Genomic DNA, 461373 nt, shown 5'->3' with positions numbered 1-461373 from the left:
CTCGACCGCCTCAGCACCCACGTCACCGAAGTGCGCCGCGTGCTCAAGGGTGGTGGCGCCGCCGGCCGGCGCCTGGACTTCCTGATGCAGGAACTCAACCGCGAAGCCAACACCCTCGGCTCCAAGGCCTTCGACCCACGCAGTACGCAAGCGGCGGTCAACCTGAAGGTATTGATCGAACAGATGCGTGAACAAGTACAGAACATCGAGTAAGGCCAACCCGACCATGAACCACAGCAGCGGCACCCTCTACATCGTTTCGGCCCCTTCGGGCGCCGGCAAGACCAGCCTGGTAACGGCCCTGACCAAGGACGACCAGCAAATCCGCGTCTCGGTCTCGCACACCACCCGCGCCATGCGCCCGGGCGAGGAACACGGGGTGAACTACCACTTCGTGGTCCACGAGGAGTTCAAGGCGCTGATCCAGCAAGGCGACTTCCTGGAGCATGCCGAAGTGTTCGGCAACTTCTACGGCACCTCGCGCAGTGCGCTGCAGCAGACCCTGGACCAGGGCTATGACCTGATCCTGGAGATCGACTGGCAAGGCGCCCAGCAGGTGCGCAAGCTGATGCCGCAGGCGTTGTCGGTGTTCATCCTGCCGCCAAGCCAGGAAGCGCTGCGTCAGCGCCTGGACGGCCGTGGGCAGGACAGCGAAGAGATCATCGCCGGGCGCATGAAGGAAGCGGTCAGCGAGATGGTGCACTACGACGAGTATGACTACCTGATCATCAATGATGATTTCGACGTGGCGCTGGAAGACTTGAAGGCGGTGTTCCGCTCGAACAGGTTGGTGCTGAAGAAGCAGCAACAGCGCAACAGCGGGCTGCTGAAAGAACTGCTTTCCTGAGAGACCGCATGGGGCTGCTTTGCAGCCCAATCGCCGGCAAGCCAGCTCCCACAGGTACCTCACAGAACCTGAAAACTGTGGAGATCTTGTGGGAGCTGGCTTGCCGGCGATTGGGCCGCAACGCGGCCCCTTGCTTTATTCCTGCAACGGCAGGGTAGCCTGCTGACGCAGGGTAGCCCCCAGGAAGTACGCCGGCGCGCGCATGCGCGACAGCATCATCAGCCCGATGCCAAGCACCGAGATGATCGCGGCAATCACGAATACCAGCCCCAACCCGCCCACATGCGAGCCACTGCCGAAGTCCGGCGAGGCGCTGTCGATGGCGGTCCGCGAGAAGATCACCGACAGGATCACCCCACCTACCAGCGGGCACAGGCCACGCATGATGAAGTGGCGCACGCTGTCGAACAGGCTGTCGCGGAAGTACCAGACGCAGGCGAACGCGGTCAGCGAATAGTAGAAGCAGATCATCATGCCCAGCGCGGTGATGGTATCCGCCAGCACGTTCTCGCTCAGGGTACGCATGGTCACGTAGAACAGGCCTGCCGCCAGGCCGGCGCAGATGGTGGCGTAGCGCGGGGTTTGCGAACGCGGGCAGACGCTGGCGAACTTCTGCGGTACCGCACCGTAGTAACCCATGGCCAACAGGGTGCGCGCCGGCGCCACGAAGGTGGACTGCAGCGACGCCGCGGTGCTGGCCAGCACGGCGATGGACATCAGGATTGCCAGCGGCCCCATGACCGGGCCGGCCAGGTGGGCGAAGACGTTCTCCTGGATGCGCGGGTTGTTCAGGCCCAGCCCGGTTTCGCTGACACCGGCAAACTGCAGGGTGGCGATGGCGGTGAACAGGTACAGGCCGAGGATCAACATCACGGTCAGGGTGGCGGCCTTGCCCGGCACCTCTTCGCTGCCCACCGACTCTTCGCTGACGGTCAGGCACGTGTCCCAGCCCCAGAAGATGAAGATCGACAACGACAGCCCGGCAGCAAAGGCCGAGAACGACTCGACACCGAACGGGTTGAACCAGGCGAAATCGAACTCCAGCGGTGGCGGCGCAGTGGTGCCGCCGAAGGCGGCGAAGGCAAAGCCGATCAGCACCAGCAACTGCAGGGCCACCAGGCCGTACTGCACCGTCATGGTGGTGGCAATGCCTCGACAGCAGATCCACACGGCCAGGCCGATGAACACGCAACAGGTGCTGATGTTGATCAACAGGTTGTCGGCCAACGCTGCCAGCTCATGCTTGCCGGTGATCTGGCCAAGGAACAGGTAGAAGAAGTCGACCGCCACCCCCGCCAGGTTCGACAGCACGATGGTGGTGGCGACCACCAGCCCCCAGCCGCCGATCCAGCCGATCATCGGGCCGAAGGCACGCGCCGACCAGGTAAACGAAGTACCGCTGTCCGGTTCCGCCGAGTTCAGTTCGCGGTAGCCCAGGGCCACCAGCAGCATCGGCAGGAAGCCGACGATGAACACGGCGGGCAGGTGGGCACCCACCTCGCGCACGGTCGGGCCAAGGGCGCCCGTCAGGGTGTAGACCGGGGCGATGGTGGAAATGCCCAGCACCACGCTGGCCAGCAGGCCCAGGCGGCCTTTGGCAAGGCCCTTGCCGCGTTGGGTGTTGCCCGCGTCGGCCGCCACATCGGGTGGGCGGCCGGCTTCTGTATAATTGCTCATGAGTATTTGCCGTAAATTTTGGAATTGTTTTCGCAGGCCTTGCGCACAAGGCCTGCTTTCACTCATTGAAAGCTTGCTGCCGGGAACAGTCATCCGAGACCTTCGGCTGACGTCAGAATGCCTCCTGCCGTGCGCCCTCCCGTGCTGCGTAGGCAATGCAGGCCTCGCGAAACGCCTGGAACAGGCGAAGCGAGACCGGGTTTTCGGTGAAGCGCCACTCCGGGTGCCACTGCACGCCAAGCACAAAGCCCGGCGCCGCAGGCATGGACACCGCTTCGATCAGGCCATCCGGGGCCCGTGCCTCGACACGCAGGCCTGGGGCGAGGCGGTCGATGCCCTGGCTGTGCAGCGAGTTGACCTCGAACTGCGCCGCCAGGCCCAGGCGCTCGAACAACCCGCCTGGCTCGATGCCGACAGGGTGACGAGGGCCGTATTGCACCTCCAGGGGTGCGTCCTCAGGTTCGCGGTGGTCAAGGTGCCCGGGCATTTCCTGCACGCGCTGGTGCAGGCTGCCGCCAAGCGCCACATTCAGTTCCTGGTAGCCACGGCAGATGCAGAACACCGGCACGCCGGCGGCGATCGCTGCCTGCAGCAGCGGCAGGGTCAGGCGATCGCGCGCCAGGTCGTGCCGGGTACCGGCTACGCTAGGGGCGCCATTGTAATGATGCGGTTCGATATTTGAAGGCGAGCCGGTAAAAACAATGCCGTGCAGCCGGGCCAGCAGCGCTTGCGTGTCGCTACCCCCGTCTCGAGCCGGCAGGATCAGCGGCAAACCGGCAAAGCCGGCCGCCTCGACATACTTGTCGCCTACCGTGTGCGACGAGTTCTTCCCCACCTGCTGGCGGCAGGCGCTGACACCGATCAGGGGGACCGCATTTGCGCTCATGGGCTTACACCGTGTGCAGGTACCAGTTGTACTCAAGGTCGGAAATCGACACTTCGAACTCGGCCAGCTCGCTTTCCTTGCAGGCCACGAAGATGTCGATGTAGTCCGGGCTGATGTATTGGTTGAGCACTTCGCTGTCGTCCAGCGCGCGCAGGGCATCGCGCAGGTTGTTCGGCAGGCTCTGTTCCAGCTGCTCGTAGGAGTTGCCCTCGATCGGGGCATCCGGCTCGACCTTGTTGGTCAGCCCGTGATGCACGCCGGCAAGGATTGCCGCGAGCATCAGGTACGGGTTGGCGTCGGCGCCGGCCACGCGGTGTTCCAGGCGCACGTTTTCGCTGCTGTCGGTAGGCACGCGCACGGCCACGGTGCGGTTGTCCAGGCCCCAGCTCGGTGCATTGGGCACGTAGAACTGCGCGCCGAAGCGGCGGTAGGAGTTGATGTTCGGGCAGAGGAAGGCCATCGACGCCGGCATGGTCTCCAGCACACCACCAATGGCGTGGCGCAGCGTGTCGCTTTGCAGCGGGTCATCGCTCGAGAAGATGTTCTTGCCGGTTTTCTTGTCCAGCAGCGAGATATGCACGTGCAGGCCGTTGCCTGCCTGGCCCGGGTAGGGCTTGGCCATGAAGGTGGTGTCCATCTCATGGTCGTAGGCAACGTTCTTGATCAGCCGCTTGAGCAGGATCGCGTAGTCGCAGGCCTTCAGCGGGTCGGCCACGTGGTGCAGGTTGACTTCGAACTGCGCCGGGGCGCTTTCCTTGACGATAGCATCGGCAGGCAGGCCCTGCTCCTTGGCCGCTTCAAGCATGTCCTGCAGGCAGTCGGCGTACTCGTCGAGGTCGTCGATCAGGTACACCTGGGTCGACTGCGGACGCTTGCCGGAAATAGGCGAGCGCGGCGGCTGCGGGCGGCCGTTGAGGTTGTCCTGATCGATCAGGTAGAACTCCAGCTCGAACGCCGCGCAAATGGTCAGGCCCAGGTCGTCGAACTTGCTCACCACCTGACGCAGCACTTCACGCGGGTCGGCGAAGAACGGCGCGCCTTCGATCTCGTGCATGGTCATCAGCAGCTGGGCGGTGGGGCGCTTCTGCCACGGCTCGTCCGACAGCGTGCCGGGGATCGGGAAGCAGATGCGGTCGGCATCGCCAATGTCCAGGCCAAGGCCGGTGCTCTCTACCGTGGAACCGTTGATGTCCAGGGCGAACAGCGAAGCCGGCAGGTTGATGCCTTTCTCGTACACCTTGTGCAGGCTGGCCCGCTCGATGCGCTTGCCACGTACCACGCCATTCATGTCGGAGATCAGCAGGTCGACGTACTGCGTTTCCGGATGGGCCTGGAGGAAGTCATTCATCTCGCTGGAAGAACTGGCGCACGGGGTTACCGACGTCATGGTGTACATCCTTTGATGTGCTGCGGCGATGTGGGGATACGGCTGGCGCCTCACGGGCGACGATGGTTGCAGCTGTTGTTTTTTTCACTTTCCCATCGTGGGGATTGGTTACCCGACCGGACGCATTGATTCCGGGGGGCCGTTTCACTATAAAATGGCCCTGACGCAACAGACATTGGCAATTCGGCAAGCAGAGCGTGCACCAATGCAATATCAGATCACCCACGCCGACCTCTCCCTGGTCCTGGCACTGGAGCGCGGCCGCTCGCTGGCCAAGGCCGCCGAGCTCCTCAAAGTCGACGTTTCGACGGTATTCCGCTCGATCCGACGGCTGGAGTCGGCGCTGGGCACCGCCTTGTTCGTCAAAAGCCGCAAGGGCTACCTGCCGACCGACACCGCCCAGGCCCTGGCCGAGCAGGCCGAGCGCGCGGAACAGGCACTGGAGGCGGCGCGCATTGCCATGACCAGTGGCGAGCAGGTGGTAAGCGGCACGGTGCGGGTGACCTGCACCGAGGCAGTGATGCATAGCCTGCTGCTGCCGGCGCTGGCCGAGTTCATGCCCAACTACCCGGCCTTGTCGCTGGAGATGGGCACCTCGAACACCTTCGCCAACCTCAGCCGGCGCGATGCCGACATTGCCCTGCGCCTGACCAATACGCCGCCGGAACACCTGGTGGGTCGCAACCTGGGGTCCACCTCCTATGTGGTCTGCGGCCAGCCGCAGTGGCGCGAGCGCCTGGCAGAGTCGCCCGTCAGCGTGCCATGGATCGCCCCCGACGACTCGATGCAGGACCACCCCACGGTGGTCTGGCGCAACCAGCAGCACCCTGGGTTGAGCCCGCGCTACCAGTGCAGTGGCATGTCGACCATCGCCCAGCTGGTGACCGCCGGCCTGGGCGTGGCGGCGCTGCCGGACTACATGGTGCACGCCCTGCCCGGCGTGGATGCGCTGAGCGGGCCGCTGCCGGGTTGCGACACCCAGTTGTGGCTGCTGACCCGGCCGGATTGCCGGGCGCTGCGCTCGGTGCAGACCTTGTTTGAAGAGCTGACGCCACGGTTGCGTGGCGCGATGCTCTGAGGTTATCGTCGGGTTCAAGTATCGCGGCTGTCTGTTCCGGCCCTTTCGCGGCTAAAGCCGCTCCCACAGGGTAGGCAGTGCCTGGGGGAGCGGGTTTAGCCGCGAAGAAGCAAACACAGGGCTTCAAGGTGACCGCCCGGCAAAACAGCGCTTCCCTATTGGCTGGTGAATTTTTATACTATCGAGTCCGCCTGCCCATTACTGGGCTGCACGCCCACCGCATTTGCTACTGAGGAAGACCATGGCCCGCGTAACTGTTGAAGACTGCCTGGAACACGTGGATAACCGCTTCGAGCTGGTCATGCTCTCGACCAAGCGCGCTCGCCAGCTGGCGACCGGCGGCAAAGAGCCACGCGTCGCATGGGAAAACGACAAACCGACCGTTGTTGCCCTGCGTGAAATCGCCGAAGGCATCGTCACCAACGAGTTCATCGCCGCCGAAGAGATCGTCACCGAGGATCCGGTCTTCGCCGCCTTCGAGGACGAGAACAACGAGGCTGTCTGATTGATGCCAGGTCGACGTCGCACGGCGCAAGGCCCTCGTCCTCCGCAGGAGGTGAACCCATGCCGGGTATAGAAGCCTTGGCCGAACGGCTGTCGACCTACCTTGGCCCCGAACAGGTCAACCTGGTCCGGCGCGCCTATTTCTACGCCGAACAGGCACACGATGGGCAGCGCCGCCGCAGTGGCGAGCCCTACGTGACCCACCCGCTGGCCGTGGCCAGCATCCTCGCCGACATGCACATGGACCATCAAAGCCTGATGGCGGCCATGCTGCACGATGTGATCGAAGACACCGGTATCGCCAAGGAAGCCCTCAGCCAGCAGTTTGGCGAGACGGTGGCCGAACTGGTCGATGGGGTCAGCAAACTGACCCAGATGAACTTCGAGACCAAGGCCGAGGCGCAAGCCGAAAACTTCCAGAAAATGGCCATGGCCATGGCCCGCGACATTCGCGTGATCCTGGTCAAGCTGGCCGACCGCCTGCACAACATGCGCACCCTGGAAGTGCTGTCCGGCGAAAAACGCCGGCGCATCGCCAAGGAAACCCTGGAAATCTACGCCCCCATCGCCAACCGCCTGGGCATGCACACCGTGCGCGTGGAGTTCGAGGACCTCGGCTTCAAGGCCATGCACCCGATGCGCTCGTCGCTGATTCACCGGGCGGTGAAAAGCGCACGCGGCAACCGCAAAGAGATCGTCGCCAAGATCGAGCACTCGCTGGCCAACTGCCTGGCTGCCGACGGCATCGAGGGTGAGGTCAGCGGCCGGCAGAAACACCTCTATGGCATCTACAAGAAGATGCGCGGCAAGCGCCGTGCCTTCAACGAGATCATGGACGTGTATGCCTTCCGCATCATCGTCGACAAGGTCGACACCTGCTACCGCGTGCTTGGCGCCGTGCACAACCTGTACAAGCCGCTGCCCGGTCGCTTCAAGGATTACATCGCGATCCCCAAGGCCAACGGCTACCAGTCGTTGCACACCACGCTGTTCGGCATGCACGGCGTGCCCATCGAAATCCAGATCCGCACCCGCGAGATGGAAGAGATGGCCAACAACGGCATCGCCGCGCACTGGCTGTACAAGTCCAACGACGACGAGCAGCCCAAGGGCAGCCACGCCCGTGCGCGCCAGTGGGTCAAGGGCATCCTCGAACTGCAGCAACGTGCCGGCAACTCGCTGGAATTCATCGAGAGCGTGAAGATCGACCTGTTCCCGGACGAGGTCTACGTGTTCACGCCCAAAGGCCGCATCATGGAGCTGCCCAAAGGCTCCACGGCGGTGGACTTCGCCTATGCGGTGCACACCGACGTCGGCAACAGCTGCATCGCTTGCCGCATCAACCGCCGCCTGGCGCCGCTGTCCGAACCGCTGCAAAGCGGCTCGACGGTGGAAATCGTCAGCGCCCCTGGCGCACGGCCGAACCCGGCCTGGCTCAACTTCGTGGTAACCGGCAAGGCACGCACGCACATCCGCCACGCGCTCAAGCAACAGCGCCGCTCCGAGTCCATCAGCCTGGGCGAACGCCTGCTGAACAAGGTGCTCACCGGCTTCGACAGCAGCCTGGAGAAAATCCCCCAGGAGCGCATCCAGGCGATTCTCGCCGAGTACCGCCTGGAGCTGATCGAAGACCTGCTCGAAGACATCGGCCTGGGCAACCGCATGGCCTACGTGGTCGCACGCCGCCTGCTGTCGGCCGACGGCGAGCAACTGCCTGCACCGGAAGGCCCGCTGGCGATCCGTGGTACCGAAGGCCTGGTGCTGAGCTACGCCAAGTGCTGCACGCCGATCCCTGGCGACCCGATCGTCGGCCACCTGTCGGCCGGCAAGGGCATGGTCGTGCACCTGGAGAATTGCCGCAACATCAGTGAAATCCGCCACAACCCGGAGAAGTGCGTACAGCTTTCCTGGGCCAAGGACATCACCGGTGAGTTCAATGTCGAACTGCGTGTCGAACTGGAGCACCAGCGCGGCCTTATCGCCCTGCTGGCCAGCAGCGTCAACGCCGCCGACGGCAACATCGAGAAGATCAGCATGGACGAACGCGACGGCCGTATCAGCGTGGTCCAACTGGTGGTCAGCGTGCACGACCGTGTGCACCTGGCACGTGTGATCAAGAAGCTGCGTACCCTGACCGGTGTGGTCCGCATCACCCGCATGCGTACGTAGTCCGCCAACCGCAAGGAGTCATCATGAGCAAGACCGTCATCAATAGCGACAAGGCCCCAGCCGCCATCGGCACCTACTCGCAGGCGATCAAGGCCGGCAACACGGTGTACATGTCGGGCCAGATCCCGCTGGACCCTAAGACCATGGAACTGGTCGAAGGCTTCGAAGCCCAGACCGTGCAGGTGTTCGAGAACCTCAAGTCCGTGGCTGAAGCTGCTGGCGGTTCGTTCAAGGACATCGTCAAGCTGAACATCTTCCTCACCGACCTGAGCCACTTCGCCAAGGTCAACGAGGTAATGGGCCGCTACTTCGAACAGCCTTACCCGGCCCGCGCCGCCATTGGCGTTGCCGCGCTGCCGAAAGGCGCCCAGGTCGAAATGGACGCCATCCTGGTCATCGAATGATGCCCCCGGTGACGGGCGCCCTGCCCGTCACCCCTCCTTTGCAAGGTTACCCCGTCATGCGTCAAGCACTGCCCCTCGCGCTGGCAGCCCTGCTACTGGGCGGCTGCGCCAGCCACAAACCCGAAGATTTCAACGGCACCTGGATCAACCAGGAGGCCATCACTGCTGCGGTAAAAGGCGGCAGCCTGCGCCAAGCGCTGAATGAACACGGCCCGGTGTTCGAATGGAAGCTCGACGTTGCCAGCCAGCAGGCCAGCTACAGCAATGGCTTCGAGGCCGCTGACGGCCAGCTGAGCAGCAACGACAAACAATGGCAGGCCAGCTTCGAGGGCGGCCAGACCGAGCAGCTGTCGCTTGATGGTGACGAGCTGCAAGCCGTCGACCAGCGCGGTGCCAAGCAAACCTTCGTACGTGCCAAGGCACCGGCGACTGCCAATGCGCCGCTGGGCAGCAGCTTCGAGAAAGCGCTGTACCAGGCCTACCTGGGCGGCAACTGGAAGGTGGTCGAAGGCGAAGGCAAAGGCGCCAGCGTGCGCTTCAGCGACACCGGCAACGTCACCGGCCTGCCGGGGCCAGACCGTTTCGCACTGTGCCTGGCAGGCGATTGCGCGACCATGGGCGGCAGCAATGACAGCCTGTGGCTGGAGCGTAACCAGCGTGGTGCACCGTTCATCATCAAGCGCGATGGCGACAAGCTGGAGATTTTCCAGGCGGTGAACCGTGCGCAACCGGATGAAATGCCGGAGCTGGCCGCAGGCAAGCGCCAGTGGGTGCTGGAGCGCAGCTGACACCTGCTGCATTTGCATTGAATGCACTGGCCTCTTCGCGGGTAAACCCGCTCCCACAGCGGTAATCACTGCCTTCAGGCCTTGTGATATCCCTGTGGGAGCGGCGGTGCGGCGGTCCGATTTACCCGCGAAGAGGCCAGTAGACTCAACGCTCTCCTTTCAGGATCGCGGCATAGCCTTCCTTGTAACTCGGATACACCGGCGCCCAGCCCAGCGCCCGGGCCCGGGCGTTGCTGCAGCGCTTGCTGCCGGTACGCCGCACCCGCTGCTCATCGGACCACTCGGTAACCCCCATGTACGCCCGCAGCCAGGCCACCACGTCGGCCAGCGGCGCCGGGTCGTCATCGACGCCAATGTAGTAGTCGTCCAGCACTTTGCCCTCGGCATCGGCCTGCAGCAGAAACGCCAACAGGCTGGCGGCATCCTCGGCGTGGATGCGGTTGCCATACAACGGCGGCTCCTCGGCCACGCGGTAACCCTGGCGCACCTGGCTCAACAGCCACTCGCGGCCTGGGCCGTAGATGCCCGTCAGGCGCACAACGCTCGCCGGGATACCACTGGCCAGCGCCAGCCGCTCAGCCTCCAGCATCACCTGCCCGGAATACCCTTCGGGCTCGGTGGCCGCGCCTTCCTCGATCCACTCGCCGTCCTTTTGCGCATACACGCTGCTGCTGGAAACGAACAACAGGCGACGGGGGCGCTGGCCACGTTCAGCCAGCCAGGCCAGCACATGGCGCAAGCCATCCACATAGGCCGCCTGGTAACCGGCCTCGTCGTGCTGGCTGGCCGCTACGCAGTACACCAGGTAATCCAGCGGGCCCTGTGGCCAGGCTTGCGGGATCGACGGTTCCGCCAAGTCCGCGGCAACCGGTTGAACGCCCGCAGGCAGCTGCCCGACAGCGCGGCGCAGGCCACTGACCTGCCAGCCTTTAGCCAGCATTTGCAGGGCCAGACGCCCGCCCACATCACCACAACCTACCACCATCACGGAAAGGTCTGACATCTCTAAACTCCCTAGACCAATTGATCAGCCCGGCCACGCTACACGATGGGTGGCTAGACCATAGGCGAAAAAAGCAACAAGATTACTTTTGTTAACAAGAATTACTTGCAATAATGGCCGCCAATTTGTTCTCGGCCTACCTCGAGGCCTTGGAGAACGTTCACTTTTTTCTTCATCAGGTCCGGCCAGCATGACACGTACTCAACCTTCCGCTTCGCCAACCCCGTCGCGCGCCTGGCGCGCCATCGCCGCGCTGACACTCAGCCTGGTGCTGGCCCCGGTGGCCATGGCCGATGAGCCAACCGCCAACGCCGCCACGCCTGCCGCCGCCACTGCCCCGGCCGCACCTGCTGCTGCCCCGGCTGCCGACGCCGCCGCCGCCACCCCGGCTGATGCACCGGCTGCGGTCGACCCAAGCGTTGAAGCCCTGGTTGAAGACACCTCGCTGGGCATGGCTCACGACCTGTCCCCATGGGGCATGTACAAAAACGCCGACATCGTGGTCAAGATCGTCATGATCGGCCTGGCCATCGCCTCCATCATCACCTGGACCATCTGGATCGCCAAAGGCTTCGAGCTGATGGGCGCCAAGCGTCGTCTGCGTGGCGAAATCGCCAAACTGAAGAAATCCGCCAGCCTGAAAGAAGCCAGCGACGTTTCCAACAAGGAAGGCACCCTGTCCCACACCCTGGTCCACGACGCCCTCGAAGAGATGCGCCTGTCGGCCAACGCCCGCGAAAAAGAAGGCATCAAGGAGCGCGTCAGCTTCCGCCTGGAGCGCCTGGTTCACGCCAGCGGCCGCACCATGAGCAACGGCACCGGCGTACTCGCCACCATCGGTTCCACCGCGCCGTTCGTCGGCCTGTTCGGTACCGTATGGGGCATCATGAACAGCTTCATCGGCATCGCCAAGACCCAGACCACCAACCTGGCCGTGGTTGCCCCAGGTATCGCCGAAGCCCTGCTGGCCACCGCCCTGGGCCTGGTCGCTGCAATCCCGGCTGTGGTCATCTACAACGTCTTCGCCCGCTCCATCGCTGGCTACAAGGCTCAGGTGTCCGACGCCTCCGCCCAGGTACTGCTGCTGGTCAGCCGTGATCTGGACCACCAGGGCAGCGATCGCGCCGCCCCGCACATGGTGAAAGTGGGGTAAACCATGGGCCTGCATCTCAACGAAGGTGGCGACGACCTCGCCGAAAACCACGAAATCAACGTGACGCCGTTCATCGACGTGATGTTGGTGCTGCTGATCATCTTCATGGTCGCTGCTCCCCTGGCCACGGTCGACATCAAGGTCGACCTGCCGGCCTCGACCGCCAAACCGGCGCCGAGGCCCGAGAAACCGGTGTTCGTCAGCGTCAAGGCCGACCAGAAGCTGTACGTCGGCGACGATCAGGTTGCTGCACCCGACCAGCTTGGCCCGATGCTCGACGCCAAGACCAAGGGTGACAAGGAAACCACCATCTTCTTCCAGGCTGACAAAGGCGTGGATTACGGCGACCTGATGGAAGTGATGAACAACATGCGCGCGGCCGGCTACCTGAAGGTCGGTCTGGTAGGTCTCGAGACGGCAGCCAAGAAATGACGAAAACGCGCTCAAACATGGCGCGCTACGGTGGCAGCCTGGCGATCGTGCTGGGCGTGCACGTGGTCGCCGTGCTGCTGACGCTCAACTGGTCGGTGCCCCAGGCCATCGAACTGCCCCCGGCAGCGATGATGGTCGAGCTGGCACCGTTACCGGAGCCTGCGCCACCACCGCCACCGAAAGCGGCGCCACAGCCACCGGCACCGGTGGAAGAACTGCCGTTGCCGAAACTGGTGGAAGCGCCCAAGCCCAAGATCGCCATCCACAAGCCGCCCAAGCCGAAGGCCAAGCCCCAGCCGCCCAAGCCTGAGAAAAAGCCTGAGCCGCCGACGGAAGCACCGCCGACCGAGCAGACGGTAGACGCACCGCCCAGCAACACGCCACCGCAGAAGTCCGCGGCACCGGCGCCGAGCATTGCGTCCAACAGCAACGCCCTGCCAACCTGGCAGAGCGACCTGCTGCGCCACCTGGCGAAGTACAAGCGTTACCCGGAAGACGCGCGCCGTCGCGGCCTGCAGGGCATCAACCGCCTGCGCTTCGTGGTCGACGCCGAAGGCAAGGTGGTGTCGTACGCCATGGCCGGTGGTTCGGGCAGTGCTGCACTGGACCGGGCGACCCTGGAAATGATCCGTCGGGCCGGCACGGTACCCAAGCCGCCACCCGAGTTGCTGAACAACGGCACGATCGAAGTCGTGGCACCGTTCGTCTACTCGCTGGACCGCCGATAAGCGTTTTGCTTCTGTCACAAATCGGCAAGTCTGATAACGTGCGTCTATCGATTGCAGCCGCTATGCTGGGCCCGCAACTTCATGGACGCACGTTATGACCCTCACCGAATTACGCTACATCGTCACACTCGCCCAGGAACAGCACTTCGGCCATGCCGCCGAACGCTGCCACGTGAGCCAGCCGACCCTGTCGGTCGGTGTGAAGAAGCTCGAGGACGAGCTTGGCGTGCTGATCTTCGAGCGCAGCAAAAGCGCGGTACGCCTGACCCCGGTCGGCGAAAGCATCGTCGCCCAGGCGCAGAAGGTACTGGAGCAGGCCCAGGGCATTCGCGAACTGGCCCAGGCTGGCAAGAACCAGTTGACCGCCCCGCTCAAGGTCGGTGCCATCTACACCGTCGGCCCCTACCTGTTCCCGCACCTGATCCCGCAACTGCACCGCGTGGCGCCGCAGATGCCGCTGTACATCGAAGAAAACTTCACCCACGTACTGCGTGAAAAACTGCGCAACGGTGAGCTGGACGCGGTGATCATCGCCCTGCCGTTCAACGAAGCCGACGTGCTGACCCTGCCGCTGTACGATGAGCCGTTCTGCGCCCTGATGCCCGCCGACCACCCGTGGACGGCCAAAAAGACCATCGACACCGCCATGCTCAACGACAAGAGCCTGTTGTTGCTCGGTGAGGGCCACTGCTTCCGCGACCAGGTACTGGAAGCCTGCCCGACCCTGAACAAGGGCGGCGAAGGCGCCAGGCACACCACCGTCGAGTCCAGCTCGCTGGAAACCATCCGCCACATGGTGGCCTCGGGCCTTGGCGTGTCGATCCTGCCGCTGTCGGCGGTGCACAGCCATCACTACGCCCCGGGCGTCATCGAAGTGCGCCCACTGACTGCACCGGCACCGTTCCGTACCGTGGCCATCGCCTGGCGCGCCAGCTTCCCGCGGCCGAAGGCCATCGAGATCCTCGCCGACTCGATCCGCCTGTGCTCGGTCGCCAAAACCCCTGCGGAACAACCGGCCTGAGTCATGAGTGAGCTGTCGAAGGTCCCGGTCACGGTACTCAAGGGTGTTGGCGAGGCCATGGCGGAAAAGCTCGCCAAGGTCGGCCTGGAGAACCTGCAGGATGTGCTGTTCCACCTGCCGCTGCGCTACCAGGACCGCACCCGCGTGGTGCCGATCGGCCAGCTGCGCCCAGGCCAGGATGCGGTTATCGAAGGTGTGGTCAGTGGTACCGACGTGACCATGGGCAAGCGCCGCAGCCTGGTGGTGCGCCTGGGCGACGGCAGCGGCGTGCTGACGTTGCGCTTCTACCACTTCAGCAACGCGCAGAAGGAGGGCCTGAAACGTGGCACCCACCTGCGCTGCTACGGCGAAGCCCGACCCGGTGCCTCGGGCCTGGAAATCTACCACCCGGAGTACCGCGCGCTGAATGGTGACGAGCCGCCGCCACCGGTCGAACAGACCCTGACGCCGATCTACCCGTCCACCGAAGGCCTCACCCAGCAACGCCTGCGCCTGTTGTGCCAGCAGAGCCTGGGCATGCTCGGCCCGCGCAGCCTGCCCGACTGGCTGCCTGACGAGCTGGCCCGGGACTACCAATTGGCGCCGCTGGACGATGCCATCCGTTACCTGCACAACCCACCGGCCGACGCCGACCTCGACGAACTTGCCGAAGGCCAGCACTGGGCCCAGCACCGCCTGGCCTTCGAAGAACTGCTGACCCACCAGCTGTCGCAGCAACGCCTGCGCGAGAGCCTGCGCAGCCTGCGGGCGCCGGTGCTGCCCAAGGCCACGCGCCTGCAGGCGCAGTATCTGGCCAACCTGGGCTTTCAGCCGACCGGCGCACAGCAGCGGGTGGCCAACGAAATTGCCTACGACCTCAGCCAGCATGAGCCGATGATGCGCCTGGTGCAGGGCGATGTGGGTGCCGGCAAGACCGTGGTCGCCGCCCTGGCAGCGCTGCAAGGGCTGGAAGCCGGCTATCAGGTGGCCTTGATGGCGCCCACCGAGATTCTCGCCGAACAGCACTTCATCACCTTCAAGCGCTGGCTCGAACCGCTGGGCATCGAAGTGGCCTGGCTGGCCGGCAAGCTCAAGGGCAAGGCCCGGGCCGCTTCCCTGGAGCAGATCGCCAACGGTGCGCCGATGGTGGTCGGCACCCACGCGCTGTTCCAGGAAGAAGTGAAGTTCAAACACCTGGCCCTGGCGATCATCGACGAACAGCACCGCTTTGGCGTGCAGCAACGCCTGGCCCTGCGCAAGAAAGGCGTGGCCGGCGAGTTGTGCCCGCACCAGCTGATCATGACCGCCACGCCTATCCCGCGTACCCTGGCCATGAGCGCCTACGCCGACCTGGACACCTCGGTGCTCGACGAATTACCCCCTGGGCGCACCCCGGTAAATACCGTGCTGGTAGCCGACAGCCGCCGCTTCGAGGTGGTCGAACGGGTTCGCGCCGCCTGCGCCGAGGGGCGACAGGCCTACTGGGTGTGCACCCTGATCGAAGAATCCGAAGAGCTGACCTGCCAGGCCGCCGAAAGCACCTATGAAGAACTCGGCAGCGCCTTGGGCGAACTGCGTGTGGGCCTGATCCACGGCCGCATGAAGCCGGCGGAAAAAGCCGAGATCATGGCGCAGTTCAAGGCCGGTGAATTGCAGCTGCTGGTCGCCACCACTGTCATCGAAGTCGGCGTGGACGTCCCCAATGCCAGCCTGATGATCATTGAAAACCCCGAACGGCTGGGCCTGGCCCAGCTGCACCAGCTGCGCGGCCGGGTTGGCCGGGGCAGTGCCGTCAGCCATTGCGTGCTGCTGTATCACCCGCCGCTGTCGCAGATCGGCCGCGAGCGCTTAGGGATCATGCGCGAGACCAACGACGGCTTCATCATTGCCGAGAAAGACCTCGAACTACGCGGCCCCGGCGAAATGCTGGGTACGCGCCAGACCGGCCTGCTGCAGTTCAAGGTCGCCGACCTGATGCGCGATGCAGACCTGTTGCCGGCTGTGCGCGATGCGGCCCAGGCCTTGGTCGCCCGCTGGCCGGACCATGTCAGCCCGCTGCTCGACCGCTGGCTGCGTCATGGCCAGCAATATGGCCAAGTGTGACGTTAGTCCCAGAATGGATCCAGATTTGCTCGCAGGCTGGTTATACTTCGCGTTTAAAAGAATCAGTGGATACGGACCATGACTGAAGTTGCCCTGGACACCGCAACCCCACACGCACCCTCTGTGATCAGGCTGCTGCTCGACAAGGTCGGCGTCGCCTACCGCGAGGTGGTCGAAACCCCGCACCTGCCTGCGGCTTCGCGGGTGCAGGCGGTGCTTCTCGATGACGAGGTCGGCGCCCTCATGGTGCTGTTCCCGCAGAGCCAACTGCTGGACCTCAACCGCCTGGCCGAGCTGACCGGGCGCAAGCTGACCGCCGTATCGGTGCCGCGCCTCAAGCAAATGCTCGACAAGCACCAGCTCAAGGCCCTGCCTGGCATTCCCGCGCTGACCAGCTCACCGTGCCAGTACGAAAAGAGCCTGCTCGACGCCGAGACGGTGTACATCCAGTCTGGCGAAGCCGGCCTGCTGCTGGAAATTGAGCGCGCGCACTTCAAGCGCATGCTGGCCAAGGCCAGCGCCAGCAGCTTCGGCCAGGAGGTCGAGGCCATCAGCCCCAACCTCGACCGCCCCCATGACGACACCCGGGAAATCACCAATGCCGTCCAGGCCTTCACCGCCCGACGCATCCAGAAGCGCCTGGAAGAAACCATCGAGATCCCGCCGCTGGCCGATACCGCGCAAAAGATCATCAAGCTGCGGGTAGACCCCAACGCGAGCATCGATGACATCACCGGCGTGGTCGAAACCGACCCGGCGCTGGCGGCACAGGTGGTGAGCTGGGCGGCGTCGCCCTACTACGCGTCGCCGGGCAAGATCCGCTCGGTGGAAGACGCCATCGTGCGCGTGCTGGGCTTCGACCTGGTGATCAACCTGGCCCTGGGCCTGGCGCTGGGCAAGACCTTGAGCCTGCCGAAAGACCAGCCGCAGCAGGCCACACCTTACTGGCAGCAATCGATCTACACCGCCGCGATCATCGAAGGCCTGACCCGCGCCATGCCTCGGGCAGAACGCCCCGAGGCTGGGCTGACCTACCTGGCCGGGCTGCTGCACAACTTCGGCTACCTGCTGCTGGCGCACGTGTTCCCGCCACACTTCTCGCTGATCTGCCGACACCTGGAGGTCAACCCGCACCTGAACCACACCTACGTGGAACAGCACCTGCTGGGCATCAACCGCGAACAGATCGGTGCCTGGCTGATGAAGCTGTGGGACATGCCCGAAGAGCTGTCGACCGCGCTGCGCTTCCAGCACGACCCGGCCTACGACGGCGAGTACTCGGCGTTCCCCAACCTGGTGTGCCTGGCGACCCGCCTGTTGCGCTCGCGGGGGATTGGCTCCGGCCCGCAGGAAGAGATTCCTGACGAGTTGCTGGAGCGCCTGGGGATTACCCGGGACAAGGCCGAAGATGCGGTGAACAAGGTGCTCGAAGCCGAGAACCTGCTGCGCGAGCTGGCTTCGCAGTTCCACGCACCGCACTGACGTTATTGGCCCCTGTGGGAGCGGGTTCACCCGCGAAGATTGCGACGCGGTGTATGGCACCGGCGTTGCCGGTGTTCGCGGGTGAACCCGCTCCCACAGGGGATAGCGTCAGCAGGGCTACTGAGGCTCAGCCTTTCTTCTTCGGCTTCAGGTACTTCATCAGCCCCTGGAACCACATCACCAGCGCCGGGTTGCCCTTGATCTGGATGTTCTTGTCCTGAATCCCCTGCATGAACGCCAACTGCTTGTTGCCCGCCTGCATCGTGGCGTAGCCGTAGGCCGCGTCCTTGAAGGCGATGGCGAAGGCCGGTTGCGGGTGCGCGCCGCCCTTGCTGCTGATGCGCTCGTTGTTGACGACGAAGTGCCGGGCAACCTTGCCGTCCAGGGTCTGCATCTGGAACACCAGGTCCTTGCCCTTGAGCTGCTGCTGGAATGCCGGGTTGTTACGGCTGGCCCTGGCCATCAACAGGCCCATGGCCCAGAGAAGAAAGCGGAACTTCATCGACACGCCTCGATTGAAAAGTGACTAAGTTTCGCAGTTTATCCTCTTAACGACCTTTTTATGCAAGTTCGCAGCAGTTACCGCGTGTAAAGCACAACGGGCGCCATGAAGGCGCCCGTTCGGGATCAACGAATCGTCAGCGGATGCTTACTTTTTCTTGGCGGCCTTGGCTGGCGCGGCCGGCGGGTTGACGCTGTCCTTGAGGTTCTTGCCTGGCTTGAAGGCCACGGTATTGCTGGCTTTGATCTTGACAGGCTCACCGGTTTGCGGGTTTTTGCCGGTACGCGCGCCGCGATGGCGTTTTTCAAAGGTGCCGAAACCGACCAGGGTCACCGTGTCCTTGTCCAGGGCACCGGTGATGCTGTCGAGAATCGCGTTCAACACCTGATTGGCCTTTTCCTTGGTCAGATCAGTCTTTTCCGCGATGACGGCGGCGAGTTCTGGTTTGCGCATAGTGAAGCCTCTTTGACGGAATTCTTGTTGTTATGCCGTGCTGCCTTTGGGAGCAGCGCTCAAGGCACCGCAGGCTCTAATCTGCGGCAGACGGAAGTGAGAATGGCACGTGCTCAGGGGCCGCGCCAGTATCAGGGCGGCCATTGTGCAGGCAACAACAGGATAAATCCGACAGAACGCCCTCTATTTACGCCATTACCGGCGGCAATTGGCGATTCAGTGCCAGCTTGTCCATCACGGCTGCCCCGGTCAGGGCGTAGCCCAGCAACTGGCCGTCAGCACCGTGGCAGAGCACCTTGAGGTCACTGCCCTGCCCCTCCACCTGCCAAGTGCATTCCTGGCCCAGGGGCGGGGGCGAAACCACCAGCGGGCAGGCCGGGGTTTTCACGGTGATCGGCATCGGCCCGTAGGCCACCGCGGTCGGTTTGCCGGCCAGGGTTTGCGCCAGCGCCCGGGCACAGCTCATCAGCGGCATCACGTAGAGCAGGTTGATGCCATCGACCTCGGCACAGTCGCCGAGGGCGAAGATGTTGGCGTGGGAGGTACGCAGCGCGCGGTCTACGCTGACACCACGGTTGGTCTGCAAGCCGGCTGCGGCAGCCAGGTCGATGCGTGGGCGCAGGCCGATGGCCGAAACCACCAGGTCGCAGGCGATCACGCTGCCATCCGACAGGTGCGCGTCCAGGCCCTGGGCCACCTGCTGCAGGCGGGTCAGCACCGGCCCCAGATGGAAACGCACACCCAGGCCTTCCAGCCCGCCCTGCACCGCCGCCGCAGCGGCCGGGTGCAGCAGGGTGGGCATGATCTGTTCGCACGGCGCCACCACGTCAACCTGGAAGCCACCCAGGCTCATGTCGTTGGCGAATTCGCAGCCGATCAGGCCGGCACCGAGGATCAATACGCGTTGTTTGCCGACGGCGGCGGCACGGAAGCGTGCGTAGTCTTCCAGGTCGTTGATCGGGAACACCAGATGGCCGCCATCGCCTTCGATCGGTACCTGCACGGTCTGGGCGCCCCAGGCCAGCACCAGGTCACGGTATTGCACGGCCTCTTCGCCGATCCACAGGCGCTTGTGGCCAGGGTCGATGCCGCTGATGCGGGTATGGGTGCGGATTTCGGCGTTCAGTTGCTCGGCCATGACCCCCGGCTCGGCCATGCACAGGCCGTCGGCGTCCTTCTGCTTGGCAAAGCCCATGGAGAGCATGGGCTTGGAGTAGGAGCGACCATCGTCGGCGGTGATCAGCAGCAGCGACGTCTGCGCATCGAGCTTGCGAAATTCACGGGCCAGGTTGTAGCCCGCCAGGCCGGTACCGATGATTACCACAGGGGACGTCATGTCGTGCTTTCCTCGATTAGCCGATGAAGATCATTTCAAAGTCGCTTTTGCCGACACCACAGTCGGGGCACAGCCAGTCTTCAGGCACATCTTCCCAACGGGTGCCGGGGGCGATGCCGTCGTCGGGCCAGCCTTCGGCTTCGTCGTAGATCAGGCCACAGACAATACATTGCCACTTTTTCATCAGGTCTTTTTCCTCGGTTCAGGCTGGGGCTTTTGTTGCTGCTGATGGCCCTTTCGCGGGTAAACCCGCTCCCACAGGAATTACTACAACCTCGAGACCTGTGGAGTATCTGTGGGAGCGGGCGTGCCCGCGAAAAAGCCAGCGCGCAATTCGTGGAGGGTTTTTAGCGACCCTGCCCCCAGTATGCAAGCAGTCGGGGCAATCATGCTAAGCTCGCCGCCTCTCTGGTTGTTACAAGCAGACCGACGTGTCGTACGAATCCCCGCAAGCAGCCGCTGTCGCGTGGCTGCCGTATTCACAGCTGGCGACCGACTTCGACCAGCCTACCCTTGACTGGCTGTTCGACGAAGGCTCGCTGACCCGCCGCCTGACCCGCCTGTCCTCTGATCACTTCTCCGTCACCCCGCTGTTCGAGGGCTGGCAAGCGCTGCGCGACGATGAATGCCAAGCGCTGGGCATTGCCGCTGGCAGCGAAGGCTGGGTGCGCGAGGTGTACCTGCGCGGCCATGGCCAGCCCTGGGTGTTCGCCCGCAGTGTGGCCAGCCGCAGCGCCCTGGAACGCGGCGGGCTGGACCTGGAAACCCTCGGCAGCCGCTCGCTGGGCGAGTTGCTGTTCTGCGACCAGGCGTTTATCCGCCACCCGATCGAAGTGTGCAGTTATCCACAGGCCTGGCTCCCGACCGACGCCGCCCATGCAGCCCTGTGGGGGCGCCGCTCGCGCTTTGAACGAGGCGGCCTGGAGCTGCTGGTGGCAGAAGTGTTTCTGCCGGCATTGTGGCAAGCGGCCAAGGAGGAAAACCGCTGATGTACCTGCAACTGCTCAAGTCGCTGAACCGCCTGCACCCGCGGGCCTGGGACTTCGTCCAGCTCAGCCGCATGGACCGGCCAATCGGTATCTATCTGCTGCTGTGGCCAACGCTGTCGGCGGTATGGATTGCCGGCAACGGTTCGCCCACCCTGGCCAACGTGCTGATCTTCGGCCTTGGCGTGGTGCTGATGCGGGCTGCAGGCTGCTGCATCAACGACTTTGCCGACCGCAAGGTGGACGGCCACGTCAAACGCACCGCCGACCGGCCACTGGCCAGCGGCCGAGTCAAGCCGCGCGAGGCGCTGGCACTGTTTGCGATTCTGGTCGGGGTTAGCTTCCTGCTGGTGCTGTGCACCAACAGCCGCACGGTGTGGCTGTCGTTCGGCGCAGTGGCGCTGGCGGCCTGCTACCCGTTCATGAAGCGCTACACCTACTACCCGCAGGTGGTGCTGGGGGCGGCGTATTCCTGGGGCATTCCCATGGCCTTCACTGCCGCGGGTGGCGAGCTGCCGGCCAGCGCCTGGCTGCTGTATATCGCCAACCTGCTGTGGACGGTGGGTTACGACACCTATTACGCCATGGTCGACCGCGATGACGACCTGAAGATTGGCGTGAAGTCGACCGCGATCCTGTTCGGCGAGGCCGACCGCACCATCATCCTGACCTTGCAGCTGCTGTCGCTGGGCTGCCTGTTGCTGGCGGGCAGCCGCTTCGAGCTGGGGGGCTGGTTCCACCTGGGGCTGCTGGGCGCTGCGGCGTGCTTTGCCTGGGAGTACTGGTCGACGCGCAAGCTGGACCGGGAGTCGTGCTTCAAGGCGTTTCTGCACAATCACTGGGCGGGGATGCTGGTGTTCATGGGTGTGGTGCTGGATTACGCGTTGCGCTAATAGTCTGATCACCGGCCCTGTGGGAGCGGGTTTACCCGCGAATGCGATGGTAGATGCACTACAGCATTCGCGGGTAAACCCGCTCCCACAGGGTTAGGTGTTAACCTTCAAGGTTTGGCGACATGCCAGACGTCTTTCACGCCATCACCGGTCTTGTCCCCGGCCTTCTTGTCCTTGACGAAGGTATACAGTGGCTTGCCGTCATAGGCCCACTGCATCGAACCGTCGTCACGCGTTACATGGGTCCATTTGCCCTTCGGTGCTTCGTCGTCTTTCTTGACCATCAACGGTGGCCAGTTGGTAGCGCAATCGCCATTGCACATCGACTTGCCGCCCGCATCCTTGTCAAAGGTGTACAGCGTCATGCCGGCATGATCGACCCACATGCCGTCCTTCTCCATGGCATGGTGGGCCGACGCCACCCCCGGGAGCGCCAGCGCAGTGAAAAGGGCCATCCAGCTCAGCGTTTGTCGTGTCATTGGATTCACCATTGTTTCGGGGGGGAAATAGGTTCGGGTTGCCGCCGCTGCGGCCCTTTCAAGCCTAGTTCAGTCACGGAATGTCGCCAGAACGGCCAACGCCCTGTCACACAGCTGCAATAATTCCGTTATCTAATGCGGGCCAAGACACCGAATCCAGGAGAGGTTTTGAGCATGGTTGGCAGGAACATTCTGATCGTCGACGACGAAGCGCCCATTCGCGAGATGATCGCCGTTGCCCTGGAAATGGCCGGCTATGACTGCCTGGAAGCGGAAAACTCCCAACAGGCCCACGCGATCATCGTCGACCGCAAACCGGACCTGATCCTGCTCGACTGGATGTTGCCCGGCACCTCCGGCATCGAGCTGGCCCGCCGCCTCAAGCGCGACGAACTGACCGGCGATATCCCGATCATCATGCTCACCGCCAAGGGTGAAGAAGACAACAAGATCCAGGGCCTGGAAGTGGGCGCTGACGACTACATCACCAAGCCGTTCTCCCCGCGTGAGCTGGTAGCGCGCCTGAAAGCCGTGCTGCGTCGCACCGGCCCGAGCGACACCGAAGCACCGATCGAAGTCGGCGGCCTGCTGCTCGACCCGATCAGCCACCGTGTCACCATCGACGGCAAGCCCGCCGAGATGGGCCCCACCGAATACCGCCTGTTGCAGTTCTTCATGACCCACCAAGAGCGCGCCTACACCCGTGGCCAGCTGCTGGACCAGGTGTGGGGCGGCAACGTCTACGTCGAGGAACGCACCGTCGACGTGCACATCCGTCGCCTGCGCAAGGCGCTGGGTGAAGCCTACGAAAATCTGGTACAAACCGTCCGGGGCACTGGCTACCGCTTCTCGACCAAGAGCTGATCGAGTTCAAGAGCGCCAAGCTGCACGTCGTTGTACAAGGACCGTCAATTGAACCAGAACTGGCACGCAACCCTGATTCGCCATCTGTTGTTGCTGATTACCGTCTGCCTGATCGGCGGGCTGGTCAGCGGCTACTATGGCTGGAGCCTGGCCATTGGCCTGGCGCTTTACCTGGGCTGGACCCTCAAGCAGCTGCTGCGCCTGCACGACTGGCTGCGCAACCACCAACCCGATGAAGCACCGCCCGATGGTTACGGCCTGTGGGGCGAGGTGTTCGACAGCATCTACCACCTGCAACGCCGCGACCAGCGGGTGCGGGGCCGCCTGCAGGCAGTGATCGACCGGGTGCAGGAGTCCACCGCGGCGCTGCGCGACGCGGTGATCATGCTCGACAGCGACGGCAACCTGGAATGGTGGAACCGTGCCGCCGAGACCCTGCTGGGCTTCAAGACCCCACAGGACGGTGGCCAGCAAGTCACCAACCTGGTGCGCCATCCGCGCTTCAAGGAGTACTTCGAGGCGGAGAACTACCTCGAACCGCTGGAAATCCCCTCGCCCATCAACGACCGCATGCGCGTGCAGTTGCACATCACCCGCTACGGCAACAACGAACACCTGATGCTGGTGCGCGATGTCACCCGCATCCACCAGCTGGAACAGATGCGCAAGGACTTCGTCGCCAACGTGTCCCACGAATTGCGCACACCACTGACGGTGATCACCGGTTACCTCGAAACCCTGCTGGACAACGTCGAGGATGTGAACCCGCGCTGGACCCGCGCCCTGCAGCAGATGAGCCAGCAAGGCTCGCGCATGCAGACGCTGCTCAACGACCTGTTGCTGCTGGCCAAGCTGGAAGCCACCGATTACCCGTCGGACAACCAGCCGGTGGCGGTCGAAGCCCTGCTCGCCGCGATCAAGAACGACGCCCAGGCCCTGTCCGGGCCACGCAACCAGCGCATCACCCTCGAAGCTGCGCCCGGCGTGAAGCTCAAGGGCAGCGAGTCGGAGCTGCGCAGTGCCTTTTCCAACCTGGTGTTCAACGCGGTGAAGTACACCCAGGACGAGGGCAACATCCGCATCCGCTGGTGGGCCGATGCCCAAGGTGCACACTTGTCGGTGCAGGACTCGGGGGTGGGCATCGACGCCAAGCACTTGCCGCGCCTGACCGAGCGCTTTTACCGGGTGGACTCCAGCCGTGCGTCGAATACCGGTGGCACCGGGTTGGGGCTGGCGATCGTCAAGCATGTGCTGATGCGCCACCGCGGCAAGCTGGACATCAGCAGCGTGCCGGGGCATGGCAGCACCTTTACCTGTCACTTTGCGCCGACACAATTGGCCAACGACAAGGCTTGAGATTGGGGCTGCTGCGCAGCCGTTCGCGGGCACGTCCGCGCCCACAGGGACCGCAATAAGCCCGCCGCCCTTTGCTTTTACGGCCCTAGCCGCTACATTGGATCCCCTGTGCCAGCAAGAGCTGGCACTTTTTTTCTCTCAATCTCAAAGACGGACCCCGTAAAAACTCCATCATGGACCCTTCCCCTGGTATCAGCGTCACCTCGTTATTCGCCGACTTCGGCATGATCATCTTTGCCTTGCTGCTGGTGCTGCTCAACGGCTTCTTCGTTGCCGCCGAGTTCGCCATGGTTAAGCTGCGCGCCACACGCGTGGAATCCATTGCCGAACAGCATGGCTGGCGCGGCAACATCCTGCGCAAGGTACACAACCAGCTCGACGCCTACCTGTCGGCCTGCCAGCTGGGTATCACCCTCGCCTCCCTGGGCCTGGGCTGGGTCGGTGAACCGGCCTTTGCCCACTTGCTCGAGCCGCTGCTCGCGTACTTCGGTGTCGACTCGCCCGAACTGATCAAGGCGATCTCCTTCTTCGTCGCGTTCTTTGTCATTTCGTACCTGCACATCGTGGTCGGTGAGCTGGCGCCCAAGTCCTGGGCCATCCGCAAGCCCGAGCTGCTGTCGTTGTGGACGGCGGTGCCGCTGTACCTGTTCTACTGGGCGATGTACCCGGCCATCTACCTGCTCAATGCCAGCGCCAACACCATCCTGCGCATTGCCGGCCAGGGCGAACCGGGCCCGCACCACGAGCACCACTACAGCCGTGAAGAGCTGAAGCTGATCCTGCACTCCAGCCGCGGCCAGGACCCAAGCGACCAAGGCATGCGTGTGCTGGCCTCGGCCGTGGAGATGGGCGAGCTGGAAGTGGTCGACTGGGCCAACTCGCGTGAAGACATGGTGATCATCGATGCCAAAGCGCCGCTGAAGCAGATTCTGGGGCTGGTGCGTCGCCACAAGTTCAGCCGCTACCCGGTGTATGACGCCGAGCGTGAGGAATTCACCGGCCTGCTGCACATCAAGGACCTGCTGCTGGAGCTTGCCGAACTGGAGCACTTGCCGGAGACCATCGACCTGGACGACCTCGCCCGGCCGCTGGAGCGCGTATCGCGGCACATGCCGCTGTCGCAACTGCTGGAGCAGTTCCGCAAGGGCGGCGCGCATTTCGTGCTGGTGGAGGAAGCCGACGGCAAGGTAATCGGCTACCTGACCATGGAAGACGTGCTGGAAGTGCTGGTGGGCGATATCCAGGACGAACACCGCAAGACCGAGCGTGGCATCCTCGCCTATCAGCCAGGCAAGCTGCTGGTACGGGGGGATACGCCGCTGTTCAAGGTCGAGCGCCTGCTGGGCATCGACCTCGACCACATCGAGGCGGAAACCCTGGCCGGGCTGATCTACGAGACGCTCAAGCGCGTGCCTGAAGAAGAGGAAGTGCTGGAGGTCGAAGGGCTGCGCATCATCATCAAGAAGATGAAAGGGCCCAAGATCGTGCTGGCCAAGGTGCTGAAACTGGATTGAGGGCCATGGGGCTGCTTTGCAGCCCATCGCGACGCAAGGCCGCTCCCACAGGTACAGCGCATGCCTCAGGCTATGCGCGGGCTCTGTGGGAGCGGCCCCAAAAATCTCAAGGGTTACCCGCAGTAAAGTCAGGCAACCCGCTGATCGGCCTGTCGAACCGGTAAGGTATCGACTCCAGCGCCAACCCCACATTGCGCTGCACCACGAAATGCAGGTGCGGCCCCGTGCTGTTACCGGTATTGCCCGACTTGGCCAGCATCTGCCCCTGGCGAACCCGCTGCCCCTCCGCCACCACCACCGAACCACGCATCAGGTGCAGATAGACGCCCATGGTGCCGTCCGGGTGCAGGATCCTGACAAAGTTACCCGAGGGGTTGGGCGCGCGCCCGCTCTGGCTATTCTCCGTCTTCACCACCACCCCTTCCCGCGCCGCGATGATGGTAGTGCCTTCGGGCATGGCGATATCCATGGCATAGCGCCCCTTGGGCCCAAAATGGCTGACACGGCCGTTAGGGCCCTGAGTAACGCGGAACGGCCCGCCGACCCAAGGGAACGCATAGCGGAAGCCCTGTGGCCGCTTGCCCGGGTCACCCATGGCCTGCAGCAGGGTCGAACGGTAGTTCAGCAGCAGCCCGGGCCGCCCCCTGAGCACGCTGAGCATTTGTGTGGTGCGCGGCGGCAGCAGCCGGCGCACGATACGCGGGGCATCGCCGCCTTGGGCGTTTACCAGGTTGTCCAGGCGTAATTCGACCTCTACCGGCACATGCAGCTCGTTACGTGCCGAAAAGCTTACGCCGCCGTCGAAGGTTTTCGCGTTCAGCAGCACCTGGCCTTCGAGCGTTTCGACCATGGGGTCGCGCAGCACCAAGGGCCTGGCCCCCGGGCCGGGCCGGTCGGTATAGGAGACGACACCGAAATCGTCGGTGATCTTGTAGAGCGTCACACCCAGGCTCGACGCCGAGGCCATGAGCAATGCACAGAACAGCAGCAGGCGGGCGGGCATGATAGTGGCTTTTTGACAGTTATGATCTGTCGAAGCCTAGCAGCGGGTTTTGTGACAGGTATTGCAGTTGGTCGGATGGTATCAACAGGACTGGCCCCATCGCCGGCAAGCCAGCTCCCACAAGATGTGCACACTGCCTGAGGCTGGCGCTGTACCTGTGGGAGCTGGCTTGCCGGCGATGGGGCCAGCAGTCATTATTCAAGCGCCGGGTGTGAAGTGCTTCTGCGCAGTCCCGCGGGCAATCAGACGCGACAGGTAATCGAGCTTCTGGGCGTCCTGGTCGACAAACTTGAAGGTCAACTGCAGCCAGTCGCTGTCGGGCTTGGGCTCCAAGGCTGCGACGGCATGCAGGTAGCCGTTCAAACGCGCCACTTCGGCGTTCTCGCCCTGCTCCAGGTCCAGTACGGCGCCCTCCAGCACCTGCGGCAGCGCTTCGCTGCGGCGTACCACCAGCAGCGCCTCTTTCAGGCTCAGCGCCTTGATCACGCACGGCTGCATGCCGCTGGCCAGGCGCAACTGGCCTTGGCCACGCCCCGTCGGCGCAGGGGCCGACGGCGTGGGTGCATTGACCAATGGCTTGGCAGCGACCACTCCCGGCGCGGGGGCCGTCACCTTGGCCGCTTCAGGCTTGCCACCTGTCAGGGCACTCAGCGAATCGTTGGCGAACGCCGAGTTGGCCCGCGCCGGGCCGATGGCCATCAGGCTGTCGAGCTTGCCGATCTTGGTCAGCGCCTTTTTCACCTTGGTCAGCAGTTGCTCGTTGGTGAACGGCTTGCCGACAAAGTCGGACACGCCCGCCTGGATCGCCTGGATGACGTTTTCCTTGTCGCCACGGCTGGTCACCATGATGAACTGCAGGTTCTTCAGCGCAGGCTGCTGACGGCACCAGGTGAGCAACTCCAGGCCGGACATTTCCGGCATTTCCCAGTCGCACAGGACCAGGTCGAAGGCTTCCTTGTCCAGCATGGCCATGGCCTTGCGACCGTTGACGGCGTCGTCGATGGCCATGCCCGGGAAGGCATTGCGCAGGCACTTGCGGACCAGGTCACGGATAAACGGGGCGTCATCCACGACCAGCACATTCACTTTACTCATCAATACTCCTTCTGAATCCCGACTAGCCTACTGCCAAATAATGGCTATTTGCTACAACCTGGTCACGCCGGGACTTCTTCACATCGTTCGCGGGTGCCTGCCGGCTCCTCGACCGCAAACGAAAACGCCCGGCCAAGGCCGGGCGTCGAAGCTCGGGAGCAACCTTACTTATCGTCAGATTCGCCCGGAACATTAGCCTTTTCGCCATCGGCGACAGCGGTACCCTGCACTTCTGCCGTCATGCGCTTGAGGCCCATGTGGCGCACGTCAGTGCCGCGCACCAGGTAGATCACCAGCTCGGAGATGTTGCGCGCGTGGTCACCGATACGTTCCAGCGAACGCAGGGCCCAGATCACGCTCAGTACCCGCGAGATCGAGCGCGGGTCTTCCATCATGTAGGTCACCAGCTCGCGCAGGGCGGTCTTGTACTCGCGGTCGATGGTCTTGTCGTACTGGGCCACCGACAACGCTAGGTCGGCATCGAAGCGGGCAAAGGCGTCCAGCGCATCGCGGACCATGTTGCGCACTTGGTCGCCAATGTGGCGCACCTCGACGTAGCCGCGTGGCGACTCGCCTTCTTCGCATAGCTGGATGGCGCGGCGGGCGATCTTGGTCGCCTCGTCGCCGATGCGCTCAAGGTCGATCACCGACTTGGAAATGCTGATGATCAGGCGCAGGTCGGAGGCCGCCGGCTGGCGACGGGCGAGGATGCGCACGCATTCCTCGTCGATGTTGCGCTCCATCTGGTTGATCTGCTCGTCGACTTCGCGCACTTGCTGGGCCAGGCCCGAGTCGGCCTCGATCAGCGCGGTAACGGCGTCATTGACTTGTTTTTCCACCAGGCCACCCATGGCCAGCAGGTGGCTGCGCACTTCTTCGAGCTCGGCGTTGAACTGCTGGGAAATGTGGTGTGTAAGGCTTTCTTTGTTGATCATCGTTTTGTCCTTTGGTAGCGCGGCCCTGTAGGAGCGGGTTTACCCGCGAACACCGGCGAAGCCGGTGCCAGGCACCGAGCCGCCTGCTTCGCGGGTAAACCCGCTCCTACAGAGGCCAGGTGCTCATCACGAGCGCCGCTTAACCGTAGCGACCGGTGATGTAGTCTTCGGTCTGCTTCTTCGCCGGGTTGGTGAACAGGGTATCGGTATCCCCGAATTCGACCAGTTTGCCCATGTACATGAACGCGGTGTAGTCCGAAACCCGGGCCGCCTGCTGCATGTTGTGGGTCACGATGACGATGGTGTACTTGGATTTCAATTCGTAGATCAGTTCTTCGACCTTCAGGGTCGAGATCGGGTCCAGTGCCGAGCATGGTTCGTCGAGCAACAGCACTTCGGGTTCCACGGCAATGGTGCGGGCGATGACCAGACGCTGCTGCTGGCCGCCGGACAGGCCCAGCGCCGACTCGTGCAGGCGGTCCTTGACCTCGTCCCACAGGGCCGCGCCCTTCAGCGCCCACTCGACGGCTTCGTCAAGCACACGCTTCTTGTTGATGCCCTGGATACGCAGGCCGTAGACCACGTTCTCGTAGATGGTCTTGGGGAACGGGTTGGGCTTCTGGAACACCATGCCCACACGGCGGCGCAGCTCGGCCACGTCTTCGCCCTTGCGGTAGATGTTGTTGCCGTACAGGTTGATGGCGCCTTCCACGCGGCAGCCGTCAACCAGGTCGTTCATGCGGTTGAAGGTGCGCAGCAGGGTCGACTTGCCGCAGCCGGACGGGCCGATGAAGGCGGTCACGCGCTGCTTGGGGATGTTCATGCTGACGTCGAACAGCGCCTGCTTGTCACCGTAGAACAGGCTCAGGCCCGGCACTTCGATGGCCACGGTTTCTTCGGCCAGTTGCAGGCTCTGCTTGTTGCGGCCCAAGGCAGACATGTCGATGCCGTGGGTATGAGAATCTTGCTGCATGGTCAACTCCATACGCTATCAAGTCGTTTCAAAGGGCCGCCCGGCTCACCGGGGGCACGCTTGCAATCAGGCTTAGCTGTCGAGCGCCTTGTACTTCTCGCGCAGGTGGTTACGGATCCACACGGCCGAGAGGTTGAGGGAGGCGATCACCAGCACCAGCAGCAGTGCCGTGGCGTATACCAGCGGCCGCGCGGCCTCGACGTTCGGGCTCTGGAAGCCGACGTCATAGATGTGGAAGCCCAGGTGCATGATCTTCTGGTCCAGGTGCAGGTACGGGTAGTTTCCGTCCACCGGCAACGACGGCGCCAGCTTCACCACACCCACCAGCATCAGCGGCGCCACTTCACCGGCGGCGCGGGCCACGGCGAGGATCATGCCGGTCATCATGGCCGGGCTGGCCATGGGCAACACAATCTTCCACAGCGTCTCGGCCTTGGTCGCGCCCAGGGCCAGCGAGCCCTCGCGCACGGTACGCGGAATACGCGCCAGGCCTTCTTCGGTGGCCACGATCACCACCGGCACGGCCAGCAGGGCCAGGGTCAGCGATGCCCACAGCAGGCCCGGGGTACCCAGGGTAGGCGCCGGCAGTGCTTCGGGGAAGAACAGGCGGTCGATCGAGCCACCCAGCACGTAGACGAAGAAGCCCAGGCCAAACACGCCGTAGACGATCGCCGGCACGCCAGCCAGGTTGTTCACCGCAATGCGGATCAGGCGGGTCACCGGGCCTTGCCGCGCGTACTCGCGCAGGTAGACGGCCGCCAGCACACCGAACGGCGTGACGATCACGGCCATGATCAGGGTCATCATCACGGTACCGAAAATGGCCGGGAAGATACCGCCCTCAGTGTTGGCTTCACGCGGGTCGTCGCTGAGGAATTCCCAGACCTTGGAGAAGTAGGTGCCCAGCTTGGTGAAACCGGACATGCCGTTCGGCTGGATGGCGTGCACCACCTTGCTCAGGTTGATTTCCACTTCGCGGCCGTTGCCATCGCGGGCCACCAGGCTGTCGCGGGCGAAGGCCTGGTGCAGGCCGCTCAAGCGGTCTTCGATGGCCTTGTAGCGGCTGTTCAGCTCGGCGCGGTCGGCGTCCATGTCGGCCTGGGCGGCGGCGTCCAGCTTGCCGTCCAGCTCCAGCTTGCGGGCCTGCAGGCGCAGGCGCTCGAGGCCATGGTTGATGGCACCGATGTCCTTCTTCTCCAGCTGCTGCAGCTCACCGTTTAGCTGGCTGGCGCGCTTGAGGCGGGCCTGCAGTTCGTTCCAGGCAGCAGGGCCTTCGGCAACCACGCGGCCTTCTTCCTTGACGCTGACCAGGTAGCCGTAGAAGTTGCCCCACTCGCGGCGCTCCAGGGCGATCAGGTCGGCCGGGCGCTGTTCGTCGACCAGCCAGTCGCCGACCACCCAGGTGAAATCGCTGCCGTTGAGGTCGCGGTTACCCACCTTGATCAGCTCGCGGGTCATGAACTCCGGGCCTTGCTCCGGTACCGGCAGGCCGGCACCCTTCAAGCGGGCACGGGGTACTTCTTCCTTTTGCACCACTTCGCCGATGACGACGTGCTCAGCCTGGCCCGGCACCTTGTAGGTGGCCTGGACAAGATCGGCCGGCCAGAAGTGGCCCAGGCCGCGCACGGCAATCACCGCCAGCAGGCCGACGGTCATGATCACCGCCATGGCCACGGCGCCGCCGCTCATCCAGACGCCTGGGGCGCCGCTCTTGAACCAGCCTTTGAGGGAATCCTTTTTCACGGATCGCTACCTTTCTATCAAAGCGACGAGTATTTCTTGCGCAGACGCTGGCGAATCAGCTCGGCCAAGGTGTTCATCACGAACGTGAACATCAGCAGCACCAGGGCGGCCAGGAACAGCACGCGATAGTGGCTGCCACCGACTTCCGATTCCGGCATTTCCACGGCCACATTGGCGGCCAGGGTGCGCATGCCCTCGAACAGGTTCATCTCCATCACCGGGGTGTTGCCGGTGGCCATCAGCACGATCATGGTCTCGCCCACCGCACGGCCCATGCCGATCATCAGCGCCGAGAAGATACCCGGGCTGGCGGTGAGGATGACCACGCGGGTCAGGGTCTGCCACGGCGTCGCACCCAGCGCCAGCGAGCCCAGGGTCAGGCTGCGCGGCACGCTGAACACGGCGTCTTCGGCAATGGAATAGATGTTAGGGATGACCGCAAAGCCCATGGCGATACCCACGACCAGGGCGTTGCGCTGGTCGTAGGTGATGCCGAGGTCGTTGGTGATCCACAGGCGCATGTCGCCGCCGAAGAACCAGCTTTCCAGGTGCGGGCTCATGGTCAGGGCGAACCAGCCGGTGAACAGGATGACCGGAATCAGGATCGCGGCTTCCCAGCCGTCTGGCACACGCAGGCGGATCGACTCTGGCAGGCGGCTCCAGGTGAAGCCTGCCAGCAGGATGCCCAGCGGCATCAGCAGGAACAGGCTGAACACGCCTGGCAGGTGGCCTTCGAGGTACGGGGCCAGGAACAGGCCGGCGAAGAAGCCGAGGATCACCGTCGGCATCGCTTCCATCAGCTCGATCACCGGCTTGACCTTGCGGCGCATGCCCGGGGCCATGAAATAGGCGGTGTAGATGGCGGCGGCAATGGCCAGCGGGGCGGCCAGGATCATCGCGTAGAACGCGGCTTTCAGCGTACCGAAGGTCAGCGGCGAAAGGCTCAGTTTGGGTTCGAAGTCGGTATTCGAAGCGGTCGACTGCCAGACGTATTTCGGTTCGTCGTAGTTCTCGTACCACACCTTGCCCCACAGCGCGCTGAAGGAAACCTCAGGGTGCGGGTTGCGCAGCCTCAGCGGCAGCAGCTTGCCGCCCTCTTCAATGATGATGCGGTTGGCACGCGGCGACAGGGCCAGAATGCCCGGGCCCTCGGCAGCCGGCTCGACCAGCAGGGTGCGGTGCGCGGTGCTGTGGAACACGCCCAGCTTGCCGTCGGCATCCAGGGCAATGAAGCCCTTGCGACGCTCTTCGGCGTCAATCTGCACCACCGGGGCCTTGCCCATCTGGAAGGTACGGATCTGCTTGAACCGCGATTCGCCGTCCGGGTCACGGGCCATGAACCACTGGGCCAGGCCACCTTTGGAGTCGCCGATGATCAGCGAAATGCCGCCGACCAACTGGGCGCTGGCGGTAATTTCGGTGTCAGCGCTTTCGGCCAGCTTGTAGCGGCCGTTGAGGCTCTTGTCACGCAGGCTGAACACATCGGCGGTGGCGCGGCCGTTGATCACGTAGAGCCACTGCTGACGCGGGTCGATGAAGATGTTCTTCACCGCCTCGGTCATCTGCGGCAGCACGATACGGTTCTGCTCGGTGGTGACCTCTTCGGTCATCATGTTTTCGGTGCGGGTCAGCTGCACCACCTGCAGGTGCGCGCCGGTGGACCCGGCCAGTACCAGGGTGTCGCCATTGACGTTGACGTTGACGTGCTCCAGCGCACGGCCCTGTTCGTCGAGCACGAACGGCTGCTCACCGTACGGGTAGTCGATGCCGGGGGTGATGGTTTTCTTGTTGTCCGGGTAGGTGATCTTGTAAGTGTGGTGGAACACCAGCGCCTGACCGTTGGACAAACCCAGCATCACCAACGGGCTACCCGGCTGGTCGGTACTGATCGAGGTGACCTGGGTATCTGCCGGCACTGGCAGATCGATGCGCTTGAGCTCGTTACCGGTCTTGGTATCGAAGAACAGTGCCTGGCCCTTGTCCGAAACTCGCATCCCCACCAGGTTCTGTTCTTCAAGTGCGATCAGCAGCGGCTTACCGGCATCCTGCTGCAGCCAGGTCGGCTCCAGGGCTTTTTTGCTGGTCAGCTCGGCGCCCTGGAACAGTGGCAACACCACATAGGCCAGGTAGAAGAAGATCAGGGTGATTGCCGCCAATACGGCAAGCCCGCCCACCAGTACATACCAGCGGGTCAGGCGGTCCTTCAGCGCACGCATGCGGCGCTTGCGTTGCAGCTCGGGCGTATTGAAATCAATGCGCACGGGCTGGGAGTTTTGGGTCATGTTGGAATTGGCCAGATCATTCATGCGCACACCCTAGCGGTCCCGTGTGACAAAAACATTACAAAGTGGTGACGCGCGAAAGCCCGCCGCACAGGGGACCTGGCTTCGGACTGGAAATTCGTGGAAGAGGCCGGGCATCAGCACCGGCCCCTTCTTCAGTTACTTACTTCTTTGCGACGTTACCCGCATGGGACAGGCCCAGGTCAGCCAGGGTCTTGTCGACGACTTTGGCTGGCAGCGGAATGTAACCATCTTTCACGACGACCTGCTGGCCAGCTTGCGACAGCACCAGCTTGACGAACTCGGCTTCCAGCGGGGCCAGAGGCTTGTTCGGGGCCTTGTTGACGTAGACGTAGAGGAAGCGCGACAGCGGGTATTTGCCGTTCAGGGCGTTTTCTTCGTTGTCTTCGATGTACTCGGTGCTGCCTTTCTTGGCCAGGGGAACAGTCTTGACGCTGGCGGTCTTGTAGCCGATACCCGAGTAGCCGATGCCGTTCAGCGAGCTGCTGATCGACTGCACGACCGAAGCCGAGCCAGGCTGTTCGTTCACGTTAGGCTTGAAGTCGCCTTTGCACAGGGCTTCTTCCTTGAAGTAGCCGTAGGTGCCCGATACCGAGTTACGGCCGAACAGCTGCACTGGCTTGTTGGCCAGGTCGCCGGTCACACCCAGGTCGCCCCAGGTTTTCACGTCTGCCTTGCCACCGCACAGGCGGGTGGAGGAGAAGACCGCGTCGACCTGCTCCATGGTCAGGCCTTTGATTGGGTTGTCCTTGTGCACGAACACGGCCAGGGCGTCGACGGCAACCGGGATGGCAGTCGGCTTGTAGCCGTACTTCTGCTCGAAGGCTTGCAGTTCGACATCCTTCATCTTGCGGCTCATCGGGCCGAGGTTGGCGGTGCCTTCGGTCAGCGCGGGTGGCGCGGTGGAAGAGCCGGCAGCCTGGATCTGGATGTTTACGTTCGGATATTCCTTCTTGTAGGCCTCGGCCCACAGCGTCATCAGGTTCGCCAGGGTGTCGGAGCCAACGCTGGAGAGGTTGCCCGAAACACCGGTGGTCTTGGTGTAAGTCGGGATCGCAGGATCGACAGCGGCTACCGCGTTGGCGGTTGCAACGCCAGCGGCGGCAAAGGTGAGGGCCGCCATCAAACGCTTCAGTTTCATGCCTTGCTCCTAGCAGGAATATTGGGGTGTTGGATGGAACGGGCCCAAGTATCGGCAGGCCGCATGAACACGATATGACTTCATTGTGACAATTGGATGAAAGGCCATCACTGTAGGCAGGTCTGGCCTCTTCGCGGGCATGCCCGCTCCCACAAGGTTCAGCACAGTCCCTGTGGGAGCGGGCGCGCCCGCGAAGAGGCCAGCAGCCTCGAAGCAGATCAGCGCTTGTTGGCGAGCAGGTAAAGCCCCACGGCCAGACCAACGGCGCACAGGCCTGCCACATAATAAGCAGGCGCCATCGGGCTCACCTTCAGCAGCGCGGTCACCACCATCGGTGTCAAACCACCGAAGATCGCGTAGGCCACGTTGTACGAGAACGACAGCCCGCTGAAACGCACCGCCGCCGGGAATGCCTTGACCATCACATAAGGCACCGCGCCGATCACGCCCACGCACAGGCCGGTCAGCGCGTACAGCGGGAACAGCAGCTCGGGCCGGGTTGGCAGGCTGTGGTAGAAGGTCCAGGAGCTGGCCAGCAGCAGCAGGCTGCCGATCACGAACACCCGGCCCGCACCAAAGCGGTCGGCCAGGCTGCCGGCGCCGATGCAGCCGAAGCTGAGCAGCACGATGGCCATGCTGTTGGCCTTGAGCGAGTCGATCGGGCTGATGTGGTAGAAGCTCTGCAGCAAAGCCGGGGTCATCAGGATGACCACCACGATGCCGGCCGACAGCAACCAGGTCAGCAGCATCGACAGGATGATCGGGCCTCGGTGGTCGCGCAGCACCGCGCGCAGTGGCAGCTCTTCGGCCAGCGCCTTGCGTTGCTGCATCTCGGCGAACACCGGGGTTTCATGCAGCCAGCGGCGCAGGTACACCGAGAACAGGCCGAACACACCGCCAAGCAGGAACGGAATACGCCAGGCGTAATCGGCCACTTCTTCAGCGCTGTACACGCTGTTGATCAGGGTTGCCACCAGCGAGCCCAGCAGAATGCCCGCCGTCAGGCCTGCGGTCAGGGTGCCGCAGGCGTAGCCGGTGTTGCGCGCAGGCACGTGTTCGGACACGAATACCCAGGCGCCCGGCACCTCGCCACCAATCGCCGCGCCCTGGATCACGCGCATCAGCAGCAGCAGGATCGGCGCCAACATGCCGATCTGGGCATAGGTTGGCAGCAGGCCCATGATCAGGGTCGGCAGGGCCATCATGAAGATGCTCAGGGTGAACATCTTCTTGCGCCCGAGCAGGTCACCGAAGTGGGCCATGATGATGCCGCCCAGCGGCCGCGCCAGGTAGCCGGCGGCGAAGATGCCGAACGTTTGCATCAGGCGCAGCCACTCGGGCATGTCGGCCGGGAAGAACAGCTTGCCGACCACGGTGGCGAAGAACACGAAGATGATGAAGTCGTAGAATTCCAGTGCGCCGCCCAAGGCGGACAGTGAAAGGGTCTTGTAGTCACTGCGGGTCAGCGGCCGCGGGGGCTGCTCGATACTGCTGGGCACGGAAGTCATCGCTCGTTGTTCTCTTTGTAGGGCATGCAGGCCGCTTGGTACGCGGCTTCTGGATTGGGAGACAGGCGAAGATAGCAAATTGCCGAGCCGCGCTGAAAGCGATACAAAAACCATACAGATATTCATGAATGCGCGGTCGTCGATGGCGGTTATGCTCTATATACTGGTGATTCGTAGGAAAAGGTTGCTGCCAGCGTGGGATGTTGTGCGAAAACGCCGGTCTTTATGTCAGACGGTTTCGCAGAGTTTCCCTACGGCCGTCCAGTGAAACGAAATCGGCGTAGTATGTTTCAAGCTGAATCGTTTACCCGGCCTTTGCGCCACACCAACGATAAGCGTCACGGGTCAGAGGCCCCATCGCATGATTGAGCTCGAACAAGAAGATCCAATCCCGCAAGGCGACCTGGCCTTGCAGATCACTGCACTCCCGCGCGAAACCAACGGGTTTGGCGACATCTTCGGCGGCTGGCTGGTTGCCCAGATGGACCTGGCCGGCACCGCAATGGCCAGCCGTGTCGCCGGTGGCCGTGTGGCGACCGTGGCCATCGAACGCATGGCCTTCCTGGTACCCGTCGCGGTGGGCGCACAGCTGTCGTTCTATACCCAGACCCTGGAAATCGGCCGCAGCTCGATCCAGATGATGGTCGAAGTGTGGAGCGACGACCCGCTGTCCAGTGAATGGCGCAAGGTTACCGAAGCGGCATTCGTCTTCGTTGCCATCGACGGCAGTGGCCGCACCCGCTCCGTGCCTCGTCGCTGAGCCACGCGGGCGGTAAACTCATTGCATGTGCCCGGGTCCAAGGCCCACTGGCAATCAATGAGACGAACGCAATGGCTACCTACCAGGTCGTAACCGAGCAACATGGCGAACTCAACTGCTGGCGTATCAGCAGCGACCGCGCCGAACTCCTGATCGCCCAGCAGGGCGCACAGATCCTCAGCTACCAGCGGGTCGGCGAACCGCCGCTGCTGTGGCTGAGCGACCAGGCCATCCTCCGCCAGGGCAAGTCGGTCCGCGCCGGTGTGCCGGTGTGCTGGCCGTGGTTCGGCAACCTGCAGCGCAACCCCCAGGCCGTTCAGGCCATGTACCACGGCGAGCAGGCGCCTGCCCACGGGCTGGCGCGCTCGCGTGACTGGCAGCTGCTGGGTATCGAGGAAGCGGGCAACGGCCTGCGCATCGAATTCGAACTGCCTGAGGCGCAGGGTGACCTGCCTGGCTGGCCCCATGACGTCGAGCTGAAACTGTTGGTGGAGCTGGGCGAGGCGCTAACGCTGAAGCTGACAAGCCGCAACATGGGCAATACCCCCGTGACCATCAGCCAGGCCCTGCACAGCTACTTCGCGGTCAGCGATGTGCGCCAGGCACGGGTCGAAGGCGTCGAGGGCCTGGGCTATATCGAAACCCTGGCGGACTGGGAACAGCGTCAGCAACAGGGAGCACTGGCGTTTGCCGGGGAGACAGACCGGATCTACCTCGACACCCCATCGCAACTGAGCATTGTCGACCCGCACTGGAACCGGCGGATTACCTTGACCAGCAGCGGGTCGCGCTCGGCGGTGATCTGGAACCCGTGGACCGAGCGGGCCAAGGAGCTGGCGGACATGGCTGATGATGGCTGGCAGCGGATGCTGTGCATCGAGACGGCGAATGTGTGGGATGACGTGGTGGAATTAAAGCCTGGCGCGAGCCATTCGCTGGGTGTGCAGATCGGTTGTCAAATGATCTGAGTTTTGCCGTGGTTTTGCGGGCCTCTTCGCGGGCACGCCCGCTCCCACAGGTACTGCACCCATTTCGAATGCGGTGCAGTACCTGTGGGAGCGGGTTTACCCGCGAAGAGGCCGGTGCAGGCAATCAGAGGTCTGCGTCCTCCACCACCCTCACCTTCCCCGCATCCAGCGCATAGGCCGCATCGGCCAGGTCATTGCTGACCTTTTCCACCTTCAGCTTGCCGCTGACCCACAGCGGTGTGTAGATGTCATCGATCTTCAACCCTTTCGGGTAGCGCACCAGCACCAGCTGGTTCGGCGGCGGTGGCGGCACATGGATGCATGCGCCCGGGTACGGCACCAGGAAAAACAGCGTGCTGTTGCCTTTGGCGTCGCTTTCCAGCGGCACCGGGTAGCCGCCCAGGCGAATGTCCTTGCCGTTCATGGCCGCCACGGTCTTGGTCGAATACATCACCGCTGGCAGGCCCTTGCTCTGCTTCAGCCCACCCTTGTCGGTAAAGGTGCCCATGGCTTCCGGCGAGTTGTGGTCGATTTCGGGCATTTGCTCCAGCGCCTTCTGGTCCGACTTTGGCATCAGCTCCAGCCAATCGGTTTCAGGCAGTTCGGCATGGGCCAGGGTACTGGCCAACAGCAGGGGGACGAGGAAAAAGGCACGCATGGCAATGCTCGGCAACTCGAATGAATTGCCGGGCATTCTAACCAGTATTCAGCGTTTCTTGATGAATCCGTAGATCACCAGAAGGACGACGGCGCCGACCAGCGCGCCAAAGAAGCCCGCCGCCTGCCCGGCCTGGTAGATGCCCAGAGCCTGGCCGCCGTAGGTGGCCAACAAGGAGCCGGCGATACCCAGCAGGATGGTCATGATCCAGCCCATGCTGTCGTCGCCCGGCTTGATGAAGCGGGCCAGCAGGCCGACGATGAGGCCGATGAAGATGGTTCCAATGATGCCCATGGCAATCCCTCTGCAGTGAATATGGAACAAGCCAAAGCCTAGACGGGCTTTGGCTTGTTGCCATGTTCAGAGGGCATGCCGCTTGCAGAAGTTCGATTTGCAGCCCGATCAGTTGCTGATCAGCGCCTCTACTTCGGCAATCTTGCGCTCGAGGGTGGCCATGTCATGGCAGCGCAGGGTGGCATGGCCAACCTTGCGCCCGACCTTGAAGGCCTTGCCGTAGTGGTGCAGGTGGCAGTCGCCGATGGCGACAACCTTGTCCACGGCCGGCACTTCACCGATGAAGTTGAGCATCGCGCTCTCGCCCACCTTGGCGGTCGAGCCCAGCGGCAGGCCGGCAACGGCGCGCAGGTGGTTCTCGAACTGGCTGCACTCGGCGCCTTCGATGGTCCAGTGCCCGGAGTTGTGCACGCGCGGGGCGATTTCATTGGCCTTCAGGCCACCGTCAACCTCGAAGAACTCGAAGGCCATCACGCCAACGTAGTCCAGCTTCTGCAACACACGGCCCACATAATCTTCGGCCAGGGCCTGCAGCGGGTGCGCCTGGCTGGCGACCGACAGGCGCAGGATGCCGCTTTCGTGGGTGTTGTGCACCAGCGGGTAGAAGCGGGTTTCGCCATCACGGGCACGCACGGCCACCAGCGACACTTCGCCGGTGAACGGCACGAAGCCTTCCAGCAGGCACGGCACGCTGCCCAGCTCGGCGAAGGTGCCTACCACGTCTTCTGGCGTGCGCAGCACCTTCTGGCCCTTGCCGTCGTAACCCAGGGTGCGGGTTTTCAGCACGGCCGGCAGGCCGATGCTGGCGACGGCAGCGTCCAGGTCTGCCTGGGAGAGGATGTCGGCGAAGGCCGGGGTCGGGATACCCAGGTCGCGGAACATGCTCTTTTCGAACAGGCGGTCGCGGGCGATGCGCAGCGCTTCGGCGCTTGGGTACACCGGCACGAACTGCGAAAGGAAGGCCACGGTCTCGGCCGGGACGCTTTCGAACTCGAAGGTGACCAGGTCGACTTCGTCGGCCAGCTGGCGCAGGTGGTCCTGGTCGCCGTAGTCGGCACGCAGGTGCTCGCCCAACGGCGCGGCACAGGCGTCCGGTGCCGGGTCGAGGAAGGCGAAGTTCATGCCCAGCGGGGTGCCCGCCAGGGCCAGCATGCGGCCCAGCTGGCCGCCACCGATTACACCGATCTTCATGGGTTGAGCCTCAAGCCTGGCGCGGGTCTGGGTTGTCCAGCACAGTGTCGGTCTGTTCCGTGCGGAACTGCTTGAGCGCCGCGTGGTACTGCGGGTACTTGGCGCCCAGGATGCTGGCGGACAGCAGCGCAGCGTTGATCGCACCGGCGCGGCCGATGGCCAGCGTGGCAACCGGCACGCCGGCTGGCATCTGCACGATCGACAGCAGCGAATCGACACCCGACAGCATCGACGACTGCACCGGCACGCCCAGCACCGGCAGGTGGGTCTTGGCGGCGCACATGCCTGGCAGGTGGGCTGCGCCACCGGCACCGGCGATGATCACTTCGATGCCGCGGCCTTCGGCCTCCTCGGCATACTGGAACAGCAGATCCGGGGTGCGGTGGGCAGAAACCACCTTCACTTCGTAGGGAATGCCGAGTTTTTCCAGCATATCGGCGGTGTGGCTAAGGGTGGACCAATCGGACTTGGAGCCCATGATCACGCCAACCAGTGCACTCATCGTCGAGCCTCTTCGCTTGTGCGCCCGCGGGCGCGTCAAAAAACAACAAGCCACGCGGGACGACCGGCGTGGCTTGTTTGCTGATCTGGACCGGACGCATCCGGTCGAAAGGCCGCGCAGTATACCGTAAGGTGGTGCGTTTAAGGCACCCCGGCGACCAACTGTCGGGCCTTATTTTTCGGGGCTTTGGCTGACTTTTGGGTCAACCGCCGCCGTACCCTCGAGCTTGCGCCACAACAGCCTGACGTTGGCCTTGCGCACCAGGGCGCAGCGGTACAGGCGAATTTCCAGTGGCACGTGCCACTGGCTGCCGCCGCACACGGCCAGCTCGCCCCGTTCCAGCTCGCCACGCATCGACAGGCGCGGTACCCAGGCGATACCCATTCCTTCCAGCGCCATGCTCTTGAGGCTGTCGGCCATGGCAGTTTCGTAGACGGTGGTATAGCGCAGGTTGCGCTGGCGTAGCAGCAAATTGACCGAGCGGCCCAGGAAGGCGCCAGCGGTATAGGCCAACAACGGCACGCTGCCCTCACCTTCCAGGTCGAACAACGGCTTGCCCTCGGCATCCACGGCGCACACCGGCAACATTTCGGTGTTGCCCATGTGCAGCGACGGGAAGATCTCGGCATCCATCTGCAGGGCCGCGTCCGGGTCATAAAAGGCCAGCATCAGGTCGCAGCCACCTTCGCGTAATGCATGCACGGCATCTCCGACGTTAGTCGCAACCAGGCGGGTGGCGATGTTCAAGCCGTCGTTGCGCAACTGGGCCACCCAACGGGGGAAAAAGCCCGATGCCAGGGAGTGTGCCGCAGCCACCTGCACCACCTCGCCCTGCCCGCCTTCAAGATGATGCAAATGGCGCAGAATTTCGCTCAACTGGTCTACAACAGTGCGCGCTGTGACAAGAAACAGCTGGCCGGCTTCGGTCAGTTCGATTGGCGTGCGGGAACGATTCACCAGTTGCAGCCCCAACGCCGCTTCAAGGCTGCGAATGCGCCGGCTGAAGGCCGGTTGGGTGACGAAACGCCGCTCTGCGGCCTGGGAAAAACTGCGGGTGGAAGCCAGCGCGCTGAAGTCTTCCAGCCATTTGCTTTCAAGGTTCACGAAGCACATCTCCCGGCGTGCACCAAAATGGAACACGCTCGAATGTCAATTGGCGTCACATGAAACACTATGCCGTTTGTGCATAGGTTAGCGTGCAACAGCATTGGCCGCAAAATCACCTTCAGGCCTAGGATTGGCGCCATTCCGGCATGTGCCGGGTCAAAATCGAGATGATATACATCATGTCCTCCGCTGCATCGTTCCGCGTCGAAAAAGATCTGTTGGGTACCCTTGAAGTTCCTGCTGATGCCTACTACGGCATCCAGACCCTGCGCGCTGCCAACAACTTCCACCTCTCCGGTGTTCCGCTGTCGCACTACCCGAAACTGGTAGTCGGCCTGGCGATGGTCAAGCAGGCAGCTGCTGACGCCAACCGTGAGCTGGGGCACTTGAGCGATGCCAAGCACGCCGCGATCAGCGCAGCCTGCGCACGACTGATCAAGGGCGACTACCACGAGCAGTTCGTGGTGGACATGATTCAAGGCGGTGCTGGTACCTCTACCAACATGAACGCCAACGAAGTCATCGCCAACATCGCGCTGGAGGCCATGGGCCACCAGAAGGGTGAGTACCAGTACCTGCACCCTAACAACGATGTGAACATGGCGCAGTCGACCAACGACGCCTACCCGACCGCTATCCGCCTGGGCCTGCTGCTGGGTCACGACGCCCTGCTGGCCAGCCTCGACAGCCTGATCCAGGCCTTCGCTGCCAAAGGTAAAGAGTTCGACCACGTACTGAAGATGGGCCGTACCCAGCTGCAGGACGCCGTGCCGATGACCCTGGGCCAGGAATTCCGCGCCTTCGCCACCACCATGACCGAAGACCTCAACCGTCTGCGTTCGCTGGCGCCTGAGCTGCTGACCGAAATCAACCTGGGCGGTACTGCCATCGGTACCGGCATCAACGCCGACCCGGGCTACCAGATGCTCGCCGTTCAGCGCCTGGCAACCATCAGCGGCCAACCGCTGGTACCAGCTGCCGACCTGATCGAAGCCACCTCCGACATGGGCGCCTTCGTGCTGTTCTCCGGCATGCTCAAGCGTACCGCAGTCAAGCTGTCGAAGATCTGCAACGACCTGCGCCTGCTGTCCAGCGGCCCGCGCACCGGCATCAACGAAATCAACCTGCCAGCGCGTCAGCCAGGCAGCTCGATCATGCCAGGCAAGGTCAACCCGGTTATCCCGGAAGCCGTCAACCAGGTCGCCTTCGCCATCATGGGCAACGACCTGGCCCTGACCGTCGCCGCCGAAGGTGGCCAGCTGCAGCTGAACGTGATGGAACCGCTGATCGCCTACAAGATCTTCGACTCGATCCGCCTGCTGCAACGCGCCATGGACATGCTGCGCGAGCACTGCATCGTCGGCATCACCGCCAACGAACAGCGCTGCCGTGAACTGGTCGAGCACTCGATCGGCCTGGTCACCGCCCTGAACCCGTACATCGGCTACGAAAACGCCACCCGTATCGCCCGCGTTGCCCTGGAAACCGGCCGCGGCGTACTGGAACTGGTGCGCGAAGAGAAGCTGCTGGACGAAGAGATGCTCAACGACATCCTGCGTCCGGAAAACATGATCGCTCCACGTCTGGTTCCGCTGAAGGCGTAACCCGGCCGCTGCAAACAGTCTCACCAGGTTAAGGGACTAGACACCTCTCAACCTTTCAAGGCCCGAGCGATTGCTTCGGGCCTTTTTTTTGCCTGCTGAATTGTGGGGCCGCAAAGCGGCACCCGGATATCGGCACACAACTTGCTCCATAATGCGTCCCAGCCCCCCGGGATTACCCAGCATGCTGCACAGTCACCTGACCACCCTCAACGCAGTTTCGCTGATCCTCAACGTCTTCCAGGCAGACGGTTGCGAGGCTTCGGCGCTGCTGGCCGGCAGCGGCATTGGCCCGGCAGACCTGGGGCACGCCGATGCACGCATCACCACCCAGCAGGAACTGCAAGTGTGCGCCAACGCCGTGGCCCGGCGCGAGGACATCGGCCTGGAACTGGGCCGGCGCATGCATGTGTCGTGCTACGGCATGCTCGGTTACGCCCTGCTCTCCAGTGCCACTTTGGGTGACGCCTTGCGCCTGGCGCTGCAATATCCGGCACTGCTGGGAACAGTCTTCAAGCTGCGCTTGCTCGACGATGGCCAGCGGGTGTGGTTCAGCGCCAGCGATTACCACGACAGCCCGGCGCTGAGCGCTTTCAACGCAGAGTTCTGCCTGGTATCGCTGAAAGTCATCTGCGACGACCTGCTCGGCCGCCCGCTGCCGCTGCTGGGCGCCCGCTTCGAACACCCACGGCCCGGCTACCACGCGCGCTATGCCGGTGCATTCCAGTGCCCGGTCGGTTTCGCCGCCGAGGACAACGCCTTTGCGTTCGAGCGGCGCTGGCTGGATACGCCGCTACCGTTGGCCGACCCGATTACCCACAAAGCCATGAGCGAACGCTGCCGGCGCCTGAACCTTGAGTTCACCGGCCGTCAGGCCTGGCTGGGGCGGATTCGCCAGCTGCTGGCGCAGCAACTGGATGCCGCGCCTGGGCTGGAAGGCCTGGCACGGCAGATGAACTGCTCCTCGCGCACCTTGCGCCGGCATTTGCAGGCGTTGGGCAGCAGTTATCAACAGCTGCTGGACGAACTGAGGTTCGAACGGGCCAAGCAACTGCTGGCCGATGAGCAGATGCCCATCTACCGCATTGCCGAAACGTTGGGGTTCAGCGAGACGGCCAGCTTCCGCCATGCGTTTCAGCGTTGGAGCGGCGTGGCGCCCAGCCATTTCCGCGGTTGACCTGTACTGGCCCTTTCGCGGGTGAACCCGCGAAAGGGCCAGTACAGGTCACCAACAATCCGGCCATAGAGCTTGGCCACATCGATCCCCTTTTGGCCGTATGCGTCGTTCTCCGCCACTGACCCGCCCATGACAATGGACCCACGCCAGTACCCACCCGGAGAACAACAATGCTGACGATCTATTCCGATGACCACCGCCTGCACCACGGCCGCTGCGAGCTGATCGACGGCAAGCTGATGCCCTGCTTCGAAATGCCTTCGCGCGCCGACCATGTGCTCGACCAGGTGAAAAAGCGCAACCTCGGCGACGTCCAGGGCCCGACCGACTTCGGCCGTGCGCCATTGCTGCGCATCCACAGCGCCGACTACCTGGATTTCTTCGAAGGCGCCTGGGCCCGCTGGGCGGCACTGGGTCACGAGGGTGACCTGCTGCCCTTCACCTGGCCCGCCCGCACGCTGCGTCAGGTCAAACCAACCGGCCTGCATGGCGAACTGGGTTACTACAGCTTCGACGCCGGCGCCTCCATCACCGCGGGTACCTGGCAGGCTGCCTACAGCGCTGCGCAAGTCGCCCTCACCGCCCAGGCAGCGATCCAGCAAGGCGCCCATTCGGCCTTCGCCCTGTGCCGTCCGCCAGGGCACCACGCCGCCGGTGAAGTGATGGGCGGCTACTGCTACCTGAACAACGCCGCCATCGCCGCCCAAGCATTCCTCGACCAGGGCAAGCGCAAAGTCGCCATCCTCGACGTCGACTACCACCACGGCAACGGCACCCAGGACATCTTTTACAGCCGCGACGACGTGTTCTTCGCCTCGATCCACGGAGACCCGCAGGCCGAATTCCCGTTCTTCCTGGGCTATGCCGACGAAACCGGCGAAGGTGCCGGTGAAGGCTACAACATCAACTATCCGTTGCCGGCCGGCAGCGACTGGCCCGCATGGAACGCCGCTCTGGAAGACGCCTGCCAGCGCATCGCCGACTATGACGCCGATGTGCTGGTGATCTCGCTGGGTGTGGACACTTTCAAGGACGACCCCATCTCCCAGTTCAAGCTGGACAGCCCGGACTACCTGGAAATGGGCAAGCGCATTGGCCAGCTCGGCAAGCCGACCCTGTTCGTGATGGAAGGCGGCTACGCTGTGGAAGAAATCGGTATCAACGCGGTCAATGTGCTGGAAGGCTTCCAGCGCGCCCAGCCAGGAGCCCGGTAATGGTCCAACTCAAGCGTCTGCTCGCCCCGTTCATCGCTGCCACCCTGTTCACCGGCGCCCTGCAAGCCCAGGCCGAGCAGCGCACCTTGCGTGTGTATAACTGGTTCGATTACATCACCCCGCAGACCTTGACCGACTTCCAGAAGGACAGCGGCGTCAAACTGATCTATGACATCTTCGACACCAACGAAGCGCTGGAGGCCAAGCTGCTCACCGGCAACTCCGGCTACGACGTGGTGGTGCCGTCCAACGTGTTCCTCGCCAAGCAGATCGAGGCCGGGGTATTCCAGCCGCTGGATCGCAGCAAGCTGCCGAACTGGCAACACCTGGACCCGGCGCTGATGAAGCTGATCGAGGCCAACGACCCGGGCAACAAGTTTGCCGTGCCCTACATGTACGGCACCGTGCTGATCGGCTTCAACCCGGCCAAGGTCAAGGCTGCGCTCGGCGACAATGCGCCGGTGGACAGCTGGGACCTGATCTTCAAGGAAGAGAACATCGCCAAGCTCAAGCAGTGCGGCGTGGCCCTGCTCGACTCGCCTTCGGAGATTCTGCCGCTGGCCCTGCAGTACCTGGGCTTGCCACCGAACAGTGACAAACCGGCCGACTACAAGAAGGCCGAGGCGCTGATGCTGAAGATTCGCCCGTACATCACCTACTTCCACTCCTCGAAGTACATGGCAGACATCGCCAATGGCGATATCTGCGTGGCGGTGGGCTATAGCGGCAGCTTCTCGCAGGCCGCCAACCGCGCCCGCGAAGCCAAGAACGACGTGGTTGTGGACATGCGACTGCCCAAGGAAGGCGCGCCGATCTGGTTCGACATGCTGGCGATTCCGAAGAATGCGGCCAACCCGGAGGACGCCCATACGTTCATCAATTACCTGCTGCGGCCAGAGGTGATTGCGCCGATCAGCGACTTTGTCGGGTACCCCAACCCGAACAAGGATGCGACCGACAAGGTGAACCCGGCAATACGCAACAACCCCAACCTGTACCCGACGGCGGAGGCGATGGCCAAGCTGTACACCCTCAAGCCATTGGCGCGGGATGCAGAGCGGGCCAGGACCCGGGCCTGGACGCGGATCAAATCCGGCACCTGATGTAGAGCCGGGGCTGCTTTGCAGCCCAATCGCCGGCAAGCCAGCTCCCACAGGAACTTCACTGCTTTCAAGGCAGGCGCAATACCTGTGGGAGCTGGCTTGCCGGCGATTGGGCCGCGAAGCGGCCCTATTTCAATGTCTCCACGCCCTGCGCAAGCGCATCAAAGCCTCGGCAATCTCCCCCTCCGGCACCGCCGCAAACCCCAGCACCAGCCCCGCTCGCTTATCCACAGGCACCTCGCTGTCCGCCAACCAGAAATTGCTCAGCGGCGTCACCTCCACACCCACCGCTTCAGCCTTGGCCACCAGTTCCTGCTCCCGCGCAAAGTTATCCACATCTACTTTCACATGCAGCCCGGCCGCCACTGCCGGCATGGCGCCCAGCCCGGGAATATCCACAGGCCAGCCGGCCTTGAGCACATTTCGCCGGCTCAACGCCGCCTTGCGCATGCGCCGGATATGCCGCTGAAAGTGCCCGCGGGCCATGAACTCGGCCATCACGCATTGGCTGCTGACCTCGGAATGCCGCACCGCCAGCGCCTTGGCCTGGCTGAACGCCTGGGCCAGCGGCGGCGGCAGCACCAGGTAACCCAGGCGCAGCGCCGGGAAGGCGATTTTGCCGAAGGTGCCGACATACAGCACCCGCCCATGCTGGTCGAGCGCTGCAAGCGGGGCCAAGGGCGCGCCGCTGTATCGGTACTCACCGTCGTAGTCGTCCTCGATGATCCAGCCATCGTTACGCTCGGCCCAGGCCAGCAATGCCAGGCGACGCGCCAGGCTCATGGTCACCCCGGTCGGGTACTGGTGAGCAGGCGTCACATAGGCCAGCCGGCAATCCTCCAACTGCCCGAGCCGACCGCAATCCATCCCCTCTTCATCCACCGGTACGCCAAGCACCCGGCCACCCGCCAGTGCAAGCGCATGACCGGCCGCCCGATAGCCCGGGTTTTCCACAGCCACCGCGTCGCCCGGCTGCAACAGCAACTGTGCACAAAGGCTGATGGCCTGCTGCGCACCACTGGTGATCACAATTTGTTCAGCCATGCAACTCAGCCCACGCGAGCGACGCAAGTAGGCAGCGATCAGTTCGCGCAGCATCGGCTCACCCGCCGGGTCGCCATAACCCAGTTGTGCGGGGCTCGGATTACGCCAGAAACCCGCCTGCAGCTTGGCCCAGACGTCAAACGGGAACAGGTCGAATGCGGGAATACCGACGCGAAAAGCACGCGGCTGACCGCTTCTTGGCGGCGGCAAGTGGTTGGTTTTCAGCCGCTGCAAAGCTTCGCTGGAATGCCGGTTGCTGGATAAATCCTCAGTATTTTTTACTGAAAATGTGGATAAGTCTGTTGATAACCCATGGGATAACCCTGTGGATATTTGTGTGGATAGTTTTGGTAGCCGGCTTACATAGGTGCCATCGCCCACCCGGCTTTCGATGTAGCCCTCGGCGTACAACTGGTCATAGGCACGCACCACGCTGTTGCGTGAAAGCGCCAGCATGCTGGCCAACTCGCGGGTGGCCGGCAGCCGGGTACCGCTGCTCAAGCGCCCGTCCAGCACCCGCGCGCGCAGCACCTGGTACAGCTGCTGGCTGAGCCCGCGGCGGCGGTCCAGGGCGATCCCGGAAGGGTCGAAAGGCAAAACGAGGGGGCTATCACCCATGGCATTGGACCTATGAAAACAGGCAGTAATGGCTCTTACCCAGAACCAATAGCCTGCCTAGGATGGCACCATTGCACAAGGAAACCGAGCATGTACAACAGCAAACCCCACCAGGAACACGACCTCGGCCGCCTGCACCAGCACATGCTCGACACCCGCCTGGCCGTGCTGGTCAGCCAAGGCGAACAAGGCCTGTTGGCCACACACCTGCCGGTACTGGTCGACACGGGCGAAGGCGAGTTCGGCACCGTGTATGCGCACCTGGCGCGGGCCAACCGCCAATGGCAGGACCTGGCGCAGGGTGGCGAAGCCCTGCTGGTCTTCCCCGGCGCCGATGCCTATGTCAGCCCCGGCTACTACCCAAGCAAAGCAGATAACCCCAAGGTCGTGCCGACCTGGAACTACCTGGCCGTACACGCCTATGGCCCGGCCGAGGTGATCCACGACGCAGCAACGCTACTGAGTATCGTCAGCCGCCTGACCGAGCGCCACGAACAAGGCCGCAACGAACCGTGGAGCGTCACCGACGCCCCGGCTGACTACATTGACGGCATGCTCCGCGCCATCGTCGGCATCCGCCTGCCCATCGCCCGCCTGCAAGGTGCGCGCAAGCTCAGCCAGAACCGCTCCGAGCAAGACATCGCCGGCGTGCGCGAAGGCCTGAGCGCCAGCCCCGATCAACTGGACAACCAACTCGCGGCGCACATGCGCCAACTGTGAAGGAATAGCCCCATGCCCAGCGTTACCCTGCGCCCCGTCAGCGCCCAAGACCATGCCGCCTGGCTCGCCCTGTGGCAGGCCTACCTGCTCTTCTACGAAACCGAGTTGGCCGATGAAGTCAGCCTGAGCACCTGGCAGCGCCTGCTCGACCCGAGTGAGCCGACCCATTCGGCACTGGCCTGGGTCGATGGCAAGGCGGTGGGGATGGTCAACTTCATCTACCATCGTTCCAACTGGAGCATCGAAAACTCCTGCTACCTGCAGGACCTGTACGTCGACAGCGCGCAGCGTGGCCTGGGCATTGGCCGCCAGCTGATCGAGCACGTCTACACCACAGCCAAGGCCGACAACTGCATCAAGGTGCACTGGCTGACCCACGAAACCAATGCCACCGCCATCAGCCTGTATCAGCAGGTTGCCGAGCGCTCGGGCTTCATCCAATTCCGCAAAGGCTTGTAGGCCGAACATGACAGACGCATTGAACTGGAAACCCGCCGCAACGCCCCAGGCCGAGCCGATCGACGGCCGCTTCATCCGCCTGGAAAAGCTCGACCCGGCGCGCCATGGCGACGACCTCTGGGAAGTGCTGCAAGGCCCAACCGCCGACCCGGTGCTGTGGGACTACCTGCCCTATGGCCCGTTCGCCGAACGTGCTGCCTTCGACCGCTGGCTGGAGGGCAACGCCGCAGGGCGCGACCCACTGTTCTACACCGTCATCGACCGCCCCAGCGGCCAGGCCCAGGGCATTCTCAGCCTGATGTCGATCGTGCCCGACCACGGCCGCATCGAAATCGGCCACATCGCCTTCGGCGCCGCCATGCAGCGCACACCCAAAGGCACCGAAGCGGTGTACCTGCTGGGCAAGCTGGGCTTCGAACTGGGCAACCGCCGGCTGGAGTGGAAGTGCAACAACGCCAACGCCCGCTCCAAGCGCGCGGCAGAGCGGTTTGGCTTCACCTACGAAGGGGTGTTCCGCAAGCACCTGGTGGTGAAGGACCATAACCGCGATACGGCCTGGTATTCGATTACCGATGAAGAGTGGCCGGCGGTGGCCGCCGGGTTCGAGCGGTGGTTGAGCGAGGCGAACCAGCAGCCGGGGGGTCAGTTGGAAACCCTTGAAGCATGCCGTCAAAGCTGAGGAATGTGTCTGATCAGCCGGCCTCTTCGCGGGTAAACCCGCTCCCACAGGTACATCACTGACCTCAAGGCTTGTGGAAATCCTGTGGGAGCGGGTTTACCCGCGAAGAGGCCGATAAATCCAGCACAAAAAAAGGGGAGCATCCGCTCCCCAGAGGTTAACCGCTTGTAGATAAAGGCTTAGTTCAGCCCTCGATCTCGATCAGGATTTCGCCCGGCGTCACGCGATCGCCCTTGGCCACGTGGATGGCCACGACCTTGCCGGCGATGGCCGCCTGCACTTCGGTTTCCATCTTCATGGCTTCGGTGATCAGCACGGCCTGGCCGGCCTTGACCACGTCACCTTCCTTGACCAGTACATCGACGATGTTGCCTGGCATGTTGGTACTGACGTGGCCTGGGTCGGTGGCTTGCTTGCGCTTGCTGCCGCCGCCGACGAACTCGTTGAGTGGCTCGAACACCACTTCTTCCGGCATGCCGTCGATCGACAGGTAGAAGTGGCGCTTGCCTTCGGCCTTCACGCCAACGCCGGTGATGTCGACGCGGTAGGTTTCGCCGTGCACGTCGATGACGAACTCGGTCGGGACGCCTTCACCGCCTGGCGCAGAAACGGCGCCAGCCTCTGGAATCGGCAGCAACGCTTCCGGGGTGAGGGTGCCGGCTTCGCGTTCTTCGAGGAACTTGCGGCCAATGTCCGGGAACATGGCAAAAGTCAGCACGTCTTCTTCGCAACGGGCCAGGGCACCGATGTCGGCACGCAGCTTGGTCATCTCTGGCTTCAGCAGGTCGGCCGGGCGCACGTCGATCACTTCTTCGCTGCCGATCGCCTGGCGGCGCAGCTGCTCGTTGACCACACCCGGGGCCTTGCCGTAACCGCCTTGCAGGTACAGCTTCACTTCGTTGGTGATGGTCTTGTAGCGCTCGCCGGCCAGCACGTTGAAGAACGCCTGGGTGCCGACGATCTGCGAGGTCGGCGTCACCAGCGGCGGGAAGCCGAGGTCTTCACGCACACGCGGGATCTCTGCCAGCACTTCGTTCATGCGGTTGAGCGCGCCCTGCTCTTTCAGCTGGTTGGCCAGGTTGGAAATCATGCCGCCCGGCACCTGGTTGACCTGCACGCGGGTGTCCACGGCGGTGAACTCGCTTTCGAACTGGTGGTACTTCTTGCGCACCGCGTAGAAGTACAAGCCGATTTCCTGCAGCAGCTCCAGGTCCAGGCCGGTGTCGAACTCGCTGCCCTTGAGCGCAGCAACCATCGACTCGGTACCCGGGTGGCTGGTGCCCCAGGCGAAGCTGGAGATGGCGGTGTCGATGTGGTCGGCGCCGTTTTCCACAGCCTTGAGCTGGCACATGGCGGCCAGGCCGGCGGTGTCGTGGGAGTGGATGAACACCGGCAGCGACTGCTCGGCCTTCAGTGCCTTGACCAGTTCGCCAGCGGCGAACGGGGTCAGCAGGCCGGCCATGTCCTTGATCGCCACCGAGTCGCAACCCATGGCTTCCATCTGCTTGGCCTGGGCAACAAAGGCGTCGATGGTGTGCACAGGGCTGACCGTGTAGGCGATGGTGCCCTGGGCGTGCTTGCCGGCGGCCTTGACCGCTTCGATGGCCACGCGCAGGTTACGCACGTCGTTCATGGCGTCGAAGATGCGGAACACATCGATGCCGTTTACCGCAGCCTTGGCGACGAAGGCCTTGACCACGTCGTCGCTGTAGTGGCGGTAGCCCAGCAGGTTCTGGCCGCGCAGCAGCATTTGCAGGCGGGTGTTGGGCAAGGCTGCGCGCAGCTTGCGCAGGCGCTCCCACGGGTCTTCTTTCAGGAAGCGCACGCAGGCGTCGAAGGTGGCGCCGCCCCAGACTTCCAGCGACCAGTAGCCGACTTTGTCGAGCTTGTCGCAGATCGGCAGCATGTCTTCGGTACGCATGCGGGTGGCCAGCAGGGACTGGTGGGCGTCGCGCAGGATCGTGTCGGTTACGTGAATTTTCTTGGACATTATAGGTTTCCTCACAGGCCTGCGTGGGCGGCGATGGCGGCGGCGATGGCCAGGGCCAGCTCTTCGGGTTTGCGCTTGATCGAGTAGTTGGTCAGTTCAGGGTGGCTTTCGACGAAGCTGGTATTGAACTGCCCGCTACGGAATTCCGGGTTGCGCAGGATTTCCTGGTAGTACGCGGCGGTGGTCTTCACCCCTTGCACGCGCATGTCGTCCAGGGCTCGCAGGCCGCGGTCCATGGCCTCTTCCCAGGTCAACGCCCACACCACCAGTTTCAGGCACATGGAGTCGTAGAACGGCGGAATGGTGTAGCCGGTGTAGATCGCTGTATCGGTACGCACGCCCGGGCCGCCGGGGGCGTAGTAACGGGTGATCTTGCCGAAGCTGGGCAGGAAGTTGTTCTTCGGGTCTTCCGCGTTGATGCGGAACTGCAGCGCGTAACCGCGGTGCTGGATGTCTTCCTGCTTGACCGACAGTGGCAGGCCCGAGGCGATGCGAATCTGCTCACGGACGATGTCGATACCGGTGATTTCCTCGGTGATGGTGTGCTCCACCTGCACCCGGGTGTTCATTTCCATGAAGTACACCTCGCCATCGGCGAGCAGGAACTCCACGGTACCGGCGTTCTCGTAGTTCACCGCCTTGGCCGCACGCACCGCCAGGTCGCCGATGTAGGCGCGCTGCTCGGGCGTGAGCTGGGGGCTTGGGGCAATTTCAATGAGCTTCTGGTTACGGCGCTGGATCGAGCAGTCGCGCTCGAACAGGTGCACCACGTTGCCGAAGCTGTCACCGAGGATCTGTGCCTCGATGTGCTTGGGGTTGACGATGCACTTTTCCAGGAACACTTCCGCCGAACCAAAGGCCTTGGTGGCTTCGGAAATTACCCGTGGGAAGTTCTGTTCCAGCTCTTCGCGGCTGTTGCAACGGCGAATACCGCGGCCGCCACCACCGGAGGTGGCCTTGAGCATCACCGGGTAGCCGATGCGCTCACCTTCGCTCAGGGCCTCATGAATATCGGCAACGTTGCCTTCGGTGCCCGGGGTAACCGGCACACCGGCGGCAATCATGGTGCGGCGCGCTTCGGTCTTGTCGCCCATGCCGCGAATGACGTCAGCGGCGGGGCCGATGAACTTGATCCCGCGTTCGGCGCAGATCTCTGCCAGTTCAGCGTTTTCCGACAGGAAACCATAGCCCGGGTGCAGGGCATCACAACCGGTTTCCACAGCCAGGTTCACCAGCTTGCGCGGGTTCAGGTAACCGGCCAGCGGCTCGGCACCAATGCTGTGGGCTTCGTCGGCGCGCTTGACGTGCAAGGCGTGCCGATCGGCGTCGGAATAGATCGCTACCGAGCGTATGCCCATCTCGGCGCAGGCACGCACGATCCGAACTGCGATTTCACCTCGGTTGGCGATCAGGATTTTTTTTATCACTGGAGTCTTCCCAAAGCCGTAGGAACAGTCGAGCCGGTTCTACCGGTCGGCGCGTGACCAGGCGTTGCTGGCCAGTCGCATATTCACCCTAGCGCTGTAGGTCGATAAACAAAAATCAATATTTGTTAGAGGCAGCATTAGTAAAAGCTTATAGTGCAGTTACAAGGTGTTGCCGAAGGGCGGGTGAAAATGCGTAAGTCATTGATGCGTATGACTTTGCGTCAATTGCAGATCTTCAATGAGGTGTGCGATTTGCGCTCGTACAGCCGGGCAGCGGAAGAGATGTCGCTGACACAACCCGCCGTTAGTCTACAGATCCGTCAGCTCGAAGAGCTGATCGGCCAGCCGCTGTTCGAGTACGTGGGCAAGAAGCTCTACCTGACCGAAGCGGCCGAAGCCCTGCAACGCGCCAGCCGCGACATCTTCGGGCGCCTCGAGAGCCTGGACATGCAGCTGTCGGACATGCAGGGCTCATTGCAGGGGCAGCTCAAACTGGCGATCGAATCCAGCGCCAAGTACTTCGTGCCACACCTGTTCGCCGCCTTCAAGCAGCGTCACCCGGAGGTCAACCTGACCCTGACGGTGGTCAATCGCGCCCAGGCCATCCGCCGCCTTTCGGATAACCGCGACGACATCATCATCATGTCGATGGTGCCGCAGGACATGGGCCTGGAGTTTCTGCCGTTCCTCAACAACCCGATCATCGCGGTGGCGCCGCCCGAGCACCCGCTGTGCAAGCTGGAGCAGCTGCGCCTGCAGGACCTGGAGCCTCATACCCTGCTGGTACGCGAGCAAGGCTCAGGCACGCGCAAGGCCTGCGAGGAGTATTTCAAGGACAAACGCGTGCATTTCACCCAGACCCTGGAAGTGGCCTCGGCCGATGCCCAGCGCGAGTGCGTGATCGCCGGCCTGGGCATTGCCCTGCTCACCCGCCATGCGGTCAACCTGGAGCTGGCCACCGGTGCGCTGAAGGAGCTACCGGTGGAAGAGCTGCCGCTGTACCGCAGCTGGTGCGTGGTGCAGTCCAAGGCCAAGCGGCAGTCGCCGGTGGCCTTGGCGTTTCTGGCGTTCATCCGCAGCGAACGTGCGTTGATCAGTGCGCTTGTTGAGCGTTTTTCGGGGAAGTTGCCGCTGAAGACTGCCACACCGTGAGTGCTTGCAACTCGGGGTAATCCACAAGGTCGCGCAGCAGTTGACGCTGGTCGCAATACACCTCGATCGCGCGGCGGTATTCCATGCGGCGCTGATCCTTTTCCTGCTGCTTGCGAGCTTTGGCGTTGGGTTGGTAGATACCGTCGTGGTCACGTGCCATTGCCTGTCTCCCAGATAGGATGCGGGAGTTTCAGACTGGCCTTGAAGGTTTACGATTTGGCTGTGGAACGGTGACAAAACAGTGAAATTTTTATCGCCTGTGTTGGCCTCTTCGCGGGTAAACCCGCTCCCACAGGTACCCCACAGTATTCGGCCCTGTGGCTATCTTGTGGGAGCGGGTTTACCCGCGAAGAGGCCAGCACAGGCTGTCGCAATCAGTCGTCTGTAGCCTTGATCGACTTGGGCGACAAACGCAAGCTGCGCAAGCTGCGCTTCACGCTTTTCAGGTGGTTGACCAGGCTCGGGCCGCGCGCCATGGCCACGCCCATGGCCAGCACGTCGATCACCACCAGGTGGGCGATACGCGAGGTCAGCGGGGTGTAGATTTCGGTGTCTTCATGCACGTCGATCGCCAGGTTCACGGTCGACAGCTCGGCCAGCGGCGTCTGGCTTGGGCACAGGGTAATCAGGTTGGCACCGCTCTCACGCACCAGGTTGGCGGTGATCAGCAGGTCCTTGGAGCGGCCCGACTGGGAAATACACACCGCCACATCGCCAGGCCTCAAGGTAACCGCCGACATCGCCTGCATATGCGGGTCGGAATACGCGGCCGCACTGAGCAGCAGGCGGAAGAACTTGTGCTGGGCGTCCGCCGCGACCGCGCCGGATGCGCCAAAGCCATAGAACTCCACACGCTGCGCCTGGGCCATGGCGCTCACCGCCTGTTGCAGTGCATGCGGGTCGAGGTGCTCGCGCACTTCCATCAGCGTGTGCAGGGTGGTGTCGAAAATCTTCAGGCTGTAGTCGGCAACCGAGTCGTCTTCATGGATGGCGAACTGGCCAAAACTGGCCCCGGCGGCCAGGCTCTGCGCCAGTTTCAATTTCAGGTCCTGGAAGCCCGAGCAACCGATGGCCCGGCAGAAACGCACGATCGTCGGTTCACTGATACCCACGCTGTGCGCCAGGTCGGCCATCGAGCTGTGCATGACCGCAGCCGGGTCGAGCAGCACGTGGTCGGCCACTTTGAGTTCCGATTTGCGCAGCAGGTGGCGCGATTGGGCGATATGTTGCAACAGATTCACGGGCTGGACTCGGTTATGATCGACTGGCCGGGTTGTAGCTTTCTTGTAGTTATACTACATGGACGCCAACCCGCCCAGTTAAACGAACGTGGAGAGTGGCGGTTTGACTATTCCTTGCGACATTCTGGTGTTCGGTGGCACCGGCGATCTGGCCCTGCACAAACTCCTCCCGGCGCTCTATCACTTGTATCGCGAGGCGCGCCTGAACAACGCGGTACGCATCATTGCCCTCGCCCGCCGCAACATAAGCCGTAACGAATACCTCAAGCTCGCAGAACGCCATTGCCGCGCGCAGATTGCCCGCAATGACTTTGACGAAGACGTGTGGCAACGCTTTGCCGCGCGCCTCGACTACTTCCCCATGGATGCCTCGCAAAGCGCCGACTTCGGCCGCCTGGCGCGCTACCTGGGCGAGCCCGGCGGGCTGACGCGCATTTTCTACCTGGCCACCGCTCCCAACCTGTTCGTGCCGATTGCCAACTACCTGCGTAACGCCGGCCTGGCCGACCCCGAAGCGCGCATCGTGCTGGAAAAGCCGATCGGCCACTCGCTGGCCTCGGCCACCGCCATCAACGAAGCGATTGGAGCAGTGTTCGACGAAAACCAGGTATTTCGCATCGACCACTACCTGGGCAAGGAAACCGTGCAAAACCTGATGGCCCTGCGTTTCGCCAACGCCCTGTTGGAGCCGGTGTGGCGCAACAATCAGGTCGACCACGTACAGATCAGTGTTTGCGAAACCCTGGGGGTTGAGAACCGCGGGGCCTACTACGACCGCGCCGGGGCAACCCGCGACATGCTGCAGAACCACCTGCTGCAGCTACTGTGCCTGGTGGCCATGGAGCCACCTGCGCAGTTCGAGGCTGAAGCGGTACGCGACGAAAAGGTGAAGGTCCTGCGGGCCCTCAAGCCCATCACCGGCCAGGACGTGCAGGACAAGACCGTGCGCGGTCAGTACGGTGCCGGGCACATCGGCGGCCAGGAGGTGCCGGCCTACTACTTCGAAAAGGACGTCGACAACGACAGCGATACCGAAACCTTCGTGGCCATCGAAGCGCACATCGACAACTGGCGCTGGGCAGGTGTGCCTTTCTACCTGCGCACCGGCAAGCGCATGGCGCGGCGCTCGTCGCAAATCGTCATTCAGTTCAAGCCGGTACCCCACGAGCTGTTCAGCGGCGGCCAGGTCAACCAGCTGTTGATCCAGCTGCAACCGGATGAGCGCATCAGCCTGCGCATGATGACCAAAAGCCCCGGCAAGGGCATGCGGCTGGAACCGGTCGAGCTGGACCTGAACCTGGCTCAGGTGTTCAGCCAGACCCGCCGCTGGGAAGCTTACGAGCGGCTGCTACTGGACATCGTCGAGGGCGATTCGACACTGTTCATGCGCCGCGATGAAGTGGAGGCGGCCTGGCACTGGATCGACCCGGTAATAAAGGGTTGGCAGGAGCACTTCCAGGCACCACGCCACTATGCCGCCGGGAGCAATGGCCCGGAACAGGCCGGCAGCCTGCTGGCCAGGCATGGCAGGCATTGGTACAGCTGAAGCGCTTCGCTCTGCCGTGCGGGCAGGTGCTGCAAGCAACCTGTCGTTGGGGAGGTGCATACCGCCCTTCCCAGGACAGGAGTATCGAAATGATCATCGAATGCAAAGACTGGCAGGCCCAATACGACAAGATGCCACTAGGCACTCGGCTCCGGGTGAACGGCAACATCACCGTAAGCCACCCAGGCATGGTACCGGTACTGGTCAAGCGCGCCATTCAGGACAAATCCTTTGCACTGGCCCTGGAGCTTGAACTGAAACAGGAGGATGGCAACTTCATTCAAGTCGTCTGCGACAAGCAAGTCCGCGTCGAACTGCCCGACGAGCAAGGCCCGATCCCGAAAGTGGATATTTTCCATGAAGGTCAATTGATCGCCACCATCACCGACATCGTCGAAACCCATTGATGCCGGCTGGCGGCCACGGCAGGCGAATAGCCTGCCATGGCCGCTTTCTGCCATGAGCGGGCTACCGATCGCCGCTTGGCAGGGTGAATATTCATACAGTGCCATTTACCCTTCCCCTGCTGCGCCCTAGAATGGCCCGATGCACACAGATGACCTCTCCCTCCTGCTGAACTCCCTCAACGATGCTCAACGCCAGGCCGTCGCGGCCAAGCTCGGGCGTCAACTGGTGCTTGCTGGCGCCGGCTCCGGTAAAACCCGCGTGCTGGTGCACCGCATCGCCTGGCTGATCCAGGTGGAGCAGGCATCGCCGCACTCGATCCTGTCGGTGACCTTCACCAACAAGGCGGCGGCAGAAATGCGCCACCGGATCGAGCAACTGCTGGGGATCAACCCGGCAGGCATGTGGGTCGGCACCTTCCACGGCCTGGCCCATCGCCTGCTGCGCGCCCACTGGCAGGAAGCGCGGCTGGTGCAGAACTTCCAGATCCTCGACAGCGATGACCAGCAGCGCCTGATCAAGCGGGTCATGCGCGAGCTGGGCCTGGACGAGCAGAAGTGGCCGGCACGCCAGGCCCAGTGGTTCATCAACGGGCAGAAGGACGAAGGCCTGCGCCCGCAGCATATTCAGGCTGGGGGCGACCTGTTCCTGGCGACCATGCGCGAGGTGTATACCGCCTACGAACAGGCCTGTGAGCGCGCCGGGGTCATCGACTTTTCCGAACTGTTGCTGCGTGCCCTGGACCTGTGGCGCGACTACCCGGGCCTGCTGGAGCACTACCAGCGGCGCTTCCAGCATGTGCTGGTGGACGAGTTCCAGGACACCAACGCCGTGCAGTACGCCTGGTTGCGCCTGCTGGCGCGCGGTGGTGCCAGCCTGATGGCGGTGGGCGACGACGACCAGTCGATCTACGGCTGGCGCGGTGCCAAGATCGAGAACATTCACCAGTACACCGCCGACTTCCCCGACGCCGAAATGATCCGCCTGGAGCAGAACTACCGCTCCACCGGCGGCATCCTCAAGGCCGCCAACGCCCTGATCGTCAACAACACCGGGCGCCTGGGCAAGGAACTGTGGACCGACATGGGCGAAGGCGAACCGCTGACCCTGTATGCGGCCTACAACGAGCACGACGAAGCGCGCTACGTGGTGGAAACCATCGAAAGCCTGGTCAAGCAGGGCAACGCGCGTAACGAAATCGCCATTCTGTACCGTTCCAACGCCCAGTCGCGGGTGCTGGAAGAGGCCCTGCTGCGCGAGCGTATCCCCTACCGCATCTATGGTGGCCAGCGCTTCTTCGAACGCGCCGAAATCAAGAACGCCATGGCTTACCTGCGGCTGATCGAAGGGCGTGGCAACGACGCTGCCCTGGAGCGGGTGATCAATGTGCCGCCACGCGGCATTGGCGAGAAAACCGTCGAAGCCATCCGCGAGCATGCCCGCCACAGCCAGGTGTCGATGTGGGAAGCCATGTGCCAGCTGCTGGCGGCCAAGGCGATGAAGGGCCGCGCCGCCAGCGCCCTGGGTGCATTCATCGAGCTGATCGAGGGGTTGGCTGCCAAGGTCACGGACATGCCGCTGCATACCATGACCCAGACCACCATCGAACAGTCCGGGCTGATCACCTATCACCAGGAAGAAAAGGGTGAAAAGGGCCAGGCACGGGTAGAAAACCTTGAGGAACTGGTGAGCGCGGCGCGCAACTTCGAGTCCACCGACGAAGACGCCGATCTCTCGCCGCTGTCGGCCTTCCTCGGCCATGCCTCGCTTGAAGCCGGCGATACCCAGGCCGACGAGCATGAAGACAGCGTCCAGCTGATGACCTTGCACAGCGCCAAGGGCCTGGAGTTCCCGTATGTGTTCCTGGTGGGCATGGAAGAAGGCCTGTTCCCGCACAAGATGAGCCTGGAAGAACCCGGCCGCCTGGAAGAGGAACGCCGCCTGGCCTACGTGGGGATTACCCGCGCCATGCGCCAGCTGGTCATGACCTACGCCGAAACACGTCGCCTGTATGGCAGCGAGACCTACAACAAGGTGTCGCGTTTCGTACGTGAAATTCCGGCCGGCCTGATTCAGGAAGTGCGCCTGTCCAACAGCGTCAGCCGCCCGTTCAGCGGCGCCAAGACGGCCACCAACAGCAACCTGTTCGCCAATGCCAACATTCCGCAGACCGCGTTCAACCTCGGCCAGCGTGTACAACATGGGGTGTTTGGCGAAGGCGTCATCCTCAACTTCGAGGGTTCGGGCGCCCAGGCACGGGTGCAGGTGAATTTTGCCGAAGGCAGCAAGTGGCTGATGCTGGGGTATGCCAAGCTCGAAGCCATCTGAAGACCAGGGCCGCCCTGCCGGGGCGGCCTTGTAACATTCAGGCAAAAGCTCGAAACACTATGTCGCTGGTCATGTGCCCGGGAACCTGTGCACCATGACGCGCGTGCAATCCACAACAGGGGATATCCCACTTATGCAACGTTTTCTTAGCATCGCACTGGCGCTCTGCGTCGGCCTGACGCTGAGCCTGGACGCCAACGCCAAGCGTTTCGGCGGCGGCAAGAGCTCGGGCTCCGCGCCTATCCACCAGACCCGCCAGGCTACGCCAACCACGCCTGCCGCCGCTCCGGCTGCCGCACCTGGTCGTGCAGCTCCGGCCGCCAGCGGTGCTTCGCGCTGGCTGGGCCCACTGGCCGGCCTGGCCGCCGGTGGTCTGCTGGCATCCATGTTCATGGGCGACGGTTTCGAAGGCTTCCAGATCATGGACTTCCTGATCGTGGCGCTCATCGCCTTCCTGGTGTTCCGCTTCATTGCCGCACGCCGCCGCCAGCAGCAGCCGCAAATGGCCATGCCAGGCCATGCGCCGATGCAGCGTGAGGCTCACAACCAGCCGGCCCAGCAATCGGTGTTTGGTGGTTCGGCCGCACCTGCCGCCGCTGCCCCGGTGATCAACGCCCCGGCCTGGTTCAACGAGCAAAGCTTCCTGGCTGCTGCCCGTAACCACTTCCAGTCGCTGCAGCAGCACTGGGATGCCAACGAAATGGACAAGATCACCGAGTTCGTTACCCCGCAAATGCTCGAGTTCCTCAAGCGTGAGCGTGCTGAACTGGGTGACGGCTTCCAGTCCACCTACATCGACAACCTCGAAGTACAGCTGGACGGTATCGACGACCGCGCCGACCGTACCGACGCCACCTTGACCTTCCGTGGCGTGTCGAAGAACTCGCGCTTCGACCAGGGCGAAGCGTTCAGCGAAAGCTGGCACATGGTTCGCGCCCCAGGCGAGAACCAGCCTTGGCTGGTCGCCGGTATCCGTCAAAACGGCTAACCGCAACGTGCTGTACAAAAAAACCCCGGGCCTGTCCCGGGGTTTTTGCTTTTGCCAGAGTGGCCTACTAGGGTATAACGCGCAGCGTTGTCATCTAGGTCAGAGGAAGTGAACCGTGGAAGAAGTGATCGAACAACTCCGAGAAGCCAATGAGCCAGTACCGGTGCCCCTGGAGCTACCCGACGAAGACCAGCTGGTAGAAATCGAAGAGCAGCTGTTCATCAATATTCCATTCGTGTTCAAAGAGTTTCTGCTGACCGTGAGTGATGTGGTTTACGGCTCCCTTGAGCCTGTTACTTGTACCGACCCACAGTCGCACACCTACCTGCCAGAAGTTGCCGCCAACGCTTGGGATGCCGGGGTGCCGCGTGAGCTGATCCCGTTGTGCCAGGACGGTGACAACTACTACTGCGTCGAGGAAGACGGCACTGTGGTGCTGTGGGACGCCGAAGACGAAATTGTCGGCGAGGACAGCTGGGAATCGGTGTGGCACTGGGCGCGGGATGTGTGGCTGGAGAGCTGATCTCCCCCATTGCCTGGGTTACCACGATCCCTGTAGGAGCAGCCTTGCGCTGCGAAGAGGCCATTGCAGGCGCAGATAGTCGTTAGCCTTACCGGCCTCTTCGCAGCACAAGGCTGCTCCTACAAGTGATGGGCAAGAAAGTTGCTCCCACCAAGCCCGTTCGCCCGTTCACAGCCCTCAGTGCGTGTTCTCGCGACTGTTTTCCAGCGTCTCCAGCAAGGCAATCTGCATGCGCGTGTGCACGCGGATGAACCAGCGCCACAACAAGGCCACCACCACCGCGGCCACCACGGCAATCACCAGCAGCAACTCGCTGGTGGGCAGAATGCTCGCCGACAATGCCGACAGCAGCAGGAAAATCACCAGCAGGGACAACAGCGGGATAACCTCGGCGATCACGCGGCGCACACGCTGGGTATGCCGCCCGGCCATTTCCGGCTTCACGCCCATTTCTGCCAGCAGCATCGACAGCGCCTTGAGCTTGCGATAGGCCGCGATCAGGAATGGCAGCGACAGCAACAACGCCGCCCCCCAGATCATCGCCTTCTGCTGGCTGACATCGCTGACCCACTCACTGAGCCAGTTGCCGATACGCTCTGCAAAGTAGCCACCACTGAAGAAGATGGCGATCACCAGCGCCAGGTTCACCCCCACCTGCAACAGGATGCGCCGGATCATTGCGGCCAGCATGGCGCTCTCGCCCTGCGGCTGGATATTGCGCAACCATTCGCCATACAACGAAAGCACCCGCGCCAGGCGGGTGGGCACTACATTGCCAAGCTTCTGCGACAGCGGGTCGGCCGCACGGATCAGGTAGGGCGTCAGCAGCGTGGTGATGGCCGATACTGCGACCGCCACCGGGTACAGGAAGTCGCTGGTCACCTGCAGCGTCATGCCCAGCGCGGCGATGATGAAGGAAAACTCGCCAATCTGCGAAAGGCCCATGCCCACCCGCAGCGACGTGCGCCCGTCATTGCCGGCAATGAACGCCCCCATGCCACAGGAGAGCATCTTGCCCAGTACCACCGCCAGGGTGATGACCACGATCGGCCAGGCGTAATCGACGAGCACCTGAGGGTCGATCATAAGGCCGATGGCGACGAAGAAGATGGCACTGAACAGGTCGCGTACGGGCTCGATCAGGCGTTCGATCTTCAGCAACTGACGGGATTCGGCCATGATCGCGCCAATCAGGAAGGCGCCCAGCACCATGCTGTATTCCAGCTTCACCACCAGCAGGCAGAAGCCAAAGCACAGGCCAAGCACGGTAATCAGCAGCATTTCGTTGCTTTCGAACTTGGCCACGTAGGCCAGCAGCCGCGGCACCAGCAGAATGCCGATGACCAAGGCAACGATCATGAACAGCGACAGTTTGCCCACGGTGGAGAACACTTCGCCCGAGCTGACCGAGCCGCTGACAGCGATGCCGGACAGCAGGGCGATGATGCCGATGCCGAGGATGTCCTCCACGATCAGCACGCCGAAGATCAACTGAGCGAAGCGCTCGTTCTTCATCTTCAGGTCGTTCAGTGCCTTGACGATGATGGTGGTCGAGGAAATGGCCAGGATGGCGCCGAGGAACAGTGAATCCATGGTGTTCCAGTCGAACCAACGACCGATCTCGTAGCCGATCCAGATCATCAGCACGATTTCCAGGAACGCCGCGATGAACGCCGTGGCGCCCACCTTGAACAGCTTGCGCAGGCTGAATTCGAGCCCCAGGCAGAACATCAGGAAGATCACCCCCAGTTCGGCAAGGATCTTGATGGTCTCTTCGTCATGGATCAGGCCGAATGGCGGGGTGTGCGGGCCGATGATGAAGCCGGCGACAATGTACCCCAGCACCACCGGCTGCTTGAGCCGGTGAAAAAGAATGGTGACCACGCCAGCGACCAGCATGATGACTGCCAGGTCCTGGATGAAGCTGATGGCATGCATGGCGTGATACTCCTTTTCTCGTCTTTTTATGGATGCCTGGGCAGACCGCTCCTCTGCCGAGGCAAACCCGAGCGAGCAGCAAGTACATACTGTATTGAATGCAGGAAAGCCCATGGTGCATGGGCGTACTCAGGTTAACATCGCACCCCGCCGCAAAAAGCCGGTGCAATATGCGGAAACAGATCGGCTAGAAAAGCGCCGCTGATGGCATGATCAGCGTGACGATGGCGCGTCAGCCAACGTCCCGTATCCGTAAGGCAAATTCAAAAGAGGGGAATAGAAATGTCAGCCGATAACGCCCCCCATTCGCCCGATTCAGCGCAACCTCACCGTGAGCACACTATGGAACCTGGAAACGCCCAGCTGAGCATGACCGTCCTGATGACCCCGGACATGGCCAACTTTTCTGGCAACGTACATGGCGGCACCCTGCTCAAGTACCTCGACGAAGTGGCCTATGCGTGCGCCAGCCGCTATGCCGGCAGCTATGTGGTGACCCTGTCGGTCGACCAGGTGATCTTCCGCGAGCCCGTGCACGTGGGTGAACTGGTGACCTTCCTGGCGTCGGTCAACTACACCGGCAACACCTCGATGGAGGTCGGCATCAAAGTGGTGACCGAGAACATCCGCGAGCGCTCGGTGCGCCATTCCAACAGCTGTTTCTTCACCATGGTCGCGGTCGACGACAACCGCCGCCCGGTGCCGGTGCCGCCACGCCAGCCGCACAGCAGCGAAGAAAAGCGCCGCTTCCTGCAGGGCCAGCAGCGCCGTCAGATCCGCCAGGAGCTGGAGAAGCGCTACCAGGACCTGAAAACCGACGCTATCTAAAACGCCAGCAACTGCGCCTCGAAGCGCACCCGCGGGTGGGCGATGCGGTCCTGGGCCCGCACCAGCTGCAGTTCGTAGCTGGCGCAGGCCTGGGTTTCCAGTAGCACCTCATGCACGGCTGCCGCGGTGAATTCGAACGCCTGCACCCAGCTGTCGCCGAGCAGCACGCGGGCCAGGAACAAGCCTGAGGTCAGGTCACCCACCCCCACCGGCTGACGCGGGAACGCCAGCAGCGGGCGGCGCAGGTGCCAGCTTTGCCCGGCGGTCACCAGCAGCATTTCAAACTGGTCTTCAGCCCGCCCGGGGTAGACCAGGTGCTTGACCAGTACCACCTGCGGCCCACGCTGCAACAGGCTGCGCGCCATGCTCACGCAATCCTCCAGCGACTGCGCGCGGCGCCCACAGAAGCTGTCCAGCTCCAGCTGGTTGGGGCACAGGATGTCGGCACGTGCCGCCGCCTCGTCGAGCAGGAACTCGCTGACTTCCTGTGGCACGATGCAGCCCTTCTCCGGGTGCCCCATGACCGGGTCACACAAGTACAAGGCCTTCGGGTTCACCGCCCTGATGCGCTCGACACCGGCCAGGATCGCCCGCCCCTGTTCGGCACTGCCCAGGTAGCCGGAAAGCACCGCATCGCAGTGACCCAGCTCGCCAATGTTGGAAATACCTTCCACCAACGCAGGAATTTGCGCCGGGGCAAGCACTTCCCCCGCCCACTGGCCATACTGTGTGTGATTGGAGAACTGCACGGTATTGAGTGGCCAGACATTGACCCCGATACGCTGCATGGGAAACACCGCGGCGCTGTTGCCGGCGTGGCCGAACACCACATGGGACTGGATGGCGAGCAGGTGCGGGGTACGTTTCATGCGGGGGTTTCCAAAGCTGTTTCAAGGATTGTGCGCAGCGCAGTATGAACTCGATTGCCACCTGTACGACAGGCCAGGGACGCAGTTAAGCTGGATCTACCTGTTTGGAGCATACGCAAATGTTGACCCTGGAGAATGTGTTCGTCCTGATGCTGTTCGCCACGGCAGGCGGCTGGTTGTGGCACAACCATGGGTTGCGCGAAAAAGCCCTGGAACGGGTCAAACAGCATTGCGCCAAGCTCGACCTCGAGCTGCTCGACGATGCCGTCGCACTCAAGCGCATCGCCTTGGTCCGTGATGCCAATGGCCGCAAGCGCCTGGCACGCATCTATGCCTTCGAGTTCACCGTCACCGGCGAGCAACGCCATCCCGGTACCGTGACCCAGTTTGGCGCGCACAGCGTGCAGATTGAGCTGGCGCCCTATCCCTTCGAAATCAAGACCCCGCCACGCACCGACAATGTCATCGAGATGCAGCAGTGGCGCCAGGAACACAATCGCTGGCGCAACTGATCAACTGACGCGGCATTCGCTCAACCCCGCTTGCAGTGTGGGTTGCGATTGCGGCTGATCAAAAATCAGCTCGATACGGCTATCCCTGCGCCAGTCACTGGGCTGCCACATAGGCATGTCACCATTAAGCCCATTGAACGACCGCCAGCCTTCCACGCTGTGGATAACTCCTTTGGCGCGCCGCCACCGCCAAGCACGCAAGAACGCCTCTAGCTGCTGTGGATAAAACTGCTGTGCGGGATGCCAGCGCCAGCCGATGCTCCAACCTCCCTCCCCCTGCTGGGCAAGACAGATCGGCTGGCTGGGGTCTGTCCACAATATTGTTGGGGCACCTCCAAGATTGTCGACAATCCTGTTTTCCTCAAATGGGCTGTCGACAATCTGTACGAGGGAGCCAGGAAGGCTTGATAACGGCACCTGACCCTGTACCGACCACATCAGTTTCTTGTCGTTAAATTTATTACTTATCAACAACTTAGATTTTTCATCCACAGCCTCTGACTTGTTGAAAACCACGTATTCAGAGGCGTTTAAAGCCTGCTGTTGAGCCTCCGGAAGCGGCTCGTTTCGCACCATGGATTGAGCATCGACAACCATCAGCAATGGCTGGATTGTCAGCACTCCAGCCCATGGCGCCTGCTGTAGTTGAGCAAGCAGCTGCAACGGGTGACCCAGGCCGGAAGGCTCGATAAACAGCCGGTCAGGCCGGGATTTGCGCAATAACCGGCCCAGGCCCACCTGGAACGGCATGCCGTTGACACAACACAGGCAGCCGCCAGCGACCTCGCCGATGGCGATGCCATCTTCGTCACGGCTGAGCAAGGCCGCATCCAGGCCAACAAGGCCGAATTCGTTGATCAAAACCGCCCAGCGTTCGTTGCCCGGGCGCTGGGCCAGCAGATGGCGGATCAGGGTGGTCTTGCCGGCCCCCAGTGGGCCAGCAATCACATGGGTGGGGATGTTCTGCAGCATGGGATGGCTCAGGCGGGGTGATGGCTCACTATGCGCCGTCAGGCTAGCCAGTCAAGGCTGAGCAGCAGGCGCCCCTGCTGGACCGAGGGCGAGCGGTGCACCAGGCCTGCACCTTCGTTGCCTTGCCACTTCTCGCCTTTGAGTACGGCCACTTCACCGACCTGCAGTTGCTGAATGTTATCCACAGGCGCTTGGGCTGTGTGTAACTCCGCGCGCGGGCTCTCCTGCTCTCGCAACCACTCGCTACCCGGGCCCGCATAGGTGGTGAGCAACCGCAACGGCACGTTATCCACATGGAAGCGCGGGCACATGGGCCCGGTCAGTACCCGCAGGCGCAAACCGACCCGCCGCGCGCCAACAAGGCAGGTATAGGCCCCCACCAGCCAGGCCACATCGGCCACGAATGCTTCGTAACCATGCAAATCCGCCGCTTCGCGCAGCAAATCCGATAAAACCGGCATTTGCTGCTCGTCCACATCGATCACGCGCTGATCAGCCAGGTTTTGCCCAAGGCTGACCACCAGTTCGGCAAAATCCTCCAGCTGTGGCGGCAAGCGACGGCGCCACACCGCAAGGTTCACGCCGTCCTGCAGCACGTCGGTCAACACCAGCGGCGTTTCGCCAAACACCTGGAAGATATCCACAGGCTTGAGCGCCGGGTTCATGCTGCTACCTCTTCGTGCCAAGGCCCAAATGGATCGGGCAGACGCAACCAGCTCATGTGCCCCAACTCCATTTCTTCATCCGTCAACAGACATGCTTCAAGGTCTGTGGATAACTTTTTGAAGTCGATATTCTGACCGATGAACACCAATTCCTGCCGGCAGTCACCGGTTTCGGCGGTCCAGTGTTTCAAGATATCGGCAGTGTTATCCACATCCTGCGGCCACTGCTCGCGCGGCACGAAACGCCACCAGCGCCCCGCCAGGCCGTGGCGCATCATGCCACCTGCCTGGGACCAGCTACCGGCTTCCTGGTACTTGCTGGCCAACCAGAAAAAACCCTTCGAACGCAGCAGCCGTCCATTGCTCCAGGGCATGTGGATAAAGTCGAAAAAGCGCTGGGGATGAAGTGGCCGCCGGGCCTGCCAGGTCGTGGCCGCGATGCCGTACTCTTCTGTTTCTGGCACATGCTCGCCGCGCAACTCTTGCAGCCAGCCAGGCGCTTGGGCCGCTTGGTCGAAGTCGAACAGGCCAGTGTCCAGGATGCGCGCCAGCGGTACCTGGCCCATGACCATGGGCACGATCTGCGCCCGGGCGTTGAGGCTGCGCAAAATGGCCATGAGTTCTTCGCGCTCGTGCTGGCTGATCAGGTCGATCTTGCTCAGCAACAGCACATCGGCGAACTCCACCTGCTCGATCAGCAGGTCGCTGATCGACCGCTCGTCCTCTTCACCCAAGGTTTCGCCACGGCTGGCCAGGCTGTCTGCGGCCTGGTAATCGCGCAAGAAATTCAGGCCATCGACCACAGTGACCATGGTGTCCAGCCGCGCCATGTCGGAAAGGCTGCGGCCCTGCTCGTCGCGAAAGGTGAACGTCTCGGCAACCGGCAGTGGCTCCGAGATACCCGTGGACTCGATGAGCAAATAATCGAAGCGGCCTTCTTCGGCCAGCCGCGCCACCTCTTCGAGCAGGTCTTCACGCAGGGTGCAGCAGATGCAGCCGTTGCTCATCTCGACCAGTTTCTCTTCAGCGCGGTTGAGGCTGACGTTGCGCTGCACCTCGCTGGCGTCGATGTTGATTTCACTCATGTCGTTGACGATGACCGCGACCCGCAGGTTGTCGCGGTTACGCAGCACATGGTTGAGCAAAGTGCTCTTGCCGGCGCCGAGGAAGCCAGACAGCACGGTGACAGGGAGACGATTGGACATGGCGAAACCTCTTCAGGCGAGCGCATTCGAAACGATGCATTGCACAATGTTATAAAGTAACAATACAATTTCGCCAAGCCGTTCTCGACGGACGCGTATTCACCGAGGATGAAAAATGAACCTGCCACGCGCCATGGTGTTGCTGTTGTTGTTGCTCGCCATGCCCACTTCGCTGTTCGCCATGCCAAAGAGCAGCCCGTTGGCAGTGTGTACCCGCAGCGCGACACTGCTCGCCTGCCAGGACGGCAAGGGCAGTTATTACAGCGTGCGCAGCGAAGGCAGCACGTTCTACCTGCGCGGCTACGACTTCAGCAGCCGGCGCCTGTGGGCACAAACCAACAGCCGCTATGGCACGTTGACCTTTTTTACCGGCCTGGCTAGCGACGGCGAAGCCTGGGTGGGTTACAGCCGTCGCGTTGGCTGGACCACCCTGAACCGCGTATCCAGCTCCAGTGGCCAGCGCTTCAAGCTGCATTGCAGCCTGGTGGGCGGTTGCCACTGATGCCTCTTTTTGTTTGGAAAGCCAGATGACCCAGCTCAAGCTCCCCGACATCGCAGCACAAACCCTGGAGTACACCTTGCCTTTGGACTGGGTGGGCATGTGCGGGATCGCCTTGCCTGTGCAGTTCGAAGGGCGCACCGCAGCGGCCAAAATCGATGCCGGGGTAAGCCTGGTAGACGGCAGCTCACGCGGCATTCATATGTCGCGGCTTTACCTTGCCTTGGAGTCATTGGAACACCAGCCCCTCACTCCGCTGGCAATCAGGCAGCTACTGGCTGATTTTCTGAGCAGCCATGAAGGGCTTTCTTCGGCAGCCTACCTGCGCCTGCGCTTTGAGCATCTGCTGAAAAGACCGGCATTGATCAGCCCATTGGCAGGCTGGAAAAGCTATCCGGTTACGGTCGATGCACGGATAGAAAATGAAATGTTCCACGTGGAACTATCTGTTTCCGTACCTTATTCCTCTACCTGTCCATGCTCGGCTGCACTTGCACGGCAGCTGATTCAGCAGCAATTCATGGACGACTTCAGCGAGGAGCAGGTAGAAAGATCCGCAATAGTGCAGTGGCTTGGTAGCGCCGAAGGTATTGTGGCAACGCCCCACAGCCAACGAAGTACCGCGCAAATCCAGGTACGGCTGCGCAACAATGAGCACGTCCTACCTGTCACCGAATTGATCGATTGCATTGAGGCAAGCTTGGGGACTGCTGTACAGACCGCTGTGAAACGTGCGGACGAGCAAGCCTTCGCCTTGGCCAACGGGCAGAACCTGATGTTCTGTGAAGACGCCGCACGACGCCTGCACAAGGCGCTAAGGCAACTGGAATGGAGCACGGCTTTCAAGCTGCGCGTGGAACATGCAGAAAGCCTGCATGCCCACGACGCCGTCGCTACCAGCCAATGGCAATGGGACGTCAGCTGCGCGGTTTGACCGTGCCACAGTCATTGCCCAGCCACACCGCACGGGTGTTCATGCTGCCTTGCTGCTGAACACCCGAAGCGTTGAAGGTACCACTGACCTGGGTGGTGAATTCACGGTCGCTGAGGAAGGTGGCTTGGCCAGTACCCTGTGCCTTGGGGCAGCTGAACTGGAACTTCCACACATTACCGGTACGGTCGGTAATCTTCTGGGTGCAGCCTGACTTCGGGTCCTGCAGCGGGATGTCGTTGGTTGCCACCTGCTCTGGCGTCAGGCACGAACGCACGCCGTTGCCACCCACCGTCACCCCTTGTTTGGCCAACACCCCTTCCATCATCGCGCGCTGTTCAGGCGGCAGGTTTTTCAACTGACCGAGCATGAACTGCATGTCGGGTAACGGCTTGCCATCGACCTGCATGTTGCTGGTGGTCAGCTCCCACAAACCTGGTTGCAGCACCTGCGCATGCACCAGCGGGCTGCTCGCAGCTAGGGCCAACGCCAACAGTGGCAGACGAATCTTCATGGACGATCGCTCCTGGAAAAAACCGGCCAAGCGGGCCGGGCTGAACCTTGGACGCCAAATCCACCTTCAGGTTGCAAGGCGGACCGGGAACGTGTTCTGTTAGCTCAAGTGTACTCGGCAAGCAGGATGCATATGGATTACCACAGCCCCTACTTTTTTGGTTACCTACTCGGACTGATTCACCTACTGGGTATCGTTGCCGCACTGCACGCGATCTTCACCGTGCGTACCGCCCAAGGCGCCATCGCCTGGGCCATGCCCTTGTTCTTCATCCCCTACCTTACCTTGATCCCCTACCTGGTTTTCGGCGCCCGCTCGTTCTACGCCTACATCAAGGCCAGGCGCCAGGCCAACCAGGAAATGCACGTGGCCATGGCCAATCTCAACTGGCGGCCCTGGGTAGAGGAAGCCCTGACCGCCCGTGAATCAGAAAGCTATGCAGCACTGCGCGCCATGCCTAAGCTGGGCCGCATGCCCTGCCTGGCGAACAATGAAGTGAAGTTGCTGATCGATGGCAAAGCCACCTTCGATGCCATCTTCGCCGCCATCGAAAAGGCCCGCGATGTGGTGCTGGTGCAGTTCTTCATCATCCATGACGACAACCTCGGCAAGGCATTACAGCAGCTGCTGCTACGCAAGGCTGCCGAAGGGGTGCAGGTGTTCGTGCTGTATGACCGCGTTGGCAGCCATGCCTTGCCAACCAGCTACAGCCAGAAGCTGCGCGACGGCGGCGTACAGATTCATGCCTTCGCCACCCGCCGCGGTTGGTTCAACCGCTTCCAGGTGAACTTCCGCAACCATCGCAAGATCGTGGTGGTGGATGGCCTGATCGGGTTCATCGGTGGGCACAACGTGGGCGATGAATACCTCGGTGAGCACCCGAAACTTTCCCCCTGGCGCGACACCCATGTGCAGATCGGCGGGCCGGTGCTGGCCTGCCTGCAGGAGTCGTTTGCCGAGGATTGGTACTGGGCCACGCGCCAGCTGCCACCGCTGATCCTGCCGGATACCTACCCGGATAATGGCGTGCTGTGCCAGGCCTTGGCCAGCGGCCCGGCCGATCCGCAGGAAACCTGCTCGCTGTTCTTCCTCGAAGCAATTCATTCAGCTACCCGGCGGGTGTGGATCACCAGCCCCTACTTCATCCCGGACGAAGCGGTGTTCGCCGCCTTGCGCCTGGCGGTACTGCGCGGGGTCGATGTGCGCGTGCTGATCCCTTCACGGCCAGACCACCGTGTGGTCTATGCCGCCTCCAGCCTGTTCGCTTTCGAAGCGGTGCGCGCGGGTGTGCGCATGTTCCGCTATCAGCCGGGCTTCCTGCATCAGAAGGTGGTGCTGGTGGATGATGATGTCAGCGCGATCGGCAGTGCCAACCTGGACAACCGCTCGTTCCGCCTGAACTTCGAGATCACCCTGCTGACCGTCGACCGCAGCTTCGCAGATCAGGTGGAGCACATGCTGATCAACGACTTTGAACAGTCGCGGGAAATAACTGCGGAGGACAGCCTCGACACTCATCGACTGCAGCAATTGGGGATGCGGATTGCACGGCTGATTTCGCCGATCCTTTAAGGTGCAGTGTCAGTGGGTGCAGTAATGGATTCCTAGATTCCAAGACAATCGCAGCACCTGTAGGAGCAGCCTTGTGCTGCGAAGAGGCCATTGCAGCAGAAGATGATCTTCAGCCATACCGGCCTCTTCGCAGCGCAAGGCTGCTCCTACAGGATGCAGTTACCTTTTCACCGATACAGGTCTTCGCGCGTCCAGGGCAGGTCATGGTGCCCATCGGCGTATGGCTTCACCGCCAGTATCTGGTGCAGGTTGATCCAGCCCTTCTCAAAGGCATACGCACACCCTGCGAGGTACAAGCGCCAGATGCGTAATGTCTTTTCAGGCACCAGCGCTGCCGCCTTGTGCAACTGGTTCTCAAGGTTTGTGCTCCAGTGATGCAGCGTCTTGGCGTAGTGCAGGCGCAGGCTTTCCACGTCTACCACCTCCAGCCCCGCTTCACAGATGTTGGCACTGATCATCGACAGGTGAGGCAGCTCGCCATGGGGGAACACGTAGCGGTCGATGAACTCACCTGCACCACGCCCGACCGGCCGCCCATCGATGTGCTTGGCGGTGATACCGTGGTTCATCACCAGCCCTCCTTCCCTCACGGCGCCGAACAGTTTCTGGCAATACAGCGCCAGGTTGGCATGCCCGACATGCTCGAACATGCCAACGCTGACAACCTTGTCGAAGCGGCCATCCTGAGGCAGGTCACGGTAGTCGAGAATCTGCAGGTCGACCTTGTTGGCCAAGCCTTCAACCTTGACCCTCTGCCGGCCGAGCTTGAGCTGCTCCTTGCTCAAGGTGATGCCGAATACCTTGGCGTCATATTCACGTGCCGCGAAGCGGGCAAGCCCGCCCCACCCACAGCCAACATCCAACAGGTAGTCGCCGGCGGTCAGGCGCAACTTGCGACAGAGGTGGTCAAACTTGTCCTGTTGTGCCTGATCGAGCGTGTTGTCCGGCTCGCGGAAATAGGCGCATGAATAAGCCATGTCCTGATCCAGCCACAGCTGGTAGAACGCGTTGGACACATCATAGTGATAGGAGATGGCTTTGGCGTCAGTGCTCTTGTCATGAGGCAGCCGGTGCGGCGACGCTTCATCTTCGTCCGCCAGCAGCGCTTCGCTCAACTCATCGCACACGCGGATGGCCTCACCTATGTCGCCCTCCAGCTCCAGCTGTCCTTCGACGAATGCGGTGCCCAGCTGGTCCATGCTTGGGTGGGTCAACTGGCTGATCAACCGTGGTTCCTTGACCAGAATGGTGACCTGAGGACTAGGCCCGAGATCGAACTGGTTACCGTCCCACAGTTTCAGCCGCAGCGGCAGATGCAGGCTCTGCAATGCCGGTGGAAGTTGAGCAAGCATGAAAGACCCTCCTATCCGTAATTGGCCACGACGCCTGATATTTCGAACGTCGCCGGATCAGAGTAGTTCATTGGTGGGAGGTTTCCTCTAAACGAGACCAAGGTCTAGAACCAACTGATCTTATCCACACAGCAGATTGTATACAATTCTCGCATCTCAGCTTAACCTTGTGCCCCTCTTGCGCTTCTACATCCTGGAGTTGAACCCATGAAATCCTATGACGTGGTGATCATCGGCGGTGGCCCTGGCGGCTACAACGCAGCCATCCGCGCTGGCCAGCTGGGCCTGAGCGTCGCCTGCGTGGAAGGCCGCTCGACCTTGGGCGGCACGTGTTTGAACGTGGGCTGCATGCCCTCCAAGGCACTGCTGCATGCCTCCGAGCTGTACGAGGCCGCCAGCGGTGAAGAGTTCGCTCACCTCGGTATCGAAGTGAAACCCACCCTCAACCTCGCCCAGATGATGAAACAGAAGGACGAGAGCGTGACCGGCCTGACCAAGGGCATCGAATACCTGTTTCGCAAGAACAAGGTCGACTGGATCAAGGGTTGGGGCCGCCTGGACGGTGTCGGCAAAGTTGTGGTCAAGGCTGAAAACGGCAGCGAAACGGCGCTGCAAGCCAAGGACGTGGTCATTGCCACCGGCTCCGAGCCCACTCCTCTGCCGGGCGTGACCATCGACAACCAGCGCATCATCGACTCGACCGGCGCGCTGTCGCTGCCGCAAGTGCCCAAGCACCTGGTCGTCATCGGTGCCGGCGTGATCGGCCTTGAGCTGGGTTCGGTCTGGCGCCGCCTGGGTAGCCAGGTCACCGTCATCGAATACCTCGACCGCATCTGCCCGGGTACCGACACGGAAACCGCCAAGACCCTGCAAAAGGCACTTGCCAAGCAAGGCATGGTGTTCAAGCTGGGCAGCAAGGTGACTCAAGCCACTGCAAGTGCCGATGGCGTGAGCCTGACGCTGGAGCCTGCTGCCGGCGGCACCGCAGAATCGCTGCAGGCCGATTACGTGCTGGTGGCTATCGGCCGCCGCCCTTATACCAAAGGGCTGAACCTTGAAAGCGTGGGCCTGGAAACAGACAAGCGCGGCATGCTCGGCAACGAACACCACCGCACTTCAGTACCCGGTGTGTGGGTGATTGGTGACGTGACTTCCGGCCCGATGCTGGCGCACAAAGCCGAAGACGAAGCAGTCGCCTGCATCGAGCGCATTGCCGGCAAGCCCCACGAGGTCAACTACAACCTCATCCCTGGCGTGATCTACACCCGCCCGGAGCTGGCCACCGTGGGCAAGACCGAAGAGCAGCTCAAAGCCGAAGGGCGTGCCTATAAAGTAGGCAAGTTCCCCTTCACCGCCAACAGCCGCGCCAAGATCAACCACGAGACCGAAGGCTTCGCCAAAGTCATCGCCGATGCCCAAACCGATGAAGTACTGGGTGTGCACCTGGTGGGCCCAAGCGTCAGCGAGATGATCGGTGAGTTCTGCGTGGCCATGGAGTTCTCGGCCTCGGCAGAAGACATCGCCCTCACCTGCCACCCCCACCCGACCCGCTCCGAGGCCTTGCGCCAGGCAGCGATGAATGTGGACGGCATGGCGATGCAGATCTGAGCGGAGCCGTCCGGCTGCGCTGTTTCTTAGGTATCAGAAAGAAAAAAGCCCTCCATAGGGAGGGCTTTCGAACCGGGCACGCTGTGTTGGTTACTCGACAGTAACCGACTTCGCCAGGTTACGCGGCTGGTCCACGTCGGTGCCTTTGAGCACGGCCACGTAGTACGACAGCAGTTGCAATGGGATGGTGTACAGGATCGGCGCCAGCGCATCGGCGATGTGCGGGACCTTGATCACGTGAGTGCCTTCACCATTGGTCATGCCAGCGTGCTCGTCGGCGAACACCACCAACTCGCCACCACGGGCGCGCACTTCCTGCAGGTTGGATTTCAGCTTTTCCAGCAGTTCGTTGTTCGGGGCAACGGTAACCACCGGCATGTCGTTATCGACCAGTGCCAACGGGCCGTGCTTCAGCTCGCCTGCCGGGTAGGCTTCGGCGTGGATGTAGGAGATTTCCTTGAGCTTCAGCGCACCTTCCATCGCCACTGGGTACTGTGCACCACGGCCGAGGAACAGGGTGTGGTGCTTGTCGGCGAACAGCTCGGCGATCTTCTCGACAGTAGCGTCCATGGCCAGGGCTTCGCCCAGGCGGGTCGGCAGGCGGCGCAGTTCTTCAACCAGCTCGGCTTCGACGCCCTCTTCCAAGGTACCGCGCACCTGACCAAGGGCCAGGGTCAGCAGCATCAGCGACACCAGCTGGGTAGTGAAGGCCTTGGTCGAGGCCACACCGATTTCCGGGCCGGCCAAGGTCAGCAGGGTCAGGTCCGACTCACGCACCAGCGAGCTGATGCCAACGTTGCAGATTGCCAGGCTGCCGAGGAAGCCCAGCTCCTTGGCGTTACGCAGCGCGGCCAAGGTATCGGCGGTTTCGCCAGACTGCGAGATGGAGACGAACAGGGTATCCGGCTGCACCACTACTTTGCGGTAACGGAATTCGCTGGCCACTTCCACCTGGCACGGGATGCCAGCCAGGCTTTCGAGCCAGTAACGGGCGACCATACCGGCGTGGTAGCTGGTGCCACAGGCAACGATCTGCACGTTGCGCACCTTGGCGAACAGGTCGGCAGCTTTCGGGCCGAAGGCCTGGACCAGCACGTGGTCCTTGCCCAGGCGGCCTTCCAAGGTGCGCTGAACAACGCTTGGCTGCTCGTGAATTTCCTTCAGCATGAAGTGGCGGTAGTTGCCCTTGTCGGCCGCTTCGGCACCTTCATGGTACTGCACGGTTTCGCGCTGGACCTTGTTGCCTTGCTGGTCCCAGATGGTGACCTGGTCACGGCGGATTTCAGCGATGTCGCCTTCTTCCAGGTACATGAAGCGGTCGGTGACCTGGCGCAGGGCCAACTGGTCGGACGCCAGGAAGTTTTCACCCAGGCCCAGGCCGATGACCAGCGGGCTGCCGCTGCGTGCAGCCACCAGGCGGTCAGGCTGCTTGGCGCTGATCAGTGCCAGGCCATAGGCGCCATGCAGGCGCTTCACGGCGGCTTTCAGGGCATCAGTCAGGTCCGGGATGCTCTTCAGGGTGTGGTGGATCAGGTGGACGATGACTTCGGTGTCGGTCTGCGAGGTGAAGATGTAGCCCAGGCCTTTCAGCTCTTCGCGCAGCTCTTCGTGGTTCTCGATGATGCCGTTGTGCACCACAGCCACTTCATCGCCCGAGAAGTGCGGGTGGGCGTTGCCTTCGGTCGGCGCACCGTGGGTAGCCCAACGGGTGTGGGCAATGCCCAGCTGGCCGGCCAGTGGGTCAGCAGCAACTGCGGCTTGCAGCTCGCTGACCTTGCCAATACGGCGGCGGCGCTCGAGCTCACCCGCCTGGGTCAGCACGGCCAGGCCGGCGCTGTCGTACCCACGGTACTCAAGACGCTTGAGGCCTTCGATCAGGATGGCTGTGATATTACGCTCGGCGACAGCACCAACGATTCCACACATGTTTTATTTCTCCTGGCTGATCGCGGCGCAGATCAGGTTGATGCCGCGAGCTTCAATTTGTTCGCGTGCCGCAGCGGGCAGGCGTTCGTCTGTAATAAGGGTATGCACGCTGCCCCAGGGCAGCTCAAGGTTGGGGATCTTGCGCCCCACCTTGTCCGACTCGACCATCACGATCACTTCACGGGCAACTTCGGCCATCACGCGGCTAAGCCCGAGCAACTCGTTGAAGGTAGTGGTGCCCCGGCCCAGGTCGATGCCGTCGGCGCCGATAAACAGCTGATCAAAATCGTAAGAGCGTAAAACCTGCTCGGCCACCTGGCCCTGGAACGACTCGGAATGGGGGTCCCAGGTGCCACCGGTCATCAGCAGCACCGGCTCGTGTTCGAGGTCGCAGATGGCACGGGCCACGTTCAGTGAATTGGTCATCACCACCAGGCCGGGCTGGCGCCCCAGTTCGGGGATCATGGCTGCCGTGGTGCTCCCGCTGTCGATGATGATGCGCGCATGCTCGCGGATACGGCCGACGGCGGCGCGGGCGATGGCCTTCTTGTAGGAAGACACAGGCTGGGCCGGCTCACCGAGCAGTTCTTGCGGCACCGGTACCGCGCCGCCGTAGCGGCGCAGCAACAGGCCGTTGGTTTCAAGGGCGGCGAGGTCTTTGCGAATGGTCACTTCCGAGGTTTCGAAACGCTTGGCCAAAGCGTCCACGCTCACCTCGCCCTGCTCGCTGAGCAAAGCCAGGATGTTGTGCCGCCGCTGCGGTGTGTTTCGTTTCGACATTTACGTGTAAGTTTCGTTTCGAAAGATAATGGTTGCAATCAAAACCTAAGACGCTCGTTTCGTCAAGCAGTTGCTGCCCTGTGGATAGTTTCTTCTGCTTTGGCAAGGTCCCTGTAGGAGCGGCCTTGTGTCGCGATGGGCTGCATAGCAGCCCCGGCAATTTCGGGTTCACCTCGAACTCCAAGGGGCCGCGTTGCGGCCCATCGCGACACAAGGCCGCTCCTACAAGGGATTACCGATCGCCCAATAAAAAAGCCGACTTATTCACATAAGTCGGCTTTCGATCGAAACAGCTGTGAATAACTCAGCTCTTCTTGATCTTCTCCGGCCGCTTCCAGCCCGAGATGTTGCGCTGGCGCGCACGGCCCACAGCCAGGTCAGCAGCTTCGACAGTCTGGGTAATGGTCGAACCGGCTGCGGTGGTGGCGCCGTCCTTGATTTCCACAGGCGCCACCAGCGAGTTGTTCGAGCCGATGAACACGTCCTCGCCCATCACTGTCTTGAACTTGTTGGCGCCATCGTAGTTGCAGGTGATGGTACCGGCGCCGATATTGGTGCGCGCACCGATTTCAGCATCGCCCAGGTAGGTCAGGTGACCGGCCTTGGCGCCTTCACCCAGGTGGGCGTTTTTCAGTTCGACAAAGTTACCCACATGGGCCTTGGCATCCAGCACGCTGCCTGGGCGCAGGCGGGCGAACGGGCCGGCATCGCTGCCCTCGCCCATCACGGCGCCTTCGAGGTGGCTGTTGGCCTTGACCACCGCGCCTTTGCGCAGGGTGGTGTTCTTGATGACGCAGTTAGGGCCGATCTGCACATCGTCCTCGATGACCACTTTGCCTTCGAGAATCACGTTGATATCGATCAGCACGTCGCGACCAACGGTCACTTCACCGCGTACATCGAAGCGCGCCGGGTCGCGCAGGGTCACACCCTGGGCCATCAAGCGGCGGCCTTCACGCAGCTGGTAGTGACGCTCCAGCTCGGACAGCTGACGACGATCGTTGGCGCCCTGCACTTCCATCGGGTCGTGAGGCTGTTCAGTGGCCACCACCAGGCCGTCAGCCACTGCCATGGCGATGACGTCGGTCAGGTAGTACTCGCCCTGGGCGTTGTTGTTGGACAGGCGGCCCATCCAGTCAGCCAGGCGCGCGGCTGGCAGGGCCAGAATACCGGTGTTGCCTTCCTTGATGGCTTTCTGCGCGTCGTTGGCGTCCTTGTGCTCAACGATGGCAGTCACCTGGCCTTGCTCGTCACGCACGATGCGGCCATAGCCGGTCGGGTCGTCGAGCGTAACCGTCAGCAGGCCCAGCTGCTGGTCATTGGCCTTGGCCAGCAGACGCTGCAGGGTCTCCACTTCGATCAACGGTACATCGCCGTACAGCACCAGCACGGTGTCGGCGGTCACGGCCGGCAGAGCCTGTGCTACCGCATGGCCGGTACCCAGCTGTTTTTCCTGCATGACGAAGTTCAGGTCATCAGCGGCCAGGCGCTCGCGAACCAGCTCGGCACCATGGCCAATGACCACGTGAATACCTTGCGGCTGCAGCTGGCGCGCGCTGTGGATAACATGGCCGAGCATGGAGTTGCCGGCTACGGGGTGCAGCACCTTGGGCAGCGCCGAGCGCATGCGGGTGCCTTGGCCCGCGGCGAGAATAACGATATCGAGTGACATTACTGGCTACCAATCCTGGGCGGTCAGTGAAAGACCGGGGGAGAAAAAACAGAAAAAGAAAAAGGGTAGCCGAGGCTACCCTTTTACTCAATCGCAACAGAAGTTATCAGCCGAGGCCGATTACTTGCCTTTGCGCATTTGCTGGACGGTACGCAGCTGTGCTGCGGCCTCGGCCAGACGTGCGGCGGCGGCACTGTAGTCGAAGTCCGCGCCTTTCAGATTCAGGGCGTTCTCGGCAGCCTTGAGGGCTTCCTGAGCTTGCGCTTCATCCAGGTCAGCAGCACGTTGCACGGTATCGGCAAGCACCTTGACCATGTTCGGCTGAACCTCGAGGAAACCACCAGAGATGTAGAACACCTCTTGGGCGCCACCCTGCTTGGTCAGCGTAATCGGACCTGGCTTCAGATTGGTGATCAGCGGCGCGTGGCCTGGAGCGATACCAAGATCACCCAGGTTACCGTGCGCAACCACCATCTCGACCAGACCGGAGAAAATTTCTCCTTCCGCGCTGACGATATCGCAATGGACTGTCATAGCCATCTGCTTGCCTCAACCTGATAGCGCCCCTTGCGGGGCGCAGGAATTACAGTTTCTTGGCTTTCTCGATCGCTTCGTCGATGCTGCCGACCATGTAGAACGCTTGTTCTGGCAGGTGGTCGTAGTCACCTTTGAGGATGCCGCTGAAGCCAGCGATGGTGTCTTTCAGGGAAACGTATTTGCCTGGCGAACCGGTGAAGACTTCGGCCACGAAGAACGGCTGCGACAGGAAGCGCTGGATCTTACGAGCGCGGGCTACCAGTTGCTTGTCGGTCTCGGACAATTCGTCCATACCCAGGATCGCAATGATGTCCTTCAGCTCTTTGTAGCGCTGCAGAACATACTGAACGCCACGAGCGGTGTCGTAGTGCTCGTTGCCGATCACGTTCGGGTCCAGCTGGCGCGAAGTCGAGTCCAGTGGATCGACCGCTGGGTAGATACCCAGGGAGGCGATGTCACGGGACAGAACGACGGTGGCGTCCAAGTGGGCGAAGGTGGTCGCTGGCGACGGGTCGGTCAAGTCGTCCGCAGGTACGTATACGGCCTGGACGGAGGTGATCGAACCTTCCTTGGTGGAGGTGATGCGCTCTTGCAGAACGCCCATCTCTTCAGCCAGGGTCGGCTGGTAACCTACTGCCGAAGGCATACGGCCCAGCAGTGCGGATACTTCGGTACCGGCCAGGGTGTAACGATAGATGTTGTCGACGAACAGCAGAACGTCGTTACCTTCGTCACGGAACTTCTCAGCCATGGTCAGGCCGGTCAGCGCTACGCGCAGACGGTTTCCTGGTGGCTCGTTCATCTGACCGTAGACCAGCGCTACTTTGTCGAGAACGTTGGAGTCCTTCATCTCGTGGTAGAAGTCGTTACCCTCACGAGTACGCTCACCCACACCAGCGAACACGGAGTAACCGCTGTGTTCCATGGCGATGTTACGGATCAGTTCCATCATGTTTACGGTCTTGCCGACACCGGCACCACCGAACAGACCAACTTTACCACCCTTGGCGAACGGGCAAACCAGGTCGATAACCTTGATGCCGGTTTCCAGCAGGTCGTTGCCGCCTGCCTGGTCAGCGAACGAAGGCGCTGGCTGGTGGATACCGCGACGCTCTTCTTCACCGATCGGGCCGGCTTCGTCGATCGGGTTGCCCAGTACGTCCATGATACGGCCGAGAGTGGCCTTACCAACAGGAACGGAAATGGCAGCGCCGGAGTCAACGACTTCCAGACCGCGCTTCAGGCCTTCGGTGGAGCCCATCGCAATGGTACGAACCACGCCGTCGCCCAGCTGCTGCTGAACTTCCAGGGTGGTTTCCGCGCCTTGTACTTTCAGCGCGTTGTATACACTCGGCACGACATCACGTGGGAATTCCACGTCGATGACGGCGCCGATGATTTGAACGATACGTCCGCTACTCATAGCTGGATCCTCTGAATTTTTGAACCGTTAAACCGCGGCAGCGCCGCCGACGATTTCCGAGATCTCCTGGGTGATCGCAGCCTGACGCGCCTTGTTGTAGATCAACTGAAGCTCTTTGATCAAATCACCGGCGTTGTCTGTGGCGTTCTTCATGGCGATCATCCGGGCCGCTTGTTCAGCAGCGTTGTTCTCGACCACCGCCTGGTATACCTGCGACTCCACGTAACGCACCATCAAGCCGTCCAGCAGCTCTTTTGCGTCGGGTTCGTACAGGTAATCCCAGTGATGCTTGAGATCCTGATCCGGGGTTGCCACCAACGGTACCAATTGCTCGACCGTTGGCTTCTGGGTCATGGTGTTGATGAACTTGTTCGAAACCACGGAGAGGCGATCGATACGGCCGTCCAGGTAGGCGTCCAGCATCACTTTGACGGAGCCGATCAGATCGTTGATCGATGGCTCTTCGCCCAAGTGGCTGATCGCTGCTACGACGTTGCCGCCAAAGATGCGGAAGAAAGTCGCACCCTTGCTGCCGATCACGCACAGGTCGATTTCCACGCCCTGTTCGCGGTTTGCGCTCATGTCCTTGACCAAGGCCTTGAACAGGTTGGTATTCAAGCCACCGCACAGACCACGGTCACTGCTCACCACGATATAACCGGCGCGCTTTACAGGGCGCTCGATCATGAACGGGTGGCGGTATTCCGGGTTGGCGTTGGCCAGATGACCGATCACCTGGCGGATACGCTCCGCGTAAGGACGGCTAGCAGCCATGCGCATTTGTGCCCTGCGCATCTTGCTGACCGCCACTTTCTCCATGGCGCTGGTAATTTTTTGCGTGCTTTTGATGCTCGCAATCTTACTGCGAATCTCTTTTGCGCCTGCCATGTATCACCTATCAGGTTAGCAAGCGGGGGCCAGGGCCCCCGCTGCGGCTTACCAGGTCTGGGTGGCCTTGAACTTCTCGATACCGGCTTTCAGGCCTGCGTCGATTTCGTCGTTGAAGTCACCCTTCACGTTGATCTTCGCCATCAGTTCAGCGTGATCACGGTTGAAGAAGGCGATCAGTGCTTGCTCGAAGCTGCCGATCTTGGAGACTTCTACGTCGGTCAGGAAGCCACGCTCAGCGGCGTACAGCGACAGGGCCATGTCCGCGATGGACATTGGCGCGTACTGCTTCTGCTTCATCAGCTCGGTAACGCGCTGACCATGCTCCAGCTGCTTGCGGGTCGCTTCGTCCAGATCGGACGCGAACTGGGCGAATGCAGCCAGTTCACGGTACTGAGCCAGCGCGGTACGAATACCACCGGACAGCTTCTTGATGATCTTGGTCTGAGCGGCACCACCTACGCGGGATACCGAAACACCGGCGTTCACTGCAGGGCGGATGCCCGAGTTGAACATGGCCGATTCCAGGAAGATCTGACCGTCGGTGATGGAAATCACGTTGGTCGGAACGAACGCGGAAACGTCGCCAGCCTGGGTTTCGATGATCGGCAGAGCGGTCAGGGAACCGGTTTTGCCAGTGACAGCACCGTTGGTGAACTTCTCGACGTACTCTTCCGAAACGCGCGATGCACGCTCCAGCAGACGGGAGTGGAGATAGAACACGTCGCCTGGGTACGCTTCACGTCCTGGTGGACGGCGCAGCAGCAGGGAGATCTGACGGTAGGCAACGGCCTGCTTGGACAGGTCATCGTAAACGATCAGTGCGTCTTCACCGCGGTCACGGAAGAACTCGCCCATGGTGCAACCGGCGTATGGCGCCAGGAATTGCAGTGCGGCGGATTCCGAAGCACTGGCAACCACCACGATGGTGTTTTTCAGTGCGTCGTTTTCTTCCAGCTTGCGAACGATGTTGGCAACGGTGGAACGCTTCTGGCCGACAGCTACATAAACACAGAAAATACCGGAGTCTTTCTGGTTGATGATGGCGTCGATGGCCATGGCGGTCTTGCCGATCTGACGGTCGCCAATGATCAGCTCACGCTGGCCACGGCCGACAGGGATCATGGCGTCGACGGATTTGTAGCCAGTCTGTACAGGCTGGTCTACCGACTTACGCCAGATCACGCCTGGAGCTACTTTCTCGACCGCGTCGGTCTGGGTGTTGCCCAGAGGACCTTTGCCGTCGATCGGGTTGCCCAGTGCGTCGACGACGCGGCCCAGCAGTTCCTTACCAACCGGAACTTCCAGGATGCGGCCGGTGCACTTGGCGCTCATGCCTTCGGCGAGGGTGTCGTAGGCACCCAGGATCACTGCACCTACGGAGTCTTGCTCCAGGTTCAGTGCCATGCCGTATACGCCGCCCGGGAACTCGATCATTTCGCCGTACATGACGTCGGCCAGACCGTGGATCCGCACGATACCGTCGGAAACCGAAACAACGGTACCTTCGTTACGGGCTTGGGAGCTCACATCGAGGTTGTCGATGCGGCCCTTGATGATTTCACTAATTTCGGAAGGATTGAGTTGCTGCATTGCTCTGCTGCCCCTTCAAACTCAAGATTTCAATGCTTCGGCCAGTTTCGCGATTTTGCCGCGAACAGAGCCATCGATTACCAGGTCACCAGCGCGGATGACGACGCCGCCAATCAGGCTGGCATCCTCCGACGCGTGCAGGCGCACTTCCTGGCCTAACCGTGCACTGAGAACCTTGGCGAGTTTGTCTTGCTGTTCTTGGTTCAACGCGAAGGCACTGGTGACTTCCACGTCCACGGATTTCTCTTGCTCGGCCTTGTACAGGTCAAACAGAGCGGCAATCTCCGGCAGAAGCAGGAGACGGTCGTTTTCCGCGGCAACATGAATGAAATTCTGTGCCTGTGCATTGAACTTGTCACCGCACACGTCAATGAACGTGGCGGCCTTTTCTGCGCTCGTCAGTCGCGGGGCCTTGAGCAGGCGCTGCATGGTGTCGTCTTGCGACACCGCAGCAGCCAGGCCGAGCATGGCTGACCAATTGGCCAGTTGCTGATGGGCCTGGGCATGCTCAAAGGCAGCCTTAGCGTAAGGTCGGGCCAACGTGGTCAGTTCTGCCATGATCGCCCTCGCTTAAATTTCAGCGGCCAGTTTGTTAACCAGCTCCGCATGCGCGTTTTGATCGATTGTGGCGCCAAGGATCTTTTCAGCACCGCCAACGGCCAGAGCACCCACTTGGGCACGCAGGGCGTCTTTAGCGCTGTTCAGTTCCTGTTCGATCTCGGCCAGAGCCTGAGCCTTCACACGGTCAGCTTCGACGCGGGCCTGTTCACGGGCTTCCTCGACAAGCTGAGCAGCGCGTTTCTTGCTTTGCTCAATGATTTCGGCTGCCTGTGCTTTAGCTTCACGCAGTTGCTGACCCGCTTTCTCTTGGGCCAGCTCCAGGTCGCGAGCTGCGCGGTTGGCAGCGTCCAAACCGTCGGCAATCTTCTTTTGGCGCTCTTGCAGGGCAGTGATGACCGGAGGCCATACATACTTCATGCAGAAGAGTACAAAAATCAGGAAAGCAACGGATTGGCCAATCAGGGTTGCATTAATGTTCACGCCAACACCTCGCTCGGTCTTAATTCATACAGCCATCAACTCGTGGTGACGAGTGATTAGCCGGCGATCTGACCAACGAACGGATTCGCGAAGGTGAAGAACAGAGCGATACCAACACCGATCATGGTTACGGCGTCGAGCAGACCGGCAACGATGAACATTTTAACCTGCAGCATCGGAACCATTTCTGGTTGACGAGCAGCGCCTTCCAGGAATTTGCCGCCCAGCAGGCCGAAACCAATGGCGGTACCCAGTGCACCCAGGCCGATCAGCAGAGCAACAGCGATAGCGGTCAGACCAACTACAGTTTCCATCTTTCCTCCCGACTTTTACGTCGTATTGGTTAGGTTTTTAGTTTGAAGCGGTAAAACAAATCGTGAGTACAGCTGCCCTTGCGGACTTTTTAAGCCCTCCCCCGAACAGGCGGGGAAGGCTATCAGACACGCCAGGCGGTCTTAATGGTTATCTTCGTGGGCCATCGACAGGTAGACGATGGTCAGCATCATGAAGATGAAAGCTTGCAGGGTGATGATCAGGATGTGGAACACAGCCCACGCCCATTGCAGCACCACACCCAGGCCGCTGAGCCACAGCAGGCCCGAGCCGAACATGACCGCGATCAGGATGAACACCAGTTCGCCGGCATACATGTTGCCGAACAGACGCAGTGCCAGCGAGATCGGCTTGGCGATCAGGGTGACGAATTCCAGCAGGAAGTTGACCGGAATCAGCAGGATCTGCAGGAAGATGTTCTTGCTGCCGAACGGGTGCAGGGTCAGCTCACCGAGGAAGCCGCCCAGGCCCTTGACCTTGATGCTGTAGAAGATGATCAGGGCGAACACGCAGAAGGCCATGGCCAGGGTCGCGTTCGGGTCGGTGGTCGACACGGCGCGGAACGGAATGTGCGGATCACCGGAAATCAGGATGGCCAGCTGAGGAATCCAGTCGACCGGTACCAGGTCAACGGCGTTCATCAGGAATACCCAGACGAAAATGGTCAGCGCCAGCGGAGCAATTACCGGGCTACGGCCGTGGAAGGAGTCCTTCACGCTGCCGTTGACGAAGTCGACCATCACTTCTACGAAGTTCTGCAGACCGCCAGGTTGGCCGGAAGTCGCCTTCTTGGCCGCCATGCGGAAGATGAGCAGGAAGATCAGACCCAGCGCGACGGACCAACCCAGGGTGTCCAGGTGGAACGCCCAGAAGCCCATTGCCTTGGCTTCTGCAGCCGAATGGGCGAAGCCCCAGCTGCCGTCTGGTAGTTGACCGTAGGTCAGGTTCTGCAAGTGGTGCTGGATATAGCCCGAAGCGGTTTCTGCTGCCATGGTTGCCTCAAACGCCCTAAGGTCTCGAAAGTCTTTTATTCATCAGCAGGGGCGCGAACCAGCTGACCAAAAGGGTCAACACGAAGACGCCGAATACTGCTAACGGCGCCAGTGGCTTCACTCCTGCGAAGGTCAGTGCAAAAAGCACTGCCGTCAAAATCATCTTGCCTGCCTCGCCAGCGTAAAACGACTTGACGATAGCTTGTGCAGCCCGAGCTCCGCTGAAGCGAAAAGCCTTCCAGGCGAAATACACATTGGGCAGCCACGCAATCAAACCTCCGCAAAGGCCTGAATATCCACTGACCGCCCCTTTCCACTGCCACAACACCAAGGTTGCCAGCAGCAGTACGACAAATTGAGCCAGCAGTACCGGAAAAACCGCCCAGCGATGGAAAGGCAGGCGGTTTGGCGTGCGAATTTCCATCACAACTGCTCCTCGGAAGTCGACCAACAAGTCAGCTATGACTTGGCATAATTTGTGCCGACAAAATGCGCGCAGAGTATAGGGGTGGATTAACCCCTATTCAACTCTTCGGTAGTGATTTCCGACTGCGCGCTACAACAGGAATTGTTTCAGCGGATGTGAGCAAGCACGCCTTGCAACTCGTCAAGCGAGTTGTAACGAATAACCAACTGGCCTTTGCCCTTGTTGCCATGACGGATCTGGACGGCCGAGCCCAGGCGCTCTGCGAGCCGCTGTTCAAGGCGTGCGATATCCGGATCAGGTTTGCTCGGTTCGACCGGATCAGGCTTGTCACTGAGCCACTGACGCACCAGTGCCTCGGTTTGGCGCACGGTGAGGCCACGTGCGACAACATGACGCGCCCCCTCCTCCTGACGGTTTTCGTCCAGGCCGAGCAATGCGCGTGCGTGACCCATCTCCAGGTCACCGTGGGCGAGCATGGTCTTGATCGCCTCCGGCAGGGTGATCAGGCGCAGCAGGTTGGCCACGGTTACCCGCGACTTGCCCACGGCGTCAGCCACCTGTTGCTGGGTGAGCTCGAATTCCTGCTGCAGACGCTGCAGGGCCATGGCCTCTTCCAGCGGGTTGAGATCTTCGCGCTGGATGTTCTCGATCAGCGCCATGGCAATGGCGGCTTCATCGGGCACTTCGCGGACCATGGCCGGGATCGTGTCCAGGCCGGCCTGCTGAGTCGCGCGCCAGCGGCGCTCACCGGCGATGATCTCGAAGCGGTTGTCGCCAATCGGGCGGACCACGATCGGTTGCATGACGCCATGGCTGCGAATCGAATGCGCCAGCTCTTCCAGCGCCTCCGGGTCCATGTCCCGACGCGGCTGGTACTTGCCACGCTGGATCAGCTCGACCGGCAGGTGTTGCAGTTCTTTCTGGTCGATCTTCACAGCCTGCTCTTCGAGCGCGCTGACGGAAGGACCACTGAGCAGTGCATCCAACCCACGTCCGAGACCCCGTTTCTTGACGGCCATACGGATTCCTTAAGTTGTTTGTGCAGTGCGAGATGGACGGCGCTGACGGCGAACCAGTTCCCCGGCCAGGGCCAGATAAGCCAGCGCGCCGCGCGATTGCTTGTCGTAGGCCAGGGCCGGCATGCCGAAGCTGGGGGCCTCGGCCAGGCGAATGTTGCGCGGAATGACCGTGTCGTACAGCTGCGGGCCAAAGTGTTCCTTCAGCTGCGCCGAAACATCGTTGTTCAGGCTCAGGCGAGGATCGTACATCGTCCGCAGCAGGCCCTCGATCTTCAGCTCCGGGTTCAACCGGGCGGCGATGCGCTTGATGTTATCCACAAGGTCGCTGAGGCCTTCCAGTGCGTAGTACTCGCACTGCATGGGGATGATCACGCCATCGGAAGCGACCAGGGCGTTCAGCGTCAGCATGGACAACGACGGCGGGCAGTCGATCAGGATGTAGTCGTAGTTCTCGCGGATCGGCGCCAGGGCATTGCGCAGGCGGCTCTCCTTGACCTGCATTTCCAGCAGCACCACTTCCGCGGCGGTCAGGTCGCGGTTGGCCGGCAGCAGTTGGAAGCCGCCGTGCTCGGAGTAATGCATGGCCTGGGCCAGGTCGCATTCCCCGATCAGCAGGTCGTAGACCGAGTGCTCGAGCTCGTGCTTGTCCACACCGCTGCCCATGGTGGCGTTGCCCTGCGGATCGAGGTCGATCAGCAGCACACGACGCTTGGTCGCGGCCAGCGAGGCGGCGAGATTGATACAGGTGGTGGTCTTGCCTACACCACCTTTCTGGTTCGCGATTGCGAATACCTTAGCCATTGATGCGCGTGTTCCCAGTCATGCCTTGCGGCGCAGTATCAGCAGATGGCGCTGGCCCTGGCAACCTGGAACGGTCAGGGCCTGTTCGCTTTCCACTGTGAAGTCTGCGGGCAATGCTACCAGTTCATCGGCAGGATGCAGCCCCTTCATTGCAAGCCATTGCGTCCCGGTGTCGCCCAGATGGCGGGTCCAGTTGGTGAAGTTCTCCATGCTGCTGAAGGCGCGGGAGATGATTCCGTCGAACGGCTGAGCCGGCTGGAAGGCTTCGACCCGGCTGTGGATAACCGTGAGGTTGTCCAGTTTGAGCTCCATTTTCACCTGGGTCAGGAAGCGGGTCTTCTTGCCGTTGGAGTCCAGCACCGTCACGCGCTTGTGCGGATGCAGGATAGCCAACGGAATACCCGGCATGCCACCGCCGCTGCCAACATCCAGCCAGTTGTCACGCTCGCTGTGGATAAACGACATGACGCTCAGGCTGTCGAGCAGATGGCGCGACACCATCTCGTCCGGGTCGCGCACGGCCGTGAGGTTGTAGGCTTTGTTCCATTTGATCAACAGGGCCAGGTAGCCAAGCAGTTTCTCGTGCTGCTCGGCGCTCAGCTCGACACCGAGCTGACGCGCGCCTGTGGACAACTCTTCAGCGTGTTGCGGGGTGACCAGGGAACTCAAGCGCTTTGCTCCAATTCGCGGCCAGCGCCGCGTTTTTTCAAGTAAATCAGCAACAGGGAAATCGCCGCCGGGGTCACGCCCGGGATGCGCGAAGCCTGGCCCAGGGTTTCCGGGCGGGTCTGGCCAAGCTTGCCCTGGATCTCCTTGGACAGGCCGGAGATCGTCGTGTAGTCGATATCCACAGGCAGGCGGGTGTCTTCGCTGGCGCGCAGGCGAGCGATTTCATCCTGCTGACGGTCGATGTAGCCCGCGTACTTGGTGCGGATCTCGACCTGCTCGGCGACCTGTGGATCGATTGCGTCACCGCCGGTCGCCTCGATCAACCCGGCGTAGTCGATTTCCGGGCGAGCCAGCAGGTTGAGCAGGCTGTACTCGTGGCTGAGTGGCGTGCCGAACTTATCCACAATGGCTTGGCCTTGTTCGGTGTTCGGCCGAACCCAGGTCGACTTCAGGCGCTGTTCCTCACGCTCGATGCCGTCACGCTTGGCGCAGAAGGCCGCCCAGCGCTGATCGTCGATCAGGCCCAGTTCACGGCCCTTCTCGGTCAGGCGCAGGTCGGCGTTGTCTTCGCGCAGGATCAGGCGGTACTCGGCGCGCGAGGTGAACATGCGGTACGGCTCCTGGGTACCCAGGGTGATCAAGTCGTCGACCAGTACGCCGATGTACGCCTCGTCGCGGCGCGGGCACCAGCTTTCTCGGCCCTGTGCGCGCAATGCGGCGTTGGTCCCGGCCAGCAGGCCCTGGGCACCGGCTTCTTCGTAACCGGTGGTGCCGTTGATCTGCCCGGCGAAGAACAGGCCGCCGATGACTTTGGTCTCGAGGCTGTACTTGAGGTCACGCGGGTCGAAGTAGTCGTACTCGATGGCGTAGCCCGGGCGGACGATGTGGGCGTTTTCCATGCCGCGGATCGAACGCACCAGCTCCAGCTGCACGTCGAACGGCAGCGAAGTGGAAATACCGTTGGGGTAAAGCTCATGGGTGTTCAGGCCTTCCGGCTCGATGAACACCTGGTGGCTTTCCTTGTCGGCAAAGCGGTGGATCTTGTCTTCGATCGATGGGCAGTAGCGCGGCCCGACGCCTTCGATCACACCCGAGTACATCGGCGAACGATCAAGGTTCGAGGCGATGATCTCGTGGGTACGCGCATTGGTGTGGGTAATCCAGCAGCTCACCTGCCGCGGGTGCATTTCGGCATTGCCCATGAAGGACATGACCGGGATCGGCGTATCACCTGGCTGCTCGGTCATCACCGAGAAATCCACAGAGCGGCCATCGATGCGTGGCGGCGTCCCGGTTTTCAGGCGGCCGACGCGCAGCGGCAGTTCACGCATGCGGTGGGCCAGGGCGATAGAGGGTGGATCGCCGGCACGGCCGCCGGAATGGTTTTGCAAACCAATGTGGATAAGCCCGCCCAGGAAGGTACCGGTGGTCAGTACCACCGATTCGGCGAAGAAACGCAAACCCATCTGGGTAACTACGCCCTTGACCTGGTCCTGCTCGACGATCAGGTCGTCGCAGGACTGCTGGAATATCCACAGGTTCGGCTGGTTTTCCAGGATTTCACGCACCACCGCCTTGTAGATGGCGCGATCGGCCTGTGCACGGGTGGCGCGTACCGCCGGGCCCTTGCGGTTGTTCAGAACGCGGAACTGGATGCCGCTCTTGTCGGTGGCCAGCGCCATGGCGCCGCCGAGGGCATCGATCTCTTTGACCAGATGGCTTTTGCCAATACCGCCGATGGCGGGGTTGCAGCTCATGTGACCGAGGGTTTCCACGTTATGGGTCAGCAGCAGGGTTTTCACACCCATGCGTGCAGACGCAAGCGCAGCCTCGGTACCGGCATGGCCGCCGCCGATGACGATCACTTCAAAACGGGAAGGGAAATCCACCACGCACCTCGTGCCTGTTTTTGCGAATAGAGAAGGTAAGCCGACAAGTATAGGGACTTCACCCCCTTTAAAGAAACCGTCTGAGCAAATTTTGACCAGTCTGTGGATGAGTGGCAGACAACAGAAATCAACAAGAAGAAATTTATAAAAGCTTTGTTTTTATGTTTATTCTTATGCACAACGATATCTGTGGATAAAGTCTTGTAGATCACGAATGGCGCTATGTAGAGAGAAATTAAACCCTGTTATTGGAGTGCCATGAGGGCTATGGATAACGCCATTTAGCCTGTGGATGAAATGGCTATTTACCCACAGGCGGATTTCTCCTCAGGAAAAAAGCCTGCTTATCAACCGAGCTGAAGGCGAGTTTTCCACAGGGCTCCTGAGCCCACATTTGTGTCTGTTCATGAAAATGATCAGCCTGTGCCGGCCTCTTCGCGGGTGAACCCGCTCCCACAGAGCGCTCGACCAGCCTCAGATAGAGCGCAATTTCTGCAGTAGCAGCCTTTGGGTACGAATTTCGGGCAAAAAAAAGCCGCTCCTGAAGGAGCGGCGTCTGGAATTGCCAGGCTGTGGATTACTTGCCGATGCAGAAGCTGGAGAAAATCCGCCCCAGCAGGTCATCCGAGCTGAATGCCCCGGTAATTTCCCCCAGGGCATGCTGTGCCTGGCGCAAGTCCTCTGCCAGCAGCTCTCCTGCGCCCGCCAAGGTCAATTGGGCACGGCCGTGCTCCAGGTGCCCGCTGGCCTGGCGCAAGGCATCCAGGTGGCGCCGGCGGGCGCTGAAACCACTCTCTGCCGTCTGTTCGTAACCCATGCAGGCCTTCAGATGGTCGCGCAGCAGTTGCAGCCCTGTGTCGTCGCCCTTGGCGCTGAGGGTGATGGTCACATGGCCGTCATCGCACTGTTTTAGCGCTACCCGCTCGCCACTCAGGTCGGCCTTGTTGCGAATCAGCGTGACCTTGGCCGGGTCGGGCCGCTGATCGAGAAACTCGGGCCACAGGGCGAACGGGTCGCTGGCCTCGGGCGCGGTGGAGTCGACCACCAGCAACACACGATCGGCCTCGCCAATGGCCTTCAGGGCGCGTTCTACGCCGATCTTTTCCACATGGTCATCGGTATCGCGCAAACCGGCGGTATCGACCACGTGCAGCGGCATACCGTCGATGTGGATATGTTCGCGCAGGATGTCCCGGGTGGTGCCGGCGATATCGGTGACAATGGCCGCTTCCCGACCCGCCAGCTGGTTAAGCAGGCTCGACTTGCCGGCGTTCGGCCGCCCGGCGATGACCACCGTCATGCCGTCACGCAGCAAGGCACCCTGCCCGGCCTCACGTTGCACGGTGGATAACTCGGCGCGCACTGCATCGAGCATCGACAGCACGTGGCCATCTGCGAGGAAATCGATCTCCTCTTCAGGGAAGTCGATGGCTGCCTCGACGTAGATGCGCAGGGCAATCAGCGCCTCGGTCAGGCTGTGCACGCGCTTGGAGAATTCGCCCTGCAGCGAGCGCAAAGCGTTGCGCGCTGCCTGGCTGGAGCTGGCCTCGATCAGGTCGGCAATGGCTTCGGCCTGGGCCAGGTCGAGCTTGTCGTTGAGGAACGCGCGTTCGCTGAATTCACCCGGGCGGGCCAGGCGACAGCCAACTTGTACACAGCGCTGCAGCAGCATGTCCAGGACCACCGGGCCACCGTGGCCCTGCAGTTCCAGCACATCTTCGCCGGTGAACGAGTTCGGCCCAGGGAAGAACAGCGCAATCCCCTCGTCCAGCACCCGCCCTTCATCGTCGCGGAACGGACCGTAATGGGCATGGCGAGGGGTCAGCGTACGGCCGGTGATCAACTGCCCGGCCTTGCTGGCCAGCGGGCCGGACAACCTGACAATACCCACACCACCGCGGCCTTGGGCGGTAGCGATGGCGGCGATGGTTTCACGCACAGTGTTCATGCTCGAAAGCCTCTACGACAAAAACGACAGATAGCAAAAACGCCCCACTAGGGGGCGTTTTTTATTCACAGGCTAGCGTACTAGCCCGTCAAGCAGCAGCTTTTTTGGTGGCTGCTTCGATACGGCGAGTGATGTACCACTGCTGCGAAATCGACAGGCAGTTGTTCACAACCCAGTACAGCACCAGACCAGCCGGGAACCACAGGAAGAAGAAGGTGAAGATGATCGGCATCATTTTCATCACCTTGGCCTGCATCGGATCCGGCGGCGTCGGGTTCAGGCGCTGCTGGATGAACATGGTGGCGCCCATGATGATCGGCAGGATGAAGAACGGATCCTTGATCGACAGGTCGGTAATCCACAGCATCCAAGGGGCCTGGCGCATTTCCACGCTTTCCAGCAGTACCCAGTACAGGGCCAGGAATACCGGCATCTGCACCAGGATCGGCAGGCAGCCGCCCAGCGGGTTGATCTTCTCTTTCTTGTACAGCTCCATCATCGCCTGGGACATCTTCTGGCGATCGTCACCGAAGCGTTCCTTCAGCGCGGCGAGCTTGGGCGCAACGGCACGCATGCGCGCCATGGAGCGGTAGCTGGCAGCCGACAGCGGGAAGAACAGGCCTTTGATCAGCATGGTCAGCACGATGATCGACCAGCCCCAGTTACCCAGCAGGCTGTGGATATGTTGCAGCAGCCAGAAGATCGGCTGGGCGATGAACCACAGGAAGCCGTAGTCGACGGTCAGTTCCAGGCCTGGGGACAACTCTTTCAGCTTGGACTGGATCTTCGGGCCGGCGTACAGCATGGCGCTGGTTTCGACCTTGCCACCAGCAGGTACGCTGAGGGCTGGGCCGGTGTAGCCGATGATGTAGTTGCCCTGGCTGTCCTTGCGGGTCTGAACAACGTTGTTGTCCGACTTGGCCGGAATCCAGGCGGTCACGAAGTAGTGTTGCAGCCATGCAACCCAGCCGCCGGACACATTTTCTTTCAAACTACCTTTGTCGATGTCCTTCATCGAGACCTTTTTGTAAGGCTCGGAAGCTGTCCACAGGGCTGCGCCCAGGTAGGTGGCGGTGCCAGTGGCAGTGCTGGAGGACGGATCGCCGCTGGCGTCACGCTTGAGCTGGGCAAACATGTTGCCGCTCCAGGCCTGGTCGCTCTGGTTGTCGATCAGGTAGCTGACATTCAGGTCGTACTCACCGCGCTTGAAGCTGAAGCGCTTGATGTAGTTGACACCGTTGTCGCTGAACTTCAGGTCGACCACCAGTTGTTCCTGGCCGTCGGCCAGCTGGTAGCTCTTCTGCTCGGCGGCATACAGCGGGCGACCGCTGGCGCGGGCATCTGGGCCGTTGGCACCAGTCAGACCGCTTTGTGCCAGGTAAACACGCTCACCACCGTTGTCGAACAACTGGAACGGAATGTTCGGGTGGTCTTGACGGCGTGGGTACTTCGGCAGGTTCAACTGGACGATGTCACCACCGACCGGATCGATAGCCAGTTCCAGAACGTCGGTCTTGACTCGGATCAGGTCCTTGCTGAGTGCGACCGGTGCCAGTTCGGCAGGGCTCGATTCGGCGTTGGCGCTCGGTACATCGGCGCTGGCGCCGTTGTTACCGGCCGGCACGCCATCGGGCAAGCCCGGAGCAACAGTGCTGGCAGCAGTATTCTGAGTCGGCAGGGCAGCCTGGCCGTAGTCATCGTTCCACTTCAGGACCATGACGTAGGACACGACTGCCAGCGCGGCGATCAGGATCGTGCGTTTAATATCCATGATTACTCGGCTATCGAAGAAGTTCGGGAGGAAGGAGCGGGTGGAACGGGGTCGAAACCGCCGTCATTCCACGGATGACAACGCCCCAGGCGACGAACGGCCAGCCACCCACCACGCCAGACGCCATGGTTTTCGATGGCTTCGTAGGCGTAACAGGAGCAACTGGGGAAAAAACGACAGTGGTTGGCCATCAGAGGACTAATGGCGTAACGGTAAAACTGGATCGGAACGAGTGCCAGTTTACGCATCTTGACTGTCTACCCCTGCGGAATTGGCGGTGACTGCTGGCGTTGGCCGGCTGCGCGCCAGACGTTTCCAGAGTTTGCCAAAGTGTTGGTGCAATTCCGGGTTTTCTATCTCACCCAATCCCTTGCGCGCGACGATCACGATGTCCAACCCGGCAAGCAGCTGCTGGTTCAGACGAAAGGAATCGCGCATCAAGCGCTTGAGGCGGTTGCGTTGAACGGCGAGCTTGACGCTCTTCTTGCCGATCACCAGGCCGAGACGAGGGTGATCGAGACCGTTCTCGCGAGCAAGGATCAGCAGGTTTTTCCCTGGAACCTTGCCGGTTGGGGAGTCGAAGACCGCTTTGAAGTGTCGGGGTGTAAGCAGTCGCTTTTCCCGACTGAAGTCCTGACTCACCACCTGTGCCGAAAAATCAAATGGCCAGACGCTTACGGCCTTTGGCACGACGACGCGACAGAACGGCGCGGCCGTTTTTGGTAGCCATACGGGCACGGAAACCGTGGGTGCGGGCGCGCTTGATGGTGCTTGGTTGGAAAGTACGTTTCATGGCGTGTTACCTGGTTTGTCGACGACGGGCCGGGATGGCCCCCTTTTTAAGAGACCGGCGATTCTAGAGAAAGCAAGCCCATAGGTCAATTTCCAACCAGCCTTTCCCTATAGGGCGTGTGATGGACGGTGCCTGCTCGTCCATCCTCGAGGGGGTGCTTGATCGGACACACGAATCGGGGACAACATGAAAAAAAAGAAGAGACATATAAAAAGCTTTTCTGAAGAACTTATAGATATTACGTGGATAACCTTCTGTGGATAAACATCTGTAGGCCACAAAAATCGGGCTGTACAGAGTTTTACAACGTTGTTCTCAACCGGTGCTGCGCTTGTTTTCATCGTGGTCGAAAGCTGTGGATTAAAATAGCATTTATCCACACAAGAGTTATCAACAGACTACGACCCAGGGTTGTGCATAGCCCTCATGGCCGCTTATCCACAGAGCTTATGCACAGTGCGGCAAAGCCGTTTTGGTCGATAAATGGCTGTTTTGTCATGGTTCCTAACGTGTCCACATGTGGATAACTGAACGCTCGACCGGTACAATGGCGGATTGTTTTTGCCTCATCCGGCTTTCAAACTCAGGGGATATCCGTGTCAGTGGAACTTTGGCAGCAGTGCGTGGAGCTTCTGCGCGATGAACTGCCTGCCCAGCAATTCAACACCTGGATCCGTCCGCTACAGGTCGAAGCCGAAGGCGACGAGTTGCGCGTCTATGCGCCTAACCGTTTCGTTCTCGATTGGGTCAATGAAAAGTACCTGGGCCGCTTGCTCGAGCTGTTGGGTGAAAACGGCAGCGGCATTGCGCCTGCCCTTTCCTTATTAATAGGCAGCCGTCGCAGCTCGGCTCCTCGGGCTGCGCCCAACGCGCCAGTCAGCGCCGCCGTGGCCGCTTCGCTGGCACAGACCCGGGCGCAGACCCAGGCTCAAAGGCCTGTGCCGGTAGCGGCAGCGGTCGAGCCCGCGGCTGTAACCACGGCAGAGCCTGTGCTGGTCAATGAACTGGCCGAGCCGTCGTCGCGTGACAGCTTCGATGCCATGGCCGAGCCCGTTTCGCCGCCAGCCAGCAATGCCCGGACCGAACAACGCACCGTGCAGGTGGAAGGTGCGCTCAAGCACACCAGCTACCTGAACCGCACCTTTACTTTCGACACCTTCGTCGAAGGTAAGTCGAACCAGTTGGCGCGCGCGGCTGCCTGGCAGGTGGCCGATAACCCCAAGCATGGCTATAACCCGCTGTTCCTGTATGGCGGCGTGGGCCTGGGTAAAACCCACCTCATGCATGCTGTGGGTAACCACCTGCTGAAGAAGAACCCGAACGCCAAGGTCGTGTACCTGCACTCGGAGCGCTTCGTCGCAGACATGGTCAAGGCGCTGCAGCTCAACGCCATCAACGAATTCAAGCGCTTCTACCGTTCGGTGGATGCGTTGCTGATCGACGATATCCAGTTCTTTGCCCGCAAAGAGCGCTCGCAGGAAGAGTTTTTCCACACCTTCAACGCCCTGCTTGAGGGCGGCCAGCAGGTAATTCTTACCTCTGACCGTTACCCCAAGGAGATCGAAGGCCTGGAAGAGCGCCTGAAGTCGCGCTTTGGTTGGGGGCTGACGGTGGCTGTAGAGCCACCCGAGCTGGAAACCCGCGTAGCGATCCTGATGAAGAAGGCCGACCAGGCCAAGGTCGAGCTGCCACATGATGCGGCCTTCTTCATTGCCCAGCGCATTCGCTCCAACGTACGTGAGCTTGAAGGTGCACTGAAGCGGGTGATTGCCCACTCGCACTTCATGGGCCGCGACATCACCATCGAGCTGATCCGTGAGTCGCTGAAAGACTTGCTGGCGCTGCAAGATAAGCTGGTGAGTGTGGATAACATTCAGCGAACCGTCGCCGAGTACTACAAGATCAAGATCTCTGATCTGTTGTCCAAGCGTCGTTCGCGTTCTGTCGCGCGTCCACGCCAGGTGGCCATGGCCCTGTCCAAGGAGCTGACCAACCACAGTCTGCCGGAAATCGGCGACATGTTCGGTGGTCGCGACCATACGACCGTGCTGCACGCCTGCCGCAAGATCAACGAATTGAAGGAATCCGACGCGGACATCCGCGAGGACTACAAGAACCTGCTGCGGACGCTGACGACCTGATGGCCGTCTGCGCAGCTAATTGAAGGCAAGGGACTAGACCATGCATTTCACCATTCAACGCGAAGCCCTGTTGAAACCCCTGCAACTGGTCGCCGGTGTCGTAGAGCGCCGTCAGACCTTGCCGGTCCTGTCCAACGTATTGCTGGTCGTACAAGGCCAGCAACTGTCGTTGACCGGTACCGACCTGGAAGTCGAACTGGTAGGCCGCGTACAACTGGAAGAGCCGGCCGAGCCTGGCGAAATCACTGTGCCGGCGCGCAAGCTGATGGACATCTGCAAAAGCTTGCCGAACGACGCCCTGATCGATATCAAGGTCGACGAGCAGAAATTGTTGGTGAAGGCCGGCCGCAGCCGTTTCACCCTGTCGACCCTGCCAGCCAATGACTTCCCGACTGTGGAAGAAGGCCCGGGCTCGCTGACCTGCAACCTGGAACAGAGCAAGCTGCGCCGCCTGATCGAACGCACCAGCTTCGCCATGGCCCAGCAGGATGTGCGCTACTACCTCAACGGCATGCTGCTTGAGGTTTCCCGCAACACCCTGCGCGCAGTCTCCACCGACGGCCACCGCCTGGCGCTGTGCTCCATGACCGCGCCGATCGAGCAGGAGGATCGCCACCAGGTCATCGTGCCACGCAAAGGTATCCTGGAGCTGGCGCGCCTGCTGACCGACCCGGAAGGCATGGTCAGTATCGTTCTGGGCCAGCATCACATCCGCGCCACCACCGGTGAATTCACCTTCACCTCCAAGCTGGTGGATGGCAAGTTCCCGGACTACGAGCGTGTACTGCCCAAGGGCGGCGACAAGCTGGTGGTCGGTGACCGCCAGGCGCTGCGTGAAGCCTTCAGCCGTACTGCGATTCTTTCCAACGAAAAGTACCGCGGTATTCGCCTGCAACTGGCTGCTGGCCAACTGAAGATCCAGGCCAACAACCCTGAGCAGGAAGAAGCGGAAGAAGAGATCAGCGTGGACTACGAAGGTAGCTCGCTGGAAATCGGCTTCAACGTCAGCTACCTGCTGGACGTGCTGGGCGTGATGACAACCGAGCAAGTTCGTCTGATCCTGTCCGATTCCAACAGCAGTGCCCTGCTGCAGGAAGCCGGCAATGACGACTCTTCCTACGTTGTCATGCCGATGCGCCTGTAACCTGTAGCAGGCGAAATGTCCCTTCGACGGATCATGGTCACCGCGGTGCGCAACTTGCACCCGGTGACACTCTCGCCCTCCCCCCGCATCAACATCCTTTACGGCGCCAACGGCAGTGGCAAGACCAGCGTGCTTGAAGCTGTGCACTTGCTCGGGCTGGCGCGGTCATTTCGCAGCACCCGCCTGAACCCGGTCATCCAGTACGAGCAGCCTGCCTGTACCGTGTTCGGCGAAGTGCAGTTGGCCGAAGGTGGCACCAGCAACCTGGGTGTGTCCCGAGAGCGGCAGGGAGATTTCACCATACGCATCGATGGGCAAAACGCGCGTAGCGCGGCCCAGCTGGCAGAATTACTGCCACTGCAGCTCATCAACCCAGACAGTTTCCGGCTGTTGGAAGGTGCCCCGAAAATACGCCGCCAGTTCCTGGATTGGGGTGTGTTCCACGTGGAACCTCGTTTTCTGCCTGCCTGGCAACGGCTGCAGAAGGCGCTGCGGCAGCGGAACTCATGGTTGCGTCATGGTACACTTGACGCAGCTTCGCAAGCCGCCTGGGACCGGGAATTGTGCCTGGCCAGCGCGGAAATAGATGAATACCGTCGCAACTACATCAAGGCCTTGAAGCCTGTCTTCGAGCGAACCCTGAGCGAACTGGTCGAGCTGGACGGGTTGACCCTGAGCTACTACCGAGGCTGGGACAAGGACCGGGAACTGCAAGAAGTACTCGCATCCTCTCTCCTTCGCGATCAGCAGATGGGCCATACCCAGGCCGGTCCGCAGCGTGCTGATTTGCGTCTTCGTCTGGCTGCCAACAACGCGGCCGACATCCTGTCGCGTGGTCAGCAAAAGCTGGTGGTGTGCGCATTGCGCATTGCCCAAGGCCACCTCGTTAGCCAGGCTCGCCGTGGTAACTGTATTTATCTCGTGGATGACTTGCCGTCCGAACTGGACGACAAGCATCGCCGCGCGCTGTGCCGCTTGCTTGAAGAATTACGCTGCCAGGTGTTCATCACCTGTGTAGATCACGAATTACTGAGGGAAGGCTGGCAGACGGAAACGCCAGTTGCTTTGTTCCACGTGGAACAAGGCCGTATCACCCAGACCCACGACCATCGGGAGTGAAGGCATGAGCGAAAATCAAACGTACGACTCCTCCAGCATCAAGGTGCTGAAAGGTTTGGATGCCGTACGCAAGCGTCCCGGCATGTACATTGGCGACACCGATGATGGTAGCGGCCTGCACCACATGGTCTTCGAGGTGGTCGACAACTCGATCGACGAAGCCCTCGCCGGTCACTGCGATGACATCACCGTCATCATCCACACGGACGAATCCATCAGTGTGCGCGACAACGGTCGCGGCATTCCGGTCGACGTGCATAAGGAAGAAGGCGTTTCTGCAGCCGAGGTCATCATGACCGTACTGCACGCCGGCGGTAAGTTCGACGATAACTCCTACAAGGTATCCGGCGGCCTGCACGGCGTAGGTGTTTCTGTTGTGAACGCCCTGTCCGAGAAGCTCGTACTTACTGTTCGCCGTAGCGGCAAGATCTGGGAACAGACCTACGTTCATGGCGTACCACAAGCGCCGATGGCGGTTGTCGGTGAAAGCGAAACCACCGGTACCCACATCCACTTCAAGCCGTCGGCTGAAACCTTCAAGAATATTCACTTCAGCTGGGACATCCTGGCCAAGCGTATTCGCGAGTTGTCGTTCCTCAACTCGGGCGTTGGCATTCTGCTGAAGGATGAGCGCAGCGGTAAGGAAGAGTTCTTCAAGTACGAAGGCGGCCTGCGTGCGTTCGTCGAGTACCTGAACACCAACAAGACGCCCGTCAACTCCCAGGTGTTCCACTTCAACGTTCAGCGTGAAGATGGCGTGGGCGTGGAAGTCGCTCTGCAGTGGAACGACAGCTTCAACGAAAACCTGCTGTGCTTCACCAACAACATTCCGCAGCGTGACGGCGGTACTCACCTGGTGGGCTTCCGTTCTTCGCTGACCCGTAGCCTGAACAGCTACATCGAACAGGAAGGCCTGGCGAAGAAGAACAAGGTGGCGACCACGGGTGACGACGCCCGTGAAGGCCTGACCGCGATCATCTCGGTCAAGGTGCCGGACCCCAAGTTCAGCTCGCAGACCAAAGACAAGCTGGTTTCCTCGGAGGTGAAAACCGCCGTGGAACAGGAGATGAACAAGTACTTCTCCGACTTCCTGCTGGAGAACCCGAACGAGGCCAAGGCGGTCGTTGGCAAGATGATCGACGCCGCTCGTGCGCGTGAAGCAGCACGTAAAGCCCGTGAGATGACTCGCCGCAAAGGGGCGCTGGATATCGCCGGCCTGCCAGGCAAGTTGGCGGACTGCCAGGAGAAGGACCCTGCCCTTTCCGAACTGTACCTGGTGGAGGGTGACTCCGCAGGTGGCTCGGCCAAGCAAGGTCGTAACCGTCGCACCCAGGCGATCTTGCCGCTGAAGGGTAAGATCCTCAACGTCGAGAAAGCACGCTTCGACAAGATGATCTCGTCCCAGGAAGTGGGCACGCTGATCACTGCGCTTGGCTGCGGTATCGGTCGCGAAGAGTACAACATCGACAAGCTGCGTTATCACAACATCATCATCATGACCGATGCTGACGTTGACGGTTCGCACATCCGTACCCTGCTGCTGACCTTCTTCTTCCGTCAGTTGCCGGAGCTGGTCGAGCGTGGCTACATCTACATTGCCCAGCCGCCACTGTACAAGGTCAAGAAAGGTAAGCAGGAGCAGTACATCAAGGACGACGAGGCCATGGAAGAGTACATGACCCAGTCGGCCCTGGAAGACGCAAGCCTGCACCTGGACGAGTCGGCGCCAGCGGTTTCCGGTGTGCAGCTGGAAGCGCTGGTGAACGAATTCCGCTCTGTCATGAAGACGCTCAAGCGCCTGTCTCGCCTGTACCCGGAAGAGCTGACCGAGCACTTCATCTACCTGCCTGAGGTGACCCTGGAGCAGTTGGGTGACCACGCGGTGATGCAAGCCTGGCTTGCCCAGTTCCAGGAACGTCTGAACAGCAGCCAGAAGTCTGGCCTGGCTTACAGCGCCAGCCTGCGTGAAGACAAAGAGCGCAACGTATGGCTGCCAGAAGTGGAAATCACCTCCCACGGCCTGGCCAGCTACATCACCTTCAACCGCGACTTCTTCGGCAGCAATGACTACCGCACGGTGGTCAACGTGGGTGCCAAGCTGTCCACCCTGTTGGGTGAAGGTGCTTACGTACAACGCGGTGAGCGCCGCAAGGCAATCGTCGAGTTCAAGGAAGGCCTGGACTGGCTGATGAACGAGACCACCAAGCGCCACACCATCCAGCGATACAAAGGGCTGGGTGAGATGAACCCGGACCAGCTGTGGGAAACCACCATGGACCCGACCGTTCGCCGCATGCTCAAGGTCACCATCGAGGATGCGATCGCAGCTGACCAGATCTTCAACACCCTGATGGGTGATGCAGTCGAGCCGCGTCGTGAGTTCATCGAAAGCAACGCGCTGTCGGTATCGAACCTGGACTTTTGATCAGGTGTAAATCGACAGACACTAAAAAGCCCGCTGATGCGGGCTTTTTAGTGTCTGCAAAAATCAGTAACCGGTAAGGATGTTCACGATCCTGCCATTGGCGATCGACATCAACACATAGTCGCCGTTGACGTACAGCCAACGGTGGTCACGCGGTGGCGCATACAGGTGGCGCGCTTTCCAGTCGGTGACCCAGTAACGGTCACCCCGGTAATGCGGGTCCACGGCATGACCACGCTGCCATTGCTGATGAGGTATTGGCATGCCCTGTTGTGGGCGGAAGTTCGGGTCACGATAAGCAGGCCCTCGGCCATTGTCATGTCGGCCCTGTTGCTGCGGCTGACCATGAGGCGGGTTGCCTTGGTGTGATGGGCCGCCATCATGTCGATCGGGTGGGCCCGGCTGCGCGAAGCTGGCCAACGGTGCGCTGAGCATGAGCGCGGCGCAGATCACGGTTAGGGTTTTCTTCATTTGATGCGGTCCTCTGCCTGTTATCGCCTGGCCAGTGCTGGCTGCCAGATTCGGTTAACTGATCAGACCATGATTTTTTACGTTTAATGTCAGGGCAGAGGTAAAGGTCCGGTAAAGGTCTGAAGGCGAACGATCTGTAGGAGACTACCCAGCCCGCTGTGCGCATAGAACAAGGCTTCGGCAAGCGCCGCTTTATCCTGTGGGAGCGGGCGTGCCCGCGAACACCGGCGCAGCCGGTGCCCTGCAGCGCGTCGTATTCTTCGCGGGCACGCCCGCTCCCACAGATTTTGCGTTTGCCAACATTCGTCAGTTCAGCCCGAGGGCCTTCAAGCGGCGATAGAGGGTACGTTCACTCATGCCAAGATGGCTGGCCAGTTCGCTACGCGAACCTTTGAACTCTTCCAGCGCCTGCGCCAGCTCACTCAGGTTGTTGCGACCGCCGCCTGCCTTGATCGCCCCCACCGGCCCGATATCTTCCGGCAAGTGCTCAGGCCGGATCAGCCCGTCATCGGCAAACAGCCGCGCCCTTTCCAGTATGTTGCGCAGCTCGCGGATATTGCCCGGAAACGGATGCAACCCAAGTTGCTGCAAGGCATCGTCACTCAGCCTGGGCGTTGGCTTGCCGGCCATGCGCTGCAGCAGGCTCTGCGCAAGCAGCGGCAGGTCTTCCACCCGCTCGCGCAATGCCGGCAAGCGGATCGGGAAACCGCTGATGCGGTAATACAGGTCTTCACGGAAGGTGCCATCGGCAACCATCTGTTTGAGCGGTTTGTGAGTGGCCGATACCAGGCGGAAATCCGAATGCACCGTGCGCAGGCTGCCCACCGGGCGGAAGCTGCCGGACTCGATCAGACGCAACAGTTTCACCTGCATCGCCAGCGGCACTTCGCCGATTTCGTCGAGGAACAGGGTGCCTCCATGGGCCGCCTCGGCCAGGCCGATCTTGCGTTGGTTGGCACCGGTGAACGCGCCTTTCTCATAACCGAACAACTCGCTTTCGAACAACGACTCCGTCAGGCCAGTGCAGTCGACTACAACCAGCGGGCCGTTGGCCCTGGGGCTGCCCATGTGCACCGCACGGGCGAACAGTTCTTTACCGCTACCCGATTCACCCTGCAGCAACACCGGGATCTGCGCTGGCGCCGCCCGTTGCAGGCTGGCCAAGGCGGCCTTGAAGGCGGGTGCGCGGCCGACCAGGCCCTGCTCCTGAGGTTGCGCTGACGCGAGGGTGATGGTGGTCAGGCGCTCGACAAAGGCCACCACCCTGCCCTGTTCATCCAGAATCGGTCGCAGCTCGACATCCACATGCTCGGGGCCGCGTGGCGTGTGATGAACATGCAGCACCCGCTCGGGCACCTTGCTGTCCCACGCCTTGCGCAGGGGGCAATGCTCGCCGGCCTGATCGCACGGTACGGCATAGTGGTGCGAGACCTTGTGGCACTTCTCACCCAGTGGGGCCTGGTCATGGCGGCCGAACTGGCGGCGATAGGCGGCATTGGCCGCCAGGATGTTGTAGTCGGTGTCCAGCACGATGGCTGGCAGGGCATCGTGCTCAAGGTAGGAAACCAGAGCTAGGATGAGGTGATGGGTTTGAGGCATGACGGCACCGTATGGATGACCGGCGCAGGGTAACAAGGACTGCCAATCACTGCCATTGGCTGACAGTCGACTGCCACATGCTCTGCCACTATTGCTGCCAGTTGTTTGCCACGGGCCGGTTTCATTGGCCCAAGCGCGTTAAAAAGCCTGGCATGCATCTTGATAAACCTCCTGTCACTGCCTACGCCTTACAAGGCGGGGCGGATAAATTGGAGAACGTGATGATCATCGGCAACAACCTTCACGTGGACGCCTTTTACGACAAGGCGACCTCGACCATCAGCTACCTGGTCATGGACCGTGAAACCCGGCAATGCGCATTGATCGACAGCGTGCTGGATTACGACCCCAAGTCCGGGCGCACCTGCAGCGCTTCGGCGGACCGCCTGATCGAACGGGTGACCGAACTGAATGCCAGCGTGCGCTGGGTGCTGGAAACCCATGTGCACGCCGACCATCTTTCCGCGGCGGCCTACCTGAAGGAAAAACTGGGCGGCCATACCGCTATCGGCGCGCACATCACCCAGGTGCAGAAAGTATTCGGCACCTTGTTCAATGCAGAGCCTGGCTTTGCCCGTGATGGCAGCCAGTTCGATGTGCTGCTCGAAGACGAGGAAGGTTTCCGTATCGGCAACCTGCACGCCAGGGCGCTGCACACGCCCGGGCACACACCCGCGTGCATGAGTTTCATGATCGAAGACGCCGGTGAGATCGCAGTGTTTGTGGGTGACACCCTGTTCATGCCCGACTACGGTACTGCCCGCTGCGACTTCCCGGGGGCCGATGCCCGTACCCTGTATCGCTCGATCCGCCGTCTGCTGGCTTTCCCCGACCAGACCCGGCTGTTCATGTGCCACGACTACCTGCCAGGTGGTCGCGACATGCAGTACGTCACCACCGTGGCCGAGCAGCGCGCCAGCAACATTCACATTCACCAGGGCATCGATGAGGACAGTTTCGTCGCCATGCGCGAAGCCCGTGACAAGACCCTCGACATGCCGGTGCTGATCCTGCCTTCGGTGCAGGTGAACATGCGAAGCGGCCAGCTCCCCGCGCCGGAAGAGAACGGCGTGCGCTATCTGAAAATTCCGCTGAACAAGCTGTAACCGCCCTGCCCCATAATCAGATTTCCAGGATTTACCGCCATGCCTGCCTTGTTGTCCCCTGCCAATACCGACCACCACAAAGTCGTCATCGTCGGTGCCGGTGCCGCTGGTATCGCCACCGCTTCCAGCCTGATCAGCCGTGACCCGTCGCTGGACGTTGCCTTGATCGACCCCGCCGACGTGCATTACTACCAACCCGGCTGGACCATGGTCGGTGCCGGTGTGTTCAAGGCACCTAGCACCGCCCGCACCATGGCCTCGACCATCCCGCGCGGTGTGCGCTGGGTCAAGGCGCGGGTGCAGGGGTTCGACCCTCTGGGGCAGTTGGTCATCCTCGAAGACGGCCGCGCCATCAGCTACGAACAGCTGGTGGTCTGCCCCGGGCTCACGCTGGACTGGGCAGCCATCGAAGGGCTCAGCGAAACCCTGGGTCGCAACGGTGTTACCTCCAACTACCGCTACGACCTCGCGCCCTACACCTGGGAGCTGGTGCAGAAACTCAAGCAAGGCCGCGCCGTGTTCAGCCAGCCGCCCATGCCGATCAAATGTGCGGGCGCACCGCAGAAGGCGCTGTACCTGTCTTGCGACCACTGGTTGCGCAATGGCCATCTTGGCGCGGTGAAAGCCAGCTTCTTCAATGCCGGTGCAGTCTTGTTCGGTGTGGCGGACTATGTGCCCGCGCTGATGAAGTACATCGAAAAATACGCCGTGGACCTCAATTTCTCCCACCGACTGGTCGCCGTGGACGGCCCGAACAAGCGCGCCACCTTCGAGCGCACCTTGCCCGATGGCAGCAGCGAAACGCGCATCGAAGTTTTCGACATGCTCCACGTGGTACCGCCACAAGTGGCGCCGGCGTTTATTCGCGAAAGCCCGTTGGCCGACAATGGCGGCTGGGTCGATGTCGACCCGCATACCCTGCGCCATCGCAAGTACACCAACATCCATGCGCTGGGTGACGTGGCCAATACCAGCAACGCCAAGACCGCCGCAGCGGCCCGTAAGCAGGCGCCGGTCGTGGCCAACAACGTGCTGGTGGCACTGGGTCGGCTGCCTACCCTCGCCCAGTACGATGGCTATGGTTCGTGCCCGCTGACGGTAGAGCGCGGCAAAATCGTCCTGGCCGAGTTCACCTATGGCGGCAAGCTGGCACCGAGCTTCCCCAACTGGTTGCTGGATGGCCGCAAACCGACACGCCTGGCCTGGTTGCTCAAGGCGCAAGCGCTGCCGCCGTTGTACTGGCAAGGCATGCTCAAGGGCCGCGAGTGGCTGGCACGCCCACAGCTGGTAGCCGAGGGTGGGCAGTGATCGAACATCAATTGCTGGGGGCAGGCCTGGGCGCGATCATCGGTGCGGTGCTGGCGTTGACCGGTGCAGGCGGTGGCATTCTCGCCGTGCCCTTGCTGGTGTTCGGCCTGGGGCTGTCGATGGTCGAGGCAGCACCGGTCGGCCTGTTGGCCGTAGGCATGGCGGCGGCGGTTGGCGCGGTGCTGGGCTTGCGCCAAGGGTTGGTACGTTACCGTGCGGCGCTGTTTATCGCGCTGATCGGCGTAGCGGCGGCGCCGTTCGGGCTGATGCTGGCGCACCGCTTGCCGAATACACCCTTGCAGCTGGTGTTTGCCGGGGTGCTGGTGTACGCCTGCCTGCGTATCTGGCGCAAGGCTGCCAAGGAACTGCGCGGTGAGGCCAACGACGCCCATCGCTACATCGAACCCTGTGTGCTGAACCCGTTGCAAGGCCGCTTGCGCTGGACCCTGCCCTGCGCGCGTGCCCTGGCATTTACCGGTGCCTTGTCCGGGTTGCTGTCTGGTCTGCTGGGGGTTGGCGGCGGTTTCGTCATCATCCCGGCCCTGAACCGCTATACCAACCTGCGCATGGCCAGCATCGTGTCCACTTCGCTGGCGGTGATCGCACTGGTGTCCACCGGCAGTGTGGTCAGCGCCAGCCTGGCGGGTGTCATGCATTGGCAGGTTGGGGCCCCGTTCGCAGCAGGCGCGGTGCTCGGCCTACTGCTGGCGCGGCCATTGGCGGCCAGGCTGGCCGGGCCGCGTTTGCAGCAGATGTTTGCGGTGGCCGGTTGGACGGCGGCATTGCTGCTGGCCGGCAAGGCGCTATGGGGCTAGCAGCGCGTCCTGCTCTGCCGCGCACAGCGCCAGCAGGTAGTCCCACACCACCCGCAGGCGCACTGACTTGTGCAGCTCGCGGCGGGTGCAGATCCAGTAGCTGCGCTGGATGGTCTCGCCAGGCAGTACGCGCACCAGCGTCGGGTCGTCGTGAGCCATGTAGTTGGGCAGTACGGCGATGCCCAGCCCGGCGCGGGCGGCAGCCTGTTGGGCAATGACGCTGGTGCTGCGAAACACCACGGTCGGCGCCCGGCAGAAACTGTTGAGAAACAGCAGCTCCTGGCTGAACAGCAGGTCGTCTACGTAGCCGATCCAGTTGTGCCGGGCCAGGTCCTCACGGTTGCGCAACGGCGGTGCCCGGTCCAGGTACTCCTGGCTGGCGTACAGCGCCAGGCGGTAGTCGGTGAGCTTGCGGGTGATCAACAGGTCGGCGTTGGGCCGTTCCAGGTGGATGCTGATCTCCGCTTCGCGGTTGAGGATGCTGACAAAGCGCGGCACCGCCACCAGTTCCACCTCCAGGCCCGGGTAGCGCTCGAACAGCGCATTCATGCGCGGGGTGAAGAACATGATGCCAATGCCTTCGGTTACCCCCAGGCGAATCTTGCCCAGCGGGGTGATGGCCTGGGTGATTTCTTCCTGCGCCAGCAGCGCGACGTTTTCCATGGCTTCGGCGTGTTTGAGCAGGGCCTGGCCCGAGGGCGTCAGCTCGTAGCCCTGGGCATGTTGCACGAACAGCGCGGTGCCCAGGCTTTGCTCGATGCTCTCGATATGCCGGGCCACGGTGCTGTGGGTAGTGTTGAGACGCTTGGCGGCGGTGAGCAGCCGGCCGCTGCGCTGCAACTCGAGGAAAAACCGCAGATCGTTCCAGTCGAACATGCTGATCCTTGTGGCTGTTCGTCCGGCCCTTTCGCGGGTAAACCCGCTCCCACAGGGCCGGCGCTGGTGCTGGAGGCTGCGCGGTCACTGTGGGAGCGGGTTCACCCGCGAAGAGGCCGGTACAGGCTTACCCCTGTGCTAAAACGCACAACGGCTGCGCGAAATCTCGTGTTTCACCCACGAAATTACGCACTAAGATGGATCGGGACAAGAATAAAAAACGGGCGCGAGGTTACACATGCCATCAGCCGATTCTGTCTTCGACTACGTGGTCGTAGGGGCCGGTCCTGCCGGTTGCCTGCTGGCCAATCGTTTGTCCGCCGACCCTTCCTGCCGCGTACTGCTGCTGGAAGCGGGTGGCCGCGACAACTATCCCTGGATTCACATTCCCGTCGGCTATCTCTATTGCATCGGCAACCCGCGTACCGACTGGTGCTTCAAGACCGAGGCCCAGCCTGGCCTTGGTGGTCGCGCCCTGGGCTACCCGCGTGGCAAGGTGCTCGGCGGCTGCTCCTCGATCAACGGCATGATCTACATGCGCGGCCAGGCAGCCGACTATGACCGCTGGGCCGAGCAAGGCAACGACGGCTGGGCCTGGAAGGACGTGCTGCCGCTGTTCAAGGCCAGCGAAAACCACTTCGCCGGCGCCAGCGAGCACCACGGCGGAGAAGGCGAATGGCGGGTAGAGCGCCAGCGCTACAGCTGGCCGATCCTCGATGCTTTCCGTGATGCGGCCGAGCAAAGCGGCATCGCCAAAATCGACGACTTCAACACCGGCGACAACCAGGGCTGTGGATACTTTCAGGTCAACCAGCGCAGCGGCGTGCGCTGGAACGCCTCCAAAGCCTTCCTGCGGCCGATAAAGGAGCGCGCCAACCTCACGGTGCTGACCGGCGTTCAGGTTGACCAGGTATTGCTCAACAACACCCGGGCGCGGGCGGTGAAAGCATTTTGGCAAGGCGCCTGGCACGAGTTTGCGGCGCGTCGCGAGATTATCCTGTGCGCCGGCGCCGTTGGTTCACCCGGTATTCTGCAGCGCTCCGGCATCGGCCCGCGCCAGCTGCTGGAAAGCCTGGGCATTGGTGTACGCCACGATATGCCGGGCGTGGGTGGCAACCTTCAGGACCACCTGCAACTGCGCCTGATCTACCAGATCCGCAACACCCGCACCTTGAACCAGATGGCCAACAGCCTTTGGGGCAAGATGGGCATGGGCCTGCGTTACCTCTATGACCGCAGCGGCCCGCTCGCCATGGCGCCCAGCCAGCTGGGCGCGTTCGTGCGTTCGAGCCCGGAGCAGGCCACCGCCAACCTGCAGTACCACGTACAGCCGCTGTCACTGGAGCGCTTCGGTGAGCCGCTGCACGCGTTCCCTGCCTTTACCGCGTCGGTGTGCAACCTGCGCCCGGCCAGCCGCGGGCGTATCGATATCCGCAGCACCGACATGAACAGCACGCCGCTGATCGACCCCAACTACCTCAGCGACCCACAGGACCTGCGCGTGGCCGCCGATGCCATCCGCCTCACCCGGCGCATCGTTCAGGCCCCAGCCCTTGCAGCGTTCGACCCCAAGGAATACCTGCCAGGCCCAGCCCTGCAAACCGAGCAAGACCTGTTCGAGGCAGCCGGCAAGATCGGCACGACTATCTTCCACCCTGTCGGTACCTGCCGCATGGGCAGCGGTGCCCTGGACGTTGTGGATAACCAGCTGCGCGTGCACGGCATCCCCGGTTTGCGCGTGGCCGATGCCTCGATCATGCCGCAGATCACCTCCGGTAATACCTGTTCACCGACCCTGATGATCGCCGAGAAGGCGGCGCAACTGATCCTCAAAGGAGCTGCTACCCAAACCTACTTGAACGAAGACGCGATACCGACCCCCTGACCCGGGTGCGTGCAACACCGGCGGCTCGCGGTCAGAAGCCGCCGACAGTGGAACAAAAAGAATAATCACTGTGGCCTGCGGGCCGAGGACAGCAACGATGTCGGATTACATCCAGGAACAGGGTGCGGCGGCCAGCAGCTCCAGCCGCCGTGAAGAACGCAAGATCATTTTCGCGTCATCCCTCGGGACGGTTTTCGAGTGGTATGACTTTTTTCTCTACGGAGCGTTGGCAGCGGTCATCAGCAAGCAGTTCTTTGCCGGGGTGAACGACACCACCGCCTTCATCTTCGCCCTCATGGCCTTTGCCGCCGGCTTCCTGGTGCGGCCGTTCGGTGCATTGGTGTTCGGTCGCCTGGGCGACATGATCGGGCGCAAGTACACGTTCCTGGTCACCATCGTGCTGATGGGCCTGTCCACCTTCGCCGTGGGGCTGTTGCCCACCTATGCCAGCATCGGCATTGCCGCACCGATCATCCTGGTGATCCTGCGCATGCTGCAGGGGCTGGCGCTGGGCGGTGAGTACGGCGGTGCTGCCACCTATGTGGCCGAGCACGCACCCCAAGGCAAACGGGGCTTCTACACCGGTTTCATCCAGTCCACCGCCACCCTTGGCCTGTTGCTGTCGCTGCTGGTGGTGCTGGGCAGCCGCTACATCAGTGGCGACCAGTTCGAAACCTGGGGCTGGCGCTTGCCGTTCCTGCTGTCGATCGTGCTGCTGGCCATCTCCACCTGGATCCGCATGAGCATGCACGAGTCGCCGGCCTTCGTGAAAATGAAGGCCCAGGGCAAGGTCAGCAAGTCGCCGATCCGTGAGTCGTTCACCTCCTGGCCGAACCTGAAAGTGGTGCTTACCGCCCTGTTCAGCATCAACGCCGGGCAAGCCGTGACCTTCTACACGGCGCAGTTCTACGTGCTGTTCTTCATGACCCAGATGCTGAAGATGGACCCGGCCCAGGCCAATACCCTGCTGATCATCAGTGTGGTGATCGGTGCGCCGTTCTTCGTGTTCTTCGGCTGGTTGTCGGACCGCATCGGCCGCAAGCCGATCCTGATGCTCGGCCTGCTGTTGGCCACGGTGTTGTACTTCCCGCTGTTCAAGGCGCTGAGCCACTACGCCAACCCTCAGATCGACGCTGCCAGCCGGCAGGCGCCAATCGTTGTCACCGCCGACCCGCAAAGCTGCACCTTCCAGTTCGACCCGGTGGGCAAGGCGCGTTTCGACAGCCCGTGCGACAAGGTCAAGACGTTCCTGGTCAAGCAGGGCCTGCCGTACAGCTCGGTAAGCGTGGCCGGCAGTGATGTGGTGGTCAACATTGGTGAAAAGGCCATCAATGGCTTCGACGAAGCGGCCATGCGCACCGCCGTGGAGCAAGCAGGCTACCCGGCCAAAGCCGACCCGGGGCAGGTCAATCAGGTGATGGTGGTGGTGCTGATCGTGGCGATGATCCTGATCGCGACCATGACCTATGGCCCGCTGGCAGCCGTGATGGTCGAACTGTTCCCCACCCGTATCCGTTACACCTCGATGTCCCTGCCCTACCATATTGGTAATGGCTGGTTCGGCGGCTTCCTGCCAACCGTATCGTTCGCCTTGGTTGTGTATACCGGGGATATCTTCTACGGGCTGTGGTACCCGGTGCTGGTGACCGGGATCAGTTTGGTGGTGGGGATTTTCTGCCTTAAAGAGACCAAGGATGTGGATCTCGACAAGGTCTGATGCTGTTCACAGGGCACAAAAAAACCGGCTGTAAAAGCCGGTTTTTTTATGCCCCGAAAAAACTTATGCACGATTTTAAGAAAAATGTCACACGTAGAAATAAACAGCTAATTCAATTACTTAGCGATCACTTCAAGCATTTGATCGAAAAACTGCTCACAAGTTATCCACAGATGATCAAGCCGTCTGCTGTTGGGTTTTTTCATCGGCTGGCGGCAGCGAACCCAGGGCCCGTTGGGTGGCTTCGTTCCACGCCGCAGCACGGTCGTTGAGCTCGGCGATGGCACGTGGCCCGGTGCCATTGGCGTACATAGGCTCGCCAATCACTACCTCGATGGTACCGGCACGCTTGCCCCAGCCGGTCTTCGGCCAGAACTTGCCGGCATTGTGGGCAATCGGCAGCACGGGCAGCCCGGCGTTCACGGCCAGTGCGGTACCGCCGCGGGAGAACTTGCCCACAGTGCCGAACGGCACGCGGGTGCCTTCCGGGAAGATCAGTACCCACGTCTTCTGCTTGAGCAGCTCGTCGCCTTTGCTGGCCACCTGGCGCAACGCTTCCTTCGGGTTATCGCGGTTGATCGCGATCGGCCGCAGCATGGCCATGGCCCAACCGAAGAACGGCACGTACAGCAGCTCGCGCTTGAGCACCTGGCTCAGCGGCGAAAAGTACTGGGAAAGGAAGAAGGTTTCCCAGGTGCTCTGGTGGTTGGACAGGATCACGCAGGGCTCATTCGGCACGTTCTCTGCGCCGGTGACCTTGTAGTCGATGCCGAGAATGGTGCGCACCAGGAACAGCGCGCAGCGACACCAGTACACGTTGATGAACCTGTAGCGCTTGGGGAACGACAGGAACGGCGCGATGAAGAAGCTCAGCGAGCACCACAGCAGCGAACTGGTGCCCAGCAGCAGGTAAAAAAGAAAGATTCTGATCGCCTGCAGGATCGACATAGTGGCTTGTACCATTGCGGGGCATGCCCGCCTGAGAAAAATGCGCCCTAAGGCGCACCGTTTAAATTAGTTCTCTGGCGATAGCTGCCAGATCGTCGAAAATCAGTGTAGTTTCAGGGACACCTTTTTCCAGGGTCCGCTCGCCCTTGCCGGTTTTTACCAACACGGGTTGTGCACCGACGGCCAGGGCGGCCTCCAGGTCACCTTTGCTGTCGCCGACGAACCAGACGCCTTGCAGGCCGACCCGGTAATGCTCGGCTATCGCCACCAGCATGCCAGGCTTTGGCTTGCGGCAATCGCAGCCTTCGTCCGGCCCGTGCGGGCAGTACACGATATGGCCCACCTCGCCACCCTGCTCGGCCACCAGCGCGCGCAGGCGTGCGTGCATGGCCTCCAGGGTTGCCAGTGTGTAGTAGCCACGGGCAATGCCGGACTGGTTGGTGGCCACGGCCACCGTCCAGCCCGCTTTGCTCAACTGCGCGATGGCCTCGACCGAGCCAGGGATCGGCACCCATTCTTCCAGCGTCTTGATGTAGGCGTCGGAGTCATGGTTGATGACCCCGTCACGGTCGAGAATCAGCAGTTTCAAGGCTTACCCCAGCAGCGAAATGTCGGCCACGCCCAGGAACAGGCCGCGCAGGCGGCTGAGCAGGGCATAACGGTTGGCGCGTACCTTGGCGTCTTCAGCGTTGACCATCACCGCCTCGAAGAAGGCGTCGACCGGGTCACGCAGGGCCGCCAGGCGGGCCAGCGATTCACTGTACTGGCGTGCAGCAGCCATCGGTTGCACGGCCTGGTCGGCCTGCTGGATGGCCGAGTACAGCGAGAACTCGTTGGCGTTGTCGAAGTATTTCGGCTCTACCTGTTCGGCGATGGCGCCTTCGGCCTTGCTCAGCAGGTTCGACACACGCTTGTTCACCGCGGCCAGGGCTTCGGCTTCCGGCAGCTTGCGGAAGGCTTGCACGGCCTGTACGCGCTGGTCGAAGTCCAGGGCGGAGCCTGGCTGCAGGGCACGCACCGACAGGTAGGTGGCTACGTCGATGCCTTCGTCTTCGTAACGCGCACGCAGGCGGTCGAAGATGAACTCCAGTACCTGCTCGCCCAGGCCGGCAGCCTTGACCTTGGCACCGAACTGCTTGACGGCGAACTCGACCGCACCGGTCAGGTTCAGGTCCAGCTGCTTCTCGATCAGGATGCGCAGCACGCCCAGGGCGGCACGGCGCAGGGCGTACGGGTCTTTGCTACCGGTGGGCAGCATGCCGATGCCGAAGATGCCAACCAGGGTGTCGAGCTTGTCGGCGATGGCCACGGCAGCACCGGTGAGGGTCTGCGGCAGCTCGGCGCCAGCACCGCGCGGCATGTACTGTTCGTTCAGGGCCAGGGCGACGTCTTGCGGCTCGCCGTCGTTGAGCGCGTAGTAGTAACCGGCAACACCCTGCATTTCAGGGAACTCGCCCACCATCTCGGTGGCCAGGTCGCACTTGGACAGCAGGCCGGCACGGCCGGCGCGCTGGGCGTCGCCGCCGATCAGCGGGGCAATGAACGCAGCCAGCTTGGAAACACGCTCGGCCTTGTCGTACACAGTGCCCAGCTGAGCCTGGAACACCACGTTCTTCAGGCGCTCGTTGAAGGTTTCCAGCGGCTGCTTCTTGTCCTGCTTGAAGAAGAACTCGGCGTCGGTCAGGCGTGGGCGCACGACCTTCTCGTTGCCTTGCACGATCTGCTTCGGGTCGCGGCTTTCGACGTTGGCCACGGTGATGAAGCGCGGCAGCAGCTTGCCTTCGCTGTCCAGCAGGCAGAAGTACTTCTGGTTGTCCTGCATGGTGGTGATCAGGGCTTCCTGTGGCACTTCAAGGAAACGCTCCTCGAACGAGCACACCAGCGGCACTGGCCACTCGACCAGGGCGGTCACTTCGTCCAGCAGCGCAGGCGGCACGATGGCGGTGCCTTCCTGCTGCATGGCCAGCTCGGCGGTACGCTTGCTGATCAGCTCGCGGCGCTCGGCGAAGTCGGCCAGCACGTAGGCTTTGCGCAGGTCTTCGACGTAGTTGGCCGGGGTGGTAATGACGACGTTTTCCGGGTGGTGGAAGCGGTGGCCACGGGATTCACGGCCGGCTTTCTGCGACAGGATGGTGCAGTCGACCACCTGGTCGCCCAGCAGCATCACCAGCCATTGGGTCGGGCGCACGAATTCTTCACGGCTGGCCGCCCAGCGCATGCGCTTGGGAATCGGCAGGTCGTTGAGCGAATCTTCGACGATGGTTGGCAGCAGGCCGACGGTGGACTTGCCCGGGATATGCTGGGAGAAGCGCAGCTTGGCGCCGCTCTGGTCGATTTCCGACAGGTCTACACCGCATTTCTTGGCAAAGCCCAGCGCAGCCTGGGTCGGCTCGCCGTCTTTGAAAGCAGCCTGCAGGGGCGGGCCGTCGATATTGATGCTGCGGTCAGGCTGCTGCACGTCCAGCTGGCGGATCAGCACGGCCAGGCGGCGCGGCGCGGCGTACACCTGCTTGCCGGTGTAGTTCAGGCCAGCGGCCTGCAGGCCTTTCTCGATGCCGGCCAGGAAGGCGTCGCCGAGGGTGGCCAGGGCTTTGGGTGGCAGCTCTTCGGTGCCCAGTTCTACCAGGAAATCTTGAGCACTCATTGTGCAGCCTCCAGCTTAGCCAACACTTCGTCACGCAGTTCAGGGGTGGCCATCGGGAAGCCCATGCGTGCGCGGGCTTGCAGATAGCTTTGCGCCACGTCCCGGGCCAGGGTACGTACACGCAGGATGTAACGCTGGCGCTCGGTAACCGAGATGGCGCGGCGCGCGTCCAGCAGGTTGAAGGTGTGCGAGGCCTTCAGGACCATTTCGTAGGTCGGCAACGGCAGGTCCAGCTTGATCAGGCGGTTGGCTTCGCTTTCGTAGAAGTCGAACAGCTCGAACAGTTTGTCGACGTTGGCGTGTTCGAAGTTGTAGGTCGACTGCTCCACTTCGTTCTGGTGGAACACGTCGCCGTAGGTGACCTTGCCGAACGGGCCGTCGGCCCACACCAGGTCGTACACCGAATCGACGCCCTGGATGTACATGGCCAGGCGCTCCAGGCCGTAGGTGATTTCACCGGTGACCGGGTAGCACTCGATACCGCCTACCTGCTGGAAGTAGGTGAACTGGGTGACTTCCATGCCGTTCAGCCAGATTTCCCAGCCCAGGCCCCAGGCGCCGAGGGTCGGCGATTCCCAGTTGTCTTCGACGAAGCGGATGTCGTGCACCAGCGGGTCCAGGCCGATGGCTTTCAGCGAGCCGAGGTACAGCTCCTGGAAGTTGGCCGGGTTTGGCTTGAGCACCACCTGGAACTGGTAGTAGTGCTGCAGGCGGTTGGGGTTTTCGCCATACCGCCCGTCGGCAGGGCGACGGCTAGGCTGCACGTAGGCGGCGTTCCAGGTTTCTGGGCCGACGGCACGCAGGAACGTGGCGGTATGGAAAGTGCCGGCGCCTACTTCCATATCGTAGGGCTGAAGCACCACACAACCTTGAGCTGCCCAGTAGTTCTGCAGGGCGAGGATCAGGTCTTGGAAGGTACGCACGGCTGGCGTAGGCTGGCTCACGAAATTCACCTGTATCTGGGGATGCGGATGTAAAGAGCGGGAGTATAACCTGATTCGCCTCGCCCTCTACTCATTGGAGCCTTATGCCACGCTGCTTTTGGTGTACCGACGATCCGTTGTACCAGGCCTACCATGACCAGGAATGGGGAACGCCACAGCGTGACCCGGCGTTGCTCTTCGAGATGCTTTTGCTCGAAGGGTTCCAGGCAGGGCTTTCGTGGATAACCGTTTTGCGCAAACGCGAGCGTTATCGCCAGGTGATGCATGGCTTCGACCCGGTGAAACTGGCCGCCATGAGCGACGAACGCATCGAAGAACTGATGCAGGACGCCGGCATCATCCGCAACCGCCTCAAGCTCAAGGCTGCGCGGCGTAATGCCCAGGCGTGGCTGGCTGTGGATAACCCGGCCGAATGGTTGTGGTCGTTCGTCGGCGGTGCGCCGAAGGTCAACCATTTCGCAGGCCGCAGCGATGTGCCGGCGGTTACCGATGAAGCCAAGGCCATGAGCAAGGCCCTGCAGAAAGCCGGCTTCACCTTCGTCGGGCCGACCATCTGCTACGCCTTCATGCAGGCCACCGGCATGGTCATGGACCACACCACCGATTGCGATCGCTACGCCGCCTTGTTGCGCTGAGGGGTTACAATGCGCGCCTTGCTGAAATAAGGAATTCGCCTGTGGAAAAGTTCAAGGGCGCCCTGATGGTCGGGGTGCTGCGCCTGTTTGCCAAGCTGCCCTGGGGCGCTGTGCAGCGCGTCGGCGCGGGTATTGGCTGGCTGATGTGGAAAGTCCCCAACGGTTCGCGGAACGTGGTGCGGATCAACCTGGCCAAGTGTTTCCCGGAGATGGACCCGGTTGCCCGTGAGCAACTGGTGGGCCAGGCGCTGCGGGATATCGGCAAATCCTTTGTCGAAAGTGCCTGTGCCTGGATCTGGCCGCCGCAGCGTTCGCTGGAACTGGTCAAGGAAGTGCACGGCCTGGAAGTGCTGGAGCAGGCCCTGGCCTCGGGCAAGGGCGTGGTGGGTATCACCAGCCACCTGGGCAACTGGGAAGTACTGAACCACTTCTACTGCAACCAGTGCAAACCGATCATCTTCTACCGCCCGCCGAAGCTCAAAGCTGTGGATGACTTGCTGCGTGAGCAGCGCGTGCAGATGGGCAACCGCGTGGCGCCTTCGACCAAGGAAGGCATTCTCAGCGTGATCAAGGAAGTACGCCGCGGTGGCCAGGTGGGCATCCCCGCCGACCCGGAGCCGGCGGAATCGGCAGGGGTGTTCGTGCCGTTCCTGGGCACCCAGGCGCTGACCAGCAAGTTCGTGCCGAACATGCTGGCGGGTGGCAAGGCGGTGGGGGTGTTCCTGCATGCCCTGCGGCTGCCGGATGGTTCGGGCTTCAAGGTGTTCCTGGAAGCGGCGCCGGAGGAAATGTACAGCACCGACGTGAATGTTTCCGCGGCGGCGATGAGCAAGGTGGTCGAGCGTTATGTGCGCGAGTACCCGAGCCAGTACATGTGGAGCATGAAGCGCTTCAAGAAGCGCCCGGCTGGCGAGCCGCGCTGGTATTGAGTTATCCACTGCCCTGACAGCAGGCTGAATGCACCTCTGCCTGTTGTAGCGGGGACCCTGTGGGAGCGGGTTTACCCGCGAATGCAATGTTGGCTTCACTGACGCATTCGCGGGTGAACCCGCTCCCACAGGGACCGCGTTAACCTGCTGCTTTGTCGAGTTTCTTCAGGAACACGGTCATCTCTTTCTCGGCCTGCTTGTCCCCATGGGCCTGCGCCGCCACGATCCCGTCCTCCCAGGCTCTGCGCGCCGCCGCCAGGTCACCCTGCAACTGATGCGCCTTGCCCAGCAGCTTCCACGCTGCGGAATATTTCGGGTCCTGCTCAACACACCGAGCCAGGTGCACCGCCGCTTCAGCGCCGTTGCCTTCATCCAGCCAGGCCTTGCCCAGCCCAAACCTCAGCAGCGGGTTATCCACACCCTTGGCCAGCATCTTCTCCAGCGATTCGCGCATGCCCTCTGCTCCTAGAAGAAACTCAAGCCGACGTGGAACAGCTTCTCCACATCCCGAATTTGTTTTTTATCCACAACGAACAGGATCACATGGTCACCTGATTCGATCACGGTGTCGTCGTGGGCGATCATCACCTCTTCGTCGCGGATGATGGCGCCGATGGTGGTACCCGGCGGCAGGGCGATGTCTTCGATGGCCTTGCCCACCACCTTGCTCGATTTCGAATCCCCGTGCGCCACCGCTTCGATGGCCTCGGCCGCACCGCGGCGCAGCGAGTGCACGCTGACGATGTCGCCACGGCGCACGTGCGCCAGCAGGGTGCCGATGGTGGCCAGCTGCGGGCTGATGGCGATGTCGATATCACCGCCCTGCACCAGGTCGACATAGGCCGGGTTGTTGATGATGGTCATCACCTTGCCCGCGCCCAGGCGCTTGGCCAGCAGCGACGACATGATGTTGGCTTCGTCATCGTTGGTCAGGGCCAGGAAGATGTCGGCGTCGGCGATGTTCTCTTCGAGCATCAGGTCCTTGTCCGAGGCGCTGCCCTGCAGCACCACCGTGCTTTCCAGGGTATCGGACAGGTGCCGGCAGCGGGCCGGGTTCATCTCGATGATCTTCACCTGGTAGCGGCTTTCGATGGCTTCGGCCAGGCGCTCGCCGATCTGCCCACCGCCGGCGATGACAATGCGCTTGTTGGTTTCGTCGATGCGGCGCAGCTCGCCCATCACCGCGCGAATGTCTTTCTTGGCGGCGATGAAAAACACTTCGTCATCAGCTTCGATCACGGTGTCGCCACGTGGGGTGATCGGCCGGTCGCGGCGGAAGATGGCCGCCACGCGGGTGTCGACGTTGGGCATGTGCGCGCGGATCTGGCGCAGTTGCTGGCCGACCAGCGGGCCGCCGTAGTAGGCCTTCACCGCCACCAGCTGGGCCTTGCCTTCGGCGAAGTCGATCACCTGCAGCGAGCCCGGGTGCTCGATCAGGCGCTTGATGTAGTTGGTCACCACCTGCTCGGGGCTGATCAGCACATCCACCGGGATATGGTCGTTGTGGAACAGCTCTTCGCGGGTGAGGTAAGCCGACTCGCGCACCCGGGCGATCTTGGTCGGGGTGTGGAACAGCGAATAGGCCACCTGGCAGGCGACCATGTTGGTTTCATCGCTGTTGGTCACCGCCACCAGCATGTCGGCGTCGTCGGCACCGGCCTGGCGCAGCACCGTCGGCAGCGAGCCGCGGCCCTGCACGGTGCGGATGTCCAGGCGGTCACCGAGGTCGCGCAAGCGCTCGCCATCGGTGTCGACCACGGTGATGTCGTTCGCTTCGCTGGCCAAATGCTCTGCCAGCGTACCGCCTACCTGCCCTGCGCCGAGGATGATGATCTTCATCCGCTACTCCCTACCGTTTGTGCTTATCCGCGAGAGGCGGCGATCTTGATCAGCTTGGCATAGTAGAAGCCGTCGTGGCCGCCTTCCTGGGCCAGCAACTGGCGGCCGTGGGGCTGGCGCAGGCCGGCCTCGGTGGCCAGGTCCAGCTCACGGGCGCCCGGGGTGCGGGCAAGGAAGGCGCCTACCACTTCAGTGTTCTCGGTCGGCAGGCTGGAGCAGGTGGCGTACAGCAGCATGCCGCCGACTTCCAGGGTCGGCCACAGCGCGTCGAGCAACTCGCCTTGCAGCGCTGCCAGGGCCGGGATGTCGTCGGCCTGGCGGGTGAGCTTGATGTCCGGGTGGCGGCGGATCACGCCGGTGGCCGAACATGGCGCATCGAGCAGGATGCGCTGGAACGGCTTGCCGTCCCACCAGCTGGCGGTGTCGCGGGCATCGCAGGCGATCAGCTCGGCGTCCAGCTGCAGGCGGTCGAGGTTTTCGCGCACGCGGGTCAGGCGCTTGGCTTCGAGGTCGATGGCCACCATGTGTGCCAGCCCGGCTTCGGCCTCCAGCAGGTGGCAGGTCTTGCCACCCGGGGCGCAGCAGGCGTCCAGCACGCGTTGGCCGGGGGCCAGTTCGAGCAGGTCGGCAGACAGCTGCGCGGCTTCGTCCTGCACGCTCACCCAGCCTTCGGCGAAGCCTGGCAGGCCGCGCACGTCGCAGGCTTCGGCCAGCACAATGCCGTCACGGCTGTACTGGCAGGCGCTGGCGCCAATGCCCGCTTCAGCCAGCAGTGCCAGGTAGGCATCGCGGCTGTGGTGGCGGCGGTTGACCCGCAAAATCATCGGCGGGTGGGCGTTGTTGGCGGCGCAGATGGCTTCCCACTGCTCTGGCCAGAAGGCTTTCAACGCCTTCTGCAGCCAGCGCGGGTGGGCGGTGCGAACTACCGGATCGCGCTCCATGCCGGCGAGCAGTTCCTCGCCTTCGCGCTGGGCACGGCGCAGCACGGCATTGAGCAAGCCCTTGGCCCACGGCTTCTTCAGCTTGTCGGCACAGCCCACGGTTTCGCCGATGGCGGCGTGGGCCGGAATACGGGTGTAGAACAGCTGGTACAGGCCGACCAGCAGCAGCGCCTGCACATCGGCGTCGGCCGCCTTGAACGGCTTCTGCAGCAGTTGCGCGGCCAGCAGGTCGAGGCGTGGCTGCCAGCGTGCGGTGCCGAACGCCAGGTCCTGGGTCAGGCCACGGTCGCGTTCATCGACCTTGTCCAGTTGGGCTGGCAGCGAGCTGTTCAGCGAGGCCTTGCCACTGAGTACAGCGGCAAGGGCACGGGCGGCGGCAAGACGTGGGTTCATTGGCCCAGCACCTTGCCGGCGGCGAACTTCTCGCGGCGGCTGTTGAACAGGTCGCTGAAGTTCAGCGCTTTGCCGCCGGGCAGTTGCAGGCGGGTCAGGCTCAGCGCCTGGTCACCGCAGGCGACGACCAGGCCGTCCTTGCTGGCGGAAAGGATTTCGCCGGGGGCGCCTTTGCCTGTGGACAAGTTGGCGGCCAGCACTTTCACGCTTTCGCCATCGAGGGTGCTGTGGCACACCGGCCACGGGTTGAAGGCGCGGATCAGGCGCTCCAGTTCAACGGCCGGGCGGCTCCAGTCGATGCGCGCCTCGTCCTTGTTCAGCTTGTGTGCGTAGGTGGCCAGGGCATCGTCTTGCACTTCACCGTGCAGCGAACCGTCGGCCAAGCCGGCGATGGCCTGTACCACGGCGGGCGGGCCCATCTCGGCCAGGCGGTCGTGCAGGGTGCCGCCGGTGTCGTCGGCGCTGATCGGGGTGACCACCTTGAGCAGCATCGGGCCGGTGTCCAGGCCAGCTTCCATGCGCATCACGGTCACGCCGCTCTCGGCGTCGCCGGCTTCCACCGCGCGCTGGATCGGCGCCGCACCGCGCCAGCGTGGCAGCAGGGAGGCGTGGCTGTTGATGCAGCCCAGGCGCGGGATATCCAGCACCACCTGCGGCAGGATCAGGCCGTAGGCGACCACCACCATCAGGTCGGGTTTGAGCGCGGCCAGTTCGGCCTGGGCATCGGCGTTGCGCAGGGTCTGCGGCTGGAACACCGGGATGTCATGGGCCACGGCCAGTGCCTTGACCGCACTTGGCATCAGCTTCTGGCCACGACCGGCCGGGCGGTCGGGCTGGGTGTAGACGGCCACGATCTCGTAAGGGCTGTCGAGCAGGGCCTTGAGGTGTTCGGCGGCAAACTCTGGAGTGCCTGCAAAGACGATGCGCATGGAGTTCTCGCTTCAAAATAGAAAAAGGCTTGCCGGAGCAAGCCTTCTGGAAGGTGGGGATCAGGCTTGCTGGCGGTGCTGCTTTTCCAGCTTCTTCTTGATCCGGTCGCGTTTGAGCTGCGACAGGTAGTCAACGAACAGCTTGCCGTTGAGGTGATCGAATTCGTGCTGCACGCACACCGCCAGCAGGCCTTCGCATTCCAGCTCGTACGGCGTGCCGTCGCGGTCCTGGGCCTTGACCCGTACACGCAGCGGGCGGTCGACGTTCTCGTAGAAGCCAGGCACCGACAGGCAGCCTTCCTGGTACTGGCCCATGTCGTGGGTCAGTTCTTCTACCGTGGGGTTGATGAAGACGCGCGGCTCGCTGCGGTCTTCGCTGAGGTCCATGACCACGACCTGCAGGTGCACGTTGACCTGGGTGGCGGCCAGGCCGATACCCGGGGCTTCGTACATGGTTTCAAACATGTCGTCGATCAGCTGACGCAGGGCGTCGTCGAACTCCGTCACCGGTTTGGCGATAGTGCGCAGGCGCGGGTCCGGGAATTCGAGAATGTTCAAGATGGCCATAAGGTCAGGCAGTCACTGTGCGTTCGGTTGAAAACTGAGCACACATAATAAAGGGAAACGGGGATTTCGGCACCTGGCAAGCTCGTCTAGGGTGTCTATGGGCTTGATAGCCCCCAATCAATGGACAGCTTTTCAAAGTGTTACTCACAGAGTTATCCACAGGTTGTGCCACGTAAATGGCCCTGTTTCGATCAAGGATGATCCCCATGCCCCCTTACCACTCGTCGCACTGCCCGCCTGCCGAACTGGAGGCACGTTTACGCCTGCATCGCCTGCCCGAGACAGGACTGCGACGTTTTCGCACCTTGCTCGATGCCTTCGGCAGTGCCTCTTCCGCGCTGAGTGCCCCAGGTTCGGCCTGGCGAGCGCTGGGCATCCCCCAAGCCACCATCGATGCCCGGCGCAGTGCCGAGGTACGTGATGGCGCGCTGGCCGCAATGGCCTGGCTAGAGCGCCCCGGCCAGCATTTGCTGATGTGGGACGGCCCCGGCTACCCTGCCTTGCTGGCAGAAATCGACGATGCCCCGCCGCTGCTTTTCGTTGCGGGCGACCCGGCCTTGCTCGACCGCCCTCAACTGGCCATCGTGGGCAGCAGACGTGCCACACCCCCGGCACTGGACACTGCCCGGGCATTTTCCCGCTACCTTGCGCAAGCCGGTTTCACCATTACCAGCGGGCTGGCGGTGGGTGTCGACGGTGCCGCTCATCGGGCCGCGCTGCAGGCCGGTGGGTGCACGATTGCCGTGCTCGGTACGGGGCTGCAAAAACTTTATCCACAGCGCCATCAAGCGCTTGCGCAAGCGATCATCGACAACGGCAGTGCGCTGGCTTCCGAGTATCCGCTGGATGCCGGGCCACTGCCTGGCAACTTCCCACGGCGCAACCGCATCATCAGCGGCTTGTCGCTGGGCGTGCTGGTGGTGGAGGCCAGCCTGGCCAGTGGCTCGCTCATCACGGCGCGCCTGGCGGCCGAGCAAGGCCGCGAGGTATATGCCATTCCGGGTTCCATTCACCACCCGGGGGCCAAGGGCTGTCACCAGCTGATCCGTGATGGGGCGCTGCTGGTGGAAAGTGTGGAGCAGATCCTCGAAAGCCTGAAGGGTTGGCAGAACCTGCCGCCTGCAGTTGTGGACAGGTTCGACCATCCCCTGCTTGCCCTGCTGCATGCAGCGCCGCAAACCAGCGAAAGCCTGGCGCACTGCAGCGAGCTGCCGCTGGCCGACGTATTGGCGCAGCTGACCGAGCTGGAGCTGGACGGCCGGGTCAGCAATGAAGCCGGGCGTTGGTTTGCCCGCGCGGGCTAAGTACACTGCTCACATGCAAGGTATAGAGGCGGAGAAACAGCAATGGTGAGCAGTTTTCGTGTGCAACAAGCCGCACGTGAGATCCGGGCGGGCGCAGTCATCGCCTACCCGACGGAAGCGGTCTGGGGCCTTGGCTGCGACCCATGGAACGAGGACGCGGTATATCGCCTGCTGGCGCTGAAGTCGCGGCCTGTGGATAAAGGGCTGATCCTGATCGCCGACAACATCCGCCAGTTCGACTTCCTGTTCGAGGACTTCCCCGAAGACTGGATCGACCGCATGGGCAGCACCTGGCCAGGGCCCAATACCTGGCTGGTGCCGCACCAGGACCTGTTGCCCGAATGGGTGACCGGGCAGCACGACACCGTGGCGCTGCGGGTCAGTGACCATCCGCAGGTGCGTGAACTGTGCGCGCTGGTGGGGCCGCTGATTTCCACCTCGTGCAACCCCGGCGGACGCCCGGCGGCGAAGACCCGGTTGCGGGTTGAGCAGTACTTCCATGGCCAGCTGGACATGGTGTTGGGTGGGGCGCTGGGTGGGCGGAAGAACCCGAGTGTGATTCGTAACCTGGCTACTGGCGAGGTCGTTCGGCCTGGCTGATACCTATCTGCAAGCCTGGCGGATGACCCGTTACCCTGTGGGAGCGGGCGCGCCCGCGAAGAATCCACCGCAGTGCCTGGCACGGGCTTCGCCCGTGTTCGCGGGCATGCCCGCTCCCACAGGGTAGAGCCAAGTCCCCGCAGACTTTCCTGATTTTGTCTCGAATGGCTGGCGCGCGATCGTGTGAGGGCTGATAGGTGCTCGCCTTGAGGCTTTCTTCGCCTGTGAGATCGAGCGCCGCCCGCGCGGCGCATCGCCGGCAAGCCAGCTCCCACATTTGTTTCGGGCCAGTTACTCCTGCACCTTTGGCGCGCGCACCCTTGGCGCATGTCTTGAGATGAAAGTAGTAGCGGCAGCGATACCTTCGATATCGAAGGGTACAAACAAGGCGGGCAGCGATGACAGCACAGGAGTGATTGGCCCGAAACAAATGTGGGAGCTGGCTTGCCGGCGATGCGCCGCGCGGGCGGCGCTCGATATCCGCAACACCACAAAAACCAAGGCGAGCGCCTGTTTGCCATTACGCGGTAGGTAACGCAGGGTTTTCTGATTTTTGCCAAAATGGCTGTCCAGCCGGCCGCTTCGGAAATATCCTACGACCCGCGTCCTCTGCCATCACCTTCTCACCGGGAACCTCTGCCCATAGGCTTAAACCGTCGCCGAATAACTTGGCGATCGGGTGTGGTAACCCGGGTTCAGAGAGATCTTGGCAGTCCATGGCGGCTGTTCGCAGGAGGCTTCGTGCCTGCTGGGTTTTAGATCTCCCACCCGGTTTACCACCCTGCGTACAGCTGCCACCCATTCGTGTGGTAACGACTGGGTGGGGCCATGAAGCGAGATCTAATGATGAAGAAAATCGTTCCAGATCCACCCCTACCCTGCACCTCCACCCGCCCCTTCGGCCGCTGCGACGCCGGCCATGACCCGCTCTTCACCGTCAACCCGAACATTTCAGCCGAGGACGCTCTGGTCCACGTAGCCCTGTACCTGCGCAGTGCCTACGAAACCGGGTACAAAGCCCTGGACTACATGCGCGAAGAAGGCCGTGGCATGTTCTGGTCGAACCTGCATGCGATTGAAATGGCGGAGGGAGTGATTGAGGCGATACTCGATGGCATCGAGTCGACCCCACCACCGACTAACCGACCCTCACAGGTATAGCGCAGCTATCGAAGCCGACACAGTACCTGTGGGAGCGGGCATGCCCGCGAACACCGGCAAAGCCGGTGCCATATACCGCAGTGGCTTCTTCGCGGGTAAACCCGCTCCCACAGGAACAGTGGTTGGCCCAGTGTTTCGCAATACCTGTGGGAGCGGGCATGCCCGCGAACGCCGGCAAAGCCGGTGCCATATACCGCGGTGGCTTCTTCGCGGGTAAACCCGCTCCCACTAGGAACAGTGGTTGGCCCAGTGTTTCGCAATACCTGTGGGAGCGGGCATGCCCGCGAACGCCGGCAGAGCCGGTGCCATATACCGCGGTGGCTTCTTCGCGGGTAAACCCGCTTCCATAGGAACAGTGGTTGGCTCAGTGTTTCGCAATACCTGTGGGAGCGGGTTCACCCGCGAACACCGGCTAAGCCGGTGCCATGCACCGCGGTGGCTGCTTCGCGGGCATGCCCGCTCCCATAGGGAATGTGTCTGGCTCAGGGGATCAGTACAGTCGACCCCACAGTCCTGCGCGCCGACAGCTCAGCCTGTGCCTTGGCGGCCTCGCTCAGTGGATACCGCTGATGGATATCCACAACCAGCTTGCCACTGCCAATCATCGCAAACAGGTCATCGGCCATGGCCTGGGTGTTTTCGGCATTGTTGGCATAGGTGGCCAAGGTCGGCCGGGTCACATATAGCGAGCCCTTCTGCGCCAGAATTCCCAGGTTCACCCCGCTTACCGCGCCCGAGGCATTGCCGAAGCTCACCATCAGCCCGCGTGGCTGCAGGCAGTCCAGCGAGGTCAGCCAGGTATCGGCGCCCACGCCGTCATACACCACCGGGCATTTCTTGCCGTCGGTCAGCTCCAGTACCCGCTTGGCCACATCTTCATGGCTGTAGTCGATGGTTTCCCATGCCCCCAGCGCCTTGGCCCGTTCGGCCTTCTCGGCAGAACTCACGGTGCCAATCAGCTTGGCGCCCAAGGCTTTGGCCCACTGGCACGCCAACGAACCCACGCCACCCGCTGCCGCGTGGAACAGGATCACGTCGCCCGGTTTGACCTCATAGGTCTGCTTCAACAGGTATTGCACGGTCAAACCCTTGAGCATTACCGCTGCCGCCTGCTCGAAACTGATGTTGTCGGGCAGCTTGACCAGGTTGGCCTCCGGCAAGGTATGCACCTCGCTGTACGCGCCCAGCGGGCCGCCGGCATGGGCCACGCGGTCACCCACTTTCAGCCGGGTCACGCCCTCGCCTACTGCCTCGACCACACCGGCCGCCTCGGTACCCAGGCCAGAAGGCAGGGACGGCGGTGCATACAGCCCGCTGCGAAAGTACGTGTCGATGAAGTTCAGGCCGATGGCATGGTTGCGCACACGCACCTGCTGTGGCCCCGGAGGGGTGGGTTCGAATTCCACAAACTGCAGCACTTCCGGGCCGCCATGCTGGCTGAACTGGATACGCTTGGCCATCTCGCACTCCTGTCGTCGGGATCGGGAAAAGGCCTTCTATCGGACGCCTTTGCTTGATCGCCGTCAACTGCGGCGCGCGGGCTGGCGGTGGTATGCTACGCGGCGAATTCTTCCCTGCCCGTTTCTGGTGACCCGATGACTAGCCGCACCGAGGCCGTGAAAGCCTACCTGCTCGACCTGCAAGACCGCATCTGCTCTGCCCTCGAAACAGAAGACGGCGGCGCCCGCTTCGTCGAGGATGCCTGGGTGCGCGAAGCCGGTGGCGGGGGCCGCACGCGGGTGATCGGCGACGGCAAGGTGATCGAGAAAGGCGGGGTCAACTTCTCCCATGTGTTTGGTGCCGGCCTGCCACCCTCGGCCAGCGCCCATCGCCCTGAACTGGCGGGCCGTGGCTTCGAGGCCCTGGGTGTGTCGCTGGTGATCCACCCGCACAACCCGCATGTGCCCACTTCCCACGCCAACGTGCGTTTCTTCATTGCCGAAAAGGAAGGTGAAGAGGCCGTATGGTGGTTCGGCGGCGGCTTCGACCTGACCCCCTACTATGGCAATGAAGAAGACTGCGTCCACTGGCACCGCGTGGCCGAGCAGGCCTGTGCCCCATTCGGCGCCGACGTGTACCCACGCTACAAGGCCTGGTGCGACCGCTACTTCCACCTCAAGCACCGTGGCGAGCCACGGGGCATCGGCGGCCTGTTCTTCGATGACCTGAACGAGTGGGACTTCGACACCTGCTTCGCCTTCATCCGCGCCATCGGCGATGCTTTCGTCAACGCCTACCTGCCGATCGTCCAGCGCCGCAAGGACACGCCCTACACCCCGCAGCAGCGCGAGTTCCAGGAATACCGCCGCGGCCGCTACGTGGAGTTCAACCTGGTCTATGACCGTGGCACCCTGTTCGGCCTGCAGTCCGGTGGCCGCACCGAGTCCATCCTCATGTCGCTGCCGCCTCAGGTACGCTGGGGCTACGACTGGAAGGCCGCGCCGGGCAGCGAAGAAGCGCGCCTGACCGAGTACTTCCTTCAGGACCGCGACTGGCTCGGCCAGTAACCCTGTGGATAAACAAGGAGCCGTCATGGACCAGTACGTCGTTTTTGGTAACCCCATCGGCCACAGCAAGTCGCCGCTGATCCACCGCCTGTTTGCCGAGCAGACCGGGCAGGACCTGGAATACGCCACCCTGTTGGCACCGGTGGACGAGTTCAGTGATTGCGCGCGCGGCTTCTTCAAGCAGGGCAGCGGCGGCAACGTCACCGTGCCGTTCAAGGAAGAAGCCTACCGCCTGTGCGACAGCCTCACCCCGCGTGCCCAGCGCGCTGGCGCGGTGAATACGCTGAGCAAGCTGGCTGACGGCACCCTGCTGGGCGACAACACCGACGGCGCTGGCCTGGTGCGTGACCTGACGGTAAATGCCGGGGTCGAGCTTGCCGGCAAGCGCATTCTCATCCTCGGGGCTGGTGGCGCCGTGCGTGGCGTGCTGGAGCCGATATTGGCGCACAAGCCGCAATCGTTGGTGATTGCCAACCGGACGGTGGAAAAGGCCGAGCAGCTGGCGCGTGAGTTCGATGAGCTGGGGCCGGTGGTGGCCAGCGGGTTTGCCTGGTTGCAGGAGCCGGTGGATGTGATCATCAACGCCACCTCGGCGAGCCTGGCAGGGGAAATGCCGCCGATTGCCGACAGCCTGGTCGAGGCGGGGCGCACGGTTTGCTACGACATGATGTATGGCAAGGAGCCTACGCCGTTTTGCCAGTGGGCTACCAACCTTGGCGCGGCCAAGGTGCTGGATGGGTTGGGGATGCTGGCTGAGCAGGCGGCTGAAGCCTTCTTTATCTGGCGTGGCATTCGGCCGGATACAGCGCCGGTGTTGGCTGAACTGCGCCGGCAACTGGCTCGGGGCTGAAAATGTCGGGGCCGCTTTGCGGCCCATCGCAGGCAAGCCAGCTCCCACAGGTTCGGCGCTGGTTTCGAGATTTGTGATATTCCTGTGGGAGCGGGCGCGCCCGCGAAGGGTCGCAACGCGGCCCCAATCACTCTTCAAAGCGGATCGGGCACAACGCCACCCCTTCGAGCTTCTGCAATTCCTCGATCACCTGCGGCCTGGCCCGGTGCAAGGTCAAACTCCCGCCCAACCGCTGCAACCGCCGCGCCTCGCGGTGCAACATATCCACACCCGAGTAGTCGATAAAATTCACCTGCCGGGCATCGATCACCACATGCGGCCCCTGGCAGCGCTGCAAGCGCACCTGCAGGTAATGCGCCGCACCAAAGAAAATCGACCCGCCCACCCGCAACACATCCGCGTCCCCTTCACGGCTTTGCTGCACCCGTGGCCGTGAAGTGCGCTTCAAATAGAAGAACAGCGACGCCAGCACCCCGGCATAGATGGCCGTCTGCAGCTCCAGCAACAACGTCGCCGCCGCCGTCAGCGCCATCACCAGAAACTCCGAGCGGCTGACCCTGAACAGCGCGCGAATCCCACGATGGTCCACCAACCCCCAGCAGATCAGCAGGATGCTGCCGGCCATGGCCGGTATCGGCAGGTGCGCGATCAGGCCGGCACCGGTAACGGCAAACAACGCCACCCACAGCGCCGAGAACACCCCGGCCATGGGCGAGCGGGCACCTGCCTCATAACTCAGGCCCGAGCGGGTGAAGGAACCGGCAGACAAGTAACCGGAGAAAAACGCACCGGCGATGTTCGACAGGCCCTGTGCGCGTATTTCCTGGTCAGGGTCGATCAGTTGCTCCGAACGTGCCGACAACGAGCGGGCTATCGACAGACTGGTGACCAGCCCGAGCATGCCCACCGCCACGGCGCTGGGCAGCAGGCGCAGCATGAGTTCCACGTCCAGCAATGGCAGCGGGCTGAAGGGCGGGAGCTGCCCGGTGAACGCCGTCACCCGCGGCACATGGCCAAAGTAACCCGGCAGCAGCCATGCCAGCAGGCTGACCAGCAGCAGGCTTATCAACAGGCTCGGCCAGCGTGGGCGCCAGAGTTTGAAGGCCACACCGATCACCACGGTCGCCAGGCCCAGCATTAATGAAGGCAGGTCGACCTCGCCGGCATGGTTGGCCAGGTCCTGCACGGTCTTCAGCGCCGTGGCCTGGCTGGGCAGGTCCATGCCCAGCAGGTTGGGTAATTGGCCCAGGGCAATGACGATGGCGGCGCCCAGGGTGAAGCCGAGCACCACGGAATGCGAGACGAAATTGACCAGCGCGCCAAAGCGCAAAAGCCCCAGCAGCAGCTGGAAGATACCGCCGAGGAAGGTCAGCAGCAGCACCAGAGTGATGTAATCGGCGCTGCCGGCCACGGCCAACGGGCTGATGCTGGCGTACAGCACGATGGAAATGGCCGCGGTCGGGCCGCAGATCAGGTGCCAGGACGAACCCCACAGGCAGGCGATCAGCACCGGCACGATGGCGGCGTACAGGCCGTATTCGGCGGGCAGGCCGGCGATCAGGGCGTAGGCGATGGATTGTGGCAGGGCGAGGATGGCACCGCTCAGGCCGACCAGCAGGTCCTGGCGCAGGCTGCGGCCCGATTGGCGGGGGAGCCAGGTGAGGAAGGGCAGCAGGTGGATGATGCGATGCATGGAATATTCACATTTCCGAAGGTCCACTGTCCCCCTGTGGGAGCGGGTTTACCCGCGAATGCGTCGTAACATTCAAAGCAGCATTCGCGGGTGAACCCGCTCCCACAGGGTGCGCGTCGTGTCTGAGATTACAGTTTGGCTTTGACGGCCTCCAGGGCATTGCCATCGGCCTTGGTAGTCACCCCGGCCAACCACCCGTCCAGCACCTCGGGGTACGTTTTCACCCAAGCCTTGGCCGCGTCATCGAAGCTGATCTTCTTATCCACAACCTCGGCCATGATGGCGTTTTCCATGTCCAGGGTAAATTTCAGGTTACCCAACAGCTTTGCCGCATTCGGGCAGGCTTGTGGATAACCCTTGCGGGTCAGCGTGTACACCTCGCCCTTGCTGCCGAACCACTTTTCCCCGCCAGTCAGGTAATGCATTTTCAGCTTCACGTTCATCGGGTGCGGGGTCCAGCCAAGGAAGGTGATGAACTGCTGCTTTTTCACCGCCCGGTCGACCTGGGCCAGCATCGCCTGCTCGCTGGACTCCACCAGCTTCCACTGGCCAAGGTTGAATTCATTCTTGTCGATGATTTCCTTCAGCGACAGGTTGGCCGGGGCGCCGGAGCCGATACCGTACAGCTTCTTGTCGAACTGGTCGGCGTGCTTCTGCAGGTCGGCAAAATCCTTCACCCCGGCACTCCACACATAGTCGGGCACCGCCAGGGTGAACTCGGTTCCTTCCAGGTTACGTGACAGTTGCTGCACATCGCCGTTGGCAATGAACTTGTCATGAAAGCCTTGATGCGCCGGCATCCAGTTGCCGAGGAAGGCATCGACGCGGCCATCCTTCAGGCCGCCATAGATGATCGGCACGGCCAGGCTGTCGATCTTCACCTTGTAGCCCAGGCTTTCCAGTAACAGACGGGCCACGGCATTGGTCGAAGCGATATCGCTCCAGCCGGGGTCGGCCATTTTTACGGTACTGCATTGCGCGGCGCTGTCGGCGGCGTGGGCCGTGGCGGTGCCCAGGGCCAGGGCGAACACTGCGGCGGAGAACTTGTGCATGGCGGCCTCTCTTCTCAATCCAGGGGGGCGGGCTGTGGATAACGTGCCTTGCGCTCGAGGTCGTCGAGATCGATGTGGTTGCGCATGTACTGTTGGCTGGCGTCCACCAGCGGTTGGTGGTCCCAGCTTTTCAGCGTGCCGATGGCCAGCGCCTCGGCCACCAGGCGTCGGCGCCGCTGGCTGGCCAGTACCTGCTGACGCAGGCTGGGGATATCCCAACGTTGTTGTGCTTCATCGACAAATGCCTGCAGCAGCGCCTGATGGTCCGGGCTGCCGGTGAGGTTCTCCCGCTCGTGCGGGTCGCGGCTCAGGTCATAGAGTAGACATGGGTCGTCTTCGCTGTACACGAACTTGTAAGGCCCGCGGCGGATCATCATCAGCGGGCCGACGGTGCCTTCGGCCATGTATTCGCCGATCACTTCGTCGTGGCCGCCCTGCCCTTGCAGGTGGCCGAGCAGCGAGCGGCCGTCCAGGTGCAGGCCTTTATCCACAGCCCCGCCAGCCAGTTCGACCAAGGTCGGCAGCAGGTCACAGGTCGATACCGAGGCGCTTACCCGGCCTGCTGCGAAGCGCTTGGGCGCGTGGACCAGCAGCGGTACCCGCGCCGACATCTCGAACCAGTGCATTTTGTACCAGAGGCCACGCTCGCCCAGCATGTCGCCGTGGTCGCCGGAGAACACGATCAGGGTGTCGTCGGCCAGGTTGCACTCTTCCAGGGTTTGCAGCAGCTGGCCGATGTTGTCGTCGATGTAGCTGCAGGCGCCGAAGTACGCACGGCGGGCGTCGCGGATCTTGTCCACAGGCAGCGGCTTGTTCCACAGGTCGTAGACCTTCAGCAGGCGCTGCGAGTGCGGGTCCAGTTCTGCCTGGCTGAATTCGGCACGGGGCATGGGGATATCCACACCCTCGTAGCGATCCCAGTAGCGTTTGGGAATGGTGTAGGGATCGTGCGGGTGGGTCATGGACACGGTCAGGCAGAACGGCCGGCCATCGTTTTCGCGCACATGGTCGTACAGGTACTGGCGCGCCTTGAACACGACTTCTTCGTCAAAATCCAGCTGGTTGGTGCGCACGCAGGGGCCGGCTTGCAGTACCGAAGACATGTTGTGGTACCAGCTCGGGCGCACATCCGGTTCGTCCCAGTTCACCGCCCAGCCATAGTCGGCTGGGTAGATGTCGCTGGTCAGGCGCTCTTCGTAGCCGTGCAGCTGGTCCGGGCCGCAGAAGTGCATCTTGCCGGACAGCGCGGTGCGGTAGCCCAGGCGGCGCAGGTAGTGGGCATAGGTCGGTACATCGGCGGGGAAATCGGCGGCATTGTCGTAGGCGCCGATGCGGCTGGGCAGTTGGCCGCTGACCAGGGTGAAGCGTGATGGCGCGCACAGCGGGCTGTTGCAGTAGGCCGAGTCGAATACCACCGCCTGCTCGGCCAGGCGGCTCAGGTGCGGCATCTGGATGGGCGAAGGGGCGTAGATCGGCAGCAAGGGTGCGGCCATCTGGTCGGCCATGATGAACAGGATATTCGGGCGCGTCATGGTGGCTTCCATCGTTGAGGGTTATGCGATCCGCTTGCCTACCAAGATGCGACTGTGGATAACATGGGTAAAGCCCATGGCGGGCAATGACTGGGATTAGCTGAGCTTATGTTTGAGCACCTTGCCGAGCTGTCGCTGGAGACCTTGCGTGTGTTCGAAGCTGCAGCGCGCCTGCGTGGTTTTACCGCGGCGGCGCTGGAGCTGGGCACCACGCAGCCGGCAGTGAGCCAACAGGTGAAACGTCTGGAGGCCCAGCTGGGCACGCGCCTGTTCGACCGCATTTACAGGGGCATCGAGCTCACCGAGGCCGGCCAGCTGTTGTTCGAACAGGTGCACCAGGGGTTGCAAGCCATGGATGACGGCATTGCCCAGGCCAGCGGGCGCGGCCAGCGCGAAGTACTGCAGGTGGCCACCGACTTTGCTTTTGCGGCGTTCTGGCTGATGCCAAGGCTGCAACGCTTTCACGAGGCTTATCCACAGGTGGATGTGAGCCTGGTGACCGGTGAGCGCAGCCAGGGCATGTTGCGCCCGGACATCGATGTGGCGGTGCTGTTTGGCGATGGGCGTTTTCACCAGGGTGAAAGCCGCTGGCTGTTCGATGAGGAAGTGTTCCCGGTGTGCAGCCCTCGGCTGACTGGCGGCAAACCCTTGTCAGCCGTGGCTTTGCAACGATTGCCCTTGCTGCATTTGAAGGGCGAGCAGGCCAGCCGCTGGTTTGACTGGGCGGGGGTGTTTCGCGGATTTGGCGTGGCCAGCCCGCCGCCTGCTGGGCAGTTGCGGTTTGATAACTACACGCTGCTGATTCAGGCAGCGATTGCCGGGCAAGGGGTGGCGATTGGTTGGGGGCACCTGGTGGATGGGTTGGTGGAGCAAGGGTTGCTGTGCCGGCCTTTGCAGGGGAGTTTGCGTTCGGAGCGTGGGTATTATGCGGTTCTGCCACCGCGCAAGCGGCGTGGGGCGCTGATCGAGCGGTTTGTCGGTTGGCTGGAGCATGAGCGCAGCCTTTGAGATTTTGGGGCCGCTTTGCGGCCCATCGCGACACAAGGCCGCTCCTACAGGAATGTCGTCGGCTGCCAGGCCGGAGGGGCCTCTGTGGGAGCGGGTTCACCCGCGAACACCGGCGAAGCCGGTGCCATATACCGCGTTGCATTCTTCGCGGGTGAACCCGCTCCCACAGGCTGCGCAGCGGCCCCGGCGATCTAGACCACGAAGTTCAGATGCTCGCCCCGGTGCAGGTCCAGCTCCAGCATATCCACCATCCCCGCCGCCACGCGTGCCCACCCCTCATCAGGCAACGCCTGCGGCGTATTGATCAAGGTCCAGCGCAACGCACCGCGCTGCAACCTGTCAACCACCTGGTCCGCGCATTCGCGCTCTGCCTCGCTGTATTTGCCCGGCTCATCCAGCACAGCGAAATCGCCCACCAGCAACAGCCGGCGTATAGTCGTACGCTGAAGCCCCGCCACCAGCGCCTCGCTCAGGCGTGCTTGCCCCGGCAAGTCACCTGGCGCCAGCGCCGATAGCAGGGCGATCACTGCCGAGCCGCCTGCCGCGCCTTGTTCTGCCTGGTCGGCATCCCCCAGCCCGCCTATCTTGAAGTGCAGGCCCGGGCGCGCGGTGTGGCGGTTCAGGTCATCGACCACGGCGGTGACTTCGTGCTGGCGCGCCAGCAGCTCCGCCATCAGGGCATTGCCCAGGCTGCTTTCAGGCCCGAACAAAACCAGTTTGAACACTGGGGTTTCGGCGTTTTTCACTGCATCACTCCCTTTGCAGGTGGTGATGGTTGGACCGCAATCAGGAGTTATCGTGCAGAGGATCAAGGGTTACCACGCCCACGTTTATTACGACGCAGCCACCATGGAGCAGGCCCGGGAACTGTGCGAGGAAGCGACGCGGCTGTTTCCCGTGACCATGGGGCGCATGCACCAGAAACCGGTTGGGCCGCACCCGGACTGGAGCTGCCAGCTGGCGTTCGAGCCGGAATTTGTCGGGGTGGTGTTGCCTTGGTTGGCGCTGTATCGGAAGGGGTTGGTGGTGTTCATGCACCCGCTGACCGGGGATGAACTGGCGGACCACCGGGACCATGCGATCTGGATGGGGGCTTTGCGGCCCTTGGACCTGTCGATTTTCGGGGGGTAGATTTGTATGCCTGTGCTGGCCTCTTCGCGGGTGAACCCGCTCCCACAGGTACTGCACAGACCTTGAGAGCGGCGCATTCCTTGTGGGAGCGGGTTTACCCGCGAAGCAGGCGACGCGGTTTAGCGACGGGCGCCGCGCACCCCTTCAGCCAGTGCCGAGCACAGGCTGAGTACATCATTCACCGCCTGGTCGGCACTCTTGGCCTGGGCAATCTTGTCGACCAGCGCCGAGCCCACCACTACACCATCCGCCAGGCGGGCAATGTTCGCAGCCTGCTCCGGGGTACGAATGCCGAAACCAACGCTGATCGGCAAGTCGGTATGCCGGCGCAGGCGGGCAATGGCTTCGGTCACGTGCTCGGTGGTCGCCGAGCCGGCACCGGTCACACCGGCCACCGACACGTAGTAGACAAATCCGGAGCTGCGCTCCAGCACGCGCGGCAGGCGCGCATCGTCGGTGGTCGGGGTGGTCAGGCGGATGAAGTCGATGCCTGCAGCCTGGGCCGGGGTGGCCAGTTCGGCGTCGTGCTCTGGCGGCAGGTCGACGATGATCAGGCCATCGACGCCCGCTGCTTTTGCCTCAGCCACGAACGCGTCCACGCCAAAGCGGTGGATCGGGTTGTAGTAGCCCATCAGCACGATTGGCGTGGTCTGGTTATCCACACGGAATTCGCGAACCATCTGCAGGGTCTTGGCCAGGGTCTGGCCAGCTTCCAGGGCGCGCAGGGTGGCCAGCTGGATGGCTACGCCATCGGCCATGGGGTCGGTGAACGGCATGCCCAGTTCGATCACGTCGGCACCGGCGGCCGGCAGGCCCTTGAGGATCTGCAGCGAGGCGTCGTAGCCCGGGTCGCCTGCGGTGACGAAGGTGACCAGTGCCGAACGGCCTTCGGCCTTCAGTTCGGCGAAGCGTTGTTCAAGACGGCTCATGCCTGTTTCTCCTGGGCGGCCATGTGGTTCATGACGGTTTGCATGTCTTTGTCGCCGCGGCCCGACAGGCACACGACCATCAGGTGGTCCTTGGGCAGCTTCGGTGCGCGCTTGATCGCTTCGGCCAGGGCGTGGGAGCTTTCCAGGGCCGGGATGATGCCTTCCAGGCGGCAGGTGGCGTGGAACGCATCCAGCGCTTCGTCATCGGTAATGCTGACGTACTCGACGCGCTTCACTTCGTGCAGGTAGGCGTGCTCCGGGCCGATGCCCGGGTAGTCGAGGCCTGCGGAAATCGAGTGGGCGTCGGTGATCTGGCCGTCTGCATCTTGCAGCAGGTAGGTGCGGTTGCCGTGCAGCACGCCGGGTACGCCGCCGTTCAGGCTGGCCGCGTGCTTATCGGTGTGCACGCCGTGGCCACCGGCTTCGACGCCGATGATCTGCACGCTCGGCTCTTCGAGGAACTCATGGAACAGGCCCATGGCGTTGGAGCCACCACCGACGCAGGCAACCAGGCTGTCTGGCAGGCGGCCTTCCTTCTCTTGCAGCTGGGCGCGGGTTTCTTTGCCGATGATCGACTGGAAGTCGCGGACCATGGCCGGGTACGGGTGCGGGCCAGCGACGGTGCCGATCAGGTAGAAGGTGTCTTCGACGTTGGTGACCCAGTCGCGCAGGGCTTCGTTCATGGCGTCTTTCAGGGTGCCGGTACCGGCGGTAACCGGGACGATTTCGGCGCCCAGCAACTTCATGCGGAACACGTTGGCCTGCTGGCGCTCGATGTCGGTAGCGCCCATGTAGATCACGCACGGCAGGCCGAAGCGGGCAGCCACGGTGGCGGTGGCCACGCCGTGCATGCCGGCGCCGGTTTCGGCGATCAGGCGCTTCTTGCCCATGCGCTTGGCCAGCAGCACCTGGCCGATGCAGTTGTTCACCTTGTGCGCGCCGGTGTGGTTGAGCTCTTCACGCTTGAAGAAGATCTTCGCGCCGCCACAGTGCTCGGTCAGGCGCTCGGCGAAGTACAGCGGGTTGGGGCGGCCGATGTAGTCGCGCTGAAAGTAGGCCAGCTCTTCGAGGAACTTGGGGTCTGCCTTGGCCGCTTCGTATTCGCGGGCCAGGTCCAGCACCAGTGGCATCAGGGTTTCGGCCACGTAGCGGCCGCCGAACGAGCCGAACAGGCCATTGGCGTCGGGGCCGGGGCGGTATTGGGACTGGGTCATGGGGCGCTCCAGGGCGTAATGAATGAGTGATGGGCTTTACTCTAACCACGGCAAGCCCGGCTGAAAACCGATAAGATTGCGCAAACTTGTCAGAAAAACTCACAGGTACCATGGCCCACGACCTCCCTCCCCTGAATGCCCTGCGCGCTTTCGAGGCTACCGCCAGGCTTAACAGCGTCAGCCAGGCGGCTGAAGCGCTGCATGTTACCCATGGCGCTGTCAGCCGGCAGATCAAGGTACTGGAGGAGCACCTTGGCGTGGCCCTGTTCGTCAAGGACGGACGTGGCATCAAACTCACAGATGCAGGCATACGCCTGCGTGATGCCAGTGGCGAGGCCTTCGACCGGCTGCGCAGCGTGTGTGCCGAGCTAAGCCGCGATGTCAGCGAGGCGCCGTTTGTGCTGGGCTGTTCGGGCAGCCTGCTGGCGCGCTGGTTCATTCCGAGGCTCGGGCGCCTGAAGGCGGATTTGCCCGAATTGCGACTGCACTTGTCGGCAGGTGAAGGTGACCTCGACCCGCGTCGCCCGGGGCTTGATGCATTGCTGGTGTACGCCGAGCCGCCATGGCCTGCGGATATGCAGGTGCATGTGCTGGCCGAGGAGCGTATCGGCCCGGTGCTCAGCCCGCACTTTGCCGGCTTCGAGCGCTTGCGCGCCGCGCCTGCCAGCGCCCTGCTGGAGGAGGCGCTGCTGCATACCACGTCACGCCCGCAAGCATGGCCGGCCTGGGGCCAACAGCAGGGGCTGGACCCGGCCAGGTTGCACTACGGCCAGGCGTTCGAGCATTTGTATTACTTGCTGGAGGCTGCGGTTGCAGGGCTTGGCGTGGCCATTGCGCCGCAGCCACTGGTGGCGGATGACCTGCGGGCCGGGCGCCTAAGCGCGCCGTGGGGCTTTTCCCCTACCCGTGCAGCGCTGGCGTTGTGGGTGCCGCGGCGCGCCGCAGATGGGCGCGCCGAGCAGTTGGCGCAGTGGCTGCGCCGCGAATTGGAACGCCTGGCGGGTTAGTTGCGACGGGTCAACAGATAGGCCGCCAGCAGGCCGAGGGCGCCAAGCGCCACGCCCGCGGTTGTAACCGGGTGCTCCTGTGCGTAATCACGGGTGGCAATACCGGTCTGGCGGGTGCGGGTCTTCACTTCCTCGTAAGCATCGCTGAGCAGGCTACGCGAATGTTTCAGCGCGCTTTCGGCGTTGCTGCGGATTGCCTTCACCGACTTCTGGGACTCTTCCGACGCGTCATGCTTGAGGTTTTCCAGGCTTTTCAGAAGGCTTTCGATCTCCGCTTCCATGCTTTCCAGGGATGTTTTACGCAGCGAGTTGCGGTGCATGTTGACTCTCCTTTGCAGTATGGGCTGTTAAAGGTTGCGACCCTGGGCCTGCGCGAAAGTGCGATCGAACTTTCACCTTTGCTGACGGCTCGCAGGTAAACCAGGCCTACGCTGCTAGGCTGGCTGCTAGGCTAAAAAATCACCGTTATCCAAGGAGCGTGACCATGACTGACCATCACACGTACAAGAAGATCGAGCTGGTGGGGTCTTCGCCTACCAGTATCGAGGACGCGATCAACAATGCCCTGGCCGAAGCCGGCAAGAGCATCAAGCACCTGGAATGGTTTGAAGTGATCGATACCCGTGGGCACATCCGCGACAACAAGGCGGCGCACTTCCAGGTCACGCTGAAGGTGGGCTTCCGTATCGCCAACAGCTGAAACAGTGCCGGGCTGGATGATCCGGGCGTGATGGGGTATTTAGAAAGGGGGCGCCTTGGCGGGCGCCCTTCTGATTTCATCTGCACAAGGAAAGCGAGTGATGAACAAACTGATTCTGGCGCTGGGCCTGATGACATTGGCCGGTGGTGCGCTGGCGGCGGGCAAGCCGTGCGAAGAGCTGAAGGCGGAGATTGCCGCCAAGCTCGATGCCAAAGGGGTTTCTGGCTACAAGCTGGAAATCGTCAACAAGGGCGAGCCGGCCGGCAAAGTCATTGGTAGTTGCGAGGCGGGTACCAAAGAGATTGTGTATCGCCGCGGTTGATGCGTTGGCTTTTTCGCGGGCTTGCCCGCTCCCACAGGTAATCTACAGGTTCAAGCAACTGTGCAGTCCTGTGGGAGCGGGCGAGCCCGCGAAGAAGGTCACTCGGGCTTGAGGGCCTGTGCCAACAGCTCATAGGACCGGATCCGGTCCGCATGCTCGTACAGGTCACAGGTAAAGATCAGCTCGTCCGCCCCGGTCTGCTCCAGCAGCACCTCCACCTTGGCCCTTACCTTCTGCGGGCTGCCGATCATCGCCAGGCCCAGGAAGCTGCCCACCGTATCCCGCTCATGGGGCAACCACAGCCCATCCATGCTTTCTACCGGCGGCTTCTGCATCAGGCTCTGGCCGCGAATCAGCGCCAGGATGCGCTGGTACACCGAGGTCGCCAGGTATTCGGCCTTTTCGTCGGTTTCTGCCACCACCATGGGGATGCCCAGCATCACATACGGCTTGTCCAGCGTGGTCGAGGGTTTGAAATGATTGCGGTAAACACGGATCGCCTCGTGCATGTAGCGCGGCGCAAAGTGCGAGGCGAAGGCATAGGGCATGCCGCGCATCCCCGCCAGCTGAGCGCTGAACAGGCTGGAACCGAGCAGCCACATCGGCACGTCAGTGTCGTGCCCCGGCACGGCGATCACTTTCTGATCATCGGTACGTGGGCCGAGGTAACGCGACAGTTCCTCGACATCGTCCGGGAAGTCGTCTGGGCCGCCAGCGCGGTCGCGGCGCAGGGCGTAGGCGGTCATCTGTTCCGAACCCGGCGCACGGCCCAGGCCCAGGTCGATACGCCCCGGGTACAGGCTGGCCAATGTGCCGAACTGCTCGGCGATCACCAGTGGCGCGTGGTTGGGCAGCATCACCCCGCCAGAGCCCACGCGAATGGTCGAGGTACCCCCGGCCAGATAACCGATCAGCACCGACGTCGCCGAACTGGCGATGCCGTCCATGTTGTGGTGCTCGGCCACCCAGAAGCGGTTGTAGCCAAAACGCTCGACGTGTTGCGCCAGGTCCAGCGAGTTGCGCAGCGACTGCGCCGGGCCTGCGTCGGCGCGTACGGGCACCAGGTCGAGGGTGGATATTTTCAGGTCACGCAGCTGCGTCATTGGAGCCTCCGCAAAGGTGGTTGGCCAGAGGCCTTTGTAACTCTGTATGGGCATATTCGGGGGATTCAATGTTTGCTGTGCGATTGGTCTGAACTTGCCGTAAGCGGATGGCCTCTGAATCCATAACCACGTAACCGAATGACCAGGAGGCACTATGAAAAAGACAGCATCGGCGATCTGGCAAGGTGGCTTGAAGGACGGCAAGGGACTGCTTTCTACCGAAAGCGGCGCGCTCAAGCAGAACCCCTATGGCTTCAACACCCGTTTTGAAGGCACGCCCGGGACCAACCCGGAGGAGCTGATTGGCGCAGCGCATGCCGGTTGTTTCTCGATGGCGTTGTCGATGATGCTCGGTGAAGCCGGGCTGACTGCGGACCGTATCGACACTGCTGCCGAGGTGACCCTCGACAAGCTGGCTGACGGCTTTGCCATTACGGCCGTGCATCTGGTGCTCCGGGCCAAGGTACCGGGGGCAAGCGAGGCGCAGTTCCTGGAGATTGCCAACAAGGCCAAGGAAGGGTGCCCGGTGTCCAAGGTGCTGAATGCAAAAATCAGCCTGGATGCGGCGCTGGTGGGCTGAAGCGGCGCAACGGAGGCGGTTTGCTGTAGTCTAAACAGCGTCGGCAGCACGCTGCCTTTTCAGGAGCCGTTCCATGATTCGCGTAGCAATCGCCGTGTTTGCTTCCCTGGTCGCCACGTCCACGTTGGCGGCGGTCAAGCCGTGCGAGGAGCTCAAAGCCGAGATCGAGGCCAAGATCCAGGCGCAGGGTGTGCCGTCCTACACCCTGGAGATCGTGCCCAACAGTGAGGTCAAGGACCAGAACATGGTCGTCGGGACCTGCGATGGCGGTACCAAGAAGATCATTTACCAGAAGAATGATCGGTAGATTCGCGATTTTGGGGCCGCTTTGCGGCCCATTCGCAGCACAAGGCTGCTCCTACAGAGTTACGCAATTCCCTGTAGGAGCAGCCTTGTGCTGCGAATGGGCTGCAGAGCAGCCCCAGCTCACGGAATGCAGAACACGTCGCTAGGCTCGTTCACCAGTACCTTGCGGCTGGCGTCATACAGCAGCACCTGTGGCTCCATCACCGGCGCCCGTGCTTCCAGGCGATAACGCTCACCAGCTTTGAAGTCGTCAAAGCGCACGGTCAGGTAGCAGGTTCGGTCCCTGGGTTCGGACATGATGCCGCCCGAGTAGATTTCATAATCGAAACGCACCATCAGTTCGTGCTTGCCCGGCGTTAGCTGGAAGTAACGGCCGTCATCCAGGCGCTTGCCATCGAGGCGGTCGGCCATGATCACCCGGCCGGGGGTCATGGTGTAGAGATCGACCCAGGCCTGCTTGGGGTCGACGGGCGGCAAGGGGCTGGCGCAAGCCCCCAGTGCACTGAGGGCGATCAGCATCATGGGCTGGCGCATGGCAAAACTCCCACTTGCGATTTACACGTTACAAGCATAGCGCCGTTTGTACGGTTCAGGTGCGTTGGCAGCCTGCAGGCAAGCCTTGGCCGACCATTTTCTGCCGATCGTCGTACAGCTTGATCCAGGGGCGGAAGCCGATACTGCCAGCGTGCAGCTGATAGCGCTGGCCGGCGCCGAAGTCCTTGAAGGTCAGCTTGACCTGGCAATCACGCCACAACGGCTCGTCGACGGGGCCGATATTGCTGGGGGTGACCGGGAACTGGTAGCGCACGGTCAGCTCATGGCTGCCGGGTTGCACTTCGAAATAGCGGCTGTCGGCCCAGTCACGTTCATCGACCTGCACGGCGTCCAGCGAGGTGTTGTCGTAGGGGGTAAGGTCGATCCAGGCCTGGTTCGGGTCCGGGGCTGGCAACGTGGAACAGGCGGATATCAGCAACAGTGAACCGGCGACCATTAATGCACGCATGGCGAAACTCCCCCTTGGCGAGATAGTCTTGGAGCGAATTGGCCTTGAGCGAGTCAGACAGCCCGGATGCTTCGACTTTTTCTTATGCAGCGCTCAGGCCCTGGGGCACTCGACCGCGTTTTCATCCGTTTTGTTCCCGTGCTGGCGGCGCTCCTGCTGAACGGTTGCAGCAGCGTTGCCTACTATGGGCAGCTGGCCGAGGGCCAAATCCAGCTACTGCGTGCGCGTCAGCCTGTCGCGCAGGTGGTGGCCGACCCGGCCACGTCACCGCAATTACGCTCGCGCCTGGCCCACGCCGAACAGGCACGGGTGTTCGCCAGCCAGCAGTTGAAACTGCCGGATAACCGCAGCTATCGGGTTTACGCCGACATTGGCCGGCCTTATGTGGTGTGGAATGTGTTCGCCACGACGGAGTTGTCATTGCAGCCGGTGACGCACTGTTTCCCGATCGCGGGGTGCGTGGCCTATCGCGGTTACTACCAGCAAGGTGCGGCACGCGGGGCGGCGGCGTTGATGCGCGAGGACGGCCTGGATGTGTATCTGGGTGGGGTGGAGGCTTATTCGACCTTGGGCTGGTTCGACGACCCGATTTTGTCGTCAATGGTCGGTTGGGGCGACGAGCGCTTGGCCACGCTGATCTTCCATGAGCTGGCTCACCAGCGCTTCTATGTGCAGGACGATACCGAGTTCAACGAATCGTTTGCCTCCTTCGTCGAGCAGGAAGGCACCCGGCAATGGCGCGTGTCCCGTGGGCTTGCCGCAGTTGGCGAGGCGCAGGGGCAACAGCGTGACCAATTCATTCGGCTGGTGCTGGCCAGCCGCGAGCGGTTGCAGGCGATTTATGCCGGGCCGCTGGACGATGCGCACAAGCGGCTGGCCAAGCAGGCCGAGTTTGAGCGGTTGAGGCGTGAGTACCGGCAGGTGCGTGATGGCCAGTGGGGCGGTGACAAGCGCTATGACGCCTGGGTGTATGGGCCGATGAATAACGCCAAGTTGTTGCCGTTTGGGTTGTATGACCAGTGGGTGCCGGCGTTTGCGGCGGTGTTTCGTGAGGTGGGTGGGGATTGGGCTCGGTTTTACCAGCGGGTCGAGCAGTTGGGAGGGTTGCCGAATGCTGAAAGGAAGGCGGTTTTGCAGAATTTGATGGTAAACCTTTGAAATTTTGGGGCCGCTGCGCGGCCCATCGTCGGCAAGCCAACTCCCACAGTGATCGCACAAGGTTTGAATTTGATGCAGTACCTGTGGGAGCTGGCTTGCCGGCGATGGGCTGCAAAGCAGCCCCCATGGCCCTCAAGCCTTGCAAAAAGCCTGATGCAACTCGGCTACCGAGGCGAAATGGTAAGCAGGTTCTTCGGCCATCAACTCTTCCCGGCTACCAAACCCATACCCCACCGCCGCCGCCTGCAAGCCATTGCTGCGCGCGCCAATCAGGTCATGCTTGCGGTCCCCGATCATCAGCGTCTGCGCCGGGTCCAGCCCTTCTTCATCCAACAAATGGCGGATCAGCTCGACCTTGTTGGTGCGCGTGCCGTCCAGTTCGCTGCCGTAGATCACCTTGAAGTGGTGGTCGAAGGCGAAGTGCCGGGCGATTTCCCGGGCGAACTCCCACGGCTTGGAGGTGGCGATGTACAGCGTGCGGCCCTGCCCGTTCAGGGCTTCGAGCAACTCCGGCACACCTTGGAACACCAAATTCTCGTACAGGCCGGTGACGCGGAAACGCTCCCGATAGAAGTTCACCGCCTCCCAGGCCTTGGCTTCGTCGAAGCTGTAGAACTGCATGAAGGCCTGCAGCAGGGGTGGGCCGATGAAGTGCTCGAGGCGGGCCAGGTCCGGCTCGTCGATGCCCAGTTTGGCCAGGGCGTACTGGATCGAACGGGTGATGCCCAGGCGTGGGTCGGTCAGGGTGCCGTCTAGGTCGAACAGGATGTTTTGCTGGTGCATTTGCGGGTTCCACTTTGAATGCTGCGTGGTCTTCTTCGCGGGTAAACCCGCTCCCACAGGGATATCACAGGGCCTGAGGCCGGCGCCGTTCCTGTGGGAGCGGGTTTACCCGCGAAGAGGTCATTCCGGTTGGTCGTAGCCTTCGGCCAGGTGCTGGTCCTTGAGCTTCACGTAGTTGCCGGCGCTGTAGGAGAAGAACGCGCGCTCTTTGTCGTTCAGCAGCCGGGCCTGTTTCACCGGGCTGCCCATGTACAGGTAACCGCTGACCAGGCGTTTGCCCGGCGGTACCAGGCTGCCGGCACCGATGATCACTTCGTCCTCGACGATGGCGCCATCCATGATGGTGCTGCCCATGCCGACCAGGATGCGGTTGCCCAAGGTGCAGCCATGCAGCATCACCTTGTGGCCGATGGTCACCTCGTCGCCGATGATCAGCGGGAAGCCGTCCGGGTTGAACGGGCCGGCGTGGGTGATGTGCAGCACGCTGGCGTCCTGCACGCTGGTGCGCGCACCGATGCGGATGCGGTGCATGTCGCCGCGCACCACGGTCAGCGGCCAGACCGAGCTGTCTTCACCGATCTCCACGTCGCCCAGCACCACTGCCGAACGGTCGACGAAGGCACGTAGTCCAACTTTCGGAGTGTGTTGCTGGAAGCTTCGGATGGCCATGATAGCGTCTCTCATCTGTGCCGATAGGCAGGCTGCCTGCTGCGGTCGGCGTCGATTGTAATTAAGATGGGGCAGTGTTTCTTCTGCCAAGGTATCCAAACCGTGACTGCGAACAACCCGCTTCTGCAATCCCACGATCTGCCGCCCTTCTCGCAAATCCGTGCCGAACACGTGTTGCCGGCGATCGAGGCTATCCTGGCCGACAACCGTAAAGCCATTGCCGAGATCCTCGAAAAGCAGGGCAAGGCCCCGACCTGGGCTGGCCTGGTGCTGGCGATGGACGAACTGAACGACCGCCTGGGCGCCGCCTGGAGCCCGGTCAGCCACCTTAACGCGGTGTGCAACAGCGCCGAGCTGCGTGAGGCCTACGAGTCGTGCCTGCCAGCGTTGAGCGCCTACTCTACCGAACTGGGCCAGAACCGCGCGCTGTTCGAAGCCTACCAGGCGCTGATCGATAGTCCGGAAGCCGCCGGCTTCGACGTGGCGCAAAAGACTATTCTCGAACACGCCCTGCGTGATTTCCGCCTGTCGGGTATCGACCTGCCGGCGGACCAGCAGCAGCGCTACGCCGAAGTGCAAAGCAAGCTCAGCGAGCTGGGCAGCCGCTTCTCCAACCAGCTGCTCGACGCCACCCAGGCCTGGACCAAGCACGTTACCGACGAAGCCGCACTGGCCGGCCTGACCGATTCGGCCAAGGCGCAGATGGCGGCCGCTGCCCAGGCCAAGGGCCTCGACGGCTGGCTGATTACCCTGGAATTCCCCAGCTACTACGCCGTGATGACCTACGCCAGCGACCGCGCCCTGCGCGAAGAGCTGTACGCTGCCTACTGCACCCGTGCTTCGGACCAGGGCCCGAATGCCGGCCAGTTCGACAACGGCCCGGTGATGCAGGAAATTCTCGACCTGCGCCAGGAACTGGCTGCGTTGCTGGGTTACAAGAACTACGCCGAACTGAGCCTGGCCACCAAGATGGCCGAGTCCAGCGACCAGGTGTTGAGCTTCCTGCGTGACCTGGCCAAGCGTTCCAAGCCGTTTGCCGCCCAGGACCTTGAGCAGCTGAAGGCCTACGCCGCCGAGCAAGGCTGCCCTGAGCTGGCCAGCTGGGACGCCGGCTACTTTGGCGAGAAGCTGCGCGAGCAGCGCTACAGCGTGTCGCAGGAAGCCCTGCGCGCCTACTTCCCGATCGACAAGGTGCTGGGAGGCCTGTTCAGCATCGTGCAGCGCCTGTACGGCATCGAAATCGCCGAGCTCAAGGGCTTCGACAGCTGGCACCCGGACGTGCGCCTGTTCGAAATCAAGGAAAACGGCCAGCATGTCGGCCGCTTCTTCTTCGACCTTTACGCCCGCGCCAACAAGCGCGGCGGTGCCTGGATGGATGGTGCCCGCGACCGTCGTCTCACTGCCGGTGGCGAGCTGCAGAGCCCGGTGGCCAACCTGGTGTGCAACTTCACCCCGGCCGCACCCGGCAAGCCTGCGCTGCTGACCCACGATGAAGTCACCACCCTGTTCCACGAATTCGGCCACGGCCTGCACCACCTGCTGACCCGCATCGAGCATGCCGGTGTTTCCGGTATCAACGGCGTGGCCTGGGACGCGGTCGAGTTGCCGAGCCAGTTCATGGAAAACTGGTGCTGGGAGCCGGAAGGCCTGGCGCTGATCTCCGGCCACTACGAAACCGGCGCGGCCCTGCCCCAGGACCTGCTGGACAAGATGCTGGCGGCGAAAAACTTCCAGTCGGGCATGATGATGGTGCGCCAGCTGGAGTTCTCGCTGTTCGACTTCGAGCTGCACGCCAGCCATGGCGACGGCCGCAGCGTGCTGCAGGTGCTCGAAGGCGTGCGTGACGAGGTGTCGGTCATGCGCCCACCGGCGTACAACCGCTTCCCCAACAGCTTTGCGCACATCTTTGCGGGCGGTTACGCGGCGGGCTACTACAGCTACAAGTGGGCTGAAGTGCTGTCGGCTGATGCGTTCTCGCGCTTCGAGGAAGAAGGCGTGCTGAACGCCGAAACCGGCCGTGCCTTCCGCGAGGCGATCCTGGCCCGTGGCGGTTCGCGCGAGCCGATGGTGCTGTTTGTCGACTTCCGTGGCCGTGAGCCTTCCATCGATGCGCTGCTGCGCCATAGTGGTCTTACCGAAGGCGCTGCGGCGTGAGCGAGGTAGTTGTGAACAAGACCAAGAAACGCTTCATTGCCGGGGCGGTATGCCCCGCGTGCAGCGAGCCCGACAAGCTGATGATGTGGAGCGAAGACGACGTACCGCACCGCGAGTGCGTCGCCTGCGGGTTCACCGACACCCTCAACGAGCAGGGCTTGTCGGTGCCCAAGGAGCTCGGCACCCGGGTCAACCACCTGGCACCCAAGGCGGCGCCGGCCAAGGTACAGACGGTGCAGTTCTTCCCTAATCCGAAGCTGAAGAAACCGACCGAGTAAGCACTGACGGTCGGATCAGAGGCACTGGTGGATTCAAGGTAGCTACGATACTGTATGTAAATACAGTATCGGGGTTAGCCATGAATCCTCCAGCACCACTAAAGGGCCGTGGCACGGCGCACAATCCGCACAACCGTTTTGCCCCCAACCATTCGGTGGCAGAGGACGACGGCTGGTATCAGGAAGTGCCGCAGACCCAAGGCACCGAGGTGCGCAGCGAGACGGCGAAATCGGTTATCTCCCGCAACACCTCACCCGACCTGCCCTTCGACCGCTCCATCAACCCTTACCGCGGCTGCGAACACGGCTGCATCTACTGCTATGCCCGCCCTTCCCATGCCTATTGGGACCTCTCCCCCGGCCTGGACTTTGAAACCAAGCTGATCGCCAAGACCAATGCCGCCGAAGTGCTCGCGCAACAGCTGAGCAAGCCGGGTTACGTGTGCGCGCCGATCAACCTGGGCTCCAATACCGACCCGTATCAGCCAATCGAGCGGGAACAGATGCTGACCCGGCGTCTGCTGGAAGTGTTGCTGCGTTTTCGTCACCCGGTGACCATCGTGACCAAGGGCTCGCTGGTGTTGCGCGACCTCGACCTGCTGGCCGAAATGGCCCGGCAGCGTCTGGCGCGGGTGATGATCAGCCTGACCACGCTGGACGATGACCTCAAGCGGGTGCTGGAACCGCGGGCGGCGTCACCGAATGCCCGCTTGAGGGCCATCCGCGTGTTGCGCGAGGCGGGTGTGCCGGTGGGTGTGCTGTGTTCGCCGATGATTCCGATGATCAACGACAGTGAGCTGGAGCGCTTGCTGGAGGCTGCCAGGGAAGCCGGCGCACAGAGCGCGGCCTACATGATGCTGCGCCTGCCACTGGAGGTGGCGCCGCTGTTCGAGCAGTGGCTGCAGGACCATTACCCGCAACGGGCGACCCATGTATTGAGCCTGATCCGCCAGAGCCGGGGCGGCGAGCTGTATGACAGCCGGTTTGGCGCGCGCATGCGCGGTGAAGGGGTGTTTGCCGAGCTGTTGGCACAACGGTTTGCCAAAGCCATGAAGCGGCTGGATTTCGAAGGCCGCGAGGCGCAGGCGCTGGATTGCTCTGCCTTCTGCCCGCCCGGTGGGCAGATGGCCCTATTCTGATATGGACCCTGTGGGAGCGGGTTTACCCGCGAATGCGTCGGTGACTCCACTGCCGCATTCGCGGGTAAACCCGCTCCCACAGGGTCCGCGCACTGCTCACAACTAAACTAATAACACTCTATAATTGCGCTAATACATATTGGCAGTTGATGTTTTTTTGCTATTATCCAGAACCCGCCTTTTATATCTGGAACGCCCGTTCTAGAGCCTTCGAATTAAGTTTCAGTTAAGTTTTCCCCGCTAGCGTAGGAAATCAGTCCACACCGACTGTGATCTATGGCCCGTGCGTGTCATCTAAAACCCTGCATAGCCAGAATCTTTCCCCGGTAAAATGGATTTACCAACACACCGTCAAGAGGATGAATCATGCCCGTCAAGGACCCATCCAAGGTCGTTCCGGAGGTACCCGCTGAGGGCGCCGATGCCGCCCTGAAGCACATCGTCGACGGCTTCCTGCGCTTTCACCATGACGTCTTCCCCGAGCAGCAAGAGCTGTTCAAGAAGCTCGCCACTGCGCAAACGCCGCGTGCCATGTTCATCACCTGCGCCGACTCGCGCATCGTCCCCGAGCTGATCACCCAGAGCTCGCCAGGCGACCTGTTCGTAACCCGTAACGTGGGCAACGTGGTACCGCCTTATGGCCAGATGAATGGCGGTGTTTCCAGCGCAATCGAGTACGCCGTACTTGCGCTGAAAGTGCACCACATCATCGTCTGTGGCCACTCCGACTGTGGCGCCATGCGTGCGGTACTCAACCCGCAATCGCTGACCAAGATGCCGACTGTTTCCGCCTGGCTTCGCCATGCCGAAGTGGCGCGTACCGTGGTCGAGAACAACTGCTCGTGCGGTACCGAACACGAAACCATGCAGGTGCTGACCAAGGAAAACGTGATCGCCCAGTTGCATCACCTGCGCACCCATCCTTCGGTTGCCTCGCGCCTTGCAGCCGGTGAGCTGTTCATTCATGGCTGGGTTTACGACATCGAAACCAGCAAGATCGAAGCTTATGACGCCATCAGCGACAGCTTCCTGCCCCTGGCTGCTGGCGAGCCAGTCCCCTGCGCTACTCCGAGAGGCCGCTACTAAGCGACCCATCCACCGCTAGAACCTTGATAGCCGGCTGCACCCTGTAGGGGTGTGGCGCGGCCTTCGACTGCCTTGAATTCCCTGACCGACTTGCCGGCATTTCTGCTGGCGGCCCGCGCCTGCGCGCGCGTCAGGGGCAAACGTGCCCACGGCCAGAGGAATGGCCGTGCGACAGAGAAAGGAGAAACACGGTGAACATTACACAGTTGAAAGCGGCCCTGCCGCGTGAGTTGCTGGCGTCGGTGGTGGTCTTTCTGGTGGCCCTGCCGTTGTGCATGGGTATCGCGATTGCCTCGGGCATGCCGCCGGCAAAGGGCCTGATTACCGGCATTATCGGCGGCATTGTGGTGGGTTTTCTCGCCGGTTCGCCGTTGCAGGTCAGTGGCCCTGCCGCCGGGCTGGCGGTACTGGTGTTCGAGCTGGTGCGCCAGCATGGCATGGCCATGCTTGGGCCGATCCTGTTGCTGGCCGGGCTGCTGCAGTTGCTGGCCGGGCGCTTGCGCCTGGGGTGCTGGTTTCGTGTCACTGCGCCAGCGGTGGTGTACGGCATGCTGGCGGGGATTGGCGTGCTGATCGTGTTGTCGCAGGTGCATGTGATGTTCGACACGGCGCCGCAGCCTTCCGGGTTGCAGAACCTGCTGGAGTTCCCGTCCACCGTTGCTGCAGCCCTGCCACAGGAAAGCGCAGGCTCCGGCTGGATGGCCGGTGCGCTGGGCCTGGGCACCATCGCCATCATGTGGGGCTGGGAGCGCCTGCGGCCGCAGCGGTTGCGCTTCGTCCCTGGCGCCCTATTGGGTGTTGCAGCCATGACCGTCATCAGTATGTGGCTGGCCTTGCCGGTAAACCGCGTGCAGGTGCCGGCAGACCTGTCCGAGGCCATCGACTGGCTCCGCCCGGCAGACCTGATGCAACTGGCCGACCCTACCCTGCTGGTCGCCGCCTTTGCCCTGGCCTTCATCGCCAGCGCCGAAACCTTGCTGTCGGCTGCGGCGGTAGACCGCATGCACAGCGGCCAGCGTTCGGACTTCGACCGTGAACTGTCGGCCCAAGGTATCGGCAACATGCTCTGTGGCGTGCTGGGCGCGCTGCCGATGACGGGCGTGATCGTGCGCAGCTCGGCCAATGTGCAGGCCGGGGCGCAGACGCGGGCATCGGCAATCTTGCACGGCTTGTGGCTGTTGGCCTTCGTGGTGGTGTTGAGCAGCGTGCTGCAGCAGATCCCAGTGGCGAGCCTGGCGGGTGTGCTGGTGTTTACCGGGGTCAAGCTGGTCGACTTCAAGGCGTTTCGTGGCCTGGGCCGTTATGGCCGCATGCCGATGTTCACCTATGCGGCGACGGCGCTGGCGATCATCTTCACCGACCTGCTGACCGGTGTGCTGCTGGGCTTTGCCCTGACCCTGCTGAAGCTGGCGTTCAAGGCGGCGCGGCTGAAGATCAACCTGGTGAGCCTGGAGAAGGCCGGGCACATGGAGCTGCGGTTAAGTGGCACGGCGACGTTCCTGAAGGTGCCGGCGCTGACCCAGGTGCTCGATACCGTACCGGCGGGCACCACGTTGCATGTGCCGTTGGGCAACCTGAGCTACATCGACCACTCGTGCCTTGAGCTGCTGGAGGACTGGAACCGCAGCAATGCGGCCAATGGGTCGCGGTTGCTGATAGAACAGCGGCGGTTGAAGCGGCGGATCGAGGGGCGGTTGCGGACTACGGCGGGGGTTGGGGCCTGACACTCGAGATGTGTATGGCCTGAACTGGCCTCTTCGCGGGTGAACCCGCTCCCACAGGTACTGCACAGCATTCAAAGTCTGTGTGGTCCCTGTGGGAGCGGGTTTACCCGCGAAGAGGCCGGGGCAGGAGTATCAGGCCGGCTGGCCCAGCTCGACACCCAGCTGCCGCGACAGGCAGGGCCAGCGCTTCCATGCCTCGCCGGTTGCCGGGCTGCTCAGTTTCTCGCGATAAGCCTCCACCGATTCCACCGCAAAGCTCTCGTCATTGAGCATTTCGTCAACCGAATGGTGCACCACTTCATCCAGCTGGTTGGCAAAGCTCTCGCCAATCAACTGGTGTGCAATCAGGTTGGCGACCGTGGTGTCGACCGGGATCAGCGGTTGCTGGAAGTGGCGGATGTACAAGTCATTCACCTCTTCCACCAGGCGGTGCGCCAGGTACGCCTCATCCAGCAGGCAGTCCAGGCCTACATGCCCTTGCATCACGCTGGGCGGCTGCAGGAAGTAGGCCTCGGCAATTTTCAGTACAGGTTTGATCTGCGATTCGATCCCGGCTTCGCGGGCGACCTCGTGGGCGGCCTCCAGCAGTTCCGGAACCTGATCGATGTAGGCGCTGACGAAGCGCGCCAAAGTGCCCTGGGCGTCCTGCTCAGGCAGTTGGATCGAGGGGTGCAGGTGGGGCAGTTGCAGCTCGAGACGCTGTTTCAATTGGCCGGTCTGGCCTTCATGTTGATGGGCTTGGCTTACCTGCTCGCGTACAGCAGCGATGTTCATGACAACTCCAGGGACATTACGTTTCAAACGGAAGACACTAAATTAGCTCGGTATACAGAATACCTAAGACGCATTTGTTATAAGCCGCGCAAACGTGTGCGCTGTCAGGTATATGCAAGTGCCATTATTGCGCCACACCCTATCAAGCGCGCGGTTTTCAGACCATTCAGTCATTTCGTGAAGTTCATTTCACAGGCTTCATTGCGTGCCATTGGTCGCTGTCTATACTCCCGTTGAACGTGATTCGTTGATGAGGCCCGACTGCTTTTGCAGGGGCTCGGTCGTCGAAGCCAGGCAGTCTTGACCGCCGTTCCCTCTTGCCGCAGGCCACGCCTCCGGGACAACAAGAATTAGAAGGGGAACCCGCAATGATGCGACATCCACATGTCTGGATGGGCCTCCTGTTGTGGTCGGTTTTTGGTCAGGCCAACGCGGCCTGGACCGTGAACATGCACCCAGGGGCGACGGAAGTCTCCAACGCCGTCTTCGACCTGCACATGACCATCTTCTGGATCTGCGTGATCATTGGCATCGTGGTGTTCGGCGCGATGTTCTGGTCCATGGTCGTCCACCGCCGCTCTACAGGCCAGCAGGCCGCGCATTTCCACGAGCACACCTGGGTGGAAATCATGTGGACCGTGGTGCCCTTCCTGATTCTGGTGGTGATGGCCATCCCGGCCACCAAGACCCTGATCGACATCTACGACGCCAGCGAGTCGGACATCGACATCCAGGTGACCGGCTACCAGTGGAAGTGGCACTACAAATACCTGGGCCAGGACGTGGAGTTCTTCAGCAACCTGGCTACCCCCGCCGATCAGATTCATAACAAAGCCCCCAAGGACGAGCATTACCTGCTCGAAGTCGACCAGCCGCTGGTGCTGCCGGTGGGCGCCAAGGTGCGCTTCCTGGTGACTGCCGCCGACGTCATCCACTCCTGGTGGGTGCCGGCCTTCGCGGTCAAGCGCGACGCCATCCCCGGCTTCGTCAACGAAGCCTGGACCCGTATCGAAAAGCCCGGCATCTACCGTGGCCAGTGCACCGAGCTGTGCGGCAAGGACCACGGCTTCATGCCGGTGGTGGTGGAGGTCAAGTCCAAGGCCGACTACGACACCTGGCTGGGCGAGCGCAAGGCTGAAGCTGCCAAGCTCAAAGAGTTGACCAGCAAGGAATGGACCCTGGAAGAGCTGGTGGAGCGTGGCGACAAGGTTTACCACACCACCTGCGTGGCCTGTCACCAGGCCGAAGGCCAGGGCCTGCCGCCGATGTTCCCGGCGCTCAAGGGCTCGAAGATCGCCACCGGGCCGAAGGAAGGCCACCTGAGCATTGTCTTCCACGGCAAGCCCGGCACCGCCATGGCGGCGTTCGGCAAGCAGCTCTCGGAAGTCGACATTGCCGCCGTTGTCACCTACGAACGCAACGCCTGGGGCAACAACAAGGGCGACATGGTGACGCCGAAGGACGTGCTGGCGCTGAAGCAGGCGGAAGCCAAGTGAACCGGGTTACTCGCGGCAATCAATGGGTTGCAGGAGACAGGACATGAGCACAGTGATCGACGACCACGCCCACGGCCATGACCATGCGCACGGCCCGGCAAAGGGCCTGATGCGCTGGGTGCTGACCACCAACCATAAAGACATCGGCACGATGTACCTGTGGTTCAGCTTCATCATGTTCCTGCTGGGCGGCTCGTTCGCCATGGTGATCCGCGCCGAATTGTTCCAGCCCGGCTTGCAGATCGTCGAGCCGGCGTTTTTCAATCAGATGACCACCATGCACGGCCTGATCATGGTGTTTGGCGCGGTGATGCCGGCCTTCGTTGGCCTGGCCAACTGGATGATCCCGTTGATGATCGGCGCGCCCGACATGGCCCTTCCGCGCATGAACAACTTCAGCTTCTGGCTGCTGCCGGCGGCCTTCCTGTTGCTGGTCTCTACTTTGTTCAGCCCGGGTGGCGGGCCGAACTTCGGCTGGACCTTCTACGCCCCGCTGTCCACCACCTACGCACCCGCAAGCGTCACCTTCTTCATCTTCGCCATCCACCTGATGGGCATCAGCTCGATCATGGGCGCGATCAACGTGATTGCCACCATCCTCAACCTGCGTGCACCGGGCATGACGCTGATGAAGATGCCGCTGTTCGTCTGGACCTGGCTGATTACCGCGTTCCTGCTGATTGCGGTGATGCCGGTACTGGCCGGCGTGGTGACCATGATGCTGATGGACATCCACTTCGGCACCAGCTTCTTCAGTGCCGCCGGCGGCGGTGACCCGGTGCTGTTCCAGCACGTGTTCTGGTTCTTCGGCCATCCCGAGGTGTACATCATGATCCTGCCGGCGTTCGGCGCGGTCAGCTCGATCATCCCGGCGTTCTCGCGCAAGCCGCTGTTCGGCTACACCTCGATGGTGTACGCCACCGGCGCGATTGCCTTCCTGTCGTTCATCGTCTGGGCCCACCACATGTTCGTGGTCGGCATCCCGGTGGTGGGCGAGCTGTTCTTCATGTACGCCACCATGCTGATTGCCGTGCCCACCGGGGTGAAGGTGTTCAACTGGGTCAGTACCATGTGGGAGGGCTCGCTCACCTTCGAGACGCCGATGCTGTTCGCCATCGCCTTCGTCATCCTGTTCACCATCGGCGGCTTCTCCGGGCTGATGCTGGCCATCGCCCCGGCGGACTTCCAGTACCACGACACCTACTTCGTGGTAGCGCACTTCCACTACGTGCTGGTGCCCGGGGCGATCTTCGGCATCTTCGCCTCGGCCTACTACTGGCTGCCGAAATGGACCGGCCACATGTACGACGAAACCCTCGGCAAGCTGCACTTCTGGCTGTCGTTCATCGGCATGAACATGGCCTTCTTCCCCATGCACTTCGTGGGGCTGGCCGGCATGCCGCGACGCATCCCCGACTACAACCTGCAGTTCGCCGACTTCAACATGGTGTCGTCGATCGGTGCCTTCATGTTCGGCGCCACGCAGATCTTCTTCTTGTTCATCGTCATCAAGTGCATCCGCGGCGGCGCGCCGGCACCGGCCAAGCCCTGGGATGGCGCCGAGGGCCTGGAGTGGTCGATCCCCTCGCCTGCGCCCTACCACACCTTCCAGACACCACCGGAAGTGAAATAGGAAACCCGCCATGAACGGCCTGTCGCTGAAACGCCTGGTAACGCGCCTGCTGATGCTGACGGTGGTGATGTTCGCCTTCGGCTTCGCCCTGGTGCCGATCTACGACGTGATGTGCAAGGCCTTCGGCATCAACGGCAAGACCGGCGGGCAGTACGAAGGCAGCCAGGTCAGTGACCCGTCGCGTTCGGTGCGGGTGCAGTTCATGTCGACCAATGCCAGCGACATGGTCTGGGACTTCTACTCCACGGCTGACCAGTTGGAGGTCAACCCGGGGGCGGTGAACCAGATGATCTTTGTCGCGCACAACCCGACCGACCGACCCATGAGCGCGCAGGCGATACCCAGCATCACCCCGGCCGAGGCCGCGGCGTACTTCCACAAGACCGAGTGCTTCTGCTTTACCCAGCAGGTGCTGCAGCCCGGCGAACGCATCGAAATGCCGGTGCGCTTCATCGTCGACCGCGACCTGCCGGCCAGCGTGAAGCACCTGACACTGGCCTACACCTTGTTCGACATCACCGCTCGCCACCCGCCGGTCGCGCATGTTGCGGCCCAGGACGTCCAGGGCGCCCGTTAAGGGAAGGAGAACAGCAATGGCAAGTCATCAGCACTACTACGTTCCGGCGCAGAGCAAGTGGCCGATCATCGCCACCATCGGCATGTTCATCACGGTGTTCGGCCTGGGCACCTGGTTCAACGACATGAAGGCCGGCCACCCGGAATCGCACGGGCCGCTGATCTTCTTCGTGGGGGCGTTGTTCCTGGCCTACATGCTGTTCGGCTGGTTCGGTTCGGTGGTGCGCGAGAGCCGTGCGGGGCTGTACAGCCCGCAGCTGGACCGCTCGTTCCGCTGGGGCATGAGCTGGTTCATCTTCTCTGAAGTGATGTTCTTCATGGCCTTCTTCGGTGCGCTGTTCTACGTGCGCGTGCTGGCCGGGCCGTGGCTGGGAGGTGAAGGGGCCAAAGGGGTTGCACACATGTTGTGGCCGACCTTCGAGTTCACCTGGCCGCTGCTGCACACGCCCGACCCGAAACTGTTCCCGCCGCCCAAGGAAGTGATCGACCCGTGGCACCTGCCGCTGATCAACACCATCTTGCTGGTCAGCTCCAGTGTGACCATCACCCTTGCCCACCACGCCCTGCGCCGTGATCACCGTGGGCCGCTGAAATTCTGGATGGCACTGACCATCCTGCTGGGGCTCAGCTTCATTGCATTGCAAGCCTTCGAGTACCACGAGGCGTACACCAAGCTGGGGCTGACGCTGGGTTCGGGGATCTATGGCGCGACGTTCTTCATGCTCACCGGGTTCCACGGTGCCCACGTGACCTTGGGCACGATCATCCTGATCGTGATGTTCGTGCGCATTCTGCGCGGGCACTTCAACCCGGAGAAACACTTCGGCTTCGAGGCGGCCAGCTGGTACTGGCACTTCGTTGACGTGGTGTGGGTGGGGTTGTTCATTTTCGTATACGTGCTCTGAGGCGAATAGAGAACCCTGTGGGAGCGGGTTCACCCGCGAAGAAGGCAACGCGATGGATGGCACGGGCTTCGCCCGCGTTCGCGGGTAAACCCGCTCCCACAGGTGTCAGTGAAATTCTCAAAAGGGGGCGTGTGACACCAGTTGGCCACTGATGAAGCCGTAGGCCACCAGGCCGATGGTCAGGGCCGCCAGGGTCACCCGCACGGTCAGTGCCTTGAGCAGGCGAGTCGAGTTTTCGTCGTCCTTGACCAGAAACACCAGGCCGCTGAACAGGCTGGCAATCGTGGCCAACAGCATCAGGACAATCGCGGCCTTGAGCATGGCGCTACTCCGGGGGGATGCGGTGATGTGGATAAGTATAGCGAGGCGCCCGTGAGGCCGTTTCGCCCAGGCTGGGTACCGACCCTGGTGGTGCTTGCACTGCTGCCGGGGCTGATCGCGCTTGGCTGCTGGCAACTCGGCCGCGCCGAGGAAAAGCGCGTGCTGCTGGCCACCTATGCCGAGCGGCGGATCGAGGCGCCGATCACCACCGCCCAGCTCGCATCAAGCGACGACAACGTCTTTCGCCGCGTGCACCTGTACGGTCGCTTCGATGCCGAGCACAGCGTGCTGCTGGACAACCGCATGCGTGATGGCCAGGCCGGTGTCGAACTGCTGCAACCCTTCCATGACCAGCCCAGTGGCCAGTGGCTGCTGATCAACCGCGGCTGGCTGCCATGGCCAGACCGCCGCGTGCCGGTGCATTTCGATACCCCTTCACAGGCCTTGGCACTGGACGCTTCGGTGTACGTATCGCCGGGCAGCACGTTCCAGCTGCATCCCGACCCTGAAGGCGGCCAATGGCCGCATCTGCTCACCGCCGTTGATGCCGCACAGTTTTGGCCAACCCTGGGCCGCGAAGGTTTTGCCCATGAGTTGCGCCTGGAACCCGGCCCGGCAGCCTATCGCCTGGACTGGCCGATTGTCGCCATGGGCCCGGAAAAACACCTGGGCTACGCCGTGCAGTGGTTTGCCCTGGCTGGCGCACTGGTTCTGCTCTACCTCTATTTCGGCTGGCACCACAACAAGGAGAAACGCCATGGCCACCGCCACTCCATTGGACCTGCCTGAACGTAGCAAACCCAGAGCCCGCGGGCGTTTGCAGCTGTTGCTGATCCTGCTGGTGGTGCTCGGGCCGATGATCTTGGCCACCAGCATGTACAAGCTGAAGTTCTGGGTGCCGGAAGGCCGCAGCTACCACGGCGCCATGATCGGCAACGGTGAAAGCCGCACCGATATCGGCGTGTCAGGCCAGGACGAGCGTTGGCAATTGCTGGTCAGCGCACCCGAAGCCTGTGCCGAGGACTGCCAGCGCCTGGTGTACCTGGCCCGGCAGATCCAGGTGGGCCTGGGCCGCGATGCCAGCCGTGCCAGCCACGCGCTGGCCACCGCCCAGCCGCTGAGTGCCGACTACCAGGCGCTGCTCGGCCGCGAGTACCCGCAGCTGAAACGCTACCCGCTGGATGCCCCGCGCTACCTGCAGAAGGTAGGCGAGCCTGGCCCGCAGCTGTGGATCGTCGACCCCCACGGCAACCTGGTGCTGCGTTACGACAGCAAGGCCAACGGCAAGCATGTGCTGGATGACCTGCGCCACCTGCTCAAGCTGTCCAACATCGGCTAGGAGCCTGCCATGGCCAGACCTGGATTCCGCATCGCTGTATTCGCTACCCTGCTGGCCCTGCTGGTCGTCCTGCTGGGTGCCTACACCCGGCTGACCCACGCCGGCCTCGGCTGCCCCGACTGGCCGGGTTGCTATGGCTTTATCAGCGTGCCCAAGAGCGAAGCACAACTGGCTCATGCCGAACTGCACTTCCCCGATCACCCGGTGGAAGAGGCCAAGGGCTGGGCCGAGATGGTCCATCGCTATTTTGCCGGTACCTTGGCCATGGTGATTGCCCTGCTCGCCTTCCAGGCGCTGCGCCGGCATGCCCGCGATGGCCAGCCGTATCGCTTACCGGTGCTGTTGCTGGGTGTGGTGCTGGCCCAGGCGGCGTTCGGCATGTGGACGGTCACCCTGAAGCTGTGGCCGCAGGTGGTCACGGCGCATTTGCTGGGCGGCTTCACTACCCTGAGCTTGCTGTTCCTGCTGTCACTGCGCCTGTCCCGGGCCTTTGCGCCCTTGCCGAAACTGCCGCTGAGCCTGCGCCGGATCGCTGCGCTAGCCCTGTTGGTGGTGATCGGCCAGATCGCCCTGGGCGGCTGGGTCAGTGCCAACTACGCAGCGGTCGCCTGCATCGACCTGCCCACCTGCCATGGCCAGTGGTGGCCCGCGGCTGACTTCAGCAATGGCTTCCACCTGACCCAGCACGTCGGCCCCAATTACTTGGGCGGGCAACTGGACAGTGATGCCCGCACGGCCATCCACATCAGCCACCGCCTGGGCGCGCTGCTGGTGACCTGCGTGCTGCTGATGCTCAGCTGGAAGCTGTACCGCTGTGGCCTCACCGGCCTGGCGCGGCTGGTGCTGCTGGCGCTGGCCCTGCAAGTGGGCCTGGGCATCAGCAACGTGGTGTTCCACCTGCCGCTGGCGGTGGCTGTCGCGCACAATGCCGGCGGGGCGCTGTTGCTGCTGAGCATGGTGCTGGTGAACTACCGCATTCGCGTGGTCGACAAGGTTCGCGTGGGTGTCGGCCAAGGCTGGCGCCTGCGGCCGGTGGCCGGCGTGGGCATTTCCCATCACATGAGGAACGACTCTTGGCGACGTTTCTGAGCGCACGACGGGCCAGCTGGCGCGATTACCTGGAGCTGACCAAGCCCAAGGTGGTGGTACTGATGCTGATCACTTCGCTGGCGGGCATGTTCCTGGCCACACGGGCGGGGGTCGGCTGGAGCGTGCTGCTGTTCGGCAACCTGGGCATCGGCTTGTGCGCAGGCGCTGCAGCGGTGGTGAACCATGTGGTGGACCGGCGCATCGATGCGCTGATGGCCCGTACCCACAAGCGGCCGCTGGCCCAGGGGCGGGTCCAGCCGCTGCCGGCCTTGCTGTTTGCACTGGCGTTGGCGGTGCTGGGCATGGCCCTGTTGCTGGCGTTCACCAACACCCTCACCGCCTGGCTGACCCTGGCCTCGCTGCTGGGTTATGCGGTGCTCTACACCGGCTTTCTCAAGCGCGCCACGCCGCAGAACATCGTCATCGGCGGTTTGGCCGGCGCCGCCCCGCCGTTGCTTGGCTGGGTGGCGGTAAGCGGGCACGTCAGCGCCGAGCCCTTGCTGCTGGTGCTGATCATCTTCGCCTGGACCCCACCGCACTTCTGGGCCTTGGCCATCCACCGCAAGGAAGAGTACGCCAAGGCAGATATCCCGATGCTGCCGGTGACCCATGGCGAGCGCTACACCAAGCTGCATATTCTGCTGTACACCCTGATTCTGCTGGCGGTGAGCCTGCTGCCCTATGCCATCCACATGAGCGGCCCGCTGTACCTGGCTTGTGCCCTGGCCTTGGGCCTGCGCTTCCTGCAATGGGCCTGGGTGTTGTACCGTGGCAGCCGGCCGCACGCGGCGATCGGCACCTTCAAGTACTCTATCGGCTACCTGTTCGCGCTGTTCATCGCGTTGCTCCTCGATCACTACCTGTTGCTGAACCTATGACCCGAACCCAGAAAACCGTCTTCATCCTCGTCGCCCTGGTCGCGTTGATCCTGGGCCTGACCGTCAACAAGGTGCTCAATGGCCGCGACCAGCCCAACCCCGCCGAGCTGATTGATGCCGGCATCATCCTGCTGCCGCAAAGCCGCACCGTGGCCGACGTGACCATGACCAACCAGGACGGCCAGCCGGTGCAGCTGGATGACCTGAAAGGCAAATGGTCGCTGCTGTTCTTTGGCTACACCTACTGCCCGGACATCTGCCCGACCACCCTGGCCCAGTTGCGCCAGGTGAAGAGCGAGTTGCCCAAGGAAGCCGTCGACCGGCTGCAGGTGGTGCTGGTGAGTGTGGACCCGAACCGCGACACGCCTAACCAGCTGAAGCAGTACCTGGGCTATTTCGACAAGGACTTTGTCGGGGTGGCGGGGTCGATCGAAGACACCCAGAAACTGGCCAATGCCCTGAGCATTCCGTTCATTCCGGCGGATACCAGCAAGCCGGGGTATACCGTGGATCACAGCGGTAACCTGGCGGTTGTCGGGCCGGATGGGCGTCAGCGCGGGTTCATTCGTGCGCCGTTCAACAACCAGAAGCTGGTGGCGCAGTTGCCCGGGCTTGTGAAGCGGGATTGAGTGGGGCCCAAAAGCTTCGCGGGTGAACCCGCTCCCACAGGAATATCACCAGCCTCAAGCCCTGTGATTTCCCTGTGGGAGCGGCGGTTCGGCGCCCCGATTCACCCGCGAAGAACCCAACGCGATGTGACGGCTTAGAACGCCGGAACCACGGCGCCCTTGTACTTCTCGAGGATGAACTGCTTCACCTCAGGCGAGTGCAGTGCAGCCGCCAGTTTCTTCATGTCTTCCGAGTCTTTGTTGTCCGGGCGGGCAACCAGGATGTTCACGTAAGGCGAGTCGCTGCCTTCGATGGCCAGCGCGTCTTTTTCCGGGTTCAGCTTGGCTTCCAGCGCGTAGTTGGTGTTGATCAGGGCGGCATCGACCTGGGTCAGCACACGCGGGATGGTGGCGGCTTCCAGCTCACGGAACTTCACGTTTTTCGGGTTCTCGGCAACATCCTTCACGGTGGACAGGATGTTCTTGTTGTCCTTCAGCTTGATCACGCCTGCCTTGTCCAGCAGCAGCAGGGCGCGGCCGCCGTTGGTGGCGTCGTTGGGGATGACCACGGTGGCGCCGGGGGACAGCTCGTCCAGCTTCTTGATCTTGGTGGAATACACGCCCAGCGGCTCGATGTGCACGCCAGCCACGCTTACCAGGTCGGTCTTCTTGGCCTTGTTGAACTCATCCAGGTACGGCTGGTGCTGGAAGAAGTTGGCGTCCAGGCGCTTTTCGGCCACCTGTACGTTCGGCTGGATGTAGTCGGTGAATTCCTTGACCTTCAGCTCCACGCCTTCTTTCGCCAGTTGTGGTTTGACGAAGTTGAGGATCTCGGCGTGCGGCACCGGGGTGGCGGCAACGGTCAGGGTATCGGCGTGGGCCGAGAAGGCCGCAACAGCGGCAGCGACAGCAAGCAGCTTCTTCATTGATCACTCCTTGTGAGGGCCGCGACGGCCCCCGAACGGGTCGGCCAGGCCGACCCCATTGGGGTTACTTACGGGAAAAATGCACGACCAGTTTGTCGCCCACGCTCTGCAGTACTTGAACCAGTACCAGCAGCAGTACCACGGTCACGACCATCACATCGGTCTGGAAACGCTGGTAACCGAAGCGGATCGCGAGGTCGCCCAGGCCACCGGCACCCACCACACCGGCCATGGCGGTGTACGAAACCAGGGTGATGGCGGTGACGGTAATGGCCGCGAAGATACCCGGACGGGCCTCTGGCAACAGCGCACTGGTGATGATCTGGCGGGTGGTGGCGCCCATCGACTGGGTCGCCTCGATGATGCCGCGGTCCACTTCACGCAGGGCGGTTTCCACCAGGCGGGCGAAGAACGGCGTAGCACCTACCACCAGCGGCGGGATGGCGCCGGCCACGCCCAGCGAGGTGCCGGTGATCAGCACGGTGAACGGGATCATCACGATCAACAGGATGATGAACGGCAGCGAACGCAGGATGTTGACCACCAGCGACAGCAACGCGTACACGCCCTTCTGCTCGAACATCTGCTTTGGCCCGCAGAGGAACAGCAGCACACCCAGTGGCAGGCCCAGCAGCACGGTGAAGAACAGCGAGCCGAACAGCATGATCATGGTGTCGATGGTGGCCAGCCAGATTTCGGCCCAGTCGACGTTGGCAAAGAAATTCAGGGCGTCCATCAACGCAGTACCTCCATATGTACGTCAGCTGCCTTGAAGCGGGCGAACGCCGCTTCCATGTCACCGCCGATCAGGGCGAGGGTGAGCTGGCCATAGGGGACATCCTTGATGCGGTCGATACGCCCGGCGAGGATGCTGTAGTCCACACCGGTTTCGCGGGCCACGGTGCCCAGCAGCGGCGCGTAGGTGGCGTCGCCCTGGAAGGTCAGGCGCACGATGCGGCCCGGTACGTGGGCAAAGTCGTCGCGCTGTTCGCCTTCGTCGACTTGCTCGTCTTCCTGGACAAAGCGCTTGGTGGTGGGGTGCTGCGGGTGCAGGAACACATCGGCCACCGAGCCTTGCTCGACGATCTGGCCGGCGTCCATCACCGCCACGCAGTCGCAGACCCGGCGGATCACGTCCATTTCATGGGTGATCAGCACGATGGTCAGCTTCAGCTCACGGTTGATCTCGGCCAGCAGTTGCAGGACCGAGGCCGTGGTTTGCGGGTCGAGGGCACTGGTGGCCTCGTCGCACAGCAGGATCTTCGGGTTGGTGGACAGGGCGCGGGCGATGCCCACGCGCTGCTTCTGGCCGCCGGACAACTGCGCCGGGTACTTCTTGGCGTGGTCTTGCAGGCCCACGCGGGCCAGCAGCTCGGTGACGCGCTTGTCGATTTCGCTGCGCGACAGCTCGCCGGCCAGGGTCAGTGGCAGGGCGACGTTGTCGGCGACGGTCTTGGAGGCCAGCAAGTTGAAGTGCTGGAAAATCATCCCGACCTGCTGGCGGAAGCCGCGCAGCTGGCTGGCGTTGAACGCGGTGACGTCTTCGCCGTCGACGATGATCTTGCCGCCGGAAGGTTCTTCCAGGCGGTTGATCAGGCGCAGCATGGTGCTTTTGCCGGCGCCGGAATGGCCGATCAGGCCGAACACCTGGCCATCTTCGATGGTCAGGCTGGTCGGATTCAGTGCGGGGATTTCCCTACCGGCAACGCGGTAGGTCTTATGTACCTGTTGGAACTCGATCACGTAGCGAACCTTGTGGGGCGCATTGAAATTTGGGTCAGCGGTTAGCTGGGGTCGCGCATTTTAGCCTTTTCCCATAGCTGTTCTTAGCATTTATTTCGTAATGCACCAATCCCTCGGGCATATCGCGACAACCGGTAATCCTGATTGAACGCTCGGCAAAGCCTTCTAGTCACTACTTGAACAAGCCCGAAAACGGGCACGCCTGAAGACTGACGAGGAGAGCCGAACATGCCCAGCAAGAAAACGGACGCGCCCAAGCAGAGTGAGGCCGCCGGCACCCAGACCCCTGACCGGGCCAACACCAACGCCAAGTTGCAGAGCCTGGAGGCCTTCCGCAGCGATGCCACTGGCCAGGCCTTGCGCACCAACCAGGGGGTGAAGATCGCCGACAACCAGAACAGCCTCAAGGCCGGTGCACGTGGGCCGTCGCTGCTCGAAGACTTCATCATGCGCGAGAAGATCACCCACTTCGACCATGAGCGCATCCCCGAGCGCATCGTGCATGCCCGCGGTACCGGGGCGCACGGATACTTCCAGAGCTACGGCTGCCATGCCGAGCTGACCAAGGCCGGTTTCCTGCAGGACCCGGAGAAGATCACCCCGGTATTCGTGCGGTTTTCCACCGTACAGGGGCCACGCGGGTCGGGTGATACGGTGCGTGACGTGCGTGGCTTTGCCGTCAAGTTCTACACCGATGAGGGTAATTTCGACCTGGTTGGCAACAACATGCCGGTGTTCTTCATCCAGGACGCCATCAAGTTCCCAGACTTCGTGCATGCCGTGAAACCGGAGCCACAGAATGAAATGCCCACCGGAGGCTCGGCCCACGACACGTTCTGGGACTTTGTCTCGCTGGTGCCGGAGTCGGCGCACATGGTGATCTGGGCCATGTCCGACCGTGCCATCCCGCGCAGCCTGCGGATGATGGAAGGCTTTGGCGTGCACACCTTCCGCCTGATCAACGCCGAGGGTGTGGCCAGTTTCGTCAAGTTCCACTGGAAGCCGCGCCAAGGGGTGCACTCGGTGCTGTGGGACGAAGCGCAGAAGCTGGCGGGCAAGGACACCGACTACCACCGGCGCGACCTGTGGGAGGCCATCGAGACAGGTGACTACCCGGAATGGGAGCTGGGCGTGCAGATCGTGCCCGAGGCCGATGAACACAAGTTCGACTTCGACCTGCTGGACCCGACCAAGCTTATCCCCGAGGAACTGGTGCCGGTGACGCTGCTGGGCAAGATGGTGCTCAACCGCAACCCGGACAACTTCTTCGCCGAAACCGAGCAGGTTGCCTTCTGCCCGGGGCATATCGTGCCGGGCATCGACTTCACCAACGACCCGCTGCTGCAGGGGCGGCTGTTCTCGTACACCGACACCCAGATCAGCCGGTTGGGTGGGCCGAACTTCCATGAAATCCCGATCAATCGGCCGGTGGCGCCGAACCATAGCAGCCAGCGCGATGCCATGCACCGCATGACCATCAACAAGGGCCGGGCTGCGTACGAACCCAACTCCATCGATGGCGGCTGGCCAAAGGAAACACCCCCTGCGGCGCAGGACGGCGGTTTCGAGAGTTATCAGGAGCGGGTCGATGCGCACAAGATCCGTGAGCGCAGCGAGTCGTTCGGCGACCATTTCTCGCAGGCGCGGCTGTTCTTCCAGAGCATGAGCCCGACCGAACAGCAGCACATCATCAAGGCCTACAGCTTCGAGCTGGGCAAGGTGGAGCGTGAAGCGATCCGTGCCCGCGAGGTGAACGAGATCCTCGCCAATATCGACCTGAAGCTGGCAGCGGCGGTGGCGGCCAACCTGGGGCTGCCTGCGCCCAAGGCCGGTACCGTGCAGGTCAAAGGCAGCAAACTGGCGCAGTCCCCTGCGTTGAGCCAGATGAACCTTGCGGGTGCTGTCGGCATCAAGGGGCGCAAGATCGCCTTGCTGGTGGCGAACGGCGTGGACGCTGCGAGCGTCGACAGGCTGGTCAAGGCGCTGGAGGCTGAAAGCGCACGGCCGATGCTACTGGGGCCGACCTCGGCACCGGTGAAAACGGCGGATGGCAAGCAGCTGCCGGTGGATGCGTCGATGGAAGGGATGCCCTCGGTCATGTTCGACGGCATTGTGGTGCCTGGGGGCAAGGCTTCGACCGATGCCCTGGCGGCCAGTGGGCTGGCCAAGCACTTCTTGCTGGAGGGTTACAAGCACCTGAAGGCGCTGGTGTTGACCAAGGAACTGGCGACCGGCCTGGGGCTGAAGGAGGACAAGGGATTGCTGCTGGGGGATGACCAGAAGACCGTGGATGCCTTTGCCAAAGCGGTTGAAGGGCATCGGGTGTGGGAGCGGGAGGCGGCTGCGGAAGCTGTGCCGGCCTAGGGGGCTGCTTTGCAGCCCATCGCCGGCAAGCCAGCTCCCACAGGTACTGCGCAGGCCTTGAGCTTTGCGCAGTACTTGTGGGAGCTGGCTTGCCGGCGATAGGGCCCTAAAGTTTTATTGCTGGTGCGGCACCAATACCACTTGGGCCGGCAGCGAGCGCTGGATTTCATGCTTCTGCTTCAGCGCGAACCCGCTGTCGATCTTGCGCACGCGCTTCTCCAGCAAGGTCTTCAGCCACGGCGCATCGTCGGTGCGCGGTACTTGAAACACCACCTCGCAGTCATAGCCCACCACATCGGCGGCAATGTCATCGAGCTGGCGGCGCATGGCGCGGCTGTCAGTGGTCTTCAAGGCCACCACCGTGCTTGGCGCTGTCGGGTCGATGATGCGTGCCTTGGGCTTGGCTTCGGCGGCTTTCAAGGCAGCCTCTGCCTTCTCCAGCTCGGCCTTGCGGGCCTGGGACAGGGGGTCGCCACCGGTCACTGCCGGAGCTTGCGGCATCAGTGCCCGGGCGCGGGCCAGGGCGGTAGCAGCCGCATTCACATCACCCTTTTGCAAAACGATCTGGCTGCGTTGCAGGTAGGCTTCGGCCAACTGCCGCTGGTATTGCTCCAGGCGTGCGTCGTCAGGTGACTGCGCTTGCAGGGCTGCCAGCTGGTCTTCGGCGGTGGCCAGCTCGTTGCTGGCGATGTTTTGTTGCAACTGCTGCCAGGCATCGGCTTGGGCAGGTGCGGGGGCCTGTTCGACCGGCGCGCTGGAACAGGCAGCCAGGAGCAGGGAAAACGCGGCAACAAGCAGATAACGGGAGGCGAACGGCTTCATTCCTGCGACTCTCTATTTGCGCAAAAAGCGAGCAAGTCTACACCCAGGTGCGCACGCTCGAAAACAGGTCTTACAGACCCTTTACCCGGCAAAAGGTTGCAAGGCGTGCCTTCACACGCCCTGCTTTTCAGCGTTTTGGCAGGGCCAGGCTCAGCAAGAATAGCACCGCCGCGCAGACCACGATCGACGGGCCGGCGGGGGTATCCTTGAACCACGACATGGCCAGGCCACAGCAGACAGCGGTAACGCCCAGCAGGCTGGCGCCCACGGCCATCTGCTCGGGGGAGCGGGCGTGACGCTGCGCAGCAGCCGCGGGGATGATCAGCAGCGAGGTGATCAGCAGCACACCGACGATCTTCATCGCTACGGCAATCACCACCGCAATCAGCAGCATCAGTGCCAGGCGCAGGCCCGCAACGGGCAGGCCTTCGACCGTGGCCAGTTCTTCGTGCACGGTGACTGCCAGCAGCGGCCGCCACAGCGCGGCAAGCAGCACCAGCACCAGCGCGCTGCCGCCGAGAATCCAGGCCAGGTCGGTGGTGCTGATGGCCAGCAGGTCACCGAACAGGTAGGCCATCAGGTCGATGCGCACATCGTGCATGAAGCTCAGTACCACCAGGCCCAGCGACAGGGTGCTGGGGGCGAGAATGCCGAGCAGGGTATCGGAGGCCAGTGGTTGGCGTTGCTGCAAGGTCACCAGCAAAATCGCCAGCAGCAGGCAGCCGATGGTCACTGCCAGTGCCGGGCTTACATCCAGGGCAAAGCCCATGGCTACACCAAGCAAGGCGGCGTGGGACAGGGTGTCGCCAAAGTAGGCCATGCGCCGCCACACCACGAAGGAGCCCAGCGGGCCGGCGACCAGCGCCAGGGACAAGCCGGCAAGCAAGGCGTAGAGAAGAAAATCAGCCATGCTTGCAGTGCTCTCCGTGAACATGGGTGCCAGGGGCGACCACCGAACCGTGCAGGTCGTGGCTGTGGTCGTGGTGGTGGTGGTAGATGGCCAGGCTCGGTGCGGTCTGGCCAAACAGTTCGACGAACGCCGGGTCGCCGCTGACTTGCTCGGGGTGGCCCGAGCAGCACACGTGACGGTTCAGGCACACCACCTGGTCTGTGGCGCTCATTACCAGGTGCAGGTCGTGGGACACCATCAGCACGCCGCAACCATGGCGGTCGCGCAGGCGGGTGATGAGGTTGTACAGCTCGGTCTGGCCGACCACGTCCACGCCCTGCACCGGCTCGTCGAGCACCAGCAACTGGGGTTCGCGCAGCAGGGCGCGGGCCAGCAGCACGCGTTGCATCTCGCCGCCGGAAATGGTCTGGATCGGGCTGTCGATGACCTGTTCGGCGCCCACTTCCTGCAACGCCGACAAGGCTGCCGCGCGGTCTACGCCGGGCACCAGGCGCAGGAAGCGCAGCACCGACAGCGGCAGCGTGGCATCGACCTGAATCTTCTGTGGCATGTAGCCAATGCGCAGCTTCGGCTTGCGCCATACCTTGCCACGGTGCGGCTTGAGCAGCCCGAGCACGGCGCGCACCAGGGTGGTCTTGCCCGCCCCGTTGGGGCCGATCAGGGTGACGATCTGGCCGGGCGCGACCGACAGGTCGATGCTGTCGAGCACCGCCTCGCCGCCAAAGGTGACGCCGACCTGCTCCAGGCGGATCAGGGCTTCGCTCATGCCGCGCCCCGGCAGCTGCCGCACAGGCCGACCACTTCCACGGTCTGGGTCTCGACCGTAAAGCCCACGCCTTTGGCGCTGTTGATGATGGCGTCGCTGATGCTGCTCTGCTCAAGCTCGATGGCCACGTGGCAGGCCCGGCAAATCAGGAACTGGCCCTGGTGCACGTGCTCGGGGTGGCTGCAGCCCATGAAGGCGTTGAGCGAGGCGATGCGGTGCACCAGGCCGTTTTCCAGCAGGAAGTCCAGCGCGCGGTACACCGTGGGCGGCGCGGCGCGGCGGCCGTCCTGCTCGCTGAGCACGGCGAGGATGTCGTAGGCGCCAAGCGGCTTGTGGCTTTGCCACACCAGCTCCAGCACACGGCGGCGCAGCGCGGTCAGGCGCAGGCCCTGGCGGGTGCATAAGGCGTCGGCTTCAGCCAGTGCGCTGTGTACGCAATGGGAATGATCGTGAGGACGGTTGGCCAGCGGCGTGATGGACATGGGCAGCGACGGTTCTGGATGGAGACGTTATTATGTTACCTGTTTCTGACGACTCGAGTATCCACCGTGTCCCGATTCCTAGCTCTGTTTGTCGCTTTCATCGCATTTTCCGCCCAGGCCGATGTGCGTGTGCTCACCAGTATCAAGCCCCTGCAGCAGATTGCCGCCGCCGTGCAGGATGGCGTTGGCAGCCCTGACGTGTTGCTGCCGCCAGGCGCCTCGCCGCACCACTATGCCTTGCGCCCGTCCGATGTGCGCCGGGTAGGTGATGCCGACCTGCTGTACTGGATCGGCCCGGACATGGAGAACTTCCTGCCGCGTGTGCTGGGCAGCCGTAGCAAGCCCACGGTGGCGGTGCAGTCGCTGACGGGCATGAAGTTGCGTCATTTTGGCGAGGACAGCCATTCCCATGAGGAACAAGACCACGACGACCATGACCACGATCACCGTCCAGGCAGCCTGGATGCGCATTTGTGGTTATCGTCGGTCAACGCGCGGGTAATCGCGGCAAAAATGGCGGCTGACCTGGCACAGGTCGACCCGGCCAATGCGGTTCGCTACCAGAGCAACCTGAAGGCCTTTGATGAGCGGCTGGATGCACTGGATGGGCGTATCAAGGCGCGGGTGGACGGTATTGCCGACAAGCCGTACTTCGTGTTTCACGAAGCGTTCGATTATTTCGAGGCTGAATATGGCTTGAAGCACACCGGCGTCTTCAGCGTGGCGTCCGAGGTGCAGCCTGGTGCGCAACACGTGGCAGCCATGCGCAAGCGCCTGCAGGAAGTGGGCAAGACCTGCGTGTTCAGCGAGCCGCCGCTGCGCCCGCGCCTGGCCGAGACCCTGACCGCAGGGTTGCCGGTACAGCTGGCCGAACTGGATGCACTGGGTGGTACTGACCCGGTGGATGGCAAAGGGTATGAGCGCTTGCTGGAAAAGCTGGGCGGCGACCTGGCTGGGTGCCTGGAGCAGCTGTAAGCCTGTACCGGCCTCTTCGCGGGTAAACCCGCTCCCACAGGGATAGCGCTAGTCTCAAGCCTATCGCCGTACCTGTGGGAGCGGGTTCACCCGCGAAGAAGCAGACCCGGTATCAGAGGGCAAACGGCAAGTGCAAAGCCACTTGCTGGCGCTGAGCCAGGCGCACTTCGAACTCGTTCGGGTCGTGGATCATCACATCCATCCCGGCAAACGATTCCGCCGCAATCAGGCGCGACAGCCAGAACCGCACGCAGCCTACCCGCAACATTTCCGGCCACAGCTCGGCTTCGGCCGCCGTGAACGGCCGCAGCGCCGCATAGGCCGCCAGCAGTGCCTGGGCACGCGGTACATCCACGGCGCCCTTCTCATCCAGGCACCAGTCGTTCACGGTGATGGCGATGTCATACAGCATCGGCCCGGAACAGGCGTTGTAGAAGTCGATCACACCGGTCAGGTGGGTGCCTTCGAACATCACGTTGTCGCGGAACAGGTCGGCATGCAGGTTGGCCCGTGGCAACGCCAGGATCTGCGCCTTGTGCGCGGTGATTTCATCCAGTGCCGGCTGCAGCAGTGCGACTTGCTCGGCAGTCAGGCGCGGCAGCAGCTCGGCACCCGAAGCCAGCATCCAGTCCAGGCCACGGTCGGTGCGGCGCTCGATGATGTGCTCGCGGGTGGCCAGGTGAATGTGTGCCAGCAGCTCGCCGACCTGGGCGCAGTGCTGGTTGTTCGGCGCCTTGATGTGCTTGCCCGACAACCTTGGCTGCAGCAGTGCCGGCTTGCCGCACAACTCGCGCAGGCCATTGCCGTCGCGGTCACGAATGGCATAGGGCACCGGCATGTCGGCGTCGTGCAGGGTGTCGAGCAGCTCGATGAAGAACGGCATGTCCTCGCTGGGCCCGCGCTCGATCAGCGTCAGGACGAACTCCCCCTGTTCGAGGCTGACGAAGAAATTGCTGTTCTCGGTGCCGGCGGCAATGCCCTGGAAGTCGAGCAGACGGCCCAGCTCGTACGGCGCCAGAAAGGTTTCCAGCTCAGGCCGGGTCACGGGGGTGAAGACTGACATGATGAAAAATTGCCCATACGGGCACTTCCGCCGGGAAGTGCCGGGTTGATGTGAACGGTGCGCGTCAGATTACCACTCGAAGATCTTCCAGGACGGAATCAGCATGTCCGGCTGGTCGGATCGAATGAAATTGGCATCAGTGCCATCAGCGCGTACCAGAAAATAAGGCTTGCCGTTTTTCGGCGTGATCTTGATCGCATACAGGAACCCGTTCTGGCGGTACTCCTGGATGGTTTTGTCGCCTTCCGTGCGAATGGTCACCTCGGGATCGGCCGAGGGGGCGTCGTCCGCCGCCAGGGTGACGACAGGCGTGGTTGCCAACAGGCCGAGCAGTAACAGGCGATTGAGTGTACGCATGATAACCTAGTCCCTTTGTCGTCAATGATTCTGGCTATTCTAGCGCCGGACCCGTCGAAAAGGTTGATTCTGCTCATGAGCCAAGCCCCCCTCGTCCTGGTGGACGGTTCCTCCTACCTGTACCGCGCCTTCCACGCGCTGCCGCCGTTGACCACGTCCAAGGGCATGCCGACCGGTGCGGTGAAGGGTGTGCTGAACATGCTCAAGAGCCTGCGCAAACAGTACCCCGACAGCTTGTTCGCGGTGGTGTTCGACGCCAAGGGCGGCACCTTCCGCGATGCCATGTTCGCCGAGTACAAGGCCAACCGCCCAAGCATGCCTGACGACCTGCGGGTACAGGTCGAGCCGCTGCATGCCAGCGTAAGGGCGCTGGGCTACCCGCTGCTGTGCGTCGAGGGTGTGGAGGCCGACGACGTCATCGGCACTCTGGCGCGCAGCGCAGCCGCCCAGGGCCGCCCGGTAATCATCTCGACCGGTGACAAGGACATGGCTCAGCTGGTGGACGGGCACATTACCTTGGTCAACACCATGACCGGAAGCGTGCTGGACGTGGCTGGCGTGCATGAGAAATTTGGCGTCGGCCCGGAACACATCATCGACTTCCTGGCCCTGATGGGCGACAAGGTCGACAACATTCCCGGCGTGCCGGGCGTGGGCGAAAAAACCGCCGTGGGCCTGCTGACCGGTATCGGCGGCGGCCTCAGCGATCTGTATGAAAACCTGGACAAGGTCCCGACACTGGCCATTCGTGGCGCCAAGACCTTGCCGGCCAAGCTTGAGGAGCACCGCGACGCAGCGTTCCTGTCCTACGAGCTGGCCACCATCAAGGTCGATGTACCGCTGGACGTCGAAGTCGATGCCCTGGTGTGCGGCGAACCTGACCGCGAAACGCTGCAGGCGCTGTACACCGAGATGGAGTTCAAGAGCTGGGTTGCCGAGGTGCAGCGCGACGTTGCAAGGGCTGGCACTGAGGTTGCGCCGGTCGCAGAGCCGGCGGCCAAGGTGGAGCCGCAGTACGAAACCATTCTGGACCAGGCCCGTTTCGACGCATGGCTGGAAAAGCTGCGCCAGGCACCGCTGTTTGCCTTCGATACCGAAACAACCGGCCTGGATGCCCAGAAGGCGCAGCTGGTTGGCCTGTCTTTCGCCGTCGCGCCCCATGAGGCGGCTTATGTGCCGTTGGCGCACGACTATGAAGGTGCGCCCGCCCAGCTGGACCGCGAGGCCGTATTGCTGGCACTGAAACCGCTGCTGGAAGACCCGGCCAAGGCCAAGGTCGGCCAGAACGCCAAGTACGACATCAACATCCTCGCCAACGGCTCGCCCGCCATCGAAATGCGCGGCGTGGCCTATGACACCATGCTCGAGTCGTACGTGTTGAACTCCAACGCCACCCGCCACGACATGGACAGCCTGGCGCAGAAGTACCTCGACCACACCACCATCGCCTTCGAGGACATCGCTGGCAAGGGCGCCAAGCAGCTGACCTTCAACCAGATCCACCTGGACAAGGCCGGCCCTTACGCCGCTGAAGACGCCGACATCACCCTGCGCCTGCACCAGGCGCTGCAAGCGCGCCTGGCACATACGCCGGGCGTGCTGCCGGTGCTGATGGACATCGAGATGCCGCTGGTGCCGGTGCTGGCCAAGATCGAGCGCCAGGGTGCGCTGGTCGATGCCGAACTGCTGCACGTACAGAGCGGTGAGCTGGGCGTGAAGATGGCCGAGCTGGAGCTGCGTGCCTACGAGCTGGCCGGTGAGGAATTCAACCTCGGCTCGCCCAAGCAGCTGGGCGCGATCCTTTACGACAAGCTGGGCATGCCGGTACTGAGCAAGACCGCCAAGGGCCAGCCATCGACTGCCGAAGCCGTGCTCGACGAGCTGGCCTTGCTCGGCTATCCACTGCCTGAGGTACTGATGCAGTACCGCAGCCTGAGCAAGCTCAAGAGCACCTACACCGACAAGCTGCCGGGCCAGATCAACCCGCGCACCGGGCGTATCCACACCTCCTATCAGCAGGCTGTGGCAGCCACCGGCCGGTTGTCGTCCAGCGACCCGAACCTGCAGAACATCCCGATCCGTACCGCCGAAGGCCGGCGTATCCGCCAGGCGTTCATTGCCAGCCCGGGTTACAAACTGCTGGCGGCGGACTACTCGCAGATCGAGCTGCGCATCATGGCCCACCTGGCCAAGGACGAAGGCCTGCTGCACGCCTTCCGCAACGACCTCGACGTGCACCGGGCAACGGCGGCGGAAGTGTTCAGTGTTGCCCTGGAAGACGTCACCACCGACCAGCGCCGCAAGGCCAAGGCCATCAACTTCGGCCTGATCTACGGCATGAGCGCCTTTGGCCTGGCCAAGCAGATCGGCGTCGACCGCAAGCAGTCGCAGGATTACATCGACCGCTACTTCGCCCGCTACCCGGGCGTACTGGCCTACATGGAGCGCACCCGCGCCCAGGCCGCCGAGCAAGGCTTTGTCGAAACCCTGTTCGGCCGCCGCCTGTACCTGCCAGACATCAACGCCAAGAACCCGGCCCTGCGCAAAGGCGCCGAGCGCACGGCGATCAACGCGCCGATGCAGGGCACTGCCGCCGACATCATCAAGCGGGCCATGGTCAATGTGGATAACTGGCTGAGCCAGAGCGGGCTGGATGCCCGGGTGATCCTGCAGGTACACGACGAACTGGTCCTGGAGGTGCGTGAGGACCTGGTTCAGCAGGTGAAAGATGAAATTCGCCAGCACATGAGCCAGGCCGCGGAACTGGATGTGCCGCTGCTGGTTGAGGCAGGAATTGGCGCGAATTGGGACGAAGCTCACTGATTGAGCGGGGAAAGCTGTGTAGGATCTGCGACGTAGTGACGCGGATCCTGGCACTGCTCAGTGCCGTTGGTGCTGAAGTTTCATGAAACTATCGCAAATAGTTTTCAGGGCTTCGGAACTAAACCGGTGAAGCGGAACTCAGAGTAACTGAATGGCTGGTGAAGCCCTTCGATGCTCCTATGTTGTGTTAAGTGTTGGCAGATATCTGGACCCCGCCCTAGCGGTCCGGACTTGGACCCCGAACTTCCCCCTCCCCATACGAAGTCCGGGGTTTTTTTTGCCCGCAATTTGACCAGCAGGCGCTGCCGCTCCCCTCTGTAGGAGCAGCCTTGTGCTGCGAAAGGGCCGGTATGGGCAACAGCTCTCTACAGCCTGTCATGGCCTCTTCGCATCACAAGGCTGCTCCTACAGGGATCTGCGCAGGCCGTCAGGCTACAGGCTTGTCTTCCAGCTCCATCCAGCCCGCCAGCACCCGGTAGGCGTCTTCCACGCCCAGGCGCTTGGGTGCCGAGAACAGCTGGATGGTCACGCCATCGCCCCAGCCCTTGCGGATTTCCGACTGCACTTTCAGCAAGGTGTTCTTGCCCGCGCCGTGGGTCAGCTTGTCCGCCTTGGTCAGCAGGATGTGCATGGGCATGTGGCTGGCCTTGGCCCAGTCGAGCATCATCTTGTCGAAGTCGGTCATCGGGTGGCGCACGTCCATCATCAGGATCACGCCGCGCAGGCACTCACGGCTGCCCAGGTAGGCTTCCAGGTGTTTCTGCCAGTGCTGCTTGAGCGGGATCGGCACTTTTGCATAACCGTAGCCCGGCAGGTCGACCAAACGCCGTTCATCGTCCAGACTGAAGAAATTCAACAGCTGGGTGCGCCCGGGGGTTTTCGAGGTACGCGCCAGGCTGGCATGGGTCAGGGTGTTGAGGGCGCTGGATTTGCCGGCGTTGGAGCGGCCGGCAAAAGCCACCTCGTAACCCTGGTCTTCCGGACATTGTTCGACCTTGGCAGCGCTGAGGGCGAATGTGGCTTTCTGGCAGAGGCCGAGGATGGGGTTCTTGACTTGCATGGGATATCCGATGTGGGTGTTGCCTGACTCTGAAGGCCCGAGCCTGGCAAGCGGTGTCGTTTCCGTTTGGATGGCGGAAGTATATAATGCCCCAGTTTTTGTGTGCTCATTCTCCCAGCGAAGGGGAACGGGCATGGGGTGTCGAACAATAGCTCGCGCATCAGAACGCAGCGCGGCCCCCAACCCTGAAGGTCGTTCCGCATGGCGAAATGGCTGCTTGCTGTCGGTATGTTCCTGCCGGTTTTCAGCGCACAGGCTACACAGGATCCCGAGGTGTTGTACAACCGCACGTGTGCGGCCTGTCACACCGGGCAGTTGCCACAGGCGCCCAGACAGGGTGACCGGGCAGCATGGGAGCCAAGGCTGGCGCAAGGCATGGATGTACTTGTGAAGCACGTGACCCAGGGTTTCAAGGCTATGCCGCCGCGTGGATTGTGCATGGACTGCAGTGCCGAGGACTACCGTTTGGTCATCCTTTGGATGAGCGGCAGTCCCGATACATAACATTTCACCCTTAGCCGTGTTGGATTAGCTGATGAACAAACTAGTCGTGAGTCTGCTGTTGACCCTGGGTGTCGCAGGTGCGGCCACTGCTGCGCAAACTGTCAAAGGCGATGCCGCCGCCGGTCAGGCCAAGACGGCCGTGTGTGGCGCCTGCCACAACCCCGACGGCAATAGCCTGGCACCGAACTTCCCGAAACTGGCCGGCCAGGGCCAGCGTTACCTTGAAAAGCAATTGCACGATATCAAGTCGGGCAAGCGTACCGTGCTGGAGATGACCGGCATGCTGGCCGCGTTCAGCGACCAGGACCTGGCCGATATCGCCGCCTACTTCTCCAGCCAGAAAGGCAGCGTGGGCGCCGCCGATCCCAAGCTGGTCGAACGGGGTCGTTCGCTGTTCAATGGCGGCGACCTGGAGAAAGGCATGCCTGCCTGCACCGGTTGCCACTCGCCCAACGGCGCAGGTCTTGCCTTGGCCGGCTTCCCGCACCTGAGCGGCCAGCACTCGCAGTACGTGACCAAGCAGCTCACGGACTTCCGCGAAGGCAACCGCACCAACGATGGCGATGCCATGACCATGCGCACCATCGCCGGCAAGCTGAGCAACCACGATATCGAGGCGTTGGCGAGCTACATCCAGGGCCTTCATTAACCTTCAGTTAATGTTGCAGGCCAATGATGAAAGGGCGGCCGGGCCGCCCTTTTTTCAGTCCGCAGCCGTTACACTACAGAACTCGACCCCTTCCCGGCCTGTCTCAGTGCAGGTCGGGTCGTGGCGACCTATGACTGCTCAGGAGTAAAGCATGCGTAAACTGATTCTCAGCGCCGCGCTGGTCGCTGCCAGCGTATTCGGTATGACTGCCGTCCAGGCCGCCGAGCCTGTTGCTGGCAAGGAATACCTCGAGCTGAGCAACCCTGTTCCGGTTTCCGTGCCTGGCAAGATCGAAGTGGTCGAGCTGTTCTGGTACGGCTGCCCACACTGCTACCACTTCGAGCCGACCATCAACCCGTGGGCTGAAAAGCTGCCGGCTGACGTCAATTTCAAGCGTATTCCTGCCATGTTCGGTGGCCCATGGGACGCACACGGCCAGATGTTCCTGACCCTCGAAGCCATGGGCGTCGAGCAAAAGGTGCACGCCGCAGTCTTCGATGCCATCCAGAACCAGCACAAGCGCCTGACCGACAAGAACGACATGGCTGACTTCCTCGCCACCCAGGGCGTGGACAAGGACAAGTTCCTCGCCACGTTCGACTCGTTCGCCATCAAAGGCCAGGTTCAGAAGGCCAAGGAACTGGCGAAGAAGTACGAAATCACCGGCGTACCGAGCATGGTCGTCAACGGCAAGTACCGCTTCGACCTGGGTACCGCTGGCGGGCCGGAAGGCGTGCTGAACGTCGCCGACCAGCTGATCGCCAAGGAGCGCGCCGCCAAGTAGGCGGCGTAACCCATGCCCCGCTTCAGAACCACGCGTGGCATTGGCCTGCACCAGCCGCAGGTCAACGAGCATCACCTGCAGGCCTCTGGCCTGCCCGAGGATGGTCGGCTGCGGCTGCTCAGCTTCAACATCCAGGTCGGCATCAGCACCGAGCGCTACCGGCATTACCTGACCCGCAGTTGGCAGCACTTGCTGCCGCACAACGGGCGTGCCGGCAACCTGCAGAAAATCGGTGATCTGCTGGGCGACTTCGACCTGGTGGCCTTGCAGGAAGCCGACGGTGGCAGCCTGCGCTCAGGCTATATTAATCAGGTCGAGCACCTGGCTCATCTGGGGGCCTTCCCCTACTGGTACCAGCAACTCAACCGCAACCTCGGGCGTTTCGCCCAGCACAGCAATGGCGTGCTCAGCCGCCTGAAGCCGCAAGCGCTCGAAGACCACCCGTTGCCCGGCCCGGCCGGTCGTGGGGCGATCCTGGTGCGTTTTGGCGAAGGTGAAGATGCGCTGATCGTGGTGATGATGCACCTGGCGCTCGGCGCCAAGACCCGTGCCCTGCAACTGGGCTACATCCGCGAGCTGATTGGTGGTTACCGCCACCAGGTGCTGATGGGCGACATGAACACCCATGCCACTGACCTGCTGGAGCACTCGCCGCTGCGCGATCTGGGGCTGATCGCCCCGCAAGTCGAGGCGACTTTCCCCAGCTGGCGCCCGCAGCGTTGCCTGGACCATATCCTGCTCAGCCCAAGCCTCACGCTTGAGCGTGTCGAGGTGCTGGCGCGGCCAATTTCCGACCACCTTCCCGTTGCTGTCGAGATTCGATTGCCTGATGCATTGACTGTGGATACGCTGCCGGTCTTGAGCTAATTGCCATCACCGTTTGCGGACCCCGGCATGACTGAAGACGCTGAGCGCTGGAAAGAAAAATACCTTAAAAGCATCGAGCAGCAAGAAAAGCTCGAACGCCGCTGGGACGCCCGTCTCGACCTGCTGCGTCGCGGCCTGGTGCGCAGCACCCTGGCTGCCGAAGGCAGTGACAAGGTGGTGGACGCGTGCATGAAGGAGATGCGCGAGGTTATCCGCAGCGACAACATGGACGCCGGCCTCGCCGGATTGATCCCGCGCCTTGAAAAAGCGGTGCTGGACTCCGAGCAGCGCCGGGAAACCCGCATGAACCAGGTCAGCGATGCGCTGACCGCGCTGGTTGGCCAGCTTCAAGGCCTGCCGCTGCCCAGCGATATCTCGCGGCCGTTGAAAAAGCTGGCAAAAAAACTCGATGGTGGCGTTGCCCAGTCCCGCGACCTGCCGCCGCTGCTGGGCGAGCTGAGCGGCTTGCAGGGCCTTGCACTGTCGGCCCTTGGCAAACCGGGGGACGAAACCCGGCCCGGCTTTTTGCAACGCCTGTTCGGCAGCCGCGAGGGTGAGCCACAAGGCGAGCCCGCGCCCGCGCCGGCAGCGGTGCCTGCTGTAGAGGCGCCCCAGGCTGCACAACACAGTATCGAAGCCCCCCAGCCAGACGATGTGGATGCGCTGCAACCGCTTTCAGTCTCTGCCGCCGAAGCGCCCGTAGCGCCCGAACCTGAGCTGGAGGTATCTGGCCCGGCGTTGATCGAAACAATCGACACCCCGGCCACCCAGCCACTGCCACAGGAAGAAGCGCCCGGGCCGGAAGCGGCCGTCAGCGAACCCTTGTCAGCAGTACAACCGGCACAAACGCTTGAAGAAACCTTCGGCGAAGACGGCCCCTATGCCCTGCCCTACGCGGTAGAGCCGCCCTACAGCCAGGTTGCTGCGCACATCGAGAAGACCCTGATCGGCCTGCTCGATGACCTGAGCCTGCCCGAGCGGCACAAGGCCCAGGCGCTGGAAATGCGCGAGCGCGTCGCCCGTGGCCTGAACTGGTATGAGCTGATCCCGGTGCTGGATGACCTCGCCGTGCTCATGCTGGCGATCACCGACAGTGGCCAGCACGAGTTCGAAACCTACCTGCAGCAACTCAATGAACGCCTCGAAGGCTTCCAGAGCCACCTGCACGAAGCCAGCGCCGGCCACGCCGACAACAGCTCTGCCGCCCGCGAGCTGGATACCCAGTTGCGCGAGCATGTCGATGGGTTGCAAAACAGTGTGCAGGGCGCCGCCGATGTCGACAGCCTCAAGCACATCCTGGACAACCGCCTGGAAGGGCTGCTGGTCACCATGGACGAGCACAAGCACGAGCGGGATCGCCGCGAGCAAGAGCTGGCGGGGCGCCTGCAAGGCCTGTCCGAGCGGGTGGCGAACATGGAGCACGAGGCGCTCGGTTATCGCGAGCACCTGGAAGAGCAGCGCCAGAAAGCCCTGCTCGACCCCCTCACCGGCCTGCCCAACCGTGCGGCCTGGAGCGAGCGGGTCGAGCGCGAAATAATCGAATGGCAGGAGAACGGCGGCCATCTGGCCATGGCGATCCTCGACCTGGATCACTTCAAGCGCATCAACGACAGTTATGGGCACCTGGCCGGGGACAAGGTGCTGAAGATTGTCGCCGACCAGTTGCGCAAGCGCCTGCGCGGCCGTGACTTCATCGCCCGTTTCGGCGGCGAGGAATTTGTGCTGCTGCTGCCGCAGACGTCGCCGGCCGCCGCTGCCCAGGTGGCGGAAGTGCTGCGCGCCACCGTGGAAGCCTGCCCGTTCCATTTCAAGGGCGAGCGGGTAGTGATCACCACCTCCATCGGCCTGGGTGCATTCCGCTCTGGCGAGCGCGGCGACCAGGTGCTCAAGCGCGCCGATGCGGCGCTGTACCGGGCCAAGGAGCTGGGGCGCAACCGCGTCGAGCAGAACTAGCCTGCAAACACAGACCCACGGTAAGCGCGGCCATGGGGAGCACGTTATACTGTAGCGCTCATTCGCTGAGGCCACTGACGTGCTTTCCACGCTGAAAAAAACGCTGATTTCCTTTTTGCTGTTATCTGTCGCCGGTTGCTCGACGGGCCTGCGCATCGACCGCAGCCACCCTTCGGCCAATCAGGACAACCGCATCCAGTTCGTTGTGCTGCATTACACCAATGCTTCGCTGGAGCGCTCGCTGGCGTTGCTTACCCATGGTGAGGTCAGCAGCCATTACCTGATCGGCGACGGCCCGGCGACGGTGTATCAACTGGTGGACGAAAACCGCCGTGCCTGGCATGCCGGCGACAGCCAGTGGCAGGGGCGCACCTGGCTGAACTCTTCGTCCATTGGCATCGAGATCGTCAACCCGGGGTTCACCGACACACCCAATGGCCGGGTCTGGCACCCTTACAGCGAAGCGCAGGTGCAGTCGCTGATTGCGCTGCTCAAGGACATCGTCAAGCGCAACAATATCGAACCGCGGCACATCATTGGCCACAGCGATATCGCCCCGTCGCGCAAGCTGGACCCGGGGCCGCTGTTCCCTTGGAAGCGCCTGGCCGATGCCGGGCTGGGTATCTGGCCCGATGCCAATGCCGTGGCACGCCAGCAAGCCTACTTCAGCGTCAACCCGCCGAGCATTGGCTGGTACCAGCAGGAACTGGCGCGGTTTGGCTATCAAATCGAGCAGACCGGGGTGCTGGATGTTGCCACCCGCCATGTGATCACTGCGTTCCAGATGCGCTTCCGCCCGCAGCGCTTCGACGGCATGCCGGATGCGCAGACGGCAGCGATGCTGCAGGTGCTCAACCGCATGCGTTGAGCCCTGTGGGCGCAACCGTTTTGCACCATCACCCTGGCGCATCACCTTGTAGGAGCAGCCTTGTGCTGCGAAGAGGCCGGTAAGGCTAAAGATTACCTTCGGCTGCAATGGCCTCTTCGCAGCACAAGGCTGCTCCTACAGGCCTGTGTTTGTCTTGAACTCAACGCTGGTCACAGGTTTGATAAAACCAGTTCAGCGTGCCGCGAAGCGCCAAACGGTGAGGGTGATTCTCGATTCAGTTGCTATACCTTAGTTATCAACTGGATGCCTTTGATGTCAGCCATCATCACCTTGCTGCGCCAAATTTTTTACCGTCCCTGGATGCTGGCCACCTTGGCAGCGCTGGCCAGCGCGGCCCTGTTGCTCTCTGCCAGCATCGGCATTGCCCTGCAACAGATGAAGCAAAGCGAAAGCGAACAGATGAACGCCCAGGGTGAGCGTTTTCTCGACCGCCTCGAGCAGGTGTTTGGCCAGTTGCGGGAAGGGGTCGACCTATTGCAGGCACAGCCCTTGCGTGGCTGTAGCCCGGCGATGCTGGCGGCGTTGCAGCAAGTGAGCCTGAGTTCGCGGTTCATTTATGAAGCGGCTTATGTGGATGGTGATGTCGCCTGCTCCAACCGTGGCGATGAGCGGGCGTTCGAGCCTTTGCGGGCACCGGATATTCAGGGGCCGACCTACAGCTACTGGTTGAACACCACCACCGAACCGAACGAGAACCTGGCTGCGCTGATGTTGGGCCGGGGCAATTTCGTGGTTTCCACCTCGCGCGGGCACCTGACCGATGTGGTCGATCTGCCCCCGGGCGGCAGCCTGGTGGTGGTGCTGGATAACGGTGCCCGCGCCATCCCCGTGCTGGGCCCGCCACAGGTGTGGCCGCCGCCCTCGGCCTGGTCGACGAGCCACAAGTCGCTACTTGAACTCAGCGACCGCCTGATCTACCGCATGCCGACCAAGTCGCCGGATTACCAACTGGTGCTGATTGCCCCGCGGGCCAGCCTTCCATTGAGGATGAACGGCATGCTCTGGCTGCTGTTCCCCGGCAGTGTGTTGGCGGCTTGCTGCATTGGTTGGCTGGTGCTGCAATTGATCCTGCAGCGGCGGTCGATGAGCTCGGAGTTGCAGCATGCCTTGCGTCGCGGGGAGCTGCAGGTGCTCTACCAGCCGATCTTCGAACTCGACAGCCGACGCTGCGTGGGTGCCGAAGCGCTGGTGCGCTGGCGGCGCCCGGACGGCAGCCTGACCAGCCCGGACTTGTTCATCCCGCTGGCGGAAAACACCGGGCAGATTCGCCAGATCACCGACTTTGTCCTGCAGCGCGTGCTCGAACAGCTGGGGCAGCTGCTGCGCTCGCACCCCAAGCTGTACATATCGGTGAACCTGGCCGCCTGCGATGTGATGGTGCCGCGTATCGGCCGGGTGGCGGCGCGCCTGCTGGCCTTGCATCGGGTGGCGCCCAGCCAGATTGCCTTCGAGGTGACCGAGCGTGGCCTGGTGGACGTGGTGGTGGCCCGTGACAACCTGCAAGCGCTGCGCGCTTCGGGGCATCAGGTGCTCATCGACGACTTTGGTACAGGCTATTGCAGCCTGGCCTACCTGCAGACCCTGCCGGTGGACTGCCTGAAGATCGACAAGGCGTTCATCGACGCGCTGGGCCACGATGCTGCCAGCAGTGGCGTTGCCCCGCATATCATCCGCATGGCCCATGACCTTCACCTGCGGGTGATAGCAGAAGGCATCGAGTGCGAAGACCAAGCGGTGCTGCTGAACAGTGAAGGGGTCAATTATGGCCAGGGCTGGTTGTTTGCCCGGCCGCTGAATGCCAGGCAGTTTGCCGAGCTGGTGACCCGTGGCCAGCTGCCGCGGCGGGTTGAACACTGAGAAATCCTCTGCCGGCCTCTTCGCGGGCAAGCCCGCTCCCACAGGTATTGCACAAAGCTTAATGCTTGTGGGGGCCTGTGGGAGCGGGCTTGCCCGCGAAGAGGCCGTTACAGGCGATCCTCAAACCGGCAAGGCCATGTAGAACTGGGTCCCCTGCCCCGGCCGGGAAAACACGCCCATGCGCCCGCCATGCAGCTGCACGATCTCCTTGCACAACGCCAGACCCAGCCCTGCGCCACCTTTCTTGCGGCCTACCTGCACGAAGGGCTCGAAGATGCGCCCCTGCTGCCCATAGGCAATGCCCTCGCCATTGTCCTCGACACTGATGATCACCCGCTCCGCATGCCGTCGTGCATGCAGGCGGATACGCCCGCCGTTGGCGGTATGGCGGATGGCGTTGTGCAACAGGTTGTCCAGCACCCGGTCCAGCTGGGCGGCATCCGCCCGCAGGCGTGGCAGCGGCGGTTCCAGTTCCTTGGTCAACTCGATCTGCTTGTGTGCCGCCTGCTCGGCAAAGCGCAGTTGCGCCCGCTCCAGCAGTTCGTCGAGGGCACAGGGGGCCAGGTCGAGTTTCTGCAGCCCGCTTTGGTAGCGTGAAAAGTTGAGCAGGTCGTTGATCAGCTGGGTCAGGCGCTGCATTTCTTCGCCGATGGTTTCCAACAGGTCGTTCTCGCGCGCCTCGGCAGGGAATTTGACCCGCTCGCGCAACAGGCCGAAGGCCATGTGCATGCCGGTGACCGGGGTGCGCAGCTCGTGGGAGGCACGCAGCACGAACTCGCTGCGCACACGTTCGAACGCCCGCTGCTCGGTCACATCGTGCAGCACCATCACCGCACCAAGGATCGGCCCCTGCGGGTGGCTGACCGGGGTGAGGCTGTAGGTGAGCAGGCGCGCTTCTTCATCGACCTCCATGTTCAAGTCGTCCGGCGGCCGGTCCAGGCTGCCGCCGCGCAGCACCTGGCGCAGCTGTTGCTCCAGTTCCGGGCGCTGCAGGGCCTCGGCCAGGCTGCTGCCGACGCGGCTGTCGTTCCAGCCCAGTTGCCGCTGCGCCACCGGGTTAAGGTGCTCCAGGCGGCCCTGGCGGTCGATGATCAGCAGGCCATCATCGATGCTGTCGAGCACGGCCTGCAGGCGTTGCTGGCCGGCCAGCAGTTCGTCGACGTTGGTGGCCTGGTGCTTGCGCAAGGCATCGGCCATGAGGCCGAAGCGGCGGGTCAACTGGTTCAGCTCGGTGGCCTGGGTGACTGGCAGGGTGACGTCGAAATTACCCTTGCCCAACTGGTCGGCCGCGATGGCCAGGGCTTCGATCGGTTGGCCGAAGCGTCGGGCGATGTTGTGGGCGGTGATGAAACCCAGCACCAGCACCACCAGGCCCATCAGGCCAAGCACACCGCTGATCAGCAGGGCGCGGTCCCGGGAGTGTTCCTCGCTGCGGGTGATGAGGTCCAGGGCCTGCTTGTGGGCATCGATCAGGTCGGTACGCACCTGGTTGAAGGCCGCCCCCAGCGGTTGGTCGATACCCATGCTGCGGGCGGGCGCGGGGCTGTCGCGGTACGCCAGGAGAAAGGCCTGGTAGTTACTGCTGGCCTTGCTGAACCCGGTGCGCTCGCCGCCTTGCTCCAGGCCTTGGTTGAGCAGGGCCTGGAAGTTGTCCTGCAGCACTCGCAGGCTCTCCGGGGCCGTACCTTCGTCAAGGATCAGGGTCAGCTGTTCGCCCAGGTTCTGCCGCAACTTCAGGCCCACTTCCAGGGCGTGAGTGGTCTCCTGTACCAGTCGCTGTTGCACCGTGGCCATCTGCAGCACGCTGAACAGGCCCAGCATAAGCCCGAGCAAGGCCACCGTGACCAGCGCCGAGATGCTGAGGAAAAGCCGCGTGCGCAGCTTCATGGGTGGCCATTTCATAGGTTGTACTGCTTGCGCTTGCGGTACAGGGTGGACGCGTCGATACCCAAGGTCTTGGCGGCCTGGTCAAGAGTGTCACTGGCCGCCAGCACCGCGCCGATGTGGGCGCGCTCCAGCTCATCCAGGCTCAGTGCTGCACCCACGCGCGGGGCATTGCCGGCAGGCTGTTCGCCCATGCCCAGGTGGCTGATTTCCACCCGCTCCTGCGGGCAGATGATGCTGGCCCGCTCTACCACGTTACGCAGTTCGCGAATGTTGCCGGGCCAGCGGTAGTTGAGCAGGGCCGAGCGTGCTTCGTCGCTGAAGCCCCGGGCGGGGCGGGAGTATTCCTTGACGAAACGGGCGAGAAAGCGGTCGGCCAGGGTCAGGATGTCCTCGCTGCGCTCGCGCAGGGGCGGCAAGTGCAAGGTAATGACATTGAGGCGATACAGCAGGTCTTCGCGGAAGCGGCTTTCGCGCACCATCTCTTCGAGGTTGAGGTTGGTGGCGGCCAGAATGCGTACATCGGCGCGCCGGGTAACCGGGTCGCCGACGCGCTCGTATTCCTTGTCCTGAATGAACCGCAGCAACTTGGGCTGCAAGGTCAGGGGGAAATCGCCGATCTCGTCGAGAAACAACGTGCCGCCGTCGGCCTGGCTGACCCGCCCCAGGGTACTTTCGCTGGCGCCGGTGAAGGCGCCGCGGGTGTGACCGAACAGTTCGCTTTCCATCAGCTCGGCGTTCAGCGACGGGCAGTTGATGGTCACGCAGGCTTTGCGTGCACGCTTGCTCCAGCCATGGATGGCCCGGGCCAGCTCGCCTTTACCGGTGCCGGACTCGCCCAGGATCAGGATGTTGGCGTCGGTGGCGGCGACCTGGCGGGCGGTTTCCAGCACCGCCATCATGGCCGGGGTGTGCGAGTCGAGGCCGTCCTTGGGTTTGCGCACTTCACCTTCCAGTGCCTCAAGGCGCGCGGAAAGCTGGCGCACCTCCAGCTGCTTGGCGGTGGCCAGGCGCAACTGGTCCGGGCTGCAGGGCTTGACCAGGTAGTCGGCGGCGCCGGCCTGGATGGCGTCCACCGCCGTGTCGATCGCCGAGTGCGCGGTGACAATCACCACGCGCATCCAGGGTGCCTGGATGCGCATCTGCGCCAGTACGTCGAGGCCGTTGTCCTCGCCCAGGCGTAAATCGAGGAAGCACAGGTCGAACACCTGGCGCTGCAACAGCGCTTCGGCCTGCGCTGCGCTGTTGGCCGTGGCCACGCTATAGCCTTCGTCTTCCAGGCAGTAGCGGAAGGTGCGCAGGATCGCGGACTCGTCATCCACCAGCAGAATGCGGCCTTGGTTGTCCTGGGCTGATTCCATTTCCTGCGCTCCTTAAGGATAGATCTTCATATAGTGTGGGAAAAATCGGGCAAGTTGCATGGTCAATTCTGAAGGATTCTGTCCTTTGCATGCTAGCCAATGGCCAAACGATGCCTGCAGGCCGCGATATTCCAATGATTTGCTTAGAGGCACGCGGTGGCACATTGGTTGCGATGATTTTCACCTTTTGCCCAAAAAGGATGCACTGCCATGCCCTTTTCCCTGCGTACCGCCGTGTTGGCAGCCACTTTGTTGCCAGTACTCACCCCGGCATTCGCCGACCCTGTGCAAGACGCCCGCCTGGAAGGCGCGCTGCAAACCGCCCTGTCGCTGAACCGCATGCTCGACCCGTTTCGTATCAAGGTTGAAGTGGACGGCAAGCAGGCGCGGCTTTCCGGCGAAGTGGAAAACGAGGTCGAGCGGCAGCTGGCCGAAGATGTGGCCCTGGCCACCCGGGGCATCGAACAGGTGGAGAACCAGCTGCAGGTCAATGCCGAGCTGGTGGAGCGCCCGCTGGAGCTGCGTGCCTATGCCCAGCGCCTGGAGGACGCCACCCTGGCGGCGGTGATCCGTGCCCGGCTGTTGTGGAGCCGCACCACCGAAAAGGCACCTATAGAAGTGCAAAGCAGTGAAGGCGTGGTGACGTTGCGCGGCAAGGTCGACAGTGCCGAAGCCAAGGAGCTGGCCGGCGTGGTGGCGCGTACCACCGACGGTGTGCACCTGGTCAACAACCTGGTCAGCCTTGATTCTGCCGCCATGGCCAAGGCCCGCGAAACCCCGGTAGGGGCGCCAGCAGGCCCGCAGCCAAGCGACAGCTGGATCATCGACAAGATCCAGAACAGCTACCGCTTCAGCCGCAACCTCGATGGGTTGAACCTGAAAGTGGCCAGCGAAGCGGGCATGGTGCGGCTGTCGGGCGAGGTGGTCAGCGCTGAGCAGAAAACCATCGCCGTGGAGATCGCCCGGCAGATCATTGGCGTGCGCGGGGTGGATGCCGACCTGCTCAAGGTGGCGACCAAGGTTGAAGGCTGATCGTGCAATTCGCACGACCCCAGAGGCGGCATCGTGCAGGATACGTCCCCGGTGACCGCCCTTCATATGCGTAAGTTACTGATTTATAAGTATTTTATAAAATCAAAAAGACTGGCATGCAGGCTGCAATTACCTGTTCAGGTTTGAACAAAAATTACAGCAGGAGGAGCCGGCATGAACCGCCAATCCGTCAACCGCTCGCAGATCGCCGCACTGCCCCTTCGCCAGATGCTGACACTCGGCATGGCGCTGCTGCTGACCTTGGCCGCCGGCCTCTTTTATTACAGCTGGCAGACCGCGCGCCTGGCTGAGCAGGTGGCAGCCCAGACTGCACTGTTGACGCAAATTCAGGCAACCCGTGCCACTACCCTGGTCAAGGCCGCTAACCCGCTGCCAGGTGGCCAGACCACTGCCTCCCCGGCCACTTTGGAAAATGTCGTACCCCAGGACCGTTGGGTCTTCTGACCTACCGGCCCGATCGATTCTGAAAAGAAAGGAGAACCACCATGCTGAGTTGGGCTATCACTTTCCTCATCATCGCCATTGTCGCTGCCGTACTGGGCTTCGGTGGTATCGCCGGCGCTGCGACGGGTATCGCGAAGATCCTGTTCATTGTCTTCCTGGTACTGTTCGTAGCCTCCTTCTTCTTTGGACGTGGACGAGGTTGAAGATGAGCAGGATGCTTTCTACAGCCCTGGCTGCCGCCCTGTTGATGGGTGGCAGTGCGGCGGCGTTGGCGGCCAATGACGGCCAGGTTCGGGTCGATCAGTTGCTCGGCTCGGACCCGGAGTACCGGGAAACCTGGCAGGACACGATCAAGGGCGAGGAACGCCTGCCCGATTGGGTGGTCAATCTGAGCGGCAGTGCCCAGCAGCAGATGTCTGCCGTGACCGAAGATGGCGACAAGTACCTGGTCGGCCCGCTCTGCGAGTCGCAGGACAACTGCACCTACAAGCGGCTGATCGTTGCATTCAGCTGGGACAAGGATGATGCCTACGGAATGCTCGTGGAGGTACCCGAAGGTTTGCCGAGTGACAAGTCGCCCACGCGCCATGCGCAGTACCGCTGGCTGGGCGAACCCGACGACGGCATGAAGGCAATGTTGCAGGAGCAGCTCAAGCGTGACCCGAACTGGTACTGAGCATTTATTGCCGGTACGGATGAAAGGTCACAGACTGTCACGTAATAGAAGCTGAACCTTTCTATATTTCAGCCTTCTATGATGCGCCGCCCCGAGGAGGGGCAGCACATGACCAAGGGGCCGGGCTGTTCTGATTGTTGCAGGATCGGAGTGGCCTAGGGGTACAGGGAGTGCCTCCAGCGATGGGCCGGGTCAGGAAAGGCGGAATCGGAAGTCTCAGGTCGGCGGTGTCATAGGGACACCTGGGCCGACCTGGCTTCCGAGGAGCCCTGCAGGAAACACCTCTTCCCTTGCGCGATTTTTACCTTGAGACACATTTTGTCTCGACCGTGCGTCAATTTTTTTCGAACTCGATGACGCTTCTTCAAGTGTCATTTCCGCCATTCGGATTGTCGAACAAGCCATCCCCGAAGCCCTTCCCGCCCCGTCAAATCTGCCGAAATATGGCGGTTTGGTCTTGTTCGGGATTCCGAACGTTATAAATCAAGCACTTGCGAGCGCCCTATTTTCGTGCGAACCGGTATGCATAAACGGTATAGGGTATGCGTTTCCGGCATTAGATTTCCCCCCCTGCCATCGCAATAGTTGCCGCCTTTTTCGCTGGCCAGAGCGCCCTGTCGCTCGCCTGCGCTGTCCTTACATGAAGTCGCCGGATGGAATGATTTGCTGCCCGTGACCTGGCCAACGGCTCTGTCACGGGCGTTTTCGTCCGGTGCCATGACCACTAGAACAAAGGGTAAAGACATGAAGAAGGCAAAACTGAGCCTCGCCTGGCAGATCGTTATCGGTCTGGTCCTGGGCGTTGCAATCGGCGCGCTGCTGAACCACTTCAGCGCGGAAAAGGCCTGGTGGATCAGCAACGTCCTCCAGCCGGCCGGTGACATCTTCATTCGCCTGATCAAGATGATCGTCGTCCCGATCGTGATTTCGTCGCTGATCGTGGGTATCGCCGGGGTTGGCGATGCGAAGAAACTGGGCAGCATCGGCCTGAAGACCATCATCTACTTCGAAGTGGTGACCACCATCGCCATCGTCGTGGGTCTGGTGCTGGCCAACCTGTTCCACCCGGGCGCCGGTATCGACATGAGCACCCTGGGTACCGTGGACATCTCCAAGTACCAGGCCACTGCGGCTGAGGTGCAGCATGAGCACGCGTTCATCGAGACCCTGCTGAACCTGATCCCGTCGAACATCTTCGCAGCGCTGATGCGTGGCGAAATGCTGCCGATCATCTTCTTCTCGGTCATGTTCGGCCTGGGCCTTTCGAGCCTGCAGGCAGAACTGCGCGACCCGCTGGTACGCACCTTCCAGGCCGTATCGGAAACCATGTTCAAGGTCACCCACATGATCATGAACTACGCCCCGATCGGCGTGTTCGCCCTGATCGCCGTGACCGTGGCCAACTTCGGCTTCAGCTCGCTGCTGCCGCTGGCCAAGCTGGTACTGCTGGTGTACTTCGCCATCGCCTTCTTCGCCTTCATGGTGCTGGGCCTGGTGGCCCGCGTGTTCGGCTTCTCGGTGATCAAGATCATGCGCATCATGAAAGATGAGCTGATCCTGGCCTACTCCACCTCCAGCTCCGAAACCGTGCTGCCGCGCGTGATCGAGAAGATGGAAAAGTACGGCGCGCCGAAGTCGATCTGCTCGTTCGTGGTACCGACTGGCTACTCCTTCAACCTTGACGGTTCAACCCTGTACCAGAGCATCGCGGCCATCTTCATCGCCCAGCTGTACGGTATCGACCTGTCGTGGAGCCAGCAGCTGCTGCTGGTGCTGACCCTGATGGTCACCTCCAAAGGCATCGCTGGCGTACCGGGCGTATCGTTCGTGGTCCTGCTGGCTACCCTGGGCAGCGTGGGCATCCCGCTGGAAGGCCTGGCCTTCATCGCCGGTGTCGACCGCATCATGGACATGGCCCGTACCGCACTGAACGTGGTGGGCAACGCCCTGGCGGCACTGGTCATCGCCCGCTGGGAAGGCATGTACGACGCGGCCAAGGGCGAGAAGTACTACGCCTCGCTGATGGCCGACAAGCAGGAAGCTGCAGTCGCTGGCGAAACTGCCAAGCGCTGAGCCTGACCGCTGTTTGACCAAGAGCCCCGACTTGTCGGGGCTTTTTGCGTTTGAAGGCGCACACATACATCTGTAGGAGCAGCCTTGTGCTGCGAAGAGGCCGGTACATCCGGTAGAGATGCATGGGTGGTACTGGCCTCTTCGCAGCACAAGGCTGCTCCTACAGAGGACCGAGCAGGCTTCGGAATACGCTATCATTCGGGCATTTTTCAGGGGGAACACACGGATGCTCAACGGCCTTTGGCTTGGCTTTTTCCTGGTGGCGGCGGTGTCCGCCCTGGCCCAATGGCTGGTAGGCGGCAACGCTGGCATCTTCGCGGCAATGGTCGAAAGCATCTTCGCCATGGCCAAGCTGTCGGTCGAGGTGATGGTGCTGCTGTTTGGCACCCTGACCCTGTGGCTGGGCTTTCTGAAGATCGCCGAGAAGGCTGGCATCGTCGAATGGCTGGCCAAGGTGCTGGGCCCGCTGTTTGCCCGTTTGATGCCTGAGGTGCCGCCTGGCCACCCTGCCCTGGGCCTGATTACCATGAACTTTGCCGCCAACGGCCTGGGCCTGGACAACGCCGCCACGCCGATTGGCCTGAAGGCCATGCGCGCACTGCAGGAGCTGAACCCCAGCAGCATCACCGCGAGTAACGCGCAGATCCTGTTCCTGGTGCTCAACGCCTCGTCGCTGACGCTGCTGCCGGTCACCATCTTCATGTACCGGGCCCAACAGGGCGCGCCGGACCCGACCATGGTGTTCCTGCCCATCCTGCTGGCGACCAGCGTCTCGACCCTGGTCGGCCTGCTGTCGGTGGCCGTGATGCAGCGTTTGCGCCTGTGGGACCCGGTGGTGCTTGCCTACTTCATCCCCGGCGCTTTGCTGCTGGGCGGTTTCATGGCGTTTCTTGGCACCCTGTCGGCCGCCGCGCTGGCCAGCCTGTCATCGATCCTGGGCAACCTCACGCTGTTTGGCGTGATCATGCTGTTCCTGGTGATTGGTGCCCTGAGGCGGGTGAAGGTGTATGAAGCCTTTGTCGAAGGCGCCAAGGAAGGCTTCGACGTGGCCAAGAACCTGCTGCCGTACCTGGTGGCGATGCTGGTGGCAGTGGGTGTGCTGCGCGCCTCTGGCGCCCTGGAGCTGGCCCTGGACGGTATCCGCCATGCGGTGAACTGGATGGGCCTGGACACCCGCTTCGTCGAGGGCCTGCCCACCGCGCTGGTCAAGCCGTTCTCCGGCAGCGCAGCTCGGGCGATGCTGATCGAGACCATGCAGACCCAAGGCGTGGACAGCTTCCCGGCCCTGGTAGCGGCTACGATTCAAGGCAGCACCGAAACCACCTTCTACGTACTGGCCGTGTACTTTGGCGCCGTCGGCATCCAGCGCGTGCGCCATGCGGTGGGTTGCGCACTGCTGGCCGAGTTGTCCGGGGTGATTGCGGCGATCTTTGTCTGCTACTGGTTCTTCGCCTGAACCTTCAGTTGAGCCTGGTTGGCCTGGCCAATGGTCCAGCCCACCACCTGGCCCACCAGCTGGTCGCTGGCCTGGCCGAAGCCTGCGACCACCGCTGATACCTGCTTGTCGGCCAGTGGCTGGCGAATCTCGAAGCGCTTGCTGGCCAGGATACGCTGGGTGCGGCCTTGCACCAGGCGCGCGTCGTAGCGGATCACCACCTCAACCGCCCCGCCCGGGCGGTATTCACTCTGAAACGCCTGCAGCTCGCCAGCCAGCTCGTAGTCGGCCTGCAGGTTGCTGTCGTCGGCGCTCAGGCGCTGCACCTGGCCGTCACGCTGGAAACCATCGAGCAGGCGGTTGCGCAGCAGCACCGGGGCTGTATCGCTCCAACGCGCGCCCTTGTAGCTGCTGACCACATCGCCCTGGGGGATGACGGCAATGCGCGGCCCGGCCAGCACTTCACTGGCCAGCGGCTTGTTCAGGCGCAACGACCAGTCCAGCGGTGCTGCCGTGCGGCTGGGCTGGCTCACCGGCAGGCGATAGAGGTCGACGGGTTCGGTCTTGGGCAGGATTGAGCAGGCACTGGCCAGGCTCAGCGCGGCCGCCAGGGCCAGCAGGCGCAACGACGGTTTCATGGCTGGAACTCCTTGTTGTTGTCGCGGCCGAGCAGGTAGCCGCTCGGGTCGGCCTCCAGTTGCCGGGAAATGCCTTTGAGCGCGTTGAGGGTTTCGCGCAGCTCGCGAATGGCTGGGGTGAGTTGGTTCAGGCCCTGGGCGCCGTCGCCGATGGCCTCGCTGTTATTTTTCAGCAGGTTGTTGATGGTTGCCGTGCTTTCAGCCAGCGACTGCATGGCCTGTTCGGCGCTGCCGATTGCCTGCTTGCCATCGCTGGCCAGCAGGCCGTTGGCATTGCGCATCAGTGCCTGGGTTTCGGCCAACGTGGCACTGGCCTGCTTGCCCACCTGCACCAGTTGCTCGATGGCCTGGGCGATGCTGCCGTGCTGGCCGGCGAAGGCGCCCGTGGTCTTGTCGAGGTTGGCCAGGGTGCTGCTGAGGTGGCCGATGTTGTCCTCGGAGAACATCTGGTTGGCGTTGTGCAGCAGCAGGTTGATGTTGGTGACCAGGTCACTGCTGTCGTTGAGCAGGCGCGAGATCGGCGACGGCGAGGCAATGATCACTGGCAGCTTGCCATCCTTGCCTTTCAGTTCCGGGCTTTGCGGGGTGCCGCCGCTGAGCTGGATGAACGAGTTGCCTGTCACGCCGGCCAGGGTCAGCTTGGCCTGGGTATCTTCTTTCACCGGGGTGTCGCCGCTCAGGCGCACCCGGGCCAGTACCCGGCGCGGGTCTTTCGGGTCCAGGCGCAGGGTGGATACATCGCCCACCTTGATGCCGTTGTACTGCACCGGGCTGCCACGCGACAGGCCGGAAACGGCTTCGTTGAACACCACTTCGTAATCCTTGAAGGCGTCATCGACACTGGACTTGGTCAGCCAAAGGCCGAACAGCATGGCACCGGCCACCACCAGGACGGTGACCAGGCCGATAAGAACGTGATGGGCTCGGGTTTCCATTGCTCAGCGCTCCTGCCCGGCACGGGTGGCGGCCTGCTCGGCGGCGCGCCCGCGTGGGCCGTGAAAGTATTCTTGAATCCAGGCGTCGTTGGTCTGTTCGACCTCGGCCAGCGGGCCGGCCACCAGGACCTTTTTCTGCGACAGCACCGCGATGCGGTCGGTAATGGTGTACAGGGTGTCGAGGTCGTGTGTGATGAGGAACACCGACAGGCCCAGTGCATCGCGCAGGGTCAGGATCAGCTGGTCGAACGCGGCGGCGCCGATCGGGTCCAGGCCGGCGGTGGGCTCGTCGAGAAACAGGATGTCCGGGTCCAGTGCCAGGGCCCGGGCCAACGCTGCACGCTTGATCATGCCCCCCGACAGCGAGGACGGGTACTTGTCGGCGGCCGAAATGGGCAACCCGGCCAGGGCCAGCTTCACACCGGCCAGGTGCTCGGCATCGGCGCGGGACAGCCCGGCATGCTCGATCAACGGCAAGGCCACGTTTTCGGTGACGGTCAGCGAAGAGAACAGCGCGCCCTTCTGGAACAGCACGCCAAAGCGTCGTTCCACCAGCGAGCGCTGTTCTTCGCGCAGGCCCGCAAGGTCCTGGCCGAACACCTTGATCAGCCCTTCATTGGGCCGGCGCAGGCCGATGATGCTGCGAAGCAGTACCGATTTACCGCTGCCCGAACCACCGACCACGGCCAGGATTTCGCCACGGTACAGGTCCAGGTCGAGGTTTTCATGCACGACCTGGCGGCCGAAGCGGTTACAGATACCGCGGGCTTCGATCACTTTTTCCCGGTCATTCACCAACCCATCTCCATGAAGAACAGGGCGGCCACGGCGTCCAGCACGATGACCACGAAAATCGACTGCACCACCGCCGAGGTGGTGTGCGCGCCCACCGATTCGGCACTGCCGCTGACCTTGAAGCCTTCGAGGCAGCCGATGGCGGCGATCAGGAAGGCAAAGAACGGCGCCTTGGCCAGGCCCACCAGGAAGTGCTGCACGCCGATATCGCTTTGCAGCAGCGACAGGAACATGGCCGGTGAGATGTCCAGCGACAGGGCGCAGACCACTGCGCCGCCGACGATGCCGCAGATCATCGCGATGAAGGTGAGCAAGGGCAGCGTAATCAGCAACGCCAGTACCCGTGGCACCACCAGTAGCTCCATGGGGTTCAGGCCCAGGGTGCGGATGGCGTCGATTTCTTCGTTGGCCTTCATCGAGCCGATCTGCGCGGTGAAGGCGCTGGCGGTGCGGCCGGCCATGAGGATGGCGGTCAGCAGCACGGCGAACTCGCGCAGGAACGAGAACGCCACCAGGTCGACGGTGAAAATGGTGGCGCCGAACGCGGCCAGCACCGTGGCACCGAGGAAGGCCACCACCGCGCCCACCAGGAAGGTCAGCAAGGCGACAATGGGGGCGGCGTCCAGCCCGGTGTCTTCGATATGTGCCACAACCGGGGTGAGGCGCCAGCGGTGCGGTGTCAGGGCGCGGCGCATCAGGGTCTCGAGGATGACACCGATGAAGCCGAGCAACTGCATGGAGTCTTGCCACAGGGTGCCGACGGCGCGGCCGATGCGTTCCAGCAGCATCAGCAGTACGTTGCGCTCGGGCTCCTTGACCGGGATGCAGTAGTCCTGGACCGAGCAGTAGACGTTCTTGAGCAGTGCGCGGCTGGCTTCGGGCAGGTCTTCGGTGCAGTGTGACAGGCGCTCGGAGCCGAGCAGCTCGGCCAGCAGCGACGCCCCTGCGGTGTCCAGGCGGCCCAGTTGGCTGAGGTCGGCGACGGTGTCGGCAGGGTATTGCGCGCGCAGCTGCTCGCTCTCGCGCCTGAGGCTGGCGTAGTGCGCCAGGGTCCAGTCACCGGTTATGCGCAGGCAGGCCGGTTGGCTGCTGGCGTCCAGGGTGGCGCTGGGGGTGGTCATAGGCTCCATGCAATTGACTCGGCGCTAAGGCTTAGGGGCTGATCATAGCGCAGCGGGCATGGGCTGTTTGGTGATTATGTGCTGTCTCTTGGTTCGGCATCGCGACCTGTAGGAGCAGCCTTGTGCTGCGAAGAGGCCGTGAGCGCCCACAAAATTGGTTTGCGGTACAGGCCCCTTCGCAGCACAAGGCTGCTCCTACACAGGTAATGCGTAAGGCATGGATTTCAACTTCCAGATGACGTGTCGTCGACCACCTTGAAGCGCAGTACGCCGATCACCTGCCCATCCTCGGTCAGCACCCTCACTTGCCATTTGCCCACCGGGTTTGGCGGGAAGTTCTGCTTGTGGGTCCAGGCCCGGTAGCCTTCCTTGCGCCCGCCATGGATGTCCAGGGCGATGCGGTCGACCTCTTTACCGTCCTTCTGCCACACATGGTAAATCCGCTCGTTCAGGCCGCGTGGTGCGTTGATGGCGGTGTAGGCGTACAGGCCGCTGCTGCGGATGCGGCTGGCGGCAATCTCGTCCAGCGACTCGCCTGGCTGGCGGTTCAGCACTTCGGTACTCACCGCCACTTCGGTCATCCACAGGGTGGCCGGCGGTACCCAGGAGCGCAGCAGCCAGCCCCCGGCGCCGACCGACAGGGTAACCAGCACCAACGCCACGGCGCGGCGCCAGTTGTTGATCGGGAAGCTGCTGGCCAGGCTGGGGAACGACAGCGCCATGGCCGCGATCAGGGCCAGCTTGAAGCTTTGCGCGGTGGTCAGGTGCAGGATGATCGGCAGCGCAGTCAGCAGGGCGGCGAACAGCGTCAGGGTATGCAGCGCCAGGAACAGCCAGCGCCGCGGTGCCAGCCACTTGTAGTACAGCGGGTCGATGATCGAAATCAGGCCCGCGGCACCGAGCAAGCCGGTGAACACCAGCTGGCCGCTGTTCCAGGTGGTGGTGATGAAGAAGAACGGCAGCACGAAGAACAGCGTTTCCTGGTGGATCATCTGCGTCGCGTAGCGCAACAGCGGCTGCGGGATTTCGCGGTTGAAGGTGCGCGCAAACAGGCCGGTGAGGGTGTTTTCCAGCATCAGCCAGACCCAACTGACCAGCATGAGCACGGCGACCCAGCTGGCCAGGCCGGCCTGGCGGTCGACCAGGATGAAGCTACCGATGCCAGAGAGGAAACCGCCGAGCGCGATGATGCCGGGGTAGCGTTTGAGCAGTTCGATGATGCGCTGGACGATATGGGGGATTTGGGGCATTAGGGGCTACAACAGGAGAGAATTGGGTGGCTGTGCCGGCCTCTTCGCGGGTGAACCCGCTCCCACAGGGACTTCACAGTATTTGAGGCTGTGGTGATCCTGTGGGAGCGGGTTCACCCGCGAAGAGGCCGGTACTGGCAAAAGGATACCGCCGTTTCACCGCTGCCGTGTAGCACCACTCGGCCGTTCAGGCCCATGCCGCCGCCAGCGCAGCAGCCCTGCCGCCAGGATAAGCCCCACCAGCAAGGCGGCCAGCCCGTAAAGCTCGTCGTAGCCCAGCAACGGCTTCTCGATACGCAGGTAGCCCTCTTCCCTGAGCAGTTCCTTCAAAGCCCCGTTGGCCTGCTCCAGGCTGACCTGGCGCAGCTTGCGCACCGGGTTGGCAAAACGCCCGTCGGTGTAGTCGTTCAGCGCGCCCCAGTAATAGTCGGCCAGGGCGCTGTTGCCCTGGGTGCTCCAGCTTTCCTTGGCCACGCTGGCGTCCTTGATACGGGCAAAGGTGTCCGGGTCCAGGCCTTCCTTGCGCAGGTGCTCGAACAGGCCCTGCATCACCTTTACCGCTTTGTCGATGTCATCGCGCTCCAGGTCGGCGTTGAGGCTGATCAGGCCGGTATCACCGAAGCTTTCGCGTTGTACCGAAGGGCCGTAGGACAGCCCGTTGCGCAGGCGCAGCTGGTCGTACAGCGCCCAGTCCAGGTAGCGCGACAGCAGGTCGAGGGTGGCCTGGTGGTCGTTGTCCAGCACCGGCTCGATGAACAGCCAGTGCAGTTTGACGCTGTCACCCAGCCAGCCGCGGGTCAGGTCGCGACGTTGCTCGGCCTGGTGGGTGATGCTTTCCAGGTTGCGGCGCTCTTCCGGTTCGGTGGCGGGCAGCTCGCCAAAGGTGCGTTCCAGGTAGGCCGGCAGCAGGCGGTCGAGGCCGCCGACCATGATCAGGGTCATGTTGTTGGCGGCGTACCAGCGGTCACGCAAGGCCTGCACCTGCTCCAGGGTCATGTCGTCGATGTTGGAGCGCTCCGGGCACTTGAGGCCCAGTTCGGTCGCCAGCTGGCCGCTGGCGGGGTGGCCGATGTCCTGGCGGTCGAGCCAGCGCTGCAGGTGGCCATAATGGCCGCCATCCTCGCGCTCGATGATGCGCTTGGCGGTGGCCAGGGCTTTGGCGTCGATGTGGGTATCGCGGATGACCGCCAGCAGCAGGTCGAGTACCTTGCGCTGGTTGCGCGCCGGGGCTTCGATCACAAAGGTGGTGTCGGCGCTGCTGGTATAGGCGTTCCATTCGCCGCCAAGCGTTTGCAGGCGTTCTTCCAGGCCGCCCTCGCCTGTTTCGTCGATGCCGCTGAACAGCAGGTGCTCAAGCAGGTGCGGCAGCTCTTTCTGCTCGCAATCGAAGTCGTCCAGGCCTACCCCGACCACCAGGCGAATCGCCACATGGTCACGCTCGTAGCCGTTTTTCAGGATGACCTGCAGGCCGTTGGGCAGCAGGTAGCCCTCAACACGCGAGCGGTCGAGGGCCAATGAGGGCAGGCTGCAGATCAGCAGGCAAACGAACATCAGGCAACGCATGGGCGAGCGAGAATCCTCTGGTAGGCAAAATCAGGGCAGACGGGCTTCGTCCGGCACGCTGTCGAGCATCAGGCCGCCGGTGTCCGAGCCGCCCAGTACCACATAGGCACTGCTGCAGAACAAAGAGTTCAACCGCTTCATGTCGGCGATCAGCTCCAAGTGTAGCGAACTGGTCTCGATACTTTGCACCACCTTACGCTGCAAGCGGCTGACATGGGCGTGCGCCAGGCGCCGTTCCTGGGCGCGAAAACGGCGTTTTTCGCGCAGCAGCAAGCGGGCGCTTTCCGGGTCGGCACTGAGAAACACCGTCAGGCCCAGGCGCAGGTTGGCCAGCAATTGCTCCTGCAGGCCGGTGAGCTCCTCCAGGCCTGTCTGGGAAAACTCCCGGCGCTGGCTGGTTTTCTGCTGCTGGACCTTGCGCAGCATGCGCTCGATCAGGTCGCAGGCCAGCTTGAGGTTGATCGCCAGTTCGATGATCTCGGCCCAGCGGCGGTTGTCCTGCTCGCTGAGGTCTTCGCGGGACATCTGCGCCAGGTACAGCTTGATCGCGCTGTACAGGGCTTCGGCATCTTCGCCCAGGGCGCGCACCTGCTGTGGCAGGGCGGTCTGGGTGCCGCGCAGGGCGCCGAGCATGGCCTCAAGCAGGCTGTCGACGATATCGCCCAGGCGCAGGGTTTCGCGGCATGCGTTGGCCAAGGCCAGGCTGGGCGTTTCCAGTGCCGAGGCGTCGAGGTGGCGTGGGCGCGCTTGCCCGTTGCCGGTTTCGCGCTCGGGCAGCAGGGTATTGCACAGCCGGCCCATGAGTTTGACCGTAGGCAGCATCAGCAGGCAGCGCAGTGTGTTGTAGAGCAGGTGGAAGCCGATGACCAGCTCTTGCGGGCTGAAGCTCAGCGAGTCCATCCACTCCACCAACGGGTGCAGTACCGGGATGATCAGCAGCAGGCCGAGCAGCTTGTACAGCAGGCTGCCCAAGGCCACCCGGCGCCCGGCGGTGTTCTGCATGCTGGTGCTGATGAAGGCCAGCAGGCCACTGCCGATGTTGGCGCCGACCACCAGGCCGATGGCCACCGGCAGGCTGATGACTTCGGCGCCTGCCAACGTGGCGGTAAGCAGCACGGCGGCCAGGCTGGAATAGGAAATCATGGCGAACATGGCGCCGACCAGAGCGTCCAGCATGATGTCGCCGGTCAGTGACGCAAACAGCACTTTCACGCCTTGGGCATGGGTGATAGGCGCAGCTGCCTGCACGATCAGCTCCAGCGCCAGAATGATCAGGCCAAGCCCGATGCCCACCCGGCCCAGTTGGCCAGCCCGTGTCTGTTTGCGCGAAAGGAAGAAGATTACACCCAGGAAGATCAGCAGCGGCGACAGCCACGACAGGTCGAAGGTCAGTACGCGGGCCATCAGCGCGGTACCGACATCGGCACCCAGCATGATCGCCAGGGCCGGGGTCATGGCCATCAGGCCCTGACCGACGAAAGACGTGACCAGCATGGCCGTGGCGTTACTGCTCTGCACCATGGCGGTGACCAGAATGCCGGCGATGAACGCCAGCGGTCGCTTGTCCATGTTCTGGCTGATGATGCGCCGCAGGTTCGAGCCGAACACCCGCAGGATGCCGGTACGCACGATATGGGTACCCCAGACCAGAAGCGTCACGGCCGAGAGCAGGTTGAGCAGGGTCAGCATGGCGAAGGCCCCCTGTTGCACTGGCCCACCGGGCCAAGAAAAAAAACGTGAGCTTTTGAAGAATTTTCAGTGCTCACTCAAAGCTTTAGTTGTTTTACGCAGCTGTCGCCAGCTTCGCATGGCAGTCATTTATTTGAAACACATGCGAAATGAATGATTGCCTGTGCCCGCCTCTTCGCGGGCTCGCCCGCTCCCACAGGAACTGTATTGCTCTTGAGAGCGGCGCCGTCCATGTGGGAGCGGGCAAGCCCGCGAAGAGGCCGGCACTGCTAACGGCAATGTTCAGGCATGAAAAAGGGCCCCTGAGGGCCCTTTGTGTCCTGCACTCCCTGGTCTTACTGACCCGGAATGTCTTTGCGCAGTTTCACCGGGTCTTGCTCTTTGCCCTCTTTGCGGGCCGAGGCGGTGCGCATGCGGATGTTGATGGCTTCCACCGCCAGCGAGAAGGCCATGGCGAAGTAGACGTAGCCCTTCGGCACGTGCACGTCGAAAGCTTCGGCGATCAGCACGGTACCCACCACGATCAGGAACGAAAGTGCGAGCATCTTCAGCGACGGGTGTTTGTCGATGAAATTGCTGATGGCACCGGCGCACAGCATCATCACCAGCACGGCGACAACGATGGCGGCGATCATCACCGGCACGTGGGAAACCATGCCCACTGCAGTGATTACCGAGTCCAGCGAGAACACGATGTCGATGATGGCGATCTGGATGATGGTGTAGAAGAACTTGCCACCCGCGCCTTTCGGCTCATCCGGGTTTTCGTCTTCGCCCTCCAGGCCGTGGTAGATCTCTTGCGAGCTTTTCCACAGCAGGAACAGGCCACCGAAGAACAGGATCAGGTCACGCCCGGAGATGCCTTGGCCGAACACCACGAACAGGTCGGCGGTAAGGCGCATGACCCAGGTGATCGACAGCAGCAGCAGGATACGGGTGACCATGGCCAGGGCCAGGCCGAAGATCCGGGTGCGCGGCTGCATGTGCTTGGGCATGCGGCTGACCAGGATCGAGATCATGATGATGTTGTCGATCCCGAGGACGATCTCAAGCGCGGTAAGGGTAAAAAAGGCAACCCAGATTTCCGGGCTGGTCAGCCATTCCATGTATTTTCCTTCGAGCGGTAATGGCAACGCGCCCCGGTCAGGGCGCGTCGCGTAGGTGATACGTATGTATTAAAGACTACTGAACAGCGGGAAAATCCCCATCAGCAGTGCGGCGAGCATTATGCACAGGCACACCAGCACTGCCCACTTGAGCGTGAAGCGCTGATGGTCGCCGAACTCGATACCGGCCAGGGCCACCAGCAGGTAGGTGGAGGGTACCAGCGGGCTGAGCAGGTGTACCGGCTGCCCGACGATCGACGCACGGGCCATTTCCACCGGGGTGATGCCGTAGTGGCTGGCGGCTTCGGCCAGCACCGGCAATACGCCGTAGTAGAAGGCATCGTTGGACATGAAGAAGGTGAACGGCATGCTCACGATCGCGGTGATTACCGCCAGGTAAGGGCCCAGTGCTTCGGGGATGACGGCCAGCAGGCTCTTGGACATGGCGTCGACCATGCCGGTACCCGACAGGATGCCGGTGAAGATGCCGGCGGCGAAGATCAGCCCGGTCACGGCCAGCACGCTGCCGGCGTGGGCGGCGATGCGGTCTTTCTGCTGTTGCAGGCACGGGTAGTTGACGATCATGGCGATGCTGAAAGCGATCATGAACAGCACGGGCAGTGGCAGCACACCGGCGATCAGCGCGACCATCAGGGCGGCGGTCAGGGCACCGTTGAAGTACAGCAGCTTGGGCCGGCGTGCTTCCGGGAATTGCGAAACGGTGATTTCGCTGTGGTCGATGTCGTCGGTCGGCAGGTGCAGTTCGCCCAGGCGGGCCCGTTCACGTTTGCCGTACATGTAGGCAATGGCCAGGATCGCCAGTACACCGAACAGCATGGCCGGGATCATCGGCACGAAGATGTCCGAGGGGTCCACATGCAGGGCGCTGGCGGCGCGGGCAGTCGGGCCACCCCAAGGGGTCATGTTCATTACCCCACCGGCGAGGATGATCAGGCCGGCCATGATCCGCGGGCTCATGCCCAGGCGGCTGTACATCGGCAGCATCGCGGCGCAGCAGATCATGTAGGTGGTGGCGCCGTCACCGTCGAGCGAGACCACCAGGGCCAGCACGGCAGTACCGACCGAGACTTTCAGCGGGTCGCCCTTGACCAGCTTGAGGATCTTGCGCACGGCCGGGTCGAACAGGCCGGAGTCGATCATCAGGGCGAAGTAGAGGATGGCGAACATCAGCATCACGCCGGTAGGCGCGAGCTTGCTGATGCCTTCGAGCATCATGGGGCCGATCTTGGCGGAGAAGCCGCCGAACAGGGCGAACAGGATCGGTACCAGGATCAGCGCGATCAAGGCCGACAGGCGCTTGGTCATGATCAGGTACATGAAGGTGATGACCATGGCAAAGCCGAGGAAGGTCAGCATGGCAATACTCCAGGCGTGGCGCGGCGAAAGGAAAGTCGATTCGGGCGGATCAGCGCGTCAGGCGCTGCGCAGGGAGCATGCGGAGGGGTACTGCAGGAAGGCGGGCACAGGAATACATCAGAATCACCATTGTTGTTGTTGATTGGGCCGGGCGCGGTGTTTACCGGGTGCCCTGGCTGACCGGTCTTGTGCCGGTAGTGGGGGCTATCCTATGAGGGCAAGCTTTCAGCCAGCTTTCGCTGACACAAAGGCGACGAGAGGTAGGTGATGCAGAATGTGACCGAAGGGGGCTGCCATTGCGGCGCCTTGCGTTACCGGTTGGAGGGTGACCTGACAGATATTGCCCACTGCCACTGCACGATTTGCCGCCGGGTAAGCGGCGGGCTGGTGGTGACCTGGCTCACCCTGCCCCGTTCGGGGTTTCAGTGGCTGGCGGGCGAACCGAACTGCTATGTGGCACCGGCCAGTTGCAGCCGGTACTTCTGTGGGCATTGCGGGGCGCATGTGGCACTGGTGACCACGCACAGCCCGGAAACGGTGGATGTGACGGTGGCGACGCTGGATCACCCGGAGCAGGTACGAGCCAACCGGCATATCTGGGTGGGTAGCCGGTTGCCTTGGTTGCATCTGGATGAGGATCTGCCAGAAGAGGATGGCGAAAGCCTGTAAGGGATTGTGCTGGTGCAGCAGGCCCTATCGCCGGCAAGCCAGCTCCCACAGGTATCCCACCACCGTCAAGCCTGTGGTGATCCTGTGGGAGCTGGCTTGCCGGCGATAGGGCCGGTACAGCCATGCTTACAATTGCAGGCCACCGGCAGCTTTGTGCAGAGCCCGCAAATGCTCGCCGATCTGCTTCACATTGGCCTCGACCGCGGCAATTTCCTTGGCCCGTGATGGCTCCAGCAGCGCCCTCACCTCTTTGTCCAGGCTGGTGCTCAAGCGCAACAGCTGCGCCTGGCGTTCGCTGCTCACCTGCTCGAGGTGCTTGCGCTCCTCGGGTTGCGGCAGCCCGTAGCCCTTGGCATCGAGCAACTCTGCCGGGCGGCTGAGGAAACCGCTGTTGGCGAGCATCTGCTTGAGGGTTGCGTCAGCTTTGTTGACGCTGCCATCTTTCAGCGCCGCAGCATTCAGGTAGCGCTGCTTGACCTCGTCCTGGGCCAGCAGCAGTTGCCGACGCAAGCTGGCCTGTTCCAGTAGCAGCAACGCAGCACTGGTGCGCAGGTCGGCCTTGGCGAACCAGGGGCGGCGCTGTTCGGCATCCTGGGCAAGCCAGTCTTCAACCAGGGTTTGCTTGATCGGCAGCTGTTTCCGCAGTACCTCGAACATGGCCTGGTAGCGGTCGCGGTATGAGTCGAAGCGGTAGCCCAGGCGCAACGCCTCGCGCGGGTCGTCGAGCACGCTGGTGTCGGCCAGCCCCCTGCCCTTGAGCACGGCCAGCAAACCGTTGGGCATGATGCTGTCGAGGTCGTTCAGGCGTGGGTTGGCGGTGCCGCTGCGCAGCAGCTTCAATGACTCCACCGCACAGTTGTTGGACAGGAACCAATAGTTGCCGTCATAGCTCCAGTGCATCTCGGCGGCCTGACGCACCAGGTTCTCCACCTCATCGCGGTTGAGCTTCAAGGGCACTGAGGCCAGGCTACGCAGTTCGGTCTTGGTGTATTCATCGATCACCTGGCCCAGCGGCAGTACGAACAAGCGCGAGGGGTAGACCCCAATCAGGCCGTCCCAGCTGGATAACTGCACGTCGTTGACGAAGGCGCGGTACGACAGCACCAGGCTCTGGTCGAGGTCCAGGCGGCAGTCCGGCCCGCGTGGGCGGCCGGGCTTGCAGATCACCAGGCGCAGCATGCTGTGGCCCCAGCGGCTGACCAGGTTCTGGTTGGCTTCGGCAAGCAGGTAATCCACTTCATACACCCGCTCGGGGTCGATTTCACCCAGCGGCTGGCGGGCGAAGTCGCTGCCCGCGTTGATGAACGGCAGGCCCTTGGCGCAGGTGTCCTGCTGGGGTGCCCAGCCGAAGTGCTCGCGCAGGTATTGGTTCAGTGCCGGGCGGCGGCAGCCGTAGCTCGGGTCGAGGAGGAAGTACTCCATGTTGACCGCGATGTACTCCTTGGGGCTGCTCAGCTCATAGCTGTCGGGGCTGCGCACGAACTGGCCATTCTGCTGTTCACGCTCGCCGCGTCGGCCCACGTACTGCTGCCAGCCGGCCAGGTCGAGCAGGCGCGGGTCGTCGCTGAGGGTGAAGCGGCGCTCGGCCTGGCCGCGGCATTCTTCGGGCAGGCCAATCTTGCCCAGCGTGCCTTGCTGGCGCTTGCAGCGGGCAATCAGCGACTTCTCGGCGCCGGTCCACAGGCGGGCACGGTCGTAGATATGGGTGAGCTCGTGCAACACGGTGGCCAGTAGCTCCTCACGTACCGTGCCATGCGGGCGGTTGGTGCGTTCGGTGGCGGCGCTGCCATCGGTGAGGCCAGGCAGCAGGCGACGGTTGAGCTCGAGGGTAGACACCAGCGAGGCCTGGCCGTAGGCATCGGCAGGCATGTTGTCGCTCCAGCTGACCCGTACGCGGCGGTCCAGCTGTTGCTTGAAGCGCGCAGGCAGCTTGCCCATGGCCTCGTCGAGCAGGGCCTGGGTGGCCTGGGTTTGTTGTGGGTCAAGGCCGGATGCCTGCAGCTCAAGCTGCAGGTCGGCCAATGCGGGTGTGCCGAGCAGCGTCAGGGCGCAGCCGAGCAGCCAGGCACGCATGCGGTTCACAGCGCGAGGATGGCTTCGGCCAGTACCTGGTCGCTGGCGCCGCGGGCTTCTGGCACGCGCTCGCGCAGGGTGCTGAAGGCGGCCTCGAGCTGGGCACCGCGAATGTCGCCATTGCTGGCGACGAAGCTGGCGGCGTCGTCGTGGGCTTCGCGCACCACTTTGGAGTCGCGAATCGAGGTGGTGGTGTCTGAGGTGAAGTCGATCGAGCGGCCAAAGGCTCGCACGATGATGTTGCTGGTGGCCACCAGAGTATGTGCCTGGGCCAGGTCGGCCAGCAGCAGCATGCCGAGGGTAGCGGCAATCAGCGGTTTACGCATGGAGCATCTCCGAAAAATACAGGGAGTCAGATGTGTTTATTGGACGAGAATTGCCTGCGCCAGTTCCAGGTCGCCGACGGCGTGCCGTGAACAATTGTGGCGTAATGATTCCAGCGCGGCTTCCAGCCGCACGCCGCGGATCTGGCCGTCGCTGGCAACGAAGGCAGCCGCATCGTCGCGCGCCTGGCGGACCAGCTTGCGATCAAACGGTGCAGTGGTGACCTGGCTGGTGACATAGCCGGTGATGACCAGGCTTTGCGTGGTGGTATCCATGGCATGGGCACTGGCCATGCCGGCAACGGAGAACAGCAGCGGCAACAGATAACGCATGGGCTCTACAACGGCTGGGAACGTGGGCGGCAAAGGTGGGTGCGGCTGTGCTGGGGGTGACCAGCACAGCTGAACGGCTCACCCGGGGTCAGAGCGCCAGGATCGCCTGGGCCAGTTGCGCGTCGCTGGCTTGCAGGGCCGGCATCTGCGAGCGGATGTGCAGGAAAGCGCTTTCCAGCTTGGCACCGCGGATGTCGCCTTGGCTGCCAACGAAGCTGGCGGCGTCGTCACGGGCGGCCTGCACGATCTTGTCGTCTTTGAAGGACGAGGAGATATCGGAGGTGGCATCGGTGGATGCGGCCACTGCGCCAACGACGGCGTCGGTGGTGACAACGAAGCTGGTGGCGTGTGCAGTGCCGGCCAGGCTCAGCATCAGGGCGGCGCCAATCAGGTATTTACGGGACATGATGGTGAACTCCTGGACGAGGATCGAGTGATGCTGCTTATCGGACGCTCATACAGCGCGTCGCGGTACTTTTAACAGCGGCTTTCAACAGACTGTTAAGCCAAGCGTATCACGCGCCGTTGTTTGTGGAAGTTAATGAACGGCACACCAAACAACTGTACTGGCATGTTTTTGATATTGCTAAAACTGTACCTGTCAGCCTGAAAATGGCTCTAGCACGCGGCCTGGACATAAAAAAACCCATCGCAGTCACCTGCGACGGGTTTGGGAATTCGCGGTGCCGGCCTAAGCCGGCGAGCCGGAGCTTAGCGCCAGAAAGGCTTGCTCAGCTCTTCGTAACGCTGCGACTCGCTGATACCGGCGTCAGCCAGCAGGCGGCCGTCCAGGCGCGCCAGTTGACGGCGGCTGGCCATGCGGCGCTGCCACAGCAGCAGGGTCGACAGTGCGCGCAGCGGCAGCGAGGCGTTGGATTGCTGGGCATTGCTTTCAAAAACCAGACCGGAACTGAGGGTACGTTCCATGATGCTTCATCCTTCCGCTTATGGCGGGATTAGGTAGTGATTTAACTGATGCCAATGATCCTCCTCTGTTGTCCATAACAGTAGATACAGTTCTATTGAAAGACGATGGCTCAGTTAACTGTGTAACCCTACTGTTGCACTCGAAAATGGCGCAACTGTACTGGTCTGCACGAATATGGTGCATTTTCAGATCTGGAGGAGGTTGTGCGCGGCGAGGATCGGCAGAATGCCGGTACAGTAGTACAGTTTATGTCTGATGAAATGGCCGAACTGTGCAGCACAGTTTTGTAGGAGCGGCCTTGTGTCGCGATAGGGCCGCAGAGCGGCCCCAGTATTGCGATGTCACAGCTGAGTTAGAGGGGGCTGCTGTACACAGCCCATCGCGACACAAGGCCGCTGCCTGCATCAGCTAGCCAGCATGCGCCCGGTTTCTTCCAGGTTCTCGTGCCAGCTCAGCGCTTCACGCAGGATATGCGGAGTGTGGCCGCCACGCTGGCAGGCGCGATCGAAGTAATCGTTCAGCGCAGCGCGGTAGTATGGGTGCACACAGTTGTCGATGATTGCCCGTGCCCGCTCGCGCGGCGCCAGGCCACGCAGGTCGGCCAGGCCTTGCTCGGTGACCAGGATGTCCACGTCGTGCTCGGTGTGGTCGACATGGCTGACCATCGGCACCACGCTGGAGATCGCGCCACCTTTGGCAATCGACTTGGTGACGAATACGGCCAGGTGGGCGTTGCGGGCGAAGTCGCCCGAGCCGCCGATGCCGTTCATCATCCGGGTGCCGCACACATGGGTGGAGTTGACGTTGCCGTAGATATCGAACTCCAGTGCGGTGTTGATACCAATGATGCCTAGGCGACGTACCACTTCCGGGTGGTTGGAGATTTCTTGCGGGCGCAGCACCAGTTTGTCCTTGTACCGCTCCAGGTTGCCGAACACGTCGGCGTTGCGGCGGCTGGACAAGGTGATCGAGCTGCCCGAAGCGAAGCTCAGCTTGCCGGCGTCGATCAGGTCGAAGGTAGAGTCCTGCAGTACTTCAGAGTACATGGTCAGGTCTTCGAACGGCGACTCGATCAGGCCGCACATCACCGCGTTGGCGATGCTGCCGATACCGGCCTGCAGCGGGCCGAGCTTGTTGGTCATGCGGCCGGCTTCAACTTCATTCTTGAGGAAGTTGATCAGGTGGTCGGCGATACCCTGGGTTTCGTCGTCCGGCGGCAGCACGGTGGACGGTGAGTCCGGCTGGTTGCTGATGACAATGCCGACAATCTTGGCCGGGTCGATCGGGATGGCGGTGCTGCCGATGCGGTCGTCGACCTTGACCAGCGGGATTGGCGTGCGGGTCGGGCGGTAGGTCGGGATATAGATGTCGTGCAGGCCTTCGAGGTTGGGGTTGTGCGAGAGGTTGATCTCGACAATCACCTGCTTGGCGAAGATCGCGAAGCTGGCCGAGTTGCCCACCGAGGTGGTTGGCACGATGTGGCCTTGCTCGGTGATGGCCACGGCTTCGATGACGGCGATGTCCGGCAGCTTCAGCTGCTGGTTACGCAGCTGTTCGACGGTTTCCGACAGGTGCTGATCGATGAACATCACCTGGCCGTCGTTGATGGCCTTGCGCAGGGTGCTGTCTACCTGGAACGGCATGCGGCGAGCCAGCACGCCGGCCTCGGTCAGTTGCTTGTCCAGGTCGTTGCCCAGGCTGGCGCCGGTCATCAGGCTGATTTTCAGTGGCGACTGCTTGGCACGTTCGGCCAGGGCATGCGGTACGGCCTTGGCTTCGCCGGCGCGGGTGAAACCGCTCATGCCGACGGTCATGCCGTCCTCGATCAGACCAGCGGCATCAGCCGCACTCATTACCTTGCTGTGCAGGGAGGACAAGCGGATACGATCACGGTACATGGATTGTTATCTCGGGCTACTGAAACTACTGCAGCGCAGTCTAGAGATTTCGCCCTTTGCCGTCCCACGACCATGGTCGTATGAGAAGCCTTGAAGTAGAGCCATTGATCCGGATCAATAAAAGGAAAGCCCCGGCAGAGTCTGACCGGGGCTTCCTTTATATCAGTTGGTTTGCAACGGAGGTTGTCACTCCACCGCCTTGACCATATCTTCGATGACCTTCTTGGCGTCACCGAACACCATCATGGTCTTGTCCAGGTAGAACAGCTCGTTGTCCAGGCCGGCATAGCCGCTGGCCATGGAGCGCTTGTTGACGATGATGGTCTTGGCCTTGAACGCTTCGAGGATCGGCATGCCGGCGATTGGCGACTTGGGGTCGTTCTTCGCCGCCGGGTTGACCACGTCGTTGGCGCCCAGCACCAGCACCACGTCGGCTTGGCCGAACTCGGCGTTGATGTCGTCCATCTCGAACACCTGATCGTACGGCACCTCGGCCTCGGCCAGCAGCACGTTCATGTGCCCGGGCATGCGGCCCGCCACCGGGTGGATGGCGTACTTCACGGTCACGCCGTTGTGGGTCAGCTTCTCGGTCAGTTCCTTCAGCGCGTGCTGGGCACGGGCCACCGCCAGGCCGTAGCCCGGGACGATGATCACGCTGTCGGCGTTGCTGAGCAGGAAGGTGGCATCGTCGGCCGAACCGGACTTCACCGGGCGCTGCTCTTTCGAGCCTTGCGCTGCGCCGGCGTCGGTATCGCCGCCAAAGCCACCGAGGATGACGTTGAAGAACGACCGGTTCATCGCCTTGCACATGATGTACGAGAGGATGGCACCGGACGAACCCACCAGCGAGCCTGCAATGATCAGCATCGAGTTGTTCAGGGAGAAGCCGATACCGGCGGCTGCCCAGCCCGAGTAGCTGTTGAGCATCGACACCACCACCGGCATGTCGGCGCCGCCGATCGGGATGATGATCAGCACGCCCATGACGAAGGCCAGGGCCAGCATCAGGGTGAAGGCGCTGTAATGACCGGTAAAGGTGAACAGCAGGCCCAGGGCGATGGTGGTCAGCCCGAGGATCAGGTTCAGCTTGTGCTGGCCGGCGAACTGTACCGGGGCGCCCTGGAACAGGCGGAACTTGTACTTGCCCGACAGCTTGCCGAAGGCGATTACGGAACCTGAGAAGGTAATGGCACCAATGGCTGCGCCCAGGAACAGCTCCAGGCGGTTGCCGGTGGGGATCGGGTCGCTGATCAAGGCAACGATGCCCATCGACTGCGGCTCCAGCACGGCGGCGATGGCGATGAACACCGCAGCCAGGCCGATCATGCTGTGCATGAAGGCGACCAGTTCCGGCATTTTGGTCATCTCGACGCGCTTGGCCATGATCGAACCGGCGGTGCCACCGACCAGCAGGCCGACGATGACGTAGCCGATGCCCGCGGTGGCCAGCTCGGCGCCCAGCTTATAGATGAGGCCAACCGTGGTGAGCATGGCGATGCCCATGCCGATCATGCCGAACAGGTTGCCGCGCCGTGAGGTGGTCGGGTGCGACAGGCCCTTGAGCGCCTGGATGAAGCACACCGAAGCGACCAGGTACAGAAGTGTTACCAGATTCATGCTCATGCTTACTTCTGCCCCTCGTTCTTGGCTTTCTTCTTGAACATCTCAAGCATGCGGCGGGTGACCAGGAAGCCACCGAACACATTGACCGCGGCCAGGGCCACGGCGAGGGTGCCCATCAGCTTGCCCGCAGGGGTCACGGTGAGGGCGGCGGCAAGCATGGCGCCGACGATAACGATGGCAGAGATGGCGTTGGTCACGGCCATCAGCGGCGTGTGCAGTGCCGGGGTGACGTTCCACACCACGTGGTAGCCCACATAGATGGCCAGCACGAAGATGATCAGGTTGTAGATGCCATGGGAAATCAGCATGTCTTCCATTGTCGTGCTCCTTAGCCGTTCTTGCGGACGACTTGACCATCACGGCACATGAGGCAGGCCGCGACGATGTCGTCTTCGAGGTTGATGACCAGCGCGCCGTCTTTGTCGAACAGCAGCTTCATGAAGTCCAGCAGGTTGCGCGCATACAGCGCCGAAGCATCGGCACCCAGCTGGGCTGGCAGGTTGGTCGGGCCGACGATGGTCACCCCGTTTTCCTTTACCACCTGGTCAGCAACGGTGAGCGGGCAGTTGCCACCCTGGGCTGCAGCGAGGTCGATGACCACCGAGCCGGGCTTCATCTGCGCAACGGTTTCGGCGCTGAGCAGGGTCGGTGCCTTGCGGCCGGGGATCAGCGCCGTGGTGATGACGATATCCGCCTGCCTGGCGCGCTCGTGCACGGCCTGGGCCTGGCGTTGCATCCAGCTGGCCGGCATGGGGCGGGCGTAACCGCCGACGCCTTCAGCGCACTCACGTTCTTCATCGGTCTCGTAAGGCACGTCGATGAACTTGGCACCCAGCGACTCGATCTGCTCTTTCACGGCCGGGCGTACGTCGGACGCTTCGATCACTGCACCCAGGCGTTTGGCGGTGGCGATGGCCTGCAGGCCGGCAACACCCGCCCCCAGGATCAGCACGCGCGCTGCCTTCACGGTACCGGCGGCGGTCATCAGCATGGGCATGAAGCGTGGGTAGTAATGGGCAGCCAGCAACACGGCCTTGTAACCGGCGATGTTGGCCTGCGACGACAGCACGTCCAGGCTCTGCGCCCGCGAGGTGCGGGGCGCAGCTTCCAGGGCGAAAGCGGTGATGCCGCGTTCGGCCATCTTGCCGATCAGCTCGCTGTTGAAGGGGTTGAGCATGCCCGCCAGGAGGCTGCCACTGTTGATCAGGGCCAGCTCCTGGTCGTTGGGGGCGACCACCTTGAGTACCAATTGGGCGCCGTAGGCATCGGCTGCGCTCCCAAGGGAAGCGCCCACGGCCTCATAGGCACTGTCCGGAATGCTGGCGTTGAGCCCTGCCCCCCGTTGGACGGTGACCTGATGGCCCTGGCCAATCAGTTTCTTGATGGTTTCCGGGGTCGCAGCGACCCTTGTCTCACCGGTCTGCGTCTCGAGAGGAACACCAATGTGCACGACTATTTCTCCTGCGGTGACCTTTTGTCTTTGTAAGAGCCAGCACACTTCGGATGGTGCGCTGGGGCGGCTGTGGAGCGCCGACCCGCCGAATCCCGGGCGGGCGAAGCATTTTGCAGACGAAGCCCGGGGCCTTCAACCGGTTATGGAGCGAAACGAAGTTAAAACTACAAGTCACCCTGTGACCGCTTGTCGCAGCGTTAAGGCTCCAGCCCGTCAAACATGGGCTATTGGGAGATTAGGAGAAAAAATCAAAAATTTTCGGGTCAATACGCTTACGGCATGCTGAATGTCGCAAAACAACCCGCAAAGCCGCGTGGTTAGAAGGGTTAAAGGGTATTTTCAGGTAGGCATAACAGTTTATGCATATGCGACATATACATACATCTGTAGGTGTTTAAAATAATTGACTACAGGGTCAATTTGTCGCACTTGCTCACGTTTTCGCGGTGTAGGCCTGGGCCTGGCTTACCAGCCAGTCGCGGAATGCGCGCAGCGAGGCGGACTCTACCTTGCGCTCCGGGATCATCAGATAGTAGGCCTTGTCGCTGATCAGGGCATGCCTGTTAGCGACCACCAGCCTACCCTCCCCCAGCTCGCGCTGGATCAGGAACGGCGGAATCAGCGCGATCCCCATTTCATGGATGGCCGCCTGGGCGAGCATCGAGAATAGTTCATATCGCGGGCCTGTCATGTCGCGTTCCACATTCATCCCCAGGCTGCCGAACCACTGCCGCCAGGCGTAGGGGCGCGTGCTTTGCTGCAGCAGTGGCAGTTGGGCGATGCGCTGTGCTTCTAGCATGCCCTGCCCGGCCAGCAATGCCGGGCTGCAGACGGGGACCGGGTTCTCCCCCATCAGGCGGTGCGACTGGGTGCCGGACCAGTCGGCATCACCGAAATAGATAGCGGCATCGAAGGGGGTGTCGGCGAACAGGAATGGCCGGGTACGGTTGGTAAGGTTGACCGTGACCTCCGGGTGGCGTTGCTGGAAGTCCTTGAGGCGCGGAAGCAGCCATTGGGTACCAAAGGTAGGCACTACGGCCAGTTCGATCACGCTGGCGCCCTGCTGGCCCATCACCGACAGGGTATCGCGCTCTACGGCGTCCAGTTGGGCGGCAACCTGGCGGCTGTAGGAAAGGCCGGCCTCGGTCAGCTTCACGCCGCGGCGCGAACGGCGGAACAGTTCCACATTAAGGAAGGCCTCGAGGCCGCCAATCTGCCGACAAACGGCACCCTGGGTCAGGGCGAGTTCCTGCGCAGCCTTGGTAAAGCTCTCGTGGCGCGCCGCCGCCTCGAAGCAAACCAGGGCGGCGGTGCTGGGGATCTTGCGGCGCATGTACGTCAACCTCACTCGTAAGGTTGTTTATAGGGTGTTTTGCCGATTCACGAAGTGACAAATTATCACTAATGGGTGCGCAATCCTCGTTTGTCCCGGCAGCCGATCAGGCCTAGGCTCAAAGGCACAAGAAACTGCCCCCTATTTCGAGGATTTCGCTCATGGCCGGTAAAGCAAGCTTCCACTGGATCGACCCGCTGCTGCTGGATCAGCAGCTCACTGAAGAAGAGCGCATGGTGCGTGACAGCGCTTATCAGTTCGCCCAGGCCAAGCTGGCCCCGCGTGTGCTCGAGGCCTTCCGCCACGAGCAGACCGACCCGGCGATCTTCCGCGAGATGGGTGAAATTGGCCTGCTGGGTGCCACCATTCCCGAGCAATACGGCGGCAGCGGGCTGAACTACGTGTGCTATGGCCTGATCGCCCGTGAGGTTGAGCGTATCGACTCGGGTTATCGCTCGATGATGAGTGTGCAGTCGTCGCTGGTGATGGTGCCGATCAACGAATTCGGTACCGAAGCACAAAAGCAGAAGTACCTGCCCAAGCTGGCCAGTGGCGAGTGGATCGGTTGTTTCGGCCTGACCGAGCCTAACCATGGCTCCGACCCTGGCTCGATGATCACCCGTGCCAGGAAGGTCGACGGCGGTTACCGCCTGACCGGGAGCAAGATGTGGATCACCAACAGCCCCATCGCTGATGTGTTCGTGGTCTGGGCCAAGGACGATGCGGGGGATATCCGTGGCTTTGTCCTGGAAAAAGGCTGGCAGGGTCTCAGCGCCCCGGCAATCCATGGCAAGGTCGGCCTGCGTGCCTCGATCACCGGTGAAGTGGTCATGGACAATGTGTTTGTGCCGAAAGAGAACATCTTCCCGGATGTGCGCGGCCTCAAAGGCCCGTTCACCTGCCTCAACTCCGCCCGTTATGGCATCTCGTGGGGGGCGCTGGGCGCTGCCGAAGCCTGCTGGCACACCGCGCGTCAGTACACCCTGGACCGTCAGCAGTTCGGCCGCCCTCTGGCTGCCAACCAGCTGATCCAGAAGAAGCTGGCTGACATGCAGACCGAGATCACCCTGGCCCTGCAAGGCTGCCTGCGCCTGGGGCGTATGAAGGATGAAGGTACTGCTGCTGTGGAAATTACCTCGATCATGAAGCGCAACTCCTGCGGCAAGGCGCTGGATATTGCCCGCATGGCGCGCGACATGCTGGGTGGCAACGGCATCTCCGATGAGTTTGGCGTGGCCCGTCACCTGGTAAACCTGGAGGTGGTCAACACCTATGAAGGTACCCACGACGTGCATGCGCTGATCCTGGGGCGTGCGCAGACCGGTATCCAGGCCTTCTATTAATAAGGAGCCAGCCCATGGGCGCGCTATCACATCTGCGGGTGCTGGACCTTTCGCGCGTGTTGGCCGGCCCATGGTCTGGCCAGATTCTCGCTGACCTGGGCGCTGACGTCATAAAGGTGGAGCGCCCGGGCAGTGGTGACGATACCCGTGCGTGGGGGCCGCCCTTCCTCAAGGATGCCGAGGGTGAGAACACCAGTGAGGCGGCTTACTACCTGTCGGCCAACCGTAACAAGCGTTCGGTGACCATCGACTTCACCCGGCCTGAAGGGCAGCGCCTGGTGCGTGAGTTGGCGGCGAAGTCCGATATTGTCATCGAGAACTTCAAGGTGGGTGGTCTGGCGGCCTATGGGCTGGACTACCAGAGCCTGAAGGCGATCAATCCGCGGCTTATCTATTGCTCCATTACGGGTTTCGGTCAGACCGGGCCGTATGCCAAGCGCGCCGGTTATGACTTCATGATCCAGGGGTTGGGTGGGCTGATGAGCCTGACCGGCCGCCCGGAGGGTGAGGAAGGTGCGGGGCCGGTGAAGGTGGGGGTGGCGCTTACCGACATCCTTACCGGGCTGTACGCCACGGTGGCCATGCTTGCCGCCCTTGCCCATCGGCAGCAGACCGGGGTGGGCCAGCATGTCGACATGGCGTTGCTTGATGTACAGGTAGCCTGCCTGGCGAACCAGGCCATGAATTACCTGACCACGGGCAACCCGCCTCGGCGCCTGGGCAATGCGCACCCTAATATAGTGCCCTACCAGGACTTCCCGACGGCGGACGGCGACTTCATTCTTACCGTGGGCAACGACAGCCAGTTCCGCAAGTTCGCAGAAGTGGCCGGGCAGCCACAATGGGCGGACGATCCGCGCTTCCTTACTAATAAGCAGCGGGTGGCGAACAGGGCCGAGCTGATTCCACTGATTCGCCAGGCCACGGTATTCAAGACAACCGCCGAATGGGTTGGCCAGCTGGAGGCTGCCGGGGTGCCGTGTGGCCCTATCAATGACTTGGCGCAGATGTTCCAGGACCCACAGGTACTGGCGCGTGGGTTGGCGGTGAACATTCCGCATCCGCTGGCGGGTAGCGTTCCACAGGTGGCCAGCCCTATACGGTTGTCGGAGACGTCGGTTGAGTATCGGCGGGCGCCGCCGTTGCTGGGTGAGCATACCGAAGCGGTACTGGCGGAGGTGCTGGGGCTTGAAGCAGGTGAGGTGCAGCACTTGCGTGAGGCCGGCGTGCTCTAGAAACGGCGGGTGCTCTATAAAAGCAGGGAGGCCGCCAGGCCTCCCTGCTTTGCTTTTCAGCGATATTAAGGTTTCTTGAAATTAAAGGTTGACGGGGTTTCGAATCCCCTTATAATGCGCCCCACTTCCAGCGACATCGGAACGACAAACTCCTTGAGATTCAATGAGTTAGGTAGTTAAGGTGGTGTTGTAAGGGCTACGATCGAAAGATTGCAAGCGGTTGAAATGGTGGTTGACAGCGCTTCTAAACGCTGTATGATTCACCTCCCGCGACGAGAGATCGAAGCGAGTTAAGTGTCTGAAGTTAAACGAGTTTCTCGCAAAAAACTTCAAAATAAACGCTTGACAGGCTCTGAGGAAAGCGTAGAATGCGCGCCTCGGTTGAGACGAAAGGCTCTTAACCAAACGCTCTTTAACAAATTGAATCAAGCAATTCGTGTGGGTGCTTGTGAGTATGGACTGATAGTCAAAAAGATTATCAGCATCACAAGTGACCATGCGAGAAATCACATAGTCATTTGAGATTGCTGAGCCAAGTTTAGGGTTTCTTAAAAACCCAAGCAGTATTGAACTGAAGAGTTTGATCATGGCTCAGATTGAACGCTGGCGGCAGGCCTAACACATGCAAGTCGAGCGGATGAGAAGAGCTTGCTCTTCGATTCAGCGGCGGACGGGTGAGTAATGCCTAGGAATCTGCCTGGTAGTGGGGGACAACGTTTCGAAAGGAACGCTAATACCGCATACGTCCTACGGGAGAAAGCAGGGGACCTTCGGGCCTTGCGCTATCAGATGAGCCTAGGTCGGATTAGCTAGTTGGTGAGGTAATGGCTCACCAAGGCGACGATCCGTAACTGGTCTGAGAGGATGATCAGTCACACTGGAACTGAGACACGGTCCAGACTCCTACGGGAGGCAGCAGTGGGGAATATTGGACAATGGGCGAAAGCCTGATCCAGCCATGCCGCGTGTGTGAAGAAGGTCTTCGGATTGTAAAGCACTTTAAGTTGGGAGGAAGGGCATTAACCTAATACGTTAGTGTTTTGACGTTACCGACAGAATAAGCACCGGCTAACTCTGTGCCAGCAGCCGCGGTAATACAGAGGGTGCAAGCGTTAATCGGAATTACTGGGCGTAAAGCGCGCGTAGGTGGTTTGTTAAGTTGAATGTGAAAGCCCCGGGCTCAACCTGGGAACTGCATCCAAAACTGGCAAGCTAGAGTACGGTAGAGGGTGGTGGAATTTCCTGTGTAGCGGTGAAATGCGTAGATATAGGAAGGAACACCAGTGGCGAAGGCGACCACCTGGACTGATACTGACACTGAGGTGCGAAAGCGTGGGGAGCAAACAGGATTAGATACCCTGGTAGTCCACGCCGTAAACGATGTCAACTAGCCGTTGGAATCCTTGAGATTTTAGTGGCGCAGCTAACGCATTAAGTTGACCGCCTGGGGAGTACGGCCGCAAGGTTAAAACTCAAATGAATTGACGGGGGCCCGCACAAGCGGTGGAGCATGTGGTTTAATTCGAAGCAACGCGAAGAACCTTACCAGGCCTTGACATGCAGAGAACTTTCCAGAGATGGATTGGTGCCTTCGGGAACTCTGACACAGGTGCTGCATGGCTGTCGTCAGCTCGTGTCGTGAGATGTTGGGTTAAGTCCCGTAACGAGCGCAACCCTTGTCCTTAGTTACCAGCACGTTATGGTGGGCACTCTAAGGAGACTGCCGGTGACAAACCGGAGGAAGGTGGGGATGACGTCAAGTCATCATGGCCCTTACGGCCTGGGCTACACACGTGCTACAATGGTCGGTACAGAGGGTTGCCAAGCCGCGAGGTGGAGCTAATCTCACAAAACCGATCGTAGTCCGGATCGCAGTCTGCAACTCGACTGCGTGAAGTCGGAATCGCTAGTAATCGCGAATCAGAATGTCGCGGTGAATACGTTCCCGGGCCTTGTACACACCGCCCGTCACACCATGGGAGTGGGTTGCACCAGAAGTAGCTAGTCTAACCTTCGGGAGGACGGTTACCACGGTGTGATTCATGACTGGGGTGAAGTCGTAACAAGGTAGCCGTAGGGGAACCTGCGGCTGGATCACCTCCTTAATCGACGACATCAGCCTGCTGATGAGCTCCCACACGAATTGCTTGATTCATTTGCTGATCAGAACTCAGAAATGAGCATTCCCTGCGAATGTTGATTTCTGGCTTTTGTCAGACCGTTCTTTAAAAATTCGGATATGTGATAGAAATAGACTGAACACCAGTTTCACTGCTGGTGGATCAGGCTAAGGTAAAATTTGTGAGTTCTGCTCGAAAGAGCAACGTGCGAATTTTCGGCGAATGTCGTCTTCACAGTATAACCAGATTGCTTGGGGTTATATGGTCAAGTGAAGAAGCGCATACGGTGGATGCCTTGGCAGTCAGAGGCGATGAAAGACGTGGTAGCCTGCGATAAGCTTTGGGGAGTCGGCAAACAGACTGTGATCCAGAGATCTCTGAATGGGGGAACCCAGCCAGCATAAGCTGGTTATCTTGTACTGAATACATAGGTGCAAGAGGCGAACCAGGGGAACTGAAACATCTAAGTACCCTGAGGAAAAGAAATCAACCGAGATTCCCTTAGTAGTGGCGAGCGAACGGGGACCAGCCCTTAAGTTGGTTTGAGATTAGTGGAACGCTCTGGAAAGTGCGGCCATAGTGGGTGATAGCCCCGTACACGAAAATCTCTTATCAATGAAATCGAGTAGGACGGAGCACGAGAAACTTTGTCTGAATATGGGGGGACCATCCTCCAAGGCTAAATACTACTGACTGACCGATAGTGAACTAGTACCGTGAGGGAAAGGCGAAAAGAACCCCGGAGAGGGGAGTGAAATAGATCCTGAAACCGTATGCGTACAAGCAGTGGGAGCCTACTTGTTAGGTGACTGCGTACCTTTTGTATAATGGGTCAGCGACTTATATTCAGTGGCGAGCTTAACCGAATAGGGGAGGCGTAGCGAAAGCGAGTCTTAATAGGGCGTTTAGTCGCTGGGTATAGACCCGAAACCGGGCGATCTATCCATGGGCAGGTTGAAGGTTAGGTAACACTGACTGGAGGACCGAACCGACTACCGTTGAAAAGTTAGCGGATGACCTGTGGATCGGAGTGAAAGGCTAATCAAGCTCGGAGATAGCTGGTTCTCCTCGAAAGCTATTTAGGTAGCGCCTCATGTATCACTGTAGGGGGTAGAGCACTGTTTCGGCTAGGGGGTCATCCCGACTTACCAAACCGATGCAAACTCCGAATACCTACAAGTGCCGAGCATGGGAGACACACGGCGGGTGCTAACGTCCGTCGTGAAAAGGGAAACAACCCAGACCGTCAGCTAAGGTCCCAAAGTCATGGTTAAGTGGGAAACGATGTGGGAAGGCTTAGACAGCTAGGAGGTTGGCTTAGAAGCAGCCACCCTTTAAAGAAAGCGTAATAGCTCACTAGTCGAGTCGGCCTGCGCGGAAGATGTAACGGGGCTCAAACCATGCACCGAAGCTACGGGTATCACCTTTTGGTGATGCGGTAGAGGAGCGTTCTGTAAGCCTGTGAAGGTGAGTTGAGAAGCTTGCTGGAGGTATCAGAAGTGCGAATGCTGACATGAGTAACGACAATGCGAGTGAAAAACTCGCACGCCGAAAGACCAAGGTTTCCTGCGCAACGTTAATCGACGCAGGGTTAGTCGGTCCCTAAGGCGAGGCTGAAAAGCGTAGTCGATGGAAAACAGGTTAATATTCCTGTACTTCCAGTTATTGCGATGGAGGGACGGAGAAGGTTAGGCCAGCCTGGCGTTGGTTGTCCAGGTTTAAGGTGGTAGGCTGGAATCTTAGGCAAATCCGGGATTCCAAGGCCGAGAGCTGATGACGAGTTGCCTTTAGGCGACGAAGTGGTTGATACCATGCTTCCAAGAAAAGCTCCTAAGCTTCAGATAACTGGGAACCGTACCCCAAACCGACACAGGTGGTTAGGTAGAGAATACCAAGGCGCTTGAGAGAACTCGGGTGAAGGAACTAGGCAAAATGGCACCGTAACTTCGGGAGAAGGTGCGCCGGCGAGGGTCAAGGACTTGCTCCGTAAGCCCATGCCGGTCGAAGATACCAGGCCGCTGCGACTGTTTATTAAAAACACAGCACTCTGCAAACACGAAAGTGGACGTATAGGGTGTGACGCCTGCCCGGTGCCGGAAGGTTAATTGATGGGGTTAGCGCAAGCGAAGCTCTTGATCGAAGCCCCGGTAAACGGCGGCCGTAACTATAACGGTCCTAAGGTAGCGAAATTCCTTGTCGGGTAAGTTCCGACCTGCACGAATGGCGTAACGATGGCGGCGCTGTCTCCACCCGAGACTCAGTGAAATTGAAATCGCTGTGAAGATGCAGTGTATCCGCGGCTAGACGGAAAGACCCCGTGAACCTTTACTATAGCTTTGCACTGGACTTTGAATTTGCTTGTGTAGGATAGGTGGGAGGCTTTGAAGTGGGGACGCCAGTTCTCATGGAGCCATCCTTGAAATACCACCCTGGCAACTTTGAGGTTCTAACTCAGGTCCGTTATCCGGATCGAGGACAGTGTATGGTGGGTAGTTTGACTGGGGCGGTCTCCTCCCAAAGAGTAACGGAGGAGTACGAAGGTGCGCTCAGACCGGTCGGAAATCGGTCGTAGAGTATAAAGGCAAAAGCGCGCTTGACTGCGAGACACACACGTCGAGCAGGTACGAAAGTAGGTCTTAGTGATCCGGTGGTTCTGTATGGAAGGGCCATCGCTCAACGGATAAAAGGTACTCCGGGGATAACAGGCTGATACCGCCCAAGAGTTCATATCGACGGCGGTGTTTGGCACCTCGATGTCGGCTCATCACATCCTGGGGCTGAAGCCGGTCCCAAGGGTATGGCTGTTCGCCATTTAAAGTGGTACGCGAGCTGGGTTTAGAACGTCGTGAGACAGTTCGGTCCCTATCTGCCGTGGACGTTTGAGATTTGAGAGGGGCTGCTCCTAGTACGAGAGGACCGGAGTGGACGAACCTCTGGTGTTCCGGTTGTCACGCCAGTGGCATTGCCGGGTAGCTATGTTCGGAAGAGATAACCGCTGAAAGCATCTAAGCGGGAAACTTGCCTCAAGATGAGATCTCACTGGGATCTTGAATCCCCTGAAGGGCCGTCGAAGACTACGACGTTGATAGGTTGGGTGTGTAAGCGCTGTGAGGCGTTGAGCTAACCAATACTAATTGCCCGTGAGGCTTGACCATATAACACCCAAGCAATTTGCTAACGCAGATTGCGGTGGTGAAGATGATACGAACCGAAAGTTCGCAACAAACCACAAATATCGCATATCCGAATTCGCTGGGCTGTCCATCTGGACATTCTGGCTACAGAATTTCTTGACGACCATAGAGCATTGGAACCACCTGATCCCATCCCGAACTCAGTAGTGAAACGATGCATCGCCGATGGTAGTGTGGGGTTTCCCCATGTGAGAGTAGGTCATCGTCAAGATTCATTTCGCAAAACCCCTATCTGCGCATGCAGGTAGGGGTTTTGTCTTTAAGTAGAAGCTATCGCTTCTCCTGGTAGGCTGAAAGCCAACCGGTGGTAGTAAAAAGGTGGTTGACAGCGTTTTTGAATGCTGTATTATTCACCTCCCGCGACGAGAGATCGAAGCGAGTTAAGTGTCTGAAGTTAAACGAGTTTCTCGCAAAAAACTTCAAAATAAACGCTTGACAGGCTCTGAGGAAAGCGTAGAATGCGCGCCTCGGTTGAGACGAAAAGCTCTTAACCAAACGCTCTTTAACAAATTGAATCAAGCAATTCGTGTGGGTGCTTGTGAGTATGGACTGATAGTCAAAAAGATTATCAGCATCACAAGTGACCATGCGAGAAATCACATAGTCATTTGAGATTGCTGAGCCAAGTTTAGGGTTTCTTAAAAACCCAAGCAGTATTGAACTGAAGAGTTTGATCATGGCTCAGATTGAACGCTGGCGGCAGGCCTAACACATGCAAGTCGAGCGGATGAGAAGAGCTTGCTCTTCGATTCAGCGGCGGACGGGTGAGTAATGCCTAGGAATCTGCCTGGTAGTGGGGGACAACGTTTCGAAAGGAACGCTAATACCGCATACGTCCTACGGGAGAAAGCAGGGGACCTTCGGGCCTTGCGCTATCAGATGAGCCTAGGTCGGATTAGCTAGTTGGTGAGGTAATGGCTCACCAAGGCGACGATCCGTAACTGGTCTGAGAGGATGATCAGTCACACTGGAACTGAGACACGGTCCAGACTCCTACGGGAGGCAGCAGTGGGGAATATTGGACAATGGGCGAAAGCCTGATCCAGCCATGCCGCGTGTGTGAAGAAGGTCTTCGGATTGTAAAGCACTTTAAGTTGGGAGGAAGGGCATTAACCTAATACGTTAGTGTTTTGACGTTACCGACAGAATAAGCACCGGCTAACTCTGTGCCAGCAGCCGCGGTAATACAGAGGGTGCAAGCGTTAATCGGAATTACTGGGCGTAAAGCGCGCGTAGGTGGTTTGTTAAGTTGAATGTGAAAGCCCCGGGCTCAACCTGGGAACTGCATCCAAAACTGGCAAGCTAGAGTACGGTAGAGGGTGGTGGAATTTCCTGTGTAGCGGTGAAATGCGTAGATATAGGAAGGAACACCAGTGGCGAAGGCGACCACCTGGACTGATACTGACACTGAGGTGCGAAAGCGTGGGGAGCAAACAGGATTAGATACCCTGGTAGTCCACGCCGTAAACGATGTCAACTAGCCGTTGGAATCCTTGAGATTTTAGTGGCGCAGCTAACGCATTAAGTTGACCGCCTGGGGAGTACGGCCGCAAGGTTAAAACTCAAATGAATTGACGGGGGCCCGCACAAGCGGTGGAGCATGTGGTTTAATTCGAAGCAACGCGAAGAACCTTACCAGGCCTTGACATGCAGAGAACTTTCCAGAGATGGATTGGTGCCTTCGGGAACTCTGACACAGGTGCTGCATGGCTGTCGTCAGCTCGTGTCGTGAGATGTTGGGTTAAGTCCCGTAACGAGCGCAACCCTTGTCCTTAGTTACCAGCACGTTATGGTGGGCACTCTAAGGAGACTGCCGGTGACAAACCGGAGGAAGGTGGGGATGACGTCAAGTCATCATGGCCCTTACGGCCTGGGCTACACACGTGCTACAATGGTCGGTACAGAGGGTTGCCAAGCCGCGAGGTGGAGCTAATCTCACAAAACCGATCGTAGTCCGGATCGCAGTCTGCAACTCGACTGCGTGAAGTCGGAATCGCTAGTAATCGCGAATCAGAATGTCGCGGTGAATACGTTCCCGGGCCTTGTACACACCGCCCGTCACACCATGGGAGTGGGTTGCACCAGAAGTAGCTAGTCTAACCCTCGGGAGGACGGTTACCACGGTGTGATTCATGACTGGGGTGAAGTCGTAACAAGGTAGCCGTAGGGGAACCTGCGGCTGGATCACCTCCTTAATCGACGACATCAGCCTGCTGATGAGCTCCCACACGAATTGCTTGATTCACTTGTATAAAGACGATGCTGTAAAGCGACCCTGTTATAGGTCTGTAGCTCAGTTGGTTAGAGCGCACCCCTGATAAGGGTGAGGTCGGCAGTTCAAATCTGCCCAGACCTACCATTACATGGTTTAGCCATGCTGTTGTAACAGATAGACGGGGCCATAGCTCAGCTGGGAGAGCGCCTGCCTTGCACGCAGGAGGTCAGCGGTTCGATCCCGCTTGGCTCCACCACTTTCGCCGTACGCAGTAGCTTGTCAGAACTTAGAAATGAACATTCGTTGATGAATGTTGATTTCTGACTTTTGTCAGATCGTTCTTTAAAAATTCGGATATGTGATAGAAATAGACTGACATGCACTTTCACTGGTGTGTGATCAGGCTAAGGTAAAATTTGTGAGTTCTGCTCGAAAGAGCAACGTGCGAATTTTCGGCGAATGTCGTCTTCACAGTATAACCAGATTGCTTGGGGTTATATGGTCAAGTGAAGAAGCGCATACGGTGGATGCCTTGGCAGTCAGAGGCGATGAAAGACGTGGTAGCCTGCGATAAGCTTTGGGGAGTCGGCAAACAGACTGTGATCCAGAGATCTCTGAATGGGGGAACCCAGCCAGCATAAGCTGGTTATCTTGTACTGAATACATAGGTGCAAGAGGCGAACCAGGGGAACTGAAACATCTAAGTACCCTGAGGAAAAGAAATCAACCGAGATTCCCTTAGTAGTGGCGAGCGAACGGGGACCAGCCCTTAAGTTGGTTTGAGATTAGTGGAACGCTCTGGAAAGTGCGGCCATAGTGGGTGATAGCCCCGTACACGAAAATCTCTTATCAATGAAATCGAGTAGGACGGAGCACGAGAAACTTTGTCTGAATATGGGGGGACCATCCTCCAAGGCTAAATACTACTGACTGACCGATAGTGAACTAGTACCGTGAGGGAAAGGCGAAAAGAACCCCGGAGAGGGGAGTGAAATAGATCCTGAAACCGTATGCGTACAAGCAGTGGGAGCCTACTTGTTAGGTGACTGCGTACCTTTTGTATAATGGGTCAGCGACTTATATTCAGTGGCGAGCTTAACCGAATAGGGGAGGCGTAGCGAAAGCGAGTCTTAATAGGGCGTTTAGTCGCTGGGTATAGACCCGAAACCGGGCGATCTATCCATGGGCAGGTTGAAGGTTAGGTAACACTGACTGGAGGACCGAACCGACTACCGTTGAAAAGTTAGCGGATGACCTGTGGATCGGAGTGAAAGGCTAATCAAGCTCGGAGATAGCTGGTTCTCCTCGAAAGCTATTTAGGTAGCGCCTCATGTATCACTGTAGGGGGTAGAGCACTGTTTCGGCTAGGGGGTCATCCCGACTTACCAAACCGATGCAAACTCCGAATACCTACAAGTGCCGAGCATGGGAGACACACGGCGGGTGCTAACGTCCGTCGTGAAAAGGGAAACAACCCAGACCGTCAGCTAAGGTCCCAAAGTCATGGTTAAGTGGGAAACGATGTGGGAAGGCTTAGACAGCTAGGAGGTTGGCTTAGAAGCAGCCACCCTTTAAAGAAAGCGTAATAGCTCACTAGTCGAGTCGGCCTGCGCGGAAGATGTAACGGGGCTCAAACCATGCACCGAAGCTACGGGTATCACCTTTTGGTGATGCGGTAGAGGAGCGTTCTGTAAGCCTGTGAAGGTGAGTTGAGAAGCTTGCTGGAGGTATCAGAAGTGCGAATGCTGACATGAGTAACGACAATGCGAGTGAAAAACTCGCACGCCGAAAGACCAAGGTTTCCTGCGCAACGTTAATCGACGCAGGGTTAGTCGGTCCCTAAGGCGAGGCTGAAAAGCGTAGTCGATGGAAAACAGGTTAATATTCCTGTACTTCCAGTTATTGCGATGGAGGGACGGAGAAGGTTAGGCCAGCCTGGCGTTGGTTGTCCAGGTTTAAGGTGGTAGGCTGGAATCTTAGGCAAATCCGGGATTTCAAGGCCGAGAGCTGATGACGAGTTGCCTTTAGGCGACGAAGTGGTTGATACCATGCTTCCAAGAAAAGCTCCTAAGCTTCAGATAACTGGGAACCGTACCCCAAACCGACACAGGTGGTTAGGTAGAGAATACCAAGGCGCTTGAGAGAACTCGGGTGAAGGAACTAGGCAAAATGGCACCGTAACTTCGGGAGAAGGTGCGCCGGCGAGGGTCAAGGACTTGCTCCGTAAGCCCATGCCGGTCGAAGATACCAGGCCGCTGCGACTGTTTATTAAAAACACAGCACTCTGCAAACACGAAAGTGGACGTATAGGGTGTGACGCCTGCCCGGTGCCGGAAGGTTAATTGATGGGGTTAGCGCAAGCGAAGCTCTTGATCGAAGCCCCGGTAAACGGCGGCCGTAACTATAACGGTCCTAAGGTAGCGAAATTCCTTGTCGGGTAAGTTCCGACCTGCACGAATGGCGTAACGATGGCGGCGCTGTCTCCACCCGAGACTCAGTGAAATTGAAATCGCTGTGAAGATGCAGTGTATCCGCGGCTAGACGGAAAGACCCCGTGAACCTTTACTATAGCTTTGCACTGGACTTTGAATTTGCTTGTGTAGGATAGGTGGGAGGCTTTGAAGTGGGGACGCCAGTTCTCATGGAGCCATCCTTGAAATACCACCCTGGCAACTTTGAGGTTCTAACTCAGGTCCGTTATCCGGATCGAGGACAGTGTATGGTGGGTAGTTTGACTGGGGCGGTCTCCTCCCAAAGAGTAACGGAGGAGTACGAAGGTGCGCTCAGACCGGTCGGAAATCGGTCGTAGAGTATAAAGGCAAAAGCGCGCTTGACTGCGAGACACACACGTCGAGCAGGTACGAAAGTAGGTCTTAGTGATCCGGTGGTTCTGTATGGAAGGGCCATCGCTCAACGGATAAAAGGTACTCCGGGGATAACAGGCTGATACCGCCCAAGAGTTCATATCGACGGCGGTGTTTGGCACCTCGATGTCGGCTCATCACATCCTGGGGCTGAAGCCGGTCCCAAGGGTATGGCTGTTCGCCATTTAAAGTGGTACGCGAGCTGGGTTTAGAACGTCGTGAGACAGTTCGGTCCCTATCTGCCGTGGACGTTTGAGATTTGAGAGGGGCTGCTCCTAGTACGAGAGGACCGGAGTGGACGAACCTCTGGTGTTCCGGTTGTCACGCCAGTGGCATTGCCGGGTAGCTATGTTCGGAAGAGATAACCGCTGAAAGCATCTAAGCGGGAAACTTGCCTCAAGATGAGATCTCACTGGGATCTTGAATCCCCTAAAGGGCCGTCGAAGACTACGACGTTGATAGGTTGGGTGTGTAAGCGCTGTGAGGCGTTGAGCTAACCAATACTAATTGCCCGTGAGGCTTGACCATATAACACCCAAGCAATTTGCTAGCGCAGATTGCGGTGGTGAAGATGATACGAACCGAAAGTTCGAACGTAACCCACAAATATCGCATATCCGAATTCGCTGGGCTGTCCATCTGGACATTCTGGCTACAGAATTTCTTGACGACCATAGAGCATTGGAACCACCTGATCCCATCCCGAACTCAGCAGTGAAACGATGCATCGCCGATGGTAGTGTGGGGTTTCCCCATGTGAGAGTAGGTCATCGTCAAGATTCATTTCGCAAAACCCCTATCTGCGCATGCAGGTAGGGGTTTTGTCTTTAAGTAGGAACTACAGAGATTCGCAGGCACGTCCGAGTGACGGGCCAGCACACAGAATTTCTTGACGACCATAGAGCATTGGAACCACCTGATCCCATCCCGAACTCAGCAGTGAAACGATGCATCGCCGATGGTAGTGTGGGGTTTCCCCATGTGAGAGTAGGTCATCGTCAAGATTCAAACCCAAAGCCCCTGTCTGCAATGCAGACAGGGGCTTTGTCTTTTCCGGGTATCTATAAAGGTCAGAACTGATAGCTGACCGTGGCGCTGACGTTGCGCTCTTCACCCATGTAGCAGTAGTTCAGGCTGGCACATGAGGTGATGTAGCTTTTATTGGTAAGGTTGTTGGCGTTTAGGCGCACATCCACGCCCTTGAGCCCAACCTTGCCCAGGTCATAGCCGAGGGAAGCGTCAAACAAGGTGTAGGAAGGCACCTTCATGCTGTTTTCCGCATCTACCCAACTGTAGCCCACATACCGCACCCCACCGCCCAGCCGCAGGCCATCCAGCGGCCCTTGGTGGAAGTTGTAGTCAGCCCACAGCGAGAAGATCTGTTTCGGTGCCTGTGTTGGCGAATTGCCTTTGTTGTCGAGGCTGCCCGACGTCAGGCTCGGCATCGACCTCGCATATTCGATATCGGTAAAAGTGTAGCCGCCCAGCAGTTTGAGGCTGTCGGTCAGCTGCACATGAGCCTCCAGCTCCAGCCCTTGCGAGCGTACTTCACCTACCGGGCGATAGAAGTTTTCGTCAGGCTGCTTCGAGGCCAGGTTTTCCTGTTCGATGCGGAACACCGATGCGGTGAACAGGTTGTCGCTGCCCGGAGGCTGATACTTGATACCCGCTTCCCATTGAGTGCCCTCGGTCGGTGCCAGCGGGCGGCCTTCCTGGTCGGACACGGTGTTGGGATTGAACGACTCCGAGTAGCTGACATAGGGCGCAATGCCGTTCTCGAACAGGTAGAGCACCCCGGCCCGAGTAGTGAATTTGGAGCGCTGATCGCTGACCTTGGTGTCGCTGTCGCGATTCTCCTCCGACACCTTCACCCAGTCCTGGCGAAGCCCCAGGGAGAAGCGCCACTGGTCAAGCTCCACCAGGTCCTGCAGGTACACACCTGTCTGCTGCAAGCGCCGCTGGTAGCGGTTTTCGCCCAGTACCTGAAGGTTGCCATTGCCGTACTGCGGGTTGCCGGCGTCCAGCGGGTCGACCGAGCCATAACGCCATGCGACATCGGCCTTGCGCCGCTGGTAGTCGGCGCCCAGCAGCAGGGTGTGTTTGGCAGCGCCGGTGAAGAATTCTGCCTGCAGCATATTGTCGAGGATGTACGAATGCAGGCGCTCGTCGCCGCCGGTATAGGCGCGGTTGAGAATGTTGCTGTCGGCATCCGCCCAACCGGCCGAGTACACCTGGTCCATGGACACGTCGGAATCCTGGTAACGGAAGTTCTGCCGCGCCGTGAACACATCGTTGAAGCGATGCTCGAACTGGTAGCTGAAGGACTGCTGAGTGCGCTCGTAGTTGTCGATGCCCGGCTCGCCCTCGAAGAAGTGGTCTGACAAGCGCAAGCCGTTGCGCTTGTGCAGCATGCCGTCTGCAGGGTTGCCGCCGTGGTACCCGCCGTTAGGGTCGTGCTGCAGGTAAGCCTGCAGTGTGAGCGAGGTGTCTTCGGTGAAGTCGACGCTGATGGCCGGGGCGATGGTGTAGCGTTCTTCCTTGCTGTGGTCGAACTGGGTGTCGGACGCATCCGCCAGGCCTGTCAGGCGATAGGCGATGCGCTTGTCGTCATCCACAGGGCCGCTGAAGTCGAAACCCATGCCACGCTGGCCCTGGGTGCCGACTGTGGCTTGAACCTGGTGGTAGGGGGTAAACAGCGGCTTCTTGGTGGTCAGGGCTACCAGGCCCCCTGGCGAGCTTCGCCCATACAGTACCGAAGAGGGCCCTTTGAGAATATCGATACGCTCAAGGAAGTACGGGTCCACCTGCATGGTGCTGTAGGTGCCGTTGTCGCCCATCGACTTCAGCCCATCGACGTAGATGTTATCCACAGAGCCGTCGTTGAAGCCGCGCATGGCCACATAGTCGTAGCGATGGGTGGCACCGTAAGGGTTGGTCAGTACCCCAGGCGTGTAGCGCATGGCCTGGGCAACGGTCTGCGATCCCTGGTCGTCCATCTGCTGGCGAGTCACCACCGAGACCGATTGGGAGGTTTCCACCAATGGCGTGCTGGTTTTGGTCGCCACCTGGCTGTGGGTGGCGTTGTAACCCTCCATGCTGCCCAGCGCATTGCCGAGGCTAAAGCTACGGATATCGGTGTCTGGCAATGACAGGGCGGCGTCCAGGGGCTGTGTCTGCAGCACATAGCTACGTCCATCCTGGCTTACCGCTTCCAGGCCGCTGCCATTGAGCAGTTGGCGCAGCGCTTGGTCGGTAGCGTACTGCCCCTGCAGGCCGTTCGACTGCAGGCCATCGGTGAGCTGAGGCGTACTCGACAGGGTAATGCCGGCCTGACGAGCAAACTGATTGAGCACGTCGGCCAGTTGGCCGGCCGGGATTGCATAGTGATGACTCACCTGGGCTGTTTCAGCCGCTGCGCACAGTTGCGGAACAGCCGCCAGACCCAAGGCAGTACCAAACAGCGCAGCCCGGATGGCATGGCGCAAGCGTGCTGATTGCAGGACAGGTCGATAATCATTCAAGTTGCAAGTGTGGGTTAACACCGGGTTGATAGACATGAAGGGTCCGTTGAAGTGTGGAGGGCAGAAGGTGTCGCTTACTGTCCTAGCCGGACCGGGATTGAAAACCCGCCAGAAATCGTCAAGGCCTTGTCAGGCCATGCTTTCTACACGTACCCACCAGCGTGTACGTTGGCGAAGCCTTACGGGCAGCGTCTGCGGCAGCAACTGAAGCAGCTGCTCCGGGTCTTCGAGGCGGAACACCCCCGACAGGCGCAAATCGGCAATCTCGTCGCTGCAGCCCAGGTACCCATGGCGATAACGGCTCACCTGCGCGAGGAAGTCGGACAGGCGCATGTCCTGGGTAACGATCAGCCCTTCAGCCCAGGCCATCGCGTCCATGTCCAGGTGCGCCAGCGGGTGCGCACCTTGAGCATCCAGGCGCCAGTGCTGGCCGCTTTCGATCCACAGCAGTTGGCCATTGCCAGGCTGGTGGATCGCCACTTTGCCGTGGCTGACACTGACACGTGTGCAGTCGCTGTCCTGGTACGCCACAAAGCGTCCTGCGAACCCTTCCAGCAGCGCGTCGCGGGTTTGTACCAGTACTGGATGCCCGGAGTTGCAGGTAATCATCAGCTCCCCCTGCTTCAGGCGAACCAGGCGCTGCTGGTCATTGAAGGCCAGGTCCACGGCAGTGCGGGTATTGAGTTGCATCAGTGAGCCATCGGGCAGGGTAAAGGCGCGTTGCTCCCCGGTGCCGGTGGCATAGTCCGACGCCCATGCACGGGTAGCATCGAGGTCTTTGGCCAGCCATGTCGCCGACCCCACCATGACAACGCCGCCAAGCAGCTTCAGCGCTTGCCGGCGGTGCAGGCGCTGCTGGCTGGTTTCCAGGGTCTGCAACGCCAACCCGGCACCGGGGATCGAGCGCAGGTCCAGGTCCTGATGCAGGTGCATCACCCGTTGCCAGGCCTGCTCATGTTCGTGGTGGGCACTGCGCCATTGCGCGCACTGTTGTTGCAGCGCCGGCTCATGCCCGCGTTCGCGCAGCCGCAGCATCCACTGGATGGCCTGCTTGACCGCTTTTGCATCAGGGCGTGCTGCAGTCATTGATTCAGCACTCGTCTTCATAGCGCAGCACATAGCAATGATAGAGCGCGTCAGCGATGTAACGCTCTACAGTACGCACCGAGACCCCCATCTGCTCGGCAATGGCCTGGTGCTTCAGCCCCTCGCATTGGGCCAGCAGGAAGGCGCGACGTACCTTGGGTTTGAGGCCATCGAGCATGCGCGCGATACGCTCAAGCAATTCCAGCAGCAGCTCGCGGGTTTCGACCGAGGGGTACTGGGCTTCCGGCACATGGGCCAGTGCCTCCAGGTAGGCCCTGTGCAGTTCCTCGCGGCGCCAGTGATCGATGACCAGCCCACGCGCTACCGTGCGCAGGAACGCCCGAGGGGTGTTCAGCTGCAGGTGTTCGCGGCGTTGAAGCAAGCGCACGAAGGTGTCATGGGCCAGGTCTGCGGCATCGGCGGCATTGCCCAGCTTGCTGCGCAGCCAGGCGTGTAACCAGCCGTGGTGGTCACTGTAGAGCGTTTGCACGGAGTCATTGCTGGGCATAGGGGAGGGCGCTGGCATCAATGGACATGAATGATAATTAGTCTCATTGTTGGCGTGGCAAGGTCAATTTGCAACCCATCTGCTCGCGCCGCACGTAAAGCCAGTTACGGGCTAACGCGCCCGTTGCGCATCCAGGTAATTGCGGATTACCAGCGCTCCGCTATTGAGGTGCCGGGCCAGCACGGCTACCGCCTCATCCACCAGCTTGTCGCTCGCCGCATCTACCAGCGCGTTGTGATCGTCCTGGGTCAGCTTGCCCAGGCCCATGGACGAAAGATGAAAACGCAGGAAGCGCTCTTCTTCGTTCAGTTCGTTCTCGATCAGGCGCAGCAGCTTCCGGTTCGACGCCTTGCTGTACAGCGTCATGTGGAACAGGCGGTTCAGGCGGCCGATTTCGGCGTGGCGGGTTTCGTTCTCCAGTTGCTGGATATAGCCACGGGCGCTGGCGATGTCGCTGGCATCCAGCAGCGGGATCGACTGTCGCAGCGCTTCGCTCTCAAGCAGTACGCGCAGGGTATAGGTGTCAACCGCATCCTCGCCGATCAATGGCGCAACCACGGCACCCTTGTGCATCTCCACTTTCAGCAGCGATTGTGCTTCAAGCTGGCGCAAGGCCTCGCGCACGGGCATGCGGCTGACGCCAAACAAGGTGGCGAGCTCTTGTTGTCGCACGGCGGTACCAGGGGCAGGCGGCCATCGAGGATGGCGCTACGCAGGCGTTCTTCGATCACGGCACGGGCCTGGTGCGGCGACAGCTGTTCGCTGGCCAGCACATTGCTCAATTTGATTTTCTCGGCCACGCGACGTCTGCCTCAACGATGACTAAAGTTGGATCCAATGACACTAGTGTTAGCTTGGGGGAGTTGTCAAACAAAGGCCCGCATTGGAACGGGCGCCCCAAAAGCGCGGCTATGGTGGATGAAGTCGCTTGCCAAAGGAAGCGGCCTATAGAAGGTTATAAACAGAAAGTGTAGGCCGGCTGACAGGCGGCTGCATGATTGCAGGGTGCCATTGTTTTTTGCGGTGGCAAGCCGCACCATCGCTGCTTTCGACTGGCCTGAACAGGGCTGCGCAGTGGCGATATCCTGGATGTTCAAAACCGTTGTGCGACGTCTCGGCTTTGCCGCGCTGCTGGGCAGTCTGCTGCTGGGTGGCTTGCACGCGGATTGGGATTTTTCGCAGATAAGCCGCAGGTCCCAGGCGCTTTACGGCCCTCTGGGTGCGGGGCAGGGCCGCATCGATGCCTGGCAGAACCTGATGGCCACGCAGAAGCAGGGTACCGAGCTTGAGCGGCTGCAGGTGGTCAACCGCTTCTTCAACCAGCAATTACGCTATGTCGAAGACATCGACCTGTGGCATGAGGTCGACTACTGGGCCACACCGGTGCAGGCACTGATCAAAGGTGCCGGGGACTGCGAAGACTACGCCATCGCCAAGTATTTCAGCCTGCGGCGCATGGGCATCCCCAGCGAAAAACTGCGCATCACCTACGTCAAGGCGTTGCGGCAGAACCGCGCGCACATGGTCCTGACTTATTATTCAAACCCACAGGCCCAGCCTTTGGTGCTCGACAGCCTGATGGATGCCATCAAGCCGGCAAGCCAACGTACCGACCTGCTGCCGGTGTACGCCTTCAATGGCGAGGGGTTGTGGCTGACGGGCGCCGCAGGCAACAAGAAGGTCGGCGACACCAAGCGGCTGTCACGCTGGCAGGATTTGCTGAAGAAAATGCAGGCCGAAGGGTTCCCGGCCGAGCCGGTTTACTGAAGGAGCACAGATGTCACTGTTCAAACAATTGCTGTTGGCCATTTGCCTGTTCCTGGTAGTCGCCTTCAGTGGCAGTTTCATGGTCAGCCTGGAAAGCTCGCGCAGCCAGTACGTCAACCAGTTGCGCTCGCACGCCCAGGATGCAGCGACTGCGCTGGCGCTGTCGCTGACGCCGAATATCGACGACCCGGCGATGGTCGAGCTGATGGTCAGCTCGATCTTCGACAGTGGCTACTATGCAAGCATCAAGGTCGTCGACCTGGGCTCCAACGCCGTGCTGGTGGAGCGCCACGCCGAGCCGGACCCTGGCGGGGTACCGCGCTGGTTCGTGCACCTGATCGGCCTTGAGGCCGCCGGTGGCGACGCCATTGTCAGCCGCGGCTGGCAGCAGGCCGCGCGGGTGGAAGTGATCAGCCACCCGATGTTTGCCATTGCCAAACTCTGGCAAAGCGCCCTGGGCAGCCTGGGCTGGTTGCTGCTGTGCGGTGCAGCCAGTGCCGTGCTCGGCGCCTTGCTGTTGCGCCGTCAGTTGCGCCCGCTGGACTATATGGTTGAGCAATCCCACGCCATTGCGCGCCGCGAATTCCTCAGCCTGCCAGAGTTGCCGCGCACACCGGAGCTGCGCCGTGTGGTGCAGGCGATGAACCAGATGGTCGAGAAGCTCAAGGCGCTGTTCACTGAGCAGGCCGAGCGCAGCGAGCGGCTGCGTGCGGAGTCTTACCAGGACAGCCTGACCGGGCTCTCGAACCGCCGGTATTTCGAAATGCAGCTGAACACCCGGGTAAGCAACCTGGAGGACGCGCGCGCCGGCTACCTGCTGTTACTGCGCGTTCAAGGCCTGGCAGGGCTGAACGCACGCCTCGGCGGCCAGCGTACCGACCAGTTGCTGCAGGCCGTGGGTGAGCAGTTGCGCCGCACCTGTGCCAGCTTCCCGGAAACCAACGACCTGATTTCCCGCAGCCGCGGTGGCGAGTTTGCCGTGCTGGCGCCGGGCATGGTGCATGAAGAAGCGGTACAGCTTGCCCAGGCGCTGGAAGCGACGCTGCAAAGCCTGCATGAGACCGGTGCCAGTGATATCGACCCGGTGGCCTGTATCGGCCTGGCGCCGTTCAGCCCCGGTGATTCTCCCCAGGCTTTGCTGAAGCTCGCCGATGAGGCCCTGGCCCGCGCCGAGAACCAGCCAACACCGGGGTGGGTGTGCCTTGAACAAGGCGTGGCCGCCGTTGCTGCCGATAGCCAGCACGCCTGGCACGAGCGGCTCGATCAGGCGTTCAACAATGGGCATTTCGAGCTGTTCTTCCAGCCCGTGGTGGACTGCGCTGCGGTGCAACGGGTACTGCACCACAAGGTGATTTCGCGCTTGCAGGATGGCCAGGGCGAGGCACTGCCGGCAGGCCGCTTCCTGCCTTGGCTGGAGCGCTTCGGCTGGATGCCGCGGCTGGACGTGTTGGTGCTGGAAAAAGTGTTGGCACACCTGCGTGGGCATGACCAGGTGCTGGCGCTGAACCTGTCCGCCGCTACCCTGGCCGACCCCAAGGCCCTGCACCGTGTCTTTGAACTGCTCGCCCAGAATGCGGCGCTCGGCCCGCGGCTGGTTTTTGAAATTGGCGAGGAGCAGTTGCCTGAGCAGGCAGCCCTGGAGCAACTCACCCGGCGCCTGCACGGGCTGGGCTTTGGCCTGGCGCTGCAGCGCTTTGGCGGGCGCTTCAGCATGATCGGCAACCTGGCGCACCTGGGCCTGGCGTACCTGAAGATTGACGGCAGCTACATCCGCAACATCGACCATGAGCAGCACAAGCGGCTGTTCATCGAAGCGATCCAGCGTGCGGCGCACAGCATCGATTTGCCGCTGATTGCCGAGCGGGTCGAGACGGAAGGGGAGCGGCGGGTGTTGCAGGAGATGAGGGTAGGCGGGATTCAGGGCCAGCTGGTCGGCGAGCCTGCGCCCTGGCGCTGAGTTCTCATACTGGCAGTTCCGGCCCTATCGCCGGCAAGCCAGCTCCCACAGGTACTGCACCGACCTCGAAGCCTGTGCAGTACCTGTGGGAGCTGGCTTGCCGGCGATAGGGCCGGAGGAGCCACTAGAAAGCAGTGGCCAAGCTCATCACCGTTCGCGCAGTGCTTCCGAACGCGCCTTCATGATCGGCTTGAGCAAGTAGCTCATGATGGTCTTCTTGCCGGTCATGATATCCACCGTCGCCACCATCCCCGGAATGATCAGCAGCGGCTTCTCATCAGTCCCCAGGTGGCTGCGGTCGGTGCGCAGCTTGATCAGGTAGTAGGTGGTCTTCTTGTCTTCGTCGGTGATGGTGTCGGCGCCGATCTGTTCCAGCTTGGCCTTGAGCCCACCGTAGATGGTGTAGTCGTAGGCCGTGAACTTGACGGTCGCCTCCTGGCCAGGGTGCAGGAAGGCGATGTCCTTGGGCAGGATCTTCGCTTCGATGACCAGCGTGTCGTCCAGAGGCACCACCTCGATGATGTCGCTGCCGGGCTGGATAACCCCGCCAATGGTGTTCACCAGCATCTGTTTGACGATACCGCGTACAGGCGAAGTGACCATGGTGCGGTGCACCCGATCGTCCAGTGCCTTGCTGGTGGCCGTGGCCTTGTTCAGCTCGGTGCGCGCCTCGTTCAGCTGGGTCAGCGCTTCACTGCGGAATTTGCCGCGGGTTTCCTCGATCTTGCTCTGCACCTCGCGGATGGCCGCTTCGGCACGTGGGATGGCCAGCGCGGTGGAGTCCAGCTGGCCACGGTTCTCCACTTCGGCGCGGCGCAGGCGCAGCACTTCAACCTGGGAGATCGCACCGGTTGCCACCAGCGGTTCGGACATGCCGATTTCCTTGCGCAGCAGCTCAAGGCTGTTGGCGTACTGGGCACGTTTGGAGCTGTACTCACGCAGCTCCTGCTGGCGCTGAACCAGCTGCTGCTGCAGGCCGCCAATTTCGTCCTGCAGTTGCTGGCGCCGGCTCTGGAACAGCGACTCTTCGTTCGCCGCCTGGCTTGGCGCGGCTTTACGCAATTCCTCATCGATGTTCAGCGGGGTGTCCCCTACCTCGGCACTCAGGCGCTCGACCCGCAGGGCCATGGCCAGGCGGTCGGCCTCGGTTTCACCGACGTTGGAGGCGAAGCGGGTTTCATCCAGGCGCAGCAATGGCTGGCCAATTTCGACGATCTGCCCTTCCTTGGCGAAGATTTCGGCGACGATACCGCCCTCCAGGTTCTGGATCTTCTGCACCTTGGATGACGGAATGGCCTTGCCTTCGCCCCGTGTGACCTCGTCGATGGGGGCGACGCTGGCCCACACGATCAAGAACACGAAGAACAGGATCACGCCCCAGATGGTCAGACGCACAACCCGCGGTGCATCTTCGATCAGGGCCTTGTTGACCTCTGGCAGCGGCTGGCCGCCCAGTGAGTCGGAGCCTTTGAAGTAGCGCCGCAGGCCATCCTTGAATTGCCCCATATCCAGCTTATGCAACACTGATCTGCCCCTTCTTCAGCGCATCCATGACCGCGGCTTTCGGGCCGTCGGCGACAATCTGCCCGCGATCGATCACGATCAGCCGGTCAACCAGCGACAGCAGCGAGGCACGGTGCGTGACCAGCAGTACCGTCTTGCCTTCCACCACCGCTTGCAGGCGCTGCTTGAGGCGTTCTTCGCCGGTGTTGTCCATGGCACTGGTTGGCTCGTCCAGCAACAGGATCTGCGGGTTGAGCAGCAGCGCACGGCCCAGGGCGACGTTCTGCCGCTGGCCGCCGGACAAATTCTGCCCGCGTTCACCCACTTGCAGCTCGTAACCGTCCGGGTGCAGGCGGGCGAACTCATGCACACCCGCCAGCTCGGCGGCCTGCAGGATCAGTTCGTCCTCGATGTAGCGGGCACCGCTGACCAGGTTGTCGCGCAGGGTGCCGGCCAGCAGCTGGATATCCTGCGGTACATAGCCGATGTTGTGGCGCAGTTCGCTGACGTCGATCTGGCGAATATCCACGCCATCGACCAGCAGCGAGCCGCCATCGGCCTCGTACAGGCCGACGATGAGCTTGGCCAGCGAGCTCTTGCCCGAGCCACTGCGGCCGATGATGCCGACCTTCTCGCCGGGGCGGATGGTCAGGTTGATGTTCTTCAGGGCCAGGTTCTGCTGGTTCGGGTAGGTGAAATCGACCCCGCGGAACTCGACACTGCCCTGCAGTACCTTGCGGCTCAGCGGGCGCTCTTCGAAGTTGCGCTCCTGCGGCAGTTCCATCATGTGGTCAGTGGCCACCATGGTGACCTTGGCCTGCTGGTAGCGGGCAAGCAAGCCGTTGAGCGAAGCCAGGGGCCCAAGCGCCCGGCCGCTAAGCATGTAGCACGCCACCAGGCCGCCCATGCTCAGGTTGCCGTCGATGATCAGGTACACGCCGACGCAGATCATCGCCACACCAGCCAGCTGCTGGATAAGCATGGTGATGTTCATCGCCAGGCTCGACAGCACCTTCACGCGCAGTTCCAGGCGGCTGAGGGTGCCGAGGGTCTGCTCCCACATGTACTGGCGTTCGCTTTCGGCGTTGTTGACCTTTACCGCATCCAGGCCGGCCAGGGTCTCGATCAGGCTGGACTGGCGCTCGGAGGCCAGGGCCATGGTCCGTTCCATGGTCGCCATCAGCGGCCGTTGCAAGGCATAGCCGATGCCCAGGGCCAGCGGGAAGGCAATGATCGGGATCCACACCAGATGCCCGCCGATGATGGCGATGACGATCAGGATAAGGATGGTGAACGGCAGGTCGATCAGGCTGGTCAGGGTCAGTGAGGCGAGGAAGTCGCGCAGGCCCTGGAACTCGTGAATGTTCTGGGCAAAGCTGCCGACCCTGGCCGGGCGGTACTTCATCGACATGCCGACGATGCGCTCGAACAGCGTCGCGGAGATGATCAGGTCGGTCTTCTTGCCGGCCAGGTCCAGGCACAGGCCACGCAGGCCCTTGAGGATCAGGTCGAAGACATAGGCACCGGCGATACCGACCGCCAGCACCCAAAGTGTTGCTGTTGCCTGGTTGGGCACCACGCGGTCATACACGTTCATCACGAACAGCGGCGCGGCCAGGGCGATCAGGTTGATCACCAGGCTGGCGGCGATGGCGTCGATATACAGCCACTTGCTGCGCAGCAGGGTATCGCGGAACCACGACTTTGCCCGCGGGATGAGGTTGCCGTGGTTGACGTCGAACTTGTGCTGCGGCTGGGCGAAGAACACCCGGCCGCTATAGTCGCTTTGCAGCGCTTCGCGGCTGACATGCACCTCGCCGCCATCGCTCTCGCTGAGCAGCAGGCGCGCGGTGTCTTCGTTCTCCCAGCCTAGCAGGACGGCACTGCGGCCTTCCTTCAGCAGCAGCATCGCCGGCATGGCGATGCTCGGGATCTGCTCCAGCTTGCGCTGCAGCAGGCGCCCTTGCAGGCCGGCCCGGGCGGCGGCACGGGGCAGCAGCTCGGGGCTCAGGCGCTGGGCGGGCAGCGGCAGGCCGGTGGTCAGCATGACCCGGCTGGCGGGTTTCTGGTGCAGGACACACAGGCTCAGCAGGCTATCCAGCAAGGGATCGTCGTGCTGACTGCGTGGATCATGGCTGAGTTGGACTCGACTGACTTCAGATTCCACGCGGCGCTCTCTTCATCCTTGTGGTGGGTGGGGTGGGTGTGCCGCCGTTAAGGTCTGGCCGGCTCGCCCTGGCGTTCAATGATGCTGCCAAGCGGTGTAAGTAAGGGGTACGACGCCCTTACGGCTGAGCAGACGGCCAATGGTCGCCTCGAATCGATACTGAGTAAACAGTTGTACGTCGTTCATTGCTACCAGACTGCTCCTGAGCAGTGGGTGTTTCATTTTTGATCCGGTATACGTACAGGCTGAAGCATTTTCAGCAGCATAGCCTGCCCGCCAGACAGTGAGTGGACCGCCTATGACCGATCATTGTCTTCGTCAGTAAATGGGCGCTGATTTGTTGACGGTTTTATAGGTACTGATCGTTAAAATTCATCGCACAAAGTCTGTTTGCGCGCTCGGTGCTTGTTCAGAAATCGTCAATGGTTTGCCATCATCGCCGTGTCAGTATCTGCGCAATCGTTCTCTATCTGTCTGATCGGCGATGAAGCGTTGTTGCAGGCCGAGCGCAGTACAAGGCTGGTGCTGGCTCGAACCCTTATACAGCCCCGATGTTGCCTCGTTTTGACGCCCCAGCCTGTGCGGTTTCAGGCAAGGTTTGTGCTTGTACGAAGGCTGCAGCGAGGGGGCGCGAAAGTAATCTGAAAATTGACGCGTGCAGGCTTGACGGTTGCCGATGGGTGGCTGTTCAGCAGCATGAAATGCCGATGCCGAAGCGTTGAAAACGTTGCTGAACTTAGCGGTGAGCAAGCTTTCGATGATGTACGACATTTGTCCTCAATGAACGGTTGGCTAAGGTACAAATATCAATGTGACATTACATTGCCGATTGTTTAGGATGGCCTCTATAAGGTCAATAGTTTGGCATTTAAGTAATTCCAAATAGTTATAGACGAAAAATTGACGCAATAAAGCGTCAAGAGATCATCGACATAGTTCCGCCTGCAGTGGCTTGCGAGTGCCGCTCTGGTATGGAAGTACCCATAGGGTCACACGGAGAGTCCAATGAGCAGCGTTGTAGCCATCGTCAAAAGCATTGTCGGCCAGGTTATTGCGGTATCCCCAGAGGGCATTCGTCGTGTGCTCATCGAAGGGGACCGCCTGCTGTCAGGTGAGGAAGTGCTCACTGGCCCGGGCGGCGCAGTTACTTTGGAGCTGGCCGATGGCCGTCTGCTTGACCTGGGCCGCGACAGCCAGTGGAGCGCCGATGCGCCTGACAGCAGCACCGACCTGACCCAGGCGACCGCACAGGCCGCGCCGTCGGTGGAAGAGCTGCAACAGGCGATCGCTTCCGGTGTCGACCCGACTACCGAACTTGAAGCCACCGCAGCCGGCCCGTCCGCAGCGGGCGGCGGCGGCGCGCTGGGCGGCGGTCACAGCTTCGTGATGCTCGAGGAAACCGCGGGCCGTGTCGATGCTACCGTTGGCTTCCCGACGCAAGGGCTGGGCTTTGCTGCCGTGCTCGACAGCGAAGAGGTTGGCTTGCTGGATACCACCAGCAATAACCAGGTGACGACGCCAACGACCGACACCAACGTTGCTACCGGCCTGATTCTCGGCGCCACTCCTTCCATCAGCGAAGCGGGTGGCGTAATCGTTTATACCGCCACGGTTGGCCAGGCGCCGACCACCAACCTGATCGTCACCCTGTCCAACGGTGCCGTCATCGTCATCCCGGCCGGCCAGACCAGCGGCAGCGTCAATGTCGTGGTGCCGGCAAATGACACGCCTTATATCGACGGTGGCCAGATCTCGGCAACTGTAACGGGTACCACCGGCGGCAACGGCCTGACGGTGACAGTGCCGCAAACGCCGGCAGTTACCCAGGTTACCGATACCATCGACACCACCACTGCGACGCTGACGGCGAATCCGTCGGTGACCGAAGGTGGCGTGATCACCTATACCGTGACCCTGAGCAACCCTGCCCAGACTCCGGTGACCGTGACCCTTTCCAATGGGCAGGTCATCACCATCGAGGCTGGCAAGACCCAGGGCAGTGTCGACTTCCAGACGCCGGCGAACGACGTCTACAACAACGGTTCGACTGTCAGCACAACCATTACTGGTGCTACCGGTGGCAATTTCGAGCAGTTGACGCCGAACCCTGCACCGGCTGAGACGGTAATCAGTGACTCGGTCGATACCACGACGGCCACTCTGACTGCTTCGCCAAGTGTCACCGAAGGTGGCGTGATCACCTATACCGTGACCCTGAGCAATCCTGCCCAGACGCCGGTGACTGTGACCCTCTCCAATGGGCAGGTAATCACCATTGAGGCTGGCAAGACCCAGGGCAGTGTCGACTTCCAGACGCCGGCGAACGACGTCTACAACAACGGTTCGACCGTCAGCACAACCATTACTGGTGCTACCGGTGGCAACTTCGAGCAGCTGACGCCGAACCCGACCCCAGCTCAGACCACGATCAATGATTCGGTCGATAACACCACCGCAACCCTGACGGCGAGCCCGTCGGTGACCGAAGGCGGTGTGATCACCTACACCGTGACCCTGAGCAACCCTGCCCAGACTCCGGTAACCGTGACCTTGTCCAATGGGCAGGTAATCACCATCGAGGCTGGCAAGACCCAGGGCAGTGTCGACTTCCAGACCCCGGCGAACGACGTCTACAACAACGGTTCGACCGTCAGCACAACCATTACTGGCGCTACCGGTGGCAACTTTGAGCAACTGACCCCGAACCCGACCCCGGCTCAGACCACGATCAATGACTCGGTCGATAACACTACTGCGACCCTGACTGCATCGCCAAGCGTTACTGAAGGCGGCGTAATCACCTACACCGTGACCCTGAGCAACCCGGCCCAGACGCCGGTGACTGTGACCCTGTCCAACGGCCAGACCATCACCGTTGAGGCCGGAAAAACCCAGGGCAGCGTTGATTTCCAGACCCCGGCGAACGACGTTTACAACAACGGCTCTACCGTCAGCGTCACCATCGAGAACGCCACTGGCGGTAACTTCGAGCAGCTGACGCCGAACCCGACTCCGGCTCAGACCACGATCAACGATTCGGTCGATAACACCACCGCGACCCTGACTGCATCGCCAAGCGTCACCGAAGGCGGCGTGATCACCTACACCGTTACCCTGAGCAATCCTGCCCAGACGCCGGTGACCGTGACCCTGTCCAACGGCCAGACCATCACCGTTGAAGCGGGCAAGACCCAAGGCAGCGTCGACTTCCAGACCCCGGCGAATGACGTCTACAACAACGGCTCGACTGTCAGCGTCACCATCGAGGGCGCCACTGGCGGTAACTTCGAGCAACTGACGCCGAACCCGACTCCGGCTCAGACCACGATCAACGATTCGGTCGATAACACCACCGCGACCCTGACTGCATCGCCAAGCGTCACCGAAGGCGGCGTGATCACCTACACCGTTACCCTGAGCAATCCTGCCCAGACGCCGATGACCGTGACCCTGTCCAACGGCCAGACCATCACCGTTGAAGCGGGCAAGACCCAAGGCAGCGTCGACTTCCAGACCCCGGCGAATGACGTCTACAACAACGGCTCGACTGTCAGCGTCACCATCGAGGGCGCCACTGGCGGTAACTTCGAGCAACTGACGCCGAACCCGACTCCGGCTCAGACCACGATCAACGACTCGGTCGACACCACAACCGCGACCCTGACGGCGAGCCCGTCGGTGACCGAAGGCGGCGTAATCACCTACACCGTGACCCTGAGCAATCCTGCCCAGACGCCGGTAACCGTGACCCTGTCCAACGGCCAGACCATCACCGTTGAAGCCGGCAAAACCCAGGGCAGCGTTGATTTCCAGACCCCGGCGAATGACGTCTACAACAACGGTTCGACCGTCAGTGTCACTATCGAAAACGCCACTGGCGGCAACTTCGAGCAGTTGACCCCGAACCCGACCCCGGCTCAGACCACGATCAATGACTCGGTCGACACCACCACCGCGACGCTGACCGCTTCGCCAAGCGTCACTGAAGGCGGCGTAATCACCTACACCGTGACCCTGAGCAACCCTGCCCAGACGCCGGTAACCGTGACCCTGTCCAACGGCCAGACCATCACCGTTGAAGCCGGCAAAACCCAGGGCAGCGTTGATTTCCAGACCCCGGCGAATGACGTCTACAACAACGGTTCGACCGTCAGTGTCACTATCGAAAACGCCACTGGCGGCAACTTCGAGCAGTTGACCCCGAACCCGACCCCGGCTCAGACCACGATCAATGACTCGGTCGACACCACCACCGCGACGCTGACCGCTTCGCCAAGCGTCACTGAAGGCGGCGTAATCACCTACACCGTGACCCTGAGCAACCCTGCCCAGACTCCGGTAACCGTGACCCTGTCCAACGGTCAGACAGTCACCGTTGAGGCGGGCAAGACCCAGGGCAGCGTTGATTTCCAGACCCCGGCGAACGACGTCTACAACAACGGTTCGACCGTCAACGTCACCATCGAAAGCGCCACTGGCGGCAACTTCGAGCAGTTGACCCCGAATCCGACTCCAGCTTCGACTGTCATCAATGACAGCGTCGATACCGTCACCGTAAGCATCGTCAGCAATGGCAATGTGACCGAAGACCAGCAACCTTCCTTTACTGTGAAAGTAAGCCAGGCGCTGGACCGTCCGTTGACCGTTACCCTGTCGAACGGCGACACCGTGACGATCGAGGCCGGTAAGACCGAAGTCGAGTACAAAACCCCGGCTCAGGGCGATGACGTCTATCACGACGCTGGCTCCATCACCCTCAGCGTTACCGACGCTACAGTTCCAGGTGCCACCTTCGAGAAGCTGGCCTTGGGTGGCCCGGCTACCGTTGAAATCTCGGACACTATCAGTGAAGTGGTGGCTAAGCTGACCGCCACTCCTTCGGTGACCGAAGGCGGCGAGATCACCTACACCATCACCCTGACCAACAAAGACGGTTTGCCGATCAACAATCATGGCGCCCTGACCTTCACGCTGAGCGACGGTAAAACCGTCATCACCGTACCGGCCAACGGCACTACCGGTTCGATCACTGTCACTGCGCCGGACAACGTCTACGTCGGTAGCAACCCAGCAGTGGTCAACGCCATCGCGACCGTTGCTGGCGCTGACGTCGGCAAGTTTGAGCAACTGACCCTGGACAAGACCCCGGTCAGCACCACCGTCACCGATGAGCCAGGTACTCCAGGCAATCCAGGCGGCAACAACGAAGGCGACCTGGTCAAGGTCACCATCACTGCCGACCAGACCTCGGTGGCCGAGAACGTAAAACCGACGTTCACCGTGCACATCAGCCAGCCGCTGGACCACGACCTGGTTGTGACCCTGAGCAACAATGCTCAAGTCACCATCAAGGCCGGCGAGACCAGCGCGCCGTACACCCACGATGCGCAAGGCGATGACGTCTACAAAGACTCCGGCGAAATCAGCCTGGGCATCAATTCGGCGGTAGACGCCACCGGCGCTACCTTCGAGAACCTGCAACTGGGCGGTGCGGCTACCGTTCAAGTGACCGACACCGTCGACGAGGTTGTTGCCAAGTTGACCGCAAGCCAGTCGGTGACCGAAGGCGGCGAAATCACTTACACGATCACGCTGACGAACAAAGACGGCCTGCCGATCAACAACCACGCAGAGCTGTACTTCAAACTGACCGATGGCACCACTGTCATCGTGCCCGCCAACAGCACCACCGGTTCGGCCACTGCAACCGCGCCGGACAACGTCTATGTCGGCGCTAACGAGCCGGTGGTCAATGCCATCGACGCTGTCAGCGGCGCGGACGCGTGGAAGTTCGAAAACCTCAACCTGGACAAGACCCCGGTCAGCACCACCGTCACTGACGAGCCAGGTACCCCAGGCAACGAAGGGGATATCGTCAAGGTCACCATTACGGCTGATCAGGTATCGGTCGCCGAGAACGTCAAACCGACGTTCACCGTGCACATCAACACCGCGCTGGCCCACGATCTGGTCGTGACCCTGAGCAACAATGCCCAGGTCACCATCAAGGCCGGCCAGACCAGCGCGCCATACGAGCACGCTGCGCAGGGCGATGACGTCTATCAGGATGCTGGCGAAATCAGCCTGGGCATCAAGTCTGCTGTGGATATCGACGGCCGTGCCTTCGAAAACCTGCAGCTGGGCGGTGACGCTTCGGTCAAAGTGACCGACACCATTGACGAAGTTGTGGCCAAGCTGACCGCGACCCCTTCGGTTACCGAAGGTGGCGAGATCACCTACACCATCACCCTGACCAATAAAGACGGTCTGCCGATCAACAACCATTCGGAGCTGTACTTCAAGCTGACCGATGGCACGACGGTCGTTGTGGCCGCCAACAGCACCACCGGCTCGGCCACTGTAGCCGCACCGGATAACGTTTATGTCGGTACAAACCAGCCGGTGGTCAATGCCATCGACGCCGTCAGCGGCGCGGATGCGTGGAAGTTTGAAAACCTGAACCTGGACAAAACCCCGGTCAGCACCCAGGTGACCGACGAGCCAGGCACCCCTGGCAACGAAGGCGATCTGGTCAAGGTCACCATCACTGCCGACCAGACTTCGGTGGCGGAAAACGTCAAACCGACCTTCACCGTGCACGTGAACCAGCCGCTGGACCACGACCTGGTCGTGACCCTGAGCAACAACGCCCAAGTCACCATCAAGGCGGGTGAAACCAGCGCGCTTTACGAGCACGCTGCACAGGGTGACGACGTTTACAATGACGCTGGCCAGATCAGCCTGGGCATCAACTCGGCTGTAGACGCCACCGGCGCTACCTTCGAGAACCTGCAGTTGGGCGGTGCGGCTACTGTTCAAGTGACCGACACCACCGACGAAGTGGTGGCCAAGTTGACCGCGACCCCTTCGGTCACCGAAGGCGGCGAAATCACTTACAACATCACGCTGACCAACAAAGATGGTCTGCCGATCAACAACCACGGCGCCCTGACCTTCACGCTGAGCGACGGCAAGACCGTCATCACCGTACCGGCCAACGGCACTACCGGTTCGATCACTGTCACTGCCCCGGACAACGTCTACGTCGGCAGCAACCCAGCAGTGGTCAACGCCATCGCGACCGTTGCTGGCGCTGACGTCGGCAAGTTTGAGCAGCTGACTCTGGACAAGACTCCGGTCAGCACCACTGTCACTGATGAGCCAGGTACTCCAGGCAATCCAGGCGGCAACAACGAAGGTGACCTGGTCAAAGTCACCATCACTGCCGACCAGACTTCGGTGGCGGAAAACGTCAAACCGACCTTCACCGTACACATCAACACCGCACTGGCTCACGACCTGGTCGTGACCCTGAGCAACAACGCTCAGGTCACCATCAAGGCCGGCGAAACCAGCGCGCCATACGAGCACGCTGCACAGGGTGACGACGTCTATCTGGACAGCGGCGAAATCAGCCTGGGCATCAAGTCCGCTGTGGACGTTGACGGTCGTACCTTCGAAAACCTGCAGCTGGGCGGTGCCGCTACCGTTCAAGTGACCGACACCGTCGACGAGGTTGTTGCCAAGTTGACGGCAAGCCAGTCGGTCACCGAAGGGGGCGAGATCACCTACACGATCACGCTGACCAACAAAGACGGCCTGCCGATCAACAACCACGCAGAGCTGTACTTCAAGCTGACCGATGGCACCACTGTCATCGTGCCCGCGAACAGCACCACCGGCTCGGCCACTGCAACCGCGCCGGATAACGTCTATGTCGGCGCTAACGAGCCGGTGGTCAATGCCATCGACGCTGTCAGCGGCGCGGATGCGTGGAAGTTCGAAAACCTCAACCTGGACAAGACGCCGGTCAGCACCGAGGTTACCGACGAGCCAGGTACCCCGGGCAACGAAGGCGACATCGTCAAGGTCACCATTACGGCTGACCAGGTTTCGGTCGCCGAGAACGTCAAACCGACCTTCACCGTGCACATCAATACTGCACTGGCCCATGACCTGGTCGTGACCCTGAGTAACAACGCCACGGTCACCATCAAGGCCGGCCAGACCAGCGCGCCATACGAGCACGCTGCGCAGGGCGATGATGTTTACCAAGACGCCGGCGAAATCTCCCTGGGCATCAAGTCGGCGGTAGACGTTACCGGTGCGGCCTTCGAAAACCTGCAACTGGGCGGTGACGCCTCGGTCAAAGTGACCGACACCATCGATGAAGTTGTGGCCAAATTGACCGCAAGCCAGTCGGTCACCGAAGGTGGCGAGATCACCTACACGATCACGCTGACCAACAAAGACGGCCTGCCGATCAACAACCACGCAGAGCTGTACTTCAAGCTGACCGATGGCACCACTGTCATCGTGCCGGCGAACAGCACCACCGGTTCGGCCACTGCAACCGCGCCGGACAACGTTTATGTCGGTGCCAACGAGCCGGTGGTCAACGCCATCGACGCGGTCAGCGGCGCAGATGCCTGGAAGTTCGAAAACCTGACCCTGGACAAGACCGAGGTCAAAACCCAGGTTACCGACGAGCCAGGTACTCCTGGCAACGAAGGTGACATCGTCAAGGTCACCATCACGGCTGACCAGGTATCGGTTGCCGAGAACGTCAAACCGACCTTCACCGTGCACATTAATACGGTGCTGGCGCATGACCTGACCGTAACCCTGAGCAATAACGCGGTTGTGACCATCAAGGCCGGTCAGACCTCGAGCGAGCCGTATGCTCACGACGCGCAAGGTGACGACGTTTACCAGGACGGTGGTGAAATCACCCTCGGCATCAAGTCGGCGGTAGATGTGACCGGTGCGGCCTTCGAAAACCTGCAACTGGGCGGCGACGCTTCGGTGAAAGTCACCGACACCATCGACGAAGTTGTGGCCAAGTTGACCGCAAGCCAGTCGGTAACCGAAGGCGGTGAGATCACCTACACCATCACGCTGACCAACAAAGACGGCCTGCCGATCAACAACCACGCAGAGCTGTACTTCAAGCTGACCGATGGCACCACTGTTATCGTGCCGGCGAACAGCACCACCGGTTCGGCCACTGCAACCGCGCCGGACAACGTTTATGTCGGTGCCAACGAGCCGGTGGTCAACGCCATCGACGCGGTCAGCGGCGCAGATGCCTGGAAGTTCGAAAACCTGACCCTGGACAAGACCGAGGTCAAAACCCAGGTTACCGACGAGCCAGGTACTCCTGGCAACGAAGGTGACATCGTCAAGGTCACCATCACGGCTGACCAGGTATCGGTTGCCGAGAACGTCAAACCGACCTTCACCGTGCACATCAATACGGTGCTGGCGCATGACCTGACCGTAACCCTGAGCAATAACGCGGTTGTGACCATCAAGGCCGGTCAGACCTCGAGCGAGCCGTATGCTCACGACGCGCAAGGTGACGACGTTTACCAGGACGGTGGTGAAATCACCCTCGGCATCAAGTCGGCGGTAGATGCTACCGGTGCGGCCTTCGAAAACCTGCAGTTGGGCGGCGATGCCTCGGTCAAAGTGACCGACACCATCGACGAGGTTGTGGCCAAGTTGACTGCAACGCCTTCGGTAACCGAGGGCGGTGAGATCACCTACACGATCACGCTGACCAACAAAGATGGTCTGCCGATCAATAACCACGCAGAGCTGTACTTCAAGCTGACCGATGGCACCACTGTCATCGTGCCCGCCAACAGCACCACCGGTTCGGCCACTGCCACCGCGCCGGACAACGTCTATGTCGGCGCTAACGAGCCGGTGGTCAATGCCATCGACGCGGTCAGCGGCGCAGATGCGTGGAAATTCGAAAACCTGACCCTGGACAAGACCGAGGTCAGCACCACCGTTACGGATGAGCCATCCGGGCAGGGTGACCTGGTGAAGGTCAGCATTACCCCGGTGGTGGATACCGTGAACGAGGCCACCGCGCCGACCTTCAAGGTGACCCTGAACCAGGCCATCGATAAACCGCTGACCGTGCTGCTGAGCACCGGCGAAACCGTGGTGTTCGCTGCTGGCGAAACCACCAAAACTGTCTCGGCTGCGGCCCAGGGCGATGACGTCTTTATCGATAAAGGCACTATCACCGTCAGCATCGACAAGGCCACCGTCACCGGTGGCCAGCTGGAGAACCTGCAGATTGGTAGCCCGGCGACTGTTCAGGTCACGGACACCATCAGCAAAGTCACCGCCGTACTGTCGGTGGACAGCACCGCTGTGGTTGAAGGTGGCAAGATCACCTACACCGTCACCCTGATCAGCGAAGACACCAAGCTGCCAGTGACTGGCCACGGCGGCGTGACCGTCACCCTGACCGGCGGCACAGTCGTGACCATCCCGGCCGGCTCGGCCTCGGGCACCGCCTTCGTCACCGCACCGAACGACCTGTTTACCGGTGGCCAGCCTGCCATCACCAAGTCGATCACCGACATTTCGGTCTCGGGCGACACCAAGTTCGAAAACCTGGTGACCGACAAGACCCCGGTCACCACCACCGTCAGCGACGAGCCAAACGGTGTGGGCAACCTGGTGAAAGTCAGCATCACGCCAGTCACCGAGTCGGTGAACGAGGCGACTGCGCCGACCTTCAAAGTCACCTTGAACCAAGCGCTGGACAAGGCACTTACCGTTACCTTGAGCACCGGCGAAAAGCTGGTATTTGCTGCTGGCGAAACCACCAAGACCATCTCGGCGCCAGCCCAGGGCGATGACGTCTTCGTCGACAAAGGTGTCATCACTGTCAGCATCGACGACGCCACGGTGACCGGCGCTCCGCTGGAGAACCTGGTCATCGGCGACCCGGCGACCGTTCAGGTCACCGATACCATCAGCAAGGTCACCGCGGTACTGTCGGTGGACAGCACTGCTGTGGTCGAAGGTGGCAAGATCACCTACACCGTCACCCTGATCAGCGAAGACACCAAGCTGCCAGTGACCGGCCATGGTGGCGTAACTGTCACATTGACTGGCGGCACAGTCGTGACTATCCCGGCCGGCTCGGCCTCGGGTACTGTCTTCGTCACCGCACCGAACGACCTGTTCACCGGTGGCCAACCTGCGATCACCAAGTCGATCACCGACATTTCGGTCTCGGGCGACACCAAGTTCGAAAACCTGGTGACCGACAAGACCCCGGTCACCACCACCGTCAGCGACGAGCCAAACGGTGTGGGCAACCTGGTGAAAGTCAGCATCACGCCAGTCACCGAGTCGGTGAACGAGGCGACTGCGCCGACCTTCAAAGTCACCTTGAACCAAGCGCTGGACAAGGCACTTACCGTTACCTTGAGCACCGGCGAGAAGCTGGTATTTGCTGCTGGCGAAACCACCAAGACCATCTCGGCGCCAGCCCAGGGCGATGACGTCTTCGTCGACAAAGGTGTCATCACTGTCAGCATCGACGACGCCACGGTGACCGGCGCTCCGCTGGAGAACCTGGTCATCGGCGACCCGGCGACCGTGCAGGTCACCGATACCATCAGCAAGGTCACCGCGGTACTGTCGGTGGACAGCACTGCTGTGGTCGAAGGTGGCAAGATCACCTACACCGTCACCCTGATCAGCGAAGACACCAAGCTGCCAGTGACCGGCCATGGTGGCGTAACTGTCACATTGACTGGCGGCACAGTCGTGACTATCCCGGCCGGCTCGGCCTCGGGTACTGCCTTCGTCACCGCACCGAACGACCTGTTCACCGGTGGCCAACCTGCGATCACCAAGTCGATCACCGACATTTCGGTCTCGGGCGACACCAAGTTCGAGAACCTGGTGACCGACAAGACCCCGGTCACCACCACCGTCAGCGACGAGCCAAACGGTGTGGGCAACCTGGTGAAAGTCAGCATCACGCCAGTCACCGAGTCGGTGAACGAGGCGACTGCGCCGACCTTCAAAGTCACCTTGAACCAAGCGCTGGACAAGGCACTTACCGTTACCTTGAGCACCGGCGAAAAGCTGGTATTTGCTGCTGGCGAAACCACCAAGACCATCTCGGCGCCAGCCCAGGGCGATGACGTCTTCGTCGACAAAGGTGTCATCACTGTCAGCATCGACGACGCCACGGTGACCGGCGCTCCGCTGGAGAACCTGGTCATCGGCGACCCGGCGACCGTTCAGGTCACCGATACCATCAGCAAGGTCACCGCGGTACTGTCGGTGGACAGCACTGCTGTGGTCGAAGGTGGCAAGATCACCTACACCGTCACCCTGATCAGCGAAGACACCAAGCTGCCAGTGACCGGCCATGGTGGCGTAACTGTCACATTGACTGGCGGCACAGTCGTGACTATCCCGGCCGGCTCGGCCTCGGGTACTGTCTTCGTCACCGCACCGAACGACCTGTTCACCGGTGGCCAACCTGCGATCACCAAGTCGATCACCGACATTTCGGTCTCGGGCGACACCAAGTTCGAAAACCTGGTGACCGACAAGACCCCGGTCACCACCACCGTCAGCGACGAGCCAAACGGTGTGGGCAACCTGGTGAAAGTCAGCATCACGCCAGTCACCGAGTCGGTGAACGAGGCGACTGCGCCGACCTTCAAAGTCACCTTGAACCAAGCGCTGGACAAGGCACTTACCGTTACCTTGAGCACCGGCGAGAAGCTGGTATTTGCTGCTGGCGAAACCACCAAGACCATCTCGGCGCCAGCCCAGGGCGATGACGTCTTCGTCGACAAAGGTGTCATCACTGTCAGCATCGACGACGCCACGGTGACCGGCGCTCCGCTGGAGAACCTGGTCATCGGCGACCCGGCGACCGTGCAGGTCACCGATACCATCAGCAAGGTCACCGCGGTACTGTCGGTGGACAGCACTGCTGTGGTCGAAGGTGGCAAGATCACCTACACCGTCACCCTGATCAGCGAAGACACCAAGCTGCCAGTGACCGGCCATGGTGGCGTAACTGTCACATTGACTGGCGGCACAGTCGTGACTATCCCGGCCGGCTCGGCCTCGGGTACTGCCTTCGTCACCGCACCGAACGACCTGTTCACCGGTGGCCAACCTGCGATCACCAAGTCGATCACCGACATTTCGGTCTCGGGCGACACCAAGTTCGAGAACCTGGTGACCGACAAGACCCCGGTCACCACCACTGTCAGCGATGAGCCAAACGGCGCCGGTAACCTGGTCAAGGTCAGCATCACCCCAGTCACCGAATCGGTGAACGAAGCCACCGCGCCGACCTTCAAGGTCACCTTGAACCAAGCGCTGGACAAGGCACTTACCGTTACCCTGAGCACCGGCGAGAAGCTGGTATTCGCCGCTGGCGAAACCACCAAGACTATCTCGGCGCCAGCCCAAGGCGATGACGTCTTCGTCGACAAAGGTGTCATCACTGTTAGCATCGACGAAGCCACGGTGACCGGTGCTCCGCTGGAGAACCTGGTCATCGGCGACCCGGCGACCGTTCAGGTCACCGATACCATCAGCAAGGTCACCGCGGTACTGTCGGTGGATAACACCGCTGTGGTCGAAGGCGGCAAGATCACCTACACCGTCACCCTGATCAGCGAAGACACCAAGCTGCCAGTGACTGGCCATGGTGGTGTGACCGTCACCCTGACCGGCGGCACGGTAGTGACCATCCCGGCCGGCTCGGCCTCCGGTACCGCCTTCGTCACCGCACCGAACGACCTGTTCACCGGTGGCCAACCTGCGATCACCAAGTCGATCACTGGTATCGAAGTAACCGGCGATACCAAGTTCGAGAACCTGGTGACCGACAAGACCCCGGTCACCACCACCGTCAGCGACGAGCCAAACGGTGCGGGCAACCTGGTGAAAGTCAGCATCACGCCAGTCACCGAGTCGGTGAACGAGGCGACCGCGCCGACCTTCAAGGTCACCTTGAACCAAGCGCTGGACAAGGCACTTACCGTTACCCTGAGCACCGGCGAGAAGCTGGTATTCGCCGCTGGCGAAACCACCAAGACTGTTTCGGCTGCGGCCCAGGGCGATGACGTCTTCATCGACAAAGGCCAGATCACTGTCAGTATCGAAGAAGCCACGGTGACCGGCGCTCCGCTGGAGAACCTGGTCATCGGCGATCCGGCGACCGTTCAGGTCACCGATACCATTAGCAAAGTTACTGCCGTACTGTCGGTGGATAACACTGCTGTGGTCGAAGGCGGCAAGATCACCTACACCGTCACCCTGATCAGCGAGGACACCAAGCTGCCAGTGACTGGCCATGGTGGCGTAACTGTCACATTGACCGGTGGCACAGTCGTGACCATCCCGGCCGGCTCGGCCTCCGGTACCGCCTTCGTCACTGCACCGAACGACCTGTTTACCGGTGGCCAGCCTGCCATCACCAAGTCGATCACCGACATTTCGGTCTCGGGCGATACCAAGTTCGAAAACCTGGTGACCGACAAGACGCCAGTGACCACCACTGTCAGCGATGAGCCGAACGGTGCGGGTAACCTGGTGAAAGTCAGCATCACTCCGGTCACCGAATCGGTGAACGAAGCGACCGCGCCGACCTTCAAGGTCACCCTGAACCAGGCCATCGATAAACCGCTGACCGTGCTGCTGAGCACCGGTGAGACCGTGGTGTTCGCTGCTGGCGAAACCACCAAGACCATCTCGGCGCCAGCCCAAGGCGATGACGTCTTTGTTGATAAAGGCACCATCACCGTCAGCATCGACGGGGCTTCTGTAACCGGTGCTCCGCTGGAAAACCTGCAGATCGGCGACCCGGCCACTGTCAACGTGACCGACACCATCAGCAAAGTCACCGCTGTGCTGTCGGTGGACAATACTGCTGTGGTCGAAGGCGGCAAGATCACCTACACCGTCACCCTGATCAGCGAAGACACCAAGCTGCCAGTGACTGGCCACGGTGGTGTGACCGTGACGCTGACCGGCGGCACAGTCGTGACTATCCCGGCCGGCTCGGCCTCGGGCACCGCCTTCGTCACCGCACCAAACGACCTGTTTACCGGTGGCCAGCCTGCCATCACCAAGTCGATCACCGACATTTCGGTCTCGGGCGATACCAAGTTCGAAAACCTGGTGACCGACAAGACCCCGGTGACCACCACTGTCAGCGATGAGCCGAACGGTGCGGGTAACCTGGTGAAAGTCAGCATCACGCCAGTCACCGAGTCGGTGAACGAGGCGACTGCGCCGACCTTCAAAGTCACCTTGAACCAAGCGCTGGACAAGGCACTTACCGTTACCTTGAGCACCGGCGAGAAGCTGGTGTTCGCCGCCGGCGAAACCACCAAGACTGTCTCCGCGCCGGCACAGGGCGATGACGTCTTTGTCGATAAAGGCACCATCACCGTCAGCATCGACGGGGCGTCTGTAACCGGTGCCCCGCTGGAAAACCTGCAGATCGGCGACCCGGCCACTGTCAACGTGACCGACACCATCAGCAAAGTCACCGCGGTACTGTCGGTGGACAGCACCGCTGTGGTCGAAGGCGGCAAGATCACCTACACCGTCACCCTGATCAGCGAAGACACCAAGCTGCCAGTGACTGGCCACGGTGGTGTGACCGTGACGCTGACCGGCGGCACAGTCGTGACCATCCCGGCCGGCTCGGCCTCGGGCACCGCCTTCGTCACTGCACCGAACGACCTGTTCACCGGTGGCCAGCCTGCCATCACCAAGTCGATTACCGACATTTCGGTCTCGGGCGATACCAAGTTCGAAAACCTGGTGACCGACAAGACCCCGGTGACCACCACCGTCAGCGACGAGCCAAACGGTGCGGGTAACTTGGTGAAAGTCAGCATCACCCCCGTTGTGGATACCGTGAACGAGGCCACCGCGCCGACCTTCAAGGTCACCCTGAACCAGGCCATCGATAAACCGCTGACCGTGCTGCTGAGCACCGGCGAAACCGTGGTGTTCGCTGCTGGCGAAACCGCCAAAACTGTCTCGGCTGCGGCCCAGGGCGATGACGTCTTTATCGATAAAGGCACTATCACCGTCAGCATCGACAAGGCCACCGTGACCGGTGGCGAGCTGGAAAACCTGCAGATTGGTAGCCCGGCGACTGTGCAGGTCACGGACACCATCAGCAAGGTCACCGCCGTGCTGTCGGTGGACAGCACGGCAGTGGTCGAAGGCGGCAAGATCACCTACACCGTCACCCTGATCAGCGAAGACACCAAGCTGCCAGTGACTGGCCATGGTGGTGTGACCGTCACCCTGACCGGTGGCACGGTAGTGACCATCCCGGCCGGCTCGGCCTCGGGCACCGCCTTCGTCACCGCACCAAACGACCTGTTCACCGGTGGCCAACCTGCGATCACCAAGTCGATTACCGACATTTCGGTCTCGGGCGACACCAAGTTCGAAAACCTGGTGACCGACAAGACTCCAGTCACCACCACCGTCAGCGACGAGCCAAACGGTGCGGGTAACCTGGTGAAAGTCAGCATCACGCCAGTCACCGAGTCGGTGAACGAGGCGACTGCGCCGACCTTCAAAGTCACCTTGAACCAAGCGCTGGACAAGGCACTTACCGTTACCCTGAGCACCGGCGAGAAGCTGGTGTTCGCCGCTGGCGAAACCACCAAAACTGTCTCGGCTGCGGCCCAGGGCGATGACGTCTTCATCGACAAAGGCCAGATCACTGTCAGCATCGACGAAGCTACGGTGACCGGCGCTCCGCTGGAGAACCTGGTCATCGGCGACCCGGCAACCGTTCAGGTCACCGATACCATCAGCAAGGTCACCGCGGTACTGTCGGTGGACAGCACTGCTGTGGTCGAAGGTGGCAAGATCACCTACACCGTCACCCTGATCAGCGAAGACACCAAGCTGCCAGTGACTGGCCACGGTGGTGTGACCGTGACGCTGACCGGCGGCACAGTCGTGACTATCCCGGCCGGCTCGGCCTCGGGCACCGCCTTCGTCACCGCACCAAACGACCTGTTTACCGGTGGCCAGCCTGCCATCACCAAGTCGATCACCGACATTTCGGTCTCGGGCGATACCAAGTTCGAAAACCTGGTGACCGACAAGACCCCGGTCACCACCACCGTCAGCGATGAGCCGAACGGTGCGGGTAACTTGGTGAAAGTCAGCATCACCCCAGTCACCGAATCGGTGAACGAAGCCACCGCGCCGACCTTCAAGGTCACCTTGAACCAAGCGCTGGACAAGGCACTTACCGTTACCTTGAGCACCGGCGAGAAGCTGGTATTTGCTGCTGGCGAAACCACCAAGACCATCTCGGCGCCAGCCCAGGGCGATGACGTCTTCGTCGACAAAGGTGTCATCACTGTCAGCATCGACGACGCCACGGTGACCGGCGCTCCGCTGGAGAACCTGGTCATCGGCGACCCGGCGACCGTTCAGGTCACCGATACCATCAGCAAGGTCACCGCGGTACTGTCGGTGGACAGCACTGCTGTGGTCGAAGGTGGCAAGATCACCTACACCGTCACCCTGATCAGCGAAGACACCAAGCTGCCAGTGACCGGCCATGGTGGCGTAACTGTCACATTGACTGGCGGCACAGTCGTGACTATCCCGGCCGGCTCGGCCTCGGGTACTGCCTTCGTCACCGCACCGAACGACCTGTTCACCGGTGGCCAACCTGCGATCACCAAGTCGATCACCGACATTTCGGTCTCGGGCGACACCAAGTTCGAAAACCTGGTGACCGACAAGACCCCGGTCACCACCACCGTCAGCGACGAGCCAAACGGTGCGGGCAACCTGGTGAAAGTCAGCATCACGCCAGTCACCGAGTCGGTGAACGAGGCGACTGCGCCGACCTTCAAAGTCACCTTGAACCAAGCGCTGGACAAGGCACTTACCGTTACCTTGAGCACCGGCGAGAAGCTGGTATTCGCCGCCGGCGAAACCACCAAGACTGTCTCCGCGCCAGCCCAGGGCGATGACGTCTTCATCGACAAAGGCCAGATCACTGTCAGCATCGACGAAGCCACGGTGACCGGCGCTCCGCTGGAGAACCTGGTCATCGGCGACCCGGCGACCGTGCAGGTCACGGATACCATCAGCAAAGTCACTGCCGTACTGTCGGTGGACAGCACCGCTGTGGTTGAAGGTGGCAAGATCACCTACACCGTCACCCTGATCAGCGAAGACACCAAGCTGCCAGTAACTGACCATGGTGGTGTGACCGTCACCCTGACCGGTGGCACCCAGGTCACCATCAACCCTGGCTCGGCCAGCGGCACCGTGGAAATCACCGCGCCGAACGACCTGTACGCGGGCGGCCAGGATGCAATTACCAAGTCGATCACTGGTATCGAAGTAACCGGCGATACCAAGTTCGAGAACCTGGTGACTGACAAGACCCCGGTCACCACCACCGTCAGCGACGAGCCAAACGGTGCGGGGAACCTGGTGAAAGTCAGCATCACGCCAGTCACCGAGTCGGTGAACGAGGCGACTGCGCCGACCTTCAAAGTCACCTTGAACCAAGCGCTGGACAAGGCACTTACCGTTGTCCTGAGCACCGGCGAAACAGTGGTGTTCGCCGCCGGCGAAACCACCAAGACCATCTCGGCGCCGGCACAAGGCGATGACGTCTTTATTGATAAAGGCACCATCACCGTCAGCATCGACGGGGCGTCTGTAACCGGTGCCCCGCTGGAAAACCTGCAGATCGGCGACCCGGCCACTGTCAACGTGACCGACACCATCAGCAAAGTCACCGCGGTACTGTCGGTGGACAGCACCGCTGTGGTCGAAGGCGGCAAGATCACCTACACCGTCACCCTGATCAGCGAAGACACCAAGCTGCCAGTGACTGGCCACGGTGGTGTGACCGTGACGCTGACCGGCGGCACAGTCGTGACCATCCCGGCCGGCTCGGCCTTGGGCACCGCCTTCGTCACCGCACCGAACGACCTGTTCACCGGTGGCCAACCTGCGATCACCAAGTCGATTACCGACATTTCGGTCTCGGGCGATACCAAGTTCGAAAACCTGGTGACCGACAAGACTCCGGTTACCACCACCGTCAGCGATGAGCCAAACGGTGCGGGTAACCTGGTCAAGGTCAGCATCACGCCGGTCACCGAATCGGTGAACGAAGCGACCGCGCCGACCTTCAAGGTCACCCTGAACCAGGCCATCGATAAACCGCTGAGCGTGCTGCTGAGCACCGGCGAAACCGTGGTGTTCGCTGCTGGCGAAACCACCAAAACTGTCTCGGCTGCGGCCCAGGGCGATGACGTCTTTATCGATAAAGGCACTATCACCGTCAGCATCGACAAGGCCACCGTCACCGGTGGCCAGCTGGAGAACCTGCAGATTGGTAGCTCGGCGACTGTGCAGGTCACGGACACCATCAGCAAAGTCACCGCCGTGCTGTCGGTGGACAGCACCGCTGTGGTTGAAGGTGGCAAGATCACCTACACCGTCACCCTGATCAGCGAAGACACCAAGCTGCCAGTGACTGGCCACGGTGGTGTGACCGTGACGCTGACCGGCGGCACAGTCGTGACCATCCCGGCCGGCTCTGCCTCGGGCACCGCCTTCGTCACCGCACCGAACGACCTGTTCACCGGTGGCCAACCTGCGATCACCAAGTCGATCACCGACATTTCGGTCTCGGGCGATACCAAGTTCGAGAACCTGGTGACTGACAAGACCCCGGTCACCACCACCGTCAGCGACGAGCCGAACGGTGCGGGTAACCTGGTCAAGGTCAGCATCACTCCGGTCACCGAATCGGTGAACGAAGCCACCGCGCCGACCTTCAAAGTCACGCTGAACCAGGCCATCGATAAACCGCTGAGCGTGCTGCTGAGCACCGGTGAAACCGTGGTATTCGCCGCTGGCGAGACCACCAAGACCATCTCGGCGCCGGCACAAGGCGATGACGTCTTTGTTGATAAAGGCACCATCACCGTCAGCATCGACAAGGCCACCGTCACCGGTGGACAGCTGGAGAACCTGCAGATCGGTGCCCCGGCGACCGTCCAGGTCACGGACACCATCAGCAAAGTCACCGCCGTGCTGTCGGTGGACAGCACCGCTGTGGTTGAAGGTGGCAAGATCACCTACACCGTCACCCTGATCAGCGAAGACACCAAGCTGCCAGTGACTGGCCACGGTGGTGTGACCGTGACGCTGACCGGCGGCACAGTCGTGACCATCCCAGCCGGCTCTGCCTCGGGCACCGCCTTCGTCACCGCACCGAACGACCTTTACACCGGTGGCCAGCCTGCGATCACCAAGTCGATCACTGGTATCGAAGTAACCGGCGACACCAAGTTCGAAAACCTGGTGACCGACAAGACCCCGGTCACCACCACCGTCAGCGATGAGCCAAACGGTGCCGGTAATCTGGTCAAGGTCAGCATCACTCCAGTCACCGAATCGGTGAACGAAGCGACCGCGCCGACCTTCAAGGTCACTCTGAACCAGGCCATCGACAAGCCGCTGACGGTGCTGCTGAGCACCGGTGAAACTGTGGTGTTCGCTGCTGGCGAAACCACCAAAACTGTCTCGGCTGCGGCCCAAGGCGATGACGTCTTCATCGACAAAGGCCAGATCACTGTCAGCATCGACGAAGCCACAGTGACTGGCGCTCCGCTGGAGAACCTGGTCATCGGCGACCCGGCGACCGTGCAGGTCACCGATACCATTAGCAAAGTTACTGCCGTGCTGTCGGTGGACAGCACCGCTGTGGTTGAAGGTGGCAAGATCACCTACACCGTCACCCTGATCAGCGAGGACACCAAGCTGCCAGTGACTGGCCACGGTGGTGTGACCGTGACGCTGACCGGCGGCACAGTCGTGACTATCCCGGCCGGCTCGGCCTCGGGCACCGCCTTCGTCACCGCACCAAACGACCTGTTCACCGGTGGCCAACCTGCGATCACCAAGTCGATCACTGGTATCGAAGTAACCGGCGACACCAAGTTCGAAAACCTGGTGACCGACAAGACCCCGGTCACCACCACCGTCAGCGATGAGCCGAACGGCGCCGGTAACCTGGTCAAGGTCAGCATCACTCCGGTCACCGAATCGGTGAACGAAGCCACCGCGCCGACCTTCAAGGTCACTCTGAACCAGGCCATCGACAAGCCGCTGACGGTGCTGCTGAGCACCGGTGAAACTGTGGTGTTCGCTGCTGGCGAAACCACCAAAACTGTCTCGGCTGCGGCCCAAGGCGATGACGTCTTCATCGACAAAGGCCAGATCACTGTCAGCATCGACGAAGCCACAGTGACTGGCGCTCCGCTGGAGAACCTGGTCATCGGCGACCCGGCGACCGTGCAGGTCACCGATACCATCAGCAAAGTTACCGCCGTACTGTCGGTGGACAGCACCGCTGTGGTTGAAGGTGGCAAGATCACCTACACCGTCACCCTGATCAGCGAGGACACCAAGCTGCCAGTGACTGGCCACGGTGGTGTGACCGTGACGCTGACCGGCGGCACAGTCGTGACCATCCCGGCCGGCTCGGCCTCGGGCACCGCCTTCGTCACCGCACCGAACGACCTGTTCACCGGTGGCCAACCTGCGATCACCAAGTCGATCACCGGTATCGAAGTAACCGGCGATACCAAGTTCGAAAACCTGGTGACCGACAAGACCCCGGTGACCACCACTGTCAGCGATGAGCCGAACGGCGCCGGTAACCTGGTCAAGGTCAGCATCACTCCGGTCACCGAATCGGTGAACGAAGCGACCGCGCCGACCTTCAAAGTCACGCTGAACCAGGCCATCGATAAACCGCTGAGCGTGCTGCTGAGCACCGGTGAAACCGTGGTATTCGCCGCAGGCGAGACCACCAAGACCATCTCGGCGCCAGCCCAGGGCGATGATGTATTCATCGACAAAGGCCAGATCACCGTCAGCATCGAAAAGGCCACCGTCACCGGTGGCCAGCTGGAGAACCTGCAGATTGGTAGCCCGGCGACTGTGCAGGTCACGGACACCATCAGCAAAGTCACCGCCGTGCTGTCGGTGGACAGCACCGCTGTGGTTGAAGGTGGCAAGATCACCTACACCGTCACCCTGATCAGCGAAGACACCAAGCTGCCAGTGACTGGCCACGGTGGTGTGACCGTGACGCTGACCGGCGGCACAGTCGTGACCATCCCGGCCGGCTCTGCCTCGGGCACCGCCTTCGTCACCGCACCGAACGACCTGTTCACCGGTGGCCAACCTGCGATCACCAAGTCGATCACCGGTATCGAAGTAACCGGCGATACCAAGTTCGAAAACCTGGTAACTGACAAGACGCCAGTGACCACCACCGTCAGCGATGAGCCAAACGGTGCGGGTAACTTGGTGAAAGTCAGCATCACCCCCGTTGTGGATACCGTGAACGAGGCCACCGCGCCGACCTTCAAGGTCACCCTGAACCAGGCCATCGATAAACCGCTGAGCGTGCTGCTGAGCACCGGTGAAACCGTGGTGTTCGCTGCTGGCGAAACCACCAAAACTGTCTCGGCCGCGGCCCAGGGCGATGACGTCTTTATCGATAAAGGCACTATCACCGTCAGTATCGACAAGGCCACCGTCACCGGTGGCCAGCTGGAGAACCTGCAGATTGGTAGCCCGGCGACTGTGCAGGTCACGGACACCATCAGCAAAGTCACCGCCGTGCTGTCGGTGGACAGCACCGCTGTGGTTGAAGGTGGCAAGATCACCTACACCGTCACCCTGATCAGCGAAGACACCAAGCTGCCAGTGACTGGCCACGGTGGTGTGACCGTGACGCTGACTGGCGGCACAGTCGTGACCATCCCGGCCGGCTCGGCCTCGGGCACCGCCTTCGTCACCGCACCGAACGACCTGTACACCGGTGGCCAGCCTGCGATCACCAAGTCGATCACCGGTATCGAAGTAACCGGCGATACCAAGTTCGAAAACCTGGTGACCGACAAGACCCCGGTCACCACCACCGTCAGCGACGAGCCGAACGGTGCGGGTAACCTGGTCAAGGTCAGCATCACTCCGGTCACCGAATCGGTGAACGAAGCCACCGCGCCGACCTTCAAAGTCACGCTGAACCAGGCCATCGATAAACCGCTGAGCGTGCTGCTGAGCACCGGTGAAACCGTGGTATTCGCCGCTGGCGAGACCACCAAGACCATCTCGGCGCCGGCACAAGGCGATGACGTCTTTGTTGATAAAGGCACCATCACCGTCAGCATCGACAAGGCCACCGTCACCGGTGGACAGCTGGAGAACCTGCAGATCGGTGCCCCGGCGACCGTCCAGGTCACGGACACCATCAGCAAAGTCACCGCCGTACTGTCGGTGGACAGCACCGCTGTGGTTGAAGGTGGCAAGATCACCTACACCGTCACCCTGATCAGCGAAGACACCAAGCTGCCAGTGACCGGCCACGGTGGTGTGACCGTCACCCTGACCGGTGGCACGGTAGTGACCATCCCGGCCGGCTCGGCCTCCGGTACCGCCTTCGTCACCGCACCGAACGACCTGTTCACCGGTGGCCAACCTGCGATCACCAAGTCGATTACCGACATTTCGGTCTCGGGCGACACCAAGTTCGAAAACCTGGTGACCGACAAGACCCCGGTGACCACCACTGTCAGCGATGAGCCGAACGGCGCCGGTAACCTGGTCAAGGTCAGCATCACTCCAGTCACCGAATCGGTGAACGAAGCGACCGCGCCGACCTTCAAGGTCACCCTGAACCAGGCCATCGATAAACCGCTGACCGTGCTGCTGAGCACCGGTGAGACCGTGGTTTTCGCTGCTGGCGAAACCACCAAAACTGTCTCGGCTGCGGCCCAGGGCGATGACGTCTTTATCGATAAAGGCACTATCACCGTCAGCATCGACAAGGCCACCGTCACCGGTGGCCAGCTGGAGAACCTGCAGATTGGTAGCCCGGCGACCGTTCAGGTCACGGACACCATCAGCAAAGTCACCGCCGTACTGTCGGTGGACAGCACCGCTGTGGTTGAAGGTGGCAAGATCACCTACACCGTCACCCTGATCAGCGAAGACACCAAGCTGCCAGTGACTGGTCATGGTGGTGTGACCGTCACCCTGACCGGTGGCACGGTAGTGACCATCCCGGCCGGCTCGGCCTCGGGCACCGCCTTCGTCACCGCACCGAACGACCTGTACACCGGTGGCCAGCCTGCGATCACCAAGTCGATCACCGGTATCGAAGTAACCGGCGATACCAAGTTCGAGAACCTGGTAACCGACAAGACCCCGGTCACCACTACCGTCAGCGATGAGCCAAACGGCGCCGGTAACCTGGTCAAGGTCAGCATCACGCCGGTCACCGAATCGGTGAACGAAGCCACCGCGCCGACCTTCAAGGTCACGCTGAACCAGGCCATCGATAAACCGCTGAGCGTGCTGCTGAGCACCGGTGAAACCGTGGTATTCGCCGCAGGCGAAACCACCAAAACTGTCTCGGCTGCGGCCCAGGGCGATGACGTCTTTATCGATAAAGGCACTATCACCGTCAGCATCGACAAGGCCACCGTGACCGGTGGCCAGCTGGAGAACCTGCAGATTGGTAGCCCGGCGACTGTTCAGGTCACGGACACCATCAGCAAAGTCACCGCCGTACTGTCGGTGGACAGCACTGCTGTGGTCGAAGGTGGCAAGATCACCTACACCGTCACCCTGATCAGCGAAGACACCAAGCTGCCAGTAACTGGCCACGGCGGCGTGACCGTCACCCTGACCGGTGGCACGGTCGTGACCATCCCGGCCGGCTCGGCCTCCGGTACCGCCTTCGTCACTGCACCGAACGACCTGTACACCGGTGGCCAGCCTGCGATCACCAAGTCGATTACCGACATTTCGGTCTCGGGCGACACCAAGTTCGAGAACCTGGTGACCGACAAGACCCCGGTCACCACCACCGTCAGCGATGAGCCAAACGGTGCGGGTAACTTGGTGAAAGTCAGCATCACGCCGGTCACCGAATCGGTGAACGAAGCCACTGCGCCGACCTTCAAGGTCACCCTGAACCAGGCCATCGATAAACCGCTGAGCGTGCTGTTGAGCACCGGTGAAACCGTGGTGTTCGCTGCTGGCGAAACCACCAAGACCATCTCGGCCGCGGCCCAGGGCGATGACGTCTTTATCGATAAAGGCACTATCACCGTCAGCATCGACAAGGCCACCGTCACCGGTGGCCAGCTGGAGAACCTGCAGATTGGTAGCCCGGCGACCGTTCAGGTCACGGACACCATCAGCAAGGTCACCGCCGTGCTGTCGGTGGACAGCACCGCTGTGGTTGAAGGTGGCAAGATCACCTACACCGTCACCCTGATCAGCGAAGACACCAAGCTGCCAGTGACCGGCCACGGCGGCGTGACCGTCACCCTGACCGGTGGCACCCAGGTCACCATCAACCCGGGCTCGGCGACTGGCACTGTCAGCATCAATGCCCCGGATGATGTTTATACGGGCGGTCAGGACACTATTACCAAGTCGATCACTGGCATTGCTGTTACTGGCGACAAGGTCTTCGAAAACCTTGTGGCAGGTACCAACTCCGTCAGCACCACGGTAAGTGACGAGCCAAGTGGCCAAGGTGATGTTGCCAAGGTAAGTATTACTGGTACCGCTTCGCTCACCGAAGGCGAAACCGGCTCTTACACGCTGACCCTGACCCACGCCTCCAAAGCCGAAGTCACCATCACCCTCAGCTACAGCGGCACCGCCAAAAACGGTGAGGACTTCACTGGTGTCACCACCGTGAAGATCCCGGCCAACAGCACAGGCACCACCTTCAACATCGCTACCATCGACGACAAGCTGGTCGAAGGTACCGAGAACTTCGTGGTGAAAATCGAAACTGCCACCGGTGGCAACTTCGAGAACCTGCAGGTCGACAGCAGCAAGTCGAGCGTGACGACCACCATCCTCGACAACGACCACCTGCCGGTTTCGCCTGGCGGCGCGGTATTTGGCGTGGAAGACACCGACTACGTGTTCGCCTGGGGTGATTTCAAAGTCACCGATGCCGATGGCAACACCGGTCTGTCCGTGACCATTACCTCGATCCCTGGCGCCGGCAGCCTGCAGTTCTTCAACGGCAGTGCTTGGGTGAATGTGACCGTTGGCCAAGTGGTCAGCCAGGCTGATATCACTGCCAATAAACTGAAGTTCGTCCCGGCCCTCAACCAGTCGGGTGCGGACAACTACGGTGGTACTGGCGTGGGTAACCAGCAGGCTGACTACGCACAGTTCAAGTTCAAGCCGAACGATGGCACCAACCTGGGCACAGAAGTGACCATGAAGGTCGACATCACCCCGGTTGCCGATAAACCGACCCTGAGCTTCGGCAGTGCCGATATCGACTCCAAAGGCCTGACCAAGGAAGTCTGGACCACCCTCAAGGGCCTGGGTACTGGTGGCAACGGCATTACCGGTGATGAACTGAAGACGGTATTTGCCAACTCTGGCAATGCCAACTCCAGCAGCACGACCACCAACGTGCAGTCCGATGGCAGCGTCACGGCTGGCACCGGTTCGAAAACGTCGGGCCTGATCTACCTGGAAGCCGGCAAGACCTACACCTTCAGCGGTACTGCTGACGACAGCTTCGTGGTCACCATTGGTGGCAAGACTGTGGTCACGGCCACCTGGGGTGCCGGTGGCCAGGTTTCGGGCACTTTCACCCCGACCTCCAGCGGCTACTACCCGATCGAGGTCTATCATGCCAACCAGTCTGGTCCAGGCAGCTATGACCTGAACATCCAGGTAGGCTCGGGTGCTGTCACTGACCTGAGCAGCTCGAACGTCAAGATGTATCAGAACGTCACCGAGATGGCCAACGCTGGCCTGGGCGTGTCCGACCTGCACACCGTGAATGGTCAGAGCTACTACGACGGCTACAAGCTCAACGAAGGGCCGGAAGGTGGCTCGGTGAAACTGGTCGGTATTACCACCGCCCTGACCGACACCGATGGTTCCGAAAGCCTGAACGTGACCCTCAGTGGCATTCCGAAAGGCACTGTACTCAGCGATGGTGCAGGCCACACGGTCACCGTAGGCAGCGCACCGGTGGATGTGACTGGCTGGAAACTCAGCGGCCTTACCCTGACTCCGCCGACTTACTACAAAGGCTCGTTCGACATCACTGTCACCTCGACTGCCACCGAAAGCTTGGGGGGCTCGGCTATCACCAGCGGCAACATCCCGGTGACGGTATACGCGGCGACCTACAAAGCCAGCGTAGGTACCTCTGGCAACGACACGCTGACCGGCAGCGAAGGCAACGACATCATCGTCGCTGACGTTTCGGGTCTGAACGTAGTGGCGGGCAAGAACTACAACATTGCATTCATCGTAGACAGCTCGGGCAGTATGAGCGATGCGTCGATTGCCGCAGCCAAGACCCAGCTGGCGTCCGTGTTTGCCACCCTGAAAGCCAGCCTCGGCTCGGATATCTCGGGCACGGTCAACATTTTCCTTGTCGACTTCGACACCCAGGTCAACAAGAACATCGCGGTGAACCTTGCCGACCCGAATGCCTTGAAAGACCTGCAAGCGGTACTGAATTCGATGAAGGGCGGCGACGATGGTGGTGGCACGAACTATGAAGATGCGTTCAAGACCACGGCCAACTTCTTCAAGAGCGCAGTCGCGGTCAGCAATACCGGTGCCGAGAACCTCACATACTTTATTACTGACGGTAAGCCGACGTATTACCAGAAAGATGAAGTAACCGACTCTCGCCTCTGGACTGGTGGCAAGACCTTGGATGAGGTCGTGAACGTCAACAACTACAAGGTTGGCGGCACGTTCAGCGATTGGGCGGACTCGACTCACAAGGTCGATATCAATAGCGCTGGCGTAGTCAAAGTCACCACCTACGCCAAAGACTGGTGGGGCAACCTGTACGAGGCCTCCAGCCGCAACTTGGGCACCATCCACGCCCAAGGCGACGGCACCTATGAGTTCTCGAGCCTGGGTGGTACCGGCAAGGCGAATAACACCAACTACAACAACGCTGCGGCAGGCACCACCGATAGTTTCACCTTGCTGGGCGGTAGTGACACCGTAGCGGGGTTGAGCAAGGTGCAGGCTATCGGCCTGAACAACGATGTCAGCCTCTCGGACCTGAAACCCTACGACAGCGCCGGCAAACCGCAGACCAACATCGACCCATCTGATTTGGCCAAGGCAATCCTTGGACATACGGAGGCGACGGTACCGGGTGCAGACACCATCGATGGCGGCAACGGCAACGACATCATCTTCGGTGACCTGATCACCCTCAACGGTGTGGTCAGCGAGGGCTACCAGGCCCTGCAGAGCTACGTTGCGCAGAAGAGCGGTGTTGATGTCAGCACCGTCACCACCAGCAATGTCCACCAGTACATCACCGAGCACTACACCGAGTTCGATATCTCCGGTGCCAACGACGGCAAGGACTTCCTGTCCGGCGGCAATGGCAACGACATCCTCTTCGGCCAAGGTGGTGATGACACGCTCGACGGTGGCAGGGGTAATGACATCCTGCTGGGTGGTAGCGGCAAGGACACCCTGATCGGTGGCCATGGCGACGATATCCTGATCGGTGGCAGCGGTGCCGACACCTTCGTGTGGAAGGCCGGCGATTACGGCAACGACGTCATCAAAGACTTCAAGGTGGCTGAAAAAGACAAGATCGACCTGAGTGATCTGCTTCAAGGCGAGAAGGGCAGCACCATCGACAATTACCTGAAGCTGACCACGGTGGACGGCACGACGACGCTGCAGGTCAGCAGCGAAGGCAAGCTCAACGCTGCTGGCGGTCTGGCAAATGCCGATGTGACCATCAAGCTCGAAGGGGTGAACTGGTCCAACACCACGGTCAACTCGTTGATCAGCGGTGCTGACCCGACCATCATCATCCACAACAAAGACAACTGATGCGCTAGCGGGCTGCTCTGCAGCCCAATTGCCTATCACTGGTTGACACGGGTCCTTTGTAGGAGCGGCCTTGTGTCGCGATCGGGCCGCGCAGCGGCCCCACGGTTTCAGCAGCAATGCCGAGATCGCCGGGGCCGCTGTGCGGCCCGATCGCGACACAAGGCCGCTCCTACAGGGATCGCGTTAGTCAGGCAGGGCCATTACCGGCTCTTTCCCGCAACCCCCACCACAGCGCATACTCTTGCGCCGGGCCTGCGCGCCCGGCGATCTTTGCCTATGCTGCTGTCTACCAACAAGGAATCAACGTGACGAGGGACACCGCCATGTTCTACGTGCAACGCGACGCCACCGGCCAGTTGCTGCGGGTAGAGGCAGCCGCTTTTGACGAGTTCACCGAAATGCTCCCCGCAGACCATGCCGAGATCCAGGAGTGGTTTGCCGACGACGTCGTGGAAAACAGCCTCAACCAGCTCAAGCAAAGCGACCTGGACATGATCCGCGTGCTTGAGGACCTGATCGATGTGCTGACCGCCAAGGGCGTGTTCAAGATCACTGACCTGCCCCCGGGTGCCCAGGCCAAACTGCTCAACCGCTCTACGGCGCGCAAGGCGCTCAGCAGCTTGAACAACCTGATCGATGAAGAAGAGCAGGGCGGGCTTATCTGATCGCAGGGCAGCAGATCTCAGTGATATCTATATTCCTTAAAGGTATTTAAAATATATCCATTATGACTTTATAGTCACTCTCACTGCGTACCCGTCGACCCATCGATGTGCCGCACGACTTGAACCCACACGGGAAATCCCCGTGCGTTTCTGATCGTTGCGCGCCATTGAAGTCGCGCACTGCGTGGGAGTGATAAATGTCAGCCGCCTCGAACGCCTTGTCGACCATCGACAGCGCCCAGCCGCAAGTTTTCGAAATCCGCCCGTTCTCCGGTGCCGTCGGCGCCGAGATCATCGGCCTGGACCTGGCCAAACCGGTCAACGCCAAGGATTTCGCCCGTATCCATCGCGCCCACCTCGACCACCATGTGCTGGTGTTCCGCGACCAGCGCATCAGCCCGGAACAGCAGATTGCCTTCAGCCGCCGCTTTGGTGAGTTGCAGATCCATGTGCTCAAGCAGTTCCTGCTTACAGGCCATCCCGAGATCCTGATCGTCTCCAACATCATCGAAAACGGCCAGAACATCGGCCTGGGTGATGCTGGCAAGTTCTGGCACTCCGACCTGTCGTACAAAGCGCTGCCCAGCCTCGGTTCCATGCTGCATGCCCAAGAGCTGCCCAGCGAAGGCGGCGATACGCTGTTCGCCGACATGCACAAAGCCTGGGACGCCGTACCCGACGCCCTGCGCAAAATCGTCGAGGGCCGCAGTGCTGCCCACTCCTACACCGCCCGTTACGCCGAAACCAAATTCGAAGGCAACTGGCGCCCGAACCTGACCGCCGAGCAATTGGCTCAGGTACAGGAAGTTATCCACCCGGTGGTCCGCACCCACCCGGAAAACGGCCGCAAGGCGCTGTTTGTCAGTGAAGGCTTCACCACCCGCATCGTCGGCCTGCCAGACGATGAAAGCCGCGACGTGCTGCAACAGCTGTACGCACTGAGCGTGCTGGAGCAGAACATCTACCGCCACCAATGGCAGCCCCACGACCTGGTGTTCTGGGACAACCGCTCGTTGATTCACCTGGCCGCCGGCTGCCCCGCACACCTGCGACGCAAGCTGTACCGCACCACCATCCAGGGCGACGCCCCGTTCTGACGACTGAGGACATCATCATGCGCAAATCCATCAGCCGCCTGGCGGCAAGCATCGGCCTGGGCGCAAGCCTGGTCGTTGGCAGCCTGGCTGCCCCCGCAGTGGCCCAGGCCGAAGGCAAGATTCGCATTGCCGAACAGTTCGGTATCGTTTACCTGCTGCTGAACGTGGTACGTGACCAGCACCTGATCGAAAAGCACGGCAAGGAGCAGGGCATCGACATCGAAGTCGACTGGGCCCAGCTGTCGGGTGGCTCGGCCATCAACGACGCACTGCTGTCCGGTTCGGTAGACATCGCCGGCGCGGGTGTCGGCCCGCTGCTTACGGTGTGGGACCGCACCAAGGGTCGGCAGAACGTGAAGGCCGTGGCCTCGCTGGGCAACTTCCCGTACTACCTGGTCAGCAGCAACCCCAACGTGAAGACCATTGCCGACATCTCCAACAAAGACCGCATCGCCGTGCCAGCGGTCGGTGTTTCGGTGCAGTCGCGCTTCCTGCAGTACGCCGCCGCCCAGCAGTGGGGCGACAAGGAATACAACCGCCTCGACAAATACACCCTCGCCGTACCGCACCCCGATGCCACTGCCGCGCTGCTGGCCGGCGGTACCGAGCTGAACGGGCACTTCTCCAACCCGCCGTTCCAGGACCAGGTACTGGCCAACAAGGACGTGCACGTGGTGCTCAACAGCTACGACCTGCTCGGCCCCAACTCGCCGACCTTGCTGTTCGCCACCGAAAAATTCCGCAAGGACAACCCTAAAACCTACAAGGCCTTCGTAGACGCCCTGGCCGAAGCCGCAGACTTCGCCCAGAAAGACAAGGCAGCTGCCGCCGACACCTACATCCGCGTGACCAAGGCCAAGATCGACCGCGACGCGTTGATCAAGTTGATCGACAACCCGCAGTACGAATTCACCGTCACGCCAAAGAACACCTACAAGCTGGCCGATTTTCTCTATCGGGTAGGCGCCATCAAGCACAAGCCGGAATCGTGGAAGGACTACTTCTTCCAGGATGAACGCCCGCTGCAAGGGAGCTGATCGATCATGACCGCCCCATTGCCAGGCCACACGGCCAGCAACCTGAGCCGTGTCGCAACGCCGCCTTTGCTCAAGGTGGACAACCTCAGCCTCGAATACCGCACCGCGCAACGCGTGGTGCGGGCCACCCACCAGGTCAGCTTCGAAGTCGACCGTGCCGACCGCTTTGTGCTGCTTGGCCCCTCAGGCTGCGGCAAGTCCACCTTGCTCAAGGCCGTCGCCGGTTTCATCCAGCCCCAGGAAGGGCAGATTCTGCTGCAGGGCCAGGCGGTCCGTGGCCCAGGCCCCGATCGCATCGTGGTGTTCCAGGAGTTCGACCAGCTGCCGCCGTGGAAAACGGTAAAGCAGAACGTCATGTTCCCGCTGCTGGTGTCGGGCCAGCTCAAGCGCGCCGAAGCCGAAGAACGGGCGCTGCATTACCTGGAGAAGGTCGGCCTGGCTGCCTTTGCCGATGCCTATCCGCACACCTTGTCGGGCGGCATGAAGGCACGCGTGGCGATTGCCCGGGCCTTGGCCACACAGCCAAAGATCCTGTTGATGGATGAGCCGTTCGCCGCCCTGGATGCGCTGACCCGGCGCAAGATGCAGGAGGAGCTGTTGCTGCTGTGGGAAGAAGTGCGGTTCACCCTGCTGTTCGTGACCCACTCCATCGAGGAAGCGCTGGTGGTCGGCAACCGCATCCTGCTGCTGTCGCCGCACCCGGGGCGGGTGCGGGCTGAAGTGCACAGCCATCAGTACGACCTGGGCAGCCTGGGTGGCAGCGACTTCCAGGCCAGTGCCCGGCGTATCCACCGTCTGCTGTTTGACGAGGCGGATACCCCGCAACAGCCTGACGAGCTTGGCTTCAACGATATTCGCATCGCCTACTGACAGGAGCTTCAGCCATGACCACTACACCTGTACGCCAGGAATACGAGGTGCAGCTGGAGCCCCTGCTCAGTGTGCCTCTGGAACGACAACTGCCGTTGGCCCAGCGCCTGTGGCAGCAAGGCTGGCTGCGCAAGGCGGTTATCCTGCTGGTGATCGCCGTGCTGTGGGAGGCCGTCGCCCGCTATCAGGACAACGACCTGCTGTTGCCAGGCTTTTTGCAAACCGCCGCCGCCCTGTGGGACGGCATGATCAGTGGCGAACTGCCGGCCAAGGTTGGCGTGTCGCTGGTGATCCTGCTCAAGGGTTATGTACTGGGCATCGTCCTGGCCTTCGGCCTGACCAGCCTGGCGGTTTCGACCCAGCTGGGCCGCGACCTGCTGGGCACGTTGACCTCGATGTTCAACCCGCTGCCGGCCATTGCCCTGCTGCCGCTGGCCTTGCTGTGGTTCGGGCTGGGCGACAACAGCCTGATCTTCGTGCTGGTGCATTCGGTGCTGTGGGCCTTGGCGCTGAATACCTACGCGGGCTTTCTCGGCGTCTCGGAAACACTGCGCATGGCGGGCCGCAACTATGGCCTGAAAGGGCTGCGGCTGGTGCTGCACATCCTCGTGCCGGCGGCTTTGCCGTCGATCCTGTCGGGGCTGAAGATCGGCTGGGCCTTTGCCTGGCGCACCCTGATTGCCGCCGAACTGGTGTTTGGTGCCAGCAGCGGTAAAGGCGGTCTGGGCTGGTACATCTTCCAGAACCGTAACGAGCTGTATACCGACAAGGTATTTGCCGGGTTGGCGGTGGTGATCCTGATCGGTTTGCTGGTGGAAGGGTTGGTGTTCAACACCCTGGAGCGGCTGACCGTGCGGCGTTGGGGGATGCAGCGCTGACCTGTACCGGCCCTATCGCCGGCAAGCCAGCTCCCACAGGTACTCCACAGGTCTTGAGGTTTGTGGCTTTCCTGTGGGAGCTGGCTTGCCGGCGATAGGGCCAGTGCAGGCTATCAACTCAGGTACTGAGCTGCCGCATTGCTCAGGATCTTTCCAATCTCTTCCCTCAATCCCGCTGGCTGCTCCACCACCAACCCATCCCCATGGCTCAACAGCCACCAACGCAACGGCCAGCCGTCACTCACCGTGGCCCGCAACCGATGCCCGTGCTCCAGCGCCGTCAGCTGCATGTCGCTGCTCAACGGCGCATCGCGCAACTGCCGCGCCAGTGCATCGCTGATCCGCGCCACCAGCTCCACGCCCTCACCCTTCGCCGGTTGCAACGCATCCCCCCGCAGGTGCGTCAGCAAGTCGAAGTTACCGCGCAACTCGCCCACCGCGCTCGCTGACCAGTGCCAGCCGAACGGGATGCTCTTGTCATTGCGCTCCAGCGGGAAGATCAGCGACAGCTCATTGAGGTCGCGCTCGACGGTGCGTTTGCTGACCGTGAAGCCCACATCCCGCAGGCCCCAGACAAGCTCGGCGCTGGTAATGCCGGGTGAGCGGTTGGGCAGCTGGCGCAGCAGCGCCCACTGTCGGCTGAGGGTGGCGCGAGTGGTGGCGAACGGCAAAATGTAACGTCCTTGTCTAGGCTTGCCGCAACAGGATGGCGGCACGCGTGCTGTATGGCAATTGGCCACAGCCTGCTCAGATCAAGGAACTCGCATTTGGTTGCCGTGTGCCGATTCGTTCGCGACAGGTTTTGACGTGACGTCACGCAGAATCACGCCTCATCACAGCCGAAGGTTGGGGTTGTGCGTCGTTCAATGAGGATGAACATGTCTGCTGCCAGCAATATCCATTCGCTGCTTGCCCGCCTTCTTCCCGAGCGGGTCATTGCGCCACCGGCCCCGGTCGGGAGGCGACAGTGGCTGTTTGCCGGTGTGGGTCTGCCCAGCCAGCGCTCGATGCTGGTCAACCGCCTGGATGAGGCCAGCGACCTGCAGGCGGTGTATGCCGACCTGCGCCGCCAGGCGTTGCTGGGCAGCGTGGCGGCACTCAACGACCTCGGCTGGATCTGGCTCAACGGCAAGTACTGGCGTGCCGATACCGTGCTGGCCGGCCACCTGCTGCGCATGGCGGCCCTGCAAGGCAATGCCGCCGCCTGGTTCAACCTGGGGCAGCAGCATTACTTTGGCAAAGGCATCGACCCTTCCTACGTGCAGGCAGCGGAGTGCTACCGGCAGGCCTTCGAACGGGGCATGCTCCACGCGGCCGCGGCATTGGGTGACCTGTATGAGGAGGAGGTGTGCGATGGCGACCTGGACTGGCAGGTCGACCTGGTTCAGGCCTACCAGTGGTTCATGCGCGGGGCAGAGCGGGGTGAAGCACGCTGCCGTTTTGAGGTGGGTTACCGGCTGATGCACGGGCTGTATGTAGAAGCCGACCTCAAGGCCGCGCTGTACTGGCTGGAGCTGGCGGCAGCGGCGGGGGTGGTGCAGGCGGCAGAGGAGCTGGCGGTGTATTTCAGCAGCCGTGACGCGTTGCGTTACCAGGAGTGGCGGGACCGGGCGGTGCAGATGGGCAGCACACTGGCCTTGACCATGAAGCTGGAAGACCAGATTCAGTCTTGAGTTTTCTGTTGCCTGTGCCGGCCTCTTCGCGGGCGCGCCCGCTCCCACAGGTACACCGCAACCCTCAGGTTCTGCACGATCCCTGTGGGAGCGGGCGTGCCCGCGAAGAGGCCGGCACAGGCTAAAAAATGAACAACATTTAACCCGGCTATCCGTCACCCCCTGTTGACGACAGGGGGAGGGCAAGGCGTATATTGATAGTTAGCAAACTATGAATATCCTTGGTTCTCTCAATGTCCCTTGATCTCCTGCGCCTGCAAGTCAGCAGTGGCATGGTGGTTGCCGCCCGTCATTGGCGGCGCATCTGCCATACCGCCCTGACCGGTTACGGCATTTCCGAAGCCTGCGCTGCGCCGCTGCTGATGATCGTGCGCCTGGGCGACGGGGTGCACCAGGTGGCCGTGGCCCAGGCGGCCGGCCTGGAAAGCCCGTCGCTGGTGCGCCTGCTCGACCAACTGTGCAAGGCTGGCCTGGTGTGCCGCAGCGAGGACCCACTGGATCGCCGCGCCAAGGCCCTGAGCCTGACCGCCGAAGGCCGCGCCCTGGCCGAGGCCATCGAAGCCGAGCTGGTGCGCCTGCGCCGCGATGTGCTCAACGGTATCGACCAGGCCGACCTGGAAGCCACCTTGCGCGTACTGCGCGCCTTCGAAGCAGCCGGCCTGGGCAGTACGGGCGGGGTGGCATGAACGGCTTCTTCAGCTCGGTACCCCCGGCCCGCGACTGGTTCTACGGCGCGCGGACCTTCGCCGCCTCCATGATCGCCTTGTACATCGCGTTGCTCATGCAGCTGCCGCGCCCCTACTGGGCCATGGCCACGGTGTACATCGTCTCCAGCCCGTTCGTCGGCCCAACCAGTTCCAAGGCGCTGTACCGCGCAGTGGGCACGCTGCTGGGTGCCGGTGGCGCGATTTTCCTGGTGCCGCCCTTGGTGCAGTCGCCGTTGCTGCTGAGCATCGCCATCGCCCTGTGGACCGGCACCTTGCTGTTCCTGTCCCTGAACCTGCGCACGGCCAACAACTACGTGCTGATGCTGGCTGGCTATACCCTGCCGATGATCGCCCTGGCGGTGGTCGACAACCCGCTGGCGGTATTCGACGTGGCGTCCTCCCGCGCCCAGGAAATCTGCCTGGGGATCGTCTGCGCGGCAGTGGTCGGCGCCATTTTCTGGCCGCGCCGGCTGGCCCCTGTGGTGGTCGGCGCTACCGGTAACTGGTTCACCGAGGCGATTCGCTACAGCGACACCTACCTGGCCCGCGAAGCCAGCGCCGACAAGGTCGGCGGCATGCGCGGGGCGATGGTCGCCACCTTCAACTCGCTGGAGCTGATGATCGGCCAGCTAGGCCACGAAGGCGCCGGCCCACATACCCTGAAGAACGCCCGCGAGCTGCGCGGGCGGATGATTCACCTGCTGCCGGTCATCGACGCGCTCGACGACGCCCTGGTGGCCCTGGAAGGCCGCGCCCCGGCCCAGTTCGCCCATCTTCAACCCGTGCTTGAAGCCGCCCGCGAATGGCTGAAAGGCACTGCCGACAGCGCTTCGGTAACGCGCTGGACCGCGCTGCACGAGCAGATCGACCGCCTGCAACCCGGTGCGGCAGCCCTCGACCAGCGCGCCGAGCTGCTGTTGTCCAACGCCCTGTACCGCCTGACCGAATGGGCCGACTTGTGGCAGGACTGCTGCACCCTGCAGCACGCCTTGCGTACCGACGATGCCAAGCCTTGGCGCGCGGTATACCGCCACTGGCGCCTGGGCCGCCTGACGGCGTTCTTCGACCGTGGCCTGATGCTGTACTCGGTGGCCTCCACCGTACTGGCGATTGTGGTCGCGTGCGGCCTGTGGATCGGCCTGGGCTGGAACGACGGCGCCAGCGCCGTGATCCTTGCCGCCGTGTCGTGCAGCTTCTTCGCCGCCATGGACGACCCGGCGCCGCAGATCTACCGGTTCTTCTTCTGGACGCTGATGTCGGTCATCTTCTCCAGCCTGTACCTGTTCCTGGTGCTGCCCAACCTGCACGATTTCCCGATGCTGGTGCTGGCGTTTGCCGTGCCGTTCATCTGCATCGGCACCCTGACCGTGCAGCCGCGCTTCTACCTGGGCACCTTGCTGACCATCGTCAATACCTCGACCTTCATCAGCATCCAGGGTGCCTACGACGCCGACTTCTTCACCTTCCTCAACGCCAACCTGGCCGGCCCCGTTGGCCTGTTGTTCGCGTTCATCTGGACCTTGGTGATGCGCCCGTTCGGCGTAGAGCTGGCGGCCAAGCGCATGACCCGCTTCGCCTGGCGCGACATCGTCGAAATGACCGAGCCGGCGACCCTGGCCGAGCAGCGCCAGGTGGGCGTGCAGATGCTCGACCGCCTGATGCAGCACCTGCCGCGCCTGTCGCAAACCGGCCAGGACAGCGGCGTGGCACTGCGTGACCTGCGTGTGGGGCTGAACCTGCTCGACCTGCTGGCCTATATGCCGCGCGCCGGCCAGCAGGCCCGCGAGCGCCTGCGCACGGTGGTCGAGGAGGTTGGCGCGCACTACGCCGCCTGCCTGCGTGCCGGTGAGCGCCTGCATGCCCCGGCCGCGCTGCTGCGCAACATGGAGCGTGCACGCCTGGCGCTGAACCTGGATGAGCTGTACGAGCGCGGCGATGCCCGCACCCACCTGCTGCATGCCCTCAGCGGCCTGCGGCTGGCGCTGTTGCCAGGCGTGGAAGTGATGCTCGAACCCGCCGAACAACCGCAACTGCCCCCTGGCCTCGACGGAGCGCCCCTGTGATTGGTGAACTGGATATCAGCGGGGTGTTCCTGCCCACGCTGCTGGTGATGATGTTTGGCACCTACCTGTTGTTCCTGGGGGTGCACGCGGTGCTGGTGCGCCTGCATTTCTACCGCCTGGTCTGGCACCGGGCGTTGTTCAACGTTGCTCTGTATGCCGTGCTGCTTGGCGCGGTGGACCACTTTTGCCGAAACCTGATGCTGCCATGAAAAAACCTTTGCTGACCTTGGGCCGTGTGGTCCTGACCTTGCTGGTAGTGACCTTCGCCGCCGTGCTCGTGTGGCAGATGGTGGTGTACTACATGTTTGCCCCCTGGACCCGCGACGGCCACATCCGCGCCGACGTCATCCAGATCGCCCCCGATGTGTCGGGGTTGATCCAGAAGGTCGAGGTGCGCGACAACCAGACCGTCAAACGCGGTGACGTGCTGTTCACCATCGACCAGGACCGCTTCACCCTGGCCCTGCGCCAGGCCAAGGCCACCCTGGGCGAACGCCAGGAAACCCTGGCCCAGGCCTCGCGCGAGGCGCAGCGCAACCGCAAGCTGGGCAACCTGGTGGCTGCCGAGCAGGTGGAAGAAAGCCAGTCCCGCGAGGCCCGCGCCCGCTCGGCTGTCAGCGAGGCCCAGGTGGCAGTCGACACCGCCCAGCTCAACCTCGACCGTTCGGTGGTGCGCAGCCCGGTGGACGGCTACCTGAACGACCGCGCCCCGCGTAACCACGAGTTCGTCACCGCCGGCCGCCCGGTGCTGTCGGTGGTCGACAGCGCCTCGTACCACGTCGATGGCTATTTCGAGGAAACCAAGCTTGGCGGCATTCACATCGGCGACGCCGTGGACATTCGCGTGATGGGCGACAACACCCGCCTGCGCGGCCATGTGCAGAGCTTTGCCGCCGGCATCGAAGACCGCGACCGCAGCAGTGGCGCCAACCTGCTGCCCAACGTCAACCCGGCGTTCAGCTGGGTGCGCCTGGCCCAGCGCATTCCGGTGCGCATCGCCTTCGATGAAGTGCCGCAGGACTTCCGCATGATTGCCGGGCGCACTGCCACGGTGTCGATCATCGAGGGCCAGCGCCCATGAAACAGCTGATCCTGGCCGGCCTGTGCCTGTCGTTGGGGGCCTGCATGATGGTCGGGCCCGACTATGAGGTGCCAAAGAACGCGGCGGTGCAACGCAGCGACCTGAATGGCCCGCTGCGCCAGGATGCCGACAGCGTGGTCTCGGCGCCGGTGCCCGAGGACTGGTGGCAGCTGTATCAGGATCAGCGGCTGAACGAACTGGTGCGCCAGGCCCTGAGTGCCAACACCGAATTGCGCGTGGCAGCGGCCAACATCGCCAAGGCCCGGGCCCAGGTGGAAGTGGCCGAATCGCAAGGTGGCTTCAACGGCGGCGTCAAACTTGGCGCCCAGCGCCTGCAGGAGTCGGGCGAAGCCTTCCTGCTGCCGGAAAAAGTGCCGGTGGCCAACATCGGCGAGGCCATCATCAGTGCCTCGTACCAGTTCGACCTGTGGGGCACCTTCAAGCGCGGCACCGAGGCCGCCAAGGCCAATGCCGACGCGGTGCAGGCCGCTGCCGATACCGCCCGCATCACCCTGGTGGCGGATGTGGTCAAGGCCTATACCCAGGTGTGTTCGGCCAACGAGGAACTCCACATCGCACGCGAGTCGCTCGACCTGCAGGAACAGAGCGTGACGCTCAACCAGCGCCTGCGCGATGCCGGCCGCGGTGATGAAACCCAGGTCACCCGGTCACAGACCCAGTTCAAATCCCTGCGTGCCGAACTGCCGCGCTTCAAGGCTGAGCGTGAAACCGGCATGTACACCCTGGCGGCGTTGCTCGCCAAGCCGGTGGAACAGTTGCCTGTCGGGACTGCCGATTGTGCCGAACTGCCGCACCTGAACCAGCTGGTGCCGGTGGGTGATGGCGCCGCCCTGCTCAAGCGCCGCCCCGACGTGCGCCAGGCCGAACGCCAGCTGGCTGCAGCCACCGCGTACATCGGCGTTGCCACCGGCGCGCTTTACCCGGACATCAGCATCGGTGCGCAGGTCGGCACCATCGGTATTCTCGAAAACCTTGGCGAGCCTGCGACCAACCGTTGGGGCTTCGGCCCGCAAGTCAGCTGGAGCATCCCCACCAACGGCACCCGTGCGCGTATTCGCATGGCTGAAGCCTCGACGCAGGCGGCGTTGGCCAACTTCGATGGCGTGGTGCTGAACGCCATACGCGAAACCCAGACCCGCCTGGCGCAATACAGCGCCCTGCTGGACCGGCGCGATGCCTTGGCCGAGGCGGAGAAATCGGCCAAGGAGGCAGCAGACCAGACGCACCGGTATTACCAGGCGGGGCGTGAGTCGTTCCTGGCGGATTTGCAGGCCACGCGTACCTACACCGATATGCGTGCGCAGTTGGCAGCGGCCAATAGCCAAGTGGCAATGGGGCAGATTGGGGTGTTTCTGGCGTTGGGTGGGGGTTGGAAGAACACTGCCAAGCCTTGAGGCCCAATCGCCGGCAAGCCAGCTCCCACAGGTCCACCACTGCTATCGAGGCTTGTGACTCACCTATGGGAGCTTTGCCGGCGATGAGGCCCTGACAGTCCAGCACCGGCCACAGGCTTGATGAAACTATTGTGGGAGCTGGCTTGCCGGCGATGAGGCCCTGACAGTCCAGCACCGGCCACAGGCTTGATGAAACTATTGTGGGAGCTGGCTTGCCGGCGATGAGGCCCTGACAGTCCAGCACCGGCCACAGGCTTGATGAAATCCTTGTGGGAGCTGGCTTGCCGGCGATGAGGCCCTGACAGTCCAGCACCGGCCACAGGCTTGATGAAATCCTTGTGGGAGCTGGCTTGCCGGCGATGAGGCCCTGACAGTCCAGCACCGGCCACAGGCTTGATGAAATCCTTGTGGGAGCTGGCTTGCCGGCGATGAGGCCCTGACAGTCCAGCACCGGCCACAGGCTTGATGAAATCCTTGTGGGAGCTGGCTTGCCGGCGATAGGGCCCTATCAGGCAACGCCTCATCAAACCCAAATCGCATCCCAATGAGGATAATCCCCAACCCTCGCGACCAAACCCGCTCGCTTCGGGTTCAGGACAATATACCGTGCTACCGTCTGCACATCCTCTTCCCGGCGCAAAGCCCGGTCATGAAACCCCTTTTGCCACAGCCGCCCGCTTCGTCCGTTATGCCTGTTGATCATCATGGTGCTACGGGACTTAACTCGGCGCATCAAGCGCTTCAGGCTGGCCGGACCCAGCTCGACTAGCCAATGGAAGTGATCAGGCATCACGACCCAGGCCAGAGATCTGATTGCACCTTCTTCTTCAGCCTGGCGCAACTCAGCCACCAGCAAGCGGGCCGAGTGAAAGTCACTGAAGACCGGTGCCCTGCCAAGGGTTGTGCTAGTAAGCAGATATAAGTGACTGGTTTCCGAAAACCGGCCGAGTCGTAACTGGTCTGAATGGGGACGGTCCATGTTCCCTGCCTCCTGTTGGTTTGCCCATCAGGCTAGTGGCTATGACTCTACTGGCGATGAGTCAATTGGTACCCGGTATTTCCTGTGATCTCGGCATAGCCTTAATCGCCGGCAGGCCAGCTCCCGTATCGCCCGCGATCAAATTTGTAGCAAGATTTTTCATGAAATCCGCCCAGCACCCTTGAGGGAAGCCAAGTCGGAGTGAACAATGTTCTCTTTCGCATTCCCTTCGAGACTGGCCATGAAAACCCGTTCCCGTCTGTTCGCCTGGCTGCCGGCTATATTGCTCGGCCCGGTGCTGGCGCTGTGCAGCACCTTGGCGCTGGCCGAGTCCCCCGCCGAGGCCGCCAAGGCCCTGCACCTGCTTGACTACATTGGCGCCGACTACCCACCGACCGTGCAAGACGGCAAGGTGGTCGACGCTGGCGAATACCGCGAGCAGCAAGAGTTCAGCGCGGTATTGGCCGACCTGGTCAAAAGCCTGCCCGCAAATACCGAGCAAGGTGCTCTGGAACAGGGCGTTCAGGCGTTGCGCCAGGCCATTGATCAGCGCCAGGACGGCACGGCAGTCGCCAGGCAGGCCCGCCAACTGGGTGCGCGCCTGGCAGTGGCCTACGAGGTAAGCCAGGCCCCGGTGATCACACCGGACCCGGCCCGTGGTGCTTCGCTGTATGCGCAAAACTGCTCAATCTGCCACGGCGACACTGGCGCAGGCGACGGCCCGGCAGGCGTGGGCCTGGAGCCTGCACCCGCCAACCTGCGCGATGTCGCACGCCTCGACCAGTTGAGCCTGTTCGACCTCTATAACACCCTGGCGCTGGGCATCGACGGCACCGAAATGCCGTCCTTTGCCGACCAGCTTGATGACCGCCAGCGTTGGGATGTGGCCGCCTACATCGCCAGCTTCACTGCCAAGCCGGAAGCCGGCAAAGGCGACAAGACCTGGAACATCGCCGACCTGGCCCGCCAGACCCCGGCCGAAGTCGCCGCCAACGAAGGCAATGCGGTTGTAGACGCTTTCCGCGCCCAGCGTGCTCAGCCGCCGCTGGTCAAGCGTGGGCCGGCGCAATTGCTGGAATACACCGCTAACACCCTGGACAAGAGCCTGGCGGCCTACCGCGCAGGTGACCATGACCAGGCCTATGACTTGTCGGTAGCGGCCTACCTGGAAGGCTTCGAGCTGGTGGAAAGCTCGCTGGACAACATCGACGCCAATGCGCGCAAGGACACCGAAAAGTCCCTGATGGCCTACCGCCAATCGCTGCAGGACGGGCTGCCCGTGGCCCAGGCCGAGCAGCGGCTGGCTGAAGCCAAAAGCAAGCTCGACCAGGCCACCAAGCTGCTGGGCAGCGACGGCCTGAGCTGGTCGCTGAGCTATATCTCCGGTTTGTTGATCCTGCTGCGCGAAGGCCTTGAGGCGATTCTGGTACTGGCAGCGATCCTGGCCTTCCTGCGCAACACCGGGCAGCAGTCGGCGGTCCGCAGCGTCAACATTGGGTGGGGCCTGGCGCTGGTTGCCGGCTTCGCCACCTGGGCGCTGGCGGCCTATGTGATCGATGTGGGTGGGGCCCAGCGCGAGCTGCTGGAAGGCTGCACGGCATTGTTTGCTGCGGTGATGGTGCTGTGGCTTGGCGTGTGGATGCACGACCGTCGCCACGCCGCTGCCTGGCAGAACTACATCAAAAGCAGCCTGGTCAGTGGCGGCGGACGATTCGGCTTCGCCTTGCTGGCGTTTTTCTCGGTGTACCGCGAACTGTTCGAAGTGATCCTGTTCTACGAGACCCTATGGTTGCAGGCAGGCCCAGCCGGGCACCAGGCGGTGCTGGCGGGTGGCGCCACGGCGCTGGTGCTGTTGGTGGGGTTGGCCTGGGTGATCTTGCGCGGCTCTGCGAAGCTGCCGCTTTCGCTGTTCTTCAGCATCAACGCCGCGTTGCTGTGCGCGCTGTCGGTGGTGTTCGCCGGGCATGGCGTGAAGGCGCTGCAAGAAGCCGGGGTGCTGGGCACACGGCCGGTGGCGTTCTTCGAGTTCGACTGGCTGGGGATTCACGCCGATGCCTACTCGCTGTCGGCACAGGCGGTGGCCTTGCTGGCCATCATGTTCCTGTATGGGCGCTCGTGGCTGACGGAAAAACGCAGGGCTACTGCAAACTGACCGGGGGCCGCGCTGCGGCCCATCGCCGGCAAGCCAGCTCCCAACCCGTCCGCATCAGTTTCAAGCCATGTGCAGTACCTGTGGGAGCTGGCTTGCCGGCGATGGGCTGCATGGCAGCCCCATGCAATCTCGGTTCAGGCCGGTTGTGGCGCCTTGAGAATGTTCTGCAGCAGCTGGACACTATCGACAGCGTCATGACCCAGGCTGGTCAGGTAGCCGCCATCGGGTTGATCGGTCAGCCCCTTTTCATGCAGGCGTTGCGCAGCGGCGACCAGGGCAGGGGAAGCTTGGCTGTTTATCTTGATGCCTTCCTGGCTGCTGTCGTGTTTGAACAGCGCGAGTACTTCCAGTTCAGCGATCAGATCGGGGGTAAAGGACATGGCGACTCCTGACTTCCAGACAAGGATGGCGGCACCGCTGACGGTGCCTGACCTAGGAGTGTAGACGGGTTATTCGTCGTCGCCTTGATCCATCTCAGGTGGCAGCTCTGGCAGCGCGCGCAGGGCATTCTCGTACCACTCGCCGTCGAACGCGCGGTCTTCCACCAGCATGTTGTCGATCTCGAAGGCCAGCACATGGGCCATCAGGTTGAGGATGTCCTCGCGCTCGTAACCGACCAGGGTCAGCTTGTTGAAGGTGGCCTTGGCCGCAGGCGGCTCGCCGCTTTCAATCTGGTTCTCGATCGCCTGGGTCAGTGTCGCCTCGGCGAAGGCTTCGTCGTCATTGTCGATGTCGGTGGGCTCGCTCATGGCGGTACTCCTGTGATGGGATACACAGTGTGCCACGCCCGTGGCGGCAATGCCCGGGCATTGACGGGGTGCATGACGCTGGCCAGGGGCGGGCGAACGGTCTATAAAAGCCGGGCCAACCCCTTACGGCCTGGAGGCTGTTACCTCATGCTCAAGCTTTATGGATTCTCGGTCAGCAACTACTACAACATGGTCAAGCTGGCCCTGCTGGAAAAAGGCCTGCCCTTCGAGGAAGTCACTTTCTATGGCGGCCAGGCGCCACAGGCGCTGGAAGTGAGCCCGCGGGGCAAGGTGCCGGCGCTGCAAACCGAACACGGCTACCTCAGCGAAACCAGTGTGATCCTCGACTACATCGAACAGACCCAGGGCGGCAAGCCACTGCTGCCGGCCGACCCGTTCGGGCAGGCCAAGGTGCGTGAGCTGCTCAAGGAAATCGAGCTGTACATCGAGCTGCCGGCGCGTACGTGCTATGCCGAGTCGTTCTTCGGCATGTCGGTTGAGCCCTTGGTCAAAGAGAAAGCACGTGCCGATTTGCTGGCCGGCTTTGCCACCCTCAAACGCAACGGTCGCTTTGCGCCGTTTGTGGCAGGTGAGCAGATGACGCTGGCAGACCTGATGTTCTGTTTCTCGGTAGACCTGGCGTATGCCGTGGGCAAGAAAGTGCTGAACATCGACTTGCTGGCGGACTTCCCGCAGGCCAAGGCGTTGCTGCAACTGATGGGCGAGAACCCGCACATGGCGCGGATCTTGGCAGACAAGGAGGCGGCGATGCCGGCCTTCATGGAGATGATTCGTAGCGGTAAACGCTAACCGGAGCTAGCGCTGAACCTGTAGGAGCAGCCTTGTGCTGCGAAGAGGCCGGTGCAGACACCCTATATCCATGGTGTTTGCACCGGCCTCTTCGCAGCACAAGGCTGCTCCTACAAAAAGCAGGGCAGCGAGGCTGGCTTAGCGCGAAGCCAGCAGCGCCTTGCCACGCACGACGGCAGCACGCACCTGCGCTGGCGCCGTACCACCAATGTGGTCACGGGCGTTCACCGACCCTTCCAGGGTCAGCACGGCAAACACGTCCTGCTCGATCTGGTCGCTGAACTGGCGCAGTTCGTCCAGGCTCATCTCGGCCAAGTCCTTGCCGGTATCAACACCATACTTCACCGCGTGGCCAACGATCTCGTGGCAGTCACGGAACGGCAGGCCACGGCGTACCAGGTAGTCGGCCAGGTCGGTGGCGGTAGAGAAACCGCGCAGGGCCGCTTCACGCATGATGGCGTGCTTTGGCTTGATCGCCGGGATCATGTCGGCAAAGGCACGCAGCGAGTCGCGCAAGGTGTCGGCAGCGTCGAACAGCGGTTCCTTGTCTTCCTGGTTGTCCTTGTTGTAGGCCAGCGGTTGGCCTTTCATCAGGGTCAGCAGGCCGGTGAGGGCGCCGAACACGCGGCCGCTCTTGCCACGAACCAGCTCTGGCACGTCCGGGTTCTTTTTCTGCGGCATGATCGAGCTGCCGGTGCAGAAGCGGTCCGGCAAGTCGATGAACTGGAACTGCGCGCTGGTCCACAGCACCAGCTCTTCGGAGAAGCGCGACAGGTGCATCATCGCCACGCTGGCGGCGGCGCAGAATTCGATGGCGAAGTCGCGGTCCGACACGCCGTCCAGCGAGTTGCCAGCCACGGCTTCGAAGCCCAGCAGCTTGCAGGTGAGCTCGCGGTCGATCGGGTAGGTGGTGCCCGCCAGCGCAGCGCTGCCCAGGGGCATGCGGTTGGTGCGCTTGCGGCAGTCGACCAGGCGCTCGTAGTCGCGGCTGAGCATTTCGAACCAGGCCAGCAGGTGGTGGCCGAAGGTGACCGGCTGGGCCGTCTGCAGGTGGGTGAAACCGGGCATGATGGTTTCGGCTTCACGCTCGGCCTGTTCCAGCAGGCCCTTTTGCAAGCGGGTGATTTCGGCCAGGATCAGGTCGATTTCGTCGCGCAGCCACAGGCGGATATCGGTAGCCACCTGGTCGTTGCGGCTACGGCCGGTGTGCAGCTTCTTGCCAGTGATGCCGATACGGTCGGTCAGGCGTGCTTCGATGTTCATGTGCACGTCTTCGAGGTCGACGCGCCAGTCGAAGTTGCCGGCTTCGATTTCACCCTGGATGGTCTTCAGGCCATCGATGATGGTGTCGCGCTCGGCATCGCTGAGCACGCCGACCTGCGCCAGCATGGTGGCATGGGCAATCGAACCCATGATGTCGTGGCGGTACAGGCGCTTGTCGAAGTCGACCGAGGCGGTGAAACGGGCGACGAAGGCGTCGACGGGCTCACTGAAGCGGCCGCCCCAGGACTGATTGGTCTTGTCGGTGCTCATGGATTCACTCATTGCAGGCGTGAACGAAAAAGTGGCGCCGATAATAGCAGGGTTGGGCTGGCTGCCGCAGGGCGCCGGTCGAGAGAAATGCCCGGAAAATGGCAGAGAAGGATTTTAAGGAATGAACGGCAGTGTTCCACGGACCGTCTACAGTTGGACAAAGGACTGGCGGTGAATCTGCCGTCCGAGTGAATCTTTGGCCATCGCACCGGTCTAGAGCGTGACCGCAGTGTCGCTCGAACCACACCTGTCTACGCTATACCTGTGCGAGACTCATTCAGGAATCCAGCGCAATTATGAATGTCCTGATCGTTGATGACGAAACCCAAGGCCGTGAACGCCTCAGCCGGCTACTCGGCGAACTGGAGGGTTACACCGTGCTGGAGCCTAGCGCCACCAACGGCGAGGAGGCCCTTGCGCTGATCGAAAGCCTCAAGCCCGATGTGGTCCTGCTGGACATCGGCATGCCAGGCCTGGACGGCCTGCAGGTTGCCGCTCGCCTGTGCGAACGCGAGGCGCCGCCGGCGGTGGTGTTTTGCACCGGGGATGACGAATACGGTGCCGAGGCATTCAAGGACAGTACCCTCAGCCATGTGACCAAGCCCTTCCAGGCCCAGACGTTGCGCGATGCCTTGCGCAAGGCCGAAAAACCCAACCGCGCCCAGTTGGCGGCGCTCACCCGGCCGGCCAATGAAGGTGGCGGCCCACGTAGCCACATCAGTGCCCGCACCCGTAAAGGCATCGAGCTGATCCCCTTGCCCCAGGTGATCTATTTCATTGCCGACCACAAATACGTGACCTTGCGCCACGAGGCCGGGGAAGTGCTGCTCGACGAGCCGCTCAAAGCCCTGGAAGACGAATTTGGCGAACGCTTCGTGCGGATCCACCGCAATGCGCTGGTTGCCCGCGAGCGAATCGAACGCCTGCAGCGCACCCCGCTGGGGCACTTTCAGCTGTACCTGAAAGGCCTGGACGGTGATGCCCTTACCGTCAGCCGCCGGCATGTGGCCGGCGTGCGCAAGATGATGCAGACCCTCTGATTCGGCGCCCGCATGGCAAGGGCTGCGCCCTTGTTCGCGGGTAAACCCGCTCCCACAGGTGCGATGCTACCCCACAGGCAGTGATGAACCTGTGGGAGCGGGTTTACCCGCGAAGAGGTCCTCAGCTGATCCGCATCTGCTAGCGATACCGGCGATGCTGTTATCATCGGCGGCATTTCTCTGGATCGGGGCGTTCCATGTCCACTCGCGAAATCCGCATTGCCACCCGTAAAAGTGCCCTGGCCCTGTGGCAGGCCGAATACGTCAAAGCCCGCCTCGAGCAGGCCCACCCCGGTCTGCTGGTGACCCTGGTGCCCATGGTCAGCCGGGGTGACAAACTGCTCGACGCGCCGCTGGCAAAAATCGGCGGCAAGGGCCTGTTCGTCAAGGAACTGGAAACCGCCCTGCTGGACAACGAAGCCGACATCGCCGTGCACTCGATGAAAGACGTGCCCATGGACTTCCCCGAAGGCCTGGGCCTGTTCTGCATCTGCGAGCGTGAAGACCCGCGTGATGCCTTCGTTTCCAATACCTTTGACAGCCTTGAGGCGCTGCCTGCCGGCAGCATCGTCGGCACTTCCAGCCTGCGCCGTCAGGCCCAGTTGCTGGCGCGCCGCCCGGACCTGCAAATCCGCTTCCTGCGGGGCAACGTCAACACGCGCCTGGCCAAGCTGGATGCCGGCGAGTACGACGCCATCATCCTCGCCGCCGCCGGCCTGATCCGCCTCGGCTTCGAAGACCGCATCACCGCCACCATCAGCGTCGATGACAGCCTGCCGGCCGGCGGCCAGGGCGCGGTGGGCATCGAGTGCCGCAGCGCCGACCTCGAGATCCATGCACTGCTGGCGCCGCTGCACCACGCCGACACCGCCGACCGGGTGGTGGCCGAACGCGCCCTGAACAAACACCTGAATGGCGGCTGCCAGGTGCCGATCGCCTGCTATGCGGTGCTCGAAGGTGACCAGCTGTGGCTGCGTGGCCTGGTTGGCCAGCCGAGCGGCGGTACCCTGCTGGTGGCTGAAGCCCGTGCCCCTCGCGCGGCTGCCGAAACCTTGGGCGTACAGGTGGCCGAAGACCTGCTGGGCCAAGGCGCCGAGGCCATCCTCAAGGAAGTCTACGGCGAGGCCGGCCACCCGTGAGCCAATGGCGCCTTTTGCTGACCCGGCCTGCCGAGGACTGTGCGGCACTGGCGCAAAGCCTGGCGGCAGCGGGGGTGGGCAGCAGCTGCCTGCCGCTGCTGGCGATAGAGCCCGTCACCGTGCAGGCCCGGCAACGTCTGCTGCTGGAAGGCCTGCACGGCTTCCAGGCGATCATCGTGGTCAGCAAGCCGGCTGCCCGGTTGTTGCTTGAGCAACTGGCCGAAGCCCGCCTGCAGCCGCCACGGCGAGGCTGGTTCACCGTGGGCGAGGCAACCGCTGCGGTGCTGCAGGGCGCGGGGCTTGCGGTAAGCACGCCGCCACGTGGCGATGACAGCGAAGCCTTGCTGGCGCTACCGGCCCTGCTTCAGGCCGTTGGCGTGCCTGCAGCCCGTGTCTTGGTCGTACGCGGCGTCGGAGGTCGCGAACTGCTGGCAGAGCGTCTTGCAGAGCAAGGTGCTAGTGTCGAATATCTGGAACTGTATCGTCGCTGCCTGCCGGATTACCCGGCGGGCACGCTGAAGCACCGCATCGAAGCGGAACGCCTCAATGGCCTGGTGGTCAGCAGTGGGCAGGGTTTTGAACATCTGCAGCAGCTGGCCGGCGCGGATTGGCCGCAGCTGGCACGCCTGCCGCTGTTCGTGCCCAGCCCGCGGGTCGCCGAACAGGCCAGGGCCGCCGGGGCCCAACAGGTTGTGGATTGCCGTGGCGCCAGTGCCACGGCCTTGCTGGCAGCCGTGCAGCGCAGCGCTGCACCTGCCTCTTAAGGCGCTAAGCTGAACGCGATGCGCCCCCATGCAAAGGATGGATACGTGAGCGAGACTGTCTTGTCCAATAACGATCAGCCGTCGGCACAGGCGCCGGCGGAACCTGTCACCGCCCCACCTGCCAAGCGCTCCGGCAGTGGCCTGGCAGCGCTGGCCTTGCTGCTGGGTGCGGCCGGGGTGGCAGTAGGTGGCTGGGGTGTCTGGCAGGTGCGTCAACTGCAAGGCAGCGAGTTCAACCAGGGCCAGCACATCGAGGCGCTGACCCAGCGCGCCGAAGCCCTGCAGCAGCGCGAACAGCAGATCAGCGCGCAACTGGCCAGCCTGCCGGCGGCCAGCGAGCTGGAAGACCGCCGGCGCCTGGTGGCGCAATTGCAGGGCGACCAGCAGCGCCTCAGCCAGCGCCTGGAAACCGTGCTTGGCGAAAGCCGCAAGGAGTGGCGCCTGGCTGAAGCCGAGCACCTGCTGCGCCTGGCTACCCTGCGGCTGTCGGCCTTGCAGGACATCACCAGCGCCAAGGCCCTGGTCGAAGGCGCCGACGAGATCCTGCGCGAGCAGAGCGACCCGGGTGCCTTCGCTGCCCGCGAGCAACTGGCACGCAGCTTGGCCACGCTCAACAGTACCCAGCAACCGGACCGTACTGGCCTGTTCCTGAAACTGGCTGCACAGCGTGAGCTGGTGCAGCAACTGAGCGCACAGTCGCCCGAATTCGACAGCAATGCCGATGCGCTGGGTGCCCTGACCGCCGACGGCGATGGTGCCAGCCGGCTGTCGCAGTGGTGGGCAGAAATCTCCAAGTACTTCCAGATCGACTTCAACGCCGATCAAAACGTGCGGCCACTGCTGGCCGGGCAGCAACTGAACCAGCTGCGCCTGGCCCTGAGCCTGACCATCGAGCAAGCCCAGTGGGCGGCGCTCAATGGTGACGCCAAGGTCTACACCCAGGCGCTGGACGACGCTCGCAGTGTGTTGCTGGCGAACTTCAACGCCGACAACCCACAAAGCAAGGCCATGCTCGACAGCCTCAATGCCCTGGCCGAGCAGCCGGTGTCGGTGGTTACCCCCGACCTCAGCGAAAGCCTGGCGGCAGTGCAGGCCTACATACAGCGCCGTCACCTGCCGGCCGAGGCTGAAGGGGGCAAGCCATGAAGCGTGTCTACCTGCTGGCCGTACTGGCAATCGTGATTGCCGCGGCGCTGGGTATCGCGGTCGCCAAGCACAGCGGTTACGTACTGCTTTCCTATGGCAGCTTCCGCTATCAATCGGGGCTGTGGGCGGCCCTGGCCGGGCTGCTGGCCGTGGTCGCTGTCTTGTGGCTGTTGCGCTACCTGGTCGGCCTGGTGCTGACCTCCAGTGGGGTGGTCAACCCGTGGTCGCGGCGTAACCGCAGCCGGCGCATCCGCCTGGCCATCGAACAGGGCCAACTGGATCTGGCCGAGGGCCGCTGGGCCAGTGCCCAACGCCACCTGCACCGTGCCGCCGAGGCCGAGCGCCAACCGCTGCTGTACTACCTCGGTGCCGCCCGTGCTGCCAACGAGCAAGGCCGCACCGAGGACAGCGACAACCTGCTGGAGCGCGCGCTGGAGCGTCAGCCGCAAGCAGAACTGGCCATCGCCCTGACCCATGCGCAGCTGCAGATGGACCGTGGTGAAAGTGACGGTGCCCTGGAAACCCTGCTGGCCATGCAGGAACGCCACCCGCACAACAGCCAGGTGCTGCGCCTGCTGCAGCGTCTGTACCTGGAGCGCGGCGACTGGTCGGCACTGATCCGTCTGCTGCCAGACCTGCGCAAGGGCAAGGTGCTGCCACCCGCCGAGCTGGCGGCCCTGGAGCAACGTGCCTGGGGCCAGAACCTGAGCCTGGCCACTACCCGTGGCGAAGACGCGCAAAGTGCACGTCAGGCCTTGGAGCGCGCCTGGCAGCAGCTGACCGCGGCCCAGCGCCAGGAGCCGCAACTGGTGCTGGCCTACGCCGAGCAATTGCGCCAGGTAGGCGCCCAGAATGAAGCCGAGCAAGTGTTGCGCACCGCCCTCAAGCGTGAATACGAAAGCCACCTGGCCCGCCTTTACGGCCTGGTGCGCGGTGATGACCCGGCGCGCCAGCTGCAAACCGCCGAAGGTTGGCTCAAGGCCCACCCGCAAGATGCAAGCCTGCTGCTCACCTTGGGCCGCCTGAGCCTGCAGAACCGCCTGTGGGGCAAGGCGCGGGACTACCTGGAAAGCAGCCTGCGCATGGAACGCAACCCCGAGGCCTGTGCCGAACTGGCTCGCCTGCTCGCTGGCCTGGGCGAGACCGAGCGCAGCAACCAGCTGTTCCAGGAGGGCCTTGGCCTGCTGGACGAACGCCTGCTGGCGCTGCCCTTGCCAGAAGGCGTACGCGCCTGACCCACCCCAAAGCCCGCGCCAAGGTGCGGGCTGTGGGGGCGGGTAACTTTTCTACCGCTGCCAGTTAGATCTGCAGTGCAGTTCCTCAGCCGCCTCCTACCCTATCGCTTGAAATTTCCTACGCGATTCAGCGACTTGTCGCTACTGTCGCGCCTTGATACAAAGCGCGTCTTTCCTCTACCGTTTCAAGCCACAACATCTTCCCTGGGACTTTCACCGCCCATGCTTCCGGCCCGATTGCGCACCTTTTTTCTTCCTGCCTGCCTGGCCGCATTGGCGGTGCTGGTCGCGTCATTCCACTTGGAAACCATACGGGGGTTGGTGCCGTGCCCGTTGTGCTTCAGCCAGCGGCTGCTGCTAGCCGTGTACGCACTGCTGAGCCTGGCGGCGGTGCTGCAGGCACCCGGCACGCAGGGCATCCGCTATTACGCGCGGGCGACGCTGGGCTGCACGCTCGCTGGCGCGTTGCTGGCGGCACGGCATGTCTGGTTGCAGGGGGCCAGCGGTGTTACCTCTGTTTGCCCGGTACCGATTAGGCGCGTGTTCGAGCAATCCTGGAGCGAGGCGGCGCGGCAATTGCTGCTCGGCGGCCCCGAATGCAGCTCGCTGACCTGGAGTTTTCTCGACCTGACGCTGCCTGAGTGGAGCCTGCTGGCCTTCCTGTTGCTGGCCGTGCCGCCCTTGAGTTGCCTGCTGGCGTATCGTTTCCGCACCCTGTCAAGAAGTTGACCTGGAACAAGGCTGTGCCACTAGCGCGACCAATGGCGTATTAACAGGGTATTAAACACTTGTATGAACTTTGTCCGCTGCGTACCTTGATGGGCAGCACGCGCGGGAATAATCTCCCAGCACGCATACCGAAAATACAACTGCTCGATGCCGTCCTGCTGATGTCACCTTTGTGCTGCGCGGTCGTGGTGCGAGGTGCAGCGGCATCTACCCAGAAGGGAAGAGATCGCCATGCTCGATAGTTGTCAGAATGCCCAGGAACGCTGGGGTGGGGTTCACAAGCTGATCGACCGTTGGCTGGAGGAGCGCCAGGAACTGGTGCAGGCTTTCCGCGCTTTGCGCGATGTAAAGCCGGCCTTCGCCGACAAGGATACGCACGGGGACTTCTGTGCTCTTCTTGTCGACTACGTTTCGGCGTGGCACTTCGAGGTCAGCGAACAATTGGTCAGTGAAGCCAAGGCATTTGGTGACACGCGCGGTCTGGAACTGGCCACGCAGATCAATCCTCGTATCGATGACAGTACCCAGATTGCTCTGGCCTTCAACGACCATTGTGCAAAAGGTGAGTGTTCGGACCCGGCTCGTTTTGCCGAGAAGCTGACCAAGCTGGGTGCCCTGCTGCACGAGCGCTTCGAACTCGAAGATTGCCTGATCGAAGTGCTGCACAACGCCCACAAGGAAGAGGGCACCGTCGAGGCCTGAAGGTTGGCGTCAGTCGCCAACCGACAGCAGTTCGATTTCGAACACCAGGGGCGTATAGGGTGCGATCAGGTCACCTGCGCCTTCGGCGCCGTAGGCCTGCGCTGACGGGATTACCAGGCGCCATTTGGCCCCGGCGTGCATCCTTGGCAAGGCCACCTGCCACCCTTCGATTACCGAACCCAGGCTGAACCACTGGGGCGCCTGGTTCTGGTCGAATACCGAGCCATCCGGCAGCATGCCAACATACCGCACCTGCACTTTGCCGCCGGCTTTGGGCTGGGCGCCATTGCCTGGCTGCAATTCGCTGTAAAGCACACCTTCCGGTAGTTCGCGTACCCCGTAACGGCCACGCTCGTTGGCCATGAAGCGTGTTTCGGCTGCCTGCAACTTCTGCGTGGCGGCGTCACCTGCCTGTGCTTCATGCTGCTGGAGCACGGCCTGCATGCGTGCCTTGTCGAGCTTCAGGGGTTGCCCCTGATAGGACTGCTTCAGGCCTTCGACCAGTGCATCCAGTTGCAGGCCTGGCATCTCCTCGCGCAGCCGCTCACCCAGGCTGGCGCCAAGGCTGTAGGCGAGGTCCTGGTCGTTGCTGTCGGCCATTGCTACTGGCACCAGCAGGCATAAACCTAAAACAAGATATCGAAACATGGTCAGCTCTTGCGCCAATGAGCGTGGAAGTATGCCAGCGTTCGCTTTTCTGTAGTGTGCTCGCGATCCCTGTAGGAGCGGCCTTGTGTCGCGACAGGGCCGCAACGCGGCCCCGGCAATATCAGCGTGATGCACAAATTTGGGGGGCGCTACGCACCCCGATCGCGACACAAGGCCGCTCCTACAAGGCTGCGCTGCAAGTCAGATAATTGCCAAACATCAGCAATGATTAATTCAGCAACTACACTTTCACGCAGCTGCAAGATAACAACTTTGCCCAGGCATGCAACGCGGCGTAAATATTACTGTCAACATGCCCTAGCGGCGGTAGCAGCAGAAGCATAGTATGAGCCGCAATCTCGTCAGCCAGGAGGTAAACCATGTCGGCCAAAAAGAAGCCAGTAAGTACGCCGTTACACCTGCTCCAGCAACTTTCGGGCAGCCTGCTCGAACACTTGGAAGATGCCTGCTCGCAAGCGCTGGCTGATGCGGAAAAACTGCTGGCCAAACTGGAAAAGCAGCGTGGCAAGGCCCAGGAAAAACTGCACAACGGTCGCCTGAAATTGCAGGATGCCGCCAAGGCAGGTAAAGCCAAGGCACAGACCAAAGCGCAAAAAGCCATTGGTGAACTTGAAGGGCTGCTCGATGCCCTCAAGGAACGTCAAACCCAGACCCGCTCTTATATCCAGCAACTCAAGCGCGACGCTCAGGACAGCCTCAAGCTGGCCCAAGGTGTAGGCAAGGTTCGCGAAGCAGCCGCCAAGGCCCTTGACCAGCGCGCCGTCAAAACCACCAAGCCTGCCGCTGCCAAGCCAGCTGCCAGAACCACTGCTGCCAAACCTGCCGCGAAGCCAGCTGCCAAGGCAACTGCTGCAGCCAAACCTGCCGCCAAGCCAGCGGCCAGAACCGCTGCTGCCAAGCCTGCCGCGAAACCAGCTGCCAAGGCCACTGCTGCTGCCAAACCAGCAGCTAAACCAGCTGCCAAGGCCACTGCTGCTGCCAAGCCTGCCGCGAAGCCAGCTGCCAAAACCGCTGCTGCTGCCAAGCCAGCCGCGAAACCAGCTGCCAAGGCTACTGCTGCAGCCAAACCTGCCGCGAAGCCAGCTGCCAAAACCGCTACTGCTGCCAAGCCAGCCGCGAAACCAGCTGCCAAGGCTACTGCTGCAGCCAAACCTGCCGCGAAGCCAGCTGCCAAGGCTACTGCTGCAGCCAAACCAGCGCCAGCCAAAGCCGCCGCCGCGAAGCCAGCTGCAAAACCAGCGGCAAAACCTGCTGCCGCCAAGGCTCCAGCACGTACGGCCGCCAAGCCAGCTGCCGCCAAGCCAGCTGCCGCCAAGCCTGTTGCCAGCAAGCCAGCCGAAGCCAAACCTGCTACGCCAGCCGCCAGCACCCCGGCCGCAGCAACCAACTCGGCCGCCCCGGCCCCTTCGGCAGCACCGTCGGCACCCGCCAGCACCCCGGCTCAGGCACCGTCTTCGGCGTCCTGAAGCGCAGCCGCCGCGACGCGCAACTGATCCAGCGCGTCGTGGTGTCGGGCAGGGTCCGGCGCCAGCCGGGCCAGCCAGTCGTCCGTGGGCTCACGGGAGTCCGCGGGCCACTGTCGCGAGCGTTCCTGCAAGCGCTCCAGCAGCGCTTCTTCTGCCTGCAATTCCAGCCCCTTCACCTGCTCACGCAACGCCGCCAGTTGCGTATCACCCGACGCTGGCGCTCGCCATTGCTGGCGCAGGCTGCGTAACGGGGCGACCACTTCTCGCTGCCAAGGCTCGGTAATGTCGTGCAGCGCTTGCGCGCGCGCGTCCAGCACGGCCACGCCACGCGCTTGCAGCCAGGCTGCGCACAGCAGCAGGCAGACATCGCCACCCTGCGCCTGGAGTTCGAGGCAGGCCGCTTCCACGCCAGGCCTGGCATACAGGGCCAGGGCGTAATTCCACAGGTCGGTGTGCATGGTTCCACTCGCGCTATGGGCCGAGGAAGCTGGTAGACTCCGCGACCATCATGATCAGACTAACCAACCTCACTTTACAGCGTGGTCCGCAGCGCTTGCTAGACGGCGCCGACATGACCCTGCACGCCGGTCACAAAGCCGGCCTGATCGGCGCCAACGGCGCCGGGAAATCCAGCCTGTTCGCCTTGCTGCGCGGTGAGCTGTCGCCCGATGGTGGCGATTGCCAGCTGCCCGGCGACTGGCGCATCGCCCACATGCGCCAGGAGGTCGACACCCTCGACCGCCTGGCCGTGGACTATGTGCTTGACGGCGATCTTCGCTTGCGCAAAGTCCAGGCCGAACTGGCTGCGGCCGAGCAGGCCCACGATGGTACCGCCCTGGCGCGCCTGCACAGTGAGCTGGAAGGCGCCGACGGCTATACCGCCGACGCCCGCGCGCGCAAATTGCTGGCTGGCCTGGGTTTCACCAACGAGCAGATGGACCGCCGCGTCGGCGACTTCTCCGGCGGCTGGCGGATGCGCCTGAACCTGGCCCAGGCACTGATGTGCCCGTCCGACCTGCTGCTGCTCGACGAGCCCACCAACCACCTCGACCTCGACGCCATCCTGTGGCTGGAAGACTGGCTCAAGGGCTACCCCGGCACGCTGTTGCTGATCTCCCACGACCGTGACTTCCTCGACGCCGTGGTCGACCATGTGCTGCACGTCGAGCAGCGCAAGCTGAACCTGTACAAGGGCGGCTACTCCGCCTTCGAGCGCACCCGTGCCGAACGCCTGGCGCAGCAGCAGCAGGCCTACGAGAAGCAGCAGGCGCAGCGCGCGCACATGGAAAAGTACATCGCCCGCTTCAAGGCCCAGGCCACCAAGGCCCGTCAGGCACAAAGCCGGATCAAGGCCCTGGAGCGCATGGAGGAGCTGTCGGCGGCCCATGTCGATTCGCCGTTCGACTTCGTCTTCCGCGAGTCGCAGAAAATCTCCAGCCCGTTGCTGAGCCTGTCTGAAGGCTGCCTGGGTTATGGCGACAAGGCCATCCTCGACAAGGTCAAGTTGCAGCTCACCCCGGGTGCGCGCATTGGCCTGCTCGGGCCCAACGGCGCCGGCAAGTCGACCCTGATCAAAAACCTTGCCGGTGAGCTGGAGCCGTTGTCGGGCCGCCTGGTCCGTGGCGAGAACCTGGCGGTGGGCTACTTTGCCCAGCACCAGCTGGACTCGCTGGACGACAAGGCCAGCCCGCTGCTGCACCTGCAGCGTATTGCCCCCACCGAGCGTGAGCAGACCCTGCGCGACTTCCTCGGTGGCTTCGACTTCCATGGCGCCCGCACTGACGAGCCGGTGGTGAATTTCTCCGGTGGCGAAAAGGCCCGCCTGGCGCTGGCGCTGATTGCGTGGGAACGGCCCAACCTGCTGCTGCTCGACGAACCGACCAACCACCTCGACCTGGAAATGCGCCTGGCGCTGACCATGGCGTTGCAGGAGTTTGCCGGCGCCGTGGTGGTGGTGTCGCACGACCGTCACCTGCTCAAGAGCACGACCGACGACTTCCTGCTGGTAGCTGACGGCAAGGTCGAAACCTTCGACGGAGACCTGGACGACTACAGCCGCTGGCTGGTCGAGTACCGCCAGCGCAGCGCGCCGGCCAGTACGGCCCCGGTCAACCCGGACAAGACCGACAAGAAAGCCCAGCGCCAGGCTGCCGCAGCCTTGCGCCAGCAACTGGCCCCGCACAAGAAAGCGGCCGACAAGCTGGAAACCGAGCTCAACCAGGTGCACGTGCAGCTGGCCGATATCGAGACCGCGCTGGGTGACGGTGGCCTCTACGAAGCAGCGCGCAAGGACGAATTGCGTGACCTGCTGGCGCGCCAGAGCAAGCTCAAGCAACGCGAAGGCGAGCTGGAAGAAGCCTGGATGGAAGCGCTGGAAACCCTCGAAAGCATGCAGGCCGAGCTTGAGGCGCTGTCCTGATGGAGGAACTGCGTTCGCTGCTGCCGGGGCAATGGATGGACACCTTCTGGCTGGGCTTGCAGATTCTGTTGATCCTGGTGGCGGCCTTCGTCCTGCAGCGCATCGTTGCTCGCGGGTTGAGCCGCCTGGGCCAGCGTTACCCGCTGCCGCCAGAGCTGCTGGTACCGGTGCGTGGCGGCCTGCGCTGGCTGATCATGGGCAGCGCACTGCTGTTCGTGCTGGAGCGCCTGGGTGTTTCAGCGACCGTACTGTGGACGGCGCTGTCCGGCTTTGTCGCGGTGGCGGCGGTGGCCTTCTTCGCCATGTGGAGCGTGCTGTCCAACCTGCTGTGCGCGGTGCTGATCTTCACGGTCGGGCCGTTTCGCATTGGTGACGTGGTCGAACTGGTCGACACCCTGGACAAGCCGGGTGTGAAAGGCCGGGTGATCGCGATCAACCTGCTGTTTACCACCCTGCTGGAAATGCCCGAAGCGGGCGGGGCGTTGGTGCAGGTGCCCAATAGCCAGTTCTTCCAGAAGTCGGTGCGGCGCTGGCGCGGGGCTGAGGTGCAGGCTCTGCACAAAGAGACAGCTGGCGAAGCTGACTAAACCTGTACTGGCCTCTTCGCAGCACAAGGCTGCTCCTACACGAGTACGCGATCACTGTAGGAGCAGCCTTGTGCTGCGAAGAGGCCAGGTCAGGCACTGCAAATCCCTCAGAAATTGCTGGTTATTTTTTCACCAAAACCTTAGCTTAACGTTTTGCAACAAATGTTCGAGCGAGGTGTGTGATGTCGATGGAAGTATGGTTGGGCTTCTTTGCCGCCTGTTGGGTGATCAGCCTGTCACCCGGTGCCGGGGCGATTGCCTCGATGTCCAGCGGCCTGCAATACGGCTTCTGGCGTGGTTACTGGAACGCCCTGGGCCTGCAACTGGGCCTGATTGTGCAAATCGCCATCATTGCCGCCGGCGTGGGCGCCATCCTGGCCGCCTCGGCCACGGCCTTCCAGGTCATCAAATGGTTCGGCGTCGCCTACCTCGTCTACCTGGCCTACAAGCAATGGCGCGCCTTGCCGATGGACATGTCCGATGAGTCCGGCGTGCGTCCGATCGGCAAACCGCTGAGCCTGGTATTCCGCGGGTTCCTGGTCAACGTCAGCAACCCCAAGGCGTTGGTGTTCATGCTGGCGGTGCTGCCGCAGTTCCTCAACCCGCATGCACCGCTGCTGCCGCAGTATGTGGCAATCACCGTGACCATGATCACCGTGGACATGCTGGTGATGGCGGGGTACACCGGGTTGGCTTCGCGGGTGTTGCGCTTGCTGCGTACGCCTAAACAGCAGAAGCGTTTGAACCGGACATTTGCCGGGTTGTTCATTGGGGCGGCGACCTTCCTGGCGACCCTGCGCCGCGCGCCTCTCTGATCGGGCCACGGGGGTGAAAACACAGACCCTGTAGGAGCAGCCTTGTGCTGCGAAGAGGCCATTGCAGCCGAAGATAATCTTTAGCCTTACCGGCCTCTTCGCAGCACAAGGCTGCTCCTACAGGGATTGCGTTGCGGCCTTTGCTATTTTTGCTTGTCTACCAGCCCCGTCAGCAAGTCCACCGGCATCGGGAAGACAATGGTCGAGGTCCTGTCCCCCGCAATCGCCCCCAGCGTCTGCATATAGCGCAACTGCATCGCCCCAGGCTCCTTGCCCAGCATCTGTGCAGCCTGCATCAACTTCTCCGACGCCTGCAATTCCCCCTCGGCATGGATCACCTTGGCCCGCCGTTCGCGTTCGGCTTCGGCCTGCCGGGCGATGGCGCGGACCATCGATTCGTTGAGGTCGACATGCTTGATCTCGACGTTGGCCACCTTGATGCCCCAGGCATCGGTTTGTGCGTCCAGCACCTGGCGAATGTCCGCGTTCAGTTGCTCGCGTTCGGCCAGCAGCTCATCCAGTTCGTGCTTGCCCAGCACCGCACGCAGGGTGGTCTGGGCCAACTGGCTGGTCGCTACCAGAAAGTCCTCGACCTGGATGATCGCTTTTTGCGGGTCGAGCACGCGGAAGTAGAGCACCGCGTTGACCTTGACCGAGACGTTGTCGCGCGTGATCACATCCTGTGGGGGCACATCCAGCACCACGGTCCGCAGGTCTACCCGCACCATTTGCTGGATCACCGGGATCAACAGGATCAGCCCCGGCCCCTTCACCTGCCAGAAGCGCCCCAGCTGGAACACCACGCCGCGTTCGTATTCGCGCAGGATGCGAAACGCCGACAGCAACAGCATCGCCAGCACGATCAGTACGGCAGCGAAACCCACTTGCATGAACATGGTCATTCTCCTTGCGTCGCAGGCGCGGCGGCGCTCACGTCCAGCATCACGCCATGGCGTGCGGTCACCCGCACGTTCTGGCCAGCTTGCAGCGGCGTTGCGCACCGCACTTGCCATTCCTCGCCCTGGGCCAGGACCGCGCCACGGAACGGGTTGCCTGCCACTACCTGGGTGACGGTGACCAGGCTGCCGACCAGGCCGGCATCACCGCTGACAAGCGCCCGTTGCCGTGCCTTGAGGGCCATGCCCAGCACGCTGCCGATCAACAGCGCCGAGAGCACTGCCAGGGTACCGATCAAGGCCAGCGGGATGCCGAAGCCGGGGGCGTCGGTGTCGATCAGGATCAGCGCGCCGACCACAAAGGCAACGATGCCGCCAAACCCGACCACGCCGAAACTGGGCAGGAACGCTTCGGCGATCATGAAAGCGATGCCCAGCACGATCAGCGCCACCCCGGCGAAGCTCACCGGTAACAGCTGCAGGGCGTACAGCGCCAGTAGCAGGCAGATGCCGCCGACCACGCCCCCCACCGTTGAGCCGGGGCTCATGAACTCGAACAGCACGCCGTACACGCCGACCATGATCAGGATCAGCGCCACGCTGGGGTTGGTGATGACCGCCAGTACCCGTGTGCGCCAATCCGGCAGGTGCTCGACCAGGCTGGCGCCGGCAGTCTGCAACTGGCGTGGCTGGCCGGCGGCCTCCAGCGTTTTGCCGTCGAGTTTGCGCAGCAGGGCGGGCAGGTCGTCGGCTACCTGGTCGATCACATTCAGGCGCAAGGCCTCGCTGGCAGGCAGGCTGACGGCCTCGCGCACGGCTTTCTCGGCCCAGTCGGCATTGCGACCGCGCAGCTGCGCCAGGCCGCGGATGTACGCAGCGGCATCGTTGACCTGCTTGCGGGCCAGGGTTTCATCATCGCCGCCCTTGGCCTTGTCGTCTTTGGGCGTATCCGGGGGGCCGCCGATCTGCACGGGCGTGGCAGCACCCAGGTTGGTGCCGGGGGCCATCGCGGCAACATGGCTGGCGTAGAGAATATAGGTGCCGGCGCTGGCAGCGCGGGCGCCGCTGGGGGCCACGTAGGTGGCAACCGGCACGGGGCTGGCGAGAATCGCCTTGATCATCTGGCGCATGGCGCTGTCCAGGCCACCGGGGGTGTCCATGCGGATTACCACCAGTTGCGCGCCCTGCGCCTGGGCCTGGTCGAGGCTGCGTACCAGGTAGTCGGCGCTGGCCGGGCCGATGGCATCATCGATGCCCAGCACCCACACTGCACCGGGCGCTGCCTGGCCACCTGAGGTGATGCCAAGCAGCAACAGCAGCAACAGCCAGCGCCAGCAGCGGGCGATCACCTGTCGTCACCTCGTTTGCCCGTATTACACAAGTTTAGCCCTGCCTGCCGCTACCCGGCCTAAAATTGAAGATTGGGGGGGCGAAACCGGAGGTGCATCATGCGTATGGCAAAGACCCTGCAGGCCCGCCTGGACAAGGCCAACTGCGACTACGACATCATTCCCCATCCACACTCGGCCACCAGCCTGGAGTCGGCCCGTACGGCCGGCGTGCCCGCCGAGCGGGTCGCCAAGTCGGTGATGCTCGATGACCGGCATGGCAACTACATCATGGCCGTCCTGCCCGCCAACCGGCACCTGGACATGACCAAGGTACGCATGTCCGGGGCCTGGCAACTGACCCGTGAAAGCGGCCTGCCGAGCCTGTTCGGTGACTGCGAGCGGGGCGCCGTGCCGGCCCTTGGCGATGCTTACCAGATAAAAATGCTGCTCGACCCGAGCCTTACCCGCCAGGGCGATGTCTACCTGGAGGCGGGTGACCACGATCACTTGATCCACATGAGCATGGAGCAGTACATGAAGCTGGTGCCGCACGCCGAAGTGCGCGAGCTTTGCTGATGTTTTCACACCAATGCCAGACGGGCGTCGTGGACGGCCTGCCTGGCGCTCAGGAGGAACCATGGAAGCGCCGATCCATCCCTTTGCCGACCTGTTCAAACAGTTGGGCTTGCCCGACGATCCCGAGAGTATCGATCAGTTCATCACCAGCCATTCCCCGTTGAAGAACGAGATAAAGCTGGTGGATGCGCCGTTCTGGACCGACTCCCAGCGTGCTTTTCTCAAGGAAAGCATCATTGAAGATTCCGATTGGGCCGTGCCCTTCGATCAACTCAACGAAGCGTTGCGCCGCCCCCGAAAATAAAGCGCCGAGCGGCACCTGACGAGTGATTGGCCGTTGCTATGCTCAGGAAAACAATAAGGGGATAGCGCGATGAAAGATCCCTACGCACCAGGTTTCTGGTGCTCCGTGACGATCCTGGGCACCCTGACGGCCAGTTACTTCTATGGCATCAGGCAGACGCAACAGATGAACCAGGCTGTGCATTTCCTGTATGCCGCTGCGGCTGTCACTGTGGCGGTTGTACTGGTGGCGCTGACGTGGATTGCCTGGCAGCAGTTGCACCTGAACAAGCGTGAAGTGATTCAGGGGCGAACGTTGCTGACCATCTGGAACACCAAAGTGGCGCTACGCCGCGTCGAGACGGTGTTCGACCGCTACTTCTGGGGCAGCTACTGGCATTCGGGGCGCACGTTCGAAGAGGTCATGGGCGAGCTCAAGGGCACGCCGCTGGAGCAGAGCCTGGATGCGCTGAAGCGCCAGTGCCGGGCACTCGACCGTGAAATCCATGACCACCATCACCATTGGCTGGCCAATGCCCGCGACCTGTCCAGCGTGGCCCAGGCCATGGCCCGTGAACGCTACCAGCTGGACCTGGGCGAGCCCACCTGCAGTGGCAATGGCAATACTGCAGTGCTCAACCGTGACCTGGAGGTGCTGGTGTACACCTGGTCGGCGCGCCTGCGCAGCTTCGACCATCAGCTGGACGAGCTGGAGCGCGCCTACCATTGAGGGGCATCATTCGCCGCGGATGTACTGCTCCAGTTGCATGATCAGGCTGGCCTGTTCAGCGATGGTTTCCTTGACCAGGTCACCAATCGACAGCAGGCCAAGCAGCTCTCCGTTGTTGACCACCGGCAGGTGGCGCAAGTGGCGGTTGGTCATGAGGTTCATGCAGTACTCCAGATTCTGCTTCGGCTCCACGGTGACCACGGGTGCGCTCATGATTTCGCGCACCGGGGTGGCGGCGGAAGAGCGGCCCTTGAGCACCAGTTTGCGCGCATAGTCCCGTTCACTGACGATACCCACCACCTGGCTGCCCTCGACCACGGGCAACGCACCGACGTTTTTCTCCGCCAGCATTTTCAGGGCGTCGAGCACCGAGTCATCCGGGCCGATGGTGTAAACGGTCTGGTGCTGGGACTTGGTCTTGAGGATTTGTTCGACGGTCTTCATACGGGCCTCTGCGGGTGAAAAAAGCGCTGTCTCGGAGTAACTAAAGCATCCGGCACGGCGCTCTGCACGGCAATGCAGGAAACGGCATGGAGTCGATTGAAAAACGTCATCGGTGTTCGCCTGTGCCGGCCTCTTCGCGGCTGAAGCCGCTCCCACAGGCGCTACACCGCATTCAAAAACTGTGCGATCCCTGTGGGAGCGGCCGTAGCCGCAAAGAGGCCAGTGCTGTCGATCAAAGTTTTGGCATCTGCCCGAGCCGCGCCACCATCTCGCTCACGATCTGCAGGTCCAGCATGAACTGCTCCACAGTCTTGAACTCGTTGTCGTTGTGCCCGGTGTATTTCACATCCGGCATGGCCAGGCCGAACTGCACGCCATTGGGCAGGTCGTGCACCGAGGTGGCTCCGGCCGAGGTACCAAACTCATGCTTCATGCCCAGGTTCTCGGTGGCCACCGCGAGCAGGGCCTTTACCCATTCGCCTTCGGGGTTGCGATACATCGGCTCGTCCAGGCTGTAGTCGAACGCCACCGAGGTGCGGCTTTGCCGGGTCCATTTGCCCAGTTTGTCGGCCAGGTCGTCCTTGATCGTGGCGATTGGCTTGCCCTTGGGAATGCGCAGGTTCACGGCCAGTTTCAGGCCCTTGTCATCCACCCCGACAAAGGTCAACGAGGCGGTCAACGGGCCCATGAACGGGTCCTTGAAGGCTACGCCGAGCTTGTTGCCCAGGTAGTCCAGGCCCCAGTTATCGGCGGCGTAGCGGGCAGCGTCGGTGAACTGGTTGTGCTTGATCGGCACCTGTTGGCCCAGGCCGTTGATGAAGTCGAGCATGCGGGCAACAGGGTTCACCCCGGACTCCGGCTCCGAAGAGTGGGCGGAAACACCGGTCACGGTGAGCAACACCTGCTTGCCATCGGCCTTGGCGTCGATGCTGAAGTCGCCGCCATGCTGCTTCACATATCTGGCGCCAGCTTGCTGCAGGTGTTTGGCCAGTTGTGCCGGGTTGTCAGACACCAGGGTTGCTACGGAAGTGGTCGGAATCTGGTTGGTGGCCAGACCACCCGTCAGGTTGACGATCTCGGCACCTTTGCCGCTGGCCGGGCGCTTGCTGAAGCTGGCCATGACCGTGCCGTAGCCTTTCTCGGCAATTACCACCGGGTAGCCACCGTCGAGGGCCAGGTTGTAGTCGGGGGTAGGGTTGCGCTCGAAGTAGTAAGGGATGGCATCACCGCTGGTTTCCTCGGTGGTGTCGATCAGCAGCTTGAACTGCCGGGCGAGCGGCAGGTTTTCGTCCTTGGCTACTTTCAGCGCGTACATCGCCACCACGATGCCGTTCTTGTCGTCTTCGGTGCCGCGGCCATACATGCGGTCGCCAACCAGGGTGACCTTGAACGGGTCCAGGCGCGTACCGTCAGCCAACGTCCAGTTGTCCGGGTTGACCGGCACAACGTCAGCGTGTGCATGGATGCCGATCACTTCCTTCCCGCTGCCCAGCGAGACCTCGTACACCCGATTGTCGATGTTGCGGAAGGCCAGGCCAAAGCTGTCGGCCAGGGCCTTGATCTTGTCGGCGATCTTGAGGAATGCCGGGTTTTCGTATTGCGGCGTGCCCTCGACATTGAAGGTGGGAATGGCCACCAGCTCGCGCAGGGTGTCGGTGGCGGCCTTGCCGTACTTGATGCGGGTATACAGGCCGAGCAGGCGATTGATTTCGTCTTGCTGTTCGGCGGCCAGTGGCTTGTTGGCCAGGTAGGCGTCGAGGGTTGCGTCAAGGTTGTCGGCCTTGGCCAGGTCGCTGCCTTTGAGCTTGCCGAGGAACTGCTTGAAGTCGCTTGGGTTGCTGGCGTCGAAGGCTTTGACAATGGCAGCGGACTGCTGCTGGGTGAGGTTGGCCTGGGCCGGTTGGGTGAACAGGCCGATGCTGGCCAGTAGCAGGGTGGTGGCGGTCAGTTTTTTCAAGTGCATGGTTGTGCGCATTCCTTCGCCAATCATTGTTGTGGGTTACCCGCCTGGAAAACGGGAAGACGCTCACGCTAACACCAATGACCCGTGGCACGGGAGTACCAGAAACGCGACATGTCGCACAAACGAAAAAGCCCCGGGCTCAGGCCCAGGGCTTTTTGATATGGCGCACTCGGCGGGATTCGAACCCACGACCCCTGCCTTCGGAGGGCAGTACTCTATCCAGCTGAGCTACGAGTGCAACGCGCACGCATGATACCCATCTGTGTCGTTGACGTCCATCGCCTTGATCTGTGGCCTTTTTCCTCTTTTTGCGCAGGCGGCTTCTGCAGGCCACTGGCCTGCGCAAATTCATCTATTCATATGCAATATCAATATTTCCCACACGCCTCTTATGGCCTCTATCCTCTGGTCACAACTTGTTATAACAAGTCATCGATCAGCGAAGAGATCCCATGGCCGAACTGCTCCCCCTGTCCCCGGTACCGCTCTATACCCAGCTCAAGGAACTGCTGCGCGAGCGCATCCTCGACGGTACTTATCCACCGCACAGCCGCATGCCCTCGGAAAGCGAACTGGGCAAGGCCTTCGACGTCAGCCGCATCACCGTGCGCCAGGCACTGGGCGACCTGCAGAAGGAAGGGCTGATCTTCAAGATCCACGGCAAAGGCACGTTCGTCGCCAAGCCCAAGGCGTTCCAGAACGTCAGTACCTTGCAGGGCCTGGGCGAATCAATGACGCAAATGGGCTACGAAGTGATCAACCGCCTGCGCAGCTTTCGCCATGTGCCGGCCAACACATTGGTGGCCGCCCGGCTACAGGTCGAGGAGGGCAGCCTGGTGACCGAGATCCGCCGGGTGCGCCTGATCAACCGTGAGCCGGTGTCGCTGGAGCTGACCTGGCTGCCCAAGGCCGTCGGCGAAAAACTGGAGAAGGCCGACCTGGTCACCCGCGACATCTTCCTGCTGCTGGAAAACGACTGCGGCATCGCCCTTGGCCACGCCGACCTGGCCATCGATGCGGTACTGGCCGACAGCGACCTGACCCAGGCCCTGGATGTAGAAGAAGGCTCGCCGATCATGCGCATCGAGCGCCTGACCCATGCTGCCGACGGCACGCCACTGGACTTCGAACACCTTTACTACCGCGGCGATGCCTTCCAGTACCGCCTGCGCATTGACCGCCAGAAAGGGGGCAAGGCATGAGCATCCAGACCCAGGACTACGACATCATCATCATCGGTGGCGGCACGGCCGGGCCGATGGCGGCGATCAAGGCCAAGGAGCAGGACAAAAGCCTGCGCGTGCTGCTGCTGGACAAGGCCAACGTCAAGCGCAGCGGTGCCATCAGCATGGGCATGGATGGCCTGAACAACGCCATCATCCCCGGCCACGCCACCCCCGAGCAGTACACCAAGGAAATCACCGTGGCCAATGACGGCGTCGTCAACCAGGCCACCGTGCATGCCTACGCTACCCACAGCTTTGAAACCATCGAGCAACTCGACCGCTGGGGCGTGAAGTTCGAGAAGGACGAAACCGGCGACTACGCGGTGAAGAAGGTGCATCACATGGGCGCCTATGTGCTGCCCATGCCCGAAGGCCACGACATCAAGAAGGTGCTGTACCGCCAGCTCAAGCGTGCCCGGGTAGAAATCAGCAACCGTATGGTTTGCACCCGTGTGCTGCTCGATGGCGAAGGCGCCGCTGCGGGCGTGCTGGGCTTCGACTGCCGCAGCGGCGAGTTTCGCGTGGTGCGGGCCAAGGCGGTGATCCTGGCCTGTGGCGCCGCCGGGCGCCTGGGCCTGCCGTCGTCGGGCTATTTGATGGGCACTTACGAGAACCCGACCAACGCCGGTGACGGCTATGCCATGGCCTACCACGCAGGCGCCGAGCTGGCCAACCTCGAGTGCTTCCAGATCAACCCGCTGATCAAGGACTACAACGGCCCGGCGTGTGCCTACGTCACCGGCCCGTTGGGTGGGTACACCGCCAACAGCAAGGGCGAGCGCTTCATAGAGTGCGATTACTGGAGCGGCCAGATGATGTGGGAGTTCCACCAGGAGCTCGAAGGCGGCAATGGCCCGGTGTTCCTCAAGCTCGACCACCTGGCCGAGGAGACCATCCAGAACATCGAAGAGATCCTGCACAGCAACGAACGCCCCAGCCGTGGCCAGTTCCACGCCGGGCGTGGCACCGACTACCGCCAGCACATGGTCGAGATGCATATCTCCGAGATCGGCTTTTGCTCCGGGCATTCGGCATCGGGGGTGTGGGTCAATGAAAAGGCCGAGACCAGCGTCAAAGGGCTGTATGCCGCGGGCGATATGGCTGCGGTGCCGCACAACTACATGCTCGGCGCGTTTACCTATGGCTGGTTTGCCGGCGTGAACGCCGCGCATTACGTGGCCGGGCGCGAACTCGCCGAGGTCGATACCGAGCAGGTCGAGCGCGAGCGCGCGCGGGTGTTTGCCCCGCTGCAGCGTGAGCATGGCCTGCCGCCAGCCCAGGTCGAGTACAAGCTCAGGCGCATGGTCAACGACTACCTGCAGCCGCCAAAGGTGACCAAGAAGATGGAAATCGGCCTGGCGCGCTTTGCCGAGATCGAGCGTGATCTGGAGCAGATGAAGGCCAGCAACCCTCATGAACTGATGCGTGCGATGGAAGTGTCGGTGATTCGCGACTGCGCCGAGATGGCGGCGCGGGCTTCGCTGTTCCGCGAGGAAAGCCGCTGGGGGTTGTATCACCACAGGGTGGACTTCCCGGAGCGCAACGATGGCGAGTGGTATTGCCATTGCCATCTGAAAAAGGGCGAGAACGGTGAAATGACCAGCTTCAAGAAGGCTGTCGAACCCTACCTGATCGCCCTGGATGCAGAAGAGCAGACCGCTTACGACCGGTTGCGTGTCAAAGCCGATGCCGCCTAAGCGACACCTCACTTTGTGGGAGCGGGTTTACCCGCGAACACCGGCGAAGCCGGTGCCATCCACGGTGTTGGATTCTTCGCGGGTAAACCCGCTCCCACAGGGAAATGTGCAAGCCTCTAGATGATAGGGAGCCAATAAAGGCCCCAAGGACTCCGTGAAATGGCCTATCAGCCGCAAGAAATCTTCTTCCGCAGCAGCGCCCCGGTCACCATCGACGAAGACAAATGCATCGCCGAAAAAGGCTGCACCGTGTGCGTCGAGGTCTGCCCCATGGACCTGTTGGCAATCAACCCGGCCACGCAAAAGGCCTACATGGCTTTCGACGAATGCTGGTACTGCATGCCCTGCGAGAAGGACTGCCCCACCGGCGCGGTGAAGGTCGACATCCCGTACCTGCTGCGCTGATTCATCCCGCCATCCGGCGAACCACCGGACGCCCTCCTGCTGTGCCCCTCGTTTCCCACCACCCAAACCGGGCGGCGGAGACGACGCCAACTCTTATAACGATTCGAGGGGAAACACCCATGCGCCTTGTTGCAACCGTGGCCGGCCTCGCGCTGGCGCTCACTGGCCTGAATGCCAGCGCCGAAACCATCCGCATCGCCATCGGCACCCAGGACACCACCATCAACTGCGCCACCGGCGGCCTGCTGATCCGTGAACTGGGCCTGCTGGACAAGTACCTGCCGCACGATGGCAAGTACAAGGGGGCCACCTACCAGGTCGAGTGGAAGAACTTCACCAGCGGTGCGCCGCTGACCAACGAAATGGTCGCCGGCAAACTCGACTTCGGCGCCATGGCCGACTTCCCGGGGTCGTTCAACGGCGTTGCCCACCTGGATGCCGGCAAGCGCAGCCTGTTCATCAGTGTGCTGTCGGGCAGCGTGCATGGCAGCGGCAACGGCATCGTCGTGCCTGCCGCGTCCAGCGTGCAGTCGTTGGCGGAGCTCAAGGGCAAGACCATTTCCGTGCCGTTCGCCTCCACTGCCCACGGCATGCTGTTGCGCGCCGTCGCCGCTCAGGGCTGGGACCCGCAGAAGGATGTGCGCATCATCGCCCAGGCGCCGGAAATCGCCGGCTCCGCCCTGCGCAGCAACCGCATCGAAGCCCACGCCGACTTCGTGCCGTTCGCCGAGCTGTTCCCCAACCGCGGCTTCGCCCGCAAGATCTATGACGGCGCTCAGGCCAATGCACCGACCTTCCATGGTGCCTTGGTCGATGCCGACTACGCGAAGAAGTACCCGGAAGTAGTCACCGCCTACCTGCGCGCCAGCCTTGAAGCCGACCGCCTGATCGCTGCGCAGCCGGAGAAGTACAGCGAACTGATCGAGAAGGTCACGGGGATCGAAGCCGAGGTCAATTACCTGTTCCACGGGCCGCTCGGCCTGCAGACCCGCGACCTGACCTGGAAGCCTGAATACCGCCAGGCAGTGGCTACCTCCATCGACACGCTCAAGCTGCTGAAAAAGACCGACCGTGGCCTGGACACCGACAAGTTCATCGACGACCAGTACATCCGTGCCGCCTTCAAAGAGGCTGGCCTGGACTACGACAAGGCGCTGAAAGACTACGACCCGCTGCCACTCAAGGCCAATGACGCGCTGACCGGCAAACCGATCACCGACTTCAGCCGCCTGGCGCAAATCTGGGTGCGCGGTGAAGACAAGGTCCGCCACTACGCTTCGCCGGAGGCCGCCCTGGGTGCCCTGGCCCGGCTGGAGCAGGAGGGCAAGGACATCCGCGCCATCTACGCCCAGGCCGCCGACAGCGGCATCAAGCTGCTGGCCAACCAGGCCTGGTTCGTGCGCAACGCCAACGGCGAACTGGCAGCGTTCCTGCTCAAGGACCAGGCCGAACAGTATGCCAAGGCCCATGGTGGCGAGGCGCTGGACTTCGTCAGCGCCAACCAGAAGCTGGTCGCCCAGCGCTGACCGGGAGGCACCGACATGACCCGCAACCTCAAGCGCTGGCCGGTGCGCCTGGCGTCGCTGCTGGCCTGCCTGTTGTTCTGGCAGGTGGCGGCAAGCGTGAAACTGGACCTCGGTCTGCTGACCTTCACCTATGTCCCCACACCCAAGGCGGTGCTGGACGCTGCCTGGCAGTTGCTGACCTCCAGCACCCTGGTGGCGCATCTGGGCAGCAGCCTGTCGCGGGTGTTTGCCGGTTATGCCACTGCGGCACTGGTCGGCGTGGCCCTGGGGTTGCTGATCGGCCGCTCGAAATGGGCTGAAGACACCCTGCTGCCGCCGCTGGAAGTGCTGCGGCCGATTCCGGCGGTGGCGTGGATCCCGCTGGCGATCCTGATGTTCCCGTCGTCGGAACTGTCGATGGTGTTCATCACCTTCACCGGTGCGTTGTTCCCCATCCTGCTCAACACCGTGCACGGCGTCGAGGCCGTCGACCCGCGCCTGGTGGCATCGGCACGCAGCCTTGGTGCCGGGCGCTGGGCAATCCTGCGCGAAGTGGTGTTGCCAGGGGCGTTGCCGAGCATCGTAACGGGCCTGGCCATTGGCATGGGGACGTCATGGTTCTGCCTGGTCACCGCCGAGATGATTTCCGGGCAGTTCGGCATCGGCTACTACACCTGGGAGTCCTACACCTTGCAAAACTACCCGGACATCATCGTCGGCATGCTGCTGATCGGCGTGCTGGGCATGGGCAGTAGCGCCCTGGTCAAGCGCCTGGGGACGCTGGCCACGCCGTGGTACCGCACGCGGAGGGCCAGTTGATGAGCAGTTATCAACAGGCGCCGGGGCGTATCGAGGGTCGTGGCCTGTCGATTCGCCTGGGGCACGGCAGCGAAGCGTTCGAGGCGGTGCAGCGCCTGGACTTTGCCGTGGAACCTGGCGAGTTCGTCTGCATCCTCGGCCCTTCCGGTTGTGGCAAGTCGACGTTGCTCGGCGCCCTGGCCGGGCACCTGGTGCCCAGCAGCGGCCAGCTGAACGTGGACGGCCAGCCCGTTGCCGGGCCGTCACCGCAGCGCGGCATGGTGTTCCAGCACCACACCTTGCTGCCCTGGCGCAGCGTGCTCGACAACGTGGCCTTCGGCCTGAAGATGCAGGGCCTGGGCCGCGCAGAACGTCACCGGCAGGCGGGCGAAATGCTGCAACTGGTGGGGTTGGCCGACTTTGCCGGGCGCTGGCCCAACCAGCTGTCCGGCGGTATGCAGCAACGGGCCGAGATTGCCCGGGTGCTGATCAACCGCCCACGGCTGTTGCTGATGGACGAACCCTTCGGCGCACTGGATGCGCAAACCCGTGCACGCATGCAGGAACTGTTGCTGGATATATGGGCCAGCATCCGTACCACCGTGGTGTTCGTCACCCACGATATCGACGAAGCGCTGTTCCTCGCCGACCGCATCCTGGTGATGAGCCCGCGCCCCGGTCGCTTCATCGAGGACCTGCGCCTGGACTTTGCGCGCCCCCGCCGCGCCAGCCTGCTGACCAGCCCTGAATTCACTCACCTCAAGCGTCACTGCCTGGCGTTGCTGCGCCACGAGGAAGGCCGCGAACTGCCGCGCCTGACCCCGCTGGGCCTGCCGGACACTGACCACCCACCGCTACGGATCGCGCTATGACTGACCGAACGACCGACAACCCCGACATCCTTGCCCTGTTGCCTCGCCTTGATGCCAGCGACGCTGGCGTGCGCCGCATCGCCTTGATCGAACTGGCCGACCTGGAAGACCCGGATGGCTTGCCTTGGCTCACCGATGCCCTGCTGGTGGACGCGGCCGACGAGGTGCGCGCCGAGGCCGCGCGCCTGCTGGAGGCCTGGGAAGAACCCGAAGTTGTGCAAGCCCTGTGCGCTGCGCTGGCCGATGCCGCCGAGCCGGTACGGCTGGCAGCTGCGCAGAGCCTTAGCGAACTCAAGAGCCTTGAGGCCGGCCAGTTGATCCTGCCATGGGCCAAGCACGCCGATGCCTTCGTCCGCGCCAGTGCCCTGCGAGCCTTGCGCGAGCTGCGCCTGGAGGATGCTGCCGAACCTGCGCTGCTGGCGCTGGCCGATGACGACGCCGCCGTGCGGCGTGAGGCCGTGGGCATTCTTGGCTGGCTCAAGCACCAGCCGGCGTTGCTGGCACTGGCAGCGCTCGCCGAGGCCGAGCCGGACACCGAGGTGCGCCGCGCGGCCATCGGCGCGTTGGGCCTTGCCCGGGACAACTCGGTGTTGCCTGCGTTGGTGGCGGCATTGACCGACCAGGCCTGGCAAGTGCGCGAAGAAGCCGCCACCACCTTAGGCAAGGTCGGTCAGGACCAGGCCGGCCCGGCGCTGGTGGATGCCCTGGCCGATGACTTCTGGCAGGTACGCCTGCGGGCCGCGCGTTCACTGGGTCGGCTGCGCTATGCCGCTGCACTGGACGCGCTTGGCGCGCTGCTTGGTCATGGCATTGCCAACCTGCGCAAGGAAGCAGCACTGGCCCTGGGCGAGCTGGGCCAGGCGCGTGCCTTGCCGGTGCTGCAGGCCGCCGAGGCCGACAGCGACCCCGAGGTGCGCAAGGCGGTGCGGATTGCCCTGGCGCAACTGCGCGGGGCTGCCTGATGAACGCCCCGCAAGCCATTCGCAACCTGCGCGGGCCAGGGCAGTTGGTGCTGCAATGGGAAGACGGCGAGCACAGCCTCAGCCATACCCGTTTGCGCGGTGCTTGCCCCTGTTCACAATGCCGTGCGGCGCGGCTGTCGGGCGGGATAAGCCTGGTGCACGACGATGTGCGCGTGGTGCAGATCGAGTCGCAAGGGTATGGCGTGCAACTGGTGTTCAGCGATGGGCATGAGCGCGGGATCTACCCTTGGGCTTACCTGCGTGACCTAGTCAGCAAGTGAAGCTGATCCCTCAGGCTACCGCATCCCCCTGTAGGAGCAGCCTTGTGCTGCGAAGAGGCCGGTAAGGCTAAAGATTATCTTCAGCTGCAATGGCCTCTTCGCAGCACAAGGCTGCTCCTACAGGGCCTTTGTTTGCCCTGAAATTGTCGCCGGTCATTCACAGTGCAATCAGCTCCGGCCGCAGGCCCTCGACTCGTCGCACCGGCGGTGGCAGGTAGCCGCCATCCCCGGTGATCTGGTGCAGCACCTTTTCGCGCAACCCATGCAGCGCAACGCCGGTGCGCAACCGTGGGTGCGGCAGGTCGACCTCGACCACCGACTTGATCCTGCCCGGGCGTGGTTCCAGCACCACCACCCGATCCGCCAGGTACGTCGCCTCTTCGGCATCGTGGGTCACCAGCAAGGTTGTGATACCTGCTCGCTCACGAATGGCCAGCAGCTCGTCCTGCAGCTGCTGGCGGGTCAGCGCATCGAGGGCACCGAACGGCTCGTCCAGCAGCAGAATCCGTGGGCTGGCCACCAACCCGCGGGCAATCGCCACGCGTTGGGCCATGCCGCCGGAAAGCTGGTGCGGGTACGCTGTCTCGAAGCCGGCCAGCCCCACCAGCAACACGAACTCATGCACACGGCGGGCACGTTCCCCTTGGGTCAGTTGCTCGTTCACCAGGCCCAGGGCGATGTTCTGTTCCACCGTCAGCCAAGGGAACAGACGGTGCTCCTGGAACACGATGCCGCGCTCGCCACCGATGCCGCTGACGGTGTGCCCATCGACGCGGATGCTGCCGCTGTAGTCGGTGTCCAGGCCCACCAGCAAACGCAGCAAGGTGGATTTGCCACAGCCGGACGCACCGACAATGGCAATGAACTCGCCTTGGTTGATCGACAGGTTGAAGTTGCGGATGGCCTCGAACGGCTGGCCGTCCACGGTGAACACCTTGCCGACCCCCTCGAAGCTGACCAGCGGCGGGGAGGTGTCGGGCTGGTTGGCCGCCTGCAGGTGCGACGTGTTGAAAGCGTTCATGCGGTTCTCCAGCGCGTAGCGCGCGATTCGAGGCGTTGTCCAAGGGTGCCGAGCAGGGCGCCGACCAGGCCGATCAGGACCATGGCGGCCATCACCTGGTCCATGCGGAACAGTTGCTGGGCGCCGATCATCAGGCTGGCAATGCCACCGTCCGAGGGCATGAAGTACTCGGCACCGATGGTGCCCAGCCAGGCGTAGATCAGTGACAGGCGCAGGCCGGCGAAAATCGCCGGGGCCGCGCCGGGCAGCACCAGCAGGCGCAGGCGTTGCCACAGGTTCAGGCGCAGGGTGCGGGCCGCTTCGCCCAGCTGTGGCGAGAGGCTGGCGATACCGCGTTGGGTAGCGATCAGCAGCGGGAAGAATGCGGCCAGGCCAACGAACACCAGCTTGGCCCCTTCACCCAGGCCGAACCACGCAGTGAGCAAAGGCACCCAGGCGAACAGCGCAACCTGTCGCAAGGCCGACAGGCTTGGCCCGAAGACGCGTTCGGCCGCACTGGAAAGCCCCAGCAGCAAGCCGGCCAGCAAGCCCGCGGCGCCACCCAGCAACAGGCCGCTCAGGGTACGTTCCAGGCTCAGCAACAAGGCCTGCGGCAGCGACCCATCCGCCAGGCCGACCAACAGCGTGCGCAGCACCTCAAGTGGCGAGGTGAGGATATTCGGGTCAACCCAGCCAAAGCTGTTGCTGGCCTGCCACAGCGCCAGTAGCCCCAGGGGCAGCAGCAGGCTTTGCCAGCCGCGTGGCACAGGCCCGCGCTGCTGCTCGCCAGTGGCCGGTTGCGGCCAGTACAGCAGGCGCTTTTCCAGGGCTGAGAAGCTGCGCTCCAGCACGGCGCCGACCAGGCCGATCACCAGAATGCACAGCATCACCAGGTCGAGCATGAACAGTTGCCGCCCCCACACCATCAGGTAACCGATCCCCTCGCTGGAGGCCAGCAACTCAACCGCCAGCAGCGAGGTCCAGCCGGTGGCCAGGGCCAGGCGCACGCCGGTGAGGAAGGCGGGCAGGGCGGCCGGCAGTAACAGGCGCAGGAACAGCAGGTGCCGGGGCAGGCGCAGCGCTGCAGCGGCCTCACGCAGTTTTGGCTGGGCATCGCGCACACCCACCAGCGTGTGCAAGGTGACCGGGACCACCACGGCTTTTACCAGCACCACCAGCTTGAGCAGTTCGCCGATGCCGAAGAACAGCATGAACAACGGAATCCAGGCCAGGGTAGGGATCTGCGCCAGCGCCACGAACGTCGGCAGCACCAGCGTCTGTGCCCGCCGCGAAGCCCCCAGCCACACACCCAGCAGCAAGCCGCTGGCAATGCCCGCCGCCAGCCCCCAGAACAGCCGTTGCAGGCTTATCCACAGGTGCCCCCACAGCTCGCCTGAGCCAAACTCCAGCGCGCTTTGCCACACCAGTGCCGGTGCCGGCAGGATCTGCTCGCTCATCCAGTGCTGCCGGCTCGCCACTCCCCACAGCAGCGCAATCAGCACAGGCAGCAACCAAGGCAGAACCCGCTCTGCCGAGAGAATGCGGTCCCTGTGGGAGCGGCCTTGCGCCGCGAATGGGTCGCGTAGCGGCCCCCCCCGATTCCTGCTCAGAACTCCATTCATCGGCCATCTCTCGAAGCGTTGTTAGGTTATTCACTTATGGAATTAAAAAATCCATAAAGTGACTTTCAAGAGATAAGAGCATGCGCCCCGTGCATACGGAAGCCCCCCGCCGTTGCGTTTTCCTCATATTTTCCATGCATTTTCCGCAAGCGCCCCGCAGGCCCGCATGCCGCTTGGTTTATGTCTTTCAGTTACTAAAAAATGAAGTTTTGATCTTTGTAGGTTCTAACCAGACCGGCCTAGCTTCTGGCCAAAGCGCCGGCCTTCGCCGGTGGCAGCCTGCCAAGGAGCCTTGCCATGAAAACCCCGTTGCGCCACCTGATTACCGCCCTTGGGCTGGCCTTTACCCTCGGTGCCCACGCCGCTGAACCGGCCAAGCCAGAAAGCATTCGCATCGCCGTGCCCGACCTTAGCGCTGGCAGCAAGCCCAGCGCCGGTGGCGTGGTCGATGTGTTGCGTGACCAGCAACTGCTGGAGAAGGCATTCGCCAAGGACGGCATCCGCATCGACTGGCACTTCTTCAAGGGCGCCGGCCCCGTGGTGAACGAGGCGCTGGCCAACGGCCAGGCCGACTTCGCCTACCTGGGCGACCTGGCCGCGATTGTCGGTAAGGCCAATGGCCTGGACACCCGCGTGCTGTCGGCGGGGGTGCGTGGGGTCAAGAGCTACCTGGGCGTGGTGCCCGGCTCTGGCATCAAGACCCTGCATGACCTCAAGGGCAAGCGCGTGGCGGTGTTCCGCGGCACAGCCAACCAGCTGTCGTTCGCCAGCGCCCTGGCCAGCCAAGGGCTGACCGAGCGCGAGCTGAAAGTCATCAACCTGGACTTCAACGCCGCCAACGCCGCACTGGCCGCCAAGCAGATTGACGCCACCTGGGGGCTGTCCAACCTGCTGTCGCTGCGTGAGCGCGGGCTGGTCGAACTGCCGGTCAACTCGCGGGACCTTGAAGGCGCCGGCAGCACCCAGGCGGTGCTGCTGGGCACCGGTGATTTCATCCGCAAATACCCCGAGCTGGTCCAGCGCCTGGTCAACGCCCAGGAGCAGGCCAGCACCTGGCTGCGTGATGAACACAACCGCCAGGCCTACATCGACCTGGTGGCCAGCAACGCCAATTGGCCGCGCAGCATCCTCAGCGATGACCTGGCCAGGGAAGACCTTGCCCACTACTTCGACCCACGCCTGGACGCTGACTTCGTCGGCCAGCTGCAGCAGGGCGTAGACCTGGCCGCCAAGGAGCGTTTGATCCGCCGTGGCTTCCAGGTAGCCGACTGGATCGAACCGCGTTTCCTCGATGCTGCGCTGAAACAGGAACGGGCCGTGCAGGCCGCCCGCTGAACCTTCAAAAAACCCGACAATGACCGCAAGGACCACGACCATGAGCAATGCCGCCCTGGCCACCGCGCCACAAACCCTCGAACTCGACATTCACCCGGTTGCCGGCCGTATCGGCGCCGAAATCCGCGGTGTGCAACTGTCCGCCGACCTCGATGCCGCCACCATCGAGGCTATCCAGGCTGCACTGGTACAGCACAAGGTGATCTTCTTCCGCGACCAGGCCCACCTGGATGACCAGAGCCAGGAAGGCTTTGCCAAACTGCTCGGCGAGCCGGTCGCCCACCCCACCGTACCGGTGGTGGATGGCACCAGCTATCTGCTGCAACTCGATGGCGCCGAAGGCCAGCGGGCCAACTCCTGGCACACCGACGTGACCTTCGTCGACGCCTACCCCAAGGCCTCGATCCTGCGCAGCGTGGTAGCGCCGGCTTCGGGTGGCGACACCGTCTGGGCCAACACGGCCGCGGCTTATCAGGAACTGCCCGAGCCGCTGCGCGAGCTGGCCGACAAACTGTGGGCGGTGCACAGCAACGAATACGACTACGCCAGCATCAAGCCCGATGTGGACCCGGCCAAGCTGGAGCGCTACCGCAAGGTGTTCACATCAACCGTTTACGAAACCGAGCACCCGGTAGTGCGTGTGCACCCGATCAGTGGCGAGCGGGCGCTGCAACTGGGGCATTTCGTGAAACGCATCAAGGGCTATTCGCTGGCGGATTCGCAGCACCTGTTCGCGGTGCTGCAAGGGCATGTGACGCGCCTGGAAAACACCGTGCGCTGGCGCTGGCAGGCGGGGGACGTGGCGATCTGGGACAACCGCGCGACGCAGCATTATGCGGTGGATGATTATGGCACCCAGCCACGGGTGGTGCGGCGGGTGACATTGGCGGGAGAGGTGCCGGTTGGGGTGGATGGCCAGTTGAGCCGGACCACCCGCAAGGGGTGAGCCCAGTAGAGAACCCTGTGTAGGAGCAGCCTTGTGCTGCGAAGAGGCCGGTGCAAACACCATCAATTTGCGGTGTCTGTACCGGCCTCTTCGCAGCACAAGGCTGCTCCTACATCAGGCCTCGCAAGCCTTCACATTTCGGTATCACAGGCAATCAACTGCCTGACCAGCCCCTGCGCCAATGGCGACAAGCCATACCCCACCCGGCTGACCACCCCATAGCGGGTATGGCACGCCTCTTCCTGCTCGGGCGTCAGGTCTGCCAGCTTCAACTTTACCAGCCCGCCCTCGCGTTGATACGGCCGCAAGTTGGCATTGCAGGCAATGCCGATGGTGTTCGAGTGCATCACCACATTCAGCAGCGCATACCCGTGCTCGCACTCCACTGAGGGCAGAAAGTCCTGCCGCCCGCTGAGGTCGCTGAGGATCTTGCGGATGTTCGGCGGGCGGAAGGTGGTGGCCATCGGGTAGTCGAACAGGTCTCGTGCCTGCACGGTCTCCTGCTCGGTCAGCGGGTGACCGGCGCGGCAGCAGAAGTGCCAGCGCTGTGGCGTCAGCTTGTGCACCTGGTAGTCCGGGTCGGACTCGAACTGGCGGGTGTCGGCGACAAAGAACTCGATCTCTTCGGCCACCAGTTTGCGGTTCAGCGCCTGCCAGTTGTCCACCTGAAAGCAGGTGCGCGCCGCCGGGTACTCGGCCACGAACCGCGCCACCGCGCGCGGCACCAGGCCACCGGCCGGCGCAGGGCCGGAGCCGAAGCGCACCACCCCGGTAGTGGCGCCGTTGAACTGGTGGATTTCGTTGACCAGGTTGTGCGCCCCGTGCACCAGCCGGCGCGAATGCTCCAGCACCAGCAAGCCTTGGCGGGTCGGCGCCAGCTCCTTGCTGGCGCGGTCCACCAGGCGGCAGCCGATGTTGTGCTCCAGGGTCTGGATGCTGCGGCTGAAGGCCGATTGCGACAGGTTCACGGCCGCCGCCGCGGCGACGAAACTGCGGTGCTCGACAAGGGCGATGTAGTGGCGCAGCTGACGCAGATCGATATGCATTTTCTACATTAAAACCTTCGGTCAAATGCAATTGCTGACAAGGGTGAGTCCCCTTATAAAGGGTGTTATTTATTCCACTAAATATGAATTACAAATATTTATATTACTTAAAAGAATATAAGCCCACCTGACCGCGATTCGGTTCCGTCAACGGAAATGCTCGCCAGGGCCCATGCCTCAAGGAGCATTTGCATGTCCGGACTTTCCCGTTGGCCTGCGCGCGCGTCGCGCTTCACCTTGCAACCCTTGGCCGCTGGCGTGTTGCTGGCGGCGTCCTCTGGCAGCTTCGCCGAAGAGCCGGTCAGCACCACCCCGGCGGTAGAGCAGGAAGCCAAGCTCGGCACCGTCACCGTCAATGCCCGCCGCCGCGAAGAAACCGCGCAAAGCGTGCCCACGCCGATCAGCGTGCTCGACAGCGAAACCCTGGAAACCCAGCGCATCTACCGCGTGCAGGATTTGCAACAGCTGGTGCCCAGCACCAACGTCGCCTACGTGCATGCACGCCAGTCGAGCATCTCGATCCGTGGCCTGGGCAACAACCCGGCCAGCGATGGTCTGGAAGGCAGCGTCGGCATCTACCTGGACAACGTGTACCTCGGCCGACCCGGCATGGCGGTATTCGACCTGCTGGATGTGGAACAGCTGGAAGTGCTGCGCGGCCCGCAGGGCACGCTGTTCGGCAAGAACACCACGGCCGGCGTACTCAACATCACTACGCGCAAGCCCACCTTCCACCGCGAAGGCAGCATCCAGCAGTCGATTGGCGAAGACGGCTACCTGCAAACCCAGGGCAGTTTCTCGGGGCCGATCAGCGAGACCCTGGCCGGGCGTATCAGCGCCTATCGCACCGAAGACGACGGCTACGTGAAGAACATCCACAACGGTGACGACCTTAATGGCGGCAAGCGCCAAGGCTTTCGTACCCAGTTGCTGTTCAAGCCCAGCGACACCTTCAACCTGCGCTGGATTGGCGAATACAACGAAGAAGACTCCAACAACGGCATCCTCAGCCTGTACAGCACCGGGCCGACCATCAATGGCGTCAACCGCTACGAAAGCCTGGCCGCCCAGGCCGGCGCGACGCTGGTGTCGGGCAAGGACCGCAAGGTCAATTTCGACGCTGACCAGCAGGTGACGGTGTTCCAGGGCGGCACCTCGGTGGAAGCCAACTGGACCTTGCCCAACGACTTCACCCTGACCTCGATCACCGCCTACCGCTGGTGGGACTTCACCCCGCGCAACGACGATGGCCTGAACGTGCCGGTGTTCTACAGCGCCGGGGTATCGGTGCGCGACAAGCAGTACTCGCAGGAAATCCGCCTGGCTTCGCCAACCGGCGGCGCTTTCGACTACGTACTGGGTGCCTATTACTTCAAGCAGGACCTGGACAACAAATCCTTCACTTACTACGGGCCGCAGGCGGATGTCTGGAACCTCACACCGGCCGGTGCGCTGAACAACGTCAACACCATTGGTGACGGGCACATCGATACCGACAGCTATGCGCTGTTCGCCCAAGGCACCTGGCATGTCACCGACCGCCTGGACTTCACCGCCGGCATCCGCGGTACCTATGAAGAAAAAAGCGCCTGGGTGACCCGCGATGCGCCCGAAGGTGGTGCTGCAGTGACGGGGGCCGCTGCCACTGCGCGCCAGGCCCGGATAGGTGCCTACGATTCGGGCGACCTCAACCAGTACAGCTTCAGCCCTTCCGGCCTGTTGGGCCTGAGCTACCGCTTCAACGAGCAACTGCTGGGCTACGCCACCCTGACCCACGGTGAGAAGTCCGGTGGCGTCAACCTTACCGTCGGCGCTGCACCACGGCTGGGCACCGACTCGCTGCTGGTGGGTACCGAGCGGGTCAACAATGCCGAACTGGGCCTGAAAAGCACGCTGTTCGACGGCCGCCTGCAACTCAACAGCAACCTGTTCTGGGCCGAAGTGCATGGCTACCAGGCCAACGTCTACGACCAGATCAATCGCGTGCAATACCTGGCCAACGCCGGCAGCGTGCGCTCGCGTGGCCTGGAGTTCGAAGCCACGGCACTGCCGATCCGTGGCCTTACGGTCAACTTCAACGGCTCGTGGAACGACGTGCGCTACACCGAGTACAAAGATGCCCCATGCCCGCCTGAGGTGAGCCTGGCCAATGCCACCGCCACCTGCGACCTGTCCGGCCACCAGGTGGTCGGCGCCTCCAAGTACATCGCCAACCTCAACACCCAGTACAAGTGGCAGGCCACCGAGCATGTCGAGCCCTACGTGACTGCCAGCTACGCCTTCCGCTCGAAGGCCGTGGGCACCATCGACGATTCCGATTTCGGCCAGATCCCCAGCTATGCGCTGGTCAACCTTTCCGCCGGTGTGCGCCTGGACCAGGGCGATGGCGTGGTCGACCTGTCGCTGTGGGTGAAAAACGCCGGCGACAAAACCTACTTCACCAGCCTGTGGAACTCCGCCAACGGTGGCTATGCCGGCGTGCTCGGCACCCCGCGCACCTTCGGCGCCACCGCCCGTTACGACTTCTGAGCACAAGGAGCTTTGCCATGAATGCCAAGACCGAAACCCCTGCACTGCCTGAAGGCGCCTGCCTGACCGCGAAAGTCCCGGAGCGCGACCAAGCGCTGCTCGGCGACGTTGTGGTCAACCCGTACCGCCTGGCGCCGCTGACCGCGATCATCCGCGACGGTGGGCGCAGCCTGAGTGATGCGCATGTGCGTGTGCTAGGGCGCGGTGAGCGCGGAGTGGACATCGTCTATGACGTGTCCGACCGTTCGCTGTGGACCTACGGCGGCATCCCGGTATTCGGGCTTTACCCGGATTACGTCAACCAGGTCGAGGTGACCTACAAGCTCGATGGCGAGCGCATTCGCGAGCAGTACCAGATCTACGCCCCGGCCGTGCGCCTGCCGGTGGTGGCCAGGCAGACCGCCGCGTTGCCGGAAGTGGAGCCGGTCAAGGTGGCGCCCGGCTTTGAAAAGCGCCTGTACCTGTTCAACCACTTGCAGGGTGACATTCCGGGTGCCCGCGCCTTCAAGTGGAATGCCCTGGGGGGGGCAGCGGAATGGGACCAGGTGGGCAACAACTGGATCGCCGACAGCAATGGCGATGTGCGCTGGTACCTGGATATCGAGCAGATCCACGATTCCAACCGCCGCGACGGCCTGGGCGGCACCATGGGCTTCCAGCAGACCCGCGACGGCAAGCTGATCTGGGGCCAGGGCCAGACCTACTCCAAGTACGACCTGCTGGGCCGGCGCATCTGGCAGCGCAGCCTGCCCGACAAGTTCGCCGACTTTTCCCACGAAATCCGCGAAACCGCCAACGGCACCTACCTGCTGCGGGTGGGCACCAGCGACTACCGCCGCCCCGACGGCAAGCGCGTGCGCTCGATTCGCGACCACATCATCGAGGTCAGCGAAGCCGGGGATGTGCTGGACTTCTGGGACCTCAACCAGATCCTCGACCCGTACCGCGGCGACTTGCTGGAAACCCTCGGCAAGGCAGCGATCCAGTTGCCGGAAGGGGTGCAGAAGCAGGACGACCGCCTGGCCAACGAACTGGCCGAGGGTAACCTGCCGTTTGGCGACACCCCGGGTGTGGGCACCGGGCGCAACTGGGCCCACGTCAATGCCATCGATTACGACGCCGATGACGACAGCATTATCGTTTCAGCGCGGCATCAGGGCGTAGTGAAGATCGGCCGCGACAAGCAGGTGAAGTGGATTCTTGCCTCGCCTCAAGGCTGGCCTGAGCGCCTGCGCGACAAAGTGCTGACACCGGTTGCGAGCGAAAACTTCGACTGGTCGTGGACCCAGCACACCGCCTGGCTGACCGGCAAAGGCACGCTGACCGTGTTCGACAACGGCTGGGGGCGTGACTTTGCACCGACCAAGCTTGCCGGCAACTACAGTCGGGCGGTGGAGTACCGCATCGACGAAGCCAAGGGCACCGTCGAGCAGGTGTGGGAGTACGGCAAGGAGCGCGGCGACGAGTGGTACAGCCCGGTGACCTCGGTGGTGGCCTACCGGCCAGAGACCGACACCCAGTTCATCTACTCGGCTTCGGTGAACTTCCTCACCCCCGAGAAACTGACCACCACCGTGCTCAACGAGGTGCGGCGCGGGACCCAGGAGGTGCTGGTGGAGCTGAAGGTGCACAGCCGGCAGCCGGGCTCGGTCGGTTATCGAGCGCTGGTGATCGACCTGGCCAAAGCATTTTGAGCTGGGTAGGCCTGACGTAAATTTTGTGTTGATGCGTACATCGAGCGCCGCCCGCGCGGCGCTCGTTTTCACAGGCGCTGAAAATCTCACGGCAACCATTCCCCCTTTCACATTTCTTTCTGCTTGATCGTCTACCCTGAAGCGGCCGTTTTGCGGGCGATTTCAGATGGACTGTTCAACCATTCGTTCTTTTTTTCGAACAGCCTATTGTCCAACACCCCAGCAGCCGCTTAGCATTCGTTTGAGATTTCAAACGCTCGATGCCCTGCCTTGGGCGCTTTTCAACAATCAACAATTCGGGAAGCCGACATGCAGCTCAAAGACGCTCAGTTGTTCCGCCAGCAAGCCTATATCAATGGTGAGTGGCTGGATGCGGACAACGGCCAGACCATCAAGGTGACCAACCCGGCCACCGGTGAAGTCATCGGTACCGTGCCGAAGATGGGCACCGCGGAAACTCGCCGCGCCATCGAAGCCGCCGACAAGGCCCTGCCGGCCTGGCGTGCACTGACCGCCAAAGAGCGTTCGGCCAAGCTGCGTCGCTGGTTCGAACTGATGATCGAGAACCAGGACGACCTGGCTCGCCTGATGACCACCGAGCAGGGCAAGCCACTGGCCGAAGCCAAGGGCGAAATCGCCTACGCCGCCTCGTTCATCGAGTGGTTCGCCGAAGAAGCCAAGCGCGTTTACGGTGACACCATCCCGGGTCACCAGCCAGACAAGCGCCTGATCGTCATCAAGCAGCCAATCGGCGTTACCGCGGCCATCACCCCGTGGAACTTCCCGGCCGCCATGATCACCCGTAAAGCCGGCCCGGCCCTGGCCGCTGGCTGCACCATGGTGCTCAAGCCTGCATCGCAAACCCCTTACTCCGCCCTGGCCCTGGTCGAGCTGGCACACCGTGCCGGTATCCCGGCTGGCGTGCTGAGCGTGGTTACCGGCAGCGCTGGCGAAGTTGGCGGCGAACTGACCGGCAACTCCCTGGTACGCAAGCTGTCCTTCACCGGCTCGACCGAAATCGGTCGCCAGCTGATGCAGGAATGCGCCAAGGACATCAAGAAGGTTTCCCTGGAGCTGGGTGGCAACGCCCCGTTCATCGTGTTCGACGACGCCGACCTGGACAAGGCGGTCGAGGGCGCGATCATCTCCAAGTACCGTAACAACGGCCAGACCTGCGTCTGCGCCAACCGTATCTACGTGCAGGACGGCGTCTACGACGCGTTCGCCCAGAAGCTGGCCGCTGCAGTTGCCAAGCTGAAGATCGGTAACGGCCTGGAAGACGGCACCACCACTGGCCCGCTGATCGACGGTAAAGCCGTCGCCAAGGTTCAGGAACACATCGAAGACGCCGTCTCCAAAGGCGCCAAGGTGCTGTCCGGTGGCAAGCTGATCGAAGGCAACTTCTTCGAGCCGACCATCCTGGTTGACGTACCGAAGACCGCTGCCGTCGCCAAGGAAGAGACCTTCGGCCCACTGGCGCCGCTGTTCCGCTTCAAAGACGAAGCCGAAGTCATCGCCATGTCCAACGACACCGAGTTCGGCCTGGCTTCGTACTTCTACGCCCGCGACATGAGCCGTGTGTTCCGTGTTGCCGAAGCGCTGGAATACGGCATGGTGGGTATCAACACCGGCCTGATCTCCAACGAAGTGGCACCGTTCGGTGGCATCAAGGCCTCGGGCCTGGGCCGCGAAGGTTCCAAATACGGTATCGAGGACTACCTCGAAATCAAATACCTGTGCATCAGCGTCTGATAGCACGGTAAAGGCTTTACCTCTGCCAGCGGGGCGCGAGAGCGACGTCTCGCTGGCCTTTTTTACATTGCAGTACCTGGTGGCCAGGGCGTTTACGGCAGTCGATCAACGAATACTGTGCGCGAGCACTCCCAGCCACCCCCGAATAAAAGCGCCATTCCTGTCGGCGCAATGAGGGCATTATGAGCAAGACCAACGAATCCTTGATGCAACGTCGTGTAGCTGCCGTCCCACGTGGCGTTGGCCAGATCCACCCGATCTTCGTCGACACCGCGAAGAACTCGACCGTGATCGACGTTGAAGGCCGCGAACTGATCGACTTCGCCGGCGGCATCGCAGTACTGAACACCGGCCACCTGCACCCGAAAGTGGTTGCAGCCGTGCAAGAGCAGCTGACCAAAGTCAGCCACACCTGCTTCCAGGTGCTGGCCTACGAACCCTACGTAGAGCTGTGCGAGAAGATCAACAAGCTGGTACCAGGCGACTTCGACAAGAAGACCCTGCTGGTCACCACCGGCTCCGAAGCCGTTGAAAACGCCGTGAAGATCGCCCGTGCCGCCACTGGCCGTGCTGGCGTCATCGCCTTCACCGGCGGCTACCACGGCCGTACCATGATGACCCTGGGCCTGACCGGCAAGGTCGTGCCGTACTCCGCTGGCATGGGCCTGATGCCAGGCGGCGTGTTCCGCGCGCTGTTCCCGAGCGAACTGCACGGTGTCAGCGTTGACGACGCCATCGCTTCGGTCGAGCGCATCTTCAAGAACGACGCCGAGCCGCGCGACATCGCCGCGATCATCCTCGAGCCAGTACAAGGCGAAGGCGGCTTCCTGCCAGCGCCGAAAGAGCTGATGAAGCGCCTGCGCGCCCTGTGCGACCAGCACGGCATCCTGCTGATCGCCGACGAAGTACAGACTGGCGCTGGCCGTACCGGTACCTTCTTCGCCATGGAACAGATGGGCGTTGCGCCTGACCTGACCACCTTCGCCAAATCCATCGCTGGCGGCTTCCCGCTGGCCGGTGTGTGCGGCAAGGCCGAGTACATGGATGCCATCGCTCCGGGCGGCCTGGGCGGCACCTACGCCGGTTCGCCGATCGCTTGCGCCGCGGCCCTGGCCGTGATCGAAGTGTTCGAAGAAGAAAAACTGCTGGACCGCAGCAAGGCTGTAGGTGAGCGTCTGACCGCTGGCCTGCGCGAAATCCAGCAGAAGCACCCGATCATCGGCGACGTCCGTGGTCTGGGCTCGATGATTGCTGTCGAAGTCTTCGAGAAAGGCACTCACACCCCGAACGCTGCTGCTGTTGGCCAGGTTGTTGCCAAGGCACGCGACAAGGGTCTGATCCTGCTGTCCTGCGGCACCTACGGCAACGTTCTGCGTATCCTGGTACCGCTGACTGCCGAAGACGCACTGCTGGACAAAGGCCTGGCCATCATCGAAGAGTGCTTCGCTGAACTCGCTTGATGTGACGCGCTTCTGAAAAAACCCGCTTCGGCGGGTTTTTTTTGTGCCCAGAAAAGCCATGGGGCGCTATGGTTAGCGGAGGATTTGCTTTGGAAGCTGCGACGGAATGTGTGTCAGGCTATTCAGGAGTTGTTGGCGATGAGCGCTGCAAACCCCACCGCACCAAACGTACTGATTGTCGAGGGCGATCCCTGGGTACGTGACATGCTCAGCGAGATGCTGCTCAGCGTTCGCTGTGATGCCCGGCTGCAGGTGTGCGCCGATGGTTCGCAGGCACTCAACCTGTTGGCCAATAAACCCGACCTGATCATCGCCGCCCGCGAGCTGGCCGGTGTCGACGGCCTGGACCTGCTGCGCAAGGTCCGCGCCAAAGGGCCGGGGTTGCCGTTCATCCTCATGAGCAACCGCAGCGACAGCGCCAGTGTGCGCGAGGTGCTGCCCCTGCACCCCACCGCCTACCTGAGCAAACCACTGAACCTGGACAACCTGCGCAAGCGCCTGGAAGAGCTGCTGGTGGCCGTTGGCGAAGAAATCGCCTGCCCGGTGCCGGCCTTGCAGGTCGGTGCCAGCCTGCCCGCCTACCTGGAGCAGCGCCGCGCTACCGCCGATGGCGGGCCGCTGTTGGCCGATGTGCAGGTGGCGATCAAGCGGGCGCTCAACCCTCAGGGCCTGAACCTGAAGGTGCTTGAAGAGGAAGTGCGTAACGACCCTCAGGTCACTGCCGTCCTGATTGCGGCCGCCAACAGCGCCGCGCTGCACCGTGAGGCGCCGGTGCAAACGTTGCTGCAGGCCCTGAACAAGCTTGGTAGCACCCAGAGCATGAACCTGATCCTGGGCATGACCCTCAAGCGCAGCGCACGGCTCAGCGACCCGTTGTTGGCGCAGCACGCAGCCGGTTACTGGGCCCTTTCGCTGCACACGGCCGAATACGGCCGTACCTTGGCGCGCATGCTCGAGCTCGACGAAGGGCGCTGCTATTGCGCGGGGTTGCTGCACTGCCTGGGCGACCTGGCGGTGTTGCGTTGCCTGCAAGAGTGGCGGTTGGCCGGGGGCGAGCTGGACGAACGCCAGGTACAGCAATCGCTGGATGAGTTCGGTGCGGCGTTCGGTTCGGCGCTACGCACGCGGTGGCGCTTGCCGCTGGCACTGCGCGAGTTGATTGCGGCGATCTACCAGCTGGGCGGTGGCGTGTATTCGCGAGAGATCCTGGCGATGAACCTGGCAGGGCAGTTGTCGCGGCTGCCGGCCGAGCAGGGGCTGGAGAAGGTGGCCAGTGGCAAGACGGCCCGGTTGCTCAAGATGGGTTTGCCGGAGCTGAACCGGCTGCGCAAGGTTCAGAACCCTGAGGTCAAGCCCCAGGAAGAGCCGCCTGCGGCGGAGACTGAAGTGTCCCTCTGAGTTTTTGGGGCCGCTTTGCGGCCCTTCGCGGGCTTGCCCGCTCCCACAGGTTTCGCGGTGAGTGCAGGAATACGCTGTCCCTGTGGGAGCGGGCAAGCCCGCGAAGGGCTGCAAAGCAGCCCCAGTAAAGCAAAAGAAACCTTAGATGACGGGCATGAGATAAGCCCGCTGCCATAGGGGAATGTTTCAACCGCGGACGATCTGGTTCTTGCCCTGCCGCTTGGCCTGGTACATCGCCGCATCGGCACGGGCATACAGGCTGTCCAGTGCCACGTCTTCTTCGGTCAGCCCGGTCAGCCCCTGGCTCACCGTCACCCCGTACGTCTGCTCGCCATGGCTGAAGCTCAAGCGCTGTATTTCTCGCTGCAGGCGCTCGGCCACCGGTTCCGCCATCTGCGCATCGCACCCCGGGAATATCGCGGCAAATTCCTCGCCGCCAATACGCCCGAACAAGTCGCCACGGCGTAGCACGGCCTTGCCGCTGTCGGCGATGCGTTGCAGCACCTGGTCGCCTTCCTGGTGGCCATAGCTGTCGTTGATGACTTTGAAATCATCGATATCCAGCAACAGGAAGGCCAGCGGCGTGCCGTCTTCGCGGGCACTGTCGAAGGCTTGCTGGGCGCATTCGAAGAAGTGCCGGCGGTTGCTGCTCTGGGTCAGCACGTCGGTGGTGGCCAGGCGTTGCAACTCGCTTTCGAGCTGCTTTTTCTCGGTGATGTCTTCGGCAATGCCGACGATGATCACCCGGTCGTCCTCGCGTTGCTGGTTGATGTAACACTTGTCGCTCAGCCAGCGCACGTGGCCGTCGGCATTGAGGATGCGGTATTCGCGGTCTTCCACCGAGCCCTTGATCAGCACCTGGGCCAGGCTGCGCTCGGCGAACTCCAGGTCGTCGGGGTAGATGCTGTCGCGCCATTCGTTGTAGTCGGCCAGCACCAGGCTCACCGGGCGGCCGAAGATGCGCTCGTAGGCAGGGCTTACGTACAACACCTGACGGGTTTCCCAGTCGAAGGCCCAGAGCACCGCATTGACGCTGTCGAGCAACGAGCTGAACAGCTGGTCACGCTCGCTCAGGCGGGCGACTTCGCCTTGGGCATGGAGCAAGGCCAGCAAGGTCTGGGCGGCTCCAGGAGGCGGGGTACCAGGCAGGATCGTGGGAATGTTCTTGGCCATGTGCACGAATCAGGTCTCGACTTGAAAGCGTGCGGCCAGCATCCTGCCCGCCACGCGGGCGATGTGCCGGATTTGAGTGGAGGCGCAGGGGGTAAGTTCCGAACGGCACGCCCCAAAAAGGGGCGTGCCGACTAACGGCGGTCAGGCGCCGGTGGGGCGCAACGAGTACGTCTTGAGCTGCGCCGCGAAGTCGCGCAGGGCGTGGATGCCGCTGGTTTCGGCCTCGTGAATCCAGTCCTTCATGGCAGACAGCATGTCGTGGCCGTTGGCGCTGGTGCGCGCCCAGATCTGCTGCAGGGCCAGGCGCTTTTCGTAAATGGTCTTCAGCGCCTGGCTATGGGCAAGCATGGACTCGATTCGCACATGGTGGCGGTCTTCCAGCAAGCTGGTTTCGCGCGACAGCAGGCGTTTGGCACGGCGGAAGTGGTGACGCACCGATGCATCGACGCGGGCCAGTTCCTGTTTCACCAGCGGGCCGATCACCAGCTTGCGGTACTGGGCCATGATCTGGAAGCGGTTGTTGAGGATGGCCATGGCAGTGTCCATGTCCAGGCTGGCCTTGCCCGCCACCCGGTGGGCAATCGGTGCCACGCGCTGCACCTTGGCCAGGCGCAACAGGCAGAACAGGCGTATCCAGGCCCAGCCCATGTCGAACTCCCAGCGCCTCACCGACAGCTTGGCCGAGTTGGGGTAGGTGTGGTGGTTGTTGTGCAGTTCTTCGCCGCCGATGACGATGCCCCATGGCACCAGGTTGGTGGCCGCGTCGCGGCATTCGAAGTTGCGATAGCCGAGCGCGTGGCCCAGGCCATTGACCACACCGGCAGCCCAGAACGGGATCCACATCATCTGCACCGCCCAGATGGTGATGCCGATGGTGCCAAACAGCAGCAGGTCGATTACCGCCATCAAGGCGATGCCACCCAGCTTGTAACGCGAGTAGAGGTTGCGCTCGATCCAGTCATCCGGGCAGTTCTTGCCGTAGATGCGCAGGGTTTCGGGGTTGCGCGCCTCTTCGCGGTAAAGCTCGGCGCCCTTGCGCAACACTGTGCCCAGGCCCTTGTGCACCGGGCTGTGCGGGTCGTCGGGGGTTTCGCACTTGGCGTGGTGCTTGCGGTGGATGGCGGTCCATTCGCGGGTGTTCTGCGCCGTGGTCAGCCACAGCCAGAAGCGGAAGAAGTGCTTGAGTGCGCCATTGAGCTCCAGGGCCCGGTGCGCAGAGTAGCGATGCAGGTAGACCGTGACGCTGACGATGGTCACGTGGGTCATCAACAAGGTGATGCCGACCAGTTGCCAGGCCGACAAGTCGAGCAGGCCGTAATACCACATAGGTGTAAAAACCCTCGGAATGCAGGAGGAGGGGCTGATTATCCCTTGGCAGGGAAATAAAACCAGTCAAAGCTGACGACGCGATATTTCACGCAATCCATGTGGGAGCGGCTTCAGCCGCGAACACCGGCAGAGCCGGTGCCATCCACCGGGTTGCCATCTTCGCGGGTAAACCCGCTCCCACAGTGCGCCAGAGCCTTTATAATGCCCATTCTTTTCTGATGGGCAATCCCACCCGACATGTCTGTTTCCGTTCGCGACGCCTTGCGCATGGCTGCGCTGTATGTGGTGCTCTCGATCCTCTGGCTGGCGCTCGCCGAGGTGATGCTGCACGGCATGACTGACGACCCCCTGGCACTGACCGTGGGGCGGCAGATCAACATCGTGCTGTGGGTGTTGTTCAGTGCCGTACTGATCTACGTTTCCAGGGTACGGCTGCTGAACTTCATCGGTGCTGGTGCGCGCCTGCGCTGCGAGGACCGCGAGCGGCTGCGCATGGCCGCCGCAGTGTTCGACAGTACCCTCGAAGGTGTACTGGTCACCGACCGCCAGGGCCTGATCGTGCACGTGAACCGTGCCTTCATGCGCATCACCGGCTACCAGCAGGACGAGGTGATCGGCCATCGCCCGAGCAAGTTCAAATCGGGCCGCCATGGCCAGGCGTTCTACCAGCAGATCTTTGCCACCCTGGCCGAGCAGGGCGAGTGGAGCGGCGAAATCTGGAACCGGCGCAAAAGCGGCGAAATTTACCCGCAATGGCAGACCATCTGCGCCATCCGCGATGACGACGGTGAGCTGAGCCATTACGTGGCGGTGTTCAGTGACATCAGTGCGATCAAGCATTCGGAACAGGAGCTGGCCTACCTGGCGCACCACGACCCGCTGACCGGCCTGCCCAACCGCCTGCTGTTCACCGACCGGGTCGAGCAGGCCCTGGCGGCCGCCCAGGCCAACAAGCGCGGCTGTGCCCTGCTGCTGCTGGACCTGGACCATTTCCAGAGTATCAATGACGGCCTGGGCCACACCATCGGTGACCAGTTGCTGAAGCTGGTGGGCGAGCGCCTGGGCGAGGTGCTGGGCAACGGCGTGACCCTGGCACGCCTGGGTGGCGACGAGTTCGGTGTGCTGGCCGAGAACTGCCAGCAGGTCGGCCAGGCGGGCAAGCTGGCGCAGTGCATCATCGAGCGCATGCGCGAGCCGTTCCTGTTCGAGGACAATCGCCTGTTCATCAGTGCCAGCGTCGGTATCAGCCTGTTCCCCAGCGACGCCTTGAGCGCCGAGCAGTTGCTGCGTAATGCCGACGCGGCGTTGTACAAGGCCAAAAGCAACGGGCGTGCCTGCTATGCGCTGTACACCGAAGAGCTGACCGCTCACGCCCAGCACCGGGTCGAGACCGCCGGCGAGCTGCGAAGGGCCCTGGAGCAGGATGAGCTGCGGGCGTACTTCCAGCCGGTGCATGACCTGGCGACAGGCCGGCAGGTCGGGGTCGAGACATTGGTACGCTGGCAGCACCCCCAACGCGGCCTGGTGCCGCCGGGCGAGTTCATCCCTATTGCCGAGCGCACCGGGCTGATTGCCGAAATCGACACCTGGGTGCTGCGCCAGGCCTGCCGGCAAATGGTGCAGTGGCAGGCCGAAGGCCGGCAGCTGGCATTTGTGGCAGTGAACATCTCCAGCCGCCTGTTTGGCCAGCATGAACTGTACCGGCAGGTGGCCGAGGTGCTGCACGAGACTGGCCTGGCCCCGGCCCTGCTGGAACTGGAAGTGACCGAAAGCGCGGTGATGGAAGACCCGGAAGTGGCGCTGGAGCAGCTGCATCGTCTTCGCGAGCTGGGGGTGACCCTGGCCATCGACGACTTTGGCACCGGGTATTCGTCGTTGTTGCGGCTCAAGCGTTTGCCGGTGCAGAAGCTGAAGATCGACCAGGGCTTCGTTGCCGGGTTGCCGCTGGATGAAGATGACATCGCGATCGTGCGGGTGATCATCGCCCTGGCCCGCAGCATGGGCATGCAGGTGCATGCCGAGGGCATCGAGCAAGCGGAGCAGGCCAGCTTCCTGCTGCAGGAGCAGTGTCAGTTGGGGCAGGGCTATTGGTTCGGGCGGCCGGTGCCGGCTGGGGATCTTCGCTGGGAATGAGATCGCCGGGTCCGCTTTGCGGCCCTTTCGCCGGCAAGCCAGCTCCCACAAGTACTGCACAAGGCTGGAGAGCAGCGCTGTACCTGTGGGAGCTGGCTTGCCGGCGATGGGGCGCGTAGCGGCCCCCGATCTATCGCTTGTTCAAGCCCTTCGCCAGGCGGTCCCCGCCCAGCTGGATCAACGCCACCAATGCCACCAGCAGGGCAATCACGGTCAGCATGATCTGGCTGTCAAAGCGCTGGTAACCATACCGATAAGCAATGTCGCCCAAGCCCCCGGCTCCGATTGCCCCGGCCATGGCCGAGGAGTTGATCAGGGTCACCAGGGTAATGGTGAAACCCCCGACGATGCCCGGCAGCGCCTCTGGCAACAGCACGTGCCAGACGATGTGCCAGCGCCGGCAGCCCATGGCCTGTGCGGCCTCCACCAAACCATGGTCGACTTCGCGCAGGCTGACCTCGGCAATCCGTGCAAAAAACGGCGTGGCGGCAATGGTCAACGGCACCACCGCCGCCCACACGCCGTAGGTGGTGCCTACCACCAGGCGGGTGAAGGGGATCAGCGCGACCATCAGGATCAGGAACGGGATCGAGCGGAACAGGTTGACGAAGGCGCCCAGCACCCGGTTCAGCAGCGGTGCCTCGAAGATGCCGCCCTTGTCGCTGGTGACCAGCAGCACCGCCATCGGCACCCCCACCAGCAGGGCGATCAGCGACGACACGCCGACCATCAGCAGGGTATCGAGCAAGCCTTCCAGCAGGCGATCAAACCACATGGCCCAGTACCTCCACGTCCTCGGCCCAGCGGCGGGCACGTTCCAGCAGTTGATGGGTGTCGTGCGGCGAGTGTTGCACCGACAGGATCAGTTGCCCCAAGGCATGCTCGCCAATGGTTTCCACGCCGCCCTGCAGCAGGCGCACGCGGCCCCCCAGATCGTTGAACAGGGCAGACAGCTCGGGCTCGCCGAGCAAGGTCAGTTTCAGTACCACAGCGCTGTCGCGGCTCACCTGGCTGGCCCGCAAGCTGGCTTGCAGCGCGGCAGGCAACCTGGCCTGCAACGGTGCAAGCAGGGTGCGGGTGACCTCGTGCCGTGGGGCGCCGAACACCCGCCAGACTTCGCCCTGCTCGACCACTTCGCCGCGCTCCAGTACGACCACCCGGTGGCAGATATCGCGGATCACCGCCATTTCGTGAGTGATCAGCACGATGGTCAGGCCCAGGCGCTGGTTGATGTCGCGCAACAGCTCAAGGATCGACGCGGTGGTTTCCGGGTCGAGCGCCGAGGTGGCCTCGTCGCACAGCAAAATCTCGGGGTCGTGCACCAGCGCCCGGGCAATGCCGACGCGCTGTTTCTGCCCGCCGGACAGTTGCGCCGGGTACACGTGGTGCTTTTCCTGCAAGCCGACCAGCTCCAGCAGCTCGCGTACCTTGCGTTGGCGCTCGGCCTTGGCCACGCCGGCCACCTTCAATGGCAGCTCGACGTTCTGCCACACGGTCTTGGCCGACATCAGGTTGAAGTGCTGGAAGATCATGCCGATGCGCCGGCGCAGCGCCACCAGGTGGTCCTCGTCGAAGGGCGCGATGTCCACCTGGTCGATCAGTACCCGGCCCTGGCTGGGTTGCTCCAGGCGGTTGATGGTGCGCAGCAGTGAAGACTTGCCGGCACCGCTGCGGCCGATGATGCCGAAGATCTCGCCATGGCGGATGTTCAGGTCGATGCCTTGCAAGGCCGGTTGGGTCTGGCCAGGGTAGGTCTTGCCCAGGCCGATGAAGCGCACATGGGCTTCATTGACCTCCGGGCGCAGGGCCTGTTCCTTGACCGTTGGCGGCAATGGTTGTGGTGTAGGCGCCCTGAGCGCGCTGGCCTGGCTCATGTCAGCCTTCCCAGCCGGCTTGGTAGAGCTTGCCGTGGGCTTTGTCCAATGCTGCACGCACCACCGGCGAGTGCTGGTAGATGTCGACGAACTTGGCCAGGCGTGGGTCGTCCTTGCTTTGCGGGCGGATGACGAACTGGATCACGTATTCCTTGTTTTCCAGGCCGTCGAACAGCAATGCCGAGGTGGCGTCGAAGGTGTTGGCCAGGCGGATGTAGGCCGGGTAGCCCTGCACCAGGTCGGCGTCATCGTAGGCGCGTACCAGCTGAACCGCCTCGACCTGAAGGATTTTCAGCTTTTTCGGGTTGGCGACGATGTCGTCTTCGGTGGCCTTGTAGCCAACGCCTGGCTTCAGGCTGATCAGCCCGGCCTTGGCCAGCAGTTGCAGGCCACGGCCACTGTTGATCGGGTCGTTGGCGATGGCCACGCTGGCGCCTTCAGGCAGCTCGGCGAAGCTTTTGTACTGTTTCGAGTACAGGCCAACGTTGTTGATGATGCCCGAGGCGTAAGGCACCAGGTTGAAGCCCGCAGCAGCCTTGGCGTTTTCCAGGAACGGGATGTGCTGGAAGTAGTTCACGTCGATGTCGCCGCTGTTGAGGCTGACATTGGGCGCAATCCAGTCGCTGAACTCGATCAGCTTCACGTCCAGGCCTTGCTTGTGCGCTTCTTCCACTGCGGCTTCCAGCGGAATGGCAAAGGCCGAGGTGGTGCCGATCTTCAGCGGTTCGGCAGCCAGCGCGCCGGCGGACAGGCCAAGGGTGAGGGCAATGGCCGCGACGGGCCGGAACAGTTTTTCAAGCATGGTGCAGGGCTCCAGTCGGGGCAGGGGTTGGGGTGAAGCGGTAGGTCGAGCCCGGGTGATCGGCGGGCAGGTGCGGGTGGTCGGCCTGGAACAGCTTCTCGCGCAGGGTGCCTTCGGCGTAGGCGGTCTTGTAGCGGCCACGCTGTTGCAACTGGGGGATGACCAGGTCGATGAAGTCCTCGAAGCTTTCCGGGGTGACGGTGCGGGTCAGGTTGAAACCGTCCAGCCCGGTTTCGTCGATCCAGGCAATCAACTGTTCGGCCACCTGTTCCGGTGAGCCGACCAGGGTTACGTAGCGGCCGCCCAAGGCGTGCTGTTCAAGCAGGCGACGGCGGGTCCAGGCGTTGTCCTGCAACTGGCGCGTGGCGGACTGGATGGCATTGCCCTGGCTGAAGCCAATCGGCTCGTCCAGCCCGTAGGCCGCAAAATCGATGCCGGTGGATGCGGCAAAGTGCGCGACGCCGGCCTCGGGGCTTGCATGGCGCAGGTACTCGGCATGCTTGGCCTGAGCCGCCTGCTCGGTGGCGGCGACGATCACCGTGATGCCCATGAACACTTTGACCGCTTGCGGGTCGCGCCCGGCAGCCTGGGCGGCAGCGCGTACCTTGTCGACCTGGGCGCGGGTGGCGGCCTTGTTTTGGCCACTGATGAACACGCATTCGGCGTGGTTGCCGGCGAAGGCCAGGCCACGCTGCGAGCTGCCGGCCTGGAACAGCACCGGCGTGCGTTGCGGCGAGGGTTCGCTCAGGTGATAGCCCTCGACGTTGTAGAACTCGCCGTGGTGGCTGACCTTGCGCACCTTGTCGGGCCGGGCATAGACGCGCTGCTCGCGGTCGGCGACCACGGCGTCGTCGGCCCAGCTGCCTTCCAGCAGCTTGTACAGCACCTGCAGGTATTCGTCGGCCTGGTCGTAGCGGCGGTCGTGCTCGGGTTGCTGCTCAAGGCCCATGGCGCGGGCGGCGCTGTCGAGGTAGCCGGTGACGATGTTCCAGCCCACCCGGCCATTGCTCAGGTGGTCGAGGGTGGAAAGGCGCCGGGCGAACAGGTATGGCGCCTCGTAGGTGAGGTTGGCGGTAAGGCCGAAACCCAGGTGGCGGGTGACCGCAGCCATGGCCGAAACCAGCAGCAGCGGGTCGTTGACCGGCAGCTGGATCGACTCCTTGAGGGTGACGTCCAGCGACTGGCCGTAGATGTCGTAGGTGCCGACGATGTCGGCGATGAACAGCCCGTCGAACAGGCCGCGCTCCAGCAGGCGCGCCAGGTTGGTCCAGTACTCCAACGACTTGTACTGGGTCGAGGTGTCCCGTGGGTGGGTCCACAGGCCGTGGTTGATGTGCCCGATGCAGTTCATGTTGAAGGCATTGAGCAGAATCTGCTTGGCCATCAGATGGTCCCCCGGCGTGGCGGGTTGGCATCGTTGAGGTAGTAGTTGCCGATGGCGTGGTACTTCCAGCGCACCGGGTCGTGCAGGGTGTGCACGCGAGCGTTGCGCCAGTGGCGGTCGAGGTTGTGCTCGGCCAGGGTGGCCTGGCTGCCGCCCAGTTCGAACAGCGCGGTACCTGCAGCGAGCGATATCTCGGTGCTGATGGCGCGCGCTTCGGCCACGGCGATGGAAGCGGCGGCCACGTTGTCGGCGGTGCTGTCGTCGCGGGCGCGGTCGAGGTATTCACCGGCGCGCTCCAGCAGGGCTTCGGCGGCATGCAGGCGGATCGCCAGGTGGCCGAAGCTCTTCAGCGTTAGCGGGTCATCCGTGGCCTTGTCCAGGCCGGAGTCGACCCATGGGCGGCTGCGGGTGCGCACGAAGTGCAGGGCATCTTCATAGGCGGCGCGGGCGATGCCGGTGTCAATGGCGGCATGGAGGATCTGTGCCAGCGGCCCGACCGGGGTGGGGCGCTCGAAAGCACTCTGGAACGGCACCACGTCGGCGGCGCTGACATACACGTTGTCGAACACCACCGAACCGCTGCCGGTGGTGCGCTGGCCGAAGCCGCTCCAGTCGTCGATCACCTGCAAGCCCTGGCTGTCGGCCGGGACGAAGGCCAGCTGCTGCACGCCTTGCTCATCGACGACCGAGGTAGGAATGCGCTGGGCGTAGATGGCGCCGGTGGAATAGAACTTGCGGCCATTGATGCGAAAACCCTCGCCGTCTCGGCTCAGGCGGGTGGTGCGTTCGTTGGCGGTCTTGGTGCCCAGCTCGGCCAGGGCATTGCCGAAGCGGCGGCCGGCCAGTACCTCGGCGTACAGGCGCTGTTGCTGTTCGGGGCTGCCGTTTACCCGCAGCACTTCCAGGCCGTAGAAATGGTTTTGCGGGATCTGCCCCAGCGAGCCGTCGGCCTGGGCGATACGGGCGATGACCTTGGCCAGGGTGACGTTGGACACGCCGGCGCCGCCGAAAGCCTTGGGCACGCTGATGGCCCACAGGCCGGAGCGGGTGAACAGCTCGAGTTCGGCGTGGGGCAGGCGGCGCTCGCGGTCGCGCAGGGCGCTGTCGCGGCGCAGTTGCTGGGCGATGTCTTCGGCGACGTTCAGGGCTTCGGTGTCGCTGGTGATGATTTTTGTAGTCATGTTGTTCTCCGGGGCCCCAGGGGCCGCTTCGCGCCTCAATCGCCGGCAAGCCAGCTCCCACAGGTACTGCACAGGTCTTGAGGTCAGTGCAGGACCTGTGGGAGCTGGCTTGCCGGCGATTGGGCTGCAAGGCAGCCCCCAGGGCACTCAAATCAGATCCAGGAATGCCGCGCAGGCAGGGTGCCGTTGAGGTGGTACGCGCCCACCGCGTGGTACTTCCAGCGCACCGGGTCGTGCAGGGTGTGCACCCGGGCATTGCGCCAGTGGCGGTCGAGGTTGAACTCGGCAAGCGTGGCGCGGCTGCCGGCCAGCTCGAACAGCTTCTCGCTGGCCTGCAGGGAGATTTCGGTGGTCAGCACCTTGGCCTCGGCTACCGCAATCGAGGCCCGGGCCGCGCTGGCTGCGTCGATGGGCGCAGCATTGACCTCGTCGAGTACCCGCGCAGCCTTGCGCAGCAGCGCTTCAGCGGCGTGCAGCTCAAGCTTCAGCCGGCCGATGTCGGCGATCACATAAGGATCGTCGCTGGCGCGCTCCACGTTGGCTTCAATCCACGGGCGGGACTTTTCGCGCACGAAGGTGATCGCATCATCGATCGCCGCTTCGGCAATGCCGGCGTCGATCGCCGCCTGGATCAGCTGCGAGGCTGCGCCCTGGATGTTGGGGATATCACGCTGGCGCCAGTTGTCGATCACCAGCTCCGCGTCTACCGGCACTTCGTCCAACAGCACAGTGCCGCTGGCGGTGGTGCGCTGGCCGAACCCGGACCAGTCATCGACGATGCGCAGCCCCGGAGTGCCGCGGCGCACGAACGCCAGGCGCTGGCGGCCTTCGTCATCCAGTGCCTTCACGGCTACCCAGTGGGCGAACAGGGCACCGGTTGAATAGAACTTCTCACCGCTGATGCGATAGCTGTCGCCAACGCGGGTGATGCGGGCCTTGAGGGTGAGGGTGTCCTTGGTGCCGCGCTCTGGCCCGGCATTGCCGATGCGCCAACCGTCGAGCACGCTGCGGAAGATCAGCGCCTGTTGCGCCTCGGTGGCCGTCAGGCGAATCAGTTGCAGCATGCCGAACTGGTTCTGCGGGATCTGCCCCAGGGCCGGGTCGGCGGCGCTGATCAGGCGGAACACTTCGGCTACGGTTTCGAACGACACATCAGGGCCGCCATGGGCCTTGGGTACGCTGATGCTGCCCAGGCCGCTGCGGGTGAACAGCTCGATCTCCGCCCACGGCAGTTTGCGTTGCTGGTCGCGGCGTGCGGCTTGCTCGCGGGCAACCTCGGCCAGTTCGCGGGCGGCTTGCAGGGCTTCGGCGTCGTTGCGCAGTACCTTGGCCGGCAGCAGCAGGGGCGAGCTGTCGAGATCGCTGTGGAATTGGGTATTTGGCTGGCTGGACATCAGTACCGCTCCTTGGCTGCACTCAATGCCCTGGCGATACGCACTGGGGTGATTGTGATCCTGACCATTCCTGACCTCACAAAAAAGTTGTGTCGCTACAGCTGGTCGCGACAAAAGTGTGCTGGTCCGGTGGTCCGGTTCATATACCCTAATGCTTTATAAAAAGTTTATGAACTAACTCTTTGGAATATGTATAGAAGGAGGGATTTGCTACAGATGTGCCGGCCCTTTCGCGGGTAAACCTGCTCCCACAGGGACTGCACAGGTCTTGAAACCGGTGCAGTCCCTGTGGGAGCAGGTTTACCCGCGAAGAGGCCGGGACAGGTTTACTCGGAGGCAGCGGTACCCAGGAACTTGCGCAAAAACTGCCGGGTACGCTCTTCCTTCGGCGCCGCAAACAGTGCCTTGGCTTCACCCTGTTCCACGATCACGCCCTTGTCGAAGAAGATCACCCGGTTCGCCACGTCCCGGGCAAAGCTCATCTCGTGGGTGACGATGATCATGGTGCGCTTCTCCTCGGCCAGGCCGCGGATGGTCGCCAGCACTTCACCCACCAGCTCCGGGTCCAGTGCCGAGGTGGGTTCGTCGAACAGGATCACCTCCGGCTCCATGGCCAGGGCGCGGGCGATGGCCACCCGTTGCTGTTGCCCGCCGGACAGCCGCCGTGGGTAGGCGTCTTCCTTGCCCGCCAGGCCGACCTTGGCCATCAGGCGCCGACCCAGCTCGACGGCTTGCTCGCGGGGCGTCTTCTTGACGATCACCGGCCCCTCGATCACGTTCTCCAGGGCGGTGCGGTGTGGGAACAGGTTGAAGTTCTGGAACACGAACCCGGCCTGCTGGCGCAAGCGGCGTATCGCACTCTGCTGGCCACCCAGCGGGCGGTTGGCATCGATGCTGATGGCGCCGATCTTGATCTGCCCGGCATCGGGCGTTTCCAGCAGGTTCAGGCAGCGCAGGAAGGTGGTCTTGCCCGAGCCGCTGGGGCCGATGATGGCCACCACTTCGCCGGGCTGCACGGTCAGGTCGATGCCGTTGAGCACGGTCTGGCCCTTGAACTGCTTGGTCAGGCCTTTGACTTCAATCATGCTCATTGCTCCTGGTCATGCTGGTTGACCCGCGCTTCCATGCGGTTCTGGAAGTGCGCGAGGATGCTGCACAGCACCCAGTAGATGACCGCGACCGCCACGTACATGGTGAACACTTCGAAGGTGCGTGCGGTAATCAGCTGTGCCTGGCGGAACAGCTCGGGCACCTGGATGGTCGCCGCCAGGGCGGTGTCCTTGACCAGCGAAATGAAGCTGTTGCCCAACGGGGGCAGGGCGGTGCGCAAGGCTTGTGGCAGGATCGCCCGGCGCATGGCCTGGACACGGGTCATGCCGATACTGGCGGCAGCTTCCCACTGGCCGCGGTCGATGGAGGAAATCGCTGCACGCAGGATTTCGCAGATGTAGGCCGCCATGTTCAGCGACAGGCCGATCAGCGAAGCCGGGATGGGGTCGAGTTCGATGCCGATCTGCGGCATGCCGAAATAGATCACGAACAGCTGCACCAGCAGCGGCGTGCCGCGGAAGAACGACACGTAGATCCGCGCCAGCCAGTTCAGCGGCAATACCTTCGACAGCCGCATCAGCGCCAGGGCAAAGCCCAGCAGCAGGCCGAAGAACATGCCGCCGACACTGAGCAGCACCGTATAACCCGCGCCCTTCAGCAGGAAGGGCGTGGAGTCGACAACGAGTTGCAGGCTTTCAGCAATCATTTGGTGACATCAGCACCGAAGTATTTTTCGGACAGCTTGGCCAGCGTGCCGTCAGCCTTGAGCTTGTCGATGGCCTTGTTGATCGCCGCCAGCAGTTCAGGCTCGCCCTTGCGCAGGGCCACGCCGCTTTCCAGGCGCGAGAAAGCATCGCCGGCCAGTTCGGTGTCCTTGGCTTTTTGCGCGTATTCCAGCGCGGCCAGGCGGTCGATCAGGATGGCGTCGATACGGCCGTTGCGCAGGTCGGCGAACTTGCTCGGGTCGTCTTCATAGGTGCGCACTTCGGCTTTCGGGACGTCTTGCTTGACCCACTGCTCGTAGTTGGTGCCCAGGCCTACGCCGACTTTCTTGCCGGCCAGGTCTTGCGCCGACTTGATGTTCAGCTGCTCGGCTTTCTTCTTCAGGATCAGGGCCTGGATACCGGAAACGGTGTAGGGCTCAGAGAAATCGTATTTTTTCTTGCGCTCTTCGGAGATGGTCACCTGATTGACCACCACGTCCAGGCGCTTGGATTCCAGCGCGGCAAGGATGCCATCCCACTTGGTCGGCTGGATCTTGGCCTTGACCCCCAGCTCCTTGGCCAGCAGTTCCGAAAGCTCTACCTCGAAACCGGCCAGCTTGCCGTTCTCATCCTGGAAGCTGAACGGTGGGTAGGTGCCTTCGAGGCCGACGTTGATCACGCCTTTTTCCTGGATGGTCTTCAACTGCTCGCCGGCGAACGCCGGGCTGAGCAGGCCGGCACCCAGCAGGAGGGCCAGGCTGGCGTTGAGTAGCGGTTTGGCGAATTTCGACATGTCAGAGCCCCGCGCTTGTTGTGTAAGTAGTGAGGTGGCGACTATAGGGTTGGCTGCTTAGGCCAGGAAATACTAAAAAATTATTTTGTTATTCCCTTTTTGATTTGTGCCAGGTGCTGGCTGCTTTGAGGGTAGGCGAGGATGCTCGCTACGTCATCGCGGCTTATGCCTGACTTAGCGCAGGATGGAATAAAGCGTTGTTTTTTCCAAGGGACGGATTTGCCGTAGAGTGGGCTGTATGTAAGCAGGGTGGGCCTCTTCGCGGGTAAACCCGCTCCCACATTGACCGCGCAGGCTTCGAAACCTGTGCAGTACTTGTGGGAGCGGGTTTACCCGCGAAAGGGCCTGACCTGCAGATAAAAATAGTTTGGCCGACTCAGGCAGGAGAAAACCGTGAGCGAACAACCTTCATCCGCGCACTGGCAGTTGCACAACATCGTTAGCGGCCTGCGCGGCGCCCGTGAGCAATGGCGTACCCGCAATGGCCGTAGCATTGGCGAACAGGGCGGGCGCGAGCTGCCATCGCGCGAGGCGATGCGGCAGATCCTGGAGCAACTGTGCGGTGCGTTGTTCCCCATGCGCCTTGGGCCTGTGGACCTGCGCGAAGAGAGTGAAGACTTCTACGTTGGCCATACCCTGGATGCCGCGCTGACCGCCTTGCTGACCCAGGCGCGGCTGGAGTTGCGCTATGCCGCCCGGCAAAGCAAGGCTGAACTGGCCAGCGTCGATGCCCAAGCGTTGAAGCTGATCCAGGGTTTTGCTGCTGCGCTACCGGAATTGCGCGTGCTGCTCGACACCGACGTGCTGGCCGCCTACCACGGCGACCCGGCCGCGCGCAGCGTCGATGAAGTGCTGCTGTGCTACCCGGGCATCCTGGCGATCATCCACCACCGCCTGGCGCATCACCTGTACCAGGCCGGCCTGCCGCTGCTGGCGCGGATCAGCTCGGAGCTGGCGCATTCCGCCACCGGTATCGACATTCACCCGGGGGCGCAGATTGGCCCGAGCTTCTTCATCGACCACGGCACCGGCGTGGTCATCGGCGAAACCGCGATCATCGGCGAGCGCGTGCGCATCTACCAGGCGGTGACCCTGGGCGCCAAACGCTTCCCCAGCGATGAGTCGGGCACCTTGCACAAAGGCCTGCCGCGTCATCCGATCGTTGAGGACGATGTGGTGATTTATGCCGGGGCCACGGTGCTGGGGCGCATTACCATCGGCAAAGGTTCGACCATTGGTGGCAATGTGTGGCTGACCCGCAGTGTGCCGGCGGAAAGCAACATCACCCAGGCCAACCTGCAGCTGGATTGCCAGGACAAGAATTGATCTAGCATTCGTATTGGCTGTTCCGGCCTCTTCGCGGGCTCGCCCGCTCCCACAGGGACCCCACAAATCTTGAACCTTGTGCGGTACTTGTGGGAGCGGGCAAGCCCGCGAAGAGGCCAGTGCAGGAGCACGCCAATCAGCGCCCCAATTCGCATTGAAATCCGATCCATGTTTAACTTGAACGCTTGTTCAATGTAAAAACGCTGGTCCGCTGCCGGTGTTCAACAGGAGGATTCCTTTGCTGAACCCGTTCATTACGAACCTCACGTCATTCGACGAGGTGCACGCCCGATGAGTGCACCGAACCCTTCCGCCGCCAACGGCAAAATCCGCATGAACCCCCCGGTGTTCTACTTTGCGGCAAGCTTCATCCTCATCTTTGGCCTGGTGGTCATCTCCAACCCGCAAGCTGCAGGCGACTGGCTGCTGGCGGCGCAGAACTGGGCGGCCAACACGGTCGGCTGGTACTACATGTTGGCCATGACGCTGTACCTGGTCTTCGTGGTGGTCACCGCCTTGTCCGGCTACGGCAAGATCAAGCTCGGTGCCGACCACGACGAACCCGAGTTCAGTTACCTCTCGTGGGCCGGCATGCTGTTCGCCGCCGGCATCAGCATTACCCTGTTCTTCTTCTGTGTTTCCGAGCCGCTGACGCACATGCTGCAACCGCCCCAGGGCGAAGCGGGCACGGCCGAGGCCGGGCGCCAGGCGATGCAGATCCTGTTCCTGCACTGGGGCCTGCATGGCTGGGGCGTGTTCGCCTTTGTCGGCATGGCGCTGGCCTACTTCGCCTACCGCCACAACCTGCCGCTGGCGTTGCGTTCGGCGCTGTACCCACTGATCGGCAAACGCATCAACGGCCCGATCGGCTACGCGGTGGATGGCTTCGGCATCATTGCCACGGTGTTCGGCCTGGGTGCCGACATGGGCTTTGGCGTACTGCACCTGAACGCCGGCCTGGACTACCTGTTCGGTATCAGCCATAGCCAGTGGGTGCAGGTGATCCTCATCACCCTGATGATGGGCGCGGCAGTGGCCGTTGCCGTTGCCGGGGTGGAGAAGGGCGTGCGGGTGATGAGCGACATCAACCTGTTCCTGGCCTGCGCGTTGCTGTTGTTCGTGCTGTTTGCCGGGCCGACCCAGCACCTGTTCAACACGCTGATCCAGAACCTTGGCGATTACCTGGGCGCCTTGCCACGCAAGAGCTTCGACGTGTATGCCTACGGTGAAAACCGTGACTGGCTGGGCGGCTGGACGGTGTTCTACTGGGCCTGGTGGATTGCCTGGGCGCCGTTCGTGGGCCTGTTCATCGCCCGTATCTCCCGTGGCCGCACCATCCGCGAGTTCGTCTTCGGCGTGCTGCTGATCCCGCTGGGCTTCACCCTGGCGTGGATGTCGATTTTCGGCAACAGCGCCCTGGACCAGGTGATCAACCACGGCATGACAGCGCTGGGCCAGTCGGCACTGGATAACCCGTCGATGAGCCTGTACCTGCTGCTGGAAACCTACCCGTGGAGCAAGGCGGTGATCGCCACCACGGTGTTCATCAGCTTCGTGTTCTTCGTGACCTCGGCCGATTCGGGCACCGTGGTGCTGTCGACCTTGTCGGCCAAGGGTGGTGACGCAGACGAGGACGGGCCTAACTGGCTGCGTATCTTCTGGGGCGCGATGACTGCGCTGATCACCAGCGCACTGCTTTTTGCTGGCAGCATCGATTCGCTGAAGTCGGCGGTGGTGCTCACCTCGTTGCCGTTCTCGCTGATTCTGCTGTGCATGATGTGGGGGCTGCACAAGGCGTTCTACCTGGAGTCGCAACGGCAGATCGCGCAGATGCACTCGCTGGCCCCGTTCGCCCAGTCACGCCGCGGCCGTGGCGGCTGGCGCCAGCGCCTGAGCCAGGCGGTGCACTTCCCGTCGCGTGACGAGGTGTACCGCTTCATGGACGACGTGGTGCGCCCGGCGATTGCCGATGTGCGCGAAGTGTTCGAGCAGAAGGGCCTGGTGCTGATTACCCAGGACGACCCGAGCCACGACAACGTCAGCCTGAAGATTGGCCATGGCGAGGAACAGCCGTTCATTTACCAGGTGCAGATGCGTGGCTACTTCACGCCATCATTCGCCCTGGGTGGGCTGGGTACGCAGGAGTTGAAGAACCGCCGCTATTACCGGGCGGAGGTGCACCTGAGCGAAGGCAGCCAGAACTATGACCTGGTGGGCTACAGCAAGGAGCAGATCATCAACGACATCCTCGACCAGTACGAGCGGCACATGCAGTACCTGCATCTGGTCCGTTAGATCGCCGGGGCCGCTTTGCGGTCCATTCGCAGCACAAGGCTGCTCCTACAGGGGTACGCGATCCCTTGTAGGAGCAGCCTTGTGCTGCGAATGGAGGCCAACGGCCTCCCAAAACCTGTCAGAAAGGGGCATCCCCCAGGATAGTCGCCCGGTGCATCACCCGCCGGTTAGGCCGGTAATCATCCACCGCAAAATGCTGGGTCACGCGGTTGTCCCAGAACGCCACGTCATTCTCCTGCCAGCGCCAGCGGATGCTGAACTCCGGTCGCGTCGCATGGGCGAACAGCAGCCTCAGCAGCGCATCGCTTTCCAGCTCGCTCAGCTCATTGATGCGTGTGGTAAACCCTTCATTGACGAACAACGCCTTGCGCCCGCTCACCGGATGCGTGCGCACCACCGGGTGCGACAGCGGCGGGTTGTTGCGCCGGGTGGCCTCCCAGCGCGCCAGGTCTTCCGGCGTGGTGCCAAAGCGCTCCAGCGGGAACGACTTGGTGAAGTCGTGGGTGGCGGTCAGCCCGTCAAGCATCTCGCGCAGCGGTGCCGACAAGGCTTCGAAGGCCGCAATCCCGCTGGCCCACAGGGTATCGCCACCGTAGGCCGGCAACTGCTTGGCGCTGAGCACCGCGCCCAGTGCCGGGGTCGGCAAAAAGGTCACGTCGGTGTGCCACACGGCGTTGTCGCGTACATCGGTGACTGCGGTGTCAAGCACCAACACTTGCGGGGTTTCCGGCACGTTCGGGTAGATCGGGTGGATGTGCAGGTCACCGAAGCGGGCGGCAAAGCGCGCCTGCTGCTGCGGGTTGATCGGCTGGTCGCGGAAGAACAGCACCTGATGCTTGAGCAACGCCTGCTCAATGGCGTCGCGCTCTTCTGCAGTGATATCGCGGCTGATGTCCACGCCGCTGATCTGGGCGCCGAGGGCAGGGCTGAGAGGGGTAACGGTCAGGCTCATGTCTTTTCTCGTTCTAGGCGCCGGGTTGCCGGCGTGGTCAGTCGGCAATCAGTGGCTCTGCCCGTGCCAGGGCACCAGTTTGCGTTGCAGGGCACGCAGGCTCATTTCCAGGGCGAAGGCGATCAGGGCGATCAGCAGGATGCCCAGCACCACCACATCGGTGACCAGGAACTGCGCCGCCGACTGCACCATGAAGCCCAGGCCGCTGGTGGCGGCAATCAGCTCGGCGGCTACCAACGTCGACCAGCCGACCCCCAGGCCGATGCGGATGCCGGTGAGGATGTCGGGCAACGCACTGGGCAGGATCACATGGCGGATCAGTTGGGCCTTGGTCGCGCCCAGTGACTGCGCCGCCCGCAGCTTGGCCGGGTCGACCGTGCGCACACCGGTGGCGGTGGCAATGGCGATCGGGGCAAAGATTGCCAGGTAGATCAGCAGCACCTTGGACAGCTCGCCGATACCGCACCAGATGACGATCAGCGGCAGGTAGGCCAGCGGCGGGATGGGCCGGTAGAACTCGATCAGCGGGTCGAGGATGCCGCGGGCCACGCGGTTGTAGCCGATGGCGATGCCCACCGGGATCGCAGTCAGGGTCGCGGCCACCAGTGCCAGGCCGATGCGGCCCAGGCTGGCGCCCAGGTGCTGCCACAGGCTGGCGTCCATGTAGCCTTGGGTCAGCAGGGTCCAGGCCCTGGCCAGGATGTCGCCGGGCGAAGGCAGGAACAGGGGTTCGATCCAGCCAGCGGCCGTCACCAGCCACCAGACCAGCAGCAGGCTGGCCAGGGTCAGGGTACTGATCCAGCGGGTGGACAGTGGCCGGCGCAGCTTGGCGGCTGGCCGGGTTTGCGCGTTGTGTTTGCCGGCGACCGGCAGGTCCAGGCTGCTCATGCGCGCTCCTGCAAACTTTGGCGTTGGGAGAACACCCGCGCCAGCACATGCTCGCGGGTTTCGATGAAGGCGGGGTCGGACTTGATGGCCCGGGCCGATTCGCCAGCGGCATAGCGCTGGCCGAAGTCCAGTTGCAGGCGTTCCACTACGCGCCCCGGGTTGGGCGCCAGCAGTACCAGTTCGCTGGCAAGGAACACCGCTTCTTCGATGTCGTGGGTAATCAGGAACACCGGCTTGGCGGTGCGCTGCCAGACCTGCAGCAGCAGTTCCTGCATCTGCTCGCGGGTGAACGCGTCGAGGGCGCCGAACGGTTCGTCCATCAGCAACACCCGTGGGTCGGCCGCCAGCGCGCGGGCCAGGCCTACGCGCTGCTTCTGGCCACCGGACAATTGCCAGATACGCCGTTCGCCGAAGCCATCGAGGTCGACGAGGGCGAGCATTTCACGGGCCTTGGCTTCACGCTGGGCGCGGGGCACGCCGGCCAGTTCGAGGCCGAAGGCGACATTGCCCAGCACGTTCTGCCAGGGCAGCAGGGCATCGTCCTGGAACACCACGCCGCGCTCGGCACCAGGGCTCTGCACCGGTACGCCGTCGAGGGTGATACGCCCGCCACTGGGGGCGACAAAGCCGGCGATCAGGTTGAGCAGCGAGGTCTTGCCGCTGCCGGAGGGCCCCAGGGCCACCAGCAGCTGGCGTGGCCCCAGGCTCAGGTTGATGTCGGCCAGCACCGGGGTGCTGGCGCCAGGGTACTGTGCGCTGATGCGCTCCAGTTCGAGCAAGGCCATGACGGGCTCCGGATCAGTTTGGAAGGAACTTGGCGCTGACGTACGGCGAGTAGTCCGGCAGCACGGCGTCGACCTTGCCTTGCTGCTTGAGGAAGTTGGCCGTGTCGGTCAGCGCCTGGGTGGTCGGTGCGCCGAGGGCGTTGGCCTGGTCTGCTGCCAGTGGGTACACGTTGCCCTCCAGCAGCACCGGGATGTCGCTGGCCTTGGCGCCGGACAGCTTCACCAGCTTGTCTACGTTGCCCTTGTCGGCCAGCCAGGCTTTCGGGTCCTTGCGGTAGTCGGCGTAGGCATCAAGGGTGACCTTGGCAAAGGCCTTGACCACCTCAGGGTGCTTGTCGGCGAAGTCCTTGCGCACAATCCAGGCATCGAACGTGGGGGCGCCTTTCTTCGCCAGTTCGCCGGAGGTGATCAGCACCTTGCCGTTTTCCTTGGCCACGCCCAGCGCGGGGTCCCAGACGTAGGTGGCATCGATGTCGCCGCGCTTCCAGGCGGCAATGATGGCCGGTGGCGCCAGGTTGAGGATCTGTACCTTGGACGGGTCGATGTTCCAGCTTTTCAGGGCGGCCAGCAGGCTGTAGTGGCCGGTGGAAACGAACGGCACGGCGACCTTCTTGCCGATCAGGTCTTGCGGGGTCTTGATGCTGTCGCGGGCGACCAGCGCTTCACCGGCGCCAATCTGGGTGGCGATGAGGAAGGTCTCGACCGGCAGCTTGCGGGTGGCGGCAGCGGCCAGCGGGCTGGAGCCCAGGTAGCCGATCTGCACGTCGCCGCTGGCCACCGCAGTGATCACGTCGGCGCCGTTATCGAATTTGCGCCAGTCGATGCTGGCGTTGCTGGCTTTTTCGTAGTCGCCATCGACCTGGGCCACTTTGGCCGGGTCGACGGTGGTCTGGTAGGCCACGGTCAGGTCGGCGGCCTGGGCAAACCAGCTGGTGCTGGCGAGGGTCAGGGCGGCGAACAGGCGCAGCGGAGCGTGCGGGGTCATGGTGAACCTCTCGTCAGGTAATCAGGGCGATGGATGGCGAGAAGACTAAATGATCTAAGAATTCAGAAATAAATAACTTTTTTGCATTAGCTTAGGAGCCAAATGCTTTTAGCCCAGGGATCGCGCAAGCCTGCGGGTGGGGAGATGCTGCCTCATGGCGAAATCAGGAGAGCCTGCTAGGCTTTTTCGTCCCTATAGAACGATACGGTATTAGGTTATGAGCAAACGTTTGCAAATAACCAATGGTTATGAATGGCGGGGTTGCTACAACGTTTGGCAGTAAAGGTTCCAACCATATTCCGTAAAAATCTTACGAATTCATAAAACGGTCATTTTGGATTTATAGGATTGTCATTATCCTGTAGCGCAGGTGGCGTCTTAGACCAAAGTCGCGAAACGTTTAGAAACGATTGACTTAGTGGTCACGCTTTGGGACTAAATCGCCAATCCACGGTGAGCGGGGCAACAGACCCCTCCGCCAGAGATACACAAGAATTAGAACGTAGAGGAGCAAAACATGTACAAGTCCAGCCTGGCTCTGGCCGTGGCACTGGGGGTTCTCGCCCAACAAGCAGGCGCTGCCGGTTTCGTTGAAGACAGCAAACTGTCGCTCAGCTCGCGCACCATGTACTTCAACAACGACAACCGCGATGGCGGTGCTGACAACCGCGAGTCGGGTCAGGGCTTCAAGCTCGACTACATCTCCGGCTTCACTGAAGGCACCGTTGGTTTCGGTGTCGATGCCCAGGCCCTGTGGGGTATCCACCTGGATGGTGGCCGCGGCAAGCACCCAGACAACAGCAGCTTCTTCCCGAGCGATACCGACGGTTCGGCGGCAAGCCAGTGGGCTCGCGTTGGCGCCAACGCCAAGGCACGTTTCTCGAAGACCGAAGTTCACTACGGTAGCGCCTTGGCGCCGAACCTGCCGATCCTGGTCTCCAACGATGGCCGTCTGCTGCCGCAAACCTTCGAGGGTGGCACCATCCAGTCGAAGGAAATCGACAACCTGACCATCAACGCCGGCCAGCTGACCCACGCCATGGGCCGTGCGTCGAGCAACCGTACCGGTCTGTCGGTAGCCGGTGCTACCCAGGACAGCAACAAGTTCCGCTACGGCGGCCTGGACTACAAGCTCACTCCAGACCTGACCCTGCAGTACTACTACTCGAACCTGGAAGACTTCTACAAGCAGCACTTCCTGGGCGCGACCCACGTGTTCAAGATCGCTGACGACCAGTCGTTCAAGACCGACCTGCGCTACTTCGACAGCAGCAGCGACGGCAAGAACGGTGAAGCAGGCTACCGCTTCAGCAACAACGGCGGTTATGCCAAGAACACTGGCGAGGTCGACAACAAGACCTGGTCCGCGATGTTCACCTACACCCTGGGTGGCCACTCGCTGATGCTCGGCCACCAGCGCGTCAATGACGACGGTGGTTTCGTCTGGCTGAACCAGGGCAACGTGGTTGACGGCAACGGCCGCAACGAAGGCGCCGGTGGTTCCAGCTTCTACCTGTTCACCGACAGCATGATCAACCAGTTCGCCAAGGCCGGTGAAAACACCACCTTCGGCCAGTACGCCTATGACTTCGCTCGCCTGGGCGTGCCGGGCCTGAAAGCCTCGGTTGCCTACCTGAAAGGTGAAGACGGCAAGAACGCCAACGGCAACGGCACCTTCAGCGAATGGGAACGTGACGCTCGCGTCGACTACGTTATCCAGGAAGGCACCTTCAAGGGCCTGGGCGCCAGCCTGCGTCACGGCGTATACCGTGGCACCGGCACCAGCTCGCTGGCTGACCAGGATCAGACCCGTCTGATCTTCAACTACACTTACAACTTCCTGTAAGCCGTAGCTGAAAAAGAAGCCTCGCCTAGTGCGAGGCTTTTTTGTGCCTGCAAATTCGTATGCTTTATGGTTATAAATAAATCGTTATTTATTCTTTTTATTTTTAACCGAATACAGGCACATTGAACCCATACGGTACAGAACCCAGCCAAGGAGCCGCAGCCCATGAGCCTCAAACTCGGCGATATCGCCCCCGATTTCGAACAGGATTCCAGCGAAGGCAAGATCCACTTCCACGAGTGGCTGGGCAACAGCTGGGGGGTGTTGTTCTCCCATCCGGCCGACTTCACCCCGGTGTGCACCACCGAGCTGGGCCTGACCGCCAAGCTCAAGGACGACTTCGCCAAGCGCGGGGTCAAGGCCATCGCCCTGTCGGTAGACCCGGTCGACTCGCACCATAAATGGATCGAGGACATCAACGAGACCCAGAACACCGTGGTCAACTTCCCGATCATCGCCGACGCCGACCGCAAGGTGTCCGACCTGTACGACCTGATCCACCCGAACGCCAGCGACACCCTGACCGTGCGCTCGCTGTTCGTCATCGACCCGAACAAGAAGGTGCGCCTGACCATCACCTATCCGGCCAGTACCGGGCGCAACTTCAATGAAATCCTGCGGGTGATCGACTCGCTGCAGCTGACCGACAACCACAAGGTCGCCACGCCAGGTAACTGGCAGGACGGCGACGAGGTGGTGATCGTGCCTTCGCTCAAAGATGAGGAAGAAATCAAGCAGCGTTTCCCCAAAGGTTACCGGGCGGTCAAACCCTATCTGCGTCTGACCCCACAGCCAAATCGTTAAAGGATTCCTCGTTGCATTGCTCTTAGCCAAGCAGGGATTTTCGGGCCGTTTCGACGGCCCTTTTTTATGCCTGAACAAAAGTGTGGCCTTCTTCGCGGGTAAACCCGCTCCCACAGGGAGAGCCCAGGTTTCAAGCTTTGCGCAGTTTCTGTGGGAGCGGGTTCACCCGCGAAGAGGCCGCCACAGGCAAAAGATAAAAATGGAATAAACAAATGAAAAAATATGATTTCTAGATATATGTAGCAGCTGTTAATGTCTCCCTCAACAGAACACAAGGAAGCGCTGCAATGCTGGTCGTCTCAATCGGTGGTAGCCCAAGTCCTCGTTCACGCTCCGGCGTGCTGCTTGAGCGTTCGCGCCAGTGGCTGCAGGGCCGGGGCGTTGAAGTGGTGACGTTCCAGGTACGTGACTTCCCCGCCGAAGACCTGCTGCATGCCCGCTTCGACAGCCCGCATGTGCAACACTTCCAACAGCTGGTAGCCCAGGCCGATGGCCTGATCGTTTCCACCCCGGTGTACAAGGCGTCGTTTGCCGGTGCACTGAAAACACTGCTGGACCTGCTGCCCGAACGCGCCCTGGCCCACAAGATCGTGTTGCCAATTGCCACCGGCGGCAGCATCGCCCACATGCTGGCGGTGGATTACGCATTGAAACCCGTGCTGTCGGCACTCAAGGCACAAGAGACCCTGCAAGGGATCTTCGCCGACGACAGCCAGGTGGCTTACGCAGACGGCACGAAGCCCGCGCAGTTGGTACCGGCACTGGAAGAACGCCTGCTGGACTCGCTGGAAACCTTCCACGTTGCCTTGGCCCGTCGGCCACGCCCTGTGGCCCCGGGCGTACTGAATGAACGCCTGATCAGTGCTCGCTGGAGCATCTGACCGGCACAACCCGCTTCACCACCTTACTCGCCCGACAACGAGGCAAGCAGGTGCAACCCGAACCTCATTCGCACAGGAGAGCGCCATGCGCACAGTCTTCTTGCGTCGCGGTCTGGTCGCCCTGTTTGCGGCGGCTGTGTCCTTCGGCGCCATTACCCAAGCCCAGGCCGAAAGCCTGCGTATCGGTTACCAGAAATACGGCACCCTGGTGCTGCTCAAGGCCAAGGGCACGCTGGAGAAGCGCCTGGCCGAGCAGGGCGTGCAGGTGCAGTGGACCGAATTCCCCGGTGGCCCGCAACTGCTTGAAGGGCTGAACGTCGGCTCCATCGACTTTGGTGTTACCGGCGAAACCCCGCCGGTATTCGCCCAGGCCGCCGGCGCCGATCTGCTCTACGTGGCCTACGAGCCGCCAGCGCCGCACAGCGAGGCGATCCTGGTGCCGAAGGGGTCGTCGATCCAGTCGGTCAAGGAGCTCAAGGGCAAGAAAGTCGCCCTCAACAAAGGCTCCAACGTGCACTACCTGCTGGTCCGCGCCCTGGAAGACGCCGGCCTCAAGTACAGCGATATCCAGCCGGTGTACCTGCCCCCGGCCGATGCCCGCGCCGCTTTCGAGCGTGGCAGCGTCGATGCCTGGGTGATCTGGGACCCGTACCAGGCTGCCGCCGAGCAGCAGCTGCAGGCGCGGACCCTGCGTGATGGCAAGGGCCTGGTCGACAACCACCAGTTCTATCTGGCCACCCGCAACTACGCGACCCATCACCCGGCGGTGATCAACACCCTGATCGAAGAAGTGCGCGCCGTGGGCCAGTGGTCCCAGGCCAACCCGCAGGAGGTGACCGACCAGGTCGCACCGCTGCTCGGCCTGCCTGCCGACATCACCCTGACCTCGGTCAAGCGCCAAGGCTACGGTGCAGCACCGCTCACCCCCGAGGTAGTGGCCGCACAACAGAAAATCGCCGACACCTTCCAGGCGCTCAAGCTGATACCCAAGCCGCTGAGCATCAAGGACGTGATCTGGACACCCCCGGCCAAGGTCGCTAGCGCGCCTTGATTGATTCGCCTGTGCCGGGGCGCCGCTCCGGCTTGAGCCACCCTTGAGGAGACAACTCCAATGAGCCTTAACATTTTCTGGTTCCTCCCTACCCACGGTGACGGCAAGTACCTGGGCACTTCCGACGGCGCGCGTGCGGTCGATCACGGTTACCTGCAGCAGATCGCGCAGGCCGCCGACCGTCTGGGCTTTGGTGGGGTACTCATCCCTACCGGCCGTTCCTGCGAGGATTCCTGGCTGGTGGCCGCGTCGCTGATCCCTGTGACTCAGCACCTGAAATTCCTGGTTGCCCTGCGCCCGGGCATCATTTCGCCGACCGTGGCAGCACGCCAGGCGGCAACCCTGGACCGCCTGTCCAATGGCCGTGCGCTGTTCAACCTGGTAACCGGTGGCGACCCGGACGAACTGGCCGGTGACGGCCTGCACCTGAACCACCAGGAGCGCTACGAAGCCTCGGTCGAGTTCACCCGTATCTGGCGCAAGGTGCTGGAAGGCGAAAACGTCGATTACGACGGCAAGCACATCCAGGTGAAGGGCGCCAAGCTGCTCTACCCGCCGATTCAGCAACCACGCCCGCCGCTGTACTTCGGCGGTTCGTCCGAGGCCGCTCAGGACCTGGCCGCCGAACAGGTCGAGTTGTACCTGACCTGGGGCGAGCCGCCGTCAGCCGTTGCCGAGAAAATCGCCCAGGTGCGCGAAAAAGCAGCCGCTCAAGGCCGTGAAGTACGCTTCGGCATCCGCCTGCACGTGATTGTGCGGGAAACCAACGAAGAAGCCTGGGCCGCTGCCGACCGCCTGATCTCGCACCTGGACGATGACACCATTGCCCGTGCCCAGGCCTCGCTGGCGCGCTTCGACTCGGTGGGCCAGCAGCGCATGGCTGCCCTGCACGGCGGCAACCGCGACAACCTGGAAGTCAGCCCCAACCTGTGGGCAGGCGTTGGCCTGGTACGTGGTGGCGCCGGTACCGCATTGGTAGGCGACGGCCCGACTGTCGCGGCGCGGGTGAAGGAGTATGCCGACCTGGGGATCGATACCTTCATCTTCTCGGGTTATCCACACCTGGAAGAGTCCTACCGCGTTGCCGAGCTGCTGTTCCCGCACCTTGATGTACAGCGCCCGGAGCAACCGAAAACCGGTGGCTATGTGAGCCCGTTCGGCGAGATGGTGGCCAACGACATCCTGCCCAAGTCCGTGTCGCAGAGCTGAGGGCCGGGCCATGAGTCGTGCAACTTCCTCCACCCTGACCCAGCGCCTGGCGCCGTGGGCGCTGCCAGTGCTGCTGCTGGCAGTCTGGCAGCTGGCGGTCAGCGCTGGCTGGCTGTCGACGCGCATCCTGCCGGCACCTAGCGCAGTGGTCAGCGCCGGTGTCGAGCTGGTGCGCAGTGGCGATATCTGGACCCACCTGGCCATCAGTGGCTGGCGTGCCGGGCTGGGCTTCGTCATCGGCGGCAGCATCGGCCTGGTACTGGGCTTCATCACCGGCCTGTCGAACTGGGGCGAACGCCTGCTCGACAGTTCGGTGCAGATGATCCGCAACGTGCCGCACCTGGCGCTGATCCCGCTGGTAATCCTGTGGTTCGGTATCGACGAGTCAGCAAAGATCTTCCTGGTCGCGCTGGGCACGCTGTTCCCGATCTACCTGAACACCTACCACGGCATCCGCAACGTCGACCCGGCGCTGGTAGAAATGGCGCGCAGCTACGGCTTGTCCGGCTTCAGCCTGTTCCGCCAGGTGATCCTGCCGGGCGCGCTGCCATCGATCCTGGTGGGCGTGCGTTTCGCACTGGGCTTCATGTGGCTGACCCTGATCGTGGCCGAGACCATTTCGGCGAATGCCGGCATCGGTTACCTGGCGATGAACGCCCGTGAGTTCCTGCAGACCGACGTGGTGGTACTGGCCATCGTCCTGTACGCCGTGCTTGGCAAACTCGCCGACCTCGCCGCCCGCGGCCTGGAACGTGTGTGGCTGCGCTGGCACCCGGCCTATCAAGTGGCCAAGAAGGAGGGTGCATGACTGTGCTCAAGGAACAGCCGCCACGCCTGCTGCGTGGCATCCCGCTGGCCTCCAATGGCCTGCGCAAGACCTTTGGCCAGCGCGAAGTGTTGAAGGGTATCGACCTGCACATTCCGGCCGGCCAGTTCGTTGCCATCGTTGGCCGCAGCGGCTGCGGCAAAAGCACCTTGCTGCGGCTGCTGGCCGGGCTCGATCAGCCTACTGCCGGGCAGCTGCTGGCCGGTGCTGCGCCGCTGGAAGAGGCCCGTGAAGAAACCCGCCTGATGTTCCAGGACGCACGCCTGCTGCCGTGGAAGAAGGTGATCGACAACGTTGGCCTGGGCCTGTCGGGTGACTGGCGCCCACGAGCGCTGGAAGCGCTGGAGGCGGTGGGCCTGGCCGACCGCGCCAATGAATGGCCGGCAGCCCTCTCGGGTGGCCAGAAGCAGCGCGTGGCCTTGGCTCGCGCCTTGATTCACCAGCCACGCCTGCTGCTGCTGGATGAGCCGCTGGGTGCGCTGGATGCATTGACCCGAATCGAAATGCAGCAACTGATCGAACGCCTGTGGCGTCAGCACGGCTTCACCGTGCTGCTGGTTACCCACGATGTCAGCGAGGCGGTTGCCGTGGCTGACCGGGTGATCCTGATCGAGGACGGCGAAGTCGGGCTCGACCTCACGGTCGACCTGGCACGGCCCAGGGCGCGTGGTTCGCACCGCCTGGCCGCGCTGGAAAGCGAAGTGCTCAACCGTGTTCTGTCTGCCCCGGGCACTGCGCCCGAGCCGGACCCTGTAGCCCCTCTGCCCACGCAACTGCGTTGGGCGCACTGATCGACCCCGACTGAACCCATAGAGAAGGAATTACATCATGACTATCAAAGCCATCAACGTCCGCAACCAGTTCAAAGGCACCGTGAAAGAAATCCTCGAAGGCCCGGTGCTGTCGGAAATCGACGTGCAGACTGCCTCGGGTATCGTGACTTCGGTCATCACCACCCGCTCGGTAAAAGAGCTGGAGCTGCAAGTGGGCAGCGAAGTGATTGCCTTCGTGAAGTCGACTGAAGTGTCTATCGCCAAGCTGTGATGCTGCTGCTCGATATCGGGGCTGCTTCGCAGCCCTTCGCGGGTAAACCCGCTCCCACAGGTGCTGCGTAGGGTCAAGAACTCACGCGGACCCTGTGGGAGCGGGTTTACCCGCGAAGGGCGGCCCCAATAATTTCAGCTTGAACGCTTGGCCAGAAACGGCGGCAGGTACAACCCCAGATATGCCTCGAACACCCGCTTGCCTTCTTCGGCCATGCGTGGGGTGATCGCTTCGTGCAGCTGCACCGACCGTGCATACACCCGGTCGCTCAGCTCCATGGCCAGGGCGAACACATCCACATCCAGCGGCATCACCGGCAGGTGAAAATGCTGGTCGAACAACTTGTGCATCAAGTCGCCCAGTTCCATGTCGTGCTGCCGATCGGCCTGCACCACTTCGCTAAGGCCATGCTGGGCCAGAATCAGCTGCCGCGCCGCAGCATCTTCGTTGTAGATATCCAGCATGCGCTGCTCGATCAGCCGTGACAGTTGGTGCCAGGTGCCGAACGCGCTGCTGTCGAACGGTGCGCTCAGGGCTTCGCGAAACGCCCGGTGCACATCGGCCGTCAGCGCTTCCAGCAAGGCCGGCACGCTGGCGAAGAAGTGATACACCGACGACGGTGGAATCTGCGCCCGCTCGGCCACGCTGTAGATGGACAGTGCCGCCACCCCTTGTTCGGCCAGCAGCTCACGCGCAGCCGCCAGGATCGCCTCGATCCTGGCCTGGCTGCTGGCGCGCGGCTTGCGCGAGGCGACGGCGCGGCTCATCAGTTGCTGATCGCCAGGATGCTGGCCTGGTAGGCGCCGACGAACAGGTCGAAGTCACCGACCTCTTCCTGTTCCAGCTCGGACTGCTTGGTCAGCGATTCGCGGGCCAGTGTTTCGAACGCCTGTTGCTGTTCGTTACTCAGGGGCTGTTCGCGGAATGTCTCGGCGTGGACCCGGCTTTGGCGCAGGGAGAACTGGATGAAGGTTTCGTCGTGCTCGGTCATGCGTGCCAGCACCTGGGCCGACGGGGTGAGCGCGGCATCATCGACCTTGGCCTGCTGGGCATCCAGGGCTTTGCCGTGGGCGTCGCCGCCTTGCGCCTGGTCGAGCAGGTCGGCCAGTGGCCGGATACGCTCGATCAGCTCGCTGGCCCAGTCCTTCAGGGTGATTGGCTGGCCATCACGATGCAGCTCCAGGCCCGGGCGACGGCCTTCCTTGACCACGGTCAGGAAGTTGTCGGTGCACTGGCCGCATTCGCCGTTGTCCAGCTGCGGGCTGTCTTCCAGTGCGCAGAACAGCAGGAACGCATCGAGGAAGCGCGCCTCGGGCAGGTCGATGCCCACCGGCAGGAACGGGTTGATGTCCAGGCAACGCACTTCCACATACTGCACGCCGCGCGAGGTCAGGGCCTGGATCGGTCGCTCGCCGGTGTAGGTGACGCGCTTGGGGCGGATGTTCGAGTAGTACTCGTTCTCGATCTGCAGGATGTTGGTGTTCAGCTGCACCCACTCGCCGTCCACGTGCGTACCGACCTCGACGTAAGGCGGGTAGGGCGTGCCCACGGCCTTGCGCAGGCTGTCGGTGTAGCTGGCCAGGTTGTTGTAGCACGGCGTCAGGCCGGCCTGGGCGTTGCTCTGGTAGCCCAGGTCGCTCATGCGCAGGCTGGTGGCGTAGGGCAGGAACAGGGTTTCGGCATCCAGCTCTTCGAGCTGGTGCGGGCGGCCACGCAAAAAGCCTTTGTCCAGCGCTGGCGACGCGCCGAACAGGTACATCAGCAGCCAGCTGTAGCGGCGGAAGTTGCGGATCAGCGCAATGTAGGCCGACGACTGGTAGTCGCGGTTGTCTTGCGTGCTGCCTTCGGCTTCGCGCAGCAGCGGCCACAGGGCTTCGGGCAGCGAGAAGTTGTAATGGATACCGGCGATGCACTGCATGGTGCGGCCGTAGCGCAGGGCCAGGCCCTTGCGGTAGACGTGCTTGAGCTTGCCGATGTTCGAGCTGCCGTACTCGGCGATCGGGATGTCCTCCTCGGCCGGCAGGGTGCACGGCATCGACGGGCTCCACAGGTATTCGTCGCCCAGCTTGCTGTAGACGAAACGGTGGGTCTGTTCGAGGCTTTCGAGCACTTTGGCCGGGTCGGGCAGGGCTGGGGTGATGAACTCCAGCAGCGACTCGGAATAATCAGTGGTGATCTGCTCGTTGGTCAGCGCCGACCCCAGAGCTTCCGGGTGCGGGGTCTGGGCCAGGCGACCTTCGTCGGTCACACGCAGGCATTCGCGCTCAATACCGTGCAGGCACTGCTTGAGCAGGGGGAGATTGGCGCCGAGCAGGCTCAGGCGGCGGATGAGGAGTTCGCTCAAGATGTATTCCTTCACGCGTCAGTCGCCCCAATATGGGGGTAGGAAAGACGGTCTACAAGGGTAGTTGGAAAAGGAACTGGCGTTGTCGCCTGGTTTACGCGGTTCCGGCATTGCGCAGCACCGACTACAGGGCCGCTTCGCGCCCCATCGCCGGCAAGCCAGGCTCCCACAAGTGCACCACAATATTCAGGCCTGTGGGATACCTGTGGGAGCCTGGCTTGCCGGCGATGGGCTGCGAAGCGGCCCCGGCTTTTGCCAAAAATACCGCAGATACGGCTTGGTGAGCTAGAGAACCGCGAAGGTTCCTTGCGCTTTCGCCACCAGCTTGTCGCCTTGGACTACGTCGGCGTCGACCACCAGGGTACGCCGCCCGGCGTGCAGAACACGCGCGGTACACAGCACTTCGCCGTCGCTGACGGCGCGCATGTAGTTGATCTTGCACTCGATGGTGACGCTTTGCTGGTCAAAGCCATGGCTGGCCGAGCAGGCCAGGCCCATGGCGATGTCCACCAGGCTGAAGATCGCCCCGCCGTGCAGCTTCTGGCCACGGTTGCGCAAGTGCGGCTCGAGGGCCAGGGCCACCTCGGCAACACCTGTGTCCAGGCGTTGCAGGTGGCAGCCCAGCAATTGGCTGAAGGCGCTTTCGACGTACTCGCGGGGTACCTCCATCACTTCTTCTTCAACTGCTTGGCGTTGGCGAACAGCGAGGCCATGGCGTTGTTGGCCGGTGCGGCAGTGGCCGTTTCACGCGGGCGTGGGGCCTGCTGCTGACGGTTGCCGCCATTGCCACGGTTGCCGCCGCGGTTGCCTTCGACCTTCTCGCCCGGGGTGTCGCTCATGCGCATGGACAGGCCGACGCGCTTGCGCGGGATGTCCACTTCCATGACCTTGACCTTCACCACGTCGCCAGCCTTGACCGCTTCACGCGGGTCTTTGATGAACTTCTCCGACAGTGCCGAGATGTGCACCAGGCCGTCCTGGTGCACGCCGATGTCGACGAAGGCACCGAAGTTGGTGACGTTGGTCACCACGCCTTCCAGGATCATGCCGGGCTCCAGGTCCTTGAGGTCTTCGACGCCGTCCTGGAAGGTGGCGGTCTTGAACTCGGGGCGTGGGTCACGGCCAGGCTTGTCCAGCTCTTGCAGGATGTCGGTGACGGTCGGCAGGCCGAAGGACTCGTCGGTGAACTGCTTCGGGTCCAGGCGCTTGAGGAAGCTGCTGTCGCCGATCAGCGAGCGAATGTCGCGGTCGGTGCCCGCGGCGATGCGCTGTACCAGCGGGTAGGCCTCAGGGTGCACTGCAGAGGCGTCCAGCGGGTTGTCGCCGTTCATCACACGCAGGAAGCCGGCGGCCTGCTCGAAGGTTTTTTCACCCAGGCGGCTGACCTTTTTCAGCGCTGCACGGGTGGCGAACGGGCCGTTGGCATCGCGGTGGGCGACGATGTTCTGTGCCAGCGTGGCGTTGAGGCCAGAGATACGGGTCAGCAGCGCCACCGAGGCAGTGTTGACGTCCACGCCCACGGCGTTCACGCAGTCCTCGACCACGGCGTCCAGGCCACGCGCCAGTTTCAGCTGGGACACGTCGTGCTGGTACTGGCCGACACCGATGGATTTCGGGTCGATCTTCACCAGCTCGGCCAGCGGGTCCTGCAGGCGGCGGGCAATCGACACGGCACCACGGATCGACACGTCCAGGTCCGGGAATTCACGGGCGGCCAGTTCCGATGCCGAATACACCGACGCACCGGCTTCAGAGACCATGATCTTGGTGATTTTCAGTGCTGGGTATTTTTTGACCAGTTCGGCCACCAGCTTGTCGCTTTCGCGGCTGGCGGTGCCGTTGCCGATGGCGATCAGCTCTACCGAGTGCTTGGCGCACAGTGCGGCCATGATGGAAATGGTGCGGTCCCAGTCATTCTTCGGCGCGTGCGGGTACACCGTGGTGTAGTCCAACAGCTTGCCGGTGGCGTCGACCACGGCGATCTTGCAACCGGTGCGCAGGCCCGGGTCGAAGCCCAGGGTGGCGCGCGGGCCGGCCGGGGCGGCCAGCAGCAGGTCGTGCAGGTTGTGGGCGAACACGTTGATCGCCTCGCCTTCGGCGTTGTCGCGCAGTTCGCCGAACAGGTCGGTTTCCAGGTGGGTGTACAGCTTGACCTTCCAGGTCCAGCGCACCACCTCGCCCAGCCATTTGTCGGCCGGGCGACCGCGGTTTTCAACGCCGACGTGGTTGCCGATCATCACTTCGCACGGGTGCAGGGTGCCAGGCAGTTCTTCGCCCACTTTCAGCGAAGCGCTCAGCACGCCTTCGTTGCGCCCGCGGAAGATCGCCAGGGCACGGTGCGACGGGGCATTGCGCAGCAGCTCGTCGTGGGCGAAGTAGTCGCGGAACTTGGCGCCTTCTTCTTCCTTGCCGGTCACCACACGGGCGCTGAGCACCGATTCCTGCTTGAGGAAGCTGCGCAGTTTGTCGAGCAGGGCGGCGTCTTCGGCGAAGCGCTCCATGAGGATGTATTTGGCGCCTTCCAGCGCGGCCTTGACGTCGGCTACGCCTTTTTCGGCGTCGACGAAGCGGGCGGCTTCGCTTTCCGGGGCCAGGGTCGGGTCGTTGAACAGGCCGTCGGCCAGTTCGCCCAGGCCGGCTTCCAGGGCGATCTGGCCCTTGGTGCGGCGCTTCTGCTTGTACGGCAGGTACAGGTCTTCGAGGCGGGTCTTGGTGTCGGCCAGCTTGATTTCGCGGGCCAGTTCCGGGGTCAGCTTGCCCTGCTCCTCGATGCTGGCCAGGATGCTGGCGCGACGGTCGTCGAGTTCGCGCAGGTAGCGCAGGCGCTCTTCCAGATGGCGCAGCTGGGTGTCGTCCAGGCTACCGGTCACTTCCTTGCGGTAACGGGCGATGAAGGGCACGGTCGAGCCTTCGTCCAACAGGCCCACGGCCGCCTCGACCTGCTGGGGGCGTACGCCCAGTTCCTCGGCGATACGGCTGTTGATGCTGTCCATGTAAACCACCTGACATTTGTAAATACGGGGGTCGCCTGTGGGCTTTTCGCCCGGCGGCGCTGGATGAAAGCCGGGCATTATACCCATCGCAAACGGCTTGCGGTGATGACGCCCAGCCAGCTGGAACTGGCGCCGGGGGAAAAATCTGCTAACAATGCTCACGCAACGTGCAGCAATGGCTACGCCATAATGCGCGGCGATATCAGAGGAGTTATTCATGACCGGCACCGCAAACACCGCAGAAGGTGACAAGATTCTCATCGTCGACGACGATCCGGGGCTTAGCAGCCTGCTGGAACGTTTCTTCACCAGCAAGGGCTACCGTGCCCGTGCGGTGCCCAACACCGAGCAGATGGACCGCCTGCTGCAGCGCGAAGTGTTCAACCTGGTGGTGCTCGACCTGATGCTGCCGGGCGAGGATGGCCTGTCCGCGTGCAAGCGCCTGCGCCAGCAGAACAACCAGATCCCGATCATCATGCTCACCGCCAAGGGCGACGAGCTGAGCCGTATCAAGGGCCTGGAACTGGGCGCTGACGACTACCTGGGCAAGCCGTTCAACCCGGACGAGCTGATGGCCCGCGTCAAGGCTGTGCTGCGCCGTCAGGCGCCTGCCGTGCCGGGCGCACCGGGCAGTGAGGACGAATCGGTCACCTTCGGCGACTACGAGCTGTCGCTGGCAACCCGCGAACTCAAGCGTGGCGATGAAGTGCACATGCTCACCACCGGCGAGTTCGCCGTGCTCAAGGCCCTGGTGATGCACGCCCGCGAGCCGCTGACCCGCGACAAGCTGATGAACCTGGCCCGTGGCCGTGAGTGGGATGCACTGGAACGCTCCATCGACGTGCAGATCTCGCGCCTGCGCCGCATGATCGAGCCGGACCCGTCCAAGCCGCGTTACATCCAGACCGTCTGGGGCGTGGGCTACGTGTTCGTGCCAGACGGAAACGCAGGTAAATGATGCCGCGTCGTCCATGAAAACGCCGCTCTGGTTTCCGCAGAGTTTCTTCGCCCGCACCCTGTGGCTGGTGTTGATCGTCGTCCTGTTCAGCAAGGCCTTGACCCTGGTCTACCTGCTGATGAACGAGGACGTGCTGGTCGACCGTCAGTACAGCCACGGTGTGGCGCTGACCTTGCGCGCCTATTGGGCTGCCGACGAAGAAAACCGCGACAAGATTGCCGAGGCGGCGGGCCTTATCCGCGTGACCGGCTCGGGTGTGCCCGAGGGTGAGCAGCACTGGCCCTACAGCGAAATCTACCAACGGCAGATGCAGGCGGAGCTGGGCGAAGACACCGAGGTGCGGCTGCGCATTCATGCGCCACCGGCGTTGTGGGTCAATGCGCCAAGCCTGGGCCCCGGCTGGCTGAAAGTGCCGCTGTACCCGCACCCGCTGCGTGGGCAGAAAATCTGGAACGTGCTGGGTTGGTTCCTGGCCATCGGCCTGTTGTCCACCGCGTCGGCGTGGATCTTCGTGCGCCAGTTGAACCAGCCGCTCAAGCGCTTGGTGTTCGCTGCTCGTCAGCTGGGCCAGGGGCGCAGCGTGCGCCTGCCGATCAGCGATACGCCCAGCGAGATGACCGAGGTGTACAAGGCCTTCAACCAGATGGCCGAAGATGTCGAGCAGGCCGGGCGCGAGCGCGAGCTGATGCTGGCCGGGGTTTCCCACGACCTGCGAACACCGTTGACGCGTCTGCGCCTGTCGTTGTCCTTGCTGAACAGCGACAGCGACTTGAGTGACGACATGGTTCGCGATATCGAGGACATGGATGCGATCCTCGATCAGTTCCTGGCCTTCATCCGCGATGGCCGTGACGAGCCGGTGGAAGAGGTCGACCTGGCTGACCTGGTGCGTGAAGTGGTGGCGCCGTACAACCAGCCGAAAGAACGGGTGCGCCTGTGCCTGGAGCCCATCCCGCCGTTCCCGCTGCGCCGCGTTTCGCTCAAGCGCATGCTGGGCAACCTGATCGGCAACGCCCTGCACCATGCCGGCAAGGGCGTGGAAGTGGCTGCCTATGTGTCGGGTGACGAGAGTGCGCCGTACGTGGTGCTGAGCGTGCTGGACCGTGGCACCGGGATCGACGAGTCGGAGCTGGAGACCATCTTCAACCCGTTCATTCGTGGGGACCGTGCACGGGGCGGCAAGGGCACCGGGCTGGGGCTGGCGATCGTCAAGCGGATCGCGGCCCAGCATGGCGGGAATGTGGAGCTGCGTAACCGGTCCGGCGGCGGGATCGAGGCGCGGGTGCGGTTGCCGTTGGGGTTGTTGTTGCCGCGTAATGCTGTGTGAGCTTCACTGGCCTATTCGTGGGCAAGCACTCTCCTACATGGGTGCGGTATGCCTGTAGGAGTGCTGCTTGCGTGCGATCGACGGCGTAGCCGTCGTAAACCGGCTATTGCATTCTGCCTGGAAAAACGCGGCGCCTGATTTGCTGCCACTTCGCGGCAGAGCGAGCATGCTCTGCCCCAGGGTAGGATACGTTGTGGTTTCGTCCTAGCCCGCGGCCCCTCCCCGATAGCGCCTGTGCCCGCGCGCCAGGTGTGCGCGCATGGCCTGCTGGGCGCGTTCGGCGTCGCCGGCGCTGATGGCTTCACAAATTGCGCGGTGTTCGGTTACCGATTGCTCCACGTACTGCGGTGTTATCAGTGCGGGGTCCACTTCCCGGGAAAACGCAGGGCGCGGGGTGATTTTTACGCACAACACCTTGAACGCCTCGATGAACGCGGCGTTGTTGGTGGCCTCGGCGATTGCCTGGTGGAACGCTGCATCGCACAGGTCCAGGCGGGCATCGTCGCCTGCCGCCTGCTCGAACGCAGTGGCAGCGTCCCAGATGGTGGTTTCCTGGGCCCAACTGCGGCGGGCGGCGGCAAGCCCGCAGGCATGCACTTCCAGGGCCATACGCAACTCGAGCAGGTCCATGAAGGTTGCCTTGATGCTGGCGAGTGGTGCCAGCATGGCATCCAGCAGCGCCACATCCGCCGGAGCCGTCCGCTCGCCCAGCACGAACACTCCCACACCATGGCGTGACTCCAGCACGCCATCGGCCGCCAGCGCGATGACCGCATCGCGCACCACGGTGCGGCTCACTCCCAACTCGCTGGCCAGCTGGTTCAGCGTCGGTAGCTTGTCGCCGGCCTTCAGGCCTTCCTTGTCGATCTTGTTGCGAATCCATTCTGTGGTTTGCGTCATCAGGGTATTCAAAAAGCTCTCCAGGCGTCATGGCTCTGCGCCCGACGAGTGTAGGTGTATCGCTCACTGCCGGGCAATCGGATGGTGATCGGGTAGTGATAGTATCACCATCCATGGTGTTTGACAGGTAATTGTATCTCTGCAATAACTCTCGCACCGCTTCGATCGATATCGAGGCGCCTCACCCAGCATTTGCTTTTCCCGGAGCCAAATAATGACAAGAGACGGAAAATCCACTCGCGCCGGTGTCGACATTGGCGGCACCTTCACCGACGTCGCCATGGAAGTCGGGGAGCGGCTGTACTCGACCAAGGTACTGACCAACTACAGCAACCCCGAACAGGCCATCATCGATGGGCTAAAGCAGGTGTGCGAGCAGGCAGAAGTCGACCTTTCGGCCATCGACACACTGATTCACGGCACGACGCTGGCGACCAACGCACTGATTGAACGGCGGGGCGCGCGCACTGCGCTGATCACCACCGAAGGTTTTCGCGATGTTATCGAGATGCGCACCGAGAGCCGTTTCGAGCAGTACGACCTGAACATCGTGCTACCCACCGCGCTGGTACCGCGTAACGACCGCTTCGTGCTGGCCGAACGGGTAATGGCCGATGGCAGCGTGGCCAAGCCACTGGACGTGGCGCAAACCCGTGCGCTGTGCCAGCGCGTGGTGGACGCCGGCTACGAAAGTGTCGCGGTGGGTTTCATGCACAGCTATATCAATGGCGACCATGAACGAGCCGTGCGCGATTGCCTGCAGTCGATCGCGCCTCAGCTGCAGGTCTCGATATCGTCCGAAGTATCGCCACAGATGCGCGAATACCAGCGCTTCAATACGGTGTGCGCCAACGCCTATGTGAAGCCGTTGATTGCCTCGTACCTCAACCGCCTGGTGCAGCGCCTGGGAGAAGAGGGCGTTGCCTGCCCGGTTTACATGATGCATTCGGGGGGCGGCATTATCAGTGTGCAGAGCGCCATCGACTTCCCGGTACGGCTGCTGGAATCGGGGCCGGCCGGTGGCGCGATTTTCGCGGCCGATGTAGCCGCCCGTTATGGGCTGGACCATGTGCTGTCGTACGACATGGGCGGCACCACGGCAAAAATCTGCATGATCGAGCAGCAAGTGCCGAAAACCTCGCGCACCTTTGAAGTGGCTCGTACCTGGCGTTTCAAGAAGGGCAGTGGCATGCCGATTTCGATCCCGGTAATCGAGATGGTCGAGATTGGCGCCGGTGGTGGGTCGATTGCCAGCGTGGATGCCATGCGCCAGATTCGCGTAGGCCCGCACAGCGCCGGCTCCGAGCCTGGTCCGGCGTGCTACGGCCGGGGCGGCGAGAAACCGACCGTGACCGATGCCGACCTGCTGCTGGGCCGCCTGGACCCAGAAGCCTTTGCCGGTGGCTCGATTACCCTGCATAGCAATGCCAGCGCCGTTGCGGTGGAAACGGCCCTGTGTGCCCCCCTACAGGTGGACCAGGCGACCGCGGCCTTTGGCTTGAGCGAGGTGGTCGACGAAAACATGAGCAACGCGGCGCGCATGCACGCCGTAGAAAACGGCAAGGAGTTGAGCGAATTCACCATGATCGCCTTTGGCGGTGCGGCGCCACTGCACGCTTCGCGCTTGTGTGAAAAGCTTGCCGTTGCCGATCTGCTGGTACCGCCGGGGGCCGGGGTTGGCTCGGCCATCGGCTTTCTACGCGCACCGTTCGGCTTTGAAAGCGTGCGCAGTGCCTACATGCGCCTGAGCAGCTTCGATGCTGCCAAGGCCAACCAACTGGTCTACGAGCTGATCGAAGAAGCCACCAGCTTTGTGCGCATGGGGGCCGGCAGCGCCGAGCCCGAGCTTGAGTGCACCGCCTTCATGCGCTATGTCGGGCAGGGCTGGGAATTGCCGGTCAATGTACCGATAGAGCAACTGGGCAAGGCAGACGGGCAAGCCCTGAAGGCAGGTTACGACCGGGAATACGAGGCCTTTTTCGGCCGCACCATCGACGGCCTGGATATCGAAATCGTCAGTTGGTCACTGCGCGCAAGTTCGCCTGTCGCCAAGCCGCAACGGCGGCCGCTGACCGATAAAGGCGCGCCCGCTCGGGTCAGCGGCAAGCGGCGATTGTTCGACGCCCGCCTTGAAGGCTTCCAGACCGCCGCGGTAGTCGACCGTGAGCACATGCGCGCAGGCGACTGGGTAGCCGGCCCGGCTGTGATCACCGAACGCGAAACCACCACCATCGTTACCGCCAGCCGTGAAGCCATCATGCAAGGCGACGGTTGCCTGCTGCTGCGCGCCGTCAAGGCCTGAGGAGAACACCATGAGCCAACAAACCCTGACTGATGTGCGCATGCAGATCATGTGGAACCGCCTGATCTCGGTGGTTGAAGAACAAGCGCTCACGCTGATTCGCACGGCATTCAGCACCAGCGTGCGCGAGTCCGGCGATCTGTCCGCTGGAGTGTTCAACCAGGCCGGTGAAATGATCGCTCAGGCCGTGACCGGTACCCCCGGGCACGTCAATGCGATGGCCGAGGCGGTAGGCCACTTCATTCGCGACATTGGCCGCGACAACCTTTTTGAAGGTGATGTGTACATCACCAATGACCCCTGGAAAGGTACCGGTCACCTGCATGACTTCACCGTGGTATCGCCCAGCTTCCGCGCGGGCAAGCTGGTCGGATTCTTCGCCTGTACCGCCCATGTGGTGGATGTCGGCGGCCGCGGCTTCGGCCCGGATGCCAATGAGGTGTACGAAGAGGGCATCTTCATCCCGATCATGAAGTTTGCCGAGCGCGGCACCGTCAACCGCGACCTGGTGCACCTTATCCGCAACAACGTGCGCGAAAGCCGCCAGGTGGTCGGCGATATTTACTCGCTGGCCGCCTGTAATGAAATCGGCCATCGGCGCCTGATGGACATGATGGGTGAATTCGGTCTGGCCGACCTGGAGCATCTGTCGCAGTTCGTCTTCGAGCGCAGCCACGCCGCCACCCTGGAACGAATCAGTGCCTTGCCCCGCGGCGTGTACCAGAACCTGATGCGCGTGGACGGCTACGATTCGCCGATCGATATCGCCGTTGCGCTGACCGTCGCTACTGACCAGATTACCGTGGATTTCGCCGGTACCTCCGCGCCGAGCAAAAAAGGCATCAACTGTCCGCTGATCTACTCCACAGCTTATGCCTGCTACGGCATCAAGTGCGCGATTGCCCCGGACATCCCCAACAACCATGCCTCGCTCAAGCCGTTCAAGGTGGTAGCGCCGACCGATTGCATCCTCAATGCACAGCGACCTGCGCCGGTGTCAGTGCGCCATGTGCTCGGGCACCTGGTACCTGACGCAGTGCTTGGGGCCATCCATCAGCTGCTGCCTGGGCAGATACCTGCCGAAGGTGCGGGTGCCTTGTGGAACCTGCATGTGAGTGTGCGTCCGGTGCAGCCTGGCGAAGGCGCGGAAGGCGCCGAAGTGCTGCTGTTCAACAGCGGCGGCATGGGCGCCCGGCCCGGCCTGGACGGGCCCAGTGCCACGGCATTCCCCAGCGGCGTGCAATCCATGTCGATCGAGGCGACCGAGCAAGTGGGGCCGGTGGTGTTCTGGCGCAAGGAGCTGCGCGAAGGTTCTGGCGGCGCCGGCAAGTACCGTGGCGGGCTGGGGCAGGTGGTCGAGATTGCGCCCAAGGACGGCTACGAGATCTGGTTTAACGCCATGTTCGACCGTGTCGCCCACCCGGCGCGTGGCCGCGAAGGTGGTGAAGATGGCGCGCCGGGCGTAGTGCGGCTGGACGACGGCACTCGCCTGGCAACCAAGGGCCGCCAGTACGTACCGGGTGGCAAACGCCTGGTGCTGGAATTGCCGGGTGGTGGCGGTTATGGGCCGGTCGCCGAGCGTTCAGCCGAGGCGCGGGCGCAGGACCTTGCATTTGAATATACCCGCGAGGTGAACTGACATGTTGGCGAGTTCCTCATTTACTGCGCGGCTCGCGCAGCTTGATCTGCAATTACCGCTGTTGGTGCCAGGCAACAACCCCTTTGTCGCCGCGCGCCGCGTGGGCAACCTGCTGTTCGTCTCGGGGCAGGGCTCCAAGCGTGATGGCGAGGCGGTGTTCATCGGCAAGGTAGGTGTGCAGCTGAATGTCAGCCAGGCCCGCGAGGCCGCAAAGCTGTGCACCTTGAATGTGCTGGCCCATGTGGCACACGCAGTGGGGGGTGATATCGACCGGGTGAAGGGCTGTGTGCAGCTGCGCGGTTACGTCAATGCGGTGGATGACTTCACCGAATCTGGCGCGGTGATCGACGCCGCCTCCGAGCTGCTGGTGCAGGTGTTCGGCGAATGTGGCCAGCATGCGCGTACCACGATTGGTGTGAGCTCCTTACCCAGGGGCTTCGCGGTGGAGGTAGACGCCATTTTCGAAATGGCCTGACCCCCACATCCAAGCCCGTCTTCAGCCGTAACAAGGTGCGCAGGCCCCTGCGCACCTTCACACAGCAATAAAAACAAGAGCGTGTCGTTCATGAAGATAAAAAGCTTACGTTGGTGGGTGGTGGGCTTGATGATCATTGGCTTGATCATCAACTACCTGGCCCGCAATACCCTCTCGGTTGCCGCGCCGACCATGATGACCGAGATGAACATGACCACCGAGGAGTATTCCTGGGTGGTCGTCGCCTGGACTGTTGGCTATGCGCTGATGCAACCGGTGGCCGGTTACATTATCGACGCGATCGGCATCAAGCTGGGCTTCGCCCTGTTCGCCATTGCCTGGTCGGTGTCCTGTGCACTAGCCGCGTTTGCAACCGGTTGGCAAAGCTTGGCTTTTTTTCGCGGGCTGCTGGGCATGACCGAGGCCGCCGGTTATCCAGCCGGCATCAAGACCACTGCCGAGTGGTTCCCGGCCAAGGAGCGCTCGGTGGCGTTGGGCTGGTTCAACATCGGCTCCGCACTGGGCGCATTGCTGGCGCCGCCGCTGGTGGTGTGGGCAATCCTGAGCAGCGGCTGGCAACTGGCGTTCATCCTCACCGGTGTGTTCGGTCTGATCTGGGGCGGCCTTTGGTATTGGCTCTATCATCCACCGGGTGAGCACCCGCAAATACATCCCGAGGAGCGCGAATACATCTACGCGGGTCAGGAAGCAAAGTTTCGTGACCAGCCCAAACAAAAGGCGCAATGGCGCAAGGTGCTCAAACGGCGCAACTTCTACGCGGTGGCGATCGCCCGCTTCATGGCCGACCCGGCCTGGCAGGTGTTCAATGCCTGGATCCCGCTGTACCTGATGCACGAGCGCGGCATGGACATAAAGCAGATCGCACTTTTCGCCTGGCTGCCGTTCCTGGCGGCAGACTTGGGCAGCGTGGTCGGCGGCTACCTGTCACCGTTCTACCACCGCCACTTCAAGGTCTCGCTGTTCACCTCTCGCAAACTGGTGATGGTCACCGGTTGCCTGTGCATGATTGCACCCGGTTGTGTAGGGCTGGCGGGCAGCCCCTACACTGCGATCATGCTGCTGTGCGTGGGCGGCTTCGCCCACCAGATGTTGTCTTGCGCGCTGTACTCGATGACCTCGGACTCCTTCGACAAGAACGACGTGGCGACCGCAGCCGGGCTGATCGGCATGTGCGGGTTTCTCGGTGCGGCGGTGTACACGGCAATCATGGGTGTGCTGGTGACCAAGATCGGTTACGGGCCTTTGTTTGCCGCCTTGTCGGTGCTGGACCTTGGAGCTGCGGCAGTGATCATGTTCATGGCCAGGCCTGAGAAGTCCGTGAAGGAGGCACCAGTGGATCAGGGTATGGGTGGGCTCGCTCAGGAGCCGGGGGTTGGGTGAGTCGACCGGTAGACCGCACCGCCAGGTTCGCAGCCTGGCGGCAGCTTTACGGGCCCCCGGCTTAGCCCACTTTAGGAGTGGGCTTGCCCGCGAAGAGGCCGGCACAGGCATACATCAGCCCTTACCCTTGGTCCGGGTCTGATTCGGCCCGCCATTCTTCTCCAGGTGCTCGATGATCATCCCGGCCACATTCTTGCCGGTGGTCACTTCAATCCCCTCCAGCCCCGGTGACGAGTTCACCTCCATCACCAACGGCCCATGGTTGGACCGCAGAATATCCACACCCGCCACGCTCAACCCCATCACCTTGGCCGCACGAATCGCGGTAATCCGTTCTTCCGGGGTGATCTTGATCAGGCTGGCGACGCCCCCCCGGTGCAGGTTGGAGCGGAACTCGCCCGGCTTGGCCTGGCGCTTCATCGAGGCAATCACCTTGTCTCCGACCACGAAGCAGCGAATGTCGGCGCCGCCGGCCTCCTTGATGTACTCCTGAACCATGATGTTCTGCTTGAGGCCCATGAACGCCTCGATCACCGACTCGGCCGCCTGGGTGGTTTCGCACAGCACCACGCCAATGCCCTGGGTACCTTCCAGCACCTTGATCACCAGCGGGGCGCCATTGACCATCTGGATCAGGTCGGGGATGTCGTCGGGTGAGTGGGCGAAGCCGGTGATGGGCAGGCCGATACCGCGGCGCGACAGCAATTGCAGCGAGCGCAGTTTGTCGCGCGAGCGGGCAATGGCCACCGACTCGTTGAGCGGGTACACGCCCATCATTTCGAACTGGCGCAGTACGGCGCAGCCGTAAAACGTTACCGAGGCCCCGATGCGCGGGATCACGGCATCGAAGCCTTCCAGCGGTTTGCCGCGGTAGTGGATCTGCGGCTTGTGGCTGGCAATGTTCATATAGGCCCGCAGGGTGTCGATCACCACCATTTCGTGGCCACGCTGGGTACCGGCTTCGACCAGGCGGCGGGTGGAATACAGACGCGGATTGCGCGACAGCACAGCGATCTTCATGCAGCACCTGTGACAGGGGAAAGGGTGGCCGGAAAGGCCGGTTTATCTTGGACGTACTTCAAGCCGGGGTTCACCACCAACTGGCCCTGGATCAAGGCCTTGGAACCGAGCAGCAGGCGGTAGCGCATGTTCTTGCGGCAGGCCAGGGTGAACTCCACCTCCCACACACCATCACCCAGCGCCAGTGACGTGCGGATGACATAACGGGTCTGGGCGTGGCCGTTGGAGCTCTTGATGGTTTTCATGGTGACCAGTGGCGCCTCGCAGCGGCGGTGACGCAACTGCACCACCGAGCCCAGGTGCGCGGTGAAACGGACCCACGGCTGGCCGTCGCGTTCGAACGGTTCCACCTCGGTAGCGTGCAGGCTCGAGGTGCTGGCGCCGGTGTCGATCTTGGCGCGCAGCCCGGCCACGCCAAGGTCGGGCAGGGCTATCCACTCACGCAGGCCGATCACAGTCAAATGGTCAAATGTCTTCACGAAGCGCACCCTGCGGATAAGGTGGTGAACTGTAAGCATGGCGGGGACTTTTTGCATCCGTATGTGAAGGTAGTACAGTTCAATGAAAGACAGAATCCGAGGTAACGGGATGGCACAAAAAGCCGAAGACGACGACAAGGTTCGCCTGGACAAGTGGCTGTGGGCGGCGCGTTTCTACAAGACACGGGCGCTGGCCAAGGCGGCGATCGAGAGCGGCAAGGTGCATTGCCGCGGCGAGCGTTGCAAGCCGGGCAAGGAGCCACGGGTGGGCGACGAGTTTTTGCTGCGCACCGGGTTCGATGAACGCACCGTGGTGGTGAAGGCGTTGTCGGCGGTGCGGCGTGGGGCGCCGGAAGCGCAGACGCTGTACGAGGAAACCGAAGAAAGCGTGCGCCGCCGTGAGCAGGCGGCCGAAATGCGCAAGGCCGGGGCCATGGGCGTGACCACCGATGGCCGGCCAAACAAGAAGCAGCGGCGGCAGATTCACCAGCTGCATGGGAGCTTCGAATAGCCGGGGCCGCTCTGCGGCCCATCGCGACACAAGGCCGCTCCCACAGGTACTGCGCAAGACCTATGGGCGGTGCGCTCCCTGTGGGAGCGGCCTTGTGTCGCGAAAGGGCTGCGCAGCAGCCCCCGAGGGCCTAGCGGACGACCGCCAAGCGCCCGACCAACGGTAGCTTGGCCACAATCGTGAACAACGGCGCAGTCCACCGCATCAACGCCTCACTACCCTTGGCCGCCAGCGGCGTGTAGTAGCTCCAGCCCAACGCCAGCACCGCCATCAGCAACCCGCCTATGTAGTCATCCTGCCCCCAGTGGGCACCGGCCACCAGGCGCGGCAGCATGAACAGCACCGCCAGCCCCCAGATCACCAGGAACTGCACCAGGCGGCGGCTGAACACGCTCATGAACAGCGCCCAGATCAGCAGCACCGAGGCGTGATCCCCCGGGAAACTCTTGCTGGACCGGTCCTTGAGCTCCCAGGCCGCCTCCAGGTTCGGGTAGTAGTCGCTGAGGTGCACCACGTCGTCAAAGATCATCGACGGGCTCTTGTGCTGCCACCCCGCTGCGTCCACCCACTTGGAAAACAGCGCGCGAATCACCACTAAGAGGAGTAGCGTGACCAGAAAGCCGAAAAAGGCCTGGCGAACCTGTGCTGCCTTGAACACCCAGTCACCACGGATAAGCACTGCCAGCAGGATCAGGCCGACGACGATGTCGAACGGGCGTAGGCTGCCGACGGTCCAGATGTAGCGCCATGTGGTGTTGTCGGCCAGCGGCGCATTCAGGCTGTGGAACAGCCACTCGTCGAAAGTCAGGCACAAGATCTGGCCAATGGGCCATAACCAGAAACACAGTAGAGCGATGGGAAGCAGCGTGCAGGCTGCCAATGGCCCGAGGGACCACCTTGCTTGGAACAGTGGTCGATTGTCCATAAAATACCTCTATTGCAAACAGGAATCGGAGCGCCTTGTGAGCGCTCTGTCACGGGTTTTCGAAGGTTTGTCGACAACCGCTGTAACCATTTTGTCATCATTTTTTAGATAGCCAAAACCTATGAGCGATTTGCCTGATACCGATTTCACTCAACGTTTCATCTTCGACGAGCGCGATGTGCGCGGCGAGTGGGTGTCTCTCGATGACAGCTACGCCGCGGTGCTGGCGCGTCATGAATACCCACAGCCGGTGCAGGCGCTGCTCGGCGAACTGATGGCTGCCACCGCCTTGCTGGTGGGGGCGCTGAAGTTCGATGGCCTGCTGATTCTGCAGGCGCGCTCGGAAGGGCCGATCCCGCTGCTGATGGTGGAATGCTCGGGCGACCGCGACATCCGTGGCGTGGCACGCTACGAGGCCGATCAGATCGGCGCTGACGCCACGCTGGCGCAGTTGATGCCCGACGGCCACCTGACCCTGACCATCGACCCGGTCAAGGGCCAGCGCTACCAGGGTACCGTGGACCTCGACGGCGCCAACCTGTCGGAGTGCTTCACCAACTACTTCGTCCAGTCGCAACAGCTCAATACCCGCTTCTGGCTCAACGCCGAAAACGGCAAGGCCCGTGGCCTGCTGCTGCAGCAACTGCCGCGCGATCGCCAGCCTGACGACGAAGAGCGCGAAGACAGCTGGCAGCACGTGATCGCCCTGGCCAAGACCCTCAAGCCTGAAGAATGGGCCGAGGGTAACGAAACCCTGCTGCACCGCCTGTACCACGAGGATGCCGTGCGCCTGTTCGACATTCAGCCGCTGCGCTTCAATTGCAGTTGCTCGCGCGAACGCTCCGGCAATGCGCTGGTGAGCCTGGGCGAGCATGACGCCAAGGCACTGGTGCAAGAGTGCGGCGGCCAGGTGGAGATCGATTGCCAGTTCTGCAACGAGCGCTATTTCTTCGATGCCAGCGATGTGGCGCAACTGTTTGCCGGTGGCGGTACGGACACGGCGTCAGAAACTCGCCACTGAAACGTTTAATTGCAGGGGAATCTCCTGTCGAATTGCGCAAAAGCGCGGTTACGACAGGAGGGGCCTACTTTTTTTGGGCGTTTCTGGCATAATCCGGCCACTTTTTTCGCTGTAGTAGTTTTTTCAAGACAACTACAAAACGTTTGGAGCACTCGGCCTCGGGCCGGATGGGGTATCTCATGACGCAAGCCAACAACACCGTGTACACCGACCTGAGCGTCGATGAGCTGGTAAAAGAAGCGCTGCAACGCGGTGAAGGCGTACTAGCCGATACTGGCGCACTGGTCGTAGAGACTGGTCACCGTACTGGCCGTTCGCCGGCTGACCGTTTCATCGTCGAAGAACCTTCCACCCAGGACGCCATTTCCTGGGGCCCGATCAACCGCAAGTTCCCGGCCGACAAGTTCGATGCCCTGTGGGACCGCGTCGAGGCGTTCAACAACGCCCAGGATCACTTCGTTTCCTACGTTCACGTAGGTGCGGCCGCCGAGCACTACCTGCCGGTGAAGATGACCACCCAGACTGCCTGGCAGAACCTGTTCGGCCGTTGCCTGTTCATCAACCCGGAGCAGTTCAACCCGGCTGGCCGCGACCAGTGGCAGGTGCTCAACGTTGCCAACTTCGTGTGCGAGCCTGAGCGTGACGGCACCAACTCCGACGGTTGCGTGATCATCAACTTCGCCGCCAAGAAAGTGCTGATCGCTGGCATGCGTTACGCCGGCGAAATGAAGAAAGCCATGTTCTCGGTGCAGAACTTCCTGCTGCCGGCTGCCGACGTACTGCCAATGCACTGCGCCGCCAACATCGGCGAAGAAGGCGACGTAACCCTGTTCTTCGGCCTGTCCGGCACCGGCAAGACCACCCTGTCGGCCGACGAAAGCCGTTACCTGATCGGCGACGACGAGCACGGTTGGGGCGAAGGCGTTGTCTTCAACATGGAAGGCGGCTGCTACGCCAAGTGCATCGACCTGTCCGAGAAGAACGAGCCGGTCATCTGGAAAGCCATCAAGCACGGCGCAGTGCTGGAAAACGTCGTTCTCGACGCCAACAAGCACGCCGACTACACCGATGTCAGCCTGACCCAGAACAGCCGCGCAGCCTACCCGCTGGAGCACGTTGCCAAGCGTTCCGAAGCGAACCTGGGCGGCGAGCCTAACGCGGTCATCTTCCTGACCTGCGACCTGACCGGTGTTCTGCCTCCGGTTTCGATCCTGAACAACGAGCAGGCGGCCTACCACTTCCTGTCCGGTTACACCGCGCTGGTCGGTTCTACCGAAATGGGTTCGGGCGGCGGCATCAAGTCGACCTTCTCCACCTGCTTTGGCGCACCGTTCTTCCCGCGTCCGGCTGGCGAGTACGCCGAGCTGCTGATCAAGCGTATCAACGGCTTCAACTCCAAGGTCTACCTGGTCAACACCGGCTGGACCGGCGGTGGCTACGGCGTTGGCAAGCGCTTCAGCATCCCGACCACCCGTGCGGTGATCGCTGCGATCCAGAGCGGCGCACTGGTTGGTGCCAAAACCGAGCACCTGGACATCATCAACCTGGACGTACCAAAAGTTGTCCCGGGCGTTGAAACCGAGCTGCTCAACCCACGCACCAACTGGGCTGACAAAGCTGCCTACGACGAGGCCGCCAAAGGCTTGGCCAAGCTGTTCATCGAAAACTTCAAGAAGTTCGAAGTTTCCGACGCCATCAAGGCCGCTGGCCCACAGCTGTAAGCTGAGCCCGCAACAAGAAAGCCGCCCCCAGGGGCGGCTTTTTTGTATCTGCTGTTCAAGGCCATTGCTGTCGGGCGTGCAGAATGCGGATGATATCGACACGGTTATCTACGACGCGGTAGATCATCACATAATTGGGCCTGACTACGATTTCCCTGGTTCCTGGGTATCTACCCACTTTGTAGAGAACTGGATTCTGTGCTGCGCGCCTGGCTTTGTCCCCGAAGGTTTCGTCCAGCTCGATTGCCGCTGCAGGGTTTTCCTGAGCGATATGGTCCATGATGCGCATGCGGTCTTTAAGCGCCATCTGGCGCCACGTCAGCCGCATCAAGGTATCTTGGTAGCCAGCGCGGCACGACGAGCAGCAAACAGTCGTTCGGCCTCCTCATCGTCCATCACTGGCACTGTGTCTTCCAGGCTCGCTGTTACCTGCTCGTGAAACCAAGCCTCGTAGGCAGCTGCTTCATGGGCCCGCTTCAACGCCTGGGCGCGGTCAGGCCGTTGATAAGTACTCATCTGCCCAGGCTCGAAAGTGGATGCATCGACCTGGAAATGGTCGATTCCCAGATCCAGCAGGTAAGCCACCAGGGTCTCAAGCTTCTTGAAAAGCCTGACGTTGCCGCTGCGCTGGGCGGTGAGCACATGCTCCTGCTGGTTGATATCTACCTGAACCGCCCAGCCCCCAGGCTGACCTACGATGTGCGTAGCGTTGATGCGACCTGATTCCGCCATGCGGCTCAGGTTGGCATGGTCTAGATGATGAGTTGGCATGGGTGTATTTCTCGGATTCATCGGGACTGACCATGCTATGCAATCTATAGTTGATTGCGACTATAGGCCTTCCGAACTTGTTGTGGGAAGCTTCCTTATCGATTGCAAACAACTGTGGATAACTCATGACCGAATCCCCTCAGCGCACTGCCTTCTCCCACTTCCACCCCATCCTCACCCGCCCTTCGGACAACGACGTCAACGGCCATATCGCCGGTGCTACCGTGCATGGTTTTTTCGAAACCGCTATCCAGGCCTTTCTCGTCGAGCAGGCCGAGGTGGACCTGCGTGACGGCGAGCTGGCGGCATTCGTGGTCAGTTCGGCTGCGGATTTCTACGCGCTGCCGGGCTTCCCCGACGTGCTCGAAGTGGGTTTGGGGGTGACGCGCCTGGCGGGCAGTACGGTGGAGTACCGCCTGGCGCTGTTCCGCCCGGGCGAGCCGGAGGCGTGTGCGGCTGGTGCGGTGGTGCAGGTGTTCATCGAGCGCGCCAGCGGCCGGCCTGTGACACTGCCAGAGGCGCTGCAGGTGGTCCTGTCTGGCCTTGTACTGCAGCAGCAGGCATAAAAAAGCCCCGCCGTAAGGGGCGGGGCTTTTTGTTGCCAGGGCAGGGCCCTCAGGCATCAGTCGCGCCAGTGGCGCTTGTGCTTGCGGTGGCCGTAGTGGCGGCCGCGATCGTAGTGGCGACGGTCGTCGTAGCCGCGACGGTAGCGGCGGTCTTCATGGCGCTCGTCTTCGTCGGCCTTGTTGCCCATGTAGTTACCCAGCGCACCACCGGCACCACCGCCGGCTGCTGCGCCAATGTAGCTACCGGTGGTGCCGCCCACCGAGCGACCGACCACGTTACCGCCCGCTGCGCCCAGCGCGCCGCCGATAGCGGCCTCACCGCGCTGGCGCTTGTCGGCGCCCAGGGCACCGCCGGCCGCGCCGCCCAGGCCTGCGCCAATGGCGCCGCCGGTGCTACCACCGATGGAGTTGCCCACCACTGAGCCCAGTACCCCACCCAATGCGCCGCCGATGCCGGCCTCGGTGGTGCCGCCTGCCATGGCAACGCCGCTGAGCAAGCTGAAAGACAACAACAAAATCGAGGAGTACTTCTTCATCAAGAGAGCCTCATAGGGATGACGAGGCGAATTTGAGGGTAAGCGGCGTGGCTGGCAAACGAAATCCGACGAGTAACACGAGTTGTACACAATTCTCTAAGTTACTGTATTTGCTCTGAAACTTTATCGATTTTTGGCTGTCTGAGACCTTTATGACAAAGCCCTGAACCGTTACGGAACAGGGCTTTTTTCGTTTTTGCGCTGGCGCTTCTGGCCTCTTCGCGGGCTTGCCCGCTCCCACAGGATCACCCCCAACTTCAAGCTTGGTGAAGTACCTGTGGGAGCGGGCAAGCCCGCGAAGAGCCCAATGCAATGCCTAAAGGATGCGCCCGTCGTCCTGCGCCCGTTCCAGTTTGATGGCAATGAACTTCGATGTCGGCGTGTGGCTGCCTTCGCCAATGCTCTCCAGCGGCACCAGCGGGTTCACCTCGGGGTAATACGCCGCGGCCTGCCCGGCCGGGATGTCGAAGGCCAGCAGGGTGAAGCCCTGCACCCGGCGCACATGCTCATCCCCCCACAGTGACACGATGTCGACCTTCTGCCCCGGCTGGAAGCCCAGGCGAATGATGTCGGCCTCGTTGGCGAACAGCACCTCGCGCTGGCCGCGCACGCCGCGGTAGCGGTCGTCCAGGCCGTAGATGGTGGTGTTGTACTGATCGTGCGAGCGCATCGACTGCATGATCAGGTCCGGCAGCTGGCCACTGGCGCGCACACGCTCATCGAGTAACGAATCCGGCAGCAGGTTGGCCTTGAAGTTGGCGCGGCCGGTGCTGGTTTTCCATTCGCGGCTGCCGGCGCTGTTACCGAGGTAGAAGCCGCCTGGGTGTTGCAGGCGCTGGTTGAAACCGCTGAAGCCGGCGATGGTATCGCCGATCAGGTCGCGGATGCGATCGTAGTCGGCCACCAGCCAGTGCCAGTCCACCGGTTGCTTACCCAGGGTAGCGGCGGCGATGCCGGCAACCACTGCCGGTTCCGAGCGCATCTGCGTCGACAGAGGCTTCAGCTGGCCGTTGGAGGCGTGCACCATGCTGAACGAGTCCTCTACCGTCACCGCTTGTGGGCCATCGGCCTGCAGGTCGATGTCGGTGCGGCCCAGGCACGGCAGAATCAGCGCCTGCTTGCCGTGGACCAGGTGGCTGCGGTTGAGCTTGGTGCTGATATGCACGGTCAGCGCGCAGTTGCGCAGCGCCTGCGCGGTGCGCTCGGTGTCGGGCGTGGCTTGGGCGAAGTTGCCGCCCAGGCCGATGAATACGCGGGCGCGGCCGTCGAGCATGGCGTGGATCGCTTCGACGGTGTTGTGGCCGTTGTGCCGGGGCACGGGGAAGCCAAACCGCTTTTCGAGGGCGTCAAGCAGCGCCACCGGCGGGCGCTCGTTGATGCCCATGGTGCGGTCGCCCTGCACGTTGCTGTGGCCACGCACCGGGCACAGGCCGGCGCCAGGTGCGCCGATGTTGCCGCGCAGCATTTGCAGGTTGACGATTTCCTGGATGGTCGGCACCGAGTGGCGGTGCTGGGTGATGCCCATCGCCCAGCACATGATCACCCGCTTGCCACGGCAATACATGCGCGCGGCCAGCTCGATGTCGGCCAGTGCCAGGCCGGACTGCGCCTGGATGTGCTCCCACGGCGTGGCATCCACCACTGCCAGGTAATCGACGACGCCATGGCCATGTTCGGCAATGAAGGCATGGTCGAAAACCGCCGGTTCGCCTTTGGCCTGGGCTTCGCGCTCCCATTGCAGCAGGAACTTGGCCATGCCGCGCAGCAACGCCATGTCGCCGCCCAGCGCCGGGCGGAAGAACGCGGTGTTGGTCGGCCGGTCACTGTTGGTCAGCATCTCCAGCGGGTTCTGCGGGTGCTGGAAACGCTCCAGGCCTCGTTCCTTCAGCGGGTTTACGCACACCACCTGGGCGCCACGCTTCACCGCATCGCGCAGCGGGTCGAGCATGCGCGGGTGGTTGGTGCCGGGGTTCTGGCCCCAGACGAAAATCGTGTCGGCATGCTCGAAGTCGTCGAAGGTGACGGTGCCCTTGCCAACCCCGACGCTTTGCCCCAGGGCCACACCACTGGCCTCGTGGCACATGTTCGAGCAGTCGGGGAAGTTGTTGGTGCCGTAGGCGCGCACGAACAACTGGTACAGGTACGCCGCTTCGTTGCTGGCGCGCCCCGAGGTATAGAATTCGGCCTGGTCCGGGGTGGTCAGCGCGTTCAGCTCGCGGGCGATCAGGGCGAAGGCGGCCTCCCAGCTGATCGGCAGGTAACGGTCGCTGGGCGCGTCGTAGACCATCGGTTCGGTCAGGCGCCCTTGGTACTCCAGCCAGTAGTCGCTCTGCTGCAGCAGCGAGGTGACGCTGTAACGGGCGAAGAAGGCCGGATCGACGCGGCGCTTGGTCGCCTCCCAGTTCACCGCCTTGGCGCCGTTCTCGCAGAACTTGACCATGCCGCTTTCCGGCGAATCGCCCCAGGCGCAGCCCGGGCAGTCGAAGCCGCCGTTCTGGTTGGTCTTGAGCAGCGCGCGAATGTTCTTAAGTGCGTTATCGCTGCCGACCCAGGCCTTGGCCACGCTGCGCAACGCGCCCCAGCCACCGGCGGGGCCGTGGTAGGGCTTGTAGCGAGGAGGGGAGGCTGGGGCGTTGTCCGGGAGGTGCTGGTAGGAGGTCACGGCTGTTACGACTCCGCCGCCGGGCTGTAGACCCGCGGTGCGCTGTGCTTGGGCAAATGGATGAGGTTGAGGTTGTGCTTGCGTGCCCATTGCAGGGCAAGGCCGGTGGGCGCCGACAGGCTGACCAGGGTCTGGATGCCGGCACGCAGTACTTTCTGGATCAGCTCCAGGCTGCAGCGGCTGGTGACGATGGCCAGGCCGCCCTGGCTGTCGATGCCTTGGCGCAGCAGGGCGCCGATCAGCTTGTCGAGGGCGTTGTGCCGGCCGATGTCTTCGCGGCCGAGCAGCAGCTCGCCATGGCGGTCCATGAACAGTGCGGCATGCACAGCCCCGCAATGCTGGCCCAGCGGCTGGAAGGCATCGATGCGGTCGCGCAGCCCGACCAGCCACTGGGCTGGCGGCAAGGGCGCGCCCGGCAGCTCGGGCAGGTCCGGTAGCGCCTGTTCAAGCGCTTCGACCCCGCACAGGCCGCAACCACTGGTGCCGGCCAGCTGGCGGCGCTGGTTTTTCAGGTTCCAGAACGCCCGGCTGGAAATTTCCAGGTCGGCGTACATTGCCGATCCGCTGCCGGAGAGCTTCAGGTCGTAGATTTCTGCAGTGCCTTCGACAATGCCGCTGCCAACGCTGAAACCGACGGCGAAGTCTTCCAGGTCGGTGGGGCTCACCAGCATCACCGCCTGGTTCAGGCCGTTGTAGACAATGGCCAGGGCCACTTCTTCGGCCAGCGGGGTGCTGTCGCGTTTGGCGTCGCTGAGCTGGACGTAATCGTAGGTGTTGCTGGCGGCGGGCATGGACAAGGGCGATGAGGCCGCGCAGACCGGAGGTTTGCTGTTCATCGGGGCGTTGAGTACCGGCGGCTTTCTGATAGCACAAGCCTAGGCTTGCGGGCCGGCGGCGTCTAATCGCTAGGGTCTATGCCTTGATAGACCGCGTCGATTGGTCGCACAGGGGGCGGGAGTGGAAAAGCTGGCCTAGACTCGTGTGTCCGAGGTTTCGTCAACAAGGAGAGCGCAATGAGCCTGTTCAGTTTCGTGAAGGAAGCCGGCGAGAAGTTGATCGACCTGCTGACCCCCGGCAATGCCAATGCCGAGGAGCAGCTGAAAAAACACGTGCAAGACGTTGGCCTGGGCAACCCGAACATCAAGGCCACTGTAGAGGGTGACAAGATTATCCTCACGGGTGACGTGGCCAGCCAGGAAGAGAAGGAGAAGATCATTCTCGCAGCCGGCAACATCAATGGTGTGGCCAGCGTGGATGACCAGATCACTGTGACCGGGCCGGTGGTGGTGGCGGCCAGGTTTGTTACGGTGAAGAAGGGCGACACGCTGTCGGCCATCTCCTTGGCTGTTTACGGCAATGCCAACCAGTACAACAAGATCTTCGAGGCCAACAAGCCGATGCTGTCGCACCCGGACAAGATCTATCCGGGGCAGGTGCTGCGTATTCCTGAGTGATCTTCACAGCTTGTACTGGCCTCTTCGCGGGTAAACCCGCTCCCACAGGTACAGCGCCAGCCGTGAATGGGGCGCGATACCTGTGGGAGCGGGTTTACCCGCGAATGGGGCGTCACAGGCCTGCCAATAATTCCCGGTAATCCTCGACCGCCGCAAACTCTTCGGTATCCCGCGGCCCTGCCTTGCTATCCGGCTGCCGCACCGCCAGCAGGTGACCCACCCCAAACCGCTGCGCGCTGCGCAGTATCGCCAGCGTGTCATCGATAAACAGGCTGCGCCCCGGCTCAAAGCCGATGTCCGCCTGCAACGCATCCCAGAACTGCGGGCTTTCCTTCGGGTAGCCATAATCGTGCGAGCTGATCAGCCGTTCGAAATACGGCGCCAGTTCCACCCGCTCCAGCTTCAGTGACAGCGAGTCGCGGTGCGCATTGGTGATCATCACCACGCGTTTGCCTGCCTTGCGGATTGCCGCCAGAAAGGTATCGGCGTCCGGGCGCAGGGCGATCAGGTCGGCGATTTCCTGCTTCAGCTCACGGATTGGCAGGCGCAGCTCGCGGCTCCAGAAGTCCAGGCAGTACCAGTTCAGCGTGCCGGCATTACGCTCGAACAGTGGCTGCAGTTCCATTTCCGCCATGGCCCGGCTCACCCCGTGCAGCTCGGCATAGCGCTGGGGCAGGTGCTCCAGCCAGAAGCGGTTGTCGTAATGCAGGTCGAGCAGGGTGCCGTCCATGTCCAGCAGGACGGTATCGATGGCAGACCAGGGAATAACAGGCATGGGAAACTCTCGATCAGTCGGCTAGCCACGGTATAGTAACCCGTTCACGCCAAGGAGCCGCCCCATGCGCCAGAAACCCACCGTCCTCAGCCGCGAAATCGTCGCCAGCAGCCGTCTGTTCCGCGTCGAAGCCGTGCAATTGCGCTTCAGCAATGGCAACGAGCGTACCTACGAGCGTTTGGTGGGCCGGGGGAACGGCTACGGCGCGGTGATGATCGTGGCCATGCTCGACGCCGAGCATGCCGTGCTGGTGGAGGAATACTGTGGCGGCACCGATGAATACGAGCTGTCGTTGCCCAAGGGCCTGATCGAGCCGGGCGAGGACGTGCTGGCGGCGGCCGACCGGGAGCTCAAGGAAGAAGCCGGTTTTGGCGCACGCCAGCTGGAGCACCTGACCGAGCTGTCGCTGTCGCCGGGCTACATGAGCCAGAAGATCCAGGTAGTGTTGGCCACCGACCTGTACGAAGAGCGCCTGGAAGGCGACGAGCCGGAGCCGATGCGGGTCGACAAGGTCAACCTGCGCGAGTTGTCGGCATTGGCCATGCACCCACAGTTCACCGAGGGCCGCGCCCTGGCGGCGCTGTACCTGGCCCGTGACCTGATGATCCAGCGAGGGCTGCTGGAGCTATGAGCGACCTGCAACTGATGCACGAAGTGGTCAAGCTGGCGCTGACCGCAGGCGAGGCGATCCTGCCGTTCTGGCGCGCCGATGTGGCCGTGACCAACAAGGCCGACGATTCGCCGGTGACCGCCGCCGACCTGGCAGCGCACCGGGTGATTGCCGATGGCCTGCTGGCGCTGGCGCCGCACATTCCGGTGCTGTCCGAGGAAGACTGCAACATTGCGCTGGCCGAGCGGCAGGGTTGGAGCCGCTGGTGGCTGGTCGACCCGCTGGACGGCACCAAAGAGTTCATTGCCGGCAGCGAAGAGTTCACGGTCAACATCGCCCTGGTCGAAAACGGCGAGGTGGTGTTTGGCGTGGTGTCGATGCCCACCAATGGGCGCTGCTATTTTGGTGGGCGCGGTTTGGGGGCCTGGCGTGCAGATGCCGGTGAGGCAGCCCTGCCGATTCAGGTACGCAACGCACCTGCGCAGGGCGAGCGTTTTACCGTGGTGGCCAGCCGTCGGCATTCCAGCCCGGAGCAGGAAGCGCTGTTGGCCGGCCTTGGGGCTGCGGTGGGCGAGCTGGAGCTGGCCAATATCGGCAGTTCGTTGAAGTTCTGCCTGCTGGCCGAGGGTAGCGCCGATTGCTATCCGCGCCTGGCGCCGACTTCGCAGTGGGACACTGCAGCGGCGCAAGGGGTGGTGGAAGGGGCTGGTGGCGAGGTGATCGGGCTGGACGGGTTGCCGTTCCGGTATCCGGCGCGGGAATCGCTGCTTAACCCGTATTTCCTGGCACTGCCAGCCAATGCTGCATGGCGCCAGGCCTTCCTGAGCCTGATCTGAGGGTGTCACTCTAACCTGTGGGAGCGGGCGAGCCCGCGAAGCAGGCACCGCGGTGTATGGCACCGGCTCCGCCGGTGTTCGCGGGCATGCCCGCTCCCACAGGTATTGGGTTTTTGTCCAAGGCAGTTGTTTGCAGCGGCTGTTGGGCTAGCGGTGCAGGACGTACTGGCCGCTGAATGTCACCGCTGGCTCGTCACTTCCGGCATTGCTCACGGTGGTTTCCAACGTCAGCCGCGCCCGCCCACGGCGCTGGTACATGGCCAGGAATCGCTCCCAGGTCTTTTCGTCGGGCGCCGCACAACGTGCCGCCGCCGCACCGGTAACCGGCAACGGGTAACTGATCTGCCCCTCCTGGATGACGATATGCCCGTCATCAATCCCCAGTTCACGCAAACGCAGGTGCAGCCAGCCCCAGCCCGCCAGCACGGCGGCGCAGTACAGGCTGCCGCCAAACATGGTGCTCTTGTGGTTGACGTTGGCCGCCAGCGGCAGTTGCAGGCGCAGGGTGTGCTGCTGCCAATCGATCACTTCCAGGCCCATTTCGCGGGTCAGGGGGATGTCGCTGTGCAGTATGGACTGCAGGTACTGGCTATCGGTGCTCATTAACGGTGGTCCTCTTGGTCGTCATGCCCGCCGCTGCCGCCGTCAAAGCTCAAGCTGTGCTTGCGCAGCTTGTCGTGCAGGGTCTTGCGGGGGATGCCCAGCGCCTCGGCCAGGCTGCGCATGGAGCTGTGTGGCTGGGCCAGTTCGGCAGCGATCAGCGAGCGTTCAAACTGCTCGACCTGTTCGCTGAGGTTGCCGCTCAGCACTGGCACTGCAGCTGCGGTCGGCGGTGGCGCCTGGCCGTCCAGGGCCAGCTCAAGGCCAAGGGCGAAACGCTCGGCGGCGTTCTGCAGCTCGCGTACATTGCCTGGCCAGGGGTGGCGCAAAAGCACGGCACGCTGCGCCGGTTGCAGGGTGTGCGGCGGCAGGCCATGGCGCTGGCTGGCGGCGTCGGCGAAGTGCTGAAACAGCACCAGGATGTCATCGCCGCGTTCGCGCAGCGGCGGGATACGCAGCGGCGCCACGTTCAGGCGGTAATACAGGTCGGCACGGAAGCGCCCCTGGTCAGCGGACTGGCGCAGGTCTTCCTTGGTCGCGGCAATGATGCGGATATCCAGCGGGATCAGCTGGTTGCCGCCTAGCCGCTCGACCACCCGCTCCTGCAACATGCGCAGCAGTTTTACCTGCACATCCAGGCTCATGCTCTCGATTTCGTCGAGGAACAGCGTGCCGCCGTTGGCGAATTCGAACTTGCCGATACGGCGTTTCTGCGCGCCAGTGAAGGCGCCTGGCTCATGGCCGAACAGCTCGCTTTCCACCACCGACTCGGCCAGCGCGCCGGCGTTGATCGCCACGAACGGGCCGTCGCGGCGGCTGGACAGGTCGTGCAGGGCGCGGGCCACCACTTCTTTGCCCGCGCCGGTTTCACCCAGTATCAGCACATCGGCGCGGGTGCCGGCCAGGGCGCCGATCTGCTCGCGCAGGCGCAGCATGGACGGCGAATGGCCGACCAGGCGGGTGGCCAGTTGCTGGCGGTCGCTCAGTGCCAGGCGCAGGCTGCGGTTGTCCAGCACCAGCCGACGCAGGGCCAGGGCGCGGCGCACGCTGTCGAGCAGGGCGTCTGTGGCAAAGGGTTTTTCCAGGAAGTCATACGCCCCGGCGCGCATCGCCTGCACCGCCAGCGGTACATCGCCATGGCCGGTGATCAGCAGTACAGGCAGCTCGCTGTCGCGGCCGTGCAGTTGTTCCAGCAGTTGCAGGCCATCGATGCCGGGCATGCGGATGTCGCTGACCACCACACCGGGCCAGTCGGCCTCGATACGCTCAGCCAGGCCTTGGGCATCGGCCAGGGCGACCACCTTGAGCCCGGCCAGGTCCAGGGTCTGGCTCAGCGCCTGGCGCAGGTGCGGGTCATCGTCCACCAGGATGACCTGGGCTTGGCTGTCGATCAGTGTCTCGGTGGTCATGCCGAGGAGTCCTCCGAATTGGGCAAAGTAGCGCCAGGCGCGGCCACACGCAGCTGCAGGGTAAGCAGCGCGCCACCTTCCGGGTGGTTGGCCAGCAGCAGTTCACCGCCCAGGGCACGCATCAGGCTTTCGCAGATGGCCAGGCCCAGGCCCAGGCCCTGGGTGCGGGTCTTGGTGGTGAAGAACGGTTCCTTGGCATGCTCCAGGGCCTGGCGGCTGAAGCCGGGGCCGTTGTCGCGGATGTACAGGTAGACGCAGTCATCACGTTGCTCGGCACTTAGCCACAAGCGCCGCGGGTTGGCCTTTTCGGTCAGGGCGTCGAGGGCATTGGCCAGCAGGTTGCCGAGCACCTGGCGCAGGCGGGTTTCACCGGCCTGTACCCACAAGGTCGCCTCCGGCAGGTCGCGGATCAGCTCCACGGCCATTGCCCGTCGGCGCTTGGCCAGCAGTGCCAGGGCATCGTCCAGGGCCGGCTGCAAGGCCACGCTTTCCGGGGCATGCCGGTCGCGGCGGGCGAAGGCGCGCAAGTGGGCGATGATCGAGGCCATGCGCCCGGTCAGTTCGCCGATCAGCTTGAGGTTGCCGCGGGCGTCATCGGTGCGTTGGTGGTCCAGCAGGATTTCGGCGTTTTCCGCGTAGCTGCGGATGGCCGCCAGCGGCTGGTTGAGCTCGTGGCTGATGCTGGCCGACATGGTGCCAAGTACCGACAGCTTGCCGGCCTGCACCAGTTCGTCCTGGGCGCGTACTGCTTCCTGCTGGGCGTTTTCGCGTTCCAGCACGGCATTTTTCAGCCGGGTGTTCAGGCCTTCCAGGTCGGCGGTACGTTGGGCCACGCGCTTTTCCAGCTCCTGGCGGCCACGGGCTTCGAGGTCGATGCGGTCGATGTAGTGGCGCCGCCGTTGCATCACCAGGCCGGCCAGCAGCATCAGTACCAGCAGCGTGCCGGCACCGATGGCCATCACCGTTTGCACCGAGCGATCGACCAGCATGCGCGGGGCGAGGATGCTGACCTGCCAGCCGGTTTCCTTGATGTCGCGGGTCTGGGTGATCCAGGCGTCCGGGTTGAGTACCAGCGGTTGCGGGGCCTGGGTCGGGTAGGGCTGGATGGCGATGATGGCCTGGCGCTCGGCCTCGGTCAGCGTGCGGGTGGAGCGGAAGCGCCAGTCGGGACGCGAAGTCAGGATGACTACGCCATTGTGGTCGGTCAGCAACAGCTGCTCGGGGGTACGGCCCCAGAGGGTTTCGGTGTGGTCGAGGTCGACCTTGACCACCAGCACGCCGACGATGCGCTCGCGGTCCCGCACGGCTGCGGCAAAGAAGTAGCCGCGTTTGGCCGAGGTGGTGCCCTGGCCGAAGAACCGGCCCAGGTGGCCGGCCATGGCTTCGTTGAAGTAGGGGCGGAAGGCAAAGTTGCGGCCGACGAAGCTGTCGCGCTTGTCCCAGTTGGACGCGGCCAGGGTGTTGCCGCTGACATCCATCAGGTACATCACTTCGGCACCGGTCTGCTGCACGATGTCCTTGAGCAGGCGGTTGGCGTTGGTCACCGCTTCCAGGCGGAACGGGTCGGCCAGCACGCCACGCAGCGCCGGCAGGTCGCCGAGAATCTGCGGCAAGGTTTCGTAGCGGTGCAGGGTGCCGAGCAGGTTGGCGACGTACAGGTCGAGGGTCTGGCGGTTCTGCGAGGCCAGCTCTTCCTGGTAATAGCGTTCGGCCAGGTGATGCAGGGGCCACAACAACGGGGCCAGGCACAGGGCCAACAAGGCCAGGCTGCGCCAGCGGGGACGGCGTGGGGGCGTGGGTTTTGCAATCATCACGTAAATGCGCCAGAAAAGTCTGGCGCAATTATGCGCTAGTTAAGGCAGCAGTTCCGCCTCTGCCAGTGGCAGGCCGACCTTGTCCTTGTCCGACAGCACCGGTGGTTGCTGCAGCCCCCAGTCGATGGCCAGTTGCGGGTCGTCCCAGCGGATGCAGCGGTCGGCACCCGGGTTGTAGTAATCGGTTGTCTTGTAGAGGAACTCGGCCGATTCGCTCATCACCGCAAAACCATGGGCGAAGCCAGGCGGAATCCACAGTTGGCGGTGGTTGTCGGCCGACAGGTGCACGGCAACCCACTGGCCAAAGGTGGGCGAGCTTTTGCGCACGTCCACGGCGATGTCACGGATTTCCCCGTGCACCACCCGCACCAGCTTGCCTTGGGTGTTTGCCACCTGATAGTGCAGCCCGCGCAGTACACCCTTGATGGAGCGGGAGTGATTGTCCTGGACGAACTCGGTGTTCACGCCGGTTAGTCGCGCGAACTCACGCGCGTTGAATGCCTCGAAGAAAAAACCACGGCTGTCACCGAAAACCTTCGGCTCGATGATCAGTACTTCAGGGACTGCGGTAGGGATGATGTTCATAGTGGCTCGCTGGCCCGTTGCCCAAGTATTGACCCTAGTCGGCCCCGCTGGAATTTTCCGCATGCCGATGCAACAGGATGCATAAGGTGTGGCTATGGTAGACGTCAGACCGCTAGCGGCACCAGACACGGGTTTGTTTGGCTCGATTGTTATCGATTTAACTGCGCGTAATTTGCGAGCAATTCCCGACTATCGGGCTTCAAATATCGATATATATCGGTTATAAATTGACAAACGCCCCAGCACACTCCGGCTCAGGGCCATCATAGAGGTCACCCATGAAAACCCTCAACTCCACGCCCCGTGCCGATGGTTTCCACATGCCCGCCGAATGGGCACCGCAAACCCAGGTGTGGATGGTCTGGCCGGAGCGCCCGGACAACTGGCGCCTGGGCGGCAAGCCGGCGCAGGCTGCGCATGTGACGCTGGCCAAGGCCATTGCCCGCTTCGAACCGGTCACCGTCGCGGCCTCCGCCGGCCAGTACGAAAATGCCCGTCGCCAGCTCGATCAGCCGAACATTCGTGTGGTCGAAATCAGCAACGACGACGCCTGGGTGCGTGATACCGGCCCAACCTTCGTCATCAACGACCAAGGTGAAGTGCGCGGTGTGGACTGGGGCTTCAACGCCTGGGGCGGCTTTGACGGCGGCCTGTACGCGCCGTGGAACCGCGACGAGGAACTGGCTGCCAAGGTGCTGGAAATGGAGCGCTGCCAGCGCTACCACACCGAAGGCTTCGTACTTGAGGGCGGTTCGATCCACGTGGACGGTGAAGGCACCGTGATCACCACCGAGGAATGCCTGCTCAACCGCAACCGCAACCCGCACCTGAACCGCGAGCAGATCGAAGCCGTGCTGCGCGATCAGCTGGCGGTCGACACCGTGGTGTGGTTGCCGGATGGCCTGTACAACGATGAAACCGACGGCCACGTCGACAACTTCTGCTGTTACGTGCGCCCGGGCGAAGTGTTACTGGCCTGGACCGATGATTCCAACGACCCCAACTATGTGCGCTGCCACGCTGCCATGGAGGTGTTGAAAAACACCCGCGACGCCAAGGGTCGCGAGTTCATCGTGCACAAGATGCCGATCCCGGGCCCACTGTTTGCCACCGCTGAAGAGTGTGCCGGTGTCGACCAGGTGGCCGGCAGCCAGGAGCGTGACCCGTCGGTACGCCTGGCCGGTTCGTACGTGAACTTCCTGATCGTAAACGGCGGCATCATTGCGCCAAGCTTCGACGACCCGGCAGATGCCCAAGCCAGAGCGATCCTGGCGGAAATCTTCCCCGACCACGAGGTGGTGATGATCCCGGGCCGCGAGCTGCTGTTGGGTGGCGGCAACATCCACTGCCTGACCCAGCAGCAGCCGGCGCCGGTCAAGCGCTGAGCACGCAGTGAATGAAACGGCCCGTCATGTGACGGGCCTTTTTTTTGGGGCGACGTCCGGAGGCCCGGGCTGGCATAGGTTTTGTATTGTTTTTCAAACAGATAGCCAGATAGCTTGGCGAAGCCGAGGTATCGGATCTGTAACAATACTTACGTAAATTAGCCGCTCACGGGCCAGGGAGTACGTGCAGGAATGAACGCAGCAAGTGAGTCGGCATTGCGCCCATCGGCAGTGAATCACCAATCGCTCAAGGTTGTGGCGAAGTGGTTGAAACACCATGGAAGCATCAGGGTCAGGACGACCGACCCACGACGTCTGCTTGCCGGACGATACCCTCAAGGGCTGATCAGCGAAGCAGAGATGCAGGCGCTGATGGCGGTGTGGCACTGATCTGATCGGTATTACCTGTGCTGGCCTCTTCGCAGCACAAGGCTGCTCCTACAGGTAGCGCGCGGTCCCTGTAGGAGCAGCCTTGTGCTGCGAAGAGGCCGGTACAGCCAACAACGATCAGAAGCTGTAACTACCCGTCACCACCAGGCTACGCGGGTCCCCCACCTGGATCTGCGCCGCACTGGTCGCCGAGCTGTAGTAGGTCTTGTCGGCGATGTTGCTCAATGCCGCCCGCACATCCCAGTCATGGGTGCGGTACCCCGCCAGCGCATCCCAACGGCCATACCCCGGCAACACCGTGGTGTTCTGGTTGTCCGCGTAACGCTCGCCCACCAGCGTCAGGCCGGTTTCGGCGTACCAGCCCAGCTCTGGTTTCCAGGTCACGAACAGGCTGCCATTGCGCTTGGCCACGTCGTTGATGCGGTTGCCCTCCTGGCCATTGTTGTCCTTGACGATGATCGCATCTTGCAGGCCGATGCCGCCGCGTACATACCAGTTGCCGACGATGTTGCCGGTGGCCGTCAGTTCGATGCCGCGCGAACGCTGCAAGCCGCTGAGCAAGATGTTCTCAGGGATAAGCGGGTCACGGGTGCGGCGGTTGTACAACTCCAGCTCGTAGATGGCCAAGGTGGTGGTCAGGCGCTGGTCGAGCCAGTCGCTTTTAACCCCGATTTCCTTCTGGCGAGTCTCTTCCGGATCGGCGTTGTTCGCGTTGCCCGGTGTACCCGGGGTGATGCCGATCAAGCCGCCGCCTACTGGCGAGAAGGTCTTGCTCCACGAGGCGTAGAACGAATGGTCGCGCCACGGTGTGTAGACCACGCCCAGGCGCGGGCTGGTGCTGTTGCTGTCCTGTTTCTCGGACAGGTTACGCATGTTGGTGGTTTCTACGTCGAACTGGTCGAAGCGCACCCCGGCCAGTATCTGCCACTGGTCGTTCAGGCGGATCTGGTCCTGCACATAAAGGCCGCGGCTATCGACCACGGTGTGGTTGTCACTCGACACCACCAGCTTGCCTGGGTGCTGTTGGTTGCGACCGGGTTTGCTCAGGCCCGGCAGCGTCTGGTTGCCGGCGCTATACAGCAACGGGTCACGCTTCTGATTACCGATCTCCAGGCCCAGCAGCAGCTTGTGCTCGAGGCCCAACGTGTCGAAATCGCCCTCGGCTTCCAGGTTGTTGAACAAGTTGCGGGTGTTCAGGTCCTGCTGCCAGCGCTGGCGGGTCAAGACATTGGTGCCGGCGTTGTAGCCCGTGACGTAGGTGTTGTCGAACTCGCTGTCGAGCTTGAACAGGCCCAGGGTATGGCGCAGCTGCCAGGTTTCGTTCAACTGGTAGTTCAGGCGTGAGCGCAACGACTGGGCGCGATCATCGATGTAGTCGCGCTGGTCGCCGTAGGTGGTGCCGCGGCTGACGTCGGCCGGGCGGCCATTCACCCCGGGGATGCCCCGGTCGGGCGTGCGGTTGTAGCGGCTGTATTCGTACTGCACCAGCCAGTTCAGGTCGGGGGTGATCTGCCAGCTGACCGACGGGGCGAACAGCTGGCGGCTGCCATCGATGCCATCGCGGAAGCTGTTGTTGTCCTGGTTGCCCATGTTCAGGCGCAGGCTGACGGTGTCGCTGGGGTCGGCGCTGAGGTCGGCATACAGGCTGCGCAGGTCTTCGCTGCCGGCCTGTGCTTCGATGCTCGAGCGGCGGCCCTGTTCCGGTGCCTTGCTGACCCGGTTGACGATGCCGCCCTGGCTGCCACGGCCATACAGCACCGCCGCCGGCCCCTTCAGCACCTCGACCCGCTCGATGTTGTGCAGGTCGCGGATGTACTGGCTGTCGTCGCGAATGCCGTCCAGGTAGAAGTCGTTGCTGGCCTCGAAGCCGCGGATGCGCACGCTGTCGAAACGGGTGTCGGCGCCGCTGCTGACGTTGGGGATACCCTCCAGCGCCTTGCCCAAGGTGTTGCTGCCGTAGTCCAGCACATTGGCGGTTTTCACCGTCTCGATGGCCTGCGGCACATAGCGCACCGGGGTCGAGGTGCGGGTAGCGGTGTTCACTTCCTTGACGCGCGGGTTGTCCTTCTCGCGCTCGCTGTCGGCGGTAACCGACGACTCTGGCAGCGTGGTGGTGGCGGCACTGGCCAGGCCGGCGCTGAACAGCAGCGACAGGCCAAGCGTCAAGGGGGAAAGGCGGCAGGGTACAAGCATGGGCACATCCGGACCGGGCAGGTGAAAAAAGAAGGTGCGAATGGTAATGCTTGCTATTTGCTCTTGCTTGGGTATTTGTAAAGGGTTGTCTTTACATATGTATCTCTTTGTAACAACCTCTGCCGCCACGCTTTGCCTGCTCTCGGGAAATTGTCCGTTCGATCAAAAGGCAATTTCCCACACGAGATAAATTGCCCGCTGATAGCGCAAACCTGCATGGAAATGCACCAGCTCTGCCGATAATTTTGGTTATATCAACCTGCATTTCACGACTTTTTGACATTTGTAATCGCACACGGCTAGGATTCGGCCAACGCCTGCTGGCCATGATCTTGGCCAAGCTGCTGCCGAGGGCTGCCGTGTACTTACCGGCTGGCCCACCAGGCTGGATCCGCATAGCGTCGAACCTACGAAGGGGCGTTGGTTCCTGGCGTCATAGTGCAGAGCGTTTTTGATTAAGAAATAAGGAAAACAACATGTTGAAAACCAGGATCAGCCTGGTCGCCTTGGCGATGATCGCCGCGACCCAGGCACAGGCCAATGAGCAGGCCGACAGCAAGGGCTTCATCGAGGACAGCCACGCCAACGTCCTTCTGCGCAACGCCTACATCAACCGTGACAAGAAGCACGGCACCGACGACCAGATCGAATGGGGCCAGGCGTTCATCGCCAACTTCTCCTCCGGCTTCACCCAAGGCACCGTTGGCGTCGGCGTCGACGCATTCGGCCTGTACGCCGTGCGCCTTGATGGCGGCAAGGGCCACAACGGTGGCGGCGGCGTCGACTTCTTCAAGCCGCACGAAACCACCAATGCCGACGGCAACGCCAGCTCGCCGCACAACTTGGCCCGTGGTGGCGCAGCAGTCAAATTCCGCATCTCCAACACCGTGCTGAAGTACGGTGACCAGATGCCAGCACTGCCAGTGCTGCAGTACGACGACGCGCGTCTGCTGCCAGAAAGCTTCACCGGTACCCTGATCACTTCGAAAGAGATCGAGGGCCTGGAACTGAACGCTGGCCGCTTCACCCAGGAAGCGCGCAAAAGCGCCGAGCGCCGTGACGGTGGCGGCCTGAAGTCGATCAACGTCTTCGGTGGTAGCTACAAGTTCACCGACAACTTCACCGCTTCGCTGTACACCGCCGACAACGAAGACGTGATGAAGAAGCACTACCTGGGCTTGAACTACGTCTTCCCGATCGCCAGCGACCAGTCCCTGACCCTGGACTTCAACGGCTACAAGTCGGACATCGACCACAAGTACGTACAAGCCGCTGGCCTGAACGGCGACTCCAACACCATCTGGAGCCTGGCAGCCACTTACGCGTACGGTGCGCACTCGTTCACCCTCGCGCATCAGCGCAGCACCGGCAGCACCGGTTACAACTACGGCTTCTACCAGAACGCCGGTGGCGTGGGTGACGGTGGTTCGACCATCTACCTGGCCAACTCGTACTGGTCCGACTTCAACGCCGAAGACGAGCGCTCCTGGCAGCTGGGCTACGGCCTGGACTTCGGTGCCTACGGCATCCCGGGCTTGACCTACAAGCTGGCCTACGTGGTGGGTGACAACATCAACACCCGCAACGTTGCCAACCCGCAGGGCTTCGGCGAAGGTAAAGAGCGCGAGATCTTCAACCAGATCCGTTACGTGGTGCAGGACGGCCCGGCCAAGGACCTGTCCATCAAGCTGCGTAGCTCGTTCGTGCGTACCAACAACGCCGTGCAGCAGAACGGTTACAACGACGACGGCAACGAAGTCCGCGTATTCGTCGAGTACCCGATCAGCATCTTCTGATCCGCAGTTGTTTGCATGAAAGCTGGGGCCGCGCTGCGGCCCTTCGCGGGCTTGCCCGCTCCCACAGGTATGGCGCCGCCTTCTGATCTGGCGCTGCAACTGTGGGAGCGGGCAAGCCCGCGAAGGGCTGCAGAGCAGCCCCAGTCGTTGTTGTCATGCAGGTTCAGTCTCTTCGTGGCGCACGCGTGATGCCACAGCTCTCGTGGGAATGTCCCGCGTCTCTGGCGCAAAACTGTCGCTGCGCGCCATCCGCCACATCCGCGCATAAAACTCGCTTTCAATCGAGCCACTGAGCAATTCGCCTGGCTTGAGGAACGTGTGCAGGTCCGAGAACAGCCCGATTTCGCTGGGGCTGATACGCCGTGCCAGGTGCTTTGGCTTCAGCTCCGAAGGGTGCTCCAGGCCCGCAGCCGCCAGCATTTCGGCCAGGGCGTGTAGCGTGTTGCGATGGAAGCTGGCCACCCGCTCTGCCTTGTCCGGTACCACCAGGGCGCGCTGGCGCAGTGGGTCTTGCGTGGCCACGCCGGTGGGGCATTTGTTGGTGTGGCAGCTTTGCGACTGGATGCAGCCAATGGCGAACATGAAGCCGCGCGCCGAGTTGACCCAGTCAGCGCCGATGGCCAGTACGCTGGCGATGTCGAAGGCACTGACGATCTTGCCAGCAGCGCCAATACGAATGCTGGAGCGCAAGTTCAGGCCGACCAGTGTGTTGTGCACGAACATAAGGCCTTCGCGCATGGGCACACCCATGTTGTCGCTGAATTCGCGTGGTGCCGCGCCGGTACCACCTTCCTTGCCATCGACAACGATGAAGTCCGGGGTGATGCCGGTGGCCAGCATGGCCTTGGCGATGCTCATGAACTCCCACGGGTGGCCCAGGCAGAACTTGAAGCCCACAGGCTTGCCGCCCGACAGCTCGCGCAGGCTGGCCACGAATTGCAGCAACTCGACGGGTGTGCGGAAGGCGCTGTGCGCGGCCGGAGAGATGCAGTCTTCACCTGCGCGCACGCCACGGGTCTCGGCAATTTCGGCGCTGACCTTGTGCCCCGGCAGGATACCGCCGTGGCCAGGCTTGGCACCTTGGCTGAGCTTGATCTCGATCATCTTCACCTGCGGCGAGTGGGCCTGTTCGGCAAAGCGGTGCGGGTCGAAACGGCCGTCCTCGGTGCGGCAGCCGAAGTAGCCACTGCCGATTTCCCAGATCAGGTCACCGCCATGTTCGCGGTGGTACGGGCTGATGCTGCCTTCGCCGGTGTCATGGGCAAAACGGCCCATGCGCGCGCCGCGGTTTAGCGCGGCAATGGCATTGGCGCTGAGGGCGCCAAAGCTCATGGCGGAGATGTTGAAGATAGAAGCCGAGTAGGGCAGGCGGCACTGCGGCCCGCCAATGGCGATGCGGAACGAGGCCGGGTCTGGCGTGGCCACCGGCAGCATCGAATGGCTGATGAATTCGAAACCGGGCTTGTAGGCATCGTTCAGGGTACCGAAGGCTTTCTCGGCGCTTTCATTCTTGGCGCGTGCGTACACCAGCGAGCGCTGGGAACGGGAGAACGGCAGCTTGTCGTCGTCACCCTCGATCAGGTACTGGCGGATTTCCGGGCGGATGGTTTCGATCAGGTAGCGGATATTGCCCAGGATTGGGTAGTTGCGGCGCACGGCGTGGTGGCTCTGGCGCAGGTCGTTGAGCCCGACCAGGCTGAGCAGGGCAGTGATCAGTGTGATTGGCCAGAGCCAGGCATGTTGGGGCAGCAGCGGCAGGCTGGCAAAGGTGAACAACAGGCAGATTGCGAGGCAGGCGTAGCGGCTGGGCAGAGAGTGGTTCATGGGTCCATCGCAGGCAGGATGACCGGGCATAGGATAGGCAAAGGCGGGGAGGGGAAAACCTGGGTAATCGGTAAAAGACTGTTACCTGATTGCGCGTTCGCGCCCCCAGCAAGCCTGGCGCGATCCCTTGTAGGAGCAGCCTTGTGCTGCGAATGGGCTGCACAGCAGCCCCGGCGATTTATGCTGTGACACTGAAATCTGGGGCTGCTGCGCAGCCCATTCGCAGCACAAGGCTGCTCCTACAAGGAACGCGCTTGGCATTAAATGGGCAGCAGTATGCTCACCCGCAACCCACCGCCTTCGCGGTTCGACAGCATCAGCTCTCCCCCATGGCTGGTGGCGATCCGCTGGGCAATGCTCAACCCCAACCCATACCCGCCGGATGCCTGGTTACGCGAGCCTTCACCCCGCACGAACGGGTCGGTGATGGTGGCCAGCAGCTCCGGCGCGATCCCCGGCCCGCGGTCGTCGATGTGGATGAAGACTCCACTTACCGCCCGCTCCAATGTGACCGAGATGTCATTGGCATAGCGCAACGCATTGACCAACAGGTTTTGCAGGCAGCGCTGCAACAGCAATGCATCCACCTGCGCACACCCCGCCTTGCCATGCACCGGCAGCGGCTCTTCGGCGCTGGCAAGCTCGGCGCACTGGCGCGCCACCAGCCGGTCCAGGTCCACCTGCTGCAAATTCAGTTGCTCCCCCGCGCGCAGGTAGTCCAGCACCTGGCCGATCATGTCGTCCATCTGCGTGATGTTCTGCCGCAGGCGCTGACGGTGTTCGTCGTCGGGCAGGCGCTCCAGGCGCAGGCGCATGCGGGTCAGCGGGGTGCGCAGGTCGTGGGACACGGCGGCCAGGAAGTAGGCCTTGTCATTGACCATGGCAATCAGCCGCTGCTGCATGGCGTTGAACGCCTGGGCTGCCTGGCGCACTTCCTCCGGGCCATCCAGTGCCAAGGGCGGTTGTTCGAGGTTGCCACCCAGGCCACGTGCGGCATCGGCCAGGCGCCGCAAAGGGCGCAGGCACAGGCGCACGGCAATCAGGCACACCAGCAGCACCGCGACGATGCGCAGCGCATACACCCGCAGCAGATAATCGCTGATCAGCACCCAGGCCGACTCGCCGCTCCAGCCCTGTAGTTCCTGGCCATCGATGGTCAGCCAATGGCCATCGGCCAACGGCACCGCGAACTGTATATGCGCCTGGGCCGTGCGCAGGCCGAACAGGCTGCGCCAGACGATCGGCTGGCCCAGTTCATCGGTCAGTTGCACTTTCAACAGACGTACGTCCTGGGCATGCCCCAGTTCGTACTTGAGGGCCTGATGCAGCAACAGCTCGACGCGCCTGCGCCCGCGGCGCTCGTCATGTTCCGGTGTGGGCAGGCTTTCGGCGCAGCGTAGTTGGTAATGGGCTGGCGCCTTCAGCGTGCCGCCGTGGCAGTTGGCCTGAGCAATCAGCGGTGCGCTGCGCGCAGCAACCAGCCGCACGGGGGCTTCGAGTACCTGGGCGAAGCGTACATCGAACCAGATGCTGCTCGACATCAACTGGATCACCAGCGTGCCGCTGACCATGATCAGCAGCAGCTGACCAAACAAGGTGCGCGGCCACAGCCGGCGAAGCCAGCGCATCTCAGGCATCCGTCTCGCGGCTGGCGATGCTCAGCAGGTAGCCTTCGTTGCGGATGGTGAGGATTTGCGCGGCACCTGCCGGCGCACGTCGCAGTTGCTGGCGCAGGCGGCTGACGCACATGTCCACCGAACGGTCGTCGGGCAAGTGGTCGCGGCCGAACGCACTGCGGGTCAGCTGGTCGCGGGAAACCACCCGGTTGTTGGCTTCCAGCAGTTCGCGCAGCACGCGGTAGTCGGAGCGCGGCAGGGTCAGGGTCTCGCCATCAGGGCGGGTGAGCAGGCGCTTGACGTGTTCCAGGCGAAAGCCCGCGAACAGTTGGGCGTCTGCCGCGGGTTCTTCGGCGGAGGTATCCAGGCGTTGTGGGCGACGCAATACGGCCTTGATCCGGGCGATCAATTCGCGTGGCTCGAAAGGCTTGGCCAGGTAGTCGTCGGCTCCCACTTCCAGGCCGATGATGCGGTCCAGCGTGCTGCCCTTGGCCGACAGCATGATCACTGCCAACCCCGGCGTCGCTTGCAACTGGCGGCACAGGCTAAGGCCATCTTCGCCGGGCAGCATCAGGTCGAGCACCACCAGGTCCACCTTGTGCTGTGCCAGCTGTTCGCGCATTTGCTCGCCGTCGGCAGCAGCCAGCACGTTATAGCCGGCATCTGTCAGGTAATCACAAAGAAGTTCGCGGATCTCGTCGTCATCGTCGACAACCAGCAGGGTCGTGCTCATGCGGAAAAACACCTGTGCGGTGAGGGCCGGTGGCGCTCATTACGTTCAATTACATGCCCGTACATGTCGGGTCTGGAGCCCGGAGGGCCGATCCCTAGAATCCTAACAAAAAATCATCTGCAAATACGAAGCCTTCCCAAATGAATCCAGTAAGCACCCCGCAAGCCTTCACCCCCATCACCCGAGGCGGCAACCGTATCAAGCCGCTGGCCTTCTGCATTGCCGTCGCCATCAGTGGCGGGGCCATGGCTGCCGACGGCAAAACCCTGGAGCTGGACGCCACCCAGATCGAGGACAGCGCGTTGCTGCCCGCCGACGAGGGCGGCCAGCTGGGCTACACGGTCGAGAGCACCCGCAGCTCTACCGGCCTGGCGCTGACGCCACGGCAGACGCCGCAATCGGTCACCACCATCACCCGCCAGCAGATGGAGGACCGCGACATCCACACCATCGAACAAGCGCTGGAAACGGCACCGGGTGTGACGGCGAGCAAGTCCGAGGTAGGCGGGCGCACCGATTACCGTGCCCGGGGCTACTCCATCAGCAACTGGAAGATCGATGGCCTGCAAACCCAGGGCGGCTCCGATTTCAGCGGCAGCGGCAATGCGCTGAACATGGACCTGTACGAACGCATCGACATCGTGCGCGGCGCCAACGGCCTGCTGGGCGGCACCGGCGACCCGTCGGCCACCGTCAACCTGATCCGCAAGGCCCCGACCAAAACGTTCGGCGGCAGCGCGTATGTCACGTATGGCAGCTGGGACAAGCGTCGCCTGGGCGCTGATCTGAATTTGCCGCTGTCCGAGGACGGCCGCCTGCGCTCGCGCTTCGTGATGACCCAGCAGGACGCCAACTCGTTCCGCGACAACCAGTCCGAACGCTCCCGCGCCGCGCTGGCCAACTTCGAGTTCGACCTGGACGACGCCACCACCCTCGGTGCCGGTTACCAGTATGAGTACAACAAGGTGGTGGGCGGCGGCTGGGGCGCCAACATCCCGATCTGGTACCGCGACGGCAGCAAGACCGATTTGCCGCGCAGCAGCAACGTGGTGCCCAGCTGGAGCTTTGGCGAATACACCACCCGCACCGCGTTCGGCTCGCTGGAGCACCGCTTCGACAACGACTGGACGCTGGACCTGAAAGCCGCCCAGAGCACCACCGAAACCCTCAACCACCGCGGCCTGGCCAAGGTCAACTCGGCCGGGCGCGGCACCTATGGCGGCTACTGGGACCAGGATGGCAGCGGTGCCGTGCTCAACGGCCTGCACAGCTCCAGCGACACCACCCAGCAGTCGGCGCAGATCGACCTGTCGGGCCCCTTCCAGCTGTTCGGCCGCACGCACCAGGCGATGGTCGGCTACAACGACAGCCGCACGGTGGGCTGGTCGCCCGAGTACAGCTGCACGATGGTCGGTGATGGCCTGGCCAGTGCGCCGTCGGTGGGCTGCCTGTTCCGCGCCAACAACGGCTTGCCGTTGACCGACTGGCGCAATGGTGTGGACGACGATTACAACATGCTCGCCTCGCGCACCGGCCGCCACAGCAAGACCACCACCCGCCTGCAAGGCATGTACGCCGCCACCCGCCTGAGCATCACCGACCCGCTGTCGGTGATTGTCGGCGTGCGCACCAGCAACTACTCCTCCACCACCCGCAGCGTGGCCGGCGCGCGTACCAGCCAGGAAGAGAACGGTATCGTCACCCCGTACCTGGGCGCGGTGTACGACCTCAACGACAACTACTCGCTGTACGCCAGCTATACCGACATCTTCACCCCGCAAACCTCTGAAACCAGCAGCGGCAGCAAGGTCGAGCCGATTCGCGGGCAAAGCTACGAGACGGGTATCAAGGGTGAGTGGTTCGACGGCCGCCTGAACGCCTCGGCGGCGTACTTCCGCACCAAGCAGGAAAACAAGGCGGTGCTGGACGGCGACCTGACCACCCCGACCGGTGGCGACGCCTACAAGGCCGGTTCCGGCCAGGAAACCGACGGTATCGACCTGGAAGTTGCGGGCGCCCTGACCCCCAACTGGAACGTCTACGCCGGTTACACCTACCTGCACTTCCGCCGCGTTGACAGCGACGGGCGCAGCGACCCGTCGCACCTGTTCAAGGCTTCGACCACCTACCGCCTGAGCGGCCCGCTCGACCGCCTGACCCTGGGTGCCGGCGTGACTGCGCAAACCAACATTCGCGCAATTTCCAGCCCGGCTGGGCAGCCAACCAACGGCGTGAGCAATGGTGCCACCGATGTGAACTGGTCGGGTTATGCCATCTGGAATGCCATGGCCAAGTACCAGCTGACCGACGACACCAGCGTCAGCCTCAACGCCAACAACCTGTTCGACAAGCATTACTACACCCAGTACGGGTTCTATGCCGGGTCGATCTATGGCGACCCGCGCAACCTGTCGTTGACGGTAAGTACGGCGTTCTGACCAGCGCTGCTTGGGGCTGCTTTGCAGCCCCAATTCATCAAGGTATTGGGTAGATCAGGCAGTACCGAATCAATGCCTGTTCAACACTCTGCTTTTGCCTGAGCACCAACTCCACGGCGATGGCATTGTCGGTTTCGATCACTTCGTAGAAAACCCTGTACCCGTCGACATTCAGTTCACGATACTGCATTACACCCAGCCCGCTCGCTTGAGGGCTGACCGGGTAGCCAACGGGCGCAACAGCCAGCCGTTGCTCAAGGGTGTCGACCAGTGTGGTGATTTTCTCAAGTGCCGCTGGGGTGCCGTGATAGACGGCCAGATGGTGAATTTGATCTTCGATGCTCTGAGAGGCGGAATGGGTGAAGCGTATGGTCGGCTTACTCATGCGCTACCCATTAATCCTCAGAAAACTTCTTGAGAAGGCGAGCCTTAAGGTCTTCAGCTGAGCTGTGTTTGCCCTGAGCATACTCACGTGAACCGATGGCGAGCAGTTTCACCAAGGCAATTGCTTCATCCCGTTGCTTGCGATCCGCGTAGGACTCGACCACATAAGCAGGCACGCCGTTCTGTGTCACGACCATAGGTTCTTCCAAGTCCAGGTCAGCAGCGTGGCGCTTCAGGTAGCTGATCGTTTCTACTCGCATTGGGTTGGCTCCATGTTCAGTGGTAACCATTTTAGACCGAATATGGACCATAAAAAGACCGTTTGTCATGTGGTGATTCGCGGTCGAGCGCAGGCTTGCTGAACGGCATTGCAATGCGACCAGGCATAAAAACCCGCTCGATTTGTGCATAACTGCCAGAGCAATCATAGGCATGGCGGGTGTGTTGCGTGAGAGCTTCTGTGATGCATAAGGCATTGCTATGGGAACCGGCGGAATTCAGTGGGATCTCGACGGTAGAGAGCTTGGGCCCCGATTTGGATGACGACAAGGTGTCGAGTTGCGATGAGAAAGGTAGGAATTTTCTGCTTCTGAGGCCACCGGCATTGAGTTGCCAGCTGGCCAGCTTACTCACGTTCTGCGTCACACGTTCGCCAGCCACTACATGGCCAATGGACGCGCTTGGGGTGGGAGAGCTTGGAGCAGAGAAGCACCTGATAGGATTTTTTTGAGTCCTGCCGGTGGGCTTGAGCTTTTGGTGTTCTGGTCTGAGATTGCCGGGGCCGCTTTGCGGCCCATCGCGACACAAGGTCGCTCCTACAGAAGACGCGGCGTGCTTGCGAATTCAGTTTTTCTGCGCGCCGGTGCAGCCTAGAAGGGCCAAGGGGTTTCGCGCTCTACGGCCGGATCGCCGCGACGGTTGCCTCGTAGCGTGAGCAAGCTTTTTTCCTATGATTTGAACTGCGTCCGTGCGTTATGTGCCAAGGCCTTGTAGTCGTCGATGATGTCTGGCCGGTAATCTTCCCCGTAGTCTTCGTGAAAATCACTTTGGAATGGCGCCGTGTGAATCACGGTGTATCTCTCATGCCATCCCCCGGGCTGGGTTATGAGCGTGTGAGGGAGGGTCGCATCGAATTGGTCAGCAGTGATATCCAGATTGTGCCCTTCGAGCCTAAGCCAGATGTGCCGTTGCTCCGGATCTACCTTCAGCTCACCCGTTACCACGTCGATGGTAATGCCCTCATGTTCCTCATACAGAAACCACGCCAGCAGCAAACTTGCGAATTCGCAGCATTCAGTGGGAAACATGGAAAACAGGCGGAACGCAAACCATCGTGGAGGGGTTTGCCGAAACGCTTTTGAGAACGCCATGGCGGACTGTGCAACGTCTTGCGCAAGGCTGGGGGAATTCGCCATCTGAGTCAGATCTCGCGGCCGGATACAAAGAAGGCCCACCTTTCGGTGAGCCTTTTTTGATACTGCGTATGGTGCGGCACCAAGAGTCGAAAAATATTATAAATAATTGAAATATATGCACTTAATTGTAAAGATATTTATTTTCTATCCCTAAAACTATCCTTAGGTATTTAACTGGCTTCTGCATGTGAGCCTTCCTAGAGATTCCGGGGGGCTCGAAAAAGGTCGATCTCGGCACTAAGTTATAAGCGCCCTGGCGCTAAGTACGATGAAGAAGCTAGAGCACTCAGCGACGGTCTTGAGGATCGAAACCAAGGATGACTCCAATATGTCGAACCGTGAACGGGGTCCCTGATCTAGAGTGGCTGTGCTTTGTGATAAAGGCAAAGTTAGGGCGATGTTTGCAGTCGCTTTCTTCGAAACTATCTAGAGATTTTTCCCGTAAATGCTGTCGCCAGTTTGTAACAACTGCATTCGCATCGCGGTTCCTAATGTATATCAGCATCCCTCCTTGGTCTTGGTTAACATCTCCAGTTGAGTAGCGTGTTGTTAGCTGCTGAAAGCCCTGATAGAGATAGTCATACGAACTATGTATTTTTGCTTCGCCGATCCATAAATAGTTTTTTTGACCTCTGACCGCCAAATCGGAATGTCCGCCAATTTTTTCGTCATGCGTAGCCTTGTAACCCATGTGTGTGAGGCTTCGTTTTATTTCAGATGTGAGTCGATCTTCCCCGTCTTCGGACAATAATTCGGGGTTTTCTTGAAGTTTTGAGACTATTTCATCAATATCGATGCGCAACGCTTCGACAAAGTCTTCGTAGCTATCGGCTAATAGCCGATTTATGAAGTTTCCTATCCCGGGAATGTGCGGTGCCAAAACTTTCAGGTCGTTGAGGCTGTAGTCGCCAATTGATGTCTTGCTCACTATTGCGCCTCCTGTGAGAAGGCTTGGCCAATAGTAAAATAGGGATAGATTTTTGTCTCGAAGCCTTCGAAACTTTGGCCGCTTTCTGGGTGGTAAAATACGCCAGTGCGTCTAGCTTCGCTTAACTCTTCCGACGTGACTGGATACGATTCATCACCATCTATGAATTCGAATTTCGCTTCGAGTATTCGAAGAGGATACCCGGTGAGGTATTGGACTGTTAATATCGCCAATGAAATGTCAGGGGCGCTTATTATTTTACTTATTCTAGTAAATGTAAGGTGGTTGATAACTTTGTCAGAAAGGAGATAGTCAACCATAAGAAGACTTGCGCTCATCAGTGGCTCTGATGGTGCGCTTTCTTCTATTAGGGCTACTATCTCTTCTCTGGTCATGATCTTAAAGGACTTTCATCATCACGAAATTGTAGTCCTCAATGCAAGTGCAGCCCAAAATGTAAATCATGTCAATTACGGGGTCTTCGCTGCTTGCAACGGAGAAGTGTGCTGGGATCGCAACTTCAGGGTATCCATAACCTTGTTCCGAAATCCAACGTTTGGAAATGGAAAAGGGATTGAGGTTCTTAACGGCCTCTGTCCCGCCATGATGGTATGGATCTTTTCTTACGTCCAGATCCTTTCGTCGCATTTTTTCTTTATATATGCCTGCGGCATCAGTGACGTGCCCCAACTCGCCAATAGTACCGTCTGGAGCTTCGTAGAGCCGCTCAATGGCAGGATAGAAATTTATAGGGTTGGCTAAGATTCTATCGACTTCCAAGTTTTTTTTTGCGAATTCATTTATGATTCGCTCAATAGCTGTGACCCTGAGTTTGAGATCTTCGGCACTGATTTTTTTTAGGCCGTCTAGCCGAATGTCAAGATAGCCAGCTACAGGGTCAATGGAGATGACGTCGAAAAGTTGAACAGGCCGTCTCCTAATTCCAATAAGCTCATCAAACGCACCAAAGTCTTGGACAGCTTCATCACCCAGCGCGGTGCCCGGCATTTCCTCCCTTTCAGTGACACGTATCTTAGAGCAAAGAATGAAGTCGTGCTGATTTCCGATCTGCATGTATGCAACGCAGGTAGCACCCCCATTATACTCTTGAAGTTCGTCCCTAGGCATAGGGTAAGGATAGTGGCCAGACAAGTCAGAGTCGCAGACGAAGTCTTTAGCCATGCTCTCAATTAGAGCTTTGAGATAGACAGAGTCTATTTCAAACACTTTAAGGCATTTGTCACCGAAGCTAGTTAGCTCATTGTGAATGCTCTCAATGGCTACAGCATACTTCTCTTTATCTTGCCCAGTAAGTCCTGGCTTCAGCTTTTCTACCGTCGGGTCCCAGCCGGTGGATGCTGGAAGGTTATGGTTTTTAAGTGCATTTCTGAAATTTGTAAACGAAATGTCTCTAGCTTGTAGTGCAGCAATGAAATCCAAGGTGACCATAACGGTAGAGTCCAGCTGAGCCTAAATACCATGCAAGGAGAATGACATTGGCTACCTTAGGAACCGTCCGAAATTGCATCCTTGCCATTCGACGCCGTCCGCTTTCGAGGTTTCGGCAGAAAAACGTATGACTGATGGCGTTTTAGCATCTGAAGGCGAATCCTGCAAAGTGATTTCATGCCAGATGGCAGGCAGCCATCTGGCATGGGGCCATATACCTGCGACGTCTGGCCGGGCTGGCTGATACGCGAGCATGACTAAATGCCATACGTTATGGGCTCCGGGGTGCGATCGTTCGGAGGTCGAACGTCCAGCATTTATTTAGCCGAAAGGTGAGCAGCTTCACCGTCAGGAAATACTGATAGCGCGTGGCCTCACTGTGTTTGGCTAGTCGATTTTCTAGGAACCAAACAACATGCTTCCTTTGCCACGCCCATGGTGTCTGTAGCTTCCATCGCTCCTCTATTGCAGCTTGGATCACCTTCGCTTGTCGTAGGTGCCGCTGCCGCGTCGCATTCGACCCCGTTAGCACTCCACTCAAAAGCACCTCGATATCGAACGTTCTTGTCATACCCGCTTCCCGATGTAAGCAGCGACTATCTCGATCCGACCATGCCCCAACTCATAACTGACCTGTATGCGGGCCTCGCGGTCGAGTTGCCGGTCTACGCCATAGCAATGGCCACCGTTAATGGGCGCACGGTGCTGGGTGATTTGTTCATAGCGTTCACATGCAAATGCGGCGCGCAATTCATGAAATCCTTTCAGTCCGTATTCATGGAGGATTTCCCGCGATGCTCCAGCTACTCTCTGCACAACATCTGTGTAGCTTTCGCGTTGCGCAATCATGTTGCGGCTACCGGTTGGCGACACTGACGTCGCGAACCTCAGTGCATGACGAATATGGTTATCCACCTCAATCCATCGGGGTGCCGATGCACCGCCCCGGCCGCCTTTCGTGCCGTCCTGGATGTTGATCTTGCCGCAGGCTTCAGCCTCACGGCTAAGCCGTGGCAGGTCAGCCAAGATGGCCTCACGCAAGCGCATGCCGGTGGCTCGCGCCAACAGGACAATCGCTGCGGCTCGTCTCTGGTCACAGCGGCAAAGCGCATCGACGATCTGCTTAACGTGTTCGCGGTCTTGGCCCTGAGGCACTGAGTGTCGAACCCCGGTGCGCTGCATTCCTAACGCCTTGCTCGGGCTTGGCAATTTCACGCACTGATCACCGCGAAGCGCCGCCATAGTCCTGTTAACGCTAGATAGCCGATTTTGTGCGGTGCTGATGGCGAGATCACCGCGCCCAACCAGGTCACGCAGATACACCGCATAGTCGGTCAACACCATCCGATCAATCTGTCGCGCATCATTGAAACCGGGGCCCTGATCGGAGCGGCACCACTTCACGAATGCCTGCCACCGATCACAGTGTGCCCTCACCGTGCCGTAGTGACCGCCGCCGAACATGTCTTTGAGCGCTTGCGGACCTGCGTAGCTCAATTGCCTGCCGTAGCCGAAGTTACGGCCATCGCGTTTACCCACCAATGCCATGTCGGTCACCTCATCGTCCGCTCTTCGATCCTCGCCCCACGTCATCCCGCCAAGAATGCTGAGTGTTATCAGGGATCAAGGCCCCTGCGACCTGTGGGGAGTGTCCTCTACGCGGGACTGGCGGCTCCTTACGTCCGGGAGCAAGGGCATCTCATGATCTGGCCTCCTGAACACCGTTACCGGTGGGCGGGTGGAGGCAGCACTGGCTGACGAGGCCAGCGCCTGAAGATCCTGAGCCGGGTGAACGCAGCAATGCGATGACCGGGGCGTGCCTGACTGTCAGTCAGGTGCAGTCCATTCCTTGGTCTGCGGCACCATCATCTACAGCGCTGTTGCTGGTGACATCGGTGTTTGTCACGCCGATTGTCACGAGGGGGAATGCCGCAAAGCCTTGTGCGATCAGGGCTGCAGCAGTGGTAGAAGTGCCCGTCTCTTTCCAGAAGAAAGAGACGGGCACAGGTTGGCGCAATATTTCGGCCAAGCGGATAGGTTGCTGCAGGGCAGCGAGGTACGGAGTATCTGGCGCACGAGCGCTATATGTGTAAGAGCATTCATCACATGGGTAGTGACCGGGCGAGCTGCCGAATGCTAATCGCCCTTGGGGAGAACCACCGCGAGAGCGGCGTGGCCTTGAAGGTTCGGGCCACCTGGGGTGCTGTCATCGACAGCTCTTGCAACTTCCGGTCTACGCCTGGGGACAATATTCGTCAAGCAAAGCGATTTCGGGGATTTAGCGCCTGTGGATAAAACTATCCCCCAGTGGACATCAGTGGTTTTCCACAGACGTATGCTGTGCCAGCAGTTTTTTTCTTAGGTATGGTCCTTTCAAACGGGGCGGCTTTGCAGCCCCGTTTGAAAGGACCCGCGCGGAGGAGCTTCATGGGGTGCTGTGGGTAACTTCACAGCGAGTTTGAGGTGGTGGTGCGGCGGGTTACTCGGTCCTCTTGGCGCTGCGAAGGCGCGTGACGTTCTCGCCCGTCTGCTTGGCAAACTCATGCGGCGTCACATGGTCCTCGCGGTTCGCCTCCAGAAACCGGCTCCACCAGGTCATGATCATCCGGCGCTCTTCGAGGAACTCGGCTTTGTGGGTATAAGCGGCCCGTACGTTGTTGCGTTCCTTGTGGCTCATCTGCCGCTCGATAGCCGTCTCCCACCACAGCCCGGACTCGACCAGCGCACTGCACGCCATGGCTCGGAACCCGTGGCCGCAGATATCCACCTTGGTGTCGTAGACCATCGTCCTGAGCGCGGCATTCACCGTGTTCTCGGACATCGGTTTTCACGGTCCAACGGGCGAAATCCAGAAACAGTTTTTCAGCCGTCAAGCGTATGCAACTGCGCTAGATTCCCTAGCCTCTGGCATCCACGCCCTCCACACCCTTTAGTGATCTTCTCCGGGTACCGCTTTGAGAAAGTTTGCATTCGTCAGTGCTGCAGCTGAGCGTGAGTACAAGGACCTGCCACAGGATGTGCAGGATGACTTCGGAAAGGACCTGCGGCGGATTCAGTATGGGCAGGACCCCGAGCGGCCGATCAAGTCACTGACGGACTCGGTGGGAGCGGGGGCGATTGAGCTCATCATCAACGGCAGCCCGGCATTCAGATGCGTCTACGTGGCCAAGTACGCAGACATGGTCGTTGTGCTGCATTCGTTCGTGAAAACGACCAACAGGTCGGACCGGCACGCGATGCAGGTCGCTGAGGCTCGAATGAAGGAGCTGAAGCTGGAACTCAGAAAGATGGGTTACAGGGTTTAGTTACCGTGTACTTGCGAGATGACAATCTGAGGTAGGGCGCCCGCATCGTTCGAGGGCAGAACAAGGCTAGTGCGAAAGCCGAGCTTGTCGAGCATGTCCATCATGGCGTCCAGCGTGAATTTCTCGATCTTGCCATTTGCCAGCTCGGATACCCGGGACTGGGCCACGTTCAGCCTGGCAGCGGCTTCGTGTTGCTTGAGGCCCATTTGCTTGATGCAGTCAGTGATGAAAATAGACAGGTCCATCTTCAATGCCATCTTGCTGGCCGTTTCTGCATCGTGGGTAACGTGGAAGGGGCTTTCGTGGAATTGAAGTGCCATGGGCTTGCCTCAACAGGATTATCTAAAATTTACGATAAAATCGTAGCGGGGCCCGGTTGGCAAGTCAAAGCGTTTCTGTTTGAAGACGTGTCTGTTGGCTGAGCTGCGCTGTTGATTAGCTAAATGTGTTTTCTTGGGATTGCTGGGGCCGCTGCGCAGCCCATCGCAGGCAAGCCAGCTCCCACTCCGATTGCGCTGGCTTCAAGGCATTTGCGGTACCGAAAACAAAAAAGGCCCACCTTTCGGTGAGCCTTTTGAGTATTGCGTATGGTGCCGGCACCAGGAATCGAACCCGGGACCTACTGATTACAAGTCAGTTGCTCTACCATCTGAGCTATACCGGCAATGGGGCGTCATTATAACGATCGTTTGGCGCCTGTAAACCACTTCCTTGCGAATGTTCGAAAAAGACCTAAGTCACCGGCCTAAAAGGAGAATTTTCCTACCAGCCGCGGTGGATCGTGTTGACGCTTGGCTCGCTTTTACCCGGGTTGAAGAACAGCTTGTCGTTGTCGCAGCCGCGCTTGCGGCAGGGGCTTTCGGTGCGCAGGGGCAGGCCGTTGTCGCCGCCCAGTTGCATGCCGGGGTGGTTCCAGCCCAGGTTGCTGTTTGGGTGGGGCGAGGTGCCGCCGGCGCAGCCTGCAAGGGCCAGGGCGAAGGTCAACAGGGCGAGAGGTTTGGCTTGGGTCACGATGGTCAGGTCCGTTGGTCCATTGTCGGTTCTGGCACAACGCCAGAAGGCCGCGGGGCTGGCGGGCAGCGCGCGACGTCACTTTTTAATGATTTGGGGGGCAGATGATACACCGTTACGGCGGTGGGGCATTAGCCTTGTGTTGTCTGGCATGGCCTCTTCGCGGGTGAACCCGCTCCCACAGGGACCGTGTAAGTGCGGCAATTTGCGTAAGGAAATTCTGAACCAGGGGGCCAAGCGCTTCAGGGTTTGGATGCTTCGGACGTATCCTACGCGCGCCGCCGAAGTATCGCTGTTGTCGGGGAAGTGGCTCACAGATACCGTTTTCGGGTCGCTCAGGTGACCGGGTGTGAGAGCCCGACTTTGAATAAGCGCTACCTGTCATGGTGGCCGTACGTGGGCAGACCTCGGTCTGGCCGGGCTTCCTTATTCACTCGGTTTCTCACCCCGCGTACGGCTGCCGCCCCAAATCCGTGAGAAAGATTTCTGGCAGCCTCCTTTCGTGAATGAGGATTTGCCATGAAACAAGATGAGCCAATCACCACCGCAGGCGTGGAAACCTTCCTCGCAGCCGGCAACCCATCCCTCAATCTGCTACGCGTAGAGCCCGGCGTCCCGGTCGATGCTGCCTATGAGCATGTCTCGATTCTGATGGGCTATATCAAGCACCTGGTGCGCGAGGGGGATATGGAGGACGACCATAAATTCCTTGGTGCAGCCGATTACCTGTGCGACATGGCCAAGGCGTTGATGAACGATATCGAGATCGCCAAACATAAATCACATTGAAAATGTGAGATCGCCGGGGCCGCTTTGCGGCCCTTTCGCGACGCAAGGCCGCTCCCACAAAAGCCGCTTGCGCCAACCACAAGAAATGTTTATGCACAAGTAGCATTGACGACTTGCGCGAAAGGCATGCCGGATCGCTGCGCCGCTGGTCTTTGCGCAAACGCCTGTTTTTACTGGCCTTGAGCTGCAAGCAGGAATAAGCCAAACGCTTGAAATAGCGCTCGGATCCAACAGGTAATCAAAAGCTTGTTCACAGACTTATCCACAGGTTGTGCTGCGGCTAACGGTCGCGTTCCGCGAGGATAAGCAGGTTGCGTGGGGTGAGTGGATAGTCGCAGAACAAGCCCAGGCGAACGGCGTAGCCTTGTTCTTCGAGGAACAGGGCGCGATCGAGTACCAGCCACAACTCTAGCGGGCGGCGGAACAGGTTGCGTACGCGCTCCAGGTTGCGTACCTCGGCCAGGCGTTGCCAGCCGGCAGCCTCCAGGGCGGCCCAGTCCGGGTTGCCGGTCAAGGGCAGTTGTTTGAGGTCGGCCAGGTCGCGGCAGTACTGCTTGAAGGGCTTTTCCAGCCAGGCTACCGGCAGCGACGGCGTTGGCAGGTATTCGGCGCTTTGGCGCTGCTGGCGTTGCAGCAGGTCGAAGCCCAGGCGCCGGGCCATCGAGGTGTCGCGCTGGCGCCGCACGCGGGCACCGGCGGTGACGGTTTCGCTCAGGGGCAGGCCCAGGTCGTCCATCGACAGTCTTAGGGGCGACGCCTGCGCGGCTGTGGATAACGCCTGGTACTGCGGCGCCGCAATACGGTTGTAGCAGCAGGGGGCTACGGCGAGTTGCCGGCAACCTTGCTGGCTGGCCAGTTGCATCAGGCGCACATGCAGGTCGCCACAGGCGTGCAGGGCAACCACGCTTTTGTCGCCGGCGAGGTGTCGAGCGCTGTCGCTGGCCATCACATCCTGATGCACGTGCTGCGCTGGCAGGTGATGGTGGGCGCTCAGGGCCTGGCCGGCGGCGACCAGTTCGGCGTCGTATTCCAGGCAGGTCAGCTGCTGGCCGGGCTGCAGCAGGCGGCGGCCGAGGTGGCCTTTGCCGGAGCACCAGTCCAGCCAGTGTTGCGGCTGGTGGTGGAAGCTCAGGTGGCTGGCGAAGGCTTCGATCTGCTGCCATTTGCGGCCGGGGACGGCGACGTCCAGGCGGTGGGCGGCCGGTGGCAGGTCGGTTTGCGGGAGGCTGCCGAGGGCGGCGAGCTGTTGCGCTTGTTCGGCCAACTGCGGGAAGGGGGCGGGCAAGCGGTCAGTGGCGCTGTCGGCTTCGGCGTCTGCCAGGGAGCATTGGCGCAGGTGGGCGGCAAGCTCGGGGTGGGCGGTTTCCCAGCCCAGCTGCAGGGTGGTGAAGGGGCGCGGTTTCCACAGCTGTTGGTGCTCGATCAGGAACTGGTCGAGGGCCTGGAAGCGGGTGCTTAGGTGGTGGCTGTGGAGGTGGCTGGGCATGGGTAGATGTGTGTTGGGTTTGAGGGCCTCTTCGCGGGTAAACCCGCTCCCACAGGATGGACTGCCCCCGAAAAGTTGGACAGTTTCAGCTAGCAGCCGCAGCGGCATGGGTCCTGTATTTCACAGGGCTCATGCCATTGAGCTTCAGCTTGATGCGGTCATGGTTGTAGTAGTGGATGTACTCGTCCAGACCGGCTTTCAATTCTTCAACGCTCTCGAAGCGCTTCGGGTAGAAAAACTCGGACTTAAGCGTACCAAAAAAGCTCTCCATAGCCGCATTGTCCAAGCAGTTTCCTTTGCGTGACATGCTCTGCTTCAGCCCTTGCTCTGCCAGCTTGTGGCGGTACTGCGAGTGTTGGTAGTGCCAGCCTTGATCCGAGTGAAGCACCAGTTTCGGCTTGTTTCCCAGGCGCTCGAAGGCCTTGTCCAGCATGTTGGTAACCAGCCCAAGGCACGGCCTGCTGGCTACTTCGTAGGCCACGATTTCGGCGTTGTACAAGTCCATCACAGGGGAGAGATAGATCTTTTCCTGGGCCACTTTGAACTCGGTAACATCGGTCACCCACTTCTGATTCGGGCGTTGCGCAAGGAAGTTTCGCTCCAACAGGTTGGGCGCGATGGTGCCGACAACCCCCTTGTACGACCGGTACTTTTTTGGCCGTACGAGTGAGCGAAGATTAAGCTCGACCATCAAACGTTCCACCACCTTCTTGTTAACCAAGGTGCCGCCATTGCGAATCACGATTGCAACGCGCCGGTAACCGTAAAGCCCTTTTTCCTCGTGATAGACACGATGAATCATCTGCTTCAGAGCAGCATGCTTGTCAGGTTTGGCCTGCGCTTGAAGCTGGTAATAGAACGTACTGCGTGGCAAATCAGCCAGCTGCAGAACGGCAGCCAAGGGAAACCGGTCCTTGAGCTCCGATACGATCAGGGCTTTTTGGGCTGCCTTCGTTCCTGCTTCTTCAGTTCCTCCAGCTTTTTTAGGTAAGCGTTCTCCATGCGCAGCCACTCAAGCTCAGCCAGCAACTGGTCACGGCTTTTCTCTGTGTCATCGGAAGTCGTAGGTTTAACGGGGTAAGGCTTCTTCGGCATGGCAGCGGGTTTTCTTCTCTTGGGAGCAAACGGTGCAGGATCACCACTGTAGTGCTGCCGCGCCCAAATGCCTACTTGGGAAGACTGACCGAGACCGAAATGGGCGGCGGTCTGACGCAAGGAAAGCTGATGTTTATGCATGTACTCAAGGACTGAGCACTTGTAGGCCGCACTGTACCGCTGGCCTAATTTGCGCAGACTGAACTGACCATGCTTCTGGAAGCTTGAGACCCAGCGCCGCAGCAGGCTGAAATCCACGGCAAATCGTTGAGCTACTGTTCGGAAGCCTTCACCGCTCTCCAGGTAAGCCTGAACGGCAGTAAGCTTGAATTGGTCTGAATACTTGCTCATGTGGACACCCCCAGAAATTGGATTGGTGTCCAACTTCTTGGGGGCAGTCCAGGATTAGCACAGGTTTCAAGGCCTGTGATGGACCTGTGGGAGCGGGTTTACCCGCGAAATGGCCAGTAAGGTCTCAGCGACCCTGGCAGGCGTCCACGCGCAACCAGCGCTCCAGCAGCTTGAAGCCCTGCACCAGCAGGAACGAGATCACCAGGTAGAACACGCCAGCGGCAAAGAAGATCTCCACCGGCAGGTAGGTACGGGCAATGATGGTACGGGCCATGCCGGTCAGTTCCAGCAGGGTCACGGTACTGGCCAGCGCACTGGCCTTGAGCATCAGGATCACTTCGTTGCTGTACGCCGGCAGGCCGATGCGCGCGGCACGGGGCAGCATGATGTAGACCAGCGCCTTGCCCCGCGACATGCCCAGCGCCCGTGCCGCTTCGATTTCACCCTTGGGGATCGACTGCAGCGCGCCACGCAGGATCTCGGCGATGTACGCAGCGGTGTGCAGGGTCATGGTCAGCACCGTGCACCAGAACGGATCGCGCAGGTACGGCCACAGCGAGCTGGAGCGCACCGCATCGAACTGCGCCAGGCCGTAGTAGACCAGGAACAGCTGCACCAGCAGCGGGGTGCCGCGGAAGAAGAAGATGTAGCTGAACGGCACGGCGCGCACGTACCAGTGGCGCGAGGAGCGGGCGATGCCCAGCGGGATGGCCAGGATCAAACCGGCAACCACCGCAATGGCCACCAGCTCCAAGGTCAGGATTGCGCCCTCGGCCAGGCGAGGCAGCCATTTGAAGATGACTTCCCAATTCATTATTCAGCCCTCGCAAAGCCGCGAGCGGCGCGTTTTTCCATGAAGTACATGCCGGTCATGGCAAGCACGGTCAGGCCCAGGTAGATGCAGGCCGCGACCATGTAGAAGGTGAACGGCTCCTTGGTCACGGTCACGCCAATTTGCGAGTGACGCATGATTTCTTCCAGGCCGATCACCGACACCAGGGCGGTGTCCTTCATCAGGATCATGAACAGGTTGCCAAGGCCCGGCAGGGCGATGCGCCACATCTGCGGCAGGATGATCCGCGACAGGATGCGGCCTTTGGAAAGGCCCAGCGCCAGGCCGGCCTCACGGTGGCCCTTGGGAATCGCCAGAATGGCGCCACGGAACACTTCGGTCGCGTAGGCGCCGAAGCACAGGCCCAGGGCGATTACACCCGCAGCGAAGGCGCTAAGCTCCAGGCCGGGCATGTTCAGGGCTTCGCCGAGGCTGTTCATCAGCCCGACGGTGCCGAAATAGATAAGCAGCACCCACAGCAGTTCGGGCACGCCGCGAACCAGGGTCGAGTAAAAGCCGCCAAGCCATTGCAGCGGCTTGAGCGGGGAGGTTTTGGCCAGGGCGCCGAGCAGGCCCAGCACCAGCCCCAGCAGCAAGGCGCAAAGCGCCAGTTTTACGGTCATCAGGGTGCCGGCCATCATGGCCGGACCGAATCCGTGCAGGTCGATATTCATGGGCAGGTCATTTTAGGGACTGGCGCGCCACCTGGGCGCGCCGGTCAGGGCGGGTCATTCGATGCTGAACGGGAAGTACTTGTCGTTGATTTTCTTGTACGTGCCGTCGGCCTTGATTTCGGCCAGGGCTTTGTTCAGGTCGTCGCGCAGCTTGGTGTCACCTTTGCGCACGGCAATGCCGATCTTGTCGCTGTCCATCACCGGCTCGCCCTTGAACTCGAAGTTCGAGCCGTCTTTGCTCTTCAGCCACTCGTACTGCACGTACTTGTCGGCCAGGATGCCGTCGATGCGGCCGGACACCAGGTCCAGGTAGGCGTTTTCCTGGGTGTCGTACAGCTTGACGTCGACGCCCTTGAAGTTGTCTTCAAGGTAGGTGCCGGCCAGGGTGGCGCGCTGGGTGCCGATGGACTTGCCTTTCAGCGACGCTGCGTCAGTCTTGAAGTCGACGTTTTTCGGCGCAATGAACTGCAGCTTGTTGGAGTAGTACGGCTCGGTGAAGTCTACGGCCTGCTTGCGCTCGTCGGTGATCGACAGCGACGACACCAGGAAGTCGAACTTCTTGGCGTTCAGGGCCGGGATGATGCCGTCCCAGTCGGAGGTGACGACCGAGCATTCGACTTTCATCTTGGCGCACAGGGCGTCGCCGATGTCTTTGTCGAAGCCAACCACGTTACCGCTGGCATCCTTGTTGTTGAACGGTGGGTAGGCGGCTTCGATACCCATGCGCAGTTTTTCTGCGGCCATGGCGTTTGCCGACATCACCAGCGTGGCAGCAGCTGCCAGGAGAAACTTCTTGTAAGTGTGCATGTATTGCTCCGTTAGCGGTGGCTTGACATGAATTGCTTGCAACGCGCCGAGGTCGGGTTCTCGAAGACCTGCTGCGGCGATCCCTGCTCTTCTACCAGGCCCTGGTGCAGGAAGACGACTTCACTGGACACATGGCGGGCAAAGCTCATCTCGTGCGTTACCAACAGCATGGTACGGCCTTCTTCGGCCAATGCGCGGATAACGTTTAGCACTTCCTGGACCATTTCCGGATCGAGGGCCGAAGTGGGCTCGTCGAACAGGATGACTTTAGGCTTCATGGCCAGGGTACGGGCAATGGCGGCACGCTGTTGCTGGCCACCGGAAAGCTGGGCGGGGTAGCTGTGGCGTTTGTCGTAGATGCCAACCTTGTTCAGCAGCGCTTCGGCGGCTTCGATGGCCTCGGCCTTGCTCTGGCCGAGCACGCGGCGTGGCGCCTCGATGATGTTGTCGAGGATCGACATGTGCGGCCACAGGTTGAAGTTCTGGAAGACAAAGCCGATTTCGCTGCGCAGGCGGTTGATCTGGCGGTTGTCGGCGGCGATCAGGTCGCCGTTTTTGGCAGCCTTGAGCTTGAGGGCTTCGCCGGCGACCAGGATTTCGCCCTGATGCGGGTTCTCGAGCAGGTTGATGCAGCGCAGCAAGGTGGACTTGCCGGAGCCGGACGACCCCAGGATGGAGATCACGTCACCGTCGCGTGCGGTCAGCGAAATGCCCTTGAGAATTTCCTGGTCGCCGTAGCGTTTGTGCAGATTGCGGATTTCCAGCGCGGGCGTGGCCTGAGCCATGTGCGGTCCTCATGTGTTCGGGTGCGTTCCCAGCTATTGGCGGCCTTCCTGGCGTGCGCCAAGCTAGCATAGCGGCATTATGGCGGCCAACAGGGTTGCCAGGGACTCGGGGCACTGGTGGGGCAGTTTGTCGCATCGCTGCAGCGCAACGTCGCGCAGATGTCCGCGAAGGTGTCGCCCAGCACCAGAGCCTTGATGAAAAAAGGCGCGATGGTGCCAGCTTTAGCCTGCTCATGGAAGCGGTTTTGGCCCATTCGAGGGGTAAACCCGACCTTTCGGTTGTGGGAGCGGGTTCAACCGCGAAGGCCACCCTGAGGTACAAGGGTTGTACCCATGGGTTGCACTTTTCTGCATTGCGGTGGTGCACAGGTGTTACCGGGGAGCACCTTTGGTGCGTTTGTAAGTGGGTATTTCAGTAATCTGATGATTTGGCGTCCTTTCGGTCAAGGTCTGGCCGAAAGCCCTCCAAACCGCGTCCTAAAAGGCCCGCAGAATTTTCTGACGAATGCATTCAGCAGATGGCGCGCTTATTGCCACTAGGAAACCGCCGATTGCAGCGACGCCTAGATCAACCCCAGGCGCGCTCCGTTTCCGCAGTCGGAGTGGTCCACTCCTTACAAAGGTAGTTTTAATGAGCGGTAACAATTCCAATGACCTCGCTCAGGGGCTCAAACAACGGCATGTGACCATGCTGTCCATCGCTGGCGTCATCGGTGCCGGCCTGTTCGTAGGCTCTGGCCACGCCATCGCAGCGGCCGGCCCGGCCGTGCTGCTGGCTTACGCCGCTGCCGGTACGCTGGTCGTGCTGGTCATGCGCATGCTGGGTGAAATGGCGGTCGCCTCGCCAGACACCGGTTCGTTCTCGACGTATGCCGACCGCGCCATCGGGCGTTGGGCCGGTTTTACCATTGGCTGGCTGTACTGGTGGTTCTGGGTGCTGGTGATTCCGCTGGAGGCCAACGCTGCCGCGGCCATTCTGCATGCCTGGCTCCCTGCGGTTGACCTGTGGGCCTTCTCCCTCATCATTACTCTGGCACTTACCCTGACCAACCTGTGCAGCGTGAAGAACTACGGTGAGTTCGAGTTCTGGTTCGCCCTGCTCAAGGTGCTGGCGATCATCGGCTTCATCGCCGTGGGCTGTGCGGCCCTGTTCGGCTTTGTACCGAGCAGCCAGGTGAGCGGTGCCAGCCACCTGTTCGATACCCAAGGCTTCATGCCTAACGGCCTGGGCGCAGTGCTGGCAGCCATGCTGACCACTATGTTCTCGTTCATGGGTACTGAAATCGTCACCATCGCCGCTGCCGAATCGAAAGACCCGGGCAAGCAGATTAGCCGCGCCACCAACTCGGTCATCTGGCGTATCTGCCTGTTCTACCTGGTGTCGATCTTCCTGGTCGTGGCCCTGGTGCCGTGGAACGACCCGGCCCTGGCCGAAACCGGTTCCTACCAGACCGTGCTGAGCCGTATCGGCGTGCCGAATGCCAAGCTGATCGTCGACATCGTGGTGCTGATTGCCGTGACCAGCTGCCTGAACTCGGCGCTGTACACCTCCTCGCGCATGCTGTTCTCGCTGAGCAAGCGTGGCGACGCCCCGGCCATCGCCCAGCGCACCACCAAGGCGGCGACCCCGCACGTGGCGGTATTGCTGTCCACTGCAGCGGCATTCCTTTGCGTGTTCGCCAACTTCGTGGCCCCGGCCCAGGTGTTCGAATTCCTGCTGGCCAGCTCTGGCGCCATTGCCCTGCTGGTGTACCTGGTGATTGCCATTTCGCAGCTGCGCATGCGTGCCAAGCGTGAAGCCAGTGGCGAGAAGATCGCCTTCAAGATGTGGCTGTTCCCGGGCCTGACCTGGGCGACCATTGCCTTCATCGTTGCCGTGCTGGCAGTGATGGCGGTACGTGAAGACCACCGCGCCGAAATCATCGCGACCGCGCTGCTGAGCATTGGTGTGGTGGCGGCTGGTCTGCTGGTGCACCGCAAGCGTGAAGCTGCCGGGCGGGTGGCGCTGGACAACTGATCCGCGCTGGCTGAAATGAAAAGGCCGCGCCCTGTGAAGGGCGCGGCCTTTTTTGTTGCTCCACCTGGCTGCGTCGATTTCAGGGCAAACACAAGCCCTGTAGGAGCAGCCTTGTGCTGCGAAGAGGCCGGCAAGGCTCGAAATCATCTTCGCCTGCAATGGCCTCTTCGCAGCACAAGGCTGCTCCTACACGGGTGGCGCCGTGGTCGGGCCTGTGGGAGCGGGTTCACCCGCGAAAGGGTCGAAACAGGTTACATGGCTCTGTCAGCCAAACTGCTTCTGCAGTTGCTGCTGCTTGGCCACCAGCTCGGATGCAGCGATGTAGGCATCCTGGAACTCATCGCTTTCCAGCCAGGCCATGGTGGCCTCTTCATCGGCGCCGTCCAGCCATTTGCGGTAGGCGTTGAACACCAGCACGATGTAGTCGGTGGCGTGTTCTTCCTTGTGCCCCTTCAGCACCAGGGTAAGCAGCGGGTCTACCAGGAATACCGAGATCATCGGTACCAGGCCACCTTCCTGGGCTTCCTTCATCTTCTCGAACATCGCGTCGTAGCTGCCCGACTCCATGGCCTTGTTGTACACCTGCTCGACACTGGCGCTGTCGCCGGCACTGGCCTTGACCGCTTGGCCGCTGCGTACCATGCGGTTCTGCTTGGCCTTGCTGGCGGCGCGTTTGGCGCGTTTCTGTTGCTTGGTAGGGGTGGCCATGGGGGCTCGAGTCCTTGGGTGGTGCTGGAAAAGTGCGTATTGAATCGCAGATGGCTGTGAAACCCAAGCGGCATTGGCGGGTCTGAGTCACGCTGCCGGACATTCGGCATTCGCGCAAAGGACATTCACGGATGAAAACACCCGTCATGCTCGGCCTGCTGGCCGCCGCTCTCGCCGGCTGCGGCAACATTGCTGCAGTCAAATCCTTCAATACGCCTTACGGCTCGCCCAGTGGCGGTGATACCGCACGCCTGCGGGTGGTCGCCGACGGTATGGTGCGTGCGGTGCCGGAAAAGGACTGTGTGGACTGGTACAGCCCGGGTGCCGGTGTAATTGCGGTGCCCACCAAAGGTTTTGCCGACCGCAATGGCGAAACCCTGGGCATGCCGGCCGGTGCACCTGTCCAGGCCGATGACGCAGTCAGCGAAGTGCTGGTGCCTGCCGGCAAGCCGTTTACCCTGCATTTTCTCGACGGTGGCCGCTCGGCGGGTTACAACAGCGTGCAGAACTGCCTGGGCATGTTCTCGTTTGTGCCGGAGAAAGGCGCTGACTACGAGCTGGTGGTGCACGGCTACAGCGCGTGCGGCGGTACGCTCAAGCGTTTGGATAAAACTGAGGAAGTGGCCAGGCGCAAGGCTGACTATTGCAGCGCCATGGCAAACTTCTAATCCCTTCAGCCTAGCTGGGCGGCTGGCCCGTATTCCTCGAAGCCATTTGATGCCCAGCGGATCGGCAGCCTGCCATAAAACAGTTTGAAACAGCTACGAATTGGCTGTAGTGTGAACTGTGGTTTACATTCCCTTCCATGCATACGTTAATTCAAACCGATACCTACCGAGGGTGGTTCGCAGCTTTGCTAGCCAAGCCAGGGATATCAAATCTGCTCTCAAGCTGGCTCGTGACCTCTAGGAGGCCATCATGACAAATATCAAACTGACCAAATGGGACGCTGTGGACCATTTGAAGACAGAAGAGGACATGGCCTTGTACCTTGAGGCCTGTCTGGAGGAAAACGACCCAGCACTGCTCGCTGCTGCCTTGGGTGACATCGCTCGCGCCCGTGGCATGGCTCAATTGGCACGTGATACCGGGCTCACTCGGGAAGGGCTTTACAAGGCGTTGTCTGCCGAAGGTAACCCAAGCCTGGCGACCATCATGAAAGTGATGGCGGCGCTTGGGGTGCGGCTCCATGCCGAGGTGTTGCCACGTTCAGTGGGGTAGGGCTTTATGCAGGTTGGCGGCAACGTGAGTTAGCTGCCAAGCCTTCAGCAAAAATCGCAGACAACAAAAAACCCGCACTAGGCGGGTTTCTTGTGTCGCTTCGGGTAACTTTGCAACCACCAGAAGCTTGAAGGTGGTGCCCAGAGACGGAGTCGAACCGCCGACACGAGGATTTTCAATCCTCTGCTCTACCGACTGAGCTATCTGGGCGACGAGGTGAATTAAATAGATTTCCGGACCGCTCGTCAACGACTTTTTGAAAAAATTTTAAATTAATTCCGTCGCTTACGATTTTTGGGGTCATTCGGCCGGTGGAACGTAGCCATCCGCCTGGGCGTATTCTTCGCCGGCGAAAAACTTGTCCATCTCTGCCTGGAGGAATTTGCGGTCCTCGGCATTCATCATGTTCAGGCGCTTTTCGTTGATCAGCATGGTCTGGTGCTTCTGCCAGTCGGCCCAGGCTTTCTGCGAGATGTGTTCGAAGATGTCCTGGCCCTTGGCGCCGGGGTAGGGCGGGCGCTCCAGGCCTGGCAGTTCTTCGTTGTACTTGCGGCACATCACGGTGCGGGTCATCGGGCATCTCCTGCAATCAGTTCGTCGGCTGCGCGTTCAAGCAGCTTTTTGACCGGGGCGGCGAGGCCCAGGCGCGGCGGGGTGGCGAGGTTATACCAGAGCCAGTCGGCCTCGGCCACGTGCTCGCCGACCAAGTCGACGCGCACCAGCCAGGGCTCGATTGCCAGCTGGAAGTGGCTGAAGGTATGGGTCAGGCCTTCCATGGCCCGGCTGCCTGCCAGGCGCAGGCCGTGCTGATAGGCCAGGTCGTCGAGTTGTGCGAGGTCGTCCAGCTCCGGCAGGCTCCACAAACCACCCCACAGGCCGCTGGAGGGGCGGCGGTAAAGCAGGATGGCGCCTTCGTGGTTGGCCAGCAGTGGCATCAGCGTGCGCCGTTGCGGCAACGCCTTGCGCGGCTTGGGCTCTGGGTAGCGGGTTTCTTCGCCGTGCAGGTGCGCCTCGCAGCCGCGCTGCAATGGGCAGATCAGGCAACTGGGCTTGCTGCGGGTGCACAGCGTGGCACCCATGTCCATCATGGCCTGGGTGTAGTGGTTGGCCCGCTGCTGCGGGGTAAAACGCTCGGCCGTGGCCCACAGCTGGTTGGCCACCTTGGGCTCGCCGGGGTAGCCGGCCTGGGCGGTGAAGCGGGCCAGCACGCGCTTGACGTTACCGTCGAGGATCGGCGCGCGAATGCCCATGCTGATGCTGGCGATGGCACCGGCGGTGGAGCGGCCGATGCCGGGCAGCTCGGTGAGCTGCTCGACGCTGCGCGGGAACTCGCCGCCATGTTGCGCGACGACGATTTTTGCAGCCTTTTGCAGGTTGCGTGCGCGGGTGTAGTAGCCTAGCCCTGTCCACAGGTGCAGCACTTCGTCCTCCGGCGCCTCGGCCAGGGCCTGCACGGTCGGCAGGGCCTGCATGAACCGGTCGAAGTAGTTGAGCACGGTGCTGACCTGGGTCTGCTGCAACATGATTTCCGACACCCACACCCGGTACGGGGTGATGCCCTGTTGCCAGGGCAGGTCGTGCCGGCCGTGCTCGTCGTACCAGTCCAGCACAGCGCTGGAGAACTGCTCGGGGCTCATCGCTTGAACAGCCCCTTGAGTGCGTCTTTTACTTCCGGGCTCACTTTGTCTCCGAGTTTCTCTTCGAGTTTTTCATCAATCTTGTCTTTCAGGCGGTTGCCGGCCAGCTTGGCGGCAACCTTGCCCATGCCGCCCTGGTCCAGGCGGCAGGCCTTGGCGCCGAGCTCCAGCGGGCCACGGCAGCGCAGCGGCACTTCAACGCCCACATAGCGTTCGTTGACCTGGCAGGCCGGGTCCGGCATGGCGCGCTGGTCGCCTTCGACGATCACGCCGACGTTGTAGTCCATGCCCAGCACGCGCAGGTCGAGGTCGCCGTGGCCGTTGACGGTCAGGCCCGGGATGCGCGCCTTGAGGTCCGGGTTGCTGGCAACGCCATTGCGCACCACCAGGCTGCCGCGCAGTTCCTGGAACGGGGTGTCCTTGCCGCGTGGCTCGCCGCTCAGGGTCTTGCGGTTGAGGGTGGCGATGGCCTGGCACAGTTGCTGTTCCAGGTTGGCGTTGACCAGCACGCCATCATTGATGGTGAAGTTGGCGCTGCCGTTGAGGGTGTCGACCAGGGCTTTCTGGCTGTTGCCGCTGGCGGTCAGGTCGCTGGTCAGGGTCAGCAGGCCTTTGACCGGTGGTGCCTGGTCCTTGCCTTCGGTCTTGATGAAGTGCTCTACCGGCACCCGCTGGATGTTGGTGTTCACACCCAGTTGCGGTACGGCAGGGCGCACGTCGACCGTGCCCTTGGCTTCGAAGGTGCCGTTGTACAGCTCGCCGCGCAGGGTTTGCAGGGTCAGCAGGCCGCCTTGGCCGATGGCCTTGAGCTGGGCGTCTTCGATCGGCAGCTTGTCCACAGTCAGCGAGCCAAAGGCCAGGTCGGCTTGCAGGTCGAGGGCGCGCAGGCGGTCGACCGGCAGCAGCTTGTCATCGCTCCAGGCCACCTGGGTCGGGGCGTTGGGCAATGGTGTGGTGCCAGCACCGGCGACGACGCTGGCCTCTTGCTGCTTGACCTCGGCCTGACGTGCGGCAGTGGCGCCCTTGGCCTCTTCGCTCTTGGCAGGCAGGTAGCGGTCAGCGTCGAAGGTATCGCCCTTCAGTTGCAGGCGCAGGGCCTGTTTGGCGAAGTCCTCAACGGCTACACGGCCACTGAAGGTGCTGTCATCCAGTTTCACGGCCAGGTCTTCCAGGGCCAGGCTGTTTGCTGTGCCTTGCAGGCGGGTCACCAGCTCCAGCTTGGCGAAGGCTGCCGGGTCGTTGGTGGCCGGCAGCGGGCGGCCAATGCTGTCGAGGAAGGTGCGCAGGTTGAACTGGGCGATGGACAGGCCACCGCTCAGCTGTGGCGCCTTGTCCAGGTCGCGCACATTCAGCTCGCCCAGGGCGCGCAGCTGGTTGGCCGAGACTTTCAGGCCGCTCCACGAGGCGACATTGGCTGCCAGGTCGACCAGCAGCTGGCCCTGGGCGGCGAAGGTCACGGTCTTGCCGCCGGTTGGCTCACCCGAGGTTTCGCCCGACAGGCGCATGTCTTCGAAGTTGTAGCGCTTGAGCTTGCGGTCGAAGCGCAGTTCGCCGGCCAGCTCGGTGCGGGCCTTGATGTTCGGCTCGCTGGCGCTGATGAAGGCACTGGCCTTGAGCGGAATGTTGGCGCCTTCGTGGACCGGGCCCGTGCTCAGCTGGATGCTCTCGGCGCTGTAGTTCTGGCCGGTCTTGGCATCGGTGTACTGCACGCGGGCGTTGTTCACGGTCAGGCTGTCGATGTCCAGCTTGACGGCACGCTCGTTGCCGTCGGCAGGCGCAGGCTTCTGTTCGGCGGGTGCCTGGGCGGGGGCATTGGCCTGCGCATCGGCGGGGGTGCCGTTCTGCGCGGGCAGCGGCTTGCCGATGTCTTCCCAGTTGCCATGGCCTTGCTCGTCGCGGCCCAGGGTCAGGTTCAGGCCCTCGACGCGCACGTCGCTCATTTGCACTTCGCGGCGCAACAACGGCAGCACACGCACGGACAGGCCGAGCATCTGCAGGTCGGCGAACGGCTCCTTGGGCTTGGCCAAGGTGGCGATGCTTGCTTCGTGCAACTCCAGGCCCAGCCACGGGAACAGGCTCCAGCCGATGTCACCGTTGAGGGTCAGCTCGATGTGAGCTTTATCGCGTGCCAGCTGGCGAATCTCGTCTTTGTAGTCGTTGGGATCAAAGAGGTGGGTCAGGGCGAAGCCCAGCGCCACGATGATCAGCAGCAACCCGAGAAGCCCCAGCCCCAGGATTTTGCCGAACGCTTTCATGGGCGAGTCCTTGTAGTCCGTGAGTGAAATTCAGGCGGCAGAGTATAACGCCGCGGTGCTTGTCCCTGCTTATTCGACTAGAGATACAGGGCATGTCCTACGTTTTCAGCAGATGGTACGGCTTTCTGCGGGCAGATGTTTGCCTGTGCCGGCCTCTTCGCGGGTAAACCCGCTCCCACAGGTGATGCACAGGCCTGAAGGGCAGTGAACATCCTGTGGGAGCGGGTTTACCCGCGAAGAGGCCGGCACAGGAAAGAGGACCGTTTCAGCACCGTAAAAAATCACGATATCAGATTGCTTTCACGCCACTTGGCTCTGCTAACCTTGCGCCGCTTTGCGAGCAGCCACCCTATAAGAAGGATCAGACCCATGACCAGTACCGTCGCGGCGGGGGCCTCGGCCAGTGCGCCAGGCTTCCTGTCAAAGGAGCGCATCATCGCCCGCCCGGGCTTCAACCGCTGGCTGGTCCCGCCAGCCGCCCTGGCCATTCACCTGTGCATCGGCATGGCCTACGGCTTCTCGGTGTTCTGGCTGCCTTTGTCGCAAGCCCTTGGCATCACCGCCCCCGTCGCCTGTGCCGCAGACATGGGCTTCATGGCCCGGATGTTCAGCGCCGAATGCGACTGGCCGATCTCGATGCTGAGCTGGATCTACACCCTGTTCTTCGTCTTCCTCGGCTGTTCCGCGGCAGTGCTGGGTGGTTGGCTGGAGCACGCCGGGCCGCGCAAGGCGGGCCTGGTGTCGGCACTGTGCTGGTGCGGCGGCATGCTGATTTCGGCTATTGGCGTAAAAACCCACCAGCTGTGGCTGATGTGGCTGGGCTCCGGCGTAATCGGCGGTATCGGCCTGGGCCTGGGCTACATTTCGCCCGTGTCGACCCTGATCAAGTGGTTCCCGGACAAACGCGGCATGGCCACCGGCATGGCGATCATGGGCTTCGGCGGCGGGGCCATGGTGGGTGCACCGCTGGCCACCGCGCTGATGGGGCATTTTGGTAACGCGCACGAAGTGGGCGTATGGCAGAGCTTCGTCGCGATGGCGGCGATCTACTTCGTGTTCATGACCGCCGGCGCCTTGGCTTACCGCGTACCGCCGACCGGCTGGAAGCCCGAAGGCTGGACCGCCCCGGCGAAAAAAACCGGCAACGCCATGGTTACCGACCGCCATGTGCACGTCAGTGTGGCATGGAAAACCCCTCAGTTCGCCCTGATCTGGCTGGTGCTGTGCCTTAACGTGTCGGCAGGCATCGGTATTCTTGGCATGGCTTCGCCCCTGTTGCAGGAAGTGTTCGCCGGCAAATTGTTGGGTAACGAACTGACCTTCAGCCAGCTGAATGCTGCCCAGCTGGCGCAGATTGCCGCGATCGCTGCCGGCTTCACCGGTTTGCTGAGCCTGTTCAACATCGGCGGGCGGTTCTTCTGGGCGTCGTTTTCCGACTACATCGGCCGCAAGAACACCTACTTCGCCTTCTTCGCCTTGGGCGTCGGCCTTTACAGCCTGGTGCCGAACATGGGGCACCTGGGTAACGTGGCGCTGTTTGTGGCTGCGTTCTGCATCATCCTGTCGATGTATGGCGGCGGTTTCGCGACCGTGCCGGCGTACCTGGCAGACCTGTTCGGCACGCAGATGGTCGGCGCCATTCATGGTCGCCTGCTGACTGCCTGGGCAGCGGCGGGGGTGCTGGGGCCGGTGCTGATCACCTACCTGCGCGAGTCGCAGCTGGCAGCGGGGGTAGAGCGCGCAGCGGCTTACGACACGACCTTGTACATCCTCGCCGGCCTGCTGGTGCTGGGCTTTTTCTGCAACATGCTGGTGCGCCCGGTGGCCGACAAGCACTTCATGAGCGATGCCGAACTGGCGGCCGAGCGGGCGCTGAGCCATGACAAGGGCGCCGACAGCGCGCGGTCGCTGGAGTGGAAGGCAGCGCCGGGCAGCCTGCCGCTGGTGCTGCTGGCATGGGCGGTGGTGGTTGTGCCGTTGGCCTGGGGGGTGTGGATTACCCTGCAGAAGACGGCGGTGCTGTTCCATTGATGTAATCCTGGAATGGCCAATGGGGGCTGCAAAGCAGCCCCCATTACGCAGTTGTATAGACCTGTAGCGGCATCCAGCCCCCGTAATTGCTTGCTTTGCCATATGTCATCCGCGTTTCAAGCTGGCGCGTTCTGGGCCTATAATGGAGCCCTTTTCGCCCAATGATTTTGCGGAGCTGGTGATGGTCGAACGTAAGGCTTCCGTCGAGCGCAATACCCTGGAAACCCAGGTCAAGTGCTCGATCAACCTCGATGGCAGTGGCAAGGCCCGATTCGATATCGGCGTGCCTTTTCTTGAACACATGCTGGACCAGATCGCCCGCCATGGGCTGATCGATCTGGATATCGAGTGCAAGGGTGACACGCATATCGACGATCACCATACCGTCGAAGACGTCGGCATCACCCTGGGCATGGCATTCGCCCAGGCCATCGGTGACAAGAAAGGTATCTTCCGCTACGGCCACGCCTACGTGCCGCTGGACGAAGCGCTGTCGCGTGTGGTCATCGACTTCTCCGGCCGCCCGGGCCTGCAGATGCATGTGCCGTATACCCGTGCCAGCGTTGGCGGCTTTGATGTCGACCTGTTCCAGGAGTTCTTCCAGGGCTTCGTCAACCACGCCCTGGTAAGCCTGCACATCGACAACCTGCGTGGCCACAACACCCACCACCAGATCGAAACCGTGTTCAAGGCATTCGGCCGCGCGCTGCGCATGGCCATCACCCTCGACGAGCGCATGGCCGGGCAGATGCCTTCCACCAAAGGGTGCCTGTAAATGCAGACGGTAGCCGTAATCGACTATGGCATGGGCAACCTGCACTCGGTGGCCAAGGCGCTTGAGCACGTCGGTGCCGGTAAAGTGCTGGTCACCAGCGATGCCGCAGTGATTCGCGAAGCCGACCGCGTGGTATTCCCGGGCGTAGGCGCTATCCGCGATTGCATGGCCGAAATCCGCCGCCTGGGCTTCGACAGCCTGGTGCGCGAAGTCAGCCAGGACCGCCCGTTTCTCGGCATCTGCGTCGGCATGCAGGCATTGCTTGAACACAGCGAAGAAAACACCGGTGTCGACTGCATCGGCCTGTTCCCCGGCCAGGTGCGCTTCTTCGGCAAAGGCCTGCAAGAAGACGGCGAGCACCTGAAGGTGCCGCACATGGGCTGGAACGAAGTTGCCCAGACCATCGACCACCCGCTGTGGCACGACATCCCCGACCGTGCGCGTTTCTACTTCGTGCACAGCTACTACATCAATGCCGGCAAGCCGGGCCAGGTAGTCGGCCGCGGCCACTACGGTGTCGATTTCGCCGCTGCGCTGGCGGATGGCTCGCGCTTTGCCGTGCAGTTCCACCCGGAGAAGAGCCATACCCATGGCCTGCAGTTGCTGCAGAACTTCGTCGCCTGGGACGGGCGCTGGTAAATGAGCAGGTCGAAGGCCAAGGCCCCGGTCATCACGCTGGCCCCCGAGCAGGAGCGCGATGCGCTCGACACGCTCAAGCGCTTCCTCGAAGACCGTTTCGAGCTGGAGCTGGGGTCGTTCGAGGTGGCCGAGGTGCTTGAGCTGTTCAGCAAAGAAATTGCACCCCTTTATTACAACAGGGCGATTGCCGATGTTCAGCTGCACCTCAAGGAGCGGTTCGAGAGCATCGAAAGCGATCTGTGGGCACTTGAAAAGCCCTGAAACCCTAAGAACAGACAGGTTCCCAAGATGCTGATTATCCCCGCTATCGATCTGAAGGACGGTGCTTGCGTGCGCCTGCGCCAGGGCCGCATGGAAGACTCCACGGTATTTTCCGACGACCCGGTGAGCATGGCCGCCAAGTGGGTCGAGGGTGGCTGCCGCCGCCTGCACCTGGTCGACCTCAACGGCGCCTTCGAAGGCCAGCCGGTCAACGGTGAAGTGGTTACCGCCATCGCCAAGCGCTATCCGACCCTGCCGATCCAGATCGGCGGTGGCATCCGTTCGCTGGAAACCATCGAGCACTACGTCAAGGCTGGCGTCAGCTACGTGATTATCGGCACCAAGGCGGTCAAGCAGCCAGAGTTCGTTGCCGAAGCGTGCAAGGCCTTCCCGGGCAAGGTCATCGTTGGCCTGGATGCCAAGGACGGCTTCGTCGCCACCGACGGCTGGGCCGAAGTGAGCACCGTGCAGGTCATCGACCTGGCCAAGCGTTTCGAGGCCGATGGCGTCTCGGCGATCGTCTACACCGACATCGCCAAAGACGGCATGATGCAGGGCTGCAACGTGCCTTTCACCAAGGCCCTGGCTGAAGCCACCCGCATTCCGGTAATCGCTTCGGGCGGCATCCACAACCTGGGCGACATCAAGGCCCTGCTGGACGCCAAGGCCCCCGGCATCATCGGCGCCATCACCGGCCGTGCCATCTACGAAGGCACCCTCGATGTCGCCGAGGCCCAGGCCTTCTGCGACAACTACCAAGGCTGAGGACTGAACCATGGCACTGGCCAAGCGCATCATCCCTTGCCTGGACGTGGACAACGGCCGGGTGGTCAAGGGCGTCAAGTTCGAGAACATCCGTGATGCCGGCGACCCGGTGGAAATCGCCCGTCGCTACAACGAGCAAGGTGCCGACGAGATCACCTTCCTCGACATCACCGCCAGCGTCGACGGCCGCGACACCACCCTGCATACCGTCGAGCGCATGGCCAGCCAGGTGTTCATCCCGCTGACCGTGGGCGGTGGCGTGCGCACCGTGCAAGACATCCGCAACCTGCTCAATGCCGGTGCCGACAAGGTCTCGATCAACACGGCTGCGGTGTTCAACCCGGAGTTCGTGGGCGAGGCAGCGGACCGTTTCGGTTCGCAGTGCATCGTTGTCGCCATCGATGCCAAGAAGGTGTCCGGGCCAGGTGAAACGCCGCGCTGGGAAATCTTCACCCACGGCGGGCGCAAGCCGACCGGGCTGGATGCAGTCGAGTGGGCGAAGAAGATGGAAGGCCTGGGCGCTGGCGAGATCCTGCTGACCAGCATGGACCAGGACGGCATGAAGAACGGCTTCGACCTGGGTGTTACCCGCGCCATCAGCGATGCGCTGGGCATTCCGGTGATTGCCTCGGGGGGTGTGGGTAACTTGCAGCACCTGGCTGACGGCATTCTGGAAGGGCATGCCAGCGCAGTGCTGGCGGCCAGTATCTTCCACTTTGGCGAGTACACGGTGCCTGAGGCCAAGGCCTACATGGCTTCCCGGGGCATCGTCGTTCGCTGACAGATTGCCGGGAGGGCTTTGCCCTCCATTCGCAGCACAAGGCTGCTCCTACAGGGATACGCATTCCCCTGTAGGAGCAGCCTTGTGCTGCGAATGGCCCGCAAAGCGGGCCCCAATTGCATCAACCGTGATTCTTGCCGAGCAGCGCGTGATAAAGCTCGGTATCCCCAAGAATCCCCACCACCCTGTCGTTATCCTGCAACACCAGCTTGTTGCCGGTCTGATAACGAATCTGCAGCGCCTCGCGCATGCCGATGTCGGCGTGCACCACGGTCGGCCTGCGCTCCAGCAGCTCCACATCCTGCCCCGGTGCCCAGTTCTGCATGTCCAGCCCGTTCTGGCCCTGGCGTGCACGCTTCAGCGCGCCACCTTCGCCCAGGTCCAGCCACGAATCGATACCCGGGTCCAGGCACACCGAGCCATTCACCCGCTTGCAGTTGTCCAGGCTGCGCATCAGGCTGCGGCCGCACAGCACGTTCAGCGGGTTGGTGTGGGCGACGAAGGTACGCACGTACTCGTCGGCCGGGTTCAGCACGATTTCCTCCGGCTTGCTGTACTGGATGATCCGGCCGTCCTTCATGATCGCAATGCGGCTACCCAGTTTCAGTGCTTCGTCCAGGTCGTGGCTGACGAACACGATGGTTTTGCTCAGCTTGGCCTGCAGGCCCAGCAGTTCGTCTTGCAGGCCCTGGCGGATCAACGGGTCGAGGGCCGAGAACGGTTCGTCCATCAGCAGGATGTCGGCATCCATGGCCAACGCCCGGGCCAGGCCCACGCGCTGCTGCATGCCGCCAGACAGCTCGTCCGGCTTCTTGTTGCGCCACTGGGTCAGGCCCACCAGCTCAAGCTTCTCGTCCACCAGCTTGCGCCGTTCCTTTTCCGGGCGGCCCTGCATTTCCAGGCCAAAGCTGATGTTCTCGCGCACCGTCAGCCAGGGCATCAGGGCGAACTTCTGGAACACCATGGCGATGCGCTTGGTGCGCATCATCTTCAGTTCGGCCGGTGTGCAGTGGGCAATGTCGATGTGCTTGCCTTCGTGCTCGACAAACAGTTTGCCGCGGCTGACGGTGTTGAGGCCGTTGATACAGCGCAGCAGGCTCGACTTGCCCGAACCGGACAGGCCCATCAACACGCAGATCTCGCCCTTGTTGATATCCAGGTTGGCCTTTTCGACGCCCACCACCAGGCCTGTCTGCTTGAGGATCTGCTCGCGAGTCTTGCCTTGGTCCAGCAGCGACAGCGCCTCGCGCGGCTTGTTGGAGAAAATGACGTCGACGTCTTCGAAACGAATGATGCTCATGCCTCACCCCTTACCGGCAGTTCCGGTTGCTTGCAGATACGGTCGAGCATGATTGCCAGCAGCACGATCGCCAGGCCCGCTTCGAAGCCCAGGGAGATATCGGCGGTGTTCAGTGCGTTGACCACAGGTTTGCCCAGGCCGTCAGCGCCCACCAGGGCGGCGATTACTACCATCGACAGCGACAGCATGATGCACTGGGTGACGCCGGCGGCGATGCTGGGCATCGCATGCGGCAGTTCGATACGGGTAAGCAGTTGGCGACGCGAGCAGCCAAAGGCCTTGCCGGCGTCCATCAGCTCTTGCGGCACGTCGCAGATGCCCAGATAGGTCAGGCGAATTGGCGCGGCGATGGCGAACACCACGGTAGAGATCAGCCCCGGCACCACGCCCAGGCCGAACAGGGTCAGGGTAGGGATCAGGTAAACGAAAGTGGGCACCGTCTGCATCAGGTCGAGTACCGGGCGCATGGCGGTATAGAACATCGGTTTGTGTGCGGCGAGGATGCCCAGCGGCACGCCGATCACCACGCACACCACCGTGGCGAAGGTGACCTGCGCCAGGGTTTCCATGGTTTCCTGCCAGTAACCCAGGTTGAAGATAAGCAGGAACGACAGGGCAACGAATACCGTCAGCCCCCACTTGCGCTGGATCAGGTGCGCCAGGCCGGCGAACAGGGCGATGAGGACGAAAGGGTTGAACCAGGTCAGGGCACTGGTGACGCCATGGATCATGAATTCCAGGCCTTGCGCGATGGCGTCGAAGTAATTCGCGCCGTTCTGGGTCAGCCACTCGACGAACGACGCGATGTACTGGCCCAGGGGTATTTTCTGATCGATAAGCATGATAGCGAGCTTCCACCTGCATAGATTGAAATCAACCCGGGGCAGGCACGGTCCTGCCCCGAGGTAGCGCTATTGCGTAGTTCGTTATTGCGCGAGCTGGGCCTTGGCTGCCTCCAGGCCAGGTTTGCCATCCACGGTAGTAACGCCTGCCAGCCAGGCATCCAGTTTGCCTGGGTTGTCCTTGAGCCATTTCTTGGCGGCGGCCTCGGGTTTCATCTTGTCGTCCAGGACATAGCCCATCATGGTGCTTTCATCCTTGAGCTCGAACGACAGGTTCTTCAACAGCTGGCCAACGTTGCTGCACTCCTGCGCATAGCCCTTGCGGGTGTTGGTCAACACGGTCGCCTTGCCGAAGTCGGGGCCGAAAAATTCGTCCCCGCCGGTCAGGTACTGCATCTTGAAACGGGTGTTCATCGGGTGCGGTTCCCAGCCCAGGAACACCAGCGCCTCGCCGCGTTTCTGCGCGCGGTCGACCTGCGACAGCATGCCGGCCTCGCTCGATTGCACAATCTTGAAACCGGCGTCCTTCAGGCCGAAGGCGTTCTTGTCGATCATGCTCTGGATGGTGCGGTTGCCATCGTTGCCGGGCTCGATGCCGTAGATCTTGCTGTCCAGTTCCTTCTTGAACTTGGGAATGTCGGCGAAATCTTTCAGGCCCTTGTCGTACAGCGCCTGGGGCACGGCCAAGGTGTACTTGGCGTTTTCCAGGTTGGCGCGCACCGTTTCCACGGTGCCGGCGTCGCGGTACTGCTTGATGTCGTTCTCCATGGTCGGCATCCAGTTGCCGAGAAACACGTCCAGGTCCTTGCCGGTGGCCAGCGACTTGTAGGTCACCGGTACCGAGATCATGGTGGTGTGGGTCTTGTAACCCAGGGCTTCGAGCACAACGCTGGTGGTCGCGGTGGTGACTGTGATGTCGGTCCAGCCGACATCGGAGAAACGTACCGTCTGACACTGCTCGGGTTCGGCGGCCTGGGCCAGCAAGGGCGTGGACAGCAACGCAACCAGCAACAGCGAGGGTGAACCTTTCATGGATGGACTCCTGAGATATTGTCTTCGGGTTCGCGTGGGTCGCCGGGCTTTCTGAGGGTCCGGTCGACCAGGCCTGCAGAGGGCAGGATGCGTGGCCGTGCTTTACGAGTCGCTTTCGATAATCCTCCAGCGCCGGGCAATCGCCTACTGGTAGGGTCGTATCCAGTACGGAACGGGTCGTATCCAGTAAGGGCGATGTCGCTTATGGATTTATCCACCCCCTCGGCGGCATTTTTGCGTCACCAGGCCGCCGGAAAGCGGCGTGGCAAGGGCCACTTCCCGGCTACAAACAGTGCGGCGCTGCTGGACAAAAGTACGTCGGTTGCAGACGGCGAGGGGTGCGGTAAAAGCCCGATGATGCTGGCATTCAAGGCGGCCCGCTGTTTGAGCCTAGCAGCTGCCCCGCCCTGCGCATGGCGCGCAGAGACAAGCCCAGCAAGAGGTGATTCGACAATGGCCATCAGCGTGTTCGACCTGTTCAAGATCGGTGTCGGGCCCTCCAGCTCCCACACCGTCGGCCCCATGCGTGCTGGCGCCCTGTTCGTTCAGGGCCTGCGCGAACGTGGTGAGCTGGAACGTGTAAAACGGATCGAAGTGCGCCTGTATGGCTCGCTGTCGGCCACCGGTATCGGTCACGGCACCGACAACGCCACGGTCATGGGCCTGATGGGCGAGTGGCCTGACGCCATTGACCCGACCCAGATCGTGCCGCGCATCGCCGACCTGCGCGAAACCAACACGCTGCAGCTGGATAGCCGCCTGCCCATCGAGTTCATCTGGGCCCGCGACATGCTGCTGCTGGACGAGAACCTGCCGTACCACCCCAACGCCATGACCCTGATTGCCGAAGGCGAGCAGGGCGAGTTGCACCGCGACACCTACTACTCGGTGGGTGGCGGCTTTGTGGTCGATGCCGCCCAGGCCGCCAGCGGTGTGCTGGATGCCGACCAGACGGTGCTGCCGTACGACTTCAACAGCGCCGCCGAACTGCTGCGCCTGTGCAAGCAAAACGACCTCAGCGTGTCGCAATTGATGATGGCCAACGAGAAGGTCTGGCGCAGCGAGGAAGAGATCCGCGCCGGCCTGTACAAGCTCTGGGAAGCCATGCAGGAATGCGTCAACAACGGCCTTAAATACGAAGGTACGCTGCCCGGCGGGCTGAACGTGCGCCGCCGCGCCGCCAAGCTGCACCGCAGCCTGCAGGAGATCGGCAAGCCCAACGTGATCGGCTCGACCATGAGCGCCATGGAGTGGGTCAACCTGTTCGCCCTGGCGGTCAACGAAGAGAACGCCGCCGGTGGGCGCATGGTTACCGCACCCACCAATGGCGCGGCCGGCATCATCCCGGCAGTGCTGCACTACTACATGCGCTTCAGCGATGAGGTGACCGAGTGCAGCGTGGTTGACTACTTCCTGGCTGCCGCCGCCGTGGGCATCCTGTGCAAGAAGAACGCGTCGATTTCCGGTGCCGAAGTGGGTTGCCAGGGTGAAGTCGGCTCGGCCTGCGCCATGGCGGCGGCAGGGCTTGCCGAAGTGCTGGGCGCTACCCCGCCACAGGTGGAGAACGCGGCCGAAATTGCCCTGGAACATAACCTGGGCCTGACCTGCGACCCGGTCGGCGGGTTGGTGCAGGTGCCGTGCATCGAGCGCAATGCGATTGCTGCGGTAAAAGCCATCAACGCGGTGCAGATGGCGCTGCGCGGTGACGGCGAGCACTTCATCTCCCTCGACCAGGTGATCCGCACCATGCGTGACACCGGGGCCGACATGCACGACAAGTACAAAGAAACCTCGCGCGGTGGCCTGGCGGTCAGCGCTATCGAGTGCTGATGCGCTAATCTCGCTCTGCAGTCATCACGACGCCCCATCTTGGGGCGTTTGTGCTTGACCGGCCGTCAGATGTCGCGATGAGTGTGGGCATTGTCGGTGACACTTAAAAGTGTCGTTTCTGGGCAACCACCAAGGTACGTGTCACCAAACTGCTCAGCAGTTACACGTAGCACGCCTAGCACGCCGGTTCTGGAAGCTCTTCCAGCTTGATGGAAGCCCCTGATTTGCCGAATGAAGGCGTCGCTTTCAGGTTTTTTCGGATAGCTGTTCAATTTCCGGCACGGCGTTTGCGTTGTGATTGGCTATAAGCCCCAAACCGGGGGCCATAACAAAAATCAGTGCCCGCCTGAGGCACACCCTGCATTTGTGTGAGGAGAAATCGCGATGACGTCGTACACCTCCGGGAATCCAACCCAGAACCGCACAGCCCCCCAGTCCATCGGGTTTCTTCTACTGGACAACTTCACCCTGATTTCCCTGGCATCGGCCGTCGAGCCGCTGCGCATGGCCAACCAGCTGTCTGGCCGCGAGCTGTACCGCTGGCACACCCTGACGGTCGACGGTGGCCAGGTCTGGGCCAGCGACGGCCTGCAGATCACCCCCGATGCCGCCATGCACAGCGCGCCGCCCATCGATACCGTGATTGTCTGCGGTGGCGTGGGTATCCAGCGCACGGTTACCCGTGAGCATGTCACCTGGCTGCAGGCCCAGGCCCGTCAGTCGCGCCGCCTGGGTGCGGTGTGCACGGGCAGCTGGGCATTGGCCTGCGCCGGCCTGCTCGACGGTTTCGATTGCAGTGTGCACTGGGAGTGCCTGGCGGCCATGCAGGAGGCCTACCCGCGGGTGAACATGAGCACCCGCCTGTTCACCCTCGACCGTAACCGCTTCACCAGCTCCGGCGGCACTGCGCCGCTGGACATGATGCTGCACCTGATCAGCCGCGACCATGGCCGCGAACTGTCGGCGGCCATCTCCGAGATGTTCGTCTACGAGCGCATCCGCAACGAGCAGGACCACCAGCGTGTGCCGCTCAAGCACATGCTCGGTACCAACCAGCCGAAGTTGCAGGAAATCGTCGCGCTGATGGAGGCCAACCTCGAAGAGCCGATCGACCTGGACGAATTGGCGGTGTACGTAGCCGTGTCGCGACGCCAGCTTGAGCGGCTGTTCCAGAAGTACCTGCATTGCTCGCCATCGCGCTACTACCTGAAGCTGCGCCTGATCCGTGCGCGGCAGCTGCTGAAGCAGACGCCGATGTCGATCATCGAGGTGGCGTCGGTGTGTGGCTTTGTGTCCACCCCGCACTTCTCCAAGTGCTACCGCGAGTACTTCGGCATTCCGCCGCGTGACGAGCGCGTGGGTTCCAACACTGCCCAGCAGGTAGCGATGATGCCGATTCCGCAGGCCATGACCCTGTCGCCACACAGCGGGCCGATGGCGGCCCTGAGCCAGGCGCGCAACGAGTCGACCTTTGCCAGCGTAAGGCTCTGATACCGCGCCGCCTCATTCGCGGGTAAACCCGCTCCCACAGGTGCATCACAAGTCTTGAAAACTGTGATTACCCAGTGGGAGCGGGTTTACCCGCGAAGAGGCCAGCACAGCCAACACAAATCCACCTGTTGATAATGATTCTCGACTACAGGTAACATCGCCGCCCCCGAAACCCTCTGGCATACCCCCACGTGGCGGACGACAAACTCCAGCTCTACCTGGCCCACCGGGCGGCATTGCTTGACTATGCCGCGCCGATCGTCGGCTGCCGCGCCCGCGCCGAGGATGTCGTACAGGAAGCATGGCTGCGCTTCAGCCGCCAGCAGGACGATGCCGACATTCGTCACCCGGCCAGCTACCTGTACCGCATCGTGCGCAACCTGGCACTCGATCAGACCCGCCGTACCGCCACCGAAAAAGCCCAACCCAACGGTGACGAGATTCTCGCCGAGCTACCCTCGACCAGCGCCTCGCCCGAGCAGGCGGTTACCCAGCAGAATGAACTCAGCGCCATCAGCCGCGCCCTCGAAGAATTGCCCCAGCGCACCCGTGTGGCATTCGAGATGCACCGCCTGGGCGGCCATACCCTGCAAGAGGTGGCCAGCCAGCTGAACGTGTCCGTCAGCCTGGTGCACCAACTGGTGCGCGATGCCCTGAGCCATTGCATGGCGCGCCTGGAGGATGACCTGTGAAAAAATGCCAGGCTGGTGCGTCCTTTGCCGAGCGGGGTATCTCTGTGCGACCCTGCGCGCCCTTCAGCCCTCAGGAGACTTGCCCGGCATGACGTCCGCAGCCCCCCTATCCAGCCGCCGCGAGCAGGCTCTGGACTGGCTCCTGCGCCTGCAGCAGTCGCCTGACGATCCTCAGCTAAGGGGCGAGTTCGAGCAATGGTGTGCCAGCGACGCGGCCAATGCCCAGGCCTACCACAAGGCCGAAAGGGTCTGGCAACTTACCGGCCAGCTGGCGCCGACCACCACCGAACTGTGGCCCAAGGCCGAAGTACTGCCGCTACCGGTCAAGCGTAAGCACCACCGGCGCTGGTGGCTGGGCGCCGCTGTCGCGGCCTGCCTGATGGTAGCCGTCGCGCCTTCCCTGAGCCTGCGTTTGCAGGCTGACTACCGCACCGCACAGGGCGAGACCCGCGACATCACCCTGGCCGATGGCAGCGTGGTGCAGATGGACAGCGACACCGCCATCGCTGTGGACTACAGCGGCGATCACCGGGATGTGAAGCTGCTCGCCGGCCAGGCGTTTTTCGAGGTGAAGCCCGACAAGGCCAAGCCGTTCCATGTGCGTGCCGACGATGTGCGGGTGACGGTGACCGGCACGGCATTCAATGTCGAGCTGCGGCCTGGGCGGGTAGGGGTGGATGTGCAGCATGGCTCGGTACGGGTCGAGGACACTGCCGATGCACAGGTGCTGGCGGCAGCACTCACGGCCGGGCAGCGGCTGCGGTATGTCGATGGTCAGGTGCAACTGCATGCCTTCGTGCCCACGCAAGCTGCCGCCTGGCGACAGGGGCAATTGATTGCAGACGACCAGACAGTAGCCGAGCTGGTGCAGGCGCTGGCGCCGTATATGCCAGGCAAGGTGATGCTGCGTGATGATGCACTGGGGGCCAAGCGGGTGACGGGTGTGTATGACCTGCGCAAGCCCGAGGCGGCGTTGCGAGCAGTGATCAGGCCGCATGGTGGCGAGGTGCGCAGTTATGGGCCTTGGCTGCTGGTCTTGAGCAAACCTTGAAATTGCCGGGGCTGCTGCGCAGCCCATCGCCGGCAAGCCAGCTCCCACAAAGAGCGGCCAGTGTAGTACCTGTGGGAGCTGGCTTGCCGGCGATGAGGCCGGTACAGCAACTCCAATTCATTGTTTGAAAAATAATTTCCGAAATTTCTGAAAAATCCCCGCACTGCCCCGTCTTCTCCCCCGCGCGCAACAACTGATACCGATTCGTATTCTATTTTGCAGCCCGGCGATTGCCGGGGGTGGGGATGTGGGATGACTGAAACATCAAGCCGGAAGCCGCGCAGCGCGCGGGGTTGGTCGTTGCGCCTGAAAAAAGTTGCGGGTGCAGGTGTGCTCGGCATGAGCTGCGCAATCACCGTTGCACCCATCCAGGCAGAGGAAGCGGCCCAGCCGCGTTCAGTGCTGGCGCAGGTTCACGCCTTCGACATCCCGGCACAGAAACTGGCCATTGCCCTGATCAACTTCGGCCAGCAAAGTGGTCTGCAGGTCAGCGTCGACCCGGACCTGCTCGACGGCCTGCACTCCACCGCTGTCAGCGGTCAGCTCAGCAGCGAGGCTGCACTGGCACAACTGCTGCTGGGCACCGGCATCACCTGGGACTACGAATACGGCGCCCTGATTTTCCGCCTGCTGCACGCCGACAACGGTTCTGTCGAACTGCACAACACCGTGGTACTCGGCGACACCGAAGAAAACAGCTTCATGGGCACCACGGTCATCGACCGCAAGGCCATCCAGGCCTTCCCGGGCGCCAACGGCGACATCACTACCTTGCTGCAAATGCACCCGAACGTGCAGTTCAGCACCGAGCAGAAGAGCTCCAACACCCCCGGTGAGATCGACCCCGCCGACATCAGCATCAACGGCGCCAAGTTCTATCAGAACAATTTCATGATCGACGGCATCTCGATCAACAACGACCTTGACCCCGGCGCCCACGGCTACGGCGAAACCCGCCAGTTCGACTCGGCCCCCAGCCGTTCCCACGGCATCGCCCTCGACGCCGACCTGCTGGAAGAGATCAAGGTCTACGACAGCAACGTGCCGGTGGAGTACGGGGGGTTCAATGGTGGTGTGATCGACGCCATCACCCGCCGCCCAACCCAAGACCTGCATGGCAAGATTTCCTATGCCATGAGCCGCTCGGAATGGACGAGCTATCACATCACCGACGAGAAGAAGGATACCTTCGAAACCTCGTCCAACGAGCAGAACCAGCCGGAGTTCAAAAAGACCACCCTGCGCGGCACCCTCGAAGGCCATTTCAATGAAGACTTCGGTGCCTTGTTGAACTTCTCGCAGAAGCGGTCTTATCTGCCCCTGCGCAGCTACAAGGGCGGCTACAACAGCCCCAACAACGACAACGAGGAAGAGCAGACCCGCAAGCTCGACAACTTCCTGCTCAAGACCTACTGGACGGTCAACGACCGCTTGAGCCTGGACACCTCGATTGTCTACGCCCCGCAAGAGAACAGCTACTTCCGCGAAGATTACAAAGAGTCCCACTACACCAACATCAACGGTGGCTGGCAGGGTTCGCTCAAGGCCACCTACGAAGGCGATGACGCCACCTGGACCCAGCAACTGGCGCTGACCAACCTCAACACTTCCCGCGAGTCCGAGCGTGATGACGTGGTCATGTGGTACTGGTCGCAAGAAAAGGACTGGGGCAACCCTGATTCCAGCAGTGCCCGCAGCGGTGAGGGTGCCTTCGGCAACCTGACCCAGACTCAGCGCGGTGTCGACTACAAGCTCAAGGCCGACTGGCAGACGGTTGCCTTTGCTGGCGGTACGCACAGCGTGACCACAGGCCTGGAGTTGGGCTACCAGCGCGCCACTTGGGAGCGTGAAGACGACGCCGAGGCGGTGACTACTTTCAAGCGTGACAACGGCACCTCCTGTTCGGGCAACGACCCCTGGTGCTCGGTGAGCCCATTGCTCAACGGCAACACCCGCCAGTACGGCAGCGTGTACATGAACTACGGCGCGGGCAAAGTGGACGTCGATCAGAAGAAATACGCGCTGTTCGTGCAGGACGTGATGGGCTACGGCAACCTGACGTTGCGCCCCGGCCTGCGCTTCGAAGGCGATGACTACATGGAGAAAAAGAGCCTGGCGCCACGTTTCTCGGGTGACTATGACTTCTTCGGCGATCGCAGCACCGTGCTGGTGTTCGGCGCCAACCGCTACTACGGGCGCAATCTGTTCAAGTACCGCCTGGCTGATGGCCGGCAGGCCTTCACCTCGCGCTACACCCGGGCCTCTCAGACCAGCGACTGGGTGCTGGCGTCGCAGAACCAGAACACCAGCAAGTTCTCGACCATGGATATTCCGTATGACGACGAATTCATGGTCGGCCTCAACCAACGCTGGTTCGATACCGAGTTCCAGCTCAAGTATGTCAACCGCAAGGGCCACGACCAGATCTACCGCACCCGGCCGTACTACTACCTGGACGAGAAGGACATCCCCGAGGGCTACAGCAAGGACTACTACGCCTACCTCAATGCCGGGACCAGCGAGAGCGAGAACGTCAGCCTGACCATTACCCCGATGCACCCACTGCGCTTCATGGGCACGACCACCAGCGTGCAGATGGCCCTGGACTGGTCGCGCACCAAGGACGCCTACGGCGCTACTTACGAAGCTGGGCTGGATGGGGATGAATTGTCCGGCGCCGACGTGGTGCTCGACGGCAAGCGTATCCCCTACAACGAACTGCCTGGCAGCGATTACAACCGCCCCTGGACCGCGCGCCTGATGACCATCACCGAGATCCCCCAGTGGAATCTCACTGTCAGCAACTTCTTCCGCTACCGCGGCGCCTATGACCAGGTCGTGGATATCGACTCGGAGGTCGAAGTCGACGGCGAGATGCTCAGCAGGTACGAAACCGTTAATACCCCGGCGGCACCGACCTGGGACATGCGCCTTGCCTGGGACATACCCACCGGCAAGGACCAGGCGTTCTTCGTCAACGTCGACGTGACCAACGTCACCGACCAGGTCAACAAGATCGCCAGCCGCGAGTCGGTCAGCCTGATCAGCTACGAAGTCGGCCGCCAGTACTGGCTGGAAGTCGGCTACCGCTTCTAACCCTATAAAAAAACCGTGGATACCCTGATGAAAAAGCTCATCGCGGGCCTGCTCGGCCCGCTGTTGCTCGGCGCCTGCGCCACCCTGCCCGAGGCCGACGCGCCGTTGCCCTGGGATGCCCGGGTAGTACAGGGCCAATTGGCCAACGGTCTGGCCTACCGGCTGGTGCGCGACGCCTCCCAGGCAGGGCGGCTGGACCTGCGCCTGACAGTCAAGGCCGGCTCGGTGGACGAAGCTGACGACCAGGTCGGCGTGGCCCACATGGTCGAACACCTGGCCTTCCACAGCCGCGCCGGTGGCGAGCACAACGTGCGCCAGCGCATGACCGACCTGGGGTGGGTACAGGGGCGGCACTTCAATGCCGTGACCAACTACGAACGCACCCAGTACCTGATCGGCCCACCCGCTGGCGTGCGCCAGGCGCCACAGGCATTACAGGCCTTGGCCGACCTGGCTTTCGCCCGCGACTACAACGCCCAGGACCTGGAGCGTGAACGGCCGATCGTGATCGAGGAATGGCGTGGCGGCCTGGGCGTGGCCCAGCGCATGAACGAGCAGCGCACCGCCTCCCAGCGAGTGGGCTCGCGCTACCCCGGGCACCGCACCATCGGCAACGAAGCGGCGATCCGCTCGGCCAGCCTGCAAAACCTGCAAGCCTTTCAGAACCGCTGGTACCTGCCCAACAACATGGTGCTGTCGGCGGTTGGCGATTTCGACCCCGAGGCCATGCGCGCCCAGATTGAACAGGCATTCGGCGCGGCCAAGGCGGGCGAAGTGCCGGGCCGCGGGCAACGGGAGCTGCTGCTGGACGACAAGCTGAAAGTGTTCCACTTGCAAGACCCGCAATCGGGCAGCAACCAGGTGGCGATGCTGTTCCGCTCCCATGAACCGGATAGCCGCGGCACCACCCGCGCCGCATTGCGCGAGCGACTGATCGACCGCATGACCCTCGCCGCCATGCTCGACAGCCTGCGTCGCCAACCGCGAGAGGCGGGGGTGCGCAGCCTGATCGCACAGAAGACCCTGATCGGTGCGCACTCCAGCGTGCTCGGCATCGCCGCCGGTGTCGAGGGCCAGGCCCATGACCAGGCACTGCAACAATTGCTGGCCGAGACCGAGCGCCTGCGCCAGCACGGCTTCAGCGAAGCGGACTTGCAGCGCGAGCGCGAGCATATCCGCGTGCTCGGCGAAAAGACCTTGGCCAAGCAAGCCCCGCGCACCTTCGAACAGTGGGTGGAACAGCTGAACAACGCCGCCGTGCAGGATGCGGCGTTAACCGACCGGCACGCCACGGCTGCGCGCTACCTTGAGGTGCTGGGCAGCATTACCCGCAATGACCTGAACGACCGCCTGCGTCGCTGGCTCGCTAGCCCAGATCGGGTGCTGCAAGTGAGTGCGCCAGGCACCTCCGAGGTTGCCTTGCCGACGGTCGCACAGGTTGAGGCGCAGCAGGCCGAATTCGCCGGCAAATCGCTTTCGGCCCCTGTGCAGACGGCGCCCGCAACGGTTGCAGCACCCATCCTTCGAATGCCCGCTGCGGTGTCGGCGGCAGATGTCGTCGAGCGCAAGGTCTTCGCTGAGCAGCATGTCGAACACTGGCGCCTGAGCAACGGTGATCGTCTGGTCTGGCTCAAACGCAACGGCCCGGACGGCAAATCGCTGCTGCAAGCCGACTCGTCAGCAGGCTACTCCCTTGAGGATGTACCGGTCTGGCGCCTGCAAATGGCTGCGCAGCTTGGTGCCCGCAGCGGCTTGCCGGGTATGGCCCCAGAGGCGCTGGCCACCTGGCGCCAGGCCCAGCGGGCCACGCTCAGCCTCGACCATCAGCCCCAGCGTTTGACGTTCAACCTTGGCGCCGAACCTGAGCAGTTGCTGGCGCTGCTGCAAAGCTACCGCACGAGTCAGTTGGCCAGCGTCGACCCGGCCCTGTTCGCCGAGTCCCGTGACGAGCTGCTGCAACGCCTGCGTAGCCGCCCGGAGGATGTACGCGGGCTGCAGGAAAGCCGACAGCGTGTGCTCAAGTACGGCGCCGACCACTGGCAGTCGCCGGACACCCGCGCCCTCGAACAACTGACCGCCGAACAGCTGACTGCCGACTGGAAGCTGTTGGCCGGTGCGCCGGTGACCTATTACCTGATGGCGGATACGGCGCCTGAAGCGCTGGAAAAAATGGTCCGTGAAATGCTCGCGACCATACCGCGCAGTGCTTCGCTGGCCAGCCAGCAAGCCTTGCAGCAGCCCGGCCAGCGCCGTGAAGACTTGGCCATCGCGCTGGAGCCACGCGTGGTCTTGCAGGCCAGCAGCTTCCAGCCGCAAGCCTGGAGCCCGGAAGCGGCGGTGCGGGTGTCGGTGTTGCGCGACCTGGCCAACCAGCGCCTGAAGGCGCAGCTGCGCGGCGAGGCCTCGGGCGTATACCGCCTGCGTTTCGACAGCGAGCTGAATGCCGATACCCAGCGCGTCGAGAGCAGCCTCAGCTTCACCTGCGACCCGGCCAGGGCCGACGAGCTGTGGGCCATGGCGCAGAACACTCTCGCCAGCCTGCAACCTGATGCCGAATGGGTGGTGGCCGAGCGTCGCGAACTGCTGCGCCAGGAGAGCAAACGCCGCGAAGACCCGCAAACCCAGTTCAAGCGCCTGGTCCTCAGCGACCGCCGCTGGCACGACCCACGCTACCTGCAGACCCAGGCGCAGTTGCCTGAGGCACTGACCTTGCCGGAGCTGCAACAACAGGCACGGCAGCTGTTCCCGCGGGCTAATCAGGTTCAGCTGCGCCTGTTGCCCTCTGCTGCGGCGCTGGAGCAGGCACTGTGAAAACCCTGCGTACCTTCTGCCGCCTCAGCCGCCCGTTCTGGCACGACCGTGGGCAATGGCCGGCCTGGCTCATGTTGGCGGCGGTGATCGGCCTGGGCTTGCTGGTGGTGCAGATCAATGTGCTGATCAACAGCTGGAGCAAGGTCTTCTACGACACCCTGGCCGCATTCGACACCACGGGGCTGTACGGCCTGGTCGGCGAGTACGCGCTGTACCTGGGCAGCTATGTGCTGATCGTCGTGGCCATGGACTACATCCGCAAAGGGCTGGAGCTGCGCTGGCGCCAAGCGATGACCGGGCGCCTGACCGATGCCTGGCTGGCCGACCAGGCCTTCTACCGCCTGGGGCTGACCGGCGAGCCGGACAACCCCGACCAGCGCATTGCCCAAGACATCGACCTGATGGTCGGCCTGAGCATCGAGCTGGTGGCCTCGCTGGTGATCAACCTGGCGCAGGTCGGCGCGTTCATGGTGATCTTGTGGAACTTGTCGGGGGTGCAAACCTTCAGCCTGTTCGGCGAAACGTTCACGGTTCATGGCTACCTGGTGTGGATCGTGCTGGCCTACACCGTGGCCGGCAGCCTGGTGACGCACCTGATCGGCAAGCCACTGCATGCGTTGAACTACGAGCGCGAACACCGCGAGGCGGACTTTCGCGCCAGCCTGTTGCGCAAGCGTGACCATGCCGAGCAGATTGCGCTGTACCGCGGCGAGGCGGTCGAACGTGAGCACCTGGCCGAGCGCTTTCGCGCCATTGCCGACAACTGGCGGCAACTGATGGGGCGTGAGCGCAACCTCAGCCTGTTCACCGTCTCTTACGAGCGCTTGAGCCTGATCATCCCGGTGTTCGCCGCCTTGCCGGCATTCATGGCCAAGGCCATCACCCTGGGTGGGCTGATGCAGATCCGCAGTGCCTTCAACGCGGTGCACGGTTCGCTCAGCTGGTTCATCAAGCTCTACCACAAACTGGTGCGCTGGAGCGCAGCCTTGCAGCGGCTGGAACAGTTCGAGCAGGCCATTGCCGCCAGCCGCGGGCAGGCCGTTATCGCTGCACAGGGTGACTGCCTGTGCACACGCGGGCTAACGCTTTGCCGGCCGGATGGCAGTGCCATGCTGCACAACCTGGACCTGCAAGCAGGGCAGGGCCAGTGGCTGCGCCTGGGCGGGCGCAGCGGGCTGGGCAAGTCGACCTTGCTGCGCACCTTGCAGGGGCTTTGGCCCTATTGCCTGGGCGACTGGCAACTGCCACCGGGTCGCAGCTTGCTGCTGCCGCAGAAACCCTACATGCCGCATATGAGTTTGCGCGCGTTACTGGCTTATCCACAGGTGCGGTCGATTGACGACGTGTTGCTGGTGGATGTACTGGGCAAGGTAGGGTTGAGCGGGTTGATCGGGCAGCTGGACAAGCAGGCGGAGTGGGAGCGTGTGCTTTCCGGTGGTGAGCAGCAGCGGTTGAGCCTGGCGCGGGCATTGCTGTACCGGCCGGATACCTTGTACCTGGATGAGGCAACCAGCCAGCTGGACTTGGGCAGTGCCTGGGCCTTGCTGGAAATGCTCAGGCGCGAGTTGCCGGAATGCACAGTGGTTGGGGTGACCCACCAGGAAGGACTGGCGCGATTGTTCGACCGGACTGCAGAACTGGAAAAGCTGGCCGAGCCTGTGTAAGGCAGGCCTGGCCCTATCGCCGGCAAGCCAGCTCCTACAGGTACTCCACAGGCCTCGGGCCTTGTGTAATCTGTGTAAGGCAGGCCTGGCCCTATCGCCGGCAAGCCAGCTCCTACAGGTACTCCACAGGCCTCGGGCCTTGTGTAATCTGTGTAAGGCAGGCCTGGCCCTATCGCCGGCAAGCCAGCTCCTACAGGTACTCCACAGGCCTCGGGCCTTGTGTAATCTGTGTAAGGCAGGCCTGGCCCTATCGCCGGCAAGCCAGCTCCTACAGGTACTCCACAGGCCTCGGGCCTTGTGTAATCTGTGTAAGGCAGGCCTGGCCCTATCGCCGGCAAGCCAGCTCCCACAGGTACTCCACAGGCCTCGGGCCTAGTGTAATCACTGTGGGAGCTGGCTTGCCGGCGATAGGGCCAGTGCAGGAAAAATGAATCAGGCCCGCTTGTTGAAATTCGCCAAGGCCGGCAACAGCTGCTTGTCGATGGCCTGGCGCACCGCCGGCAGAATCGTCGCACTGCCGGTATACATCTGCTCGACCATGCCCTTCAGCGCCCGCGCATTAGGCTCGGTCAAACCGCGCACAACCGCCTCGCAAGCCTGCTCGGCACTGGCCCCCGCGGGTATCTCGAACCCGCGCGCGCGCAGGTGGCCTGCCAGGTCGTCCTGATCAATCAAATCCGCATGCATCATGGCTGTTGTCCCTTTTATCGCTAAGAGAGTGCTGCTGTGATTTACGACCGATTCTGTGACGCCTGCGACATACCCGCAACAACAGAATGCCGGCATGACTGCTTTGGCTAAGAACAGGTCGTTTACGGCTAAATCCCCCGCCCGGCAAGCCCGCACACTGAAGCCATTCACGGTACCCGGGGGTTTGGTCACCCTCACTCATGCACAGTGGATGTTGCTCGCTCTTGGCCCCGCTGGCTCACGGCTTTGCGGGGTTATTTTTTTCTGCGACCTGATATTTTTGCCAGTTGCCGCTTGTGGCTAACTTACCTCTAATGCTCATAGTTCTGAGCATGAGGTGAGATCATGAAAAAACATTTTTTTGCTAGTTGCTTAATGGCGGCGAGTTGGGGAGTCATTGCGGCGTGCGCATACTCTTTCACCCCGGCTATGGCTGCCACCCCACAACCGCTCCGCCTTCTCGAGCCGGACCGTTCAAGTGATGTACAAGCGCTTGAACGAACACCTGGAACTTATCCCTACTTGACCAAGTTGATCAAAGATCCGGCGTCTGAACACGTACAAATAGTAAATGTTCAGGCGTCCTTGGTGTCTGCTGAGACCAAGACGCTGCGGGTGCAACTGAGTAACGATAAAGCAGTCGATTTCAAGTTGAGGCGCGCAGATCCGCCAGCACCGGGCATGGAGGGTTGGGTGGGGGATGTGTTGTCGGAATCTGATCAGAAACCCCGTTCAAACTCGGAGATCGACTTCGATCCCTTGACCTGGATTTCCCTTGTGCGCAAGGATGATCACTTGGTGGGCAGTTTGTATGTCGAGGGTCAACACTATCGGTTGGAATACGTAGGGGCCGGAAAACATGTGCTGATCAAGGAAAATGCATCAAAACTGCCACCGGAGGCGCTCTTCACTCCCGAGTTGGGTACCAGCGCCCTGGGTAAGGCGCCTCAGTCCGCGCACAGTACCATTCGTGTGCTTTTTACCAGCACCAACGAAGTACGTACAGAAAGGCCAACCTACAGGGAGCAGCTAGTGCTTGCAATGCAGAGCGCGAACCAATATATGCTCAACTCGCGAGTACCGGTTACGTTCGAAATCGCAGATTTCTATGATGTTGATTATTGCGCATGCGGTAAGACTGGGGTGGAGCAATTTAGTGATTTCAAGCTGCCAGGGCGTGAGTTGAATACTCAGGTTATGCAGAAGCGAGCGCAAGTTTACGCTGATTTGATGACGCTCTACACGTCATGGCCGGGGACCGGAGGTGAGGCCTACGGCAGGGCATACTCGATTGTCGGATCCTACAACACACTCGGTCACGAGTATGGTCATAACTTCGGGGCGTGGCATGGTTGGAACGGGAACGAATCTGCTGGTTACAACCATGGGTATAAACACGAGAACCCCAGATTCCATACGATCATGATCACGACCGGCGGTGCCATTCCTTATTTTTCGAACCCAAGGCTAACCTACCAAGGCGTAAGCATAGGGACCGTCAAGCACCATGATGTCGCACGCACCCTGGATGAAAATAGGGGCGTGATCGAAGATCTGTCTCCGCCCATAAAATCAGCAGCTGCCATCCTTTACAGCCAAGAAAATTTCCAGGGCGATTCTTGTCGGTTATTTAATATTCAAGGAACGGCTGTCAGTATTTCAAGCGAATGCCGCAATCAGCCAGTGCGCTCCTTCAGAGTGACCGGGGATATGGTTGCTCAGAAATTTTGTTTGTATGATCAATCCGGTGCTCGACATGTTTGTTACGCGGGTGGCGCAAACTCGCCGACATCATTCGAGGTTACAAATGTCGACCAGCCCGGTGCCCCTCCTACATTTGTTCGCACTCAAAAAGGAAATGATTTGAGTGGCGCTGCTGTAGACCTGCTCTATGGCAATAATGCGATATTGCTTTTTGCGGGAGCTAATTTTACCAAACCACTCTGCAGTTTTCCGCTTTATCCGGGAGAATATGTGGTCGCCGATACACCGGGCTGTCCCGAAGATGCGGGAGGAAAAGCACGCTCAGCAAAAATATTCCAACAACTGGGGCCAGATGGTCAGCTAACAGGCAGGCAGTGGTGTTTCTTCAATGGTGATCGCAGCCGTACCCTGTGCCTCAAAGGCGGCTACTGGGGTAAGTTTGGTGTGGCTAACTTCGACTCGGCACAAGGTATTCCTCCTGAAATCGTTCGAACTCAAAGTGGCGGCTACATGAACGGCAGTGTCCATCGGGTCAAAGTGGATATTGTTAGTGTGCCTTAAGTAGCCGCGTGCAGCGACCAATTTTAAATTTGGTCGCTGCTATTTATCCATGGGTAGTCGCAAGGTTCTGTTTATGTATAGGGGTGCTGGCAAGTCTCGCTGCTGTTCAGTTATTTGTTCTAGCGCCTGTAGTGTTCGCGTACTGAATGGGGCTGACTTCGGCCCCTTCAGGTCCACGTGCAGCAACATCTGTTCGCTCGCGGCCAATGCTTCTTCACAGCCTTTCCGGTGCAGGCTGTGATAAACATGCAGGCGTTTTTGATCAAAACCGACAATTTGCGTTTGCACCCACACCTCAGTGCCTAGCTTCACTTCATGCAAGTAGTTGATGTGCGCCTCAAGGGTGAACAGCGAATTACCACTCTGCCCACGGTTGTCGGCATCCAGGCCGATGCGCTCCATCAGGGCATCGGTGGCATAGCTGAAAATCAGCAAGTAATAGGCATCGCGCAAATGCCCGTTGTAGTCGACCCAGTCCTCCTGGACCGGGGTGCGGTAGGTGATCAGTGCGGGCATCGTGCTCTCCTCAGTCGCTGAATGACATGCCGTGGCTGGCCTTGCTTGTCTTCACCGCTTCCAGCACCGCCAGCAGGGTCTCATCACGATAGCGCTCCAGCGCGGCGATGCTGCGTTCGCCCAGTTGCTCCGAGGTGCCGTCCACCACATCGTCGATCAGCTTGTCGGTCAGCTCCGGTGCCGGCAGGTAGGTCCAGGGCAGCTTCAGGGCCGGGCCGAACTGCGACATGAAGTGGCGCATGCCGGCATCGCCACCGGCCAGGGTGTAGGTAAGGAAGGTGCCCATGAACGACCAGCGCAGGCCGGCGCCGAAGCGGATGGCGTCGTCGATTTCGCCGGTGGTCGCCACACCGTCGTTGACCAGGTGCAGGGCCTCACGCCAGAGCGCTTCGAGCAGGCGGTCGGCGATGAAACCGGGTACTTCCTTGCGCACATGCAGCGGGCGCATGCCCAGTGCGGTGTAGATGGTCTTTGCCGCCTCGATGGCTTCAGGCGCGGTGCGGTTGCCGCCGACGATCTCGACCAGCGGCAGCAGGTACACCGGGTTGAACGGGTGGCCGACCACGCAGCGCTCGGGGTGGGTGGACGACTCGTAGAACTCGCTGGGCAGCAGGCCCGAAGTGCTGGAGCCGATGATGGCCTGGGGCTTGGCGGCGGCGCTGATTTTTGCGTGCAGGTCGAGCTTCAGGTCCAGGCGCTCGGGCGCGCTTTCCTGGATGAAATCGGCGTCGCGCACGCATTCCTCGATGGTGCTGACAAACTTCAGCCGGTCCTGTGATGCACCTTGGGCCAGGCCTTGCTTTTCAAGTGCCGGCCAAGCGTTGGCGATGCGCTTGCGCAGGGCCTGTTCGGCACCGGGCGCTGGGTCCCAGGCGACCACGTCCAGGCCATGCGCCAGGGCACGGGCGACCCAGCCGCTGCCGATTACGCCGCTACCCAACGCGGCAAAGGTCTTGATCTCGGTGATGAAGGGCATATCGGTCTCCTGAAGGGATCAGTGGCGCTTGAGGTTCATTTTTTCCCGGCCTTCTGCCGGGGACAGGACACGGCCACCCATGCGGGTGATGATCTCGCTGGCGCGTTCAACCAACTGGCCGTTGCTGGCCAACACGCCACGGTCCAGGTACAGGTTGTCTTCAAGGCCGACCCGCACGTTGCCGCCCAGCAGCACGGCTTGCGCGGCCATCGGCATCTGCATGCGGCCGATGCCGAAGCCGGCCCAGGTGACGTTGGCGGGCAGGTTGTCGACCATCGCCTTCATGGTGGTGGTGTCGGCCGGTGCGCCCCATGGGATGCCCAGGCACAGCTGGAACAGCGGGTCTTCGAGCAGGCCTTCTTTCATCATCTGCTTGGCGAACCACAGGTGGCCGGTGTCGAAGATTTCCAGTTCGGCCTTCACGCCCAGTTCGGTGATGCGTTTGGCGCCTGCGCGCAGTTGCGCCGGGGTGGAGACGTAGATTGAGTTGCCGTCGCCGAAGTTGAGCGTGCCGCAATCGAGGGTGCAGATTTCCGGCAGCAGCGCTTCGACATGGGCCAGGCGCTCCAGCGGGCCGATAAGGTCGGTGCCCGGGCCGAACTCCAGCGGCGTTTCGCCCGGGCCGATTTCCAGGTCACCACCCATGCCGGCGGTGAGGTTGACGATGATGTCTACATCGGCTTCGCGGATGCGCTCCATGACTTCGCGGTACAGCGCCACATCGCGGCTGAAACGGCCTGTTTGCGGGTCGCGGACGTGGCAGTGGACCACGGTGGCGCCGGCCTTGGCGGCTTCGACGGCGGACTCGGCGATCTGCTTGGGGGTGACCGGGACCAGGTGGCTTTTCGAGGCGGTGTCGCCGGCGCCGGTGAGGGCACAGGTGATGATGACGTCGTGGTTCATGGCGGTTCCTTGTGTTGTCTGTACTGGCCTTTTCGCGGGTAAACCCGCTCCCACAGGAGACCGTATGGCCCCTGGCATATACTTGACCTGTGGGAGCGGGTTTACCCGCGAAGGGGCCGGATCAGTTGGCGGTAAGCTTGAGGTTGTCCGCAGCCGGCTTGCCGTCGAAGGTGGTCACACCTTCAAGCCAGCGAGCTTTGTCCTCGGGGTGGTCCTTGAGCCACTGGCGGGCCGATTCCAGCGCATCCTTGTGGTCGAGCAGCGGCTGCATCATGCGGCTCTCGTCCTCGGCGCTGAAGTTCAGGTTGGCCAGCAGGCGGTGGGCATTGGGGCAGCGCTCGGCGTAGTCCGGTGCGGTCACCGTCCACACCGTTGCACGGCCTTCGTCAGGGCCCAGGGCGTCCTGGCTTTCGCCCAGGTAGGCCATGTCGATGTTCACGTTCATCGGGTGCGGCGCCCAGCCGAAGAACACCACCGCCTCCTTGCGCCGCACGGCGCGGTCGACGGCGGCGAGCATGCCGGCCTCGCTGGACTCGACCAGCTGGAACTTGCCCAGGCCGAACTGGTTCTTGGTGATCATGGCCTTGATCTGGGTATTGGCACCGGAGCCTGGCTCGATGCCATAAATCTTGCCGCCCAGCTCTTTCTCGAACTTGTGGATATCGGCGAAGGTCTTCAGCCCTTTGTCATACAGGTACTTCGGCACTGCCAGGGTCGCCCGGGCATCTTCCAGGCTGGGCTTTTCCAGCACCTTCACCTGCTGGGCATCGATGAACGGGGTGATGGTCTGGGTCATGATCGGGTTCCAGTAACCCAGGAACATGTCCAGGCGCTTGTCGCGGATGCCGGCGAAGATGATCTGCTGCGAGGCGCTGGTCTGTTTGGTCTGGTAGCCCAGGCCATCAAGCAGCACCTGCGCCATGGCGCTGGTGGCGATGACGTCGGTCCAGTTGACCACGCCCAGGCGGACGTTCTTGCAGGCCGCAGGTTCAGCGGCGTAAAGCGGGGAAGTGGCGATGCTGCTCAGGGCAAGGGTCAACAGGCTGCGGCGGATCAAGCTGTGCATGGTGGCTCTCCATCGGCAGTGCATATTGTTATGGGGTTCCGACCTCTCTGGGCCGTGTGAACACGCTACGCTGCACGCAGGGTGAAAAATCGCACCCTGGCGACCAACACTTGCACGGAGGCGACCACCTTTGCCGTGGAGCATGCAATGCTGCAAAACATTCACTTTCTGCTGTTGCCCGGGTTCTCGGCCATGGGCTTCATCAGTGCCCTGGAACCGCTGCGGGTAGCCAACCGCTTCAAGGGGCCGTCTTATCGCTGGCAGGTGCTGAGCCTAGATGGCGGGGCGGTGCTGGCCAGCAATGGTATGTCGGTGAATGCCGATGCGGCTTTGGCGGCCGGTGAGCCTGCCGGCATTTTGCTGATCGTGGCCGGTTTCGACCCCTTGGCCTGCTATGGCCCGGCGCTGCAACAGGCGCTACGCCGCCTGGATCATGAAGGCGTGATACTCGGCGGCATCGATACCGGCGCGGTAGTGCTGGCCGAGGCCGGCCTGCTCGACGGCCACCGCGCCACCGTGCACTGGGAGGCGCTGGAAGCGTTCAAGGAAAACTACTCGAGCCTGCAGGCGACCCAAGAGCTGTTCGAGATCGACCGACGGCGTATCACCTGCGCTGGCGGCACAGCCTCAATCGACCTGATGCTTGACCTGATTGCCCAGGCCCACGGCAGCGAGCTGGCGGTGCAGGTGTCGGAGCAATTCGTGCTCGGGCGTATCCGCCCGCGACAAGACCACCAGCGCATGCAGATCGCCAGCCGCTATGGCATCAGCAACAAGAAGCTGGTGAAGGTGATTGGCGAAATGGAGCGCAACACCGAACAGCCGCTCAATACCCAGGTGCTGGCCGAAGCGGTGCAGGTGACCCGACGCCAGCTGGAGCGGCTGTTTCGCGTGCACCTGGACGACACGCCCAGTGGGTTCTATTTGCGACTGCGGCTGGACAAGGCCCGGCAGCTGTTGCGCCAGACCGACATGAGTGTGCTGGAGGTGGGGGTGGCGTGCGGGTTCGAGTCGGCTTCGTACTTTACCCGGTGTTATCGGGCGCGGTACCAGCGTTGCCCGCGGGAGGACAGGTTGGCCAGGGCGGTGTAGTTTTGCCTGTGCCGGCCTCTTCGCGGGCACGCCCGCTCCCACAGGATTACCACAGGCCAGAGGAATGTGGGGTCCCTGTGGGAGCGGGCGTGCCCGCGAAGAGGCCAGTACAGGTTTACTGCTGGCCGATGGACTGCAGGTACTCCGACCGGTCATCACTGCGCTGCGCCACGCAGGTATCCCACGCCGCCTGGAATGCCTTGCTCCCCTGCTTCTCGGCATAGGTCTCGACCTTGCAATCAGCATCGCGCAACTGCGTCCACAGCTTCTCGGCTGCATCCATGCGCCCGATCAGGGCGGTGGCCTGGTCGCCTTCGTCGGCATATTGATCGCGAATACGCTGGATCAGGTCATCGTAAGCCGACTTCAGCTCCCGCTCGGCCGTCTGCTTGTTGAACGCAGCGCAGGCGTAGGTCTGCTGGTCGGTGTCGACGTTGTCGCACGGGGTGCTTTCTTCCTCGCCGGCCTGGGCGCCCGATACGACGGCCAGCAGTACCAGCCATGCCAGTGATTTCATCCCTTTTCTCCTCAACAGGCTGACGAATCGCAGGGATTCTCGCTCAGACGAAGGCGTGTGGGTAGCTACCTGTCCAAATGTTCATAAAGCAGCCAGAAACGTCGTTATCGAGACTGTCTCTCATCGCCAGGCAGCGTGCCAGAGGGCGTGTTGTCGCGCATTGACGCTTTCGGCAAACCCCCTGTCGTTTTTGCATCGGGGCGCCTTTGGGCACAGGCATATGCTGGCCCCAAAGCGCCGGCACAAGGTTTGGCGCCAACCATTCAATAAAAGGGGACAGCCTGATGAGCCCAGCCGAACTTCACGCCGACAGCATCGTCATCGACGGCCTGATCATTGCCAAATGGAACCGCGAGCTGTTCGAGGACATGCGCAAAGGCGGGCTGACTGCGGCCAACTGCACGGTGTCGGTCTGGGAAGGCTTCAAGGCAACCGTCGACCAGATCGCCGCCAGCCAGAAGCTGATCCGCGACAACGGCGACCTGGTGATGCCGGTGCGCACCACCGCCGACATCCGCAAGGCCAAGGAACTGGGCAAGACCGGCATCCTCTTCGGCTTCCAGAACGCCCATGCGTTCGAAGACCAGATTGCCTATGTAGACGTGTTCAAGCAGCTGGGCGTGGGCATCGTGCAGATGTGCTACAACACCCAGAACCTGGTGGGCACCGGTTGCTACGAGCGTGACGGCGGCCTGTCGGGCTTCGGCCGCGAGATCGTGGCGGAAATGAACCGCGTCGGCATCATGTGCGACCTGTCCCACGTCGGTTCCAAGACCTCCGAAGAAGTCATCCTCGAGTCGAAAAAGCCGGTGTGCTACTCGCACTGCCTGCCGTCGGGCCTGAAAGAGCACCCGCGCAACAAGTCGGACGCAGAGCTGAAGTTCATCGCCGACCACGGCGGCTTCGTTGGCGTGACCATGTTCGCGCCGTTCCTGGCCAAGGGCATCGACTCGACCATCGACGACTACGCCGAAGCCATCGAATACACCATGAACATCGTCGGTGAAGACGCCATCGGTATCGGCACCGACTTCACCCAGGGCCACGGCCAGGACTTCTTCGAGTACCTGACCCACGACAAGGGCTACGCCCGTCGCCTGACCAACTTCGGCAAGATCATCAACCCGCTGGGCATCCGCACCGTGGGCGAATTCCCCAACCTCACCGAAACCTTGCTCAAGCGCGGCCACTCCGAGCGTGTGGTGCGCAAGATCATGGGCGAGAACTGGGTCAACGTCCTCAAGGACGTCTGGGGCGAGTAAGCCGCTCTCCAAGCCTGATAACCCCTGCCAGCAACGCCGGGGCACCCACATAAAAATTTGTATGGAGTTGAGTTTCCATGGCCAAGATCGCCCCGCAATTGCCAATCGAAGTCGACAGCGAGACCGGTGTCTGGACCAGCGACGCCTTGCCGATGCTGTACGTGCCGCGCCATTTCTTCGTCAACAACCACATCGGCATCGAGGAAGTGCTGGGCGCCGACGCCTACGCCGAGATCCTCTACAAGGCCGGCTACAAGTCCGCCTGGCACTGGTGTGAAAAAGAAGCCGAGTGCCATGGCCTGGAAGGCGTGGCGGTGTTCGAGCACTACATGAAGCGCCTGAGCCAGCGTGGCTGGGGCCTGTTCGAGATCCAGGATATCGACCTGGACAAAGGCACCTGCAGCGTCAAGCTCAAGCATTCGGCGTTCGTGTACGTGTACGGCAAGGTTGGCCGCAAGGTCGACTACATGTTCACCGGCTGGTTCGCCGGCGCAATGGACCAGATTCTCGCTGCCCGCGGCAGCTCGATCCGCACCGTGGCCGAACAGGTCTACGGCGGTTCGGAAGAAGGCCACGAAGATGGCCTGTTCGTTACAAAGCCGTTGTAAGCCGGAGATAGCGTCATGGCATTCGAAGCAATGTTCCAGCCGATCCAGATCGGCAAACTGACCATCCGCAACCGTGTGCTCAGCACCGCGCACGCCGAGGTCTACGCCACTGACGGCGGCATGACGACCGACCGCTACGTGAAGTACTACGAAGAGAAGGCCAAGGGCGGCATCGGCCTGGCGATCTGCGGCGGCTCGTCCGTCGTCGCCATCGACAGCCCGCAGGAATGGTGGGCGTCGGTCAACCTGTCGACCGACCGCATCATCCCGCACTTCCAGAACCTGGCCGACGCCATGCACAAGCATGGCGCCAAGATCATGATCCAGATTACCCACATGGGCCGTCGCTCGCGTTGGGACGGCTTCAACTGGCCGACCCTGATGTCGCCGTCGGGTATCCGTGAACCCGTTCACCGCGCCACCTGCAAGACCATCGAGGTGGAAGAGATCTGGCGCGTCATCGGCAACTACGCACAGGCTGCGCGGCGTGCCAAAGAGGGCGGCCTGGACGGCGTCGAGCTGTCGGCGGTGCACCAGCACATGATCGACCAGTTCTGGAGCCCACGGGTCAACAAACGTACCGACGAATGGGGCGGCACCTTCGAAGGCCGCATGAAGTTCGGCATGGAAGTGCTCAAGGCCGTACGTGCTGAGGTCGGTGACGACTTCTGCGTGGGCATGCGTATCTGTGGCGACGAATTCCACCCCGATGGCCTCAGCCATGAAGACATGAAGCAGATTGCCGCCTACTACGACGGCACCGGCATGCTCGACTTCATCGGCGTGGTCGGCTCGGGTTGCGACACCCACAACACCCTGGCCAACGTCATCCCCAACATGAGCTACCCGCCGGAGCCGTTCCTGCACCTGGCGGCCGGCATCAAGGAAGTGGTCAAGGTCCCGGTGCTGCACGCGCAGAACATCAAGGACCCGAACCAGGCTACGCGCATTCTTGAAGGCGGCTACGTGGACATGGTCGGCATGACCCGTGCGCATATGGCCGACCCGCACCTGATCGCCAAGATCAAGATGGGCCAGATTGACCAGATCAAACAGTGCGTCGGTGCCAACTACTGCATCGACCGCCAGTACCAGGGCCTGGATGTACTGTGCATCCAGAACGCCGCCACCTCCCGTGAATACATGGGTGTGCCGCACATCATCGAGAAAACCACCGGCGTCAAACGCAAGGTGGTGGTGGTGGGTGCAGGCCCTGCCGGCATGGAAGCGGCCCGCGTGGCTGCCGAACGTGGCCATGACGTGACCCTGTTCGAGAAGAAAGACCAGATCGGCGGGCAGATCACCATCGCCGCCAAGGCACCGCAGCGTGACCAGATCGCCGGCATCACCCGCTGGTACCAGCTGGAACTGGCGCGCCTGAAAGTGGACCTGCGCCTGGGCACCGCTGCCAGCGTGGACGCCATCCAGGACCTGCGCCCTGACGTCATCGTGCTGGCGGTGGGCGGCCATCCGTTCGTCGAGCAGAACGAGCACTGGGGCGCTGCCGAAGGGCTGGTGGTCAGCAGCTGGGACGTGCTCGACGGCAAGGTTGCGCCGGGCAAGAACGTGCTGGTGTACGACACCATCTGTGAATTCACCGGCATGTCGGCGGCGGACTACATTGCCGACAAGGGCAGCCAGGTCGAGATCGTCACCGACGACATCAAGCCGGGCGTGGCCATGGGCGGCACGACCTTCCCCACCTACTACCGCAGCATGTACCCGAAAGAAGTGATCATGACCGGCGACATGATGCTGGAAAAGGTCTACCGCGAAGGCGACAAGCTGGTGGCGGTGCTGGAGAACGAATACACCGGCGCCAAGGAAGAACGCGTGGTCGACCAGGTGGTGATCGAGAACGGCGTGCGCCCTGATGAAGAACTGTACTACGCGCTGAAGGACGGCTCGCGCAACAAGGGCCAGATCGATGTGGAGGCGCTGTTCGCCATCAAGCCACAGCCGATCCTCAGCCAGCCGGGCGAGGGCTACCTGCTGTATCGCATCGGCGACTGCGTGGCCCAGCGCAACGTGCATGCGGCGATCTACGACGCCTTGCGCCTGTGCAAGGACTTCTGATCGTTAAAAGTAGCCGCCGCTGAGCGCGGTCCCTGTGGGAGCGGGTTTACCCGCGAATGCGTCAGCCCAAGCAACATCGTTGTCTGACCTGACGCATTCGCGGGTAAACCCGCTCCCACAAGGGACCAGTCCAGGCGCCAGAACGGCGCAAGAATCTAGCTGTTGTGGGAGCCTCCCATGTTGAACACCCTTCTACCCATCCTGCTGTTCGCTGCCCTTGGCCTGGCAGTGCTCGGCGCCCTGCGCCGGGTGCGCATGTGGCGGCGTGGCCGGGCCTCCAAGGTCGACCTGATCGGCGGCCTGCTGGCCATGCCGCGGCGTTACCTGGTGGACCTGCACCACGTGGTCGAGCGCGACAAGTACATGTCCAAGACCCACGTGGCCACTGCTGGCGGCTTCGTGCTATCAGCTGCTTTGGCGATCCTGGTGCATGGTTTTGGCCTGCAGAGCAAAATCCTCGGCTACGCGCTGCTGGTGGCCACCGTGATCATGTTCACTGGCGCGATCTTTGTCTTCAAGCGCCGCCTCAACCCGCCTGCACGCCTGTCCAAAGGCCCGTGGATGCGCTTGCCGAAGAGCCTGCTGGTGTTCGCCGCAAGCTTCTTCATTGCCACCCTGCCGGTCGCCGGCATCCTGCCCGCAAACACGGGCGGCTGGGTGATGGTCGCCGTTCTGGGCCTGGGTGTGCTGTGGGGCGTGTCGGAGTTGTTCTTCGGCATGACCTGGGGCGGCCCGATGAAGCACGCCTTCGCCGGTGCCCTGCACCTGGCTTGGCACCGCCGTGCCGAGCGCTTTGGCGGCGGCCGCTCCACCGGCCTCAAGCCGCTGGATCTGGAAGACCCGAACGCACCGCTGGGCGTGGAAAAGCCGGCGGACTTCACCTGGAACCAGCTGCTGGGCTTCGATGCCTGCGTGCAGTGCGGTAAGTGTGAAGCCATGTGCCCGGCTTTTGCCGCTGGCCAGCCGCTGAACCCGAAAAAGCTCATCCAGGACATGGTCATCGGCCTGGCCGGTGGCACGGACGCCAACTTCGCTGGCAGCCCTTACCCGGGCAAGCCGATTGGTGAACACGGCGGGCACCCGCACCAGCCGATCGTCAATGGCCTGGTCGACGCCGAAACGCTTTGGTCGTGCACCACCTGCCGTGCCTGCGTCGAGGAATGCCCGATGATGATCGAGCACGTCGATGCCATCGTCGACATGCGCCGCCACCTCACCCTGGAAAAGGGCGCCACCCCGAACAAGGGCGCCGAGGTGCTGGACAACCTGATCGCCACCGACAACCCCGGCGGTTTCGCCCCGGGTGGCCGCATGAACTGGGCAGCCGACCTCAACCTGAAACTGCTGTCGGAGGTGAAAGCCACCGAGGTGCTGTTCTGGGTCGGTGATGGTGCGTTCGACATGCGCAACCAGCGCACCCTGCGTTCGTTTGTCAAAGTATTGAAGGCCTCGGGCGTGGACTTTGCCGTGCTCGGCCTGGAAGAACGCGACAGTGGCGACGTGGCCCGCCGCCTGGGCGACGAAGCGACCTTCCAGCAACTGGCCAAGCGCAACATCCAGACCCTCGCCAAGTACAAGTTCCAGCGCATCGTCACCTGCGACCCGCACAGCTTCCATGTGCTGAAGAACGAGTACGGCGCATTGGGCGGCGAGTACCAGGTGCAGCACCACAGCACCTACATTGCCGAACTGATCGCGGCCAACAAGCTCAACCTGGGCCAGCACAAGGGCGGCAGCGTCACCTACCACGACCCGTGCTACCTGGGCCGCTACAACGGTGAGTACGAAGCCCCGCGTGAAGTGCTCAAGGCACTGGGTATCGAAGTGCGCGAGATGCAGCGCTCGGGCTTCCGTTCCCGCTGCTGCGGCGGTGGCGGCGGTGCGCCGATCACCGACATCCCGGGCAAGCAGCGTATCCCCGACATGCGCATGGACGACATCCGCGAAACCGAGGCCGAGCTGGTGGCCGTGGGTTGCCCACAGTGCACCGCGATGCTGGAAGGTGTGGTCGAGCCGCGCCCGCAGATCAAGGACCTGGCCGAGCTGGTGGCCGACGTGCTGATCGAAGAGGACGCGCCGTCTGCCGCAAAGCCGCAAACGGCCAAACGTGAACCTGCGGAGGTGCACTGATGAGCGACATTATCCGCCGCGACCCACGCGCCGAGTGGATCGCCCGTAACCGCCTGCACCCGCTGCATGCGGCCATGCAGACGCAACAGACCAGCTGGATGGGGCCCAACGGCCTCATCCGCAAGAACCCCCATGCGATTGCCGCAGGCTTTATCGGCCCGGCCGGCATCAAGCGTATCGACCGCAGCGGCGCCCAGCAGGGTACCGGTGTGGGCGGGCGGCGCACGGCGGCGGCGGAGGTCAAGCTGCCGCTGCACCAGGTGCCGGCGCCGGCGTTCTACATTGCCGTGGTGCCGGACATGGTCGGTGGCCGCCTGAGCAGCCACGACCGCGACTTGCTCGGCCTGGCCCACAGCCTGGCCGGCAGTGACGGCGCGGTGCTGGCGGTGGTCTTTAACGAACACAAGGAAGGCAACTTTTCCACAGCCGGTGTCGACCGCCTGCTGGTCGTCGAAGGCGAGGCTTTCGAGGGTTATGCACCGGAGCAACTGGTGCAGGGCCTGCGGGCTGTGGATAACCAGTTCACCCCGCGCCACTGGCTGCTGCCCGACAGCCGCACCGGTGGCGGCGAACTGGGTCGGCGTTTGGGTGCCGCGCTGGGCGAGCGCCCGGCAACGCGGGTGTGGCAGGTCAAGGACGGCCAGTGCATCGGCCGCGCCGGTGCCGGCCAGCAAGACCTGCAACGCGCGGTGCCGCGGCTGATCCTGGCGGCGGCCGAGTGCGCCGAGCCGGTCAGCGAAACCCGCCACGAAGCCTTGCCGGTGGAGTTGTCCACAAGCGTGGCGCGCAGCCTGTCGCGCATCGAAGACCTGGGCTCGGTGGCCGTGGACCCGGCCACCATTGCCATGGCCGAGGCCGAGTTCATCATCTCGGGCGGCAACGGGGTCAAGGACTGGGACCTGTACCACCAGGCTACCGCGGCCCTTGGCGCCACCGAAGGCGCCTCGCGGGTGGCGGTGGACGACGGCTTCATGCCGCGCAACCGCCAGGTGGGTGCTACCGGTACCTGGGTCACCGCACGGGTCTACGTGGCTGTGGGTATCTCGGGGGCGATCCAGCACCTGCAAGGTATTGGCGCCTGCGACAAGGTGGTGGCGATCAACATGGACCCGGGCTGCGACATGATCAAACGGGCCGACCTGTCAGTGATTGGCGACAGCTCGGCGATTCTCAAGGCACTGATCGAGGCTGTGGACAACTACCGCAGCGGCGGCCAGCGCGACGCGGCATAAGGGCACGAGCATGAGTACGAAAGTGATCAGCCTGGTTTCCATCGGTGCCCACCCAAGCTCCGGCCGCGCCCGCCGCGCGGAGCAGGATGCCCGCGCCGTGGAACTGGGTTTGCAGCTGGCTGGGGATAACTTGCAGGTGGTACATGCCGGCGACCCACAGGAAGAAGCGTTGCGCGCCTACCTGGGCATGGGCCTGGACCATCTGGACGTGCTGGAGCAGCCGGCCGGTGCCGATGTGCTGGGCGTGCTGGGGGATTACCTGCGCGACGCCGGGGCACAGCTGGTGCTGACCGGCAGCCAGGCCGAGACGGGGGAGGGCTCGGGCATGTTGCCGTTCCTGCTGGCCGAAAAACTTGGCTGGCCGTTGATCGTGGGGTTGGCTGAGGTGGAGTCGATCGAGAACGGCACCGCTCAGGTATTGCAGGCGTTGCCGCGGGGTCAGCGGCGCCGGCTGAAAGTGCGCCTGCCGTTGCTGGCGACTGTGG

General features: G+C 62.1%; 392 protein-coding genes, 5 tRNA genes, 7 rRNA genes and 3 pseudogenes (2 of these 407 cut by a window edge). 204 read left to right on the top strand and 203 right to left on the bottom strand.

Translation table 11 applies throughout. The annotated features are described in order from the left end of the window. Positions 1-213, top strand: the 3' end of a protein-coding gene (locus ABOC32_RS03600) for a YicC/YloC family endoribonuclease (RefSeq protein ID WP_016489820.1). Its footprint begins 651 nt before the window's first position; the window shows 213 of its 864 coding nt (coding positions 652-864); its start codon lies beyond the left edge, outside the window; the stop codon is at positions 211-213. A 13-nt stretch (positions 214-226) separates the two neighbouring features. Continuing rightward, positions 227-847: a guanylate kinase gene (gmk, locus tag ABOC32_RS03595; RefSeq protein WP_426810152.1), complete on the top strand. Its 621-nt coding sequence runs from the start codon at positions 227-229 to the stop codon at positions 845-847. Positions 848-982: 135 nt separating this feature from the next. Here gmk and ABOC32_RS03590 read toward each other — a convergent pair whose 3' ends face one another. The 3 genes from ABOC32_RS03590 to ABOC32_RS03580 all read right to left on the bottom strand — a co-directional run bounded on the left by ABOC32_RS03590 (position 983) and on the right by ABOC32_RS03580 (position 4797). Continuing rightward, positions 983-2524, bottom strand: a complete 1542-nt coding sequence (locus ABOC32_RS03590; protein ID WP_426810151.1) for an APC family permease — start codon at positions 2522-2524, stop codon at positions 983-985. Between the two features lie 112 nt (positions 2525-2636). Continuing rightward, a complete protein-coding gene (locus ABOC32_RS03585) occupies positions 2637-3410 on the bottom strand; it encodes a gamma-glutamyl-gamma-aminobutyrate hydrolase family protein (protein ID WP_426810150.1) in 774 nt (257 codons plus the stop codon). A gap of 4 nt (positions 3411-3414) precedes the next feature. After that, positions 3415-4797: a glutamine synthetase family protein gene (locus ABOC32_RS03580; protein ID WP_016502231.1), complete on the bottom strand. Its 1383-nt coding sequence runs from the start codon at positions 4795-4797 to the stop codon at positions 3415-3417. Between the two features lie 205 nt (positions 4798-5002). Here ABOC32_RS03580 and ABOC32_RS03575 point away from each other — a divergent pair, with 205 nt between their 5' ends. The 5 genes from ABOC32_RS03575 (at position 5003) to ABOC32_RS03555 (ending at position 9740) form a co-directional block, all read left to right on the top strand. Then, positions 5003-5875 carry a LysR family transcriptional regulator gene (locus ABOC32_RS03575; RefSeq protein ID WP_043199825.1) on the top strand — a complete coding sequence of 291 codons (873 nt, stop codon included), beginning with the start codon at positions 5003-5005 and terminating at the stop codon, positions 5873-5875. Between the two features lie 241 nt (positions 5876-6116). After that, entirely contained in the window at positions 6117-6380 is a 264-nt protein-coding gene (gene rpoZ, locus ABOC32_RS03570) for a DNA-directed RNA polymerase subunit omega (RefSeq protein WP_003253383.1), read from the top strand. A 59-nt stretch (positions 6381-6439) separates the two neighbouring features. After that, entirely contained in the window at positions 6440-8548 is a 2109-nt protein-coding gene (gene spoT / locus ABOC32_RS03565; protein WP_016502233.1) for a bifunctional GTP diphosphokinase/guanosine-3',5'-bis pyrophosphate 3'-pyrophosphohydrolase, read from the top strand. A gap of 23 nt (positions 8549-8571) precedes the next feature. Beyond that, positions 8572-8952, top strand: a complete 381-nt coding sequence (locus ABOC32_RS03560; protein WP_043199829.1) for a RidA family protein — start codon at positions 8572-8574, stop codon at positions 8950-8952. A 56-nt stretch (positions 8953-9008) separates the two neighbouring features. Beyond that, positions 9009-9740: a hypothetical protein gene (locus tag ABOC32_RS03555; RefSeq protein WP_426810149.1), complete on the top strand. Its 732-nt coding sequence runs from the start codon at positions 9009-9011 to the stop codon at positions 9738-9740. A 145-nt stretch (positions 9741-9885) separates the two neighbouring features. Here ABOC32_RS03555 and ABOC32_RS03550 read toward each other — a convergent pair whose 3' ends face one another. Then, positions 9886-10743, bottom strand: a complete 858-nt coding sequence (locus tag ABOC32_RS03550) for an NAD-dependent epimerase/dehydratase family protein (RefSeq protein WP_426810148.1) — start codon at positions 10741-10743, stop codon at positions 9886-9888. 190 nt (positions 10744-10933) lie between these two features. Between ABOC32_RS03550 and exbB the strand changes: the two genes are divergently transcribed. The 6 genes from exbB (at position 10934) to ABOC32_RS03520 (ending at position 17641) form a co-directional block, all read left to right on the top strand. Beyond that, the gene (gene exbB, locus ABOC32_RS03545) at positions 10934-11896 is read left to right on the top strand and encodes a tonB-system energizer ExbB (protein ID WP_426810147.1); all 963 of its coding nucleotides are present in this window, start codon (positions 10934-10936) and stop codon (positions 11894-11896) included. A gap of 3 nt (positions 11897-11899) precedes the next feature. After that, positions 11900-12328: a TonB system transport protein ExbD gene (exbD, locus tag ABOC32_RS03540; protein WP_003253367.1), complete on the top strand. Its 429-nt coding sequence runs from the start codon at positions 11900-11902 to the stop codon at positions 12326-12328. Further along, the gene (locus ABOC32_RS03535; RefSeq protein ID WP_086976594.1) at positions 12325-13056 is read left to right on the top strand and encodes an energy transducer TonB; all 732 of its coding nucleotides are present in this window, start codon (positions 12325-12327) and stop codon (positions 13054-13056) included. Before exbD ends, ABOC32_RS03535 begins: the two co-directional genes overlap by 4 nt. A 94-nt stretch (positions 13057-13150) precedes the next feature. Further along, a complete protein-coding gene (locus ABOC32_RS03530) occupies positions 13151-14077 on the top strand; it encodes a hydrogen peroxide-inducible genes activator (RefSeq protein WP_086976593.1) in 927 nt (308 codons plus the stop codon). A gap of 3 nt (positions 14078-14080) precedes the next feature. Next, positions 14081-16159: an ATP-dependent DNA helicase RecG gene (recG, locus tag ABOC32_RS03525; RefSeq protein WP_086976592.1), complete on the top strand. Its 2079-nt coding sequence runs from the start codon at positions 14081-14083 to the stop codon at positions 16157-16159. 78 nt (positions 16160-16237) lie between these two features. Then, entirely contained in the window at positions 16238-17641 is a 1404-nt protein-coding gene (locus tag ABOC32_RS03520; RefSeq protein WP_426810146.1) for an HDOD domain-containing protein, read from the top strand. Positions 17642-17768: 127 nt separating this feature from the next. On the opposite strand, the gene ABOC32_RS03515 is transcribed toward ABOC32_RS03520, so the two are convergent. From ABOC32_RS03515 to rubA, 4 genes are all read right to left on the bottom strand, one after another. Beyond that, positions 17769-18143 carry an SCP2 sterol-binding domain-containing protein gene (locus ABOC32_RS03515; RefSeq protein ID WP_016502241.1) on the bottom strand — a complete coding sequence of 125 codons (375 nt, stop codon included), beginning with the start codon at positions 18141-18143 and terminating at the stop codon, positions 17769-17771. Between the two features lie 147 nt (positions 18144-18290). Next, positions 18291-18596 (bottom strand): HU family DNA-binding protein, encoded by a 306-nt coding sequence (locus tag ABOC32_RS03510; protein WP_043199840.1) that lies wholly within the window; start codon positions 18594-18596, stop codon positions 18291-18293. A 187-nt stretch (positions 18597-18783) separates the two neighbouring features. After that, positions 18784-19932, bottom strand: coding sequence for an NAD(P)/FAD-dependent oxidoreductase (locus tag ABOC32_RS03505; protein WP_426810145.1), 1149 nt, complete (start codon positions 19930-19932; stop codon positions 18784-18786). A gap of 16 nt (positions 19933-19948) precedes the next feature. Beyond that, positions 19949-20116, bottom strand: coding sequence for a rubredoxin RubA (gene rubA, locus ABOC32_RS03500; RefSeq protein WP_019096637.1), 168 nt, complete (start codon positions 20114-20116; stop codon positions 19949-19951). A 247-nt stretch (positions 20117-20363) separates the two neighbouring features. On the opposite strand from rubA, the gene ABOC32_RS03495 reads away from it, so the two are divergent. After that, positions 20364-20921 (top strand): chorismate--pyruvate lyase family protein, encoded by a 558-nt coding sequence (locus tag ABOC32_RS03495; RefSeq protein ID WP_426810144.1) that lies wholly within the window; start codon positions 20364-20366, stop codon positions 20919-20921. Beyond that, positions 20921-21811 carry a 4-hydroxybenzoate octaprenyltransferase gene (gene ubiA / locus ABOC32_RS03490; RefSeq protein WP_086976587.1) on the top strand — a complete coding sequence of 297 codons (891 nt, stop codon included), beginning with the start codon at positions 20921-20923 and terminating at the stop codon, positions 21809-21811. Before ABOC32_RS03495 ends, ubiA begins: the two co-directional genes overlap by 1 nt. 107 nt (positions 21812-21918) lie before the next feature. Here the strand turns inward: ubiA and ABOC32_RS03485 are convergent, their stop codons facing one another. Next, the gene (locus tag ABOC32_RS03485; protein WP_426810143.1) at positions 21919-22290 is read right to left on the bottom strand and encodes a COG4315 family predicted lipoprotein; all 372 of its coding nucleotides are present in this window, start codon (positions 22288-22290) and stop codon (positions 21919-21921) included. A 174-nt stretch (positions 22291-22464) separates the two neighbouring features. Between ABOC32_RS03485 and phoB the strand changes: the two genes are divergently transcribed. The 3 genes from phoB (at position 22465) to ABOC32_RS03470 (ending at position 26024) form a co-directional block, all read left to right on the top strand. Further along, positions 22465-23154, top strand: a complete 690-nt coding sequence (gene phoB / locus ABOC32_RS03480; protein WP_008091627.1) for a phosphate regulon transcriptional regulator PhoB — start codon at positions 22465-22467, stop codon at positions 23152-23154. A 48-nt stretch (positions 23155-23202) separates the two neighbouring features. Beyond that, on the top strand, positions 23203-24510 hold the full coding sequence (gene phoR / locus ABOC32_RS03475; protein WP_086976585.1) for a phosphate regulon sensor histidine kinase PhoR: 1308 nt from the start codon (positions 23203-23205) through the stop codon (positions 24508-24510). A 173-nt stretch (positions 24511-24683) separates the two neighbouring features. Beyond that, positions 24684-26024: a hemolysin family protein gene (locus ABOC32_RS03470; RefSeq protein WP_086976584.1), complete on the top strand. Its 1341-nt coding sequence runs from the start codon at positions 24684-24686 to the stop codon at positions 26022-26024. Between the two features lie 106 nt (positions 26025-26130). Here the strand turns inward: ABOC32_RS03470 and ABOC32_RS03465 are convergent, their stop codons facing one another. From ABOC32_RS03465 to ABOC32_RS03430, 8 genes are all read right to left on the bottom strand, one after another. Continuing rightward, positions 26131-27027, bottom strand: a complete 897-nt coding sequence (locus ABOC32_RS03465; RefSeq protein ID WP_426810142.1) for a peptidoglycan DD-metalloendopeptidase family protein — start codon at positions 27025-27027, stop codon at positions 26131-26133. Positions 27028-27225: 198 nt separating this feature from the next. After that, a complete protein-coding gene (locus tag ABOC32_RS03460; RefSeq protein ID WP_426810141.1) occupies positions 27226-28122 on the bottom strand; it encodes a response regulator in 897 nt (298 codons plus the stop codon). Between the two features lie 164 nt (positions 28123-28286). After that, positions 28287-29057 (bottom strand): phosphate signaling complex protein PhoU, encoded by a 771-nt coding sequence (gene phoU / locus ABOC32_RS03455; protein ID WP_016489846.1) that lies wholly within the window; start codon positions 29055-29057, stop codon positions 28287-28289. Between the two features lie 139 nt (positions 29058-29196). Next, on the bottom strand, positions 29197-30030 hold the full coding sequence (pstB, locus tag ABOC32_RS03450; protein ID WP_086976581.1) for a phosphate ABC transporter ATP-binding protein PstB: 834 nt from the start codon (positions 30028-30030) through the stop codon (positions 29197-29199). 72 nt (positions 30031-30102) lie between these two features. Continuing rightward, positions 30103-31719 (bottom strand): phosphate ABC transporter permease PstA, encoded by a 1617-nt coding sequence (pstA, locus tag ABOC32_RS03445; RefSeq protein ID WP_426811560.1) that lies wholly within the window; start codon positions 31717-31719, stop codon positions 30103-30105. 71 nt (positions 31720-31790) lie between these two features. Further along, positions 31791-34079: an ABC transporter permease subunit gene (locus ABOC32_RS03440; protein WP_426810140.1), complete on the bottom strand. Its 2289-nt coding sequence runs from the start codon at positions 34077-34079 to the stop codon at positions 31791-31793. A gap of 139 nt (positions 34080-34218) precedes the next feature. Then, the gene (locus tag ABOC32_RS03435; protein WP_086976579.1) at positions 34219-35217 is read right to left on the bottom strand and encodes a phosphate ABC transporter substrate-binding protein PstS; all 999 of its coding nucleotides are present in this window, start codon (positions 35215-35217) and stop codon (positions 34219-34221) included. A 218-nt stretch (positions 35218-35435) separates the two neighbouring features. Further along, positions 35436-36725 carry an MFS transporter gene (locus ABOC32_RS03430; RefSeq protein ID WP_426810139.1) on the bottom strand — a complete coding sequence of 430 codons (1290 nt, stop codon included), beginning with the start codon at positions 36723-36725 and terminating at the stop codon, positions 35436-35438. A 361-nt stretch (positions 36726-37086) separates the two neighbouring features. Here ABOC32_RS03430 and ABOC32_RS03425 point away from each other — a divergent pair, with 361 nt between their 5' ends. Together ABOC32_RS03425 and ABOC32_RS03420 are read left to right on the top strand one after the other, a co-directional pair. Then, positions 37087-37485, top strand: a complete 399-nt coding sequence (locus ABOC32_RS03425) for an acyl-CoA thioesterase (RefSeq protein WP_016489852.1) — start codon at positions 37087-37089, stop codon at positions 37483-37485. 71 nt (positions 37486-37556) lie between these two features. Then, the gene (locus tag ABOC32_RS03420; RefSeq protein ID WP_426810138.1) at positions 37557-38453 is read left to right on the top strand and encodes a D-hexose-6-phosphate mutarotase; all 897 of its coding nucleotides are present in this window, start codon (positions 37557-37559) and stop codon (positions 38451-38453) included. Between the two features lie 124 nt (positions 38454-38577). On the opposite strand, the gene ABOC32_RS03415 is transcribed toward ABOC32_RS03420, so the two are convergent. From ABOC32_RS03415 to ABOC32_RS03395, 5 genes are all read right to left on the bottom strand, one after another. After that, positions 38578-39111: a DUF3299 domain-containing protein gene (locus ABOC32_RS03415; RefSeq protein ID WP_161775560.1), complete on the bottom strand. Its 534-nt coding sequence runs from the start codon at positions 39109-39111 to the stop codon at positions 38578-38580. Positions 39112-39159: 48 nt separating this feature from the next. Further along, on the bottom strand, positions 39160-39405 hold the full coding sequence (locus tag ABOC32_RS03410) for a GlsB/YeaQ/YmgE family stress response membrane protein (protein ID WP_010955824.1): 246 nt from the start codon (positions 39403-39405) through the stop codon (positions 39160-39162). 108 nt (positions 39406-39513) lie between these two features. Next, positions 39514-40596, bottom strand: a complete 1083-nt coding sequence (locus ABOC32_RS03405) for a 5-(carboxyamino)imidazole ribonucleotide synthase (protein WP_016502259.1) — start codon at positions 40594-40596, stop codon at positions 39514-39516. Between the two features lie 10 nt (positions 40597-40606). Then, positions 40607-41098 (bottom strand): 5-(carboxyamino)imidazole ribonucleotide mutase, encoded by a 492-nt coding sequence (purE, locus tag ABOC32_RS03400; RefSeq protein WP_016489856.1) that lies wholly within the window; start codon positions 41096-41098, stop codon positions 40607-40609. Positions 41099-41269: 171 nt separating this feature from the next. Next, complete coding sequence (locus ABOC32_RS03395; RefSeq protein ID WP_176393858.1) at positions 41270-42202, bottom strand: LysR substrate-binding domain-containing protein; 933 nt, start codon at positions 42200-42202, stop codon at positions 41270-41272. 182 nt (positions 42203-42384) lie between these two features. On the opposite strand from ABOC32_RS03395, the gene aspA reads away from it, so the two are divergent. The 4 genes from aspA to ABOC32_RS03375 all read left to right on the top strand — a co-directional run bounded on the left by aspA (position 42385) and on the right by ABOC32_RS03375 (position 47300). Then, positions 42385-43809, top strand: coding sequence for an aspartate ammonia-lyase (aspA, locus tag ABOC32_RS03390; RefSeq protein ID WP_041168153.1), 1425 nt, complete (start codon positions 42385-42387; stop codon positions 43807-43809). A gap of 181 nt (positions 43810-43990) precedes the next feature. Beyond that, entirely contained in the window at positions 43991-44983 is a 993-nt protein-coding gene (locus tag ABOC32_RS03385) for an AraC family transcriptional regulator (protein ID WP_043199864.1), read from the top strand. Between the two features lie 170 nt (positions 44984-45153). After that, the gene (locus ABOC32_RS03380; RefSeq protein ID WP_426810137.1) at positions 45154-46197 is read left to right on the top strand and encodes a histone deacetylase family protein; all 1044 of its coding nucleotides are present in this window, start codon (positions 45154-45156) and stop codon (positions 46195-46197) included. After that, positions 46197-47300, top strand: coding sequence for a polyamine ABC transporter substrate-binding protein (locus ABOC32_RS03375; protein WP_426810136.1), 1104 nt, complete (start codon positions 46197-46199; stop codon positions 47298-47300). The genes ABOC32_RS03380 and ABOC32_RS03375 overlap by 1 nt, the downstream gene beginning before the upstream one ends. Positions 47301-47432: 132 nt before the next feature. Here the strand turns inward: ABOC32_RS03375 and ABOC32_RS03370 are convergent, their stop codons facing one another. Next, the gene (locus tag ABOC32_RS03370) at positions 47433-48962 is read right to left on the bottom strand and encodes a PLP-dependent aminotransferase family protein (protein ID WP_426810135.1); all 1530 of its coding nucleotides are present in this window, start codon (positions 48960-48962) and stop codon (positions 47433-47435) included. A gap of 90 nt (positions 48963-49052) precedes the next feature. Here ABOC32_RS03370 and ABOC32_RS03365 point away from each other — a divergent pair, with 90 nt between their 5' ends. Genes ABOC32_RS03365 through ABOC32_RS03355 form a run of 3 tightly spaced genes read left to right on the top strand, consistent with a single transcriptional unit; the run spans position 49053 to position 50820 of the window. Beyond that, a complete protein-coding gene (locus ABOC32_RS03365; protein WP_426810134.1) occupies positions 49053-49682 on the top strand; it encodes an FMN-binding negative transcriptional regulator in 630 nt (209 codons plus the stop codon). Between the two features lie 12 nt (positions 49683-49694). Next, a complete protein-coding gene (locus tag ABOC32_RS03360; RefSeq protein WP_426810133.1) occupies positions 49695-50141 on the top strand; it encodes an N-acetyltransferase family protein in 447 nt (148 codons plus the stop codon). A 7-nt stretch (positions 50142-50148) separates the two neighbouring features. Continuing rightward, positions 50149-50820: a GNAT family N-acetyltransferase gene (locus tag ABOC32_RS03355; RefSeq protein WP_426810132.1), complete on the top strand. Its 672-nt coding sequence runs from the start codon at positions 50149-50151 to the stop codon at positions 50818-50820. 184 nt (positions 50821-51004) lie between these two features. Here the strand turns inward: ABOC32_RS03355 and oadA are convergent, their stop codons facing one another. Together oadA and ABOC32_RS03345 are read right to left on the bottom strand one after the other, a co-directional pair. Then, positions 51005-52810 (bottom strand): sodium-extruding oxaloacetate decarboxylase subunit alpha, encoded by a 1806-nt coding sequence (oadA, locus tag ABOC32_RS03350; RefSeq protein ID WP_016502269.1) that lies wholly within the window; start codon positions 52808-52810, stop codon positions 51005-51007. Between the two features lie 11 nt (positions 52811-52821). After that, positions 52822-54237: an acetyl-CoA carboxylase biotin carboxylase subunit gene (locus tag ABOC32_RS03345; protein WP_043199878.1), complete on the bottom strand. Its 1416-nt coding sequence runs from the start codon at positions 54235-54237 to the stop codon at positions 52822-52824. A gap of 189 nt (positions 54238-54426) precedes the next feature. Here ABOC32_RS03345 and ABOC32_RS03340 point away from each other — a divergent pair, with 189 nt between their 5' ends. Further along, the gene (locus ABOC32_RS03340; protein WP_426810131.1) at positions 54427-55389 is read left to right on the top strand and encodes a LysR family transcriptional regulator; all 963 of its coding nucleotides are present in this window, start codon (positions 54427-54429) and stop codon (positions 55387-55389) included. On the opposite strand, the gene ABOC32_RS03335 is transcribed toward ABOC32_RS03340, so the two are convergent. Continuing rightward, complete coding sequence (locus tag ABOC32_RS03335) at positions 55331-55549, bottom strand: PA3496 family putative envelope integrity protein (RefSeq protein ID WP_081042070.1); 219 nt, start codon at positions 55547-55549, stop codon at positions 55331-55333. The two genes, ABOC32_RS03340 and ABOC32_RS03335, sit on opposite strands and share 59 nt — an antisense overlap. Positions 55550-55763: 214 nt before the next feature. Continuing rightward, complete coding sequence (gene hexR, locus ABOC32_RS03330; protein WP_016489869.1) at positions 55764-56630, bottom strand: transcriptional regulator HexR; 867 nt, start codon at positions 56628-56630, stop codon at positions 55764-55766. 103 nt (positions 56631-56733) lie between these two features. On the opposite strand from hexR, the gene zwf reads away from it, so the two are divergent. From zwf to ABOC32_RS03305, 5 genes are all read left to right on the top strand, one after another. Then, entirely contained in the window at positions 56734-58176 is a 1443-nt protein-coding gene (gene zwf, locus ABOC32_RS03325; protein WP_426810130.1) for a glucose-6-phosphate dehydrogenase, read from the top strand. Between the two features lie 89 nt (positions 58177-58265). Then, the gene (locus ABOC32_RS03320; RefSeq protein WP_426810129.1) at positions 58266-58583 is read left to right on the top strand and encodes a hypothetical protein; all 318 of its coding nucleotides are present in this window, start codon (positions 58266-58268) and stop codon (positions 58581-58583) included. A 139-nt stretch (positions 58584-58722) separates the two neighbouring features. Beyond that, on the top strand, positions 58723-60909 hold the full coding sequence (gene uvrD, locus ABOC32_RS03315; protein ID WP_426810128.1) for a DNA helicase II: 2187 nt from the start codon (positions 58723-58725) through the stop codon (positions 60907-60909). Between the two features lie 133 nt (positions 60910-61042). Beyond that, positions 61043-61897, top strand: a complete 855-nt coding sequence (locus ABOC32_RS03310) for a TIM44-like domain-containing protein (protein ID WP_234226215.1) — start codon at positions 61043-61045, stop codon at positions 61895-61897. Between the two features lie 115 nt (positions 61898-62012). Next, positions 62013-62420 carry an SMI1/KNR4 family protein gene (locus ABOC32_RS03305; RefSeq protein WP_400737754.1) on the top strand — a complete coding sequence of 136 codons (408 nt, stop codon included), beginning with the start codon at positions 62013-62015 and terminating at the stop codon, positions 62418-62420. 177 nt (positions 62421-62597) lie between these two features. Here the strand turns inward: ABOC32_RS03305 and ABOC32_RS03300 are convergent, their stop codons facing one another. After that, positions 62598-64358, bottom strand: coding sequence for a cation:proton antiporter (locus ABOC32_RS03300; RefSeq protein WP_086976562.1), 1761 nt, complete (start codon positions 64356-64358; stop codon positions 62598-62600). A 342-nt stretch (positions 64359-64700) separates the two neighbouring features. Here ABOC32_RS03300 and ABOC32_RS03295 point away from each other — a divergent pair, with 342 nt between their 5' ends. After that, the gene (locus ABOC32_RS03295) at positions 64701-65186 is read left to right on the top strand and encodes an acyl-CoA thioesterase (RefSeq protein WP_003253263.1); all 486 of its coding nucleotides are present in this window, start codon (positions 64701-64703) and stop codon (positions 65184-65186) included. Here the strand turns inward: ABOC32_RS03295 and pdxY are convergent. Continuing rightward, on the bottom strand, positions 65183-66055 hold the full coding sequence (gene pdxY, locus ABOC32_RS03290) for a pyridoxal kinase PdxY (protein ID WP_426810127.1): 873 nt from the start codon (positions 66053-66055) through the stop codon (positions 65183-65185). The genes ABOC32_RS03295 and pdxY overlap by 4 nt on opposite strands. Positions 66056-66174: 119 nt before the next feature. Here pdxY and ABOC32_RS03285 point away from each other — a divergent pair, with 119 nt between their 5' ends. Beyond that, a complete protein-coding gene (locus tag ABOC32_RS03285; protein WP_426810126.1) occupies positions 66175-66567 on the top strand; it encodes a DUF3301 domain-containing protein in 393 nt (130 codons plus the stop codon). Here the strand turns inward: ABOC32_RS03285 and ABOC32_RS03280 are convergent, their stop codons facing one another. From ABOC32_RS03280 to zigA, 3 genes are read right to left on the bottom strand one after another with little or no spacing between them, the layout of a single operon-like run. Beyond that, entirely contained in the window at positions 66568-67539 is a 972-nt protein-coding gene (locus ABOC32_RS03280; RefSeq protein ID WP_426810125.1) for a CobW family GTP-binding protein, read from the bottom strand. It abuts the gene before it with no gap. 38 nt (positions 67540-67577) lie between these two features. Continuing rightward, on the bottom strand, positions 67578-68204 hold the full coding sequence (locus ABOC32_RS03275) for a DUF1826 domain-containing protein (protein WP_426810124.1): 627 nt from the start codon (positions 68202-68204) through the stop codon (positions 67578-67580). Then, positions 68201-69409 carry a zinc metallochaperone GTPase ZigA gene (zigA, locus tag ABOC32_RS03270; protein ID WP_426810123.1) on the bottom strand — a complete coding sequence of 403 codons (1209 nt, stop codon included), beginning with the start codon at positions 69407-69409 and terminating at the stop codon, positions 68201-68203. The genes ABOC32_RS03275 and zigA overlap by 4 nt, the downstream gene beginning before the upstream one ends. Positions 69410-69524: 115 nt before the next feature. Between zigA and ABOC32_RS03265 the strand changes: the two genes are divergently transcribed. Then, positions 69525-69911: a glutamine synthetase gene (locus ABOC32_RS03265; protein ID WP_426810122.1), complete on the top strand. Its 387-nt coding sequence runs from the start codon at positions 69525-69527 to the stop codon at positions 69909-69911. Between the two features lie 25 nt (positions 69912-69936). Then, complete coding sequence (gene folE2, locus ABOC32_RS03260; protein ID WP_426810121.1) at positions 69937-70842, top strand: GTP cyclohydrolase FolE2; 906 nt, start codon at positions 69937-69939, stop codon at positions 70840-70842. Here the strand turns inward: folE2 and ABOC32_RS03255 are convergent. Continuing rightward, complete coding sequence (locus ABOC32_RS03255) at positions 70826-71353, bottom strand: DUF3617 domain-containing protein (RefSeq protein ID WP_016502287.1); 528 nt, start codon at positions 71351-71353, stop codon at positions 70826-70828. The genes folE2 and ABOC32_RS03255 overlap by 17 nt on opposite strands. A 132-nt stretch (positions 71354-71485) precedes the next feature. Here ABOC32_RS03255 and cls point away from each other — a divergent pair, with 132 nt between their 5' ends. Continuing rightward, complete coding sequence (gene cls / locus ABOC32_RS03250; protein ID WP_426810120.1) at positions 71486-72925, top strand: cardiolipin synthase; 1440 nt, start codon at positions 71486-71488, stop codon at positions 72923-72925. Positions 72926-73092: 167 nt separating this feature from the next. Here the strand turns inward: cls and cfaB are convergent, their stop codons facing one another. Further along, entirely contained in the window at positions 73093-74277 is a 1185-nt protein-coding gene (gene cfaB, locus ABOC32_RS03245) for a C17 cyclopropane fatty acid synthase CfaB (protein ID WP_426810119.1), read from the bottom strand. Between the two features lie 207 nt (positions 74278-74484). On the opposite strand from cfaB, the gene lpdA reads away from it, so the two are divergent. Further along, entirely contained in the window at positions 74485-75885 is a 1401-nt protein-coding gene (gene lpdA / locus ABOC32_RS03240; RefSeq protein ID WP_426810118.1) for a dihydrolipoyl dehydrogenase, read from the top strand. Between the two features lie 90 nt (positions 75886-75975). Here lpdA and glmS read toward each other — a convergent pair whose 3' ends face one another. From glmS to rpmH, 21 genes are all read right to left on the bottom strand, one after another. Further along, positions 75976-77811 (bottom strand): glutamine--fructose-6-phosphate transaminase (isomerizing), encoded by a 1836-nt coding sequence (gene glmS / locus ABOC32_RS03235; protein ID WP_426810117.1) that lies wholly within the window; start codon positions 77809-77811, stop codon positions 75976-75978. Positions 77812-77814: 3 nt separating this feature from the next. Further along, a complete protein-coding gene (locus ABOC32_RS03230) occupies positions 77815-78591 on the bottom strand; it encodes a DeoR family transcriptional regulator (protein ID WP_234226195.1) in 777 nt (258 codons plus the stop codon). A 304-nt stretch (positions 78592-78895) separates the two neighbouring features. Continuing rightward, entirely contained in the window at positions 78896-80263 is a 1368-nt protein-coding gene (gene glmU / locus ABOC32_RS03225; RefSeq protein ID WP_426810116.1) for a bifunctional UDP-N-acetylglucosamine diphosphorylase/glucosamine-1-phosphate N-acetyltransferase GlmU, read from the bottom strand. Between the two features lie 120 nt (positions 80264-80383). Then, on the bottom strand, positions 80384-80803 hold the full coding sequence (locus tag ABOC32_RS03220; protein WP_041167946.1) for a F0F1 ATP synthase subunit epsilon: 420 nt from the start codon (positions 80801-80803) through the stop codon (positions 80384-80386). Positions 80804-80846: 43 nt separating this feature from the next. After that, complete coding sequence (gene atpD / locus ABOC32_RS03215) at positions 80847-82223, bottom strand: F0F1 ATP synthase subunit beta (RefSeq protein WP_016502294.1); 1377 nt, start codon at positions 82221-82223, stop codon at positions 80847-80849. Positions 82224-82250: 27 nt separating this feature from the next. Beyond that, positions 82251-83111 (bottom strand): F0F1 ATP synthase subunit gamma, encoded by an 861-nt coding sequence (gene atpG, locus ABOC32_RS03210; RefSeq protein ID WP_016502295.1) that lies wholly within the window; start codon positions 83109-83111, stop codon positions 82251-82253. A 48-nt stretch (positions 83112-83159) separates the two neighbouring features. Then, positions 83160-84704 carry a F0F1 ATP synthase subunit alpha gene (atpA, locus tag ABOC32_RS03205; RefSeq protein ID WP_027592078.1) on the bottom strand — a complete coding sequence of 515 codons (1545 nt, stop codon included), beginning with the start codon at positions 84702-84704 and terminating at the stop codon, positions 83160-83162. Positions 84705-84725: 21 nt separating this feature from the next. Continuing rightward, on the bottom strand, positions 84726-85262 hold the full coding sequence (locus ABOC32_RS03200; protein ID WP_003253191.1) for a F0F1 ATP synthase subunit delta: 537 nt from the start codon (positions 85260-85262) through the stop codon (positions 84726-84728). 12 nt (positions 85263-85274) lie between these two features. Beyond that, the gene (locus ABOC32_RS03195) at positions 85275-85745 is read right to left on the bottom strand and encodes a F0F1 ATP synthase subunit B (protein ID WP_003253189.1); all 471 of its coding nucleotides are present in this window, start codon (positions 85743-85745) and stop codon (positions 85275-85277) included. Between the two features lie 56 nt (positions 85746-85801). Continuing rightward, a complete protein-coding gene (atpE, locus tag ABOC32_RS03190) occupies positions 85802-86059 on the bottom strand; it encodes a F0F1 ATP synthase subunit C (RefSeq protein WP_003097235.1) in 258 nt (85 codons plus the stop codon). 141 nt (positions 86060-86200) lie between these two features. Next, complete coding sequence (gene atpB, locus ABOC32_RS03185) at positions 86201-87070, bottom strand: F0F1 ATP synthase subunit A (protein WP_086976548.1); 870 nt, start codon at positions 87068-87070, stop codon at positions 86201-86203. A gap of 16 nt (positions 87071-87086) precedes the next feature. After that, complete coding sequence (locus tag ABOC32_RS03180; protein WP_008092225.1) at positions 87087-87494, bottom strand: F0F1 ATP synthase subunit I; 408 nt, start codon at positions 87492-87494, stop codon at positions 87087-87089. 149 nt (positions 87495-87643) lie between these two features. Continuing rightward, positions 87644-88516, bottom strand: a complete 873-nt coding sequence (locus ABOC32_RS03175) for a ParB/RepB/Spo0J family partition protein (RefSeq protein ID WP_016502296.1) — start codon at positions 88514-88516, stop codon at positions 87644-87646. A 9-nt stretch (positions 88517-88525) separates the two neighbouring features. Then, positions 88526-89317: a ParA family protein gene (locus tag ABOC32_RS03170; protein WP_016502297.1), complete on the bottom strand. Its 792-nt coding sequence runs from the start codon at positions 89315-89317 to the stop codon at positions 88526-88528. 18 nt (positions 89318-89335) lie between these two features. Then, positions 89336-89986, bottom strand: a complete 651-nt coding sequence (gene rsmG / locus ABOC32_RS03165; RefSeq protein ID WP_426810115.1) for a 16S rRNA (guanine(527)-N(7))-methyltransferase RsmG — start codon at positions 89984-89986, stop codon at positions 89336-89338. Beyond that, positions 89983-91875 (bottom strand): tRNA uridine-5-carboxymethylaminomethyl(34) synthesis enzyme MnmG, encoded by a 1893-nt coding sequence (gene mnmG / locus ABOC32_RS03160; RefSeq protein ID WP_041168155.1) that lies wholly within the window; start codon positions 91873-91875, stop codon positions 89983-89985. The genes rsmG and mnmG overlap by 4 nt, the downstream gene beginning before the upstream one ends. 577 nt (positions 91876-92452) lie before the next feature. After that, positions 92453-93823 carry a tRNA uridine-5-carboxymethylaminomethyl(34) synthesis GTPase MnmE gene (gene mnmE / locus ABOC32_RS03155; protein ID WP_426810114.1) on the bottom strand — a complete coding sequence of 457 codons (1371 nt, stop codon included), beginning with the start codon at positions 93821-93823 and terminating at the stop codon, positions 92453-92455. An 88-nt stretch (positions 93824-93911) separates the two neighbouring features. After that, positions 93912-95594 carry a membrane protein insertase YidC gene (gene yidC / locus ABOC32_RS03150; RefSeq protein ID WP_016502301.1) on the bottom strand — a complete coding sequence of 561 codons (1683 nt, stop codon included), beginning with the start codon at positions 95592-95594 and terminating at the stop codon, positions 93912-93914. A gap of 2 nt (positions 95595-95596) precedes the next feature. Then, positions 95597-95842, bottom strand: a complete 246-nt coding sequence (gene yidD / locus ABOC32_RS03145; protein WP_080642832.1) for a membrane protein insertion efficiency factor YidD — start codon at positions 95840-95842, stop codon at positions 95597-95599. Continuing rightward, positions 95835-96239 (bottom strand): ribonuclease P protein component, encoded by a 405-nt coding sequence (gene rnpA / locus ABOC32_RS03140; RefSeq protein WP_003253166.1) that lies wholly within the window; start codon positions 96237-96239, stop codon positions 95835-95837. The genes yidD and rnpA overlap by 8 nt, the downstream gene beginning before the upstream one ends. A gap of 13 nt (positions 96240-96252) precedes the next feature. After that, entirely contained in the window at positions 96253-96387 is a 135-nt protein-coding gene (gene rpmH, locus ABOC32_RS03135) for a 50S ribosomal protein L34 (RefSeq protein WP_003253163.1), read from the bottom strand. 596 nt (positions 96388-96983) lie between these two features. Here rpmH and dnaA point away from each other — a divergent pair. Genes dnaA through gyrB form a run of 4 tightly spaced genes read left to right on the top strand, consistent with a single transcriptional unit; the run spans position 96984 to position 103216 of the window. Continuing rightward, entirely contained in the window at positions 96984-98528 is a 1545-nt protein-coding gene (dnaA, locus tag ABOC32_RS03130; protein WP_426810113.1) for a chromosomal replication initiator protein DnaA, read from the top strand. A 40-nt stretch (positions 98529-98568) separates the two neighbouring features. After that, a complete protein-coding gene (gene dnaN / locus ABOC32_RS03125; RefSeq protein WP_016497344.1) occupies positions 98569-99672 on the top strand; it encodes a DNA polymerase III subunit beta in 1104 nt (367 codons plus the stop codon). A gap of 15 nt (positions 99673-99687) precedes the next feature. After that, entirely contained in the window at positions 99688-100791 is a 1104-nt protein-coding gene (gene recF, locus ABOC32_RS03120; RefSeq protein WP_043199928.1) for a DNA replication/repair protein RecF, read from the top strand. 4 nt (positions 100792-100795) lie between these two features. Further along, positions 100796-103216: a DNA topoisomerase (ATP-hydrolyzing) subunit B gene (gene gyrB, locus ABOC32_RS03115; protein ID WP_426810112.1), complete on the top strand. Its 2421-nt coding sequence runs from the start codon at positions 100796-100798 to the stop codon at positions 103214-103216. Positions 103217-103279: 63 nt separating this feature from the next. Here gyrB and ABOC32_RS03110 read toward each other — a convergent pair whose 3' ends face one another. After that, complete coding sequence (locus ABOC32_RS03110; protein ID WP_426810111.1) at positions 103280-103687, bottom strand: RcnB family protein; 408 nt, start codon at positions 103685-103687, stop codon at positions 103280-103282. A gap of 306 nt (positions 103688-103993) precedes the next feature. Next, on the bottom strand, positions 103994-105286 hold the full coding sequence (locus ABOC32_RS03105) for a sigma-54 interaction domain-containing protein (protein WP_426810110.1): 1293 nt from the start codon (positions 105284-105286) through the stop codon (positions 103994-103996). Between the two features lie 221 nt (positions 105287-105507). Between ABOC32_RS03105 and ABOC32_RS03100 the strand changes: the two genes are divergently transcribed. From ABOC32_RS03100 to ABOC32_RS03090, 3 genes are read left to right on the top strand one after another with little or no spacing between them, the layout of a single operon-like run. Then, positions 105508-106392: an MBL fold metallo-hydrolase gene (locus ABOC32_RS03100; protein ID WP_426810109.1), complete on the top strand. Its 885-nt coding sequence runs from the start codon at positions 105508-105510 to the stop codon at positions 106390-106392. A 39-nt stretch (positions 106393-106431) separates the two neighbouring features. Beyond that, positions 106432-107700, top strand: a complete 1269-nt coding sequence (locus tag ABOC32_RS03095) for an NAD(P)/FAD-dependent oxidoreductase (protein ID WP_426810108.1) — start codon at positions 106432-106434, stop codon at positions 107698-107700. Then, the gene (locus ABOC32_RS03090) at positions 107697-108515 is read left to right on the top strand and encodes a sulfite exporter TauE/SafE family protein (protein WP_426810107.1); all 819 of its coding nucleotides are present in this window, start codon (positions 107697-107699) and stop codon (positions 108513-108515) included. Before ABOC32_RS03095 ends, ABOC32_RS03090 begins: the two co-directional genes overlap by 4 nt. Here the strand turns inward: ABOC32_RS03090 and ABOC32_RS03085 are convergent. Further along, positions 108504-109391, bottom strand: coding sequence for a LysR family transcriptional regulator (locus ABOC32_RS03085; protein ID WP_426810106.1), 888 nt, complete (start codon positions 109389-109391; stop codon positions 108504-108506). The two genes, ABOC32_RS03090 and ABOC32_RS03085, sit on opposite strands and share 12 nt — an antisense overlap. Before the next feature lie 238 nt (positions 109392-109629). On the opposite strand from ABOC32_RS03085, the gene ABOC32_RS03080 reads away from it, so the two are divergent. Both ABOC32_RS03080 and ABOC32_RS03075 read left to right on the top strand, forming a co-directional pair. Then, complete coding sequence (locus tag ABOC32_RS03080; protein ID WP_426810105.1) at positions 109630-111276, top strand: GMC family oxidoreductase; 1647 nt, start codon at positions 109630-109632, stop codon at positions 111274-111276. Positions 111277-111373: 97 nt separating this feature from the next. Continuing rightward, entirely contained in the window at positions 111374-112993 is a 1620-nt protein-coding gene (locus ABOC32_RS03075) for an MFS transporter (RefSeq protein WP_234226170.1), read from the top strand. Between the two features lie 177 nt (positions 112994-113170). On the opposite strand, the gene ABOC32_RS03070 is transcribed toward ABOC32_RS03075, so the two are convergent. Genes ABOC32_RS03070 through glyQ form a run of 4 tightly spaced genes read right to left on the bottom strand, consistent with a single transcriptional unit; the run spans position 113171 to position 117529 of the window. Then, complete coding sequence (locus ABOC32_RS03070; RefSeq protein WP_043198561.1) at positions 113171-113956, bottom strand: lysophospholipid acyltransferase family protein; 786 nt, start codon at positions 113954-113956, stop codon at positions 113171-113173. A gap of 46 nt (positions 113957-114002) precedes the next feature. Further along, entirely contained in the window at positions 114003-114530 is a 528-nt protein-coding gene (gene gmhB, locus ABOC32_RS03065) for a D-glycero-beta-D-manno-heptose 1,7-bisphosphate 7-phosphatase (RefSeq protein WP_234226168.1), read from the bottom strand. A gap of 3 nt (positions 114531-114533) precedes the next feature. Beyond that, entirely contained in the window at positions 114534-116585 is a 2052-nt protein-coding gene (glyS, locus tag ABOC32_RS03060) for a glycine--tRNA ligase subunit beta (RefSeq protein ID WP_426810104.1), read from the bottom strand. After that, complete coding sequence (glyQ, locus tag ABOC32_RS03055; RefSeq protein ID WP_019471032.1) at positions 116582-117529, bottom strand: glycine--tRNA ligase subunit alpha; 948 nt, start codon at positions 117527-117529, stop codon at positions 116582-116584. The genes glyS and glyQ overlap by 4 nt, the downstream gene beginning before the upstream one ends. An 83-nt stretch (positions 117530-117612) precedes the next feature. Here glyQ and ABOC32_RS03050 point away from each other — a divergent pair, with 83 nt between their 5' ends. Both ABOC32_RS03050 and ABOC32_RS03045 read left to right on the top strand, forming a co-directional pair. Then, positions 117613-118164, top strand: a complete 552-nt coding sequence (locus ABOC32_RS03050) for a DNA-3-methyladenine glycosylase I (protein WP_426810103.1) — start codon at positions 117613-117615, stop codon at positions 118162-118164. A 41-nt stretch (positions 118165-118205) separates the two neighbouring features. Continuing rightward, positions 118206-119093 (top strand): lysophospholipid acyltransferase, encoded by an 888-nt coding sequence (locus ABOC32_RS03045; RefSeq protein ID WP_012269871.1) that lies wholly within the window; start codon positions 118206-118208, stop codon positions 119091-119093. A 139-nt stretch (positions 119094-119232) separates the two neighbouring features. Here ABOC32_RS03045 and ABOC32_RS03040 read toward each other — a convergent pair whose 3' ends face one another. Genes ABOC32_RS03040 through def form a run of 5 tightly spaced genes read right to left on the bottom strand, consistent with a single transcriptional unit; the run spans position 119233 to position 123762 of the window. Continuing rightward, complete coding sequence (locus tag ABOC32_RS03040; protein ID WP_426810102.1) at positions 119233-119547, bottom strand: tetratricopeptide repeat protein; 315 nt, start codon at positions 119545-119547, stop codon at positions 119233-119235. A gap of 11 nt (positions 119548-119558) precedes the next feature. Then, the gene (gene trkA, locus ABOC32_RS03035) at positions 119559-120932 is read right to left on the bottom strand and encodes a Trk system potassium transporter TrkA (RefSeq protein ID WP_234226164.1); all 1374 of its coding nucleotides are present in this window, start codon (positions 120930-120932) and stop codon (positions 119559-119561) included. A 23-nt stretch (positions 120933-120955) separates the two neighbouring features. Next, positions 120956-122266 carry a 16S rRNA (cytosine(967)-C(5))-methyltransferase RsmB gene (gene rsmB / locus ABOC32_RS03030; RefSeq protein WP_426810101.1) on the bottom strand — a complete coding sequence of 437 codons (1311 nt, stop codon included), beginning with the start codon at positions 122264-122266 and terminating at the stop codon, positions 120956-120958. Beyond that, complete coding sequence (fmt, locus tag ABOC32_RS03025; RefSeq protein ID WP_426810100.1) at positions 122263-123195, bottom strand: methionyl-tRNA formyltransferase; 933 nt, start codon at positions 123193-123195, stop codon at positions 122263-122265. Before fmt ends, rsmB begins: the two co-directional genes overlap by 4 nt. 60 nt (positions 123196-123255) lie before the next feature. Then, positions 123256-123762, bottom strand: a complete 507-nt coding sequence (gene def / locus ABOC32_RS03020; protein ID WP_426810099.1) for a peptide deformylase — start codon at positions 123760-123762, stop codon at positions 123256-123258. A 206-nt stretch (positions 123763-123968) separates the two neighbouring features. Here def and dprA point away from each other — a divergent pair, with 206 nt between their 5' ends. The 3 genes from dprA (at position 123969) to ABOC32_RS03005 (ending at position 126827) form a co-directional block, all read left to right on the top strand. After that, positions 123969-125066 (top strand): DNA-processing protein DprA, encoded by a 1098-nt coding sequence (gene dprA, locus ABOC32_RS03015; protein ID WP_426810098.1) that lies wholly within the window; start codon positions 123969-123971, stop codon positions 125064-125066. A 42-nt stretch (positions 125067-125108) separates the two neighbouring features. Beyond that, positions 125109-125666 carry an L-threonylcarbamoyladenylate synthase gene (locus ABOC32_RS03010; RefSeq protein ID WP_043198577.1) on the top strand — a complete coding sequence of 186 codons (558 nt, stop codon included), beginning with the start codon at positions 125109-125111 and terminating at the stop codon, positions 125664-125666. An 843-nt stretch (positions 125667-126509) separates the two neighbouring features. Continuing rightward, entirely contained in the window at positions 126510-126827 is a 318-nt protein-coding gene (locus tag ABOC32_RS03005; protein WP_426811559.1) for a hypothetical protein, read from the top strand. A 482-nt stretch (positions 126828-127309) separates the two neighbouring features. On the opposite strand, the gene ABOC32_RS03000 is transcribed toward ABOC32_RS03005, so the two are convergent. Then, entirely contained in the window at positions 127310-128287 is a 978-nt protein-coding gene (locus tag ABOC32_RS03000; protein ID WP_426810097.1) for an NADPH:quinone reductase, read from the bottom strand. 135 nt (positions 128288-128422) lie between these two features. Between ABOC32_RS03000 and hemF the strand changes: the two genes are divergently transcribed. Both hemF and aroE read left to right on the top strand, forming a co-directional pair. Then, positions 128423-129334 carry an oxygen-dependent coproporphyrinogen oxidase gene (gene hemF, locus ABOC32_RS02995; protein WP_043198585.1) on the top strand — a complete coding sequence of 304 codons (912 nt, stop codon included), beginning with the start codon at positions 128423-128425 and terminating at the stop codon, positions 129332-129334. 25 nt (positions 129335-129359) lie between these two features. After that, entirely contained in the window at positions 129360-130184 is an 825-nt protein-coding gene (gene aroE, locus ABOC32_RS02990; RefSeq protein WP_426810096.1) for a shikimate dehydrogenase, read from the top strand. Between the two features lie 127 nt (positions 130185-130311). Here the strand turns inward: aroE and ABOC32_RS02985 are convergent, their stop codons facing one another. The 3 genes from ABOC32_RS02985 to betC form a co-directional block, all read right to left on the bottom strand. Then, the gene (locus ABOC32_RS02985; RefSeq protein WP_426810095.1) at positions 130312-131877 is read right to left on the bottom strand and encodes a SulP family inorganic anion transporter; all 1566 of its coding nucleotides are present in this window, start codon (positions 131875-131877) and stop codon (positions 130312-130314) included. A gap of 128 nt (positions 131878-132005) precedes the next feature. Continuing rightward, on the bottom strand, positions 132006-132929 hold the full coding sequence (gene choX / locus ABOC32_RS02980) for a choline ABC transporter substrate-binding protein (protein ID WP_426810094.1): 924 nt from the start codon (positions 132927-132929) through the stop codon (positions 132006-132008). A gap of 14 nt (positions 132930-132943) precedes the next feature. Further along, complete coding sequence (gene betC / locus ABOC32_RS02975) at positions 132944-134461, bottom strand: choline-sulfatase (RefSeq protein WP_426810093.1); 1518 nt, start codon at positions 134459-134461, stop codon at positions 132944-132946. Positions 134462-134569: 108 nt separating this feature from the next. Here betC and ABOC32_RS02970 point away from each other — a divergent pair, with 108 nt between their 5' ends. Further along, a complete protein-coding gene (locus ABOC32_RS02970; RefSeq protein WP_426810092.1) occupies positions 134570-135469 on the top strand; it encodes a choline sulfate utilization transcriptional regulator in 900 nt (299 codons plus the stop codon). 191 nt (positions 135470-135660) lie between these two features. Here ABOC32_RS02970 and ABOC32_RS02965 read toward each other — a convergent pair whose 3' ends face one another. Then, positions 135661-136215, bottom strand: coding sequence for an NAD(P)H-binding protein (locus ABOC32_RS02965; RefSeq protein WP_426810091.1), 555 nt, complete (start codon positions 136213-136215; stop codon positions 135661-135663). Between the two features lie 52 nt (positions 136216-136267). Here ABOC32_RS02965 and ABOC32_RS02960 point away from each other — a divergent pair, with 52 nt between their 5' ends. Next, positions 136268-136600 (top strand): DOPA 4,5-dioxygenase family protein, encoded by a 333-nt coding sequence (locus ABOC32_RS02960; protein WP_234226143.1) that lies wholly within the window; start codon positions 136268-136270, stop codon positions 136598-136600. Positions 136601-136719: 119 nt separating this feature from the next. Here the strand turns inward: ABOC32_RS02960 and trpA are convergent, their stop codons facing one another. Both trpA and trpB read right to left on the bottom strand, forming a co-directional pair. Then, on the bottom strand, positions 136720-137529 hold the full coding sequence (gene trpA / locus ABOC32_RS02955) for a tryptophan synthase subunit alpha (protein WP_426810090.1): 810 nt from the start codon (positions 137527-137529) through the stop codon (positions 136720-136722). Next, positions 137526-138743 (bottom strand): tryptophan synthase subunit beta, encoded by a 1218-nt coding sequence (trpB, locus tag ABOC32_RS02950; protein ID WP_012269890.1) that lies wholly within the window; start codon positions 138741-138743, stop codon positions 137526-137528. Before trpB ends, trpA begins: the two co-directional genes overlap by 4 nt. A gap of 110 nt (positions 138744-138853) precedes the next feature. Here trpB and ABOC32_RS02945 point away from each other — a divergent pair, with 110 nt between their 5' ends. After that, entirely contained in the window at positions 138854-139750 is an 897-nt protein-coding gene (locus ABOC32_RS02945) for a LysR family transcriptional regulator (RefSeq protein ID WP_426810089.1), read from the top strand. Here the strand turns inward: ABOC32_RS02945 and ABOC32_RS02940 are convergent. Then, entirely contained in the window at positions 139747-140070 is a 324-nt protein-coding gene (locus tag ABOC32_RS02940) for a DUF883 family protein (protein ID WP_016497386.1), read from the bottom strand. The two genes, ABOC32_RS02945 and ABOC32_RS02940, sit on opposite strands and share 4 nt — an antisense overlap. 164 nt (positions 140071-140234) lie before the next feature. On the opposite strand from ABOC32_RS02940, the gene ABOC32_RS02935 reads away from it, so the two are divergent. Continuing rightward, positions 140235-140450: a dodecin gene (locus ABOC32_RS02935; protein WP_086976505.1), complete on the top strand. Its 216-nt coding sequence runs from the start codon at positions 140235-140237 to the stop codon at positions 140448-140450. A 100-nt stretch (positions 140451-140550) separates the two neighbouring features. Then, complete coding sequence (locus ABOC32_RS02930) at positions 140551-140772, top strand: DUF1161 domain-containing protein (protein ID WP_426810088.1); 222 nt, start codon at positions 140551-140553, stop codon at positions 140770-140772. A 98-nt stretch (positions 140773-140870) separates the two neighbouring features. Here the strand turns inward: ABOC32_RS02930 and ABOC32_RS02925 are convergent, their stop codons facing one another. Further along, a complete protein-coding gene (locus ABOC32_RS02925; protein WP_426810087.1) occupies positions 140871-141875 on the bottom strand; it encodes an LLM class flavin-dependent oxidoreductase in 1005 nt (334 codons plus the stop codon). Between the two features lie 154 nt (positions 141876-142029). Here ABOC32_RS02925 and ABOC32_RS02920 point away from each other — a divergent pair, with 154 nt between their 5' ends. Further along, on the top strand, positions 142030-142455 hold the full coding sequence (locus tag ABOC32_RS02920) for an OsmC family protein (protein WP_426810086.1): 426 nt from the start codon (positions 142030-142032) through the stop codon (positions 142453-142455). A 73-nt stretch (positions 142456-142528) separates the two neighbouring features. Then, positions 142529-142762 carry a DUF1161 domain-containing protein gene (locus ABOC32_RS02915; protein WP_426810085.1) on the top strand — a complete coding sequence of 78 codons (234 nt, stop codon included), beginning with the start codon at positions 142529-142531 and terminating at the stop codon, positions 142760-142762. Between the two features lie 119 nt (positions 142763-142881). On the opposite strand, the gene ABOC32_RS02910 is transcribed toward ABOC32_RS02915, so the two are convergent. Together ABOC32_RS02910 and ABOC32_RS02905 are read right to left on the bottom strand one after the other, a co-directional pair. Next, positions 142882-143295: a hypothetical protein gene (locus tag ABOC32_RS02910; protein WP_426810084.1), complete on the bottom strand. Its 414-nt coding sequence runs from the start codon at positions 143293-143295 to the stop codon at positions 142882-142884. A gap of 55 nt (positions 143296-143350) precedes the next feature. Then, positions 143351-143764, bottom strand: coding sequence for a hypothetical protein (locus tag ABOC32_RS02905; RefSeq protein WP_426810083.1), 414 nt, complete (start codon positions 143762-143764; stop codon positions 143351-143353). Positions 143765-143848: 84 nt separating this feature from the next. Here ABOC32_RS02905 and ABOC32_RS02900 point away from each other — a divergent pair, with 84 nt between their 5' ends. Further along, on the top strand, positions 143849-144922 hold the full coding sequence (locus ABOC32_RS02900) for an aminopeptidase (protein ID WP_426810082.1): 1074 nt from the start codon (positions 143849-143851) through the stop codon (positions 144920-144922). Between the two features lie 132 nt (positions 144923-145054). Here ABOC32_RS02900 and ABOC32_RS02895 read toward each other — a convergent pair whose 3' ends face one another. After that, a complete protein-coding gene (locus ABOC32_RS02895; protein ID WP_426810081.1) occupies positions 145055-145705 on the bottom strand; it encodes an HAD family hydrolase in 651 nt (216 codons plus the stop codon). A gap of 120 nt (positions 145706-145825) precedes the next feature. Beyond that, positions 145826-146374 carry a gamma carbonic anhydrase family protein gene (locus tag ABOC32_RS02890; RefSeq protein WP_043198617.1) on the bottom strand — a complete coding sequence of 183 codons (549 nt, stop codon included), beginning with the start codon at positions 146372-146374 and terminating at the stop codon, positions 145826-145828. Between the two features lie 102 nt (positions 146375-146476). On the opposite strand from ABOC32_RS02890, the gene prlC reads away from it, so the two are divergent. From prlC to ABOC32_RS02865, 5 genes are all read left to right on the top strand, one after another. Beyond that, positions 146477-148528 (top strand): oligopeptidase A, encoded by a 2052-nt coding sequence (gene prlC / locus ABOC32_RS02885; protein ID WP_426810080.1) that lies wholly within the window; start codon positions 146477-146479, stop codon positions 148526-148528. After that, positions 148525-148806, top strand: coding sequence for a YheV family putative zinc ribbon protein (locus tag ABOC32_RS02880; RefSeq protein WP_016497397.1), 282 nt, complete (start codon positions 148525-148527; stop codon positions 148804-148806). Before prlC ends, ABOC32_RS02880 begins: the two co-directional genes overlap by 4 nt. Before the next feature lie 80 nt (positions 148807-148886). Continuing rightward, complete coding sequence (locus tag ABOC32_RS02875; RefSeq protein WP_426810079.1) at positions 148887-149945, top strand: PA0069 family radical SAM protein; 1059 nt, start codon at positions 148887-148889, stop codon at positions 149943-149945. Positions 149946-150311: 366 nt separating this feature from the next. Then, a complete protein-coding gene (locus ABOC32_RS02870) occupies positions 150312-151031 on the top strand; it encodes a carbonic anhydrase (RefSeq protein WP_016497399.1) in 720 nt (239 codons plus the stop codon). Positions 151032-151222: 191 nt separating this feature from the next. After that, positions 151223-152755, top strand: a complete 1533-nt coding sequence (locus ABOC32_RS02865) for a SulP family inorganic anion transporter (RefSeq protein ID WP_426810078.1) — start codon at positions 151223-151225, stop codon at positions 152753-152755. A gap of 132 nt (positions 152756-152887) precedes the next feature. On the opposite strand, the gene ABOC32_RS02860 is transcribed toward ABOC32_RS02865, so the two are convergent. Beyond that, positions 152888-153529 carry a hypothetical protein gene (locus ABOC32_RS02860; protein WP_003253042.1) on the bottom strand — a complete coding sequence of 214 codons (642 nt, stop codon included), beginning with the start codon at positions 153527-153529 and terminating at the stop codon, positions 152888-152890. 368 nt (positions 153530-153897) lie between these two features. Between ABOC32_RS02860 and coxB the strand changes: the two genes are divergently transcribed. Genes coxB through ABOC32_RS02840 form a run of 4 tightly spaced genes read left to right on the top strand, consistent with a single transcriptional unit; the run spans position 153898 to position 158139 of the window. Next, entirely contained in the window at positions 153898-155025 is a 1128-nt protein-coding gene (gene coxB, locus ABOC32_RS02855) for a cytochrome c oxidase subunit II (protein WP_086976496.1), read from the top strand. Positions 155026-155068: 43 nt separating this feature from the next. After that, a complete protein-coding gene (gene ctaD / locus ABOC32_RS02850; protein WP_234226122.1) occupies positions 155069-156658 on the top strand; it encodes a cytochrome c oxidase subunit I in 1590 nt (529 codons plus the stop codon). A 10-nt stretch (positions 156659-156668) separates the two neighbouring features. Continuing rightward, positions 156669-157235, top strand: a complete 567-nt coding sequence (locus ABOC32_RS02845; protein WP_016484257.1) for a cytochrome c oxidase assembly protein — start codon at positions 156669-156671, stop codon at positions 157233-157235. A gap of 16 nt (positions 157236-157251) precedes the next feature. After that, complete coding sequence (locus ABOC32_RS02840) at positions 157252-158139, top strand: cytochrome c oxidase subunit 3 (protein ID WP_426810077.1); 888 nt, start codon at positions 157252-157254, stop codon at positions 158137-158139. A gap of 117 nt (positions 158140-158256) precedes the next feature. Here ABOC32_RS02840 and ABOC32_RS02835 read toward each other — a convergent pair whose 3' ends face one another. Continuing rightward, positions 158257-158460 (bottom strand): twin transmembrane helix small protein, encoded by a 204-nt coding sequence (locus ABOC32_RS02835; protein WP_043198635.1) that lies wholly within the window; start codon positions 158458-158460, stop codon positions 158257-158259. A gap of 51 nt (positions 158461-158511) precedes the next feature. On the opposite strand from ABOC32_RS02835, the gene ABOC32_RS02830 reads away from it, so the two are divergent. Genes ABOC32_RS02830 through ABOC32_RS02810 form a run of 5 tightly spaced genes read left to right on the top strand, consistent with a single transcriptional unit; the run spans position 158512 to position 162395 of the window. Then, positions 158512-159249: an SURF1 family protein gene (locus ABOC32_RS02830; RefSeq protein ID WP_426810076.1), complete on the top strand. Its 738-nt coding sequence runs from the start codon at positions 158512-158514 to the stop codon at positions 159247-159249. Beyond that, the gene (locus ABOC32_RS02825) at positions 159218-159799 is read left to right on the top strand and encodes a hypothetical protein (RefSeq protein ID WP_426810075.1); all 582 of its coding nucleotides are present in this window, start codon (positions 159218-159220) and stop codon (positions 159797-159799) included. Before ABOC32_RS02830 ends, ABOC32_RS02825 begins: the two co-directional genes overlap by 32 nt. A 9-nt stretch (positions 159800-159808) precedes the next feature. Next, a complete protein-coding gene (locus tag ABOC32_RS02820) occupies positions 159809-160888 on the top strand; it encodes a COX15/CtaA family protein (protein ID WP_426810074.1) in 1080 nt (359 codons plus the stop codon). Further along, the gene (gene cyoE / locus ABOC32_RS02815) at positions 160873-161766 is read left to right on the top strand and encodes a heme o synthase (RefSeq protein ID WP_426810073.1); all 894 of its coding nucleotides are present in this window, start codon (positions 160873-160875) and stop codon (positions 161764-161766) included. The genes ABOC32_RS02820 and cyoE overlap by 16 nt, the downstream gene beginning before the upstream one ends. Continuing rightward, positions 161763-162395, top strand: a complete 633-nt coding sequence (locus ABOC32_RS02810; protein WP_049275720.1) for an SCO family protein — start codon at positions 161763-161765, stop codon at positions 162393-162395. The genes cyoE and ABOC32_RS02810 overlap by 4 nt, the downstream gene beginning before the upstream one ends. 134 nt (positions 162396-162529) lie before the next feature. Here the strand turns inward: ABOC32_RS02810 and ABOC32_RS02805 are convergent, their stop codons facing one another. The 3 genes from ABOC32_RS02805 to ABOC32_RS02795 form a co-directional block, all read right to left on the bottom strand. Further along, the gene (locus tag ABOC32_RS02805; RefSeq protein ID WP_426810072.1) at positions 162530-163300 is read right to left on the bottom strand and encodes a MetQ/NlpA family ABC transporter substrate-binding protein; all 771 of its coding nucleotides are present in this window, start codon (positions 163298-163300) and stop codon (positions 162530-162532) included. A 64-nt stretch (positions 163301-163364) separates the two neighbouring features. Continuing rightward, positions 163365-164036: a methionine ABC transporter permease gene (locus tag ABOC32_RS02800; protein ID WP_012269918.1), complete on the bottom strand. Its 672-nt coding sequence runs from the start codon at positions 164034-164036 to the stop codon at positions 163365-163367. Beyond that, positions 164036-165043, bottom strand: coding sequence for a methionine ABC transporter ATP-binding protein (locus tag ABOC32_RS02795; protein ID WP_016497411.1), 1008 nt, complete (start codon positions 165041-165043; stop codon positions 164036-164038). Before ABOC32_RS02795 ends, ABOC32_RS02800 begins: the two co-directional genes overlap by 1 nt. 228 nt (positions 165044-165271) lie before the next feature. Here ABOC32_RS02795 and katE point away from each other — a divergent pair, with 228 nt between their 5' ends. Further along, positions 165272-167407 (top strand): catalase HPII, encoded by a 2136-nt coding sequence (gene katE / locus ABOC32_RS02790; RefSeq protein WP_426810071.1) that lies wholly within the window; start codon positions 165272-165274, stop codon positions 167405-167407. Positions 167408-167521: 114 nt separating this feature from the next. On the opposite strand, the gene ABOC32_RS02785 is transcribed toward katE, so the two are convergent. The 4 genes from ABOC32_RS02785 to zur all read right to left on the bottom strand — a co-directional run bounded on the left by ABOC32_RS02785 (position 167522) and on the right by zur (position 170387). After that, on the bottom strand, positions 167522-168229 hold the full coding sequence (locus ABOC32_RS02785; protein ID WP_426810070.1) for a PA5502 family lipoprotein: 708 nt from the start codon (positions 168227-168229) through the stop codon (positions 167522-167524). A 127-nt stretch (positions 168230-168356) separates the two neighbouring features. After that, the gene (gene znuB / locus ABOC32_RS02780; RefSeq protein ID WP_016497414.1) at positions 168357-169139 is read right to left on the bottom strand and encodes a zinc ABC transporter permease subunit ZnuB; all 783 of its coding nucleotides are present in this window, start codon (positions 169137-169139) and stop codon (positions 168357-168359) included. Further along, entirely contained in the window at positions 169132-169905 is a 774-nt protein-coding gene (gene znuC, locus ABOC32_RS02775; RefSeq protein ID WP_426810069.1) for a zinc ABC transporter ATP-binding protein ZnuC, read from the bottom strand. Before znuC ends, znuB begins: the two co-directional genes overlap by 8 nt. Then, on the bottom strand, positions 169902-170387 hold the full coding sequence (zur, locus tag ABOC32_RS02770) for a zinc uptake transcriptional repressor Zur (RefSeq protein WP_234226101.1): 486 nt from the start codon (positions 170385-170387) through the stop codon (positions 169902-169904). Before zur ends, znuC begins: the two co-directional genes overlap by 4 nt. Positions 170388-170405: 18 nt before the next feature. Between zur and ABOC32_RS02765 the strand changes: the two genes are divergently transcribed. Next, entirely contained in the window at positions 170406-171362 is a 957-nt protein-coding gene (locus ABOC32_RS02765) for a zinc ABC transporter substrate-binding protein (protein WP_426810068.1), read from the top strand. A gap of 112 nt (positions 171363-171474) precedes the next feature. Here ABOC32_RS02765 and ABOC32_RS02760 read toward each other — a convergent pair whose 3' ends face one another. Next, on the bottom strand, positions 171475-172425 hold the full coding sequence (locus ABOC32_RS02760; RefSeq protein ID WP_426810067.1) for a homoserine kinase: 951 nt from the start codon (positions 172423-172425) through the stop codon (positions 171475-171477). 69 nt (positions 172426-172494) lie between these two features. Then, complete coding sequence (locus ABOC32_RS02755; protein ID WP_003252997.1) at positions 172495-172782, bottom strand: DUF2782 domain-containing protein; 288 nt, start codon at positions 172780-172782, stop codon at positions 172495-172497. A gap of 75 nt (positions 172783-172857) precedes the next feature. On the opposite strand from ABOC32_RS02755, the gene polA reads away from it, so the two are divergent. Beyond that, positions 172858-175605: a DNA polymerase I gene (gene polA / locus ABOC32_RS02750; RefSeq protein WP_426810066.1), complete on the top strand. Its 2748-nt coding sequence runs from the start codon at positions 172858-172860 to the stop codon at positions 175603-175605. Between the two features lie 427 nt (positions 175606-176032). Here the strand turns inward: polA and yihA are convergent, their stop codons facing one another. Next, entirely contained in the window at positions 176033-176665 is a 633-nt protein-coding gene (gene yihA, locus ABOC32_RS02745) for a ribosome biogenesis GTP-binding protein YihA/YsxC (RefSeq protein ID WP_086976482.1), read from the bottom strand. 201 nt (positions 176666-176866) lie between these two features. On the opposite strand from yihA, the gene ABOC32_RS02740 reads away from it, so the two are divergent. The 7 genes and pseudogenes from ABOC32_RS02740 to ABOC32_RS02710 all read left to right on the top strand — a co-directional run bounded on the left by ABOC32_RS02740 (position 176867) and on the right by ABOC32_RS02710 (position 184168). Next, positions 176867-177169, top strand: a complete 303-nt coding sequence (locus ABOC32_RS02740; protein ID WP_016484276.1) for a c-type cytochrome — start codon at positions 176867-176869, stop codon at positions 177167-177169. A gap of 31 nt (positions 177170-177200) precedes the next feature. Next, entirely contained in the window at positions 177201-177818 is a 618-nt protein-coding gene (locus tag ABOC32_RS02735; RefSeq protein WP_426810065.1) for a c-type cytochrome, read from the top strand. Positions 177819-177969: 151 nt separating this feature from the next. After that, entirely contained in the window at positions 177970-178602 is a 633-nt protein-coding gene (dsbA, locus tag ABOC32_RS02730; RefSeq protein ID WP_426810064.1) for a thiol:disulfide interchange protein DsbA, read from the top strand. A gap of 34 nt (positions 178603-178636) precedes the next feature. Then, positions 178637-179469, top strand: a pseudogene (locus tag ABOC32_RS02725) (endonuclease/exonuclease/phosphatase family protein). Positions 179470-179496: 27 nt separating this feature from the next. Continuing rightward, on the top strand, positions 179497-181422 hold the full coding sequence (locus tag ABOC32_RS02720) for a diguanylate cyclase (RefSeq protein ID WP_426810063.1): 1926 nt from the start codon (positions 179497-179499) through the stop codon (positions 181420-181422). Between the two features lie 79 nt (positions 181423-181501). Next, positions 181502-182290 carry an N-acetylmuramoyl-L-alanine amidase gene (locus ABOC32_RS02715; RefSeq protein WP_016497424.1) on the top strand — a complete coding sequence of 263 codons (789 nt, stop codon included), beginning with the start codon at positions 181502-181504 and terminating at the stop codon, positions 182288-182290. 273 nt (positions 182291-182563) lie between these two features. Next, complete coding sequence (locus tag ABOC32_RS02710) at positions 182564-184168, top strand: EAL domain-containing protein (protein ID WP_426810062.1); 1605 nt, start codon at positions 182564-182566, stop codon at positions 184166-184168. A gap of 120 nt (positions 184169-184288) precedes the next feature. Here ABOC32_RS02710 and ABOC32_RS02705 read toward each other — a convergent pair whose 3' ends face one another. Beyond that, positions 184289-186070 (bottom strand): KinB sensor domain-containing domain, encoded by a 1782-nt coding sequence (locus ABOC32_RS02705; RefSeq protein WP_426810061.1) that lies wholly within the window; start codon positions 186068-186070, stop codon positions 184289-184291. Then, positions 186067-187413 (bottom strand): sigma-54-dependent response regulator transcription factor AlgB, encoded by a 1347-nt coding sequence (algB, locus tag ABOC32_RS02700; protein WP_426810060.1) that lies wholly within the window; start codon positions 187411-187413, stop codon positions 186067-186069. Before algB ends, ABOC32_RS02705 begins: the two co-directional genes overlap by 4 nt. A gap of 210 nt (positions 187414-187623) precedes the next feature. On the opposite strand from algB, the gene ABOC32_RS02695 reads away from it, so the two are divergent. The 6 genes from ABOC32_RS02695 (at position 187624) to ABOC32_RS02670 (ending at position 193115) form a co-directional block, all read left to right on the top strand. Continuing rightward, complete coding sequence (locus ABOC32_RS02695; protein WP_426810059.1) at positions 187624-188445, top strand: BON domain-containing protein; 822 nt, start codon at positions 187624-187626, stop codon at positions 188443-188445. A gap of 174 nt (positions 188446-188619) precedes the next feature. Further along, the gene (locus ABOC32_RS02690) at positions 188620-188910 is read left to right on the top strand and encodes a hypothetical protein (protein WP_426810058.1); all 291 of its coding nucleotides are present in this window, start codon (positions 188620-188622) and stop codon (positions 188908-188910) included. 41 nt (positions 188911-188951) lie between these two features. Further along, positions 188952-189113: a DUF1328 domain-containing protein gene (locus ABOC32_RS02685; RefSeq protein WP_003252966.1), complete on the top strand. Its 162-nt coding sequence runs from the start codon at positions 188952-188954 to the stop codon at positions 189111-189113. Between the two features lie 2 nt (positions 189114-189115). Then, positions 189116-189586 carry an inhibitor of vertebrate lysozyme family protein gene (locus tag ABOC32_RS02680; RefSeq protein ID WP_426810057.1) on the top strand — a complete coding sequence of 157 codons (471 nt, stop codon included), beginning with the start codon at positions 189116-189118 and terminating at the stop codon, positions 189584-189586. Between the two features lie 744 nt (positions 189587-190330). Then, entirely contained in the window at positions 190331-191659 is a 1329-nt protein-coding gene (gltP, locus tag ABOC32_RS02675; protein ID WP_086976474.1) for a glutamate/aspartate:proton symporter GltP, read from the top strand. Between the two features lie 226 nt (positions 191660-191885). Further along, a complete protein-coding gene (locus tag ABOC32_RS02670; RefSeq protein WP_426810056.1) occupies positions 191886-193115 on the top strand; it encodes a nucleoside recognition domain-containing protein in 1230 nt (409 codons plus the stop codon). Here the strand turns inward: ABOC32_RS02670 and ABOC32_RS02665 are convergent. The 9 genes from ABOC32_RS02665 to ABOC32_RS02625 form a co-directional block, all read right to left on the bottom strand. Continuing rightward, positions 193097-193732, bottom strand: a complete 636-nt coding sequence (locus tag ABOC32_RS02665; protein ID WP_426810055.1) for an ABC-type transport auxiliary lipoprotein family protein — start codon at positions 193730-193732, stop codon at positions 193097-193099. The genes ABOC32_RS02670 and ABOC32_RS02665 overlap by 19 nt on opposite strands. Further along, positions 193729-194667 (bottom strand): MlaD family protein, encoded by a 939-nt coding sequence (locus tag ABOC32_RS02660; protein WP_016497434.1) that lies wholly within the window; start codon positions 194665-194667, stop codon positions 193729-193731. Before ABOC32_RS02660 ends, ABOC32_RS02665 begins: the two co-directional genes overlap by 4 nt. 3 nt (positions 194668-194670) lie before the next feature. Then, a complete protein-coding gene (locus ABOC32_RS02655; protein ID WP_043198685.1) occupies positions 194671-195462 on the bottom strand; it encodes an ABC transporter ATP-binding protein in 792 nt (263 codons plus the stop codon). Next, a complete protein-coding gene (locus tag ABOC32_RS02650) occupies positions 195459-196592 on the bottom strand; it encodes an ABC transporter permease (RefSeq protein ID WP_426810054.1) in 1134 nt (377 codons plus the stop codon). Before ABOC32_RS02650 ends, ABOC32_RS02655 begins: the two co-directional genes overlap by 4 nt. 215 nt (positions 196593-196807) lie before the next feature. Continuing rightward, on the bottom strand, positions 196808-197833 hold the full coding sequence (locus ABOC32_RS02645; RefSeq protein WP_426810053.1) for a DUF5924 family protein: 1026 nt from the start codon (positions 197831-197833) through the stop codon (positions 196808-196810). A 156-nt stretch (positions 197834-197989) separates the two neighbouring features. After that, a complete protein-coding gene (locus ABOC32_RS02640) occupies positions 197990-199396 on the bottom strand; it encodes a M16 family metallopeptidase (protein WP_426810052.1) in 1407 nt (468 codons plus the stop codon). A gap of 30 nt (positions 199397-199426) precedes the next feature. Then, a complete protein-coding gene (locus tag ABOC32_RS02635; protein WP_426810051.1) occupies positions 199427-201085 on the bottom strand; it encodes a Na/Pi cotransporter family protein in 1659 nt (552 codons plus the stop codon). A gap of 335 nt (positions 201086-201420) precedes the next feature. Further along, positions 201421-202191 (bottom strand): TerC family protein, encoded by a 771-nt coding sequence (locus ABOC32_RS02630; protein WP_086976468.1) that lies wholly within the window; start codon positions 202189-202191, stop codon positions 201421-201423. A gap of 69 nt (positions 202192-202260) precedes the next feature. Continuing rightward, positions 202261-203568, bottom strand: coding sequence for a CitMHS family transporter (locus ABOC32_RS02625; protein WP_023047261.1), 1308 nt, complete (start codon positions 203566-203568; stop codon positions 202261-202263). 267 nt (positions 203569-203835) lie between these two features. On the opposite strand from ABOC32_RS02625, the gene ABOC32_RS02620 reads away from it, so the two are divergent. Then, on the top strand, positions 203836-204237 hold the full coding sequence (locus ABOC32_RS02620) for a GFA family protein (protein ID WP_426810050.1): 402 nt from the start codon (positions 203836-203838) through the stop codon (positions 204235-204237). Positions 204238-204363: 126 nt separating this feature from the next. Here ABOC32_RS02620 and ABOC32_RS02615 read toward each other — a convergent pair whose 3' ends face one another. From ABOC32_RS02615 to ABOC32_RS02570, 10 genes are all read right to left on the bottom strand, one after another. Beyond that, a complete protein-coding gene (locus ABOC32_RS02615; protein ID WP_426810049.1) occupies positions 204364-206319 on the bottom strand; it encodes a DUF4105 domain-containing protein in 1956 nt (651 codons plus the stop codon). After that, a complete protein-coding gene (locus tag ABOC32_RS02610; RefSeq protein WP_043198700.1) occupies positions 206316-206636 on the bottom strand; it encodes a DUF2388 domain-containing protein in 321 nt (106 codons plus the stop codon). The genes ABOC32_RS02615 and ABOC32_RS02610 overlap by 4 nt, the downstream gene beginning before the upstream one ends. A gap of 36 nt (positions 206637-206672) precedes the next feature. Then, positions 206673-206966, bottom strand: a complete 294-nt coding sequence (locus tag ABOC32_RS02605; RefSeq protein WP_426810048.1) for a DUF2388 domain-containing protein — start codon at positions 206964-206966, stop codon at positions 206673-206675. 88 nt (positions 206967-207054) lie between these two features. Continuing rightward, positions 207055-207372 carry a DUF2388 domain-containing protein gene (locus ABOC32_RS02600; RefSeq protein ID WP_043198703.1) on the bottom strand — a complete coding sequence of 106 codons (318 nt, stop codon included), beginning with the start codon at positions 207370-207372 and terminating at the stop codon, positions 207055-207057. A gap of 305 nt (positions 207373-207677) precedes the next feature. Then, positions 207678-207893 (bottom strand): DUF1127 domain-containing protein, encoded by a 216-nt coding sequence (locus ABOC32_RS02595; protein WP_016497446.1) that lies wholly within the window; start codon positions 207891-207893, stop codon positions 207678-207680. Positions 207894-208298: 405 nt separating this feature from the next. Further along, positions 208299-209792 carry an acetyl-CoA hydrolase/transferase family protein gene (locus tag ABOC32_RS02590; RefSeq protein ID WP_426810047.1) on the bottom strand — a complete coding sequence of 498 codons (1494 nt, stop codon included), beginning with the start codon at positions 209790-209792 and terminating at the stop codon, positions 208299-208301. Positions 209793-209978: 186 nt separating this feature from the next. Next, entirely contained in the window at positions 209979-211415 is a 1437-nt protein-coding gene (locus tag ABOC32_RS02585; protein WP_086976464.1) for an NAD(P)(+) transhydrogenase (Re/Si-specific) subunit beta, read from the bottom strand. Between the two features lie 2 nt (positions 211416-211417). Then, on the bottom strand, positions 211418-211732 hold the full coding sequence (locus ABOC32_RS02580; RefSeq protein WP_016484308.1) for an NAD(P) transhydrogenase subunit alpha: 315 nt from the start codon (positions 211730-211732) through the stop codon (positions 211418-211420). A gap of 11 nt (positions 211733-211743) precedes the next feature. Continuing rightward, positions 211744-212865: a Re/Si-specific NAD(P)(+) transhydrogenase subunit alpha gene (locus tag ABOC32_RS02575; protein WP_016497449.1), complete on the bottom strand. Its 1122-nt coding sequence runs from the start codon at positions 212863-212865 to the stop codon at positions 211744-211746. Between the two features lie 436 nt (positions 212866-213301). After that, positions 213302-214201 (bottom strand): LysR family transcriptional regulator, encoded by a 900-nt coding sequence (locus tag ABOC32_RS02570; RefSeq protein ID WP_426810046.1) that lies wholly within the window; start codon positions 214199-214201, stop codon positions 213302-213304. A 161-nt stretch (positions 214202-214362) separates the two neighbouring features. Between ABOC32_RS02570 and ABOC32_RS02565 the strand changes: the two genes are divergently transcribed. From ABOC32_RS02565 to rrf (ABOC32_RS02515), 11 genes are all read left to right on the top strand, one after another. After that, complete coding sequence (locus ABOC32_RS02565; protein WP_426810045.1) at positions 214363-215544, top strand: acyl-CoA dehydrogenase; 1182 nt, start codon at positions 214363-214365, stop codon at positions 215542-215544. A gap of 14 nt (positions 215545-215558) precedes the next feature. After that, positions 215559-216779, top strand: coding sequence for a CaiB/BaiF CoA transferase family protein (locus tag ABOC32_RS02560; RefSeq protein WP_426810044.1), 1221 nt, complete (start codon positions 215559-215561; stop codon positions 216777-216779). Between the two features lie 568 nt (positions 216780-217347). Then, a 16S ribosomal RNA gene (locus tag ABOC32_RS02555) occupies positions 217348-218884 on the top strand. 278 nt (positions 218885-219162) lie between these two features. Continuing rightward, a 23S ribosomal RNA gene (locus ABOC32_RS02550) occupies positions 219163-222054 on the top strand. A 134-nt stretch (positions 222055-222188) separates the two neighbouring features. Then, positions 222189-222304: ribosomal RNA gene (rrf, locus tag ABOC32_RS02545) — 5S ribosomal RNA — on the top strand. 447 nt (positions 222305-222751) lie between these two features. Further along, positions 222752-224288: ribosomal RNA gene (locus ABOC32_RS02540) — 16S ribosomal RNA — on the top strand. An 87-nt stretch (positions 224289-224375) separates the two neighbouring features. Then, a tRNA-Ile gene (locus tag ABOC32_RS02535) sits at positions 224376-224452 on the top strand. A gap of 36 nt (positions 224453-224488) precedes the next feature. After that, a tRNA-Ala gene (locus ABOC32_RS02530) sits at positions 224489-224564 on the top strand. A gap of 244 nt (positions 224565-224808) precedes the next feature. Next, a 23S ribosomal RNA gene (locus ABOC32_RS02525) occupies positions 224809-227700 on the top strand. Between the two features lie 135 nt (positions 227701-227835). Beyond that, a 5S ribosomal RNA gene (gene rrf / locus ABOC32_RS02520) occupies positions 227836-227951 on the top strand. Between the two features lie 109 nt (positions 227952-228060). After that, positions 228061-228176 (top strand): 5S ribosomal RNA (gene rrf, locus ABOC32_RS02515). The 16S, 23S and 5S rRNA genes sit together here with 2 tRNA genes alongside, the layout of an rRNA operon. A gap of 66 nt (positions 228177-228242) precedes the next feature. Here the strand turns inward: rrf (ABOC32_RS02515) and ABOC32_RS02510 are convergent. From ABOC32_RS02510 to ABOC32_RS02495, 4 genes and pseudogenes are all read right to left on the bottom strand, one after another. Further along, on the bottom strand, positions 228243-230657 hold the full coding sequence (locus ABOC32_RS02510; RefSeq protein ID WP_426810043.1) for a TonB-dependent siderophore receptor: 2415 nt from the start codon (positions 230655-230657) through the stop codon (positions 228243-228245). A 165-nt stretch (positions 230658-230822) separates the two neighbouring features. Further along, complete coding sequence (locus ABOC32_RS02505; RefSeq protein WP_426810042.1) at positions 230823-231779, bottom strand: FecR domain-containing protein; 957 nt, start codon at positions 231777-231779, stop codon at positions 230823-230825. 4 nt (positions 231780-231783) lie between these two features. Continuing rightward, positions 231784-232287, bottom strand: a complete 504-nt coding sequence (locus ABOC32_RS02500; RefSeq protein WP_426810041.1) for a sigma-70 family RNA polymerase sigma factor — start codon at positions 232285-232287, stop codon at positions 231784-231786. A gap of 111 nt (positions 232288-232398) precedes the next feature. Then, positions 232399-233087: pseudogene (locus tag ABOC32_RS02495) on the bottom strand (GntR family transcriptional regulator). Positions 233088-233292: 205 nt separating this feature from the next. On the opposite strand from ABOC32_RS02495, the gene lapG reads away from it, so the two are divergent. Both lapG and lapD read left to right on the top strand, forming a co-directional pair. After that, entirely contained in the window at positions 233293-234054 is a 762-nt protein-coding gene (lapG, locus tag ABOC32_RS02490) for a cysteine protease LapG (RefSeq protein WP_426810040.1), read from the top strand. Between the two features lie 10 nt (positions 234055-234064). Then, entirely contained in the window at positions 234065-236011 is a 1947-nt protein-coding gene (gene lapD / locus ABOC32_RS02485; RefSeq protein WP_426810039.1) for a cyclic di-GMP receptor LapD, read from the top strand. Between the two features lie 147 nt (positions 236012-236158). On the opposite strand, the gene ABOC32_RS02480 is transcribed toward lapD, so the two are convergent. From ABOC32_RS02480 to ABOC32_RS02470, 3 genes are all read right to left on the bottom strand, one after another. After that, positions 236159-237517: an HlyD family type I secretion periplasmic adaptor subunit gene (locus tag ABOC32_RS02480; RefSeq protein WP_426811558.1), complete on the bottom strand. Its 1359-nt coding sequence runs from the start codon at positions 237515-237517 to the stop codon at positions 236159-236161. A 7-nt stretch (positions 237518-237524) separates the two neighbouring features. Further along, the gene (locus tag ABOC32_RS02475) at positions 237525-239681 is read right to left on the bottom strand and encodes a type I secretion system permease/ATPase (protein WP_086974239.1); all 2157 of its coding nucleotides are present in this window, start codon (positions 239679-239681) and stop codon (positions 237525-237527) included. A gap of 444 nt (positions 239682-240125) precedes the next feature. Continuing rightward, a complete protein-coding gene (locus tag ABOC32_RS02470) occupies positions 240126-240452 on the bottom strand; it encodes a hypothetical protein (RefSeq protein WP_426810038.1) in 327 nt (108 codons plus the stop codon). A 234-nt stretch (positions 240453-240686) separates the two neighbouring features. On the opposite strand from ABOC32_RS02470, the gene ABOC32_RS02465 reads away from it, so the two are divergent. From ABOC32_RS02465 to ABOC32_RS02440, 6 genes are all read left to right on the top strand, one after another. Continuing rightward, positions 240687-268457, top strand: a complete 27771-nt coding sequence (locus tag ABOC32_RS02465) for an immunoglobulin-like domain-containing protein (RefSeq protein WP_426810037.1) — start codon at positions 240687-240689, stop codon at positions 268455-268457. Between the two features lie 323 nt (positions 268458-268780). Beyond that, positions 268781-269122, top strand: a complete 342-nt coding sequence (locus ABOC32_RS02460) for a hypothetical protein (protein ID WP_023661418.1) — start codon at positions 268781-268783, stop codon at positions 269120-269122. Between the two features lie 197 nt (positions 269123-269319). Further along, positions 269320-270219 (top strand): TauD/TfdA dioxygenase family protein, encoded by a 900-nt coding sequence (locus ABOC32_RS02455; RefSeq protein WP_426810036.1) that lies wholly within the window; start codon positions 269320-269322, stop codon positions 270217-270219. Positions 270220-270236: 17 nt separating this feature from the next. Next, positions 270237-271256 carry an ABC transporter substrate-binding protein gene (locus tag ABOC32_RS02450; protein WP_086975894.1) on the top strand — a complete coding sequence of 340 codons (1020 nt, stop codon included), beginning with the start codon at positions 270237-270239 and terminating at the stop codon, positions 271254-271256. A gap of 6 nt (positions 271257-271262) precedes the next feature. Next, the gene (locus ABOC32_RS02445; protein ID WP_086975897.1) at positions 271263-272126 is read left to right on the top strand and encodes an ABC transporter ATP-binding protein; all 864 of its coding nucleotides are present in this window, start codon (positions 271263-271265) and stop codon (positions 272124-272126) included. 14 nt (positions 272127-272140) lie between these two features. Then, a complete protein-coding gene (locus tag ABOC32_RS02440) occupies positions 272141-273004 on the top strand; it encodes an ABC transporter permease (protein ID WP_016497468.1) in 864 nt (287 codons plus the stop codon). Between the two features lie 113 nt (positions 273005-273117). Here the strand turns inward: ABOC32_RS02440 and ABOC32_RS02435 are convergent, their stop codons facing one another. Beyond that, positions 273118-273675 (bottom strand): WYL domain-containing protein, encoded by a 558-nt coding sequence (locus tag ABOC32_RS02435; RefSeq protein WP_426810035.1) that lies wholly within the window; start codon positions 273673-273675, stop codon positions 273118-273120. A gap of 207 nt (positions 273676-273882) precedes the next feature. On the opposite strand from ABOC32_RS02435, the gene ABOC32_RS02430 reads away from it, so the two are divergent. From ABOC32_RS02430 to ABOC32_RS02405, 6 genes are all read left to right on the top strand, one after another. Then, positions 273883-274677, top strand: a complete 795-nt coding sequence (locus tag ABOC32_RS02430) for a tetratricopeptide repeat protein (RefSeq protein WP_426810034.1) — start codon at positions 273883-273885, stop codon at positions 274675-274677. A 233-nt stretch (positions 274678-274910) separates the two neighbouring features. Then, positions 274911-275363, top strand: coding sequence for a MarR family winged helix-turn-helix transcriptional regulator (locus ABOC32_RS02425; protein WP_086975902.1), 453 nt, complete (start codon positions 274911-274913; stop codon positions 275361-275363). Continuing rightward, a complete protein-coding gene (locus tag ABOC32_RS02420; protein WP_426810033.1) occupies positions 275360-277447 on the top strand; it encodes an FUSC family protein in 2088 nt (695 codons plus the stop codon). The genes ABOC32_RS02425 and ABOC32_RS02420 overlap by 4 nt, the downstream gene beginning before the upstream one ends. Further along, complete coding sequence (locus ABOC32_RS02415; RefSeq protein ID WP_003255905.1) at positions 277444-277656, top strand: DUF1656 domain-containing protein; 213 nt, start codon at positions 277444-277446, stop codon at positions 277654-277656. Before ABOC32_RS02420 ends, ABOC32_RS02415 begins: the two co-directional genes overlap by 4 nt. Next, entirely contained in the window at positions 277653-278528 is an 876-nt protein-coding gene (locus ABOC32_RS02410; protein WP_086975906.1) for an efflux RND transporter periplasmic adaptor subunit, read from the top strand. Before ABOC32_RS02415 ends, ABOC32_RS02410 begins: the two co-directional genes overlap by 4 nt. Continuing rightward, positions 278525-279943 carry an efflux transporter outer membrane subunit gene (locus ABOC32_RS02405; protein WP_426810032.1) on the top strand — a complete coding sequence of 473 codons (1419 nt, stop codon included), beginning with the start codon at positions 278525-278527 and terminating at the stop codon, positions 279941-279943. Before ABOC32_RS02410 ends, ABOC32_RS02405 begins: the two co-directional genes overlap by 4 nt. Before the next feature lie 523 nt (positions 279944-280466). On the opposite strand, the gene ABOC32_RS02400 is transcribed toward ABOC32_RS02405, so the two are convergent. Further along, a complete protein-coding gene (locus tag ABOC32_RS02400) occupies positions 280467-280922 on the bottom strand; it encodes an REP-associated tyrosine transposase (protein ID WP_426810031.1) in 456 nt (151 codons plus the stop codon). A 208-nt stretch (positions 280923-281130) separates the two neighbouring features. On the opposite strand from ABOC32_RS02400, the gene ABOC32_RS02395 reads away from it, so the two are divergent. Beyond that, on the top strand, positions 281131-283074 hold the full coding sequence (locus tag ABOC32_RS02395; RefSeq protein ID WP_426810030.1) for an FTR1 family protein: 1944 nt from the start codon (positions 281131-281133) through the stop codon (positions 283072-283074). Positions 283075-283208: 134 nt separating this feature from the next. On the opposite strand, the gene ABOC32_RS02390 is transcribed toward ABOC32_RS02395, so the two are convergent. Together ABOC32_RS02390 and ABOC32_RS02385 are read right to left on the bottom strand one after the other, a co-directional pair. Further along, the gene (locus ABOC32_RS02390) at positions 283209-283454 is read right to left on the bottom strand and encodes a TIGR02647 family protein (protein ID WP_426810029.1); all 246 of its coding nucleotides are present in this window, start codon (positions 283452-283454) and stop codon (positions 283209-283211) included. A 69-nt stretch (positions 283455-283523) separates the two neighbouring features. Next, positions 283524-283823: a hypothetical protein gene (locus tag ABOC32_RS02385; RefSeq protein ID WP_043203257.1), complete on the bottom strand. Its 300-nt coding sequence runs from the start codon at positions 283821-283823 to the stop codon at positions 283524-283526. A 147-nt stretch (positions 283824-283970) separates the two neighbouring features. Between ABOC32_RS02385 and ABOC32_RS02380 the strand changes: the two genes are divergently transcribed. After that, positions 283971-284633 carry a glutathione S-transferase gene (locus ABOC32_RS02380; protein WP_426810028.1) on the top strand — a complete coding sequence of 221 codons (663 nt, stop codon included), beginning with the start codon at positions 283971-283973 and terminating at the stop codon, positions 284631-284633. A gap of 138 nt (positions 284634-284771) precedes the next feature. Here the strand turns inward: ABOC32_RS02380 and argH are convergent, their stop codons facing one another. Continuing rightward, positions 284772-286166 carry an argininosuccinate lyase gene (gene argH / locus ABOC32_RS02375; RefSeq protein ID WP_426810027.1) on the bottom strand — a complete coding sequence of 465 codons (1395 nt, stop codon included), beginning with the start codon at positions 286164-286166 and terminating at the stop codon, positions 284772-284774. Positions 286167-286462: 296 nt separating this feature from the next. Here argH and ABOC32_RS02370 point away from each other — a divergent pair, with 296 nt between their 5' ends. The 7 genes from ABOC32_RS02370 to rsd all read left to right on the top strand — a co-directional run bounded on the left by ABOC32_RS02370 (position 286463) and on the right by rsd (position 292921). Then, the gene (locus tag ABOC32_RS02370) at positions 286463-287206 is read left to right on the top strand and encodes a LytR/AlgR family response regulator transcription factor (protein ID WP_426810026.1); all 744 of its coding nucleotides are present in this window, start codon (positions 286463-286465) and stop codon (positions 287204-287206) included. Between the two features lie 197 nt (positions 287207-287403). After that, entirely contained in the window at positions 287404-288345 is a 942-nt protein-coding gene (gene hemC / locus ABOC32_RS02365) for a hydroxymethylbilane synthase (protein WP_043203261.1), read from the top strand. After that, positions 288342-289109 carry a uroporphyrinogen-III synthase gene (locus tag ABOC32_RS02360; RefSeq protein ID WP_426810025.1) on the top strand — a complete coding sequence of 256 codons (768 nt, stop codon included), beginning with the start codon at positions 288342-288344 and terminating at the stop codon, positions 289107-289109. Before hemC ends, ABOC32_RS02360 begins: the two co-directional genes overlap by 4 nt. A 45-nt stretch (positions 289110-289154) precedes the next feature. Beyond that, on the top strand, positions 289155-290255 hold the full coding sequence (locus tag ABOC32_RS02355; protein WP_426810024.1) for a uroporphyrinogen-III C-methyltransferase: 1101 nt from the start codon (positions 289155-289157) through the stop codon (positions 290253-290255). Next, positions 290252-291490, top strand: coding sequence for a heme biosynthesis protein HemY (locus ABOC32_RS02350; protein WP_426810023.1), 1239 nt, complete (start codon positions 290252-290254; stop codon positions 291488-291490). The genes ABOC32_RS02355 and ABOC32_RS02350 overlap by 4 nt, the downstream gene beginning before the upstream one ends. A 222-nt stretch (positions 291491-291712) precedes the next feature. Continuing rightward, a complete protein-coding gene (locus tag ABOC32_RS02345) occupies positions 291713-292219 on the top strand; it encodes a disulfide bond formation protein B (RefSeq protein ID WP_426810022.1) in 507 nt (168 codons plus the stop codon). A 231-nt stretch (positions 292220-292450) separates the two neighbouring features. Further along, positions 292451-292921, top strand: coding sequence for a sigma D regulator (gene rsd / locus ABOC32_RS02340; RefSeq protein WP_426810021.1), 471 nt, complete (start codon positions 292451-292453; stop codon positions 292919-292921). Positions 292922-292930: 9 nt separating this feature from the next. Here the strand turns inward: rsd and ABOC32_RS02335 are convergent, their stop codons facing one another. Next, positions 292931-293569, bottom strand: a complete 639-nt coding sequence (locus tag ABOC32_RS02335; RefSeq protein ID WP_426810020.1) for an FKBP-type peptidyl-prolyl cis-trans isomerase — start codon at positions 293567-293569, stop codon at positions 292931-292933. A gap of 380 nt (positions 293570-293949) precedes the next feature. On the opposite strand from ABOC32_RS02335, the gene ABOC32_RS02330 reads away from it, so the two are divergent. Next, positions 293950-295056: an AlgP family protein gene (locus ABOC32_RS02330; RefSeq protein ID WP_426810019.1), complete on the top strand. Its 1107-nt coding sequence runs from the start codon at positions 293950-293952 to the stop codon at positions 295054-295056. Here ABOC32_RS02330 and ABOC32_RS02325 read toward each other — a convergent pair. Beyond that, positions 295032-295514, bottom strand: coding sequence for a TIGR02444 family protein (locus ABOC32_RS02325; protein WP_426810018.1), 483 nt, complete (start codon positions 295512-295514; stop codon positions 295032-295034). The genes ABOC32_RS02330 and ABOC32_RS02325 overlap by 25 nt on opposite strands. 50 nt (positions 295515-295564) lie before the next feature. Here ABOC32_RS02325 and ABOC32_RS02320 point away from each other — a divergent pair, with 50 nt between their 5' ends. From ABOC32_RS02320 to ABOC32_RS02310, 3 genes are all read left to right on the top strand, one after another. Next, positions 295565-297475: an ATP-binding cassette domain-containing protein gene (locus tag ABOC32_RS02320; protein ID WP_426810017.1), complete on the top strand. Its 1911-nt coding sequence runs from the start codon at positions 295565-295567 to the stop codon at positions 297473-297475. Further along, positions 297475-298062 carry a mechanosensitive ion channel family protein gene (locus ABOC32_RS02315; RefSeq protein ID WP_043203285.1) on the top strand — a complete coding sequence of 196 codons (588 nt, stop codon included), beginning with the start codon at positions 297475-297477 and terminating at the stop codon, positions 298060-298062. Before ABOC32_RS02320 ends, ABOC32_RS02315 begins: the two co-directional genes overlap by 1 nt. A 182-nt stretch (positions 298063-298244) precedes the next feature. After that, positions 298245-298877: a LysE family transporter gene (locus tag ABOC32_RS02310; protein ID WP_086975940.1), complete on the top strand. Its 633-nt coding sequence runs from the start codon at positions 298245-298247 to the stop codon at positions 298875-298877. A gap of 143 nt (positions 298878-299020) precedes the next feature. On the opposite strand, the gene ABOC32_RS02305 is transcribed toward ABOC32_RS02310, so the two are convergent. Then, the gene (locus tag ABOC32_RS02305) at positions 299021-299773 is read right to left on the bottom strand and encodes a slipin family protein (RefSeq protein ID WP_086975942.1); all 753 of its coding nucleotides are present in this window, start codon (positions 299771-299773) and stop codon (positions 299021-299023) included. 2 nt (positions 299774-299775) lie between these two features. Further along, positions 299776-301122, bottom strand: coding sequence for an NfeD family protein (locus tag ABOC32_RS02300; RefSeq protein ID WP_426810016.1), 1347 nt, complete (start codon positions 301120-301122; stop codon positions 299776-299778). Positions 301123-301221: 99 nt separating this feature from the next. On the opposite strand from ABOC32_RS02300, the gene ABOC32_RS02295 reads away from it, so the two are divergent. The 3 genes from ABOC32_RS02295 (at position 301222) to ABOC32_RS02285 (ending at position 302692) form a co-directional block, all read left to right on the top strand. Continuing rightward, positions 301222-301680: an aminoacyl-tRNA deacylase gene (locus tag ABOC32_RS02295; RefSeq protein WP_016484356.1), complete on the top strand. Its 459-nt coding sequence runs from the start codon at positions 301222-301224 to the stop codon at positions 301678-301680. A gap of 61 nt (positions 301681-301741) precedes the next feature. After that, positions 301742-301984, top strand: coding sequence for a DUF2789 domain-containing protein (locus ABOC32_RS02290; RefSeq protein WP_019473111.1), 243 nt, complete (start codon positions 301742-301744; stop codon positions 301982-301984). A 69-nt stretch (positions 301985-302053) separates the two neighbouring features. Continuing rightward, positions 302054-302692 (top strand): hypothetical protein, encoded by a 639-nt coding sequence (locus tag ABOC32_RS02285; protein ID WP_016497496.1) that lies wholly within the window; start codon positions 302054-302056, stop codon positions 302690-302692. A 6-nt stretch (positions 302693-302698) separates the two neighbouring features. Here the strand turns inward: ABOC32_RS02285 and ABOC32_RS02280 are convergent, their stop codons facing one another. From ABOC32_RS02280 to ABOC32_RS02270, 3 genes are all read right to left on the bottom strand, one after another. Next, positions 302699-303136, bottom strand: coding sequence for a CBS domain-containing protein (locus ABOC32_RS02280; protein ID WP_426810015.1), 438 nt, complete (start codon positions 303134-303136; stop codon positions 302699-302701). Positions 303137-303368: 232 nt separating this feature from the next. After that, the gene (locus ABOC32_RS02275) at positions 303369-305099 is read right to left on the bottom strand and encodes a dipeptidase (protein ID WP_426810014.1); all 1731 of its coding nucleotides are present in this window, start codon (positions 305097-305099) and stop codon (positions 303369-303371) included. Between the two features lie 161 nt (positions 305100-305260). Continuing rightward, positions 305261-305337 (bottom strand) — tRNA-Arg (locus ABOC32_RS02270). 214 nt (positions 305338-305551) lie between these two features. On the opposite strand from ABOC32_RS02270, the gene ABOC32_RS02265 reads away from it, so the two are divergent. From ABOC32_RS02265 to ABOC32_RS02230, 8 genes are all read left to right on the top strand, one after another. Continuing rightward, entirely contained in the window at positions 305552-306301 is a 750-nt protein-coding gene (locus tag ABOC32_RS02265; protein WP_426810013.1) for a GntR family transcriptional regulator, read from the top strand. Beyond that, on the top strand, positions 306298-308022 hold the full coding sequence (locus ABOC32_RS02260) for a fumarate reductase/succinate dehydrogenase flavoprotein subunit (protein ID WP_426810012.1): 1725 nt from the start codon (positions 306298-306300) through the stop codon (positions 308020-308022). Before ABOC32_RS02265 ends, ABOC32_RS02260 begins: the two co-directional genes overlap by 4 nt. Positions 308023-308181: 159 nt before the next feature. Then, positions 308182-308427, top strand: coding sequence for a 4Fe-4S dicluster domain-containing protein (locus tag ABOC32_RS02255; RefSeq protein ID WP_008096634.1), 246 nt, complete (start codon positions 308182-308184; stop codon positions 308425-308427). A 119-nt stretch (positions 308428-308546) separates the two neighbouring features. Further along, on the top strand, positions 308547-309953 hold the full coding sequence (locus ABOC32_RS02250; protein ID WP_426810011.1) for an ABC transporter substrate-binding protein: 1407 nt from the start codon (positions 308547-308549) through the stop codon (positions 309951-309953). A gap of 15 nt (positions 309954-309968) precedes the next feature. Next, positions 309969-310751 (top strand): ABC transporter permease, encoded by a 783-nt coding sequence (locus ABOC32_RS02245; protein WP_426810010.1) that lies wholly within the window; start codon positions 309969-309971, stop codon positions 310749-310751. Next, complete coding sequence (locus ABOC32_RS02240; protein WP_426810009.1) at positions 310751-311602, top strand: ABC transporter ATP-binding protein; 852 nt, start codon at positions 310751-310753, stop codon at positions 311600-311602. Before ABOC32_RS02245 ends, ABOC32_RS02240 begins: the two co-directional genes overlap by 1 nt. Further along, complete coding sequence (locus ABOC32_RS02235) at positions 311599-312564, top strand: HEAT repeat domain-containing protein (RefSeq protein ID WP_426810008.1); 966 nt, start codon at positions 311599-311601, stop codon at positions 312562-312564. Before ABOC32_RS02240 ends, ABOC32_RS02235 begins: the two co-directional genes overlap by 4 nt. After that, positions 312564-312845, top strand: a complete 282-nt coding sequence (locus ABOC32_RS02230; RefSeq protein WP_426810007.1) for a DUF971 domain-containing protein — start codon at positions 312564-312566, stop codon at positions 312843-312845. The genes ABOC32_RS02235 and ABOC32_RS02230 overlap by 1 nt, the downstream gene beginning before the upstream one ends. A gap of 157 nt (positions 312846-313002) precedes the next feature. Here the strand turns inward: ABOC32_RS02230 and ABOC32_RS02225 are convergent, their stop codons facing one another. Continuing rightward, on the bottom strand, positions 313003-313866 hold the full coding sequence (locus ABOC32_RS02225; RefSeq protein WP_426810006.1) for an ABC transporter ATP-binding protein: 864 nt from the start codon (positions 313864-313866) through the stop codon (positions 313003-313005). Continuing rightward, positions 313863-315467, bottom strand: a complete 1605-nt coding sequence (locus tag ABOC32_RS02220; protein WP_426810005.1) for an ABC transporter permease — start codon at positions 315465-315467, stop codon at positions 313863-313865. The genes ABOC32_RS02225 and ABOC32_RS02220 overlap by 4 nt, the downstream gene beginning before the upstream one ends. A gap of 297 nt (positions 315468-315764) precedes the next feature. Between ABOC32_RS02220 and ABOC32_RS02215 the strand changes: the two genes are divergently transcribed. Further along, positions 315765-316802: an ABC transporter substrate-binding protein gene (locus ABOC32_RS02215; RefSeq protein ID WP_426810004.1), complete on the top strand. Its 1038-nt coding sequence runs from the start codon at positions 315765-315767 to the stop codon at positions 316800-316802. Between the two features lie 40 nt (positions 316803-316842). Beyond that, positions 316843-317748: a TauD/TfdA dioxygenase family protein gene (locus ABOC32_RS02210; RefSeq protein ID WP_426810003.1), complete on the top strand. Its 906-nt coding sequence runs from the start codon at positions 316843-316845 to the stop codon at positions 317746-317748. 131 nt (positions 317749-317879) lie between these two features. On the opposite strand, the gene ABOC32_RS02205 is transcribed toward ABOC32_RS02210, so the two are convergent. After that, on the bottom strand, positions 317880-318794 hold the full coding sequence (locus tag ABOC32_RS02205; RefSeq protein WP_426810002.1) for a LysR family transcriptional regulator: 915 nt from the start codon (positions 318792-318794) through the stop codon (positions 317880-317882). Positions 318795-318986: 192 nt separating this feature from the next. On the opposite strand from ABOC32_RS02205, the gene ABOC32_RS02200 reads away from it, so the two are divergent. From ABOC32_RS02200 to ABOC32_RS02180, 5 genes are all read left to right on the top strand, one after another. Continuing rightward, entirely contained in the window at positions 318987-321323 is a 2337-nt protein-coding gene (locus tag ABOC32_RS02200) for a TonB-dependent receptor (RefSeq protein WP_426810001.1), read from the top strand. A gap of 17 nt (positions 321324-321340) precedes the next feature. Continuing rightward, positions 321341-323017: an aryl-sulfate sulfotransferase gene (locus ABOC32_RS02195; protein ID WP_426810000.1), complete on the top strand. Its 1677-nt coding sequence runs from the start codon at positions 321341-321343 to the stop codon at positions 323015-323017. A gap of 309 nt (positions 323018-323326) precedes the next feature. Continuing rightward, complete coding sequence (gabD, locus tag ABOC32_RS02190) at positions 323327-324769, top strand: NADP-dependent succinate-semialdehyde dehydrogenase (RefSeq protein ID WP_016484375.1); 1443 nt, start codon at positions 323327-323329, stop codon at positions 324767-324769. A gap of 182 nt (positions 324770-324951) precedes the next feature. Beyond that, positions 324952-326229 (top strand): 4-aminobutyrate--2-oxoglutarate transaminase, encoded by a 1278-nt coding sequence (gene gabT, locus ABOC32_RS02185; protein ID WP_426809999.1) that lies wholly within the window; start codon positions 324952-324954, stop codon positions 326227-326229. Positions 326230-326367: 138 nt separating this feature from the next. After that, a complete protein-coding gene (locus tag ABOC32_RS02180; RefSeq protein ID WP_426809998.1) occupies positions 326368-327627 on the top strand; it encodes an HDOD domain-containing protein in 1260 nt (419 codons plus the stop codon). A gap of 186 nt (positions 327628-327813) precedes the next feature. Here the strand turns inward: ABOC32_RS02180 and ABOC32_RS02175 are convergent, their stop codons facing one another. Then, the gene (locus ABOC32_RS02175; RefSeq protein WP_426809997.1) at positions 327814-328800 is read right to left on the bottom strand and encodes a GGDEF domain-containing protein; all 987 of its coding nucleotides are present in this window, start codon (positions 328798-328800) and stop codon (positions 327814-327816) included. A 141-nt stretch (positions 328801-328941) separates the two neighbouring features. Beyond that, a complete protein-coding gene (gene desA / locus ABOC32_RS02170) occupies positions 328942-330126 on the bottom strand; it encodes a delta-9 fatty acid desaturase DesA (protein ID WP_426809996.1) in 1185 nt (394 codons plus the stop codon). Between the two features lie 240 nt (positions 330127-330366). Here desA and dibA point away from each other — a divergent pair, with 240 nt between their 5' ends. Next, a complete protein-coding gene (gene dibA / locus ABOC32_RS02165) occupies positions 330367-332262 on the top strand; it encodes a phosphodiesterase DibA (RefSeq protein WP_426809995.1) in 1896 nt (631 codons plus the stop codon). Between the two features lie 130 nt (positions 332263-332392). Here dibA and ABOC32_RS02160 read toward each other — a convergent pair whose 3' ends face one another. From ABOC32_RS02160 to tcyJ, 9 genes are all read right to left on the bottom strand, one after another. Next, the gene (locus ABOC32_RS02160; protein WP_012270026.1) at positions 332393-333037 is read right to left on the bottom strand and encodes a methionine ABC transporter permease; all 645 of its coding nucleotides are present in this window, start codon (positions 333035-333037) and stop codon (positions 332393-332395) included. Then, complete coding sequence (locus ABOC32_RS02155) at positions 333027-334136, bottom strand: methionine ABC transporter ATP-binding protein (protein WP_426809994.1); 1110 nt, start codon at positions 334134-334136, stop codon at positions 333027-333029. The genes ABOC32_RS02160 and ABOC32_RS02155 overlap by 11 nt, the downstream gene beginning before the upstream one ends. A gap of 1 nt (position 334137) precedes the next feature. Further along, positions 334138-334938 carry a MetQ/NlpA family ABC transporter substrate-binding protein gene (locus ABOC32_RS02150; protein ID WP_426809993.1) on the bottom strand — a complete coding sequence of 267 codons (801 nt, stop codon included), beginning with the start codon at positions 334936-334938 and terminating at the stop codon, positions 334138-334140. Beyond that, positions 334931-336322 (bottom strand): LLM class flavin-dependent oxidoreductase, encoded by a 1392-nt coding sequence (locus ABOC32_RS02145; RefSeq protein WP_426809992.1) that lies wholly within the window; start codon positions 336320-336322, stop codon positions 334931-334933. Before ABOC32_RS02145 ends, ABOC32_RS02150 begins: the two co-directional genes overlap by 8 nt. Beyond that, a complete protein-coding gene (locus tag ABOC32_RS02140) occupies positions 336322-337503 on the bottom strand; it encodes an SfnB family sulfur acquisition oxidoreductase (RefSeq protein ID WP_426809991.1) in 1182 nt (393 codons plus the stop codon). Before ABOC32_RS02140 ends, ABOC32_RS02145 begins: the two co-directional genes overlap by 1 nt. 152 nt (positions 337504-337655) lie before the next feature. Next, the gene (locus ABOC32_RS02135) at positions 337656-338897 is read right to left on the bottom strand and encodes an SfnB family sulfur acquisition oxidoreductase (RefSeq protein ID WP_426809990.1); all 1242 of its coding nucleotides are present in this window, start codon (positions 338895-338897) and stop codon (positions 337656-337658) included. A 326-nt stretch (positions 338898-339223) separates the two neighbouring features. Then, a complete protein-coding gene (gene tcyN / locus ABOC32_RS02130) occupies positions 339224-339982 on the bottom strand; it encodes an L-cystine ABC transporter ATP-binding protein TcyN (RefSeq protein ID WP_234228171.1) in 759 nt (252 codons plus the stop codon). Positions 339983-339984: 2 nt separating this feature from the next. Further along, positions 339985-340653 (bottom strand): cystine ABC transporter permease, encoded by a 669-nt coding sequence (tcyL, locus tag ABOC32_RS02125; protein ID WP_043200287.1) that lies wholly within the window; start codon positions 340651-340653, stop codon positions 339985-339987. Next, positions 340650-341444 carry a cystine ABC transporter substrate-binding protein gene (tcyJ, locus tag ABOC32_RS02120; RefSeq protein ID WP_426809989.1) on the bottom strand — a complete coding sequence of 265 codons (795 nt, stop codon included), beginning with the start codon at positions 341442-341444 and terminating at the stop codon, positions 340650-340652. The genes tcyL and tcyJ overlap by 4 nt, the downstream gene beginning before the upstream one ends. Before the next feature lie 393 nt (positions 341445-341837). On the opposite strand from tcyJ, the gene epsC reads away from it, so the two are divergent. Then, positions 341838-342770, top strand: coding sequence for a serine O-acetyltransferase EpsC (epsC, locus tag ABOC32_RS02115; RefSeq protein WP_426809988.1), 933 nt, complete (start codon positions 341838-341840; stop codon positions 342768-342770). 291 nt (positions 342771-343061) lie between these two features. Further along, on the top strand, positions 343062-345065 hold the full coding sequence (gene betT, locus ABOC32_RS02110) for a choline transporter BetT (RefSeq protein WP_043200290.1): 2004 nt from the start codon (positions 343062-343064) through the stop codon (positions 345063-345065). A 118-nt stretch (positions 345066-345183) separates the two neighbouring features. Here betT and tauD read toward each other — a convergent pair whose 3' ends face one another. From tauD to tauA, 4 genes are read right to left on the bottom strand one after another with little or no spacing between them, the layout of a single operon-like run. After that, the gene (gene tauD, locus ABOC32_RS02105) at positions 345184-346017 is read right to left on the bottom strand and encodes a taurine dioxygenase (protein WP_426809987.1); all 834 of its coding nucleotides are present in this window, start codon (positions 346015-346017) and stop codon (positions 345184-345186) included. Between the two features lie 48 nt (positions 346018-346065). Next, positions 346066-346905 (bottom strand): taurine ABC transporter permease TauC, encoded by an 840-nt coding sequence (gene tauC, locus ABOC32_RS02100; RefSeq protein ID WP_019472326.1) that lies wholly within the window; start codon positions 346903-346905, stop codon positions 346066-346068. Further along, positions 346902-347690, bottom strand: coding sequence for a taurine ABC transporter ATP-binding subunit (gene tauB / locus ABOC32_RS02095; RefSeq protein WP_426809986.1), 789 nt, complete (start codon positions 347688-347690; stop codon positions 346902-346904). The genes tauC and tauB overlap by 4 nt, the downstream gene beginning before the upstream one ends. 13 nt (positions 347691-347703) lie before the next feature. Beyond that, entirely contained in the window at positions 347704-348675 is a 972-nt protein-coding gene (gene tauA / locus ABOC32_RS02090) for a taurine ABC transporter substrate-binding protein (RefSeq protein ID WP_426809985.1), read from the bottom strand. Between the two features lie 517 nt (positions 348676-349192). Here tauA and ABOC32_RS02085 point away from each other — a divergent pair. The 8 genes from ABOC32_RS02085 (at position 349193) to ABOC32_RS02050 (ending at position 356336) form a co-directional block, all read left to right on the top strand. Further along, positions 349193-350521: an OprD family porin gene (locus tag ABOC32_RS02085; RefSeq protein ID WP_426809984.1), complete on the top strand. Its 1329-nt coding sequence runs from the start codon at positions 349193-349195 to the stop codon at positions 350519-350521. Positions 350522-350686: 165 nt separating this feature from the next. Continuing rightward, positions 350687-351325, top strand: a complete 639-nt coding sequence (locus ABOC32_RS02080) for a peroxiredoxin (RefSeq protein ID WP_043200295.1) — start codon at positions 350687-350689, stop codon at positions 351323-351325. A gap of 287 nt (positions 351326-351612) precedes the next feature. After that, positions 351613-352206, top strand: coding sequence for an NADPH-dependent FMN reductase (ssuE, locus tag ABOC32_RS02075; protein WP_043200296.1), 594 nt, complete (start codon positions 351613-351615; stop codon positions 352204-352206). Positions 352207-352291: 85 nt separating this feature from the next. Next, positions 352292-353257, top strand: a complete 966-nt coding sequence (locus tag ABOC32_RS02070) for a sulfonate ABC transporter substrate-binding protein (protein WP_426809983.1) — start codon at positions 352292-352294, stop codon at positions 353255-353257. Between the two features lie 60 nt (positions 353258-353317). Beyond that, positions 353318-354466, top strand: a complete 1149-nt coding sequence (gene ssuD, locus ABOC32_RS02065; RefSeq protein ID WP_016484400.1) for an FMNH2-dependent alkanesulfonate monooxygenase — start codon at positions 353318-353320, stop codon at positions 354464-354466. Positions 354467-354476: 10 nt separating this feature from the next. Continuing rightward, the gene (gene ssuC, locus ABOC32_RS02060; RefSeq protein ID WP_043200298.1) at positions 354477-355274 is read left to right on the top strand and encodes an aliphatic sulfonate ABC transporter permease SsuC; all 798 of its coding nucleotides are present in this window, start codon (positions 354477-354479) and stop codon (positions 355272-355274) included. Further along, complete coding sequence (gene ssuB, locus ABOC32_RS02055) at positions 355271-356083, top strand: aliphatic sulfonates ABC transporter ATP-binding protein (protein WP_019096900.1); 813 nt, start codon at positions 355271-355273, stop codon at positions 356081-356083. Before ssuC ends, ssuB begins: the two co-directional genes overlap by 4 nt. A 37-nt stretch (positions 356084-356120) precedes the next feature. Then, entirely contained in the window at positions 356121-356336 is a 216-nt protein-coding gene (locus tag ABOC32_RS02050; protein ID WP_008095172.1) for a TOBE domain-containing protein, read from the top strand. 134 nt (positions 356337-356470) lie between these two features. Here the strand turns inward: ABOC32_RS02050 and ABOC32_RS02045 are convergent, their stop codons facing one another. The 4 genes from ABOC32_RS02045 to ABOC32_RS02030 all read right to left on the bottom strand — a co-directional run bounded on the left by ABOC32_RS02045 (position 356471) and on the right by ABOC32_RS02030 (position 361673). Continuing rightward, positions 356471-357103, bottom strand: coding sequence for a TetR/AcrR family transcriptional regulator (locus ABOC32_RS02045; protein ID WP_426809982.1), 633 nt, complete (start codon positions 357101-357103; stop codon positions 356471-356473). Then, on the bottom strand, positions 357103-358680 hold the full coding sequence (gshA, locus tag ABOC32_RS02040; protein ID WP_426809981.1) for a glutamate--cysteine ligase: 1578 nt from the start codon (positions 358678-358680) through the stop codon (positions 357103-357105). Before gshA ends, ABOC32_RS02045 begins: the two co-directional genes overlap by 1 nt. 285 nt (positions 358681-358965) lie before the next feature. Next, complete coding sequence (locus tag ABOC32_RS02035) at positions 358966-359349, bottom strand: PaaI family thioesterase (protein ID WP_426809980.1); 384 nt, start codon at positions 359347-359349, stop codon at positions 358966-358968. After that, on the bottom strand, positions 359349-361673 hold the full coding sequence (locus ABOC32_RS02030; RefSeq protein ID WP_426809979.1) for a Tex family protein: 2325 nt from the start codon (positions 361671-361673) through the stop codon (positions 359349-359351). Before ABOC32_RS02030 ends, ABOC32_RS02035 begins: the two co-directional genes overlap by 1 nt. A gap of 217 nt (positions 361674-361890) precedes the next feature. On the opposite strand from ABOC32_RS02030, the gene ompR reads away from it, so the two are divergent. Further along, positions 361891-362631 carry a two-component system response regulator OmpR gene (ompR, locus tag ABOC32_RS02025; RefSeq protein ID WP_016484407.1) on the top strand — a complete coding sequence of 247 codons (741 nt, stop codon included), beginning with the start codon at positions 361891-361893 and terminating at the stop codon, positions 362629-362631. Positions 362632-362644: 13 nt separating this feature from the next. Further along, a complete protein-coding gene (locus ABOC32_RS02020) occupies positions 362645-363958 on the top strand; it encodes an ATP-binding protein (protein ID WP_043200303.1) in 1314 nt (437 codons plus the stop codon). Positions 363959-364162: 204 nt separating this feature from the next. Here the strand turns inward: ABOC32_RS02020 and ABOC32_RS02015 are convergent, their stop codons facing one another. Beyond that, the gene (locus ABOC32_RS02015; RefSeq protein WP_426809978.1) at positions 364163-364858 is read right to left on the bottom strand and encodes a FadR/GntR family transcriptional regulator; all 696 of its coding nucleotides are present in this window, start codon (positions 364856-364858) and stop codon (positions 364163-364165) included. A 214-nt stretch (positions 364859-365072) separates the two neighbouring features. Here ABOC32_RS02015 and ABOC32_RS02010 point away from each other — a divergent pair, with 214 nt between their 5' ends. The 4 genes from ABOC32_RS02010 (at position 365073) to ABOC32_RS01995 (ending at position 370675) form a co-directional block, all read left to right on the top strand. Then, the gene (locus ABOC32_RS02010; protein ID WP_426809977.1) at positions 365073-367160 is read left to right on the top strand and encodes a hydantoinase/oxoprolinase family protein; all 2088 of its coding nucleotides are present in this window, start codon (positions 365073-365075) and stop codon (positions 367158-367160) included. Between the two features lie 10 nt (positions 367161-367170). Then, entirely contained in the window at positions 367171-368799 is a 1629-nt protein-coding gene (locus ABOC32_RS02005; RefSeq protein ID WP_426809976.1) for a hydantoinase B/oxoprolinase family protein, read from the top strand. 1 nt (position 368800) lies between these two features. Continuing rightward, positions 368801-369274 (top strand): RidA family protein, encoded by a 474-nt coding sequence (locus tag ABOC32_RS02000; RefSeq protein WP_050491895.1) that lies wholly within the window; start codon positions 368801-368803, stop codon positions 369272-369274. Between the two features lie 90 nt (positions 369275-369364). Next, the gene (locus ABOC32_RS01995; RefSeq protein ID WP_426809975.1) at positions 369365-370675 is read left to right on the top strand and encodes an MFS transporter; all 1311 of its coding nucleotides are present in this window, start codon (positions 369365-369367) and stop codon (positions 370673-370675) included. Between the two features lie 114 nt (positions 370676-370789). Here ABOC32_RS01995 and rimK read toward each other — a convergent pair whose 3' ends face one another. Then, positions 370790-371695 carry a 30S ribosomal protein S6--L-glutamate ligase gene (gene rimK, locus ABOC32_RS01990; protein ID WP_012316721.1) on the bottom strand — a complete coding sequence of 302 codons (906 nt, stop codon included), beginning with the start codon at positions 371693-371695 and terminating at the stop codon, positions 370790-370792. Then, positions 371692-372174, bottom strand: a complete 483-nt coding sequence (locus ABOC32_RS01985) for an ATP-dependent zinc protease family protein (protein WP_016497556.1) — start codon at positions 372172-372174, stop codon at positions 371692-371694. The genes rimK and ABOC32_RS01985 overlap by 4 nt, the downstream gene beginning before the upstream one ends. Before the next feature lie 109 nt (positions 372175-372283). Here ABOC32_RS01985 and ABOC32_RS01980 point away from each other — a divergent pair, with 109 nt between their 5' ends. Continuing rightward, positions 372284-372685, top strand: a complete 402-nt coding sequence (locus tag ABOC32_RS01980; RefSeq protein ID WP_426809974.1) for an RNA-binding S4 domain-containing protein — start codon at positions 372284-372286, stop codon at positions 372683-372685. Positions 372686-372815: 130 nt separating this feature from the next. Here ABOC32_RS01980 and ABOC32_RS01975 read toward each other — a convergent pair whose 3' ends face one another. After that, entirely contained in the window at positions 372816-373610 is a 795-nt protein-coding gene (locus ABOC32_RS01975; protein WP_426809973.1) for a phosphatase PAP2 family protein, read from the bottom strand. Between the two features lie 121 nt (positions 373611-373731). Between ABOC32_RS01975 and hslO the strand changes: the two genes are divergently transcribed. After that, positions 373732-374631 carry an Hsp33 family molecular chaperone HslO gene (gene hslO, locus ABOC32_RS01970; protein ID WP_086976052.1) on the top strand — a complete coding sequence of 300 codons (900 nt, stop codon included), beginning with the start codon at positions 373732-373734 and terminating at the stop codon, positions 374629-374631. Between the two features lie 179 nt (positions 374632-374810). Then, on the top strand, positions 374811-376352 hold the full coding sequence (locus tag ABOC32_RS01965; RefSeq protein ID WP_426809972.1) for a phosphoenolpyruvate carboxykinase: 1542 nt from the start codon (positions 374811-374813) through the stop codon (positions 376350-376352). Between the two features lie 55 nt (positions 376353-376407). On the opposite strand, the gene ABOC32_RS01960 is transcribed toward ABOC32_RS01965, so the two are convergent. Both ABOC32_RS01960 and ABOC32_RS01955 read right to left on the bottom strand, forming a co-directional pair. Further along, positions 376408-376680: a type II toxin-antitoxin system RelE/ParE family toxin gene (locus tag ABOC32_RS01960; protein WP_426809971.1), complete on the bottom strand. Its 273-nt coding sequence runs from the start codon at positions 376678-376680 to the stop codon at positions 376408-376410. Continuing rightward, complete coding sequence (locus ABOC32_RS01955; protein ID WP_426809970.1) at positions 376680-377123, bottom strand: hypothetical protein; 444 nt, start codon at positions 377121-377123, stop codon at positions 376680-376682. Before ABOC32_RS01955 ends, ABOC32_RS01960 begins: the two co-directional genes overlap by 1 nt. Positions 377124-377248: 125 nt before the next feature. Here ABOC32_RS01955 and ABOC32_RS01950 point away from each other — a divergent pair, with 125 nt between their 5' ends. Then, positions 377249-377689 carry an acyl-CoA thioesterase gene (locus ABOC32_RS01950; RefSeq protein ID WP_426809969.1) on the top strand — a complete coding sequence of 147 codons (441 nt, stop codon included), beginning with the start codon at positions 377249-377251 and terminating at the stop codon, positions 377687-377689. Positions 377690-377745: 56 nt separating this feature from the next. On the opposite strand, the gene ABOC32_RS01945 is transcribed toward ABOC32_RS01950, so the two are convergent. The 3 genes from ABOC32_RS01945 to fdhD form a co-directional block, all read right to left on the bottom strand. Continuing rightward, on the bottom strand, positions 377746-378225 hold the full coding sequence (locus tag ABOC32_RS01945; RefSeq protein ID WP_043200314.1) for a glycine zipper domain-containing protein: 480 nt from the start codon (positions 378223-378225) through the stop codon (positions 377746-377748). Between the two features lie 316 nt (positions 378226-378541). Further along, positions 378542-380887, bottom strand: a complete 2346-nt coding sequence (locus ABOC32_RS01940) for an FdhF/YdeP family oxidoreductase (RefSeq protein WP_426809968.1) — start codon at positions 380885-380887, stop codon at positions 378542-378544. A 5-nt stretch (positions 380888-380892) separates the two neighbouring features. After that, positions 380893-381723 (bottom strand): formate dehydrogenase accessory sulfurtransferase FdhD, encoded by an 831-nt coding sequence (gene fdhD / locus ABOC32_RS01935; RefSeq protein ID WP_426809967.1) that lies wholly within the window; start codon positions 381721-381723, stop codon positions 380893-380895. A gap of 177 nt (positions 381724-381900) precedes the next feature. Between fdhD and lysM the strand changes: the two genes are divergently transcribed. Then, on the top strand, positions 381901-382341 hold the full coding sequence (gene lysM, locus ABOC32_RS01930) for a peptidoglycan-binding protein LysM (RefSeq protein ID WP_426809966.1): 441 nt from the start codon (positions 381901-381903) through the stop codon (positions 382339-382341). Between the two features lie 112 nt (positions 382342-382453). Here lysM and yrfG read toward each other — a convergent pair whose 3' ends face one another. Further along, positions 382454-383116 carry a GMP/IMP nucleotidase gene (gene yrfG, locus ABOC32_RS01925; RefSeq protein ID WP_043200323.1) on the bottom strand — a complete coding sequence of 221 codons (663 nt, stop codon included), beginning with the start codon at positions 383114-383116 and terminating at the stop codon, positions 382454-382456. 64 nt (positions 383117-383180) lie between these two features. Between yrfG and nudE the strand changes: the two genes are divergently transcribed. Beyond that, entirely contained in the window at positions 383181-383747 is a 567-nt protein-coding gene (nudE, locus tag ABOC32_RS01920; RefSeq protein WP_043200325.1) for an ADP compounds hydrolase NudE, read from the top strand. Further along, a complete protein-coding gene (cysQ, locus tag ABOC32_RS01915; RefSeq protein ID WP_426809965.1) occupies positions 383744-384562 on the top strand; it encodes a 3'(2'),5'-bisphosphate nucleotidase CysQ in 819 nt (272 codons plus the stop codon). The genes nudE and cysQ overlap by 4 nt, the downstream gene beginning before the upstream one ends. A 147-nt stretch (positions 384563-384709) precedes the next feature. Here the strand turns inward: cysQ and ABOC32_RS01910 are convergent, their stop codons facing one another. From ABOC32_RS01910 to rfbC, 4 genes are read right to left on the bottom strand one after another with little or no spacing between them, the layout of a single operon-like run. Then, positions 384710-385165 (bottom strand): YiiD C-terminal domain-containing protein, encoded by a 456-nt coding sequence (locus tag ABOC32_RS01910; protein ID WP_426809964.1) that lies wholly within the window; start codon positions 385163-385165, stop codon positions 384710-384712. After that, on the bottom strand, positions 385165-386571 hold the full coding sequence (locus ABOC32_RS01905; protein WP_426809963.1) for a sigma-54-dependent transcriptional regulator: 1407 nt from the start codon (positions 386569-386571) through the stop codon (positions 385165-385167). Before ABOC32_RS01905 ends, ABOC32_RS01910 begins: the two co-directional genes overlap by 1 nt. Beyond that, positions 386568-388382, bottom strand: coding sequence for a sensor histidine kinase (locus ABOC32_RS01900; RefSeq protein ID WP_426809962.1), 1815 nt, complete (start codon positions 388380-388382; stop codon positions 386568-386570). The genes ABOC32_RS01905 and ABOC32_RS01900 overlap by 4 nt, the downstream gene beginning before the upstream one ends. Positions 388383-388424: 42 nt before the next feature. Then, positions 388425-388970 (bottom strand): dTDP-4-dehydrorhamnose 3,5-epimerase, encoded by a 546-nt coding sequence (rfbC, locus tag ABOC32_RS01895; protein WP_426809961.1) that lies wholly within the window; start codon positions 388968-388970, stop codon positions 388425-388427. Positions 388971-389248: 278 nt separating this feature from the next. On the opposite strand from rfbC, the gene aguA reads away from it, so the two are divergent. Both aguA and ABOC32_RS01885 read left to right on the top strand, forming a co-directional pair. Then, positions 389249-390355 carry an agmatine deiminase gene (gene aguA, locus ABOC32_RS01890; RefSeq protein ID WP_426809960.1) on the top strand — a complete coding sequence of 369 codons (1107 nt, stop codon included), beginning with the start codon at positions 389249-389251 and terminating at the stop codon, positions 390353-390355. 192 nt (positions 390356-390547) lie between these two features. After that, positions 390548-390745: a hypothetical protein gene (locus ABOC32_RS01885; protein ID WP_026034717.1), complete on the top strand. Its 198-nt coding sequence runs from the start codon at positions 390548-390550 to the stop codon at positions 390743-390745. Between the two features lie 117 nt (positions 390746-390862). Here the strand turns inward: ABOC32_RS01885 and ABOC32_RS01880 are convergent, their stop codons facing one another. Beyond that, the gene (locus ABOC32_RS01880; protein WP_426809959.1) at positions 390863-392938 is read right to left on the bottom strand and encodes a TonB-dependent receptor; all 2076 of its coding nucleotides are present in this window, start codon (positions 392936-392938) and stop codon (positions 390863-390865) included. Positions 392939-393414: 476 nt separating this feature from the next. On the opposite strand from ABOC32_RS01880, the gene ABOC32_RS01875 reads away from it, so the two are divergent. Continuing rightward, positions 393415-394734 (top strand): OprD family porin, encoded by a 1320-nt coding sequence (locus ABOC32_RS01875; protein ID WP_426809958.1) that lies wholly within the window; start codon positions 393415-393417, stop codon positions 394732-394734. A gap of 153 nt (positions 394735-394887) precedes the next feature. Here ABOC32_RS01875 and ABOC32_RS01870 read toward each other — a convergent pair whose 3' ends face one another. From ABOC32_RS01870 to ABOC32_RS01860, 3 genes are all read right to left on the bottom strand, one after another. Beyond that, positions 394888-396558, bottom strand: a complete 1671-nt coding sequence (locus ABOC32_RS01870; protein ID WP_426809957.1) for an FMN-binding glutamate synthase family protein — start codon at positions 396556-396558, stop codon at positions 394888-394890. Between the two features lie 260 nt (positions 396559-396818). Continuing rightward, the gene (locus ABOC32_RS01865) at positions 396819-398186 is read right to left on the bottom strand and encodes an ATP-binding protein (RefSeq protein WP_426809956.1); all 1368 of its coding nucleotides are present in this window, start codon (positions 398184-398186) and stop codon (positions 396819-396821) included. Between the two features lies 1 nt (position 398187). Then, a complete protein-coding gene (locus ABOC32_RS01860) occupies positions 398188-398907 on the bottom strand; it encodes a response regulator (protein WP_426809955.1) in 720 nt (239 codons plus the stop codon). 140 nt (positions 398908-399047) lie between these two features. Between ABOC32_RS01860 and ABOC32_RS01855 the strand changes: the two genes are divergently transcribed. Then, on the top strand, positions 399048-401345 hold the full coding sequence (locus ABOC32_RS01855; RefSeq protein ID WP_426809954.1) for a TonB-dependent siderophore receptor: 2298 nt from the start codon (positions 399048-399050) through the stop codon (positions 401343-401345). Positions 401346-401382: 37 nt separating this feature from the next. Here the strand turns inward: ABOC32_RS01855 and ABOC32_RS01850 are convergent, their stop codons facing one another. The 8 genes and pseudogenes from ABOC32_RS01850 to ABOC32_RS01815 form a co-directional block, all read right to left on the bottom strand. Then, entirely contained in the window at positions 401383-401730 is a 348-nt protein-coding gene (locus tag ABOC32_RS01850) for a type II toxin-antitoxin system RelE/ParE family toxin (protein WP_426809953.1), read from the bottom strand. 10 nt (positions 401731-401740) lie between these two features. After that, complete coding sequence (locus tag ABOC32_RS01845) at positions 401741-401989, bottom strand: type II toxin-antitoxin system Phd/YefM family antitoxin (RefSeq protein WP_426811557.1); 249 nt, start codon at positions 401987-401989, stop codon at positions 401741-401743. Positions 401990-402676: 687 nt separating this feature from the next. Next, positions 402677-403144 (bottom strand): hypothetical protein, encoded by a 468-nt coding sequence (locus ABOC32_RS01840; protein ID WP_426809952.1) that lies wholly within the window; start codon positions 403142-403144, stop codon positions 402677-402679. Positions 403145-403430: 286 nt separating this feature from the next. Then, on the bottom strand, positions 403431-404072 hold the full coding sequence (locus ABOC32_RS01835) for a hypothetical protein (RefSeq protein ID WP_186703136.1): 642 nt from the start codon (positions 404070-404072) through the stop codon (positions 403431-403433). Continuing rightward, positions 404072-404467, bottom strand: a complete 396-nt coding sequence (locus tag ABOC32_RS01830; protein WP_426809951.1) for a hypothetical protein — start codon at positions 404465-404467, stop codon at positions 404072-404074. The genes ABOC32_RS01835 and ABOC32_RS01830 overlap by 1 nt, the downstream gene beginning before the upstream one ends. Positions 404468-404471: 4 nt before the next feature. Continuing rightward, positions 404472-405521 carry a hypothetical protein gene (locus ABOC32_RS01825; RefSeq protein ID WP_426809950.1) on the bottom strand — a complete coding sequence of 350 codons (1050 nt, stop codon included), beginning with the start codon at positions 405519-405521 and terminating at the stop codon, positions 404472-404474. Between the two features lie 567 nt (positions 405522-406088). Further along, a complete protein-coding gene (locus ABOC32_RS01820; RefSeq protein ID WP_426809949.1) occupies positions 406089-407069 on the bottom strand; it encodes an integrase domain-containing protein in 981 nt (326 codons plus the stop codon). A 931-nt stretch (positions 407070-408000) separates the two neighbouring features. After that, positions 408001-408348, bottom strand: a pseudogene (locus tag ABOC32_RS01815) (tyrosine-type recombinase/integrase); the annotation flags it as partial. 127 nt (positions 408349-408475) lie between these two features. Here ABOC32_RS01815 and ABOC32_RS01810 point away from each other — a divergent pair. Continuing rightward, positions 408476-408826 (top strand): type II toxin-antitoxin system RelE/ParE family toxin, encoded by a 351-nt coding sequence (locus ABOC32_RS01810; RefSeq protein ID WP_426809948.1) that lies wholly within the window; start codon positions 408476-408478, stop codon positions 408824-408826. On the opposite strand, the gene ABOC32_RS01805 is transcribed toward ABOC32_RS01810, so the two are convergent. The 3 genes from ABOC32_RS01805 to ABOC32_RS01795 form a co-directional block, all read right to left on the bottom strand. Then, positions 408823-409146, bottom strand: a complete 324-nt coding sequence (locus ABOC32_RS01805; protein ID WP_426809947.1) for a helix-turn-helix domain-containing protein — start codon at positions 409144-409146, stop codon at positions 408823-408825. The genes ABOC32_RS01810 and ABOC32_RS01805 overlap by 4 nt on opposite strands. Before the next feature lie 268 nt (positions 409147-409414). Beyond that, positions 409415-409490: transfer RNA gene (locus ABOC32_RS01800), tRNA-Thr, on the bottom strand. Positions 409491-409588: 98 nt separating this feature from the next. Then, positions 409589-409837: a hypothetical protein gene (locus ABOC32_RS01795; protein WP_234228204.1), complete on the bottom strand. Its 249-nt coding sequence runs from the start codon at positions 409835-409837 to the stop codon at positions 409589-409591. A 519-nt stretch (positions 409838-410356) separates the two neighbouring features. Between ABOC32_RS01795 and ABOC32_RS01790 the strand changes: the two genes are divergently transcribed. Further along, positions 410357-410626 (top strand): DUF3077 domain-containing protein, encoded by a 270-nt coding sequence (locus ABOC32_RS01790; RefSeq protein ID WP_043200347.1) that lies wholly within the window; start codon positions 410357-410359, stop codon positions 410624-410626. A gap of 280 nt (positions 410627-410906) precedes the next feature. Here ABOC32_RS01790 and ABOC32_RS01785 read toward each other — a convergent pair whose 3' ends face one another. The 6 genes from ABOC32_RS01785 to ABOC32_RS01760 all read right to left on the bottom strand — a co-directional run bounded on the left by ABOC32_RS01785 (position 410907) and on the right by ABOC32_RS01760 (position 416656). Further along, on the bottom strand, positions 410907-412112 hold the full coding sequence (locus ABOC32_RS01785) for a methyltransferase (RefSeq protein WP_426809946.1): 1206 nt from the start codon (positions 412110-412112) through the stop codon (positions 410907-410909). An 85-nt stretch (positions 412113-412197) separates the two neighbouring features. Then, positions 412198-413558, bottom strand: a protein-coding gene (locus ABOC32_RS01780; protein WP_426809945.1) for an IS3 family transposase whose coding sequence is annotated in 2 segments (ribosomal slippage) — positions 412198-413090 and positions 413090-413558 — 1362 coding nt in all. Because the reading frame shifts where the segments join, the coding sequence is not laid out codon by codon here. Positions 413559-413682: 124 nt separating this feature from the next. Then, complete coding sequence (locus tag ABOC32_RS01775) at positions 413683-414372, bottom strand: ABC transporter permease (RefSeq protein WP_426809944.1); 690 nt, start codon at positions 414370-414372, stop codon at positions 413683-413685. After that, positions 414372-415064, bottom strand: a complete 693-nt coding sequence (locus ABOC32_RS01770; RefSeq protein WP_086976944.1) for an ABC transporter permease — start codon at positions 415062-415064, stop codon at positions 414372-414374. The genes ABOC32_RS01775 and ABOC32_RS01770 overlap by 1 nt, the downstream gene beginning before the upstream one ends. Before the next feature lie 54 nt (positions 415065-415118). Then, positions 415119-415871, bottom strand: a complete 753-nt coding sequence (locus ABOC32_RS01765; protein WP_012270084.1) for an ABC transporter substrate-binding protein — start codon at positions 415869-415871, stop codon at positions 415119-415121. 11 nt (positions 415872-415882) lie between these two features. Beyond that, a complete protein-coding gene (locus ABOC32_RS01760; protein WP_426809943.1) occupies positions 415883-416656 on the bottom strand; it encodes an ABC transporter ATP-binding protein in 774 nt (257 codons plus the stop codon). Between the two features lie 631 nt (positions 416657-417287). Between ABOC32_RS01760 and gabP the strand changes: the two genes are divergently transcribed. After that, positions 417288-418673 carry a GABA permease gene (gabP, locus tag ABOC32_RS01755; protein ID WP_426809942.1) on the top strand — a complete coding sequence of 462 codons (1386 nt, stop codon included), beginning with the start codon at positions 417288-417290 and terminating at the stop codon, positions 418671-418673. A gap of 264 nt (positions 418674-418937) precedes the next feature. Here the strand turns inward: gabP and ABOC32_RS01750 are convergent, their stop codons facing one another. Beyond that, positions 418938-419381, bottom strand: coding sequence for a hypothetical protein (locus ABOC32_RS01750; protein ID WP_043200355.1), 444 nt, complete (start codon positions 419379-419381; stop codon positions 418938-418940). Between the two features lie 131 nt (positions 419382-419512). On the opposite strand from ABOC32_RS01750, the gene ABOC32_RS01745 reads away from it, so the two are divergent. Both ABOC32_RS01745 and ABOC32_RS01740 read left to right on the top strand, forming a co-directional pair. Then, positions 419513-420049 carry a hypothetical protein gene (locus ABOC32_RS01745; RefSeq protein WP_426809941.1) on the top strand — a complete coding sequence of 179 codons (537 nt, stop codon included), beginning with the start codon at positions 419513-419515 and terminating at the stop codon, positions 420047-420049. Between the two features lie 250 nt (positions 420050-420299). Beyond that, a complete protein-coding gene (locus tag ABOC32_RS01740) occupies positions 420300-420602 on the top strand; it encodes an addiction module antidote protein (protein WP_029887656.1) in 303 nt (100 codons plus the stop codon). Positions 420603-420736: 134 nt separating this feature from the next. Here the strand turns inward: ABOC32_RS01740 and ABOC32_RS01735 are convergent. The 4 genes from ABOC32_RS01735 to ABOC32_RS01720 form a co-directional block, all read right to left on the bottom strand. Then, a tRNA-Phe gene (locus tag ABOC32_RS01735) sits at positions 420737-420812 on the bottom strand. Positions 420813-420902: 90 nt separating this feature from the next. Then, positions 420903-421175 (bottom strand): oxidative damage protection protein, encoded by a 273-nt coding sequence (locus ABOC32_RS01730; protein WP_043203962.1) that lies wholly within the window; start codon positions 421173-421175, stop codon positions 420903-420905. After that, positions 421172-422239, bottom strand: coding sequence for an A/G-specific adenine glycosylase (gene mutY / locus ABOC32_RS01725; protein WP_426809940.1), 1068 nt, complete (start codon positions 422237-422239; stop codon positions 421172-421174). Before mutY ends, ABOC32_RS01730 begins: the two co-directional genes overlap by 4 nt. Continuing rightward, positions 422236-424494 carry an AsmA family protein gene (locus ABOC32_RS01720; protein ID WP_426809939.1) on the bottom strand — a complete coding sequence of 753 codons (2259 nt, stop codon included), beginning with the start codon at positions 424492-424494 and terminating at the stop codon, positions 422236-422238. Before ABOC32_RS01720 ends, mutY begins: the two co-directional genes overlap by 4 nt. Before the next feature lie 369 nt (positions 424495-424863). Here ABOC32_RS01720 and ABOC32_RS01715 point away from each other — a divergent pair, with 369 nt between their 5' ends. The 6 genes from ABOC32_RS01715 to hisF all read left to right on the top strand — a co-directional run bounded on the left by ABOC32_RS01715 (position 424864) and on the right by hisF (position 429746). Then, on the top strand, positions 424864-426525 hold the full coding sequence (locus tag ABOC32_RS01715) for an OFA family MFS transporter (protein ID WP_426809938.1): 1662 nt from the start codon (positions 424864-424866) through the stop codon (positions 426523-426525). 181 nt (positions 426526-426706) lie between these two features. Then, positions 426707-427300 (top strand): imidazoleglycerol-phosphate dehydratase HisB, encoded by a 594-nt coding sequence (gene hisB / locus ABOC32_RS01710; RefSeq protein WP_043203991.1) that lies wholly within the window; start codon positions 426707-426709, stop codon positions 427298-427300. Continuing rightward, positions 427301-427939, top strand: a complete 639-nt coding sequence (hisH, locus tag ABOC32_RS01705; protein ID WP_426809937.1) for an imidazole glycerol phosphate synthase subunit HisH — start codon at positions 427301-427303, stop codon at positions 427937-427939. It abuts the gene before it with no gap. Beyond that, positions 427940-428200, top strand: a complete 261-nt coding sequence (locus ABOC32_RS01700; RefSeq protein ID WP_043203968.1) for a DUF2164 domain-containing protein — start codon at positions 427940-427942, stop codon at positions 428198-428200. It abuts the gene before it with no gap. Positions 428201-428227: 27 nt separating this feature from the next. Further along, complete coding sequence (gene hisA / locus ABOC32_RS01695; protein ID WP_016484508.1) at positions 428228-428965, top strand: 1-(5-phosphoribosyl)-5-[(5-phosphoribosylamino)methylideneamino]imidazole-4-carboxamide isomerase; 738 nt, start codon at positions 428228-428230, stop codon at positions 428963-428965. A gap of 10 nt (positions 428966-428975) precedes the next feature. Further along, a complete protein-coding gene (hisF, locus tag ABOC32_RS01690) occupies positions 428976-429746 on the top strand; it encodes an imidazole glycerol phosphate synthase subunit HisF (protein ID WP_008091498.1) in 771 nt (256 codons plus the stop codon). A 121-nt stretch (positions 429747-429867) separates the two neighbouring features. Here the strand turns inward: hisF and choV are convergent, their stop codons facing one another. The 3 genes from choV to ABOC32_RS01675 form a co-directional block, all read right to left on the bottom strand. Further along, complete coding sequence (choV, locus tag ABOC32_RS01685; RefSeq protein ID WP_403194191.1) at positions 429868-431046, bottom strand: choline ABC transporter ATP-binding protein; 1179 nt, start codon at positions 431044-431046, stop codon at positions 429868-429870. Beyond that, complete coding sequence (gene choW / locus ABOC32_RS01680) at positions 431043-431891, bottom strand: choline ABC transporter permease subunit (RefSeq protein WP_426811556.1); 849 nt, start codon at positions 431889-431891, stop codon at positions 431043-431045. The genes choV and choW overlap by 4 nt, the downstream gene beginning before the upstream one ends. 81 nt (positions 431892-431972) lie before the next feature. Then, positions 431973-432920 (bottom strand): choline ABC transporter substrate-binding protein, encoded by a 948-nt coding sequence (locus ABOC32_RS01675; protein ID WP_426809936.1) that lies wholly within the window; start codon positions 432918-432920, stop codon positions 431973-431975. 453 nt (positions 432921-433373) lie between these two features. Between ABOC32_RS01675 and ABOC32_RS01670 the strand changes: the two genes are divergently transcribed. The 7 genes from ABOC32_RS01670 to ABOC32_RS01640 all read left to right on the top strand — a co-directional run bounded on the left by ABOC32_RS01670 (position 433374) and on the right by ABOC32_RS01640 (position 445555). Further along, entirely contained in the window at positions 433374-434750 is a 1377-nt protein-coding gene (locus ABOC32_RS01670) for an L-serine ammonia-lyase (RefSeq protein WP_426809935.1), read from the top strand. Between the two features lie 384 nt (positions 434751-435134). Next, positions 435135-436241, top strand: coding sequence for a GlxA family transcriptional regulator (locus ABOC32_RS01665; RefSeq protein ID WP_043203982.1), 1107 nt, complete (start codon positions 435135-435137; stop codon positions 436239-436241). Between the two features lie 191 nt (positions 436242-436432). Beyond that, complete coding sequence (locus ABOC32_RS01660; RefSeq protein WP_426809934.1) at positions 436433-436933, top strand: sigma-70 family RNA polymerase sigma factor; 501 nt, start codon at positions 436433-436435, stop codon at positions 436931-436933. Positions 436934-437021: 88 nt separating this feature from the next. After that, complete coding sequence (locus ABOC32_RS01655) at positions 437022-437984, top strand: FecR family protein (RefSeq protein ID WP_426809933.1); 963 nt, start codon at positions 437022-437024, stop codon at positions 437982-437984. A 339-nt stretch (positions 437985-438323) separates the two neighbouring features. Next, positions 438324-441080 carry a TonB-dependent receptor plug domain-containing protein gene (locus ABOC32_RS01650; RefSeq protein ID WP_426809932.1) on the top strand — a complete coding sequence of 919 codons (2757 nt, stop codon included), beginning with the start codon at positions 438324-438326 and terminating at the stop codon, positions 441078-441080. Positions 441081-441107: 27 nt separating this feature from the next. Beyond that, a complete protein-coding gene (locus ABOC32_RS01645) occupies positions 441108-443891 on the top strand; it encodes an insulinase family protein (protein ID WP_426809931.1) in 2784 nt (927 codons plus the stop codon). Then, positions 443888-445555: an ABC transporter ATP-binding protein/permease gene (locus tag ABOC32_RS01640; protein WP_426809930.1), complete on the top strand. Its 1668-nt coding sequence runs from the start codon at positions 443888-443890 to the stop codon at positions 445553-445555. The genes ABOC32_RS01645 and ABOC32_RS01640 overlap by 4 nt, the downstream gene beginning before the upstream one ends. A gap of 432 nt (positions 445556-445987) precedes the next feature. Here the strand turns inward: ABOC32_RS01640 and ABOC32_RS01635 are convergent, their stop codons facing one another. After that, entirely contained in the window at positions 445988-446245 is a 258-nt protein-coding gene (locus ABOC32_RS01635) for a hypothetical protein (RefSeq protein ID WP_043202844.1), read from the bottom strand. 345 nt (positions 446246-446590) lie between these two features. Between ABOC32_RS01635 and ABOC32_RS01630 the strand changes: the two genes are divergently transcribed. Continuing rightward, positions 446591-448510: a reprolysin-like metallopeptidase gene (locus tag ABOC32_RS01630; protein ID WP_426809929.1), complete on the top strand. Its 1920-nt coding sequence runs from the start codon at positions 446591-446593 to the stop codon at positions 448508-448510. 39 nt (positions 448511-448549) lie between these two features. Here the strand turns inward: ABOC32_RS01630 and ABOC32_RS01625 are convergent, their stop codons facing one another. From ABOC32_RS01625 to choX (ABOC32_RS01610), 4 genes are all read right to left on the bottom strand, one after another. Next, the gene (locus tag ABOC32_RS01625) at positions 448550-449026 is read right to left on the bottom strand and encodes a thioesterase family protein (RefSeq protein ID WP_426809928.1); all 477 of its coding nucleotides are present in this window, start codon (positions 449024-449026) and stop codon (positions 448550-448552) included. Between the two features lie 10 nt (positions 449027-449036). Further along, positions 449037-450002, bottom strand: a complete 966-nt coding sequence (locus tag ABOC32_RS01620) for an L-carnitine dehydrogenase (RefSeq protein WP_426809927.1) — start codon at positions 450000-450002, stop codon at positions 449037-449039. 18 nt (positions 450003-450020) lie between these two features. Further along, entirely contained in the window at positions 450021-450905 is an 885-nt protein-coding gene (locus tag ABOC32_RS01615; protein WP_426809926.1) for a 3-keto-5-aminohexanoate cleavage protein, read from the bottom strand. Between the two features lie 121 nt (positions 450906-451026). Further along, positions 451027-451971, bottom strand: a complete 945-nt coding sequence (gene choX / locus ABOC32_RS01610) for a choline ABC transporter substrate-binding protein (protein ID WP_368977704.1) — start codon at positions 451969-451971, stop codon at positions 451027-451029. Between the two features lie 147 nt (positions 451972-452118). On the opposite strand from choX (ABOC32_RS01610), the gene ABOC32_RS01605 reads away from it, so the two are divergent. Beyond that, entirely contained in the window at positions 452119-453063 is a 945-nt protein-coding gene (locus tag ABOC32_RS01605) for a GlxA family transcriptional regulator (RefSeq protein ID WP_426809925.1), read from the top strand. 115 nt (positions 453064-453178) lie between these two features. On the opposite strand, the gene ABOC32_RS01600 is transcribed toward ABOC32_RS01605, so the two are convergent. Then, positions 453179-453580 (bottom strand): lysozyme inhibitor LprI family protein, encoded by a 402-nt coding sequence (locus ABOC32_RS01600; RefSeq protein ID WP_426809924.1) that lies wholly within the window; start codon positions 453578-453580, stop codon positions 453179-453181. A 284-nt stretch (positions 453581-453864) separates the two neighbouring features. Here ABOC32_RS01600 and ABOC32_RS01595 point away from each other — a divergent pair, with 284 nt between their 5' ends. From ABOC32_RS01595 to ABOC32_RS01570, 6 genes are all read left to right on the top strand, one after another. Continuing rightward, the gene (locus tag ABOC32_RS01595; protein WP_400654401.1) at positions 453865-454842 is read left to right on the top strand and encodes a dipeptidase; all 978 of its coding nucleotides are present in this window, start codon (positions 453865-453867) and stop codon (positions 454840-454842) included. A gap of 77 nt (positions 454843-454919) precedes the next feature. Next, positions 454920-455450 carry a DUF5943 domain-containing protein gene (locus tag ABOC32_RS01590; RefSeq protein WP_016497619.1) on the top strand — a complete coding sequence of 177 codons (531 nt, stop codon included), beginning with the start codon at positions 454920-454922 and terminating at the stop codon, positions 455448-455450. A gap of 15 nt (positions 455451-455465) precedes the next feature. Continuing rightward, positions 455466-457526, top strand: a complete 2061-nt coding sequence (gene dgcA / locus ABOC32_RS01585; protein ID WP_426809923.1) for a dimethylglycine demethylation protein DgcA — start codon at positions 455466-455468, stop codon at positions 457524-457526. 177 nt (positions 457527-457703) lie between these two features. Further along, positions 457704-459656, top strand: a complete 1953-nt coding sequence (dgcB, locus tag ABOC32_RS01580; protein WP_426809922.1) for a dimethylglycine demethylation protein DgcB — start codon at positions 457704-457706, stop codon at positions 459654-459656. Then, positions 459656-460888, top strand: coding sequence for an electron transfer flavoprotein subunit alpha/FixB family protein (locus ABOC32_RS01575; RefSeq protein ID WP_086976916.1), 1233 nt, complete (start codon positions 459656-459658; stop codon positions 460886-460888). The genes dgcB and ABOC32_RS01575 overlap by 1 nt, the downstream gene beginning before the upstream one ends. 10 nt (positions 460889-460898) lie before the next feature. Further along, positions 460899-461373 carry the 5' portion of an electron transfer flavoprotein subunit beta gene (locus ABOC32_RS01570; protein WP_027610134.1) on the top strand. It continues 296 nt past the right edge of the window, so only the first 475 of its 771 coding nucleotides appear in the window; the start codon lies at positions 460899-460901; its stop codon lies off the right edge, out of view.

It is taken from the genome of Pseudomonas sp. WOUb67 (assembly GCF_050058005.1).
Classification (GTDB): Bacteria; Pseudomonadota; Gammaproteobacteria; order Pseudomonadales; family Pseudomonadaceae; genus Aquipseudomonas; species Aquipseudomonas putida_R.
This window is presented reverse-complemented; position numbering and strand designations above follow the sequence as displayed.

Bases quoted from the DNA above. Each gene is read 5' to 3' on its own strand.
- ABOC32_RS02560 (WP_426810044.1), top strand. From the start codon at position 215,559: ATGGGCGCGCTATCACATCTGCGGGTGCTGGACCTTTCGCGCGTGTTG.
- ABOC32_RS02260 (WP_426810012.1), top strand. From the start codon at position 306,298: ATGAGCATCCAGACCCAGGACTACGACATCATCATCATCGGTGGCGGC.
- ABOC32_RS02145 (WP_426809992.1), bottom strand. From the start codon at position 336,322: ATGGCCAAGCAGATTCTGCTCAATGCCTTCAACATGAACTGCATCGGG.
- ABOC32_RS01945 (WP_043200314.1), bottom strand. From the start codon at position 378,225: ATGAAGAAGTACTCCTCGATTTTGTTGTTGTCTTTCAGCTTGCTCAGC.
- ABOC32_RS01845 (WP_426811557.1), bottom strand. From the start codon at position 401,989: ATGCGAGTAGAAACGATCAGCTACCTGAAGCGCCACGCTGCTGACCTG.
- phoB (WP_008091627.1), top strand. From the start codon at position 22,465: ATGGTTGGCAGGAACATTCTGATCGTCGACGACGAAGCGCCCATTCGC.
- cysQ (WP_426809965.1), top strand. From the start codon at position 383,744: ATGAGCGACCTGCAACTGATGCACGAAGTGGTCAAGCTGGCGCTGACC.
- ABOC32_RS03335 (WP_081042070.1), bottom strand. From the start codon at position 55,549: ATGGCACGTGACCACGACGGTATCTACCAACCCAACGCCAAAGCTCGC.
- hemC (WP_043203261.1), top strand. From the start codon at position 287,404: ATGTCCACTCGCGAAATCCGCATTGCCACCCGTAAAAGTGCCCTGGCC.
- ABOC32_RS01880 (WP_426809959.1), bottom strand. From the start codon at position 392,938: ATGCTTGTACCCTGCCGCCTTTCCCCCTTGACGCTTGGCCTGTCGCTG.
- ABOC32_RS02505 (WP_426810042.1), bottom strand. From the start codon at position 231,779: ATGACTGCAGCACGCCCTGATGCAAAAGCGGTCAAGCAGGCCATCCAG.
- ABOC32_RS02385 (WP_043203257.1), bottom strand. From the start codon at position 283,823: ATGAGCGAGCCCACCGACATCGACAATGACGACGAAGCCTTCGCCGAG.
- dgcB (WP_426809922.1), top strand. From the start codon at position 457,704: ATGTTGAACACCCTTCTACCCATCCTGCTGTTCGCTGCCCTTGGCCTG.
- ABOC32_RS03415 (WP_161775560.1), bottom strand. From the start codon at position 39,111: ATGCGTGCCTTTTTCCTCGTCCCCCTGCTGTTGGCCAGTACCCTGGCC.
- cls (WP_426810120.1), top strand. From the start codon at position 71,486: ATGGATTACCACAGCCCCTACTTTTTTGGTTACCTACTCGGACTGATT.
- ABOC32_RS02150 (WP_426809993.1), bottom strand. From the start codon at position 334,938: ATGCTTGAAAAACTGTTCCGGCCCGTCGCGGCCATTGCCCTCACCCTT.
- ABOC32_RS03175 (WP_016502296.1), bottom strand. From the start codon at position 88,516: ATGGCCGTCAAGAAACGGGGTCTCGGACGTGGGTTGGATGCACTGCTC.
- ABOC32_RS02470 (WP_426810038.1), bottom strand. From the start codon at position 240,452: ATGTCGTACATCATCGAAAGCTTGCTCACCGCTAAGTTCAGCAACGTT.
- hisA (WP_016484508.1), top strand. From the start codon at position 428,228: ATGCTGATTATCCCCGCTATCGATCTGAAGGACGGTGCTTGCGTGCGC.
- ABOC32_RS02015 (WP_426809978.1), bottom strand. From the start codon at position 364,858: ATGACGCAAACCACAGAATGGATTCGCAACAAGATCGACAAGGAAGGC.
- ABOC32_RS02840 (WP_426810077.1), top strand. From the start codon at position 157,252: ATGGCAAGTCATCAGCACTACTACGTTCCGGCGCAGAGCAAGTGGCCG.
- ABOC32_RS02085 (WP_426809984.1), top strand. From the start codon at position 349,193: ATGTACAAGTCCAGCCTGGCTCTGGCCGTGGCACTGGGGGTTCTCGCC.
- ABOC32_RS01960 (WP_426809971.1), bottom strand. From the start codon at position 376,680: ATGCGGCTGACGTGGCGCCAGATGGCGCTTAAAGACCGCATGCGCATC.
- ctaD (WP_234226122.1), top strand. From the start codon at position 155,069: ATGAGCACAGTGATCGACGACCACGCCCACGGCCATGACCATGCGCAC.
- ABOC32_RS02930 (WP_426810088.1), top strand. From the start codon at position 140,551: ATGAACAAACTGATTCTGGCGCTGGGCCTGATGACATTGGCCGGTGGT.
- ABOC32_RS01630 (WP_426809929.1), top strand. From the start codon at position 446,591: ATGAAAAAACATTTTTTTGCTAGTTGCTTAATGGCGGCGAGTTGGGGA.
- ABOC32_RS02140 (WP_426809991.1), bottom strand. From the start codon at position 337,503: ATGACTACAAAAATCATCACCAGCGACACCGAAGCCCTGAACGTCGCC.
- ABOC32_RS03435 (WP_086976579.1), bottom strand. From the start codon at position 35,217: ATGAAACTGAAGCGTTTGATGGCGGCCCTCACCTTTGCCGCCGCTGGC.
- ABOC32_RS02640 (WP_426810052.1), bottom strand. From the start codon at position 199,396: ATGCGTTGCCTGATGTTCGTTTGCCTGCTGATCTGCAGCCTGCCCTCA.
- ssuB (WP_019096900.1), top strand. From the start codon at position 355,271: ATGACTGTGCTCAAGGAACAGCCGCCACGCCTGCTGCGTGGCATCCCG.
- cfaB (WP_426810119.1), bottom strand. From the start codon at position 74,277: ATGCTTGCTCAACTTCCACCGGCATTGCAGAGCCTGCATCTGCCGCTG.
- ABOC32_RS02590 (WP_426810047.1), bottom strand. From the start codon at position 209,792: ATGTACCGTGATCGTATCCGCTTGTCCTCCCTGCACAGCAAGGTAATG.
- trpB (WP_012269890.1), bottom strand. From the start codon at position 138,743: ATGACCCAGTCCCAATACCGCCCCGGCCCCGACGCCAATGGCCTGTTC.
- ABOC32_RS02020 (WP_043200303.1), top strand. From the start codon at position 362,645: ATGAAAACGCCGCTCTGGTTTCCGCAGAGTTTCTTCGCCCGCACCCTG.
- ABOC32_RS01955 (WP_426809970.1), bottom strand. From the start codon at position 377,123: ATGCCAACTCATCATCTAGACCATGCCAACCTGAGCCGCATGGCGGAA.
- ABOC32_RS02465 (WP_426810037.1), top strand. From the start codon at position 240,687: ATGAGCAGCGTTGTAGCCATCGTCAAAAGCATTGTCGGCCAGGTTATT.
- ABOC32_RS02820 (WP_426810074.1), top strand. From the start codon at position 159,809: ATGGCCAGACCTGGATTCCGCATCGCTGTATTCGCTACCCTGCTGGCC.
- pdxY (WP_426810127.1), bottom strand. From the start codon at position 66,055: ATGAAACGTACCCCGCACCTGCTCGCCATCCAGTCCCATGTGGTGTTC.
- ABOC32_RS02290 (WP_019473111.1), top strand. From the start codon at position 301,742: ATGGAAGCGCCGATCCATCCCTTTGCCGACCTGTTCAAACAGTTGGGC.
- ABOC32_RS02080 (WP_043200295.1), top strand. From the start codon at position 350,687: ATGAGCCTCAAACTCGGCGATATCGCCCCCGATTTCGAACAGGATTCC.
- ABOC32_RS02680 (WP_426810057.1), top strand. From the start codon at position 189,116: ATGAGCAGGATGCTTTCTACAGCCCTGGCTGCCGCCCTGTTGATGGGT.
- ABOC32_RS03310 (WP_234226215.1), top strand. From the start codon at position 61,043: ATGCAACGTTTTCTTAGCATCGCACTGGCGCTCTGCGTCGGCCTGACG.
- ABOC32_RS02335 (WP_426810020.1), bottom strand. From the start codon at position 293,569: ATGTTTCGATATCTTGTTTTAGGTTTATGCCTGCTGGTGCCAGTAGCA.
- hisB (WP_043203991.1), top strand. From the start codon at position 426,707: ATGGTCGAACGTAAGGCTTCCGTCGAGCGCAATACCCTGGAAACCCAG.
- ABOC32_RS02420 (WP_426810033.1), top strand. From the start codon at position 275,360: ATGAACGGCTTCTTCAGCTCGGTACCCCCGGCCCGCGACTGGTTCTAC.
- ABOC32_RS03505 (WP_426810145.1), bottom strand. From the start codon at position 19,932: ATGACGTCCCCTGTGGTAATCATCGGTACCGGCCTGGCGGGCTACAAC.
- ABOC32_RS02970 (WP_426810092.1), top strand. From the start codon at position 134,570: ATGTTTGAGCACCTTGCCGAGCTGTCGCTGGAGACCTTGCGTGTGTTC.
- ABOC32_RS01805 (WP_426809947.1), bottom strand. From the start codon at position 409,146: ATGGCACTTCAATTCCACGAAAGCCCCTTCCACGTTACCCACGATGCA.
- ABOC32_RS01975 (WP_426809973.1), bottom strand. From the start codon at position 373,610: ATGGACAATCGACCACTGTTCCAAGCAAGGTGGTCCCTCGGGCCATTG.
- ABOC32_RS02045 (WP_426809982.1), bottom strand. From the start codon at position 357,103: ATGAGCCGCGCCGTCGCCTCGCGCAAGCCGCGCGCCAGCAGCCAGGCC.
- gyrB (WP_426810112.1), top strand. From the start codon at position 100,796: ATGAGCGAAAATCAAACGTACGACTCCTCCAGCATCAAGGTGCTGAAA.
- ABOC32_RS03580 (WP_016502231.1), bottom strand. From the start codon at position 4,797: ATGACGTCGGTAACCCCGTGCGCCAGTTCTTCCAGCGAGATGAATGAC.
- ABOC32_RS02320 (WP_426810017.1), top strand. From the start codon at position 295,565: ATGATCAGACTAACCAACCTCACTTTACAGCGTGGTCCGCAGCGCTTG.
- ABOC32_RS02985 (WP_426810095.1), bottom strand. From the start codon at position 131,877: ATGCATCGCATCATCCACCTGCTGCCCTTCCTCACCTGGCTCCCCCGC.
- ABOC32_RS01820 (WP_426809949.1), bottom strand. From the start codon at position 407,069: ATGGCATTGGTGGGTAAACGCGATGGCCGTAACTTCGGCTACGGCAGG.
- ABOC32_RS02690 (WP_426810058.1), top strand. From the start codon at position 188,620: ATGAACCGCCAATCCGTCAACCGCTCGCAGATCGCCGCACTGCCCCTT.
- ABOC32_RS02235 (WP_426810008.1), top strand. From the start codon at position 311,599: ATGACTGACCGAACGACCGACAACCCCGACATCCTTGCCCTGTTGCCT.
- polA (WP_426810066.1), top strand. From the start codon at position 172,858: ATGAGCCAAGCCCCCCTCGTCCTGGTGGACGGTTCCTCCTACCTGTAC.
- trpA (WP_426810090.1), bottom strand. From the start codon at position 137,529: ATGAGCCGTCTTGAACAACGCTTCGCCGAACTGAAGGCCGAAGGCCGT.
- ABOC32_RS01965 (WP_426809972.1), top strand. From the start codon at position 374,811: ATGACGCAAGCCAACAACACCGTGTACACCGACCTGAGCGTCGATGAG.
- ABOC32_RS03095 (WP_426810108.1), top strand. From the start codon at position 106,432: ATGCCTGCCTTGTTGTCCCCTGCCAATACCGACCACCACAAAGTCGTC.
- atpG (WP_016502295.1), bottom strand. From the start codon at position 83,111: ATGGCAGGCGCAAAAGAGATTCGCAGTAAGATTGCGAGCATCAAAAGC.
- ABOC32_RS03460 (WP_426810141.1), bottom strand. From the start codon at position 28,122: ATGAGTAAAGTGAATGTGCTGGTCGTGGATGACGCCCCGTTTATCCGT.
- ubiA (WP_086976587.1), top strand. From the start codon at position 20,921: ATGTACCTGCAACTGCTCAAGTCGCTGAACCGCCTGCACCCGCGGGCC.
- ABOC32_RS03300 (WP_086976562.1), bottom strand. From the start codon at position 64,358: ATGCATGCCATCAGCTTCATCCAGGACCTGGCAGTCATCATGCTGGTC.
- ABOC32_RS02265 (WP_426810013.1), top strand. From the start codon at position 305,552: ATGGCCGAACTGCTCCCCCTGTCCCCGGTACCGCTCTATACCCAGCTC.
- ABOC32_RS02875 (WP_426810079.1), top strand. From the start codon at position 148,887: ATGAATCCTCCAGCACCACTAAAGGGCCGTGGCACGGCGCACAATCCG.
- ABOC32_RS03170 (WP_016502297.1), bottom strand. From the start codon at position 89,317: ATGGCTAAGGTATTCGCAATCGCGAACCAGAAAGGTGGTGTAGGCAAG.
- ABOC32_RS02685 (WP_003252966.1), top strand. From the start codon at position 188,952: ATGCTGAGTTGGGCTATCACTTTCCTCATCATCGCCATTGTCGCTGCC.
- ABOC32_RS03080 (WP_426810105.1), top strand. From the start codon at position 109,630: ATGCCATCAGCCGATTCTGTCTTCGACTACGTGGTCGTAGGGGCCGGT.
- ABOC32_RS01875 (WP_426809958.1), top strand. From the start codon at position 393,415: ATGTTGAAAACCAGGATCAGCCTGGTCGCCTTGGCGATGATCGCCGCG.
- fmt (WP_426810100.1), bottom strand. From the start codon at position 123,195: ATGCGCATCGTCTTTGCAGGCACTCCAGAGTTTGCCGCCGAACACCTC.
- ABOC32_RS01910 (WP_426809964.1), bottom strand. From the start codon at position 385,165: ATGAGCACCGATAGCCAGTACCTGCAGTCCATACTGCACAGCGACATC.
- ABOC32_RS01715 (WP_426809938.1), top strand. From the start codon at position 424,864: ATGACCAGTACCGTCGCGGCGGGGGCCTCGGCCAGTGCGCCAGGCTTC.
- ABOC32_RS02595 (WP_016497446.1), bottom strand. From the start codon at position 207,893: ATGGAACGTACCCTCAGTTCCGGTCTGGTTTTTGAAAGCAATGCCCAG.
- ABOC32_RS03575 (WP_043199825.1), top strand. From the start codon at position 5,003: ATGCAATATCAGATCACCCACGCCGACCTCTCCCTGGTCCTGGCACTG.
- ABOC32_RS02225 (WP_426810006.1), bottom strand. From the start codon at position 313,866: ATGAACGCTTTCAACACGTCGCACCTGCAGGCGGCCAACCAGCCCGAC.
- ABOC32_RS02370 (WP_426810026.1), top strand. From the start codon at position 286,463: ATGAATGTCCTGATCGTTGATGACGAAACCCAAGGCCGTGAACGCCTC.
- mnmE (WP_426810114.1), bottom strand. From the start codon at position 93,823: ATGAACACTGTGCGTGAAACCATCGCCGCCATCGCTACCGCCCAAGGC.
- yidD (WP_080642832.1), bottom strand. From the start codon at position 95,842: ATGCGTAAACTGGCACTCGTTCCGATCCAGTTTTACCGTTACGCCATT.
- ABOC32_RS02890 (WP_043198617.1), bottom strand. From the start codon at position 146,374: ATGGCCATCCGAAGCTTCCAGCAACACACTCCGAAAGTTGGACTACGT.
- ABOC32_RS01995 (WP_426809975.1), top strand. From the start codon at position 369,365: ATGAAGATAAAAAGCTTACGTTGGTGGGTGGTGGGCTTGATGATCATT.
- gmk (WP_426810152.1), top strand. From the start codon at position 227: ATGAACCACAGCAGCGGCACCCTCTACATCGTTTCGGCCCCTTCGGGC.
- ABOC32_RS02000 (WP_050491895.1), top strand. From the start codon at position 368,801: ATGTTGGCGAGTTCCTCATTTACTGCGCGGCTCGCGCAGCTTGATCTG.
- ABOC32_RS03520 (WP_426810146.1), top strand. From the start codon at position 16,238: ATGACTGAAGTTGCCCTGGACACCGCAACCCCACACGCACCCTCTGTG.
- ABOC32_RS02935 (WP_086976505.1), top strand. From the start codon at position 140,235: ATGACTGACCATCACACGTACAAGAAGATCGAGCTGGTGGGGTCTTCG.
- ABOC32_RS02845 (WP_016484257.1), top strand. From the start codon at position 156,669: ATGAACGGCCTGTCGCTGAAACGCCTGGTAACGCGCCTGCTGATGCTG.
- ABOC32_RS02645 (WP_426810053.1), bottom strand. From the start codon at position 197,833: ATGCCCCAAATCCCCCATATCGTCCAGCGCATCATCGAACTGCTCAAA.
- nudE (WP_043200325.1), top strand. From the start codon at position 383,181: ATGCGCCAGAAACCCACCGTCCTCAGCCGCGAAATCGTCGCCAGCAGC.
- ABOC32_RS02070 (WP_426809983.1), top strand. From the start codon at position 352,292: ATGCGCACAGTCTTCTTGCGTCGCGGTCTGGTCGCCCTGTTTGCGGCG.
- dsbA (WP_426810064.1), top strand. From the start codon at position 177,970: ATGCGTAAACTGATTCTCAGCGCCGCGCTGGTCGCTGCCAGCGTATTC.
- betC (WP_426810093.1), bottom strand. From the start codon at position 134,461: ATGACGCGCCCGAATATCCTGTTCATCATGGCCGACCAGATGGCCGCA.
- yihA (WP_086976482.1), bottom strand. From the start codon at position 176,665: ATGCAAGTCAAGAACCCCATCCTCGGCCTCTGCCAGAAAGCCACATTC.
- ABOC32_RS01625 (WP_426809928.1), bottom strand. From the start codon at position 449,026: ATGCCCGCACTGATCACCTACCGCACCCCGGTCCAGGAGGACTGGGTC.
- ABOC32_RS01850 (WP_426809953.1), bottom strand. From the start codon at position 401,730: ATGAGTAAGCCGACCATACGCTTCACCCATTCCGCCTCTCAGAGCATC.
- rubA (WP_019096637.1), bottom strand. From the start codon at position 20,116: ATGAAAAAGTGGCAATGTATTGTCTGTGGCCTGATCTACGACGAAGCC.
- ABOC32_RS02275 (WP_426810014.1), bottom strand. From the start codon at position 305,099: ATGCACTTGAAAAAACTGACCGCCACCACCCTGCTACTGGCCAGCATC.
- gltP (WP_086976474.1), top strand. From the start codon at position 190,331: ATGAAGAAGGCAAAACTGAGCCTCGCCTGGCAGATCGTTATCGGTCTG.
- lysM (WP_426809966.1), top strand. From the start codon at position 381,901: ATGAGCCTGTTCAGTTTCGTGAAGGAAGCCGGCGAGAAGTTGATCGAC.
- hisF (WP_008091498.1), top strand. From the start codon at position 428,976: ATGGCACTGGCCAAGCGCATCATCCCTTGCCTGGACGTGGACAACGGC.
- dgcA (WP_426809923.1), top strand. From the start codon at position 455,466: ATGGCATTCGAAGCAATGTTCCAGCCGATCCAGATCGGCAAACTGACC.
- yrfG (WP_043200323.1), bottom strand. From the start codon at position 383,116: ATGCCTGTTATTCCCTGGTCTGCCATCGATACCGTCCTGCTGGACATG.
- ABOC32_RS02010 (WP_426809977.1), top strand. From the start codon at position 365,073: ATGACAAGAGACGGAAAATCCACTCGCGCCGGTGTCGACATTGGCGGC.
- ABOC32_RS01785 (WP_426809946.1), bottom strand. From the start codon at position 412,112: ATGCCCAGCCACCTCCACAGCCACCACCTAAGCACCCGCTTCCAGGCC.
- choX (WP_426810094.1), bottom strand. From the start codon at position 132,929: ATGCACAAGTTCTCCGCCGCAGTGTTCGCCCTGGCCCTGGGCACCGCC.
- ABOC32_RS02315 (WP_043203285.1), top strand. From the start codon at position 297,475: ATGGAGGAACTGCGTTCGCTGCTGCCGGGGCAATGGATGGACACCTTC.
- gabD (WP_016484375.1), top strand. From the start codon at position 323,327: ATGCAGCTCAAAGACGCTCAGTTGTTCCGCCAGCAAGCCTATATCAAT.
- atpA (WP_027592078.1), bottom strand. From the start codon at position 84,704: ATGCAGCAACTCAATCCTTCCGAAATTAGTGAAATCATCAAGGGCCGC.
- ABOC32_RS02050 (WP_008095172.1), top strand. From the start codon at position 356,121: ATGACTATCAAAGCCATCAACGTCCGCAACCAGTTCAAAGGCACCGTG.
- ABOC32_RS02005 (WP_426809976.1), top strand. From the start codon at position 367,171: ATGAGCCAACAAACCCTGACTGATGTGCGCATGCAGATCATGTGGAAC.
- gabT (WP_426809999.1), top strand. From the start codon at position 324,952: ATGAGCAAGACCAACGAATCCTTGATGCAACGTCGTGTAGCTGCCGTC.
- atpD (WP_016502294.1), bottom strand. From the start codon at position 82,223: ATGAGTAGCGGACGTATCGTTCAAATCATCGGCGCCGTCATCGACGTG.
- ABOC32_RS01620 (WP_426809927.1), bottom strand. From the start codon at position 450,002: ATGCCCTTCATCACCGAGATCAAGACCTTTGCCGCGTTGGGTAGCGGC.
- ABOC32_RS02030 (WP_426809979.1), bottom strand. From the start codon at position 361,673: ATGGACAGCATCAACAGCCGTATCGCCGAGGAACTGGGCGTACGCCCC.
- ABOC32_RS02825 (WP_426810075.1), top strand. From the start codon at position 159,218: ATGGCCACCGCCACTCCATTGGACCTGCCTGAACGTAGCAAACCCAGA.
- ABOC32_RS02800 (WP_012269918.1), bottom strand. From the start codon at position 164,036: ATGGACGCCCTGAATTTCTTTGCCAACGTCGACTGGGCCGAAATCTGG.
- ABOC32_RS03050 (WP_426810103.1), top strand. From the start codon at position 117,613: ATGCCACGCTGCTTTTGGTGTACCGACGATCCGTTGTACCAGGCCTAC.
- folE2 (WP_426810121.1), top strand. From the start codon at position 69,937: ATGACCCAGCTCAAGCTCCCCGACATCGCAGCACAAACCCTGGAGTAC.
- zigA (WP_426810123.1), bottom strand. From the start codon at position 69,409: ATGTCCAATCGTCTCCCTGTCACCGTGCTGTCTGGCTTCCTCGGCGCC.
- ABOC32_RS02400 (WP_426810031.1), bottom strand. From the start codon at position 280,922: ATGGACCGTCCCCATTCAGACCAGTTACGACTCGGCCGGTTTTCGGAA.
- ABOC32_RS03585 (WP_426810150.1), bottom strand. From the start codon at position 3,410: ATGAGCGCAAATGCGGTCCCCCTGATCGGTGTCAGCGCCTGCCGCCAG.
- tauA (WP_426809985.1), bottom strand. From the start codon at position 348,675: ATGACCCCGCACGCTCCGCTGCGCCTGTTCGCCGCCCTGACCCTCGCC.
- ABOC32_RS03005 (WP_426811559.1), top strand. From the start codon at position 126,510: ATGATGAAGAAAATCGTTCCAGATCCACCCCTACCCTGCACCTCCACC.
- yidC (WP_016502301.1), bottom strand. From the start codon at position 95,594: ATGGATATTAAACGCACGATCCTGATCGCCGCGCTGGCAGTCGTGTCC.
- ABOC32_RS02405 (WP_426810032.1), top strand. From the start codon at position 278,525: ATGAAACAGCTGATCCTGGCCGGCCTGTGCCTGTCGTTGGGGGCCTGC.
- ABOC32_RS03515 (WP_016502241.1), bottom strand. From the start codon at position 18,143: ATGAAGTTCCGCTTTCTTCTCTGGGCCATGGGCCTGTTGATGGCCAGG.
- ABOC32_RS03405 (WP_016502259.1), bottom strand. From the start codon at position 40,596: ATGAAGATCGGTGTAATCGGTGGCGGCCAGCTGGGCCGCATGCTGGCC.
- ABOC32_RS03070 (WP_043198561.1), bottom strand. From the start codon at position 113,956: ATGGTACAAGCCACTATGTCGATCCTGCAGGCGATCAGAATCTTTCTT.
- ABOC32_RS03365 (WP_426810134.1), top strand. From the start codon at position 49,053: ATGTACAACAGCAAACCCCACCAGGAACACGACCTCGGCCGCCTGCAC.
- ABOC32_RS03355 (WP_426810132.1), top strand. From the start codon at position 50,149: ATGACAGACGCATTGAACTGGAAACCCGCCGCAACGCCCCAGGCCGAG.
- ABOC32_RS01900 (WP_426809962.1), bottom strand. From the start codon at position 388,382: ATGATTGCAAAACCCACGCCCCCACGCCGTCCCCGCTGGCGCAGCCTG.
- choX (WP_368977704.1), bottom strand. From the start codon at position 451,971: ATGCACAGCTTGATCCGCCGCAGCCTGTTGACCCTTGCCCTGAGCAGC.
- recF (WP_043199928.1), top strand. From the start codon at position 99,688: ATGTCCCTTCGACGGATCATGGTCACCGCGGTGCGCAACTTGCACCCG.
- ABOC32_RS02835 (WP_043198635.1), bottom strand. From the start codon at position 158,460: ATGCTCAAGGCCGCGATTGTCCTGATGCTGTTGGCCACGATTGCCAGC.
- ABOC32_RS02295 (WP_016484356.1), top strand. From the start codon at position 301,222: ATGCGTATGGCAAAGACCCTGCAGGCCCGCCTGGACAAGGCCAACTGC.
- choV (WP_403194191.1), bottom strand. From the start codon at position 431,046: ATGAGCATCATTCGTTTCGAAGACGTCGACGTCATTTTCTCCAACAAG.
- ompR (WP_016484407.1), top strand. From the start codon at position 361,891: ATGACCGGCACCGCAAACACCGCAGAAGGTGACAAGATTCTCATCGTC.
- ABOC32_RS01740 (WP_029887656.1), top strand. From the start codon at position 420,300: ATGACAAATATCAAACTGACCAAATGGGACGCTGTGGACCATTTGAAG.
- ABOC32_RS02305 (WP_086975942.1), bottom strand. From the start codon at position 299,773: ATGTTCATGCAAGTGGGTTTCGCTGCCGTACTGATCGTGCTGGCGATG.
- ABOC32_RS02455 (WP_426810036.1), top strand. From the start codon at position 269,320: ATGTCAGCCGCCTCGAACGCCTTGTCGACCATCGACAGCGCCCAGCCG.
- tauB (WP_426809986.1), bottom strand. From the start codon at position 347,690: ATGGCCTTGCTCGAACTGGAGCGCATCAGCGCACAGTACCCTGGCGCC.
- ABOC32_RS02240 (WP_426810009.1), top strand. From the start codon at position 310,751: ATGAGCAGTTATCAACAGGCGCCGGGGCGTATCGAGGGTCGTGGCCTG.
- ABOC32_RS02765 (WP_426810068.1), top strand. From the start codon at position 170,406: ATGGAGACGTTATTATGTTACCTGTTTCTGACGACTCGAGTATCCACC.
- ABOC32_RS01675 (WP_426809936.1), bottom strand. From the start codon at position 432,920: ATGAAAGGTTCACCCTCGCTGTTGCTGGTTGCGTTGCTGTCCACGCCC.
- rfbC (WP_426809961.1), bottom strand. From the start codon at position 388,970: ATGAACATCATCCCTACCGCAGTCCCTGAAGTACTGATCATCGAGCCG.
- tcyJ (WP_426809989.1), bottom strand. From the start codon at position 341,444: ATGTCGAAATTCGCCAAACCGCTACTCAACGCCAGCCTGGCCCTCCTG.
- ABOC32_RS01665 (WP_043203982.1), top strand. From the start codon at position 435,135: ATGACGTCGTACACCTCCGGGAATCCAACCCAGAACCGCACAGCCCCC.
- ABOC32_RS01980 (WP_426809974.1), top strand. From the start codon at position 372,284: ATGGCACAAAAAGCCGAAGACGACGACAAGGTTCGCCTGGACAAGTGG.
- ABOC32_RS03280 (WP_426810125.1), bottom strand. From the start codon at position 67,539: ATGCTGCAGAACATCCCCACCCATGTGATTGCTGGCCCACTGGGGGCC.
- ABOC32_RS03295 (WP_003253263.1), top strand. From the start codon at position 64,701: ATGGAACCTGGAAACGCCCAGCTGAGCATGACCGTCCTGATGACCCCG.
- ABOC32_RS02620 (WP_426810050.1), top strand. From the start codon at position 203,836: ATGCAGAATGTGACCGAAGGGGGCTGCCATTGCGGCGCCTTGCGTTAC.
- ABOC32_RS03010 (WP_043198577.1), top strand. From the start codon at position 125,109: ATGGTGAGCAGTTTTCGTGTGCAACAAGCCGCACGTGAGATCCGGGCG.
- ABOC32_RS02205 (WP_426810002.1), bottom strand. From the start codon at position 318,794: ATGCATATCGATCTGCGTCAGCTGCGCCACTACATCGCCCTTGTCGAG.
- ABOC32_RS03550 (WP_426810148.1), bottom strand. From the start codon at position 10,743: ATGTCAGACCTTTCCGTGATGGTGGTAGGTTGTGGTGATGTGGGCGGG.
- ABOC32_RS02810 (WP_049275720.1), top strand. From the start codon at position 161,763: ATGACCCGAACCCAGAAAACCGTCTTCATCCTCGTCGCCCTGGTCGCG.
- ABOC32_RS03535 (WP_086976594.1), top strand. From the start codon at position 12,325: ATGACGAAAACGCGCTCAAACATGGCGCGCTACGGTGGCAGCCTGGCG.
- ABOC32_RS02650 (WP_426810054.1), bottom strand. From the start codon at position 196,592: ATGGAGCCTATGACCACCCCCAGCGCCACCCTGGACGCCAGCAGCCAA.
- ABOC32_RS02325 (WP_426810018.1), bottom strand. From the start codon at position 295,514: ATGCACACCGACCTGTGGAATTACGCCCTGGCCCTGTATGCCAGGCCT.
- ABOC32_RS03375 (WP_426810136.1), top strand. From the start codon at position 46,197: ATGGTCCAACTCAAGCGTCTGCTCGCCCCGTTCATCGCTGCCACCCTG.
- trkA (WP_234226164.1), bottom strand. From the start codon at position 120,932: ATGAAGATCATCATCCTCGGCGCAGGGCAGGTAGGCGGTACGCTGGCA.
- ABOC32_RS03380 (WP_426810137.1), top strand. From the start codon at position 45,154: ATGCTGACGATCTATTCCGATGACCACCGCCTGCACCACGGCCGCTGC.
- ABOC32_RS02330 (WP_426810019.1), top strand. From the start codon at position 293,950: ATGTCGGCCAAAAAGAAGCCAGTAAGTACGCCGTTACACCTGCTCCAG.
- pstB (WP_086976581.1), bottom strand. From the start codon at position 30,030: ATGCAGCAAGATTCTCATACCCACGGCATCGACATGTCTGCCTTGGGC.
- ABOC32_RS01750 (WP_043200355.1), bottom strand. From the start codon at position 419,381: ATGGCCACCCCTACCAAGCAACAGAAACGCGCCAAACGCGCCGCCAGC.
- ABOC32_RS02670 (WP_426810056.1), top strand. From the start codon at position 191,886: ATGCTCAACGGCCTTTGGCTTGGCTTTTTCCTGGTGGCGGCGGTGTCC.
- ABOC32_RS02630 (WP_086976468.1), bottom strand. From the start codon at position 202,191: ATGGAATGGCTGACCAGCCCGGAAATCTGGGTTGCCTTTTTTACCCTT.
- ABOC32_RS03200 (WP_003253191.1), bottom strand. From the start codon at position 85,262: ATGGCAGAACTGACCACGTTGGCCCGACCTTACGCTAAGGCTGCCTTT.
- znuB (WP_016497414.1), bottom strand. From the start codon at position 169,139: ATGGCTGATTTTCTTCTCTACGCCTTGCTTGCCGGCTTGTCCCTGGCG.
- aspA (WP_041168153.1), top strand. From the start codon at position 42,385: ATGTCCTCCGCTGCATCGTTCCGCGTCGAAAAAGATCTGTTGGGTACC.
- aroE (WP_426810096.1), top strand. From the start codon at position 129,360: ATGGACCAGTACGTCGTTTTTGGTAACCCCATCGGCCACAGCAAGTCG.
- ABOC32_RS03420 (WP_426810138.1), top strand. From the start codon at position 37,557: ATGGCTACCTACCAGGTCGTAACCGAGCAACATGGCGAACTCAACTGC.
- ABOC32_RS03425 (WP_016489852.1), top strand. From the start codon at position 37,087: ATGATTGAGCTCGAACAAGAAGATCCAATCCCGCAAGGCGACCTGGCC.
- ABOC32_RS02720 (WP_426810063.1), top strand. From the start codon at position 179,497: ATGACTGAAGACGCTGAGCGCTGGAAAGAAAAATACCTTAAAAGCATC.
- ABOC32_RS02605 (WP_426810048.1), bottom strand. From the start codon at position 206,966: ATGCGTTATCTGTTGCCGCTGCTGTTCTCCGTTGCCGGCATGGCCAGT.
- ABOC32_RS02920 (WP_426810086.1), top strand. From the start codon at position 142,030: ATGAAAAAGACAGCATCGGCGATCTGGCAAGGTGGCTTGAAGGACGGC.
- ABOC32_RS01595 (WP_400654401.1), top strand. From the start codon at position 453,865: ATGAGCCCAGCCGAACTTCACGCCGACAGCATCGTCATCGACGGCCTG.
- ABOC32_RS02430 (WP_426810034.1), top strand. From the start codon at position 273,883: ATGTCTGCTGCCAGCAATATCCATTCGCTGCTTGCCCGCCTTCTTCCC.
- ABOC32_RS01855 (WP_426809954.1), top strand. From the start codon at position 399,048: ATGAATCCAGTAAGCACCCCGCAAGCCTTCACCCCCATCACCCGAGGC.
- ABOC32_RS02175 (WP_426809997.1), bottom strand. From the start codon at position 328,800: ATGGCCAAGAACATTCCCACGATCCTGCCTGGTACCCCGCCTCCTGGA.
- dprA (WP_426810098.1), top strand. From the start codon at position 123,969: ATGCCCCCTTACCACTCGTCGCACTGCCCGCCTGCCGAACTGGAGGCA.
- ABOC32_RS03530 (WP_086976593.1), top strand. From the start codon at position 13,151: ATGACCCTCACCGAATTACGCTACATCGTCACACTCGCCCAGGAACAG.
- atpB (WP_086976548.1), bottom strand. From the start codon at position 87,070: ATGGCAGCAGAAACCGCTTCGGGCTATATCCAGCACCACTTGCAGAAC.
- ABOC32_RS02200 (WP_426810001.1), top strand. From the start codon at position 318,987: ATGTCCGGACTTTCCCGTTGGCCTGCGCGCGCGTCGCGCTTCACCTTG.
- ABOC32_RS02900 (WP_426810082.1), top strand. From the start codon at position 143,849: ATGCAGCGCTCAGGCCCTGGGGCACTCGACCGCGTTTTCATCCGTTTT.
- ABOC32_RS03370 (WP_426810135.1), bottom strand. From the start codon at position 48,962: ATGGGTGATAGCCCCCTCGTTTTGCCTTTCGACCCTTCCGGGATCGCC.
- ABOC32_RS02500 (WP_426810041.1), bottom strand. From the start codon at position 232,287: ATGCCCAGCAATGACTCCGTGCAAACGCTCTACAGTGACCACCACGGC.
- ABOC32_RS02760 (WP_426810067.1), bottom strand. From the start codon at position 172,425: ATGTCAGTCTTCACCCCCGTGACCCGGCCTGAGCTGGAAACCTTTCTG.
- ABOC32_RS01645 (WP_426809931.1), top strand. From the start codon at position 441,108: ATGAAAAAGCTCATCGCGGGCCTGCTCGGCCCGCTGTTGCTCGGCGCC.
- ABOC32_RS01860 (WP_426809955.1), bottom strand. From the start codon at position 398,907: ATGAGCACGACCCTGCTGGTTGTCGACGATGACGACGAGATCCGCGAA.
- ABOC32_RS02160 (WP_012270026.1), bottom strand. From the start codon at position 333,037: ATGTGGTTTGATCGCCTGCTGGAAGGCTTGCTCGATACCCTGCTGATG.
- ssuD (WP_016484400.1), top strand. From the start codon at position 353,318: ATGAGCCTTAACATTTTCTGGTTCCTCCCTACCCACGGTGACGGCAAG.
- lapD (WP_426810039.1), top strand. From the start codon at position 234,065: ATGTCACTGTTCAAACAATTGCTGTTGGCCATTTGCCTGTTCCTGGTA.
- ABOC32_RS03510 (WP_043199840.1), bottom strand. From the start codon at position 18,596: ATGCGCAAACCAGAACTCGCCGCCGTCATCGCGGAAAAGACTGATCTG.
- ABOC32_RS01635 (WP_043202844.1), bottom strand. From the start codon at position 446,245: ATGATGCATGCGGATTTGATTGATCAGGACGACCTGGCAGGCCACCTG.
- ABOC32_RS02345 (WP_426810022.1), top strand. From the start codon at position 291,713: ATGCTTCCGGCCCGATTGCGCACCTTTTTTCTTCCTGCCTGCCTGGCC.
- ABOC32_RS02755 (WP_003252997.1), bottom strand. From the start codon at position 172,782: ATGCGTACACTCAATCGCCTGTTACTGCTCGGCCTGTTGGCAACCACG.
- gabP (WP_426809942.1), top strand. From the start codon at position 417,288: ATGAGCGGTAACAATTCCAATGACCTCGCTCAGGGGCTCAAACAACGG.
- dibA (WP_426809995.1), top strand. From the start codon at position 330,367: ATGTCTGTTTCCGTTCGCGACGCCTTGCGCATGGCTGCGCTGTATGTG.
- ABOC32_RS01655 (WP_426809933.1), top strand. From the start codon at position 437,022: ATGACGTCCGCAGCCCCCCTATCCAGCCGCCGCGAGCAGGCTCTGGAC.
- ABOC32_RS03430 (WP_426810139.1), bottom strand. From the start codon at position 36,725: ATGACTTCCGTGCCCAGCAGTATCGAGCAGCCCCCGCGGCCGCTGACC.
- ABOC32_RS02600 (WP_043198703.1), bottom strand. From the start codon at position 207,372: ATGTCCCGTAAATACCTGATTGGCGCCGCCCTGATGCTGAGCCTGGCC.
- tauC (WP_019472326.1), bottom strand. From the start codon at position 346,905: ATGAGCAGCCTGGACCTGCCGGTCGCCGGCAAACACAACGCGCAAACC.
- ABOC32_RS02610 (WP_043198700.1), bottom strand. From the start codon at position 206,636: ATGCGTAAACCGCTGATTGCCGCTACCCTCGGCATGCTGCTGCTGGCC.
- ABOC32_RS01615 (WP_426809926.1), bottom strand. From the start codon at position 450,905: ATGAACCACGACGTCATCATCACCTGTGCCCTCACCGGCGCCGGCGAC.
- dnaN (WP_016497344.1), top strand. From the start codon at position 98,569: ATGCATTTCACCATTCAACGCGAAGCCCTGTTGAAACCCCTGCAACTG.
- rpmH (WP_003253163.1), bottom strand. From the start codon at position 96,387: ATGAAACGTACTTTCCAACCAAGCACCATCAAGCGCGCCCGCACCCAC.
- ABOC32_RS03100 (WP_426810109.1), top strand. From the start codon at position 105,508: ATGATCATCGGCAACAACCTTCACGTGGACGCCTTTTACGACAAGGCG.
- ABOC32_RS02440 (WP_016497468.1), top strand. From the start codon at position 272,141: ATGACCACTACACCTGTACGCCAGGAATACGAGGTGCAGCTGGAGCCC.
- ABOC32_RS01605 (WP_426809925.1), top strand. From the start codon at position 452,119: ATGCTGCAAAACATTCACTTTCTGCTGTTGCCCGGGTTCTCGGCCATG.
- ABOC32_RS02905 (WP_426810083.1), bottom strand. From the start codon at position 143,764: ATGCGTGCATTAATGGTCGCCGGTTCACTGTTGCTGATATCCGCCTGT.
- ABOC32_RS01770 (WP_086976944.1), bottom strand. From the start codon at position 415,064: ATGAATATCGACCTGCACGGATTCGGTCCGGCCATGATGGCCGGCACC.
- katE (WP_426810071.1), top strand. From the start codon at position 165,272: ATGCCCAGCAAGAAAACGGACGCGCCCAAGCAGAGTGAGGCCGCCGGC.
- ABOC32_RS02180 (WP_426809998.1), top strand. From the start codon at position 326,368: ATGAGCGCTGCAAACCCCACCGCACCAAACGTACTGATTGTCGAGGGC.
- oadA (WP_016502269.1), bottom strand. From the start codon at position 52,810: ATGTCCAAGAAAATTCACGTAACCGACACGATCCTGCGCGACGCCCAC.
- ABOC32_RS02220 (WP_426810005.1), bottom strand. From the start codon at position 315,467: ATGAATGGAGTTCTGAGCAGGAATCGGGGGGGGCCGCTACGCGACCCA.
- ABOC32_RS01590 (WP_016497619.1), top strand. From the start codon at position 454,920: ATGGCCAAGATCGCCCCGCAATTGCCAATCGAAGTCGACAGCGAGACC.
- ABOC32_RS02785 (WP_426810070.1), bottom strand. From the start codon at position 168,229: ATGAAGCCGTTCGCCTCCCGTTATCTGCTTGTTGCCGCGTTTTCCCTG.
- tauD (WP_426809987.1), bottom strand. From the start codon at position 346,017: ATGAGCCTGACCGTTACCCCTCTCAGCCCTGCCCTCGGCGCCCAGATC.
- tcyN (WP_234228171.1), bottom strand. From the start codon at position 339,982: ATGATTGAAGTCAAAGGCCTGACCAAGCAGTTCAAGGGCCAGACCGTG.
- rpoZ (WP_003253383.1), top strand. From the start codon at position 6,117: ATGGCCCGCGTAACTGTTGAAGACTGCCTGGAACACGTGGATAACCGC.
- desA (WP_426809996.1), bottom strand. From the start codon at position 330,126: ATGTGGTATTACGGCCTGCTCGACTTGTCGGCCTGGCAACTGGTCGGC.
- ABOC32_RS02155 (WP_426809994.1), bottom strand. From the start codon at position 334,136: ATGAGCCAGGCCAGCGCGCTCAGGGCGCCTACACCACAACCATTGCCG.
- ABOC32_RS01840 (WP_426809952.1), bottom strand. From the start codon at position 403,144: ATGGCGAATTCCCCCAGCCTTGCGCAAGACGTTGCACAGTCCGCCATG.
- ABOC32_RS03440 (WP_426810140.1), bottom strand. From the start codon at position 34,079: ATGAATGATCTGGCCAATTCCAACATGACCCAAAACTCCCAGCCCGTG.
- ABOC32_RS03075 (WP_234226170.1), top strand. From the start codon at position 111,374: ATGTCGGATTACATCCAGGAACAGGGTGCGGCGGCCAGCAGCTCCAGC.
- ABOC32_RS03180 (WP_008092225.1), bottom strand. From the start codon at position 87,494: ATGGAAATTCGCACGCCAAACCGCCTGCCTTTCCATCGCTGGGCGGTT.
- ABOC32_RS03105 (WP_426810110.1), bottom strand. From the start codon at position 105,286: ATGCCTCAAACCCATCACCTCATCCTAGCTCTGGTTTCCTACCTTGAG.
- ABOC32_RS02925 (WP_426810087.1), bottom strand. From the start codon at position 141,875: ATGACGCAGCTGCGTGACCTGAAAATATCCACCCTCGACCTGGTGCCC.
- ABOC32_RS01885 (WP_026034717.1), top strand. From the start codon at position 390,548: ATGAACGCAGCAAGTGAGTCGGCATTGCGCCCATCGGCAGTGAATCAC.
- glmU (WP_426810116.1), bottom strand. From the start codon at position 80,263: ATGTCACTCGATATCGTTATTCTCGCCGCGGGCCAAGGCACCCGCATG.
- ABOC32_RS02945 (WP_426810089.1), top strand. From the start codon at position 138,854: ATGGCCCACGACCTCCCTCCCCTGAATGCCCTGCGCGCTTTCGAGGCT.
- ABOC32_RS03560 (WP_043199829.1), top strand. From the start codon at position 8,572: ATGAGCAAGACCGTCATCAATAGCGACAAGGCCCCAGCCGCCATCGGC.
- fdhD (WP_426809967.1), bottom strand. From the start codon at position 381,723: ATGAACAGCAAACCTCCGGTCTGCGCGGCCTCATCGCCCTTGTCCATG.
- pstA (WP_426811560.1), bottom strand. From the start codon at position 31,719: ATGAGCGGCGGCGCCGTGGCCATGGCGGTGATCATGACCGTCGGCCTG.
- ABOC32_RS02035 (WP_426809980.1), bottom strand. From the start codon at position 359,349: ATGGAGGTACCCCGCGAGTACGTCGAAAGCGCCTTCAGCCAATTGCTG.
- ABOC32_RS02245 (WP_426810010.1), top strand. From the start codon at position 309,969: ATGACCCGCAACCTCAAGCGCTGGCCGGTGCGCCTGGCGTCGCTGCTG.
- spoT (WP_016502233.1), top strand. From the start codon at position 6,440: ATGCCGGGTATAGAAGCCTTGGCCGAACGGCTGTCGACCTACCTTGGC.
- ABOC32_RS02450 (WP_086975894.1), top strand. From the start codon at position 270,237: ATGCGCAAATCCATCAGCCGCCTGGCGGCAAGCATCGGCCTGGGCGCA.
- ABOC32_RS02740 (WP_016484276.1), top strand. From the start codon at position 176,867: ATGGCGAAATGGCTGCTTGCTGTCGGTATGTTCCTGCCGGTTTTCAGC.
- ABOC32_RS02250 (WP_426810011.1), top strand. From the start codon at position 308,547: ATGCGCCTTGTTGCAACCGTGGCCGGCCTCGCGCTGGCGCTCACTGGC.
- ABOC32_RS02580 (WP_016484308.1), bottom strand. From the start codon at position 211,732: ATGGAAGACATGCTGATTTCCCATGGCATCTACAACCTGATCATCTTC.
- recG (WP_086976592.1), top strand. From the start codon at position 14,081: ATGAGTGAGCTGTCGAAGGTCCCGGTCACGGTACTCAAGGGTGTTGGC.
- ABOC32_RS01905 (WP_426809963.1), bottom strand. From the start codon at position 386,571: ATGACCACCGAGACACTGATCGACAGCCAAGCCCAGGTCATCCTGGTG.
- ABOC32_RS02570 (WP_426810046.1), bottom strand. From the start codon at position 214,201: ATGCGCCGCAAGATCCCCAGCACCGCCGCCCTGGTTTGCTTCGAGGCG.
- ABOC32_RS03465 (WP_426810142.1), bottom strand. From the start codon at position 27,027: ATGCCCGCCCGCCTGCTGCTGTTCTGTGCATTGCTCATGGCCTCGGCG.
- ABOC32_RS02210 (WP_426810003.1), top strand. From the start codon at position 316,843: ATGAGCAATGCCGCCCTGGCCACCGCGCCACAAACCCTCGAACTCGAC.
- ABOC32_RS01720 (WP_426809939.1), bottom strand. From the start codon at position 424,494: ATGAAAGCGTTCGGCAAAATCCTGGGGCTGGGGCTTCTCGGGTTGCTG.
- ABOC32_RS03265 (WP_426810122.1), top strand. From the start codon at position 69,525: ATGAACCTGCCACGCGCCATGGTGTTGCTGTTGTTGTTGCTCGCCATG.
- ABOC32_RS02735 (WP_426810065.1), top strand. From the start codon at position 177,201: ATGAACAAACTAGTCGTGAGTCTGCTGTTGACCCTGGGTGTCGCAGGT.
- ABOC32_RS01745 (WP_426809941.1), top strand. From the start codon at position 419,513: ATGAAAACACCCGTCATGCTCGGCCTGCTGGCCGCCGCTCTCGCCGGC.
- ABOC32_RS02710 (WP_426810062.1), top strand. From the start codon at position 182,564: ATGTCAGCCATCATCACCTTGCTGCGCCAAATTTTTTACCGTCCCTGG.
- ssuE (WP_043200296.1), top strand. From the start codon at position 351,613: ATGCTGGTCGTCTCAATCGGTGGTAGCCCAAGTCCTCGTTCACGCTCC.
- ABOC32_RS03085 (WP_426810106.1), bottom strand. From the start codon at position 109,391: ATGTTCGACTGGAACGATCTGCGGTTTTTCCTCGAGTTGCAGCGCAGC.
- ssuC (WP_043200298.1), top strand. From the start codon at position 354,477: ATGAGTCGTGCAACTTCCTCCACCCTGACCCAGCGCCTGGCGCCGTGG.
- ABOC32_RS02410 (WP_086975906.1), top strand. From the start codon at position 277,653: ATGAAAAAACCTTTGCTGACCTTGGGCCGTGTGGTCCTGACCTTGCTG.
- ABOC32_RS03040 (WP_426810102.1), bottom strand. From the start codon at position 119,547: ATGCGCGAATCGCTGGAGAAGATGCTGGCCAAGGGTGTGGATAACCCG.
- ABOC32_RS03470 (WP_086976584.1), top strand. From the start codon at position 24,684: ATGGACCCTTCCCCTGGTATCAGCGTCACCTCGTTATTCGCCGACTTC.
- ABOC32_RS02395 (WP_426810030.1), top strand. From the start codon at position 281,131: ATGTTCTCTTTCGCATTCCCTTCGAGACTGGCCATGAAAACCCGTTCC.
- argH (WP_426810027.1), bottom strand. From the start codon at position 286,166: ATGAGCACCGACAAGACCAATCAGTCCTGGGGCGGCCGCTTCAGTGAG.
- ABOC32_RS01730 (WP_043203962.1), bottom strand. From the start codon at position 421,175: ATGACCCGCACCGTGATGTGCCGCAAGTACAACGAAGAACTGCCAGGC.
- ABOC32_RS02660 (WP_016497434.1), bottom strand. From the start codon at position 194,667: ATGGAAACCCGAGCCCATCACGTTCTTATCGGCCTGGTCACCGTCCTG.
- ABOC32_RS03360 (WP_426810133.1), top strand. From the start codon at position 49,695: ATGCCCAGCGTTACCCTGCGCCCCGTCAGCGCCCAAGACCATGCCGCC.
- ABOC32_RS02255 (WP_008096634.1), top strand. From the start codon at position 308,182: ATGGCCTATCAGCCGCAAGAAATCTTCTTCCGCAGCAGCGCCCCGGTC.
- ABOC32_RS02215 (WP_426810004.1), top strand. From the start codon at position 315,765: ATGAAAACCCCGTTGCGCCACCTGATTACCGCCCTTGGGCTGGCCTTT.
- coxB (WP_086976496.1), top strand. From the start codon at position 153,898: ATGATGCGACATCCACATGTCTGGATGGGCCTCCTGTTGTGGTCGGTT.
- tcyL (WP_043200287.1), bottom strand. From the start codon at position 340,653: ATGATTGCTGAAAGCCTGCAACTCGTTGTCGACTCCACGCCCTTCCTG.
- ABOC32_RS02445 (WP_086975897.1), top strand. From the start codon at position 271,263: ATGACCGCCCCATTGCCAGGCCACACGGCCAGCAACCTGAGCCGTGTC.
- algB (WP_426810060.1), bottom strand. From the start codon at position 187,413: ATGGAATCAGCCCAGGACAACCAAGGCCGCATTCTGCTGGTGGATGAC.
- ABOC32_RS02480 (WP_426811558.1), bottom strand. From the start codon at position 237,517: ATGGGGCAATTCAAGGATGGCCTGCGGCGCTACTTCAAAGGCTCCGAC.
- ABOC32_RS02585 (WP_086976464.1), bottom strand. From the start codon at position 211,415: ATGAGCATGAATCTGGTAACACTTCTGTACCTGGTCGCTTCGGTGTGC.
- ABOC32_RS02460 (WP_023661418.1), top strand. From the start codon at position 268,781: ATGTTCTACGTGCAACGCGACGCCACCGGCCAGTTGCTGCGGGTAGAG.
- ABOC32_RS03220 (WP_041167946.1), bottom strand. From the start codon at position 80,803: ATGGCTATGACAGTCCATTGCGATATCGTCAGCGCGGAAGGAGAAATT.
- ABOC32_RS03485 (WP_426810143.1), bottom strand. From the start codon at position 22,290: ATGACACGACAAACGCTGAGCTGGATGGCCCTTTTCACTGCGCTGGCG.
- ABOC32_RS01865 (WP_426809956.1), bottom strand. From the start codon at position 398,186: ATGCGCTGGCTTCGCCGGCTGTGGCCGCGCACCTTGTTTGGTCAGCTG.
- ABOC32_RS03275 (WP_426810124.1), bottom strand. From the start codon at position 68,204: ATGAACCCGGCGCTCAAGCCTGTGGATATCTTCCAGGTGTTTGGCGAA.
- phoU (WP_016489846.1), bottom strand. From the start codon at position 29,057: ATGATCAACAAAGAAAGCCTTACACACCACATTTCCCAGCAGTTCAAC.
- atpE (WP_003097235.1), bottom strand. From the start codon at position 86,059: ATGGAAACTGTAGTTGGTCTGACCGCTATCGCTGTTGCTCTGCTGATC.
- purE (WP_016489856.1), bottom strand. From the start codon at position 41,098: ATGAGTGCACTGGTTGGCGTGATCATGGGCTCCAAGTCCGATTGGTCC.
- ABOC32_RS03555 (WP_426810149.1), top strand. From the start codon at position 9,009: ATGCGTCAAGCACTGCCCCTCGCGCTGGCAGCCCTGCTACTGGGCGGC.
- rsmB (WP_426810101.1), bottom strand. From the start codon at position 122,266: ATGAACCCACGTCTTGCCGCCGCCCGTGCCCTTGCCGCTGTACTCAGT.
- mutY (WP_426809940.1), bottom strand. From the start codon at position 422,239: ATGAGCCCCGAGCAGTTCTCCAGCGCTGTGCTGGACTGGTACGACGAG.
- ABOC32_RS02280 (WP_426810015.1), bottom strand. From the start codon at position 303,136: ATGAAGACCGTCGAACAAATCCTCAAGACCAAGTCCCAGCACCAGACC.
- ABOC32_RS02860 (WP_003253042.1), bottom strand. From the start codon at position 153,529: ATGAACATCGCTGCTGTACGCGAGCAGGTAAGCCAAGCCCATCAACAT.
- exbD (WP_003253367.1), top strand. From the start codon at position 11,900: ATGGGCCTGCATCTCAACGAAGGTGGCGACGACCTCGCCGAAAACCAC.
- exbB (WP_426810147.1), top strand. From the start codon at position 10,934: ATGACACGTACTCAACCTTCCGCTTCGCCAACCCCGTCGCGCGCCTGG.
- ABOC32_RS03110 (WP_426810111.1), bottom strand. From the start codon at position 103,687: ATGAAGAAAACCCTAACCGTGATCTGCGCCGCGCTCATGCTCAGCGCA.
- ABOC32_RS02870 (WP_016497399.1), top strand. From the start codon at position 150,312: ATGCCCGTCAAGGACCCATCCAAGGTCGTTCCGGAGGTACCCGCTGAG.
- ABOC32_RS02350 (WP_426810023.1), top strand. From the start codon at position 290,252: ATGAAGCGTGTCTACCTGCTGGCCGTACTGGCAATCGTGATTGCCGCG.
- ABOC32_RS01830 (WP_426809951.1), bottom strand. From the start codon at position 404,467: ATGACCAGAGAAGAGATAGTAGCCCTAATAGAAGAAAGCGCACCATCA.
- glyS (WP_426810104.1), bottom strand. From the start codon at position 116,585: ATGAGTGCTCAAGATTTCCTGGTAGAACTGGGCACCGAAGAGCTGCCA.
- rimK (WP_012316721.1), bottom strand. From the start codon at position 371,695: ATGAAGATCGCTGTGCTGTCGCGCAATCCGCGTCTGTATTCCACCCGC.
- hisH (WP_426809937.1), top strand. From the start codon at position 427,301: ATGCAGACGGTAGCCGTAATCGACTATGGCATGGGCAACCTGCACTCG.
- ABOC32_RS01790 (WP_043200347.1), top strand. From the start codon at position 410,357: ATGAAACAAGATGAGCCAATCACCACCGCAGGCGTGGAAACCTTCCTC.
- ABOC32_RS03340 (WP_426810131.1), top strand. From the start codon at position 54,427: ATGCGTAAGTCATTGATGCGTATGACTTTGCGTCAATTGCAGATCTTC.
- ABOC32_RS01700 (WP_043203968.1), top strand. From the start codon at position 427,940: ATGAGCAGGTCGAAGGCCAAGGCCCCGGTCATCACGCTGGCCCCCGAG.
- ABOC32_RS03000 (WP_426810097.1), bottom strand. From the start codon at position 128,287: ATGGCCAAGCGTATCCAGTTCAGCCAGCATGGCGGCCCGGAAGTGCTG.
- ABOC32_RS02230 (WP_426810007.1), top strand. From the start codon at position 312,564: ATGAACGCCCCGCAAGCCATTCGCAACCTGCGCGGGCCAGGGCAGTTG.
- ABOC32_RS02285 (WP_016497496.1), top strand. From the start codon at position 302,054: ATGAAAGATCCCTACGCACCAGGTTTCTGGTGCTCCGTGACGATCCTG.
- def (WP_426810099.1), bottom strand. From the start codon at position 123,762: ATGGCCATCTTGAACATTCTCGAATTCCCGGACCCGCGCCTGCGCACT.
- ABOC32_RS02635 (WP_426810051.1), bottom strand. From the start codon at position 201,085: ATGCTGACCCTGCTCAACCTGCTCTCGGCCGTGACGCTTCTGGTCTGG.
- lpdA (WP_426810118.1), top strand. From the start codon at position 74,485: ATGAAATCCTATGACGTGGTGATCATCGGCGGTGGCCCTGGCGGCTAC.
- ABOC32_RS02380 (WP_426810028.1), top strand. From the start codon at position 283,971: ATGCTCAAGCTTTATGGATTCTCGGTCAGCAACTACTACAACATGGTC.
- ABOC32_RS03385 (WP_043199864.1), top strand. From the start codon at position 43,991: ATGCTGCACAGTCACCTGACCACCCTCAACGCAGTTTCGCTGATCCTC.
- glmS (WP_426810117.1), bottom strand. From the start codon at position 77,811: ATGTGTGGAATCGTTGGTGCTGTCGCCGAGCGTAATATCACAGCCATC.
- ABOC32_RS02135 (WP_426809990.1), bottom strand. From the start codon at position 338,897: ATGTCCAGCCAGCCAAATACCCAATTCCACAGCGATCTCGACAGCTCG.
- ABOC32_RS02910 (WP_426810084.1), bottom strand. From the start codon at position 143,295: ATGCGCCAGCCCATGATGCTGATCGCCCTCAGTGCACTGGGGGCTTGC.
- ABOC32_RS02695 (WP_426810059.1), top strand. From the start codon at position 187,624: ATGCCCTTTTCCCTGCGTACCGCCGTGTTGGCAGCCACTTTGTTGCCA.
- ABOC32_RS02940 (WP_016497386.1), bottom strand. From the start codon at position 140,070: ATGCACCGCAACTCGCTGCGTAAAACATCCCTGGAAAGCATGGAAGCG.
- ABOC32_RS02665 (WP_426810055.1), bottom strand. From the start codon at position 193,732: ATGAAACCGTCGTTGCGCCTGCTGGCCCTGGCGGCCGCGCTGAGCCTG.
- ABOC32_RS02195 (WP_426810000.1), top strand. From the start codon at position 321,341: ATGAATGCCAAGACCGAAACCCCTGCACTGCCTGAAGGCGCCTGCCTG.
- uvrD (WP_426810128.1), top strand. From the start codon at position 58,723: ATGCACACAGATGACCTCTCCCTCCTGCTGAACTCCCTCAACGATGCT.
- ABOC32_RS01950 (WP_426809969.1), top strand. From the start codon at position 377,249: ATGACCGAATCCCCTCAGCGCACTGCCTTCTCCCACTTCCACCCCATC.
- ABOC32_RS02705 (WP_426810061.1), bottom strand. From the start codon at position 186,070: ATGAAATGGCCACCCATGAAGCTGCGCACGCGGCTTTTCCTCAGCATC.
- ABOC32_RS03320 (WP_426810129.1), top strand. From the start codon at position 58,266: ATGATCATCGAATGCAAAGACTGGCAGGCCCAATACGACAAGATGCCA.
- ABOC32_RS01775 (WP_426809944.1), bottom strand. From the start codon at position 414,372: ATGAATTGGGAAGTCATCTTCAAATGGCTGCCTCGCCTGGCCGAGGGC.
- ABOC32_RS01760 (WP_426809943.1), bottom strand. From the start codon at position 416,656: ATGGCTCAGGCCACGCCCGCGCTGGAAATCCGCAATCTGCACAAACGC.
- hslO (WP_086976052.1), top strand. From the start codon at position 373,732: ATGAGCGATTTGCCTGATACCGATTTCACTCAACGTTTCATCTTCGAC.
- aguA (WP_426809960.1), top strand. From the start codon at position 389,249: ATGAAAACCCTCAACTCCACGCCCCGTGCCGATGGTTTCCACATGCCC.
- ABOC32_RS03285 (WP_426810126.1), top strand. From the start codon at position 66,175: ATGTTGACCCTGGAGAATGTGTTCGTCCTGATGCTGTTCGCCACGGCA.
- ABOC32_RS01575 (WP_086976916.1), top strand. From the start codon at position 459,656: ATGAGCGACATTATCCGCCGCGACCCACGCGCCGAGTGGATCGCCCGT.
- ABOC32_RS02625 (WP_023047261.1), bottom strand. From the start codon at position 203,568: ATGCTGACCTTCCTCGGCTTTGCCATGGTCATCACCTTCATGTACCTG.
- ABOC32_RS03230 (WP_234226195.1), bottom strand. From the start codon at position 78,591: ATGTCGAAACGAAACACACCGCAGCGGCGGCACAACATCCTGGCTTTG.
- ABOC32_RS01765 (WP_012270084.1), bottom strand. From the start codon at position 415,871: ATGCACACTTACAAGAAGTTTCTCCTGGCAGCTGCTGCCACGCTGGTG.
- ABOC32_RS01670 (WP_426809935.1), top strand. From the start codon at position 433,374: ATGGCCATCAGCGTGTTCGACCTGTTCAAGATCGGTGTCGGGCCCTCC.
- ABOC32_RS03410 (WP_010955824.1), bottom strand. From the start codon at position 39,405: ATGGGCATCATTGGAACCATCTTCATCGGCCTCATCGTCGGCCTGCTG.
- ABOC32_RS02805 (WP_426810072.1), bottom strand. From the start codon at position 163,300: ATGAAGAAGCTGCTTGCTGTCGCTGCCGCTGTTGCGGCCTTCTCGGCC.
- ABOC32_RS02895 (WP_426810081.1), bottom strand. From the start codon at position 145,705: ATGCACCAGCAAAACATCCTGTTCGACCTAGACGGCACCCTGACCGAC.
- ABOC32_RS01825 (WP_426809950.1), bottom strand. From the start codon at position 405,521: ATGGTCACCTTGGATTTCATTGCTGCACTACAAGCTAGAGACATTTCG.
- znuC (WP_426810069.1), bottom strand. From the start codon at position 169,905: ATGAGCGAAGCCCTGATCCGCCTGGAGCAGGTCGGCGTCACCTTTGGC.
- ABOC32_RS01600 (WP_426809924.1), bottom strand. From the start codon at position 453,580: ATGAAATCACTGGCATGGCTGGTACTGCTGGCCGTCGTATCGGGCGCC.
- ABOC32_RS03590 (WP_426810151.1), bottom strand. From the start codon at position 2,524: ATGAGCAATTATACAGAAGCCGGCCGCCCACCCGATGTGGCGGCCGAC.
- ABOC32_RS03255 (WP_016502287.1), bottom strand. From the start codon at position 71,353: ATGAAGATTCGTCTGCCACTGTTGGCGTTGGCCCTAGCTGCGAGCAGC.
- ABOC32_RS01870 (WP_426809957.1), bottom strand. From the start codon at position 396,558: ATGAACCACTCTCTGCCCAGCCGCTACGCCTGCCTCGCAATCTGCCTG.
- ABOC32_RS02425 (WP_086975902.1), top strand. From the start codon at position 274,911: ATGTCCCTTGATCTCCTGCGCCTGCAAGTCAGCAGTGGCATGGTGGTT.
- ABOC32_RS02915 (WP_426810085.1), top strand. From the start codon at position 142,529: ATGATTCGCGTAGCAATCGCCGTGTTTGCTTCCCTGGTCGCCACGTCC.
- ABOC32_RS02310 (WP_086975940.1), top strand. From the start codon at position 298,245: ATGTCGATGGAAGTATGGTTGGGCTTCTTTGCCGCCTGTTGGGTGATC.
- rsd (WP_426810021.1), top strand. From the start codon at position 292,451: ATGCTCGATAGTTGTCAGAATGCCCAGGAACGCTGGGGTGGGGTTCAC.
- ABOC32_RS01650 (WP_426809932.1), top strand. From the start codon at position 438,324: ATGAGCTGCGCAATCACCGTTGCACCCATCCAGGCAGAGGAAGCGGCC.
- hemF (WP_043198585.1), top strand. From the start codon at position 128,423: ATGACTAGCCGCACCGAGGCCGTGAAAGCCTACCTGCTCGACCTGCAA.
- ABOC32_RS02390 (WP_426810029.1), bottom strand. From the start codon at position 283,454: ATGTCCTTTACCCCCGATCTGATCGCTGAACTGGAAGTACTCGCGCTG.
- ABOC32_RS02565 (WP_426810045.1), top strand. From the start codon at position 214,363: ATGGCCGGTAAAGCAAGCTTCCACTGGATCGACCCGCTGCTGCTGGAT.
- zur (WP_234226101.1), bottom strand. From the start codon at position 170,387: ATGTCCATCACGCCGCTGGCCAACCGTCCTCACGATCATTCCCATTGC.
- betT (WP_043200290.1), top strand. From the start codon at position 343,062: ATGAGTGCACCGAACCCTTCCGCCGCCAACGGCAAAATCCGCATGAAC.